Origin of the sequence: Pradoshia sp. D12 (assembly GCF_008935075.1) — a bacterium.
GTDB lineage: Bacteria > Bacillota > Bacilli > Bacillales > Pradoshiaceae > Pradoshia.
Genome location: NZ_CP044545.1, coordinates 1,202,572 through 1,663,944 on the forward strand (window position 1 = coordinate 1,202,572; position 461,373 = coordinate 1,663,944).

The window sequence follows — 461,373 nt, forward strand, 5'->3', positions numbered from 1 at the left end:
GATGTATTTCAAGGTAATGCTTTAGTTTTTTTAGCGCCATCCGTTTCCAAGATTTCACCGTTGCATACGTTGCATGGTATTCGTATGCGATATCTGTGATGGTTTTACCAAATTGAATGTATTCAGCCAACCAAATATATTGGTTGTTTGTTAAGGAAGTTAGAAAAGGTTTAGGGAAGTACCATTCAAGGAAGGAAACATCTTCTTCAACCTTTAATAAATCCCAATACTCAGGTGATTTTTTTAATTCTCTCCCATTTATTTTAGTGGACTTGCAAAGCTGTATAAGCATTTTACCTTGTATGGACTTATAGGCATAGGAAAGGAACTGTCCTTTTTCAGGGTTGAAATTTTGGCTGGCCTCCCAAAGTGCAATTAATCCTATTTGGTAAAATTCATCCTTTTCACAAATAATATTAAGCTTTCTCATAATATGATGTATTAATGGATTATATTGGTTAACTAATGATTCGAAGTCTTCCATACTCGTAATCCTGCCCTATGAGGAGCGACCTCTATATTCCCGGGTACCTTTAAAGTACGCTTAAAGATTCTTTCTGTAAAAAAAGCAAATTTGAAAATTTGTTGAGTTTTTAGCGAAAAATGAGGATAAATTCTATTAAAATAATCATTATTTTAAAAAATATGGATTCCTATAACAAAATCTAACCATTTAATTTAAAAGAGAGGATTGGATACAATGAATTTTCAGGATCAAGTTGTGTTAGTAACAGGTGCTGCAAATGGGATTGGTAAAGAAATCGCAATACAATATGCAAATAAAGGCGCGAAAGTTGTTTTAACCGATATAGATGTGGAAGCTGGAAAGAAAATTGAAGCTGAACTATTGGCAATGGGAAAAGTTGCTTTATTTGCTGAGGCCGATCTCAGCAAAGAGGATGATTGCCTTCATATAATGGAAATAATTAGAGGTGAATGGGGTAGGTTAAATATTATAGTAAATAATGCAGGCATAAGTGAATTTACTCCATTATTTGAAATGACAACAGAGAATTGGAATCGCATTATCAATACCAATTTACGAAGTGTATTTATTTTGGCAAGAGAAGGAGCTAAGCTGATGACTGGAACGGGTGGTTCTATCATTAATATAGCATCAACCCGAGCCATACAATCTGAACCGAATTCTGAAGCTTATGCTGCATCCAAAGGTGGAATCCTAGCTCTAACGCACGCTCTTGGCGCATCATTAGCCAAAAAAGGTATTCGAGTTAACAGTATTAGCCCTGGCTGGATTCAAACGACTGATTACACTGGTTTACGTGAGATAGATCACGCCCAGCATTTTTCGGGTAGGGTAGGTAAGCCAATAGATATAGCAAAAGCATGTTTATTCCTAAGTGATCCAGAGAACGATTTTATTAATGGAGAGAATCTGGTTATTGATGGTGGAATGACAAGGAAAATGATTTATGAAGATTGAAAATATGAATAAAAAACAGAATAGAAAGGTTCTTCAAATTTGTCATTAGAAATACCTTTGTTGTAAAATCGATAGGAAATACAATATATAGATATTTCTCCAAGCTATGTGAAATTTAGTTGTAGAATTGCTTATCTGTGTGCAAACACTTTACTGAATAAATTCATTGTATATAGGATTCTGGTATATATTAGAAATGAATCTTATATTTATTGAAAGACTATGTTTCAATCAATCTTACAGGTGAGATATATTTATGGTTCTTAATTTATAAAAGCAGTTGAACAATTTTAATTTTTCAGGTACATTTCTCTTATAGGGTTTTACTCTTTATTGTGAGAAAAGCTACATAATTTCGACTGTTCATCCTTTTATACATAGGACCGGTTGAAACTGGGTAAAATCATAAGATGTAAGCAGCTAGAATTCGTATAGCTAAAACAAAATAATTATTAATAAAGGAGCTCGATTACTTATGGTACAAAAAACTTTTCATGTAACTGCAGAAACAGGAATTCATGCTCGTCCAGCAACATTGCTTGTACAAGCAGCAGGTAAATTCAACTCTGATATCAACCTCGAATATAAAGAAAAGAAAGTTAATCTTAAATCAATTATGGGCGTTATGTCTTTAGGAATCGGCAGTGGTTCAGATATTACAATTATCGCTGAAGGAAATGACGAACAAGATGCATTAAATGCCATTGAGGAAACATTAACAAAAGAAGGATTGGCTAAGTAATGACAACGATGTTAAACGGGATAGCGGCATCTAATGGAATTGTCATAGCAAAAGCTTATCGTTTAATGGAGCCTGACTTAACTGTAACAAAAAGCACGATTAATGAAGTGGATACCGAATTAACTCGTCTTCAAGAGGCGGTTAATAAGGCTCAGACCGAATTGGAAACAATTCGTGAAAAAGTCAAAACAGAACAAGGTGAAGATAAAGCAGCCATTTTTGATGCTCACATACTTGTTTTGAATGACCCTGAATTGCTTGGTGCTGTACAGGAGAAAGTTAAGTCTGAAAAAATCAACTCTGAATTTGCTATGCGCGAAATTGCTGATATGTTCATCACTATGTTTGAACAAATGGATAATGAATATATGAAAGAAAGAGCAGCTGATATTCGTGATGTAACAAAACGGGTTATCAGTCATCTTCTTGGGGTACAAATACCAAATCCAAGTATGATTGCTGAAGAAGTGATTGTTGTGTCCGAGGATTTAACTCCTTCAGATACAGCTCAATTAAACAGAGAATTTGTTAAAGGCTTTACAACTGATATTGGAGGGCGTACTTCTCACTCCGCAATTATGGCACGCTCGCTTGAAATTCCAGCAGTTGTTGGGACTAAACAGGCAACTGAAACTATTCAAAACGGCGATATGATTATACTTGATGGGCTTAAAGGTGAAGTACATATTAATCCGACACCTGAATTGATTGAAGAATACAAAAAAGCTGCTGATGCTTATGCACAGCAGAAACTTGAATGGGCTAAGCTTGTTAACGAAAAAACGGTAACAGCAGATGGCCATCACATAGAATTAGCAGCGAACATCGGCACTCCTAAAGATCTTGAAGGTGTTAAAGCAAATGGTGCTGAGGCTGTAGGCTTATATAGAACAGAGTTCTTGTATATGGGAAGAGATAATCTTCCTGGAGAAGAAGAACAGTTTGAATCCTATAAAGCTGTACTTGAAGGTATGGAAGGTAAGCCGGTTGTGGTACGCACATTGGATATTGGTGGAGATAAGGAGCTTCCTTATCTAGATCTACCGAAAGAAATGAATCCATTCCTTGGATTCCGTGCTATTCGATTATGCCTTGAGGAACTACCGATTTTCAGAACGCAGCTTAGAGCACTTTTACGGGCAAGTGTGTATGGGAATTTAAGAATTATGTTCCCGATGATTGCCACTTTAGATGAATTCAGATCCGCCAAAAAGGTTCTTGAAGAAGAAAAGGCGAAATTAATTGAAGAAGGTATTGAAGTATCAGATTCTATTCAATTGGGAATCATGGTGGAAATCCCTTCAACTGCGGTAATCGCAGATCAATTTGCTAAGGAAGTAGATTTCTTCAGCATTGGTACGAATGACTTGATTCAATATACAATGGCTGCAGATAGAATGAACGAACGTGTATCTTACTTGTACCAACCATATAATCCAGCTATTTTACGTTTAGTAAAAATGGTGATTGAAGCTGCACATAAAGAAGGCAAATGGGCTGGAATGTGTGGAGAAATGGCTGGGGATGAACTGGCGATTCCGTTGCTTGTTGGATTAGGGTTGGATGAGTTTTCAATGAGCGCAACATCTGTTCTGCGTGCACGTTCCCAAATTAAAACACTTACTAGAACCGAAATGCAAGACTTGGCTGAAAAAGCTATACAAATGCAAACATCAGCAGAGATTGTTGAAATGGTTAAAAAAGCTACAGCTCAAAAATAGTTTCAATAAAAATAGATATACAGGTTTATTTATTTGAACGGAGGGGTACATTAAAGGTGGACACAAAACAGCAACATGCTTTTAGTGACCCCCCTTTCTTAATCAACTGGTTTTCCAGTTGATTTTTTTTGCTATTATAGAGGTATAGGAGGGAGCGTTATGATGAATTTACATATTGGTTTTATCGGTATTGGTGTAATGGGTAAAAGTATGGCATTGAATATAATGAAGGCGGGATACCCTGTCAGTGTTTATTCCAGAACAAAGTCCAAATGTGAGCCTTTGCTTTCGGAAGGTGCAGATTGGAAGGAGTCCCCTCGTGCAATCGCTGAGGAAGCCGATGTTATTATTACGATGGTTGGCTATCCTTCTGACGTTGAAGAGATATATCTAGGGGCGGAAGGCTTATTAAAATATGCCAAGCCGGGTACTTATTTAATTGATATGACCACTTCAGCTCCGTCTTTAGCACAAAAGTTATATGCTGCTGGTAAGGAATTAGGATTGCATGTCCTTGATGCACCTGTCTCCGGAGGAGATATTGGTGCACAAAATGCTAATCTTGCCATTATGGTTGGTGGTGATCAATCTGATTTTGAGAGCATGATGCCTGTATTTAAAGCAATGGGGACAAATATTATCCATCAGGGCGATGCTGGCTCGGGCCAACATACTAAACTATGCAATCAGATAGCCATTGCTACGAATATGATTGGTGTATGTGAAGCGATTGTTTATGCCGAAAAATCTGGCCTGGATCCTGAAACAGTTTTGAAAAGCATTTCAACTGGTGCTGCTGGAAGTTTTTCCTTAACCAATTTAGCGCCTAGGATATTAAAAGGTGATTTTGAACCGGGATTTTATATCAAACATTTCTTAAAAGACCTAAAAATTGCATTAGAAGAATCCGAACGGTTAGGTCTTGACTTTCCAGGGCTAACTTTAGCCAAAGCTATGTATGAAAAATTGGCGGATATGGGAGAAGAGAACCGTGGAACACAAGCCTTGTATAAATATTATACTGAGGCATCCAATCAGTAACTTAGTCTCATTAAAAAAAGAAGCATTTCGAAAAGGTATCATGCCTTTAACGAAATGCCTCTTGTTATTTTATCTGCTGAATTAGGAAATGTTCAAGTCTGTTTAATCCTTCTTTAAGCTGCTCCATGGAAACAGCATATGATAATCGGAAATATCCTTCTCCATATTTTGAAAAAGCAGATCCAGGTATAACAGCTACTTTTTCAAATTGAACCAGCTTGAGGGCAAAATCGAGTGAATTTTTAAAGGCATCTGGTATTTTAATGAAAAAGTAAAATGCGCCATCCGGTAATACAGTCTGGAGATTCATCGCCGCAAGTCTATTAAAAACATAATCACGACGGTTTTTATATTCCTCTCTCATAGCAGCTGGATCATGTTCACCGTTCCTCATAGCCTCGAGTGCAGCCATCTGTGAGACAGAGGAGGCACAGGATACGTTATATTGATGAACCTTTATCATATGTTTAATGATTGCTTTTGGTGCCATCAGAAAGCCGATTCTCCAACCGGTCATGGAATGTGACTTTGATAGACCATTTATAGTAATGGTTTGCTCTCTTATAATGGAACCAATCGATGTATGAGTTCTGTCCAAAGTTAATTCACTATAGATTTCATCAGCCAGGATAAAAATATTTTTTCCTCTAACAAGGTCAGCAATTTCCTCCAGTTCCTCTCTCGTTAATGATACCCCTGTTGGGTTGGACGGATAGGGAAGAACAATACATTTTGTTTTTTCGGTTAGACTTTCTGTGATTAATTGTGGAGTCAATTTAAAGGAGGTGCTTCTTGTATCAACATGGACTGCTTTTCCCCCTGCTAAGTGAATTAATGGTTCATAACCGGGATAAACAGGGCCAGGCAGAATGACTTCATCTCCAGGTGTTAAAATAGTCCTGAAGGCAATATCAATCGCCTGACTTGCTCCTACAGTAATCAAAATTTCATCATCCGGATTATATTTAAGTGAATAATGGCTATACATAAATTTTGATACTTCTTGCCGGAGATCGAGTAAACCGGCATTGTGGGTGTAGGTGGTACAATCTTTTTGAATGGCGTTTATTGCTTTATCTTTTATATGTAAGGGTGTTGGGAAGTCAGGTAATCCTATTGTAAAGGACAGGACATCATCAATATCAGATACCATATTATAAAACTGCCGAATACCGGATATTTCTATCTCTTTTACATGAGGATTAATTAAGTGTTCCATTCCAGGTCATACCTCCTAATTACAGTTCTTATCTTTATTATTATAAGGTTGCTTTAGGAAAGTGTACACTATCCTACTCTAAATGGTTGTATGCAAGATTGGGTGAATGATGCATACTTGGTTTGGAATACTATGGGTAATTCGTTTTGCTTAGGTGGGGGAAGATAGTGTACCGAATACTTGTTAAGGATCAAACTGATGGTATAAAGGAAATGACTTTGGAGGACTTACAGAAGCGTGATTATAGCCTGGTATGGGTTGATATCCTCGCACCGCAAGAATATGAGGCTAATATACTCCGTACGTATTTTAATTTTCACCCTCTCACTATAGAGGACTGTCTTGATCGAATCAACCAGAGACCTAAAGTGGATTTTTATCAATCCTATATGTTTTTTATCATTCATTCCTTAAATGAAAACTTCGAAAGAAATGAGATTGATATTTACGTAAATGAAAAAGCAATCGTAACCGTTCATGAAGATCATATAGAGGAAATAGATAAAGTATGGGGAGTAACAGATCAATTGGATACTTCTATCCATGTCCTGCATAAAATTATTGATGCAGTAGTAGATGCTTATCTTCCAAAGGCCTATCAAATAGAGGAGCAATTAAATGTCTTGGAAGATCACCTGCAGCATTCTCTTAATAATGATCCAATGAGTCAGTTATACGAAATTCGAACGATGATTTCGCGACTAAGAAGAATTATCTTGCCCATGAATGATTTGATGTACAGGATTATTCATTCTGAGAGAATCAGTGCTCTTTCTGAACATCATCATTACCTTAATGATGTGTATGATCATTTATTGAAATTAAAAGAATTGGTTGATGGCTACAAAGAGTTCTCAACAGATCTGAGAGATAGTTATATGGCGGTCAGTTCAAATAAAATGAATGAAACAATGATGACCTTGACGATTATTACGACTATTTTCATGCCATTAACATTTATTGCAGGTTTATATGGTATGAATTTTTCTGAAATGCCTGGTTTAAGTTTTCGCAATGGTTTTTGGTATGTTCTTCTTTTTATGATTATCATCACAGTTATAATGATGATTCTCTTTATGCTGAAAGGTTGGTTATTCCGAAGGCTGTACAGAAATGAAAAATAAATAGCGGCTTAGCTCTATTGTATTTAGAACTAAAGCCGCTTAGGTCATGTTTACAGGACTGGGTCCTTTATTTATATTAATATCCGTAATCCCAATCGATTTCTTCTGGATGCCACATAGTAAGCTGAGGAGTTGCGTAAGATTCATCAGTTTGGTTATGTGTGTATTTTTCAACTTCGCTAAATTGAATATTCTCTAAACAAGTAATAACATGGTTATCTTCATATAAAATGGCAGTACCTTTCATAAGTCAACCCCTTCTTTCCAGCATATTGATTTAAGTTATGCTTTTATCTGTATAATAGTCCTCATTTGTTAAAGCGTCTATATCATTGAGCAAAGTTTCACAAAATAAACACGATTATCGATTTAAATTTAAATATTTATAAAAAAACATTAATTTAAGCCGATACTAGAAAGAAGGCTTTATCTTACTGCAATTAATCGTAAGAGATATGGAAAGGCGCTGTTAAAAATGAATGAACAAAAAGGAATCCTGCTAGAGAGCGGAACAAATGAGTTGGAAATCGTGGAATTTGGTATTGGCGAGCATAAATTTGGAATTAATGTTATCAAAGTTAAAGAAATTATTAACCCAGTACGGATTACCGGTGTTCCACAAACACATCATCATGTTGAAGGAATCATTGAACTTCGTGGAGAGATACTCCCTGTAGTAGATATTGCCAGTGCACTGAATCTCCCAGCATCCCAAGCTCCTGAAAAAGATAAATTTATAGTGACTGAGTTTAATAAAATGAAGGTCATTTTTCATGTACATACCGTTACCCAAATCCATAGGATTTCATGGAACCAAATAGAAAAACCATCTGATATGTACCAGGGATTGGATAGTCAGATTACTGGTGTCATTAAAATGAATAATGAAATGCTTTTACTGCTTGATTATGAAAAAATTATTTTGGAAATCAATCCGGAATCAGGAATAACCATTAATCAGATTCAAAAATTAGGAGTTAGAGAACGATCTAATAAGCATTTATTAATTGCTGAGGATTCACCGCTGTTGCGGAAGCTGTTGATGCAGACATTAAAAGAAGCCGGTTATGAACAACTCGATTTCTTTGAAAATGGCAAGGAAGCGCTAACCTTTATAGAGGGAAAGGCACTAGCAGGAACCTTACTGAATGATGTACATTTGGTAATTACAGATATAGAAATGCCACAAATGGATGGTCACCATCTAACCAAACGAATTAAAGAAAATCCTACCTTGTCGGATTTGCCTGTTATCATTTTTTCATCATTAATTACGGACGATTTAAGGCATAAGGGAGAGTTGGTAGGAGCAGATGCACAAATTAGTAAACCTGAAATAGTTGAACTGGTCAAACAGTTAGACAAACTTTTACAAAAGTAAAGCTGCTGAACCCTTTGTTCAGCAGCTTTACTTTTTCCAATTTTGATATGGATAGGATTCACCAAGACGCGTAAAAGTCGGTTTTTGGTATTTCTTTTTATAGTCTTTAGCGCGATCATTATCTGAATTTTCCTTGCATCCTGTATAAGACATCAATAGTTTTTTTGCTTTAGATAAAGAAAGACGTGAAGAGGGGTTTCTTACCTCTTTTGATAAATGACCAAGATGTGTTAATGTTTGAAAGTCGTCCTTTGAGGGCGGAATATGGAATGTATACTTTCCGCATTGTATCAGTACATCTGATTGTTGGAAGCTTAAATGAGGATGGTCTGAATATTGAAGGCCTATTTTCTTTGCCTTTCCTTCTTCAAGCATTTTAATAATCGTTTTTTTCTTTAGATTGTATAGAAATTTAGGGTCTGATGCAGTTTTTGCATGTCTATTCACAGAATAAATCGCTTCTCCCAGGTCATCGGCAGTAAAACAGGCGGGATTAGGAAGATTCCCATTATTTTGATTCATAAATGTTCCTTTCTTCTAAGAATATTTCATGATAATAAGTAAAAGCATATAACTGATTATAACGTGTTCTGCTATGGGATAAAAGGAAAAACGTTTCATATCTTATTTGAACGAATTAATTTTCAAAACAGACTATTGAGAAATTGAAGGTAAAAGAATTATGAAAGTGAGTGTGATACCTTGCAAAAGCTGCTACTTACTGGTTGCGGAGGGGCAATGGGTGCGTTAGCTCGATACGGGATAAGTTTATTGATCCCGTCATCTGGCAGTCCTATTCCGTTTAACACCTTATTCATAAATGGTTTTGGAAGCTTTGTTTTAGCCTATCTCACCTATTCGCTATTTAAAAATGAGGGAAATGAAAGATTAAAATTATTTTTTGGAACTGGTTTATGTGGAGGATTTACAACGATGAGTAGCTTTGCATTGGAAATAACCAATCTCGCAGCAACTTATCCCCTATATAGTCTTATTTATTTTTTTCTGAGTATGATTGCAGGTCTCTTAATGGCATGGTTAGGGTTTATTATGTCTAGTTGGATAAAGAGGGAAGCGCGTTGATTATATTAATTGTATTAGGTGGTTTTCTCGGAGCATGTTTAAGATATGTAATGACTGGCTGGTTAAAAAAATATAATCATTCATTTCCTCTAGCTACTCTTGTTATTAATTTAATTGGTTCGTGTTTAATTGGTATATCGGCCGGGATAGGAATAGAGCGGGGAAGCGGTATGCATATGTTTACTGTGATAGGAAGCTTGGGGGCTTTTACTACATTCTCAACTTTTGCAATTGAAGCCTTGGATTTAATGCTGAGCCGGGAACACCGCAAGTTATTGCTTTATGTAAGTTTTTCTTTGGCAGGAACGTCAGTTTGTTGTATGTTGTGCTATCATCTTATGAAAAATATAGGACATTAACCGCTCGTCTCTATGAAAATTCGACAATGTATTATAAAATAATCGAAAGAAATGTAATTTATTTCAAAAAATGAACTATTAGGTGCCCTGACTATGACAACTTTAAAGAGTAACATTAAAAGCTATACAGGTAATAAACAGGTAGATTTTCTGTTAGATATACAATGTGAAAAAGCACAGGGTTTTTATTTTTCAAGACCAATTCCTGCTATTGAAGCTGAAGAGAAGTATCTGAAAAAGAAGAAATAACACATGGCATAAAACAGCCAGAAAATAGGCAAACGGGCAGAATGTAGGGTCTGCTCGTTTGCCTTTATCGTTTTTTTAAGCCTTCTTGGCCTTTCTGCAAATCAATGACCGTGATTTCAGGACGTGAAAATAACCGGTATGGAATTCGGGTTGTACCTAAACCACGATTTACATACAAGGATAAAGGGCCAACTTTATAGGATCCTTCCCTGTATTTTTCTGCAAAAGGAGGAGTCACAATCGCACCCAAAAGAGGAAACTGAATTTGTCCTCCATGACTATGTCCGCTTAATTGTAAATGAACTGGGTAACTGGCGGCATAATCAGCATAATCAGGAGCGTGAGATAGAAGAATGGTAAATAAATCACTGGATTGTACCGGTATACTTACATCCAGGTTGGGCTTGCCGAGCATTGCATCATCTACCCCGCTTATTACGATTTGACGGCCATTCTGCAGGGTTATAAAGTTTGATTCATTTACTAACAGGGTAAATCCATTACTAACCATAGTCTCTTTGTAAATTTCCGTACCATAACCGCCATGGTCATGATTGCCAAAAACGCAATATTTACCAAGAGGTGCCTCCAGCTGACTTAATAATTGATTGAGCTTAGGAGTTATTCTATATTCATTCGGATTATCCATCAGGTCACCTGTAAAACAAATAATATCGGGATTAAGTGAATGAATGGTTTCAACCGTTTTTTCTAAATCTGACAAATTATATTGGAAACCCAAATGAGTATCACTGAATTGGACAATTCTAATATTTTGAAAGGAGTCTGGAATAAGTGGGTGGGAATAGGAAAAACGTGTTATATCAACCCAGGAGGGTTCAATATCTTTCATATAAAATCGCCCTCCTATAAGAGAGCAAAGAATAGTAGCTATATAGGCAAATGATTTTTTTAAAAAGAATCTTCTGGTTATTTTCTTCATTATAAAGTTCCTATCTCATAATAGTCAGTCTAATCCTATCATTCATTAAGAAAATTGTTAAGATGTATGAGTATTACTTTTTGATTACAAAATTTATGTGCTATTTGGTCTATAGATTAACTACCTAAAATAAGGTAAAATTAAAATACAATAGGTATTTAGATTTATAGAAATAATGATTTATATATTTAGTTAACTGAATGGGATGTTTCATTCTGAGGACGAGGGTGTTACAGATGAATAAAGCCAAATCATATGAAATGATCTATCTTCCTGCAAAAATAGGAATGATAAAAGTATATATGTATGGATTCCATAAAAAAGGAGATCCCGGCAGAGTATTTGTTATGCTTAATGATTTAAAAGTAAATGGCAAAGGTACGAATAAAAAGGAAACATTGATTAGTACTCTTTCTAAACTTAATGAACTAATCAATCAATCATAAGTAAAACATATAAAATTTTTAAGGGCGGCCATTAGGCGGCCCTTTTATCATTTAATTTGATTGGCTAAAATTTAAAAATCCCGTTATATCTATATTTTTCATCTATTTTGCTAATTCAGCATTTCTGGATATTATTGACAGAATTTTGTGATATAATAAAAGTGAATAATCATTCATTTTATTTGGAGGGCTCATATGAAGGGAAAAGTAGTGATTGTAACTGGTGGTTCTAGTGGAATGGGAAAGGCTATGGCTCAACGTTTTGCAAATGAGGGGGCTAAAGTAGTCATTACCGGAAGGAATAAAGAAAAACTGGATAACACCATTAAAGAATTTGCAGAAAATCAGGAGAATATACTGGCTGTTCAGATGGATGTTCGAAATGTGGAGGATGTTAAAAGAACCATTGAAGAGACGGTTAACAGATTTGGTACAATCGATTATTTGATTAATAATGCAGCAGGTAATTTTATTTGTCCGGCAGAGGATCTATCACCGAATGGCTGGAAATCTGTCATTGATATTGTTTTGAATGGTACTTTTTACTGCAGCAGCCTCATCGGCAAGTATTGGATAGAAAATGGCATTAAAGGATCAATCATCAATATGGTCGCTACCTATGCGTGGGATGCAGGTCCATATGTCATTCACTCTGCCTCAGCAAAGGCTGGTGTGCTGACAATGACTAGAACTTTGGCTGTGGAATGGGGTAAAAAATATGGAATCCGCGTAAATGCGATAGCTCCCGGGCCGATTGAAAGAACTGGGGGAGCAGATAAGTTATTTCAATCGGAAGAAGCAGCTCAAAGAACGCTTGAAAGTGTTCCGCTTGGAAGATTAGGAACACCGGAGGAAATTGCAGATTTAGCCCTGTATTTACTGTCTGATCGGGCATACTATATTAATGGTGATTGTATTACAATGGATGGCGGTGCTCATCTCAATCAATTTCCGTTTTAGGCATAGGATGGATGAATGGTTTTAATAAGAATTGAAATCTTTAAAGAGCAGTTCAATATGCTGATTTAATTGAACTGTTTTTTGTGCGTTCATTTGACTAGCTGTTTAAGATGATATTTTAGTTTTCACTATCCTTGTATTATTTTTCAGTAAAAAGTGTTTATTCTGGTAAAAAGGGGAATAAGCTAATAAAGGCCTTGAGATATGTACTTAAAAAGGAGGATCATAATGAAAAAGGTTTTAACTTCGTTGTTTATTACCATGCTTGTATTAGCGGTTTCTCCTCTTGTCAAAGTAGATGCTAAAAGTACACTGGATAAACAAGATGCATTTAATCTTTTAGATAGCGCATTTCAATTGCAGGTATCTCTTTCAGAAAAACCAAGATCAATGGACAATATTCGAGATTTATTAAAAAATTCCTTCTCAGAGGAATACACTGAGGATTTTATAAACATGAATGTACAAAAAAGTGTGGATGGTAGTGGCTATCAAACCTATGGTACGGATATAGCCCTTTATTATATTCCTTTTTTTACATATAGTGAACATACTAAACTAGGATATAGTTCTGCTAATGATCAATGGTATGTGTATGAATGGTTTCCAGGCAATACAGATGGACCAGTCAGCTATGAAGGGCATTACGAGGCAATCGGGCTGATGTATGACCATAATAAATGGGTAATTAATGATTACCAAATTGCTTTCGATCCGAAAACACTTGATGACAGTCAAGAAATAGCCCAAAATTCGAGTGTGGATAAGGAGCCATCCAATCCGACTTTCATAAACAGATTGACAGATTATATTAGCTACGGGTTCATTAATCATATGTCTCATTGGTTTGGGATGATTGCTTTCTAGATACTGATGGCATGAATGGAAAAGCTAATCCTGCTTGAATGAGGATTAGCTTTTTTGTATTAATCTCTAATATTTAACAAGTCCATAATTCGTTCCTGGTTAAATCCAATGATTACTTGATCACCAATGACAAACGTTGGGGTAGAATATGAATCATATTTGGTCATAAGTATTTTTTTTGCTTTTGCATCCTTCTGAATATCTTTTAAGGTATAGGGAATATTGTGCTCATCAAAATAATTTTTGGCGTAAGCACATGGCGGACAGCCTGGTTGCGTAAAAAAAAGAACTGGTTCCACTTTTTTCTATCCTTTCTTTTGTTTAATTTGTATCTACCAGTATACATGAAACTTTTTTGTTTACTATAGTACAAATTTTAAGTAGGATATCAGGCAGGGCTATCTTTTATCAAATTAAAGAACTAGAAAGAGAAAAAGAATTGCCAACACCAGAGAGATCTTGTCAATTTATTTTGATTGAGTCTGCTTTAAAGTGAAAAATATGGCGCTGGAATTTTTCTTGGAACGTTTTTATGATAAAATGATGAAGTCTCTAAAAAAAGAGATGAAATAAAAGGTGTAACCATCAAATACGTTATAATGAATTTGGGTATACAAATGATGCCTATTCCTCTATTCTGTTACTAATGGCCAGTCCATAAGCGACAATATATTTTATTTGTTGGTAAGTCATGAAAGGAGCATATATTAGATATGTCACGATTACAAGGAATTTTATCACGTTTGAAAAACTTACAGGAGCAAGGGAAAGTATCAGATACAGCACAACGTGTGTTTGAAGTTGAAGGTCAAGTTAAATGTCAAGTATCTTATTTCGATAAAACTGAAACATTCGAATTAGAGATTTTTCAGGATAAAGGAAAAACTATGAAGTATCAATTTGATAATATTGATATGATTGCCATTGAAATTTTTGAGTTAATTTATAGCTAATTTGGAAATTTGAGATGATTTGGTTATGTTCCATTATCATGATGAAGGTATTTGTTCCTAATCATGTAGGTTATGCTTCTGAAAATCTCTAACTTAAATTTTTAAAGTGGGGAAGGGAAGATAATTACTGACAAATCGAACAGTTAAGTCTTCCGAATAAAACCAAAAGTGGATAACCAGGAACTAACTATATAAGGGGTTCTTAACCATGTTAGATATGCAAAAATTAGATGGATTCGAACTGACTGTAAAGGATTTAATGATTTCGTCTGAACGTGTTGCTCATGTACAGCAGGAAAATAATCTCGAACATGCATTATTGGTTCTTACTAGAAGCGGATATACTGCTATACCAGTTCTGGGACATGATTATAAGCTGCATGGATTAATTAGTACACCAAAGATAATGGATGCAATATTGGGCTTGGAGCGAATTGAATTTGAAAAACTGGAAGAGATGAAGGTTGCAGAAGTGATGGATCCCAATCTTCCATGTCTTAAAGAAAGTGATTCAATTGAAAAAGCAATGGAACTTCTCATTGATCATCCATTTGTATGTGTGGTAGGTACTGAGGGAGCTTTCGAAGGTATATTGACCAGAAGGCAGGTTATGAAGCATACAAATCGTTTAATAAAAATCATTAAATATAATTAATATCAGTATCTCAATCGATAATGATGAGTGGATTAAAAAATAAACATTTTTTAAAACGCCTGGATAAAGATCCAGGCGTTTTTTACATGGTTTATAAAGTTGTATAACTTAAATTTAAAAGTGACTTTAAACAATGTTATCAATAAAACACTCTAAGACATGCTAATAACTCAACAAAACTTTTAATAGATATAATATTCCAAATTAACTTTATCCAGGATAGGAACTTCGTTAAAATGATAGGGAGGGGCGTGGAAAAATGAATTCAATCGATTCAAGCATAGAAAAAAAGTCTTTCAAAAGGGCAAAGAAGAAGACAAAACGCCCTTTAGTATTAATTTCAATCCTATTGGCTTTATTCATGGGTGCCATCGAGGGTACTATCGTTTCAACTGCAATGCCTGAGATCGTTGGTGATCTGGGAGGCTTCTCCCTGTATAGTTGGGTCTTCTCAGCCTATTTGCTAATGAATACGGTAACGGTATTGATCTATGGGAAGCTATCTGATTTATTTGGCAGAAAACCAGTATTATTATTTGGGATTACAGTGTTTCTGCTTGGTTCCCTCGGCTCTGGATATGCATGGTCCATGCAAAGCTTAATTTTTTTTCGTTTAATACAGGGTTTTGGAGCTGGAGCCATTACGCCCGTTGCAATGACAATTGTAGGGGATATATATACGAAAGAAGAACGAGCAAAAGTTCAGGGTTATTTATCAAGTGTTTGGGGAATATCGGCTATTTTGGGACCTGCTATTGGCGGATTATTAATCGAGTACATATCATGGAGCTGGATCTTTTGGATTAATATTCCGTTAGGATTTCTCTCTTTAGGAGGTTTGCTATTTTTCTTCCATGAGCAAAAGACGGTTAAAAAACAAAAGGTAGATTATATGGGTTCAGCAATGCTTGCTGTTTCTTTGTCGCTTTTAATGTTTTTATTTGTGCAAGGAGGGATTTCATTTTCCTGGCTTTCTTTAAAAAGTTCGTTGTTAATTATACTCCTGCTAATTTTGGTGTTTTGCTTTGTGAAGCATGAAAACAGAACTGTAGAGCCCGTTATGCCTTTTTCTATCTGGAAGAATCAATCAATATTGTTTGCTAATTTAACCTCTCTTACAACCGGTATTGTTTTAATTGGAGTATCAAGCTATTTACCAACATTTGTACAGGGAGTAATGGAGGAATCCCCAATGATAGCAGGATTTACTCTTACTGCCATGTCTATAGGGTGGCCGATAGCATCCTTTATATCAGGCAATATGATCTTGAAGATAGGGTATCGTACTACTTGTATAACAGGTGGAATCTTTATCATACTGGGTGCACTGGCTTTTACATTTTTGCCCTCCCATGGATATGTGTTTTTGGCCGCTTCTGGATCCTTCTTGCTTGGTGTGGGAATGGGGCTTACAAGCACTGCTTTTATCGTGTCCATCCAATCTACTGTGGATTGGGAACAAAGAGGTGCTGCAACAGCTGCAAACATGTTCATGAGAAATCTGGGAAACACAATCGGTGCCGCATTATTGGGAGGTATATTGAATAATCGTTTAAACGCTTATTATTCACAAAATGAAAATATAGATTTAAATTCGGTAAACGAATTGCTTAACACTGAGATTCGATCTTCTTTAGAGCCGGAAAGATTGGAACAGATCCAAAGTGGATTAACACATTCATTGGGTATTGTGTATTTCATTGTCTTACTACTGGCTATACTGAGCTTGTTCTTGATATTGAAAATGCCAAAAGAGAAATCGTAACAGCCTCATTAAATCTGCTATATTGTAATATTTGCAGTTCAGCAGAATATAAAGGTAAAATAAAATGAATGTCTGATTAAGAAGAGATTGGTTTGTGAGGAGAACAAATGGTTATAACTGATTTTGAATTATTGGATACTCTTGCTGTTGAACTGAATTTACGTAAGACTGCCGAAAGAATGTTTGTCTCTCAGCCGGCACTTTCACAACGTCTTCAATCAATAGAAAGAGAATGGGGAACACCGCTTTTTATTAGATCAGCAAAAGGAATGACGTTGACGGAGGCGGGAGAAATTGTCGTTCAATATGCCAGGGAATCCCTGAAATTAAAAGAAAAAACACGAGAAAAAGTAGATGCTCTCAATCATAATGTACAAGGTACATTAAAAATTGCGAGTGCTTCTATAGTCGGCCAATATTGGCTCCCGATGATTTTAAAGAAATATGTTAACAAATATCCCAATGTTAAGATCTCACTTGTGACAGGCTGGAGCAGTGAAATGATCGAAAATATCTATAATGGAGAGTCTCATATTGGTATATTGAGAGGGGTTCCTGACTGGCATGGTTATAAAAAGCTATTGTTCAGTGATCACTTATACCTTGTGGATACCGAGCTTAACCAATTATCAGATGCGTTAACTACAGAACGCCCATTTATCTTGTTTAAAAGTGATTCGAACTATTATCGAGAGATTCAAAATTGGTGGATCCGCCATTATGGAATTCCACCGACACGTACCATTCTTGTGGATCAAATTGAAACCTGTAAACAAATGGTGATGAATGGAATTGGGTATGCCATATTGCCCGGTATTTCTTTAAGAGAAGGTGAAGCCTCGTATTTTAAACATCCCTTGTATGATTTGGAGGGGCAGTCTGTTGAAAGAAAGACATGGCTTGTAAGCTACGATGCTTCCTTAGAATTAAGACAGGTTAAGGCTTTTGTAAGTTTGATTGAGGAAATGTTAATTGAATAGAAATGAAATCTCTATTCTTGTTTTTCCTACTCTTGTTTGATAAAGTAATAGAAAATTATTTAGGGGAGAGAAATATACTATGAAAATGATGGATGCAAATGAAATTATATCCTTTATCGGAAACAGTGTGAAAAAAACGCCGGTTAAAGTATACATAAAGGGAGAAATCAGTGAGCTGGTATTTAATCCTGAGGTTAAAACATTTATTACCGGTAACACAGGGGTGATTTTTGGAGAATGGTCTGATATTCAACCAACATTAGAGGAAAACAAGGCGAAAATAGAAGATTATGTTATTGAAAATGATTGTCGAAATTCCGCAATTCCAATGCTGGATTTAAAAGGGATTAATGCACGTATTGAGCCGGGGGCGATTATCCGTGATCAGGTTCATATTGGAAATAATGCGGTGATTATGATGGGAGCGTCCATTAATATTGGTGCAAGCATCGGAGATAAGACTATGATTGATATGAATGCCGTGCTTGGCGGACGTGCAACTGTCGGTGAAAATTGCCATATTGGAGCAGGAGCAGTGTTGGCTGGCGTAATAGAGCCTCCATCTGCCAATCCTGTTGTAATCGAAGATAATGTACTTGTTGGTGCTAATGCGGTTATTTTAGAAGGTGTCAGAGTAGGAGAGGGAGCTGTAGTAGCGGCTGGAGCAATTGTAGTAGAAGATGTTCCTGCTCATACAGTAGTTGCTGGAGTTCCGGCTAAAGTAATTAAAACAATTGATGAAAAGACTAAATCCAAAATTGAAATTAAGGATGAGCTTCGTCAGCTATAATAAAAATGGAAGGGGCGTGGAGATGATGATTTCCGCGCCTGTTTTTAAATTGGAGATGAGGTGAGCTGCAATTTGGAAAAGTTAATTTCTATAAGAAGAGATTTGCATAGGATCCCTGAACCTGGTTATAAGGAATTTAAGACGCAACAATATTTGATAGATTACATAAGAAATCTTCCTCAGGATCGTATAGAATGGGAAAAATGGAGAACAGGAATTTTTGTTCGAGTAAAAGGGCTATCTCCTGAGAAAACCATAGGCTACCGTGCTGACATTGATGGTTTGCCGATTCGAGAAGAAACGGAGCTTCCCTTTAAATCCGAGCATGCAGATTATATGCATGCATGCGGCCATGATTTTCATATGACCATCGCCCTTGGTGTATTAACAGATTTAGTGGAAAATCCAATCAATGACCATGTATTATTTATGTTCCAGCCCGCAGAAGAGGGCCCTGGAGGAGCAGAGGAGATGATTGCTGCTGAGCAGTTTTCTAAGTGGAGACCTGATTTGATTTTTGGATTGCATATAGCTCCGGAATATCCGGTAGGAACAATCGCTACCAAAACAGGTTTACTCTTTGCTAATACCTCGGAGATCTTTATAGATTTTAAAGGGGTTGGTGGACATGCTGCTTATCCGCATCTGACGAATGATATGGTGATTGCATCCTGTCAATTTGTTACTCAGCTTCAGACTATTGTAGCAAGAAATATTAATCCACTTGATTCGGCTGTTGTTACAATTGGGAAAATAACAGGAGGGACTGTCCAAAATAGTATTGCTGAAAATGCGCGGATAGAAGGGACGATTCGGACGCTATCTGAGGATTCTATGCTATTGATCCGGAATCGAATACTGGAAATGGCAAAAGGAATGGAAGTGGCTCTTGATTGTAAGATTAATGTTGATTTTGGTTCTTCCTACTATCAAGTATATAACGAATCTAATCTAACAGAAGAGTTTATGAAATTTCTGTATCAGCGGCAGGATACGACATTCGTCAATTGCAAGGAAGCAATGACGGGTGAGGACTTTGGATACATGATTAAGGAGATTCCAGGCTTTATGTTCTGGCTTGGTGTTCAGTCATCGTATGGATTGCACCATGCTAAATTAAATCCTGATGAAAAGGCACTACCCTTTGCTGTATCGGTTATAACAGATTATATTCGAATGAAATCAATATAAAAAGAGAACCCGGCTAAAGAGATAGCAGCCGGGTTCTCTATATTATTCTGTTCCTTCAGCAGCGTATTGAAGCCTTATTTGATCGATGGCTATTTTAATCCTAGAGCGCAGCTGACGTTCAACATGGTATTGCTGTCCATTTGTTGTTCGGGCTACAATTTGAATTGTATAATCAGCTGTACCCATATCCTGGATGCCAAGAATCTCGGGTCCCATTAGGATATCTTCATCTTTTTCGGCCATTGTATGGCATATTTCTTTAATTGATTTTGTGATTTCCTCCAAATTATCTTCTGCTTTAAGTTTAATTTCCACCATAGCTCTCATAGCTCCACGTGAATGATATTGCTTAGTATGGCAATTTGTCGATTGGGAATATAGTGGAGGCTTCCGTCATAACCTCTTATTTGGATTGTTTTAAGTCCGACTACTTCTACAACGCCTTTAATAACTCCTATTGTCACTTCATCCCCAACATCAATCTGTTTTTCGAGCAGGATAAAGAAGCCGGTTACTACATCACTCACTAATCCCTGGGCCCCAAAGCCGACCGCTAAACCAACGATTCCGGCACCGGCTAGAATCGCACTAACGTTGATTCCTAACATTTCCAGGATGGTGACTATTAAGATAAATATAAAGACGTACCCAAAAGCGTTTTTCGTTAAGGATTCCAATGTTTTCGTACGGTTCTCAGAAAGATTCTCTTTGGCCTGCATGCGCGAGAAAATCTTTTCAATGATTTTAAAAGTAAACGTGCGTATTACTTTATAGATTAAATAAAATAAAAAGATTTTTAGAACCCAAATTCCAATATCGAAAAGCCAGGTTTCCCACTTGAGATCTGAAAATTTAAAACCCATTATGAACGAATTCTCCATTAAACCAATCCTTTCCTAACAACTTCTTTATTGATATAAACGGAAGTATTCAATTATGATAGATACAATTTTTTTGGTATACTATAACCTTCATCTTGAAGGAAAATGTATGCAGCCTTTTACTATCATAATAGAATAATATAGATATACCATAAAGGAAGTTGAATGATTTGCCAAGTGAAAGGTAAAATGTTTGAAAAGACATAATCATTATTCAACATAAACTGATACAATGATAAAGTTATAGATAATAAAGCTTGCTTTTATCAATTTCTACACATTTTAAATATTGACCCTTGAGTTATGTTACTGGTGTGTTCATAGCCACTTTTACTATTTTCCCAAAAAGTTTGGTTGAAAATACTGTAAACATTTAACCGGATTATGTATTATTTGCATATGTGATATTTATTTTGGATATATATTGGAATTTTAGGCGAAAAGAGGGTTCGTTGATTGGAAATCAATCGGTGATTAATAGTTCCGTGGGACATTCAAGAAACATGTGAAGAATGAAGAGCGGTTCTCTCTTTCCGGTAAATAGTATGGATAGGTAATAATCACTTTATAAAACTAAAAAGGAGGCGTCGTAACCTTGAATTTTGAACTGCTGACAATAACGGTATTATGGTCCTTCCTTTATGTATATGTCATAATTGCTTCCATTGAGTTTGGGGTTGGTTTTTTTACATATTATGGTCGTTTTAAAGGTAAGCAGGTGGGAATTCCTAAATCGACAGGTCATTATGATCCACGACTCTGGCATATTACGATTATTTTCTTTATATTTTTTGTGGCAGGATTAATTGGATTTTTTCCGGATACATTTAATTATTTTGGCAGAGCATTGGTTCTACCAGGGCTGGTCGTTTTATTACTGGTAGTCATCAGATTTATGGCACATTTTTTGTATAAAAAAGGGAACAAAACAAGCTGGTCATTTTTGTTCGTTTATGTTTCGACTGGGATCCTTATTCCTGCCTCTTTATCCATTGGGCTTACGATATCTGAGGGAGGTTTTATAAAAAAAGAAGGAGAACGAGTGTTTCTCCTGGTAAAAAAATTGTTCCTCAGTCCTTATTCCTGGAGTGTCGTGTTTCTGACAATTGTAAGTGTATTGTTTATAAGCGCCGTATTCTTGCTCTATTATAAGGAAAAGTCTAATGATAAGGAGGCAAGTATGACTGTGCGAGGCTATGCTCTTTTTTGGAGTGTTCCTACGATCATTGCAGTTGCTTTAGCGACTATTTCATTAAGGGGACATAATTTGCGTCATTTTCAAAATGCTCTGGAGATTTGGTGGTTATTTGCGCTTTCTTTAATTAGCTTTATGGCTGCCCTATACTTAATCATTCGAAATAAAAGACATGGTTTAGCATTTATATTTGTATTACTTCAGTTTTTGTTTGCTTTCTACGGATATGGTATTTCACATTTGCCTTTTATACTTGATCCGTTCATTACATTGGACTCGTTTAATGGGAGCCACTTATGGTTAACATTAGGATGCTTATTGGTAATCGGATTATTGCTTCTGACTCCATTTACTCTATTGATCAATAAAATGTTATTCCGAACAAAATGAAAAACGCGAGTACCTGTTAAGGTACTCGCGTTTGTGCTTTTTATACTTCCATGATAATAGGCAGAATCATCGGACGTCTTTTGGTTCTTTCGTATAAGAAAGGTCCGAGTGTGTCTGTAACTTGATTTTTAATTTCAGACCATTGTGTAGTCTTACGTGCCATGATTTTATTTAAATGCTGAGTGATTAGGTTTTGAGCATCGTTAATCAGATCTCCTGATTCACGCATATAGACGAACCCGCGAGAAATGATATCGGGCCCAGCAGCAATTTTGAACTCTTTCATATTGATGCTGACAACAACTATCACAAGACCTTCTTCTGAAAGAATACGACGGTCGCGAAGGACGATATTTCCAATGTCCCCGATTCCGCTTCCATCAATATAGACATTGCCGGAAGGTACCTTGCCAGCAACGGTAGCACTATCCTGAGTAAGTGCCAGCACTTCACCGTTGTCCATGATAAAGCAATTTTCCTCCAAGACACCGCAATCCACAGCTGTTTGTACATGTGTTCGCTGCATGCGGTATTCTCCATGGATTGGCATAAAGAACTTAGGCTTCATCAATCTGAGCATTAATTTTTGTTCTTCCTGTCCACCATGGCCAGATGTATGAATATTACTTAAAGGACCATGAATGACATCGGCTCCAGCACGGAATAACATATTAATGGTGCGTGATACACTAACCGTATTACCTGGTATTGGTGATGATGAGAATACAACTGTATCACCAGGATTAATCTGGATTTGTCTGTGAGTACCGTTTGCAATTCTAGATAAGGCAGCCATCGGTTCACCCTGTGAACCAGTACAAAGAATCGTTACTTCGTTTGCCGGTAATCTATTTAATTGCTGAGTATCAATAAATGTTTCTTTTGGTGCGGTAATATAACCAAGTTGAAGTCCAATTTCGATGGCATTTTCCATACTGCGACCAAAAACGGCTACTTTCCTGTTGTTTTGTACAGCTGCTTCTGTAACTTGCTGCAGGCGATGAATATTCGAAGCAAAGGTTGCGAAAATAATGCGTCCTTCTACTTTTCGGAATATATCATGTATACTTTCGCCAACTTTACGCTCAGACATAGTGAAATTAGGGATTTCACTATTTGTACTGTCTGAGAGAAGGCATAGAACACCTTCTTTACCAATTTCAGCCATTTTAGTTAAATTGGCAGGTTCTCCAACCGGAGTAAAATCGAACTTGAAATCACCGGTATGTACAATATTGCCCTGTGGTGTTTTAACCACAATGCCGTATGCATCCGGGATACTGTGAGTGGTACGATAGAAAGTAACAGATGTTTTCCGGAACTTGATCACATCGTCCTCTTTAATTTCATGGATAATGGCTTGTCTTAGTAAACCGTGTTCTTCTAATTTCTTCTTTACTAATCCAAGTGCCAATTTGCCTCCATAAAGTGGAATATTCACTTGCTTTAGTAAATAAGGTATCCCGCCAATATGATCCTCATGACCATGAGTAATAAACAAACCTTTAATCTTGTCCGCGTTTTTTACGATATAGGAATAATCCGGTATGACATAATCAATGCCAAGTAATTCATCTTCCGGAAACTTTATTCCGGCGTCAATTAGAATAATTTCATCCTGGAATTGAACGCCATATGTGTTTTTGCCGATTTCGCCTAGCCCTCCGAGGGCGAAAACAGCTGTTTGGTCGTTCTTGACAAATTTCATATATTATTTGGTCTCCGTAATATGGAAATCTGGATTCTGTTTTTCAAATTCCAAATATTCATCTTTAAGAACTTGAACAAATTCAATATTGTATGGAAGGCTTTTTAACTTTTGGCGGACATCTCTTTCCGATTCCCCTTCAACGTAAATAGATTTAGTATTTTCGCGAACGGGTGTCTCAGCTGCGTTCTCCTGAAAAAAAACTTTAAAAATCATGTAAATCTCTCCTAACTTACTCTTGTAAAATTTATAAATAAAGAGGTGGCAAGGAGCAACAACCAGGCCACCTTATCTATTGATATTCATCTTAGACTGTCGGTCTAAACAGTTCATCATCTCTATTATAAGAAAATTTCCTAACATTTGCATGTTTAAACAATTTTCTTTAAGGACTGTTATCTACTTTACCGTATAGAATAAGCCCTCCGCAAGGATATTTGAAGGGCTTTTCAAAAAATTATGCAATTGATTTCCTGCCCATCAGGTCTTTCCATTGTTTGAGAAGCTTTTTTCTGAGCTTTTTTAACATGGCTGACCATCTCCTTTATCTATTATTTTAATGGTAATTAAGCGTTTGGTAAATATGCTTGAGGGATATAAGTACCTAAACGTAAAAATAAATTTATCGTCCCACTCATAAATAGTATATGCTTGGATTCAAAAGCTTATATTGTAATTTATTTACAATCGCGTCTGATTCATAATCTAAGTATAACTAATATCTTTAACCGTTACTATTTTTCCTGAAGAGTCAAGATAACTAATCATAGCTGTTTTCCTGTTGTATGAGATTCCTCATGCAGAGGTTTACTATTTATTATGATAGTATGATTGTAGACAATAATACGTTATATATAGTATTGCGCATCTGGGAGGAAATGTTTATGGGTAAAATTGTATTTTTTGACATTGATGGGACACTTCTAAATTCTGAAAAGAAATTACCGGAATCCACTAAGGAAGCAATCCATTTACTTAGAAAAAATGGGACATACGTTGCAATAGCGACAGGTAGGGCACCTTTTATGTTCAGCCATCTTATTCATGAACTGGAAATCGACTCTTTTGTCAGCTTTAATGGTCAATATGTTGTTTTTGAGCATGAGATGATTTATAAAAACCCTCTATCTCAATCACAATTAGAAAAATTAACGAGAGAAGCAAAGGCGAATGGTCACTCCATGATCTATATGAATGAGAAAACAATGAAAGCCAACGTTACACATGATCCCTTTATAGAAGAGAGTATGGGATCTCTTCATTTTCCACATCCCGAGGAAAAGGGAGACTTTTATAAAAATCATGAAATTTACCAAGCTCTTTTATTTTGTGAGGAACATCATACGTCTCTTTATGAAGGAAACTATTCGGATCTGCAATTCATACGCTGGCATCCATATGCAATGGATGTAGTACCAAATGGAGGGTCAAAAGCTAAAGGAATTGAGTATGTGATTGAGCGCAAGGGATTCTCTATGGATGAAATTTATGCATTTGGTGATGGATTAAATGATCTTGAAATGATTAAGGCAGCAGGTACGGGTGTGGTCATGGGAAATGGTGTACCGCTGTTAAAGAAAGAAGCGGACTTTATTACAAAAAGCGTAGATTCAGATGGGATTTATTACGGATTAAAGGAATTAAAGCTTATATAAATTTGTTAGTAATCAGCAACTGACTAGTCATAAAATAGGGCAGAGCGGTTTAGCCACATAGTTTCTATAAATAAGTGAACAAAAAAAGACTGTAGACCAACCTAAATAGGGAAAATGTCTACAGTCACAGCCGGTGATTAATCACCGGTTTTTATTTTTCAATGGCTACCGCATTGTCTAAATGGGCAAATGGATCTTTAGGATTTATATGATCATAGAACATGACTCCATTTAAATGATCAATTTCATGCTGAATAATAATGGCCATCATGCCGCTTAATCTTAAAGTAATCTCTTCCCCCTCAAGCGTATAAGCTTGTACTTTTACTTTATTGTAACGGGGAACATAGCCTGGTATGGCACGATCTACTGATAAACAGCCTTCTCCGGTACTTAAATAAGCCTTCTGAACAGAATGGCTAATAATTTTTGGATTAAAGAGAGAATAGCTATGGAGCTTATTTTTATCGTCTGTAGCGTGAATGGCAATCATTCGTTTTGAAATATTAATTTGAGGAGCTGCCAGCCCAACCCCAGGACGTAGACCGTATTTTTCTGCTTTTACTGGATCCTGGCTGTTTTGTACATATTCCATTAAGCTTTTGAGAATTTCTTGGTCTTCTTTGGAAGGCGGAATTTGTACTTCCCCCGCTCTTTTTCGTAGAGTGGGATGCCCTTCTCTGATAATATCTTGCATTGTAATCATTATTTCACCTCATAAAACTGTCCATTTATACTCTATAGTCTATCAAACCTTGCATAAAAAGTTAATTATGACTTCTGTAATCTTAACAAACATATAAGGGGTCTGTACGCCTTACTTATCTTTACGTAGTAGCGTATTTTAAGTTTAGGAATTAATCAATAGCAATCATACTACAATATATTACCTTATATTTAGATTACTAAGTAATTTCGGGGGTATTACTCCTATTATATATGTTATTTGTTGTCAAAATATTTCCATTTCGTTATAGTAAAGTAGGGATAGATAGGAGTGCTAATCATGGAAAAATACAAAAAAATTATTACACTTACAGGTATGTTAGTAGTAATCCTTGCATTAACAGGATGTCTAAACAATAGCAGTCCAGAAGAGAAAATTTATGATACTCTGGAGGAAGTGGCTGCATTGGAGGAAGACTTCCAAAAACAACAAGAGCCGCTTCAAAAGCTGGAGGAAGAAGATAATGAACTGTATGGAAAGATTATACAATTGGGTATGAAGGAAATAGAAGAAATACAATCATTATCAAATGATGCTATTAAAGGAATAGAAGAAAGACAAGCGTTAATGAAGAAGGAAAAAGAAGCTATCGATAAAGCTAAGGAACAATTTAAGGATTTAAATGGTCATATAAACGATCTTGAAGACTCATCCTTAAAAGCAGAAGCGAATGAATTAAAGGATACAATGACGAAAAGATATGATGAGTATGATGAACTGTATAAACATTATACAAAGAGTCTTACACAGGAGAATGAGTTATACACACTCTTTAAAAAAGAGGATGTGACCAAAGAAGATTTACAAGAACAAATTGAGAAAATCAATGAAACGTATAATTCACTGATGAACTCAAACAAAAAATTTAATGACTTAACGAATGAATATAATGAACAAAAGATTGCTTTCTATAAAAGGGCAAAACTAGATGTTGATACAGAATAAGAAAAAGCCATCAGGAGTGATGGCTTTTTTTTATAGAAATTCCAGGTTGTCGATAATCAATTCGATAAGTTTTGGTATGTTTTGTTAAGTAGTAAAACCTAATTGATTTTTGACCAGTATCGAGTATGATTATTTTTATTATAATTTAAAAATGGTTATTAGGTTTTATACATTTAGTATTGCATGTTTAATAAGGTTAGTTATTTTGCCCATATTACTTTAGTTTAGGGGATTATAAATACAGAAAGTTCATCTTTGTAAGCGCTTTTTCCACATTCTGTATTAGTATAAAAAAATATTAATGTATAACAGTTTGTCGTTAAAGAAAGTTTGTGAAAATGTTTACATACTCGAATCATATAAGTTGACGGCAATTATTTAAATCGTGTAAACTTTAACCATTGATACAGTTGTACTACTTTTTATCAAGAGGAAACTAATACAGTTATCTAATGGTTTAGGTGTGGAAAACTGGCATTATGATAATTTAAAGATGGATATTTAACCATTTATAGAAAGGAAGATGTGAATCCTATGGCTTCTAAACAACAGAAAGTCCTTATTGAGGCAGAGAAGCAGTTGGAAAGCGTTAGCGACCAGTTCAAGACGTTGCAAATTTTAAATGAAGAGGGAGAAGTCGTAAATAAATCAGCTATGCCTGATTTAAGCGATGAACAGCTTCAAGAATTAATGAGAAGAATGGTTTACACTCGTATTCTTGATCAACGCTCTATCTCTTTGAATAGACAAGGTCGTCTTGGTTTTTATGCTCCAACAGCTGGACAAGAAGCTTCACAATTGGCATCTCAATTTGCTTTGGAAAAAGAAGATTTCATTTTACCTGGTTACCGAGATGTACCACAAATGATTTGGCATGGTCTTCCATTGACTCAAGCCTTCTTGTTCTCTCGTGGCCATTTTGCTGGAAATCAAATTCCTGCAGACGTTAATGTGATTTCTCCGCAAATCATCATTGGTGCACAATATATCCAATGTGCAGGTGTAGCTCTTGGTATGAAGAAAAATGGAGCGAAATCTGTTGCAATCACATATACAGGTGACGGCGGTGCTTCCCAAGGTGATTTCTACGAGGGAATCAACTTTGCTGGTGCATTTAAAGCTCCTGCAATCTTTATCGTTCAAAATAACCGTTTTGCGATTTCTACACCGGTTGAAAAACAATCAGCTGCTAAAACAATCGCTCAAAAAGCAATGGCTGCCAGTATCCCAGGTATTCAGGTAGACGGTATGGATCCATTAGCTGTTTACACTGCAGTTAAAGAGGCACGCGAAAGAGCAATTAATGGAGAAGGTCCTACTTTAATTGAAACTTTAACTTATCGTTATGGTCCACATACAATGGCTGGTGATGATCCAACACGTTACCGTACAGCTGACCTTGATAACGAGTGGGAGAAAAAAGATCCACTTGTTCGTTTCCGTAAATTCCTAGAAGGAAAAGGACTATGGAGCGAAGAGAAAGAAAATGAAGTAATTGAACAAGCAAAAGAAGATATCAAAGTTGCTATTAAAGAAGCGGATAATACTCCAAAACAAAAAGTAACTGATTTAATTATGAATATGTATGAAGAGCTTCCATACAACCTAGAAGAACAATATGAAATTTACAAAGAAAAGGAGTCGAAATAAGCCATGGCCCAAATGACGATGATTCAAGCCATCACTGATGCATTACGTACTGAAATGCGTAATGATCCTAAAGTTCTCGTTTTTGGTGAGGACGTAGGAGTAAACGGTGGTGTCTTCCGTGCTACTGAAGGATTACAAAAGGAGTTTGGAGAAGACCGCATCTTTGATACCCCTTTAGCTGAATCTGGTATTGGTGGATTGGCAATTGGACTTGGATTGCAAGGATTCCGTCCTGTTCCTGAAATCCAATTCTTCGGCTTCGTATTCGAAGTTATGGACTCTATTGCTGGTCAAATGGCTCGTATGAGATATCGCTCCGGTGGTACTTATACTTCACCAATTACAATCCGTTCACCATTTGGTGGTGGTGTACATACACCTGAGATGCATGCAGATAGCCTTGAAGGTTTAATGGCTCAAACACCAGGTGTAAAAGTGGTTATTCCATCTACACCTTATGATGCAAAAGGTTTGTTAATCTCTGCTATCCGTGATAACGATCCGGTAATCTTCTTAGAACACATGAAATTATACCGTTCTTTCCGTCAAGAAGTACCTGAAGGGGAATATACAATTCCATTAGGTAAAGCTGATGTGAAACGTGAAGGTACTGATCTTTCTATTATTACTTATGGCGCAATGGTTCAGGAATCACTTAAAGCTGCAGAGCAACTTGAAAAAGAAGGTGTATCTGCAGAAGTAATCGATTTAAGAACAATTAGCCCGCTTGATATTGATACAATTATTGCATCTGTTGAGAAAACTGGACGCGCAATTGTTGTACAAGAAGCACAAAAACAAGCAGGTATTGCTGCTCAAGTTGTTGCTGAAATCAACGACCGTGCCATTCTAAGCCTGGAAGCACCAGTATTGCGTGTAACTGCTCCTGATACAGTATTTGCATTCTCTCAAGCTGAGCCTATATGGTTGCCAAATCATAAAGATGTACTTGAAACTGCAAAAAAAGTTTTAGAATTTTAACATAACAGGAGATGCTTTCGTGGCATTTCCTGACTAACACAACCATAACTTTAAAAACTGAAAAGAAAGAGGAGGAAGAAAAGCCATGGCTTTTAAATTTAAACTCCCGGATATCGGCGAAGGTATACATGAAGGTGAAATAGTAAAATGGTTTATTAAACCAGGTGATAAAGTACAGGAAGATGACGTACTGTGTGAAGTGCAAAATGACAAATCTGTTGTTGAAATTCCATCTCCAGTAGAAGGTACTGTTCAAGAAGTATTAGTTGAAGAAGGTACTGTAGCAGTAGTTGGTGATGTACTTGTAACTTTTGATGCACCAGGTTATGAAGATGTACAATTTAAAGGTGATGAGCACGGTGAAGAAAAAACTGAAGCTCAAGTTCAATCTACTTTAGAAAGCGGACAAGACCTTAAGAAAGAAGCAGCAGCTCCAGCAAACTCTGATACTCCAACTGGTGCAGGTTCACAGCCACAAGCAGAAGAAACTGCAAGTGACCGTGTAATCGCAATGCCATCTGTTAGAAAATTTGCTAGAGAAAACGGTGTGGATATTCACAAGGTTAAAGGCACAGGCAAAAATGGCCGTGTATTAAAAGAAGATATCCAAGCATTTATGAATGGTGGACAAGAAAGTGCGCCTGTACAAGAAGCTCCTGCTGCCAAAGAAGATTCTAAACCAGCTGCAGCGGCTATTCCTGCAGGAGAATATCCTGAAACTCGTGAAAAAATGAGTGGAATTCGTAAAGCTATTTCTAAAGCGATGGTTAACTCTAAACATACAGCTCCACACGTTACATTGATGGACGAAGTAGATGTGACTAAATTGGTTGCTCACAGAAAGAAATTCAAAGAAGTTGCAGCTGAAAAAGGAATTAAGCTAACATTCCTTCCTTACGTTGTTAAAGCTTTAACAAGTGCATTAAGAGAGTACCCAGCATTAAATACATCTCTTGATGATGCTACACAAGAAATTATCCATAAACACTATTACAATATCGGTATTGCAGCTGATACTGAAAAAGGACTTCTTGTACCTGTAGTTAAAGATGCAGATCGTAAATCTATGTTTGCTATCTCTAATGAAATCAACACACTTGCCGGAAAAGCTCGTGATGGTAAATTAGCTCCTAATGAAATGAAGGGTGCTTCTTGCACAATTTCAAATATCGGTTCTGCCGGTGGACAATGGTTCACACCAGTTATTAACCACCCAGAAGTTGCGATTCTTGGAATCGGACGTATTGCAGAAAAACCAATCGTTCGTGATGGTGAAATTGTAGCTGCTCCTGTATTATCATTATCTTTAAGCTTTGACCACCGTATGATTGATGGAGCTACTGGTCAAAATGCATTAAATCACATTAAACGTTTATTAAATGACCCAGAATTATTATTGATGGAGGGATAAGACATGGTAGTTGGAGATTTTCCAATTGAAACAGATACTATAGTAATCGGTTCTGGTCCAGGAGGTTACGTGGCTGCAATCCGTGCTGCGCAACTTGGACAAAAAGTAACAATCGTTGAAAAAGGAGACCTTGGTGGCGTATGTTTGAACGTTGGATGTATTCCATCCAAAGCCTTAATTACTGCAGGTCACCGTTATCATGATGCCAAACATTCTGAAGATCTTGGTATCACTGCTGAAAACGTAAAAGTGGACTTCTCTAAAGTTCAAGCCTGGAAAGGTACTGTAGTAGAAAAATTAACAAGTGGTGTTGGCGGATTACTTAAAGGTAACAAAGTAGACATCGTTAAAGGTGAAGCTTACTTTGTAGACGCTAATAACATCCGTGTTATGACTGAAAATAGCGCTCAAACATATACATTTAAAAACGCTATTATCGCAACAGGTTCTAGACCGATTGAATTACCGACATTTAAATATTCTGATCGTGTCATTCATTCCACTGGTGCTTTAAACCTTGATCATATCCCTGCAAGCATGGCTATTATCGGCGGTGGAGTAATTGGAGTTGAGCTTGGTTCTGTATATGCTAACTTTGGTACTAAAGTAACCATTCTAGAAGGTATGGACGAAATCTTGGCTGCTTTCGAAAAACCAATGTCTTCTATCGTTAAACGTAACTTGAAGAAGAAAGATGTAGATATCTTCACTAAAGTTAAAGCTAAAGGCGTGGAAGAAACTGAAAATGGTGTAATTGTTACTTACGAAGAAAAAGGCGAAGAGAAAAAAGTTGAAGCTGAATATCTATTGGTAACAGTTGGAAGAAAACCTAATACTGATGAAATTGGTTTAGAACAAGTCGGTATTGAACTAGATGAAAGAGGCTTCATTAAAACAGATAAGCAATGCCGTACATCTGTAAGTAATATTTTTGCGATTGGTGATATCATCTCTGGCCCTCAATTAGCTCATAAGGCTTCTTATGAAGGTAAAATCGCTGCTGAAGTTATTTCAGGACATGCAGCTGAGATTGATTATCTAGGTATTCCTGCAGTTGTATTCTCCGAACCGGAACTTGCAACAGTTGGTTATACTGAACAACAAGCAAAAGAAGAAGGTTTAGATATCGTTGCTGCTAAATTCCCATTTGCAGCAAACGGACGTGCTTTAGCATTAAATTCTGCAGAAGGATTTATGAAGTTAATTACACGTAAAGAAGACGGATTAGTAATCGGTTCTCAAATTGCTGGACCTGGTGCTTCTGATATGATTGCAGAGCTAGGCCTTGCAATTGAAGCAGGAATGACTGCTGAAGACATCGCTATGACTATTCATGCTCACCCTACATTGGGAGAAATCACAATGGAAGCAGCAGAAGTTGCGATGGGAAGCCCAATCCACATTATTAAATAATTAATTATTTTTTACACCCCTATCCTTTTTGGACAGGGGTGTTTTATTTTGTCGGTAAAGTGGTAAAATATAGGATAAGGTTGTCGAAAGGTGGAATTTCATGAGATATGCTATAGCTTTGCTTACATCTATGGTTCTGTTGCTATCTGGTTGCGGAGAAGAAGAGAAGGCGAAAGAAGATACACCTAATAAAAGTGTAGAACAGACACAATCAAATCAGGGAACAAAGCCTAATAAAGCTGAAATTAACAAAGAGGTACCTAAAGAAACAGCAGCGAAGCCGATAGAGGAGATTTCACAAAACTATCAGGTCAATCTAACAAATTGGAAAATTGAGCCTATAGAAGATGGTGAAAAGAAAGTAGCTCTATTAACCATCGATGATGCACCGGATCGATATAGTTTAGCAATGGCAAAAAAATTAAAAGAAATGAATGCCTCTGCTATATTTTTCGTTAACGGACATTTTTTGGAATCGGATGCGCAAAAAAAGATATTGAAACAAATCTATGATATGGGATTTGAAATCGGTAACCATACATATAGTCATGCCGTCCTGCCAGAATTGGATGAAGAGGCGCAAAAAGAAGAAATTATTAAAGTGAATGATATGGTGGAAACTATAACCGGTGAAAGGCCCAGATTTTTTAGAGCTCCATATGGGCAAAACACAGAGTTCTCAAAACAAATAGCCAAAGAAGAAAAAATGCAGTTAATGAATTGGACAATAGGATACGATTGGGAAAAACAGTACCAAGATAAGGACGCTTTAGTGAAAGTTATGCTTACTAGCAAAGAATTGTATCCGGGAGCAAACCTGCTTATGCATGACCGTAAATGGACTAATGATGCAATGCCAGAATTAGTTGAAGGATTACGTGCAAAGGGTTATAGGGTGATAAATCCTCGTGAAATAAAATCTTTTTAATGGAAGAGTTCTGGCAGCCTCAGTAATTAGGCTGCCTTTTTCAATACTATTTTTAAGTAACTAGTTGAAGAGTGGATGGGTGGGTAATATGTTTGTACAGAAATCCTTTGGTATGGTTAGCGCCTGCTTAAGGGGAAACCTCCGGATTGAGTTAATATGTGTTGGCAAAACTAGATCTGTCCTTGCTCGGTAGATGATTCATGATTTGACGACTTTCTAGATAGCTATTCAACCAGTAGCTTGATCATCACTATTAGGTACATATAGGTTATAAGCCCTCTAAATAAACCAATTTAAAGTATAAAGTATGGCTCTACTTTTTTAGATTAAAATGGATGATTCTCCCGTTAAATAAATGAAGTTCCCCTTTTAATTTCTTTGATAAAAATTTAGCAAACTCATTAGCCTTCGATTTATCACCAATTGTAGAGTGTTGAGATAGACTGATTTGGATATAAGGGACTCTTTGTTTATTTTCATCAGGGGTTTGTATATATTCATAATCCACTCCAATGGCTATCATGTGATAGTCCTTTTCCTCTGAGTATAAATAAAACCAATTATGTTTCCCTTCGTCTGTTACTTTCAAAACATAAGGAAATGCAGTTTTACTATAATCCCATGCTAATTGTTCGGAAGTATGCGAGATTGATTGTCTATACTGATTGATCAATTGTTTAATGTCCTCAATAGTTATGTCATCTTTTATGGATCCCTTCATTTTTATAAACGTTGATAAAGTCATAGGAACCTCCCTGAATTAATTTATTTTAATTAGTTTATCATTACCTGAAAATGGATAACAAGGGTGATAATGAAAACGCTTTTCTTGGTTAAGTGTATTTAATTTCATTAATGAAGGAATTCATGGATAAAATCATTAGAATAATAGCCAATTTAACTGTTTAAATATTGATATTACACTTACTGATACATTTGCAGGATAAGAGTGTCTAATTGTCATATTAATAATATATTATACACAATTTAACGAAAAATATTTTAATGTGTTATACAATTTGGGCTTGAAATATTCAATGAGTTATACTATTATTGATTTATGGAATTAAAACGCTTTCTTGGAAGGCGTTTACATTTAGAAAAGGAGATGAAATGAATGGGTACAATCGTATGTACAGGATGCAACAATACAATCGATCATTTTGAAGACGAAAAAGTAACAGTATTGTATGCAACATGCACTGATTGCCACAGTTGTGAACAAGAATAGTCACTAGACCAAAACCGGTTCATTTCAAAAACTATAATCATTTAATCTTGAAAACTATAAAAAGTTAACATTAGCGATGACAACCTTCAATTTTCCAGGGGTTGTCTTTTTTATTTACTCGCAAGAACACGGTGTATTCTTTACTTATTCTTTATATGATAAATTAATGATACACAAATGATTGGTTTCACTTTTCAATTAAGAAGCGAATCATATATTGCCATTGTGTAAAAGCAATCCTAACGACAAAGGAGGGTGTTTTATGTGGAAAACGCGTGTAACAGAGTTGCTTGGCATAGAGCTGCCAATAATTCAAGGGGGGCTGGCTTATCTAGCCTATGCTGAATTGGCTGCCGCCGTTTCAAACGCTGGTGGACTTGGTCAAATTACAGCTATGTCATTGAGCAGTCCTGAGGATTTAGCTAGTGAAATTGATAAGGTACGTTCTATGACTTCTTCCCCATTCGGAGTTAATTTTGCTATTGGTAACCACGGTAAACCTTATGAAGAATTTGTACAAGTGGTACTCTCCAAAGGAGTAGAAGTTGTTTCTGTTACAGGGGGAAACCCGAAAGAATTTTTAGAGATGTTTAAGGGTACTGGAGTAAAAACACTCGTATTGACTGCAGGGGTAAGGCATGCTATGAAAGCTGAAGAACTTGGAGCAGACGCAGTTATGGTGGTTGGCTATGAAGGTGGAGGCCATATAGGAAGAGATGAGTTGAGTACAATGGTCCTGGTGCCTCAGACAGTTGATCATGTCTCCATTCCTGTTATTGCTGCTGGAGGTATTGGAGATGGAAGAGGTTTAATGGCAGCGCTGGCCCTGGGTGCTGAAGGTATAGAAATGGGTACACGATTCATTACTACGAAAGAATGTATACATGCTCATGCCGCTTATAAGCAAGCAATCATAGATAGCTCTGAAAAGGATACGGTAGTGATTAAAAAGAGCTTAGGTGCTCCAGGACGTGCCATTCATAATCCGCTTACGGATATTATCCTTGGAATGGAGGATAATAATTGTACATATGAGGATTTAAAAGATTATATTAGTGGTGTAAGAAACAAAGCATTTATATATAATGGAGATTCAGAAGCTGGTTTTGGTTGGGCTGGTCAAGTTGTTGGTATAATTAAGGATGAGCCAACAGTAGAGCAATTGTTCAGTAGAATGCTAGCGGAAGCAGCAGCTATAAGAGAACGCTGGAAAGCAATTACAACATAAGAGGTGGTACATATGGATTATCAATATCCGATTGATTATGAATGGTCTACTAATGAGATCGTAAAGGTTATATCTTTTTTTCAAGGAATCGAGAAAGCTTATGAGAACGGGATAGAAAGGGAACAGTTAATGAACCTTTACAATGAGTTTAAGCGAATTGTTCCTTCTAAATCTGAGGAAAAGAAATTGTGCAATGAGTTTGAAGAAGTGAGTGGCTACTCTGCCTATCAAGCAATTAAGCGAGCAAAAAACAGTGCTAATGAAGGATTTATAAAATTAAGCCGATAAAAGACATTAACCCCCTTGGCATAGTGCTAATGGGGGTTAATGTCTTTTTCGAGTTTATTAGACATTGTACAGGGGTATTAAATGTACAAATACATCATGAATAATTTCAACTAATTGATCACCGGAAAGCTGAACAGCTTCCTCGCGTGGAATTTGATAGCCGCATAATAATTCAGCTTTTTTGACTGTTTGTAAACGATTAAACATATCGTTTAAGCCATCGGTTGATAATGTACTGTGAGGAATAACTTCCGGCTTCATGTGATCAATAGACCACACGTAATCAGATGGGATAAGATTTTTTATCGATTCAGTTTGGCTAGCCAAACGTTGTCCCTTTTGCGCTTTGTCTTTGGCTTCATAAATAATTGCATACCAAATAAATAAATGGGTTTCCCACAGACCGATTTGAAAATGTGGCTGCATTTTGTAACCGCGTGGATTGGATGAAAAAGATACCCATGTATCATTCGGCGGGTTAATCGTACGACGAGCATGCTTTGCAATATGGGGATACATTGGATCTTGTGTTAAAACAGATAATTCCTCTGTGAAAATCTGACTTAATGTTTCAAATTTGGGACGTATTAAGGTTTTGATTGCATCCATTCGTTGGTCGAGACCATCTATTGTAAATACATTAAAGTCTTCATTTGTGAAACCTTTTATAACCATATATATTACCTCCTATTCTCTCTTATTTTAGCATAAGAATAGAGAGGCCAAATAATATTATGCATATGTAACTAGGCGCTTGTCTATTTTGGTTGCAATAATCCAGAAAGAACATACTATAGTACAAAGTACAATTAAATTTCTGAATTTTCTTAAAATAAATGCAAGGAGAGGATTTTTATGAAACAGGTAGTTAATCACAAACTGAAAGCTCAAGAAGTCGAGAAACATAGAAAAGTAGTTCTCCGGATGGAACTGGATTATGAATTGGCTACCTTATATGAAGCTATTCAGCAGGATGATGAAAAACAAAAAAATTGTTCAAAACAAAAACTTGAAAGAATAAGAAAAGAACTTCTGCGCTTAAAAGCACTTTAATAGTGGATATTATTATATGATTTTTTGATTGATTAAGACGAACTGCATGTTCTCGTTCATGATGTTCGTCTTTTCTTGTTATTTAATGTCATTCGAATTAAACTGGAATTAATATACATACTATAGAAAAGATTTTAATTGAGGTGGGAAAAATGGCGGAATGGTCCAACATTCACGAGATGGCGGTTCAATGGATTAAAGAAGCAGGGGTAAAGATTATTAACTCATTTGAATCAATTTTAGATATTAACACAAAATCAAATGTAAATGATTTAGTCACTAATATGGATATGGAAATAGAGCAATTCTTTAAAGAAAAAATATCTGAACAATTTCCTACTCATCATATTCTCGGTGAAGAAGGTTCTGGCCATGATTTGCAGTCACTGGATGGAGTAGTTTGGATTATCGATCCTATAGACGGAACAATGAATTTTGTGCACCAGCAAAGAAATTTTGCGATATCAATAGGTATAATAGAAAATGGTATTGGAAAGATTGGGCTAATATATGATGTTGTCCATGATGAACTGTATCACTGTATAAAGGGAAAAGGAGCTTTTCTCAATGATAGCGAGATTCCTAAGATAAAGGAAGTTCCACTTCCCGAATCTATTATAGGTTTAAATCCAATTTGGCTGACGGACAATAAAAAAATTGATAAGAATCTGACGGGCAGACTTGTCAAAGATATAAGAGGGACCAGGTCCTATGGATCTGCTGCCCTTGAAATTGCCTATGTTGCTACTGGGAGAATGAACGCTTATATATCGATGAGATTGGCGCCATGGGATTTTGCGGGGGGAGCCGTGATTATTGAAGAATTGGGTGGAAAAGTGACTGATCTGCAAGGTAACCCGATTCATTATCTAAAGAAGAGCTCATTCCTAGTGTCATCGCCAGCTTTACATGGAGTGATTCTTGAGCAGTATTTATCATCCTGATGGCTATAAAAGAGAAAAAGCATCAGTACTGATGCTTTTTTATTGCTTAAAATATGATATTGCGGTAAAATTATTTAGTTAAAAGAATAGTCTAAAGTTTTTCTCTCCAACGCTTTTTTAGTGTAAAGCCGCTTCCCATAATGCCGATAAAAGCTAACAGGCATAGGACAATGGCCACTACACTTCCTTCAGCGATGGATATAGCAATTCCGCATAAGCTTGTCACAGCGAGAACTGCTAGCAGCATAAATATAAAGTTAATATTCATATGTAATCACCCCAATCTTCATATTCATTGTACACAATACGATAGCAGCTTTCTAGTTTCAGTATGTTATAATGACAAGGTTGGTTTCGATAAGCATAAAATCTGGGAGTTGAAATAGTTTGCAATACAGAAATGACGTCAAAAATATAGCGATTATCGCTCACGTTGACCATGGTAAAACAACTTTGGTCGACCAATTGTTAAAACAAGCAGGTACATTCCGTTCTAATGAACAAGTTGCTGAAAGAGCAATGGATTCCAATGATCTTGAAAGAGAGCGCGGTATTACAATTTTAGCGAAAAATACTGCCGTTAACTATAAAGATACACGTATTAACATATTGGATACACCGGGACACGCAGACTTCGGCGGAGAAGTAGAACGTATCATGAAAATGGTAGACGGTGTTCTCTTAATCGTTGATGCGTATGAGGGTTGTATGCCGCAAACCCGTTTTGTACTAAAAAAAGCATTAGAACAAAAACTTACGCCAATCGTTGTTGTTAACAAAATTGACCGTGACTTTGCTCGCCCTGAGGAAGTAATTGATGAAGTTATTGATTTGTTTATTGAATTGGGTGCTACTGAAGAACAATTGGAATTCCCAGTTGTTTATGCATCAGCAATTAACGGTACCGCTTCTTTAAGCCCTGATGTGGCTGATCAAGAAGAAAATATGGAGTGTTTATTTGAATCAATCGTAGAAAATATTCCATCACCTGTTGACAATCGTGAAGAACCGCTGCAATTCCAGGTTGCTTTGCTGGATTATAGTGATTATTTAGGAAGAATAGGAATTGGCCGTGTTTTCCGTGGCACAATGAAAGTTGGACAACAAGTATCCTTAATGAAACTTGATGGAACTGCGAAAAATTTCCGTGTAACTAAAATATTCGGCTTCCAAGGATTGAAACGTGTGGAAGTAGAAGAAGCCTTACCGGGTGATTTGATTGCTGTCAGCGGTATGGAAGACATTAACGTTGGGGAAACAGTTTGCCCAGTAGATGTTCAGGAGCCGCTTCCAGTTCTGCGTATAGACGAGCCTACATTACAAATGACATTTGTAGTAAACAACAGTCCATTCGCCGGCAGAGAAGGTAAATGGGTAACATCACGTAAAATCGAGGAGCGTTTAATGAGCCAGCTCCAAACAGATGTAAGTTTACGTGTGGATCCTACTGATTCTCCGGATGCCTGGATTGTTTCCGGACGCGGAGAGTTACACTTATCCATTCTTATCGAAAATATGCGCCGTGAAGGATATGAACTTCAAGTGTCTAAGCCTGAAGTAATCATCCGTGTTATTGATGGTGTTAAATGTGAACCTGTGGAACGCGTACAAGTTGATATTCCTGAGGAATACACAGGTGCAATCATGGAATCATTAGGGGAAAGAAAAGGCGAAATGCTGGATATGGTCAATAACGGAAGCGGACAAGTACGTCTAGTGTTTAACGTTCCTTCCCGTGGATTGATCGGGTATACAACTGAATTCTTAACATTAACTCGTGGTTATGGTATTTTGAACCATACATTCGATTCTTATCAACCTATGCAGGCAGGTCAGGTTGGAGGAAGAAGACAAGGTGTTCTTGTATCCATTGAGACAGGTAAAGCTACTCAATACGGTATCATTCAAATTGAAGACCGCGGCGTTATCTTTGTAGAGCCAGGTACTGAAATTTATGAAGGTATGATTGTTGGGGAACATAATCGTGAAAATGACTTAACTGTCAATATTGTTCGTGCTAAACAACAAACAAACGTTCGTTCCGCTACAAAAGATAATACAGTTACTATGAAAAAACCTAGAATCATGTCACTTGAAGAAGCATTGGAATATTTAAATGATGATGAATACTGCGAAGTAACACCAGAATCAATTCGTTTACGTAAAAAGATTTTGGATAAAAACGAACGTGAAAAAGCAGCTAAGAAAAAGAAATTCGCTGAATAACTTTTACCTTTGGGGAGAGGGAGCGTTTTAAAGTGGATATTACAAATAACCTGCCGTTCTTTGCAGACTTGTATCGAATAGGAGATCCACAATATTCACAAATAGGGGTGTGGGCTCTATATTTGACGATTGTAGTACTTTGCGGAATAGTGTATAAACTGGGGTTTGCTAGAAAATTAAGTCTTGGAAAAAGCATAGTAGTCTATGCCATTATGGCCTTTGGATGCAGCTTTTTGACCTTTTTGGCACTATTCTTGCCTGTAGCAGAAGTACTGGTAGTGGCTGCTGCTTTTCTGGGAATTTATAAATATAGACTCCGTAAGGAAATGAAAAACGAGGTAAATGCGGAATAAGGAGTGAGCGAATGAACTCTGTTCAGGATACGATCTATAATTGGTTAACGATAAAAGTTGTCATTGATCATCGACCTGAAGATACCGCAGCAAATGAAACAGTCCTCTGGTTCGAAAATACCTTGCAGGAGAAGTTTGGTATATCAGACTATCACTATAAAAAAAGTGGCGGTTGGTATATCGTCACCTATAAAAATGAAGAGTCTGTAAATGAATTCAGGTTTCCGGAGGATATGATTGAGGTTATGCTCAATCAAATACTCCAGAATCCGGATCATTACCGTAATTATCCATCATAAAAAAACAGAGAAGATGAGTATCTCATTCTTCTCTGTTTTTTTGTTTTTATTTGAAGATTACAGGTAAAACAGCCCGATTTCTTTCAGGTATATGTAGTTTACCACGTGTCCTCTTCTTTAGCCGCCCGATATAATCTGAAATTTCCAGTGCTTTTTCGTGCAATTGTTCGTTCTTCGATACGTTTATTGCATTCCTGACACATATATGTATGAATTGGACGATTTCTAAGTCGTTTAGCCATTAACGTTTCATCATCAATTGATTCGATTTTATCACAGATTACACATTTAACTCGCATTACAGGACACCCCAATCTATTGCATGTAAAGTCATTATACCATATAAGGATTTTCCATACATGGTTATGGAATGGTCTGGTTATTTGAAACGGATAAGATGAATGATTAAAATTTTTTTCAAACTTTAAGAATAAAACAATTTAAAGGAAATGGGTTATTTTCTTCTATTTTTGTATGTAAATACATATATTTGAGCATCAGATTTGTCCAGCTATTAAAAACAAAATTCCATCCGGCTTATTTTGATTAAACGTGAAAAATGCAACTCTTGCTTATTAAATGTTGTATTTCAATAAGTCATCAGCGTGTTGTAAAGCTCTGGATAGGTAATGAAATTATGACACAGGAGGATATATTTTGAGCAAAATTTATGTTCTAGATACGAATGTATTATTGCAGGATCCAATGTCTATTTTTTCATTCCAGGATAACGAGGTCATCATCCCGGCAGTAGTATTGGAGGAACTGGATTCAAAAAAACGAAACTTGGACGAAGTAGGGAAAAACGCCCGCTATGTTTCAAGACTTATTGATCAGCTGCGTACAAAAGGTAAGCTTCATCATAAAATCCCATTGTCGAATGGTGGGGTGTTAAAAATAGAGATGAATCATCGCTCACCCCACAATGTCGCAGAATACTTTGCAGAAAAAACAAATGATAATCGTATATTGGCAATTGCCAAAAATTTATCGCTGGAAGAACAGGCAAAAGAAAATGGGCGGAGCGTAATATTAGTAAGTAAAGATATTCTAATGCGGGTAAAAGCGGATGTACTGGGACTTTTAGCAGAGGATTTTTTGAGTGATCGAGTTATACATGAGGATCAGATGTACGCCGGCTTTATCGAGATATTTGTTTCGCGAGCTGATATAAATGAATTCTATTCCAAGGGAGAGATAGCAGCTCCTGCTGATGTAGCAGAGGGGATTCATTTAAATCAATTTGTCATTATGAAATGCACAGAAATAACTTCGCTTTCTGCTTTAGGAATTATTAGCGGACATGAAAAAAGAATAAAAAAGCTTCGATATAATCAGGAGCATGTTTGGGGTATAAAGCCGCGAAATGTGCAGCAGCATATGGCAATCGAATTATTATTAAGAAGTGATATCCAGTTAGTCACATTAACTGGAAAAGCAGGTACAGGGAAAACACTTTTAGCACTCGCATCAGGTTTGCTTCAAACAGAGGATTTGGGGGAGTATAATAAATTACTGGTAGCAAGGCCAATTGTACCAATGGGGAAAGATTTGGGTTTCCTGCCTGGTGAAAAAGAAGAAAAACTGCGTCCATGGATGCAGCCAATCTATGATAATCTTGAATTTTTATTTAACACAAAAAAGCCAGGTGAATTGGACTCTATTTTAGCTGGTATAAATTCTATTGAGGTGGAGGCCTTAACATATATAAGAGGACGCAGCTTACCGGATAGCTTTATTATCATGGATGAAGCTCAGAACCTTACCAAACATGAAGTGAAAACCATACTGACACGTGTAGGTGAGCGCAGTAAGATTATTTTACTGGGGGATCCTGCTCAAATTGATCATCCTTATTTGGATGAATGGAACAATGGGCTGACATATGTTTTGGAAAAGTTTAAGAATGAAGCCATTGCAGGCCATGTGAATTTAGTGAAGGGGGAACGTTCCGGATTAGCTCAATTAGCGGCAGATTTATTATGAGTGAATCTTCTATCTAATTATCCTAACAGGAATGGGTCAGTGTACTTCCTGCTCCAAATCATTTAGAGTGTTTGTGTATTAGTAGCTTGTAGTTATCAGGGGCCATATAGCGTCTATACGGCTCCTGAACTCTTTATTGAATTGTAAAACCTATTACGTTTTTAATGGGTGCTTGCCTGTTGGAGCCATCGCCGTGGTAAATATGAATGGGTCCACCCTCATCCGCTTTGATTGGTCGCCCTTTAATAGAAAAGCCAGCAACCAGTTGAAGCGCTTCCTCAAAAGAGAATGTGAAATTAGCATTTTCTGTATGTACAATAACAGCTGCAGAAGTACTTTCAGGTTCAGTGTTCAAGAAAAAAGGCTTTAATACAATCCCGAAACTGTTTTCAGTAAGCTGCTGTTTCTTTGTTTTTATTACAGGTTTACTTGGCGGTGGGGATGCCCCTTCAATGATCTCTTTATCCCATTGTGATGATACCTGTTTTAAATAGGTCTCCTGTTCAGGATTTTCTTTCTGATTGTTTTCTGGATGCCAAGCATCAAGATCGAATTTCCTGTCATCAAATATCCAAGTGCCAGGGTCGAGATATATCGGGAATTTTACATTCCCTTTTATTTGTAGAATATCTTTCATAATTGACTCTCCTTTCCAATTTTAATCTTATAGCTGCTGAATGAGTATGTACAGTAATTCGCTGCACGAAGGTTATCTTTTTTTAGAAAAAACTAAACTCCTTGACATTACCTTTTCTTGCAATTTTACGATTTTAAGGGTAGAATTTTATAATAGATTGGTTCATTGGGCCATAATGGGGGGTTGCACATTGACATCTGATATCCTTGTCAATCATCAAGAAAAGGCCTACGCATTGTTAAAGGCTGACGCTGATAAAATATTTAAACTAATAAAGGTGCAAATGGACAATTTGACTATGCCTCAGTGTCCGTTATATGAAGAAGTTTTAGATACCCAAATGTTTGGTCTCTCCAGAGAAATTGACTTTGCCGTTCGATTAGGATTAATAGAAGAGAAAGACGGTAAAGAGCTATTGGGATTCCTTGAACAAGAACTTTCTGCTCTTCATGATGCTTCCTTAAGAAAATAAGTAGCAGTCGAAACTCAAACGATGCCGATGTTGTTTGAGTTTTTTTGTTTTTCTTTATATAATTTTTAAACAAGCATATTTTTTAAAATGAAATTTATTCAAGGAGACCTATATGATAAAACGTATTTTAAAATCGTATGATTTTACCCTCATCGCTGTCATTATCGCTATAAGTATTTTTGGTCTTGTAATGGTCTATAGCGCCAGTATGGTAACGGCTGTGTCAAGATTTGGACTTCCGAGCGATTTTTTCTACATAAAACAATTTAGGCATTTAATCATCGGGTTTATCCTGTTTTTCATTGTAGCTGCTATACCTTATCCGGTTTTTAAAAATAAAAAGTTTTTGGTGATCATCGTACTAGGCTCGATTATCTCTCTCGTTGCTTTAAATTTTATTGGCCACACCGCCGGAAATGCGGAGAGCTGGTTTAAGCTTGGAGCGCTAGGGAGTTTGCAGCCATCAGAGTTTATTAAGTTAGGTATGATTATATACTTATCCGCAGTCTATTCGAATAAACAAAAATATATCAATGTCTTTAATAAGGGTGTAGTACCACCACTATTATTCTTGTTAGTTATCTGTTTATTGATCGTTTTGCAGCCGGATATCGGGACGGCATTCATTCTTTTTATGAGTTCTTGTACTATTATCTTATGCTCTGGTATGAATTTTAAGAGTTTAGGTAAACTGCTATCGATTTTGTTCGGAGCTATCCTTGTTGCGACACCAATCATTTTTCTTTTTAAAGACAAGATCTTTACTCCAAAAAGGCTTGAACGTTTCGTAGGATTTTTAGACCCGTTTTCCAGTGAGAAGTATGAAGGATATCAGTTGGTCAATTCTTATGTGGCAATTGGCAATGGTGGCATTACCGGTGTGGGATTTGGACAAAGCACGCAGAAATATGGTTATCTGCCTGAACCGCACACTGACTTTATAATGTCTGTGATTTCTGAAGAGTTAGGACTTATTGGGGTAGGATTTGTTATTATATGCTTGGCTACGATTGTATTAAAAGGGATTCATACCGCGATAAAATCGAATGATCCATTTGGGAGTATGCTGGCAGTAGGTATTTCCAGTATGATTGGAATTCAAGCTATGGTTAACTTAGGTGGAGTAGCTGGACTAATACCGATTACTGGGGTTACTTTACCATTTATCAGCTATGGTGGTTCTTCCTTAATTATTCTTTTGATATCTGTCGGATTACTGGTCAATGTCTCTATGATGACGAGATATGATGCAGCCTACAAAAAAGAACCAGTTGAAAAAGGGGAGACACTCCAGGGATAAGCTGGCTTAAAATAATGAGTAAGAATAATCTTCTTACTCATTATTTTTACTAAAAAATTACTATATTGTCATAATTTTCAGGAAGCTGTGAGGTGCTCAGGATGAGAAAAATTAAAAAAGTATTGGCTGCCAACCGTGGAGAAATTGCTATCCGTATTTTTCGAGCTTGCAATGAATTGGATATTAAAACTGTTGCTATTTATTCAAAAGAGGATTACAAATCCTATCATCGATATAAAGCAGACGAAGCCTATTTAGTTGGTGCCGGTAAAAAGCCGATTGATGCCTATCTTGATATTGAAGGAATTATTGAGATTGCTAAGATGAGTGATGTAGATGCTATACATCCTGGATATGGTTTGCTCTCTGAAAATATCGAATTTGCAAAACGATGTGAAGAAGAGGGACTTATTTTTATTGGTCCTAAAACAAATCATCTCGATATGTTTGGAGATAAAGTAAAGGCAAAAGAGCAAGCGAAAATGGCAGGTATTCCTATTATTCCAGGAAGTGAAGGACCAGTTTCTGGTTTGGAAGAAGTTACGAAGTTTGGAGAAATCAATGGTTACCCGATTATTATAAAAGCTTCTCTCGGCGGCGGCGGAAGGGGTATGCGCATTGTTCGTAACCCAGAGGAAGTAGAAGAAGCCTATAACCGGGCAAAATCAGAGGCAAAAGCTGCTTTTGGCAATGATGAAGTTTACGTAGAAAAATTTATTGAGAATCCCAAGCATATTGAAGTTCAAATACTGGGTGATCAAAGCGGAAATATTGTCCATTTGTATGAAAGGGACTGCTCTGTGCAACGCCGTCACCAAAAAGTAGTCGAGGTAGCTCCATGTGTGTCACTTACCGATTCCTTACGAGAAAGGATATGTGACGCTGCAGTTCAATTAATGAAGAATGTAGAATATGTAAATGCGGGTACGGTAGAATTCCTTGTTTCTGGAGATGAATTTTTCTTTATCGAGGTAAACCCTCGTGTCCAGGTTGAGCATACAATCACTGAGATGATTACGGGCATTGATATTGTTCAATCTCAAATCAAGATTGCTGAGGGACACAGTTTACACGGTACTTCATTAAACATACCTAAACAAGACAATATACATATCAATGGGTATGCCATTCAGGCAAGGGTGACGACGGAAGATCCCTTAAATAATTTTATGCCGGATACAGGCCGAATTGCAGCTTATCGTTCTAGCGGCGGTTTTGGTGTTCGTCTGGATGCTGGAAATGCTTTTCATGGATCGGTTATTACACCATATTATGATTCCTTGCTTGTTAAAGTATCCACTCATGCTACCAGATTCGATCAGGCAGCTATAAAAATGCTGCGTAATTTAAGAGAATTCCGTGTCAGAGGAATTAAAACAAATATTCCTTTCCTTGAAAATGTGGTAAAGCATAAAAAATTTATTGCAGGAGAATACGATACATCATTCATCGATACAACACCTGAGCTTTTTGTTTTCTCTAACCGACAAGATCGTGGAACCAAAATGCTGAATTATATCGCTAATGTGACTGTCAATGGTTTTCCGGGCATAGGTGTTAAGGAGAAACCGGTTTTCGAAAAACCAAAAGTTCCCCAAACTCACGATTACTTAGCATCTCAGACAGGTACCAAGCAATTATTAGATAAACTGGGACCAGAGGGGCTGGCTCAATGGGTTAAAGAACAAAAAAATGTGTTAATCACAGATACTACATTCAGGGATGCACACCAATCACTTTTAGCTACCAGAGTGAGAACGAAGGATTTACAAGAGATTGCTGCACCAACCTCAAAGCTTATGCCGAATCTGTTTTCACTTGAAATGTGGGGCGGGGCAACATTTGATGTAGCCTACCGGTTCTTAAAGGAAGATCCATGGGAAAGATTATTATTACTTAGACAGGAAATCCCTAATGTATTATTCCAGATGCTCCTGCGCTCATCTAATGCAGTTGGCTATAAGAATTATCCTGATAATGTTATCCGGGAATTTGTTGAAAAATCTGCCTATGCGGGAATAGACGTATTCCGAATTTTTGATAGCCTTAACTGGGTTAAGGGAATGGAGAAGACAATTGATTATGTTCGCCAATCAGGAAAAATTGCCGAGGCAGCGATTTGCTATACAGGTGATATACTCGACCTAAGCAGGCAAAAATATGATGTGCAATACTATAGAAATCTTGCTAAAGAGCTAGAAGCACAGGGAGCACATCTATTAGCTATTAAAGATATGGCAGGCTTATTGAAGCCGGAAGCAGCCTACCGCCTGATTTCAGAGTTAAAAGATGCAGTTGACATACCGATCCAGCTTCATACACATGATACGAGCGGGAATGGTATCTATCAGTACGCACGAGCGATTGATGCCGGTGTGGATATCGTTGATACGGCACTTGGATCAATGGCTGGACTTACCTCACAGCCAAGCTTAAATTCTCTTTATTATGCATTGGAGGGTCATGAGAGGCAGCCGCAATTCGATATTAAGCCAGTCGAAAAGTTATCAGAGTATTGGGAAGGGGTCAGAAGTTACTATGCTGATTTTGAAAGTGGAATGAAGTCCCCCCATACAGAAATCTATGTACATGAAATGCCAGGCGGTCAATACTCCAACCTTCAGCAGCAAGCGAAAGCAGTTGGTTTAGGTGAACGCTGGGATGAAGTAAAAGAAATGTATCATCGAGTAAGTATGATGTTTGGTGATATTATCAAAGTAACACCATCGTCCAAGGTAGTAGGCGATATGGCTTTGTTTATGGTACAAAATGATTTGACAGAAAGTAGTGTGTTGGAGAAAGGCCATTTGATCGATTTCCCTGATTCAGTTATTGAATTGTTCAGCGGATATTTAGGACAGCCATATGGCGGTTTCCCTGAAGAACTTCAAAAGGTAATTCTAAAAAATAGATCTCCTATTACAGTTCGCCCAGGTGAGTTGCTTGAGGACGTGGATTTTGTGAAGATAAAGGAAGAGTTGTTTGAGAAAATCAAACGTCCAGTTACGATGTTTGATGCACTCGCTTATGCACTATATCCAAAAGTCTTCCTTGATTATGTGAACTCGAATAGTGAGTATGGCAATATAACAGAGTTAGATACACCAACGTTCCACTATGGACTTTCCATTGGAGAGGAAATAGAAGTGGAAATCGAAAAGGGAAAAACCTTAATTATTAAACTAATTTCAATTAGTGAGCCACGTATAGATGGCACAAGAATGGTTTATTTTGAACTCAATGGACAGGCTCGAGAAGTGGTAGTTAAGGACGAAAGTGTTAAAACTCTTATTCAGTCGAAACCAAAGCAGGACGTTTCCAATCCAAACCATATTGGTGCAACAATGCCTGGAACCGTGATGAAGGTATTAGTGTCTCATGGACAAAAAGTCAAAAAAGGAGACCATTTAATCATAACGGAGGCAATGAAAATGGAAACAACAGTTCAGGCACCATTTGACGGAGTCATCAAAGAGATTTATGTTAATGATGGAGAAGCCATACAGACGGGCGATTTGTTGATTGTGCTTGATAAATAAAACTAAAACACAATAAAAAGGAGCGTGGGTTTTTAACTCACGTTCCTTTTTATGTATTGGATTATTTCCCTAGTTTGTATAATGTGATGCAAAAGGATGATTTTATACATTCTAATCAGCTTGTTTTCCTAACAGACGGATTCGAGGCTTCTGCAGCTTTGCTTTTCCGTGATCTCGTTACAAGAAGGATAAAATAGGAAAAAACTCCAAATAAACAAGAAATCAATATGGCGTGTAAGAGGGCTACATACAAGTTTAAACGGGTATAAATGATAAAAGCACCTGCTATAACCTGTAAACTGACAAGAATAAGGGAGAGCGTCCATCCCCAGTATAAAACTTTTATATGGCGATAATTGCGCCAAGTATAGACGAAAATATATAAAATCCAGATAAAGATGAGGCCTGCAGCAGCGCGATGCCCCATTTGAATAAACTGATACATATTATGAGGGACTATAGTACCATCATTAAAACAAAGGGGCCACTCAGGACAGACGAGACTTGCTTCTGCGTGACGTACCAGCGCACCGGTATAGATAACAATATAGGAATAAATAAATAGAGCGATAATGTGAATGGACATTTTCCTCGGGATTATCAGCTTTTCCGCATCGAACTTTTTATCAACTTCAAAAATCAGTAGAGTTAAAAGTAGAACGGCGGCAAAAGAGATGAGTGATATCCCAAAATGCAAAGCCAGCACGAAATCAGAATGACTCCAAACGACGGCGGCAGCTCCCAGCAATGCTTGAATGATTAGAAATGCAATAGATAGGAGAGCAAGAAATTTGGTTTCTCTAATATGTCCAATGGCTTTCCATGACCAAATCGCTAATCCAACTACCATGAAGGATCCAAGGCCGGTAAAAAGACGGTGTGCGAATTCAATTAGTAGTGCGGGCGTGATATCCGTGGGAATCAATTCTCCGTTGCAAAGCGGCCAGGAGCGTCCACATCCTAAACCAGAATCTGTTTTTGTGACGAGCGCACCGCCGATTAAGATTACAAGCATGACAAAGGATGTCATAACGGCAAACCATTTCAAAGATTTTTGCATGTAAATCTAACACCTGCTTTGTTTTTATAAAATAGTAAGCTTAAACATTTGTTTCCTAATAACTGGAACCGTATAATGAGGTAAATATTACAAAGTTTGATAATCATTACTAACATATCATAAATAATTTTTACAATAATTACAAAGAAAAGTTTCTAAATAGTCAAAGAAATTATTTATTTAGTGATAATTGAAAATTCATGTAATTGTTTATAGTTGAAACTTAAAGAAGAGTTTGTTAGAAATAGAGAGGGGATTTAATTGGTTAAATAAGGTTTTCATACTTTCAATGTTACAAAAATATATTTACAGGATAAAATTACCACTATATAATGATTAGGTCACACTTATGACAAAAAATGGACAAATTATTTTCACAATAGAAGTGTAATCTGTGTTTAAATATATATTAGGCAAATTTTTCTATATAAATATCACTGTTATAATTTGTGAATATATCGCTTGAAACTAAAAGTTTGGAAATCTACTATTCAGATAGGAGGTAACAGCATGAAACCTAAACCGGCATCGCAGACCTCGTATGAAAACCAGAAGGGACTAGACGTGGAGAAGGATATGAACAGTACAGCATTTAAGGACTTTTTGGTATTAGTAAAGGTAGGCATCGTCAATTCAAATTTAATCACTGTTTTTGCAGGTATTTGGCTCGGTCTTTATTTTACTGACCAGAGTTTCCTAGGGAATCTTGATCTCGTTCTATATGGTGTTATAGGGTCAGCACTGATCATAGCTGGCGCTGGCAGCTTAAACAATTACATAGACCGGGATATCGACGTGTTTATGTCTCGTACAAAGAAGCGTCCGACAGTTACTGGGAAGGTGAACCCTATAAAAGTGTTGTATATGGGCCTGGCACTGGTGGTAACTGGATTATTGATTCTATTAATGGCTACTCCAATGGCAGCTTTTATGGGGTTACTTGGGGTATTGGCCTATGTATTGCTGTATACAATGTGGTCAAAAAGACGGTTTGTCTCAAATACTGTTATCGGCAGTTTTTCTGGTGCTATACCGCCACTAATTGGGTGGGCCGCCGTTGACCCAGGATTACATCCGATTGCCTGGGGATTATTTCTATTAATGTTTGTGTGGCAGCCTCCACATTTCTACGCATTGGCTATGAAGCGGACGGAGGAATACAGAGCGGCTGGAATTCCTATGCTGCCTGTAGTAAAAGGATTTAAAGAAACTAAGATTCATATGCTTATATGGGTAGCTTTATTGTTTCCAATTCCATTTATACTGAAACCAATCGGGGTTTCTTTTGTAGTTTTGGCAACAATTTTAAATATAGGTTGGCTTATATTAACTTTAAAGGGATTCTCATTAAAAAAGGAGTTTTCCAAAGAAGAAGATTTAAAGTGGGCCAATAAGATGTTCATTTATTCATTAAACTATATGACTATTTCTTTTGTGGCAATGGTCATTGTTTCTTTAATTAATCGTTTTTAACATTGGGGGTTCTTTCTTAAAGAAATTCAATATATAAGATGTTCCTTTGGAAAGAAGAAATTTTTTACGAAAGAGGGGTAATTATTTGCTATGAAAAAATGGCGCATTGCATCCTTAATTGCTGTTTTGATGCTAATACTTTCGGGTTGTGGAAAGCCGTATCTATCAGCATTGGATCCAGCAGGTGAGGTAGCGAAGAAACAGTATGATTTAATGATACTCAGTACTGCCATTATGGTATTGGTAATCATTGTTGTTGTTATTCTTTTTGTACTTGCAATTTTAAAATTTCGTCGTAAAAAGGGAGATAATACAATCCCTAAGCAAATTGAGGGTAACCACAAATTAGAAATACTTTGGACGGTTATCCCGATTGTTTTATTAATCATCCTTGCAGTTCCAACGATTTATTATACATTTGATTTTGCAGATGTATCTGCCAAGGATGAAAAGGATAAGGATGGGAATCCTACAGCCTTAACTGTAAATGTAAGGGCTAATTATTACTGGTGGGAGTTTGAATATCCTGGCGAAGGTATCATGACAGGGCAAGAACTTGTTGTTCCAACTGATGAAAAGGTTTACTTTAATTTAACAGCGTCAGATGTAAAGCATTCCTTCTGGATTCCTTCAGCTGGGGGTAAGCTTGATACGAACACAGAGGGAGAAAATAGCTTCTGGCTTGAGTTTGATGATGGAAAAAGTGAAGAAGCCGGCAGGATTTTTTATGGAAAATGTGCTGAATTATGTGGGGCTTCCCATGCATTAATGGATTTCAAAGTGAAAGCTTTGCCAAGGGATGAATTTGACCAATGGGTAGCCAGCATGAAAGAAACAAAGCACACGGAAGTAAAACTTACTGATGCAACAGCAAGTGAAGGCCAGGAAATTTTCAATAAAAGCTGTATCGGATGTCATGCGATCGATTCCAATGATCAGCGACCGGAGCAGGCTCGATTAGCACCTAATCTATCAAATTTTGCTGATCGTGAAGTAGTAGCGGGTTATTTGGAAAATAATGAAGAAAATGTGAAGAAGTGGCTTAAGGATCCAGAGTCAGTTAAAGAAGGAAACAAAATGACTGACACTTACGGAGAGCTTTCTGATTCACAAATCGATGCGCTTACTAAGTACCTGGAAACCTTATCGCAAAAATAAGAGTTTGCTAGTTTTCAAAGGGGAGGTTAAAACGTGAGTACTATTGCTCAAAAAAAGGGGTTTCTTAGTGTCATTTGGGATTATTTAACGACTGTTGACCATAAGAAAATTGCCAAGCTCTATATCTTTGCAGGTGGATTTTTCTTCTTGCTGGGTGGGCTTGAGGCAATGTTTATAAGAATTCAGCTTGTAAAGCCAGAAAATGATTTTATCAGTGGTGGAATGTTTAACCAAATTATTACCATGCATGGAACAACCATGATTTTCCTTGCCGCCATGCCTTTATTGCTTGGATTTATGAATGCGATTATGCCGCTGCAAATCGGGGCTAGAGACGTAGCATTTCCATTTTTAAATTCATTAGGTTTTTGGTTGTTTTTCTTTGGAGGAGTCTTTTTAAACTTATCCTGGTTTATGGGCGGAGCGCCTGATGCCGGATGGACATCTTATGCAACTCTATCATTGGCTTCTGAAGGTCACGGTATAGATTTTTACATACTTGGACTTCAGATATCAGGTATGGGCTCGTTAATAGGGGGAATTAACTTCCTGGCCACAATTATTAATATGAGAGCACCTGGAATGACGTTTATGCGTATGCCGCTTTTCACGTGGACAACATTTGTGGCATCTGCCTTAATTCTATTTGCTTTCCCGCCGCTTACAGTTGGTTTGACACTAATGATGTTTGACCGTATGTTTGGTTCCAGTTTCTTTGTAACGGCTTTGGGTGGAAATACAATTATTTGGGAACATTTATTCTGGATCTTTGGACATCCGGAAGTATATATTTTGGTTCTTCCGGCATTCGGAATATTCTCTGAAATTATTCCAACATTCTCGAGAAAGAGATTATTTGGATACTCATCTATGGTCTTTGCAACCATTTTAATCGGTTTCCTAGGATTCATGGTATGGGCTCACCATATGTTTACGGTTGGTCTTGGGCCAGTCGCAAATGCGATATTCGCAGTAGCAACAATGGCGATAGCTGTTCCGACTGGTATAAAGATCTTCAACTGGATTTTCACGATGTGGGGTGGTCAGATTACGTTTACGACCCCTATGTTATACGCCGTTGCATTTATTCCATCTTTTGTAATGGGTGGAGTAACGGGAATTATGAATGCTGCAGCTCCGGCTGACTATCAGTATCATGATAGCTATTTCGTTGTTGCCCATTTCCACTATGTTATCGTCGGTGGAGTAGTTCTGGCCTTGTTGGCAGGTACACATTTTTACTGGCCAAAAATATTCGGTACAGTATTGAATGAATTCATGGGTAAAATCACATTCTGGTTATTCCTAATCGGATTCCATTTAACATTCTTTGTTCAACATTTCCTTGGATTAATGGGAATGCCTAGACGTGTTTTCACTTATTTGGACGGACAGGGATGGGATAATGGCAACTTAATATCTACTGTCGGTGCATTCATGATGGCTGTAGCAGTCATTATATTATTGGTTAATATCGTAGTTACTTCAGTTAAAAATGTTAAAGTCGGTAATGACCCATGGCAAGATGGACGTACACTTGAGTGGGCAATTTCTTCACCGGCTCCTGAATACAACTTTGAAAGATTACCATTAGTAAGAGGATATGATGCATGGTGGCTTGAAAAAATGGAAGGTAGAAATGCGATGACACCGGCTGAACCTCTTGGTGATATCCATATGCCTAACAATTCAATTCTTCCTGTTATTATTTCTTTTGGGTTGTTTGTTGCTGCATTTGGAGCACTTTATAATGCAACGGATAAAGAATGGACAGTCCCGGTAATGGTGATTGGTTTGTTGATTACCTTTATAGCTATGCTCATCCGTTCCGTTAAAGATGATCATGGGTATCATATCCATAAAGAAGATTTGGTATCTTCTAATGCTAAAAGTGATAAGGGGGTTGAGGTGTAATGAATGCAGGGCAAAAATTCACACCAGAAACATGGCCATCTCACCCTGAGAAACATACAGATGACGGAAAGCATAAATTTTTAGGTTTTTGGCTTTTCCTCGCTGCAGAGACAGTGCTTTTTGCTTCATTATTTGCAACATACTTAGCTCTGAAAGATAGTGTACCGCCTAATAAGGAAATGACTCTAGCCAAAGATTTATTTGATATGCCGCTGGCGTTTATTGCTACTATGCTGCTGTTAACCAGCTCATTAACAAGTGTTTATGCGATGTATCATATGAGAAACTACGATTTTAAACAAATGCAGTTTTGGCTGTTAATCACTGTTTTATTAGGGGCTGCTTTCCTGGGCTTAGAAATCTATGAATTTAATCATTATGTGCATGAATATCATCACACATTTACAGGTTCTGCATTTGGATCCGCCTTCTACACATTAGTCGGCTTCCATGGTGCCCATGTAACCTTTGGACTATTGTGGATTATTACGTTAATGCTCCGTAATTCGAAACGTGGCTTAAATCTGTATAATGCTCCGAAATTTTATGTTGCGAGCCTATACTGGCATTTTATCGACGTTGTATGGGTATTCATTTTTACAGTCGTTTACTTAATGGGAATGGTGGGGTGATGATAAATGGAAAATCAACCTAAAACACATCTTAGTAAAGAAGCTCTTAAATATAGACGTAAGAAAAATGCGGAAGATATGAAGATGCAGGTTATTACATTTATTATGATGATCTTTCTAACCTTAATTGCGTTCTTTGCAGTAGGTTATGATGGATTTTCCAAGTGGTTCGTTTTACCATTCATCTTGTTGCTTGCGGTAATCCAAGTCATTTTTCAGCTCTATTATTTCATGCATATGAATAAAGAAGGTCATGGAACGATGGCAGGATTTATGTATACCGGGTTACTGATCGGTGTGACTACTATCCTTGCATTTGTATTAATTGTGTGGATTTAAGATGGAATCGGCTTAACTTGTTAAGCCGATTTTTTTTAGAAACTAAAACTATATGATTTCTGGGTTATTTGATATTTTCTTGTGAATTTCTGGGCAGGAAAACTAATTATGAGGTGAGATAAATGGAATTAGATATATTTGGATTTAGGGCCCTATGGAGTCCTTACCTGTTCCTCGTGACACTATTGATCATAGCCTTCTATTTTTATATCACCTATTTTAAAGCAGGTGACCAATTTAAAAAGAAAGAAGCTGTATACTTCTCGATAGCTATGATTCTTTTATACATGATAAAGGGGTCGCCAATAGATTTATTGGGACATCTTTCTTTTACGGTTCATATGGTTCAAATGGCTTTTTTATTTTTAGTTATTCCACCATTTTTTCTATTGGGATTGCCGGATTGGTTACTAAAAAAGTTCGTATTTAAAAAATGGTTTTTAATGATTACACAACCATTAATAACATTGATTTTCTTTAATGGACTGTTTTCTTTTTACCATGTTCCGTCAATTTTTGATATCGTCAAAGTCAATATGTTGCTTCATGGGCTTTTCACAGTGGTATTGTTTATTTCCTCGCTGTTCATGTGGTGGCATCTAGTTAATAAAATCGAAGAAAGCCAGCGATTATCAGGATTAAAGAAAATTGGCTATATCTTTGCCAATGGTATATTAATTACACCGGCCTGTGCGCTTATCATCTTTTCTAAAGATCCCATGTATGCAACCTATGCAGATCCAGCTGTATGGATGGAGGCGATGAAATTGTGTGTTCCTGCCGGTACCTTATCCACTTTGGACTTAAGCAGTCCTCAAATGTTTATAAATATGCCGGCTGTTGAAGATCAGCAAACAGGCGGTGTAATTATGAAAATAATTCAAGAAATAGTATATGGAATTATCCTGGCTACAACTTTCTTCACTTGGTTTAAAGAAGATACCAAACATGCGGATGCAGAAACAAAACGTTTTATGGAGGCAAATCCGCATTTAGGGAACTAATTAATAATAGTGAAACTTTAGTGAATACTGTAAAATAATTTGAGTTTTCAAATTTAGTATTTTACAATTATAGAGTTAACAGAATAAGTAAAGTGAGGTTCCACCATTATGAGCAGTTCATTACCAGTCCTGCCTACGATCAGCACGGCTTGTATCGTAATCAGCGCAATCCTTGTAGGCTTTGGAGTATGGCAAGTAAAAAAAGGGAATATAAAGGTCCACGAAAAATTAATGTTTTGGGCAGCTGTTTTTGCAGTTGTGTTCTTCATTATTTATGCAAGCAGAACGTTATTTATAGGGAACACGGCATTTGGAGGACCTGAATCAATAAAAATTTACTATACAATCTTTTTAATCTCACATATTACATTGGCTACAATAGGAGCCGTAATGGGGATTATCAGTCTGTATTATGGTTTTAAAGGGAAGATTGAGAAACATCGAAAAATCGCTCCGCCTACAAGCGTCATTTGGATGGTGAACGCGGTTGCTGGTGTCACTGTATATTTATTGCTTTATGTAATATACGAAGGTGGTAAAACAACAAGTGTATTTAAAGCGATTATTGGTTCATAAAAAATAAAAGTTGCATAGGTAAAACGGGTCGTCTCATAGAATTAGAGATGACCTTTTTTCGTTTCTTTCTTTTACATGGCGGCTTAGGAATGGATTTTGTCAGGACTGGCTGATGTTTATCATAGGCTTTATTTAGAGGCAATTAATCGGAGGTGCGGTAATGAAACAAATTAGGACTAATCGCATTCTTATCTTTCCTTGTTCCATCTCATTGGCTAAGTCCCTTATTTTGTACCCGTATGATTTCAAAATGGTATCGCCGGTAATTGTTCCTGAATCTTTCCCATCTGATCGCGTAAAATGTATACTCCCTCTTTTAATAGAATTATATGAATTGGAAGGTGGGGATGTAGGTTGGTGGATCTGTTTTATTATTGATTTGCAAAGCCAAAAATTCATTGGAGAATTGGAGTTGGAGGGAGAAGGTGAAAAATTAACCTTTTCCTTAAGCTTTACAGATGCTCAGACAGAAAAAGAGTTTGTTTCTGAAGTTATGGAGGGTTTTTTCTATTATATTCATAAAATAGGGATTGCCCAAATGATCCAAACAGAAATAGCAGATAAACGTTTTTATTATAAGGAAACCTTAAAAAAGTATGGATTTAAAGCAGTGGGAGTGGAGGGGGATTATTGTTTAATGAGAAAAAAAATAAAATAAGCCTGCGGAGATCATACAATCTGCAGGCTTATTTAATAATCCTTTATTCCACTTCTACAAATATATCCAGTTCAGCTTTAACTGCCGCAAGAACTGTCTCGCATTGTTTTTGAAGAGATGTAGGAAAATGCTCTGTTTCACCATATTCAACACCATGTGGATAATAGTGTTTACCTAGGACTGGTGTCATGAGTTGGATAGTTGCCCGATGTGCACCTACGTCACCTTCAACCGCATAGCCAAAGACACGTAAATAAAAAGTGCCATCCCTTAATTCATATTTCTTATCGTAGGATACGCGTTCGTAATCCCATTGTTCGGCTCTGACTAAACCGTTTTCACTCATAACCTCATCTAGCCTGTTAAGGTTAACTTGGTATTTTTCAAGTCCTGTATTTTCAAATCTCATCTTATTTCCTCCTATCCCCTTTTAGAAAATGCTTTGTTCGGTATGAAACAAGTTTTGGAAATTCTCAATTTTAATTTTAGTATTATTTTACCTTATCTGCAATAAATTGTTCTTTTATAGAGGCAGAAAGGTAAATTCGTTCATTTTGCTATCCAATATGTTTATATTATACTTATTTTTCATTGTTTACATTTAAGTGATAGGTTTGTTTGAATTCTAATGGTATAATAAAAAAATATAAAGTAAGAATGACAGGAGGGACCACCTCTGAAATTGGTCTTTAGGGTTTTCTTTAGTTTAATTTTAATCACCATCTTCGGCATCTATGTAACGGTTAAAGATGATGTCAAAGAAAATACAGCTATCATTGATCAAAATTCCGTTAATGAAAATACAATGGAAACTTCGGATAAGATTAAAGAATTAACAGATAACGAATCCAGACCTGAACAGGGTGTATCTAAATGGATTGGTAAAACCAGTAATCAGTTACTGGATGAATATGGGGAGCCAGACCGTATTGATCCTTCAGCTTATGGATATAACTGGTGGATCTATAATGATACATTAAGTAAGTATATACAATTTGGCGTAAACGAAAAAGATAAAAAAATTGTAACCCTATACAGTTCAGCAGAAGATATTAATTTATATCCATTCTTTATTGATCAAACAGTGGAGTCCTTGTATAAGGAATTGAATATGAATAGTTATATAGAACTGAATTGGAAAGGCACTGAATATCGTTTCGAGTTGTCGGAAGAAGATCTTCATTATCGCCCTCTAATAAAGTTTGGCGATATGTATGCTCAGGTTTATTTGGATAAAATTCTCGGTCAGGTATCAGGTGTGAGGTTTATGGATGCAAAGACATTGATTATGCATAAGCCATATGAGCTGACATACCGTGGAGAATTGGATGAACCTGAAGAGTTAACGGATGAAGAATGGAAGCTGGTTGAAGAAGGAAGTCAGCAGCAAATTCTTGATTTGACAAATATCATACGAACACGTTTTGACTTAGGTACCCTTGAATTTGATGAAAAAATTTCAGCTGTGGCATTTAAACATAGCGAAGACATGATGGTGAATGAGTATTTCGATCATGTATCACCCGATGATAAAGATGTTGGTGATCGTTTGAAGGAAGGCGGTGTTTCTTACTACTCAGCTGGCGAAAACATAGCTGCTCAGTATACAGATGCAATTGCGGCTGTTGAAGGATGGTTAAATAGTAAAGGGCACAGAGATATAATGTTAAATGAAGATTTTACGCGCCTTGGTGTGGGAGTATATAAAAGATACTATACTCAAAACTTTGTTGCGTTATCTGATTAAATGATACAAAAAAGAGCACTGAAGGAAAGTATTTCTCCTCAGTGCTCTTTTTTGTGTGTAAATATTATTTGTATAAAGGAAGTCTATGTGCGGAATTCTTTGGAAATATGCATCACTTTTCTATATTTCGAAACATATACTACCCTAGGCGTATGTCATGTGGTGAGGTGAAATTAAATGGATGATTCCAAATTGCATCCTTCTGTCCAGGATTTTAAGCTTTTTCTTAAGAGTAATCCGAAAATCGTAAAAGATGTAAGAATGGGTAAGAAAACATGGCAGGAAATTTATGAAGATTGGTCTTTGCTGGGTGATCAGGATGAAGTGTGGAATGAATATAAAGAGGAAAAAAAGGAAAAGGATGAGACTGAAAAAACAGATAAGGGCGAGTTTATTTCGCAGCTTTTAAATCAACTTAAAAAAATGGACCCTGATCAAATTCAAAAACAAATTGGGAATTTTAGTCAGGTTTTAGGAGTGGTTCAGGGAGTCATGTCTCAATTTCAATCTTCCGGACAATCAGAAAGTGCACCACCTTCCGTCCAGAATAATCATCCTTTCAAATTTCGGCAAGATTAGCTAGGTAGGAGTGAGAGCTTGAGACAAGATATCTATGAATTAATTGAGGCAGATGAAGATTTACTGAGTTTTTTGAGGCAACAACCAATCTGGTACAGACGTTTGTGCAGAAATCCACAGGATTTTTCGAAATTTGATACTGAAGCTAAGTACTTTTTTAAAAAAACGATTCCGGATCGTGTTCATCAGCTTTCAAACAGCGTTCAAATGGCTTCTATGATGGTTTCGATGTTTCAGTCAATGAATACTGGTGAATAACGGTTCCTAAAAAAATGAGGACGTTCTGTAAGAGTAGATGAAGTAAGGGGTGTTTGGCAGCGAATTACTTCTTCTACTTACCAAAGTAATAGGGGACAAGCCATATATCTTTTATAGGTGGATAATATTTCTAAGTTATAGCATCCTTGGATATTACATGGTATGATAAAGTTGGAGGTGAGTATTTTCATGCTTGCTACTATTGAAACGGTTGAAATCATTGACCATGCTGAACAATTGGCTAAAGATATAATGAACTCAGATATAGCTAAGCAATACTTTTTAAGTTTAACTCAGATGTATAAGGATAAAACGGCCCAGAAAAAAATTCAAGCGTTTAATTCTTTAAAGGACGCTTACGAAGAAGTACAGCGTTTCGGAAGATACCATCCGGATTATCGTACTGTCTCTAAAGCAATTCGTGAGGCTAAAAGAGAAATGGACCTTCATCCATCTGTTATTGAATATAAACAGGCTGAAACAAACTTACAGCAATTACTTGATGAAATTAGTATGCTGATTGGTCATTCAGTATCCCCTCATATAAAAGTCCCGACAGGAAATCCGTTTTTTGAATCATCCTGTAGCGGAGGCTGTGGCAGCGGAGGAAGCTGTGGATGTTCCTGATAGGAACGAGAAAAAAAGGCAATCCCAGAACAAATGGGGTTGCCTTTTGGTATATGGCCGAAATTAGATTTTGTAGCAACTAATACAAACGTTGAGGTTGTATGATAAACCTATCCGATTCTCCATAGGAAAGTGGGATCGATATCTTTTCTATTATGCAGTTTCATTTAAAGTACTCCTATCATACTTGATATAAACTCTGATAGTGCAGACCTATCCAAGGAGATAATCGAGTTAGTTGCAATCTCTAGATTTATTCACTAATTCTGCATAGCATTTCTAAATATTGATACATCTTTTAGTAATATGGTACACTAAATATAAATTGCATCCTAAAGGGGTATGTATATGTTTGTAGAAAGGCAAAGCCTGATTGTTTGGCTGCATAGTCTAAAACAAGTGAAAACTCTGCGTAAAACAGGCAATCTGCATTATGTTTCCCGCAAATTAAAATATGCCGTATTATATGTAAATATGGACGAAATAGAAGCAGTTTCAGAAAAATTATCTTCCTATGCTTTTGTCAAAAAAGTTGAATTTTCTCAAAAACCTTTTATTAAAACTGAATTTGAGAGTAAAAAGCATGAAAAAGAAAAGGAAGAATATAGAATAGGCATTTAAAGAAAACCGGATCCTAATGGGTCCGGTTTTTCTTTATTGCCATGGGGGTAAAAAACGGTTCATGCGCAGGATACCTATTAAATACTGATAATAAAGGTCAGGGTCAGCAAAAGTAGATGAATGCCTAACTTCCAACGATATAATTTCTTTACCTTGCTCCTTGGCTGCTTGGTCAAAAAGTTCATAACGCTTGCTTGGCTTATTAACTAAAACAGGTATTCCTTCTCTGCAAATATAAAGTGGGATGAAGTCGCCATAGCTTGATTTTTTCATAACCAATACAAACGACATGACTTTGCCGCTAGGTCCCTCTGACTGTAAGCATAAAAAATAATTGATTCGATATTGATTAGCCTTTGCTAATTCCAATAGCTCATAAAGGTCAGAATATCCGGGGCCTAGTTCTATAAAACGTTGATTCATTCTTGTTTTTCCTCCTGTAAATCGGATATTGATAAGTGTATCATAATCCGGTCTAGTTCATCAGGAATATAAATGTATCCCAATAAAGTGTTCGAATCAACTGTTCTATTAATCAAATTAGTTATTTTTGAAACTGTCCACCTTGTTCACTGTGGAAAAAATGGGTGTCGGTTGATCTGTAGTTAATTCACCTAAAAGAAAAGCCCTGGCACACATAGGCGCCAGGGCTTCCTTCTACGCGCTTTTACAAACGCAGAAGGCAAAGGGAGAGGAGAAACCGGAGGAAGAACTTATGGGGAAACGTAAGTCTTCTCCGCGGTTGGCAACAACACCTCTGAAGATGTTGTTGTTAGTAGTATGACCAAATCAACCTGAACTATTCACTGATCGCAGAAATTTGATTTCTATTTGTGAAATCAAGATTTTGTGGTAGGATATTTTAGAAAGTTGAATACATATGAAATTTGGTGACAGATTATGCGAGTCATTTCAGGTACTTGTAAAGGAAGGCCATTAAAGGCTGTTCCAGGCATGACAACCCGGCCAACAACGGACAAAGTAAAAGAATCTTTATTTAATATTGTAGGACCATATTTTGAAGGTGGAGCGGTTCTGGATTTATTTTCAGGAAGCGGATCCCTTGGGCTTGAAGCCTTGAGCAGAGGAATGGAAAAAGGAGTTTTTGTTGATAAGGACTCAAAAGCTATTCAAATTATTAAAACGAATATCAGTTCATGTAAATTCGAAAGTCAATCCGAGGTACATAGGAGTGATGCTTTAAGATCATTAAAAGCTCTTGGAAAGAGAAAAGCTCAATTTGACCTCATTTTTATGGATCCTCCCTATAAAATAGCTAATATGATACCTGTTCTTATTGAAGAAATCGAAAGTGCTGAATTATTGGCAGAAGACGGTATGATAATATGCGAACATGGAGAAGAATTAACGTTGCCTGAAAAGATTGGTAATTTTACTAAGTTCCGTGTTGAAAAGTATGGCATTACGGCTGTGTCCTTTTTTGAGCGTTAAATATTTATAGAAATGGGGGGAGAATAGTGAAAAAAATAGCTGTATGTCCTGGAAGTTTTGATCCTATAACATATGGACATCTTGATATTATTCAAAGAGGAGCAAACATATTTGACGTAATATATGTCGGTGTCCTTCATAATTCTGCTAAAAAATCTCTATTTACTGTGGAGGAGAGAGTGCAAATCATTGAAGAAGCAACTGCCCATATACCAAATGTGAAAGTGGATAGCTTTCAGGGGTTGCTCGTGGATTATGCTAAGGCAAGAAATGCAAATGCAGTCATCCGAGGGTTGAGAGCCGTTTCTGACTTCGAGTATGAGATGCAAATCACCTCTATGAATCGCTTATTAAACGATCAAATTGAAACATTCTTTATCATGACAAATAATCAATATTCTTTTTTGAGCTCATCGATCGTAAAAGAAGTAGCGAAGTACGGTGGAGATGTTTCAGAGCTTGTTCCTGAATGTGTACAAAAACGGCTGAGAATAAAGATGTCTGAATAAAATGTACTCATTTATATTGCTGTTAAAAAGAAGCCAATCCTACTTAAATTAGGGATTGGCTTTTTATATGGATTTCCTATACTGTATGTATAATAAAAGGGTGTAGCCAGCCAAAGAAAGAATAGTAATCAATGCACCGTAATTAAGGAAGAAACTGAAGATAGTGCTGGATAATCCCTGCGTTTCCATTGAAAAAACAAATTCGGTGATTGATGTATTTTCAGAAGTAGATAATCGCAGATATACAGGTTTCCACAAAATCAATGTAAGTATCGCAGCAAAAAATGTATGGATGAGGCGTGCAAGAAAGAATGGTTTAAAGCGTATATCTGTTTCGGCTAAGATGCTGGCAACTTGAGCTTGTATACTGAATCCTCCAAATGCGAGTAAAGCACTGACTATGATTGCTTGTGTCAATAGTGTTGCACCGCCAGCTTGGCTTGTTAATTGCGATCCCAACGTGATTTCAAATAACCCCGAAATAAAAGGGATGCTTAAAGTAGATGGCAGATGAAGCGTGTGGAACAGGCTGCTGAAAATGGATGCAAAGAAGCTGGTAATATGTAAGTGAAACAATAGCTTGTTGATCACGGAAAAAATAATGATAAATCCTCCAATCATCAAAAGGGTTTGTATGGAGGAATTAACTGCGTCTCCTAATATTTTTCCAAATGGCCGCTGGTCATTTAGACGGGTACGGTGCATACTTTTTAAAGCTGTCATGATTGGGAAAATACTTGTATCTTTTTTACTGCGGTTAAGATTTTTTTTCTCTTCATTTCTCCCGTAAAACCTCATTACTAAACCGACGAAAATATTCGCTGCATAATGAGTTAATCCTAAAAGTATTCCAAGTTTAGCATTATTAAAAAAACCGATAGATACAGCACCGAAAATAAATAATGGATTCGATGAGCTGGTAAACGACACTAACCGTTCAGCTTCTATTCTGGATAGCTGACCTTCATCTCTCAGCCTAGCTGTTAGTTTTGCTCCAGAAGGATTACCGGATGCAAGTCCCATTGCCCATACAAATCCTCCTACTCCTGGTACCTTAAACAATGGACGCATTAGTGGCTCTAAAAAGACACCCAGTAGTTTTACGACACCAAATGCAATCAACATTTCTGCAATAATTAAAAAAGGCAATAAGGAAGGAAAGACAATTTCAAGCCATATATTCAACCCTCGAACAGAGGCTTCGAAGGCTTCCTGTGGCATCAAGATCAATGCAGCTGCCATAATAACTGCAATTAACGCAAAAAGCATTGATTTTAAGATTGATTTATCCAATTTATATCCCTTCCCTTATTAAATTTAAGCGTGGTAAATAATCTGGTGCTAAAATATATTTAGTAAAATCAAAAGAAGTTTTGTATATAGCTGGGTTGTCCCCAATAACAAAATATACTCAAAGTAAAATAATTTAGAACTAAGACTCCTATTAAGGGAACATGCCTTAAATCAGTACGGATAAAGGAGAGTCAAAAGAAATGGAACCTAAAATTGGATTAGCGCTTGGCTCTGGTGGTGCAAGGGGATTTGCACATATTGGTTTATTAAAAGTGCTAAATAGTGAAGGTATAAATATCGACTGCATAGCCGGGAGCAGTATGGGAGCTTTAATAGGCAGTTTTTATGCAAGTGGATCAGATTTAGAACTGCTGCAAAAAGTTTCGTTGCAATTTAAAAGAAAATACTTTATGGATCTGACTGTACCCAGATTAGGTTTTGTAGCCGGGAAAAAGATTGAGGAATACATTCGATTATTTACAAAAAATCAAAATATAGAGGATCTTTCAATTCCATTGGCTATAGTGGCAACGGATATAGAAAAAGGAGAGAGAGTTATTTTTACGGAAGGTCCTGTTTATGAAGCGGTAAGAGCAAGTATTTCTATACCAGGCATTTTTGTGCCCAAAAGGATTAATGGGAAATTACTTGTAGATGGAGGATTAATGGATCGGGTCCCTGTATCGGTTGTGAAAGAAATGGGAGCGGATATTGTGATTGCAAGCGATGTCTCTGCAACAAGAGGAGATACGGATATTGAATCTATATACGATGTTATTTTTAAAAGTTTAGATATACTGCAAATGGAAATTGTCAAAATGAAAGGGATTAACGCTGACGTAATGATTCAGCCTGCTGTAGAATCATTTAGTTCATTGGCATTTACAAACATTCTTGAAATTATTATGATTGGGGAGCAAGAAGCAAGAAAAAAACTGCCGGAGATTAAAGAGGCCATACAACATTGGAAGGAGAAAAAAGATGAAGCATAAGCGTAAACTTAATATAGGCAAAATTGGGGTTGCAGTTCTATTGCTGGCATTTCTGGCTGCATTTTATAAATTGCCTTATTATGTTTCCACCCCTGGGTCGGCGGAGACATTGGAGCAATTTGTAGAGGTTGAAAATGGAAGTGAAGCAGATGGCTCTTTTATGCTGACAACGATCCGAATGGGCAGAGCGAATATTTATACATATGCATGGGCTAAAATAGCAGATTATCATAGGATTTATGAACTGGAACAAATTAGAAGTCAGGATGAAACCGATGAAGAATATACGGTTAGACAATTGAAATTGATGGATGATTCCCAAACATCCGCTATCCTGAACGGGTATAAAAAAGCAGGCTATGAAGCCAAAGTAAAAGTAGAAGGCATATATGTGCTGCAGATTGCCAAGGGTAAACCTGCAGACGGAGTATTGAAACCTGGAGATCGAATTATTAAAGTCGATGGAAGTGAAATTGAGTCAAGTGAATTTTTCATAGACTATATCTCCTCGAAAAAAGCTGGGGACCAAGTGAAATTAGAAATAAAGCGTGATAATAAAAATATTGTTAAGACACTTCAATTGGAGATGCTAGAGGAAACTGGACGAGTTGGCGTTGGCATTACCTTGGTTGAGGATCGAAGTGTTGAAACAGACCGAGATATCGAGATAAACGCAGATAGCATTGGGGGGCCTTCTGCTGGGTTAATGTTTACATTGGAGATCTTTAATCAATTAACGGAAGAGGATTACACGAAAGGGAAGAAAATAGCAGGAACAGGTACCATTTCTGATGATGGAACAGTCGGTCCTATCGGTGGTGTTGATCAGAAAATTGTAGCAGCTGATCGTGCAGATGCGGAAGTGTTTTTTGCACCCAATCAACAAGGTGCTGAGGAATCGGATTATAAAATTGCTGTAAAAACAGCAGAAGAGATTGGAACAGATATGATTATTGTTCCTGTGGACACAGTTGATGATGCACTGGATTATTTAAAAAGCATGAAATAAGAGCTGCTTGATTTAAAGCATAAGCCATTGATTCGTACGGTGAATCAATGGCTTCGTTTTTTAATCAGTTAATACAATGGGTGACATATATTCACGTTTTTGAGCTTTCATAGAAATAGCTGAGGGAAGAGCGGCAGCATGAACAATGGCAGCCCTCTTATCAATATTTATTAAAGGATTTTTACAGGCTGCTAGGCGTGATACGATCTGATTTCCCTTTTCTTTTTTTATGCTTTTTAAATATTGCTGCCCGGCAGCTGTAAATCCCAATACGCGAATATATGGCGGAGTCAGGTCTTTTGGCATTTCATCTCTTGTGAAATTTAACAGCGTATAGGTTAGTATTCTTTGTAGCCGAGTCCAGGTATAACGCTTCGTTTTAATTAATGACATAAAATCCATGAAATTACTGGCGCGTTCAGCGGCTTCAATTAATCGATTCTCTAAGCCCTCTTTCATTTCGTAAATTTGGGCAAGAGATTCTGCGGGCGTCGTGATTAATTTAACTTTTAAAAATGGCCAATACAACTCCCAATTATGCAAAGTGCGCTGCTCTGTTAGATATGCTTTTAGATGGGCAAATGTTGTATCCGGAACAAAGGAAGAGATCGCATCCAGTTTACCGCTTTCCATTAATTCTTTCCGTATACCAGTTGCACTTGCTATTGTACCTGGCATGAGAGTTGGATCGTGATATCCGGAACCTGTTCGTTTAATGGTTACTGGCTCGATGGATAATTTATGTTTTAAAATCGCGGATACATAGTGATATCCAAGGATATTATTAGGCTGGTCTAAAGAAAGCATAGAAGGATGACGCGCTTGTAGTTCCGAAAAGGCCAGAGAGGCAGCCTTGGGGTAGCTGTATCCCTCCTTGCTATAGTGCTGTATCCATTGATCGATTTCCTTAGAATTTTCCTGAATAATTGAGTATGTATGTATAAAAGGTTCTATTTCTCCTTGCTCGCTGCCAAAACAAACAGACTGACAGCCAACTTCCTCTAATAATAGGATAGATGCTTCGGAGAAATATTCAGCCTTTTGAACAGCATGAACAAATGGAAGTTCGATGATTAGATCAATACCAGCCTTTAAGGCCATGGAAGTCCTTGTCCATTTATCCACCAGGGCTGGTTCCCCCCGCTGAAGGAAATTTCCGCTCATCACGCCTATGGTCACATCAGCATTTGTAATAGCTTTGGCTTGTTGTAAATGATATAAATGTCCATTATGAAAAGGATTATATTCTACTACAAGTCCCAGGGCATTCATATTGTACACCTCCTGATAAATGGTTGTTTTTTTTATAGTATATGATGGAGGAATCAGGAAGCAAGCATTCCCTAAACTTGCACTTGATTAATTCTGTTTTCAAAATGAAACATTTCGGGTAAAATAAATAGATAAGCGCTTAAAATTTGCATAAGGGTATCACATATGGCTGTAAAGAAAAAACATTGACAAATGAATTTACCAAAGCTATAATTACCTTTGTTGCCTTGAGGTGATATAATATGAAATGGACAATTCCACAACTGCAAAAATTTCGCGACAATGGTTTTAATGTAGATGAGACAGCAGATCTTTCTGAACTGAAAAAGGCAGATCCGCAAATTCGTGATATTTCACCAATTCGTGTATTTGGGAAAGCTGACTTGAGTTCCAATCGAGTTACTTTTCATTTGAAAATATCTGGTACATTGACATTACCATGTTCAAGAACCTTAGTTGATGTCCCATTCCCAATCGATGTTCAAACAACAGAGACATACCTTTTTAATCAATATGAAGGTATGGAGACTGAGGATGGAGAATATCATGTGGCTGAGGGTGATGTAGTGGATCTTACGCCGGTAATCAAAGAAATAATTCTCACGGAGATTCCATTGCAGGTATTCTGTGATACGGATCATCCTGTAGGTGCTGCTCCGCTAGCTGGAGATGACTGGGAATTAATCTTAGAGGACCAACAAGTTAAAAAAGTTGACCCAAGACTGGCAAAGTTGGCCCATTTTTTTGACAACAATGATGATAACAGTGAAAAATGAAAGACTACATAAGTCTTCCATAGAACCATCGTTTTTTAAGGAGGTGTAAAACATGGCTGTACCTTTCAGAAGAACTTCGAAAACTAGAAAGAGATTGCGTCGTACGCATTTCAAACTTCAAGTCCCTGGTATGGTTGAATGCCCAAACTGCGGTGAAATGAAATTATCTCACCGTATCTGTAAAGCATGTGGAACATACAAAGGAAAAGAAGTTGTAAATAAATAATCAACTCGAGAGAACACAGGGAAACCTGTGTTCTTTTTTGTTTTTAAGGGGGATTCACGGTGAAAGAAGTGATTGTGGAGAAAAAAGAAGGATATTTGCTTGTTACGCTAAACCGGCCGCATGTTAGGAACGCCATAAATTTTGAGGTTATGGATTTATTGGAAGAGTCCATCGAACAAGTGAAAACGGATGGAAATTGTAAGGCCATGGTGATCACAGGAACTGGTAATGTTTTTTGTTCGGGTGGTGATTTAAAAGTCTTTCATCTTCTTGATAATCAAAAAGATGCTTACCAAATGTTATCGCGTATGGGAGAAATTTTATATAAAATAGCTACTTTGCCGAAGCCTGTTTTTGCTTTTTTAAATGGACCGGCTGTCGGCGGTGGATTGGAACTGGCTACAGCATGTGATTTTCGATATGTAAAAAAAGGATCTTTTATGGGCTTTATTCAAATTCAGCAGGGAATTACCACCGGTTGGGGCGGTGGAGCTCTTTTACTTGAGAGGGTGGCAGAATCCAAGGGACTGGAATGGCTGATGTCGGGGAGAAAATTTTCTGAAGAAGAGGCAAGCTTGTATGGATTTGCAAATGGCGTTGTGTCAAATATAGATGAGAAAACCATAGTAGGGATTATTGAGCCTATTATTAAAAATGATATTAATGCGTTGATGGCGTATAAAAGTATGACTATCCGCAAAAAGAAAGCATCTGATTTGTATAAACGGATGCAAGAAGAGATTAAACGATGTTCAGAGTTATGGGTATCACCATTCCATATGGAGACTGTGGAACGATTTCAGAAAAAGTCTCAATAAGAAGCCGATTATCATGTTAATAGAATCTTGTTTATTCTATCTTTCCTACCAGACGCATATGAATAAATATTATGAATGCTTATTGGGGGGAATAGTGGATGACAGGTTCGAGGCAGGATGGATGGTCGCAGGATGAGGATGTCTATTTGGCGGAGGTCGTATTACGCCATATCCGTGAGGGAAGCACGCAATTAAAAGCATTTGAAGAGGTTGGAAAAGGGTTGTCGAGAACTCCTGCTGCGTGTGGCTTTAGATGGAATTCTTATGTCCGTAAGCAATATTCGGAAGGGATAGAGCTGGCTAAAAAGGTACGTAAAGATCTTAAAAAATCGATAGGGACTGCGGAATTGGAGGTGGAGCAGCCGCAGCGTGAGGAACAAGAAATCTCGGTCGGAATAGTCGGGAATGCTGAGCTCAATCTTTCTCTAGATACAGTTATTGCCTATTTAACCAGCTTAAAGAGTAGGTTGGAAGAACGATCATTCCGCTCGCCTGAAGAATTACTGCTGGAGTACTCAGAGTTAAAAAAGCATGCAGATTATTTAGTTCAAGAGAGAGATACAGTAGAAATACGATTTAAGCAGATGGAGAAGGACTACCGTGGATTGCTTGATTTACTGAATCGGGCACGTCAATTATCGGAGGAAAAATGATGATTGCTACAGGAGCATGCCTTTTTAAAAGGTGTGCTTCTATTAATGTTTGATGAAAAGAAAAAGCTTTCTCGCTGGAAAGCTTAAAGTCAATCTATTTATCATTATTAGGCTGCCAAATCAGTGGGTTCTCTCCTAAATCTCTTTCCATATCATACTCTACAGGTTCGAAGCCCTGTTTTTCCCAAAAAGTACGCGAATGGACTCTTGGGTTTGTTTTGATCGGCAGGCCAAGGTCTTTGGAGAATTGGACGAGCATGGAGCCGTATCCCTTTTTTTGATAATCCGGTAAAACTTCAAGCTTCCATATTTCGTAGTAATCCTGTGGAGGGTCAAAATATTTATCAAACCTGGCATCGATTTTATAAAGACTCATCCTGGCCACTAATTTATCCCCAAAATAGATGCCGTAAAAAGGTGATTCGCTATTATCTTCAATAAGATTTGCCTGCAGATCTTCAAGCATGGATAATTCTTGCAAACCATATTCCTTAAATTTCTTGAATTCTTCAAGCGTGCGGTAGTTAACGCGTAATTTTTCAACCTTTACACTCACTTCATAGCCCCCTTAAATGTATGTGAAAAGTTTATACTTATATTTCCATTATAGCTAAATATATAGAAAAATCATAATTTTTAGTCGTCAGGACGGCTACTGAAACACTTGTTGAATGAGGATCGGCCGAATAAGTGTGAATAAGTGTGAAATTCAGCCGAATAAGTAGGTAATCTGGCCAATCGACAAAGAAATAGAGCGGAGTTCATGATTAATCCAGCCACAAGAATGAAGTGGTTGATAAGCGATGGATAATCCAGCCGTATAAGTTATGCTATTCCTCCAAACTACAAGGAAATAGAGAGGAAGCCATCGATAATTCAGCTAAATGACGATTGACTAAAACAGGATGGAGTTTCTTTTCATCATACATAGCAAATGTTACAATTATTGCAAAAGATCACTTGGAGGAAAACATGAGGATTGGGATAATAGGAGGAGGGGCAATTGGATTATTGGCAGCCTCCAAGCTGAGTGATAACCATCAAATTACGCTATTCACGCACACATCATTACAAGCGGACGAAATTAATGAAAAAGGAATTACCCTAATTGACATGCAGGGTGAGGTTAATTATAAAAATATTAATGCGTTATGTATTGATGATTCGGAACATTTAATTCAAAGACAAGAAATCATCATTCTAAGCGTAAAGCAGACCGCTCTCATAGAACTATGGTCTCTACTAGAAGAGAATGCATCTGCAGTTGTCTTTTTACAAAACGGTATGAGCCATTTCGCTCATTTACCTGAATTGTTGGTTTCCACAATCTATACTGGGATTGTTGAGCATGGTGCCATTCGGGAAAATAATCATACGGTTCACCATACAGGAATTGGAATGATAAAAATGGGCTTATATAGAGGAAGGAAGCTGCCGGGTATGGAATATTTGGATACGGATGGTTTTCCGGTGCAATTGCTCCCTGATATCAAATCAATTCATACTGAAAAATTGATTATTAATTCTGTTATAAACCCGTTGACCAGTATATTAGGGGTTCGCAACGGTGAATTAATAAAAAATACATATTACATTAAGCTGTTGAAATCCATCTGTCAGGAGGTTTGTCATTCGTTATTAATTCCGGAAACTGAGCATCAGATTTATTTAGAGAGAGTTATTACAATATGTGGTCGAACAGCTAAGAATACCTCTTCTATGTTAAGGGATCTTCAGTTGGGTAAAAAAACTGAAATAGAGGCAATCCTTGGATATTGTATTCGCGAAGCAGATAAGAATGATATCCCAGCACCTCAATGTAAAATGCTGTTTAATATGGTGCGTGGTATGGAAGAAAGTGAGGAGATGTGAGTGGACAGCTTATTAGCAGGCCTTATCGCTATTTGCGTAATCATGCCAATTATTGTTTATTTGACCGTATATACAATTTCCCGACAGATGCTTAAAAATAACAAAAAGGCAGTCAGGCTTTCTGCCGACGCTACGACGGTTTTTTTGATTATGGCAGTTCATTATGCAATCATCGCTCTTTTTGAACATTCATACTTATGGATTATTTTAATTGTCTTGATTATAATCGCTTCCGCTGTGTTGTTTATGCATTACAAAGTAAGGGAAGAGGTTGACTTGAAAAGAGTTTTCACTGGTTTTTGGAGAGCTTCATTCCTGTTATTCTCTGCCGCCTATTTTTTATTGGCCGCAATTGGGATTCTTGAGAGAATAGTAAAAGTATTTACATAGGCGAGTAGCAATACCTTTTAAAGCTTTCAAAGGGAATGATATACTGTTATATGAATTTGTTCAAAAGGAGACAACCATTGATGATGGAATACATAAAAATGAATCTTCCAGCTATGAATAGTTTTGCATCTGACTATATCAAGGGAAGTATAAATAAATCTTTTGCAGAGTATGATTGGAAGAATGAGAAGCATATTCAAGATCGGGCGGATTGGCTTGATGGTCGAACTTATCCACGAGATGAAATGGCAACCTATATTGAATCCTTCATGAGTAAATATGGAATATCAGAGCAAGTAAAGGAAAATATCGATGCCTTGCGTGAGGATGCTTTAGTAATCGTTGGAGGCCAGCAAGCAGGATTATTGACTGGACCGCTGTATTCTATTCATAAAGTTATCTCGATTATAAAATTGGCAAAGGAACAAAGTGAAAGATTAAATAAAAGGGTAGTCCCAATCTTCTGGATTGCTGGTGAGGATCATGATTACCAAGAGATTAATCATGTTTACGCTGAAGAGGGGCATGAAACTAAAAAAATCGTGTACCCGGAAAAACCTTTATCGAAAAAAATGATATCTGATATTAATATGAATCCGGATATAGCGAAAGATTGGCTGCAGGATGTATTTTCCTTATGGGGTGAGACAGAGCGTACGAACGAATTGCTGGATTGGGCGGAAAAAGCAATTGATCAATCCGAAACCATCACCGATTTTTTCGCTATTCTTATAAATGATCTCTTTAAAATGCATGGTCTCTTAATGGTGGATTCAGGTGACCCAGGCTTTAGGAAGCTGGCTGGGCCTGTCTATCAGCAAATTGCTTATGAAGCAGGAATTAGCAAAGCCGTAATTGAACAGCAAAATCTTTTGAAAAAAAACGGATATAATCCGATTATTGATCTTGATGAACAATGTACGAACTTATTTTACTACGAGCCTTCAACTCTTAACCGGCTGCTGTTGGAACGTGAAGAAGGTTCAAGTGACTTAATTGGGAAGGGAAGCGGAATTAAATTATCACAAATAGAGCTGGATCGTTTACTATCTAAACATCCAGAGTATTTCAGTACAAATGTTGTATCTCGTCCACTTTTACAGGAAAAACTGTTTCCTGTCTTAGGATTTATAGCTGGACCCGGCGAGATTGCCTATTGGAGTGAAATTAAACCTGCGTTTGCCATGACTGGAGAAAAGATGCCACCGATATGGCCTCGACTTTCCTTTACGTTATTGGAAGGAAATATTGAAAGATTATTAGAGGAACTTAATCTTCCCTTGGAAAAAGTTTTGAGAAAAGGTTGTTCAGAGGATAGGGAGTTCTATCTGGAAGAATTGCGTAAACAGGCTCCGGATACATATAGCAGTATAATTAAAAATCTGGAATCTGCTCATCTTACGTGGCAACAAAAAGCGGTTGAATTCGATAAAGGATTGGAACCTCTTTTCGAAAAAAATCGCCACTTGATTAAAGAACAGCTCCTTTTTATGCAGAAAAAGGTGGAGAGCCATTTAGAGAGAAAAAATGAAGAAACGATTGCAAAATACAATCGTGTCGAAAATAGTCTCCATCCGGCAGGCGGCCTGCAGGAAAGAATTCTCAATCCGTTTTACTTTTTCAATCAATATGGGACATTATGGGTCGATTGCCTCTTGGCGGAATCGCTCGAATTTGATGGGTCGCATTATGTCGTAACCATATAAAGATGCTGTAAGAACTTAAGTGGAAATTTGCTTCGTTTGACAATAAATAAAGAGTGAATTATGGAAGCTTTTGTCCAAATAGAACATAAAAAAACAGATAATAATATCTAGAAAAAACTGTCTTAGAAAGGCAGTTTTTTTTGTTTTTCTAGGCTTGGCTGAAATCAATGAATCATAGTCTGAAATTTTATTCAAATATTAAAGTTTTTTTATATAAATTGTGGAGAAAAGTGGGGCGATGTGGTACTCTAAGGTGGAGAAGTGGGGTGAAGGACATGTTCATGGGTGAATACCATCATTCAATTGATTCAAAAGGACGCATAATCATACCTTCTAAATTTCGGGAAAGTTTAGGCGATATGTTTGTAATTACACGCGGCCTTGATCAATGCCTGTTTGGATATCCACTGGATGAATGGTCTCAACTTGAAGAAAAACTAAAAGGCCTTCCACTTACGAAGAAGGATGCAAGAGCATTTACCCGTTTCTTTTTTTCAGGTGCGACTGAATGTGAACTGGATAAACAGGGACGTGTGAACATCCCGGGACCACTTTTAAACTATGGAAAATTGGAAAAAGAATGCGTAGTTTTAGGAGTATCTAACCGGATAGAAATATGGAGTAAATCAATATGGGAAGAATATTTCTCGGAATCAGAAGAATCTTTCTCAGAGATTGCTGAAAATATGATTGGTTTTGATATTTAATGCGCATACTTCCTTTCAGGAAGGTGAAGAAATGTTTAATCATACGACTGTACTATTAAAAGAAGCTGTGGATGGACTGAATATAAAACCTGACGGTATCTATGTTGATTGTACCCTTGGGGGCGCAGGACACAGTGAATTAATTGCGAAGTCTTTATCCGGACAAGGAAGATTAATATCGTTTGACCAGGATGAGACTGCATTAAAGCATGCAGAGAAGAAGCTAGAGCCTTATATGGACAAGGTAACATTAATTAATAGTAATTTTGTTTATTTTGATGAAAAACTCACTGAATTAGGTATTACAAAGATAGACGGTATTCTATACGATCTGGGTGTTTCATCTCCTCAATTTGATACCCCGGAAAGAGGATTCAGCTATAACCATGACGCATTACTTGATATGCGAATGGATCTATCATCTCCTTTAACAGCTTATGATGTAGTGAATAGCTGGACATACGAAGAGTTGGTCCGGATTTTCTTTAGGTACGGTGAGGAAAAGTTTTCGAAACAAATTGCCCGCAAAATCGAACAAGCCAGAGAGATTGGGCCAATTCGTACAACCTTTGATTTGGTAGATATTATTAAGGAAGCTATCCCTGCTCCAGCAAGGCGAAAAGGCGGACATCCCGCTAAGCGAATCTTTCAAGCCATACGAATAGCCGTGAATGATGAACTGAGAGTTTTTGAAGTATCTTTAGAAAAAGTGCTTCCTATGCTCAATAAAGGCGGCAGAATTTCAGTGATTACGTTCCATTCGTTGGAAGATCGGATTTGCAAAAGCTTCTTTAAAGAACATTCGGAATTACCGCCAATGCCACATGGATTGCCGATTATTCCAAAAGAATTCGAGCCGGATTTAAAGTTGATAACCAGAAAACCGATTTTACCGAGTGAAGAAGAAGTGGAAGCGAATAAAAGAGCGCGTTCAGCTAAATTAAGAATAGCAGAAAAGAAATGAATAGATTATGAAAAATTATTTAATGGGAGGGGATAAACTTGAGTAGTTTAGCAAGAAAACTTCAGCAAGAACAGCAACGTCATGTAGGAACAACAACAAAGAAGGTTAAAGTAAAAGGCGGCATTACGATTGGTGAGAAGATTCTATATTTAACGTTCTCATTGTTTATCGCTTTCTTTGCTGTAAAAATCATTTCCGCACAAGCGAATATATACTCAACGAATAATGAAATTATTGCTCTTGAAAGCAAGATAGAGAATCAGGAAAAGCTTAATAAAGATTATGCAGATCAAGTGGCGGAGTTAAGTACATATGACCGAATCTGGCAAAAAGCAAAAGAATTGGGATTAACACTAAAAGATAAAAATGTTAAGGTAGTGCAAGATTAATGAGTAATCGAAAAAGCCGCAATAGGGGAGCAGCACTCTTATTTGTAATATTTGGGCTGCTTTTTTGTGTAGTATTTTTTCGCTTTTTGTATATTCAGTATACTGGTGTTGCCGGTGGACAGGAGCTTGCTGCTAAAGCGCAGGATAAGTATGAAGTCACCCGTACCTTGTCGGCACAAAGAGGAACGATTGTTGACAAAAATGGTGAGGTGCTGGCAAGGGATACGTCAACCTATAAGCTAATTGCCCTCCTTAATTCATCTGTAACTGAAAATCCGAAAAAGCCAAAACATGTTGTAGATAAGGAAGAAACAGCAAGAGTATTGGCTGAGCACATTGATATGGATGAAAGCGAAATATTAAGTCGTTTGAACAAAAAGGGACTTTATCAAACTGAATTTGGTGCTGCTGGACGTGATTTAACCCATCAACAAAAAAATGATATCGAAGGATTAAATTTACCAGGTATTACGTTTGTAAAGGATACGAAGAGATTTTATCCGAATGGAATCTTCTCCTCACATGTAATAGGGTTTGTTGAGAATAATGAAGAAACAGGGAAAACAACTGGAGCGTTAGGGCTAGAAAAAGAATTGGATAAGTATTTACAGGAAGAGGATGGATCTATCAAGTTTGAGGGTGACCTATGGCGAAATATTCTTCCTAATAAAGAGACGGTAGTGAACGAACCTTCGAATGGAGCTTCTGTTCAGCTGACGCTCGATAAAAAAATTCAAATCTTTTTAGAAGACGCAATGTCGGAAGTCAATAAGAAATATAACCCAACTAAAATGATTGGTGTCGTAGCAGATCCAAAGACAGGGAAAATATTGGCTATGTCACAGCGCCCTACTTTTGATTTAAACACAAGGGATGGACTTGCAGATACCTGGCAGAATCTAGCGGTTGAAGAATCTTTTGAGCCAGGTTCTACCATGAAGATTTTTACGTTGGCTGCTGCTGTTGAAGAAGGAGTATTTAATCCTAATGAAAAATATAAATCAGGCATGTTTAAGATTAAAGGTTCTAGACCGATAAGAGACCATAATGGTGGAGCAGGGTGGGGGACGATTAGCTATCTAGAAGGGGTTCAACGTTCTTCAAATGTTGCTTTTGCTAAATTGGCTGATGAAAAAATCGGAACTGAAAAACTTTTAACATACTTTGAAAGCTTTGGTTTTGGTAAAAAAACAGGTATTGATCTCCCGAGTGAAACGACCGGTAAATTTGTTTATAAATATAAATCTGAACAAATCACGACTGCCTTTGGGCAGGGTTCAACTGTTACACCGATCCAAATGATTCAGGCAGCAACTGCCGTCGCAAATGACGGAAAAATGATGAAGCCCTATGTAGTTGAAAAAATTGTGGACTCCAACACGAAAAAAGTATTGAAGGAAACGAAACCTACTGTAGCAGGCAAACCGATTTCCAAGGAAACGGCAGCTGAGGTGCGTGATATATTGGAAACGGTCGTAACCTCTAAACATGGAACCGGTAAGCCATATAAATTGGATGGCTATGATGTTATAGGTAAAACGGGAACGGCTCAGATTCGCAGTCAAACTGGCGCGGGTTACGCTACTGGTCATGAAAATTATTTATTTTCTTTCTTAGGAATGGCACCGAAGGATAATCCTGAGGTTGTAGTATATGTGGCTATTCAACAGCCGAAAATCAGCGCTAGTGAGTCTGGTTCAGCCCCAGTTTCCCAAGTATTTAACTCAGTAATGGAAAATACATTAAAGTACCTAAATATTAAATCAGATAATACAAAGAAAAAATCCACTAGTGAAGTTCCTGAATTAAAAGAAACGAATGTTGAGACTGCTAAGGCGAAGGTTGAAGAGCTTGGCCTGACACCTATTGTTATAGGGAAAGGGATGAGTGTTTCTAAACAATCGCCGAGTGCAGGATCTCAGATTATTCAAGGAGAGAAGGTTCTTCTTCTGACCGATGGCGACTTAACAGTACCTAATTTTTCAGGATGGTCAATTAGGGATGTTATGAAGGCGGCTTCCTTAATGGAGGTGGAGTTAAATACTTCAGGCTCCGGGTATGCTGTTACTCAAAAACCAAAAGCAGGAACAAAATTGAAGGATGATACTTTCCTAGTTGTTCAATTTGAGAATCCTAAAACCATATATGAAAAATCAAAAGAGAATAGTTCAAAAACCAAGGAAGAGGATGTAGAATCCGATTAGATTTATTTCAGAGCCTGATAGCTTTTAAAGCTATCAGGCTCTTTTTTTCTTTTCATAATGTGCATACATAAACCAAAGGGTACAAGCATACAGTGAAAAAGAGTCGTGCATTGGAGGGATGGGCATGAGAGCATCAAATATTACTGTCAGAAAACGATTAATCGCAGCATTGTTGATCGGATTGTTCGTATTTCTGGTAATCATCATCAGACTAGGATATGTTCAGTTTTATTTAGGAGATTTTTTGACGGGCTTAGCTAAAGATTCGTGGAGCAGAAATGTTCCATTTGAGCCAAAACGGGGAGAGATCAAGGACCGTAATGGAGTGGTTTATGCTACCAATAAATCCGCCCCTACTGTTTATATTGTCCCTCGCCAGGTGGTGAATCCAGCGGATACAGCTAAACAAATAGCCTCAGTACTGAATATGAGGACGGATAAAGCTTTTAAACTCATAACCTCAAATACGTCTATCGTAAAGATACCTGAAGGCCGAAAAATCAGCCACAATAAAGCAAAAGAAATTAGAAACTTAGATTTAAAAGGAGTCTATATTGCTGAGGACTCAATTCGTTATTATCCTAAAGGATCTACACTGGCACATGTTCTTGGATTTGCGGGTATCGATAATCAAGGATTGATGGGCCTTGAATTGGCCTATGATGATGAGCTGAAGGGACAAAAAGGGTATGTTAAGTTTTATGCTGATGCAAAAGGAAAACGGATGGAGAATATGGCTGATGACTATAAAGCTCCAGCAAATGGGTATGATTTAAAGCTAACAGTTGACAGCAGAATTCAAACGATTATTGATAGAGAACTGGAAATTGCCGAAGAAACATATAACCCCGATGGTATTGTTGCTATTGCCGTTAATCCTAATACAGGAGAAATACTGGCAATGTCGAGCAGGCCTACATTTGATCCGTCGAATTTTAGAAATGTGGCACCTGAGGTTTATAATCGGAACTTACCTGTATGGAGTACCTATGAGCCAGGTTCTACATTTAAGATTATTACGTTGGCCGCAGCGCTTGAAGAAGGAAAAGTGGATTTGAAAAATGATCATTTTTATGATCCAGGCTATACAAAGGTAGGCGGAGCTAGTTTAAGATGCTGGAAACGGGGGGGGCATGGATCTGAAACATTCCTTGAGGTAGTACAGAACTCCTGTAACCCTGGGTTCGTTGAGCTTGGTCAAAGACTCGGAAAAGAAAAATTATTTAATTATATTCATGACTTTGGATTTGGAGAAAAAACGGGTATTGATTTACAGGGAGAGGGGAAAGGGATTTTATTTAATATAAATCGAGTTGGCCCGGTTGAACAGGCAACAACTGCTTTTGGCCAAGGAGTCTCAGTTACACCAATCCAACAGGTGATGGCTGTGTCGGCGGCGATTAACGGCGGAACACTTTATACCCCCTATATCGCAAAAGAAATTGTAAATCCTGTCACAGGTGATACCATCATTAAGAAAACTCCAAAGGCGAAAAGGAATGTTATCTCAAAGGAAACTTCAAAGGAAATTCGTGAAGCTCTTGAAACAGTAGTGGCACAAGGTTCAGGGAAAGGTGCATTTGTTGATGGTTATCGAGTTGGCGGGAAAACCGGTACAGCTCAGAAGGCTCAAAACGGCAGATACCTAGAAAATAATTTCATTGTCTCATTTATCGGGTTTGCACCAGCTGATGATCCGCAATTGGTTGTCTATTTAGCGATTGATAATCCAAAAGGAACGGTTCAATTTGGAGGGGTCGTAGCAGCTCCTATTGTTGGAAGGATCATGAAGGATAGTTTGCCAGCACTTGGTATTGAGCAGCGTAAAAATCAAGTAGAGAAAGAAAAAAACTATTTAGATCCGAGAATGGAAGAAGTTCCTGATTTGATTGGAATGACACTAAAGGATTTGGGTGAGCAATATTCTACCTTCAAAGTAGAAAAGTCTGGGAGCGGAAATCGGATTGTGCAGCAATCACCGCAAGCAGGTGTCAAATTGAAAGAGGGTTCTTCCATCCGAATATATCTGGAAGAGGATGATACAGAGGAATAATAGGTTATAAAAGTGGTGCTGCTTTCAGGATATTTCTGCATAGAATAACAAATTGGCAGCTGATAAAAGTTCTTTTCAGCTGCCTCTTCGTAATCTGAAAAAAGTGTAAGCGGTTATTCTTTTACCTGACTAGAAGATTATATACTTTATTATTTCTAAACGGCTTAAATTACGATACAATAGTGAAGATTGCTTTAAAAAGAAAGGAACAGTTTTATGAAACTCGATGAATTAATCTCTAGAATACCGTTTAAACAGAAACAGGGAGATGGCAACCCTCTTATTTCATCCATTGAGAATGACCACCGCAAGGTAAAGGAAGGCAGCTTGTTTATCTGTATTAAGGGATATACTGTCGACGGCCATGATCTTGCAGAAGAGGCGGTTAGAAATGGAGCAGTCGCTATTGTTGCAGAGAAGCCTCTATCACTCTCTGTACCTGTCGTAATTGTTAAAAGCACACAAAAGTTAATGGCTTTACTGGCTGATTTCTTTTATGGCCACCCTACACAAAAGCTTAATCTAATCGGAATTACCGGAACAAATGGAAAAACAACAATTAGTCATCTGGTAGAAAGAATATTTCAGGATGCAAACTATACAACAGGTTTAATCGGAACCATGTATACGAAGATTGGATCTGAAAAGTTCGAAACAAAAAATACAACACCTGATAGCCTAACCTTACAAAAAACATTTGCAGATATGGTGAACAATCGTGTACATACTGCAGTTATGGAAGTATCTTCGCATGCACTCGATATGGGGCGTGTATTTGGCTGTGATTACGATATTGCTGTTTTTTCAAACTTAACACAGGACCATCTTGATTATCATGGAACAATGGATAATTACCGTTATGCAAAAAGCTTATTATTCTCACGTTTAGGAAATACTTATCAGGATAATAAGCCGAAGTATGCCATTTTAAACGCTGATGATTCAGCATCCATCATGTTTGAAAAATCAACTTCTGCTAGTGTGGTAACATATGGAATTATTCAAAAAGCAGATGTTAGGGCAACTGATATTATTATTACTTCAGAAGGAACAAAATTTACTTTGACAACGCCAGACCATAGCTGTCCAATAACAATCCCGATGATTGGAAAATTCAACGTATACAATTGTCTGGCTGCCATTGCTGTTGGACTTGTTTCAGGTCTTCATATCAATCAGATCTTATCGTCTTTACAGAATATTAAAGGAGTGACGGGGCGTTTTGAGCCGGTCTTCGGAGGACAGGAATTTACAGTTATAGTAGATTATGCACATACACCTGATAGCTTGGAAAATGTTCTGAAGACAATCAATGAGTTTGCTTCTAAAAAAGTATATACGATCGTTGGCTGCGGTGGTGATCGTGATCGTACAAAACGTCCAATTATGGCTCGGGTAGCATGTGAATATAGTTCAAATGCCATATTCACATCTGATAATCCGAGGAGTGAAGATGCTTTATCCATTCTTTCTGATATGGAAAATGGTGTCGCCGGCTATGATTACAAAGTTATTGCTGATCGTAAGGAAGCAATTTATGATGCCGTGTTCAGTGCTGAACCTGGTGATGTAGTCCTGATTGCCGGAAAAGGTCATGAAAATTATCAAATCATTGGTAAGGAAGTTCTTCATTTTGACGATAAAGAAGTCGCATTAGAAGCAATTGAACAGAAATTAAATTTGAACCGAAGAGACGAAAGGGAGTAGAACCATGCTGGAGCAAGTTTTATTTTTTACTATACTCGTATCATTCTTAATTACGGTTCTTCTCTCCCCTATTTTTATACCGTTCCTAAGACGTTTGAAATTTGGTCAGAGTATTAGAGAAGAAGGACCGAAATCCCATCAGAAAAAAACAGGTACACCTACGATGGGAGGGGTTGTATTCTTACTGTCAATCCTTGTTACAACCCTTGTAATGACTGGTAAATTTAGAGATCCGGGTACTGAAACCTATTTACTGCTATTTGTAACCATCGGTTTTGGTTTACTTGGTTTCCTGGATGATTTTATTAAAATCGTCATGAAGAGAAATCTTGGATTAACATCTAGACAAAAATTGCTTGGGCAAATAGTTATATCTTGTATCTTTTATTTCATTATGAGACAGAGCAATATGTCTACTGAAATTAGTATTCCATTGACTGATTACAGCATTGATTTTGGATGGTTTTACATCTTTATTATAATATTCTGGTTAGTCGGTTTTTCGAATGCTGTCAATTTAACTGATGGTCTTGATGGGTTGGTATCTGGGGCCTCTGCTATCGCGTTTGGAGCATTTGCTGTATTAGCCTGGAATTTAAAAGAATATGATATTGCTTTATTCTGTGTAGCTGTTGTTGGGGCTGTGTTAGGATTCCTGGTTTTTAATGCTCATCCTGCGAAAGTGTTTATGGGCGATACGGGATCACTTGCCTTAGGTGGAGCTATTGCGACAGTGGCGATCTTGCTGAAATTAGAATTACTTCTTGTTATTATTGGCGGTGTTTTTGTTATTGAGACTTTATCCGTTATTATTCAGGTAGCTTCTTTTAAAACGACAGGTAAGCGTGTATTTAAAATGAGTCCGCTGCACCATCATTATGAATTAAGCGGATGGTCAGAGTGGCGTGTAGTTGTAACATTTTGGACGGTTGGCTTACTTTTCGCTATTTTAGGAATCTACTTAGAGGTGTGGTTATAATATGAAGCAAATAAATGATTATTTAAGAAAAAAAGTGCTTGTCCTCGGGCTGGCAAAGAGCGGGGTAAGTGCGGCTTCTCTATTGCATAAACTTGGTGCTTTTGTAACTGTGAATGATTTTAAGCCTTTGAATGAAAACCCAGAAGCCCAAGGTTTACTGGAAGAGGGTATTAAGGTCGTTTGCGGAAGCCACCCGATTGAATTATTGGATGAAGGATTTGAATTAATCGTAAAGAACCCTGGAATCCCATATACGAATCCGATGATACAGGAAGCACTGAAAAAGAATCTCGAAATAATTACGGAAGTAGAGCTTGCTTATCGAATATCAGAAGCTCCTTTTATTGGAATTACGGGTACAAACGGAAAAACAACAACTACAACATTAATCTACGAGATGCTTGAACGCGGAGGGAAAAAGCCGCTTATTGCTGGGAATATAGGAACTGTAGCAAGCGGCGTGGCTCAGGAAGCAACGGCGGAGAATGTTATAGTAATTGAATTGTCCTCGTTTCAGTTGATGGGAATTCAAACGTTCAGACCTTATATTTCAGTCTATTTAAATCTATTTGATGCCCATTTGGATTATCATGGGACGAAAGAAGAATATGCATTCGCTAAAGCGCAAATAACCAAAAACCAAAAAGATACTGACTTCATCGTGTATAATGCCAACCAGGAGCCTACTAAAAAGGCTGCAGAGGGCTCAGGCGCTATTTCAGTTCCGTTTAGTACTGAAGCAGTGGATGAAACGGGTGCTTACACGAAAGACGGATTTATTTGGTTCAAGAATGAAAAGATTATCGCTATAGATGAGGTAGTATTGCCTGGTAAGCATAATCTGGAAAATATTTTATCCGCTGTAGCTGCCGTTAAATTATATGGTGTAGCTAATGAAGCGATTCAAGATGTACTAAAAACATTCAGCGGTGTTAAGCATCGTACTCAATTTGTTGCAGAAATAAATGGACGAAAATTTTATAACGATTCCAAAGCAACAAATATTTTGGCTGCGTCAGCCGCTATATCCTCGTTTAAAAGTCCATTAATCCTGTTAGCAGGAGGCTTGGATCGAGGAAATGAATTTGATGAATTAATTCCGCTCCTCACTCATGTTAAGGCAATGATTGTTTTTGGAGAAACAGCTGAAAAATTAACGAAAACTGCACAGAAAGCAGGGATATCTATAATCAAACATGTCGATAATGTAGCTATAGCTGCCAATGAAGCATATAAACTTTCAGAAAGTGGCGATACTATTTTACTTTCACCGGCATGTGCGAGTTGGGATCAATATAAAACTTTTGAAGCCCGGGGAGACATGTTTATGGATGCCGTGCATAAGTTAAAATAGGGAGCTTGTTCGGAGAGTCAGTATTTCTCATGAAAGGCGCTGCCAAATGCAATAGAGACGATTTTGAAGTCGTCTCTTTTTGTTAGCATTTATCAGGCCCAGAAATACTTCCCTAATTTAAAACAAAGAGGTGCATGGAAGTGCCTGCAAAAAAAACCACTCCTGACTTTATTTTAATCATCGCAATGTTTTCCTTGCTTTCAATAGGGCTAATCATGGTCTACAGCGCCAGTGCAATATGGGCTACCTATAAATTTGATGACACCTTTTTCTTTGCAAAGAGACAATTATTATTTGCGGGTGTAGGAATTGTAGCTATGCTGGTTATTATGAATATTGATTATTGGAATTGGAGAAGATGGGCAAAACCTTTAATCATCATTTGTTTTATTTTATTGTTGGTAGTGCTCATCCCGGGAATAGGTACATTAAGAAATGGTTCGAGGAGTTGGATTGGAGTGGGGGCTTTTTCCATTCAGCCTTCTGAATTTATGAAGCTCGCAATGATCGTCTTCCTCGCTAAATTCTTATCTGAAAGACAAAAGTACATAACTTCTTTTAAAAAAGGTTTAGCACCCTCGTTAGGTCTTGTCTTTTTAGCATTTGGGTTAATTATGATGCAGCCTGATCTTGGAACAGGAACGGTAATGGTAGGAACATGTATAGCGATGATTTTTATTGCAGGTGCCAGGATAAGTCACTTCGTCGGTCTTGGAATGCTTGGGGTGGCAGGCTTTGTCGCACTTGTTATATCTGCACCTTACCGGATGAAGAGAATCACATCATTTCTTGACCCTTGGCAGGACCCTCTCGGGAGCGGATTTCAAATCATTCAGTCACTCTATGCTATTGGACCTGGCGGGTTGTTTGGGCTCGGACTGGGCCAAAGCAGACAAAAGTTCTTCTATTTGCCTGAACCGCAAACAGATTTCATCTTTGCGATTCTCTCCGAAGAACTGGGTTTTATAGGTGGTTCACTTGTAATACTTTTATTCTCTCTCCTGTTATGGAGAGGTATCAGAATCGCCCTTGGAGCACCTGATTTATTTGGAGCCTTTTTAGCAGTTGGAATCATCATTATGATTGCCATACAGGTGATGATTAATATTGGTGTTGTGACAGGACTTATGCCGGTTACTGGGATTACATTGCCGTTTTTAAGCTATGGAGGTTCTTCATTGACCTTGATGTTAATGGCGGTTGGTGTATTGCTCAATATAAGCAGGTATTCTAATTATTAGAGTGAAATGAAGCTGATCCATTTAGCTTCTTTTTTTTTACAGATTATCATTATTTAAGTATAATGGTATTTTTAAGTAATATATATAATGAAGAACCTATGTAAACCTGGTTTAGAGTGTAGTAGAATATGGGTAAATCATATAGTTAGTAACATGTATGTTAAGTGAAAGGTGAATCAATCATGAAAATAGTATTAAGTGGTGGAGGTACAGGAGGACATATATACCCTGCACTGGCCATGGCAAGAGAAATTAAGAAGTTAAATCCGGAGGCATCTTTTTTATATATAGGTACCGAAAAAGGATTAGAAAAAGACCTCGTTAGTCGAGAAGGTCTTGATTTTAAAGCTATTGAGATTACAGGATTTAAACGATCTTTAAGCTTAGAAAATGTTAAAACAATATGGCGCTTCTTAAAAGGTGTTTCAAACAGCAAAAAACTATTAAAAGAGTTTAAGCCGGATGTCGTCATCGGGACCGGTGGATATGTATGTGGACCGGTTGTTTATGCAGCGTCCAAAATGAAGATTCCAACGATTATACATGAACAAAATAGTGTGCCAGGTTTAACAAATAAATTTTTAAGTCGATATGTTAATAAAGTGGCTATAAGCTTTGAAGAGGCTCGGCAATATTTCCCGAAGGAAAAAGTGGTCTTTACTGGAAATCCGAGGGGCTCAGAGGTTGTATCACATATTGGCTCAAATGCAATTCAGCAATTGGGCATTAAGAAAGGCATTCCTTCTGTGCTCATATTCGGAGGAAGCCGCGGAGCAAAAGCAATTAATGAAGCTGTTTTAAAAAATGTTGAAGTATTAAAGGATAAACCATACCAAGTGATATATATAACTGGTGACGTTCATTATCAATCTGTAAAAGAAGAGCTTGATTTAGTTGGAACTCCAGATAATGTCATTGTAAAACCATTTATACACAATATGCCGGAAATATTGCCTTCGGTTGATTTGGTTGTATCGCGAGCGGGAGCGACCACTTTGGCTGAATTAACAGCATTGGGAATAGCCAGTATCTTGATTCCAAGTCCTTATGTAACGAATAATCATCAGGAAAAGAATGCACAGGCTTTAGTACAAAAAGGGGCAGCAACCATGATAAAAGAAAGTGAATTGAATGGTAGCACCTTAATTAAAGCGATTGATGAAATAATGCTCGATACAGACAGGATTGAATCTATGAAGAAGTCAGCGAAGCAAATGGGTATACCTGATTCGGCTGAGCGTTTATTAAAAATGATGCAGGATCTGCAGTAAATAAATAGGACTAAATGAAATCAAAGAGGAATAAAAATCTTGATTCTAAAGATATCAAGCAGGACTTACGGTTAATGACTTATACTTATGTTCTTTTCTATTGTGATTAAAGGACTCATTAGATATGTTGGTTTTACCTTCTGATGGCCTGCTATGAAAAATGAATACCTCGTCCCTTCCGATTCATGATAATCCAATCCTCCTGTTTTTTAACCGTTGGGATCGGAAGTGGATTTCTTGATTCATTCCTTTAAAAAAGCAGAAAAAAATAAGAGATTATATGTTATAATTTTCTCATAATTGATGCGTTATCTATCAATTTTTGGTAAATGAGTTCTTTGAAATTTAAAAATAAAATCTTCACCCATCGATATAATTTTGCAATAATACCTATATATCATGGTGAGAATATTTTATTATGTATATGTAAAACGACGAGGGTATGCAGATTCTTAGTTGTTGGTTAAATGAGGTGTTTGTATTGGATAAGAATTTGGTATCTCTTGAAGATCGAATTCCTAAATTGAAACAGATGAGAAAAAAGAAAGCAAATAGGCGCCTAATTGGGCTGTTGACGATTTTCTTTTTACTTATATTCAGTATTATCTATTTGCAATCTCCATTGAGTCGAATCCAATCTATACAGGTCGAAGGCAATGCGTATTTGACAGATAAAGAAATCATTGAGCAAAGCGGTTTGGAAGTAGAGGATAATATTTGGGAGATTAAAGGTGACAAAATTGAAACGATGATTAAAAAACATCCCGAGATTGAGGATGTTAAATTAAAAAAAGGATTTCCCAACCATATAACATTGGAAGTCAGTGAATATAAATACACCGCCTATGTACAAAAGGGAAAGGAATATTATCCAATATTATCGAATGGTAAGATATTGGACAAGAAGTTAAGCCATATTCCTGATTCAGGGCCTTTACTTGTTTCATTTAAAGAGGGGAAACCATTGTCAATCGTTATTGGTCAGCTTGAAGAAATGTCCGAGGATGTGATGAACTCAATATCTGAGATTCACCACAATCCATCTAAGACTGATAAAACGAAAGTCACTCTTTACATGAATGACGGTTTTGAAGTAACTGCGAGTGGAGAAACTCTTGCTGAGAAGCTGGTGCATTATGCTGCAATTGTGAGTCAATTGGAGGAAGGCAGCAAAGGGGTTATCGATCTCGAAGTTGGTTCATATTTTCATTCTTATTAGTCAGATTCAAGGAGTGAAAAATGAAGGTAATTCCAAAAATTGTATTTAGGAACATAAAAAGAATCTTTGAACGTAATTTTAAGTCAACTGATATAGAAAATGAATTTTTAGGACATAGCGTATTATTTTAGTAGCTTAATTTTCTGAAATAAAACAGAATGAATTGGTTAGATGTGAGAAAATTCTTTTTTTATATGATATATGCTACAAATTTGACTTTTCTAGGCGTTCATATTGGTGTAGACTTGTAGTTAATAAGGTAATATGAAATAACAAATTGTTTTTCTAAAATATTTCTTATCATTAAAAAACAGACATTCTTTATACATTCTGATATTTTACAGGAAATAACAGGATAATAAAGGGTTTTGGCGAATAGTTGTTTTGTAGGGTTTCAAAAAGCTCAAACATAATATAGATAGCTATTAAAGGAGGTGCCAAAGGGTGCACAACAATGAAATTTATGTTAGCCTTGACATCGGTACATCCACTGTGAAAGTGATAATAGGAGAAATGGAAAATGACTCCTTGAACATAATCGGTGTGGGGAATGCAGCATCTGAAGGCTTGAAAAAAGGTCAGATTGTTGATATAGATGAAACTGTCAAATCCATTCGAAAAGCAGTTGAACAAGCTGAAAGAATGGTAGGTATGGAGATTCGTAAAGTGATTGTCGGAATCAGCGCCAATCATATTATGCTTCAGCCATGCCATGGGGTAGTCGCTGTATCCAATGACAATCGAGAGATTACAGAAGAGGATAAAACTCGTGTTAGAGAACAGGCGGAATTAGTTACAATTCCTTCTGATCGAGAAATTATTGATGTTATTCCTGTTCATTACAAAGTGGATGAAATAGATGAAATCAGCGACCCAAAAGGTATGACTGGAGTTCGCCTTGAAATGAGGGGCGTATTAATTACCGGACTCAGAACCATTTTACATAATACCCTTCGCGCTGTAGAACGTGCAGGTTTAGAAATAACTGATATTGCATTGCAGCCTATGGCGGCCGGCTCACTTGTTTTATCCAAGGATGAGCGTAATCTTGGAATAGCCCTAGTTGATATAGGTGGCGGTTCTACACAAGTCGCTGTATTTGAAGATGGGGAGTTAAAAGGAGCTACAGTTATCCCGCTTGGCGGAAATAATATTACAAAAGATATCAGCATTGTGTTAAAAACACCAACTGATGTTTCCGAACAAATTAAAGTTAGACATGGTCATGCATTTATTGATGATGATGCGGAAGAAGAAACATTCACAGTACCGGTGATTGGCAGCGAAAAACAACAGACCTGCAATCAATTTATCGTATCTGATATTATGGAAGATAGATTAACAGAAATCTTTGAAATGGTAGAAGATGCTATAGTGAATATGGGTGTAACTGATTTGCTTGGGGGGTATGTTCTCACTGGTGGAGTAGTAAAAACCCCTGGTATACTGGATTTAGCACAGAATATCTTGCAAAATCGCGTTCGTGGAGCGGAACCAAATTACATAGGTGTCAGAGAACCTCAGTACACAACTTCTGTTGGTCTTATCACATATGCATGTAACAAAGCCAGATCGCAAGGCTTGAAGTTAGGAGCGCATACTGTTGCTGCTACCAGAGAAACAACAGAAAAGCGTCCGGCTCAAAAACCAGCTCCAAAAGAAAAAGCACCAAAAAATCCAGAAGATAAAGTGAGTACAAAAATGAAAAAATTCTTCGGAGTATTTTTCGAATAAGGGAAACACTTTACCGAAAATAATAGGAGGACTTTCCATGCTAGAATTTGATACAAATATTGATTCGTTAGCAACGATAAAAGTAATCGGAGTAGGGGGCGGCGGAAATAACGCCGTTAACCGAATGATTGAACATGGCTTACAAGGGGTAGAATTTATTGCGGTTAACACAGATGCCCAAGCTTTGAATCTATCAAAAGCTGAAATAAAAATGCAAATAGGCGGTAAATTGACACGAGGACTTGGTGCAGGCGCCAATCCGGATGTTGGAAAAAAAGCTGCTGAAGAAAGTAAAGAACAAATTGAGCAAGCCCTTCAAGGAGCAGATATGGTATTTGTTACAGCTGGTATGGGCGGTGGTACCGGAACAGGAGCTGCTCCAGTTGTAGCTCAGATTGCCCGTGAGTTGGGTGCCCTGACTGTTGGTGTAGTGACAAGACCATTTACATTCGAAGGCCGTAAGCGTTCCACGCAGGCTCAGGGTGGAATTGCGGCTATGAAAGAATCTGTTGATACATTAATTGTTATTCCAAATGATCGATTATTGGAAATCGTTGATAAAAGTACACCAATGCTTGAAGCTTTCCGTGAAGCAGATAATGTTTTAAGACAAGGTGTACAAGGTATTTCTGATTTAATCGCAGTGCCAGGACTAATTAACCTGGACTTTGCAGATGTGAAAACAATTATGTCCAATAAAGGATCCGCTTTAATGGGAATCGGGGTTGCATCAGGTGAAAGCCGTGCTGCTGAAGCGGCTAAAAAAGCTATCTCCAGTCCATTGCTTGAAACATCCATTGACGGTGCTCAAGGTGTGTTAATGAACATCACTGGAGGAACGAACTTAAGCTTATTCGAAGTTCAGGAAGCTGCCGATATTGTAGCATCAGCCTCCGATCAGGAAGTAAATATGATTTTTGGTTCTGTTATTAATGAGAATCTGAAAGATGAAATTGTAGTAACTGTGATTGCGACTGGCTTCAATGAAATTGAACAACAACGTCCGGCGGCAAGACCGAACTTTGGCCAATCACGCCCTGCTCCTCAAACGAATCCAATCAAGCGCGAAGTACCTAAGCGTGAGGAATCTTATACTTCAGAACCTAGCAGAAATAATCAAGTGAGCAGCAATACTGATGATACACTTGATATTCCGACATTCTTAAGAAATCGTAATCGTCGTAGATAATATATTTCATAGAGGAAGATGATGATGTAATAGTAAATTACATCATCATCTTTTTTTGTTTTTGTAGATTCCCGCTGCAGGGTTTATAGCTCATTCTATGGATTTAGTCCGATAGTTCTATTTCAAACATTTTAATTAAGAATCTGATTGATTATCTCAATTCCTTTTTTCACCCCGATAGTTCTAATAGTTCAAATTAAATATGATTGGGGAAATTTTGCAGTAAACCATCGACAAATACTGATGAAAATATAAATAAAAAACGGTTGCACTCTTTACATGAAGTGACAACCTTTTGGATTATGTCAGGTTATAATTTCTCATATGTTCTATTAAAAAAAGTATGGGGAAACAATATGACTATTTATATTGATGCCATTTGGTTTCTCAATTGGGTCTTTGATACAAGTATATTAGTGTGGACTGCGGTTTTACTAAAAAACCAAATAAAATGGATTAGAATGCTAGCTGGAGGATTAGTGGGATCTATGGTTGTTTGGCTATATATCACACCCTTTTCCTATTTAGCTGATCAAATTTGGCTGAAAAGCATGGTTTCTATTTTGATGGTTTTAACCGCATTTGGTTTTAGAAGTATCCGAGCATTTTTTAAAAGAGTTGTAACTTTATATGCTGTAACCTTTACAATTGGTGGAATCCTCTTAGGCAGTCACTATTTTTTTAGCTTTGAAGTGACTGAATATTTCAACGGATTCACAAGTGGAGCAGGCAGCTTCGGTGACCCGGTCAGTTGGATTTTTGTCATGATTGGATTTCCATTGGCATGGCATTTTTCAAAAAAACACATTAACATCCTTGATCTAGCCAAGTGGAATAAAGAGCAGAGGGTTACCATGATTGTTGAAATTAATGGCGTTTCATTTGAATCAGAAGGGCTTGTTGACACAGGAAATCAATTACTCGATCCATTATCCGGTTCTCCTGTAGCAATTATTTCACTCTATGGAAGGGAAACAATGATACCTGCGTCTGTATCCAAGTTAATTGACAAAGGGATCCAGAATTTGCATGGCGATTTTGCTGATTTCCCTGATGAGTGGCAAGAAAAAATGAGAATTATTCCGTGTAAGGTTGTTGGGAATGACAGTCAATTGTTAATTGCATTTAAACCAGATGTCCTATCCATTAAAGTAGCCAATGAATGTCGTGAGGTTCAAAAATGTTTAATTTCTTTTACCATGCAGCAATTATCAGGAGAAGGGCTTTTCGATTCCATTGTTCATCCAAAAATGGTACCGGCCGGTGATTCAGCATCTGCCTCTTAATGTAATAATCACTATACTCATTTCAGGAAGAAAATAGACGTTGAGGATTAGGAAAGGGGTTAAACAATTGAGAAATTTCCGCTTTAGACTATCCTATTATTGGACAAAAGTTTTAGTTAAATTAAAGCTTAAGTCAGATGAAGTGTATTATATTGGCGGCAGTGAGGCTCTTCCACCGCCACTCAGTAAGGAAGAGGAAGAAATATTAATTCATAAACTGCCTGCTGGAGATGAAACAGCAAGATCTATGCTAATTGAACGAAATCTTCGTTTAGTTGTATACATAGCACGTAAATTTGAGAATACAGGTATTAACATTGAAGATTTAATCAGTATTGGCACAATCGGCCTTATTAAAGCAGTAAATACCTTTAATCCTGAAAAGAAAATAAAGCTGGCAACATATGCATCAAGATGTATAGAAAACGAAATTTTAATGTATTTACGACGGAATAGTAAAACACGTTCCGAAGTCTCATTCGATGAACCGCTGAATATTGATTGGGATGGGAATGAATTGCTTTTATCAGATGTATTGGGCACAGATGATGATATCATCACAAAAAACTTAGAGACAAGTATTGATAAAAAACTTTTGGCTAAAGCACTGGAACAATTGAATGATCGGGAAAAGCAGATTATGGAACTAAGATTTGGCTTGGTTGGAGGGGAGGAAAAAACACAAAAGGATGTTGCTGATTTACTGGGGATATCGCAATCCTATATCTCCCGTCTTGAGAAGCGAATTATAAAAAGGCTTAGAAAAGAATTTAATAAAATGGTTTAAGGAAGGTGTAAAAAATATTTAGTCGTATAAAAGCTTTATGAAATCAGGGATTTTTCATTTAGTCACTATACGGAAATAATTTTCATATGCATATAATTCCCTCCCGCGGAGATACTTTACTTTGTACAGCAGCTCCTGCTAGGAGGGAATGGATTGACACGAAACAAAGTAGAAATATGTGGTGTGGATACATCAAAATTACCTGTTTTAAAAAATGATGAAATGCGAGAGTTGTTTAAACAGATGCAATCTGGAGAATCATCATCAGCACGGGAGAAGTTGGTTAACGGTAATCTTAGACTTGTCCTAAGTGTCATTCAGCGCTTTAATAACAGAGGTGAGTATGTTGATGACCTCTTCCAGGTTGGATGCATTGGTTTAATGAAATCGATTGACAACTTTGACTTAAGTCAGAATGTAAAATTTTCTACGTATGCTGTTCCAATGATTATTGGGGAAATTCGCCGTTATTTACGGGATAATAACCCGATTAGGGTTTCCAGATCGTTGAGAGATATTGCATACAAGGCTTTACAGGTCAGAGAGAGACTGATGAGTGAAACATCGAGAGAACCGACATCTGAAGAAATTGCAAAAGCTCTTGATGTTACGTATGAAGAGGTAGTATTCGCACTAGATGCAATCCAGGACCCAGTGTCATTATTTGAACCTATCTACAATGATGGAGGCGATCCAATTTTTGTAATGGATCAGCTCAGTGATGAGAAGAGTAAAGATAGCACATGGATTAATGAGATTGCATTAAAAGATGGCATGCGCAGGTTAAATGAGCGTGAGAAAATGATCCTTAAGAAACGTTTCTTCCAAGGGAAAACGCAAATGGAAGTTGCTGAGGAAATCGGAATTTCACAGGCACAGGTATCCCGCTTGGAAAAAGCGGCTATTCGCCAAATGAATAAAAATATCTAGCTGCTGATTAATGAACTTATAATTAAATATGTATTGCCTTTAAGCTATCCTCATTTGCAGGATAGTTTTTATTTATATTAGGCCAATTTATTATAGCAGAGTCTTCATTCCTATTTAAAAGAGGGGAACTCAAAATTCTTGCATCACCAGCATCTGTTTTTTATGGTTTTGTAGATAGCCAGATATGAAAGAAACTAAATCCTTTTCTTATAACGTTCAAGATTTGATGGATAGGAGGGCGTTCCAGAGAGAAGTTCTTTATTGTTCTTTCCATTCATATAATGCCTGTAACTACAGATCCCGAGTGGAGGAGATAGAGTATGATTAAAATTTCTGAGTTACAAGTCAAAGATATCGTAAATACATTCGACGGAAAACGATTGGGAAATGTTGAAGATATTGAAATTAATCTAAGTACTGGGAAAATAGAAAGTATAACGGTAGCAAACAGTAAAATGCTTTCGTTTTTAAATAAAGAGGAAGACACTGTCATTCCGTGGTATAAAATTAAAATGATTGGAGAAGATGTGATTCTTGTGGAATACAAGGGATACGGAAGTTTTAATGATTAGAAGAAGAAAATTATGCGGGATTGTGATAAAATGAAAGAAAAATCGAGGGGTATTAGCTTGGAACCATTTGTTCAGTTTTCCGAATCATTTATGTCGATAAAAGGTTGGAAGGATTGGCATCCGAATTTATTGGCGGGATTTACTACGAAGAACGGAGGCATCAGCGATTTTCCGTTTCAGTCGATGAATACAGCTTTTCACGTCTTTGATTTAGATGGAAAAGTAATAGAAAACAGGCGTATTCTAGCTGACCAGCTCCATTTTCCTGTTGAAAGATGGGTTGGAGCTGAGCAGACGCATGAAGCGTCTATTTTGAAAATTGACAAAAGTCATGCCGGGCTTGGTGCTATAGATTATAAAACAGCATTAAAAGCAACGGATGGTTTATATACAAAAGAAAGCGGAATATTATTGACGCTTTGTTTTGCAGATTGTGTACCCGTATATTTTATGGCGCCTAACCATCATTTGATTGGGATTGTACATGCAGGCTGGAAGGGGACGGTTGCTGGCATAGGTTCATCTATGATTGATATCTGGAGACAGGATGAAGGTGTTCAGCCTGAAGAGATATATGCTGCAATAGGGCCATCTATTTGCCAAAACTGTTATACGGTCGACAAAAAAGTAATTAACTATTTAGAGGTTATACTAGAAGAACAGACAAAAACCGCTTATAATCAAATTACGGAGAATCAATATCAGCTTGATTTAAAGCTGGCGAATGCTTTAATTCTTCAGAAAGCCGGTATTTTACCAGAGAATATTATGACAACTGGTTTTTGTACAAGTTGTGATGATTCTTACTTTTTTTCTCACCGACGTGATGAGGGGAAAACTGGTCGAATGTTGGGGTTAATCGGCTGGAAGGAGGAGTAGGATATTGGAAGTGACGGAAAACCTGCAAATCATTCATGAAAAAATCGAGAGTGCTGCAAAACGTGCAGGTCGTAATCCACAAGATATACAAATAATTGCTGTTACAAAATATGTTTCAACAAAACGTGCTCTAGAAGCCTATAAAGCCGGAATTAAAAACTTTGGTGAAAACCGCTCGGAAGGATTAATAGCCAAGCAAGAGGGTATAAAAGAACGACCAGTTTGGCATTTTATCGGTTCGCTTCAAACGAGAAAGGTAAAAACGATCATAAATCGTGTGGACGTTCTACATTCTCTTGATCGCTTATCATTGGCTGAAGAAATAGAAAAGAGAGCCACGCGCCCGATTGACTGTTTTGTTCAGATAAATGTAAGCGGAGAAGATACTAAACATGGAATACAGCCTCAGGTTGCAATTGAGTTTGTACAACAGCTTGCTGAATTTGAAAAAATTAGGGTAATGGGACTTATGACGATGGCTCCTTTCACAGATGATGAAGAAGAAATACGTACTTGTTTCCGTAAACTCAAAGAATTGCAAGTAGTGATACAAAATATGAAGTTGCCCAATGCCCCATGCACAGAACTCTCAATGGGCATGTCTAATGACTATGAAATCGCCATTGAAGAGGGTGCAACCATGGTTAGAATCGGAACTGCCTTGGTAGGGAATGAATAAAAGAGAGGTGTAAATGATGTCAATCGTATCAAAAATGAAAACGTTCTTTGCACTCGAGGATGAAGAATATGAGTATGAGGAACAATATGTTGAAGAAGAAAAAGTTCCGGCAAAAGTGAATAAACATGATCAGCAGCAAAAACAACAAAATATAGTGAGTCTTCAAAGCATACAGAAATCTTCTAAGTTAGTATTGCTGGAACCAAGAGCGTATGCAGATGCTCAGGAGATTGCCGACCATTTAAAAAATCGCCGTGGGGTTGTTGTGAATTTACAAAGGATTTCACCAGACCAGGCTAGAAGAATTGTTGACTTTTTAAGTGGGACAGTCTATGCAATCGGTGGGGATATTCAGCGTATCGGGTCAAATATATTCTTATGTACCCCTGATAATGTTGATGTTTCAGGTTCCATCTCTGGATATGCTCAAGAAGATGAACTGGAGGATATAAGGTGGTAAGTAAATAATGGATATATTTTTTTATATACTTTATAAAGCAGTAGATATATATTCCTGGGCCTTAATTATTTACATATTAATGTCGTGGTTTCCAAATGCAAGGGATACAGGAATTGGAATGTTTTTAGCACGCATATGTGAGCCGTTTTTGGAACCATTCAGGAGAATTGTACCTTCGCTCGGCATGATTGATATTTCTCCAATTATAGCGATTCTTGTGTTAAATATGGCACGAGTAGGAATCTCCGCGTTGGCAGGCATTTTTTAAGAAGAATGTTAGCTCCCTTTCAAAACAGGGAGCTTTTATATTTTAGCTGGAGGATGTAAATGGATATTTATCAGCATTTTCGTCAGGAAGAAAGAGAATTTATCGATCAGGTGCTTGGATGGATTGATCAAGTGCAGGAGCAATATGCCCCTAAACTGACAGATTTTCTTGACCCCAGAGAATCAGAGATTGTAAGGATGCTAATTGGTACAAATGGAGATGTACATGTTTCCTTTTTTGGAGGAAGCGAAGCGGCCGAGCGGCAAAGAGCGCTCCTCTATCCGGACTATTATGAACCGCAAATCGAGGATTACGAACTGACCATTTATGAATTATTTTATTCTGCAAAATTTACGACACTGAAACATAGGCAGATTCTTGGCACGTTAATGTCTGTTGGCTTAAAGAGAGAAAAATTTGGTGATATATGGATTGAAGGCGAGCGAGTACAATTCGTTGTTGCAAAAGATGTAGCATCCTATCTGGAGATGAATATATCTAAAATGGGCAATGCGGGTGTAAAGTTTCAGGAAATACCTGCTGATCAGGCTATGACTGTTACGGAACAATGGAAGGAATGCCAAGTGACAGTTTCCTCCATGAGAATTGATACGATATTGTCGGCTATCGCCAATATTTCGAGGCAAAAGAGCCAAACACTCGTACAGCAGGGGCGTGTTAAGGTAAACTGGAAACAAGTCGATAATCCATCATATGAAATCAGAGAAAGTGATGTGTTATCCACTCGTGGGATAGGAAGAATGAAGATATTTTCCATTGAAGGAAAAACAAAGAAAGATAAATGGAAAATAAAGTGTGGTATACAAAAATAATCAGGAATTTAGAAGGAATATCACCATTACTGTCGAAAGCATAGTATAATAATTAAGAGAAGAATCAGTATTCGGAGGTGCAGTCTATGCCATTATCACCGCTAGACATACATAACAAGGAATTCGGCAGAGGATTCCGCGGTTACGATGAAGATGAAGTAAATGAGTTTCTTGACCAAATAATTAAAGATTACGAGTTGGTCCTTCGAGATAAGAAAGATCTTGAAGCTAAAGTGGAAGAGTTGGAACAACGCCTTGAGCATTTCTCCAGCATTGAGGAAACGTTGAATAAATCAATCGTCATTGCTCAGGAAGCCGGAGAAGATGTCAAACGAAATTCTCAAAAAGAGGCTAAATTGATTATGAAGGAAGCAGAAAAAAATGCTGACCGAATTGTCAATGAGGCATTATCTAAAGCAAGAAAAATTGCTATTGAAATTGAAGACCTTAAAAAGCAATCTAAAGTATTCAGAATGCGTTTTAAAATGCTTGTTGAAGCCCAGCTTGATTTATTAAACAGTGAAGATTGGGATAAACTTCTTAAATATGACGTGGATGCCACTGAATTTGATATCGACCTGAATGAAGAAGAAATGTAAGGTCTTGACTTTATCGTAAGTTATTGAATATAATATTTTAACAAATCTATTCAAAAAATGTTAAAACGAAGACGGGAACAGTACATCAGATCATACTTTTTGTAGCGAGCCGGGGAAGGTGGGAGTCCGGTAAAAGAATCTGGATGGAAGATCATCCCTGAGTCTGCTTTTGAACCCAGCTTGGCTGGCAGTAAATAGCGGCGAGTCATTCACGTTACGAATACCAAGAGGAATATTGTCAGGCAATATTCTAAAAGGGTGGTACCGCGGAAATATAGCCTTTTCGTCCCTTTACCGGGATGAAAAGGCTTTTTTGTATTTATTTATGAAAATAGTTTAACCGAAGTTTAAGGAGTGAATGGAATGGAATTTAAAGACACATTATTGATGCCTAAAACAGAATTTCCAATGCGTGGGAATTTACCAAAAAGAGAACCGGAAGTTCAAGCAGGTTGGGAAGAAAAAAATATTTACAAATTAGTACAGGAGCGCACGAAGGACCTTCCTAAATTTGTGCTGCATGACGGACCTCCTTATGCGAATGGAAACATTCATATCGGGCATGCAATGAATAAAATCTTAAAGGATTTTATTGTTCGCTTTAAATCAATGAATGGTTATAATGCGCCATATGTACCAGGTTGGGATACTCATGGTTTACCAATTGAAACAGCTCTAACTAAAAACAAAAAAGTAAATCGTAAGGAAATGACAATCGCTGAATTCCGTAAACTTTGTGAGGAATATGCTTATACACAAATTGATCAGCAGCGCACTCAATTTAAACGTTTAGGTGTAAGAGGAGACTGGGAAAATCCATACATCACACTGAAACCTGAATATGAAGCTGAGCAAATCAAAGTTTTCGGTGATATGGCGAAAAAAGGCTATATCTATAAAGGATTAAAACCGGTTTATTGGTCTCCTTCCAGTGAATCTGCACTAGCTGAAGCGGAAATCGAATACCACGACAAGAAATCAGCATCTATCTTTGTTGCATTTGATGTGAAGGACGGCAAAGGAGTAGTGGAAGAGGGAGCGAAGTTCATTATTTGGACAACGACACCTTGGACCATTCCAGCTAACCTTGGAATTGCTGTTCACCCACGCCTTGATTATGTACTTGTGAATGTGGATGGTACAAAATATATTGTGGCTGAAACATTATTGCCTTCCGTTAAAGAAACACTTGGATGGGAGAATGCTGAAGTTGAGAAGACTGTTAAAGGTGCTGAACTGGAATATGTAGTCACTAAACATCCATTGTATGACCGTGACTCACTTGTTATTTTAGGAGAGCATGTAACCACTGATGCAGGTACAGGTTGTGTTCATACTGCGCCAGGACATGGTGAAGATGACTTTATCGTAGGTCAGAAATATAATCTTGGAGTACTCTGCCCAGTGGATGGAAAAGGCCATATGACTTCTGATGCTCCTGGATTTGAAGGATTATTCTATGATAAAGCAAACAAAGAAATCACGGATAAACTCGAGGAAGTCGGTGCTCTGTTAAAACTTGATTTCATTACACACTCTTATCCGCATGATTGGAGAACGAAAAAGCCAACAATTTTCCGTGCAACTGACCAATGGTTTGCTTCAGTTGATGATATCCGTGAAGACCTATTGCAGCAGATCAAAGAAACTAAATGGGTACCTGCATGGGGTGAAACGAGATTATTTAACATGATTCGTGATCGTGGAGACTGGTGTATTTCCCGTCAGCGTGCATGGGGCGTACCGATTCCGGTGTTTTATGCAGAAAATGGTGAAGCAATCATTACGGATGAAACGATTAAGCATGTATCCGATTTATTCCGACAATACGGTTCCACTGTTTGGTTTGAGAAAGACGCAAAAGATCTTCTCCCAGAAGGCTTTACACATGAAGGCAGCCCTAATGGCTTATTTACGAAAGAAACAGATATTATGGACGTATGGTTTGACTCTGGCTCCTCCCATCAATCAGTTCTTGAAGCAAGAGAAGATTTGAGAAGACCAGCTGACCTTTACCTTGAGGGTTCAGACCAATATCGTGGATGGTTTAACTCCTCTTTGATCACGTCAGTTGCTGTTACTGGTAAAGCTCCTTACAAGGAAGTATTAAGCCACGGATTTACACTTGATGGAGAAGGCCGTAAAATGAGTAAATCCCTAGGAAACACAATTGACCCATTAAAAGTTATTAATCAAATGGGTGCAGATATTCTGCGTCTTTGGGTTGCGAGTGTCGATTACCAGGCTGATGTACGTGTTTCTGATAATATTCTGAAACAAGTATCCGAAGTATATCGTAAAATTCGTAACACATTCAGATTCCTGCTTGGAAACCTGAGCGGATTTAACGCAGAGCATGATGCTGTTTCTTACGAAAATCTTCGTGAAGTGGACCAATATATGCTCATTAAGTTAAATGATTTGGTTGATCAGGTAAAACAATCCTATGACAATTATGAATTTGCTGATATCTATAATGGTATCAATAATTTCTGTACACAGGATTTAAGTTCCTTCTATCTGGATTATGCAAAGGATATTCTATACTGCGATGCGGAAAACAGTGATGGCCGCCGTGCAATTCAAACTGTACTGCATGAATGCGTTATGAAGCTAGTTAAATTGATTGCTCCTATTCTGCCGCATACAGCTGATGAAGTTTGGACTTTTATCGATGATGCTGATGCAGAGAGCGTACAATTAACAGATATGCCGTCGGTTGAAAATTATCCAAATAGTACAGCTGTTAAAGCGAAATGGGATTTGTTCATGAATTTACGTGATGATGTCCTTAAAGCGCTTGAAGAAGCAAGAAATTCAAAAGTAATTGGTAAATCATTAAATGCGAAAGTAGCATTGTATGTAAGTGAAGAAACAAAAGATTTGCTTGAAAGCATTGAAGAAAGCCTTGAACAATTATTTATCGTTTCTTCAGTGGAAGTTGCCGGATACATTTACGATGCACCGGAAGAAGCTATTAAGTTAGAGCATGCGGCAATTTTAGTCACAAAAGCAGATGGAGAAACTTGTGAACGTTGCTGGAATATCAGTGAAGAGGTTGGTACAATTGAAAAACACCCAACTTTATGTGAACGCTGCTCCACAGTGGTAGTTAACGAATATCCAGAACTCGGATAATCGAGTATTTTAAAATGATAGAGAGCCGATTTCCTGAGTGCTTATGCAATCAGTGAAAAGTGAGGTACACTCTCATTTGAAGAGCTTTTATGTGTGGGCAGTAGAGGTGATAGACCGACCTGCTCCAAAATACTGGGATGCTATTCCTTCTATAGGCCCTTTCATCTATTCGAAAGGGCCTGTATTTTTGTTAAAGTTTTAAAACATTTGTTAGATAGATATGCTACAATTTGTTAGGCAGTATGTACATTTTAAGCAGGCAGGGGGCAAGCTTATGTTATATATGTATTATTTGATTGCGTTGCTCATTATCATGATTGACCAATTTACGAAATGGTTGGTCGTTAAGTATATGACCTTAGGGGAAAGTATACCAATCATTGATAACTTTCTATACATTACCTCTCACAGAAACCGAGGGGCAGCCTGGGGAATTCTTCAGGGACAAATGTGGTTTTTTTATATCGTAACAACCGTGGTTATTATTGGAATTGTCTTTTACATAAGAAAATTCAGTACCGATAAGTTGACGGGGATATCCCTTGGACTTATTCTTGGAGGAGCGATTGGTAATTTTATTGATCGGATTTTCCGCAATGAAGTGGTTGATTTTGTGCATACGTATATATTCTCATACAGTTTTCCTGTCTTTAATGTGGCAGATTCTGCTCTTTGTATAGGAGTTGGATTATTGGTGATTGCTATGTTTATGGAGGAAAAAAGAGCTAAGGAGCTAAAGAATGGATAGTCAAAGACTGATAGTAACAGAAGAACAAAAAGGTGAAAGGCTTGATAAAGTCCTTTCCGTTTTAAATGAAGAATGGTCACGTTCTCAAGTCCAGCAGTGGATAAAAGAAGGGAATATTCTGGTGAATGACAAACAGATAAAGGCAAATTATAAATGTCAGCCTGGTGACTCTATTGAAATCACACCATCAGAGCCAGAGGAACTTGATGTTGTAGCTGAGAACATTCCTCTTGATATTTATTATGAGGATGCGGATGTCATTGTTGTCAATAAACCAAAAGGCATGGTTGTACATCCGGCAGCAGGACATGGATCAGGTACACTTGTAAATGCTTTAATGTACCATTGCAAGGATTTATCAGGAATCAATGGTGTGATGCGTCCAGGTATCGTCCATCGTATCGATAAGGATACTTCAGGATTGCTCATGGTCGCTAAAAATGATTATGCGCATGAGAGACTTGTAAAGCAATTAACTGAAAAAACAGTTACCCGGAAGTATAAGGCACTTGTCCACGGTATCATTCCACATGATGCAGGAACGGTAGATGCGCCGATAGGCCGTGATAAACGAGATCGTCAAAGCATGACAGTAACAGACGATAATTCTAGGCATGCAGTTACACATTTTCATGTACTGGAAAGATTTAAAGACTTTACTTTTATTGAATGTCAGCTTGAAACAGGACGCACTCATCAAATTCGTGTCCATATGAAATATATTGGTTATCCTCTTGCTGGTGACCCTAAGTATGGACCAAGAAAAACTCCTGATTTAAATGGACAGGCTTTACATGCAGCAGTTCTGGGATTTGTCCATCCTAGAACAGAGGAATATTTGGAATTTGAAGCTCCATTACCAGCATATTTTGTCGATTATTTGGAAACTTTAAGAATTGACTGTTGACAAGGATAACAATCCTAAAGTAATATAGATACAACTGAATAGGGTCCTTTAAATACAGTCCCGTGAGGCTGAAAAGGTACGTGAAAACTAATGGAAGAAGTATGTCTTTTTTCTATGGTTTATTATATCCTTTTGCCCACGCGGCAAAAGGATTTTTTCATTTTTAGGAAAGGGTCGATGATATGTTAGAGAAAGCAACATTGCTTGATGAAAAAGCAATCTCAAGAGCGTTAACAAGGATTTCTCATGAAATTATCGAGAAAAATAAGGGTATTAGTGATTGTGTGTTGATCGGTATTCGTACCCGTGGTATATTCCTAGCCAAACGTCTGGGACAAAGAATTCATGAAATTGAAGGAGCGGAAATTCCTGTTGGTGAACTGGATATTACCTTGTACCGGGATGATTTAAGCACAAAGACAAAAAGTGGGGATCCACAGGTAAATGGATCAGATATACCATTTAGCTTGAAAGATAAAAAAGTCATTCTGGTTGATGATGTTTTATATACCGGAAGAACAGTGAGAGCGGCTCTGGATGCCCTTATAGATATCGGCAGACCGGCTCAAATCCAATTAGCTGTCCTGATCGACAGAGGGCACAGAGAGCTTCCAATCCGAGCTGATTATGTAGGCAAGAATATACCTACTGCAAAAAATGAAAAGATTGTCGTCAAATTAAAAGAAATGGATGACGGTGAACAAGTCTCCATTTTTGAATAAATAAACCTTTTTAATTCAGTCCTGTGAGGCTGAAAAGGGGAGCAAGTGATATTTGCTTATGCAAATAATCATCTCCCTTCGAAACCAATTCTTTCATCAGGGAGGCAATAATTATGACTTCTACAGAAATAGCAAACAATCCTCATATAAGGTACGATGTCAATGAAAAACCAACTCCGAAGCAATGGTTTATATTAAGCCTGCAGCATTTATTTGCGATGTTTGGTTCAACCATTCTTGTGCCGATTCTAACAGGCCTTGATCCGGGAATTGCCCTATTGACAAGCGGTATTGGTACACTGGTTTACATCCTGATCACCAAAGGGCAAATACCAGCCTATCTCGGTTCATCCTTTGCCTTTATCTATCCGATTACTTTACTAAATGAAAGCAGTGGTGTTGGCTCTGCTTTAGTAGGCGGCTTTTTGATTGGACTTGTTTATGCACTCGTTGCTTTATTAGTTAAAAAACTAGGCACTAAAACAATCCTAAATTTTTTACCGCCTGTAGTAGTTGGTCCTGTCATTATGGTAATTGGTCTTGGTCTTGCCTCAACAGCAGTCAATATGGCCATGTATGAAAATCCGAATGCAGAAGTGCTTGTTTACAGCACAAAACATATTACGGTTGCCTTAATTACACTTGTCATCACGATCATATGCAGTGTAGTCTTAAAAAACTTTTTTTCACTGATTCCAGTATTAATCGGTATTATTGGTGGTTATATTACAGCCCTCTTCTTTGGAATTGTAGATTTCACTCCGGTAAAAGAAGCAGCCTGGTTCCAGCTTCCAAACTTCACGATGCCATTTGTTGATTATACGCCAACGTTAAGCTGGGAGATTATTCTGGTTATGATTCCGATTGCCATCGTCCCTATATCAGAACATATAGGTGATCAATTGGTTATTAGTAAAATCGCAGGACGTAATTTTGTTGAGAAACCAGGATTGCATCGCTCATTGTTAGGAGATGGAGTATCCATTATGATTGCCTCTTGTCTTGGTGGTCCTCCGAATACAACCTATGGAGAAAATATAGGTGTTATGGCTCTTACACGGGTATTCAGTGTGTATGTTATAGGCGGAGCGGCAGTCTTTGCAATCCTGTTCGGATTTATTGGAAAAATTTCAGCCCTTATTCAATCCATTCCATCAGCTGTGATGGGTGGGGTATCCATTCTTCTGTTCGGTATCATAGCATCAAGTGGTTTACGGATGTTGATCGACAGCAAAATCGATTTATCTAAAAATAGAAACTTAGTCATATCCTCTGTCATTTTAATCATTGGTGTAGGTGGTGCAATGCTCAAAATCACCGATCATGCCTCCATTTCAGGAATGGCATTAGCCGCCATTGTAGGTGTCATCTTAAATCTTGTACTTCCCGGTAAGGAAACCAGCGAAAGTCAGGGTTGATAGTAGATCCAACAAGTAAAATACAGGGATTAGGTTAAGTACGACAATTCCAGTATGCGATATTGGGATGAATCGACTAAATAAACTAAAACCCTGATTCGTAAAAAACGAATTAGGGTTTTTTTTAGAATATGGGAGGCTGGTTGATTGTGAAACATTTACTTACGATGACAGATTTGTCGATTGAGGAAATTACAGGCTTGCTTTTAGATGCTGAGGCATTTGCTAATGGGGAAACGTGGATGCCAGCAAAAAGACACTTTGTAGCAAATTTATTTTTTGAAGCGAGCACGCGTACTAAAATCAGCTTTGAAATGGCACAGCGGAAGCTTGGGCTGGATGTAATCCCTTTTGAAGTGCAAACATCAAGTGTATTAAAAGGCGAAAGCCTATCCGATACAGTGAAGACTTTAGAAGCAATTGGAGTGGAAACCGTAGTAATTCGTCATTCAGAAGATAATTTTTTTGCAAATTTAATACAAAGTGGTGTATATTTATCCATAATGAATGCTGGTGATGGATGCGGGCATCATCCTACACAATGTTTATTGGACTTGATGACCATTAAACAGGAATTTCAAACGTTTCGAGGTTTAAAAGTGGCAATCATAGGAGATATCAGGCATAGCCGCGTAGCGCGATCAAATGCGGAAACACTGACCCGATTAGGCGCAAAGGTTGTTTTCTCAGGCCCACAAACTTGGGCGAATCCTCCGGGAAGTAATGTGGCCTATGAACCAATTGATGACGCTATCGAAAACGCAGATGTAGTTATGTTGCTCCGGATCCAGCATGAACGTCATTCAGTGGAAATGCCAATGAGCAAAATAGAATATTTGAACAGATATGGCTTGACGATTGAAAGGGAGAGACGGCTGAGGAGTAATTGTATAATTATGCATCCCGCGCCAGTGAACAGAGGTGTGGAAATTGATGATTCTTTAGTTGAATGCGCACGTTCGCGAATATTTAAACAAATGACCAATGGAGTATATGTGAGAATGGCTGCTTTAAAAAATAGTATCGAGCAAAGGGGAGGAGCGGCAAATCATGAATACAATTATAAAAAGTGCGCAATTTTATCTTGAGGATGGAACACAGGTCACAAAGGATATTTTAATTCAAAACGGAGTGATTTCCGATATCCAGGATGAATTGCAAAATCAGCAGGCAAACATCATTCATGCTAAAGGATTTTTATTGGCACCTGGTTTTATCGATTTGCATGTTCACCTAAGAGAGCCGGGAGGAGAACATAAAGAAACGATTGAAACAGGTACACAGGCTGCAGCAAAAGGCGGATTTACCACTGTAGCTGCTATGCCGAATACACGACCCGTTCCGGATACAGCCGAACATTTACGTTCGTTAAATAATAGAATAAGAGAAACGGCGAGCACAAGGGTATTGCCCTATGCATCAATTACAGTCAGGGAGCTCGGAAAGGAATTAACTGATTTTGAATCTCTGAAAAAATCCGGAGCATTTGCCTTTACAGATGACGGAGTCGGCATCCAGTCAGCTGGTATGATGCTTGAAGCTATGAAAAAAGCTGCAAAACTGGATATGACCATTGTCGCTCATTGTGAGGATAATTCGTTAATTCAAAGTGGATGTGTACATGAAGGAATCTATTCGAGAGAACATGAATTACCCGGCATCCCTTCAGTATGTGAAGCGGTCCATATTGCCAGGGATGTATTACTGGCCGAGACAACAGGGTGCCATTATCATGTTTGCCACATAAGCACGAAGGAGTCTGTAAGAACGGTTCGTGATGCCAAGAAAGCAGGCATACATGTAACAGCAGAGGTAACCCCCCATCATTTGTTACTGTCCGAAATGGACATTAAGGAGCTGGATCCTAATTTTAAAATGAATCCGCCTTTAAGAGGTGAGGATGACAAAAAAGCATTGCTAGAAGGCCTGTTAGACGGGACGATTGATTTTATCGCTACGGATCATGCCCCCCATTCAGAAGAAGAAAAATCACAACATATCAGGCTTGCACCGTTTGGCATAGTTGGATTAGAAACAGCTTTTCCGCTGTTGTATACATATTTGGTGAAAAAGGGAGCGATGACCCTGAAACAATTAATTGATTTCTTGACGATAAAACCAGCTCAAGCATTTAAACTTAACTACGGAAAAATAGAAAAAGGAAGACAAGCGGATCTAGTTCTGATTGATTTAGAAGAAGAGCAAGTAATTAATCCTCAAACCTTTCTTTCCAAAGGAAAAAACACACCATTTGCTGGCCTGAGCTGTCAAGGATGGCCGGTTATGACGATTGTGGAAGGTAAAGTAGTTTGGCAGAAAGGAAGTCTAACTGAATGAAGAGACAATTAATTTTAGAAGATGGAACAATTTTTATTGGTGAAGCATTTGGAGGAGAAAGCGATAAAATTGGTGAGGTTGTATTTAATACGGGGATGACCGGTTATCAGGAGATTTTATCTGACCCTTCTTATTGTGGTCAAATTATTACGATGACTTATCCTTTAATCGGCAACTATGGAATCAATAGGGATGATTTTGAGTCAATCGCTCCGAGTCTCAGTGGCCTAATTGTAAAAGAAGTGGCTGATTTTCCTTCGAATTGGAGAAGTGATTTTTCTCTTGATGAATACATGAAAATAAAGAATATTCCTGGCATTGCAGGGATTGATACTCGGAAATTGACAAGAATGATTCGTGAAAGAGGTACAGTAAAAGGTGTAATTTGTTCAATAACTAAAGATGCTGAAACGATGCTCCACCAAGTGAAAGCAACTGTGCTGCCTCGTAATCAGGTTCAAAAGGTATCTACAAAAAAAGCGTTTCCCAGTCCAGGACGCGGTTATCGAGTAGTCGTGGTGGATTTCGGAATGAAGCATGGAATATTAAGAGAATTAAATAATCGAGGCTGTGATGTAATCGTTGTTCCTTATAATACTACCTTTGAAGAAATTATGACGCTGCGTCCGGATGGTATCATGCTGACAAATGGACCGGGAGACCCTGAAAATGTTCCGGAAGCGATTGAAATGATAAGAAAAATTATCGGAAAAGTGCCAATGTTCGGTATTTGTCTCGGTCACCAGTTGTTCGCTTTAGCATGTAATGCTGAAACTGAAAAAATGAAATTTGGGCATCGCGGTTCCAATCACCCAGTTAAAGATTTAAAAACAGGTAAAATTGCACTGACCTCGCAAAACCATGGATACACAGTAAAATATGACTCTATTGAACAAACAGACTTGGAAGTTACGCATATTGCATTAAATGATGGAACGATTGAGGGATTAAGACATAAATACTACGATGCTTTCACCGTCCAATATCACCCGGAATCATCGCCTGGCCCGGAGGACGCAAATTATTTATTTGATCAATTCATTAGCATGATTGAGAGATCCAAACTGAAGGAGGCAGTAAAATGAGTAAACGTACAGATATTAAATCCATCCTGGTTATTGGATCCGGACCGATTGTAATCGGCCAGGCAGCAGAATTTGATTATGCGGGTACACAAGCTTGTCTGGCATTAAAAGAAGAAGGGTATCGTGTAGTCCTGGTAAATTCCAACCCGGCTACAATTATGACAGACACGGAAATTGCAGATGCGGTTTATATTGAGCCATTAACGTTAGAGTTTGTCAGTAAAATCATCCGTAAAGAACGCCCTGATGCTTTATTGCCCACACTTGGAGGCCAAACTGGACTAAATCTGGCTGTAGAACTGTCCAATTCTGGAGTGCTCGAGGAATGCAGTGTTGAAATTCTGGGAACAAAGCTATCGGCAATTGAGCAGGCTGAGGACCGTGATCTATTCCGAACCTTAATGAACGAATTGAATGAACCGGTTCCTGACAGCGCAATTATTCATAATCTGGAAGAAGCCGAGGCTTTTGTTCAGACTGTAGGATACCCTGTAATTGTACGACCGGCTTATACACTTGGAGGGACAGGCGGCGGAATCTGTTCAAACGAAGAGGAATTACGCGAGATTGTAGCCGGTGGTCTCAAGAGCAGTCCTGTCACCCAATGCTTGCTGGAAAAAAGTATTGCAGGGTTCAAGGAAATTGAATATGAAGTCATGAGAGATTCGAATGATAATGCAATCGTGGTTTGTAACATGGAAAATATCGATCCTGTCGGAATACATACGGGAGATTCGATTGTAGTGGCACCGAGCCAAACATTGAGTGATCGAGAATATCAATTATTGCGCAATGCGTCGTTGAAAATTATTCGTTCTTTAAAAATTGAAGGAGGCTGTAATGTTCAGCTTGCTCTTGATCCAGATAGCTTCAATTACTACATTATCGAGGTTAACCCAAGGGTGAGCCGTTCGTCTGCACTTGCTTCTAAAGCAACCGGTTATCCCATTGCAAAGCTTGCAGCTAAAATTGCAGTTGGTTTGACACTTGATGAGATGATCAATCCCGTAACTGGAAAAACATATGCGAGCTTTGAACCGGCACTTGATTATGTCGTAACCAAAATACCACGCTGGCCATTTGATAAATTTGAGGAAGGGAACAGAACCCTCGGAACGCAAATGAAAGCAACTGGTGAGGTTATGGCAATTGGCAGAACGTTCGAGGAATCTCTATTAAAAGCAATTCGCTCCCTAGAGGTTGGAATCTTACACTTTGAATTGCCCAAGGCTGAGATGATTATGGATGAAGAGATTGAAAAACAAATTAAAAAAGCAACAGATGAACGTCTATTTTATATTGCTGAAGGGCTGAAGCGCGGATTAACGATTCAGTTGATCCATGAATGGTCTCGGATTGATTTATTCTTTCTGCATAAATTTGCAAAGATTGTTGAGATGGAAGCTAAACTATTAGAAGCCCCCTTCCATCCGGGATATACATTAATAGCCAAAAAACTTGGTTTCTCTGATTATATCTTAGCAAAGCTTTGGAATAGCTCTGAATTGGAAGTGTATCAATGGCGCATGGACAATCAAATTAAACCGGTATTTAAAATGGTCGATACCTGTGCTGCGGAGTTTGAATCTGAAACACCATATTTTTACTCCACTTATGAGGATGAGAATGAATCAATCATAACACCAAAGAGGAGTGTCGTCGTACTTGGTTCAGGACCCATTCGAATCGGGCAGGGAGTTGAATTTGATTACGCAACTGTTCATTCTGTCTGGGCGATTAAAGAGGCCGGCTATGAAGCGATTATTATAAACAGCAATCCGGAAACGGTCTCAACTGATTTTAGCATATCAGACAAATTATATTTTGAGCCCTTAACGATTGAAGATGTGATGAATGTCATAGATTTAGAAAAACCAGAAGGGGTTATTGTACAATTTGGCGGCCAGACTGCCATTAATCTTGCCTCAGCCCTTGTAGAAAGAGGAGTTAAGATACTGGGAACGTCTTTAGAGGATGTAGATCGATCTGAAAATCGCGATATGTTTGAGCAAGCTTTAACGGAACTGAATATCCCGCAGCCTAAAGGGAAAACAGCCTTGTCAGTGGAGGAAGCAGTCGAAGTGGCTGATGAGATTGGATACCCTATTTTGGTAAGGCCGTCCTATGTTCTCGGTGGAAGGGCAATGGAGATCGTGGATGATCAGGAGGATTTACTGCATTATATGGAAAATGCCGTAAAGATAAATCCGAAGCATCCTGTATTAATCGATCGTTATTTAACAGGGAAAGAAATTGAAGTGGATGCGATTTCTGATGGTGAAACAGTTGTTATTCCGGGAATCATGGAGCATATTGAACGGGCTGGCGTCCATTCCGGCGATTCTATAGCAGTCTACCCTCCACAGAATCTATCAGAGAGTATGAAAGAAAAAATCATAGATTATACGATTAAACTGGCAAAGGGTTTAAATATCATTGGCTTGTTTAATATCCAATATGTAGTCTCCAATAATGAAGTGTATGTAATTGAAGTTAATCCCCGTTCAAGCAGGACTGTGCCGTTCTTAAGCAAGATCACTAATGTTCCAATGGCAAACTTGGCTACTAAGGTCATTTTGGGACAAAAGCTTAAAGATTATGGTTTCGAAAATGGTCTTGTATCTGAAAAGACGGGTGTTTACGTAAAAGTACCGGTATTTTCATTCGCGAAGCTACGCCAGGTTGAAATTACGCTCGGACCAGAAATGAAGTCAACAGGTGAAGTGCTGGGAAAAGACGATACATTACAAAAGGCTTTGTATAAAGGGTTAATTGCATCAGGAATTCAGATAAAGCAATATGGAACTGTCCTCTTGACTGTTGCGGATAAAGACAAAGAAGAGGCCGTTTTACTTGCGGAACGTTTCAATGAAATCGGCTATCAAATCATTGCTACAGAGGGAACGGCTCAAGCGTTAGATCAAGCGAATATTCCATGTCGAATTGTTGGAAAAATTGGCAGTGAAGAGCCGAACTTATTGGATATGATTCATAATGGCAAAGCACAGCTGGTTATTAATACGTTAACCAAGGGAAAACAGCCTGAACGTGATGGCTTTAGAATTCGTCGTGAGTCGGTTGAAAATGGGATTCCTTGCATGACTTCCTTGGATACGGCCAATGCCATTTTAACAGTACTGGAATCGCTAACGTTTTCGACAACTAAAATGAACCATATGCAAACAGCCAAGGAGGCAATCAGCTTATGATTCAAAAAGAGATGATGACAGTCGTCAGCCATCGAATGATTGCACCGAAAATATTTGAAATGACTATGGAGGGGACGCTTGTCTCCTCCATGACAATGCCCGGACAATTTGTACATATCAAAGTATCGGATGGGATAGGTCCTTTGCTGCGCAGGCCAATCAGCATATGTCAGATTGACCCTGAGCAATCTCGTTTTACAATCGTTTACAGAGCGGAAGGAAAGGGAACCAGCATTCTTTCTGAAAAAAAGCCGGGGGAAAAAGTCGATGTGCTTGGTCCGCTTGGCAATGGGTTTACGATTGAGGAAGTGAACCCGGGAGGAAAAGCACTTTTGATTGGCGGAGGAATTGGAATACCACCTTTATTACAGCTATCAAGAGATTTAACGGCAAAAGGTGTATCTGTCATTCATATTTTTGGTCTCCGTACCAAAGCTGATATTTTTTATGAGAACGAATTTGCTGAGCTCGGGGAGACCATTGTCACAACTGAAGACGGGACGTACGGAATAAAAGGATATGTAACAAATGCTTCAGCTCCGTTGGACATTGATGTGGTTTATGCATGTGGACCAACACCGATGCTAAAGGCCGTTAAGGATAAATATGAAGGGAAAAAGGTGTTTATTTCGCTTGAAGAGAGAATGGGCTGCGGAATAGGAGCCTGCTTTGCCTGTGTGTGCCGTACCCCGGAAAATGGTTACCGGAAGATATGTACGGATGGCCCGGTATTTCGTTCAGAGGAGGTGGTCATATGAATAATCAATTACGTATGCAGCTGCCTGGATTAGCCTTAAAAAATCCGATTATGCCGGCATCTGGTTGTTTCGGGTTTGGCAGGGAATACAGCCAGTTCTATGATCTCGGCAAGTTGGGTGCCGTCATCATTAAATCAACGACTCTTGAACCGCGTTTTGGAAATCCGACCCCAAGAGTAGCGGAAACAAATGCAGGGATGCTAAATGCTATTGGACTTCAAAACCCTGGCTTGGAGCATGTGATGAATGAGGAACTTCCATGGCTTGATACGTACGATGTACCGATTATTGCTAATGTGGCAGGAACCTTGATGGAGGATTACGTGGAGACGGCGAAACGGATAAGTACAGCTCCGAATGTGCATGCTCTTGAACTAAATATTTCCTGTCCGAATGTAAAATGCGGCGGTATTCAATTTGGTACCGATCCGTCTGTGGCTAAAGAATTAACTAAAGCGGTAAAAGAAGTATCTTCAGTGCCAGTCTACGTTAAATTGTCTCCGAATGTCAGCGATATAGTTTCCATTGCGAAGGCAGTCGAAGAAGGCGGTGCTGATGGACTGACGATGATTAATACACTAATAGGAATGCGTATTAATCTCAAAACAGCCCAGCCGATTTTAGCGAATCGGACAGGCGGTTTATCAGGGCCGGCTATTAAGCCGGTTGCGATTCGAATGATTCATGATGTTAGCTCACAGGTTTCGATTCCTATCATTGGCATGGGCGGCATTGAAACAGCAGAGGATGTAATTGAATTCCTATATGCAGGTGCGAGTGCGGTTGCGGTTGGAACAGCAAACTTCATTAATCCGTTTGTAATGCCAGAGATTATTGACGCTCTGCCAGATCTTATTTTATCACTCGGGTTTGATCATATATCTGAATGTATAGGAAGGAGTTGGAATAAGAATGCGCAGTACACCGGTTATCGCGCTTGATTTTCCTAATAGAGAGCTTACCTTGCGTTTTTTACATAAATTTAATGAGGAAAAACTGGCTGTTAAAGTAGGTATGGAGCTTTATTACGGGGAAGGTCCTTCTATCATTACGGCAATTAAAGAATTGGGACATGACATTTTTCTGGACTTAAAATTGCACGATATTCCCAATACGGTTGGGAAAGCAATGGAAACAGTGGCAAGACTGGGAGTCGATATGGTTAATGTTCATGCAGCAGGCGGAAGAAAGATGATGGAATATGCACTTGAAGGTCTTGAAAAGGGTACTCCTCCTGGAGAAAAAAGACCGCTATGTATAGCAGTTACTCAATTGACGAGTACAAGTGAAGAGCAGATGCAAAGAGAGCAATTCATTCAGTCAACCCTGGCTGAAAGTGTCATTCATTATAGTCAATTAGCAAAAGAATCAGACCTTGATGGAGTGGTTTGTTCCGTACATGAAGTCCAGCAAATTAAAAATCAGGTTGGCCGAAATTTTATAACCGTTACTCCTGGAATTCGTCTGGCTAGTGATACAGCAGAAGACCAACAAAGAGTGGCTACACCATTTATGGCTAGTGTGCAGGGAAGTGATTATATCGTTGTGGGTAGAAGTATTACAAAGGCAGAGAATCCAATAGAGGCCTATTATAAGATTGTTGAAGAATGGGAGAGACCGATATGAAAAGAAAAATAGCAGAGCGTTTATTATCTATTCAAGCCGTTGCCTTACAGCCAAGCCATCCTTTTACCTGGTCATCTGGGATCAAATCTCCCATTTATTGTGATAATCGATTAACGATGTCTTATCCGGAAGTACGGAAGGATATAGCGAAAGGTCTGGCTCAATTAATAAAAGAAAAATTTCCTGAAGCAGAGATTATTGCAGGAACAGCTACAGCAGGTATACCGCATGCTGCCTGGGTAAGTGAACAACTGGATTTCCCGATGATTTATGTACGTTCCAGTGCAAAAGGGCATGGAAAAGGAAATCAAATTGAGGGGAAAGCGGAAAAAAGCGATAAAGTGGTCATCGTGGAGGATTTGATCTCAACGGGAGGAAGCTCAATCACATGTGCCAAGGCATTGCGTGAAGCCGGCTGTGATGTACTAGGGGTTGTATCAATCTTTACATATGAAATGGATAAAGCAACTAGTGCATTTGCTGATATTGAGATTCCATACTATTCCTTAAGCGATTATTCTACTCTTATTGAAGTTGCGGAAGAACACCAATACGTGACAAAGGAGGAGCTGAATAAGCTCCGTAAATGGAAGCAAAATCCTTATGATGAGAGTTGGGTCAACTAAATACATAAAGAGTCAGCGAGAAATGATTTGAATTTGTTTGAGTTTCCCCTTTTTGTTTATGTCTGTTAAACGTTATGTTGATTATAGGTGATCTGATTGAGCGAATGCTAGAATTAGAGGGAGAGTATACCGCGAGCCGCCAACAAGAAATATCATAAGGAAAAAGACTGAGTGGTTTCATTCAGTCTTTTTGTTCATTCGGCTCTCGTAATAGTCTCCGGATAAGGTAAACTGGCATAAAAGGAGGAATGGAGAATGGCAGAGTTACCCGAAATCTATCAATTAAGCACCCAGATGAATGACTCTCTCACGGGTAAACAAATTGAACGGGTGGAAATAAAGCAGGAAAAGTGCTGCAATGTTTCGGGGTTGGTATTTTCATCACGAGTAATAGGATCAACGGTTAAAGCGGTTCAAAATAAAGGGAAAGGGATCATCGTTTCCCTATCGAATGGAGAAAACATGTTAATTTCGCTCGGGATGGGAGGAGATTTGCTTTACTTTGAACACATTTCATCCAATCCCGTTCAGGAAAAATATCAATTCCTTATCCAATTTCAAGATGGGACAGGGTTTTCCATCCGATTTTGGTGGTTTGGAAAAGTGTATATCGCCAATGAACAAGAAATCAAAGAAGAAAAATCAATCAAAGATATTGCCTTCACTCCATTCGATGAGGAATTTACCTATGACTATATCAGACGGTTGGTTAACGGAAAAAAAGCGGGAATTAAATCCTTCTTGTTGAATCAAAAAAACGTTGGCGGAATCGGCAATATGTATATTCACGATATCTTGTTTGAAAGCGGAATTCATCCTCAGAAGAAAGTATCCGACCTATCGGAAGAAGAGGTCAAAAACCTCTATGACAGCATGCAGGAACAATTGCACCATTCTTTATCCAAGGGGAGTTTTTCTCTTGAAAAGGATTTTTATGGACACAACGGTGGGTACTCGACGAGTGATTTTCAGATAGCGTATAAAAAAGGGGAACCTTGCCCTAGATGCGGGGAGACCATTCAATCGATCAAAACAGGAAGCACCACCTCGTACTTTTGTCCTGCGTGTCAGAGGTTGTCAAAGACGGAATGAAATATTCTGTCTTTTTTTGATTTTGTTCATCCAGGAAACATCAGTTTTAGTTAGACAATCCCACTAAAAGATGCTTGCAAATACCAAAAATTGGGTAAAAATATGAGTGTGAATGTGAATAAAAAGGAGGAAAAGAGCATGGGGAGACTGGATGGAAAAGTGGCAATTATCACGGGTGCATCACGAGGAATGGGTTCTGAACACGTTAGAGAGTTTGTCAAAGAAGGAGCTAAAGTGGTGATTACGGATGTACTCGAAGCGGAGGGAAGGACGTTATCGAAAGAGCTCGGGGAGAACACACTATTTGTGAAACACGATGTAACCAATCCAGACGATTGGAAACATGTCATAAACCAAGCGGTTGAAGCCTTTGGACCTGTGACGGTTTTGGTGAATAATGCTGGATATGCTGGTCCTGTGTCTTCGCTGACCGATTTGGCAGATGAAGACTACCTCAAAATCATAAGTATAGACCAACATGGAACCTTCTATGGGATGAAAGCGTTAATTCCGCATATGATCGAGGCGGGTGGAGGCTCCATTGTGAATATATCATCTACCGCAGGATTAAGACATGTCAATGGAACCCCCAATGTGGCGTATACGGCAGCCAAACATGCAGTGAACGGGTTGACGAAAGCAGCAGCCGTAGAATACGCCGACAAGAATATTCGAATCAATGTGATATGTCCAGGAGGTGTATTAACCCCGCTGCTAAAAGAAACCTATACACAAGAACAACTGGATATGTATGCTACAGCTCCGATAGGACGATTATCAGACCCACAAGAAATCTCTAAACCAGTCTTGTTTTTAGCCTCGGACGACGCCTCCTATATAACGGGAGCGGAGTATGTCGTGGATGGGGGACTATTAGCTAGATAGCTCAATCGGGCGATAGGTGAAAATCAACCGACTGGCCGTCTTCAGAGGCTCAAAAAAATATCAGGGAAGATCCCTGATATTTTTTATTGGCAGTCTTTTTCTCCCCCCACTTTAGCAAGTGTGTATAAGGAGGAAATTTAAGAAGATAACAAAACAGGTTAATATAACTGTGGATATACTTTGATACTGTTCGTAATATGCAGCGAGCGGGAACTGATTTTTTTGTTGGGATACGAACGCCCTGGACACTCAGCAATGATGAAGTATCTTATTTCCTATTTAGAGTAATAACAAAAGAATAATAATATAATAAAAACGCAGCGGAAAATTAAAACCGCTGCGTTTATCTATGCTTTTAAGGATAAAACCACTTCTTCATCCGGGGTAACATAGTAGGTTGTTTGATTATCATAGGTTACAAAGCCCGGTTTTGAGCCGGCTGTTTTTTTGACATGCCTGATTAGTGTAGAGTCTACCGGAACTTGGCTCGACTGCCTGGCTTTACTGAAATAGGCAGCCAGAATGGCGGCTTCTTTTATCGTTTGTTCGGTAGGGTTTGCATCGCGGATGACAACATGGGATCCCGGAATATCCTTTGTATGGAACCAAAGCTGATTTTTAGCCGCTAGGCGATTGGTTAAATATTCATTCTGCTTATTGTTTTTACCTACCAAAATTTCAATGCCATCACTGGACAAATAGGAATCAAGGACAGGTTTTAAATCTTTTTTCTTACCTTGCTTTTTGGTATATCTTTTTTTCACATATCCGCCTTCTTCAAGCTCTTCACGGATTTCCTGCAAATCTCTTGGTGAGGCAGTGTTCATTTGGTGGATTAAATTATCGAGATATTGAATTTCCTCATTTGTTTTTTCGATTTGATCGATTACAAAGGATTTGGCGTTCTTTGCCTTTTGGTATTTAGAAAAATACCATTGAGCATTTTCAGAAGGGGTTTTTCGGACATCGAGCTCAATCAAAAGAGTAGGTTGATTTTCATCATAATAATCAATTACTTCAGCACTCTTCATTCCTTTGTTCAAAGCGTAAATATGACCGGTTATCAGTTCCCCGTATTTCTTGAATATTTCTGCCTTCTCTGAATCCTGCAGAGTCTCTTCTAATTTTATTAGTTTCTTTTCATTTTTTTCTTTTTCATTTGAGAGAATTCTCTCCAGGTCATGCGCTTGCTGCTTGACGCGATCCCGATCCGCTTTTTGATAATAAAAGCGATCTAACAATAAGCTTAGCGAAGGGAATTCCTTCTTATCACCTTTCAAATGCTGAAGGGGGATGAGGTAAAAAGCTTCCTTATCACCTGTAACCAATGTTGGCTGATAATTATGTGATTTTAATTGCTCCATTATTATATTGAAGCTCTCTGGAACGGTCTCCCTGTTTACGAGTCCAGCCCTGTATGTTATTTCTTTCGCAAGAAGAGGAGAGATACCAGCAAACTGTGTGACCAATTGTTTATCAATTTTGCCAGCAAAATAATCAATATGTGTCAAGCCTTTATCTATATCTGATAGCGGATTGATTTTATTCTGAGCTGGCGGCAAAACGTAGGAATGACCTGGCAATAATGTCCTGTAGCTGTTTAAAGCAGGCGGTACATGCTTGATACAGTCTATGATCATATTTCTTTCTTTATCAACAAGAATAATATTGCTGTGTTTGCCCATTATCTCTATGATTAATAATTTTTGAGTTATGTCGCCGATTTCATTGCGCCCTCTAATCTCAAATTTAATGATTCTTTCCAATTCAGGCTGTTCGATTTTCTCTATAAAATAGCCTTCCAAATGTTTACGAAGCAGCATGCAAAACATGGGTGCTTCTGAAGGGTTATCCGTGTTTTCTTCTGTTAGTTGTACACGAGCATAGCTGGGATGTGCAGACAACAGAAGCTTATGATTGGTTCTGCCTGCGCGAATGACTAGCAGTAATTCATTTTTATAGGGCTGATGAATTTTTGTTATTCGTCCACCAGTTAACGTCTCTGATAATTCTTCGGTCATTGCTCTTGTAAAAAAACCGTCAAAGGACATATATGTGACACCTTCTTTAGTAAGTATTCGAATTATAAATCTCCATTCAAACAAGTATAGCATTTTTTAGGACAACTCTGAATAAACATGTACCAAAGAAAGTTATTCGGATTGTTAAGGAGGTTGTATCCGTCACATGAAACTTGCAGAAATGGACAAAGAAAAGCTACAATCCGCTTTTGGAGTACATACAAAAAAAGGGTTAAGTCATCAGGAAGCAAAAAAAAGGTTAAACCAATACGGAGAAAATGAATTAGCAGAAGGAGAAAAGCAATCTGCTTTAATTCTGTTTTTTCAGCAGTTTAAAGATTTTATGGTCCTTATCCTGCTTGCGGCTACTCTCGTTTCAGGTTTGCTGGGAGAGTATATTGATGCAATTGCCATTATCATGATCGTATTGATTAATGGTTTATTAGGGTTCTTTCAGGAAAGGAAAGCAGAAAAATCGCTGTCGGCTTTAAAGGAAATGGCTGCACCTCAAATGATTGTATTACGTGATGGGTTATGGTCGAAAATTCCGGCTAAAGAATGTGTTCCGGGAGATATAGTAAAGTTTTCAAGTGGCGACCGTATTGGTGCAGATATGAGGATTTTCCAGCAGTATAATCTTGAAATAGAAGAATCTGCATTGACAGGTGAATCGCTCCCTGTTGCTAAAACGGAAGAACCAAAAAGAGATGGGCAAGACGGAATCGGCGATCAGGTTAATATGGCATTTATGGGAACGATGGTAACACGTGGGTCAGGTGAGGGTATAGTTGTTGCGACAGGAATGAAAACGGCAATGGGCCAAATCGCAGATCTGCTGCAAAATGCCAATACGCAACAGACACCTTTGCAGCTTCGCCTGGAACAACTGGGAAAGATACTCATTGTTGTTGCATTACTGCTGACTTTATTGGTTGTAGGAATTGGTGTTTTACAAGGAAATAACTTATACACTATGGTTCTTGCGGGAGTATCTTTAGCCGTAGCTGCTATTCCGGAAGGTTTACCGGCTATTGTTACGGTAGCCTTATCCCTGGGAGTCCAGCGAATGATTCGACAGAAAGCAATCGTAAGGAAACTGCCTGCTGTAGAAACATTGGGCTGTGCATCAGTCATTTGTTCTGATAAAACAGGGACGATGACTGAGAATAAGATGATGGTGACTAAGGTTTGGGTTTCAGGGCAGCAGTGGTCAGTGTCTGGGAAGGGGTTTGATCCAACCGGTAAGTTTGAATGTGTGAGCGGTCATCAGGATGATACAGAGCTGAAGCAATTGCTAACCTATGGTATCCTCTGTAACAACTCTGAGCTTAAGCTTAAAAAGAAAAAGTATTATATAGATGGGGATCCGACTGAAGGAGCTATGCTTGTTGCCGCTATGAAGAAGGGAATTGACCGCCAGCTTTTATTCGAAAAGTATAAGATTTTAAAGGAGTTTCCTTTTGAATCAGAACGTAAATTAATGAGTGTATTGGTAAAGGATCATAACGGAAGGCAATTTGTCATTACTAAAGGGGCACCTGATGTTTTACTTGGGAAATGTACAACGGTTATGTCCAATGGAAGAGTGCAGCATATGGACGAGCAACTTCGTGAGTCCATAGGGAATACAACTGAACATATGGCTGAACAAGCATTAAGGACAATTGCGGTTGCCTACAAAAGTGTACCAGCCAATCAAGCAATTCTTGACCAAACGGATGCTGAAAATGAATTGATATTCCTTGGCCTTGAAGGAATGATGGATCCACCGCGTCCAGAAGTAAGGAAAGCGGTGCTGGAATGTCGCGATGCCGGTATTAAAACGGTGATGATAACCGGCGATCACTTAATAACAGCAAAGGCTATCGGTAAACAATTGGAGATATTCCGCGAAGGAGACCGTGTGCTGACCGGTAAAGATTTAGATGCGATGTCTGTGGATGATTTGGAAAATATCGTTGATGAGACGACTGTTTTTGCCCGTGTTTCACCAGAGCATAAATTAAAAATAGTCAGTGCCTTTCAACGAGTAGGACATATAGTGGCTATGACAGGAGACGGAGTGAATGATGCACCTGCTATAAAGGCTGCAGATATTGGAATAGCGATGGGTATATCCGGTACAGATGTGGCCAAAGAAACATCTTCTTTAATTTTATTGGACGATAATTTTGCAACCATAAAATCGGCCATAAGAGAAGGCAGAAATATTTACGAAAATATTCGTAAATTCGTACGCTATTTATTAGCATCAAATGTAGGAGAGATTTTAGTTATGCTATTTGCGATGGTCATAGGATTGCCCTTGCCTTTATTGCCAATCCAGATTTTATGGGTAAACCTGGTTACCGATGGATTGCCGGCTATGGCACTGGGACTCGATCAACCTGAAGAAAATGTGATGAAGCGGGGTCCGCGTCATCCAAAAGAAGGCGTATTCGCTAGGGGATTGGGGTGGAAAATCATATCAAGAGGATTCTTGATTGGTATCGCCACATTGCTCGCGTTTATAACTGTATATAAATCAAACCCTGATAATTTACAATATGCTCAGACCGTAGCCTTTGTAACTTTGGTTCTTGCACAATTAATCCATGTATTTGACTGCAGAAGTGAAAAATCAATCTTTTCAAGAAACCCATTTGGCAATATGTATCTTGTATGGGCAGTCGTTTCTTCTTTAATTCTTATGCTGATTGCCTTGTACTATCCACCTTTACAAACCGTTTTCCATACGGTGCCGATTGCCCCTCGTGATTGGCTATTAATTGTCGGAATGGCGTCTATTCCAACTTTTTTATTGGCGGGTACATTTTATGTAAGTAAATCTAAATAAATTGTGATATAATTTTTAAGGTAGTAGAGTGAGCTCTATTACCTTTTTATTTTATATTAGCGTGTATAATGTTACTGATTGGAGCTGGGGCCGGATGATTTTAAGCATGACAGGGTATGGAAGAGCGAAGACAGAAAACGATTCTTTATCCATAACCATTGAGATGAAAAGTGTGAATCATCGTTTTTTTGAATGCAGTATCCGATCACCTCGTCAACTGCTCATGTATGAAGACAGGATTAAAAAGATTATTCAGCAAAAGCTGCATAGAGGTAGAATAGAAGTATTTATCAGCCTTCAGGGTGAAGGAACCGTTAAAAGAACGATGACACCTAATTGGGATTTAATTGACCAATTCATGAATATATCTACTGAATTCAATAATAAGTACAGTGCGTTTGCAGAACCGGAGATGACTGATTTGCTTCATCTCGAACATATTATCTCTATTGATGAGAAGGAAGAAGTTAATGCCGATCTTGAGAAAATGCTGCTTGGTACGGTAGAAAAAGCTGCTTCTCGCTTGTCAAATATGCGGGAAACAGAAGGTGAGTTCCTAAAGAGCGATTTAACTGAGCATATTAAAAAAATTGATGCAGAGGTTGAGGATGTCAGGGAGCGTGCACCGGAAGTTGTTAAGCAATATAGCAGCCGGCTCAAACAAAAGCTTGAAGAAGCAGTTGGAGATATCTTTGATCCAAACAGGCTGTTAACAGAAGTAGCTTTATTTACAGATAAAGCAGACATACATGAAGAAGTTTCAAGGTTGAAAAGCCATATTGCACAATTTCTAGAATCATTGGAGGCAAGCGGTCCGATTGGAAGAAAGCTTGATTTTCTCATCCAGGAGATGAATCGGGAAACAAATACAATCGGCTCTAAAGCAAACGATGCAATAATTGCAAGAAAAGTTGTCGAGATGAAAACAATTCTTGAGAAAATGAAGGAACAGGTTCAAAATGTAGAATAATACAGTTTATGACAGTACATACAAGCATACACTAGGTAAGAGGGATGGAGGCTGCTTCAATGTCCATAAAGTTGATTAATATTGGATTTGGGAATATAGTTTCTGCTAATCGCATTGTTACCATTGTAAGTCCTGAATCTGCACCTATTAAAAGGATTATTCAGGATGCCAGGGACAAGGGTTCGCTTATAGATGCTACATATGGAAGAAGAACACGCGCAGTGATTATAACCGATAGTGACCATGTGGTTCTTTCAGCGGTACAGCCGGAGACCGTGGCTGCGAGGTTACATGACCGTGATGAGAGCGTGTTGGAAGGATAGGTGATTGTTTTGGAGGAAAAAGGGTTATTAATAGTTTTATCAGGTCCATCTGGAGTGGGGAAAGGTACAGTCAGAAAGGCGATTTTTTCTCAGCCGGATGTTGATTTTCAATATTCAATTTCAGCAACTTCCAGAAAACCTCGTGAGGGAGAAGTTGATGGGGTGGATTATTTCTTTAAATCAAAGGAACAATTTGAAGATATGATTGCCAATGATGAACTTTTGGAGCATGCTGAATATGTGGGAAATTATTATGGCACACCAATTGAATACGTTCGCCAAACGTTAAATGAAGGCAAGGATGTATTTCTTGAAATAGAAGTACAAGGAGCGCGTCAGGTTCGTGAGAAGTTTCCTGACGGTTTATTTATTTTCCTTGCTCCGCCAAGCCTTAAGGAGCTTGAAAATCGAATCGTAACAAGAGGCACGGAAACAGATGAGTTAATCCGTAACCGAATGAAAGCGGCTCGGGAAGAAATCGAAATGATGAATCTTTACGATTATGTAGTTGAAAATGATCGTGTAGAGCATGCGTGCGAGCGCATCAATGCAATCGTGGTGGCTGAACATCTACGCCGTGAACGAGTAGAAAAAAGATACAAAAAATTATTGGAGGATGATAAATAATATGTTATACCCATCTATTGACTCACTATTGACAAAAATTGATTCTAAATATTCTTTGGTATCCGTTGCAGCTAAACGTGCACGTTATATGCAGGAATCTGGAGAAAGCACAAAAATTGCAAAGCCGGTATCTCATAAATATGTTGGAAAAGCGCTTGAGGAAATCCATTCTGGTGACTTAACGTATCGAGTGGTAACTGAAGGTCGTCAAGACTTTTAATAGGCAATGCTTTCGAAAAAACAACCTTACGATTGATAATAAGGTTGTTTTTTTTTGCTGGCTGATGATATGTTTTCGAATTATAGTAAAACATATTAGTGCAAATTTAATAGATAATATATGATATAAAAGATGTATATAAAGGAATTCTCAAGAATACCAGTTATGGAGTGATTAGATGCTTGATAATAAGAAGATACTTGTTTGTGTAACAGGAGGTATTGCTGTATACAAATCGGCCGCCTTAACAAGTAAACTTGTTCAGGCCGGTGCGCAAGTAAAGGTAATAATGAGTGAATCAGCAACTAAATTCGTGATGCCGTTAACTTTTCAGGCTTTATCCAAAAACGATGTTTATATAGATACATTCGACGAGAAAATCCCTGGTAAAATCGCACATATTGAGCTCGCTGACTGGGCGGATGTCATTCTGGTTGCACCTGCTACAGCCAATATTATAGGGAAATTGGCAAATGGAATTGCCGATGATATGATTTCTACTACCTTGCTGGCAGCAACGGCGCCTGTTATGATTGCCCCGGCTATGAATGTCCATATGTATCACCATAAAGCTGTACAGCGAAATATGGCGCAGCTACGGGAAGATGGCTATTTATTTATGGAGCCTTCAGAAGGCTATTTAGCCTGTGGGTATGTTGGTAAGGGAAGGCTGGAAGAACCCGAAACAATTGTTGCTAATTTAGAAGATTTTTTTGCTGAAGAAAAGAAATCATTAAGTGGCAGAAAAGTCCTGATTACAGCTGGTCCAACCCGTGAACGAATCGACCCGGTACGTTATATATCCAATTTTTCGAGCGGTAAAATGGGATATGCTTTAGCGGAGGTGGCAAGAAGCATGGGAGCTGAGGTTACATTGGTGTCAGGCCCGGTGTCATTGGACGCTCCTGCAGGTGTCAAAGTAATTAAAGTAGAAAGTGCTTCCGAAATGTATGAAGCGGTAATGGATGTAATGGATAAGCAGCATATTATTATTGGTACAGCTGCTGTAGCTGATTATAAACCAGCTGTTTATGAGAATCAAAAGGTGAAGAAACAAGCAGGCGACAGTACGCTTGAACTGACTCGTACAAAGGATATTCTCCGAGAGGTTGGTAAGAGAAAAACAAACCAAATCTTGATAGGTTTTGCAGCTGAAACGAATGATTTGGATGAGTATGCAAAGAAAAAGCTGGTTAAGAAAAATGCTGATATGATTGTCGCTAATAATGTGACCCATGAAGGTGCCGGGTTCGGAACGGATACCAATATTGTTACCTTATATAAAAAGGATGGCAGTTTCAGAGAACTTCCTTTACTAAGTAAAGCTGAAGTTGCCAAAGAAATATTGAAAGAAATAGAATCACTGCAAGTAAATGAGGATCACTCTTTATGATAGCAGAAGTAATCGTAGATGTACCGGCCCAGCAAACGGACCGTCCATTCGATTATAAAATCCCGGAAAAATGGGCCGGCATTATTCGTGAGGGAATGCGAGTGACAGTTCCTTTTGGTCCAAGGAAGTTGCTTGGCTTCGTCGTAAGAATAAAGGAGCATACAGAAGTAAAGGGCTTAAAATCAATCAGCAGTTTATTAGATATTGAACCAGCGCTAAATAAAGAATTATTGGATGTAGGACATTGGCTCGCGGATGAGACGATGTGTTTTAAAATATCAGCATTCCAGGCAATGCTTCCAGCAGCATTGAAAGCAAAGTATGAAAAACAAATCCGGCTTGCTCCAGGTAAGCAGACAAATGATCTCCCAATACAAATCCAGTATTTGTTCAGTAAAGCGGAAGCCGTCAGCTGGATTAAGATTCAAAATGACGAGCTTTTGTCCTGTATAAAGACTGAAATTGACAATGGAAATCTTGAAATTACTGTTCAGGTATCTGATAAAACAAAAATAAAAAAGCAAAAATATATAGCGTCATTGCTAACAAGGAACGAGTTGCTTGAACAATTAGACCACTTAAATGCGAATGCCAGCAATCAGAAAAAACTAGTATCCTATCTTGTAGAACATCCTGGAGAGCAATTGCTGGCAAAAGTGCTGGAAGAAACGAATATTAACAGTTCCTCTGCCATCAAACCTCTTGTTTCAAAAGGAATCGTTCAGATTACTGAGAAAGAGGAATATCGTAATCCATATGCGGAAGGCCAATTTACAAAGGATCAATGCCTGAAGTTAACAGATAACCAACAGGCAGCTATTAATCCGATTAAGTTAGCTATAAAGGAAAATCGAAATGAAAATTTCCTATTGTATGGTGTAACGGGAAGCGGCAAAACGGAAATCTATTTACAATCCATCAAGCAAATCGTAGATAAAGGGAAGGAAGCCATTGTTTTGGTGCCCGAAATTTCTTTAACACCCATGATGGTGACTAGATTTAAGCGACGATTTGGAGATTTGGTAGCCGTATTACATAGCGGCCTGTCTCATGGTGAAAAATATGATGAATGGCGCAAAATACAACGCGGAGAAGTTAAGGTTGTAGTTGGTGCCCGTTCCGCTGTATTTGCACCGTTTACTAATTTAGGTCTGATTATTATTGATGAGGAGCATGAGGGTAGTTATAAACAGGAAGAAACACCTCGTTATCATGCACGCGATGTAGCACTTAAACGGGCGGCCTATCACAATTGTCCGGTTGTCCTCGGCAGTGCTACACCGTCTCTGGAGAGTTTTGCAAGAGCGAAAAAAGGTGTATATACGTTGTTAACATTAAATAGCAGAGTAAACGATCAGGCTTTACCAGCTGTTTCAGTCGTTGATATGAGGGATGAAATGAGAGGGGGAAACCGCTCGATGTTCTCCGGCCTATTATTTGAAAAGCTGAAGGATCGTGTAGACAAAGGGGAACAGACTGTTCTCTTGTTAAATAAAAGAGGACATTCATCCTTTGTGATGTGCCGAAACTGCGGACTAGTAGTTACATGTCCAAATTGTGATATATCAATGACATATCATCGTGTTCAAGCGCTTATGAAATGCCATTATTGCGGTCTTGAAGAACGGGTTCCAGAGGTTTGTCCTGACTGCGGCAGTGACCATATCCGTTTTTTTGGTACAGGAACTCAAAAGGTTGAGGAAGAGCTGGGGAAATTGCTGCCGCATGCCAGAGTCATTCGAATGGATGTGGATACAACCAGACGCAAAGGAGCACATGAAGCGTTGCTGAAAAAATTCGAAGATGGACAAGCAGATATTCTTCTTGGTACGCAGATGATTGCCAAAGGCCTCGACTTTCCAAGAGTGACTTTGGTAGGGGTTCTTACTGCAGATACAATGCTGCACTTACCTGACTTCCGCTCATCAGAACGTACCTTTCAGCTACTAACGCAGGTCAGTGGGCGTGCCGGAAGACATGAATTGCCAGGCGAAGTGGTAATTCAAACCTATACTCCTGAACATTACAGCATTCAACTGGCATCAGAGCAGGATTATGACGGTTTCTTTATGAGAGAGATGTTCTTACGGAAACAAAATGACTATCCTCCCTATTATTATATCGCGCTTTTAACAATTTCTCATGAAGATGTGATGAAAACGGTGGAAGCAGCCGAGAAAATAGCAGCATTTATTAAGCGGCAGGTAGGGCCGGAAACGGTTGTATTTGGACCATCTGCTTCCCCAATGTCTCGAATCAACAATAGATATAGGTACCAATGTCTGATAAAATACAAGCGGGAACCTAATCTAAGTACAATTTTAAAAAAATTGAATGAAACATATGGACGTAATGCCACCCAATCAGGGTTACAATTATCGATTGATGTCAATCCGTTCATTATGATGTAAATAGAAAGGCGGAAAAGAATAAGTGGCAGTATTACCTATAGTAAAACATCCGGATAAAATTCTTGAAACTCCCTGTAAAAAGGTTGAAGTTTTTGATCGTAAATTAGCGAAGTTACTTGATGATATGTACGACACAATGATAGACGCGGATGGCGTGGGATTGGCTGCGCCGCAAATCGGCAAAAATATTAGAGTAGCGATTGTTGATGTAGATGATGAGTCTGGAACATTTGAATTAATTAATCCGACAATTCTTTCCACGAAGGGTAAGGATCGTGATGTGGAGGGCTGTTTAAGTTTTCCCAATCTGTATGGAGAGGTTGAACGACCTGCATATGTTAAGATACAAGCACAGGATCGTCAGGGACGAACGTATATTTTAGAAGCTGAGGATTACTTGGCCAGAGCTATTCAACATGAAATGGATCATTTGGAAGGAATCTTATTTACTTCAAAAGTTGTGCGTTATATAAGTGAAGAAGAGTTAGAAGGGTATGAAGTAGAATGACTAGAATAATATTTATGGGAACACCTGATTTTTCTGTCGGTGTATTAGAACGTTTAATAAATGATGGATATGAAATCGTTGGTGTCGTAACCCAGCCTGACCGTCCGGTTGGACGGAAACGCATTTTGACACCACCTCCTGTAAAGGTGACAGCCGAGAAACATGGTATTCCAGTTCTCCAGCCAGAAAAAATTCGTGTGGATTCAGAAGTTGACAAGGTACTTGCTTTAAATCCAGACTTAATTGTTACCGCGGCATTTGGACAAATCCTGCCGAATCGTTTATTAGAGGCTCCAAAGTATGGTTGTATAAACGTTCATGCCTCCTTACTGCCTGAATTACGTGGTGGTGCACCTATTCACTATGCAATCATGCAAGGGAAAGAAAAAACAGGTGTAACCATTATGTACATGGTAGAAAAGCTGGATGCAGGTGACATGCTGTCAAAAGTAGAAGTTCCAATTGAGGAAACTGACCATACAGGCAGTTTACATGATAAATTGAGTAAAGCTGGTGCACAACTGGTTTCTGAGACCATTCCAAAATTATTGAATGGAGAAATCACTCCAATTAAACAAAATGAGGAAGATGCTACCTTCGCTTTCAATATTAAAAGAGAACAGGAATTAATCGATTGGGCACAAGGCGGAGAAGAGGTTTATAACCATATCCGCGGTTTACATCCATGGCCTGTAGCCTATACTTTGTTAAATGGAACAGTTTTAAAGGTTTGGTGGGGCGAAAAAGTGAAGACCGCCAAGCAAGGTAGTGCCGGTGAAGTGCTTGATATCGAAAAAGATGGTTTCGTTGTGAAGACAGGAAATGATACAGCAATCAAAATTACTGATTTACAACTAGCTGGTAAAAAGAGAATGACTGCTGAACAGATGCTCCGAGGTACTGCAATCATATCAACAGGAATGAAATTGGGAGAATAAAGAATGCCACAAAAAAAGAATGTAAGAGAAGTTGCGCTTGATATTCTGGTGTCTGTCGAAAAAAGCCAGGCATACAGTAATCTATCATTAAACCATGCCATAAAAGAAAATGAACTCTCCCCACAGGATGTAGGGTTGTTGACCGAGCTGACGTATGGAACGATACAACGGAAAATGACATTGGAATACTATGTTAAACCGTTTATCAAAAACCCTAAAAAGCTTCAATCCTGGGTGTTATTGCTCATTGAAATGACAGTTTTTCAAATGTTTTATCTTGATCGGGTTCCTGATCGGGCTGCTATCCATGAAGCAGTGGAAATTGCAAAAAAACGCGGCCATCGCGGAATTGCCTCATTGGTTAATGGTGTACTGAGGTCTATCCAACGTGATGGAGTTCCATCATTGGATGACATAAAAGATCCCCTGGAAAAAATCTCAGTCTCAACAAGCCATCCATTATGGCTTGTAAGAAAGTGGGCAGAGGAATTTGGAGTGGCTAAAACCAAGGAAATGTGTGAGGAGAACTTGCACGCTCCTGTTCAAACCGGCAGAGTAAACCTGACGAAAATCAGCAGGGAAGAATTGATGGAAAAGCTGAAAAGCGAAGGATACATGGTTGAACCAAGTCTTTTAATAGAAGAAGGAATTCGCTGCCTCAAAGGTAATATGGCTTTGTCAGCAAGCTTTAAAGAAGGGCTTTTTAGTATTCAGGATGAGAGCTCCATGCTTGTGGCTTATGCTTTAGCACCGAAAGAAAATGATACGATTCTTGATAGCTGTGCGGCTCCAGGCGGGAAAACCATGCATATGGCAGAAAAGATGAACGATACCGGGCAAATTTACGCACTTGACCTTCATGCACATAAAACTAAATTAATTGATATGCAGGCAAAACGTCTTGGTTTATCGAATATTGTAACCAAACAAATGGATGCCAGAAAAACTCAAGAATTTTTTGAAACAGAGATGTTTGATAAAGTCCTTGTGGATGCTCCTTGTTCAGGACTAGGAGTGTTAAAGCGTAAACCGGATGCCAAGTATACAAAAAGCGAGAACGATTTGAGCGCGCTTGCGAAAATTCAATTTGATATTTTACATCAAGTATCCCAATTGGTAAAAAAAGGCGGTACAATAGTTTATAGTACTTGTACTGTTGGCAATGATGAAAATAATGATGTGATTGATGCGTTTATACAGGCGCATCCTGAGTTTGAAAAGGATCTTACCCTAAAGGAAAGAATGCCGGAACCGGTAAGACCTTATATAATGGATAATAGTTTGCAAGTACTACCTCAATATTTTGGAAGCGACGGATTTTTTATTGCTTCTATTCGAAAGAAGGCATAAGGAATGGAACAAACAACAGCTAAGGAAGTAAAGAAACAGGAGCAACTCCCATCTATATATTCCTTACAATTAGATCAACTGAAAGAATGGCTTGAAGAAAACGGAGAAAAAGCATTCCGGGCAACACAAATTTTTGAATGGTTATATGAAAAAAGGGTTTCTACTTATGAAGATATGACGAACCTTTCCAAAAATTTACGTACAAAATTGGAAGAATCATTTACATTAACCACTTTAAATACACTAATCAAGCAAACATCAAAAGACGGCACGATTAAATTCTTATTTGAATTGAAGGATGGTTATTCAATCGAGACCGTATTAATGCGCCATGATTATGGAAACTCAGTCTGTGTAACCACACAGGTTGGCTGCAGAATAGGCTGTACATTCTGTGCATCCACTCTGGGCGGGTTAAAGCGAAATCTTGAAGCAGGTGAAATTGTTGCACAGGTTGTAAAAGTGCAGCAGGCCCTTGATGAAACTAATGAGCGTGTTAGTTCCGTAGTAATCATGGGTATCGGGGAACCATTCGATAACTATGATAATATGATGGGATTCTTACGAATCATTAACCATGATAAAGGGTTAAATATCGGAGCGCGTCATATAACGGTTTCAACTAGCGGAATCATTCCTAAAATATATAAATTTGCAGATGAAAAATTACAAATTAATTTTGCGATTTCCCTGCATGCGCCAAACACTGAGCTTCGCAGTAAGCTTATGCCTATTAACAGAGCCTACAAGCTTCCGCAGTTAATGGAAGCTGTTAAGTATTATGTTGATAAAACGGGCAGAAGGATTACATTTGAATATGGTCTCTTTGGTGGTGAAAATGACCAAGTAGAGCATGCGCTTGAACTTGCGGCACTTATCAAGGATATAAAATGCCATGTGAATTTAATACCGGTCAACTATGTTCCAGAACGGGATTATGTCCGGACACCAAGAGAGCAAATCGATCTGTTTGAAAAAACATTGAAGGATCAAGGCATTAATGTTACTACGAGAAGAGAGCAAGGGCATGATATTGATGCGGCTTGCGGACAACTAAGAGCAAAAGAGAGGAAAGAAGAGACGAGGTGATGGGATGAAGGCAGTTTTTAGGACAGACCGGGGCAAGGTGAGAATCCATAATGAGGATCAGGGCGGTATATTTTACAAGGAAAATTCTCAAATGGTTTTTGCTGTCATTGCCGATGGAATGGGTGGTCACAAAGCTGGTGATGTAGCAAGTGAAATGGCTGTTTCCAAACTAAAAGAAGCATGGGAAACCGAGTTGCAGTCTGATTCACCAAGTTCAATCGAATTGTTTTTGGAGGAGCAGGTTAAAAGGGTTAACCATGAAATTTTTGAGCACTCCATGGCACACGAGGAATGTGAAGGAATGGGGACAACAATAGTTGGCGTAGTTTGTACAGACAAATCAGCCACCATTGTGAATGTTGGAGATTCGAGATGTTATCTGCTGAATGATAGTGGGTTTAAACAAGTAACTGAAGACCATTCCCTGGTTAATGAGCTTGTCCGTTCCGGTCAAATATCTAAAGAAGACGCCGCACATCATCCTAGAAAAAATGTCATCCTTCGCGCTCTTGGAACAGAAAATAGTGTGGATGTAGATATTAAAACAATCAGTTTTGAGGAAGGGGACCGTCTGTTATTATGCTCAGACGGCCTCTCTGATAAACTATCTGAAACTGAAATAGAAACCATTATTACAGGCAATGATTCTTTAGACCATATTGCAGATACATTTATTCAAAAAGCTAATGAAAACGGAGGAGAAGATAATATAACTCTAGTAATCCTTCTGCACAGCTTTGAAAGTGAAAGAGGGTGAGTTATATGTTGACCGGCAAACGAATTAGCGATAGATATAAAATCCTCCGTATGATTGGCGGAGGCGGTATGGCTAATGTTTATCTGGCAAGAGATATGATTCTTGATCGTGATGTAGCATTAAAAATTCTTCGTATGGACTTTTCCAACGATGAGGAATTTATCAGGCGCTTTCATAGGGAGGCACAATCAGCCACAAGCCTGACTCACCCAAACATTGTTAGTATTTATGATGTTGGAGAAGAAGGCGATATATATTATATTGTGATGGAATTTGTCGATGGTATGACCTTAAAGCAATATATCCAAGCCTATTCGCCAATTCCGGTTGAGAAAGCCTTGGATATTATGAAACAAATTACATCAGCGGTCACACATGCCCATCAGAACCATATTGTACATAGAGACATTAAGCCGCATAATGTATTAATTGATCATGACGGCAATGTGAAAATCACTGACTTTGGGATTGCAATGGCTCTTAGTGCAACGTCCATAACTCAAACGAACTCTGTTCTTGGGTCGGTTCATTATTTGTCTCCTGAACAAGCAAGAGGCGGTATGGCGAATAAAAAGTCCGATATCTATTCTTTGGGGATAGTGATGTTTGAATTACTTACAGGCCGATTGCCTTTTTCCGGTGAGTCTGCTGTTTCGATTGCCCTGAAGCATCTGCAATCAGAGACACCGTCTCCAAGACGATGGAATCCAGCTATACCTCAAAGTGTGGAAAATATTATCCTAAAGGCAACCGCAAAGGATTCATTTCACCGATATTCGAGTGTGGAGGAAATGGAACAAGACATAGAAACGGCCTTGAATCCAGACAGATTAAATGAAAGCAAATTTATCATCCCAAGTGATGATGACGCGACAAAAGCGATTCCGATTATTACAAACGATGAAATGTTTGGAAATCATGATGAGACGAAAATCCTGACTCTGGACGAAGATACCGTGATGATGGAACCAGCGGAACAATCAAGCGGTAAAAAGGGATTGTTAAAAAACAAAAAGCAAAAACAAAAGCAAAAGAAAGATAAAACAAAAAAGCAAAAGCAACAGCCTAAGAAAAAGAAAAAATGGCCTAAAATAATTGGGGTTATTTTAGCCAGTCTAATTTTGATTGCTGTTCTGGCTGTCTTGTTTTTGCCGGGAATGCTCGCAGCAAAGGATGTTAAAGTACCTGATGTAAGGGATGAACAATTGGAAAACGCTCTGTCGACTCTAATTGAGCAAGGTTTTGAAATCGGTGAGACGGTTGAAAAGCCTGATGAAGAAATCGCCGCGGGAAATGTTATAAACACTGATCCTGAAGCAGGTGATACCGTTAAGGAAGGTTCAGTTATTAATGTATTTTTCAGCAGTGGCAAAGAGCAGGTAGAAGTTCTCGATTATGAGGATCGGAATTATGAAGATATTAAATCACTCATTGAGGGTTTCGGATTCAAAGATATTGAGATAGAGCGGGTAAATGATGATTCAGAAGTAGGGACTGTACTTGAACAGGATCCTAGGCAAGGGGATGAGGTCATCCCATCGGAAACCATTTTGAAATTAACGCTAAGCAGCGGCCCAGCCAAAATCACCCTGAAAGATTTAACGGATTACAACCAGAGAGCACTGGATGATTATGAGGCTGATACCGGGTTAAAGATTACAATCGCAAAAGAGGAGTACAGTTCGAAAATTAAAGAGGGACAAGTCATTTCCCAGGAACCGGCTGCCGGCACTGCTGTTGAGATTGGGTCGGAAGTCAAAGTAACAGTTTCAAAAGGAGAAGAAGAAATTCCTCCTAAGGTTATGAGTAAAGAGGTTACCATAACGTATGATGAAGAATTAGCCGGTGTGCCACAAACCGTGACCATCCTAATTGAGGACTTAAATAACAATATGACAGAACCTGTTGAAACGTTTGAAATGACTTCAACTGTCAAAAAAACGTTGCAATTTACTATCCCGCATGATGGAAAAGCAGGGTATAAGATTATAAAGGATAACAGTGTTTATGATGAGGGCGTTATTAGTTATTCGGATAGTTAACTTTGAAGGAGGGAACATATGCCTGAAGGAAAAATTATTAAAGCACTGAGCGGCTTTTATTATGTAGCGGATGAAGGTCAAATCATTCAATGCAGAGGCCGAGGTGTTTTCAGAAAACAAAAGGTAACTCCGCTTGTTGGAGATACAGTTATTTATCAAGCGGAAAATCCAACAGATGGATATATAATGGAAATTAAAGAACGCCAAAATGAATTGGTACGTCCTCCTATTTCAAATGTGGATCAAGCGATTCTCGTATTTTCCGCTGCAGAACCGGATTTCAGTACGAGTTTATTGGATCGATTTTTAGTTTTGGTTGAATCGAAGAATATTGCTCCAATTATTTGTATCAGTAAAATGGATTTACTGGAACCTGAAGATGAAAAAAGGATTCATGAATATGCCGATCAGTACAGGGCAATTGGCTATGATGTTATATTAACGTCTTCCTTGGAAGAAGCAGGAGTATCAGAGTTAATGCCTTTCTTGAGGGGGAAAATCTCAGTATTTGCAGGACAATCCGGAGTAGGCAAGTCTTCTTTGTTGAATGTGCTTGATCCTTCTCTTAATTTGAAAACTAATATCATTTCCTCCCATTTGGGCAGGGGGAAGCATACAACAAGACATGTGGAGCTTATTGACCTTGGTGATGGGTTATTAGCTGACACACCTGGTTTTAGTTCGCTTGAATTTACTGAAATTGAAGCAGAGGAGCTGCCAGGCTGTTTCCCTGAAATCAGGGAAAGAAGCTCAGAATGCAAATTTAGAGGCTGTTTGCATGTAAAAGAGCCAAAATGTGCTGTAAAGCATGGTGTTGAAATTGGGGAAATCCAGAAATATAGATACGAGCATTATTTGCAGTTTCTGGAGGAAATAAAAGATAGAAAGCCGAGGTATTAACGATGGTTAAAATTGCTCCATCCATATTATCAGCTGATTTTTCGAAATTGGGAGAGGAAATACGGGATGTAGAAAGAGGGGGAGCAGATTGGATTCATATCGATGTTATGGATGGTCATTTTGTTCCTAATATAACGATTGGTCCACTTATTGTTGATTCTGTACGCCCCATCACTAAATTAACGCTTGATGTTCATCTCATGATTGAAAATCCTGACCAATATATTGAAGCATTTGCAAAGGCCGGTGCTGACTATATAACAGTTCATGCGGAAGCCTGTACACACTTGCATCGTACGATCCAATTAATTAAATCCTATGGGGTTAAGGCAGGGGTAGTATTAAATCCAGGGACGTCACCTGCCGTTTTGGAATATATTTTGGATGATCTTGATATGGTCCTCTTAATGTCGGTCAATCCTGGCTTTGGTGGACAAGCCTTTATTCCAAGTGTCCTTGATAAAATCGAGCAGGTGGATAAAATGATCAAAGAAAAGGGCTTGTCTATCGAAATTGAGATTGATGGCGGTGTAAATGAGGAAACTGCCAAGTTGTGCATTGAAAAAGGTGCAACAGTTCTTGTGGCAGGTTCGGCTATATATAATAAGGATGATAGAAAGAAAGCAATCGCTGCCATTCGTGGGGAATAATTTTGTGTGAGTTTTTTCCCTGTTATAAATTCAGTTAGAAGAGCAGTTTATGTGGTCTATAAATGATTCTAAGTCTATTAGCCAGATCATTGTAAGTATAAAAGAAGTGAGCAGGATTTGTATACCAGGGGGAAACCGATCTGGTATCTGAATTAGTAAAGAATCATATAATAAAAAAGTAAAGGGTTGTCCATTCGCTAAAAGAGGATAACCCTTTTTTTGTGAAAATAAGTAAAGGAGCTGACTTTATGGAAATAAATATCGTCGCAGGCGGTCCTGATATATATATTCCGGATTTAAGGAAGTTAAATAGCAAAGAGATGATTTGGGTTGGTGTTGATCGGGGCTCGCTACAAATTTTAGAGGCGGGTATTCATCTACATAGTGTGTTTGGTGATTTCGATTCAATCTCTAAGGATGAGCTCAACCGTGTACGAGAGCACAGTGAACACTTTTATGAGTATCCTCCTGAAAAAGATGCTACCGACCTGGAATTAGCTCTTGAATGGGCTTATAAGCAAGTGCCGGACAGAATCACGATTTATGGGGCAACGGGCGGCAGAATGGACCATACATTGGCCAATATCATGATGCTTGCAGATGAGAAGCATATGAAAGAAGGAATTCCTACAAGAATAGTGGATCGTAACAATGAGATCAGACTTTTTAAACCTGGTTCCTATGTATTGGATGAGACTGAGTTTAAATACATATCGTTTATACCAATAACAGAAGAAATAGAGGGAATCACCCTTGTAAACTTTAAATATCCATTATCAAATGTCACTCTTTACCGTGGCCGGACATTATCGGTTAGCAATGAATTAAATTTTAAAACTGGTACTTTTTCGTTTTTGAAAGGCATATTATTGGTGGTAAGAAGCAGAGATTGATTTATGTGTTGGAATTTTTACTATATAAATGAAAATGTATAATGAGAACCGGGCAGAGCTAAGGAGGGACACAATGAAATTTTATACAATTAAATTGCCCCGCTTTTTGGGAGGAATCGTCAAGGCGATGTTGGGAGCTTTTAAGAAAGGATAATTAAATATATGGCACCCTGTAAAAGGGTGTTTTTCTTATGTTTAATTTAATTCTTTATAAAATTTCTTGTCTTAGGCTAAGTCCTGGAAATTATAAAAATTTTCCTTCGGTGGTTTTATTTTCATAAAAATATTCAAGAACACAAGACTAAACAGGGGTTATGATGGGAAAAATAAACAAGCATCCTTTAAAAGGATGCTTGTTTTCGTTTATTATACGCGTTCAACTTTACCAGATTTTAACGCTCTTGTAGAAACGTATACTCTTTTCGGTTTTCCGTTAACAAGAATACGAACTTTTTGAACGTTAGCTTTCCATGTACGTTTGTTAGCGTTCATGGCATGAGAACGATGGTTTCCGGAAGTTGTTTTTCTGCCGGTAATAACACATTTGCGTGACATAGCCCAATTCCCTCCTTACTGCCTATATTAATCATTTCTTTTTTAGTCGGTCTCTTCAAAAGATACTTTAATAATTTAACATACCTATCGCTATAATGCAATACAATTGAAAGGGTCTTTCAAGAAAAAAACCTTGACATACTATTTTATCTTTGATTAATTGGAAAAGGATAAAGGCTTTCCATTCAAAAGTGATTATAGTAAAATGGATTCTAGCTATGGTTACTATAAAGGGGGAACAAACATGTCCATTGAAATGAGTACAAAATACGGACAAATAGATATTTCTAATGATGTATTAGCAATCATTGCTGGTGGAGCAGCCGTAGATTGTTACGGGATCGTCGGTATGGCTTCAAAACATCAGATTAAAGACGGAATCAGTGAGATACTGCGTAAAGAGAACTTTTCCAAAGGAGTCGTAGTCAGACAGGTTGAAGATGAATTACATATTGATATGTATATCATTGTAAGCTACGGAACAAAAATTTCCGAAATAGCTCATAATGTTCAATCTAAGGTTAAATATACATTAAGCCAAACTGTTGGACTTTCGGTAGAATCCGTTAATATCTTTGTTCAAGGGGTTCGTGTTACGAATCCGTAATTTAAGGAGGAAATTTGAGTGGCTATAACATCTATTGACGGCAAAAGATTCGCCGAAATGGTCATACAGGGTGCGAACAGGCTGTCTGCCAACGCTAAATTAGTTGATTCATTAAACGTATTTCCTGTGCCTGATGGTGATACAGGAACAAATATGAATCTTTCCATGACATCAGGTGCTAAAGAAGTGAAAAATAATGTACAGGACCATATTGGTAAGGTTGGTTCTTCTTTAGCTAAAGGATTGTTGATGGGAGCGCGTGGAAACTCAGGCGTTATTTTATCCCAATTATTCAGGGGATTTGCAAAAAATATTGAGCCAAAAGCGACCATTGATGGTAAAGAATTTGCTTTGGCATTTGAAGCTGGTGTAGAAACTGCCTACAAAGCGGTTATGAAACCTGTTGAAGGAACGATCCTGACGGTTGCTAGAGAAGCATCAAAAGCAGGCCTTGCAGCTTCTGAAACGGAAACAAATATCATTGCAATTATGGAAGCTATTTTGAAAGAAGCTAAAGCTTCATTAAAACGTACTCCAGATTTATTGCCAGTGCTTAAAGAAGTAGGCGTAGTAGATAGTGGTGGTCAGGGATTAGTTTTCGTTTATGAAGGATTTCTGGCTGAATTAAAAGGTGAAAAGCTTGCTGAAACACCTGAATCCATGCCTAAGATGGATGAGCTTGTAAAAGCAGAGCATCATATCAATGTTCAGGGACATATGAAAACAGAAGATATCGAATTTGGATATTGCACAGAGTTCATGGTCCGTTTTGAACCTGAAAAGATTGCTGAGAATCCTTTCAATGAAGAGCAGTTCAGAAATGACTTGAGCCAGTACGGTGATTCCCTGCTTGTCATTGCAGATGATGATATCGTAAAAGTCCATGTTCATGCAGAAAATCCTGGGAACTGTTTAAATTACGCTCAACAATACGGCAGCTTGATTAAAATCAAAATCGAGAATATGCGTGAACAGCATTCAACGATTTTAAATGAAACTGCGAATGACTTACGAGAAACTGCACCTGTAAAAACAGAGAAGAAAGATTTTGGTGTAGTAGCGATTGCTATGGGCGAAGGAATTGCTGATTTGTTCAGAAGCATCGGTGCAGATGTGGTGATTGAAGGCGGACAAACTATGAACCCTTCAACTGAAGATATCGTAAAAGCAATTGAATCTGTTAATGCAGATCATGTATACATCCTTCCAAATAATAAAAATATTATTATGGCAGCTGAACAGGCTTCCGATGTAATGGAAAAGGCTGTTACAGTGATTCCAAGTAAGACGATACCTCAAGGGTTAACTGCCTTGTTGTCCTTTAATCCTGCTGCTTCAGCAAGCGAGAATGAAGGTATAATGAAAGACGCGCTGGAGAGTGTTATAACAGGACAAGTTACGTTTGCGGTACGTGACACAAACATTGAAGGTCTTGAAATCGAGAAAAACGACTATATGGGCCTAATTGATGGTAAGATAAAAGTGAAAAACAAGGATAGAGTGGAAGCGGCTAAACAGGTGCTTGAAAACATTCTGGATGATGCTGAAATCTTAACGATTCTTTATGGTGAAGAGAGCTCACAGGATGAAGTGGACCGTCTAGTTCAATACTGTGCGGATAGCTACCCAGAAGTAGAAGTTGAAGTGCATAACGGAAAACAGCCGTTGTACTCCTATATTTTTGCTGCTGAATAAAAAGCATATATAAATCATCACATTAATAGAAGGGGGATACCCCTTCTATTTCAGTATGTAAAGATTTTTTAATTTTTACTGGGAGAGGATTAGAAATGAAATATAAAAGTGGATTTGATATAATCGGCCCAATCATGGTTGGCCCTTCCAGTTCTCATACGGCTGGGGCTGCACGAATAGGACGGGTGGCGAGAAGCCTGTTTAATAGACAGCCTAAATGGGCGATTATTTCATTTTATGGTTCATTTGCCAAAACGTACAAGGGACATGGAACCGATGTCGCCATTGTGGCTGGGTTATTAGATTTCGATACTTCGGATACACGTCTTATTCAATCTCTTGACATAGCAAAAGAGCAGAACATAGAAATCACATTTGTAGAAGAAGATGCTATAACAGATCATCCAAATACAGCCAGAATTAGAATGGGCGATGATGCCGGAGAAATGGAATTAGTCGGCATTTCGATTGGCGGTGGAAAAATAGAAATACTTGAACTGAATGGCTTTGAATTACGCTTATCAGGCCATCACCCGGCCATTTTAGTTGTACACGACGATCGTTTCGGAGCTATAGCAAGTGTTTCTAATATCCTAGCCAAGCATGAAATTAATATTGGTCATATGGAAGTATCGCGAAAAGATGTAGGAAAAATGGCTCTAATGACAATAGAGGTCGATCAAAATATCGGTGATGATATAGTAGAGGAAATTTCATTGCTGAATCATGTGACACAAGTTACAAAAGTTTCAGATTAAAAGCAGACTACCCTTTATTAGGAGGTTACTGTATGTTTCGCAATGTTGCCGAATTAGTTAAACTTGCTGAAAATAAAGGTGAGAAGATATTTGACATGATTCAGCAGGGAATGAAGTGCATCGTTATATCAAAGGAAACGCTTATCAGGCAGATGAATCAAATTCTAGCCGTTTTGGAACAAGCTATCGAAAGAGGATGGGATGACATTCGTTCTCATTTACGGTTTAGCATCCTCTGTGATGAAAGAAATAAAGCAATGGTTAACATCGGACAAATGTTGCCGATAGCATTGCATGAAACAGCTCAAGGTGGATTAGCTGCTACACTAACGGGCAAAGAAATGAATGAAAAATACTTAGGATTTCAAAGGATATAAAATGAGTAGACTAAACGATTTATCAGTAGATACAATAAAGGGGATAGGACCTGAATCCGCTCTACAGCTTAATAATCTTGGCATCTATACAGTTGCAGATCTGCTTGAATATTTTCCGTATCGCTATGAAGATTTTCGAATTAAAGATATCGTGGAAGCAGCCCATGATGAACGTCTAACGATTGAGGGTGTTATTCAATCAGCCCCAAATTTAACCTATTTCGGACGAAAAAAATCCCGCTTAAATGTTAAGCTTTTAACGGGACGCCACATTATTACTGTTACATTCTTCAATCAACCCTATATGAAAAACAAATTAAAACTGAATGAAACGATAACGGTAACAGGGAAATGGGATAAAAACCGTTTAACCCTGACGGCATCTGAATATAAACTGGGTTCAGAGGCGAGGGAACAGGAATTTGAACCAGTTTATCATACAAAAGGTGATATCTCTGTCAAATCACTGCGCAAATGGATTAAAAATGCGTATCTTGCTCATAGAGAAGATCTTGTAGAAATTTTACCTGAACATTATCTTACCCAATATAAATTACCGGAAAGAGGTCTTGCTTTACGTTACTTGCATTTTCCTCAGAACGCCGCTGAAGTAAAGCATGCACACAGGAGATTTGTCTACGAGGAATTTTTATTGTTTCAAATTAAAATGCAGGCCCTTAGGAAAGTTAAAAGGGAAAATTCAAATGGACAGTCTCATATGTACGATAATACGAAATTGAAGAAGTTTATCGCTTCTTTACCATTTGAGCTGACAGATGCTCAAAAAAAGGTCGTAAATGAAATTGCGCAGGATTTACGGTCTCCTTATCGTATGAATCGACTGCTCCAGGGGGATGTTGGTTCTGGAAAAACGGTAGTGGCAGCAATCCTTCTTTATGCTGTAGTGACTGCCGGGTATCAAGGCGCCTTAATGGTACCGACTGAAATTTTGGCAGAGCAGCATGCCAATTCCCTGTTTGAACTTCTGCAGCCCTTTGGTGTAAATGTAGCTCTGCTAACATCGAGTGTGAAGGGAAAACGCCGGAGAGAAATGATGGAGATGCTTGAACAAGGTGAAATCGATATATTAATAGGAACACATGCTTTAATACAAAAGGATGTTAATTTCAAAAACCTCGGCCTTGTCATTACAGATGAACAACATCGGTTTGGTGTGGAGCAACGTCGTATATTGAGGGAAAAAGGGGAGAGTCCCGATGTATTATTCATGACCGCTACGCCTATTCCCAGAACTCTTGCGATAACGGTGTTTGGTGAAATGGATGTATCAATCATTGATCAAATGCCATCTGGAAGGAAAAAGATAGAAACGTATTGGGCCAAGCATAATATGTTAGACAGAATTCTGGCATTTATGAGCAAGGAATTGGACAATGGACGGCAGGCATATGTGATTTGTCCACTGATTGAGGAATCAGAAAAGCTGGATTTGCAAAATGTATTGGATGTTCATACGGCTATGACACAGTATTTTAGCCCGAAATATTCTGTTGGGCTTATGCATGGTAAGCTCCATTCAGATGAAAAGGATGAAATCATGCGCGGTTTCGGAAATAATGATATTCAAGTCCTCGTATCAACGACCGTCGTGGAAGTGGGGGTGAATGTGCCTAATGCGACTGTGATGGTGATTTATGATGCCGAAAGATTTGGTTTGTCGCAGCTTCATCAATTAAGAGGCCGTGTAGGACGGGGTGCAGAACAATCCTATTGTATCTTAATAGCAGACCCAAAAACAGAGGTGGGAATTGAACGGTTGAATGCAATGTGCGATACAACTGATGGTTTCGCATTGAGTGAGAAGGATTTAGAGTTAAGAGGACCAGGGGACTTTTTTGGCAGAAAGCAGAGTGGGGTACCTGAATTTAAGATAGCAGACATGGTGCATGACTACCGCGCGCTTGAAACGGCCAGGAAGGATGCTGAAGAATTAATTTCCGGAAATGAATTCTGGACTGACGAAAAGTATAAATATCTAAGAGATTATCTGGCTGGCTCTGGGGTTCTAGAGGGAGAGAAATTAGATTGATTAACAGATTGCATGATAACCCGAAAAATTCTTGCAATCTGGTTTTTTAAATTATATACTACTATTAGTACCTAGTCATAATACTTCGGAAGGTGAAGGTTTTTGAAAAGAAACAAGAAGGATAGACAAGCTATATTAAAGGATATGATACAGGATAATCCTTTTATTACCGATGAGGAATTGGCTGAACAATTAAAGGTTAGTATCCAAACGATTCGTCTGGATCGCCTCGAACTATCCATCCCGGAATTGAGAGAAAGAATAAAGTCTGTCGCCGAGAAAAGAATGACAGACGAGATTAAATCTTTACCTGTTGATGAAATAATCGGGGATATTATTGATCTTGATTTAGATAACAGTGCTATTTCCTTGTTGGATATAAAACCTGAACATGTATTTAAGAGAAATAAAATAGCCAGAGGGCATCATTTATTCGCACAAGCCAATTCATTGGCCGTTGCGGTAACTAATGAGGAACTGGCGTTAACAGCAAAAGCTGCCATCCACTTCACAAAATCTGTGTATGAAGGCGATCGTGTGATTGCCAAAGCCAAAGTTATTGAAGTGGATAACGATAAAGGAAGATCCCTGATTACTGTGCATAGCTATGTAGGTAAGGAGCTTGTATTTAAAGGGGAGTTTTCCATGTACCGAACGACTACAGAGAAAAAGGATGAACAAGAATGAAAATTGCATTAGATGCTATGGGTGGAGACCACGGACCAAAAGAGTCTGTGAAAGGCGCAGAAAAAGCGATTAACTCTTTCCCGGAACTAGAAATTATGCTTATTGGCGATGAAGCTGAAATTAAAAAGCATTTAACTTCAGATGAACGGATAACCATTATCCATACGAATGAGGTTATAACTGGTGATGATGAACCGGTAAGAGCCGTGCGAAGAAAGAAAAATGCCTCTATGGTACTTGCTGCTCAGTATGTAAAAGATGGACAGGCCGATGCGTGCATCTCAGCAGGAAATACGGGAGCTCTAATGGCCGCAGGTCTCTTTGTGGTTGGAAGAATTGATGGAATTGATCGACCTGCACTTAGCCCAACATTACCGACAATTGATGGAAAAGGATTTGTTCTGTTGGATGTGGGAGCCAATGCTGATGCGAAGCCGGAGCATCTTTACCAATATGGCTTGATGGGGTCTGTTTATGCTGAGAAGGTCCGCAATATTGAAAAACCGCGAGTTGGTTTATTGAATATTGGTACCGAGGATAAAAAAGGAAATGAGCTTACCAAGCAGGCATTTGCTTTATTGAAGGATGCTGACTTTAATTTTATCGGTAATGTGGAAGCTCGGGATTTGTTAAATGGAGTAGCTGATGTTGTCGTAACCGACGGGTTTACCGGAAACATGGTTTTAAAAACAACTGAAGGTACGGCTTCTGCTTTATTTAAAATGTTAAAAGAAGCGATGATGGTCGATCTAAAGAGCAAACTGGCCGCAGCTGTTTTAAAGCCAGGGTTTAAAGAACTGAAAAATAAGCTGGATTACTCTGAATACGGTGGTGCAGGTCTATTTGGATTAAAAGCTCCTGTCATAAAAGCACATGGTTCCTCAGATGCAAATGCATTCTATAATGCCATTCGTCAGGCGAAAATCATGGTAGAACATCATGTTGCAGAAACGATTCATGAGGCAATAAAATAAACGAAGAAAAGGGAACGAATGTAAGGGGACGAATAGTAAGGGGGATATGATGACTAAATTTGCTTTTATTTTTCCGGGTCAGGGCTCACAAACTGTAGGTATGGGAAAAGATGCTTACGACAATTATCAAAATGTGAAAAATCTCTTTTTAAAAGCAGATGAATGCTTGGCTGAAGAGTTCAGTAAGCTTATTTTCGAAGGACCGCAAGAGAAATTGACACGTACATACAATGCTCAGCCGAGTCTGTTAATTACAAGTTTAGCGCTTCTTAGCGTATTTCGTGAAATGTCTGATTTAAAACCTGATTATATGGCAGGCCACAGCCTGGGTGAATATACGGCTTATGCTGCAGCTGGGTCCATTCAATACGAGGATGCGGTAAAACTCGTACGAAATCGAGGCTTATATATGGAGCAGGCTGTTCCATCTGGGATAGGCACGATGAGTGCTATTCTTGGTATGGATGAGTCAAGTCTAGAAGAAGTAACGAAAACGATAACGAATCAAGGTGAACCTGTACAATTAGCAAACTTAAATTCCCCAGGCCAAATTATTATCTCTGGAACAATGGATGGGGTAAGATTGGCAGGAGAGCTTGCAAAGGAAAAAGGAGCAAAGAGAGTGCTTCCCCTGGAAGTCAGCGGTCCTTTTCACTCTTCGTTGATGAAACCCGCAGCGAGTAAGCTTGCGGATACACTCAATACAATAGAAATTAGGACTCCTGATTATCCAATCATATCGAACTATACGGGAACCCTAGCTGGAACAGGTAATGAAATAAAAGACAGTCTGGTCAAACAGCTGTATTCTCCAGTGAAATGGCAGCAATCTGTTGAGTATATGATTCATGAAGGTGTGACAACCTTTATCGAATTTGGTCCTGGAACTGTTCTTTCAGGCCTAGTTAAGAAAATCAACCGTGGTGTTAAAGTATACTCAGTCAAAGATATTGAATCATGTAAAAATGTGGTCAGTTCACTTGATGCGGAGGTTAAAGCAAATGGGTAAATTGGATGGGAAAATTGCGCTTGTGACGGGCGCATCTAGAGGAATCGGTCGTGCCATTGCTATTGCTCTGGCAAAAGAAGGGGCTTCAGTTGCTGTTAATTATGCCGGGAACAGCGAAAAAGCTGAAAATGTTGTTAAAGAAATAACGGAGATTGGCAGAGAAGCAATATCCATCCAGGGGGATGTGACAAATGCTGAGTCTGTTACTGATATGGTGAAAATTGTAACTGAAAAATTTGGCAAGATTGATATTTTGATAAATAATGCAGGAATCACACGTGACAATTTGTTGATCCGTATGAAGGAAGATGATTGGGATTCTGTCATCAATACAAACTTAAAAGGTGTTTTCCTTTGTACAAAAGCTGTATCCAGGCAAATGATGAAGCAAAGGCAGGGACGGATTATTAATATTTCGTCTGTGGTGGGTGTGAGCGGAAATGCCGGTCAGGCCAATTATGTAGCTGCTAAATCAGGAGTCATAGGGTTAACCAAAACATCGGCTAAAGAATTGGCAACACGTGGGATTACTGTAAATGCGATTGCCCCTGGATTTATTGAAACAGATATGACCAATGCATTAACGGAGAATGTTGGAGAGCAAATGTTGAAGCAAATACCATTGGGCCGATTTGGTAAGCCGGAAGACGTGGCTAAAACAGCTGTTTTCCTGGCTGCGGAAGATTCCGGATATATTACTGGCCAAACGATTCATGTCGATGGCGGAATGGTTATGTAATAACTCAAAGATTGAATATGTCGATTAACCCTTGTACAATATACTAGATGCAATCTTGAAGGGAGGTGAAGTTGTGTCAGACGTATTAGAGAAAGTATCTAAAATAATCGTAGATCGCCTTGGTGTAGATGAATCCGAAGTAACACTTGAAGCTTCTTTTAAAGATGATCTTGGTGCTGATTCCCTTGATGTTGTGGAATTGGTTATGGAACTTGAAGATGAATTCGGTATGGAAATTTCAGATGATGATGCTGAAAAAATTTCAACAGTTGGCGATGCTGTGAACTACATAAAAAGCCAAAACTAATTAGTTCTTATGAAAAGCTCCGTATAAATACGGGGCTTTTCATGCTATTATAATAAAAGCCTGTATATATCAAAGAATTTCGTTATCAATTTGTACCTTTTCCAATTCTTTGGATTTATATATACTAAAATGTGAGAAACTTTTTAGTCAGATTTAGCAGGGGGTCAATATGCAGAAGAGTAAAAGAAAGATAAACAATGATGCAGATTTTATCGCATTTCAGGATCGGCTTGGTGTTTCATTTGAAAACATCAATTTATTAAAACAAGCATTTACACATTCATCCTATGTGAATGAGCATCGTCGCAAGCCATATGAAGATAACGAACGATTGGAATTTTTGGGGGATGCGGTATTGGAATTGACTGTATCACAATTTTTATACAAAAAATTCAATACGATGAGTGAAGGAGAATTAACAAAGCTTAGAGCTGCTATCGTTTGTGAGCCTTCACTTGTTAAGTTTGCCACTGAATATTCCTTTGGTCCTTTAATATTACTTGGAAAAGGGGAAGAAATGACTGGAGGAAGGGAACGTCCGGCTCTTCTGGCAGATGTCTTTGAGGCTTTTATCGGGGCATTATATTTAGACCAGGGGTTAGATGTCGTAATTGAGTTCCTCAAAAAATCAGTCTATCCAAAAATAGATAACGGTGCTTTTTCTCATGTGATGGATTTTAAGAGCCAGTTACAGGAATTGGTTCAGAAAGACGGAATTGGTACATTGGAATACAAAATTCTTAATGAAAAAGGTCCTGCACACAACAGAGAATTTATCGCCAGAGTATCCTTGAATGGGAAGGAATTTGGAGCAGGTAAGGGCAAATCGAAAAAAGAAGCAGAACAACATGCTGCGCAGCAAGCATTGATGCACTTGCAGAAAAGCAGTAAATAAATGATTAAAAGGCAGTTGGGTACCATGTCAGAAGATAAACAATTGTTTTTGAAACGATTGGATATAGTAGGTTTCAAATCTTTTGCTGAACGCATTTCCGTTGAATTTGTTTCGGGTGTAACTGCTGTAGTAGGTCCGAATGGAAGCGGAAAAAGCAATATCACAGATTCAATCCGTTGGGTGTTGGGTGAACAATCTGCAAAATCGTTGAGGGGCTCCAAAATGGAGGATATTATTTTTGCTGGAAGTGACTCCAGAAAGGCTCTTAACTTTGCAGAGGTTACACTTACATTAAATAATGAAAGTCAGTTCCTTCCGATTGATTTCCATGAAGTTAGTGTCACAAGAAGGGTGACCCGTTCTGGTGACAGTGACTTTTTCATTAATAAAAAACCATGTCGTTTGAAAGACATCGTTGATTTATTCATGGATTCAGGACTTGGGAAGGAAGCTTTTTCAATTATAAGCCAAGGGAAAGTAGAAGAGATTTTAAGCAGTAAAGCGGAGGAACGCCGCACTATATTTGAAGAAGCAGCTGGTGTATTAAAATATAAAACAAGGAAGAAGAAAGCGGAGGTTAAGCTTGAGGAAACAAGGGCTAACCTGAACCGTGTTCATGATATTTTACATGAACTGGAGGGACAGGTGGAGCCACTCAAGATACAGGCATCCATTGCCCGCGATTATCTTCAGCAAAAAGAGGAACTTGAGGAATTTGAAGCTGCCTTGCTTGTATATGAAATTGAAGTCCTTCACGAAAAATGGACTTCGTTATCAAAGCAGCTTGAAGAGCATCAAATAAAGGATTCTGAATTCAGTTTATTAATTCAGAAAAAGGAATCCGCAGTAGAAGCGACTCGCTTGCAGTTGACTGAGCTAGATAATCGTATTCAGTCTTTACAGTCTACTTTGTTATCTGTCAGTGAAGAACTTGAAAAGGTAGAAGGCCGTAAACAAGTTTTAATTGAAAGAATGAAGAATGCAAGCCAAAACAAGCAGCATCTTGAAAAAAGTCTGCAAAACTGGCGAGATAAATTGATTCAGGTCTCACGTATCCGAGATGAAAAAGTGGGTACATTGCATCTTCTTCAGGCAGAAACGAAAAACTTTAAACAAAAATTACAGGAAAAACAAAATTTGCTTAGTAACTTTGCGGGAGACCTGGAAGCTAAAATTGATGCTCTGAAAAGTGAGTATATTGAACAGTTAAACCAACAGGCTGCGGCGAAACATGAGCTGACCTATTTAGAACAGCAATTAAGCCAACAGCAAAGTAAGCATGCAAAATTAAATTTTGATAATGGGAAATTATTGTCTTCTAGGGAACAGGTGACGGCTCGCTTGAAAGAAACGGAAATCCGACTCCATGCCGTTCAGCAGGATCTAGAGAATCAAATTTATCGTTATCGTGAATTACAGCATTCGCATGAAAATTTAAAAACCCAATATGAAAAACAGGAAAAAACTCTTTATCAGGCATATCAATATTTGCAAAAAGCAAAATCAAGAAAAGAAATGCTTGAAGAAATGGAAGAGGATTACTCCGGATTTTTCCAGGGTGTAAAAGAAATTCTTAAAGAAAAGAATAAAAACTTACATGGAATTGAAGGCGCTATTGCTGAATTACTTAATGTGCCGAAGGATTATGCGGTTGCCATTGAGACTGCTCTGGGTGGAGCCCTGCAAAATATTGTGGTGGAAGAAGAACATCATGCACGTACAGCGATTGCTTTCTTAAAACGCAATCGACTTGGAAGAGCTACGTTCTTGCCTTTATCCACAATAAAAGGTAAGTCTGTCCCATCTCAGGTTTTACAGACTGCTGGGTCTCATCACGCTTTTATTGGGCTTGCTTCTAATCTTGTTCAGTATGATGAGAAGTATAAAGAAGTCATGACGAGTCTTTTGGGAAATGTTTTTATTGTTCAGGATTTGGTCGGAGCTAATGAAATCGCAAAGCTTACAGGATATCGATATAGAATTGTTACCCTGGAAGGGGATATTGTCAGTCCAGGTGGAGCAATGACAGGTGGAGCGAACAGACAGTCGGGTTCATCTATTCTTTCACGTAAGGGAGAAAAAGAGGAGCTTGTTGAAAAAATCGCCCAAATGGACGAGCAGACAGCCAAGCTGGAAGCTCATGTAAAGAAAATAAAAGCAGATTTGGCTGATTCTGAGAAACAAGTCACCCGTCTTCGTGAAGCTGGTGAAACGCTTCGTTTGAATGAAGAATCTATTAAAGGGCAAATAAGAGAGCTGCAGCTTGAAGAACGCAATGTCAATGAACGATTAACGATTTATGATATGGAAAAATCGTCACTTGATGAAGAACGCCATATGAAAGAAAGTCGTATAAAGGAATTGGTAAACAGTCTCTCCTCCTATGAACAATCCATTAAACAAATGGATGCTGATATTAGCAGGTATACCGAGCAAAAGCAGATGGATCAATCGAGCAAGGATTCCCTCGTAGAGGAATTGAATGAATTAAAGATTCAATTAGCATCAAAAACCGAACAGCTTCAGCATCAGCAAAATGAAGTAGAGCGGTTGACATCAGAATTAAATGAGGTAAAACAAAACATTCGTGATAATGAAGAAGACCTTTCCCTGTTAAATGGTGAAATGTCATCAAGCTCCACAGGTGAAACTAATCTGGAACAAACTGCAGCAGAGAAGCTGGAACAAAAGGAACAAGCGGTTCGTGAAATTGAAGCTTCACGAGCAAAGCGACAGGAACTATTAGAGCTTGTTGAAGAAAATGAAATGGAACTAAAAGAGTGGAAACGCCAGCATAGAGGACTATCAGAAACATTAAAAGATGAAGAGATTAAACTCAATCGTTTAGATGTGGAAATGGACACCCGTTTGGATACGCTTCGGGAGGAATATGCACTTACCTTTGAGGCAGCTAAAGAACAATATCCACTTACGGTTGAACCTGAAGAAGCAAAACGGAAAGTGAAATTAATTAAGCTTTCTATCGAAGAGCTTGGTACAGTGAATATTGGAGCGATTGAAGAATATGATCGCGTTTCAGAGCGATATGAATTTTTAACAGCTCAAAGAGATGATTTGCAGGAAGCAAAAGATACATTGTTTGATGTGATTGATGAAATGGATGAAGAAATGAAGCGCCGTTTCGAGATTACCTTCAATGCAATTAAGAAAGAATTCAATTTGGTGTTCCCTTCACTGTTTGGCGGAGGTCGAGCAGAGCTCAAGTTGACAGATCCAGAGGACATACTAAATACCGGTGTGGATATCATTGCGCAGCCTCCTGGTAAAAAGCTGCAAAATCTCAGTTTATTATCAGGTGGGGAACGTGCGCTAACAGCCATCGCTCTTTTGTTCGCTATTTTACGCGTAAGACCGGTTCCGTTTTGTATATTGGATGAAGTGGAAGCGGCGCTTGATGAAGCGAACGTGTACCGTTTCAGCCAATACTTAAAGCAATTTAGTAAAGAAACGCAATTTATCGTAATCACGCACCGCAAGGGAACAATGGAAGAAGCGGACGTCCTGTATGGTGTTACCATGCAGGAATCAGGAGTTTCGAAGCTTGTTTCTGTCCGGTTAGAGGAATCAAAGGAATTAATTGAATCAACTTAAAGGTGGTAAATACATGAGTTTTTTTAAGAAGCTAAAAGAAAAATTTAGTGAACAAACAACTAGTACATCTGAAAAGTTTAAACAGGGATTGACTAAAACAAGAAATTCATTTTCCGAAAAGGTCAATGATTTAGTTGCCCGCTACAGAGAAGTGGATGAAGACTTTTTTGAAGAGCTTGAAGATGTCATGATTCAGGCGGATATCGGTGTTGAAACCGTAATGGAATTGATTGATAAGCTGAAATTTGAAGTGAAACGCCGCAATATAAAAGATACAAAAGATGTACGAAGCGTTATTTCTGAGAAGCTTGTTGAAATTTATCAGGCTGGTGAGGAGAAATCCAATGCTGTAAACATCCAGAACGATCAACTGACAGTTATCTTGTTTGTTGGTGTGAATGGTGTCGGTAAAACGACAACGATTGGAAAACTTGCTCATAAATATAAGAGTGAGGGTAAAAAGGTCCTTTTGGCAGCAGGAGATACTTTCCGTGCCGGTGCGATTGAACAATTAGAAGTATGGGGCCACCGGGTTGGTGTAGAGGTCATTAAGCAGGGAGCAGGTTCAGATCCGGCTGCTGTTATGTTTGATGCTGTACAGGCTGCTAAATCACGTAAAGCGGATATCCTTCTATGTGACACAGCGGGAAGACTTCAAAATAAGGTTAACCTTATGAAAGAGCTTGAAAAGGTTAAGAAGGTTATTGAACGGGAAGTACCGGGTGCACCGCATGAAGTGTTGTTGGTTCTCGATGCCACCACTGGACAGAATGCGTTAATTCAAACCAAAACATTTAAGGAAGCAACTGATGTTTCCGGGATTGTATTAACAAAGCTAGATGGAACAGCGAAAGGCGGAATTGTCATCGCCATTCGAAATGAGCTCGGCATTCCAGTTAAATTCGCTGGCCTGGGTGAGCAAATGGATGATTTACAGGAATTCGATGCAGAACAATTTGTATATGGATTATTTGCCGAGTTAGTAGATGAAGCAGAAGAGTAAACAATTATTTTGAAGGGAAGAGCCAGTGTTTATACGGGCTCTTTTCTCTTTTACGGAGCCTATGTCGTAATTTTAGAGGATTTTTAGACAGGGATAATCATTCGGGAAAAGGCAGTTGGTTCGAAAGGAGCAAGGATAGAAGAGATTTGACCATTGGTGTCACCTTGGATTAATCTATCTTTTTAAATAAAAACTGCGCTCTTTTGCATGTGTTTTTAAAACTGAAATATGACAGTAAAGCATTGGTAATACAAGCCTTGCCTCTTCAGGAAAGGGTTCTTGACATTCTTTGATTTTCCGATTAAACTTGTATATTGTAAAGGTATTTCACTTAACAGAGTTGGAGGGTCAGTAATGCTCGAGAAAACAATGCGGATGAATTACCTATATGACTTCTATCAATCATTGCTGACACCAAAGCAAAAAAGTTATATGTCTCTTTATTATCTGGACGATTATTCCCTGGGTGAAATTGCCGATGAATATGAGGTGAGCCGCCAGGCCGTTTATGATAATATTAAGCGAACAGAAGCGATGCTTGAAGAATACGAGGCTAAGCTTTTACTGTTTTATAAATCACAGGAACGCAGCCTTTTGCTCAATAAGTTAGGAAGTTTAACAGAACAGATGAATGAAAATGATGTTAAAGAACAACTGATTGAGATTATAGCATCTCTTGAAAAGTTAGATTAGGAGGCGGCATAATGGCATTTGAAGGTTTAGCCGACCGACTGCAGGGCACTTTGCAAAGAATCCGAGGCAAGGGTAAAGTGACGGAAGCTGATGTAAAAGAAATGATGAGAGAAGTAAAGCTCGCACTTCTTGAAGCAGACGTTAACTTTAAAGTAGTTAAGGATTTTATCAAACGTGTCAATGAAAGGGCTATTGGTCAAGAAGTTTTAAAGAGCTTGACACCTGGTCAACAGGTAATCAAGGTCGTTAAGGAAGAATTGACGGAATTAATGGGTGGCGAACAAAGCAAGATTGCTGTTTCAAATCGTCCTCCAACTGTTATCCTTATGGTTGGTTTACAGGGTGCCGGTAAAACAACAACCACAGGTAAACTGGCTAATCTGCTCCGCAAGAAATATAATCGTAAACCAATGCTAGTTGCAGCCGATATTTATCGTCCCGCAGCAATTAAGCAGCTTGAAACTTTAGGCGGTCAGCTCTCTATGCCTGTCTTTTCTTTGGGAGATCAAGTGAGTCCTGTAGAAATTGCCAAGCAAGGGGTTGCCAAAGCTAAAGAAGAGCATTGCGATTATGTTTTAGTCGATACAGCAGGGCGTTTGCATATTGATGAAAATCTGATGGGCGAATTGGCTGAAATTAAAGAAGCTGTAAAACCAGATGAGATTTTCTTAGTTGTAGATGCCATGACAGGACAGGATGCGGTCACTGTAGCTAAAAGCTTTAACGACCAACTCGAAATCACCGGTGTTATTTTAACCAAATTGGATGGAGATACACGTGGTGGTGCAGCATTATCAATTCGTTCAGTAGCTGAAAAACCGATTAAGTTTGTCGGTATGGGTGAAAAGATGGATGCATTAGAGCCATTCCACCCGGAACGAATGGCTTCAAGGATTCTAGGGATGGGCGATGTTCTCACGCTGATTGAGAAGGCCCAAACTGATGTTGATGAGGAGAAAGCACGCGAACTCGAGAAGAAGATGCGTACAAACTCTTTCACATTTGATGATTTCCTCGAACAGCTAGCACAGGTCAAAAAAATGGGACCGCTGGATGACATTTTAAAAATGCTTCCAGGTGCAAACAAAATTAAAGGGATGAACAATCTTTCCATTGATGATAAGCAAATTGCTCATGTTGAGGCAATCATTCAATCAATGACGAAGAAAGAGAAGGATCAGCCTGAAATTATTAATGCCAGCAGACGTAAACGGATTGCTAAAGGAAGCGGAAGACCGATTCAGGAAGTAAACCGACTTCTAAAGCAATTTGAAGACATGAAGAAGTTGATGAAGCAAATGACTGGCATGCAGCAAAAAGGTAAGAAAAAAGGCGGCTTTAAGCTACCTTTTATGTAAAAAAATATGGGTGTTAAGAAAAAACACTTTACAAGGGTATATTGATTTGGTAATATACTATCTTGTGTGATACTATTCGGAGGTGCAAGTATAAAATGGCAGTAAAAATTCGTTTAAAACGTATGGGAGCTAAAAAGACTCCTTTCTATCGTATTGTAGTAGCAGATTCTCGTTCTCCTCGTGACGGTCGTTTCATTGAGACAGTTGGAACTTACAACCCAGTTGCAAACCCAGCTGAAGTGAAAATTGACGAGGAACTTACTTTACAATGGCTTCAAAATGGTGCTAAACCATCTGACACAGTTCGTAACTTGTTGTCAAAAGAAGGCATCATGGAAAAATTCCACAACGCGAAGCAAAGCAAGTAATATAAAGGTCCGTTATGATAGAATTGATTGAAACAATCGTAAAGCCTCTTGTCGATCATCCGGATGACGTGACCGTAGCAATGGATGAACAAGCCAATAAGATTGTCTTTACCCTGTCGGTCAATAAGAAAGACATGGGGAAGGTAATCGGCAAACAGGGGCGTGTAGCTAAAGCTATTCGAACAGTAGTGTATACTGCTGCATCCAAGAATGACAAAAAAGTCTATCTGGAAATACGCGATTGAAAAAAGGAGGGAGCAATCCCTCCTTTTTCTTATATATTCATGCATACTCACTAAGGGCTGAGCAAGAGGGCAAGGAGATGAGGTAACGAAGATGTTGCCACAGGATGTGGCGTTTTTAGTCTTCGTTCCTTGAATTAGGCCCTTCAGCTTTTGGTTGTCATCCAGCTTCATGAGCTAGGAGTTCGGGACATAAGCATAGCCTCTACAGGAGGGCAACAGGATGTTGGACACAAAGACGTTGCGACACGATGTGGCGTTCTTAGTCTTTGTACCTTATCCCCCCTTCCGAGCCTCTGTCTTATGCTCCTCACTCCTGGGCGAGCTCTTTCAGCTTTTGGTTGTCATCTAGCTTCGACGGCTAGAAGCTCAGGACATAAGCATGGTCTCTTCTGGAGGGGAGAGCGCCTCCCTCCGAACCCCTGTCTTATGCTCCTCGCGGGCCTACAGGATGTAGGTCATGAAGACGTTGCCACAGGACGTGGCGAATTTAGTCTTCGTTCCTTGAATATGGGCCCTTCAGCTTTTGGTTGTCATCCAGCTTCGACGGCTAGAAGCTCAGGACATAAGCATGGTCTCTTCGGGAGGGGAGAGCACCTCCCCTCCGAGCCCCTGTCTTATGCTCCTCGCTTCTGGGCGAGCCGTCTCAGCTTTTGGTTGTCATCTAGCTTCGACGGCTAGAAGCTCAGGACATAAGCATGGTCTCTTCTGGAGGGGAGAGCGCCTCCCTCCGAACCCCTGTCTTATGCTCCTCGCGGGCCTACAGGATGTAGGTCATGAAGACGTTGCCACAGGACGTGGCGAATTTAGTCTTCGTTCCTTGAATATGGGCCCTTCAGCTTTTGGTTGTCATCCAGCTTCGACGGCTAGAAGCTCAGGACATAAGCATGGTCTCTTCGGGAGGGGAGAGCACCTCCCCTCCGAGCCCCTGTCTTATGCTCCTCGCTTCTGGGCGAGCCGTCTCAGCTTTTGGTTGTCATCTAGCTTCGGCTCCTAGACCCTCGAGACATAAGTGTAGCCACTGCGGGAGGAAAGGACGCCTCCCTACGTGCCTCCTCTTATGCTTGTCGGGTCTGAACAGTCGCCTCAGCTTTTGGTTGTCATTTATTGTGGTTCGGGATAGTATTAAGTTATGAATTATGAGGGTTTTGGGTTGGTTAAAGTGTGAAGTGTATAATCCATACATAGTACCGTTATTTGAAAGTAGCTATAATGATGATGAGTTGATAAGTTTCAGGATTTCTTCAGTACCGTAATACAATTGGTGGATTGGTATGTATGAAAGAGGTGCCATAATGAAAATACTTCAAAATGTTATAGTGAAACAGGTATTAACTGAGAAGAGTAAAATACAGCTGTTGGAGCAGTTTGAATATAAAAAAAGCGTTTTGAATAAAGAATGTGATCAATTGCGCTTTGAATTAAAGAAGCTGGAAAAAACAAAGAAATTTCAACCCGCAAGCTTAAAAACGCATTTTGAGAAAGAAATCGATATGCGTAAGGAAAAAGTGAAGCTGCTGGACTTTCAAATTCAACAGCTTGATATTCTCCCCTATGGGAGTGAATTAAAGGAACGAGAAGTTCAGGCAATAATTGATGTTGAAGTCGGGCAAAATTGGGAAGAAGTTGTACAAACTAAAACCATCATTATTAAAGATGGAATCATTGATGAATTTAAATAGAGGTGAACAGAAAGAAATGCAAAAATGGTTTAAAGTTGGCAAAATTGTTAATACCCACGGAATAAAAGGCGAGGTCAGGGTTATTTCAAGCACTGATTTCCCGGAAGAACGATATAAAAATGGGAGCACTTTATATATCTTTAAAAAGAGCTCAAATGAGCCTGTTGAAGTCACTGTTCAATCTTCAAGACAACACAAAAACTTTTATTTATTGACGTTTGAAGGGCATGGCACGATAGAATCAGTGGAGTCTTATAAAGAAGGCGTATTAAAGATATCAGAGGAACAAATGGGCAGCCTTGATGAAGGGGAATATTATTACCATGAAATCATCGGATGCACAGTACGTACAGCAGATGGTGCCGAATTGGGTGTGGTAAAAGAAATCCTTTCACCTGGAGCAAATGATGTATGGGTCATCAGCGGGAAAAACGGTAAAGAAGTATTGATTCCTTATATTGATGATGTTGTTAAAGAAATTGATGTAGATGCAAAAATGATCTCGATTGATCCGATGGAAGGACTGCTTGATTAATGAGAATCGATATCCTAACCTTATTTCCTGAAATGTTCAGCGGAGTGTTTGGATCCTCCATCCTTAAGAAGGCTGCTGAAAAACAGGCAGTTGAATACCATACCCATAATTTCCGGGAGTATTCAGATAACAAGCATCAATCTGTTGATGATTACCCATATGGCGGTGGGGCAGGAATGGTACTGAAACCTCAGCCGATTTTTGATTGCTTGGAGCAAATCACTCCAAAAGAGCAGAAGAAAAAGCCTCGGGTCATCCTTTTATGTCCACAGGGGAAACGCTATAACCAAGCTAAAGCAGAGGAACTGGCAAAGGAAGATCAGCTTATTTTCGTGTGCGGGCATTACGAAGGGTATGACGAAAGGATACGCGAACATGCGGTAACAGACGAAATATCAATTGGTGATTTCGTATTAACGGGTGGAGAGCTTGGAGCAATGGTGATCATCGATAGTGTAGTGCGGCTATTGCCAGGGGTGCTGGGGAATGAGGATTCACCTGTACTGGATTCATTTAGTTCAGGTCTTTTGGAACACCCTCATTATACGCGTCCGGCTGATTTTCGCGGGATGAAGGTCCCGGATGTTCTCATTTCGGGAAACCATAAATATATTGAGGAATGGAGAAAGAAAGAATCTTTGCGCAGAACCTGGCAAAGGCGTCCGGATTTATTGAATCATTATGATCTGACCAAAGAAGAAAAAAAATGGCTCGAAGAAATAAAAAATGAAGATAGATAGTTGCGCTTTAGGTGTTTTATATGATAAGATACATTTTGTGAGTTAGGCTGTAAAGCCTTGCTTTTATAACAATGTTCCGCTGTCATTATCTCGAGAAGGGGTGGCAAGAGCATTGGGTGGAAGGAGTTGAATACGATGCATAAATTAATCGAAGAAATCACGAAGGATCAATTAAGAACTGATCTTCCTACTTTCCGTTCCGGTGATACTGTAAGAGTACACGTTAAGGTTGTTGAGGGAACTCGTGAACGTATTCAGGTATACGAAGGCGTAGTAATCAAGCGTCGTGGAGGCGGAATCAGTGAAACTTTCACAGTCCGCAAAATTTCCTATGGTGTAGGTGTTGAACGTGCATTCCCATTGCACACACCACGTATCGCTAAATTGGAAGTTATCCGTCGCGGTAAAGTACGTCGTGCTAAGCTTTATTACTTGCGTAACCTACGCGGTAAAGCAGCACGTATTAAAGAAATCCGATAATTACGTGTTTAACGTGAGTGGATACAAGGAGCTTGTGCTGACACAAGCTCCTTTTTCACATTAAACATCAAATTATTGCTTTTTTATGTGAAAAGTATATATTTATACATATATAGAGAAGATATAGGCGGTGTACGAATATGGCTAAGTCTAAAGGGAAAAGTGAAATCCTCGAGTGGGTTAAAGCTTTAGTTATTGCAATAGTATTGGCAGCAATCATCCGATATTTCCTATTTGCACCTATATTGGTTGATGGTTTATCGATGATGCCAACCCTTCATAATGAAAATAGAATGGTAGTCAATAAAATGTCCTATAAAATCGGTGAACCTGAGCGATTTGATATAGTGGTATTTCACGCTACAGAAGAAAAAGATTACATTAAAAGAGTAATTGGCTTACCTGGAGATAAAATAGAATATAAAGATGATACTTTATATATTAATGGCAAGGCATATGAAGAGCCTTACCTGGATGAAGCCAAGGAACAAATGATTGAAGGACCTTTGACAGAACCATTTACACTGGAAGAAATTATTGGCCAGGAAACGGTTCCCGAGGGTGAAGTGTTTGTGATGGGGGATAATCGAAGATACTCGAAAGATAGCCGCCATATTGGAACGATCAAGCAAAGTGAGATTTTGGGCAAAACCAGTCTAGTGTACTGGCCGTTAAAAGAATTTAGAATTGTTGACTAATGACTGAAAAGGTGAAAGTATGACGATACAATGGTTTCCCGGGCATATGGCTAAAGCTCGGCGTGAAGTAACAGAAAAATTAAAGCTGGTAGACATAATATTTGAGCTAGTAGATGCTCGGCTTCCCCAATCATCTAGAAATCCTATGATTGATGAAATTATTCAGCATAAACCGCGGCTGGTGATTTTAAATAAGGCAGATATGGCAGATCAAAGTAAAACAAATCAATGGTTAGCCTATTTCGAAGCTAAGGGAATTAAAGCCGTAGCCGTAAATGCACATCAAGGGACAGGCTTGAAAAGTATTATGGCGGGAGCTCAAGAAGTTCTTAAAGAAAAAATAGAAAAGATGAAATCTAGAGGAATAAAACCACGTGCAATCCGTGCCATGATTGTCGGAATTCCCAATGTTGGGAAGTCTACATTAATAAATAGGCTTGCTGGAAAAAATATTGCCAAAACCGGTAATATGCCAGGTGTGACAAAAGCGCAGCAATGGATTAAAGTTGGTAAGGAGCTTGAACTATTGGACACTCCTGGTATCCTATGGCCGAAGTTTGAGGATCAGGAAGTCGGCTGTAAACTAGCTGTAACAGGAGCTATTAAGGATACCATTTTAAATCTTCATGATATTGCAATCTATGGATTGAAATTTTTGGAGAGGGAATATCCAGCGCGTTTGCTCGATGGGTATAAGCTTGAGGAAATTCCAGAAGAAATTGTGGAAGCCTTTGACCAAGTAGGGAAATTGCGAGGATGTTTAGCTGGCGGTGGCATAGTGGATTATGATAAAACTGCTGAATTGATTATAAGAGATATCCGTACACAAAAATTTGGAAGATTAACGTTTGAATCTCCATTTGAATTGGAATCTGATATATAATAAAAAACTAGAAGGCCCCCTTGTTTGGGGGTCTTTACATTTGTGTGCCAAAACCGATATTAATTAGGAAGGATAGCAGAAATGACGAATTCACTTACCATTTCAGAAATAAAAAATAAGCTTAAAGAGCTAGAAACCATCGAGGATCCGTTTGTTCAGGAATGCCGCAAGGATCAGCGTAAAGGCGTCCAGGTTGCCCTCTCAGGCTTTGAAAGAGCAATTGCCAGGAAAGTAGAGGAAAGACGCCATTTCGACTCCATATCGGTTTTTGAGAACCAACTAAGGGATGAAGGATATCAATATATAGTGGGCATAGACGAAGCTGGCAGAGGGCCGCTTGCTGGTCCTGTAGTAGCAGGGGCTGTGATTTTGCCTGAAAACTTTTATTTAGCCGGCCTTACTGACTCAAAGAAACTCTCTGCTGCAAAAAGAGAGCAATACTACGAGTACATACTGGAAAATGCGCTTGCGGTTGGGGTTGGCATTATACACAGTGAGGAAATCGACAAAATAAATATTTATGAAGCTGCCAAAAAGGCGATGCTTTCAGCAGTGAATCAGTTAAAAGTATTCCCGGAATATGCATTGATAGATGCTATGAAGTTAGATTTGCCTATACCACAGATGTCGCTGATTAAAGGGGATGCCAAGTCTATCTCTATTGCAGCTGCTTCAGTCATTGCCAAAGAAACGAGAGACAGACTTATGAAGGAATATGCAGAAATCTATCCACAATATGGATTTGATAAGCATATGGGGTATGGAACGAGCAGTCATTTAGAAGCTATCGAAAAGTATGGTCCGGTTGATTGGCACAGGATGACATTTGCTCCTTTAAAGAATAATTACTGATAAGAGAGGTGTGATTTTTTGCAGCCTGTCATAAATATAGATTCATGGATCAATAAACTGGCTTATAGCAAGGTATCAACAGGCTTCAGAGATGGCCAAATATTTGCTGGAAAAATCACGAAATTTTATCCTCATAATATGGCGGAAGTTCTCGTAAATGGAACAAAAATGATAGCGAAATTGGATGTATCAGTGGAAGCGCATGTGCGCCAATTATTTCAGGTCAGGCAAATAGAAAATGGTTTGATGCAATTAAAGGTATTGCCTTTTGGCAGTGGAATATCAAAGCCCGATTTGCCCGCTCAACTATTAAGTGCATTCCAGATAAAGGCATCAAGGGCGGGGGGAAATCTGGCTGAAATGGTGATTGCCAACCAGCTGGCTGTGACGAAAGATAGCTTTACCAGGGCTTTAAACTGGCTGAATTCAACAGGCGATCCATCAATAGGAATGCCAACCATTAAATTAGCGTACATGAACCAGCTTCCGATACATAAAACTGTGTTGGATGCTCTTTTATCACTGAAAACTGGAGAATCATTAACTAGTATGCTTGATTCCCTGACAAAATATCTTAAGACTTCCGACAATCTAGGTAAATATGCTCATATAATAAATAGATTAGAGGAATTTCTTCAGACAGGTAAGAGGGAAGCCTTTCAAGGGATAGCTATGTCTCTTATGGACGAGAATATGGAAATTTTTCAAAAGGCTGGGCTGATCCTTAAGGAAGGAGAGGTAATTTTATCGAATTCTAGTCATAATAGATTACAGGAATGGATAGAAAAGGTATTTAGTGGAAATAGCACACGTCCCCCTGAACTAACAGCAGAAGAATGGCAAAAGGTTCAGGAAAAAATTTTGAAAAGTGATCTGTTTAGTCATCTTGATAAGAATAACACCTTATATAAAGCGATGAACTCCATCATGCAATCACTAGGAATTAAGGATCAATCAAAACAGCCTGAGACAAGTATAGTAAAGGATACATTGATACAATTGACGGCCGAAAAAACACCCATCCAACTAAAAAAACAGGCTGAAGCCATTCTGACAAGGTTAGCCGCGTTTCAATTATTATCCCAGGAAACCGGACCACTGCAGAATGTATTTATGCAGATTCCAGTTCCCTTAACTTCGGTTAAAGGTGATTTGACATTGCAATGGACTGGTCGAAAACGAGAAGATGGGACAATTGATCCAGCATATTGCCGAATTGTATTTTATTTAGAGCTAGCCCACTTAAAAGAAACCGTTATTGATATGAATATCCAAAACCGGATCATTAGTTTAAAGATATGGATTGGGGAGAAAAAGGAGGCAAATATTGCTGCCAGTTCCCTGGTGACCATACTGAAGGAAAATTTAGAGGAGAAGGGGTATATTCTATCAACTGTAAAAATTGCTGATTTTTCGCAGGAGAAGTCTGTAAGTTCTGAAATAAGTAAATCATATTATCCCTCTTTTGGGTATACCGGGGTTGATTATAAAATATGAAAAAAAGCAGAAAATCTGCCTCTGTTTTAAAATATGAGGAAAATCAGGATGTCTCCCCAAAATTAATAGCTAAGGGAAAAGGTATTGTAGCTGATCATATCTTAAAGGAAGCTGTAAAACATGAGATTCCTGTCCGAAAGGATCCTAGTCTTACAGAATTACTATCACAGCTTGAGATTAATCAATCGATTCCTGAGGAACTTTATCAGGCAGTTGCAGAGGTTTTTGCCTTTATATATAAGGTTGACCATAAAACTAGTAAATAATTTATAGAAAGGGTTTCCTAAGAGATAGAGAATTTCGCCATAGAATACCTGTGTATTGTGGACAGGTCTTTTAGTTTGAAAAATATGGGTAAATAAGGAGTGGGCGTGATCGATTTTTTTCTGTTTCTAATGATTATTTTCATTCTGGCAGCGAATTTAATTGCGTTCTTTGTTTTTAATAAAAAGCGCAATTTGTATCTAGCTGCATTAGTCACTTTATTATTGGCCGGTGTGTTTGGTTTAGTCGCTGGAATGTTAGCCGTCTGGCTGATAGAAGATGGATTTGCGTTCTTTTACGGATTTAACATAGCAGCTATTTTGCTGTGGAATAGTATCGCCGTCTTTTTGATTGCCATCATCGTTTCGCTTGTTAAATTGTATCGAAAACAAACCTAATGGATATAGCTCCTGAAGTTGGGATGAAGCGAAAAGCTAAAAAGAAAAGTTGTGAGATTTTGAGGGAGTAGTGGATAGAATTATCTTCTATTACTATAGTAACTTATCCGAAGAAGTTTTCTACGGAATGCCAAAATATATATCTTTTTTGAAGGCTGAAAATGATGATTTCAGCCTTTCTTTTAGTATGCTTTCTTTATCATTTTATGTAATAAGTGTAAAAAAATTACCGATATTTGGTGAAATCGCTTTAAATTATTGGACTTTGAATACTAGTTTTAATACAATGAAAACGCAATATATTTTTTATAGTCTGAAAGTTTTGATGGGAGGATAAGAAATGAATATCCATGAGTATCAAGGTAAAGAGATCCTCAGACAATACGGGGTAAATGTTCCAAATGGAAAAGTCGCTTTTTCTGTTGAGGAAGCAGTTAACGCAGCAAGTGAACTTGGAACTGCGGTTACTGTTGTGAAAGCTCAAATCCATGCGGGTGGAAGAGGGAAAGCTGGCGGTGTCAAGGTTGCCAAATCGCTGGATGAGGTTCGTACATATGCTGGTGAAATACTCGGCAAAGTATTGGTAACGCATCAAACGGGTCCGGATGGTAAAGAAGTAAAACGCTTACTTATTGAAGAAGGCTGTGACATCAAGAAAGAATATTATGTTGGGCTTGTTCTTGATAGAGCAACTTCAAGAGTTGTGTTAATGGCTTCTGAAGAGGGCGGAACAGAAATAGAAGAAGTTGCTGAAAAAACACCGGAAAAAATCTTCAAGGAAGTTATTGATCCTGTAATCGGATTAACACCATTCCAAGCTAGAAGAATAGCTTTTAATATTAATATACCAAATGAATTAATCAACAAAGCAGCTAAATTTATGACTAGTCTTTACACGGCATTTATTGAAAAAGACTGTTCTATTGCTGAAATCAATCCTTTGGTCGTTACAGGCGACGGAGAAGTGATGGCTTTGGATGCTAAGTTGAATTTTGACGAAAATGCGCTTTATCGCCACAAGGATATTGTCGCTTATCGAGATCTTGAGGAAGAAGACCCAAAAGAAATCGAAGCTTCCAAATACGACCTAAGCTATATATCTCTTGATGGCAATATCGGCTGTATGGTTAATGGAGCAGGACTTGCGATGTCAACAATGGATATTATTAATCACTATGGTGGCACTCCTGCCAACTTCCTGGATGTTGGGGGCAGTGCAACGGCTGAAAAAGTTACGGAAGCATTTAAGATTATCCTTTCAGACAGCCATGTTAAGGGGATTTTTGTAAATATATTTGGCGGCATAATGAAATGTGATGTTATTGCTGAGGGTGTTGTTGAAGCAGCTAAACAGGTTAGCTTACAGGTACCGCTGGTCGTACGCCTAGAAGGTACGAATGTAGACCTTGGTAAAAAGATATTAGAGGAATCCGGTATTAATGTCACAGCTGCAGAATCAATGGCTGATGGTGCACAAAAAATCGTTTCGTTAATAGGCTAAGACTGGAGGATATATGAAATGAGCGTATTTGTTAATAAAGATTCAAAAGTGATTGTACAAGGTATTACAGGATCTACAGCCCGTTTTCATACGAAGCAAATGTTAAAATACGGCACGAATATTGTGGGCGGTGTAACACCTGGTAAAGGCGGCGCTGAGGCTGAAGGTGTTCCTGTCTTCAATACCGTAATTGAAGCAAAAGAAGCAACAGGTGCCAATGTATCAGTTATCTATGTACCAGCTCCTTTTGCTGCAGATTCCATTCTTGAAGCAGTTGATGCAGAGCTTGATCTCGTCATCTGTATTACAGAGCATATCCCTGTATTGGACATGGTAAAAGTAAAACGTTATATGGAAGGGAAGAAAACACGTCTAATCGGGCCGAACTGTCCGGGCGTTATTACTCCTGAAGAATGTAAGGTAGGGATCATGCCTGGTTATATCCACAGAAAAGGGCATATTGGCGTTGTTTCTCGCTCGGGTACATTAACCTATGAAGCGGTGCATCAATTAACTCAGGCGGGCTTTGGACAGTCATCAGCAGTTGGTATTGGTGGCGACCCTGTCAATGGAACTGATTTCATCGACGTTTTAAAAGCTTTTAATGAAGATCCTGAAACGTATGCGGTGATTATGATCGGTGAAATAGGTGGTACAGCGGAAGAAGAAGCAGCCCAATGGGTGAAAGAAAATATGACAAAACCGGTTACCGGATTTATCGGAGGCCGTACTGCTCCTCCAGGGAAACGAATGGGCCATGCAGGCGCCATTATTTCCGGTGGAAAAGGAACAGCCGATGAGAAAATTCGTGTGTTGAATGAATGCGGTATAAAAGTGGCGGAAACTCCGGCTGTAATGGGTGAAACGATGCTAAGCGTATTAAAAGAAAAAGGGCTATACGATAAATGTAAAACGCATTAATAATAAGACAAGCCTCCCCTTATCCTTTTTAAGGGGAGCGTCTTTATATATTAAATATTAAGAGGTGAAGCTGTTATGGATGAATGGAAGAATAGGCTTGTGCACCTGGATCATTGTCGGGGTATGAGTTGGAAAGCTAAATTTCGCATATTGAAAGATGATCCGAACCTTCAGAAGATGTATGATCAGCCCTACCGTTATTGGGTGGAAACATTGGAGTTACCCTCGTCAAAAATCTCCTTATTCATGAAAGACCTCCACAATGAAGATCTTCAAAAAATGCCTTCTATATATGAGAAAAACCACATCCGTTGTATAACATTCCTCGATGACCTATATCCCGGACAACTTTCTGTTATTTATCAACATCCATGGATTTTATATTGCAAAGGAAATCTTGAACTCTTGCATAATTCAAGGATATTAGCCATAATAGGTAGCCGTGCCCCTACTGAATACGGAAAAAAGATGGTTAACTATCTAATTCCCGATTTAGTTAAGGCGGATGTATGTATTGCAAGTGGATTAGCAAGAGGGATCGATTCACATGCACAAATTAAAGCTCTCCAAAGCGGTGGAAAGGTTATAGCTGTTATTGGTGGTGGGCTTTTTAATATTTACCCAAAGGAAAATACAGCACTTGCTGAATTAATTATGAAAAATGGTGTAGTATTGTCTGAATATCCACCCATCATGAAACCGGAACCCTGGCATTTTCCTATGAGAAACAGAATTATTAGTGGTTTATCACGGGCGATACTAGTGGTAGAGGGAAAACAAAGAAGTGGGACATTTATCACAATCCAGCATGGATTAGAACAGGGTAAAGATATCTATGCGGTACCGGGAAGTGTGTTTTCTGAACTGTCTGCAGGTCCGCATGAACTGATTAAAGAGGGTGCCAAATTAATCAATCATGCGAATGACATTCTCTATGAGTGGTGACATTAAACAGAGCTTCGGGACATGATGGATGAAGATTACCATTTTGTTAGTTAGGCTATTTTAAAACTATTTAAGTTGCAAAATTATAATTTCTGTTATACATTGTGCTTCAGACAAGGTTTTTTGGTCAGGGTAATTATTCAGATTATATTGATTGTTGTTAATAGTAAAAAAATCATTAGAACATACCATTGACAGAAGTAAATCTAAACCTTCATAATCATACATGCATGAATATAGAGAATGATACCCTCTTAAGGAGGAAAGAAATGGCGGATTATTTAGTTATAGTGGAATCGCCTGCTAAAGCGAAAACCATTGAAAAATATTTAGGAAAAAAATATAAAGTGAAAGCATCCATGGGCCATGTACGTGATTTACCGAAGAGCCAGATGGGTGTAGATTTTGAACACAATTATCAATTGAAATATATCACCATTCGCGGTAAAGGTGATGTACTAAAAGATTTAAAGACAGCCGCAAAAAAAGCTAAGAAAGTCTATCTCGCGGCTGACCCCGACAGAGAAGGGGAAGCAATCGCGTGGCATTTAGCTCATAGTCTCGGTGTGGATGTAAGCTCTGATTGCCGTGTCGTATTTAATGAAATAACAAAAGACGCAATTAAAGAGTCATTTAAACATCCTAGGCCTATTAAAATGAATCTGGTAGATGCACAGCAAGCGAGAAGAGTATTAGACCGTATTGTGGGATACAGCATAAGCCCAATTCTATGGAAAAAAATAAAAAAAGGCCTAAGTGCCGGACGTGTTCAATCCGTTGCTGTACGTCTAATTATCGATCGTGAAAAAGAAATAGCGGCATTTGAACCGGAAGAGTATTGGTCCATTAATGGATCGTTTCTGAAAGGCAAGAAGGATTTTGAAGCTAACTTTCAATCTTTGAATGGCAAGAAAGTTCCGTTGCAATCCAAAGACGATGTAAATAATATACTTTCAAAATTAAATGGAAACGAATTCTTAGTACAATCGGTAACGAAGAAGGAGCGAAAACGTAATCCAGCTCCTCCGTTTACAACATCATCCCTGCAACAGGAAGCAGCTCGTAAACTTAATTTCAGAGCAAAGAAAACCATGATGATTGCTCAGCAACTGTATGAAGGTATTGAGATTGGCAAAGAAGGAACTGTGGGTCTTATTACGTATATGAGAACGGACTCTACCAGGATTTCAGAAACTGCTCAAAAAGAAGCAAGCGGATGGATTACATCTCAGTTTGGGGAAGAGTACTTACCAAAGACCCAAAGGAAGGATAAGCAAACATCTGGAGCACAGGATGCCCATGAGGCAGTAAGGCCGACCGGGGTGATCAGGGAACCTTCTATGATGAAGCAATATCTCTCCAGGGACCAATACCGCTTATATAAATTAATATGGGAACGATTTGTTGCCAGCCAGATGGCGCCTGCCATTATGGACACGATGGCCGTAGATTTAAAAAACGGTGATGTCGTATTCAGAGCAAATGGGTCAAAAGTAAAATTTGCCGGTTTTATGAAAGTATATATTGAAGGCAATGATGATAATAATGAAGAAAAGGAAAATTTACTGCCAGATCTGAAAGAAGGGGATGTTGTATTTTCGAAGGACATCGAGTCAAATCAACATTTTACTCAGCCGCCTCCTCGTTATACAGAAGCAAGGCTGGTTAAAACCCTTGAGGAATTAGGCATTGGCAGACCATCAACCTATGCGCCAACACTTGACACTATCCAAAAGAGAGGCTATGTAGCTCTAGATAATAAGCGCTTTGTTCCGACAGAGCTTGGCGAGATTATTATTGAAGTTATGAGTGAATTCTTCCCTGACATCCTGGACGTAGAATTCACAGCTAAAATGGAAAACGAACTGGATAATGTAGAAGATGGTGAAGTTGAATGGGTTAATATTATCGATCATTTCTACAAAGAGTTCGAAAAGGATTTAGCCAAGGCTGAAGAAGAGATGAAAGAAATCGAAATAAAGGATGAACCAACAGGCGAATCGTGTGAGGAATGTGGATCGGCGATGGTGTATAAAATGGGACGTTACGGAAAATTTGCTGCATGCAGTAATTTCCCGGATTGCCGGAATACCAAGCCGATTGTCAAAGAAATCGGTGTGAAATGTCCTAAATGTCATGAAGGCAATATCGTTGAACGAAAAAGCAAAAAACGCCGCATCTTTTATGGCTGTGATCGTTACCCGGCCTGTGAATTCATTTCTTGGGATAAGCCAATACAGCGACCTTGTCCAAAATGTCAAGGACCGTTAGTTGAGAAAAAACTTAAAAAAGGCATTCAAGTTACATGTCTTGATTGCAATTATAAGGAAGAACCACAAAGTTAAAGGAAGGAAGAGCTGAGGCTCTTCCTTCTTAAATCTCAATAAAATACGTGAAATATCCTGAAACTTTTTAATAACAGATACGTATGACTTATAAAACATATTGTTTTTAAATGTGTTACATGATATAACGATTTACGTAATAAATATAGCTGGAGGGTATACATAATGCAAAGAGTAATAGTAGTAGGTGCCGGATTAGCTGGCAGCGAAGCGGCCTGGCAATTGGCCGAGAGAGGCATACAGGTTGATTTATATGAGATGAGACCTGTGAAACAAACTCCGGCACATCATACAGATAAGTTCGCTGAATTGGTTTGCAGCAATTCTTTGCGAGCAAATACTTTAACCAATGCGGTTGGAGTATTGAAAGAGGAAATGCGTCAATTAAACTCACTTATTATTGATTCTGCAGATCACTGTTCTGTACCGGCTGGAGGAGCACTGGCTGTTGACCGCCATGAGTTTGCAGGCAGAGTAACAGAAACATTAAGAAATCATCCAAATGTAACGATTCATAATGAGGAATTAACGGAAATACCAAAAGATGAGATAACGATTATTGCGACGGGGCCTCTTACCAGTGAATTATTATCACGTGAAATCAGCCAATTAACAGGAGAGGACTATTTTTATTTTTATGATGCGGCTGCACCGATTATTGAAAAAGACAGTATTGATTTAGACAAAGTTTATTTGAAATCACGCTATGATAAAGGGGAAGCAGCTTATTTAAATTGCCCAATGACTGAAGAGGAATTTAATACTTTTTATGACGCGCTAATTGAAGCAGAAACTGTTCCGTTAAAAGAGTTTGAAAAGGAAATTTTCTTTGAAGGATGCATGCCTATTGAAGTGATGGCAAAGCGAGGAAAGAAAACCATGCTGTTTGGCCCGATGAAGCCGGTTGGCCTAGAAGATCCTAAAACGGGAAAACGACCGTATGCAGTTGTGCAGCTTCGTCAGGATGATGCAGCTGGAACATTGTATAATATTGTTGGCTTCCAAACTCATTTAAAATGGGGCCCGCAAAAAGAAGTGATTAGATTAATTCCAGGTCTGGAAAATGCTGAAATTGTAAGATATGGTGTTATGCACAGAAATACCTTTATCAATTCGCCTAAAGTGCTGGAAGCTACATATCAGCTAAAAGAAAAGCCTAATTTATTCTTCGCAGGTCAAATGACAGGTGTAGAGGGATATGTAGAATCGGCAGCGTCAGGCTTAATTGCAGGTATTAATGCAGCTCGGATGGCTTCAGGACAGGAACCATTAACCTTCCCTCAGGAAACAGCAATGGGAAGCATGGCTCACTATATCACCTCAACTAATTCCAAAAACTTCCAACCTATGAATGCTAATTTTGGCTTATTCCCGGATTTAGGAAGGAAAATTAAATCCAAACAAGAACGAGCTGAAGCTCACGCTGAACGTGCTTTACAAACAATTCGGAACTTTTTGAATAGTTTGTAAAATAATTGCAAGGGTTACTATTATATGTTAGTATTTAGTAGCCCTTGATAAGGAGTGACTTTTTTGAATAATGGAACTTCTTTAGAATTTTATATAAAGTATTTACAAATCGAAAAAAACTATTCAAAATATACTATTGCATATTACAAACAGGATATAGAGGAATTTTTCTTGTTCATGAGTGAACAAGTTATTTCCAGTTTGAAAACAGTCACATATCCCGATGCTCGATTATATGTTACGAATCTCACTGAACGTAATTTGTCTAAAAGAAGTATCAGCAGAAAAATATCTTGCTTACGATCGTTTTATAAGTTTCTCATGAGGGAAAATATGGTGGATGAAAATCCATTTGCAATGCTTTCATTGCCAAAAAAGGAACAGAGGCTGCCTAGGTTTATGTATGAAGAAGAGATGGAAGCGATATTTTCAGCTATCGATCATACTTCTACTATAGGAAAGCGGGACTTGGCTATTTTAGAACTTTTGTATGCAACAGGTATGAGGGTAAGTGAATGTTGCAGTGTGGAACTGGGCGATTTGGATTTTTCTCTTATGACTGTTCTTGCTCATGGGAAGGGGAAGAAGGATCGTTATATTCCTTTTGGCGAACATGCTAAAAAAGCATTGCAGGAATATATTGAAGGACCCAGAAATGAATTAATACAAAAATCTTCACAACAGCACGCGTTTCTGTTTGTTAACCAAAGAGGTAACCCTTTAACTCCAAGGGGTGTTCGGTATATTTTAACGAATATTATAGATAAAGCTTCCGTTAATAAACATCTATATCCACATATGCTGCGGCATAGTTTTGCAACACACCTATTAAATAGCGGTGCGGATATACGCTCTGTACAGGAACTTCTCGGTCATTCCTCCATACAGGCGACGCAGGTTTATACGCATGTCAGTAAGGAAAGACTAAGAGAGGTTTATAGAAACAGCCATCCGAGAGCTTAAAGATATTTGCCTTAATTTTAGTAAGGGAGAGTTGTATTATGGAACAATTTCATGCTACTACCATTTTTGCAGTGCAACATAATGGGGAATGTGCTATGGCTGGTGACGGTCAGGTAACAATGGGAAATGCCGTTGTAATGAAACACACTGCAAAAAAAGTGAGAAAATTATTTAATGGAAAAGTGTTAGCCGGTTTTGCAGGCTCAGTTGCGGACGCTTTTTCTTTATTTGAAATGTTCGAGAGTAAGTTACATGAATATAATGGAAACTTACAGCGTGCAGCGGTTGAACTTGCTAAATCCTGGAGAAGCGATAAAGTTTTACGTAAGCTTGAAGCTATGTTAATCGTAATGGATACGAATCATATGCTGCTGATTTCAGGTACCGGAGAAGTGATTGAGCCTGATGATGGTATATTGGCGATTGGTTCCGGTGGGAATTATGCGCTGGCCGCTGGACGTTCCTTGAAACGTTTTTCCGGTGAAAATATGACAGCCCGAGAAATTGCTCATGCTTCGTTAACAATTGCATCTGAAATTTGTGTATATACGAATTCTAATATTATTTTGGAAGAGCTATGAACAAAGGAGGGTCATAATGAAACAGGACAACAAAAATCTAACGCCGAGACAAATAGTTGAGAAATTGGATCAATACATAATTGGGCAAGCGGATGCTAAAAGAGCAGTCGCTATTGCATTAAGAAATAGGTATCGACGCGGTCTCTTAAAAGAAAACATGCGTGATGAGGTTGTACCGAAAAATATCCTTATGATTGGACCGACTGGTGTTGGGAAAACTGAGATAGCTCGTCGAATTGCTAAAATTGTTAAAGCCCCTTTTATTAAAGTGGAAGCAACAAAATTCACAGAAGTTGGCTATGTCGGACGTGATGTAGAAAGCATGGTGCGTGATTTAGCTGAAACTTCTGTTAGACTTGTAAAAGAAGAAAGAATGCTGGAAGTGAAGGATAAAGCATTAGAAAATGCTAACAATCGAATTGTAGAATTGTTAGTACCTTCAGGCAAAAAGTCGTCTTCCTTTAAAAATCCTTTTGAGATGATATTCGGCGGTTCAGGTGATACTTCCAATCCATCTGATCAAGATAATCAGGAAGATGAAAGAAATATATATGAAAAACGCAGATTAATCAAAGAGCGTTTATTAAAAGGTGAGTTAGAAGAAGAAGTAATTACTGTAGAGGTAGAAGAACAGCCTCCATCAATGTTCGATATGCTTCAGGGATCCGGTATGGAACAAATGGGTATGAATATGCAGGATGCATTCAGTAATCTAATGCCTAAAAAGCAGAAAAAACGAAAACTAGCTATTAAAGATGCACGTAAGGTATTGGCAAATGAAGAAGCGCAAAAATTGATTGATATGGATGAGGTAACACAGGTAGCTATTGAACGAGCTGAACAGACTGGTATCATCTTTATTGATGAAATCGATAAAATAGCGAGTAAGAGCGGCGGTGCCTCTTCAGCAGACGTATCGAGAGAGGGAGTCCAAAGAGATATTCTTCCTGTTGTTGAAGGTTCGACAGTCGTAACGAAATACGGTACTGTTAAAACGGATCACGTGTTATTTATTGCTGCAGGTGCTTTCCATATTGCAAAGCCTTCTGACCTTATTCCTGAACTGCAAGGTCGTTTTCCAATCAGAGTAGAACTTAAAAAATTATCTGTGGATGATTTTTATAAAGTGTTAATAGAACCTGACAATGCTTTGATTAAACAATATATAGCATTATTAGAAACAGAAGGTATAGAAATTGAATTTTCAGACGAAGCTATTCGTAGGATAGCCGAGGTTGCCTTTGAAGTGAACCAAAACACGGATAACATTGGAGCAAGAAGATTACATACTATTATGGAAAAGCTTTTAGAGGACCTATCATTTGAAGCTCCTGAAATTTCTATGGGGCATATTATGATTACCCCTAAGTATGTGGATGAAAAACTGGGTGCAATATCTAAAAATAAAGACTTAAGTGAGTTTATATTATAAGTAGTTTGATGTTTCAGATTATTGCTCAAGGGTACAACTAATTAGTTACATTTTACTCTTTTCCATTATCCTGTTCACTCAATAAACTTGATAAATATCCATAAAAGAAGACATTATAGGAGGAAGTAAACAATGGATTTACTGAATAAAACAAGAAAAATAAACTCGATGCTGCAACAAACAGGCGGAAAGCAAGTTAACTTTAAAGAAATGGCTGAAAGCTTAAGCGAAGTAATTCAGGCGAATATCTTCGTAGTTAGCCGCAGAGGAAAATTACTTGGTTTTCAAATAAACCAACAAATTGAAAATGAGCGTATGAAAAAAATGCTCGAAGATCGTCAATTTCCTGAAGAATATACAAATAATCTTTTCAATATTAAAGAAACATCTTCCAATCTTGATGTTGAAAGCGAATATACAGCTTTCCCTGTAGAAAACAAAGAGTTATTTAAATCAGGCTGGACTACAATTATTCCTATCGTAGGCGGCGGTGAGCGCCTTGGTACATTAATTCTATCCCGTGTAGAACAAAAATTCGCTGACGATGATTTGATTCTAGGTGAATACGGTGCTACTGTTGTTGGAATGGAAATTTTGCGTGAAAAGGCAGAAGAAATTGAAGAGGAAGCTAGAAGCAAGGCTGTTGTTCAAATGGCTATCAGTTCATTATCTTACAGTGAATTAGAAGCTATTGAGCATATCTTTGAAGAATTAAAAGGTAATGAAGGTTTATTAGTTGCTTCCAAAATAGCTGACCGAGTAGGAATTACGCGTTCTGTTATTGTTAACGCATTAAGAAAGTTAGAAAGTGCCGGTGTTATCGAATCTCGCTCTTTAGGTATGAAAGGTACTTATATCAAAGTATTGAATGCTAAATTCTTAAACGAGCTTGAAGGATTAAAACGCTAATACAGCAAATAGAAAGACCGAAGTCAAAAAGTGACTTCGGTTTTTTTGTTACTGGATAAAAGAAGTCGGTTGGACTTGTAATTAACATCAATACAATATCATTTAACGTAAGATGTTGATAGTAATTGTTATTGCACTCTTATTACTTAATAATGGGAAATCAATGAAGGGTTTTCAAACTTACTTTATTTACTTCTATTAGTAATGAAAAAAAACGAACTCCTAAAAATGGGTTCGTTTTTTTGTTAGTTGAAATTTGAACAAAATGTGAAAATAGCCAGGTAAATTCAAAAACTCTTGGTCAAAATAGGACTATTGTACTTATCATTTTATGTTAATTTTCTTTAATATAAATTATGACAAATAATTTATAAATGTGACTATTTTGTCTTATTTATACTTAAAATAAAGAAATATGTAATATTACTCTGTAAAATAATAGTGAATATAGTAGTATATTGGATAGATGTTCAATATATAGAAGGATTTGTCGTAGAAAATGAATTAACTAATAGAGTAGGGAAAACTCTCTAAGTATGAAAGGGTGATAAAATGAAGCTTTTTTCCAACACAGTCAGCTTGCTTGAACAAGGGTTGAATTACTCGTCATTAAAATCAAAAGCTATCTCCCAAAATATTGCAAATGTCGACACGCCTAACTATAAAGCAAAAAATGTGAGTTTTAAATCTGAATTAGATCAAGCAGCACAAATAAATAATCAATCCTTTAAAACCGATAGCAGGCACTTTGAATTTAAGAAAACAGGAAGCAGTGCCATTCAAGTAACCAGTAACAGTCGGAATTACAATAGTACAGGAAACAGTGTGGATATGGATAGTGAAATGAGCGATTTGGCTACTAACCAAATCTATTACAATGCATTGATTGAACGGCTGAATGGCAATTTTCAAACATTAAAAAGTGTTATACAGGGAGGTAAGTAGGTATGGGTTTGTTCACTGGCATGAACATTACATCCAGTGCGTTAACAGCACAGCGACTGCGTATGGATGTGATTTCATCCAATATGGCCAACGCTGAAACAACAAGAGGCAAGTATGTTGATGGTGAATGGCAACCTTATCAAAGGAAATCAATTGAATTGCAAACAAAGGATAATGGGTTTTCTAATTTTTTGAATACAGCTATGAATAAAACAAATAATTCTTCTGTTGGTAATGGTGTTAGAGTTGCTGCGATTAAGGAAGATGTCAATATGGTTTACGACCCTGGCAATCAGGCAGCCAATGAAGCTGGTTATATCGAGGAGCCCGATTATAAACTGGTCTATGATTCAGCCCATGCAGATGCTGATCCAGACACGGGGTACGTTAAAATGCCCAATGTTGATCCATTGCGTGAGACAGTTGATTTAATCAGTGCAACAAGGTCATATGAAGCGAATATTACAGTATTCAATGCATCCAAAGGGATGATGATGAAAGCACTTGAAATAGGAAAATAAAATTAGGGGGCTATAAGGGATGGAACCAATTCAATTAAACAACTCTGTTTCTTCAATTTTTACTCAAAAACTACCTAACTCACCCAATACTACACCATACGAATCTCAAAAATCTTTTGCGTCCGTCCTAAAGAAATCTATTGAAGAAATTAATACGACTCAGCAAGAATCAGCTACGATGACACAAAAATTAGCACTTGGTGAAAATGTTGATTTGCATAATGTAATGATTACATCCCAAAAAGCGAGTATAACGCTGCAGGCGGCTATGGAAGTCCGCAATAAAGCAGTCGAAGCTTATCAGGAAATAATGAGAATGAGCATGTAGAAAAATAATATATGCATTGTCCCAACGAAATTAATATTCCCTACATATGACAGGGAAGTCTCTGTGGACGTTAATATTGATGCAAAAGCTAAGTTCGGGGGATCACGATGAAGGAAACGTTCATAAAAATTGGAAATCAAATAAAAGATTTTTGGAAGAGCCGTTCAAGTAAACAGAAAACACTCTATATCAGTATGATGGCTGCAGTAATACTAATTGCTGCTGCGGTTGTTTTTCTTACTTCAAGAACAACGCTCGTTCCTCTATATAGTGATCTTTCACCAACAGAAACTGGATCTATAAAAGAGAATCTGGATGGCAGAGGAATCACGTCGGAAATCGCTGATAATGGCAGTACGATACTAGTTCCAAGTGAAATGGCAGATACGTTGCTAGTTGAGCTTGCTGCAGAGGGTATTCCGAAGTCAGGAAGCATAGATTATTCATATTTCAGTGAAAATGCAAGCTTTGGTATGACTGATAATGAATTTAATGTCATTAAACAGGATGCTATGCAGAATGAAATAGCAGGCCTTATTAAAGGGATAGAAGGAGTTCAAGGTGCTGAGGTTATTCTCACCCTCCCTGATAAGGGGGTATTCGTTAGTGATACAAAAGAGGAGGCCTCGGCTTCCATAGTATTAAATACAAAGCCTGGACAGGAATTTGAAGAGAAGCAAATACAAGCCTTATATCATTTAGTATCAAAAAGCGTCCCAAATCTTCCTACAGATAATATCGTCATTATGAATCAATACTTTGAGTACTTTGATTTAAATAATAGTGGCAGCAATAGTACGGATAGTTTTGCATCCCAAAATGAAATAAAGAAAGAGATTGAGAAGGATATACAACGCAGAGTTCAAAGTATGCTTGGAACGATCATGGGTAACGATAAAGTTGTTGTTTCTGTAACAGCTGATGTGGATTTTACCCAAGAAAATAGAGAAGAAAATCTTGTGGAACCCGTGGATGAAGAGAATATGGAAGGCCTGACGATCAGTGCCCAAAAACTATCAGAGACCTATACAGGCGAAACAGGAGCAGAAGGCGGTACACCTGTTACTGAAGATCCTTCAGACTCACTGGGATCGCAGTATCTTGAAGGATCAAATGGAAATGGTGATTATGAGAAGACTGAGGAAACAGTAAACACAGAGGTTAACCGAATACGTAAAGAGATTAGTGAATCTCCATACAAAGTAAGAGATTTGGGGATTCAGGTTATGGTTGAACCACCTGATGCTAATGACACCAACTCTCTCCCAGAAGAAAGAATAACTGATATAAGAGATATTTTGGGGACGATTGTGCGAACAAGTATCGATAAATCAGAAAATGAAAATCCTCTAACAGATGATCAATTAGAGGAAAAAATTGCGATTTCCATCCAGCCATTTAATGGGAAAGTTACATTTGACGAACAGCAGGAAAACAGTACTCCGTGGTGGATTTATGTAATTGGCGGTGTATTATGTTTAGCGATTATTCTGCTTTTGATTTTTATTATCAAATCCAGAAAAAATAAAGAAATTGAGATAGAACAATATGAAGAACCGATCCCTCCTGTTTTGGTAGCCGATATTGAAGACGAAGCAGAATCAGAAGCCACTGTTAAAAGAAAGCAACTAGAAAAATTGGCGAAAGAAAAGCCTGATGAATTTGCGAAACTCTTAAGATCATGGATTACGGAAGACTAGGGGGTAAGAAGACATGTCTATCAGAGATAAAAAAAGTGGTCTAACGGGAAAACAAAAGGCTGCAGTCCTGCTCATTTCAATGGGGCCGGATGTATCTGCAAATGTTTATAAGCATTTATCGGAAGAGGAAATTGAAAAGCTGACCTTAGAAATTTCAGGCGTACGAAAGGTAGGCCCAAAAGAGAAGGAAGACATCGTAGATGAATTCCATACGATTGCGCTGGCACAGGATTACATTTCTCAGGGTGGAATTGGTTATGCCAAAACTGTATTAGAAAAAGCATTGGGCAGTGACCAGGCACAGGCCATTATCAATCGCTTAACATCATCTCTGCAGGTGAAGCCCTTTGATTTTGTCAGAAAAGCAGATCCGGGCCAAATTCTGAATTTTATACAGAATGAGCATCCTCAAACGATTGCCTTAATACTATCTTATTTGGAAGCGGGACAGGCAGGACAGATTTTATCAGAGCTTCCTCAGGATATGCAGGCAGATGTAGCGAAACGGATTGCCTTAATGGACAGCACCTCGCCTGAAATCATCAATGAGGTAGAACAAATTCTAGAACGAAAGCTATCTGCCACTGTTACGCAAGACTATACGCAAACCGGTGGAATTGAAGCCGTTGTAGAAGTGTTAAATGGTGTTGATCGTTCAACAGAAAGAACCATTTTGGATGCTTTAGAAATACAGGATCCTGAATTGGCTGAAGAAATTAAGAAACGAATGTTTGTATTCGAAGACATTGTCACCTTGGATAATAGAGCCATCCAAAGGGTGATTAAAGATGTAGAAAACGAAGATTTAATGCTATCTCTTAAAGTCGCCAGTGAAGAGGTTAAGGAAATTGTTTATAAAAACATGTCCAAACGGATGGTCGATACATTTACAGAAGAGATGGAATTTATGGGACCGGTTCGTTTACGGGATGTAGAAGAAGCGCAGTCAAGAATTGTTGCGATTATTCGACGCCTTGAGGATGCCGGTGAAATCGTCCTAGCCCGTGGTGGGGGAGATGACATTATTGTCTAGAATTATAAAGTCCCATTATACAGAAACACATGCGCAAGAGAAGAAAATAATCCGGATTAAAAAAATAATGAATGAACAGAATGAGTCCCTTTTTCAAGAAGAGTCAGTAGCTTCTGATCTAAATCGGCTCTTGATGGAAGCCAATCAAAAAGCTGAGGCAATTGTTTTAGAAGCTCAGAAACAGGCTGATCAAGTTTATCTAAAGATACAGGAAGAAGTAAAGCAATGGGATAAGGAAAAACAAATTCTCATTGAAGAGGCCAGACAGGAAGGGTATCTCATTGGTAAGGAACAGGGTGCTTCGGACTCAAAAAGAGAATATCAGCACATGCTGAACCTTGCACAAGAGACAATGAACCAAGCTAAAAAAGAATATCAATCTGTTGTGGAAAAGTCTGAGTTTACCATCCTCAACCTCGGAATAAAGGTAGCTGAAAAAATTATGAATCAGCACTTAGACGAAAATGAGGAAGATTATTTATTTATTGTGAAAAAAGCAATTAAGGAAGCGCGAGAATATAAAAATATTGAACTACATATTCCTCCGCTTCATTACTCTTTTGTCTTAACACATAAAAAAGAATTAATGTCCTTATTTCCAAGAGAAACAGAGTTTTATATCTATCCGAATGATGAGTTAGAAGGAAATGGATGTGTAATTGAATCATCCAATGGACGTTTGGTAGCAAGTGTGGATGAACAGCTGGAACAAATCAGAATTAAGCTTCAGGAAATCCTTGAGGAGGACCTCTCATGAAAGTCTCTCAATTAATAGATCAAATTGATACTCTCGATACGTTTAAGAGATATGGGCGAATTAAAAGAGTGGTAGGTCTTATGATTGAGTCTCAGGGGCCGGCCAGCTCAATTGGAGATGTATGCTTGATCCATACCGGCAAAAAGAACAAGGTAAAGGCTGAAGTAGTAGGATTCCGGGATGAGATTGTCATTTTAATGCCCTATAGTGTTGTAAGTGAGATAGCACCCGGCTCTATTGTCGAGGCGACTCGTAAACCGCTCGAGATCAAAGTAGGAACAGGTTTAATAGGCAAGGCACTTGATGCTATCGGAAACCCACTTGATGGAGGGTCACTTCCATACGGTTTATCCTCTACAGCAACGGAGCAGGATCCTCCAAATCCAATGTCACGTCCGCCCATTAATGAGGGAATTGAAACAGGTGTCCGCATGATTGATAGTTTACTAACGGTTGGAAAAGGTCAGAGGGTTGGAATTTTCGCGGGAAGCGGAGTAGGAAAGAGCACATTATTAGGAATGATTGCCAGGAATACGACAGCTGATTTAAATGTGATAGCTCTTGTTGGTGAACGTGGGAGAGAAGTCCGAGAATTTATCGAAAGAGATTTAGGTCCTCTTGGATTAAAAAGATCTATAGTAGTTGTGGCCACATCAGATCAGCCGCCCTTAATGAGAATAAAGGCTGCTTATACGGCAACAGCCATAGCTGATTTTTTTCGCGATCGGGGGATGAATGTCATGCTGATGATGGACTCGGTTACAAGGATTGCTATGGCACAGAGAGAATTGGGTCTGGCTGTTGGGGAACCACCGACAACTAAAGGGTATACTCCATCTGTCTTCAGTATTCTGCCAAGATTGCTAGAGAGAACTGGAACGAACAGTAAGGGAACGATTACAGCCTTTTATACGGTATTGGTAGATGGTGATGATATGAATGAACCTATTGCTGATACAGTACGTGGGATATTAGATGGACATTTTGTTTTAGACAGAGACCTTGCTAATAAGGGACAGTTTCCAGCAATCAATATTTTAAAAAGTATCAGCAGAATAATGGCTCATATTATAGAACCGGCTCATGCTAAAGCAGCTGAAAAGGTACGACAATCCTTAGCTGCTTATCTGGAAGCAGAAGATTTAATTAATATTGGTGCCTATAAAAAGGGCTCCAACCCAATCATTGATGAAGCTATTACTAAATATCCTGCAATCATTGAGTATTTAAAACAGGATGTAAATGAAAAAGTGACGAAACAGCAAAGTATCGAACAACTGCACTTATTAGTAGAGATGGGTGGATGATTCAATGCACTATCAGTATAAATTCGAAAAAATATTAACGATAAAAGAAAAAGAAAAGAATGATTCAGAGTCAAAATATACAGAAGCTGTAAAAGAGTTTGAATCAGAGGCCGAAAATCTCTATCAAGTGCTGAAAAAGAAAGAAGAGTTATTGGATTCACAATCTGAACAATTAAAACAGGGATTGTCCGTACAGCAGGTCAGATATAATCAGCATTTTTTGGATAATCATGAAAAGATGATTGCCCATTATCAAAAGCGTGTGATGGATACACGATCTAAAATGCACTTTTATCACCAGCTTCTGATAGAAAGCAATGTAGAGGTTAAAAAATACGAGAAAATCAAAGAGAAAGATTTTCAAAGATATTTTAATACAATGAAATACGAAGAAAATCGGCAAATGGATGAAATATCTATTCAACAATACATGAGCCGTTCATGATGGAGGCGTAGTAGTTGGATCGTATGGAAGAAAAGGAAAACAAAGGATTTAGTAAACTGAATTTGTTCCTTACTATATTGATTGTTCTGATATTCATAGCTGGAATTCTGGTAATCACCGTAACTTTCTCAGGTAAAAGTATAGGGGAACAAGCTGGAAAACTTGCTGAAAATATTCCCTTTTTAGGTGAGAGTGAGGAAAAGGCAGAAAAACAGACAAATCAAACAAATCAAGCGGATTATGTGAAAGAAATTGCTAGTCTTAAGTCAGAGCTTAAGGATAAAGAGAAAGAAACGGAAAGTCTTGAAAAATTGCTGGATAACAAGGAGATTGAACTCAAGCGCAGTCAGTTATCCGTAGAGCAACTGGAACAGACGATTTCAGAATTAGATCAAAAAAAAGAACAAAACTCAAGATCCTCAAAAGATATCATTGATACCTATGAGAAAATGGCTCCCAAACAGGCGGCCTTAATAGTAGCAGAAATGAATGAGAAAGAAGCGGTGAAAATCCTATCCTCTATTACTACAGAAGCCTTGGCTGACATTATGGAAAAGATGGAAGCTAAAAAAGCTGCCGTATTAATGGAAAAAATCTCGGCCGAGAAAAGTAATGGTGCTGAGGATTCTTAAGGGGAAAGCAGAAAGATTGAAAGGAGGTGAATAAATGAATCAGATGGGTGTATTGCCTAACAACCAATTTGTAAAAACAACTGCTTTACCTAATGACCAAGTGCAAATAAATAAAAAATCTCAGGATAAATCTTTTCATAAAATGCTCCAAGATGAAAAGAGCTTGGACAAAGCAGAGAAAACAGAGGATCCAGTATATGAAATACTGCATGATGGAGTTGAAGTAGATGATACTTTGAGTTTCCTGGAAAAAGAGGGACTTGAAGAGTTGGAAGGAGCATTTGAGCTGTTAAATATGCTGCTAACCAATAACCAGGAAGCTCTTCCAGAATCAGAGTTTATTCAACAGCTTCTGGGTGAAAATCCTTCTGAAGCAATTAAAGAGGCATTAAGGAATTTATTGGATTCATACGATACATTTAAGGAGATCGATTTTACTCAATTGCCTCCTGTTGAAGATGATATTGAAACACTTAATGGCATATTAACTAATGGGTTAGCAAAACCATTTGAAGGTTTAACAAATGATCAAAGAAATGCATTTCTTACTCTGTTGAATTTCGGAAAATTGGTTGTGATGAGCCATAAGCATACGTTCAATCAAAAAGGAGCAGAAAATGTTGGTCAATTAGATGCTCTTTTATTGAACTGGAAATACAAATTGACAGCCTTGGATGAAACAAAAAAACCAATTCTGTCTGATGTAAAAAACAATCCTGCTTCATTAAGAGATATAGGCATGAACACATACAATCTGCAATCTAAAACCTATTCATTAAACTTCAAAAATGGTGGTTCCATTGTCGGATTCAATCCTATGTCTGCTAAAAGTGCAGATATTCCGTTAAACCAAACAGTGATGATTGGAGACCTTCAGTTACAAACACAGCAGCAGAGTCCTGTCTTGACCCTTGAAAAAGGTGGACAAGCAGTAGGTGCAGATGAATTCATTAAATCATTTGAATCTCTCTTATCTAAATCGAATTTTACTAACCAAAATGGTGTTCAAAGATTATTTGTTCGATTGACACCGGAGAACCTGGGTACCTTGCAAATTGAATTAATACAAAAAGACGGCCAGCTGGTAGCCAAAATTATTGCCAATACACAAAAAGGAAAAGAGCTATTAGAATCTCAGATTCAAGGACTAAGAGTTTCATTGGCTGCACAGGGAATTGATTTCGACGAAATAGACCTAGAACAATCACAGGATACGCACTTCCAGGAAGAATCTCCTTCGGAAGAGAGAAGAAATCAGCATGAACATCAAGAAGATCAAAATGTTAGGGATCATGATGAAGAATTATTTTCAGGATTTTCAAGTGTTCTGGAAGAATCAATCATTAATCAGGAAATATAGGAGGAGTCATTTTGACAACGATTGATACAAGTCTTTTATATAGTTCCTTACAGAATCAAACGAGGGAAGTAAAAAATAACCTGGATAAGGATGATTTTCTGAAATTATTGCTGACACAGCTACAAAATCAGGATCCAACCAGTCCAATGGACGATACGGACTTTATAGCGCAAATGGCAACCTTCTCAAGTCTTGAGCAAATGACGAATATGAATACGACGTTAGAGAGCTTTGTGAACTCACAAAATCAAAATCTATTAATCACCTATTCGCAGTTTGTGGGGCAGGAAGTGACCTATCATAAACTGGCCAACCCAGATAACGAAGGTGGGGACACGGAGGTTGTGGAAGGAAAGGGTGTTGTGAAATCCATCCAATTTGTTGATGAGAGTGTGAAATTTATTCTAGAAGACGGGACTGTATTAGAGCCTGCAAATATTTCTTCCATAAATCAGCTATCAGAGGGCAATAATCTTGCCGAAGCGAGTCGTCTAATAGGGAAACAAGTGACTTGGCTGGATGATAAAGGGGAAGAACACACGGCAGAAGTATCTTCGGTCTTTCAAAGAGACGGAAAAGTTAAACTAGAGGTGAATGATGAAGCGAAAACCTCTCTGCTTCTCAATCAGTTGATTAAAGTAGGATAAAGATAAGAGGCGAAGTCAATGGATCAAAAAATTATATTCAGGCCACAAGTGCCAATTGCCAATCCACTTAAAGGTGCGCAAAAAAACCAAATGAAAAGTGGAAATGATTCTTTTGAAAGCTTTCTTAGGCCTGAACTGGACGCTGCAAATAAAGGTATTACAATCAGCAAGCATGCCCAACAGCGCATCCAACAACGAAATTTACAGATAGATGAACATCAATGGGGCCAGCTGGAAGTAAAATTGGCTGAAGCAAGGCGCAAGGGTTTAAATGATTCATTGGTGTTGATGGATCATGCAGCCCTCATTGTAAATGCAAAAAATAATACGGTCATTACTGCAATGGATAGAGACGAAGCGGGAGCCCAAATTTTCACAAATATTAATGGGGCAATCATTTTAAAATAAAAACTGGATGGCTGGACCTCATGAGAGGAAGCCAGGCTGTTGATCGACTGATACAGCCAAGCTGAAAGGGGAAAAATAATAATATGTTACGTTCCATGTATTCTGGCATTAGCGGATTAAAAAACTTCCAAACAAAATTGGATGTAATCGGTAATAACATCGCAAATGTGAACACATATGGCTTTAAAAAAGGCAGGGTTACATTTAAAGATACTATGAGCCAAACTGTTTCGGGTGCCAGCGGAGCCACTGCTGATAAGGGCGGTACGAATGCTATTCAGGTAGGCCTCGGAAGCTCACTGGCTTCGATTGATAATATTGATACACAGGGAAGTGCCCAAACGACGAATCGAACACTGGATTTTTCTATTGAAGGTGATGGATATTTCGTAGTTAAAAATGGAAATCAACAATTATATACACGTGCAGGGAATTTTTATTTAGATCAGGATGGGGCACTTGTGACAAGTGAAGGATTTAAGGTTCTAGATATAGACGAACAGGAGATCACTATCCCGCAAAATATAGTCAGCTTCAGTATTGGACAGGGCGGCGAAATAACGGGTGTCGATGCAAATGGAGCTAGTGACACTATAGCAACAATTGGAGTAGCTAAATTCACTAACCCGGCCGGATTAACGAAGGCGGGTAATAATACATTTCAAGCATCTGCAAATTCTGGGGTACTCGACATAGGAACAGCAGACACCGAAGGTAGAGGGAAACTGACATCAGGTCGACTTGAAATGTCAAATGTGGATTTATCTGAAGAATTTACAGATATGATTGTGGCACAGCGTGGTTTTCAGGCTAATACCCGCATTATCACAACATCTGATGAAATCCTTCAGGAATTAGTTAATTTGAAAAGGTAATGGTAAAGGAGGCAGGGGCTAAAGAAATCCTTTAGCCCTCCCAATTATGATACAGGTAACCAAATTGAACGGAAAAAAATACTTTTTAAATGCATTATTCATAGAGTCTGTAGAAGCAAATCCAGATACGACTATAACACTTACCAATGGAAAAAAGTTAATCGTCGCAACTGAGGAAAGAGAACTTATACAGATGATTAATCATTTTTATCGCAGCATAAACGTTTTAGGACATCAGCAGAACCGGGAGGATACCGATGAAGAATAAATTAATACTTTTATTTTTGTCAGCTATTTCTTTGCTGGGGATCATCGCGGTTGTTGTGTTAATGAATTACACAGGCGACTCTGCAGATAAAGAACCGAGTATTGATGAGGTTATTAAATATTCTGTTGAAATACCGGAAATTACGACTAACTTAACGGATAATACGTTAATTCGAGTAACGTATATGATGGAAACAGACGGTAAAAAGGCAAAAGAGGAATTAGAAAAAAGAATTTTCCAAGTAAATGACATTGTCATTAAAGAATTATCTGAGATGAAAGCTGAACAACTGAATGATAAAAAGGGCAAACTGGAATTTGAAAATAAACTTAAGGAACAAGTGAATGAGTTGATGCAGGAAGGTAAGGTTATTCAAGTTTATACTACCTCGTCTATTCTCCAATAAAAAGCGACGGACATAAAAGTATCTGAAACTACGGAGGTGATTCGATTGTCTGGCGAGGTTTTATCACAGAATGAAATTGATGCATTATTATCTGCCCTCTCAACAGGTGAAATGGATGCAGATGAATTGAAAAAGGAAGAGAATGAAAGAAAAGTAAGAGTTTATGATTTTAAAAGAGCTTTACGGTTTTCGAAAGACCAAATTCGAAATTTAACAAGAATACATGAGAATTTTGCTCGTTTACTGACCACTTATTTTTCAGCGCAGTTACGCACGTATGTCAATATCAATGTTGCGACAGCTGATCAGCTTCCGTATGAAGAATTTATACGTTCAATTCCTAAAATGACGATTATGAATGTTTTTGAGGTTCCTCCTTTAGATGGACGAATCTTGATGGAAGTTAATCCGATTATCGCTTATACCATGCTCGATCGTGTATTAGGCGGCAGAGGTTCAAGTCTTAATAAAGTTGAGAGCCTCACAGAGATAGAAACCAAAATTATGTCCAATCTATTTGAACGTGCATTTGAGAATCTAAAGGAAGCGTGGGCTAACATAGCCGATATAAACCCGGAGCTATCAGAGTTTGAGGTTAATCCACAATTCTTACAGATGGTTTCCCCAAATGATACGGTGGTTGTAATTTCATTAAATATTACAATCGGTGAAGTTAGCGGGATGATAAATATATGTATACCGCATGTAGTATTAGAGCCTATTATTCCTAATTTATCTGTACATTATTGGATGCATACAAGCAAAAAGAAAAGAGAACCAAATGAAGTACAAGCGATAGAACAACAAGTTCGAACAGCAGAGTTACCCCTGATTGCTCAATTGGGAACTGCTGATATTTTAATCCAAGACTTCTTAAATCTAACTGTGGGGGATGTTATTGAATTAGGTCAGCCAATAGACAGCCCAATTGTGTTGTCCATAGGAGATGTTCCTAAATTCCTTGGACAGGCAGGAAAGGTAAATAAGAAGATAGGCATTCAAATATTGGAGAACTTGAAAGGGGGAAGCTTAGAATGATGAACAATGAAAGACTTACTCAGGAAGAAATTGATGCATTATTAGATAGTTCTAATCAGGAAGTGTTTCCTGCTTCACCAGCGATAGGTGATTATTTTTCATCAATGGAACAGGATGCTCTTGGTGAAATTGGCAATATATCATTTGGAAGCTCAGCAACTGCTTTATCTATACTATTAAATCACAAAGTGGATATTACGACACCTTGCGTTTCTATAGTTGCCAGTGAAAAATTAGTGGAAGAATTTCCACAGCCATATGTAGCCATTCAGGTGGAATATACAGATGGTTTTATTGGTTCTAATTTGTTGGTCATAAAGCAGACAGATGCTGCTATTATTGCTGACCTCATGCTGGGTGGAGATGGGCATTCTCCAGCTGAGGATTTATCTGAGATTCATCTAAGCGCTGTACAGGAAGCGATGAATCAAATGATGGGTTCTGCTGCAACCTCCATGTCGACTGTTTTTAATAAGCGTGTAGATATCTCGCCTCCATCCATAGAGCTTATAGATTTAATGGAAGGCTCTGGACATGATGTTTTTCCAAAAGCTGATTTGCTTGTGAAAGTGTCTTTTAGATTAACGATAGGGAACTTAATAGATTCCTATATCATGCAATTATTGCCTGCGCATTTTGCCAGAAGTTTAGTAGATGAATTGATGAAGAAAACTTCTCCTGAGATGGGAGAGACAATTAAACAGAATCAACCAGCTGCCTATTCCATGAGTGGAGTGGAACCAACTGTGAGAACCAGTAATGAGAGAGTAGCTAAAACGGCATCTGATCAATCGTATCAAGCGGAGCACATCAACGACGCACTGTTGGGAGGTAAAACAGAGATAAATATGCAAAGCAATCAATATCTAGGAACGAATTCTGCTCCCTATAGCCAGCCGGTTCAGGTACAGCCTGCCACGTTTTCTGAATTTGAGCACACGCAGCGGTTAGATGAAAAAGAGGTTAATAACCTCAATATGTTATTGGATATTCCTTTGCAGGTAACCGTAGAACTGGGAAGAACGAATCGGTCCGTCAAAGAAATTCTTGAGCTATCATCAGGATCTATTATTGAATTGGATAAATTAGCCGGTGAACCGGTCGATATTTTGGTGAATAAGCGTTTGATTGCCAAAGGAGAAGTCGTTGTAATTGATGAAAATTTTGGTGTTCGGGTTACAGATATTATTAGCCGAACTGACCGTCTGAAAAAATTAAAGTAAGCTGGGGGAAGAAAGAATGTCACACAAAATTTTAGTAGTCGATGATGCTGCATTTATGAGAATGATGATTAAAGATATCCTGGTTAAGAATGGATATGATGTTGTGGGAGAAGGAGCGGATGGTCATCAGGCTATTGAGCTATATAAAGAAACAAATCCTGATTTGGTCACAATGGATATTACGATGCCAGATATGGACGGAATTACAGCATTAAAAGAAATACGCAAAATCAATCCAAATGCCAAGGTTATTATGTGTTCGGCAATGGGTCAGCAGGCAATGGTTATTGATGCTATTCAGGCAGGTGCAAAGGATTTTATTGTAAAACCTTTTGCAGCTGACCGAGTTTTGGAGGCAATCAGCAAAGCTTTATCGTAAAGAGGGGAAGTAAACGTGCAACGGATGCCAAGCTATATAAAGGTTATTCTTTTCTTCATTTTGTGTTTTGCCATTACTGCACCATTCAAAGAAATTGCAGTAAATGCAGCGCCAGACAATGGCAGCCAAAGTGTGGACAGTTATTACAATACTAAAGATCGTAAGACAGAGACAGGGGATATCGACCAGACCAATAATAACAGTATCTCTGATTCAGCTGAAAATGAGACAAATGACATTGGAATTACAATTGGAGATATCTTTAGAATGGTATTCGCCCTACTATTTGTTGCTGGATTAATGTACATTCTTCTGCGCGTCATTAATAAAAAGAATCGTGGATATCAGCACGGCCAAACTATTGAAAACCTGGGAGGGACTCCGTTAGGTGGAAATCGCTCTGTCCAGATGGTAAGGGTTGGGGAGAAAATCTACATTGTAGGTGTTGGAGACTCGGTTCAATTACTCAATGTGATTGATGATAAGGAAGAATACAGCAAGCTAATTGAAGAACATAATCAGAAATTAGAAACTCAGATTGCCCCAATGGACCTTGCAGGCAAGCTCATTGATAAATGGAAAATAAAAACTTCCAGGCGAACGGAGAAGTCGTTCAAAAGTCAATTTAATGAACAGTTGAAACAACTAAAGGAAGACCGCAAACAGATTACAAAAGAAATAAGCAAGAAAGGAACACACCGAGATGAATGACTTAATGACTCTCTTTAGCAGTGGGGATGCCGATACCGTTTCTACATCAGTTAAGCTGCTCCTGTTATTAACGGTTCTTTCTCTTGCACCAAGCATTTTAATTTTAATGACCTGTTTTACAAGAATTGTTATTGTTCTGGGCTTTGTAAGGACAGCTTTATCGACACAGCAAATGCCCCCTACACAAGTGTTGATCGGATTATCGCTCTTCATTACATTTTTTGTAATGGCACCGGTTTTATCTGAAGTGAATGATGAGGCGCTTCAACCGCTTTTTAAGGATGAAATAAAGCTGGAAGAAGCATATGAAAAGGCAGCAGGGCCCTTTAAGGAGTTTATGAGTAAACATACAAGGCAAAAGGATTTACAGCTATTCCTGGAATATTCTAAGGCGGATACACCTGAATCAATTGAAGATATTTCTTTAACTACGCTGGTACCTGCATTCGCGATCAGTGAAATGAAAACAGCCTTTCAAATTGGCTTCATGATTTTTATCCCATTTCTGGTGATAGACATGATTGTGGCGAGTGTTCTAATGTCCATGGGTATGATGATGCTACCGCCGGTCATGATCTCATTACCCTTTAAAATCTTACTGTTTGTGATGGTCGATGGATGGTATTTAGTTGTTAAATCTTTATTACAAAGTTTTTAGGCAGGTGAGAGAAAGATGACATCAGAAGCAGTAATTTCGTTGGCTGAAAAGGGGATTTATACTGTATTAATCATAAGTGCTCCCTTACTGATCCTAGCTCTTGGGATTGGTTTAATTGTCAGTATTTTTCAGGCGACCACACAAATCCAGGAGCAAACGTTAGCTTTTATTCCGAAAATCGTCGCTGTTTTGTTGGGCATTGTATTTTTTGGGCCATGGATGCTGAGTAAAATGCTCTCTTACACGGCTGACATTTTTAATAATCTAACGAAGTTTGTAGGATAGGCTATGGAAGAGATTGTTCCCAAATTTAGTGTATACTTATTGATTTTTGTACGTCTTGCATCCTTTTTTATTACAATGCCTATCTTTTCATATAGAACGATTCCTGCACAGCATCGCTTAGGAATCAGTGCTCTGCTCGCCTGGATTATGTATTATACGGTATCTTCTCCAGGCTTTGAAATTGACGGTTTATATCTTTTATTGGTGTTAAAAGAAGCCTTAGTCGGATTAATGATTGGCTTTTTTGCGTATATGATGTTCTCAGCTGTTCAAACAGCCGGAGGATTCATTGATTTTCAGATGGGCTTTTCAATGGCTAATGTCATTGATCCGCAGACAGGGGTTCAAAGTCCCTTAATGGGTCAATATCTTTATACATTTGCACTCCTTTTTTTGCTGGCGATTGACGGACATCATTTGTTATTGGACGGAATTTTTTACAGCTATGAATTCATCCCTTTGTCAACAGATTTTCTTCCGTTTGGAAATGAGCAAATCCTCACATTGATGATTCAATTCTTTACACAGTCATTTATCATTGCTTTTCAAATGTCTATCCCAATTGTTGGAAGTTTATTTTTGGTAGATATAGCACTAGGTATTGTAGCAAGAACGGTGCCGCAAATGAATATATTTGTTATTGGTTTTCCAATCAAAATATTTGTCAGTTTAATTTTGTTAACTATTACGATGGGAACCATCTTACTTCTGGTAAAAGGGCTTTTGAATACAACATTGGAAGGAATGCGTTCGCTTATGCATCTGCTTGGAGGAAGTTAGAATGAGCCTACTAAAACTGGATTTGCAATTTTTTTCAGGGGAGAAAACAGAGAAGGCTACTCCTAAAAAAAGACAGGATGCAAGGAAAAAAGGGCAGGTTGCCAAAAGTCAGGATATCAATACAGCAGTTGTTTTGTTAGGGGTATTTCTCATTTTATATATAGCAGGTGGTTTTTTAAAAGATAGATTACTAGTTATTTTTAAGTATCCAATCAATCTATCTGCTACCTTCTCATATTCAGAAGCGGATTTATATTTAATGTTTATTGAACTTCTTAAACAAATGGCTATTATCTTGGGACCTATTATGTTAGCGGCTTTTATAGCCGGAATTATCGCTAATTTTGCGCAGGTAGGAGCCATGTTTTCAACCGAAACTATACAATTTAAGCTTGAAAAAATTGACCCAATAAAAGGGTTTAAACGGATTTTTTCAATGAGAGCGCTCGTCGAAATGCTCAAATCTATATTAAAGATTACGGTCATTGGAGTTATAACCTTTTATTCTATTTGGTCGCGGTTGGATGAAATTATGATGCTTTCAACTAAAACGAAGGGGGCATCCTTAATTACACTTGCAGATATTACAGTCAAAACCGGTTTGTTTGCTTCGGGAGCTTTATTGTTTTTAGCCCTGTTGGACTATCTTTATCAACGTTTCGATTTTGAAAAGAGCATTCGAATGTCCAAACAGGAAATTAAACAAGAGTATAAAACAATCGAAGGAGATCCGATAATAAAGTCTCGAATCAAGCAAAAACAAAGAGAAATGGCCATGTCGAGAATGATGCAGGAGATACCAAAAGCTGATGTAGTAATTACGAATCCGACCCACTATGCGATTGCTTTAAAATATGACGAAAATCAGCTGGATGCACCATATGTAGTAGGAAAAGGGCTGGATTTTGTTGCCCAGAAAATAAAGCTTGTCGCTAAAGAAAATGATATTCCGATGATGGAAAACAGACCATTAGCAAGAGCATTGTACAATCAGGCAGATATCGGTCAGGCAATCCCTGAAGAGTTTTACAAAGGAGTGGCTGAGATTCTTGCGTACGTCTATAAACTGAAAGGCAAGTCGTAGGAAATATGATTAGCCTGATATCATTTTTGCCGTTTGATTATAGTTAGCATAATTAATCTAAGATATTGATAGATTCACGTTCTATTAATTACCCGTTAGGAGAGAAGTAGCATGCGAGCAAGAGATTTATCAGTTTTAATAGCCGTCATAATGATTGTAGCCATGTTAATTATCCCTTTACCAACATGGTTGATAAGTTTTTTAATCATGGTCAATATTTCTCTTGCCTTATTAGTATTATTGACTTCAATGAATACACAGGAACCTTTGCAATTTTCTATTTTCCCTTCCTTACTGTTGCTCCTCACGTTATTTAGACTCGGCCTTAATATTTCTACGACTAGAGCAATCCTGACACACGGGGATGCCGGTGGAGTCGTTCATGTATTCGGTGACTTTGTAGTTGGCGGTCAAGTGATTGTTGGATTGGTCGTTTTCCTAATCTTAATCATTATTCAATTCATTGTCATTACAAAAGGGGCTGAACGTGTAGCAGAGGTGGCAGCCCGATTTACGCTTGATGCAATGCCAGGTAAACAAATGAGTATTGATGCCGATTTAAATGCCGGAATGATTTCTGAACAAGAGGCGAGAACCAGACGTGATAAGGTGTCGAGAGAAGCTGATTTTTTTGGTTCGATGGATGGTGCCAGCAAGTTTGTTAAAGGTGACGCCATAGCCAGTATTATTATTGTCTTAATCAACCTGATATTCGGAATGATTATCGGTGTTATGCAAATGGATTTATCATTTGGTGAGGCGGCTGTGAAATTTTCACTTTTATCTGTAGGGGACGGGATTGTCAGTCAGGTGCCAGCCTTACTGATTTCAACTGCGACAGGTATTATCGTGACGAGAGCAGCATCAGATGGCAATCTTGCTTCAGATATTACATCTCAGCTTTTTGCTTATCCACAAATGCTGTATATTGCTGCCGGAACTATTCTGTTATTAGGGCTTTTTACACCGATTAATAATTTTCTAACATTATTTATTTCTGGTCTATTGGCTTTGGGGGCTTATAAAGCTACATCTATTCAACAAAAAGAAAGCACTGTTTCTGAACTGGAACCAGATGATACCGCAGAAGCGGAAGAAATGAAAAGTCCGGAAAGCGTCATTAGTCTTCTCAGTATTGATCCGATTGAGTTTGAATTCGGTTATGGGTTAATTCCATTAGCGGATGCCAATCAGGGCGGAGACCTTTTGGACAGGGTGGTTATGATTCGCAGGCAGCTTGCTATTGAATTGGGTCTTGTTATACCCGTTGTAAGAATCAGAGATAATATTCAGCTTAAGCCTAATGAATATAGGCTGAAAATTAAAGGTGCTGAAATGGCCAGGGGTGAGCTTTTGTTAGATCACTATTTAGCGATGGCTCCAGGAATGGATGATGATTCTATTGAAGGAATTGATACGATAGAACCTTCCTTTGGGCTGCCGGCCAAGTGGATTACGGAAGAGACCAAGGAATATGCTGAAATGCTAGGCTATACCGTTGTGGATCCACCATCAGTTGTTTCCACACATATTACTGAAGTCATTAAAACAAATGCAGCTGATTTGATTGGGCGTCAGGAAACAAAACAATTAATTGAGCATCTCAGAGAGTCTGCACCAATTTTAATAGAAGAAGTTACGCCTAATCCTTTATCTGTAGGTGATATACAAAAAGTTCTGGCTAAATTATTGAGAGAAAAGGTCTCAATTAGGAACCTACCAGTTATTTTTGAAACCTTAGCTGATTTTGGAAGGATGACAAATGATACTGACATTTTAGCGGAATATGTTAGACAGGCACTTGCCCGTCAAATCACAAACCAATATGTAACGGGTGATAATTTAAAAGTGTTAACTCTTTCTGGAAGAGTTGAAAAAATCGTTGCCGACAGTGTTCAACAGACAGAACAAGGTAATTATCTATCGCTAGATCCGACTAACTCACAGAAAATCCTTGAATCAGTAGCAGGAAAGCTGGAGGAGCATGCCTTACTTGATCAGGCACCTGTATTGTTATGTTCACCAGCTGTAAGGATGTATGTGCGCCAGCTGACAGAGAGATATTTCCCGCAGCTTCCGGTGCTATCATATAACGAATTGGAAGCAAATATAGAGGTACAAAGTGTAGGGGTGGTGAATGCTGAATGAATGTGAAGAAGTTTACAGGGATATCCATGCAAGAAGTGATGAGTAAAATACGGGCGGAATTTGGAAATGATGCCGTCATATTAAATTCAAAAGTAGTCAATAGCAATGGTATTCTTGGTCTATTTAAAAAGAAATCATTTGAAGTGATTGCCGCATTGGATACCGATTCAGTGGAAAGTAAAAAAACAACATTCACGAAGGTAAATAAAGATACGATTCCATCCATAAAAAAGGAATCAATTGAACAACCTGTTCAATTTTCCAATTCAACAAAAAAAGATATCGATAACCCATCTAATGAAATACTTAAAAAATTGCACGATATGAAACAAATGTTATCACTAGAATCCAAATACAATCACTTTCCAGATCCATTAAGAGAATTACACCATCAGCTTGTTGTAATGGAGTTGGATAAGCATATAATCGACAAACTGTTGGAGTATCTATTGGGAAAATGGAGGAATAATCAAAGGTCTGCTGAAATGACTAAGGCGGACCTATCAGAGCTGGTCCATATCTACTTACTTGAACAATTAAAGAATTTTGCCGTTAATGGTGAGCAATTATTTAAGAGAAAATATATAAATATTGTAGGTCCGACTGGTGTTGGGAAAACCACTACAATTGCAAAAATTGCAGCTGAATATGTGATTAAGCATAATAAAAAAATTGCGTTCATCACTACGGACACCTATCGAATCGCAGCTATTGAACAATTGAAAACATATGCAGAGATATTGAGAGTACCAGTCGAAGTGGCGTATAACAGTGATGATTTTAAACAAGCTGCTGAGCGTTTTGCCCATTACGATCATGTATTTATAGATACAGCAGGCAGAAATTTTCGAAATCAGGAATTTGTTGAGGAACTTAAAGGGCTGATTGATTTTAATATCGATATGCTGACATATCTTGTCCTTTCCGCTACTTCCAAAGAGATTGATATGACAGCGATCTATAACCAGTTTTCCATAATACCCATTCACGGAGCTATTTTTACCAAATTAGATGAAACTGCCTATCATGGTTCCGTGGTGAATTTTATTCTTAAACATCATGTTCCAGTTATTTATATGACAAATGGACAAGATGTTCCCGATGATATTATTGCTACCACCCCGGACAAAATTGTCAAAATGGTATGTGGAGGTCATTTATATGTATGACCAAGCGGAACTGCTTCGACAAAAGATACAATATAAAAAAGAAGAGCCATCTGCCAAAGTAATTGCAGTTGTAAGTGGAAAAGGCGGAGTCGGTAAATCCAATTTTTCATTAAATTTTTCAATTGGACTCGCTAAGCAAAATAAAAAAGTATTGATTATAGATATTGATGTAGGAATGGGAAATATCAATATCTTAATAGGCCAAACGGGCAGATATACAATAGCAAATCATTTTAATGAGGGGATCCCTCTAAGGATGGCTATTTCTGCTGGGCCTGAAGGAATCCATTATATTCCTGGGGGTACAGGTTTAACAAATTTTTTTAAAATGGATCAAAAACAATTTGCTCACTTTAGCCATCAATTTCAAAGCATTCTGGAAGAATATGATTTTATTATTTTGGATATGGGTGCGGGAATATCAGAACAATCCTTGCAATTTATCGTTTCTGCGAATGAATTGATTTATATTACAACACCAGAGCCAACGGCAATAACGGATGCTTATTCCATGATGAAATATCTTGTTAGCAGAACGGATGCACCGTTCTATCTTCTCTGTAACCGGGCTTCAAGCCGGAAAGAAGGCAATGAGGTCATTTTACGTTTAACGAGAGCTGCGCAACAGTTTTTACATAAAGAAATCGTGGCACTTGGGATTTTGCCAGATGATAAAACGGTACAAAAAGCAGTCATAAGACAAATTCCATTTATCCTCTTGAATTCTCGGGCTCCATCTAGTGAAGCACTAAACAAAATCATTGCTCAGTATATGGGAAGCGTGGATAAAGAGGGCAATTCACCTGCTTCGTTTATGAAAAAGATGAAGAATTTTCTTTTCGAAAGGCAGGCTTAAGATTTGGCTGCTATTAAAGTTCTAATCATTGAAGATTCACCTTTTATGAGAAAGTTGATAACTGAATTTTTACAAGAAGATGAACAAATTGAAGTGGTGGGCATTGCTAGAAATGGAGCAGATGGGCTTTTGAAAATGGAAAAGCTGAAACCTGATGTCATTACACTGGATATAGAAATGCCTGTAATGGACGGTATAACGACATTGCAGGTAATCATGGAAAAAAATCCAATGCCTGTGGTTATGCTTTCCGGTACTAACAGATCGGGTGTAGATATGATTATGGAGAGCATGAAGCTTGGTGCAGTCAATTTTATCGAAAAGCCCTCTGGTTCATTTTCACAGGATTTACACAGAATTAAGAGTCTAATGATTCAGAAAGTGAAAGAGGCTGCCAAAGTAAATATGAGCGTGTTTGACCAAAATAATCGCCTGATGAATGTGCCGCCAATCGCTGAAATTTCACAGGAACTGAATCTGACTGAAAATGTCAATGAAAAAAATACGGATGTTCCCTTCCAAAAAATTATTTGTATCGGAACCTCGACGGGAGGACCGCGAGCACTGTATACCGTATTGCCATTACTTAAAAAGAATACGGTACCTATTCTCATTGTACAGCATATGCCGGAAGGGTTTACAAAACACTTGGCTGAGAGACTAAATGAGTTGTCAGAAATAACTGTGAAGGAAGCTGAAGAGGGAGAAATTTTATGTAATGGAACAGCCTATATTGCACCTGGTGGATTTCATTTAAAAGCTTCAGTTCAAGCTGGTGTGCTGATTGCCAAATTGGATAAAACTAATTCCGTTAATGGCCACCGTCCATCGGTGGATGTCTTGTTTGATTCAGTTTCCGAACTGCCCCCTGTATACGAATGTGTAGCCGTTATTATGACAGGTATGGGATCAGATGGTACGAAGGGAATTATGAATTTAAGAAAGTTTAAAAAGTCCAGAATTATTGCTGAATCTGAAGAAACTTGTGTGGTCTATGGTATGCCAAAAGCGGCAATCGCTACGGGATTGGTGGATGAAATAATTCCTCTGGGTCATATAGCTGGAGTATTGAATGAAATTTGTAAGGGTGAGAGGTGAAGGTAAATGAGCTTGGATTTAGATCAATATTTAGAGGTTTTTATAGAAGAAAGCAAGGAACACTTACAAACTTGTAATGAACTATTATTGGAGCTCGAAAAAAATCCTGATGATGTCATGATTGTGCATGAAATTTTTAGGTCAGCCCATACATTAAAAGGAATGTCTGCGACAATGGGTTTTGATGATTTAGCACGATTAACTCATCAAATGGAAAATGTGTTGGATGAGATCCGAAATCAGCGAATAAAAGTTAATACCGACATTTTAGACATTGTATTTTTAGCTGTTGATGATTTGGAAGCAATGGTTTTATCGGTTGCAGATGGTGGAAACGGAAAAAGAGATGTCTCTTTAACAATAGAAAAATTAGAAAACATAGTAGCAGGTCAAATCGTTATGATAGGTTCTGCAGATAGAGAACATCCTGGTGCTCCGGTAGAAATGGAATCCCGTGCGGATATTTATGACGAATACGAATGGGCGGTCATGGAACAATCAATCGACCAAGGCTTTAAAGCTTACTCTGTTAAGGTGATTTTAAATGATGATTGTATCTTAAAAGCAGTCCGTGTTTTTATGGTTTATGAAATTTTTGCTGAACTGGGAGAAGTAATTAAGTCGGTTCCTCCCGTCGATGTTCTTGAGGAAGAAGATTTTGGGCAGGAGTTTACGGCAACGATCCTATCAAAACAATCTGCAATAGATATCGAACAGAGAATCTTAAAAGTATCAGAGCTTGAGTCTGTACGAGTTTCGCTGGTGCCGAATAAGACATCTAAGGATCAGGAATATAAAGCCACAAAGGATCTGGAAAATGCGAATCAGCTGCAGGTGCATTCAACAAAGCAGGTAAAGGGTAAGGAAGATGAAAAAGCTTCCTCTGTTAATACTGCAGTGGCTCATAGTAAGACGATACGGGTCAATATTGAGCGCCTTGACATATTAATGAATCTATTTGAAGAGTTAGTGATTGATCGCGGAAGACTCGAACAAATTTCGAAGGATTTAAAAGATGCAGAGCTGTTTGAAACAGTTGAACATATGACAAGAATTTCTGGTGATATGCAAACAATAATCCTAAATATGAGGATGGTACCAGTAGAAACAGTTTTTAATCGGTTTCCGCGTATGGTCAGGCAGCTTGCGCGTAATCTGAATAAACACATCCGTCTTGAAATTATTGGTGCGGAAACGGAGTTAGACCGGACTGTTATTGACGAAATTGGTGATCCTCTGCTGCATCTTTTACGAAACGCTTTGGATCATGGTATTGAAACACCGGAAGCTAGACGGGACAAGGGCAAGCCTGAAGAGGGTACAGTCATCCTGAAGGCTTATCATAGTGGCAACCACGTTTTTATAGAAATAGAAGATGATGGCGCTGGTATTAATACAGATGTGGTTGTAACAAAAGCAGTGGATAAAGGAATTATTACAGAAGAACAAGCTGAAATCATGACAGAACGTCAAAAAAACGAACTTCTTTTCGCTTCAGGTTTTTCCACAGCTAAGGAGATTTCTGATATATCAGGCCGGGGGGTTGGCTTAGATGTTGTGAAAAATACCATCGAATCTCTTGGTGGAAGTGTGTCTATTAATTCACGCCTAGGATATGGATCTATTTTTTCTGTGAAATTGCCACTTACCTTATCAATCATATCAGTCATGCTAGTTGAAGTTCAGGATGAAAAGTACGCAATTCCCTTATCTTCCATAATTGAAACGTATATCGTCCAAAGAGAAGAAGTATTAAGATCACATAATCAAGATGTCATTGACTTTAGAGGTAAGATTATCCCGCTCGTGTATCTGCATTCAATTCTTTCTATCCCTGTTTGTCGGGAGGAGGAAGACTTTTTGTCATTAGTAATTGTGCGTAATGGAGACAAGATGGCCGGGTTAGTTGTCAATTCATTCATTGGTCAGCAGGAAATCGTTTTAAAATCATTGGGTAATTACTTAAATTCTGTCTTCGCTGTTTCAGGAGCTACGATTCTCGGGGATGGTCAAGTTGCATTGATTATAGATTGCAATTCTCTTGTTAAGTAAGCAGGGCTGTAAGATAAGGAGGAGTTTATATGGCTGACAATGATAATAGACAGATGCAGAAAGTTATAGTCTTTGAGTTAGTGAATAAAGAATATGCAATACCTGTCGAGTATGTGCTGTCTATCGAAAAAGTATCAACTATTACAAGAGTTCCGGGTGTAGAACCCTTTGTGATGGGAGTAATTAATCTTAAAGGGACGATTACACCGATTATTGACCTTCGAATGCGGTTTGGCCTAGAGCAAAAAGAATATGATGAGTCTTCAAGGATTATCATTATTTCCTTTAATGAATTTGAAGTGGGATTGATTGTTGATTCAGCCAGGGATGTTTTAGAGTTTCCGGCTGATTTAATTGAACCGCAGCCTAAAGTTATCGGTATGCAGGAGATTGATTTTATAAATGGCGTTGTGAAGGTTGATAAACGTTTGTTGATATTAATCAAACTCGAACGAATTTTACAAGTACTTGGAACAACACAATCTATATAGGAAGAAGGCGGGCAGGACATGTCATATCTGGATTCCATAACACATCTCCAACTGGATACCTTAAAGGAAATTGGTAATATCGGTGCAGGTAATGCTGCGACTGCTTTATCTCTATTAGTGAACAAACCGGTTATGATGAGTGTCCCTTCCGTGAAAATTGCAACATTTGACGAAACAATGGAGCTTGCAGGAGGAGCGGATAATGTTGTAGCCAGTGTTTACATGAGAATAGAAGGTGACATCACCGGCAATATGTATTTTATCCTTTCTTTATCGCAGGCAACCAGATTTATTAACCAAATGACCGGTTCCAATCAATTTTCCTTTGATCATTCATTGGATGATGAAATTTCTTTATCTGCCCTGACAGAAATGGGCAATATTCTATCTGGCTCGTATTTATCTTCCTTGTCTGATTTTACTGGTATGAAAATATATCCTTCTGTTCCTGTGCTGGGGATTGATATGGTGGGAGCCTTGCTCGGGTATGGATTACTGGAATTTTCCCAAGTTGGCGATTATGCGATTATCATTGATACGGATTTTACCGAGTCTGATAGTAAGGAAGAAAAAGATGTAAATGGGCACTTTTTCTTACTGCCTGATCCTGAATCATTTGATACACTCTTTTCCACATTGGGAGTGAATATGGAATGAATCCTCGTCACGAACAGGAAATTATCCGCGTTGGAATTGCAGATATGAATTTTGCTTATAAGGGTTCCATTATTAGAACAGCCGGTCTTGGATCTTGTGTTGGTGTTGTCCTTTACTGCCCATCTCAACAGATAGCAGGAATGGTTCATGTTATGCTGCCGGATTCCTCACTTGCCAGAGGTAAAACATTTAATAAAGCAAAATATGCAGATACTGCAATACCAGAGCTTATTAAACAATTCAAGAATAAGGGAATAAAAAGTCAATTGCTCAAGGCAAAACTTGCAGGTGGAGCGCAAATGTTTCAATTCAGTTCAGGAAGTGATCTGATGAGAATCGGACCGCGAAATGTAGATGCTGTGAAAATTCAGCTTATGGAAAATCATATCCAGATAATTGCTGAAGATGTTGGCGGAAACAGTGGAAGAACAATTGAATTTAATCCGATTACAAGTATATTGCACATTCGTACGGTTAATCAGGGTTCCTGCTCTATTTAAGTTTTCATTCGGTAAAGAGCGAAATTAAGGGAAATTTGTCGGATGTATATCTGTTGTTTTTTGTTATAATTTAATTACCATAATAAACCAACTAAGGGGAGGGTCAAAATGTCTCAAGTGAGTACCGGTGAAGAACAGACGTATTGGCATAAATGGCTTGAAGGCCGGGACGCGCAGGCTGGAGACATATTGGCAAAAAAATACTTGCCATTGGTCAGTTATCATGTACAACGAATTTCAGTGAACCTGCCTAAAAATGTGAATAGAGATGATATAAGAAGTTTAGCGAATATGGGTCTATTTGATGCTTTAGAAAAATTCGACCCATCCCGTGATTTAAAATTTGAGACCTATGCTTCCTTTCGAATTAGGGGAGCCATTATAGATGGATTGCGTAAAGAAGATTGGTTGCCAAGAAGTACGAGAGAAAAAGCAAAATTAATAGATTCGACTATAGAAGCGTTAGAGCAGAAGAATATGCGTAATATCACACCTGTTGAAATTGCCGAAGAATTAGGGATTACAGAGGATGAGGTTGTCAAAATCACGAATGAGAATTTCTTTTCCAATATTTTATCAATGGATGAACAGCCGCATGATACTCACTCGGAACAGGAAGCGCAATCGTATACAGTGAAAGACGAGCGCATGCTATCTCCTGAAGAAGCCCTTGTTAAAAAAGAATTGCTCAAAGAGATGGGAGACCTCATTCATAGGCTAAGTGAAAAAGAACAATTAGTGTTGGACTTATTTTATCGGCAGGAGCTGACTCTTACAGAGATCGGCTACATTTTGAAGCTATCGACTTCGAGAATTTCACAAATACATTCACGTGCACTATTTAAATTAAAAGAGTTATTAGCAAAAACAATCTACCGCTAAAGCTATTGGTTTGGGAGTGGAATAATGGATTTTCCATATAAACTAGAGGTTTCCCAAGATAAAATGAAGGCCTGGATTATACCTATAGGGAATCAGGCACAATCGGTTTCTGATAGACAAATAGATGAATGGCTTGTTTCTTTGCCGATTATCTTTGGCATAAAAAAGGAAACAAAAGTACATTTACTGAATACGGAGCAGGTTGTTTTTCCTTTATTGATTGCTGAAGGGAAATTACCGGAAAACGGACAGGATGGAGAATTAAAACTCGAATATACAAAGGGAATAGACACAGGGGAGCAACTGTTTAACTTCCGAAATGTAATGGATATCCCATCCATCTCTACAGGAGATAAAATTGCGGCTGCATCTCAACCAACTTATGGTCTATTTGGAATGGATATTTTCGGAAATGAAATCAAACCGAAACCAGGCAAAAGAGCCGTCTATAAATTGGGACCCAATGTCATTGAACATGAATCAAGCCTCTATTCAACGATTAACGGACAAATCAGTATAGTAGGTCATACTATACAGGTTAATCCTGTTTTTTATGTAAAAGGAGATTTGAGCCTGGAGGTAGGCAATATTGATTTTTGGAAATGTGTATATTGAGGGCAATATACCCGTCGGTTATACGATTTCGTGCGGTGGCGATTTAAAAGTTTTCGGTATGATTGAGGGATCAGACATTAATGTTGGCGGCTCGGTTATTGTCAAGGGCGGAATTACTGGGGAAAAGAATTGCAGTATTCGAACAGGCGGAGATCTATACGCCTTATACATAAACTATGCAAATGTAATATCAAGCGGTAATATCATTATTCAACATGCTATTCTCCATAGTTTTGTAACTTCCATGAAATCTGTAACCTGTAAAAAAGGACATCTAATAGGCGGAGTTTTAAGGGCTGGCAAGAGAGTGGAACTGATGGATGCAGGGAATTTACACTATACACGTACTGAAATACATATCGGAAATAATGATGCAATTGAAATGATTAAGCAGGATTTGGATTCTCGTTATCAAAAAATGCAAAAAACACTCTCGAAACTCTCGTATATAGCTGTGAAGCTTGAAGAAAAAACAAGGTTATCGAATGACAAAAAGGATGCTCTTTTGCTGGAAAAACAAAGGAAAACAAAAGATTTTTTAGTGGATGAAATGAAAAAACTTAAGCAAGAGAGATTAATGTTAGATTATGAGCTGCAAATCGATGAGGAATTAATTATTAACGGTGCATGCTACCCTAATCTTTATATAAAAATGGGTAAGTATAGCATGCCTCTGAATCAAAATTACCAGTCAGTGAGATTTACTGATAAGGGAAACGAGATATCTGTTTATCCGCTCTAAAAGGGGGCAATGAATCATGAGTTTAAAAGCGATTGAATTGCAAGTTGCAATACCCAGAACGCAGGATGCAGGTAAAATCCAGGAGCTGTTGCAGAATCGTAGTCAACAACTGATTGAGCATGCTTCCAAACAGGAAAAAAAGAGTACAAGAGCAAAAAATGAAACAGTACTTAGGCAAGAAAAGAATAGCTCGGTTGATTGGAATAATCATTCCAAGGGCCGGCAGCAGGAAAAACGGCGGCAGAATGATGAATCTACTAAAAATCATTCTGCCTTTTCGCAAGCAGAAACCCAACCTTATAAGGGAAAGAGAATAGATTTTTCGGGATAAGAGGAGACAAAATGACATTTATACTCATAGTAAGCATCATGGTCAATATGGTGGCTGTTTTAGCAATTGTTATCCTTTATTTGAGGCAGAATCGTCTTATTCAATTCGAGAAGGAATGTAAAGAATATCAAAAAGAAGTTGAGGAACTAATCCATACGTTTATAATCGAAATGAAGGAAGAAAACGATGAAATTAAACAGTTGTTTGTGGGTGATACTGGTAAGATATCACGCACTGAAGGACCTCGAAAGCTATCTGATCAAGAAGAGAAAATAGATCACACTATGACAGGGTTACCAAATGGATATAGACAGCAGAGTGCACGGAATGCCTACGAAAATACGAGCCGGCAATCCGTTACGAATCATCTTAAGGAAGAAAAAACGGAATCAGATGTTATCGACCAAGATTTAGAACGAGTCCCTATATTGGCTGAGGCCCAGAATATGAAGAATCAAGGGAAAACAATTGAGGAAATTGCAAAAAAAATGGGCCGTGGCAAAACAGAAATTGACCTTTTATTTAAATTAAATCAAAAGTAAAGTAAAAAGACTTGATTGTATGCTGAGATTATGCTATATTATGACATGGTGTTAATACACACGCTTGAGGATTTGGACTGATCGTGCTGTAAACCTACAGTTTCAGCCTGAAAATGATTTGAGCGGAGGAAAAACAAAACATAGGAGGAACAAACATGTCTGTAATTTCAATGAAACAACTGCTTGAAGCAGGTGTACACTTCGGGCACCAAACTCGTCGTTGGAACCCAAAAATGAAAAAATATATTTTCACGGAGCGTAATGGTATCTACATTATTGACCTTCAAAAAACGGTTAAAAAAGTAGAAGAAGCTTATAACTTCGTAAGAGACTTGGCTGCTGATGGCGGTACTATGCTTTTCGTTGGTACTAAAAAGCAAGCTCAAGATTCTGTAAAAGAAGAAGCTGGCCGTGCTGGTATGTACTATGTTAACCAACGTTGGTTAGGTGGTACATTAACAAACTTCGTAACAATTCAAAAACGTATTGCACGTCTTAAAGAAATCGAAAAAATGGAAGAAAACGGAACATTTGAAGTTCTTCCTAAAAAAGAAGTTATTCAATTGAAAAAAGAACAAGAGCGTCTTGAAAAATTCTTAGGCGGTATCAAGGATATGAAACAAATCCCTGATGCATTGTTCATCATTGACCCACGTAAAGAGCGTATCGCTGTTGCGGAAGCTCATAAATTGAATATTCCAATCGTAGGTATCGTTGATACAAACTGTGATCCGGATGAAATCGATTATGTAATCCCTGCAAACGATGATGCAATCCGTGCTGTTAAATTGCTTACTGGTAAAATGGCTGATGCTATCCTTGAAGGTAAACAAGGTGAAGAAACAGCTCCAGTTGCAGAAGAAACAGTAGTTGAAGAAACTGTTGAAGCAGAAGAAGCAACTACAGTTGAAAATGCTTAATTGATTTTTTAAAGGTGATAAGAGGACAGTGCCTTTTATCACCTTTTTTTGAAATAAAATAGAGTGGTGTATACGGATTCGCACACTGCTACATACTGATTTTATCGGATGATATAAAGGAGGAAGACCAAATGGCTATTACTGCTCAAATGGTTAAAGAATTACGTGAAAAAACTGGTGCAGGTATGATGGACTGCAAAAAAGCACTACAAGAAACAAGCGGTGACATGGATAAAGCAATCGATTACCTTCGTGAAAAAGGTATTGCGAAAGCGGCTAAAAAAGGCGATCGTATTGCTGCTGAAGGTTTAACTTCTATCGTTGTTGAAGGCGATAAAGCAGTTATCCTTGAAGTAAATGCTGAAACAGATTTCGTTGCTAAAAATGAAGCATTCCAAACTCTTGTAAAAGAATTGGCTGCACATCTTTTAACAAATGAACCTGCAAATGTTGAGGAAGCTTTAACTCAAACAATGACTAACGGTGCAACTGTTGCTGACCACATCAATGCTGCTATTGCAAAAATTGGTGAGCGCATCACTCTTCGTCGTTTTGAAATCAAAACAAAACCTGAAAACGGAGCTTTCGGAGCTTACATCCACCAAGGCGGACGTATCAGCGTATTAACTATCGTTGAAGGTACAACTGAAGAAGCGGTTGCGAAAGATGTTTCTATGCACATCGCTGCTTTAAACCCTAAATACGTATCACGTGACCAAGTTACTGCTGAAGAAGTTGAACATGAGCGTCAAGTTCTAACACAACAAGCATTAAACGAAGGAAAACCTGAAAAAATCGTTGCGAAAATGGTTGAAGGCCGTCTAGGTAAATATTTTGAAGAAATTTGTGTACTGGATCAAACATTCGTTAAAAATCCAGATCAAAAAGTTGGTCAATTTGTACAAGCAAATGGCGCTACAATCGTTGAGTTCGTACGTTACGAAGTAGGAGAAGGTATCGAGAAGAAACAAGATAACTTCGCTGAAGAAGTAATGAGCCAAATTAAAAAAGACTAATCTAATTACATGTGTATAGCATAAAAATAGGGGACACGTTGTGTTCCCTATTTTTCAAGAATACATTTCCTTAAAATAAACAGAGTATTAGATGAGGATATCGACTATTAAAGCTTGTGATAGATCGATAACTAATGACGGTGGAGGTTACTATGAGCAGCGTAAAGTATAAAAGAGTTGTATTAAAGTTAAGTGGAGAGGCACTTGCCGGTGCTCAAGGATTTGGGATTGACCCAACCATAATTTTTTCAGTTGCTAAACAAGTGAAAGAAGTTGCGGAGCTTGGTGTAGAAGTCGCAGTAGTGGTTGGTGGCGGAAATATTTGGCGCGGTAAAACAGGCAGTGAACTTGGAATGGACCGTGCAACTGCCGATTATATGGGAATGCTTGCAACAGTCATGAATTCACTTGCGCTTCAGGATAGTTTGGAACAACAAGGGATTGAGACACGTGTCCAAACATCTATTGAAATGAGACAAGTAGCTGAGCCTTATATCCGTCGCAGAGCAATCCGCCATTTAGAGAAAACACGTGTGGTTATCTTTGCTGCAGGTACTGGAAATCCGTATTTCTCTACAGATACGACAGCAGCTTTACGGGCTGCCGAAATAGAAGCAGATGTCATTCTCATGGGTAAAAATAATGTTGATGGTGTATATAGTGCAGACCCTGTATTAGATAGCAGTGCCGTAAAATATGATGAACTTTCTTATCTTGATTTAATTAAGGATGGTTTATCTGTAATGGACTCCACAGCATCATCTTTATGTATGGATAATGACATTCCACTAATTGTCTTCTCAATAATGGAAGAAGGAAATATTAAACGTGCCGTTATGGGTGAAACTATAGGTACTATTGTTAGGGGGAAAGAATAATGGCAAAACAAGTTATAGACAATACGAAGGAAAAGATGAATAAAGGAATTCAGGCATTCTCCAGAGAATTAGCCTCTATCCGTGCAGGTCGTGCTAGTGCATCCCTTTTAGACAGATTGACTGTAAATTATTATGGAGCACCTACACCTGTAAATCAGCTTGGGTCAATCAGCGTTCCGGAAGCTCGTATGCTGGTTATTACACCTTATGACAAAACCATTCTTGGTGATATTGAAAAGGCAATTCTGAAATCTGATCTTGGACTTAACCCAGTGAACGATGGTAATATTATTCGTTTAAGTGTTCCTGCACTAACTGAAGAACGTCGTCGTGACCTTGTTAAACAAGTGAAGAAGGAAGCTGAAGAAGCGAAAGTTGCGATTCGTAATGTACGCCGTGATGGTAATGATGACCTTAAAAAGCTTGAGAAAAACGGGGAAATTACAGAAGATGCACTTCGTGGATATTCTGATGACGTTCAAAAAATGACGGATGATCATATCGCGAAAATCGATGCTCTTGCTAAAGATAAAGAAAAGGAAATCATGGAAGTTTGATTTTTATATCATAAAGCCCCTTTTATCTAAAGGGGCTTTTTTGTTACACCTAGTATGTATTAGGTGACGAAATTATATAATAACAGAATCATACAGTGTGTCCAAAAAGGTTAACTGTTAGAAATCCATAAAACTGCCAGGAAACAAACATACAAACAGAAATGTTTGTGACAATTAAATGTGGTATGATAGGTTATGGAATTTGTACTAAGGCTAAATGATCAAATATACATAAGCAGGGAAGATTAATTCCTTTTGGAGGAAATAACATGTTTGGATGGAAGATAGTTAAGAAAAAAGGGAAACAGTATTCTATACCAGAAAGAATAGAAAAGGTAAAACAAAATAAAATACCAGACCATATTGCCATTATTATGGATGGGAATGGCCGGTGGGCAAGAAAAAGAGCACTGCCAAGAGTAGCTGGACATCATGAGGGTATGAAGGTCGTGCGTAAAACGACTAAATTAGCTAATGAATTGGGAGTTAAGGTATTAACGGTTTATGCCTTTTCAACTGAGAATTGGAAACGTCCAAAAGATGAAGTGGATTATTTGTTAAAATTACCCGAAGAATTTCTAGGAACGTTTTTGCCGGAATTAATGAAAGAAAACGTTAGGGTTCAAATTATGGGTGATCAAAAGAGACTGCCTTTGCATACTGTCAATGCAGTCACTACAGCATTAGATCAAACTAAAGATAATGATGGTCTAATTTTAAATTTTGCTCTTAATTATGGAAGCCGTGCAGAAATCCTCGAAGGCGTAAAAAAAGCCGCAGCTGATATGAAAGATGGTCGTTTGGAAGAAAGCGATTTGACAGAAGAACGATTCTCTGAGTATTTGATGACCAATCAGCTGATGGATCCGGATTTATTAATCAGAACGAGCGGCGAAATTCGACTGAGCAACTTTATGTTATGGCAATTAGCCTATACGGAGTTTTATTTTACAGATGTATTGTGGCCGGACTTCAATGACCATGAATTGCTCAATGCAATTGAAGAATTTCAGGGCAGATCGAGAAGATACGGCGGCGTATAATGAGGAAGGCAGGGGCTTTAGGATGAAACAAAGAATCATTACTGCGATAGTCGCAATTGCATTATTTTTACCGATATTAATTTATGGAAATATTCCGTTTCTTATTTTAATCTATGCGATGGCGACAATTGGATTATATGAACTACTTAAGATGAAGAAAATGCCGCTAATGACGATATCATCGTTACTATCGTTTTTATTAGTATGGGTTTTATTGATACCTGATCGTTACAGTAGTTTCTTTGATATGATTCAATACGATAAAATGGATATAGTTATTATCATTGCATTTTTGTTATTAGTGATTACGGTAATTTCTAAAAATGCTTTTACGTTTGATGATGCGGCTTTTCTATTGTTGTCTTCTCTATACATAGGTGTAGCTTTTTATTACTTTTTTGGGACAAGAGATGTTGAGAATGGCCTCTTAACGATACTTTTTGTATTAATTACGATTTGGGTTACTGATTCAGGTGCCTATTTTGTAGGGCGATCTTTAGGAAAACGAAAGCTTTGGCCGGAAATCAGCCCAAATAAAACAGTAGAAGGATTCCTTGGTGGAGTTGGAAGTGCATTAGTTGTTGCAATTCTGTTCTATTTTTTCTCTAATTTGGACTACAATATAAGTAAGCTGATTATAATGGCATTATTAATTTCGATTTTTGGGCAGTTGGGTGATCTTGTACAATCTGCATATAAAAGGCATTATGGTGTTAAGGATTCCGGTAATATCTTACCGGGACATGGAGGAATTTTGGACAGATTTGATAGTTTGATTTTTATTCTTCCCATATTGCACTTCTTCATTTTTTAAACGTAACTATACAATTGCTGGGGGAGGAGCTTTAGTTTGAAAAGGATCAATTTATTAGGGGCTACAGGGTCTATCGGTATGCAAACGATAGATATTGTACGCAATCATCCAGAGGAATTTAACTTAACAGCTGTTTCAGGCGGAAGAAATGTGGACGGAATTCGGAAAATCATTCAGGAATTCCAGCCCGAACTGATTTGTGTACAGCTAAAAGAAGATGCGGAAAGACTGAAGACGGAATATCCGGGCAGGAAAATTGTATACGGACATGAAGGCTTAATAGAGGCAGCTACTTATGTAAACGGAGATATTGTAGTGAATGCCGTAATGGGAAGCATTGGTTTAATTCCTACCATGCAGGCGATGGAAGCTGGTAAACAAATTGCCCTTGCTAATAAGGAAACATTGGTGACAGCCGGACATTTAGTTATTGAGGCTGCCAAGAGGTTTCAAACGCCTATACTGCCGGTTGACAGTGAGCATTCTGCTATATTCCAGGCATTACAGGGTGAAAAGGCTAAAAATATTGAACGCTTGATTATCACAGCATCTGGAGGAAGCTTCAGAGACCGAACAAGAGATGAGTTAAAGAATGTTACAGTTAAAGATGCACTCAATCATCCAAATTGGTCTATGGGCGCAAAAATAACAATAGATTCTGCCACAATGATGAATAAGGGACTTGAAGTGATTGAAGCCCATTGGCTGTTTAATTTGCCATATGAACAGATTGATGTCCTATTGCACCAGGAAAGCATTATCCATTCTATGGTGGAATTTCACGATTCAAGTGTGATGGCGCAGCTGGGGACCCCAGATATGCGTGTGCCTATCCAATATGCTCTTTCATATCCGGATCGGTTACCGCTTATATCTTCAAAGAGACTTAATTTAGCAGAAGCGGCAACTTTACATTTTAAAAAGATGGACTTTGACCGCTATCCATGTTTACAATACGCTTATAATGCCGGAAGAATTGGCGGATCAATGCCGACTGTTTTAAATGCTGCCAATGAGGTGGCGGTCGAATTGTTCTTACAGGGCAAGATTCCATTCTTGGAAATTGAGGCACTGGTGGAAAAAGCTATGGAGCGTCATCAGCTAATCAAAAAACCTGAACTCGAGACTATTCAGGAAGTCGATCAGGAGACAAGAAGGTATATCGAGTCACTATATTAAAAGGGATGGTCGATTAAGTGGAAACAATATTAGCGTTTATACTTATTTTTGGAGGATTAGTGTTTTTTCATGAATTAGGCCACTTAATCTTTGCAAAAAGAGCTGGTATACTCTGTCGAGAGTTTGCCATCGGTTTTGGGCCGAAAATCTTTACAATAAAAAAGAATGAAACTGTCTATACCATTCGTTTACTTCCGCTTGGAGGCTTTGTACGGATGGCTGGTGAAGACGCAGAAACAGTTGAGTTGAAACCAGGCTACCGAATTGGGGTACTGTTTAACGAAAATCAGGAAATTAACAAAATCATTGTCACTAACAAGGATAAATATCCTGAAGCAAGAATTATTGAGGTGGAACAAGCAGATCTGGATCATCAGTTAATCATTCGTGGATATGAAGATGGAAATGATGAAGCTATCCAAACCTTTAAGGTTCATCCAAAAGCGGTAATGGTAGAAGATGGCCTTGAGCTTCAAATAGCACCATATGACCGCCAGTTTAATTCAAAAACATTACCGCAAAGAGCGATGGCAATCTTTGCCGGACCGATGATGAATTTTGTTTTAGCAGCTGTGTTATTCATGATTATTGGGATTGCCCAAGGTGTTGTGGTCGATGAGCCGAAACTTGGCAAACTGACAGAAGATGGACCTGCTATTAGCTCTGGACTTAAGGCAGGAGACATCGTACACTCCATTAATGGCGAAAAAGTTGATTCATGGAGTGATATTCAATCAACTATTCAAAAGAATGCCAATAATGAACTGACTTTTGAGGTTGAACGTGATGGCCAAAATAAGGAGATAAATGTCACACCTAAATTAGTGGATGATTCAGCCGGCAAACGGGGAATCATAGGGGTCTATGCTCCGACGGAAAAATCCTTTATCAAAGCGATCGGTTATGGATTTACGGAAACGTATTTATGGACTAAACAAATTTTCATTGTACTTGGTGATTTAATCACAGGAGGATTCTCCATAGATGCATTATCAGGTCCTGTGGGTATATATGTTTCCACAGAAGAGGTGGCAAAATCTGGTATTTTTTACTTGATAAAATGGGCAGGGGTCTTAAGTATTAACCTTGGGATTATGAATCTCTTGCCGTTGCCCGCGTTGGATGGAGGAAGGCTGTTATTCTTTGCAATTGAAGCAATTAGAGGGAAACCGGTTGATAAGCAAAAGGAAGGTATGTTCCATTTTATTGGATTTGCCTTATTGATGCTATTAATGATCGTCGTCACCTGGAATGATATACAGCGATTTTTCTTTTAAAATAGTCAGTAGCGGGGGCTAAACACGTGTTAAGCTCCTGCTATACATAAAGTAAAGTGATTAGGATAGAAAGGTGAATAGATATGAGACAAAGTATGACGATGATTCCAACATTAAGAGAGGTGCCATCAGACGCTGAAGTAAAAAGTCATCAATTATTGCTTCGTGCCGGATTTATGCGCCAAAATGCAAGTGGAATATATAGTTATCTTCCACTTGGTTTAAAAGTAATCCAAAATGTTGAAAAAATTATTCGAGAAGAGATGGAGCGCGCAGGAGCGGTAGAATTACTAATGCCGACACTGCAGCAGGCAGAGCTATGGCAGGAATCCGGCAGATGGTATTCCTATGGTCCTGAGTTAATGAGAATGCATGACCGCCATAATCGTGAATTTGCAATGGGACCAACCCATGAAGAAGTCATTACAAGCTTACTTCGTGATGAGGTGAAATCATACAAACGTTTACCTCTAACTCTTTATCAAATTCAAACAAAATTCCGCGATGAAAAGCGTCCTCGTTTCGGCTTGCTTCGCGGCCGTGAATTTATTATGAAGGATGCGTATTCTTTCCATTCCAGCCAGGAAAGCCTGGATGAAGTGTATGATCGTATCTTTACAGCCTATTCCAATATTTTCAGCCGTTGTGGTCTTGATTTCAGAGCGGTTATAGCAGATTCGGGAGCTATGGGCGGAAAAGATACACATGAATTTATGGTGCTTTCTGAAATAGGTGAGGACACAATCGCTTATTCGGATACATCTGACTTTGCAGCTAATATTGAAATGGCACCTGTTGTTAACACGGCTGTAAAAACAGGTGAAGAGCTTAAAGAACTGACTAAAGTATCAACACCTGATCAAAAAACAATCGAAGAAGTATCAAGATATTTAAATGCAACTAATGATAAGTGTATTAAATCACTTCTTTGGAAAGTGGACGATCAGTTTGTGCTTGTATTGATCAGAGGAGATCATGAATTAAATGATATTAAACTAAAAAATATCTTTAATGCTACAATCGTTGAACCCGCAAGTCCGGAGGAGACAAAGGATCTACTGAATTGCAGCGTTGGTTCTATTGGACCAATTGGAGTGGACCTAAACCGCGTGACAATTATTGCTGATTTCGCTGTTGAAGTTTTGGAAAATGCGGTTTGTGGAGCTAATGAAGAAGGGGTACATTACATTAATGTAAATCCTGACCGTGATTTTACTAATGTGAAATATGAAGATCTTCGTTTTATACAGGCTGGTGATGCTTCTCCAGATGGAAAAGGAACCATTCAGTTTGCTAAAGGAATAGAAGTGGGTCATGTATTTAAGTTAGGGACACGATACAGTGAAGCAATGAACGGTACGTACTTGGATGAAAATGGTCGCAGTCAGCCGATGATTATGGGTTGCTATGGAATTGGAGTATCCAGAACCGTTGCGGCGATTGCTGAGCAATTTAATGATGAAAAAGGTTTAATGTGGCCTGCTAATATAGCTCCATATCAAGTGCATCTTATTCCGGTTAATATGAAGGATGAAAATCAACGGAATCTAGGTGAGAAATTATATGACGAGCTTATGCAAGCTGGATATGATGTATTAATGGATGACCGAAATGAACGTGCCGGTGTTAAATTTGCTGATTCTGATTTAATAGGACTACCTGTTCGAGTCACAGTTGGTAAAAAAGCTGCCGAAGGAATCGTAGAAGTTAAAGTGAGACGAACAGGCGAAAGTTTTGAAGTGCCTGTTACTGATCTTGCTGGTCGATTAAACGAAATCCTGTAAAATATTAAAGTACAAGCTCTCCCTTTTGCAATGGGGAGAGCTTGTTTTTTACGTGCCGATTTTTTTTGATAAGTTGTTTTAAGGTTTGGATAATGCTTTTTACTCCCAACACCGGTCTTTAATAAGTATGGCTAAAGGTGTTTTCTGAATTGATAAAAGCATTAATCTTTGCAAGAAGGGATTTGAATAAAAAAGAGTTGTGTTATAATTACAAGACGGAAAAGGAGAATGACGTTTGGGAGAGATAGAAATGGAAGAGAATTCTCGTATTAAACAAGATAAATTCAGAACGTTGCTCCAGCAACTTCAGCTGACGGAAGATGCGGTTGTTGTGCATTTTTCCAATGCGGAAATCGATAAAGTAATCATTGAAAAAGTTGCCCGCAAATGGCATTTCTTTTTCAGATTTGAACATATAATTCCTTGCAGTATTTGGACCAGATTTACGACACAATTAATGCAGGTCTTTTCTCCAATAGCCACTGTCGGGTATTCGGTTGAGGTTAGGAATCCACTCATCACGAATGAATTGATTACGGATTATTGGAAAAACTGTATTAGCGAAATCGATGGAATTTCTCCGGCAATTCTGGAATTATTGCATGGACAAGCTCCAAAGGTTGAAGGGAATAAGCTGATTGTAACTGCTCGTAACGATGCAGAGGCTGGCCAGCTTAAACGGAAATATACCGGCTTAATTTCAGAAGTTTATCAGCGTTTTGGTTTTCCGCCATTGCAGCTCGATGCCATTGTAGATAAAGATGCATACAGTGAGGCAATGGAGACATTCAAAAAGCAAAAGCAAATAGAAGATGAAGAAAAAGCTCTGCAGGCAGTTCAGGATATGAAGAAGGCCGCAGAGGCTAAGGATGATGGCGGAATACCAGAAGGCCCACTAGTTATCGGGTACAAAATCAAGCCGGATGCTGACTTTAAGACACTTGATGAGATTGTTGAAGAAGAACGTCGTATTGCGGTTGAAGGGTATGTTTTTGATGCTGAAACAAGAGAGTTAAAGAGCGGACGCACCTTATTAACCTTTAAAATTACGGATTATACAAATAGCATTCTTGTTAAAATGTTCTCACGTGACAGAGAAGACGCAAGCCAATTGGCACGTGTGAAAAAAGGTATGTGGGTACGTGTACAAGGAAGTGTACAAAATGATACATTCGTCCGTGACTTAGTAATGATTGCAAATGATATTAATGAAATAGCAGGTAAAAATCGTAAGGATACAGCACCCGAAGATGAAAAGCGTGTTGAATTACATTTGCATACACCAATGAGCCAAATGGACGCTGTTACACCTGTCTCTACACTAGTGTCCCAGGCAGCTAAGTGGGGACATAAAGCGATTGCTATAACAGATCATGCGGTCGCACAGTCATTCCCTGAGGCTTACGCTGCCGGAAAGAAAAATAATATTAAAATCTTATATGGCGTAGAAGTAAATTTAGTGGATGATGGTGTGCCGATTGCTTACAATACGGCAGATTTAAATTTGGAAGAAAGCACATATGTTGTATTTGACGTGGAAACAACAGGACTTTCTGCCATATATGACACCATTATCGAGCTTGCGGCAGTTAAGATGAGAAATGGTGAGATTATTGATCGCTTTGAGTCTTTTGCCAATCCACATCATAAATTATCATCTACAACCATTAATTTAACAGGGATTACCGATGACCTTGTAGAGAATGCTCCTGAAGTCGATGAAGTTTTGACGAAGTTCAGGGATTGGTCTGAGGATGCAATTTTTGTTGCGCATAACGCGAGCTTTGATATGGGCTTCTTGAATATGGGTTATAAAAAGCTTGGGTTTGGTAAAGCCACCAACCCGGTCATAGATACATTGGAGCTGGCTCGTTTCCTCTATCCGGATATGAAAAATCACCGCCTGAATAATTTGGCGAAAAAATTTGATGTTGAGCTTGTTCAGCATCACCGTGCGATTTATGATGCTGAAACAACCGGTCATTTGTTAATGAAAATGTTAAAGGATGCCAATGAAAAAGGCATTACGAATCATAATCAATTAAATGACAATATGGGAAAAGGAAAGGCATTCCAGAGAGCGCGTCCGTATCATTGCACATTACTCGCGCAAACACAGGAAGGTTTAAAGAATTTATTTAAGCTTGTTTCCATTGCTCATATTGATTATTTTTACCGTGTCCCAAGGATTCCAAGATCCGTCCTTATGCAATATCGAGAAGGGATTTTGGTTGGATCCGGCTGTGATCGCGGCGAAGTATTTGAAAATATGATGCAAAAATCATTTGAAGAGGCAGAGGATGTCGCTGAATTCTATGATTATCTTGAGGTGCATCCAAAAGAAGTTTACGCTCCTCTTATCGAAATGGAACTGGTTCAAAGCGATAAGGCTCTTGAATCTATAATCGCCAATATTGTAAAGCTGGGAGAGAAATTAAACAAACCAGTTGTGGCGACAGGCAATGTTCATTACCTGAATCCAAATGATAAAATCTATCGAAAAATATTAATCAATTCACAAGGGGGAGCAAACCCTCTAAATCGCCACAGCTTGCCTGATGTACATTTCCGTACAACAGATGAGATGATGAATTGCTTCTCGTTCCTTGGGCAAGAAAAAGCAAAAGAAATTGTTGTAACAAACACCAATAAAATTGCCGATTTAATTGATGAAATCAAACCGATTAAAGATGATTTATATACACCGAAAATCGAGGGTGCTGAAGAGGATATTCGGGAAATGAGTTATACAAGAGCACGGATGATCTACGGTGAAAATTTGCCAGAGATCGTGGAAGCTCGTCTTGAAAAAGAATTGAAGAGTATCATTGGTCATGGATTTGCGGTTATTTACTTAATTTCGCATAAGCTGGTTAAGAAATCACTTGATGATGGATACTTGGTTGGATCCCGTGGTTCCGTAGGTTCATCCTTTGTGGCAACGATGACTGAAATAACGGAAGTAAATCCATTGCCTCCCCATTATGTATGTCCGAAGTGCAAGAAGTCTGAATTCTTTAATGATGGATCGGTCGGGTCAGGTTTTGACCTCCCAGATAAGGATTGTCCGGACTGCGCTGTAAGCTATGTGAAAGATGGACATGATATTCCGTTTGAAACATTCCTTGGCTTCAAGGGAGACAAAGTTCCAGATATCGACTTAAACTTCTCAGGTGAATATCAGCCGCAGGCTCATAATTACACAAAAGTCCTGTTTGGTGAAGATTATGTATATCGAGCAGGAACGATTGGTACGGTAGCTGAAAAAACGGCATATGGATATGTTAGAGGATATGCCCAGGAAAATAATCTTCATTTCCGTTCAGCAGAAACAGATCGTTTAGTAAGTGGATGTACAGGTGTTAAGCGTACAACCGGGCAGCATCCGGGCGGAATTATTGTAGTTCCTGATTATATGGATATTTATGATTTCTCGCCTATCCAGTTCCCGGCTGATGCGAGTGACTCTGAATGGAAAACGACTCACTTCGACTTCCATTCCATCCATGATAATATTTTGAAGCTTGATATTCTGGGTCATGATGATCCAACTGTAATCCGGATGCTACAGGATTTAAGCGGAATAGATCCAAAAACGATTCCTACAGACGATCCTGAAGTCATGAAGATTTTCAGTACACCGGAAGTACTTGGTGTTACTGCAGAACAAATCAATTGCAAAACAGGTACACTGGGTGTACCGGAATTTGGTACTCGTTTTGTAAGGCAAATGCTTGAGGATACTAAGCCAACCACTTTTGCAGAGCTTGTTCAAATATCCGGGCTCTCACACGGTACAGATGTGTGGCTGGGCAATGCACAGGAATTGATTCAGGATAATATTTGTAATCTAAGCCAGGTAATTGGCTGTCGTGATGATATTATGGTGTATTTAATTTATCAGGGTCTTGATCCATCACTTGCCTTCAAAATTATGGAGTCTGTCCGTAAGGGGAAAGGGCTCTCCGAGGAAATGGAAGAAGAAATGCTGAAGAACAATGTACCAGGATGGTATATTGGCTCATGTAAAAAGATTAAATATATGTTCCCGAAAGCCCATGCGGCAGCATATGTATTAATGGCTGTCCGAATTGCTTATTTTAAAGTGCACCATGCACTCCTGTACTACGCAGCTTATTTCACGGTTCGTGCAGATGATTTTGACCTTGATGCGATGGTGAAAGGATCAGAAATGATTCGTTCCCGCATTGATGAAATCAATCAAAAAGGTCTCGAAGCCTCTACTAAAGAGAAAAACTTGATGACTGTTCTTGAAATAGCACTTGAAATGTGTGAGCGAGGATATAGCTTCCAAAAAGTTGATTTATATCGATCCAGTGCAAATGAATTTATTATTGACGGAAATACTTTAATTCCACCGTTCAATTCAATCCCAGGACTTGGAACGAATGCGGCTTTCAATATTGTGAAAGCTAGAGAAAACGGCGAATTTTTATCTAAAGAAGATTTGCAGCAAAGAGGCAAAGTTTCCAAAACTATATTAGAATACTTGGATAATCACGGTTGCTTGGGCGATATGCCTGATCAAAACCAACTTTCTTTATTCTGATACAGAATCGCTAATTTGCAAAAACCAACTCTTTATGTTATATTCAAGTAAGAATTACTGCTGATACGTATGTGCTAAAGAGTGGGGAAACCCACTCTTTCGTTTGTATTAGGATGATATTCAGTCGTTTACATAGACGTAAAGGAGTGAAAGCATGAGCAAGAAAGTCACTGAGATTGTCGAGGAAATGGCTGCCCCGATCCTCGAAGAATTAAACCTCGAGCTCGTTGAAGTAGAGTATGTAAAAGAGGGCAGAAACTGGTTCCTTAGAGTGTATATCGATAAGGAAAACGGTGTGGACATTGAAGAATGCGGTATTGTTTCTGAAAGGTTGAGCGAGAAGCTCGATGAAAAAGATCCAATTTCCAATAACTATTTCCTGGAGGTTTCTTCTCCAGGTGCTGAACGCCCATTAAAAAAAGATAGCGATTTTATGAAGGCAGTCGGTAAAAATGTACATATTAAAACATATGAACCGATTGATAATGAAAAAGAGTTTGAAGGTATCTTAAAAGATTTTGATGGTGACACCGTTATAATCGAAATTAAAATTAAAACACGTAAAAAGGAAATAACTATTCCTTATGATAAGATTGCCAAGGCAAGATTAGCGATTAGTTTTTCATAAGGGTTTAAGATTGTAAGGAGGGGATTAGTAAAATGAGTAATGAATTACTCGATGCACTGACCATTTTAGAAAAGGAAAAAGGAATTTCAAGGGATGTGCTCGTTGAGGCGATTGAAGCCGCTCTTGTATCAGCCTATAAGAGAAATTTTAACCAGGCTCAAAATGTCCGTGTGGATTTTAATTTGGTAAATGGATCCATGCGTGTATTTGCTCGTAAAGAAATTGTTGATGAAGTTTTTGATTCCCGCCTTGAGATCTCTTTGGAAGAAGCAAAAAGCATCAATCCAAACTATGAAGTAGAAGATGTTCTGGAGCTTGAAGTTACACCAAAAAACTTTGGTCGTATCGCAGCTCAAACAGCTAAGCAAGTTGTAACTCAACGTGTCCGTGAAGCTGAAAGAGGCATTGTATACAATGAATTTATTGACCGTGAAGAAGACATTATGACTGGAATTGTCCAACGCCGTGATTCTAAATATATATATGTAGCTCTCGGTAAAACAGAAGCATTGCTTCCAGCCAACGAGCAGATGCCGAATGAATCCTATCAACCGCATGAACGTTATAAAGTATTTCTAACAAAAGTAGAAAAAACTTCAAAAGGGCCGCAAATTTTCGTTTCACGTACACATCCGGGCCTTTTAAAGAGATTATTTGAACTTGAGGTGCCTGAGATTTTTGACGGCACAGTTGAAATTAAATCTGTTGCCCGTGAAGCAGGAGACCGCTCAAAAATATCAGTTCACACTGATAATCATGAGGTGGATCCGGTAGGTGCTTGTGTAGGTCCTAAAGGCCAACGTGTTCAGGCGATTGTAAACGAACTAAAAGGCGAAAAAATCGATATCGTAAAATGGTCGGATGACCCTGTTGTTTTCGTAGCTAATGCTTTAAGTCCTTCAAAAGTACTTGAAGTAATTGTGAATGAAGAAGAGAAAGCAACAACAGTTATTGTACCTGACTATCAGCTTTCCCTGGCAATTGGTAAACGTGGGCAAAATGCTCGCCTTGCTGCAAAGCTTACTGGGTGGAAGATAGATATTAAGAGTGAAACAGATGCGCGTGAAGCGGGAATCTATCCTGTTAATCGCCTGACTGAAGAAAGTGATGAAGACGAGCTCGAATTTAAAGGCTTTACTTTCGGACTCGATGATGAAACAGAAGAATGATCCTATTGGTGAGGTGAAAATGGTGAACAACCGAAAGAAAGTACCGCTGAGAAAATGTATCGGCACCGGTGAAATGAAACCAAAAAAAGAAATGATCCGGATTGTTCGCTCCAAGGAAGGAGAGGTTTCAATAGATCCGACCGGCAAGAAATCAGGCCGCGGGGCCTATTTGAGCCTATCTGAGGAAGCCATTAACGCTGCCAAAAAGAAGAATAGCCTATCTAATCATCTGGAGGCAGATGTAGATTCTTCTATATACGAAGAACTTTTAAAGCTGGCTGCTAAGGAGAACAAATCACGACCATGATGCAAAAACAATGGATGTCCCTTTTGGGACTCGCATATCGAGCGAGAAAAGTTATTTCCGGGGAAGAATTGGTTATAAAAGAAATACGCTCTCGTCGAGCGAAAATAGTTTTATTATCAAAAGATGCTTCTTTAAATACGGAAAAGAAAATCACCGACAAATGTCATTTTTACAAAGTACCGATATGCCGAGTTGAAAACCGAACCGTGCTTGGTCAAGCAATAGGCAAGGATTCAAGAGTGGTAGTCGCTGTACTTGATGATGGATTTGCAAAGAAATTAATCTCCTTGCTCGATTAACTAATTCGGGGGTGAAGGAATGGGTAAAGTACGTGTATATGAATATGCGAAGAAGAACAATGTTTCTAGTAAAGTGGTAATTAATAAACTTAAAGATATGGGGATTGACGTCAATAATCATATGACGGCTCTAGAGGATCAGGCAGTAGAAAAATTAGAAAAACTGTTTAATCCTAAATCGGAAAAGGTAAATACCGAGAAACCTCAAAATACTAACCAAACTAGAACTAGTCAAAATCAGAACCAGAACCAAAACCGAGGAAATATAAACGGGCAACAACAAAAACAGCAAACAAATAGTAACCAGCAAAGAGGTGGCCAGCAAGCTTCAAGGCAATCTCAAAGTTCCGCAAGACCTAATCCTGGTGTAACAGCAACGAGGAATAACCAGGGAACTAATCAAAATACAAAGAATAAACCGGCATCTAAGGGTAATGAAGGGAAAAAAAGCGTGCAAGATAATCAAAAAAGAGGTAACTTCAGAAATAATCGAAATAAAAAAAATAACCAACGTCATCAAAGTAAGTCAACTTATCAACCAATACCTAGAAAAGAAAGAGAATTACCGGAGAAAATCACATTCACCGAATCTCTGTCTGTACAGGAGTTAAGTAAAAAGATTTATCGTGAACCAAGTGAAATTATTAAAAAACTATTTATGCTTGGAGTCATGGCAACGATTAATGCAGAATTAGATAAAGATGCAATTGAACTTATTTGTGCTGATTATGGCGTAGAAGTAGAAGAAATCATTAAAATTGATGTAACAGATCTTGAAGCTGTCATTGCGGATGATGAAAATCCAGATGAAAATACAGTGGAAAGACCGGCAGTAGTTACGATTATGGGTCACGTTGACCATGGTAAAACAACATTGCTGGATGCAATCAGAAATACAAAAGTTACTGAAGGCGAAGCAGGCGGAATTACGCAGCATATCGGTGCTTATCAAGTTGAGGTAGATGGTAAGAAAATCACGTTCCTTGATACACCGGGACATGCTGCCTTCACTACAATGCGTGCGCGTGGTGCTCAAGTAACGGATATTACAATTATCGTTGTAGCTGCTGACGATGGAGTAATGCCACAAACAGTTGAAGCGATTAACCATGCTAAAGCAGCAGAGGTTCCAATTATTGTGGCAGTTAACAAGATGGATAAAGAAGGAGCTAATCCTGATCGCGTAAAACAGGAATTGGTTGAAAATGGCCTGGTACCAGAAGAGTGGGGCGGGGATACTATTTTTGTACCAATGTCTGCGAAAAAAGGTGAAGGTATCGAGACATTGCTTGAAATGATTTTACTTGTAAGTGAAGTAAATGAATATAAGGCAAATCCTAAACGTAAAGCCATTGGTACGGTTATTGAAGCGGAATTGGATAAAGGACGTGGATCTGTCGCTACTTTACTTGTTCAAAATGGAACACTGCGTATAGGAGATCCAATTGTTGTTGGAGATACTTTTGGTAAAGTACGTGCGATGGTAAATGATTTAGGCCGCCGTGTTAAAGAAGCGGGTCCATCCACTCCGATTGAAATTACCGGATTAAACGAGGTGCCTCAGGCAGGCGATCGCTTCGTTGTATTTGAAGATGAAAAAACAGCACGCCAGGTTGGGGAAGCTCGTGCTCAAAGACATATCTTAGCTTCACGTAATGAAAGCTCCCGTGTAACACTTGAAAACTTGTTTGATCAATTAAAACAAGGGGAAGTAAAAGAAATTAATATCATTGTAAAAGGTGATGTTCAAGGTTCTGTTGAAGCGGTAGCTGCTTCCTTGCAAAAAATTGAGGTTGAAGGCGTAAAAGTTAAAATTATTCATGCGGGTGTTGGTGCAATTACTGAATCCGATATTATTTTAGCGACTGCCTCTAATGCAATTGTAATTGGTTTCAACGTGCGTCCGGATGTTAATGCTAAGCGTGCTGCTGAAGCTGAAAAAGTAGATGTACGTCTGCACAGAATTATCTATAAAGCAATCGAAGAAATCGAAGCAGCGATGAAAGGGATGCTTGATCCTGAGTATGAGGAGAAAGTAATCGGTCAGGCTGAAGTTCGTCAAACCATTAAAATTTCCAAAGTAGGAACAATTGCAGGAAGCTATGTAACAGATGGTAAGATTACACGTAACAGTGGAATCCGTCTAATCCGTGAAGGCATCGTAATCTTTGAAGGTGAACTGGATACACTTAAACGCTTCAAAGATGACGTGAAAGAAGTAGCTCAAGGCTACGAATGCGGAATAACGATCAAAAACTTTAATGATATTAAAGAAGGCGATGTTATCGAAGCATATGTAATGGAAGAAATTAAAAGAGCATGATTGCTGCGGCAGAATGTGAATGTTTGATTCCTAATGCTCAATCCTTAAAGGAAAAAAGAGCGGTTCTGCAGCGCGTTATGACGCGATTAAAACAAAAATTTAATGTTTCTGTCGCAGAGGTTGACTATCAGGACATGTGGCAACGCACGGTTATCGCAATCGTGGTTGTCTCGTCGTCCAGAACCAGTTCTGAAAGGGAATTGCAAAAAGCATTATCCTACCTCGATTCTTTTCCTGAATTGGAGAGTATTGCGACAAATATAGAATGGCTTTAAAAGAGGTGAAAAATATGAGCCTTAGAGCTACCCGTGTGGGAGAGCAAATGAAGAAAGAACTCAGTGATATACTTGGCAGAAAAATCAAAGATCCACGAGTTGGATTTGTGACTGTCACAGATGTTGAAGTTTCTGGAGACCTTCAGCAAGCCAAAGTCTATATATCGGTTCTCGGTGATGCCGAAAAAAGAGAAGATACACTTAAAGGTCTTGCTAAAGCTACTGGATTTATTCGTTCTGAGCTGGGCCAGCGTATTCGATTACGAAAAACTCCGGAAATTATTTTTGAATTTGATGAGTCGATTGACTATGGAAACAGAATTGAAAATCTATTGCATCAAATTCATCAGGAAAATAAAGAACCCAATGAATAAGGACTAGGATAGACGTTATGTCTATCCCCTTTTTATATAAAAAATTAGGAGAACAGGGTGATAGTGATGGAAGAGTTAAATGGAATCCTGATTCTCAATAAACCGGCAGGATTTACTTCTCATGACTGTATTATGAAAGTCAGAAAAATACTGAGGATGAAAAAAGTCGGACATACAGGAACGTTGGATCCGGATGTCACAGGTGTACTGCCTATATGTCTTGGAAAAGCAACCAGAGTTGCGGAGTACATAACGGATGCTGGTAAAGAATACATAGGTGAAGTGACTATTGGCTGGTCCACAACCACAGAAGATGCTTCGGGCGACATGGTGGATAAGAAGGTAATTGAGAAGCCGATAAAACGTACTGAGATTATCCAGATTTTGAACTCGCTCACAGGAACGATTGTTCAAACACCTCCAATCTACTCAGCTGTTAAAGTAAATGGAAAGCGCTTGTATGAGTACGCATTAAAGGGAGAAAAGGTAGACATCCCCTCGCGTAAGGTGAATATTTATGAAATCGAACTTTTGGACGATAGAGAACTATTTGAAGGTGAATCCATTTCGTTTTCTTTTCGTGTCTCATGTGGGAAAGGAACGTATATCAGAACGCTCTCCTGCATGATAGGTGACCAATTAGGTTATCCAGCCCATATGTCTAAGCTCATCAGGTCACGCTCAGCGGCTTTCACCCTTGAGGAGGCAATTACACTTGAACAGCTGGCTTTACATGCGGAGAAGGGCACTGTAAGCGACGTACTGAAGCCTATAGAAGAAGGTGTTCCCAATCTGCCGATTATTAAGGTTTCTAGTGAAATTGCAGAAAAAGTCCGTAATGGTGCTGTACTGACCTCTGACAACCTATCTGCTGAAAATACGGAGAGTCCTTTTGCTATTTTTAATGAACAAGAAGAACTAATGGCAATTTATCAGCATCATCCAGAGAAAAAAGGATTGTGTAAACCGGTTAAAGTTATTCCATTTATATAGTATGATATGGATGGAGATTGAAATTAGAGGGGAATAGAGATGAAAATAATCAATATTACACATCCCCATGACTATAAGCGGGGGGACTTTCCGCCAATAGCAGTAGCTCTTGGTTATTTTGATGGCGTTCATATTGGCCATCAAAAGGTTATTGAAACGGTAAAACAAATTGGTGAAGAAAAAGGGCTGGCAACAGCGGTGATGACATTTGATCCTCACCCATCTGTCATTTTGAATAAACATATAAAGCACGTGAGGCTCTTAACACCATTGCAGGATAAAATTGAATTAATGAAGAACATGGGGTTGGATTATCTTTTTATTGTCCAATTCACACCTGATTTTTCAAGTCTTTCACCACAAAAATTTGTGGATGATTATTTGATTTCATTGCATATTCAGCATGTGGTTGCCGGCTTTGATTATTCATATGGACAATACGGAAGAGGAACTATGGAAACTCTTCCGCACCATGCAAAGGGTATGTTTGATGTAACAACCGTGTCAAAGCAAGATTTTGGAGAGGAAAAAATCAGTTCAACTCGTATTCGAGAGGAATTAATTAACGGCCATACTGAAACAATTAATCAATTATTAAGCAGGGATTTCACTGTTAAAGGATGTATTGTAGATGGAGAGAAACGCGGGAGGTTATTAGGGTTTCCTACTGCCAATATAGAAGTGGACCCCGATTATTATCTTCCTGGTACCGGAGTTTATTGCGTACGTATGAAAGTACGCGGTAATTGGTATAATGGTATATGTAATGTAGGCTATAAACCTACTTTTCATACGGAAAAAGAAGAGATTCCCACTATAGAAGTACATCTATTAGATTTTGAGGCTGATATCTATCAAGAGAGAGTTGTGGTAGAGTGGCATAAACGCATACGGAGTGAACAGAAATTCAGCTCTGTGGAACAATTGGTTACTCAGCTTGAAAAAGATAAACAATTCGCAATAGAATATTTTGGAGTGAATTAAGTACTTGCTTTTTTAACCGAGAAGTAGTATTCTTAATATCGTATGAAAAGAACCTTTCCTTGGCTAAGCGCATCACCAACGTTCGCTCAGGAATAGGGGATTTTGAAAATTTTAGGAGGTGAATTAGGATGGCATTAACGCAAGAGCGTAAAAATGAGATCATTAATGAGTACAAAACTCATGAGAGCGACACTGGTTCTCCAGAAGTTCAGATCGCTGTCCTTACTGAACAAATCAACACACTTAACGAACACTTACGCACTCACAAGAAAGATCACCACTCACGTCGCGGTCTTTTGAAAATGGTAGGTAAACGTCGTAACTTACTTACTTACCTGCGTAATAAAGACGTTACTCGTTATCGCGAATTAATCAACAAGCTTGGTTTACGTCGATAAACTACTCAGAAAAAGCGGGATTTTTCCCGCTTTTTTGTTATACATAGAGGAGAAAGAGGAAAGTTAAAGGGTAATGTCGCTTTTTAACTCGACAACTATGGAGTATACTAATATTAATTTGATTGAAATCCAACAGATCTTGTCAAAATGATGAGAAACAGGATAAATTTTGTAAGATTATTGTAAGTAGAGAGGAGCAATGAAGAAATGGAGCAAACAAAACGCACATTTTCTTTAGATTGGGCAGGACGTCCATTAACGGTTGAAATCGGCCAATTAGCAAAGCAAGCTAATGGTGCTGCTTTGATTCGCTATGGCGATTCAGCCGTATTAAGTACAGCTGTAGCTTCAAAGGAACCGAAGAATTTAGATTTCTTCCCATTAACTGTAAGCTATGAAGAAAAATTATACGCAGTAGGTAAAATCCCTGGAGGGTTCATTAAACGTGAGGGTAGACCAAGTGAAAAAGCGGTACTTACAAGTCGTCTAATCGACCGTCCAATTCGCCCGCTGTTCGCAGATGGGTTCCGTAATGATGTACAAGTAGTCAGTATGGTTCTTAGTGTAGATCAAAACTGCCCAACTGAAATGGCAGCTATGTTCGGATCCTCATTGGCACTTTGTGTTTCTGATATCCCGTTTGAAGGCCCAATTGCCGGTGTTATTGTAGGTCGCGTTGATGGAAAGTTTGTCATTAACCCAACGATCGAACAACTTGAAAACAGTGATATTCATTTAACTGTTGCAGGAACAATGGATGCTATTAACATGGTTGAAGCAGGAGCACAGGAAGTGCCGGAAGAAACCATGCTGGAAGCTATCATGTTTGGACATGATGAAATCAAGAAACTGATTGCATTCCAAAATGAGATTGTGGCTGCAGTTGGTAAAGAAAAACGTGAAATAACTCTTTATGAGCTAGATGCAGAATTAATCGAGGAAGTTAAAGGTATGTGTTTAGAAGAAATGAACACTGCTGTGCAAGTTCAAGAAAAACATGCTCGTGAAGATGCAATCAAAGCAGTAAGAGAAAAAGTTGTTGCTGTCTTTGAAGAAAAAGAAGCTGATGAAGAAAAGCTTAAGCAAGTAAATGAAATCTTGAGTAAATTGGTGAAGGATGAAGTTCGCCGTTTAATTACGGAAGAGAAAATCCGCCCTGATGGAAGAAGTCCTGAAGAAATTCGTCCATTATCCTCTGAAGTTGGCTTATTGCCTCGTACTCATGGTTCCGGATTATTTACTCGTGGACAAACTCAAGCCCTTTCTATTGCTACACTGGGTGCATTAGGAGATGTTCAGATATTGGACGGGCTTGGCCTTGAAGAGTCTAAACGTTTCATGCATCATTATAATTTCCCGCATTTCAGCGTTGGTGAAACTGGACCTATCAGAGGACCAGGCAGACGTGAAATCGGACATGGTGCATTAGGTGAGAGAGCGCTTGAGCCGGTTATTCCAAATGAAAATGATTTTCCATATACTATTCGTCTTGTGTCAGAAGTACTTGAATCTAATGGCTCTACGTCTCAGGCAAGTATTTGTGCAAGCACATTGGCATTAATGGATGCGGGTGTTCCAATTAAAGCGCCGGTAGCAGGAATTGCAATGGGTCTTATTAAAAAGGGAGAACATTATACAGTTCTTTCCGATATTCAAGGAATGGAAGACCACTTGGGAGATATGGACTTTAAAGTAGCAGGTACAGCAAAAGGTGTAACTGCACTTCAAATGGACATAAAAATTGCAGGTCTGACTCGTGAAATCTTAGAGGAAGCATTAATGCAAGCTCAAAAGGGCCGGAATCATATTCTGAATCACCTTACAAGCACATTAGAGCAGCCAAGAAAAAATCTTTCTCAATATGCGCCTAAGATTTTAACGATGGCTATTAAACCTGACAAAATCAGAGACGTTATTGGACCAAGCGGAAAACAAATCAATAAAATTATTGAAGAAACCGGTGTAAAAATTGATATCGAGCAGGATGGTACAATCTACATCGCATCCACTGATCAGGAAATGAATGAAAAGGCTAAAACGATTATTGAAGATTTGGTACGCGAAGTTGAAGTTGGCCAAATTTATCTTGGTACGGTTAAACGTATTGAGAAATTTGGATGCTTCGTTGAAATCTTCAAAGGTAAAGATGGTCTTGTCCACATTTCTGAACTGGCAGAAGAACGTGTAGGAAAAGTCGAGGATGTAGTAAAAATTGGTGATGAGATCCTTGTTAAGGTAACTGAAATAGACAGACAAGGAAGAGTCAACCTTTCTCGTAAAGCAGTTCTAAAAGAACAAAAAGAAAAAGCAGAACAGAAATAAACATGACTTGGTCGGCTAGGAGACATTGGTTTCCTAGTCTTTTAATCATGTTCATATCTAATTATGGATTCTTGCGGTTCTAACCTGTCCTACCTGCTCATACATTTTGTGTGAGGAGGAGAAGAGATGGATAAAAAATTGTTGCAATTTCTTGCATTTTGTACCATTTGCGTTATATCATGGGTGTTGGTGCAAAGCTCATTTATGGACCAATATGTAAAAGGTATTCCAAATGGAACTGTCGCTTATGTTACAAATACAAATGATGAACTGTACCAACAAATTGAACAAGCAGCTAAAACATATAATCAAGAGCCTGTAGACGCTGTTATAGATAAGGTGTGGAAGAAAACACCCGGATACAATGGCATTCAGGTCAACATTGAGAAATCTTATAAAAAGATGAAAACTAAGGGTAAATTTCAGGAAGCTCAACTCATTTTCAAAGAAAACAGCCCTAATGTTCATTTACAAGACTTGTCACCATCGCCAATATACCGTGCGAATCCAAATAAACCCGTTGTATCCTTTATTATTAATGTAGCCTGGGGTAATGAGTATATTGAAGGAATGCTGGACACTTTAAAGAGACATAAGATTCATGCTACATTTGTATTGGAAGGACGCTGGGTAAAGAATAATCCGGATCTAGCCAAGCGGATAGCAGCAGCCGGTCATGAATTAGGGAATCATTCATATACTCATCCAAATATGCAACAATTATCAGCTGCGGCTGCCGAGAAAGAAATCAGCGAAACAAACCGGGTCATCCAGGAGGTAACAGGATATACTCCTAAGCTATTTGGACCTCCGAGCGGAAGTTTTAATGATCGTACAGTTAAGGTTGCAGCAAGTCTTGGAATGGAAACCATATTATGGACAGTTGATACAGTAGATTGGAAAAAACCCACACCGGAAGTCTTAACAAAAAGGGTCCTTGACCACATACATAAAGGTGCGCTTATTCTTATGCACCCAACAGAATCAACATCAAAATCAATGGATATATTAATCAAGAACATTGAGAAGGAATATAAAATTGTACCTGTCAGTGAGGCATTCAAAGAAGAACGTATAAGTCCCTGAAGACTTTCCTGCCTTTATTTTGGCGGGAAAGTTTCTCTATGCTATAAAAATGTATACATATTGGGTATGGTAATAAAGAGGGGCATCATGAATAGGAGGAACATTTGTTGATAAAAAAATATACTTGTCAAAATGGGGTCCGTATCGTATTGGAAACAATCCCTACTGTTCGTTCAGTGGCGATTGGTATTTGGATTAAAACCGGTTCCCGAAATGAAGATTCCTTAAATAATGGAATTTCGCATTTCTTGGAGCATATGTTTTTTAAAGGAACAACAACAAGATCTGCCAAAGAAATAGCCGAATCATTTGATCGGATTGGCGGTCAGGTAAATGCTTTCACCTCAAAAGAATATACGTGCTACTATGCCAAAGTATTGGACGATCATGCACCTTATGCGCTGGATGTTCTTGGTGATATGTTCTTTAATTCTACATTTGCTGAAGAGGAATTGAAAAAAGAAAAAAATGTAGTTTGCGAAGAGATTAAGATGTATGAAGACACACCTGATGATATTGTTCATGATATTTTAAGCCAGGCTGTTTACGAAAAACACCCGCTTGGTTACCCTATTTTAGGTACAGATAAAATTCTTGATACCATTAATTCAGAGACATTGAAACAATATGTCTATAATCACTATACACCTGATAAAGTGGTAATCTCGATTGCAGGAAATGTGGATGAGAGTTTTATCAAGCAGGTTGAAGGTTTATTTGGAAGCTATGAAGGCGGTACAGCACGTCCTGAATTGGAAAAACCAACTTTCCATACCAATAAGATTGTCAGAAAAAAAGATACCGAACAAGCCCATTTATGTCTTGGGTATAACGGTTATGATATAGGCAATGAAAATATTTATAGCTTAATCACTCTGAACAATGTACTTGGAGGATCTATGAGCAGCCGTTTATTCCAAAATGTGCGAGAAGAAAAAGGGCTTGCTTACAGTGTCTATTCCTATCATACCTCCTATCAGGATAATGGTATGGTGGTTATTTATGGTGGAACAGGGGCAAATCAAGTTCATCAGCTTTATGATACAATACAGGAAACTCTTACTGAATTGCGTAATGACGGCATTACTGCCAAAGAGCTTGATAACTGTAAAGAGCAGCTGAAAGGAAGTTTGATGCTAAGCTTAGAAAGCACAAACAGCCGAATGAGCCGTAACGGTAAAAATGAGCTGTTATTGGGTAGACATCGAACTCTTGATGACATAGTTGAATTAATCGATGCTGTTTCGCTTAACAGCGTAAATCAGTGTATAGAAGATATTTTTACAGACTCCTATGCAGCAGCTTTATTGGGTCCGCAAGATGAGTGGAACTTAGATTAAAAAATAAATCTCTGGCAAGCTGGCGTGAACATCCATTGGATTTTGCGCCGGCTTGTTTTTTTGCGTGTTTGGAACAACTTTTTCTTCTAAAAGGATGTCACTCATTCATATAGTGAGATTAAGCAGAATGTGATAGGAGTGTCCTAAAATGAAGCTGAGCGAATTAAGTGGCAAAGAAATTGTGGATGTAAAAAAAGCAGAACGATTGGGCGTCCTTGGTCAAACTGACCTTGAGATCGATGAGTTAACCGGACAAATAACCGCCCTTTTAATCCCATCTGGAAAATGGTTTGGTTTTAGAAAGAATGGTGATGAGGTCCGTGTGCCATGGAGTCAAATAAAAAAGATTGGTACGGATATGGTCATCATTGATATTCCTGATGGAAATTCAATAAAGGAAACTTAAAAAACGCCGAAGGGCGTTTTTTTTTTGTTTACCTCGTTTTTATCACGTCTGGTTCCTGTATTTCATACTATGGGTTGTATGAATTGATCTTTAAAAAATAAAGAAGGTGAAAATCTTCCATGCTCACAGGAATGAATATTGCCGTTCTTGGTGGAGATGCCAGGCAGCTTGAAGTGATTCGAAAATTAACCGAGTTGGACGCAAAGGTATATTTAACAGGTTTTGAACAGTTAGCACATGCATACACGGGAGCAGTAAAGGAAAAACTGGAAGATTTGCCGGTAAAAGAGCTGGATGCGATTATTTTGCCTGTTGCTGGCACAAATATGGAAGGTAAGCTGGATACCATTTTTTCAAATATGCAAGTCATCCTGACAGAAGCTTTTTTAAAGGAGACACCGGAACATTGTACAATCTATTCCGGTATAAGCAATGATTATTTAATAAATATAACGAAACAGGCAAACCGTAAACTAGTTCAATTATTTGAACGAGATGATGTAGCTATTTATAATTCTATTCCCACAGTAGAAGGTACCATTATGATGGCCATTCAGCATACAGATTTTACGATACACGGATCAAATGTGATTGTTCTTGGATTAGGAAGAGTGGGAATGAGTGTGGCACGTGCTTTCCATGGACTCGGGGCCAAAGTTCAAGTTGGTGCCCGTAAATCAGAACATATAGCCAGAATAGAGGAAATGGGGTTAACTCCCTTCCATTTATCTGCGTTGGAATCTGTGGTTGAAAATGTGGATATTTGTATTAATACGATTCCTCACAAAATCATTACCGCAGGAATTATTTCAAGGATGCCGTCCCGAACGTTGATTATTGATTTGGCTTCGAAACCGGGCGGAACAGATTTTAGATATGCAGAAAAACGTGGAGTTAAAGCCATATTAGCACCAGGGTTACCCGGTATAGTGGCCCCAAAGACAGCCGGTCAAATTATTGCAAATGTGCTGGGACAGTTATTGTTGGATGATTTAGGAAATGGAAGGGAGACACCATGATGGATGTTAAGGGGATGAGAATAGGGTTTGGATTGACAGGATCGCACTGTACGTATGATGAAGTATATCCACAAATTGAAAAGCTGGTACATGCAGGAGCCGAGGTTGTCCCTGTTGTCAGTTATACTGTTAAAAATACCGACACAAGATTTGGCAAGGGAGAGGATTGGATAGCAAGAATAGAAAAACTGACAAACAGAAAAGCGATTGATACCATCGTCGATGCGGAGCCTTTAGGTCCCAAATATCCGTTGGATTGTATGGTGATTGCACCCCTGACAGGTGTTTCGATGAGTAAATTTGCAAATGCACAAAATGATTCACCCGTTTTAATGGCTGCAAAAGCTACACTTCGGAATCATCGCCCAGTTGTTCTCGGTATATCGACAAATGATGCCCTAGGTTTAAATGGTGTGAATTTAATGAGACTCTTAAGCACTAAGGACATATACTTCATTCCATTTGGCCAGGATGATCCTGAAAAAAAACCAAATTCTATGGTTGCCCGAATGGAAAGTCTCGTGGAAACGGTGGAATATGCTCTTGAGGCAAAACAAATCCAGCCTATTATCATCGAAAAATACAGAGATTAAAGTGCATGATTTAAAAAAAAGATATCTTATGATATATTTTATAGAAGAATATATTCATTGTTCTGAAAAGAAGGTTGCTCCTTTTATAAAAAATATATAAATAGCTATGACAGCATATCTTATTATTTCTAGTAGTTTACATGAAAATAAATACCTAATTTTATAGGAAGGGGTAACAAACATGAATGAAAAAAAATTACACGTAGCTGTAGTCGGGGCTACTGGTGCAGTTGGACAGCAAATGATTGACACTCTTCAAAAAAGGAATTTCCCTATTGGGAAGATAAGTCTGTTATCCTCTTCTCGTTCAGCAGGTAAACAAATCGAATTTAATGGAGAGACCATAACAGTACAGGAAGCAAAGCCAGAGAGCTTTGAAGGGGTAGACATTGCCCTGTTTAGTGCTGGCGGAAGTATATCTAAAGCATTAGCTCCTGAGGCTGTTAAAAGGGGTGCTATCGTTGTGGATAATACAAGTGCCTTCCGTATGGACGAAAATGTTCCGCTTGTAGTTCCTGAGGTGAATGAGGATGATCTTCGTAAGCATCAGGGAATCATAGCTAACCCTAATTGTTCGACAATCCAAATGGTAGTAGCACTTGAACCAATCAGAAAAGCCTATGGACTTAAAAAAATTATTGTTTCCACTTATCAGGCTGTTTCTGGAGCGGGTGCAGCAGCTGTTGAGGAATTAAATACGCAAGCAAGCGATATTTTAGCCGGTAAGACTGTTAATCCATCTATATTACCTGTTAAAGGTGCGGAAAAACATTATCAGATAGCTTTTAATGCTATTCCTCAGATTGATGTTTTCGGTGAGAATGGGTATACATTTGAAGAAATGAAAATGGTAAATGAAACGAAGAAAATTATGCATTTGCCGTCACTGCAGGTAGCAGCAACATGCGTTCGCCTTCCAATCGCAGTTGGTCATTCAGAATCCGTGTATATAGAAATTGAAAATAACGGTGTCAGTGCTGAGCAAGTAAAAGAAATATTTCTAAATGCTCCTGGAATTGTCCTTCAGGATGATCCCGCCAATCAAGTCTATCCAATGCCGGCAGATTGTGTTGGGAAGAATGAAGTTTTTGTTGGGAGAGTAAGGAAAGATTTGGACGAAGATGCCGGGTTCCATATGTGGGTTGTTTCCGATAACCTATTAAAAGGGGCCGCCTGGAATTCTGTTCAAATTGCAGAGAGCCTTATTCGATTAGGGCTAGTGTAATTATTGAAATGATAGGATATCTTGGCCTTCTTATTTTCTCTAAAGTAGGAAGGCTCATTTTGGGGTGTAAAAAGTGAAGATCATCATTCAAAAGTTTGGCGGTACCTCTGTAAAAGATGCAGAGAGCAGAGAGTATGCGTTTCAACATATAAAAAGAGGTATAGGCAAAGGGTACAAAATAGTGGTTGTTGTATCTGCAATGGGAAGAAAAGGTGATCCATATGCAACGGATTCCTTACTTTCACTTGTTAATGAAAAAGGAATGTACTTGGGGGAACGTGAGCAGGACTTGCTATTATCTTGCGGAGAGATAATCTCAGCGGTTGTATTTACCAATATGCTCTTAGAAAAAGGAATTCGAGCGACTGCCTTAACTGGCGGACAGGCCGGTTTCAGAACAAATAATGACTATACAAATGCAAAAATAATGGAAATGAAGACCGATAGACTGATTGATGAGCTAGGAAAATCAGACGTTATCGTTGTGACTGGTTTTCAGGGTATTGCTGAAAATGGCGATATTACAACGATAGGGCGCGGCGGCAGTGATACATCTGCTGCAGCCCTTGGAGCTGCACTGAAGGCAGAGTATGTTGACATTTTTACGGATGTAGAGGGAATTATGACAGCTGATCCCCGTATTGCGGAACAAGCCAGACCGCTGTCAGTAGTAACCTATACAGAGGTATGTAACATGGCCTACCAGGGGGCTAAGGTCATTCATCCACGTGCTGTTGAAATTGCGATGCAGGCAAAGGTGCCGATGCGAATCCGTTCAACCTATGCTGAAGGTGAGGGTACGCTGGTTACAGGTCATCCGAAACACCGTCGAGGCAGTGATATACAGGAACGTCTTGTTACTGGTATTGCCCATGTAAGCAATATCACTCAGATAAAAGTAAAGGCTAAGGAAGATCAGTATGATCTGCAGGCGGAAGTCTTTACAGCGATGGCGAATTCAGGCATAAGCGTTGATTTTATTAATATTTATCCAAATGGTGCTGTGTATACTGTCTCCAACAACGATGCTAATAAGGCAATTTCGGTATTACGTGAATTAGGATATGAGCCTGGTATCCAATCAAACTGTGCCAAAGTGTCTGTCGTTGGAGCCGGGATAACGGGAGTGCCGGGAGTAACAGCGAAAATTGTTACTCCATTATCAGAACGAGGCATACAGATTCTGCAATCCGCAGATAGCCACACAACGATATGGGTATTAGTTAAAGAAGAAGATTTAGTAGAAGCTGTAAATGCTCTTCATAATGCCTTTAATCTCCATTTAATGGACGATGATCTGTTTGAATGGGAAGAACTTGCGGAATAATAAAATATAAGATTGGAAGTGGAAATATGGGTCTTTTTGGACGCGTGTCCACCGCGATGGTTACACCTTTTGATAATAAAGGGAATATTGATTTTGGTAAGACTGCAAAACTCATAGATTACTTAATTGAAACAGGCACAGATTCACTGGTGGTTTCAGGAACTACTGGTGAATCCCCAACCTTGTCAACAGAAGAAAAAGTGGCATTATTTGAATATGTCGTGAAAATTGTAAACAAACGCATCCCTGTGATAGCAGGAACTGGCTCAAATAATACGTATGCGTCCATCCATTTAACAAAGAAGGCGGAAGCGGCCGGTGTAGATGCGATTATGCTTGTAGCGCCTTATTATAATAAACCTAACCAAGAGGGGCTATATCAACATTTCAAATCTGTGGCGGATGCTACTACTCTGCCGTGCATGATTTATAATGTGCCAGGCAGAACGGTGACGAATATTCATCCGGAAACCGTTATTCGCCTGTCAGAGATTCCGAATATTGTTGCTGTAAAAGAGGCCAGCGGTAATTTAAATGCAATGACAAAAATTATTGCCAACACACCGGATGATTTCGATTTATACAGTGGAGATGATGGTTTAACTTTACCTGTACTTTCAATTGGAGGAGCAGGTGTGGTCTCGGTGGCCTCCCATATAATTGGACGTGACATCCAAAAAATGATTGAACATTTCTACGCTGGTGAAATGGCTGAGGCAGCCCAAATGCACCAGAAATTACTGCCAGTCATTGAGGGGTTATTTTTGACACCAAGCCCAGCTCCTTTAAAGACAGCCTTGCAAATCAAGGGTATGAGCGTTGGGTCTGTTCGTTTGCCTCTTGTACCAATGAATGAAGTTGAACGGAACACATTGATAAATCTATTAAATACATTAAAATAATGCTTAGTTTGTCTGTTTTTAGAGTCTGTTGAGGATAAGCCAATCCAATGCGATTGGCTTATCTATCTATTTAGTACAATTTTATACATATTCTTTTTTATACATGTTTAGTTAGCATTGAAGATGTCTGCTTTTTTTGTTATGCCTATAGCAAACAAACAGCAGTGTATATATATTATGAACCTAAAGAAAAGCATATTTTCAAAAAAAGAACGATAGTCGGAATTCATAGATAAATCTAAAAAGATGATGTCAGTGGCATGCCGATACACTATCGGTTATAATGGATTCAACTGGAAAATGGACGAGTAGTTGATAACAGGAGGAACAATAAATTGGTTAAACAAATTAGACAGAAGATCAAAGTAATTGCATTAGGCGGAGCAGGAGAGATTGGAAAAAATATGTATCTCGTCGAAGTAGACGAAGATATATTTGTGCTGGATGCCGGGTTAATGTTTCCGGAAACCGAAATGCTTGGAATAGATGTAGTAATTCCAGATATCTCTTACCTTATCGAAAATAAAGAAAGAATTCAGGGGATTTTTCTATCCCATGGTCATGAGGATCATATTGGTGCACTCCCTTATATTATTGAGGAATTGGATGCACCGGTTTATGGTACAAGATTGAGCATAGAATTAACAAAATCCAAAATCGCAGAAATTAACGAAAATTTAAATGTTGACTTTGAAGTAATAGATTCAAATACATCCCTGCGTTTTTCTTCTGCAAGAATCACATTTTTCAAAACAAATCACAGCATTCCTGATTCTGTTGGAATCTGTATTGAAACAAAAGATGGTGCAATCGTTTATACGGGTGATTTTAAATTTGATCAGGCTGCCCAGGGACTTTACAAAGCGGAAATTGGCAAAATGGCAGCAATCGGTGAGTCAGGAGTTCTCTGTCTATTATCAGATAGCTCAGGAGCAGAACGGATTGGATTTACACCTTCTGAATCCCTTGTTGCAAGAAATATGTCTGATGAATTTTACAATGCAAAAGGCAGAATTATTGTAGCATGCTATGCATCTAATCTTAACGGTCTACAGCAAGTGTTCAATGCTGCGTTTGATAATCATAAAAAAGTAGCGGTTGTCGGTAAATCTATGGAAAAAGTATTGGAAATTGCCTTGGAATTTAATTATTTGGATGTCCATGAGGATGTGTTGATTCCGATAACTGAGATCGACCAATATGAAGATCGTGAAATAATTATCCTTGCGACTGGATTGCAGGGAGAGCCATTTGAAGCACTGCAAAAAATGGCTAAGCATGGTCATAAACAAGTTAATATTAAGCAAGGTGATACTGTATTATTGGCGGCTAATGCTGTCCATGGCGGAGAATTGCTTATGTCCAGGACTATCGATTTATTATTTAGAGCAGGTGCAAAGGTAGTAGCTGGTAAAAATCAAATCCATGTATCGGGCCATGGCAGCCAGGAAGAGCTAAAAATGATGCTTAACCTCATGAAACCGAAGTATTTTATTCCCATCCAAGGTGACTATAAAATGCTAATTGCTCATATGCGCATTGCAAAATCAATTGGCTTTAACCAAAATCAAATCCATATACCAGAAAATGGTGAGGTTATTGAAATAACAAATGACTCGATTGAAAGCGCTGGAAAAGTGACTGCTGGGAATGTTTTGATTGATGGAAGTGGCGTTGGTGATGTAGGAAATATTGTCTTGCGTGACCGCCGTTTGCTATCTCAGGACGGAATTCTAATTGTAGTTGTGACTTTAAGCCGTGCGGATAAGAGTATAGTAGCAGGTCCTGAAATCATTTCACGTGGATTTGTGTATGTTCGAGAATCAGAATCATTAATGGAACAATCAACAAATATTGTGCGTGAGATTGTAATCAAAAATACTTCTAAAGACCATTTTGACTGGGCCGGAATGAAACAGGAAGTCCGTGATAGTCTAAATCATTATTTGTTCGATAAAACAAAAAGACGCCCAATGATTTTACCAATTATTATGGAAGTGTAAAAAAGGACGTAAATGGCTATCCAGCGGATAGCCATTTTTCTTATTCGGGTAAGTTCCTGGTGAAAAAGATAGGCTAGTTTATGAATTAAAGAAGAATGGGAGAGTGATACATAGTGATTACATTTGAACGCGTAACAGAAGAGAATTTATATATAGCAAAAGAAATGATGGATTCTAATTCTTCCTATTTTGATAATGAGTACGGTATATCGAAAAATAGGGAGGAAGTGTTAAAATTATTAACTCCAAACCAAGGTGATTATTTGATTAAAGCCGAGGATACGTATATTGGACTAACTGCTTTTATGGAGCATAAAGAGGAGCAGCTCGTTACGATTAATCTGATGATCATTCATGCAGATTACCAGGGATTTGGTTATGGTACTACAGCCTACTATGAATTGGAGGATCTATTTATCAAGCGTGGATTTAAAAAAACTACACTGAATGTGAGAAGTGATAACAACAGAATCAAATTATTTTGGGAGAGAAATGGGTATACAGCTAGTGAACAAGATACAAGTAATGAGAAAGATAGGGTTCATTACGAAAAGCATCTAGTTTAGTTTTAAGGTTACAGGCGGCTTGTTATAGAAAAGCCGCTCTGTTTTGTTTCTGCTCACATTTAAGACTGATGATATGGAAGTAATTTCACCAATCAAAAAAAATAAAAAAAATTTAAATGAAAACGGTTTATTCTCTTAGAAATGGGTATTATATAAATAAGAAAGGAGGAAACAATAAAGTTTAACACTTCAGGTGACTCAATCATATAGTGTTCGTTCCGTAAAAGGAAGCTTAAGTAATAAGAGTGAACGATATATGATCGAAACTATTTCTAAAAGGATTATGTGAATCTTAAACAAATGTGATAATGTGGTTTAATTCTAATGGTGAATTCTTAGGAAATTAACTCAAATGGGGAAGGATTGAAAGACAGATTTATACTGGATAGTAAGAAGTTTCAGTATAAAAAAGTCCAGATATGTTTAACCAAAAGCCTTTCACCGGATATTTTTCAAAAGGGTGGAGTTAATAATAATAGGATTCTTACCAAATGAAAAACCAAAAAAGGCAAGGTGATGGTCACAATTGGATAAGAGTGGAATGGTTGTTTAGTTCCACATAATCAGGATTGATTGAAATGGAAAATCGGGTATGAGTAACCAATAATTGAATATGCAGTGTGTTTTCAAGGTAAACGTAAAAGGTGTAAAGAAACCTTTATAATGCGGAACTAACACACTTCAGCTGAAAAGTTTGTACAGAAGTACCGGGCAGTAAAAAGTTATAATCAGCTGATGCATGGTTGAGTCTCCTAAGGTGTTAAACGATTGTTTCTCCTCAAGAATCCTAAATAAGGATTCTTTTTTTTGTATGTACTAAGTGCCCCTCAAATTGAATGGAAATGATTCCGCTGTACATACTAAAGGGGAGAGCGTTTTTGTAGAGGGGGATTAAGAGTGGATAAAAAGTTAGAGGTACCTCATGAGGAAAAGCCAGTGGATGATAATAAGGGAGCTCCCAGTGCACTTGTAGATAAGATACAAGCTTTGGGACAAACCAATGTGCCGCAGTTGCCAAAAGATTCAACCATCCATTGTTTAACGATTATAGGGCAAATAGAGGGTCATGTACAATTACCTCCACAGAATAAAACAACAAAATATGAACATGTTATTCCACAGCTGGTGGCAATAGAACAAAATCCTGATATTAAAGGGTTATTGGTTATCTTAAATACCGTTGGGGGTGATGTGGAAGCAGGGCTTGCTATGTCAGAAATGATTGCTTCTCTATCAAAGCCGACTGTATCTATCGTTTTGGGGGGAGGTCATAGTATCGGCGTCCCTATTGCAACTAGCTGTGACTATTCTTTCATAGCAGAAACAGCTACTATGACAATTCACCCTATTCGTCTTACAGGACTTGTAATCGGAGTACCCCAATCATTTGAATATCTTGATAAAATGCAGGATCGGGTTGTGAATTTTGTGGTCAAGCACTCAGACATTAATGAAGACACATTTAAGGATTTGATGTTTGCGAGAGGAAATCTTGCGAGAGATATTGGAACAAATGTAGTGGGGGAAGATGCTGTGAAAACAGGTTTAATTGATGAGGTTGGCGGAATCGGTGCAGCGATTTCAAAGCTTAACGAGATGATAAGAGAAAAAAGTGACTCTTCGAAAGGAGATTAAATATGACTTTTTATACAATTATGCCTTTGGATACTTTGATGTATGAAGAATTATATCAAGCCAGTCATGAAATGTTTAAGAAGGATGGTATTCCGTTTATTGGTGAAAGATTACCTAATGGAGCAGTAAAGGTTAACCGGATTATCAGTACAGATCCGAATGATTACTTATCAGAGACACTTGCGCCAGGAGCGGTAATTAACAACCTGTAATAGCAGTCAGTGTGTATTATTTATGCTATAATAAAGGGTGAACGGGGTAAAGGCAGCCAAGTTGGCTGCTTTCTTTCGTTTTTAATTCTATATGAAATACGGGTGGTCGAATGAGTAAGAAAAAAAAGAAATCTCGCTCCAAAAAAGGTGACCAAATAAAGTCAACTTTAAAATATGAAATATCGGGACTTTCTATATTTGGGTTTTCTGCGATTGCGATGGCAAAGCTTGGGGCAGTAGGTACTTCATTCGTGTTTCTTTCTAGGTTTTTTATGGGTGAGTGGTACATTTTACTTCTGCTTGGCTTAATGGTCTTTGGTGTGTTACTAATGTGGAAAAGAGAGATTCCGTTCTTTTTTAAACGCCAGCTGGTCGGTATATACTTCATTATTTTAGCAATCTTACTCTCATCACATATTATTTTATTTGAGAATTTGTCCTCTAATAATGGATTTACCCAGCCAAGTGTCATTTTAAATACCTGGGAAATCTTTTGGATGGAATTACAGGGAACTGCAAGTACCATTGATCTTGGCGGTGGGATGATAGGTGCAATCCTTTATGCCGTCTTCCATTTTTTATTTGCAGATGCCGGCAGTAAATTTATTTCATTTTTATTGATTGTTGCAGGTTTAATTCTTATAACCGGTAAAGGCTTAAGTGATTCAATTGGCAAAGTACTTGGTGCGATTGGAAGATTTATCGTCAGCCAGTGGAAATCGTTTATGGCTGAACTGCGAGAGCCTAAGACTTCAAAGAATAAAAACAAAAACCAGAAAGCTAAAAGTAAAAGTGAATCGGTACAAGCTTCCTCAGTACTACAAGATGAGGGAAGTAATCCAGAAAAAGAAGATACACTTGAAGAAAGAATTATTTCGAATTTTGCTGATCGTGCCTATTTGGATGAGGAAATTGATGATAAGAAAAATGATGATCAGATAAGTAAACCAAATGATAGCACAGAAGCTCCTGCTGAACCTGTGCCACATATGAATTTTACAGAAGTTGAAAATGTGGACTATAAACTTCCAAAATTATCGCTATTGAAGTCACCAAAAAAAGCAGATCAAAGTGGAGAATATGAATTAATACATACAAATGCTGAGAAATTAGAGAGTACTTTTAAAAGCTTTGGAGTGAAAGCTAGGGTCACTCAAGTTCACTTAGGACCTGCAGTTACGAAATATGAAGTACATCCTGATGTAGGTGTAAAGGTTAGTAAGATTGTGTCATTATCAGACGATCTGGCATTAGCGCTCGCTGCTAAGGATATACGTATTGAAGCACCAATCCCAGGTAAATCAGCGATTGGGATAGAAGTGCCTAATTCAGATGTAGCAGTCGTTTCATTAAGAGAGGTTCTCGAGGTACAGCCTTCTGAAAAAAGCGGTTCTAAACTATTAATTGCTTTGGGTAGAGACATATCAGGTGAAGCAGTTTCTGCTGAACTGAATAAAATGCCTCACTTACTCGTAGCCGGAGCAACCGGAAGCGGGAAAAGTGTCTGTATTAACGGAATCATTACTAGTGTACTCATGAGAGCAAAACCACATGAAGTTAAAATGATGATGATTGATCCAAAAATGGTGGAGTTAAATGTTTATAATGGAATTCCTCATCTATTAGCTCCAGTTGTAACGGATCCTAAAAAAGCAGCTCAGGCATTAAAGAAAGTTGTTATGGAAATGGAAAGACGTTATGAGCTGTTTTCCCACTCAGGAACTCGAAATATTGAGGGGTACAATGACTTAGTGACGAGACAAAATTTAGAAGAAGGCGAAAAAAATCCTTTATTGCCATATATTATTGTCATTGTGGATGAGTTGGCAGACCTTATGATGGTTGCGTCCAGCGAGGTGGAGGATGCGATAACAAGGCTTGCACAAATGGCAAGGGCTGCAGGCATACATTTGATTATTGCAACCCAGCGGCCATCTGTAGATGTTATAACAGGAGTTATAAAAGCTAACATACCATCAAGGATTGCCTTTAGTGTTTCCTCCCAAATTGATTCAAGAACCATATTAGATATGGGAGGGGCAGAAAAACTTCTCGGTCGCGGGGATATGTTATTCCTGCCTGTAGGTGCGTCAAAGCCAGTACGGGTACAAGGTGCCTTTTTATCAGATCAGGAAGTGGAAGATGTAGTAGACTTCGTGATTTCTCAGCAAAGAGCCCAATATCAAGAGAATATGATTCCGGATGAAGTTCAGGAAACAGTAAGTGAATCAACAGATGACTTATATGATGAAGCCGTCAAATTAATTGCTGATATGCAAACCGCCTCTGTTTCGATGCTCCAAAGACGATTCAGGATTGGGTATACAAGGGCTGCACGTTTGATCGATGAGATGGAAGCTCGCGGTGTCGTTGGTCCGTATGAAGGAAGCAAACCAAGAACTGTACTTGTTCCCAAGGACTTCGATCAAGCTAGTAATTCATAAAAAGAGCAGTATAGATACCAAACCCGAAAGTTAGATTTAAAAACTAACTTTTGGGTTTTTTAGTATGTTAAATAACTGAATTTTGAACTGTAAAGAAATTTTATAAGTGAGTATTTTTTCAAAAAGTTATCAATAATTTTATATTAGGATAATTTATTTATTTTTACTTAAATTCATGTTAAATTAAAATCGAATTAGCAAACATATATATATATAATTATCAGGAAATAATTTTTCCGGATAAGAAGTACATGCACTTATTTATTGTACATATTTGTATAATACAAAAGCGAAAAATTGTACCCAAGTACACAATGCACCATTTAAGTATGGATTTTCTATAATCATTTAACAGATTCATCTAAAACGATGTTATGTGTAAAAGGATAGGGAAAAGCTCATACTATATGGAGCACCGACTAATTATTTTGGAGGTTGTTATGTTGAAAAAGAGTAAATTTGGACTGGCTTTGTCTCTTGTGCTAGCTGCTAGTACCATTCTTGGTGCTTGCGGAAGCAAAGAGGAGAGCAATGAAGGCGGCACGGCCAATGAGAAAAATAATTTCACTGTCGCAATGGTTAGTGACACAGGTGGTATTGATGACAAATCCTTCAATCAATCTGCATGGGAAGGTATTCAAGCTTTTGGTAAAGAGAATGGATTAAAAGAAGGTAAAAACGGCTATACCTACCTGCAATCTGAATCAGATGCTGATTACACCACAAACTTAAACCAACTTGTACGCCAAAAGTATAATTTAATATATGGTGTCGGATTCACAATGGAGGATGCAATTAAAGAAGCGGCTGATCAAAATCCGGATGGGAAATTTGCAATTATCGACTCAGTGGTTGAAGCTGATAACGTTGCAAGTATCACATTTAAGGAGCATGAAGGTTCATTTATTGTAGGTGTTATTGCCGGTATGCAAACAAAATCCAATAAAGTTGGCTTTGTAGGTGGAATAGAGAACCCGCTAATTCAAAAATTTGAAAAGGGCTTTATTGCTGGTGTTAAAACAGTAAATCCTAATGCTGAAGTACAAGTGAAATATACAGGAAGTTTCAGTGATGCATCTCTTGGTAAAGCAACAGCATCAGCTATGTATAAATCAGGTATTGATGTCATTTATCACGCAGCAGGAAATGGTGGTAAAGGAGTCTTCACTGAGGCAAAAAACATTAAGAAAAGCAATCCTGAAAAAGATATATGGGTAATTGGTGTAGATAAAGACCAAGCTGATGAAGGTGAAATCAGCGGTACAGACATGAACGTAACGCTCACCTCCATGGTTAAGCGTGTTGACTTAGCTGTACAAGAAGTTTCAAAACAAGCGATGGAAGGATCCTTCCCAGGAGGAAAGAACGTAGAGTTTGGTCTTGAAAATAATGGTGTTGATATTGCACCGACTAAAGATAACTTATCTGACGATATACTTAAAAAAGTTGATGAATATAAAGGTAAAATTAAGAATGGTGATATAAAAGTACCATCTACTCAAAAAGAACTTGATGCATTTTTAAAATAAGATAAAGGGATAAGGGCCTCGGTCCTTATCCCTTTAATCTCTAAAGGACCTATTAGGACTTAGCAAAGGGAAAATAGTTTTGAGGATGGACCACGATGCCAGTCTTTCGTAATTAGGCTAGAAGAATATGAAAGGTATTTTAGAAAAATATTAAAAGTCAGTCACATGGTACAAAAGGGTAGCCTAGCGATTAGATGGAAAATAGATATTTATTGAATTTTTTTTCAGTTTATGTTTTAACAGAATATTTATAATATATAAACTTTTTTTGTAGGAAAAAAGACTTACGTGAAAAAAAGTCAGATATACCAGGGTTTTTTCGACATTTCCGTGAAAAAAAACGGATAAGGTAACGCTTCCAAAATATGATATTTTTGTGAATAGCTATTTCTTTCTTTGGAAATACATGATAAATTATGAGTGGTTAGTAGATAACATCAATAGAATGAGAGTGGGAAATTTCCTGGGGGAAAAGAGTATGTCTATCAGACACGACAACCGACAATTATATCTGCAAGTAATCGACAAGATTAGACAGGACATAAGAACCGGTATCTATAAGGAGCATGAAAAATTGCCATCTGAGTCTGAATGGGCCAAAATACTCGGTGTGAGTAGAGCGACATTAAGAGAAGCACTCAGAATTTTGGAAGAGGATAATGTGATTATACGCAGGCATGGGGTAGGTACTTTTGTGAATTCCACTCCTTTATTCTCTTCGGGAATTGAACAATTAAAGAGTGTGACAGATATGATTTGCGAAGCGAACATGAAACCAGGAACAATTTTTTTAAACTCATTCATAGAGGGTGCAACAGAAGAAGATATGCGAAGGTTCGACTGTCAAATTGAGGATCAGTTTTTAGTAATCGAGCGAGTCAGAACTGCTAATGGGGAACCTGTCGTTTATTGCTTGGACAAGATACCTGTTCGTGTGTTACCGGAACCATCTCTTTATCAAGAGGAATCATTACTTCATGTCTTAGAAAGAACTGCCGGTATACAAATTACATACGCTGTGGCTGATATCGAACCACATGGCTATCACGAAAAGATTTCACCTATTTTAAATTGCAAATTGGACACTGCTCTGCTTTTACTAAAACAAACTCACTATGATAGTAAGGACAAACCATATCTATACTCGGCCAACTTCTTTAAAGCGGATACATTTCGCTTTCATATTTTGCGTAAAAGAACATAATTTATGCGCAAAATAAGAGAACTACTGCCAAAAAAATATAGGGGGTTAAGACCTTGAAAAAACGCAAATTTGGAATGGCATTGTCACTAGTTCTGGCTGCGGGCACAATTTTAGGTGCTTGTGGAAACAAAGAAGAGAAAGGTAACAGCAGTGAAACAGAAGGTAAGGACAATTTCACAGTTGCCATGGTAACAGATACAGGCGGGGTTGATGACAAATCCTTTAACCAATCCGCTTGGGTAGGTATACAACAGTTTGGTAAAGATAACAATCTTGAAAAAGGTAAAAACGGTTATGATTACCTCCAGTCCAAATCTGATGCTGATTACACTACTAACTTAAATCAGCTGGTACGACAAAAATTTGACCTTATTTATGGGGTAGGTTTCTTATTGTCTGACTCCATTACAGAAGTTGCCGAGCAAAATCCTAAGAGCCAATTCGCATTAATTGATTCTGTTGTAGATGTTGATAACGTGGCAAGTATCACATTCAAAGAGCATGAAGGATCCTTCCTGGTAGGTGTAGTAGCCGCGATGCAAACTAAATCCAATAAAATTGGATTTATTGGTGGAGTTGAAAGTGAACTTATTAAAAAATTTGAGAGCGGATTTATAGCAGGTGTTAAATCAGTTAAACCTGAGGCAGATGTTCAGGTAAAATATGCAGGTGATTTTAATAAAGCTGATATTGGTAAAGCTACAGCACAAGCAATGTATAAATCCGGTATTGATATTATCTACCATGCAGCCGGCGGAACAGGTAAAGGCGTATTTACAGAAGCAGTTAACATCACTAAAAATGATCCAAGCAAAGAAATCTGGGTTATTGGGGTTGACTCTGACCAAGCAGCATTAGGTGATGTACCTGGTACAGACAAAAATATCACATTAACATCTATGATTAAACGTGTTGATTTGGCAGTTGTGGAAGTATCCAATCTTGCTAAGGAAGGCAAATTCCCTGGCGGAGAAAATGTTGAATTTGGTTTAGAAAATGATGCAGTTGATATCGCACCTTCACAAGAAAACTTGTCAGATGAAATTAAAACTAAAGTTGCAGAATATAAAGAAAAGATTAAGAGTGGAGAAATTAAAGTACCATCTACTCGTGAAGATTTAGATACATTCTTAAAATAAGCACTTCCTAGTAAGGGATGAGGATGTGATCCTTATCCCTTGCGATTACCTTGGCTGATGTCAGTCTGACATCAGACCTTTAAGCAATATGGTAAAGGAAAGGTTGCTAAAACTAGATTGGCAACTTTTCTTTTGTCATCTTACTTATGAATCTTCTCTGGAAAAAGGAGTGAAAAAACTGTGGACTATGTTATTGAGATGTTGCACATCCGTAAAGAGTTCCCGGGCATCGTCGCAAATGATGATATCACCTTGCAATTAAAAAAAGGTGAGATTCATGCGTTGTTGGGAGAAAATGGTGCAGGAAAATCCACGTTAATGAATGTCTTGTTCGGTCTTTACCAGCCAGAACAAGGGGAAATCCGTGTAAATGGTAAGGAAGTAAAAATTACAAGCCCAAATATTGCAAATGACTTGGGCATAGGAATGGTGCATCAGCATTTCATGCTTGTTGATACGTTCACAGTAACAGAAAACATTATTCTTGGTAAGGAGCCCACCAAAGGTGGAAAAATTGATTTAAAAGAGGCTGCCCAGGAAGTTAGGCAGTTATCAGAAAGATATGGATTGAAAATTGATCCGGATGCCAAGATTTCTGATATCTCTGTAGGTATGCAGCAAAGGGTTGAAATCCTTAAAACTCTATATCGTGGAGCTGACATTCTTATTTTTGATGAACCTACAGCCGTATTGACACCACAGGAAATCAAAGAGTTAATACAGATCATGCAAAATTTGATCACTGAAGGTAAATCCATCATACTGATTACTCACAAACTTAAAGAGATTATGGAAGTCTGTGACCGTTGTACGGTTATTCGTAAAGGAAAAGGAATTGGTACTGTAAATGTCAGTGAAACGAATCCTAATGAATTAGCGAGTCTGATGGTAGGGCGAGAAGTGGTTTTTACAACTGTGAAGCAGGATGCAAATCCAAGTGGAGAGGTATTGAATATACAAGATCTTGTAGTTAAAGACTCCCGTGGTGTTGAAGCAATTCGAAGCCTTAACCTATCCGTTCGTGCAGGAGAAATTGTGGGGATTGCAGGTGTCGATGGAAATGGACAATCTGAGCTGATTGAAGCAATCACTGGCCTGAGAAAACCAGAATCCGGTACCATTTCTATAAATGGGACTGAAATCCAGAAGAAGAGTCCAAGGAAAATTACAGAAACAGGAATTGGGCATATTCCTCAGGATCGACATAAATATGGTCTTGTACTAGACTATTCAATTGGCGAGAATATGGTTCTCCAAACATATTATCAAAAACCACTTTCAAAATGGGGAATCTTAAATTATAAAAATATCTTTAATAAAGCTCGTACTTTAATTAAAGAGTTTGATGTTCGTACTCCAAGTGAGTATACTCCGGCAAGAGCTTTGTCTGGAGGAAACCAGCAAAAGGCGATCATTGCTCGTGAAATAGATCGAAATCCTGATTTGTTAATTGCTGCTCAGCCAACACGTGGCCTTGATGTAGGAGCTATTGAGTTCATTCACAAACGTTTAATTGAGCAACGAGATCAGGGGAAAGCAGTATTGCTTGTTTCCTTTGAGCTGGATGAAATTTTAAATGTTAGTGACCGTATTGCTGTTATATATGAAGGTTCCATTGTGGCTATTGTTGATCCTAAGAAAACGACTGAACAGGAACTCGGATTATTAATGGCAGGAAGTAAGGTTAAGGAAGCGGGGAAAAGCTAATGTATAAAAGATTATCGAACTTATTAATCCCTGTTATAGCTGTCTTGCTCGGTTTAATCGCAGGTGCTATCGTAATGTGGGTCAGCGGTTATGATCCGATAGCTGGTTATGGAGCTTTATGGGATGGTATATTCTATGATTCCTATGCAATAGGTGAGACAATCCGTCAAGTGAGCCCTTATATACTTGCAGGTTTAGCCGTTGCCTTTGCATTTAGGACTGGACTTTTTAATATTGGTGTTGAGGGTCAGTTTTTAATGGGATGGTTAGGTGCTGTTTGGATTGGAACGTTATTTACTGACCTTCCTAAAATCATCCATTTGCCGCTTGCGGTCATTGTTGCTGCTTTAGCTGGTGCTTTATGGGCATTCATTCCAGGTCTCTTAAAAGCTAAATTTAGAGTGCATGAAGTTATAACAACCATTATGATGAACTACATTTCTCTTCATGTAGTTAACTATATTATCACTTACGTTTTAACAGATAACATGGACAAAACTGAAAAGATTGCTCCATCAGCATCTTTACGTTCTGACTTTTTAGCTGAAATGACGATTAACTCTAGATTACACTGGGGATTTGCGATAGCTATTCTTGGAGCAATCATAATGTGGTTTTTATTAGAGAAAACAACAAGAGGCTACGAATTAAAAGCTGTCGGTTTTAACCAGCATGCATCTAAATATGCAGGTATCAGTGTAGATCGCAATATAGTTTATGCCATGCTGATCTCTGGTGCTTTTGCAGGACTTGCTGGTGCTATGGAAGGACTTGGAACATTCGAGTATATTGGTGTAAAAGGGGCGCATACAGGAGTAGGTTTTGACGGAATCGCAGTTGCATTACTAGGTGCTAATACAGCGATTGGAGTTGTGCTTGCAGCTTTATTATTCGGTGGATTGAAATATGGTTCATTAAATATGCCAATGGAAACTGGAATACCAACTGAAATCATTGATGTAGTTATAGCTTTAATCATATTCTTTGTTGCATCCAGTTATGTTATTCGTCTCATGCTGAGAAAGTTTAGCAAGAAAAAGGGGGTGGAATAAGTGAGTTTTTTAGAGATACTAGCGATACTTGTTCCTTCTACACTTGTTTACGCCTCTCCACTTATTCTGACAGCCCTCGGTGGTGTATTTTCTGAGCGTTCTGGTGTAGTAAATATTGGATTAGAAGGTTTAATGGTAGTTGGTGCTTTTACAAGCATTGTATTCAACTTGACATTTGCAGATACATTTCATGAATGGACTCCTTGGATTTCATTAGTTGTAGCTATGGTAGTTGGTGGGATTTTCTCCCTATTGCATGCAGTTGCATCTATAACATTCAGGGCTGACCAAACAGTCAGTGGGGTAGCCATTAATATGTTGGCGCTTGGAGCTTGTATGTTCCTTGTGAAATTAGTTTACGGAAAAGGACAAACTGATAAAATTGCTGAACCATTTTACAGTTTTGATATACCTGGTTTAAGTGATATACCTGTATTGGGTAAAATTTTATTCTCAGATGTATATTTAACCTCGATTCTGGCGATTGTGATTGCTGTGATTTGCTGGTATGCCATTTATAAAACACCGTTTGGTTTACGCCTTCGTTCAGTTGGTGAACATCCAATGGCCGCTGACACAATGGGGATAAACGTTAATAAAATGCGTTATATTGGTGTTATTTTAAGTGGAATTCTGGGAGCGTTGGGTGGAGCTATTTATGCTTCGACTATTGCTTTAGACTTTACTCATGCGACAATATCCGGACAAGGTTTTATGGCGCTTGCAGCTATGATATTCGGTAAATGGCATCCAATTGGTGCAATGGGTGCAGCGTTATTCTTTGGATTTGCGCAATGTTTAAGTATTGTAAGCTCAATGCTGCCATTCTTTAGTGACATTCCGAATGTATATATGTTAATTTTGCCATATGTATTAACGATTCTGGCTTTAACAGGATTTATTGGACGTGCAGATGCTCCAAAAGCATCCGGTACGCCATATATCAAAGGAAAACGTTAAAAGGTAAACTCATTCATGATTTAATCAAAGACAAGTGCTGTTCTTATTGCAAGAGCAGTCCTTGTCTTTTTTTTTCTAACCTAAAGCGTGTCGATTTTAATTAGATCGAATTTAGAAGAAAGAATGAAAGAAGGTCAGGGTCAGTTCCTTGATTTACATTCCATTTAACCTGTATATTCAAACTAAAGGTTTAAAAAAAATCCTTGAGACGAACAATATGGTTAAGAACCTGCATAACATTGAGTAAAGGGAGGTCAAAAATATGGCAGTTATTGATGAGATTAAACTAAAACAAGCTGGCATTACGATTCATTTTGTACCAACTAAGAAATTTAAAACAACGACGCTTGTTTGGAAGATGAAAGCACCTTTAAAGGAAGAAACCGTTACATATAGAGCTTTGTTGCCAAATGTCCTGCAAAGTAATACAGCTGCATATCCAACATCTACAGCTTTCCGTTCCCATCTAGATCAATTATATGGAGCCAGTCTTTTTACAGATGTCAGTAAAAAAGGCGAATATCATATTATGAGTTTTCAAATGGAAATGGTAAATGAACGATTTTTATCCAAGCCTGAACCGCTGTTGGAACAAGCGTTTAAGCTTTTACATGATGTTTTGATTAATCCTAATGTAAAGGGAGATGCTTTTGATGCGGATACAGTTGCAAAGGAAAAGCGTGCTCTGAAACAAAGGCTGCAGGCTGTATATGATGATAAAATGCGTTATTCTTCATTACGCTTAACTCAGGAAATGTGTATGGAAGAAAATTATCGGCTGGAAGCAAACGGGATTATAAGCGAAGTCGATGAAATCACTCCTGAATCCCTATACAATTATTATAAAAAAGCGTTTGCCGAAGATGAATTGGACCTCTATGTAATTGGGGATTTGGATGAAGCCAGGGTAACGCAAATGTCTAGTGAATACTTTCAGTTCGCGGAGAGAAAACCTGAACGGGTTATGCATAATAAACATGATATCCTTGAAGTGAAAGAACTGAAAGAAACGCAGGATATCAAACAGGGTAAGCTGAATATTGGCTACCGAACAAATATCACTTATGGCGATCGAGATTATTTTGCTTTGCAAATGTTTAATGGGATATTTGGAGGGTTTTCACACTCTAAACTTTTCATAAACGTTCGTGAAAAAGCAAGTTTGGCGTATTATGCCGCATCACGACTTGAAAGTCATAAAGGTCTTTTAATGGTTATGTCCGGCATTGATAATAAAAATTATAATCAGGCAGTAACGATCATAAAAGAACAAATGGAAGCTATGAAAAAGGGCGAATTTTCGGATCAAGAAATGGAACAAACAAAAGCAATCATTAAAAATCAATTGCTCGAAACGATCGACACCTCCCGTGGTCTAACAGAAGTTCTATATCATAATGTGGTTGCCGCTGTTGATAAACCATTGGATGATTGGTTGTCTTCGATTGATAGAGTAACAAAGGATGAAATTGTGGCTTGTGGAGAAAAAATTCAAATGGATACGATCTATTTTTTAAGTGGAGATGAGGTGACTGAGTAATGGAGAAAATACTATTTGACCAGCTTCAGGAAGAATTATATTTCGAAAAAATGGATAATGGTTTGTCTGTGTACATCCTTCCGAAAAAAGGATTTAATAAGACCTATGCCACTTTTACAACTAAATATGGATCAATCGATAATCATTTTAAAGAGCCCGGTGCAGATGAATATTCCAGGGTCCCGGATGGAATTGCGCACTTCCTAGAGCATAAATTGTTCGAAAAAGAAGATGGTGATGTATTCCAGCAGTTCAGTAAACAAGGTGCAGCGGCCAATGCTTTTACATCCTTTACTCGAACAGCGTACCTTTTTTCCAGTACAACGGATGTAGAGAAAAATTTAGAAACATTAGTTGATTTTGTCCAGGAACCATATTTCTCGGATAAGAGTGTGGAAAAAGAAAAAGGGATTATTGGCCAGGAAATTACCATGTATGATGATAATGCAGATTGGAGATTATATTTCGGTATTATTGAAAATCTATATCATAATCATCCTGTGAAAATTGATATAGCTGGTACCATTGAGTCGATTTCAGGAATAACAAAAGAACTGCTCTATAAGTGCTACAATGCATTTTATCATCCAAGCAACATGCTTCTGTTTATTACAGGGCCATTGGATCCGGAAACAATCATGCAGCAAGTTCGTGACAACCAGGCTAAGAAAAACTTCGATAAACGTGGGGAAATCGAACGGAAATTTGATGCAGAGCCGGCTAATGTCGCTACTAAAAAACGCTCAACCAATATGCATGTCCAGACGCCTAAGTGTGTGGTTGGATTGAAGGCAAATAATCCAACTCTCCAGGGGATTGATTTATTAAAACAAGAGCTATCTATCAACCTCTTTCTGGATATGACTTTTGGAAAAAGCTCCGAGTATTATGAAAAACTATATTCTGAAGGGTTAATTGACCATTCATTCTTTTATGATTATACACAGGAATATGGATTTGGATTTGGAATGGTCGGCAGTGATACAGATAAGCCGGATCATTTAGAGGAAGAATTGAAAAATATTCTTTTTGCGGCCCGCGAAGGAAAAATTGTAACAGAGGAAAAATTAAATTCAATTCGTAAGAAGAAAATTGGTGCCTTCCTCAGGTCATTGAATTCACCTGAATCGATAGCCAATCAATTTACACGATATGCTTTTAATGACATGAAGCTATTTGATGTTGTGACTGTTTTGGAAGCTTTGACCTATGATGAAGTGAATAAAGCAGTACAGGAATTTATAGATGAGGATAGAATGTCAGTATTTCAAATACTTCCATCCTGAATGGGTAAGAGCCAAGCCGTAATGGTTTTGGCTCTTTTTGTATTTAAATTTGTTTATATAATACAAGGTAAACGGACAATTAACCAGCTTAACTGATTCACTGGTTTACGATAACTATTTGGTAGGATTAAAGAAGCTTATATTAGAAACAATTGACTATTTTCAATTGGTGGTTTTACTTTTCATCTTCAAGCTTTATAATGAAAAGTATTGTAAGTGTTATTTACGGCAAGGGGTTTTTATTATGAATGGAAAATATGCACTCATTACGGGTGCTAGTGGAGGAATTGGTCAAGCAATTGCATTACGTTTGGCTGCAGAGGGCTGGAATCTATATCTCCATTATAACCGTAATCTTAGCGGAATTAATTCGCTTTTAGATCAGTTAAAACCATTTCAAATACAGGTGAAAGTAATTCAGGCTGATCTAAGTAAAGATGGCGGACATCAAGTTATAATTGACGAAATTAATCAAATTGATACGATAATACTAAATAGCGGTGACAGTCATTTTGGTTTAATAACAGATATAACCGATGACCGAGCCAAACAGATGGTTTCATTACATATTACATCTCCCTTTTTATTGACTAAAGGACTAGTTCCTAAGTTAATACAAAAAAAAGATGGCAGTATCATTGCCATTACTTCTATTTGGGGAGAAGTGGGTGCTTCCTGTGAAGTTCTTTATTCAATGGTAAAAGGTGGACAGAATTCTTTTATCAAGGCACTTGCGAAGGAGCTTGCACCTTCCGGAATCCGTGTAAATGCTATATCACCCGGTGCAATTTCCACACCTATGCTCAATCGATTCGATTCTGAAGAGCTTAGAGAATTGGAAGAAGAAATCCCAATGGGGCGGCTGGGGCATCCGAAGGATATCTCTGGAGTTGTTTCCTTTGTCCTCTCAGAAGACTCCAGTTATATAACAGGGCAGATTATCAGTGTGAATGGCGGATGGAATACATAAGTATTTAATGCTACACTATGTATTTTGCTTTCCACTCGTCAGTAAATCAGATATGATAGGATATAGGGAAAATATTGAAGGAATTTGTCAAATATTTCTCTTAGGGGGAACGGTATGGACAAGAAGGAATGGTATTTTGAATATGAAATTAAAATTAACCGTCCCGGTTTGTTAGGGGATATTTCTTCTTTGCTAGGAATGCTCTCCATAAATATCGTAACCATCAATGGTGTGGATGAGGGGAGAAGAGGTATGCTTCTCTTGGCGAAGGATAATCGTCAAATTGAACGCCTGGAATCAATTCTGCAAACAATGGATACGATAAAAGTAACTAAACTTAGAGAGCCGAAATTAAGAGATCGGTTAGCAGTCAGACATGGTCGTTATATACAAAGAGATGCAGATGATCGAAAAACATTCCGATTTGTAAGAGAAGATCTTGGGCTTCTAGTTGATTTTATGGCCGAGCTTTTTAAACAGGAAGGCCATAAACTAATTGGAATCAGGGGTATGCCCCGGGTTGGTAAAACTGAATCGATTGTTGCTGCAAGTGTTTGTGCGAATAAGCGGTGGTTATTTGTATCTTCCACCTTATTAAAACAAACCGTTCGAAATCAATTAATTGAAGATGAATACAATGAAGATAACTTATTTATTCTGGATGGGATTGTTTCAACTCGCAGAGCCAATGAAAGGCATTGGCAGCTTGTGCGTGAGATCATGAGACTTGATTCAATTAAAGTTGTTGAACATCCTGATGTGTTTGTACAAAATTCAGAGTATACAATGAACGATTTTGATTATATTATTGAACTACGTAATGACCCGAACGAAGAGATCACATATGAAGCAGTAGACCAACAGTCCTCTTTATTTGGAGGATCCGAATTTGGATCGTTTGATTTTTAGTGATTAGAAGGTGTTTATATGACGGAATTAGGTAAAGTATTAAAGGAAGCCAGAGAGTCTAAAGGATTAACCCTGGATGACCTTCAACAGATAACCAAAATACAAAAGCGTTATCTTGTTGGTATAGAAGAAGGCAATTATGAAATGATGCCGGGCAAATTCTATGTCAGAGCGTTTATTAAACAATATGCTGAAGCAGTTGGATTAGATCCTGAACAGCTTTTTGCGGAGCATCAAACGGATATTCCTGCGGCAGTTCAGCAGGAGGAGATTCCTCAAAAATTATCTAGAGTGCAATCGAAAAAAACATTGCCAGTACAGCATTCAAAGTGGATGGAAGTACTTCCTAAAATTTTGATAGCTGTGTTCCTTGTTGCAGTAGTGGCTATTATTTATTACTTTGTAGCAAAAGCCATTGGTAATAATGATGACACAGGGACAGTTAATCAAAACGGTGACCCTGTAAGACTTGAGCAGGGTGAATCCACAAACCAAGAAGAAAACACCAATGAGAAAGAAGAAACGGAAACAGAAGAAGAAAGTAATCCAGAGAATGCTGAGGAAGAATCTAAAGAGCCGGAAGAAGCAGGTTCTGCTGAGCTGAAAGTGACCTCCGCGAATGGAAAAAATACAACATATGAATTAAGTAATACAGATGAATTTAAGGTATCAGTAAAATCTACCGGCGAGACATGGGTATCTGTTAAAAACTCCAAGGGAGAAAATCTCTTCAATGGGGTGATTCAAAATGGAGAAAGCCAGGATTTTGATCTTTCAGATGATAATCAAATAGTCATGAATATAGGGAAAACTCCAGACACTGAAATTTTTGTTAATGATGAAAAACTGGAGTATGAAAGTGAACTGATTGTTCAAAACATAACGATTGATTACACGAAGGAGTAAGATTGGAAGGTCATCAATGGATGGCCTTCTCTCGTCTATCCTTTTATAAATAAAATTTAAAAGTAAAGTGAGGAACATCAAGTGAATTTACCGAACAAGATAACGATTTCCAGAATTTGCATGATCCCTGTGTTTATGATTATCATGCTTCCATCCATTGATTGGGGAACGTGGGTGATTAACGATGTGGAGTTGCCTATCTCTCATTTTGTTGGAGCTATCATTTTTATCATTGCTTCCACTACTGATTGGATTGATGGATATTATGCTAGAAAACATAATCTGGTCACAACCCTTGGAAAGTTTCTTGATCCGTTGGCAGATAAACTTCTTGTATCTGCAGCATTAATTATCCTTGTAGGATACGAGTTGGCCCCTGCTTGGATTGTTATTTTAATTATCAGCCGTGAATTTGCGGTAACAGGTCTTCGCCTGGTTCTAGCCGGTGAAGGTGAAGTGGTTGCAGCGAATCAATTGGGTAAAATTAAAACATGGACTCAAATCATAGCTATAGCTGCATTACTATTGCATAATCTACCATTTGCGTGGATTAATTTCCCGTTTGCTGATATAGCTCTTTACGTAGCCTTATTCTTTACTCTATGGTCTGGCTGGGATTACTTTGCTAAGAATAAACATGCGTTTTTAAATTCTAAATAAGGGTATCATTCTAAATATAACTTGTTAAATGGCGGGTGACAGAATGAATGCAGAATTAATAGCGGTAGGCTCTGAGTTATTACTTGGACAGATTGCAAATACCAATGCTCAGTTTATATCAAAAAGCCTGGCAGAGATAGGTATTAACGTATATTACCATACAGTAGTTGGGGATAATCCTGTACGATTAAAAAAGGCTATTGAAATTGCAGAATCCCGAGCAAATCTCATAATATACACTGGTGGGTTGGGACCAACAAAGGATGATATAACAAAAGAAGTTGTAGCTGCCCATATAGGTAAAACATTAATAACAGACCAAAAAGCTATGGAAAATATTGAAGAATATTTCAAGAAAATAAAACGGGTGATGACAGAAAACAACCGGAAGCAAGCATTGGTTATTGGAGGATCGGAAGTATTCCCTAATCAAAATGGAATGGCTCCCGGAATGGTTGTGTCTCATGGGGATATTCTTCACATTTTATTACCAGGTCCTCCAAGTGAAATGCAGCCAATGCATCAAAATTTTGCAGTTCCTTATCTTTTGAGATTAATGGACAGGGTGGAGCGTATAGATTCCCGAGTCCTCCGTTTCTTTGGTATTGGGGAATCACAGCTTGAAACAGATATAGAAGATTTACTGGATCAGCAAAGTAATCCGACAATAGCGCCTCTTGCCTCAGATGGAGAGGTAACTCTTCGTATTACAGCTAAACATGAATCTATTGAAGAAGCTGACAAACTATTAAAAGAGACAGAAGAAAAAATTCTTTCGCGTGTGGGAGAATATTTTTACGGATATGATGATGCGACTATTATGACTGAACTTATCAATCTTTTAAAAGAAAATGAGCTTACAATATCGGCAGCAGAAAGCTTAACCGGCGGAATGTTTCAGGAAAAAATGACGGATATACAGGGAGCCGGTTTAATCCTTAAGGGCGGTATTGTTGTTTATACCAATGAAGCAAAGGAAAAGCTTTTGAAGGTCGAACAATCAACCATCGACCAATATGGAGTTGTCAGTGAGCAATGTGCTATGGAAATGGCTGATAATATTAAAGCCATGCTCCAATCTGATATTGGGATTAGTTTTACTGGAGTAGCTGGACCAGATGAATTGGAAGGTCATCCGGTAGGGACTGTTTATATCGGTATAGCCATTTCCGGTCAGAAAACGTACGCAAAGAGATTGGACTTAGGCGGTATGCGTGAGGTTAATCGGGTAAGAAGCATGAAGTATGGCTGTCATTTTCTTATCCGAAAGTTGAGAGAGTTATATGCATAATAGAAAACCCCAACTTATATGGTTGGGGATTTCTATTGTTTATAAAATTGAGATAATTTTAGTTTTACTTTAATTACTGCTAAAAGCATTCTGTTTGCTAGAGAGTTTCTTTAAATTTATTAGCAAAATTACCATTAAAACAATACGAATAAATGTTCGCTTTTTTACTTGTTAAATGGGGACAGATGAGGTATAGTATAAATAAGTTCTAAATTATACATGTAATGTTTTTATATAGATATGGGGAGGAAATAAACTGTGAGTGAACGTCAAGCTGCGCTCGATATGGCGCTAAAACAAATTGAAAAGCAATTTGGTAAAGGTTCAGTAATGAAGCTGGGGGAAAGAGCAGACAGAAAGGTTTCTACCATTCCAAGTGGTTCGCTTGCTCTTGATTCAGCCCTCGGTGTGGGTGGATATCCAAGAGGTAGAATAATTGAGATTTATGGACCGGAGAGTTCCGGTAAAACGACAGTAGCTTTACATGCAATTGCTGAAGTACAGGCACAGGGTGGACAAGCAGCATTTATTGATGCAGAACATGCTTTAGATCCGGCATATGCACAAAAGCTTGGCGTAAATATAGATGAATTATTACTTTCCCAACCAGATACAGGTGAACAGGCATTGGAAATTGCTGAGGCGCTTGTACGAAGTGGTGCAATTGATATTATCGTTGTTGACTCAGTGGCTGCTTTAGTACCAAAAGCTGAGATTGAAGGTGAAATGGGAGATTCTCATATGGGTCTACAAGCCCGTTTAATGTCTCAGGCTCTTCGTAAACTTTCTGGATCCATTAATAAATCTAACACCATAGCAATCTTTATCAACCAAATCCGTGAGAAGATTGGTGTTATGTTTGGTAACCCAGAAACAACTCCAGGTGGTCGTGCTCTTAAGTTCTATTCTACGGTTCGCCTTGAAGTAAGACGTGCAGAACAACTGAAACAGGGAAATGATATTGTAGGGAACAGGACTAAAGTAAAGGTTGTTAAAAATAAAGTGGCTCCACCTTTCAAAGTGGCAGAACTTGATATTATGTATGGTGAGGGTATTTCCAAAGAAGGAGAAATCATCGACATTGGTTCTGAATTGGATATTATTGAAAAGAGTGGGTCTTGGTACTCATATAATGGAGATCGCTTAGGACAGGGAAGAGAGAATGCGAAGCTCTTCTTAAAAGAAAATCCAGATGTTCGGGATGAAATTTCCATTAAAATCCGCTCAGCCTATGGATTAAACGGTGAAGCGAAAGTGGTTGAAGCAGCAGAGGAAATGGATAAATTTGATTTACCTGAATAAGTAGTTTGTAATGGGCAAACCTGATTATGGGTTTGCTCTTTCTATAGGTGGGCCTCAGGGTGTGTTTTATTATAAATTTAGCTGTTTCTGAAGAGAATCATGAAAGAAATAATATTTAGGTAGTATAGTGACTGGCAGAGTATGATCAATCAGTAAGTGTTGTTTGAGAAAAATCTATAACTTTATTAGAAAAGATGCGAAAAACAAATAATTTCTTCGGCTTTTGTACTTTTACTCAACTTAATGGGAAGCGGCTGTCTTAAAGTGGAGAGTATTATTAGAAACTATGACCTAGGTGGATAGGGTCACGAAAATTGTATATCTGTCTGTATTTTCTAAAAACGATTAAAAGAGCGTCAGGACTTGCTCTTGACAACAAATTTTCATAACTTTACAATAGAAATGTATTAATATCTTTTTTTATGACATGCCTAAAAGCGATTGTGCTGTATATTTTTAGATGATGTACATGCCAGAATTGAAAACAATGTAGTAAAAGAGATTAAAAAAGTTAATAGCAAGAGGAGGTGTAATGATGGATCCAATCGCTATCATCTCCATTTTGCTTGGCCTAATTGTTGGTGCAGTTGTTGGCTATTTGTTAAGAAGATCTATAGCTGAATCTAAAATATCCGGCGCAACGAACGCAGCTGAAAAAATTATTGAGGACGCAAAGCGTGAAGCGGACGCCTTGAAAAAGGAATCCCTTCTTGAAGCAAAGGATGAGATTCATAAGCTTCGGACTGATGCTGAAAAGGAAGTTCGTGATCGACGAACTGAATTACAGAGACAGGAAAATCGAATTCTACAAAAAGAAGAGAATCTGGACCGTAAAGCAGACTCTCAAGATAAACGTGAGGCTTTATTGGAGAAGAAAGAAGATTCTCTGAACCAAAGACAACAGCATATTGAACAGATGGAAAGCAAAGTGGACGAGATAATTCAAGCTCAAAGTTCTGAACTTGAACGTATTTCTAGCCTGACTAGAGAAGAAGCAAAAGCCATTATCCTTGATCGTGTTGAGAAAGAGCTATCACATGATATTGCAATCATGATGAAAGAGAGCGATAACCGAGCGAAGGAAGAAGCAGACAAAAAGGCACGTGAAATCTTGTCACTTGCGATTCAACGTTGTGCAGCAGATCATGTGGCCGAAACGACCGTTTCTGTTGTTAATCTTCCAAATGATGAAATGAAAGGTCGAATTATCGGTCGAGAAGGACGTAATATTCGAACACTTGAAACGTTGACGGGAATCGATTTAATTATTGATGATACACCTGAAGCTGTCATTTTATCTGGATTTGATCCAATTAGACGTGAAACTGCAAGACTTGCCCTTGAAAAGCTTGTTCAGGATGGGCGTATCCATCCGGCTCGTATTGAAGAAATGGTTGATAAAGCAAGAAGGGAAGTCGATGAGCATATCCGTGAAATCGGTGAGCAAACAACATTTGAAGTTGGGGTTCATGGCTTACACCCAGATTTAATAAAAATTCTTGGCCGCTTAAGATACCGTACAAGCTATGGTCAGAATGTGCTTAAACATTCGATGGAAGTAGCTTATTTATCCGGCTTGATGGCAGCAGAACTTGGTCAAGATATTACATTGGCAAAGCGCGCTGGACTATTGCATGATATCGGTAAAGCGATTGACCATGAAGTAGAAGGAAGCCATGTGGAAATAGGAGTGGAACTTGCTACGAAGTACAAGGAACATCCTGTTGTCATTAATAGTATTGCTTCTCACCATGGAGACGCCGAACCAAAATCTATAATTGCCATTCTGGTAGCAGCTGCTGATGCATTATCTGCAGCTAGACCTGGAGCTAGAAGTGAAACGCTTGAAAACTATATTCGTCGCCTTGAAAAACTTGAGGATATTTCTGAATCCTATGAAGGTGTTGAAAAATCATTTGCAATCCAGGCAGGACGAGAAGTTCGTATTATTGTTAAGCCTGAAAGTATTGATGATTTAGAGGCACACCGATTAGCCAGAGATATTAGAAAACGTATTGAAGATGAACTGGACTATCCGGGACATATTAAAGTGACGGTTATTCGTGAGACCAGAGCAGTTGAATATGCAAAATAAAGCGGTGTTCCTCACCGCTTTATTTTTTTGGAGATCGAAACTTTTTTAAACAAAAAAGTTAAACTATACCAAAGATAATCTTGGCCTAGTTTCAAAGAAAGGAAAGCGAAAATGAGGTTATTATTTATAGGGGATATTGTTGGATCACCTGGAAGAGCAATGGTGAAAGAATATTTAGGGAAGTTAAAGGAAAAATATAGACCGCAGTTTGTCATCATTAATGGAGAAAATGCTGCAGCTGGAAGAGGGATTACCCAAAAAATTTATAAAGAATTACTTGAGTACGGAGCTAATATCATTACACTTGGTAATCATTCCTGGGACAATCGTGATATTTTTGAATTTATAGGAGAAGCAAAATATCTGGTGCGCCCTGGGAATTTTCCGGAGGGAACACCGGGCACGGGACTTTCCTTTGTTAAGATGAATCAGTTTGAATTGGCTGTTATTAACCTGCAGGGCAGAACCTTTATGCCTGCGCTTGATGATCCATTTTTATGTGCAGATAAATTGGTAGAAGAGGCCAGTAAGCGAACGCCATTTATATTTGTTGACATGCATGCTGAAGCAACCAGTGAAAAACAGGCAATGGGATGGTATCTGGATGGACGAGTGTCAGCGGTAGTTGGGACCCATACACATGTCCAAACAGCTGATAACCGAATTCTGCCTAAAGGAACTGCTTACATGTCTGACGTAGGAATGACAGGGCCTTATGATGGTATTCTAGGAATGGAACGCGATGCTGTCATCAAGAAATTCTTAACAAGCCTGCCTGTGAGATTTGAAGTACCAAAAGAGGGAAGAGCTGTACTTAGTGGTTTAATTATTGATTTAGATCCTAAAACGGGCAAAGCGAAAAAAACTGAGAGAATTTTAATTAATGAAGATCATCCATTCTTTTATTAAAAACGATTGCGAGGAGCCAACCTATAGGGGTTGGCTTTTTTGTATGGTATATCTTTTGTTCATTATGAATATAGTTAACAGAAAAAACATACTCACTAGGGGACATGTCTTGGAATAAGATGAGGAGGACCAGAAATGGAAATATTAAAGGTTTCAGCAAAATCTAATCCCAACTCTGTGGCTGGAGCGCTGGCTGGAGTACTTAGAGAAAGAGGAGCAGCAGAAATCCAAGCAATAGGTGCAGGTGCATTAAACCAAGCAGTAAAAGCCGTAGCGATTGCAAGAGGATTCGTCGCACCCAGCGGGATGGATCTTATATGCATTCCTGCTTTTACAGATATCTTAATTGATGGTGAGGAACGTACCGCCATAAAACTAATTATAGAACCACGGTGAAATGAAACTGCAGTAAAACTGGAGCTGACTCTGATAAGGGATCGGTAGGCGTATTCTCCGACCGGGAGGATGCTCCTTTTTGTTAACCGAAGCTAACATAACATGGGGGATTAGCTTAAATGAGAATATTTGATGCACATTGTGATGTGTTAATGAAGCTGTTTCTTAATCCAAAATTGGACTTTTATCATAGCAGGGAGCTAGAGGTAACAAATCTTGGTTTGAAAGCAGCTAATATACAAGTACAAGTTTTCGCTATTTATATACCGGAAAATGTACATCCTTCTATCCGCTTTGATGCAGCTCTTGCCATGGTGGATATTTTTTATGACCAAATAATTGGCACAGGGAAGTTAAAATTCATTCGAAAGTATAAGGATATTGGCAGGCTTAAAGAGGGAGAGACAGGTGCGATTCTCATGTTGGAGGGTTGTGACTGTATTGGCGACGACATGTTGAAGTTGAAGCTATTACTGAGGCTTGGTGTTACAGTGGTAGGGTTGACATGGAACTGGGCTAATCTGGTCGCTGATGGTGCATTGGAAAAACGCGCTGCCGGTCTAACCGCCTTTGGGAAAAAGGTAGTTGAATTGTTGAATGTTACGAACAACTGGTGTGATGTATCTCATTTATCGGAGAGAGCATTTTGGGATTGCATGGAAATACATAGCAGACCAATTGCTTCTCACTCAAATTGCCGATCGCTAGTTGATCATCCAAGAAATTTGAGTGATGAACAAATTAAAGCATTAATTCAAAAAAAATCGGTTATGGGACTTACATTTGTCCCTGAATTTTTAACAGGTACCAATCAGGCAAACTTGACTGATGTATTGAGGCATCTGGAACATGTTTGTTCACTTGGAGGTGCCCGTCATGTAGGATTTGGATCTGACTTTGATGGGACGACAACAAGCGTACATTCTCTCAGCAGAGTGGAACAATATAGTAATCTGGTTAACGAGCTGCTGAAGTATTATAAGGAAGAGGATGTCCGTCATTTCTTATTTGATAATTTTGCATCAAGATATGGCCAATAGGGGTTGAATTGAATACGCTATTTCTTTATTTATGGTTTTTTTAGAAACTTAAGCTTAATATTGTAGACATAATGGTATATTCTAGTAAATAATAAAATTATTGTTAATAGTTTTATAGCTGACATGAAAAACCAATATTTCATATAAGGGAATCGAAGGGGTGTAAAGGAAATGAATAAACAACTTTCATGGAAAGTTGGAGGGCAGCAAGGTGAAGGCATAGAAAGTACTGGAGAAATTTTTTCTATTGCATTAAATCGTCTGGGATATTACTTGTATGGGTATCGCCATTTTTCTTCCCGTATTAAAGGGGGCCATACAAATAATAAAATTCGAGTAAGCACAACACAGGTTCGATCAATAGCCGACGATTTGGATGTGTTAGTGGCATTTGACCAAGAAACCATTGATGTGAATTATAAAGAATTACATAAAGACGGTATTATTTTGGCCGACACCAAGTTTGATCCCAAAGCTCCTTTAGATACCGAAGCAGTACTCTATTCCGTCCCATTTACAGAAATAGCCTCTCAGCTTGGGACATCTTTGATGAAGAACATGGTAGCTATCGGCGCTTCTAGTGCTGTGCTTGGTTTAAATATTCAGGTATTTTCAGAAGTGGTTGAGGAAATATTTGGAAGAAAAGGAGCCGCTGTCGTTGAAAAGAATTTAGAAGCGATTCAAGCTGGCTATGACTTTTTAATGGAACAAATGGGTAACAAGGCTGGAGTGTTGCAGCTAGTAGAAGCTGATGGAAAAAAACGTTTATTCATGATTGGTAATGATGCGATTGCCATGGGTGCTCTGGCTGGTGGAACTCGCTTTATGGCTGCCTATCCGATTACGCCTGCCTCTGAGATAATGGAGTATTTAATTAAGCAACTGCCAAAGTTTGGAGGAGCCGTCATACAGACAGAAGATGAGATTGCTGCTTGTACGATGGCAATTGGCGCAAATTATGCAGGTGTACGCAGTTTAACAGCTTCAGCTGGTCCAGGTTTATCGCTAATGATGGAGGCAATTGGATTGTCGGGTATTACAGAAACTCCGCTTGTAATTGTCGACACACAACGTGGAGGCCCTTCGACAGGTATGCCTACAAAACAGGAACAATCCGATTTGATGGCAATGATTTATGGAACTCATGGTGAAATTCCAAAAATCGTTCTTGCACCAAGTACAGTGGAGGAAGCATTCTACGATACAGTAGAAGCTTTTAATTTAGCTGAAGAATATCAGGTTCCGGTGATTATCCTTTCCGATTTACAATTATCATTGGGTAAACAAACCGTTGAGCCTTTAGATTTTAGCAGGGTTGAGATTAGGAGAGGTAAATTAATTTCTGAGGAGTTACCTGAGCCTACTGATAAAAGTTATTTTAAGAGATATGCTGTAACGGAAGACGGGATATCACCAAGACCTCTTCCAGGAATGAAAAATGGAATCCATCATGTTACAGGCGTTGAACATGATGAGACGGGAAAACCCTCAGAGGTTGCTTCCAATCGTGTAGCTCAAATGGATAAACGAATGCGCAAAATCGAGTCTGTAAGATTTAAAGATCCAATCCATATAAATGCTGTCCATGAGAATCCAGACTTGCTATTGGTCGGATTTATTTCTACTAGAGGTGTCATTGAAGAGACGATGAAAAACCTGGCTGATGACGGGATTAAAGTCAACCATGTACATGTAAGGCTTCTTCATCCATTCCCTGCCCATGAGTTACTGCCCTATGTTCAGGATGCGAAAAAGGTAGTTGTTATCGAGAATAATGCAACAGGACAACTTGCCAACATTCTGAAAATGAATATTGGCCATGCCGAGAAGATTACGAAGCTTTTAAAATATGACGGCAATCCATTTTTGCCGTACGAAGTGTATACAAAATGCAGGGAGTTGGTTTAAATGGCTACATTTAAAGACTTTAGAAATAATGTAAAACCAAACTGGTGTCCCGGCTGTGGTGACTTCTCTGTTCAGGCCGCTATCCAGAGGGCAGCAGCTAATGTAGGTCTGGAACCGGATCAACTTGCTGTGATTTCCGGAATAGGCTGTTCAGGCCGTATTTCCGGTTATATCCAATCCTATGGGTTTCACAGTATACATGGCCGTTCTTTACCAATCGCACAGGGTGTCAAAATGGCGAATCGTGATTTAACCGTCCTTGCCTCAGGTGGAGATGGTGATGGATTTGCAATTGGCATGGGTCATACAGTACATGCGATTAGGAGAAATATTGATATCACCTATATTGTTATGGACAATCAAATATACGGTTTAACGAAGGGTCAGACATCACCGCGCTCTGCAGCCGGCTTTAAGACGAAATCTACGCCTGGAGGTTCGATTGAACAGGCGATATCTCCAATGGAAATGGCCTTGTCAGTTGGTGCGACTTTTGTGGCGCAAAGCTTTTCCAGCGACTTAAAAGATTTGACAGCATTGATTGAAGCAGGTATTCGTCATAAAGGTTTTTCTTTAATTAATGTTTTCAGTCCATGCGTGACCTATAATAAAGTGAATACGTATGATTGGTTCAAGGGTAATTTAACAAAGCTTTCAACAATTGAAGGTTACGATCCATCCAATAAAGAAGCAGCGATGCAGACGTTAATGGAGCATAAAGGCTTAGTTACCGGCTTAATTTATCAAAATACTGCTCAGCCTTCCTATCAGGAATTAATTCAGGGGTATGCTGAAAAACCTTTATCTTCTGCTGATTTGAAATTGACTCAGGAACATTTTGATAAATTGACAGCAGAATTTATGTAATTGAATAAACACCGGCCGAGTAATCGGTCGGTATTATTTTTATGTAATGTGAGGTAAGTATTCATGGAGAAATCTCTTGAAGAATGAACCCCTTGATATATCAGGGGTTTTTATTATGATTAGCAGATACCTTTGATAACGACTTATACATGGGGATTCATTCTTAGATGACAATGTAGGTTGTCTTAGTCCGGAAAAAATATTCACTTTAGTATACTTTTTTAAAAAAATATTCTTCTTATAATCAACTGTCCGCCATACGAGGAATAGCCTATTTACATAATTAAGTTAAAAATTTAAAATTTTGGTATAAACCAGGTTTTTTTAGACAGGAGTGTGTATACGGTGGATGGAAAAATGAAAGCGGTTGTAAAACATAAAAGAGGTTATGGAGCAGAACTCCAATTGATTGATATTCCTTCTGTCAAAGAGGATGAAGTGTTGATTAAAGTAAAGGCGACGTCCATATGCGGGACGGATGTCCATATTTATACTTGGGATGAATGGTCTCAACATAGGGTTAATCCTCCTTATGCATTTGGGCATGAATTCTCAGGAGAGATTGTTGAAGTGGGAAATAAAGTACAGGATTTCCAGATAGGTGATTATGTTTCCGCTGAGACACATTTAGTTTGTGGAATCTGCCCTCAATGTATGACGGGACAATATCATATATGTAAAAACACAAAGATAATTGGGGTTGATACACAGGGGTGTTTTGCTGAATATGTAGCTTTACCGGCATCTAATCTTTGGAAAAATCCTGTAGATATGCCTATAGATGTAGCTTCTATACAGGAGCCTATGGGGAATGCGGTCCACACCGTATTGTCAGGTGAAGTAGTCGGGAAAACGGTCGCTATTATCGGTTGCGGTCCAATTGGTATTATGGCAGTGGGAGTGGCAAAAGCAGCTGGGGCTTCACAGGTCATTGCGTTAGATCTTAATGATTACCGTTTAGAGCTAGCGGGTAAATTGGGCGCTACTGTGATGATTAATTCATCGAAGACAGATCCTGTTCAGGCAGTTTATGATTTAACGGGTGGCAATGGGGTTGATATTGTTTGTGAAATGAGTGGTCATCCTATAGCCATCGATCAAGGATTTAAAATGATTACGAATGGAGGCAGGTTTTCTATTTTAAGCTTACCCTCTAAGCCTGTGCCTCTCAATATTACTGATGATATCGTTTTTAAGGGGATAACCGTTCAAGGAATTACAGGGAGACAAATGTTTAAAACGTGGCAGCAGGTTTCCCGATTGCTGGAATCAGGGCAGGTTGATGTTAAACCATTAATCACCCATCACTTCCCTTTAGAAGAGTATGAAAAAGGCTTTGACCTTATGATCAAAGGTGAGTGTGGAAAAGTGATATTACTGCCGTAAAAGGGTGCTGAATGAGGAAGAGTAATAAATTTATTCAATACTATTGATATAATGCAAAAATATAGGGAATAGAAGGAATATAAGGTAAACAATTGGATGAGGAGGAAGCGATTTGAAGGGGTTTGAATACTTGCAAACAGAATTAGACGAAATGAAAGGAACAGGTTTGTTCCATCCATTAATTCCTCTGGAATCAGAACAAGGTACAAAAGTTAAGATTAATGGGGAAAATTTGATTCAATTATCATCTAACAACTATCTTGGATTGACTTCACATCCTCGTTTAAAGGATGCAGCGCTTGATGCCATTGAAGAATATGGAGTGGGAACAGGTTCGGTACGTACAATTGCCGGTACCATGGATATGCATATAGAGTTAGAAGAGAAGTTGGCGAAATTTAAACATACGGAAGCGGCTTTAGTATTTCAATCTGGATTTACAACGAATCAAGGAGTTCTATCCGCGATTCTTACACAGGAAGATGTGGTTATATCGGATGAATTAAACCATGCTTCCATAATCGATGGAATAAGACTAACAAAAGCTACACGCCGTGTTTATAAGCATGTCGATATGAACAGCTTGGAGGATGTCCTGAAAGAGACTCAATCCTATCGTAAACGCTTAGTTGTAACAGATGGTGTCTTTTCCATGGATGGCAATATCGCACCGCTACCCGAGATTGTGGAGTTAGCAGAAAAATATGATGCACTTATTATGGTCGATGATGCGCATGCCTCAGGAGTACTTGGCCAAAATGGGCGTGGAACCGTCAATCACTTCGGTTTGGATGGACGTGTTCATATTCAGGTAGGTACGTTAAGCAAGGCTATAGGGGTTCTTGGAGGATATGTGGCAAGCAGCCGTACATTGGTTGATTATTTAATTCATAAAGGCAGACCTTTCTTATTTAGTACATCACACCCGCCTGCAGTGACAATGGCTAATATAGAAGCAATTGATGTATTATTGGAAGAACCGGAATTAATTGAGCGTTTGTGGGAGAATACAAAGTTTTTCAAAGAAGGACTAGAATTTATGGGCTTTAATACCGGAAAAAGCGAAACACCGATCACTCCCATTATCGTTGGGGATGAGGCTTTGACAAATAAGCTGTCTAATAAATTAATGGAATATGGTGTATTTGCTCAGGGGATTGCATTCCCAACTGTTGCAAAGGGTCATGCACGTGTCAGGACCATTGTAACAGCAGAACATTCCAAAGAGGAGCTGGCTAAAGCATTAAATGCATTTGAAAAGGCTGGTAAAGAGCTGGGGATTATTAAATAAACTGTATGAATGGTCTTTCGAAAATAGTTATTTAAAATAATAGGCTACTTAGAGGGAACTTCAGATATCTCTAATTAACAAGTTAATAGTAATACAGAAAAGCATTAATTCATGAAGAACGTGAATTAATGCTTTTTTTAGTTAGTTAGTCTGTCGCTTGTTCCATTCTTCTCTCAGTAAACCATATACATGTACATCATGGAATGACCCAAATCTGAAGATTTCATTTCGTAATGTACCCTCCTTACTAAAATAGCATTTTTCGTAAGAGCGGATAGCATTGGTATTAAAACTGAACACCTGAAGTTTGATTTTATGGATATGGATGTAATTAAAAACAAAAGAAATTAATGTATTCATAGCATCTGTGCCAAAGCCTTTATTGTGCCACTCGTTGCCAATGGATATCCCAACAAAACACGTGCTATTCTTCCAGTTAATTGCGAATACACCACATGATCCAATAAGTTCATTTGATTCTTTCTCAAAAATACCAAACATAAACTCTTCTTTTTTCCCACTAATCGTTTTGAAAAAATTTGTGTGATCTTCAGCTGTTAATGGAAATGGAATATCATCATTTGCAAGTAATAGTGTACTATTTTCATTTTCAATTTCAGCAAAGCGCTCAAAATGATGTGGTTCCATTTGTTTCAATAAAACTGTTTTACCTGATAAATAGTTATCAAAAAATTGTTTCATGTTTTTCTCCCTTTAATAAGGGGTGCAGTCGGAGATACACTCCCTCAGATTATTTGTTGGTTAACAAAACATCGACTGCCATATGCGCGGTCATATCCACAACTCCTTTTTATTAATAGTATAACTATATCCCAAAACCAAATATTTGAAAATTACAAATAGTATTTAAAAGGATTCTCGCTTGTTTAATTACTTAGGATGAGTAACCTTTAGGGTCGATATCTCTGAAAGTAGTTTCAATGAACAAAATGAAGAAAAAGCAGTGGGGGGAAACTTGTCATTGATTCACTAGGTAATCCTATTCAGGTGGCTTTATTCTATGTAATTGTCCTATTGTGCTATCTGTTTTTTTGCTATTCTCCAACAGTCTTTAAGTGGTACAGAAAATTCATTAAGAATGATAGAACATAAAGGCTTGTTAGCTCATTGACATTGTACGTCTTATACATCCAACACGTTTGTATTTTTCTTTGTAAGGGAATGAATGAAGAAGAGAACAGAGCGGGTGTACATGAATTAGGTTAAAGGAGTACGGTTTATGAATGATAAGATAAATATAGGAAAAGAAGCTATGTCAGTGTTTAAATCTGTCGTATTGGCAATTGTTATTGTGACTTTAATGCGTCAGTTTGTTTTTACGCCAACTACTGTGAGGGGAGAATCTATGCTTCCCAGTCTCGAGGATGGAAATCGGGTTATCTTAAGTAAAATGACAACGATTAACCGTTTTGATGAGGTCGTATTTCATGCAACAGATTCATCTGATAGTTATGTAAAACGTGTAATTGGTCTTCCAGGAGATACTGTTGAGATGAAGAATGATGTTCTATATATCAATGGAAAAGCGGTTGATGAACCTTATCTGGTGGAATTTAAGAAGGATTTACAAGAGAGGGAACGTCTGACTGAAGATTTTACATTGAAGAATTTGACAGGTAAACAAAAAGTTCCAAAGGGACAAATGTTTGTTCTTGGAGATAATCGCTTGTACAGTAAAGATAGCAGGATATTTGGTTTTGTGCCGATGGATCGAATTATTGGTGAAGTGAAACTGCGCATTTGGCCAATAAGTGATATTGGTTTTGCGAAGTAACATGAATAGTGTTGTTGGAGGATGTTTGTCTGCCTTATATCAAAGAATACATTGGTATAACGCAGACAAACATTTTTTTTGGAGACATATGTGATTGATTTAGGGATTGTTTAGAAAGACAAATGCTCTTAAGTAATAGGAAGAACCAAAAAAATTGTATATATGCCTGTACAGGTATTTTTATCTGCATGTTTATCCCAAAAAAGGCTATTTTACACTTCATATTGAGAAATTTGCCCAAAACCATTATACTAAATGAATGTGACAACGATAGTTTTAAAAATGATTGCAATACAGTTTGTAATTGTTATTTTTGAGTTTAGTGCTTTTATAATTGTGTTTATGAGTGGTTTGGTCTATTTAATAATATATATAGATTTAATCAATAAGTGTGGATACATGGAAGGGGATTTATATGAACGAGCAGCAACGATTGGATACGACGACCGCTGTTAAAAATGACAAAAAGCAAGAGAAAGATTATAGCAAGTATTTTGAAACGGTTTACATGCCACCATCCTTAAAAGATGCTAAGAAACGCGGAAAAGAAGCGATTAATTATCATAAGGATTTTAATATTAATGAACAATTCCGTGGTATGGGTGAAGGACGCAAGTTTTATATCCGTACGTACGGTTGCCAAATGAATGAGCATGATACTGAAGTTATGTCCGGTATCTTTTTAGCTCTTGGATATGAACCAACTGACAGCGTGGAGGATGCCAATGTAATTTTATTGAATACATGTGCCATTCGAGAAAATGCTGAAAATAAAGTGTTCGGTGAACTTGGCCATTTAAAAGCATTGAGAAAAAATAAGCCTGATTTATTGCTTGGTGTATGTGGATGTATGTCACAGGAAGAATCTGTTGTGAATAAAATTTTACAAAAGCATGCCTTTGTAGATATGATATTTGGAACACATAATATCCATCGTTTACCGGAAATACTGATGGAAGCATATATGTCCAAAGAAATGGTTATTGAGGTTTGGTCCAAGGAAGGGGATATTATTGAGAACCTTCCAAAAGTAAGAAAAGGAAACATCAAGGCTTGGGTTAATATTATGTATGGCTGTGATAAGTTCTGTACGTACTGTATTGTTCCATTTACACGTGGAAAGGAACGGAGCCGCAGACCTGAAGATATCATTCAGGAGGTTCGTCAGCTGGCTGCTCAAGGATATCAGGAAATCACATTGCTTGGGCAAAATGTAAATGCATACGGTAAGGACTTTGAAGATATCGACTATCGTCTAGGCGATTTAATGGAAGAAATTCGTAAAATCGATATCCCGCGTGTGCGCTTCACGACAAGTCACCCTCGTGATTTTGATGATCATTTGATTGAAGTTCTGGCTAAGGGCGGAAACATGATGGATCATATCCATTTGCCTGTTCAATCCGGTAATAATGATGTCTTAAAAATCATGGCTCGTAAATACACTCGTGAACAATACTTGGAATTGGTTCGTAAAATCAAGGAAGCAATCCCTAACGTCACACTGACAACTGATATTATAGTTGGCTATCCGAATGAAACGGACGAACAGTTTGAAGAAACGATGTCTCTTTATAAAGAAGTTGGATATGACTTGGCTTATACATTTATTTATTCTCCGCGTGAAGGTACACCAGCCGCAAAAATGAAGGATAATGTTCCGATGGAAGTCAAAAAAGAGCGTCTTCAACGCTTGAATGCACTGGTAAACGAAACAGCCAACAAAAAAAATCAATTATATAAAGGCCAGATTCTCGATGTTTTAGTTGAAGGGGAAAGCAAAAACAATCCGGATGTACTGGCAGGATACACAACTAAAAATAAATTAGTTAACTTTAGAGCTCCAAAATCTGTTATCGGTAAAATTGTAAAAGTAAAAATTACAAATGCTAAAACATGGTCACTTGATGGTGAGTATGTGGAAGAAACAAATGAGGTAGAGGTGGGAGTTTAAAAATGGGGAACTACACGAAAGAACAAATTATTGACAAAGCAAAAGACTTGGCTAAAATGATCTCAACGACTAATGAAGTTGATTTCTTTAAACGAGCGGAAGCACAAATCAATGAAAATAAAAATGTAGCTGAGTTAATGTCAGTAATCAAGGGGTTACAAAAGCAATCGGTCAACTTCCAACATTATGGAAAGACAGAAGCCTTTAAAAAGACAGAGGAAAAATTAGCGAAGGTAGAACGTGAATTGGATGAAATTCCGATTGTCCAGGAATTCAAACAATCGCAGATGGAAGTTAATGATCTTCTGCAGATGGTAGCTAATGTCATCTCAAATACAGTGACAGATGAAATCATTAAAGCAACTAATGGTGATTTGTTACGTGGGGAAACTGGCTCAAAAGTAAAAAATAATTCTCACAGCCATAGCTGCTAATTTTAGAAAGCCATACATTACTCCTTTATTAAAAAGGTGTGATGTGTGGCTTTTTTACTTATTTAATAATATGGATTCATTTACACATACTAAGCAAAAAGGAAGATGTAATTTGTCTTCCATTCAAAGGACAGTCAGGATGCTGAAAAAAATAATTATATATTTCATTAACGGTCTTTTACTGTTTAGTACCTTTATAGGCTTGCTTTTAGTATGGGTGAATTATGATATTAAAGCGGGAAGAGAAGCGGCGGAAGCAGGTAGCCAACCTCATACCTATCCAATTCGTAACAGTAATTTTGGATTGTACACGGATTGGAAAACTTTTTATCCTCAGTTTTCAAAAGATATTTTAGAGGCTAAGGAATATGTGTATATTCATTATTTTTCAATTGGTAGCGGTGAAGCAAGCGAAAAATTTTTCGATTTATTGAAGAAAAAGGCGAATCAAGGAGTCGAAGTTTATTATTCGGTAGACCGAGCAGGCTCTTTAAAGGGTAAGAATGATTGGTTTGATGAACTGAGAAAAGCAGGGGTGCATATAACCTATAGCAATGATCCTCATTTTCCTCATATTTGGTACTCCATCCAGCATAGAAATCATCGTCGAATAGCTGTGATAGATGGGAAAATCGGATACACAGGCGGACTTAATGTAGCACAAAAATATACAAAGAATACATGGCATGATTATCAGATCCGTATGACAGGTGAGGGTGTTCAGGACTTTGAACAACAATTTTGCGAGGATTGGAAGGTAAATACAGGTAACTCTCCACCTATACATAAGGTTGACTTGGAAAAAGGAGAAACCAATCATTATTTGAAGGTATATTCAAGTGGATTTGGCTTGGTTGAGGATTTTATTCAAGAATTCGATGCGGCAAAAAAACAAATTATAATTGCGACCCCCTATTTTATTCCAGATAATCGTGATTTTATGGATGCTTTAAAACGGGCAAGAAAACGTGATGTGGAGGTTATCATCATGTGGCCCAAACATTCAGATGGATTAATGTTAACCCAGGCTGCGTATCCTTTTGTCAGAGAAGCACTCGAAAACGGAATGAAGGTATACCAATATGATAAAGGAATTTTCCATGGGAAGGTTGTCCTAGTAGATTATGAAAGATTAATGACTGGAACAGTCAACATCGATTCACGTTCATTTAGGTTGAATGATGAAATGACTTTATTTATGAAATCATCACCATTTAGTCAAACGGTTCAAAAACAATTAGATGTAGATCTCGGGGATTCAAAGGAAATTAAATTAGATTATTTTGATAACCTTAAAATGAAAGATAAAATACTGATGAAAATTGCCAAATGTGTACATTATTATCTATAATAGAAGTAACTTCTAAGAAACGGATCATTGTAATGATCCGTTTTTTTTAGGACTTTGGAAAGGAGAAATAAGAATGCCAAAAATAAAATGGGGTATTTTAAGTACGGCAGATATTGGGCAAACTCAAGTGATTCCCGCCATTAAACGTTCTGTCCATGGAGAGGCAACAGCGATTGCCAGCCAAAGTCAAAAGGCTAAAGATGTGGCTGCAAGCTTGGAGATTCCGAGGACATATGATTCATACGAAGAATTATTAGCGGATCCTGAAATACAAGCTGTTTATATTCCATTACCAAATCATTTGCATGCAAAATGGACAATGGAAGCAGCAAAAGCTGGTAAACATGTGTTGGTTGAGAAGCCAGCTGCTTTGACAGAGGCAGAAACAATTGAAATGATGAATGCGTGTGAGCGTTATGGTGTGAAAATGATGGAAGCGTTCATGTACCAATTTCATGCCCAACATAAACGTGTAAAAGATATTATTAAAACGGGAGAAATAGGCGAGGTAAAGTATATGTATGCCAGTCATTCGTTTTTATTAAGTGATGATGAGGATAATATTCGTTTATCTTCGGAAAAAGGGGGAGGGGCCCTATATGACGTTGGCTGTTATAATATCCATGCTATCAGGCATATTTTAGGAGCTGAACCAATAGAAATAATGGGCTTTGCAGATCTGAATAATCCTTATGATGTAGACTTAACTACCACAGCGCATATGACGATGGATAATGGTGTGCGAGCGATGTTTGATTGCAGTTTTGAAATGACTAATCGAAATGAATACCGCGTGGTTGGCACTCTAGGAGAGATTATATGCAGAAATGCTTATCGTCCAGATCTTGTTGGACATCAAGGGGAATTATTGGTTAAAAGCGGAGGGGAGACCCGAAAAGAAGTGATTATGTGTGATCAATATATGATGCAAGTGGATCATTTTGCAGAATGTATACTTAACGATCAAACCCCAGCATATACGCCATTGGATACCGTGCAAAATATGAAAATAATTGAAGCTTGTTATAAATCAATCAAAGATCAAAGTATTGTTAAGTTGTAACTTTTAATTGAGGTCTGTTAAGTGCGAAACATAAGTTTTTTCTGTGAGTATATGAAAGAAGAGTTTAGACAGATCAACATTGATTATACTTACTATATACTGCCAGACGAGCAAAATTTCCAGTTTGTGTATCCAGTTGTGGAAGAGCTGGTTATGTAAAAAACAAAGAAGTGGAAAGAGGCATTCAGGATCTTGGATGCCTCTTTAAGTTTTCAAACCAATGATTAAGGCTAAATGGCAACCCAGTGTCCGGCAGACACTTCCACTAGTTTTGTGTTTTCAACATTATACTCTTTTTTCTCTGTTTTAATTGATCCATCATTTTTTCTTTTTTGTGTTTCAATCTTTGGATCCGGGATAGGGATCGAGGCCAATAACGATTTTGTGTAATCATGCTGAGGGTTAGAATATAATTCTTCACTTTCGGCCAACTCTACTATTTTTCCTTTATACATGACGGCTACCCTATCGCTAATGTGTTTAACCATGGAAAGGTCATGAGCGATGAACAGGTAGGTGAGACCGAGCCGTTGTTGCAAATCTTCCATCAATTCAACGATCTGTGCTTGGATGGAGACATCGAGGGCTGATAATGGCTCGTCACACACGATGAAGGCAGGGTCGACTGCTAATGCCCTGGCGATACCGATTCGTTGTCTTTGCCCTCCAGAGAATTCATGCGGATATCTCATCGCGAATGCAGGATCCAAACCAACCATATCAAGCAAAGTCTCAACCCGTTTCTTTCGATTTGATTTATTGGTGGCGAGATGATGGACATCCAGTGCTTCACCTATGATATCCAATACCCGCATCCTTGGATTGAGAGAAGCATAAGGATCTTGAAAGATCATTTGCATATGACGCCGCATGATGAGCATTTCATTAGGAGAAAAGTCGTTTAGCGCCATACCTTTAAAAAGAATATCCCCTCCGGTAGGGGTATGTAATTGAAGGATTGAGCGTCCGGTAGTGGATTTACCGCTTCCTGATTCGCCGACGATTCCTAATGTTTCCCCAGCTTTAATACTGAAAGAAATATCATCTACTGCTTTTATTGTATTGCCTTTGCCAATATCGAAGTATTGCTTAAGATTGCGCACTTCCAGCAACGGGACATCTTCAGTATTTCTGATTATATTAGGTACCGGTTTCAATTTCTTCTTTTCATTTAGTTTCGGAAGTGCATGAAGTAACTTCTTTGTATAAGGGTGAGTGGGTGAGGTAAAGATTTTCTCTGTCGAACCAGTCTCTACAATTTCCCCGTTTTGCATGACGGCTACTCGGTCGCACATTCCAGCTACTACACCAAAGTCATGCGTGATTAAAATGATTGAAGTTCCGAACTTTTCTTGCATCTTCTTCATTAGATTAAGGATTTGCGCCTGAATGGTGACGTCAAGAGCAGTTGTAGGTTCATCTGCTATTAGCAAAGACGGTCGGCATGCCAATGCTATTGCAATCATTACCCGCTGTCTCATTCCCCCAGAAAATTCATGAGGATACTGTTCATAGCGAATTTCGCTGTCCTTAATACCGACCAATTCCAACATATCGAGCGCTTGGTTTTTGGCTTGTTTATCGGATAGATTTTCGTGTTTTATTAATCCTTCTGCAATCTGATCTCCGATTTTCATGGTCGGATTCAAAGATGTCATTGGATCTTGGAATATCATTCCGATATCGCGTCCACGAATGACCTCCATTTCTTTTTCTGAGTATTTCCCAATATCTTTTCCGTTAAAGAGAACCGTTCCGTTCTTTCGTCTGGCGCTCACTGGTAACAGCTGCATGATTGAACGTGCAGTGACGCTTTTACCACTGCCTGATTCACCGACAATTCCTAAGGTTTCTCCTTTATTAAGTGAAAAGCTGATATTTTGTACAGCTTGAAATTCCTGTTCTTCTTGTTCAAAAGATACCGATAAGTGTTGCACTTGCAATAATGAATTCATCAAAAGACACCTGCCAAATCATCATATTGGTCCAAAAAAGGCTAATGGATATATTTCCTCGTACTGTTGACTTTTACCAATTGCTAAAATAAAATATACTATACCACTCGGAAAAGTGCAATTATTCTTAAATCTTTTGTTTATACGAATGATTATATGTATTCGGCTAAATGCTGAAGGAAAAAAGGAGGGGATATTATTGATTAATGAGCAGGAGTGGAAGGGGAACCATTCTTTTGTACAGAGGATAGATCAAATTTTTAGGAAAATGATGGCTAACTCTGCATATAAAAGTTTCCTCCTGATTTTGGGGGCTCCGCTCTTTTTAATTGTTATGTTTTATTATCTTTTCAAAAGAAACAAAGGTAGTTATACAGCTGCAGAAGCAGAGCTAAAGCAATCCCTTATCGATTCTGGCCATTTCACTGCTTTTAAGAAGGACTATCAGGATCAGCTTAGAAAAAAGCGGGATTTCTTTGACAAGAAAGTAGACGATAAGGAGATTGAGCAAAAAGCAACCCAACTTGCCGAGCATCGATTAAATGTCTATATATCAGAGTTAATGGTCTCTTCGACTCGCGATGATAGTGAACCGTGGAAAGGGAAGATGCAGTTCGAGGATGTATTTTCTGTATTGCTCCGCGAAAGGTGGTTCTTCTTCATTTCCTTCATTGCTGGTTTTTTTATGTACATATTGATGTTTATCTTTAGTTACCCTTATGTAAAATACGTGATGGAACGTTTAATCATGACTATTTTCGTTGTTTTGGGTGTAAGTATACTTGTCTTTACGATTTTGTATATTTCACCGTTCAATCCTGCTGCTAACATATTGGGAGAAACGGCAACGAAGGAGCAGATTGCCGCATTCAATACTTTGCATGGATTGGATCAGCCCTACTTTATTCAATTACGAGACACCATAATCGGAATCTTCACTTTTGATCTAGGTAGTTCTTTTGCTGGAAATGAAGACGTGATATCTTCCATTATGCGTAAGTTTCCAATTACATTGACGATCGCCGTCTTTTCTTTATTGCTCGCAGTACTGGTCGCATTACCAACCGGAATCATTTCGGCTATCAGAAGGAATACAATCTTTGATCATTCTTTTATGTTAATTGCCTTGCTTGGACTATCAATTCCGAGTTTCTGGCAAGGGCTGATCTTCATATTGGGCTTCTCGGTTCATTTAGAATGGCTACCTGCAACGTATCGTGCTAACAATTGGCTTTCGCTAATCATGCCTGTCGTGGTACTTGGAACAGGACTGACAGCTGCAGTTGCCAGAATGACCAGGTCATCGACACTTGAAGTCATACATGAAGATTATATGTTGACGGCAAGGGCAAAAGGTTTAAGTGGAAAAAGAGTTGTCATGAGACATGCAGTACCAAATGCTCTTATCCCAATTATTACGGTGATAGGACTACAATTTGGAGGAATGCTCGGAGGGGCAGCAGTCACAGAAAAAGTGTTTAATATCAGCGGTCTGGGCAGTTATATTGTCGATAAACAATTTATACCGGATGTGCCGGCAGTAATGGGCGCTGTCATCTATACAGCCATTATCATTTCTATTGTTAATATGTTCATCGATATCTTGTATGCATTCTTTGATCCGCGGATTCGGCATAAGATGAAACAATACTAAAGCAGGTGTATGAAATGAATAGTTTAAAAGCTTCACAGGAATATAGACAGGCGAAGTTCGCTTTAGGTATTTCTTTGATACTTACAATCATTTTTCTGCTAAATGTCTATGATTTCAAAAGTATGGAAAGTAGAGGATTTTTCTTATGGATGTTTGGGATTTATACCTGCTTTACTGCCATACAGGGCATTTTGCTGAGGAGAATGAAAATAGACTTACTGGAAAAAGGAGATATTTCGATTATTACCAGGAGGTTGGGGATTATTCAACTGGCAAGTCTATTCAGCGGGAATGTCTTTTTGACAGCAGCTGCGTTGATCTTGATTAAAAAGAAGAAAAATCTCTATTACTCTCTTGGAATTTATATGCTATTGGTTGATTGCTTTGTAATAGGTGTTTCTGCCCTTAATTTGTTTAAACCGTATGTGTCAAACAGTTTTATGACAGGAATGGCTACCTTGATTGCGATAACATTGTTCCATCTGTTAGGTGTTTTGTTGCTCCTGAAAGGGAGACTGCATAAGAAGGCATCCATCGTTGTCGCTATTTTCTTTCTGTTGAGCACCCTTACCGGAAATCTGTTTTCTCTAGTGTTTGGAATAACGATCCTACTAAGGGCTAGAAATCTGCAGTATGGTGTTAAGACAGAGTGGGAATCAATATGGGAAAGGTTATCAAAGCATTTTGCAGCGATGCTGAGTTTGTTTTTTATCATCTTTCTGTTCATGATTTCAGTGTGCAGTATGTTTACTTTTGAAATGAGTCTTGCAATCGAAAATAATTACGGAGCAATCTTGCAATCTCCGAGTCTCGTTTATCCATTCGGTACGGATAATTTCGGCAGGGACGTTTTTTCCAGGCTTGTATTCGGTGCTAGAATATCACTCATTGTTGGTTTCCTGGCTACCCTTATTCCTGTATTGATCGGAGGATTCCTAGGTGCCATCTCAGGCTATTATGGCAGACATACTGATAATATCATCATGCGGCTTTTAGATATTTTATATGCTATCCCAGGTATTTTGCTGGCGATTACAATCATTGCTGCCTTTGGAGCTAATACTGTTAATTTGATTATCGCCTTAAGCGTAGGGGCTATTCCTACATATGCCAGGACGATGCGCGCTAATGTGCTCCAGGTTTCTAATTATGAATTTGTAGAGGCTTCGAGGGCTCTTGGAGTAAAGGATCGTGCCATCATTTTCAAACATATCATCCCTAACTCCATGGCTCCTATGATCGTGAAATCCACTTTAACAATAGGTGCAGCTGTCATATCGACAAGCAGCTTAAGTTATCTTGGACTTGGGGTTGAACCACATATACCAGAATGGGGAAATATTTTGCGAATTGGAAGCGCCTACTTGGAATCTAATCCTTATCTTGCTATTTTTCCTGGAGTAGCAATCGTTTTGCTTGTGTTGTCATTCAATTTTCTTGGGGATGGTCTGAGGGATGCACTTGATCCTAAGCTTGATCGATCATCCTGATTATGAAAAGAAGCTTTATCAAATATGAATCATTTGGGGGAGTTTTTTTGAAGATAAAAGGATTTATGCCGTTATTGCTTGTATTCTTATTGGTTCTTAGCGCATGCACAGTCCAAACAAAAGATGATGTAAGTAATAAAGTTAATGATGGTGAAAAAAAGGAAGCTATTGAGATTGAAATATTGAGTACGAGTGCCAACGAGTCAGATGTAAATATTCTTCGTGATCAACTTACGAAAAATGGATTTGAAGTCAAATTGAATCTTCAACCGGATTTCGGAAGCTTTAAAGCACAGGAAGATGCAGGCAATTTCGATGTGTCTATGTCGAGTTGGACCACAGTTACGGGTAATCCGGATTATGCGGTGCGATCGTTGTTTATAACAGGAGGGGATTATAGCATTATATCAGATCCTAAATTGGATAAATTGATTAATAAAGCATCTACTCAAACTCCAGAAGAATATAAAGGAACCTACAAAGAGTTAGAAGACCACCTTGTATTTGAAAAGGCTTATATTGCTCCTTTGTATATATCCAACAAAAATCAAGCGGTTAATACAGATATATTAAAGGAAAAATCCGTACGTTTGTCGAAGTCGCGGGCCTTGGCGTGGGATTCAATTGATTTTGCCGATACTACAAAGCGTGATAAGGAACCTTTGAAATTGACACAGTCGATGTCTACGCTAACTTCTCTTGATCCAATCAAAGGGAATGATGGTTCCATCAACCAATTGAATACGAATATGTATATACGTTTGGTGAATTTGACTGACGATGATAAAATCACCTCGGATGCATCCTTATCGTTGAATCATGCCATTGCTGAAGGAAATACGGAATATTATTTTGTACTCAGAAATGACATTCGGTTTGCTAAAGTAGAAAATAAAAAGGCAGTTGACTCAGGTGAAAGAGTCGGAGCAGAAGATGTCATATTTTCCTTGAATCGTGCGAAAGACAAAGATTCCGTACCGGACCACAGAACATACAGCTTGCATGAGCATATCAAGAAAGTAGAAATCGTTGAGGACGTGGCGAGCCTTGAATCAGTGAAGCTTTCCAATGAGAAAGGCACCGTAAAGGACGCTCTTAATAAAGATCTGGAAAGTGAAATAACGGGACTAGTCAAAGCAAAAGAGGATGCCGATCAAAAAAATGGGAAGTATCAAGTCGTAAAAATGACAACAACTGAGCCATTCCCACAGGTGTTGAATTATCTGGCCCACCAATCTGCAGGAATTGTTTCGAAAAAACAAGTTGAAAGCATCAATACTTATGATGTAGCTTCTTTCGATGTCAAGAAAGATATCCCTTATGGAGATCAAAGTACGGTAACCGAGGGCAGCCAATATAATAACACGTTATATACAAGCGGACCTTATATAATGCTGTACAAAAATGACTATGAAGCTGTATTCCAAAAGAACCCTGCTTATATGGAAGGGGGAGAATACGAACCATATATTAATAGAGTTTCCGTACGATTTATCAAAGACCCTGATAGCGCATTTAGTGCACTACGAAGCAGTGAAATCGACATGCTATCCGGTGTACCAGAAACAAAGTTTGATATTCTTAAGGAAGACAGCAAGATGAAACTACAAAGCATCCAGAGTAATGCCGTTTCTTACTTGTTATTTAACACGAAAAATCGTGATGTTGCACAAAGTGAGAACTTAAGAAAGGCAGTTCTTTATTCCATTAATCAGGATGAGTTCATTCAATTCTATAAAGGCGATAAAGCAAAGGCTATTTCAACCGTCAGCCCGCTTGTTGATACAGGTAACGAATTATCCCCTGATGCTGAAAAAGTCAAAAAAGCTTTAGAAGCCTATCGCTCTGAAAAGTAAATAGAAACAAAAAAAGAATCCCGAAAAGGATTCTTTTTTGTTCAGTATGACTGATTAAGAATATATTCTGTATATACAAAATACGAAACTGGGAAAGGAAAACAAACTGATTTTCTATCGCCGGGTTCAATTATGGTATTGATTAGTTATAGGTATTTATAATTTACCAGCCTCTCGAAGCCCCGCCGCCGCCAGATGAACCGCCACCGCCGCCGCGATTTCCACCTCCACGACCTCCGCCGTTCCTTGAAAATGCAGACAGAATGTGAAGAAGCATATAAGTAAATGTACCACCAAAGAAAGTCATATCAATAATGATAAATGTAACAAGTGCAGCTCCTATTAATAGTTTTTTCCAGGTCGCCATACCGCCTTCATTATTTACTTCGGAGACATAAGCTTTCGAATCGGTTGATTCATTTAGTTGATATTCCTGAGAGACGACATTAAATAATTCCTTATACGTATTGATGACAGCCTCGTTAGGTTGGTTAGATTGCATATATGGAATAGTATACGTGTCCAATATTCTGCCAACCTTTCCATCAGGCAATGCCCCTTCAAGACCGTATCCAACTTCAATACGGGCTTTTCTATCCTTATTCGCTATTAATAAAAGGACACCATTATTAAGTTCCTTATCACCTAGCTCATATGTACGGAAGGCATCCAGTGCGTATTCTTCAGGTGTTTGATTATCTAAAGTATTTACGGTTAACACAGCAATTTGGGCTTTTGTTTGATCTTCCAATGTACGACCTAACTGAATCAACTGTTGTTTCTCACTGTCATCTAATAGATTGGCGAAATCCTGAACGTAAATATCCCCTTGTGGTTTGGGAACAGCTGCGGACACTGGACTTCCAATCAAGCTGACCAATAAGAATAAGAAAGTCGCCATTGAGTGGAGAATTCTTTTAAACATCATTCAGTTCCATTAAAATCTACTGTCGGTGCCTGCTCTGCGCCATCAGCAGCTTTAAAATATTCCTTGCTATCAAAATTAAATAATCCGGCAATCAAGGCACCGGGAAATTGCTTCACTTTTTTATTATAAGTGGATACTTCCGTATTATAATCCTGTCTTGCTACAGCAATCCGATTTTCAGTACCGGCCAGTTCATCCATTAATTGCTGGAAACTTTGATTGGCCTTCAGATCAGGATAGTTTTCAACAACAACTAATAGTCGATTTAATGCACCTGTAAGTTCATCATTGGCCGTTGCTTGTTCCTGCGGTGTATTAGCACCGGCAAGATTTGCACGAGCAGTTGAGACATCATTTATAACGGCTTCTTCATGCTCGGCATACCCTTTAACGGTATTAACTAAATTAGGAATTAAGTCCATCCTTCTTTGTAATTGGTTGTCGATCTGGGAATAAGCTTTATCGACATTCTCTTCTGCGTTCACAAAGCCATTATAACTCGAAGCAAACATAGCGATTATAATGCCAATAACCACAACCCCAGCAAGTAATATGATTGATCCTCTTTTCAATATTTTTGCACTCCTTTCTTACACTATATAACGTTTGATGGGTGAAAAAGTTTCATTAATCATCATACCCCTAAATATAAAAAAGCAATCTTAGTTGAAAGGCTTCATTTCCTAATTATAATTGGGTTTACCTAATAAAAAGAATGTTTTAATTAATATTCTTGCCAAATTGTCAGGTTAGTATAGTAAAGAGAAATGTTAAAGAGAGGTCAGTCTAAATCAGATAATAATTTGCAAGCAAGTTGAAGCCAATTGAATAAAATGCGACAGAGTACTGTCGGCCATTTATTATCTAAACAGTATAGGAAGAGTTTTGTTGAACTATTCTCCAAGTTCTAGGTGATAACCTGGCTATTGTATTAAATGGTTAAAGGGTTGTGAATTGAGGAATATATTGACTATCTTATTCTTGGAAGGGGTTGTTTATGATTAGACGGGAGTTAAATACTCTTGTCTTTATCTTAATTGTGGTTATTAATGCTTTGGCTAACTTGCTGCCAATCAACGGTCAGACGACAGGAGAAATATCAAATCGAATTGATGTATTAATCACACGTGCAGGTTACGCATTTTCTATCTGGTCTTTAATATTTTAATAGGTATATGGATTATTCGACAGTATCCAAGGGAGCGTCGAGGATTGCCTGTTTATACAAATACTAGCATTATATTTATGTTAAGCGGGCTATTGAACTGTACGTGGATCCTGACCTGGCATTATGAATATTTCATAGCTAGTCTTGCTGTTATGTTTACCTATTTAATCAGTTTGATCATCTTGTATAGGCGAATGAAAAATAGCAATCCTGGCTTATTAGACATCGCACCATTTTCAATCAATCTTGGATGGATTAGTGTTGCGACAATTGTTAATGTAGCTTATGTATTGAAAGAATATGGGTGGGACGGCTTTGATTTATCCGGTGAGATATGGACAGCTATTATGCTTGTGGTTGGTACAGGACTGGCGATTATCTTTAAATTTAATTTGTCTTTGTTTGGGCATACAATGCGATTGGAATTCGTAATCAGGAGACTTCAGAGGGCATTGCCTACATGGCATATGGGTTGGCTGTTATCATCTTTATTGCATCATGTATCCCGGTAAACAAACAAAAACAAACATATAATCACAACGTAAGGTAGATAAATAGTTAATGTTAAAGAGGCTGGGACAAATAAAACGAAATAAAGACAATAGAGCTCAGCATAATCCTCCTTCAAATATACCGATCAGAATGCTAGTTTATAAATTTGAAAGGGATATGAAGGGTATACATAAAAGAAAGTTTGGAGAATTATTCCGTGATTGGCTGAACCGGATTCATTTAAATAATGATGAGCTGAATCGTCAATTAAGCGAAATATATGAAAGATCTCGTTATGGGGAAGAGGATATTCCGAAAAACGATGTAAAGGTATTTAAAGAGATGCTTAAGCAAATTAAGAAACAATTGGATAAATCAGCTGAATAATTGGATATAAATAGATATGATAAGCACCGACTGGATAATAAATAACAAAAATATATTATAGCACGTGCAATAATGAATTAAATTTATAGCAATGTAATAATACAGCTGCCCACAGATTTTCTTCTAGAAGGATAAAAATTTCATGATTATTAGTTAGATAAATAAGTAAAAGGGCTTATCTTCCTTAAATATTAAAATGACTTTGGGCATCTTTTCATATCCGTAGGTAACGACTTATACTAAAAATATAAATTAGTCAGAATATTTGGTATTATGGAATTGGAAAAACTCTAAAGCAGGGAGGATGAAAGATTTGTTGATTCATTCACACGAAAAGAGTTTACATAAAAATAGAAGCAGGATAAGTACACAGGTACCCTATATGGATAATCCGGATCAAAAACTTGATGTTTTATTAAATGTAGCCGGGAATGTACTTTTGGTTCAAGGTTATCTGATGGAATTTGAGAAGATGATTCAATTATCTAAAGATGCAAAAAGGATAAAGAGACAGTACATAAAAATTATGAATTATATTAATGCGGAATTGCATGAAGATTATCGGGAATATTATTCAGAACGTGCCCAAACTTTATATGCTGAGTATATGAGATCATCTAAAAAAAGAAACTTTGGAGGAATCCATATACTTCATAGATACATACCACAGCGTAAATCCATCTATTAATAACTAATCATATTATTTTTCTGATCTTTATAAGAGCCTCATTTCCTTTTTAGGGAATGAGGCTCTTAGTTTATTTTACAATACTAGGAATACTTAGGAAAAAAGTATATACTTCGACAAAACTTGTTATTATACTAGGACTATAGACTTGTTTTACCAAAAATTACAAATAGGTAAAGTGTATAAAACTTTTCAATAATCCAGTAACGAAGGGTAAGAAGTGATGTGGAATGTATGAGTAAAATAAATATTCTTATAGGAGAGAGTCAGGCCATTATTCGTGATGGATTATTTATGATTTTGAAGGATGAACATGACTTTGAAATGACAGGTTGTGCTGGAGATACTGATAGTCTTATAAAAATGATGTCTGAGCAAAAACCAGATGTAATACTCCTTGATAGCAATCTTCCTCCAAATGGAGGGAATGAAGCCTTAGCAATCATTAAAAATGCCTATCCTTCCAGTCAAATAATCATGCTTGCAGCGGATACAAATGAAGATGAAATCATCGATAGTATCAAAAAGGGAACAACCGGGTATATTTTAAAAAATGTGGAAACGAAGCATCTTCTTTATTCAATTAGGCAATGCGTGAATGGGCATATCGTACTGCCCTCTATTATTCAAAAGAATTTAATTATGTATTTACAAAATGAACCATCATCGCCAATACCAATTAAACTGGAGAAACAGGGAATTAACCTGAACGATCGGGAACATGACATTATTAAACTATTGTCAGAAGGGCATACAAATGAACAAATAGCCCACTATTTATTCTTATCTAATGGTACAGTTAAGAATTATGTAAGTCAGCTATACAGAAAGTTTAAAGTAAATAACCGTTCAGAATTGATGGCTTATATATATTCTTTAGTGAATTAAATAAATAGGAATGAAATAGTCGATTGAACTTCACCCAAGAATGGTCGATAAATAGAGTGGGATTCTTTTTAATACTCACTAAATTATTGATTAGGCTGCTAGAAATGAAAAGAGGTGAGCTATCTTTGTTTAGTCATTATTATACCTATGGATTCATGTCGCCGGCTGTATTCATCAAGATAGCTGAAGAGGCCAAACTTATTGTACCGCTTGAAAGGTTAATTATCCGCCAAGTATTCCAGCAAATTAAGGTATGTAAAAGGGAAGGGATATATATTCAACTTATTTCAATAAATATATCTGTTATTCATTTTTCACAGGAGGACTTTGTTGAATTTTTTGCAGAAGCATTAAAAGAATATGGGTTAACCGGGAAAGAAATTGGTATTGAAGTGATCGAAACTATCATGATGCATGATAAACAGGAAAATAATCATTTATTACAACAGCTCCGTCAAATGGGGATACAAGTCAGTATTGACGATTTTGGAACCGGATATAGTTCATTTAGTTATTTAAATCAATTGGCTGTTGACACTTTAAAGATTGATAAAAGCTTTGTTGATGATTTCGAAAGTAATAGTAAAATCATTTCTGCTATTATTTCGATGTCACATTCTCTAAATTTGAAAGTAATCGCTGAAGGTGTGGAGACGGATAAGCAGATGGCATTTCTAAAAAGTATCCGCTGTGACGAAGTCCAAGGTTATTTATATTCAGAACCTGTGCCTGCACATGAACTAAAAACAAAGCTTAGGAGAATCGCTAATTAACTAGTAAATTAGGTCCTTGTTCTTATGCATAGAACAAGAGGCTTTTTAGTTGAGGGAAAGTATCTGTCCAAAAATAAAAAACGCGAGCAAGGCTATTAGGATCTATTGCCTTCTCGCGTTTTATTCAATTTTAATCGAAGCATCCATCATCTGTGCAAAATTCATTTACATGTTGTTTGTTTGAAGCGGTCATTAATGCCATATCATATTCTTCTTCCCATACATCCTGAAGCACTTCTTTAAGTGTTTCAGTGCTTTGGGCTCCGGAGATGGCATATTTATTATTGAATACGAATAAAGGGACTCCCTTAACTCCTATTTGTTCGGCTATTTGTATATCCTCATTTACTTGTTGTTTATATTGCTCCGTGTTAAGTACATCTAGTACTTCATGTCCGGGAAGTCCTATTTCATTTGTAAGTTTCAGAAGGGTAGCGCGGTCTCCTATATGCAGTGATTCAGAAAAATAAGCTTTAAGTATTCGTTCAGTCATCTCCTCGCTTTTCCCATACTCCTTAGCATAGTGGGTAAGACGGTGAGCATCTGTTGTATTTGTAGGAATCATTGAATCAAAGCGAAATATAATCCCTTCTTCGCGGGCCTGTTCAGATATATGTTCATTCATTTTTCTGGCATGGTCAACTGTAGTGCCATATTTAGCAGCAATAAGCTCATGAATATTTGAATTTGATTTCTTTGGAGCATCAGGCTGCAGTTGATAGCTGTGAAAATGTACTTCTATCTGATCTTTGTATATGAATTCAGCTATGGCGGCTTCTAATCGCCGTTTCCCTATATAACAGAAAGGACAAGCATAATCGAACCATATATCAACTCTCATTTTTCAAGCCTCCCTGGTCTATCTGGTTGTATGTTCAAAGTATACATTTTCAAATAGGGCATGACAATATACATGCTTGCAGGTGTGTGTCTTATCGGGTAACAGTTCGGAGTGTAATTGCTCTATGTAGTTTGCCTTAGATACATATTATACATGTTGATATATATATATGAAAGCTGCAACCAGAGTATCTGGACTAATTAAATTTTCCGCTTTTGAACAAAGGAATACTGCATTGGATTTACAAAGGAATCCTGATAAATACAGTTATTTTATTTGATTATAATGACTTTTACAACAATGGAATAATCCTTTTTAAAAAGCGAAAGAGATATGTCACTTTATACATGGTTATCAATAAAACAATGAAATTGAGTTAAATAATGTCATTTATTTAGATAGTTATATATAATTAATAGAAATACTCGAAATATTTGAAGTATTTATTGGTTAGAGAGTGGGAGGGATTTTTGAGTGGTCACAAAACAGGATACGAATCAGCCGTTGCGCAAGGAAGTAAAATTGCTAGGCAATATACTAGGAGAGGTTCTCATCTATCAGGGTGGACAAGAGCTTTTTAATACCGTTGAAAAGATTCGTACAATGTGTAAATCTCTTCGTTTACACGTGGAAGATGAGACGTATCATACATTAAAAAAGGAAATAGAAATGCTTAGCCTAGAGACAAGAATGCAAGTTATTAAGGCTTTTTCCGTTTATTTTCACTTAATAAATGCAGCTGAACAAAATCATCGTATTCGACGAAAGCGTGAATATCAACTGAACAATTCCGATGAGCAGCCTGGTTCAATTGAAAAAGCCATCCAATCTATGAAGGATAAAAATATTAGTGGTGAAATTATACAGCATGTTCTTGAACGAATATCACTGGAATTGATTATTACTGCCCATCCTACAGAGGCGGCTAAACGGTCTATATTAGAAATCCAAAAGAGATTATTACTTCTCCTTAAAACGCTTAATAATCCTATGTTAACCGAAAATGAATATAAGGAAATTAAAGAAGACCTCTATAATGAGATTACTACTTTATGGCATTCTGATGAATTAAGGGACAGGAAACCAACAGTCATTGATGAAGTCAGAAATGGATTGTATTATTTTGATAAGATTTTCTTTGATGTCATACCCGAAATACATCAGGAAGTAGAAGACAAATTGACTGAACATTACAGCGGTGAAATCTGGAATGTGCCAAATTTTCTTCGATTCGGTTCATGGATTGGAGGGGATCGGGATGGAAATCCGTATGTAACCCCAGCTGTTACATGGGAAACTCTAAATAGACACAGAGCATTAGTTCTCAAAAAATATGAAAAGGCTTTAATTGAATTAATGAAACGTTTATCTCACTCAACAGTCCAAATTAGAGTTGGTGATGAGATAATGAGATCGATAGAATTGGGAGAATCAAAATATATAAACGACGATAAAAAATGGCCTGTCAAAAATGAAGCGTACCGTCGTAAATTGGCTATTATGGTTGAACGTGTCCGCATGGTGGCTAATGATGAACGAGGGTATCAAACATCGGAAGAACTGCTTGAGGATCTACTGATGATTAAAGAAAGTATAGATACGCATCATCCAAAAGGGCATCAGTTAAAGCTTTTACATAAATTAATTAGACAGGTTCAGTTGTTTGGCTTCCACCTTGGAACATTGGATATTCGAAATCATAGTGATGAGCATGCAGGTGCCATTGATGAAATCCTAAGGAAAATTAAGATTACAGACAGTTATGCAAAATTGACTGAGCCTGAAAAAGAAAAGCTGCTGGAAAAATTGTTGATGGATCCAAGGCCGCTATTGCTAGACAATGAAGAATATACCAAGGAAACGCAGGAAATTATTACGGTATTTAAATTAATCAAAAAGGCCCATAAAGAATTTGGAAAAGCATCCATTAGGGTCTATATCGTCAGTATGACACGTTCGGCAAGTGATTTGCTGGAAGTTTTATTATTGGCCAAAGAAGCGGGATTATATAAGCTTCATGCAGATGGTACAGTTGAAAGTGATTTGAATGTAGCTCCATTACTAGAAACAATAGAAGATTTGTCAAACGGACCTGCTATTTTAAAAGCATTGTTTGACCTGCCAGTTTATCGTGAGCATCTAAGAAAGCTGAAAAACCAGCAGGAAATTATGCTGGGGTATTCGGATGGCAGTAAGGATGGGGGGACTCTGACCGCCAATTGGAAGCTTTATAAAGCACAGATAGAACTGCATGAATTGGCAAAGGAATATGATATTTCAACAAAATTCTTTCACGGCCGTGGTGGTTCTCTTGGCCGTGGTGGCGGGCCTTTGAGCAGAAGTCTTCTCTCTCAGCCGCTCGAAACACTGGGAGACGGGGTGAAAATAACAGAGCAAGGAGAGGTATTATCGTCTCGTTATTTAATAGAAGACATCGCATATCGTTCCTTAGAGCAAGCAACGTCAACGCTTCTGGAAACGGCTGCTAATGTTTCGAAATCTTCTGAACAAGGCCATTTAAGGGATGATAGCTGGGTACGCGCCATGGAAAGTATCTCTGATATCTCTTATGAAAAATATCAGTCACTTGTATTTAAGGATGAAGGTTTTTTAACTTACTTTAACCAAGCTACACCTCTAAAAGAAATTGGTGAACTGAATATTGGTTCCAGACCGATGGCTCGTAAAAACAGTGATAAGTTTGAAAATTTACGAGCTATTCCCTGGGTGTTTGCCTGGACACAAAGCAGACAGTTATTTCCTGCTTGGTATGCTTCCGGTACTGGTCTAGCAACATACGCATATAAAGAAAAAGGCAATATAGAGACATTGAAAGAGATGTATCAGGATTGGCCATTCTTTAGATCCACAATTGATAATTTGCAAATGGCATTAATGAAAGCAGATCTTAAAACAGCGAAAGAATATGCTGATTTGGTTGAAGATCCTTTAATTGGAGATCGGATATTTGAGGATATAGTGGAAGAGTACAACAAAACCAAATCAGTTCTGCTTGAGATAACTGGAGATGAAGAATTACTTGATCAAACACCGAATATTAAGGATTCAGTTCGTCTTCGAAATCCTTATGTGGACCCATTGAATTTCATTCAAGTTCACTTAATTAAAGAACTAAGAAGTTTAAAGGAAGTGGATACCCAATTAGTTGTTCAGGTATTACATACGATTAATGGTATAGCCGCAGGTCTTCGTAATACAGGATGATTGATTAAGGTAGGGAGGATGACAGTAGAGTCATCCTTCTTTTTATTTTCTTGAGATGCGTAAAAGCATTTATTTGAATTTATTGTGAAAAATTAAAAATTAAATTTTACAGGTAAATTTTCTCCGAATTTAAAGGTTTTCCTACGGGAAACATGAAAATTATACGGTAAAAACTGCTTATTTATTATGATTTTGCTATAATACCAATTTCAAAATATATTATTATAATATAAAAACCTAAGGATGTAAATAAACGATAGATTTTAAGGTAAAGACGCTTATAAAAAATGATATAGGAAAGATTTGGAGAAGAATGTCGGTTGTCATATAATTATTTAAGGATAGGATAAAAATCCTATCTATTTCCAGGAAAGGAGATTAAGAGGATATCAGAAATTGGGCCTGCAGTCTGGGGGACCGGGCCCAATAGTCTGTTGCTGGGTACACCAACATAATAGTAGTATACCCATTATTGAATAGAAAGCAAATATAATTCAAAAAGGGTGGAGTATATGATAGTGGAAAACAGACCATATATTAGGATAGATACAAAAGTTTTATTACCCGTTTTTGTGGAAGGTTATTTGTATACTCAGTTATATTTTCAGGATACTTTTTATATGGTGGAGAAATCTCCGCTTGCTATTTTAAAAGACAGTATCATTGGCTATGGTGCTGATTATCAAGGGGCAAAAAACAGTTCAAAATCATATCTGGGAGGAAGTTATATTTTGCCTCTGCAGATTAGCGGCCAACATAGTATTTATATGTTTCCGACTCATTCTTGTCGTGATGTAGAATGTGCTTGGATAGCACTAGATCACTATCGAGGATGCGACCCGATTGATAGTAGTGAGTGTTACGTATACCTTTCCAATCAAACAACTATAAACATTAATTGTAAAGCATCCATACTAATGAAACGATATAATAACGCATTAAAGCTAAAAGATAAAATAGAAAAGTTCAGTCTCACTTAATGATCTTTCTTTGAAATCATGAAGGCTGTTTAATAGAAAGTTTCGTAATTTTGAAAAATGATATTCTAAAAGTTTAGATTAAAAGAATTCAGCACTAGACTGGATTCTTTTTTGTTAGGTTTTAAGTGCAAAGCGACAGACGTACTGCTACTTCTATCTATTTAAGATATAAATAGTAAATAATCAGAATAGTAGTTATTTTAGAAAACAAAATGAGAAAATAGACTCTTTTTTTTGAAAACTCAATTGATTCTTAATACTATTTGTGTTAAATTCTATGTAAATGGTCACAAATTACACTGATTTGTTGAATTAATTACTAAATTATGCATAAAAATTTATATATTAATCTGATGAGGAGGAAAAGAAGTGGATAATATGCTACTAAATGAACTTGCTATAGAGGATAAAGGTAAAGTGGGAGATATCGTTGAATTTGAGCGACGTGGTCTTTCTATTTTAGGAAAAGTATCAATTGTTAGGGAGTTATCATGTATTGTTGAAATAGATGAAGAAGTAGCAGAGCATTTTTGTTATGAAACACCGAGAACGGTCGTGCGCCATAATAATTACAAAGTAGTTAGATCATCATCCATGTAACCTGTATCTGTCTATAAAACTAGCACTAAACTGAATGAAATAGATTTAATAATCTGAAATATTCATATATAGATAAAAGCACTCGGTTTATGAACTGTACATAAAAGTTAGCTGCTTATCTAACTTTCTTAGTTCAGATTTTTATGCTGAGTGCCTTTATCTGTTCATTCTTCTTGTAACCAGGGACTTGGTCTATCAATCTGTATAAAAAGCTGGTTATTCCCACAACAAAAAAAATTTATTCCCACAACAAATTATCATAATAATTTTTCTGAATATTTAAAATTATAGGTAGGAATTTAAAGGTCGTGTAAAGAACATATTGTAAGAAGCATAGTGGAATTAATCATCTGAAAAAAGATAGCTTTGTTTGTATCGACAGTTTTTTAAAATTTTATTTGAAAACGCTTACATGCAAAGGGGGTGTTTAATAGGCTTTGTTTATTCTTTTATTTACGTCCTGGAGTCTTTAGATAAAAAGGTAAAGTAGTACCGTAATCTTTCTTTGTTTCTAATATGCAAGAGAATGGTTAACTGCTACATTGAAAATCCTTTGGTAAATTTATGAATCCTCTGAGGTATCGTAGCGTTTTAAATAGGAATAACACTTCAAGATTAGCAGTGTTCAGTTTGATATAATTGGTAGTTTTAATTGGTAGGTCCTTATAGGAAGCTTCAAGCTGGAGACATGAGAATTTATTTTTTTTGTGAAAAATTCCGCGAATTGGAGGAGAAAAAGTGAAGCTATCACAATTGCTTGATTCGAATATCGAAAAATTCGATGAGTACTCTTTTTTATTCTATGGAAACAAGCAATTTACAAATGTAGAGACAAGGAGATATGCCAATCGATTGGCCAATGGATTTAGAAATAGAGGGATTCAGCCAGGAGACAGAATCCTTGTCATTATGCCAAATATGCCTGAAGTATTAATTGCGTATCAAGGGATAACAAGAGCCGGTGCTATCATTGTACCTGTTATGTTTTCACTCCATCCAAAAGAAATTGCCTATATTGCCGCAAATTGCGGAGCCAAACTAATTATCACCTCTAAAATCATACTCGATCATATCCAACAAGCGATTGATTTATTAAACATAAAACCAACCGTAATTATTACAGATGATGATACTTCCAGTACTGCGATTAATATATATGAATATATGGATTCCAATGAGAATTTGGACAAGCGATTTTCTATAGATATCGATTCAAAAGATACTGCTGTTATTCTCTATACCTCAGGTACTACAGGTAACCCAAAGGGAGTTATGCTGACTCATTCAAACCTCTATTCAAATGCGGTTAACTCTGCCAAACATGCTAATACAGAGAGAGGAACGACACTCGGAATTCTTCCGCTAGCTCATGTGTATGGGTTAACCATATCAAATACATGTTACATAGTGGGAAGTTCAATTGTTATCTTCTCCAGGTTTGACCCTGCAAAAACATTAGCAGCAATAGAAAAGCACAGAATTAAATCGTTTGCCAGTGTTCCTGCCATGATTCATGCCTTGGTCTCGTATCCTGATTATAATCAATACGATCTTCAAAGCTTGGAATCTATAAGTTCAGGTTCTGCGCCATTACCCACTGCCTTGCTGGCAGCATTTGAAGAAAGGTTTGGGGCAAAGGTTTATGAAGGTTATGGATTATCTGAGGCCTCACCTATTGTTACAGCTCATAAAAAGGGTCAGCCGGTTAGACCCGGATCTGTTGGATTTCCTATACCGGGGGTACAAATTAAAATTGTGGATGGATTGGCTTTGGAGATGCCAACCGGTGAGATTGGAGAAGTGGTGGTGAAGGGAGAAAATGTGACACCCGGTTATTTTCACAATGAAAGCGAAACAAACAACGTATTAATAGACGGTTGGTTGCATACGGGAGATTTAGGACGTATCGACGAAGATGGTTATTTATATATTGTCGACCGAAAAAAAGATTTAGTTATCCGTGGAGGGTTCAATATTTATCCACGTGATGTAGAGGAGATATTAAGTCAGCATCATGCGGTATCTGAAGTGGCTGTCATTGGAATACCAGATGCCAGTATGGGTGAAGAGTTGGTAGCATGCATTGTCAGGGAATCAAAAAAAGATATCCAGGAAGAGGAACTAATTGCATATTGTCAGGAACATCTTGCAAAAAATAAAACGCCAAGAAAAATATTATTTTTTGATGCACTACCGCGGAATGGTGTAGGGAAAATTCTGAAGACTCATCTCCGAACTGCCGCATCCGAGAGAATAATAGAGCGGGACTATAAATAATTTTAATGAAGGGAGTTTATAAATATGAGAGAAACCATTACAGCTACGTCAAGAGGCCTCTTGGTAGATTCATTTCCATATCGTTTGTATCAAAAAGCAAAAAGGGTGGGGACATGGAATCCAGCTGATATCGATTTTACAAAGGATGCTACGGATTGGAAGCAGGCAACACCGGGACAAAGGCATAGCATTCTTCGTCTTCTTTCACAATTTCAGGCAGGAGAAGAAGCTGTCACACTTGATTTATTACCGCTTATGATGGCAATTGCCAAGGAGGGACGGATTGAAGAGGAAATGTTCCTGACTACCTTCCTGTTTGAAGAAGCAAAGCATACTGAATTTTTTAGAGCCGTCTTGGACGCAATTGGAGAAAAGGGTGAGTTAAATCCTTTATTAACAGATACGTATAAGCAAGTATTTCAAGTCATTTTACCAAATGCAATGGATCGCCTGCTTACAGATCAATCACCTGAGGCGATTGCGGATGCCTCCACTGTATATAACATGTTTGTAGAAGGGGTACTTGCTGAAACGGGATATTTTTCATTTTATCAATCGCTGGAAAAATCAAATTTAATGCCAGGATTGCTTGAGGGAATTGGCAATTTGAAGAGGGATGAATCTCGCCATATCGGCTATGGTACTTACTTGCTTCAGCGTTTGATTTGTGAGCATCCTCATATATATGATGATGTTGTCATGAAACGGATGGCGGAGTTAACGCCGCTGGCTCTAACAATTGTGGAAGAGGGATTAACAGATGCGGATATAGAGGCATTTGGGACAAGCCCTGAAGAGGTTGTTAACTTTTCCATGAAGCAGCTTCAAATTAGAATGGATATTCTATCAAGGGCGAGAGGAAAGAAAATTGAAGAGATCTATAGAACTTCTGAAAGCGAAGTTGGCATGATTTAAGTAAGAACACTCGACTCTATAAATCTAGTAAATCTATTCAGATGCTCTATAGAGCATCTGTAAATAAAACATACCGACTGGTTAGTATTTAAATGATAGGGGGATTAGTATGTATTTACGTTTAACTGATGAACAAAAAATGGTTCAAAAAACAATTCGTAGATTTGTGGAAAAGGAATTAATGCCATTAGAAAATGAAGTGTTACGAAATGAACGAGAAGGGAAACCAAGCCTCTCTCCGGGTAAGCTTAAGGAATTACAATTAAAAGCGAAGGAAGCTGGATTTTGGGGCATTAACACACCTGAAGAATATGGCGGCGCTGACTTAGGTCAGATGATGATGGCTATTGTAGCTATTGAGGTAGCCAAAACATTTGTCCCTTTCACCTTTGGCGGTTCAGCGGACAATATTCTGTACTATGCAAATGATGAACAAAAGAAAAAATACTTGATCCCTACAATAAACGGTGACAAGAAATCCTGTTTCGCCATGACAGAACCAGGTGCAGGCTCGGATACGCAAAATATAAAAATGACAGCTGTAAAGAATGGCTCAGAATGGGTCCTTAATGGAGAGAAGACCTTTATTACGGGAGGAAATGATGCTGACTTTGTTATGGCCATGGCAATTACCGATAAACAACAGCACATCGAATCAAGAGGTCGTGAAGGAGTAACCTGTTTTATTGTAGACCGTGATATGGGATGGCGTTCTGAGTTTATCCAAACGATGGGGGAAGGAGGTCCAGCCGGATTAGTGTTTGATAATGTTCGAGTTCCTGAGGAAAATATCTTAGGTGAATTGCATAAAGGATATAATTTAGGGCTTGAATGGATTGGCTTTGCAAGATGGATTGTAGGAGCGCGCGCTGTTGGTGCGGCTGAGCGATTATTGCAAATGGCAATTGATTATGCAAAGGAGCGTATCACATTCGGTAAACCAATTGCCGAGCGACAAGCCATTCAATGGCAGATAGCAGATTCTGCGGTTGAGATTGAAGCAGCGAGGTGGCTTACCTTAAATGCTGCATTTACTCTTGATCATGGGGAAGATAACCGGCATGTGGCGTCGATTGCAAAATTGTATGGAGCCAATATGGGAAATCGGGTGGTCGATCGGGTTTTACAAATTCATGGTGGTATGGGTTATACGAGAGAATTACCGATTGAGCGTTGGTACCGTGAAGCAAGACTTTGGAGAATTTATGATGGAACTGACGAAATCCAGCGAATGATCATCGCCCGTAATCTTATAAAAGGTCATGTTAAAATAGGAGAATTTAGCTGAATCAACTCCTAATAAAAGGAATTTTATGGTTTTTGTAGAAATAATTAACGTTTATCTTATTTGAAAGGGATGTGAACGTAGCATGACTGGGAGATTTGAAAATAGAGTGGCCATTATTACCGGAGGAAGTAGAGGGATAGGTAAAGCAATTGCAGAAAATTTGGCCGTACAAGGTGCTAAGGTAGCGCTTTTTGATGTAAATGAAGAAGCACTGCAAGCGACTGCGGAACAATTTAAACAGAAAGAATTTGATTGTATGACTCGTGTTGCAGATGTTACTTCATCAGAGGAAGTGGAGAAAGCTGTAAAGGAAGTATATGAACACTATGGCGCTATTGATATTCTGGTTAATAATGCAGGAGTCATCCGAGATAACCTGATTTTTAAAATGACAGATACAGATTGGCAATTGGTAATTGATGTTCACTTGAAGGGCTCCTTTAATATGACTAGAGCAGCGCAAAAATATATGGTCCAGCAAAAGTATGGGCGCATTATTAATATCTCCTCCACCTCAGCGCTTGGGAACAGAGGGCAAGTGAATTATTCTGCAGCAAAGGCCGGTTTGCAGGGGTTTACTAAAACCTTGGCTATTGAACTGGGTGGGTTTGGTATTACGGCTAATTCAGTGGCACCTGGATTTATTGAAACAGATATGACAAAGGAGACAGCTGCTCGAGTCGGTATACCATTTGAACAGTTAATTGAAGCAAATGTTTCAATCATTCCTGTTGGACGCAGTGGTAAACCTGAAGATATTGCTAACGCTGTTTTATTTTTTGCTGATGAAAAGTCTTCGTTTGTAAACGGACAGGTTTTATATGTGGCAGGTGGACCTAAAAATTAATTGAGGTGAGATGAATGTTTGCTCAAGCAGTAGGCAAGAGATCAAATCGAGTGTTAAATAGAGTTGACAGAGAACGTGTTAAACAATTTGCCAAAGCAATTGGAGATGAGCATCCTATATATGTTGATCGGGAATATGGCAAGAAATCAAGATACGGTGAGAATATCGCTCCACCAACATATCCAAGAGTATTCAATTATGGAGAGTTAGAAGGTCTGGAGCTGCCATCTAAAGGACTAATCCATGGAGAGCAAATCTATCATTATGAGAGACCTTTATTAATAGATGAAGAAGTATATTGTTTTGCAAAAGTAAAAGATTATAAAGAGAGAACTGGAAGTAACGGAAAAATGGGCATTTTGCGGATTGAAAACAATGGTGAAGATAAAGAAGGAAACTCGATATTTACTTCTACCATTGTCATTATTATAAATGAAGTTGTGCAAAAGGAGTTGAAAGCATGACATGTTTGCTTGATATACAGACTGGTGATGAATTGGAAGAAGTAAAATTGGAACCTGTTTCTAAAGAAGCATTGGTTGAGTACGCTAATGCTTCTGGGGATCATAATCCTATCCATAAGGATGAGGAGCAAGCAAAAAGATTAGGACTTCCGGGTATTATAGCACATGGAATGTGGACAATGGGGAATCTGTCAAAACTGTTTACCCCTTATTATGAGGATGGATTTATAAAAGATTTTACAATTCGTTTTCGTGACATGGTCTTTTTGAACGATTCAATAAGATTAAAAGCAAAGCTTGAAACAAAATTAGAAAATGAGTTACATTTTATCGTTTCTGCTATTAATCAAAAAGAGCAGGAGGTACTGAAAGGTACCGTAGTGTATTATTTATACGAAACTAGTTAAATACAGGCAGCTTTTAAGCTGCCTGTATCCGGTAAATGATTAACGATAGAAGAGGCCTAATGAGATATCTAACAGACGCTGTTTTTCATCCTCTGTTAAGGTTCTGCCATATAGCACAATCTCATTCTCATGCATGAATTTATGCAAGTCATAGGATCCTTGTAACTGTGTTAATTCAGGTATTTTTCGTTCATTAGAGTTACCCAGTAAATAATCGACAGATACATCAAAATAATGGGCAAGTTCCAATATTCCGTCAATACTTGGTTCGCGTGTTTCCCGTTCGTAAGATCCCATGGTTGATTGTGCGACCCCTATAATAGCTCCTAGTTCTTCCTGTGACAAACGCTTCTCTTTACGCAACTCTTTTAACCTGCTTCCAAAAGAGGATTTCATGGTTGCTCCCACCTTTTACGAAACGTATTGTATATATATATTATAGGACAAAAGTTACAAATGAGCGAGTAATAAGGTGTAAAATGTCTCTTTATAGTACATTTTATATGTCTTTTTATCGTGCATAATTAGAAATCACCCAAATTGTGCCTATGATCTCTTTTATCCTTCTTGTTGTCTAAACAATGCCGTAATCCATATTTAAGTATTGCCAATCAGTATGGCTCAACCATTAATTTCGTAAACTTTTCCTGTTGTAACGTTAACTCCATACCATCCCCAGGTTGCGGTATGCTGGCTTTCTCCCTCATCAACTACTACTTCATATACATGTATAGATAAATCCTCAGTGCCTGATATCTTCCCTTGGACTTCGAAATGAACGTTTGATTCATTGGTATAATTAATATGATCCTTTACGAGATTAATAGCCTGATCCTGAGCGGATTCGAGATCAGAAGTGCCCTGTTGTTTTTCGTTTTCTTCATCAGACGAGAGTTTGGTTGTTTCATCTTCAACCGTATTCGTTGTATCAGCAGTGTTTATTTTATCTTCTGTGGAGTTTATATTTGAATCAACATCATCGGTAATAGGTGATTCCTCTTCGGCGTATTTTTCGATTTCTTTGTGTAAATTTATGATTTCCCTTTCCAACTGTTTATTGTTTTCTTTAGCAAGATTAATTTCTTTATTTAATTGTTCCAGCTCAGCGGAAGCTTTAGAATGCTGATAGTAATATTGAATGATTAATCCGAGGCTAAACAAACCTGCTAAAACAAATAATAGTACTATTTTTCTTGTGTTTAATTTTCTCATATGAATCTCCCTCTTGTTATTTTAATATAATTTTATAAATAAATAGGCTAGATGTGTAGTCTAAAATGCGAATATTCCGTTTTATCTTGAGTTGCTAAAGTGTGTTGATAAAATTGATTTAATAAATGCATAAGTGGTTGATATGATTACGAAGAATAGTTTTATAAGAATAGGGAATAGGTACATAAGAAATGATTGATAGGGAGTGACATTATGAGATTAAAGGATAAGAAGATTCTAAGTTTTGTACATCATGAATTTGAGGACCTCGAATTGTGGTATCCAATTCATCGACTGCGTGAAGAAGGAGCAATAGTTCATTTGGCGGGTGAACAGGCAAAAGTCAAGTATATTGGCAAGTATGGCGTACCCGCAGAAAGTGAGTATAGCTTTGCAGAAGTAAATCCAAATGATTATGACGCAGTTTTAGTTCCTGGAGGCTGGGCTCCTGATAAACTTCGCAGATTTCCAGAAGTATTAGAGTTTATCCAAAAAATGGATGAACAGCAAAAACCAATCGGACAAATTTGCCATGCAGGCTGGGTATTGATATCAGCTGATATTTTAAAGGGAGTAAAGGTGACAAGTACACCTGGAATACGAGATGATATGGTCAATGCAGGAGCTTCCTGGTATGATGAAGCGGTTATCGTAGACGGACATATTGTTTCAAGTCGACGCCCGCCTGATTTACCGGATTACATGCGTGAATTTATCAAAGTACTAGAGAAATAATAAAGAAGCCAGTGTTTACATTTAAACACTGGCTTCTTTATATTGTCTGTGGATCCTAAGACTTAAGATGGAATAGCTACTCTTAATTGTCGAATCACATTATTAATATATTTTCTGTTTTTGTAAATGAAAAGTTTTAATTGATCACCTGAAAGCTGTAATTCATCTATGTCGCTATAAAACTCTCCCTTACCATGCGCTGTCCATTTTCCTTCTTTATCATAAAACATTAAGGTCCAGTGGCCACCTCTAATATGGTCTTCAAAGATAAAGTAATACTTCTTACCAACTTCATCATAAGAAGAGATAGATTTAAAATCAGCCAGGAATTGATCGATATCTTTTTTATACACAATGACCTTCATACAAGTTCCCTCCTAATTTATTATTCTACTCTTAACATGAGTTTTTTATAAGAAACATGTGTGTATGGTGTCCTATAAGATTTAATTATATAATTTTATCTGAATTTTCACCATAGCTAGATTTTCGATATTGTTAACTAAAATTTAATATGGAGAAAGTTTCTTTTAAATGACCAAAACTGTAATATTTTTTATTTATAATTATTATAAATAAAAAGGGTTCCTGGAGAGCGAATGGGATGGAATATATACACTTATAAAAATTTTTTTAGTGATAAAAAATATTGATATTTTAAAGGTTTATAAGTGTTTTTAAAGGGGGAGAGTGTGGGCGCTATTCTTGTTGTAGGTATGTTGATTGTACCGGCCGCAACTGGCTATCTTTTAACAGAGCGCCTGAGTGTCATGATTATGATCAGTTTAATAGTTGGGGCTCTAAGCTCCGTTTTCGGTTATTACACAGCCGTTGTTTTAGATGTCTCTATTGCCGGTTGTATGGTTGCAGTGTCTGGCTTGATTTTTGGAATCGTGTTTTTGTTCTCACCTACCCATGGAATCGTGTTTAAAAATTTCCAACATAGAAAATTAAGAAATTCTTTTATTTAAAATGTTCAAAGGTAAATGAAGCGATTGTCTAATAAGCTGAACAGAAGCAGTTTATTGAGCAATCCTTGTTTTGTTTATGTTCTTTATTCATCTAGCGGTTTAAAGTATGGTAACATGCTAAGGGAAGATTTTAGGTAAAAAGGATAAAAGGAGTTTTTATGAAAGTTTTTAAGTTCATCAGTTCTTCATTTGTAATTGTAATAGCTTATTTTTGTCGTTAAAGAGAGCATTTGGCTTTATCCGTACTTGCATATGTCGATAGGATTCATGTTTATGGTGACGTGTATTGAACAAATACGTTTAAAACATAAGGGATTAGCTATAGTAAACGGTGTGCTATCGTTTTTCTTTTTCAGTTTAGCTCTTATTAGGCTATTCTACGCTGAATTGTAGAATATTTTATGACCATGCTTCATTTTTCTGGCGTGAATGACGAAATAATGTATAAGAGATGATGGTCATTTAGCTGTCAATGAAGAAGCAGGTGTAAAGAATGAAATGTCGCTATTGTCAGAATGAAATAAATACCCGAAGTAAGTACTGTTTGCATTGTGGTAAATTGAAGAATGGACCAAAAAGAAAGAGATCAAAAGTTGTCTTGGTTTCTTTTAGTATCATCGCTATTCTTTCAGCAAGCATCTATTTATTAGCTGCAAATCAAACGAATAATCATAAGCAGGTCGAATATGGAAGCATAAAAGAAATAAAATTGGTACATAAAGAGAATGGAAAAACGAATCAAGCAGAGGAAATTAAAACAACGCCTAAACCGGCAACTGAAATAAAAGTAGATACAAAAAAAGAGGTTTCTGAGATTATAACTGAATCACTTGCAAAAGTTTTTACTATTTTCACTGAGGATAATCAAGGTACTGGATTTATCATTAATGATCATGGAGATATCCTTACAAATGCTCATGTAGTAGAGGGCTCTGTTGATATAACAGCAATCGATTATACAAGTCAATCCTATGCAGGAAAAGTCATTGGATATTCGAATATCCATGATGTCGCAATTATCAGGATACCTGAATTGGCGAATCAGCAATCCTTGGGGCTAGCTACCCGGGAATATGCTTCGATAGGTGAGGAAGTAATAGCATTGGGGAGTCCGCTCGCAAAAACTAATACAGCAACTTTGGGAACAATTGCAGCCATTAACCGAAGTTTTTATATTGGGGAGCGTATATATGAAAATATTTACCAAATGACTGCTCGGATATCTCCTGGAAGCAGTGGCGGTCCATTAGTATCTGTAAAATCAGGCAAAGTAATTGGAATCAATTCAGCGAGATCGATTGAGGATGAATCAATTGGGTTTAGCATTCCCCTGAAGGATGTTTATTCGTTTATCAGTGGTTGGGTTTCAAATCCGTTATCGGAGAGTGATATACCAGGCTTGTTTTATACGGAGACCGGTGATTTTCATTTTGAGGAAGAAGATGAAGAAATTGACGAAGGATATTTTGAAGGTGGAGAAACAACTGATGAGCCAGGGGTTTATTACGAAATTCCTGAAGACTGGTATGAGGTAGATGGGGAATATAATAATCAATCTGAGGCTGAAAAAGAGGATGTTATTGAAGGAAATCTTTTAGACAATAAACAAGAGGAACAATTAATAGTAGAACCCAGTGACGAAAAACCAGTAAGTATTTCTGTAAAAGAACAAAAGGAGAACGAAGAATAATCAACTTCTGTAAGGTTATCCATTATGGAATTTTCGCTGAAGTAATTTTGGGGTCTAATTATAATAGACAGAGGGAAAAAATGTACATATTTGCCGAAGGATAGGAATCGTCTGATCTAAATTGAAAACCTTATAGGTCAATAGTGTTAGAGTGATTTGGATAATCACTCTAATTTTTTGTTAAGTATCATTTAAAAATATGAGGCTACTATAATTTTAATATCGTCGATAAACACATAGGTATGAATAAGAACAAAATAGATAAGTAAAGGCAAAATAAAACACCAGCTGGTTCGCCCTTTTTTTATTAGTAAGCGTTTCATCTCCTTTTCATCGAGATGTGGATGTTTACGTCTTATCTGTTCAACATGTTTTTTTGTACCGGCTAAATATAAAAGATTACCGCTTCTGCCTATATAAAGGTGCATTAATGCGGCAAAAACTAACCAATAAAACAGGTGATTACGGAATAGAAGAGATACCAAAATATCAATCAGGATGAAAATACCGACAATCAGATATCTTTTTCGATATGCAAGCCAGAACATCCCGAAGACTAAACCGAAAAAATTCCAACTTTTAATTCTATGATTCTCATTTAAAAATGAATGATAGTGATCGCCGATATATACCTTTATATTTTGTTTTTCCTGCTGAGAATCTTCTAATTTAACCATAAAAATACCTCATTTTTATTTACACGATTGAATGATGGTTGATCAATGACTGCTACTAAATTTTATTATTAAGCTATTATATTTTGCCATTGCCATTGCACTCAGGACATTTCTTTATGGCAGGATATAATCTGGTTGCCCTTTTAAAGGCTTCGTCATAGGAAAAATGGCTTACTTCAATAAGGCGAACTAACTCACGATCTAGATTTTCATATTGCTCATGTTGTTCATCAACTATATTCCCATCAAAGCATTCTTTGCAAATTGCCATCTTATTACTCTCCTTTATTATTTATCTATATAGAATTTTAACCAATTTTTGTTGATTAGGCAAAGAATTGGAAACCTCACTGCACAATTAAGAATTCGAAAGTTTAGTATTAGACTATTTGGCAAGATGTGAAGGATTGAAAGGTTTATTTGTTGAAAATAACGGTATGTAACTAATAAAGATATTAATAAGGAGGAGACTTGATGAAGTTAGGTTTAATTGGTCTTGGCAAGATGGGGATGAATTTGGCTAAAAATTTAATAGACCACCAAATTATTGTGCATGCTTATGATGTAAATTCAGCTTCGGTTGAGAGCCTTCAAAAATATGGTGCCATTGGCAGTCCTAATATGAAAGAAATAGTGGATAAACTGGAGCAACCCAGAGTCATATGGCTGATGGTACCACATACTGTGGTTGATAATGTTATAGAAGAGCTTTTTCCACTGTTAAGTCCTGGAGATATTTTAATAGATGGGGGAAATTCAAATTATAAGGAATCGATGAGACGAAGCAGGGTATTAAAAGAAGCTGGAATCTATTTTATGGATGTCGGTACTTCCGGGGGAATGGAAGGAGCAAGAAATGGGGCATGTTATATGATTGGTGGCGATCAAAACGCATGGAAAGTGATTGAACCATTATTTGCAGCCACTTCCGTACCAAATGGGTACTTATATGCAGGTGATTCGGGGAGCGGACATTATTTAAAAATGGTTCATAACGGAATTGAGTATGGGATGATGGCAGCTATTGGTGAGGGATTTGAAATCCTCGAAAAAAGTGAATTTAATTTTGATTATGAACAAGTAGCAAGAGTCTGGAATAATGGATCGGTTGTGCGCTCCTGGTTAATGCAATTAACGGAGCAAGCTTTTGCTAAAGATGCCCGTTTGGAAGGAATTAAGGGAGTTATGCATTCGTCTGGTGAAGGAAAATGGGCACTAGAAACTGCTTTAGACCTTCAAGCCTCGACACCAGTAATGGCATTGGCCCTATTAATGCGTTTTCGCTCACAGGAAAATGACACATTTAACGGTAAGGTTGTAGCTGCTTTAAGAAATGAGTTTGGCGGCCATAAAGTCGAAAAAAATGAATAAATACAAGTAGTACATGATTAATAGATTAATGAACAAGCATACCTGTTAATGGAGGTATGCTCTTTGTATAGGGGATTTGTTACTAATTTGATCAACTCTTTGCGACCAAAGAACGAGTGAATCAAATACTTTTAACAAAGATATAAAGTTTATCACGGAAAAATATTTATGGAAGTGTGAAAAAGCCAGCTTCATTAGGAAACGGACAACGGATTATTCAACTAAGTCCCCGACTGCGGAATGGGAGATTATTATCAATTAAAGGCTTTCCATCCTTTATCGCCCATGACAGTCAATTCGGAAGCTGGAAAGCTATCATGAAAATATAGGACTCCTGTCTCATTATCACGAATAATTTTAGATAATCCCCTGTATAAACATCCTCAAAATGTTTATTTTCCACTATGACATACTCTTTTTTGGTTTGTTGAAGTAGCTAACTTCATATATAATGGCACCACAAAATAGTAATTTTATTCTTCTTATAAATCAAAATCTATTAGAAAACAGCATTTTATAGAAGCGACCCACAAAGTTAATTAGTAAATCATAATACTTAAAGAAATGATAAATAATGATTTGGAGATGTAGAATAAGTATATTCGAGTAGCTATTTAAATTCCTATATAGGAATTACTTTACAGGAAGTGGTTCATTGAATGGACATAGATGATTTATTGAAGTAACCGATGATTCTCAATTCATAATTCATAAGAAATAAATATGTGATTTTTCAAGATTTAATAAGCCAATAAAAATACGAGAAACAGCTTTTAATAAACAAAATTAGATTAAAAAAGATTGGCTTATTGTTTTGTCAGTAGCATCACAAAGTTCTATCTTTATCATTATAAATGGAAGATGAGCGGAACCTGACTTTAAAGAGGTCATGCTATTTAAATCCCCGATACCCTTAAGAAGTCATGAGGATGAATAGATCATAAATAAAATTAATTGATTGTAATTGTTCTTGATATATTTATAGTGTTGTACGTAGGTTTAGACAGGGTGAGTAAGAATGTATTTCAGTTGTTTTTAAGGAGAGTTAGTAGATTGAAAAAGAAAAATATATATAAAACACCTTCGAGAACTGGATGTAAACTCGAAGGTGTCGTTTAAAGCGAAATGTGTTAGTTTAAAATTTGAATGTTAACTTGTTTACGTCCCCAATTAAGAGCAGCATCTTGTGTAGGGATGAAAACATCTATTTTGTTCCCTTTAATAGCACCACCGGTATCAGCAGCAGTAGCATATCCATAACCTTCAACATAAACTTTTGAACCTAATGGAATTACACTAGGGTCAACTGCGATTACTTTAGCATTTGGATTCGCATTTAAATCGACTCCGGTAGCAGTGACGCCAGAACAACCGTTACAACTAGCTGTATAAGCTGTGGCTGAAACAGAGAGAGTTTTTCCTGCTTTTTGCCCAGTAGACTTTGCAGTAGTAGTTGTTGTCTCTGTTTTTGTTTCAGTTTTAGTAGTTGTTGATGTAGTTGTTGTTTTTTGTTGAACAGCTTCAGTATTATTTTTTGCCGGTTGGCCTACACCAGACAAATTAAGGACTTGACCTGGTTGAATAATTTCTGAATTTAAGCTATTCCAACTTTTTAGCTGATTAATAGAGATTTTATTTTTAACAGCTATCTTCCAAAGACTATCACCTTTTTTAACGGTATAAGTTTTTGGTTGGTCTTCCTTTACGATCAATTTAGTATTCTCAATAATGATATCGGAATCTAAATTATTGAGTTCTTTAATATGATCAACAGAAGTGTCGTATTTATTTGAGATACCCCATAGTGTATCACCTTTTTTGATTGTGATTTCTTGGGCAGATGCTTGGGGTCCGCCCATAGCAACGGCGATGGAAGCTACCGCTACGAATGATAACAAAGTTTTCTTCATGTAGTTTGAACCTCCTAAAATTGTTTGTTTTGAGCTAACAGTGACAATCTTATCAGGTTTACGAGAAAGAAGTAATAACGAGGAGATGATAAATTCATTACTGATATAACGGGAATATGTCAAATACATATCTAATAATTTGAATATTCAGAAAACTATAGGTAAAAAAACTTAATAAAACCATGGTATTAATATATTTTTCTAGTAAATTTAGATAGAGGAGTTTTTGTCATAATTGTCACAAAAATATCCATTATTTTGAATTAATGGTAAAAAAAGAGATTAAAAAAACTGAGAAAAAATATTAAACTTATGAAAAACAATGCTTAAAATTGGAAGAAAAGGGTAATGAATGGGTGTGATTGCTATAAAGTAAAAAATGAAAATATCAAAAATTATAGTTCGTAGTTATAAGAATAGATGTAAATTTAGTTTTTAAGAGAATGGATGTTGATAACTAATTAGTAATTAAAAGAAACTTTAGTAAATTCATTTTCCTGTATGTAAGGAAGCATATTAGCTGGTCGATTTTCATTCTTTTGTTGTAATAAAATAATCTATTCCTATTATACCCTAAAATATGACATAGTTCTAAGGTTTTTTTAAATAAATTAGGTTAACGGACTTAATTCGTCAAAAAGATAATTAATCAGTTCTTGAAAGAATCAATATAATAGAAGAAACACGATAACAATTTGTTAGAAATCTGCTAATGAAACGCTAAATTACCGTATGTCGAGCTTATAAAGATGAGGAGATTGTTTTTAGTCAGATATCGGAACGAAAGAGAGTAACTGATGCCATATCTGGATAGTATGTAATAAAGAATTGACTGGATACATAAGAACTTAAATAATGCCTTATATGCTTGGAGGATTGAAAAGTTTTATTACTTGAGTTCCAGCCCTTTTAGAAAGATGAGGTGAATTATTTGATTCCTGATAGAAATATGAAAAATGAAACATTTAGCTGGTTAAAGTCCATTCTGATCATTGTTGCTGTCATTATGTTAATCAGGACTTTCCTATTTACTCCGTATAAAGTGGAAGGAGTATCGATGGAACCTACTCTCCGCAATCAAGAGAGAATACTGGTCAGTAAATCATTAGTAGAAAAGAAATATAATAGAGGAGATATTGTCATCATTAAGGGTGATAACAGTGAAATGTTCATTAAGAGAATAATTGGTGTAGCAGGGGATAAGATTGAAGTAAAAAATAATATCCTTTATATTAATGATGTTCAGAAAAAGGAAAGATATCTGGATAAAAATCGACAAGAAACCCATGAAGAAGGCGAAAAATCAAATGGAGATTTCGAAGCGATTCTTATTCCTGAAAATGAATATTTTGTTATGGGTGATAATCGTCTTGTAAGTATGGATAGTCGCAATGGATTAGGGTTAATTAAACAGGATCAGGTTATAGGACAAGGTAAATATGTCTTTTATCCATTTACCGATTTAAGAAAACTGGACTGAGGAGTCTTCTTAAATCAATGAAAAATAATTCTATTTCAAGTACATATTAATAGTTTATAAAAAGTGAATTTCTTAATATTAGTAAAGTATGTGGTGTATTGTCATTTTTTGTTATAAAATAAAGTTAATATATGGAGGCGGAGGTAGTCTGCGTGGTGTATATATTAACTTTATTCATTGTTATGATTGCTTTTTTATTGTTTATTAAATATAAACGGGATGAGAGAAATACAATTATACTCAGGATGAATGAAACGTATCCAAATGCGAATGAATATGTAGTTGCCATTAAATATGAGTTGGAGAACAAGGGAAATATGTTGCCTACTCTGGCAATGGACATTTTATCGTTGATGGAATGAATTACAAGATAAAGGAACGAAAAAAAATCATAACAGACGGTATATCGATGCAGCTTACTATACTTAAGTGTCTAAAGTCCTCCTGATAAAGAAGAAAACATCCAACCAAGATTGGATGTTTTTTTGATTGAATTGAATTTCTTATCTTTAGAGGTTTCGTACTATGGAATGGTAATTTAGTTGATTTTTAGCTTCATTTAAATAGTTATTCTAATTGGTTACAAAGTAGGAAGGGAATTGTCAATCACAGCCCGAAATAAATGGATATACCACAATTTAGGAGGGTTGAATATGTTAAAAAGACATGAAGTACTCTTTAAGCAATTGGCTGATTATCGGCATGAATTGTTAGTGGCGGTGGATTCGATGAATGAGGATGAGGTGAATATTGTACCTGAGGGATTTCGAAATAATATACGATGGAACCTGGGACATGTATACCTGGATCAATATTTGTGGATTCAACATTTGACAAAGGAACCAATCATCCTGCCTAATCATTTTAATGAATGGTTTGGTTATGGTACGAGCCCGGAAGATTGGAGGGGAGAGGTTCCTAAACTTGATTATTTAAAAAGACTGCTTGCTGTACAGCCTTTTATGATTCGAGATTTATATGGAGAAAGACTGGAAGAAGAATATTCTGTAACGGAATCTGGAATGTTTACAGTGGAACAAGTCCTCGTTAGAACTATTTTTCATGAAGGAATACATTTGGGGAATATTCTTGCATTGAAAAAGCTTGTTACATCTCAAGAGGTATTAAGTTAAAATAATTTAATCCTTATAGGAAGACAAGTAAAAAAAGCTGAATGAATCCCTATTTTATATGCATGATAGAATAAAAAAACATTCAACTCCATTTATTTGTTTTCCTCTTTAATTAGTAGCCATATATCCCTTGTGCTAAATCAATTAAATTATATAACTCTAAATAATAATTATTTGTAATGATTTTCTTGGAAAAATATGAAGAAGTGCACTTAAAGTGCATATGGAATCCATAAAGTGATCAGAAACTGTAATATATAATATATCTAAAAGCCTCGCAATTCCCAATGGATATGTTTTTTAAGAAACGGAAATGTTTTAATGGTACTGTTAAATGGCTGACCTCCTTAAATATCATTACTTCGAATATCCAAATACCATAATGAAGATTTTTGTAATTTTTTATAAACTCCATCAGTCCATCCTGTACTTTGTTCCTTTTCGAAATCTCCATGATTCAAAATCCAACGAGCTATTTTTAGTAGTTCCTCATCTTTAAGCTCTTTCTGAATAGCTGTTAATTTGTCCAACCAAGGCTTTTTTGGTGAACTGCCAACAGCATTATCTAACCAAATTATACAATCTCTTTTAATTTCGAATGTCCTGTAACTATTAGTTTTGAGATCATTAAAAATGAAGCTTATAATTTGATAGCACCCCTGATTATTATTTACTTTGTAATGAACAAGGTAATGTATGATATCCGTATTATCTGGTTTTATAAATCCTATAATTTTCTTGAAATCCTTGATAGTATGATGGAATCCTCTTATCTCATTTAGGTCCAGTAGGTATTTAAGAGCTTTATTGCGCATAAAAAAATCAGCAGAATGAAAGAATTTACTTAGTTTTTCTATTTTCCAAATATAATCAAACCTATTAAAGAAAATGCTTCATCTATATACTCTTTAATCTTCTATGTAGTACGATCTATAACGGATGAAAAAACATTGCCCCACATAGAGTCGTAAATCTTAAGAAGCCGACCTAAAATATATTTTAAAGAACTACTATCTAAAGAATCTGATGCTTCCTGCAGAGTATTATAAATCGAAAAAAAACCCTCCGTTTGTTTGCTCCCTATTTCTTTCTTTGTATTGATTTCGATCAACGATTCCACCCAATTATCTATCAATTTTGCTTCTTCTTTTTGTAGTTTAAGACTGGCGGCAAAAGTAGCAGCTTGAAGAATTTCTGTTTCTCTGTATCTTTCTAACTCGTTCAAAAACATAGATTCACCTTCTATTCGTGGATTATTAAATTGAAGTACAGAGCTTTGTGGCTAAAAAAAGGGTGTGCGTGTGCGGTTCTTTTTTATTTATTTTCCAACCCCCCTAAGAGAATTGCTGCTATTGCAACCATACTGAAATGATAGATTTTCCTATAAAAAGTAAAACCTTTTTATATAGAAGAATATTGATTTCTAAATCAGTTCACTCCATTTTTATATTGAAATTGTACTACTTATTTTACAAACAGATTACATAGAAGACATCATCCTTACAATAACGTTATAATCTGATGAATTCATACATTTCTGGCAAAGACTTTTGATATAGTACAAGAGTAACAAAAAGTAGTAAAAAAGTTGCTAATGAAAAGGAGTTTATATGATTAAATTACAACCTAAACTATTTGGGAAAATTGCTATCAGTTTACTATTCATTTTTGCGTTAATCGCAAGTACGACTATACCGGGACAAAAAGCTGATGCAGCAAGTAGCAGTTTAGCTGGATTTAAGTATTCAAAAAAAGTTCCTTTGCCTAAAGCTCAACAACAATATCTCTATAAAATGACTAAACAAAGAGGATTGGATTATAAAGAAACGCTGGCAGTGATGCTGCATGAAAGCAATATGAAAGTAAAAGCAAAAGGTGGAAGTAATTACGGATATTTCCAAATTAATAAAATTAACCATAAAAATTTAGCTAAAATTACAAAGACAAAGAACAAACCCTATGATCCATACGTAAATATGAATTGGGGAACATACATGTTATCCGATTTACAAAAGAAATATAAGAAAAAAGGTTATAAGGGTACTGCTTTAAAAGAAGCTACCTTGAGTGCTTATAACAAAGGTGAAGGTGGATTTAAGAAGTATGGAAAAGCCAAAGCCTACATAAAAAAGCATAACCAATGTCTAGCGAAAGTTAAAAAATGGTTCTAATTAACACTAATTAACAACAGCGTTCGTTTATCGGACGCTGTTGTTATTTGATTAATGAAAGTGCATAAATATCTATAATTATAAGGAACAGTACTATAATGATTAAGGTTTATCGGAAGAATTTTATTTAAACAGCAATTAAAAAGAAGTATCTAGAATCTCGTGTACCAGTAGCTTAGGTCTTCTTTATAGAAACTTTACCTTCTTGATTTCTCTCATTATCCAATTCGACCTGAATCTCAAATGTTCCTTCTTCAAAAAACAATGGAAATCTTCTTCTTATAGATTCTTGCATAGGGAGATTAGAAGCTTCATCTATATGAACCCATACAGGTTTACCCTCGGTTGAGTTTTGCAACAATGTGCCGCTAAAACTAGTAGCTAAATAGTTAAAAATAATATGTCTGTCATGTTTTTCGGGATTGACATACTCATAAAGCCCTTTGTAGACAAGATTACTTACATTTAACCCTGTCTCTTCTTTCACTTCTCTAATAGCGGAATCCGTAAAACTTTCTGGAAACTCTACTTTTCCTCCTGGTGGTATAAATCCCTTGAAATGATCGTGTTGTCTATTTAATAACAGGACATAATCTCCATTCTGAACCAAACAAACAGTCCAAAATTTGTAATGAATAGATTGCTCCAGTTCCACCTAATTCACCTCGATCATCAGTCTTTAATAACTATCGGTATTAAATTTAATTTTACCTTAAAATTCCATAATATCACCAAACTAAATTAGATAAACCAGATTGATCAAAAGATAAAAAAGAATGGAGAAGAAATGAGGGATGTCGGGGATTGAACAAAGTGTTTGGTGGTTTAATCGATCCTTTCCTATCTATATAGACATAAAAAATGGCCGATTTCTAAAAATCGACCATTCTTTTTTTAAATAGCGGTCTGTTCGTATTTAAAAGATGGAACCGTTATAAATTGGTTTTATTTAATTTGAAATTCATTTCTGGATAATAAGCGTTTTTAACCAATACATTTGGACCTAGGCATTTTACTGTCGGGCAATGGCAATTTAATGAATCGGCCAGGCTTGATTTCATCCAATTATTATAGGCGACAGGCAATGACTGCTCCTTAATATTGCCAAGTGGCGGAGTATCTCCAAAGTCAGTTACGATTACATCACCACTAAAGATATTTACATTTAAACGAGATCGTCCGTCAGGGTCGTTCCGAACAGTCACGTTTTTACTTGAATATAATCTTTGCAGTAATTCGAGATCTTCACTGTTTTGGCTGCATGGGTAAAAAGGCAGTGTACCAAACAGCATCCAAATGTTTTCATTACGAATATCCAGAAGATGGTGAATGGCTTTTCTTGTTTCATCCAATGAAAGTGTTTCTAAAGTAGATGCAAAAGAACTAGGGTACATAGGATGCACCTCATGCCTTTGGCAGCCCATTTCTTCAACAATTTGTTTGTGAATATGTTCTAAATGGGGGAGCGTTCTTTTATTGAGCATGGTTTCAGCAGATACGAGTACTCCCGCTTTCGTTAATGCCTGGGAATTGGTAATAATTCTATTAAATAAGACTTCTCGCTGTTCACGAGTTGGTTTTCTTTCCATCATAGCAAAACCGCCATCTATAAAATCATCGATGGTTCCCCAGTTATGTGAAATATGTAAAACATCCAAATAAGGAATAATTGTTTCATATCTCTCTAACGGAAGTGTTAAATTAGAATTTATTTGTGTTCGCACCCCACGTGAGTGTGCATATTTTAATAGAGGCTGAACATAATTTTCAACACTCTTTTTTGAGAGCATAGGTTCACCGCCGGTTATACTGATGGAACGTAAAGCAGGGATTTCTTCCAGACGGTGTAAGATTAGTTCCAAAGGCAGAGCATCAGGATCTTTCGGTTGCAGGGTATATCCAACAGCACAATGCTCACAACGCATATTACATAGAGTTGTGGTTGTAAATTCTATATTAGAAAGGGTTAGCTTTCCATATTGTTCTATATCCATATAGGTTTCCCATGGGTCATAATCCGGGCTTAAAGGCGTTGCTTTTTGTGTGCTTTTCGTGATCATCCTATTACTCCTCATAAAAATTCATATCCCATATTATGGTCATTAATTTAGAAGTATGTCAACATTCTTATAATTGAGATTCTATAAAATTATTAAAATTGAAATGGAGAGAAGACTCGGATAATAGATAAAGGGCATAAGAATATCCTATTAGCTTCAGTGAAAATAAATGATTGGGTTAAGAATGGGTAGGATATGAGGATTTAATCCCCACTTACAGAAATATTTGGTAAAAAGCGGAAAATATATAACGAATATGCTAATTTTATTTTGATGGTAGGCGTTTAATTTATACTTCGAGAGCTAAGGGAAATTTTATAAGTGATAATTCAAGATGGATTAAGAAATTAGTATCTACAATGTAACGGTAAAGTTTAACGCACTGGGGGAGCAAACATTAGGATAATCATAAGAAATTTACTATCGGTTATTATTGTTTCTGTATTAACATCCTTATTTCTTACAGGTACTTCATATATCTTAGGAGAACAAAGTGATAATGTAATTAAATTTTTTTAATTCTTGGCATTTCCATATTCATTCCTGTTTGTTTTTCTTTATGGATTTATAGCATCAATCATTGGAGAAATATTCGCTGGTCTAGTACAGCATAAAAAAGCACGACTTCTAATAAAAATTACAGTATATGGAATGTTTCTTTCGGGATTTTTATTTGTAGCAATGGAGACTAAATTTTTTGCTTATCTTGGGATTGTTGCAGCGATTTTGTATGTAGTAATAGATGAATATCTTAGAAAAAGAACAAACCTAGCTTTTACAGATTCACACTATAATAAAGGATCTGTTGGGAATGACCATATCGATTAATAGAAAAAGGATTTATTGAAATAGCAGAAGCAAAGGTAAGCTTATATGTAAAAATTGTTTTCTGCATTCGAATAGAACTACACCCATTCGAACGAGCGACCCAAATGAGGACATCTCTACTGATTCTTGCAGTGTGTTTTTTAATAAATCAATCGCTTCTTCTGTTTGTTCTATAGACATTAGATGTAACTATAGCATAAAAAACCTCCATTACAGTAATCTCCTTATATAAGCCTATTGTACCAATTTTTGGAGAGAATAGTTATTATTGTAAACATTATAATAAGCATTTAAAATGTGTAAAGTATTTAAAATGTTTACTATAGTAATAGAGAAAGAGAAGGGAGATTTAGAGAATGCAACAAGTTACATCTATAGAAGAATTTGATAATCAAATAAAAAGCGATAAACTAACAGTAAATATATTTACGACTACTTGGTGTCCAGATTGTAAACGACTTGATTTATTTATTGACGAAATTATTACGGAGCATCAAGATAAACAATGGTTTACAATTGATAAAGATGAATTACCCGAATTGGCAGAAAAAGAAAATGTTATGGGAATTCCGTCCTTATTAGTTTATAAAAATGGAGAAAAAATAGCTCATTTACATAGCGCTAATGCTAAAACGCCTGATCAAGTCAGAGATTTTTTAAGCAATTTCTAAAAAAGAGGTTAACCAATCATCTCTATTGCTGAGAAAAATTATCCAGGTATAAAGTAGATTAAATAAAGAGCATAACAGATTAGAATATCATATCTGTTATGCTCTTTATTATTGGCTTTATTCGTATATATTATTGCTTTTGCACCTATTTTACATAGTTTGCTTTATAAGAGAAGTAGATATGTATAGTACGTCTCAAACTAGGTTGGTCTAATATGGATGCTTCTCATTAAATGGGAATGGATTCTATAGCCAGTGAGAACGTTCTGATTAAACTTTTTGAATATAATCACTCAGTAGCGAGTGGAGAGGGATTCGATCCGCTAAGCTGTTCGCTCCCTAGAGAAGGACCTTAGCAAGCAAATGAAAAATATCTATCACTATATTATGTAAATAAACGAGAATATAAGGAGTAACTGAAGAAAATAAACGGAACGAAATCTTTAAATATTGCATTTTTAATACTGATAATATCTGTCCTATCAGCTTGTGTTTCAAATCCCGATTTCGAGTTATACGAAGGAAATGCCTTACGGATAGCTGTTGTTGGAGAAAAACCGGAAGTGAAAGAAGAACAAGTGGAATTTACAGAAATTTCATTTGGAGAAATGACAAACAAAGAAATGAACTCTTATGATGCTGTCATTATTTCGGAAAATAACCTTTTGAAGCTGCTGAAAGTCAATATGCAGATGTTTACTTAAATTCTGCTATCCCTTACTTTTTTATGAGAACAAATCATTATGCCTCTTTTACTGAAAAAGATTTGGAATACGATAAAATAATGAATTGGACTTCAGGTAATAGTTATGCTGTTGGAATTTTTACAACACAAGATGATGATACATTAAAAAAGTGGGGATATGGTTTATATAATGATGAAAAAAATGATGAACATATAAAAGATGTATATTCCAGGATTTTCAAGACAATAGATGAACTAAATTCAAATGAATAATCCTAATAATATATTGGGGCGTTAGATCAATAATGGAGACAGCTATAGTCGGCTGTCTCCATTATTGATTTATTAGCAACAAATGTCTGGACAGAGCCCTGTTATTTAAGCTGAATTACAGTAGTATAATATTTGAAGTAATTTAGTCTAATTTATGGATTTCCTGATAATTGGATAATTCATAACAAGAATATCGACTTAATCATTGCGAAATAGTGAATTATAGGGTTAGATTATTAGTCTTATCCTCTCTATTAACAAAGTTTTAGTTTTCGCTCATTTTACCTCTATCTTTTCAGAAAAATTATTGTACAATATATAGGCATTGATTGATATTAAATGTGAAGTGAGTTGACGAAAGTGGCAGTAGACAAAAATAAGATTATTATTGATGCCAGTCTTCTGGCCGGGCGTATTATGCTGGAAAACGGAGCGGAAACGAGCCGGGTAGAGGATACAATGGAAAGAATGATTAGTACTTCACTAGGAATAAAGCACGGAACAAATGCATTTACATATGTGACAGTTAATGGAATTTTTGTGAATATAGGCTTGGACAATACGAATTTCGTTAGAATCGATAATCGGGATCATAATCTTGAAAAGGTAACGAAGGTCAATCAAATATCAAGAATGTATTCAGAAGGCCGTCTGACAATTGAGGAAGTTCTTTCGGAACTGAAAGCAGTGGATCAGGACCCGCTTGACTACCCCTTATGGTTCAGACTTATTTGTACAGCTGTATTGAGCGGAAGCGTTATGCTGATTATGAATGGCACATTTGTGGATTTACCGGCTAGTATGATTGGTGGCCTTTTGTGTTATATAACCTATTTAATTGGCTTTAAAATAATGAAAACACCATTCATAGTGGAATACATAGCTGCTTTTTTGGGTGGGATTGTTGCCTATTATATTAACAGTATAATGGGAAGTCATTTAAATTCCGTCATGATAGGGACGGTTGCACCGCTTGTACCTGGAATTGCGATGACCAATGCTATTCGCGATATGATGGCAAAGCATTATCTCTCAGGAACAATCCGGTTAGTGGAGGCTGTCTTCATTGCGGGTGCGATTGGTACGGGTATTGCTACCGTCTATTATTTATTTATCAATTAGGAGGCGGAAATAGTGAATCAGATCCTTATTCATATGGTTTTTAGCTTTCTATCATCGATATCCTTCGCAGTTATTTGTAATGTTCCGCGCAAGTCTATACCAATAGGAGGACTTGTAGGGATGTGCGGTTGGATGGGATACTGGATTTTAAGCACGGAAGGGTACGGCGTATTTCTATCCAGTATAGTGTGTTCGTTGTTATTAGCCTTTGCCGGACAAATCTCTGCACGAATTTTTAAGATGCCGCTGACTGTCTTTTATGTACCGGGACTGGTGCCAATCGTTCCGGGAATAACAGCTTTTCAGGCATTTCGTTTATTAACACTACAGGACTATGATGGTGCGCTAATCGGATTTTTAAATGTTGGTTACTGTGCAGTTGGAATTGCAATTGGACTGGTTGTATCAGATATCCTATTTAAGAGCAGTTTATATATGATTAAAAATTTCAAGATAGTTCGTTAAGGCAGTATGATAATAATCATACTGTTTTTTAGTGGAGTTAATTAGGAGAGAAAATTATCTAGTGGAATAGGTTCCTTTAAATGAATATATGATAAAAATGGAAGAAATGTTGCTAGATTAGAAATTCATGAACCGAGCTAAATAAACAATAAAGGACGTTCCAGAAAAAGGGTTGGTTCTTTATTGTTTATTTTTTTGCTGGTTATGATAAAATTAAATTGGAATATTTTCCAATATTGCTATGCTAAATGATTTTTATTGGAGCCAAATAAGGCTTAATGATATCCATCAGGCATTCAATAAATAAAGGATCGTCATTGGCAGCTTCTATATAATGATATTTTTCACCGCCGTTTTCCATAAAAATAGTATGATTCTCAACCTGAAGTTCTTCCAGTGTTTCCAGGCAATCTACTGTAAAACTGGGAGCGAGAATGTGAATATGTTTAGAACCGCTTTTGGCAAGATGACGTAACGTTTCACTGGTTGAAGGTTCAAGCCAAGGTTCCTTACCAAATTTAGATTGATAGCATGTAATGATAGTGTGATCTGGCAATTCTTTTTTTAGAGCTTGAGTGGTTTTTAAGCATTGGTATGGATAATCGTCACCATCAGATACATATCTTTTAGGTATGCCATGATAGGACAGGACTACCGCATCAGGGTGGCCATGTTCTTTTGTGCATAGTTCAATACGCGTTTTTAATAATTTAATCCATATTGGATGATCAGGGTAGTCACGTATAAATATTACTTCCGGGATATCTCTCCATTTAGATAATGTTTGGTTCAAATGATCCCATACAGATCCTGTAGTAGTGGAGGAATATTGCGGAAATAAAGGCACGACAATTAATCGGCGCATTCCCCATCTATGCAGCTTTTCTAATTCATCCTTTATAGATGGTTTACCATAATTCATAGCAAGTGAGACTTTAATATTAGAATGTGCGAATTGTTTCTCTAATTCTTGTTTTTGTTTAATAGAGATGGTTAATAAAGGTGATCCTTCATTCGTCCATATAGATTGGTAGAGCTTTGCGGTTTTCGGCGGCCGTGTTCTCAGAATAATTCCGTGCAGGACAGGCATCCATTTCCACCTAGGTAAATCAATTACTCTACTGTCACTTAGAAATTCTTTTAAATACGAACGTACAGAGGACGTGGTTGGTTGATCAGGTGTACCCAAGTTAACTAAAAGAATAGCTGTCTTTTCCATATCCATTCTCCTGCCGTATAATAATATTGTTATTATTATTTTAATATATATATAATTTATATTACAAAAACTTTTTGTACAAAAACGTACTATTTGACTCAATTGTTACAGTCCCAGATAAAAGGAGTGTGTATATTGCTTGTTCTAAATCAAAAAATACTCGCAAAGACCATTCGGATGATGGAACGTAAGATGGTACAGGCCTCCTTCCTGAAACCTAGTATAAAACCTAACGTTGAAAGGGAGGAGCGGTTGATTGAAACAAATTTAGGAAATACTCGCGTCATTACATATCGGCCAAACCGTAATACAGAGGGACCATTACCCGTTTTTGTGAATATGCATGGCGGTGGATTTGTGATGGGAAGTGCTGAATTGGATGATGCGTGGTGTCCTGTGATAGCGGACCGAGCCAGTTGTTTAGTAGTGAATATTGATTATCATCTGGCACCAGAATACAAATTTCCTGCTGCAATATATGAATGCTATGATATTCTGAAATGGCTTTATGAGAACCCCAATGTCCTTCAGGTAGACAATAAGCGAATAGCAGTTGGGGGACATAGTGCAGGTGGGAATTTAGCAGCTGCTCTTTGTTTGCTGAACAAGGAGAGAGAGCAGATTCCTTTAGTGAAGCAAATCCTTAATTATCCACCGCTGGACCTTGCTACTGATCCGGACCTGAAATTCAAGCATAAAAAAGCCATACCACCCAGACTGGCAAAACTGTTTAATGAATCCTATTTAAAATCAATGAAAGATGCGGAAAACCCATTGGTCTCTCCTGTATATGCTGAGGATTTGGAAGACTTGCCGCCTGCTTTAATCATCACTGCTGAATTTGACTCTCTTGCAGATGAAGCCGACTACTATGCAAGCCAGCTTGAAGAAGCTGGGGTGACAGTCAAGAAGAAGAGGTACATGGAAGCTGCACATGCATTTACTCATACAGGTGAATTGAAACAGGCTGAAGAGGCATGGCACTTAATTAGTGATGAATTAAAAGAGGCCTTTTCCTAGATTAATGCTGGGCTTACGCTGTCCTGATGATTTTTGATAAATCTATATAAATAAATAAATCGAAAAACAATGGCGGTTCAATTCATTTAGAGTTGGACTGCTTCTTTTTATAAGCGCATATCCTTAAACATATTTATTAAAAAAGTTCATAATAATGTTATTAAATGGATATATATACATGAATGATGGATTTTATTAATAATAAGGCTGTTTTGTATAGTTTGTGCCCTGTATAAATGGGTATAATTGATTTAAGGATAATATTGGAAATTATCTCTATTGGTTCCATTGGCTTGAATCAGGAAAAGATTTAGGATTTAATAAACGCGTGGAACAAATGTTTATTTCAAAAAAATCTAATTATAAAACAGTTGGAATGTTGAGAAATGCATAAAAAGACCTTGATATGTGTGATCACCTTAAAGAGATATCTAAATATTTTTCATATCTTTGCTTTTCAATGTTCAGTTCATATATTCTAATAAAATCTACTGTAAAATTAGGGTACGGTTTCAACTCTCTATCTGCTATTTTTTCCATTTCTATTAGTTCTTTTTTAGAGAGCCCAGTAGAAATATTTCCACCGTATTTTTCTTTCCCCAGAGTTAAGTGAGGTACAAAGGCATCAAGTTCAAAATACTGTTTTATTAAGTCTTCTGACGGTGAAATCTCATTAATGATTTTTTGATGCAATTTGTGTAAGTTAGTTGAGTTAACACTCAAATATAAAACGCTATCTCCAAAATAGTTGGGCTTATCTAATGATACTTGAAAAGGTTTGAAGGTATCGCATACGGTTTGTACCTTATCAATCCATTGTTTATCTGGAGTTAGTCCTCCTTGTGCTTTCAATGTTATGTGTGGTTCTACACCCGATTGTTTAATCCATTTACTTTGAAAATACTCAATACGTTCCAAATATTCTTCAGGTGGAACAATCCCTATAAAATACTCCAAATTCATTCTTCTTTACACCCTTATTTTCAGTTTTAATTATTTTAACAGAAAATTCCGAAGATGCAAATGGAATTATTACGTGAAAAACAACAGCCATAAAAAAGATGCTATTCATATACTTTTAATGAGACAAAGAAACTTTAACTGTCTCGAAGTTTAAGACTTTAATATAAAATTTGTATTCAATTATATCTTCAATAGTCCTTATGAGGATTAGCTTCTAAAATGTTATATACCGATAATCAACCAGTCTATTCATATACTTTACAGATGTCAAAAATAATAAAAGATGGGAGAGGGTTATTGTGCCTGGCTGTAGTAACGATTTTTATATAGCAATTGGCGGTAATATTGTTGCTCAGATAGAATTTGTGGCAGATGAGCAAGAGGTATCTGAACAAGGGAGTATCATCATTAATCATACATTAGTTGCAAATAGCTACAGGGGGAAAGGTTTGGGCAAGGCATTAGTAAACCGTGTAGTATTGCATGCAAGAAATGAAAATAAATATATTAAGCCCGTTTGTCCATTTGCAAAAATGATGCTTGAAAATAAAAAAGAATATCAGGATGTTTTAATGTAATCCAATAATCTAAAATGTACACACCTATTTCACTTCCTTATTTGCAAAAGTAAGGATTTTTGTTTTTAAAATATGGATATACAAAATCTGTTTGGGCCGAGGTACTTCTTGTTTTGCTGACATTAAAGAGGCTTTCACCCCTTTATGTTAATGATTTGTTATTTCGAATACAGATTTTTACGAAAAGCAGAAATAGTAGATATTCCGTCTTCCAAAAAGTATGATAAAAGTATAGAAATAACAAAATATGGCGATGCATGGAGTGGGAGTGTGAATAGGTAATGAAAGTAATAGGATTATCAGGTTCCATAATTGGTGAAAAAACACCTAAATCAGTGGAAGAGGTATTGGCAGCTGTAAACAAAATAGATAATCAATTAGATACAGAATTAATAGATCTTAGAAATTATAATGTGGAATTTGTAAGAGGCATTCCTTTTTCATCCTATAATCAGGATACCCGAACGGTAGTCAATAAACTAAACGATGCGGATATTATAATAATTGGTACACCCATTTATCAGGCGTCGATACCGGGTGTTCTAAAAAATCTATTTGATCATTTAGCTCCGGATTGTTTTAAAGGAAAAGTGGTAGGAATTGTTACGAATGGAGGATCTGAAAAACACTTTTTAGTAACTGAGTACCAATTAAAACCGATATTATCTTATTTCAAAGCGATAATACCATTTAATAATGTATTTTTACATACAAGCTGCTTTGGACCTGGCAATAAAATTGTAAATGAAGAGGAGAATAATAGGATCCAAGCATTGGCTCAGGAAGTTATTGATTTAAAGGAGATTCACTAAAATTTTATCAGATCCTCTAACTAAATGTGAATGAGAAAAATGGTATCTGCATTCCTAGCATTTCAATAGAATATAGAGCATTCAAGATAAAGATAGGAGTAGACGACTTACTAAGACATAAAAAAGTAAGAGATTTTCTTCCTACAGAGAATTGGATGAAGAGATTGAATTGATTTTTAAACTGCTCAATCTCTTTTTCATTCAATTTATATGAAAGGGTTAATTGTGTTTATTAAAATCAGATGAATAGTTTGAAATATCGCTTATTAATGATTTATCTTCATTGATATCCAATGTACGAAGTTTCATAATTAAATGTACGCGTCGTTTATAAAAATCTTTGTGTGATATGGACCGGTTATCATAGTACATTTGATAATTTTTTCTCAATTCATTTAATAATTCATTATATTTTTTTTGAGCGCACACTATATCACCTTCTTTCCTCATGATGTTATATTTAAATAATATCACAAAAGATTCTGTTAATTCACCGTTAAAATTTTTCCACATTCAAAATATTATGTAAATTATAACCCTTAAGACTAATGGTTAGTATCAAGTTCCTGTTAAAGGTAGAATCCTATTTAGAATTAGACCGAGATTGTTTATAGTAAAAATTGTATCACGACGAATTTCCTTTCGTAGGTTCCAACCTTCGCATAGAATGACATTCAAAAAAGCTTCAGGTAATGATAAATGGTCTAAAATAGACCATGATATCAAAGAGAAAAACTTACTGCCTTTTAAAGAGAGGCGAGGCTGGGACAAGTATTTCAGTTAATGATAAACCCAAACTATTAGGTGATATTTCAATTGGATATTCGCCGGCTAGGTTGCGTTTTAATTGTCTTCAATAGAAAGGTTCATTCTGCATACGATTATTCATATCAAGTGGAATGGAACGGAAGCCACTCGACTCCTTGGGAAGTAGAGGAGGCTTAAGACCCAGCAGGCTCAGCCGAGGAAGCGCCCAATGGAACAGACTTTTTTCTCAAACTTAACTCTTTAATAAGCAACAAAGTCTAGTAAGATTAATTTAGATATCGTTCGTCTACAGGATTGTTTTCAAGTTATTTCCCAGCCTCGTTTTTTTATTTGCTTATCTATAATACTCTCACAGCGAACGATTATGATTATTGGAATTTAGATGATAGAAGAATGAAGATTTAATATAGGACGGTTCTCTTCAACGATTTAATGTGGTACGTAAATATAATTTGTCTAAAAAGGCAGTGCAACAGGCCATAAATGACTGCCGCACTGCCTTTTAAATAGATTTGTATCATAAATGTTATTTCTAAAGTGGATTTTACGAATCATTGTTTACTTCGGAATAAGCTCCTAGAAATTGAGCTAACACTTCTTTGTTTTGAGATATATCTGCGAGTGTATAGCCATCTAATACGTTTAAAAAAGCATACAATGCTTTATTTAAAATACCTCTCAACGTACAAACAGGAGAGATGGGACATGTATTATGATCAGAAAAACACTCAACTATGTTAAAATCTTCTTCAGTTTTTCTTACTAAACCCCCGATATTGATTTCATGAGGTTTCATTGCCAGTCTCATGCCGCCATTACGCCCACGTATTGTTTCTATATAACCTAACTTGCCCAGCTGGTATATAATTTTCATTAAATGATTTTTGGATATGCCATAGGCATCAGCAATTTCTTTTATATTTACTAATCGATCGGGATGACTTGCCAAGTACATAAGCACCCTGATGGAATAGTCACTGAAATTTGTTAATCGCATAGTCACGCCCCGCTTCAGATTATCTACTTATCTTTAATACTACCATACATAAATAGGCTTCCAAAGAAAGTTCACAGAAAAGATGTATCTGAAATATTGCTTTTACTTTCCAATAGAGTAAAATTAAAGATGTATTTCAAATACATCTTTAAAAGGGGATTTTTATATGTTGTCTACTCAAACAATCGAAATTGTGAAATCAACTGCACCAATATTGGAAACAAGGGGTAAGGAAATAACTACGGTATTTTATAAAACGATGTTTGAAGCACATCCTGAGCTTTTGAATATTTTTAATCATGCAAATCAAAAAAGAGGCAGACAGCAGACTGCATTAGCAAATACGGTAACAGCTGCGGCCTATTATATCGATCAATTGGAAGTGCTTCTGCCGGTTGTAAAACAAATTGCACATAAACACCGTAGTTTAATGATTAAATCTGAGCATTATCCGATTGTAGGAAAATATTTATTGTTGGCTATTAAAAAAGTATTAGGTGATGCGGCTACAGATGATATTTTAAAAGCGTGGGAAGAGGCCTATGGGGCAATCGCTGATATCTTCATAGGGGTTGAACGTGAAATGTATGAAGAAGCGGAAAATAAGGTTGGTGGTTGGAGAGACTATCGAGAATTTGAAGTCATAAAGAAAGTGAGGGAAAGTGACGGTATTACTTCCTTCTATTTAAAACCAACCGATGGGCTGGCAATACCCGAATTTGAACCGGGCCAATATATAACTGTTCGGGTTCAAATTCCAGGAGAACAGTTTATGATGAATCGCCAATATAGCTTAACGAATGTATCCAATGGTGAATACTATCGAATTTCTGTAAAAAGTGAAAGTATGCATGACAATCCTGATGGTAAAGTATCTAATTACCTGCATAAGGAAGTTTGTACGGGTGATATAGTACAACTAACGGTACCAGCGGGAGATTTTACTTTAGAAGAGGACACCGAGCCAATTACCTTTATAGCTGCCGGAGTAGGGATAACGCCATTTATTAGTATGTTGAATACACTTTATAAACAGGAATCATTAAGAAAAATTACTTTGATACACGCGTTTAAAAACAGGAAGCTTCAAGCATTTGCTGATGAGCTCTCCATGTTAAACAGGCAAATGCATGATATGACAATCAACTTTTATAATGAAGAAGCTGATGTAATCGAGGAGAATTATAAAATAGGCAGAATCAATGAAGAGGTATTGAGGCAATTAGATCAGAATGGAATTTTCTATGTTTGTGGGCCAGTCGAATTTATGCAAGGTGTCATTCAAATGCTTTATAAACTAGGCGTACCGCAAGAAAAAGTACGGTTTGAATTTTTTGGACCTTCCATGAAAATCGAAACAGTAACAGAAAAAGTGTGAAAAAAACATGCTGGGAAGTTTATTCCTGGCATATTTTTTATAAATTCCTCGTCTGTTAAACTCTTTGTTGTGAAAATCAGCAGAGAATATGTTTTGTCTCCGTAACTCACCATGATTTTATTATTCTATAACGATCCCAAACATTACTAAAAGTGTGCGTTGAATTGATTGGTTTAATAGATTAAAAGAGGGGAGGATGGTAAAGGAATATACAGAGATAAAGATTATAAAAAACAATAAGAAGAATTCCTCAAGCACCTTTAGTGCGTTTGTTGATCAGGTATTAATTACCGTCATTTGTTTAGTGAAAGACATTCAAATGAAGTGCCTAAGGATTAATCTAATACTTCTTGCCTTAAATCGGTATGTTCAGAGACACAACTATCTCAGCTGGTTAACCCTAAATGATTAATCTGCAGCTGTACACAAAAACCAGGTTTCTTTTAGTCTATATGTACATTTCATATGTTTGCATTGACATTTCATAAAGGTAGCTGATTGAATGGCTAGATAGTCAGTATACTTAATAAAAGGATCACCCGATAAAATCAGTCTCTATTCTTATCGGTTAATAATTTGGTGTCGTGTATAATATGTACCGTAGCGAAACAAGAATTTCAATTGTAATTGACTCTCATTGATACAGAAATAATAAACAGTGTTAGTCGAATTTGACTCTTTTTTATAATTAATTGATAAAGAGCTTGCAACATTTTCTATATAATGTTCCATTTCCATCCGTTTAATTATGTGGCTGCCTAATAATTTCTGTTTCTTAAACGAATCTAATCTGTCTAATAGTTCCTTCTTTATTAGTATACAATCTTCCATATTTATAGGTAATCATCCCCTGTTTTTTTTGAATTTATTCATAAAAAAAGCCAGAAAAGGACAAATTTATTAATCCTTTCCTGACTTATGTATGGTTCTATGCCCACTCATTGCTATCAGTTATTTTATTAAGATGTTACAGATAACTTTATCGCAGATGGGGGTTATTGTCAATCAACCAATCAACTTTGCAAAATGAAAATAATATAGCTAGTATCTTTCTCGAAATTCCAAAAAGTAAATTTATCGATTATTTTGGTGTTTAAATAGTTCTCGAAGTTTCTTTTATGCTCTATTATCAAACGTTTCTCCAAATCCCGCTTCGCGATCGTTAATTGTTCAGTAAAGCCGAACTTGATCAATTCCTTTTCGATCGGAACCATTATACCTTTTCGGACAATCATCAGCTGCCGCTTATTGAGCATAGTTGAATAGATTTCCACTGGTTCTTTTTGAGCAAGCTTGGTAACCTTCGCTAATTCTCGTTCGACTTTCTCTCTATTTCTATAATCACTGATGCTCGTTGCTGTTTTTGATAGCGTAATAATAAACATGCCAGTCGAAGTTTGCAAATTCCAATCATAAAAGAATTCATCAACTTTTGTTCCTAATGCTGCTTCAATATAGGAGGTGATGTCTTTGATTATGGTTTCCATGAGAAGGTCCCGGTTCTTTTGCACGTAAACTTCACCATCTTGATTAGCCAATAAGGATTTCTCCATAGGGGAAAGGAAATCGGCAAGATGCACAGCAAGAGTAGGAGACGATAACGTACAAATAACGTGGCTGGGGCCCCGTCCGAAGGTTTCTCTTAGCATTCTTCCTATATAACTGCTAATGTCTTTTTCGGCTTTTGTTATATCCATATCATACACCTCAGGCTTTGTGACTTTCTTATCATTTATCCCTAAGTAATTTTTTTGAAACATCAGACAAAGACTTATTACAGGGGATTTTAGTCTGAATTAAAAGATTAAAGTCAACGAAAACATCTAGAAACGATTAGGACATGAGAGGGGTGATTGGTCAAACTTTGGCGCTGCGGAAATAATATTTAATATTATCAAATGTGCCGGGAAGTTTTCTTCCCGGCACATTTGTTTTATACAGCTTCATCTGCAAACTGGCTGTTATAAAGATCCGCATAGAAACCATTTTGTCTCAGCAACTCATCATGAGTACCTTGTTCAATGACGGTTCCTTTATTCATTACTAGAATTAAATCTGCATCTTTAATCGTGGATAAACGGTGAGCGATCACAAAGCTTGTACGATTTTCCATTAAGCGATTCATCGCTTTCTGAATAAAGATTTCAGTTCTTGTATCAACACTGCTTGTTGCTTCATCCAAGATTAGAATAGAAGGGTTTGCTAAAATGGCACGAGCTATTGTAAGCAATTGTTTTTGACCCTGTGATATATTGGATGCTTCTTCATTTAATTCAGTTTCATATCCTTCTGGCAATGTACGAATAAAATGATCGGCATGAGCTGCTTGGGCTGCTTCAATAATTTCTTCACGAGTGGCACCTTCACGACCATAGCCAATATTATCTGCAATGGTACCATTAAAGAGCCATGTATCCTGAAGAACCATACCGAATAATCCATGGAGATCTCCGCGTTTCATTTCTTTAATATCGACACCATCAATTTTTATGCTTCCGCCATTTAATTCATAAAAACGCATTAACAGGTTAATCATTGTTGTTTTACCTGCACCGGTCGGACCTACTATGGCTACTTTTTGCCCTGGTTTGACATCAAGATTCATATCTTCAATCAATAGCTGATCCTGCTTATATCCGAATGCAACATGATCAAAAACCACATGTCCTTTTGGATGAGAAATCATTTGTGGATTCGTTGTTTCTGCTTCCTCCTCCTCCTCATCTAGCAGTTCAAATACACGTTCTGCAGAAGCAACAGTAGATTGAATAATGTTAGCGATATTCGCCGTTTGAGTAATCGGTTGTGTGAATTGGCGTGCATATTGTATAAAAGCCTGTATATCACCAACTGTTATTCTTCCGTTTGTAACAAAAATACCGCCAACTACACATATGAGTACATATCCGATGTTTCCGATAAATTGCATGAAGGGCATAATTACACCTGAAATAAACTGTGCTTTCCAGGATGATTCGTATAATTTTTCATTTATTGCCTCAAACTCTTCCAAAGCTTTTTCCTCTTGGCCAAAGGCTTTCACGACCTCATGTCCAGTATAGATTTCTTCAACATGGCCACTTAAATTTCCAAGTGATTTTTGTTGGCCAGCAAAGTAGGTTTGAGATTTTTTGGCTACAAATACAGCGACTACTCCGCTTAAAGGTAACGTTAAAAGAAGAATTCCTGTCATAACCGGGCTGATCGACAGCATCATAATAATAACACCAATAATCGTTACTACACTGGTAATAAGCTGTGTTAAGCTTTGTTGTAAGGTAGTGCTGATATTATCAATATCATTCACAATCCGGCTTAAAGTTTCACCTGTAGTTGTTCCATCAAAATACTTTAAAGGCAGCCGAGATACCTTAGCTTCAGCTTCTTCTCTTAATGTAAATACCGTATTTTGAGCAACGCTTGCCATAATATATTGCTGGATAAAGGCGAAGATTGAGCTAAACAAATATAAGGCGCCGAGTAGGAAGAGAATTCGAATGATATACTCAAAATCGATGCCTGCGCCAGGAATACCTGACATTTTTTCCATAATGCCTTCAAATATTTTGGTTGTCGCTTTACCTAATACTTTTGGGCCGACAATGGTGAAAACCGTACTGAGGATTGCAGCCAGCAATACAGTTAAAAGGCGAAATTTATAAGGTGCTAAATAACGAATTAATCGTTTTAACGTACCCTTAAAATCTTTTGCTTTTTGTATCGGTGCTCCTGGACCACCTGGAGGACCAAATCCCGGATTTGATTGTCTTCTTGTCATTCTGCTCATGCAATCTCCTCCTCAGAAAGCTGTGACTTCACAATTTCTTGATAGGTTTCACATGATTTTAGTAATTCTTCATGTGTACCAATTCCCATAACATTTCCTTCATCCAATACAATGATACGATCGGCATCCATAACCGTAGATACACGTTGGGCAACCAATAAAACCGTTCCTTCCGTGGTTTCACTTTTTAAAGCTTTCCGCAGCTTAGCGTCCGTTTTGAAATCCAGTGCAGAAAAGCTGTCATCAAACATATAGATTTCCGGTTTTCGAACCAAGGCTCTCGCAATGGACAGACGTTGCTTTTGTCCTCCGGAAATATTTGTACCGCCCTGAGAAATAGGAGAGTCAAAGCCTTCCTTCATATTAGAAACAAAATCATAGGCTTGTGCGACTTTTGCAGCATGGATGACTTCCTCATCACTGGCATTCTCATTTCCGTAGAGGATATTTTCCTTTACGGTACCGGTGAATAAAACAGCTTTCTGAGGAACTAGACCAATTCGGTTACGTAAATCCACTAATTCCAGTTCCTTAATATTGATTCCATTTAGATAAATACTGCCTTCAGTCGGTTCATAAAAACGAGGAATCAGCTTTAATAATGTTGATTTCCCAGAACCAGTTCCGCCGATAATGGCTGTAACCTCACCAGGACCAGCGCTAAATGAAAGGCCTTTTAAGGCAGGTTCTTCGGCACCTGGATAGCTGAATGTAACATTCTTAAATTCCAGGTAGCCAGTTTTAGTTGGTTTAGCTTCATGTTTAATTGGCTCATCTTTAATAGTGGGCTTAATCGCCAATACTTCATTAATACGAGCTGCGGAAGCAGAAGCACGAGGAATCATGACAAACATCATGGAAAGCATAACCATGGAGAACATAATTTGCATGGCATATTGAATAAAGGCCATTAAATCACCGACCTGCATATCTCCATGATCAATCCTGATTGCACCAAACCAAACAACCGCAATGGTTGTATAGTTCATAATCAGCATCATGAGCGGCATAAGTGTAGCCATTAATTTATTCACTTTGATAGTAGTGTCTCTTAAGTCTTTGTTGGCCTTCTTAAAACGTTCCTTTTCAAAATTGATCCGATTAAAGGAACGAATGACACGGACACCAGTCAAATTTTCGCGAATGACACGGTTTACAGCATCCAATCTGCGTTGAACCAGTTTAAATAGAGGGACGCCTTTCCAGATGACAAAAAGAATAACGCCCACTAAGACCGGAATCGCAAGGATGATAACCCAGGATAGTTCGGGATCTTTTGAAAAGGCCATAATAATGCCACCAATAGCCATTAAAGGTGCCATTATCATCATTCTAAGGATCATGTTAAGGACCAATTGTACCTGTGTTATATCATTGGTTGTTCTTGTAATTAAGGAAGCAGTACCAACTTGTTCAAATTCATGAAGTGAAAAATTCTCAACATGGGAGAATACTCTGGAGCGAAGATTTTTGCCAAATGACATGGATACTTTGGCGCTGAAGTAACTTGCCGTAATAGAGCAAAGCGTACCAACTGCAGCAACCAAAAGCATAAATCCGCCAATTTTCCATATGTATGGTATGTTCTGATTAATGACACCTTTGTCGATGATGTCAGACATCAATGTGGGTAAGAATAATTCTGATAATGACTGTATAAATACCAATGCGAATATAAAAACAATCGGTAATTTATACGGTGCTAAATAGCGAAACAATTTCCTCAAAAATTAACAACTCCTTAATACTGATTTTCATTAAAAAACTCATACACTTTGGTTAATAATCGGGTGAGTTCCTTACTATCATCTAATCCGATATATTCCTCTAGAAGGGTAAAAGTTTGATGTAATTTAGCAAGTGCTGCATCTGCTACAGAATCTCCCTCACATGTTAATGTAACCAGTACCACCCTGCGATCATTTTTATCAATTCTGCGGGTAATTAGGTTATGCTGTTCCAGCTTATTTAAAATGGGGGTAACAGATGGCATTTTAACATTTAACTGCTTGCTGATCTCGGATACCTTAATCTCGGTAATATGTTGAGTTTTTTCTTTGATACATGTCAAAACTCTTATTTCACTTGGTTTATATCCTTTTATTGTTTTCTTTTCCCAATCCAATTTGTCAAACTGTGTAAAAGCCCTGATCAATTTTTCAACTGATCGGTCTTTGTTAACTGTCATACCTCCACCTCTAAAACAAAGTCTTCCTAATAGTTAAGTAACCAAATTAAAAGCAAATAAAATTATATTTATATAATATATACAAGTCAATATAGCTATACAGTTTCAGAAAGTGTAAAATATGACAAATTAAATACGATGGTTTTGTAGGTCTGTTAAATAAAAGAAATAGGAAATGAAAAAATGTATAATGTATAAAACATATTAAATTCAGCTTAAAATCCTAATGTTTTACATAATTAGGATTGTCTTTATATCAGTTCTTCGGTAACGTTATATATAGAAGCTAAACTCAGGAGGAAGAAAGTTTATGAAAGAAAGAAAACAGAAGGGGAGTTATAAACGCTTTTTTCGGTTATTGCATGCAACGAACCCTTCATATGGAAGACTTGGTTTTGCACTCGGTCTGAGTATTATTACTACCCTTATTGGGTTGCTCATTCCATTGTTAACAAAGGAATTGGTAGACGGCTTCAGTATGTCTTCATTATCTAAAAGTCAGATTCTCATAATTGTATTGGTGTTTATTGCTCAAGCTGGTTTAAGTGCATACGCGACCTATGCACTTGGATATAATGGTCAAAAAATCATTGCAGGCTTGCGGGATTTATTATGGAAAAAGTTGATTAAGCTGCCTGTATCGTACTCTGACAAATATGGTTCAGGGGAAATGATTAGCAGATTAACAAATGACACAATGGTCGTCAAAGAATTGATAACTACCCATTTAGTTGGGGCTATTACTGGAATGATTTCAGTTATTGGGTCTATAACGATATTATTTATCATGAACTGGAAATTAACCCTGTTAATATTTATTGTTTTCCCAATAGCAGCCATGATTTTAATACCAATTGGCCGAATTATGCTTAATATCTCGAAGGAGACCCAAGCTGAAACTGGTAGATTTACAGGGGTATTAAATCAGGTCCTACCTGAAATCCGCTTAGTCAAGGCATCCAATGCAGAAGAAATTGAATATAATAGGGGAATGTCAGGTGTAAACCGGTTGTTCGCTCTTGGTTTAAAAGAAGCGAAGACCCAGTCTCTTGTTTCACCAATTATCACATTAGTGCTAATGGCTGCTCTAGTAGGAATTATTGGGTATGGCGGTATGCAGGTAGCGAGCGGAATTATTACAGCAGGTTCGCTTGTAGCTTTTATTCTTTACATTTTTCAAATTATTATGCCTATGGGGCAAATTACGACATTTTTTACTCAATTGCAGCGTTCGATGGGAGCAACCATGAGAATAATTGAAATCCTGAATGAAAAAGAAGAGGATTTACTCAAAGGGAAAGAACTAGTAAAAGCAAATGTCGATATCGTTCTCGATGATTTATCATTTGGATATGCAGAGGAGTCTTTAATTCTTCGTCATTTAAATGCAAAGATTGAAGCGGGAAAAGTAACAGCGATTGTTGGACCAAGCGGTGGAGGGAAGACGACTCTGTTTAAATTGCTTGAACGCTTTTACGAACCAAGTGAGGGATCAATCAGGATAGGTGAAATTCCTATCGGTGAATACAATTTGCAATCGTGGCGGAAGCATATTGGGTATGTATCTCAAGAAAGCCCGCTGTTGGCAGGTACGATCCAGGATAATATATGTTATGGTTTGGAAAGGGAAGTCACCTCCGCTGAACTGGAGCAAGCAGCTGAAATGGCTCATGCACTTGAATTCATTCAGCAGCTTCCAGAAGGATTCCAAACGGATGTAGGGGAGAGGGGATTGAAGCTGTCAGGAGGACAGCGCCAACGAATTGCGATAGCAAGAGCGTTATTGAGAAATCCAAGTATTCTAATGCTAGACGAGGCCACATCAAGTTTAGACAGCCAGTCTGAACAAATCGTGCAGGCTGCATTAAATAAACTAATGGTAGGGAGGACGACAATCGTTATTGCCCATCGATTATCAACCGTCGTCAATGCCGATCAGTTGTTATTTATTGAAAAAGGTGAAATTACAGGTAGAGGAACACATGAAGAATTAATGCAAACTCACAAGCTCTACCATGAATTCGCAACACAGCAATTAAAAATTAATGAGAATTTAAAAGAGAAGGCATAAATTGCACAAAGCATAACAATTTTTTTTGATATTTAAGAATGAACAACTAGCTAAACGAAACCAAAACTCGCTTAGAAATATTTTACTAAGCGCGTTTTGGTTTTTTTAAAAGCAATTTTACTATTATTTAAGGGTTATAAACCTGTAAATAGAATCAAAACGCCCAATTCCCATTTCGGAATATGGCCTCACGTGTACCATCAGGCAATTCTCCATCAATGTCCATATCAGCTGAACCAATCATAAAGTCCTCATGCACTTGGCTGATATTTACCCCATACTTATGCAATTGTTCGATATTCATTTCTTCTCCACCTTCGAGGCAAAATGGATATCCAGCTCCAATGGCGAGGTGGTTAGAAGCATTTTCATCAAATAACGTATTATAGAATAAGATATTTGATTCAGAGATCGGTGAATGGTGAGGTACCAGCGCAATTTCACCCAGGTATTTAGCTCCTTCATCAACATTGATAAGATGATTTAAAATTTTATTTCCTTTTTTTGTCACGGCATTTACGATTCTTCCTTCTTCAAATGTTAACGTAAATTCATCAATTACATTGCCGCCATAAGCTAACGGTTTTGTGCTTGAAACCGTGCCATTTACTCCATTTTTTAAAGGAATCGTAAATACTTCTTCAGTAGGCATATTGGCTACGAATTCTTTGCCGGTTGAGTCTTTAGCTCCTGCTGCGCACCACTTATGTTTCTCGGAAAGTTCAATTCTTAAATCCGTACCAGGTGCTTTATAGTGTATGTATTTATATTTTTTGTTATTTAAATAATCAGCTTTACTGATTAATGTATCAAGATGCTCCTCCCATGCTTGGATAACATTTTCCTGATCAACACGGACTGAAGAAAAGATGGCATCCCAAAGTAAATCTAAGCTGTTTTCTTGTCCAGGGAATATTTTTTTGGACCAACCCTCACCTGCAGCAGCAACGACTGTCCAACTGATCTTATTGGACTGCATTGCTTCGCGTAAATTATTGAGAGCCTTACCTGCAGCCTTTTGAAAATTAGCGATCCGATTTGAGTCGATCCCATTCAGTAAATCCGGATCTTGAGAGACAATCGTTATAAAAGTTGCACCTCTTTCAACCATTTCGTTTCTGGAGGCAGCCATCCATGAAGGAAATTCAGTAAATGCCTCGTCAGGTGCCAGCAAATATTTCGTTCGGTTAATTTCTTCATCACTCCATTCCACAAAAACCTGCTTTGCACCTGCTTCATAGGCTTTTTTAACAAGTTTACGTGTAAATGGTGCAGTTTCAATAGTGGATATGATGAATACAATTTGATCCTTTTGTACATTAGCAGCTTTCTTAACAGTCAAGTCAGCATAACGATCTAATTTTTCTTCAAAATTATTCATGGATTAATCCTCCCCATACAATATTATTTACTATAAAAGTATATCATCTAGATATCAGAAAATATCAAAAATTTATTTGGATAAAAATATAGAGCTGGATCTATAAGAAATCCAGCTCTATATAGCATTTTTATTAATGTCCTCCTAAGAAGACCAATTGAATAAGGAATAGTACACCAAAGATGTAAACAAGAGGTGGAACTTCTTTCGCTTTGCCACCAACTAATTTCAAGATTGGATAAATAATAAATCCAAATGCGATTCCAGTAGAGATACTTGAAGTTAAAGGCATCGCAAGGATAATAACAAATGCTGTAAAAGCTTCATCAAACTCAGACCATCTAATCTTTGATATACCTTCCATCATAAAGCACCCAACAATAATTAAAACAGGAGCTGTAATGGAAGCTAAGTTTGAGATGGCTCCAATAAATGGTGAGAAGAATAATGCTAAGCTGAACAATATAGCAACAACTACTGCTGTTAAACCAGTACGACCACCGGCAGCAACACCTGTACTTGATTCTACATATGCTGTTGAAGGACTTGTACCAAAAGCAGCACCAACAGTAGTAGCGATAGAATCACCAAGGAAAGCTTGCTTTGCCCTAGGAAACTTACCGTCTTTTAATAATCCGGCCTGTTCGGATACAGCCACCATTGTACCTGTTGTGTCAAAAATCGTTACGAGTAGGAATGAAAATACAACGGCGTATAAGCTGTTAGTGAATACACCACCGAGATCTAAATCAAAAAATGCTATTCCTTCTGGAAGTGAAGGGAGTAATTGCTTGGCTGTAATGTCCAGCATGCCTGTAAAATAGCCAATAATTGCTGTAATAATCATTCCAATAAACAAAGCACCAGGTACTTTTCTTACCATAAGAATAAGGGTAATGAATAAACCGGCAATTGTTAATAATGGAACAGGAGCAGTTAAATCACCTAAACCAACAAGATTGCTTTCGTTTGCGACAAAGATTTGTGCTTGTTTAAAACCAAGAAACGCTATGAATAAACCAATACCGGATGTAATTCCATATTTAATAGAAAGAGGGATGGAATTAATGATCTTTTCACGTAAATTACTAAAACTTAATAACATAAATAAAAGTCCGGCGATAAATACTGCGCCTAAAACCACTTGATAGCTAAGTCCTTGTGTCGCAACAACACTCGTAAAGTAAGCGTTTATTCCCATACCTGGCGCAACGGCGATTGGGTATTTTGCATACAAGCCCATAATTAAAGTACCAATTACTGCCGAGATAATGGTAGCAATAAATACCTGATTAAAGGGAATTCCTGAAGCGGAAAGGATTGCCGGGTTAACTATTACAATGTACACCATTGTAAAGAAAGTAGTTATACCAGCTAAAACTTCCGTTTTAACAGTAGACCCGTTTTGGCTAATTGAGAAAAATTTGTCTAACAATTCGTATACCTCCATCTATTCACCTTTAAAAAAGCGAACGTTTTTGACGACATTTAATATAATATTCGCTTTTAGGTTATTTTTCAACCACAAATTAATAATTATATTAATTATTTGCAATAACTACTTATAATATGAGGATTAAAGAGAGGCTTTATCCTAGTTATGAGGTTGATATTTAAAACATTATCATACTAAAACTGATTGTTAGTATTAGAAGTCATTATGAATAGTGCTTCAACATTTCAGGACTTTGATTTGTAAATGGTTGATGTTACTTTTGTGACTTCTGTATAGGTTGAAATACAAAGTAGACTGTGACCAAAAAACAAAAAGAAATTTATGTGAATAAATTAAAAATATACAAAAATTAGTAGATGAAAATATTTACATTTTTCATATCGGGAGTATTATTATCAAAGTTTCTAATTTCTAAATCGCTTAAGCATAATTGCGCGGGGGACCCATTGTGTTCTGGGGTGAATCCATTATGGTAGGGCTACTCAGTAGGCACGAATCCGACAGCTAACTCCTCAGCGTTTTATGAGAAGGAAGGTGGAACTTGTGAGACGAAACTAATATAACGTCTGCAGGTCTATTTATTGATGGCTTGCAGGCGTTTTTTGTTGATCAAGCTATTAATTTATTAATTTCTTAATAATAAAAGCGGGTGAGCAGAGTGGTTTCATCAATAAAACGTATACTCATTGGTCGTACTTTAAAGTCAATATAAACACAGAGTGATTTCCGCTATTAATGGAATCACTCTTTTTTTGCTTAAACTACACATCCCTTTAGATTTAATAGTTATATGAAATAATGATGGCATTTTTATGCATAAAAATACAAGTAAGTATTTACCTCAAAAAATTATGGTGATATAATTTATTTACTTTTTTAAAGAGGGTGATTCCCATTAGAATGTTAATTTTAGAAGATGAGCCTGTTGCGAGAAAAGTACTAAGGAAAAGGCTTGAATTACAAGGATATACAGTAGATGATTTTGACGATCCAGAGGATGCAATTATAGCTTGTGATAAAGTGAAATACGATTTATTAATTTTTGATATTACCATTCATGGTGCAATTATTGATGGTTTGGAAGCTGCTTCTATTATAAGGAAAAAACATAATATTCCCTTTGTCCTCGTTACCGGAGCAGATTCGTCAGATGCAAGATTGCGAGGATTACAGGAAGGTGCGCTTTTGTATTTTACAAAGCCTTTCAGCTACAAAGAACTTGTCCTTAACATAAAAAATATTATGGAAAGTACAGCAGTAAAAAATAATTCGTATTATATACATAGAGGATTAAAAATTGAGCCTCTTCGTGGTACGATTACGAAAGAAGATGGCAGTGTTGAAACGCTATCGAAAATTCCAATGCAGGTGTATACGTATTTATTAGAACATAAAAATCAAGTTGTCAGTAAACAAGAATTATGGGAAAAAATATGGACTGAGCATGGGGATATGAGTGATGACATTATTAATACAACGATAAATCGGATTAGACGAAAGATAGGTAAGAATAGCATTAATACGATTAAAAATGTTGGATATGAAATCAATGACTAAAAATTGGCTTACTGTTAAACGGTTTACCATTTTATCCAATATTCTCATGTTCTTGATATTTACAGGCATAGTCTTACTGCAAAATATTAATCGGGTAAACGATTATGCAAAACATCGAATCAATGAAGTATTGCCGAACTTCTATTTGGTTGAAACTCATTTAGCTGAATACGGTTTACAGGAAGACTTTCTAAATGATAAATTCGGTAAGCTACCTGGTGCTTATGAGTATATGATGATTTTGGATAATGACTCAAGTTATCAAAATATTGCTTATAACCAAACATCAAAGAATATCAATATTTATGAAGGAAAAGATAAAAAATATTTACCAATAATTAAGTGGTTATTAGGTCAGAGTCGAGAAGACATCTATGTAAAAGATGGTTTAAGTGATAAAAAAATTAAGGTTGAGTTTTATGAAGTTAATGGATCTGTAATAGCTGAAATTGAGCATGCCATTCATACGGAAGCATTCAATGGTCAGTTATATACGAAAATAAATCTCTCGGTTCTGCTTATTGAAGATTTTAAAGAAATACTCATCACGAATGGTTATTTATATTTGATTATATTCATTTTTTTCTTTTTGTTTCAGGCCTTATTATTTGAAACTATTTTTAAACCTTTATCGAAGATGACCAATCATTATAAGCTGAAAAACAAGTTTAATATTACACCCCATTTTATGAATGACTATATGTTAAGGGAAATGGAAGAGTTAAACAATGTTACCAATAGTAGTGTTGAAAAAATGCTCGCTGTAACCGACGAGACGCATGCTTTCCTAGAAGAGATTGTCCATGAGGTTCGGAATCCTGCTCATAATATTAAGAATACCATCGAATATTTGGAGGACCTGATTGAAACGGATACCCTTCCTGAGATAAAGGAAGGATTATTTCATATTAAAAATGAATCTAGTAATATAGATTCATTATTAAAGGGTATTAAACTATCGCATGAACTTTATTATTTAGGAGGAAATCCTCCAGATAGCTGGATAGAACCAAAAAGCTGTATTGAACCATTAATGGCTGCCTATATGAGGAATTACCCCTCCTACACATTTATTTTTAATGATAATGTAAGTAAAACCACCAAAATCTGGATTGATGAGTATTCATTTGAATTAGTCATGCAGAATTTATTGAGCAATGCAGTGAAATATTCTACAAAGGAATCAACCATTTTTGTGGGAATTAGAGAGAATAAGCTTGATAATACTATTAATATTGACGTAACCAACACTGGCTCATCTATCCATTATTCTAATATCAATAAGATCTTTGATAAGTATGTACGTCTAAGTATGGCTAAGCAGATAACGTCTGGATCGGGTATTGGGTTATGGATTGTTAAAAGGGTTTCTGAAATTTATGATGTGAATATTGATGTAAATAGTACAAATCAATCAGCAACCTTTTCGCTGAAGTTCAAGCATATTAAACAGGAAAATATTGAAGAATAGCGCAGGGAAGAGTGGGGCAACAATTTAATGCATGCCTCACTCTTTTTTACATTACTGAATATTTCTTGGAGAATACGTTTTATTACTTGAAGTTTTAGCTGCTTTAGAGCATTTATCATAGCGGTTAAAATAGAATGTGAATGCTATTATGCTGAATGGAAATCGAATTAATAGAAAAAAGCGGAATATCCAATCTCGGACCTTCCGCTTTTTTCCTTAATGGTGATCTTTAATTTGATTTTGTTTGCTCTAGCTTTATTAATTTATTGCGCATCTCTAAAGAATCCTTTTTTCCATGCATAAAATAATAGACTACGATTAATGCCAATACGAGAATCGACATGATTAGATAGAGATTTCGATAGCCTGTGAAAGGAATAATCATTCCAAGTACATATGGGCCAATTCCGAAGCCTACATCCAAAAAGATAAAAAAGGTTGCTGTTGCTAAACCGATTCGGTGAGGAGGAGTCACTTTTACGGCAATAGCCTGAGTTGTAGATTGGATATTCCCAAAACCGAGTCCAATAATTGCGCCGGCTAAAAGCAAAATAAATCCGTTATTAGCATAGCTTAATAGAAGAAGTCCAAGGGCAAATACAAGTAAGCAGGGGTACATAATAATATTAGATCCTTTTAAGTCTAACAAGCGGCCAGTAAAAGGTCTTGACACTAAAACCGCTGCTGCATAAACGACAAAAAAGAAACTTGCTGCTTCAACTAATTGAATCTCTTCTGAATAGAAAGTAATAAATGATAAGACGCTTGAATAGCATAGGGCTCCCAGCATCATAACGATAGCAATGGGGATAGCCTTTGGTTCAATAAAACTGGAAAGCTTAACTCTATTGTTTTCTGATTCAACAGAAGTGTGAGATTGTTCATTTTGTATTTTTAATAGAAAGGCAGTTAAAAAGCTAACAGCTCCCAATGCTATACAAAAGCTGAAAATGACTTCAAATGTTGTATGCTGTTTTAAATAAATACCTAAAAAAGGACCAATCGCAGTAGCAAGAGTGGCACTAAGGCTAAAATATCCAACGCCTTCACCACGTCGTTCTGCTGGTATGATTTGCGCTACAATGGTACCGGTAGCCGTACTTGCAATTCCTAATCCGATTCCATGTAATAAGCGGTTAACCATCAAAAAAGACAAGCTATTAATCCCAAAATATAAAATAGTTGTTAATGTAAAAACGATAAGTCCGAATAATAATATTCTTTTTCTGCCGTATTTATCGATAATTCTACCTGTCAGAAGTCGGCCAATAAGTGCTCCAATAATAAAAATTCCGGTAACCAGTCCTGCTTCACTCGTTGAAGCACTAAATTGTTCAACAGCATAGACCGAAATTGACACCATTAATAAATAAAAAACAAGTGTTAATAAAAAATTAATGGTGGATACAATGATAAAATCTTTTGTCCATAATTTTGCTCGTTCCGTTTGCATAGTTATCTCCTTACTCATTAAAATTTTGCTTAATCCTTTCTAGGATATTTAGGAATTGTTCTTGTTCATCTGTCGTAATACCTATTAACTTTCCAATCTGAAATTCATCAATCTCACTTCTTACAACTTTATATTGTTTCTCTCCTTTAGCAGTCAGTTGAATATTTTTCTTCCTTTTATCTGAGCTTGAAAATGACTGAATATACCCTTGCTGCTCGAGGCTGTTGACTGTGCGGGTTATCGCTGGCTTTTCGATACTTTGATATTTAGATATCTCAACAAGGGTATGTGGCCCATAATTAAAAAGGATATACATAATTGTCCATTGTGGTCTGTTCAAAGCATATCTACCTAGAATTTCATTTAACTGGTCAATATAAGGTTTATGCACCATAGACAACTCGTGAAATAACTGTTGATATCTTTCCATTTTACCTCCTTATAAATTAGTTACTTTAGTTAACTAATCCAATTTTTTTATTATGGCAGAGAAGAGGAGAAGATGTCCAGTCTTTTTATAATGGTAAAAGATAGGCATATTATTTTGCTTTGAATTCAAACTATATTAAAATAAATTTACAAATCATATATCGTACATGGAGGTATACATATGACTAAAATTTTATTTGTTAAAGTAAACGATCGACCGGCAGACCAAGCTGTTTCTGTTCAAATGTACAATGCATTTTTACATGCATATAAAGAAGCAAATCCAACTGATCAAATTACAGAGCTGGATTTATTCCAAGTAGAACTCCCTTACTATGGAAATGCGGCGATTACCGCTCTTTATAAAAACAATCAAGGAATCGAATTAACAGAAGAAGAAACTAAATATGTTAATTTAGCAAATCAATATATCGATCAATTCTTATCCATGGATAAAATTGTTTTTGCCTTCCCTCTTTGGAATTCAACTGTTCCTGCGCCATTAATTACGTATATTTCGTATTTGGCTCAAGCCGGAAAAATGTTTAAGTATACTGCTGAAGGTCCGATAGGATATGCAGCTGATAAAAAGGTAGCACTATTGTCTGCAAGAGGTTCTGATTACTCAGCTATACCAGGAGCGGAAATGGCAGTTAATTTAGTTAAATCTGCTATTAGCCTTTGGGGAATTACTAACCCAGAAGTTATGGTTATTGAAGGACATAATCAATACCCAGACCGTACGGTTGAAATTGTTGCAGAAGGGCTTGAGAAAACAGCTAAACTTGCTGCCCGCTTCTAATTAAGAAACATCAATACTATATCGTTGGATTTACCATTAATATAGAAAACAATAAAAACAGTGGGATTCGATTAAGAATTCCCACTGTTTTTATATATAAAGGACGATAAATGACGCGTTTGTTAAAAAATAAGCAGAATAGTACCAATTGTAATCGCAATACCACCAATAATCGTATTTTTATTAGGTTTTTCTTTTAAAATAATAAAGCTTAACACCATTGTAATGACTACGCTGAATTTATCGATGGGAGCTACGATAGACACCTTTCCGATTTGAATGGCAGCAAAGTAGCACAACCAAGATAAGCCAGTTGCGATACCCGATAGGATTAAAAAGACATAGGACCTATTAGAGATCGTTTTAAGATCTTTTTGCGTTCTTTGGAAAAATACAATGCTCCAGGCAAAAATTAAGATCACTACAGTACGAATGAAGGTGGCGACATTTGAATCGACATCCTCGATACCGATTTTCGCCAATATACTGGTTAGTGCTGCAAAAACGGCTGATAAGACAGCCAGGAAAATATACGACTGAAGATAGCCTTCTTTCTTCTTTTTTTCTCTCTTACCGATAAGAATAAAAGTACCAATCGTAATAACGACCCCTCCTGCAATCACTAACGGAGTCAACGGTTCCTGAAGGATGATAAAGGATAAAATAATTGTAATTATGACGCTTGATTTATCAATAGGAACTACTTTTGATACATCACCAATTTGTATGGCCTTAAAAAAACATAGCCACGATAGGCCAGTGGTTATACCTGATAAGATAATGAAAATCCATGCCTTAGGATGGATAGTATACAGCTCATCCCATTGCCCGGTTATTCGAACAACGGCATAAGCCATAATTAGGACTACAAACGTTCGAATCGCAGTGGCCAAATTTGAATTCACATTATTAATCCCGATTTTTGCTAATATTGACGTTAATGCTGCAAATAAAGCAGCCAGTAAAGCTAACAGTATGCTCATGAAAATCCTCGCTTATTTATGTACTTAGAATCGGTTTGTTCCTCTGGTTTTTTCTAACTTTAACTATAACTCAATTCCATTTAAAAAGGTATTTGGTTTCATATAAGTTTAAATACTTGATTCTTGAGTTGTATTTACATGAAGAAAAAATACACTCCTTATGTCACATAGATTATCTACCCGGCATAAAAAGTGTATTTTAGTTTTAGGATTCAAAGGATATATAGTAGGGATATGGGAATCTCATTTCAAGCTGTTAATTCAAACGTTCCAACGGTTTAACTGCTGGGCCTTCGATGACTTCCCCGTTAGGTGCAAAGCGGGATCCATGACATGGGCAATCCCAGGAACGTTCTCCATTATTCCATTTCACTTCACACCCCATATGGGTACAGGTAGTATCTACTACACAAACGTTACCTGTATGGTCGCGATAGGCACCGGCTCTTTTACCATTAAAGGTAACGATACTGCCTTCATCGGGTTTAAGTTCATCTGGACTGATATCTTTATCAGCAAGTTTTCCTTTAATTAATTCTTTTGCTACATTTATATTTTCTTTTATGAATTTACCGGCAGATTGTATATGTGTTTCTGAACGAGTGGGGGTAAACAGATCAAAATATGGATTTTCTTTTCCACGTACTAAATCACTTAAAATTAGAGCAGCGACAGCTCCGTTCGACATTCCCCATTTCCCAAAACCAGTTGCAACAAAAATATGATCCTTCATAGAAGAATATGGACCAATATAAGGGACATAATCCAATGTTTCTAAATCCTGTGCTGACCATCTGTATGGAAGGTCATTAACTGTGTAATACTTTTCGGCAAAATCCTTTAGTGCTTCATAATGCTTAAATGGATTTTCGCTTTGACCGGTTTTATGACTTTCTCCTCCAAATAATACCAGGGTTTTATCCCCGTCTTTTGTATGGCGGATTGAGCGGGTAGGCTGCTCGGCGCTAATGTACATTCCATCTGGTAGGTCTTCCTTGATTTCAGCGGCAACAATGTAAGAGCGTTTCGGGCTCAGGCGAGAGAAGTACAGTCCCTGCATATCATAGAATGGATAGTGGGAAGCAATCACAACTTTATTGCAATAAATGGTATGTCCATTCTTCACTTTAACTTGAACAGGTCCTTTATCGTCATCTTCAATAGCTTCTACTGGCGATTGTTCAAATACTTGTCCGCCTTTTTTTATAATCAGGTTTAAAATATGGCCTAAGTATTTAACTGGATGAAATTGTGCTTGATTAGGCATAATAATGGCATTTTTGATTGGATAAGGCAAAGGCAGGTGTTCGACAAGTTTACCTGGAATGCCCAGTTTTTGATAAGATTCGAACTCTGACTTGATTTTCTTTTCAAATTTTTCAGTCTCTGCGTAAAGGATGGCTTCCTGTTCTTCATAATCACAATCGATCTCTTCTTCTTTGTAGAGAGAATGGATAAATTCAAGGCCATCCATATTTGCCTGATAGTATAGTTTCGCTTTTTCTTCACCTACCGAATTAATTAATTTGTCATAAATTAATCCATGCTGGGCGGTTATTTTTGCTGTTGTATGGCCTGTTGTCCCATTCATCACTTCGCTTGCCTCAACTAATGCAACCTTTACTCCTTTGCTGACCAATTGATAAGCCGTTAAAATACCGACTATTCCAGCTCCAACTATAACAACATCTGTTTCTAAATCATTTTGTAGCTTATTAAATTTCAGTTCTTCTTGATTCTGCATGAACTTCGTCCAATATGAACTCGATTGATTAGGTAATTGATTCATTTTAACCCCTCCGGTTTTTCCAATATAGTATATAGTTACCCATGTTTTGTTAAAAAAATCAGCTAATTATGATAAACGGATTGTTTATAATGAAGACCGATTGGATATTAAGTAAAAAAATGGGGGCTGGAGGGGAATTCGATTGAGGAGTCAAACTAAAAAGAAATTATTAGTAATAGGAAGCTTTCTGTTGGGATTCGGCTTTATGGGTGCTATGGATGGGATTATTTTTCATCAGCTTTTACAATGGCATAGTGTCGTGATGGAAACGAGTCGCTCAGGTCAAATCATGAGTGATGGGATTTTTCATTTTGCGGTGACGATTGCTTTGGTGGCAGGGGGCTTTATTTTATGGCTTGCTGGTAACCCATCAGACCAAAAGCAGGGTGTCAAACAGATTATTAGTTGGTTTTTAATTGGCTCAGGTTTATTCAATATGTTGGAAGGGATTGTTAATCATCATATCCTGCAGATTCATAGGGTAAAACCAGGTGATCCCAATGCTTTATTCTATGATATAGCGTTTCTGATAGTTGGAGCTATTTTATTTTTGATTGGTTTGTATTTGAAAAATAGTGCGTCCAGGCATAAGGGTGGCGAAGAGATTCATGTATAGAATACTTAGCTTTATTGTTATCGCTGGGTTTGTATCCATCATGCTATATTTTCATCAACAAAGCAGCCATTTCAGCAATGATGCTCATGCTGGGCATACGGGACAACATGATGGATTAGAAATAAGCAATATAAGTGAAGTGAAAATTCCGGAAATTAATGGATGGATCAAGCAGGATCAAACAGGGTGTTGGATGCTGAAAATCAACACAAAAAACTTTTCGTTTAAACCAGAAAAGCTGGGTTCGAATGAGCAACGAATTAATGAAGGTCATGCCCATCTATATATGAATGGAGATAAAAAGAATAGAATTTATGGTCAATATTATGATTTAGGCACACTCAAACCAGGGGTGTACAAGGTGAAGGTTACGTTAAATACGAATAATCATAAAGCACTAATGTATAACGGTAAGGAGATTGCCTATCACTATAAACTTAAGGTGAAATAGATTACAAACAGTCATCTGACAATTCAGAAGATATACCTATATGGTAATTTGGAATTAAATGGTATGATTATTCATATAAATGATTATCGATGGAGGATGAAATGTTTGGAAAAATTTATATTGCTATTCTAGTATGTTTTTCTCTCGTTTCTTGTATGATGGCCATCGTAAAACCTTCCATATTTGACTTGCATTTAAAAAATTTTCGCCGAAGCCTTTATACGTTATTTGTGCTTTGCCTCGGAATCGGCATTATTGCAGGCGGAATAAATATAACCAACTGGACATATATATTGAGTTTAACTGCAATCGTTGTTTTTATCGATTTATCCGTTCTTTTAACACCAAGCATTTTAAAGATATGGCAGGCAGAGTTTATAACAGGTTCTGAATTTCTTGAAGCTACCATAAAGGAAAATGAAAAAATTCAACGAGCGACGGTGACAAAGGTAGAGCATATGTCCTTATTAGTACAGGATGCTATCTATTATTTTGAGCAAAAGCCTGTTCCTGAAAACGGAGAAGAATATGAGAGAGAGTTAAAGAAATATCTTGTCCTGTATTGTGAGGAATTTGGTTTGTCAGTTGATATCAATCAGTACGAAGCTGACGATTCGATTGACTTAGATATATCCGTCAGGGAGAGAATTAAACAAAAGCTTATCAGGATTGATCATATACATAATTTCGATTTTAATCAGCAGCTTTTACAAAGCTTTACCGATTCGATTTTCAATTTAGAGGTTATCACCCTTGAAGACCACGATGCTTTGTTAATTCCTATCCATTTACAAATGTATAACTTTATTATAGTTTTAAAGAAAGATAAGGGCATTCCCATTGAAGTGGATGGTGTTCATATTGCTAATTTAGTTCACATTTATGATTCGTTTATGTAAAACTTTGGTATAATAAGGGTATAAAAGTTAAGGAAGAGAGGAGTAAGATGGCTATGAGGCGTAGGAGAAATAACATTCAGTCTGACGATTCCGCTGAGGCAATGGCAAAAAACTCCCAGTCAGGTCCCAAAATCACCCATCTCTCTGATAAATCAGTCAGTAAGCAGACAAAGAAAGTAAAAGAAATGAATAAAAAAGCATTGGCTTATATATACTCTGTAAAATAACAAAGTGATGGGACTTTGTTATTTTTTTTTGTATTGCTTTTTTGTGTTATAGCATAAGCTATAACAAAATGCACATGTTAGGAGCATAAAATATGACATCTAAGAATGTAACTAAACAATTAGGAAAAAACAGAAGGTACACAGTTTTGGGCAATAAGGCATTAAGGATCAGTAAAATGAATCATGAGGCCATTAGAGTTTTAAAAAAACTTCGAGGTAAATTTGGATAATTGAAGAGACTAAAGGCTAAATAAAACATTCGTTAAAGATAAAAAAGACAGCTTCCGGATAGGGAGAGCTGCCTTAAATTGTAATAAGAATATGTTATTATTTATCCCATGGAAGTAAGTAGAAGAGAATACAGAAGAAATGCATAACACTTCCGGCGATAACGAAAAGATGCCAAATGGCATGATGGAATTTGAAGCCTCTCCATACATAAAAGATAGCACCTACCGTGTATAGAATACCTCCAGTAACTAATAAAATCATTCCATTTGGCTCAAGGAAGTTGACCAATGGTTTCCATGCGAAGACAATCATCCAACCCATTACTATGTAAAGAAGTGTTGATACGATCATATATTTTTTAACAAAAAATGATTTAAAAACTGTTCCCCCAAAAGCTATTCCCCAGACAATACCGAATAAAGTCCAACGTGTCCAACCGTCCAATACAATAAAACAAAATGGCGTGTACGTACCTGCGATAAAAAAATAGATAGCTGAATGGTCGAATATTTCAAATACATTCTTAGCTTTGCCCTGGGGTAAGCTGTGCAAAAGAGTGGAGCACAGATACATAAGAAGCATTGTTATTCCAAATATAGTAAAACTAACGATGTGCCAAGCGGTCCCATATATAGAGGAATGGAAAACCAGCAAAATCAGCGCTACTATACTTAATATAACACCCAGGCCATGGGTAACTGCATTTGCGATTTCTTCACCTTTGCTATAAACATGAATGTCCTTCATTAAATTTCCTTCTTTCTAGTACAATATGAATTATTATCATTAGTATAATGCAATATCATTAATATGTAAATATTAATACTCTATATTATTGCTTCGACAATTCATTATATAGTTTTAATAACTACTTATCACCCTTTTTATAGTATGCATGTTAAATGAGATATTTTTGAATTCATCTTAATTAAGAAAAGGAAACTGGTTATCAGTTTTTTTGTGGTTTACGCAGGTCTGTTATATGAAAGATTTAACTATACCAAGACTCGCATTAGTTCTTCTGAGGCGTGTTGTTTAACTATTCAATAAGAATCATTATTTTAACCATTATAAATAATGAATGGCTTCTACGAATTTAATGAATATAGTAGTATACTAGTATGGTATTTATTTAAGTTACAGTAAAAGGAATGATTGACGTTGAGATTAATTGCAACAGACATGGATGGGACTTTGTTGAATGGTAAAGGTCGTATCAGTAAGGAGAATATAATCGCAATTGAAAAAGCACAGGCGGAAGGGATTCAGGTAGTTATTGTTACAGGAAGACCATACAGTTATGCCTTGATGCCATTGGAACTGGCTGGATTGTGTTGTCCTGTAATTGCATTAAACGGAGCTGAAATAAGAGACGAGCAGGGAGAAGTATTAAATAAACTCCCACTAAAAAAAGAATGGTGCCGCTCAATTCAAAAAGTACTGGAAAATAAAAACGTATATATTGAGTTTTTTACTAACGTTGGAGTTTTTTCTAAAAGTATGGAACAGTATATTGACATTAGAATGCAATTAAAAATGGAGAGATTCCCATACGCTGATGAAGCTCTAATGCTAGAGGATGTTAGAAGAAGAGCGGAGGAACGATTTAAATTCGAACACTGCCATTTTGTAGATAACTTTGAAGGTATATACCTGGATGAAGAATTGATTATCTATAAGATTTTAGTATTATCAGCTGATATGGATGAATTGGCACGTATAAATAGCGAATTAGCCGGTGAAACCGAGTATATCATTACCTCTTCTGAGCGCGGAAACATAGAATTTAATCATCCAAAAGCTCAGAAAGGAACATCATTAAAGATGTTGGCTGATCAATTTAATATCGAGATGAAAGAAGTTATGGCACTTGGTGACCATTTAAATGATGTTTCCATGCTTCAGCTGGCTGGACGTGGAGTAGCTATGGGAAATGCTTCCGATGAGGTGAAAGAACTCTGCCAATATCATACTAAAACGAATGTAGAACATGGTGTTGCCTGTGCGATTGAAGAAGTCCTTGCAATACGTCAAGTTTAAGGTAGTTAGTATGATTACAGCTTAAGTCAATTCTAAATGAGATTGCTAATAATATATTTCATCAAGTCTAATTCTAACAAAACTCAAACTTTATATATGATATATGATTTTCTGCTGATTCTAACGTGATATGTTTATAAATTTTCAGTTGTTAACATCCGTATATACATTCATTTTGTTTATATAAATATGTAAAACAATAGCGAAATAGAATGATTGGTGTATAATGGTAACGGAGCTGACTCCGTAAAATTTTGCAGGGTTATAATTGATTTAATTATAGCCTCAGGAGGAAAAACATGACGATAAGCACAGAAAATATTATGGAATTGATTACGGTTGACCAATGGGATGATGCATATTCAATAATGAAGCAATTACGTACTGATTTGGATAAGCATTCGTATTTAGAATTAATGAATCAAATGCATAAAGAAGGGTACAGGCTTTTTGCATTGTTTTTAGGTGAAGAAGTGGTAGCTGTAATTGGTGTTAGTTCTCGTGTGAATTTCTATAATAAACGTCATATCATTGTTCATGATTTGGTAACAACTGAAAGTAAACGTTCGAGAGGATATGGGGAAAAGCTGCTTGTTTTTATTCATGAATGGGCTAAGGAAAATGGTGCGAATTATGTAGCATTAGAATCTGCTCTTTCACGCACGGATGCTCACCGCTTCTATGAAGAAAAGTTAGGCTACGATAAATGGTGTTACTCATTTCGTAAAAAGCTGTAATACATGATTTCAGATTCTGCGGAACGCCCTTCTTTCGGCATACAAGGTGCAAGCTTTGCATATTTTATTTTTTTTGCCGTGACCATTTTGATATTTGCGTAAATCTTTATCTTTCTTTTTGCAAATAGAACATTTATTGAAAAAAGTGAACATACAAACTTTCTCCTTTAGGAATAAAATAATAGTAGGATAGAACAACTATGAGTATGATAATGAATAACAAAAAAGCCGAAGAAATGTTGTTAATCAGCATTTCTTCGGCTTTTTTGATATTTGCTGATGACTTAAAAAGCTTCATGCCACAGCATAGTTATGGTTAAGGCACTGCTGGAGTCATTTGGATTACCTGGGAATAATTTAATTAATATGGCTCCTGGTGTAAAGACTACCTCTGGGCGATGCTTTAAAGGTAAACTGTTAAGCATTCCTAAGATTTCATTTTTTTGCCCATGCTGAGCATACGTCATTATTTGTCTTGAAAACTGTGGATTGTTTTGAATGTGGTTAGTTATGGTGTAGGCATCATTTATAAGCTCCTTGGCAACCCCTGCTGAATTAATAAATATTACTGGTTGAACTGGAGGAAGCTGGCGATCATAATTTTGGTAATTATTATGGTAACCGGGGTGCATATTATTCATGTCATATGGATTATTCATGTTCCTATCTCCTTTTATCAAAGTAATTATAAATGAATGGATATTAAAGATGGTCTATAGTATTCATACCTATGAAGAGGACTGGCGATAGGTGAATCTTTGGATATGTAAGGAGAAGATGCCTGGTTAAAGTGTTAATGATACTTTTACTTATAATTACTCCTTGTTTTATTGGGATTTTAGTTGGGTCCTTAACCTAGACAACCTATATAGCTGGTTGTCTTTTTATTTACTCTTCTTTAAAAGAAGAACTAAGAAAAAAATTCCACTAATAATCTGCTTTAAATAAGGCATGATATATCAGAAAAATGATATAGACGATCTAGCAGATTAACTCATTGTAAGTGTATTAGAAACTTTTTGATGTGAAGCTAACAGGAGGTATTTCATTGAATGCTGGAAAAGTGGATTTAGAAGAGAAAAAGGAGTTCAGGGCTGTACCAATGATGGCAGTTTTGGCAGTGGCAGCATTCATTGGTTTATTCAGTGAAACAGCCTTAAATTTGGCTTTAATCAATATTATGCATGACTTTAATATAGAAGCTTCAACAGCACAATGGCTGACCACAGGATATTTATTGACATTGGGAATTTTGGTACCTGTTTCGGCTATCTTAATTCAAACGTTTACGACCAGGCAATTGTTTTTTTTCTCTCTGGCGATGGGAATTGTTGGCACATTGATTGGTGGCCTTGCGCATTCATTTCCTATATTGGTGTCGGCGCGAGTCATCCAGGCCATTGGAACCGCTATTCTTTTACCCTTAATGACTAATTGCACACTTATTATTTTTCCTCCGCATAAACGTGGGGTAGTGATGGGATTAATGGGGCTTGTTATCATGTCTGCTCCTGCATTTGGCCCTACCTTCTCTGGAATCATTGTAGACCAATTAAGTTGGCATTGGATTTTTTGGACATGTTTGCCGATATTATTGCTTTCCATGGGTGCCGGGATATTTATTATGAAAAATGTTACAAAACTAACAAAACCAAAGATCGATATAAGGTCAGTAATACTTTCCTCAATTGGATTTGGCGGGATTGTTTACGGATTTAGTGCTGCCGGAGAGGGCGGAGGTGGATGGGGAGAAGCACATGTGTTACTCCCTATTGGAATCGGTCTATTTTTCTTGATATTGTTCTCCTTCCGTCAAATTTATACTGATAATCCTATGATTAATTTGCGCGTATTCACTTACCCTATGTTTTCCCTGGGTGTCTCATTGGTTTTTTTAGCTATGTTAATGATTTTATCGAATGCCATTCTATTACCGATGTATTTAAAAGGAGGGCTACTATTATCGGCATTTACAGCTGGTTTAACGGTTTTGCCTGGTGGGATAATGAATGGGATTATGTCTCCAATTAACGGAAAATTAATGGATAAATATGGGGCGAGATGGTTGGTGGTTATTGGGTTTGTATTAACTAGTATAGCGAGTATTTTATTTTTACAAATCACAGCTGATACTTCTTTATCGACAATTATCATAATGCATGTTTGCTTATCAATTGGCATTGCTTTTATCATGATGCCTTCACAGACAAATGGCTTAAATCAATTACCCAGAAAATATTATCCTGATGGGACCGCTGTCATGAGCACGCTTCAGCAAATTGCCGGAGCTATCGGAACTGCATTGGCGATTACCTTTATGACAATGGGGCAAAATTCATATTTAAATGAAGCAGGGAGTTATCCTAATTCAGAGGTTCTAACGGAGGCTCTCATTTATGGTGTGAAAAAAGGGTATATCCTTATAATGGTTGCTTCAATTACCGGGTTATTATTATCTTTATTTCTGAAAAGAGTGAAAGTATAGAGAAAGAAAACTCCTTATGTGAAATAGGGAGTTTTCTTTTTGGGTATATAGGCCGATTATTTTGAAATAAATTATTAAAGTAAAAAAATAATCAAAAAGTGTAAAAAGGGTTTATAAGTTTGTAAATAGAGGAATTTAGGTATAGGTGTTGTTCTGTTTGTATAATATGAAAGCTAATACAAAACATATAACTAACTATCTTTTATACAGATAGTAAATCGGAAAAGATAGTGAATTACCATAGAATACCACAAAAAATCTTGAATATTTTCACAGAAGCAGAAGAACAAAAGGGGTTGCTAAGACTTGAAGCTTAAAAATTTGTTGAGTGATGTCGCAAAAGTGTCAGATAAGGATAAAGAAATATATATTACCGGGATTGCTAATAATTCATTAGAGGTAAAAGAGGGATTCATATTTGTAGCCATTACAGGATTTCAGGTGGATGGTCATACGTATATTGAAAAGGCAATTGAAGCTGGAGCGAGAGTTATAATCGGCGAAAAAGAAATCACTGATCTATCGGTCCCGTATATTAGGGTTGAAAATAGCCGCGCTATCCTGGCTGATTTAGCTAAACGTTTTTATCCTGTGCAAGCAGATAGAACAATTATTGGAGTAACAGGTACAAATGGAAAAACTACTACTTCGTTTATGTTGAAGCATATCCTTGAAGCTTATGGTAGATCCTGTTCTTTATTTGGTTCGGTTTATAATTATATAAATGGTGAAAAATCTACACCCTCTGTAAATACAACCATGGATGCATTGCAATTACAAAAAGAATTATCAAGAAGTCAAGATGATATTGTCATAATGGAAGTATCTTCACACGCACTGTCACAATATCGAGTGAAAGGGATTAGCTATGATTATGCTCTTTTTACAAACTTAGACCATGACCATTTAGATTATCATAAGGATATGGATGATTATTTTTCAGTAAAAGCACAGCTTTTTACTCAATTAAAGCCAGATGGTGCTGCTGTGATTAATACGAATAACAAATGGGGCAGTAAACTTGAAAAAAGGTTATGCGGTACTAATGACCAAATTTTTTGTGTAGGGAATAAAGAATCTGATTTGTATATTCAGCAAAATAAAACGGGTGATATACAGTTTGTATATAAAAATAAAGAAATCTATCCTATTAGGCTTTCTATTAAGGGAAAACATAATATTCAAAATGCGGCGCTTGCATTTCTAACAGCGAGAAATATGTGTGTACCAGGTGAAGTAATAATTAATGCACTACAATCATTCCCTGGCGTGCCGGGGAGATTTGAAGTAGTGAATCACCCGACAGGTGCACAGTTAGTTGTAGATTATGCTCATACTTGCGATGCTTTTGCACAATGTCTTAAAACCGGAAGAGAGATGGGGGCAAAGCGCATCATTCATATCTTTGGATTTAGGGGAAATCGAGATGTGACAAAGAGACGTGGTATGGTTGAAATCTCGAAAAAGCACAGTGACCTATGTATTTTAACGCTGGATGATTTAGGGACCGAATCTTTTGAGGGGATGATAGAAGCACTACATGATTTAAAGCCATCTGCCAAAGGGAAGGTCATACCGGATCGTACGTCGGCAATCGAATGTGCTTGGAAAATTGCAAAAGATGGTGACTGGATTTTTATTACCGGAAAAGGCAATGAAGTTTATAAAAATACGTATCTTTTACCGACTAATTCCGACATAGATACATTAACTTATCTTTCAAAAGAGGAAAAAACAGTTAAGGTAATTTGAGCCTAATTGCAAAATTTGTTGAATAAATAATAATATAGTCGAATTTCCAAGAAAACGTTTGACTATAGTAAGTAGTTAAATTATATTAAGTATGTAGTAATGATTACTACATACTATTTTTAATATAAAATTGGTCATACCATTTTGTTTAAAAGGGGAAGAGGGAATGAAACAAGAACCACCAAGAATTGCTTGGATTACAGACACGACATGCACATTAAACGAGAATTTTATTAAAAAAAATCGAATAAATATTATTCCTTTACAAATTGTTATCGATGGAGTTTCATACAAAGAAACAATTGATATTACAGAAAAAGAATTTTACGAAAGAATGGCAAGTGAAAATACCACTTTCCAATCATCACAACCATCAATTGGTGAATTTGTTGAATTATATGAAAAACTGAAAGAAGAGTATGATTATGGAATAGCGTTCCATTGCTCGGGTAAACTATCTGGTACTTTTTCAACATCTGTAATGGCTGCTGAGCAAGTAGGTTTTAAATTGTTTGCAATTGATTCACGTACTGGATCTTACCCTCTTTCTTATTTGATGAAAAAAGGTATAGAGTTATTTGAACAGGGTTTTGATGCTGAAGAAATTGTCAGACAAATCGAAGAAATCAAAACGAATGCAAGGCTTTTCCTCATACCGTCTAATCTTAATCAGCTCCATAAAAGCGGGCGAGTCTCAGGAAGCCAACGGCTCATTGCTAACTTGTTTAATATTAAGCCTATTCTTTCTATAGAAACAGAAGGGGCTAAAATTAGAGAAAAAGTTAGAACTGAAAAGAGAGCTATCCATTATATATTGGATTTATTAAGAGAAGATATGAAAGTTTGTAAGGTTAGTAAAATAGTAGTTATCCATGCTGATGACGAAGAAAATGCGCGTAAATTGGAAAAACAAATAAATGAAGAATTTAACTCCATTCCTACTGAGCGAATGCTATTGGTTCCTGTTGCTGGAGTCCATACAGGAGTAGGAACAATCGGAGTCTCATGGGTATGTGAATAAATAGTAAAACTAAAGAAACTAAAGCTCCTCGACTGGGAGCTTTAGTTTTTTATAGTTACATACTGGTTGTATCATTTAAATTTATTTCGTTTGGATTATCCAATGCTTCCTTAGGAAGTACAATCTTATCAATTTTATTATAGTCATAGTAGCTAGATTCAATACTTTGTTCTAATACAAGGGAATTTCCGTTTTCCGAGATACCTATATTCATATCTACATTCATCACCGATGGTAAAAAAGTATTTTTGTCTATAAAGATTTCATATTCGACTTCTTGTAGTGTCATAGATTTCAGAGCTGTTTCTAATTCAGGTATATTAGCAGGTAATGATCCTTTTACGTATTCATTTAATTTTTCATCATTGCCTGCTAAAGTTAAAACATATTGATCAGCTTCCTGCTCAAAGGTAAAGTCGTCTGCAAATGACTCTAAATCTTTCAGAGAATCTAATTGATTCGTTCCCGGCTGTAAATTAAGCCCTTTCGCCACCTCAGTATAATCTGCATTATATCTTCCCCACTGATCTCCCTCGATATCGTGCATGAAAAATCCTTCATCTGTTAAATATTGATCGATTTTACCTTCCTGTTCTCCGGTTGCTGGATTTTTATAATAAATTTCAATCTGTTGGTATAAGGAGAAAGGTTCCTGAATCATTTTAGAGTCTGTCCTTGTTTCTGTTGTCAAAATGATTCCATCAGCTTCAGTTGATATTTCTTGATCTATATCTAATTTAAGACCAAGACTTTTAACTTCAGAAGAAGCCTCAACCATTTTTTTATAGACTTCCTTGGCTGTTAGTTCAGATTCACCATTTTTTGTTTCCTCTGCCTTTGCTACCTCATTGCCATTTTTAGATACCGGTGAAGCTTCCTCATTACAAGCAGTTAAAAATAAAATGAAAAAAATACTTCCCAAATAAGATACTGACTTCTTCAACATATGTTCCTCCTTGATATTGAATTCACTGAAAACGAAGTACATTCTAAAGCATATTAAGCAAAGTCATATATGTATAAATTAATTGCAAGTTTGCAAGTGCTTAACTAAGTAGACAATTGGACTGATATCAGGAAATGAATTTTTTATACTGATTGAGATGATACCTAATGAAGAGAGCATCTGGAGATTATTCATAGTGGTAATGATCAAATCAACAATAACACAATACCCTAAATTTTGTAAAAAATGCATCTTTATAAATATAATTAATATTTTGTTTGAATATGATTATAGCAACTGTATTACTAGTTATATAAGTAAACAAAACAGAAGAGAAGGGGGGCAAAAGCTGGTGTGAATTCTGAATGGAGGATACCGCTACATTAATCTAAACTTTAAATTTATAAATGATAATCTAAAAGTAGCAAAGAATGGCTGGATCAATGAAAGGGGTTCTGGCCTATTTTATATAGCCGGTTTTGTCAGAATGCAGATAAATTTTTTACTAGCAATATTGGCAAAAAATGGATTGTCTTAATATCCAATCTTAAATAGTGTTTAAAAAATAGGCTGTCGACAAAGTCGGCAGCCTAAAAACCATCTAATCTAAAGGTTATCATATATCAGGATTTATAGCTTTAAAATCAGAACCCTTCTTTAAATCATGGAATTTAACCTATGATTTAAAAAGTATTATTTTCATAGGTCTTTTTATTTATTTTATCGATTACCCTATGCAGGTCATCAGGTTTGTGGAATTCGATGGGGGAGAATCCCTTCTCAAATAAAATTTGCTCTGCTTCAATCACCAATACATAACGATTGTTAATTTTGGCTAAATGAATGGTTTCACCGAAATCGGCCAGCAATCCTTTAATATTCGTATTATCCAGCTTCATCTTTAGTTCAATATCCGGTTCTTGTTCAACAATTTGAGCGGCTGCTTCTACAACTTGTTCAGTTGTTAATCGTTCCTGAAGCTCACGCTTGGGACTGTCAGCCCAGATTTCAATAGCTTCTTCAAACTGACGGCGTTCCTCACTTTCGGGCTCATATACTTCACCAATATGCTCCTGTACCATGTCAATGACATGATTCTTCACTAATTCTTGTTTAGATTCACCATACTCTACAAATTTTAAAAAATCTTCGAAATATCGGGCATGTGAGGATTGATGAATTTTTAATTCGCTTTCCTCAATCATGCCTTCTTCAGGCATATGAGGGTATAGAATGGATTTCATATTTTTAGTAGTGATGGCCATCTCGACATTGCGAATTAATGTTTTTTCATCAGATATAGAAGCGACCTTTGGTTCAAAATCACATTTCATTAAAAATAAAAATCGATGTTCGAAAAATTTCCGCGGTACGGCTGAAGCCATAACAAACACACCGCCCCGAACTGCACTTGTATCAAGATAAGCATGAACGAATTCCTCACTGAATGCTTTAAAATCTTCTTTATTATCAGCAAAGCGAGTACGGTTAAATGCATTGTAGTTTGGATTTGAATCCAATGTATGACCTGGTTCAATTATAAAATGGCCCAGCTTTGTTGGTACTTGTTCTGAATTGGGATGACGATCGACTTTACGCTTTACGATTTTCTTGAATTCGCCATCAAGGAAATCTTTAAGAGCACTTTCCTCATATTCATCTGTATCAAGTGTTTGATAATGCTTAGCTGTAGGCTGTTCCTTATCTTCTGTTTCCACAACAAAGAAAGATAAAAATTTAATCTCAAATTCCATGTTATACACCTTTTTTCCTTAGAGTCAGCCTTTTCAGTATCCCAAAACAGAGGTATTTCGTCAATGAAGACATGGTCGAAGATCGAAATAAAGAAAGCTGAGAGTTCTTTTTAAATTTAACCAACCATCTAGCCATGAACTTTCCTTAGTGATGCAATAATAAAAGCGAATGAACAGGGTGCTTCATTCGCTTAGAAGGTAGATATTCAGGAGGCTTCTATACTGTTTTTATGATTCCTGTTAAGTACCAATAAACGTCTTTTTAATTCATTGGCATATAGGATATCATGATGTTTCATAGCTATATTAAGTAAATCTAATAAATCATCAAGTGTTAGATGAGGGGTTGATTGTTCGTCAACAGAAGGCATTTGATCTTTAAGAGGGTTATCTTCATTCTGATTGGTATAAAAATCAGTGAAAATATCTACCAATAAGGCATCTGTGATTTTTTCCCCATTTGTTTCTGGTAGTCGATTCTGAGACTCAAGTTCTTCTACAACACAATCGAATCCTTTATCGGATAAGGAAAACTCTCCGTTTCTGCCGAATAATTGTTTGAAAATAGTAAGTAGGACTGGAGTTGTTAATGATATCAATAGCTTTTCATATACAGTTTTTGTCTGCCTGATTTCTGATACTATGATTTCCTTAGTCGTTGATTTCATTTAAATCCCCCTCAAAAAATAATAATCGCACAATATTTTGTTGGGACCATAATAACATATACCTTTATATGATTTACACTGTAGTGAACTGAATAATTGCAATTGTCACAATATAGTAGTATTTTCCCTATATTAGAAGGAATACCCTGTAATTAGATGGCATCTTTGTTGGAAATACTTCTATATGTAATCGCTTGGCAAAATAATCTATTTATAATGGTTGCTGATCAATTTTGATATTTTATTGTAATTAACATTTGTACGCATTAAAAAGGATGCCTTTTAAAAAAGCATCCCCACATATTTATAATTTTTATCGTAATAAAGAACAAATTTGAGAAAGGCGATCTTTAATATGTTCTGCATAAAGCTCATCATGATCTTCGTTTGCGAAATTAAGTAAATCCAGTAGGTCATCTACTGTTAAATCATTTGTTTCTTCTTTGGAGTCCCCTTCATCATCCTCCAAAACGGTCTCAGCCGTGACGTGCCTGCCAATCTTGTCATAAAATAAATGAATCAGTGTTGAACTGGCATATGGCACAGAAGTGTTTGGAAGCTCTTCCGTGTGGTCTTTCAATTCAGTAAGAATTTTATAATAAGCATTTTCACTTAACCGGTGTGTCCCAGAAGGTCCGAATAAATTATAAAACATTTTTATAATAATCGGAGCTGATAAAGAATGTAATAATTTTTGAGAAACTTGGTCTGATTGATTTAGTTCAGCAATAATTGTATGATATGTGTTTTTTTTCATCTTAAGACCTAACTTTCCTTTTTTAATAATCTATGATAGAACAAAAAATAAAAAAAACAAAATATTTTGATTCCATATGAATCATATATTTATAATTTCATCTAACATAAATCATTCTTATAGCAAGGTTTTAACGTTTGTTTTTTAGAGGTCCTCTTGAAATACGGAAATGTTATTACAAAATAAAGGAAAATAGGTGTTAACATTTGGCAAGGGATTACGGTATAGTGAAAGTAGAAGACTTTCAGAAAGGTTGAATAAGATGGCTCATATTATAATATTTAACAAAAATATTCTTACCACTATTATTTCTTTTATAAAGATAATTTGCTCTGCACTATTTGTTGGATTCATTGCTGTTGCTGGTATAGCATTAGTGATTTACACTTTTATGATATTAGAGGAATTCATTTCCTCAATTATATAGGTTGTGCTCGGTTTAACATATGCTTAGATTTTAAAATGATTGTTTACATAATATTTTTATTTAGTATTAGTAAAAGTTTTGACTAATGAATCTAAAAACAACTAAAAGTATAGAATTATGTATATATCTCTACATTATATAATAAGAATTAACTACATAGTTAAGGTGACAGCTTGTCTCTTCATTGGTCATTCAAATTAAGTATGTTCTACATATTTTAAAATTAGAGGTTATGGCTACTCCAATCATATAAAAAAGGATGCTAACGCCTGGCATTATTCTTTTTATAATATGATTGGTGATTCGAGCTGTTTGAATACTGTTGCCAAGACCACACTATAACTTTATAGGTCTTTCCATCCTTGTACATATTTTTCCCCTTGATAACCCCAACATTTACTCCAAACATCAAGACAAGCACTGGGGGTACTAACCCTGTTTCTGAAAACGTGTTTGTACATAATCTTCCTAACTCACAGTCTTTTTTAGCTGTTTCTTCATCCCCACACTATATAGCTAATAAATCAGAATATATAAAGTTAAGGGGGAGCAACCAATGTATTCGCGAACTATATCCCTTCTCTGAATGTTTTAACAATAGAAGCAGTACTAGTAAATATGATTAGGGAGAAGATAATTAGTAAAAAGTGTGAGGTCATTTTTTTAAAAATGATTCTCCTTTTAGGTGCTTTCATATACAAATTAATATGGCTATGCCTTCATAGCCAGTTATACTCTGCTGTTTAATAAAAGTGTTTAAAAAAATATAGAAGGGGAGAGTCCATTGTACAAGCAGATGAAATGGTTATGTCTGTTAATGGTTGTTATGGTTATTAGTTTTAGCTCTGTCAGTCCCTTGAAAAAGGACGAGGCTTCTAATGCCGCTGGAGGAAGCCAGTTAAGCTCTAAAATCGCCAAGGTGCTAAGCCATCCTGATTTAAAAGGTGCCAGTATTGGAATAAGCGTGAGAAATGCATCTAATGGAAAAATAATATACAAGCATAATGGGGATACCAGATTAAGGCCGGCCTCAAGTATGAAGTTAGTTACCGGTGCTGCTGCTCTTCAATTACTTGGAGAAAACTATCGTTTCAAAACTGAGATCTATACAGATGGTAAACAAAAAGGAAGTACCTTAAAGGGAAATATTTACATCAGGGGGAAGGGGGATCCTACTCTAGGGGAGAAGGATCTAGACAATATTGCTTTAGCTCTAAAAAAGAAGGGGATAAAGAAGATTAAAGGAAATCTTGTGGCGGATGATACATGGTATGACCAAATCCGATTATCATTGGATATGCCATGGAGTGATGAGCAAGAGTATTATGGTGCTCAAATTTCTGGATTAACCTTTTCCCCCAATGCTGATTATGATGCAGGTACAGTGATTATACAAGTCAAGTCTGGCAATAAAGTAGGTAAAGCCGCCTCTGTAACCATGACTCCAAAGACGGATTATGTGAAGATATCGAACAAAACCAAAGTTGGTAAGGTTAACAGTAAAAATACTGTTAAGATACATAGAAAACATGGCAGCAATGGAATTACTGTCACCGGGAATGTCCCTCTAAATTCCGGTACTACAAAAACATGGATTTCTGTATGGGAGCCTACTCGATATACCCTTGCTTTATTTAAAAGATCTTTAGAAAAGCAAGGCATTAAAATTACTGGGAATTATACAGCCGGAAAAATACCAGCTAAGCCTACAAAGCTTGCCACCGACCATTCACCTAAATTGGGTACGATTCTTGTACCATATATGAAGCTTAGTAATAATACAATATCTGAGGTTCTTGTAAAAGAAATGGGCAGGGTAAAAGGAAAAGTGGGAAGCTGGGATAAGGGATTATCAGTTGTTGAGGGCCAGTTTGTCGATTTGGGGATTGGAAATGATGCCATACTTATGAGAGACGGTTCAGGGTTGTCTCATGTTAGTATGATCTCAGCTAACGCATTAACAAATTTACTTTATAAAGCGCAAACCAAACCATGGTATAAAACATATAAGAATGCACTTCCAGTAGCAGGTGATAGTGATCGAAGTGTAGGAGGGACATTAAGAAACAGAATGAAGGGCACAGCTGCACAAGGTAAAATCATAGCCAAAACAGGTACGATTTCAACGGTCAGTAGTTTGACGGGATATGTAAAAGGAAAGAAGGGGAATAAATACGTTTTCTCCATCATTATTAACAATGCCAAGAAAGAAAATCAGCTGAAGAAAATTGAAGACGAGATGGCTGTCATTCTGGCTAGCAATTAGAAAGAACAATCCAATTAAGTAGGACCTGCACTATTATGAGCTCAAGACCATCTAACCTTGGTGCAGGTCATGCTGATATCTGAATTAGTTTTGTATTTTATAGTAATCTATAAATTATTTGAAATCATGAGTATAAAGTGATGAAGATTCTTAATAGGAAGATCATTGGTAATAAAATGATAAATTTTGTCACGGAGTATTTCGATAGTCCTTCAATAACTAAAATGGCAAATACGGCATATATGGTTATAAGCAATCCGAAAATCCAGTCATTAAAGCCAAAGTTCAACTGTAAAAAGGTTATGCAAATAATCGCTAAGAAATGGAGACCGTCGTACTTATCTCTGTTCAAAAAAAACCGCTCCTTTCCTTTATAGTCTATTCATGATGTAGGAATGGGAACATTTTAAAAACATCATTAAAACAAATAAACATGTAACTGACGTCTTTATTCTGAGGCACATTCGTTCCTTTAAACTGTACACTATGTCAATTGTATTTTTATAAACATAAGGGGGAGACCTATATTAGGTATTACCTTATACTATAAAGTTAATGGCAAAGGTATACCTCCTATTTTTGTAAAATTCATTGGTACATAGAATAATGCTAATTAGTTGGAATCCTTTTACTTAAAAAGCGGCATTTAGCAATTCTAAATGATAATTTTTGATGATAAAATCAATAAATAAGTTTCACTTAATTATTGAAAAAATCAGAATACATGTTTAAGAATATGCTGATGAATTATGAGGAGGAAAGAGAATGCTTTTGCCTTCTGTTGTACTTGCGGTGATCGGTATATTACTCATGATGAGTGGGAACTCGATTAGAAAAAAAGGAAAAACGTCCTTTATCGCAGGGAATAATGAAGTCTTTATTCCGAAGAATGAGAAAAAATTGGCTGAAAGAATAGGGTGGCTATTGGTTTTATTTGGTTATGAAACCGTTGCTTTTCCCATCTTTTTTATTATATAAAAATCCTTGAAGGATACCATTTCGCAATATTGGCAATTCTTCATTTGGCGATTGTTTTTATTTTTATGCTTATGGATCAATTCGAAGCAGGGAATTCATAAGAAGATATGCCTCTTGGAGTACTCCTTTTTAAAACTATTCATTACAAAAACATTGACTTAGCACATTAGACATATCGACAATGGGATGGTTTTTGCAATTCCGCTAATCTCATCCTTAATCATTAACAGAGTTGAAACAAAAGAATGTCGCAATAAAAGGAGTGGAATTTTCACTCCTTCTTTTAATTATTGGTATTATTTTAAGTCTCATTTTGCTTAAATGTAGATTGTGTGAGTGTTTGAGTAAAGTGCTGATAGGCTAAGAGAGAGGAAATAATAACTCCTGATAGTAGTATGCTGGAATAAATAAATTTTGTCCCCACATGATCAGAGAGTATCATTAAACCTGCACTTGCCATTACACAAGCCAAGACCGAAAAATAATAAGCATGAGTCTTTGCATTTTTAATACCAATATAACTAGCTAAGATGAGGATACTAATGAGACATATCAACATAATAGCAGGAAAAAACGGCTGGAGTTTTGCAGCATAAACCAGGTAATCTAATTTTGATACTTGATCGGCATGTGAAATTCTTTCTGCTGTAAGCATAGTAAATGGAGTGGACCACCGCCATTCGAAAATGTCATCTCGGAGAGCACTTCCTTCATAGAAAGCGGCCATTGTTGATAAACATAGCAATAACAATGAAGCTGAAAGCGGAATAATGGTTTTCAGTTTCATTTTGTATCCCTCATTTTTTATAGTATGGATCATGTAGTTACCAAAAAATATGACTGGAATCTTCAATTGTTAGCAAACTCTGAAAAAATATCTTATAATCATGTGAAATCCAGCTCAGGAAAATCAATATAGGGATTTCGATTTCCTTGGAGTTTAAAAATTGCCCAATTTCGATGTTTTTCATGAAGAGAGACCGGATGGTTGTTGTGCCATTTTTTGTATAGGTCGATATCAATCAATGACATTTTTTCTTGTATAATTTCATCAGGATACCTCATTAAAAAATATAAGCATGCTCGTGCTATTTCACCTTTGCCATTTTCAGGCTCAAACCTTTGATTGCCATCTCTTTTTCCGCAAAAGGATTTTATGACTTCTTTATAAGCTCCAGGTTTGTAGTCTTCAAAATCATAATAAGGAATATTACTTCTGAATGAATTACAATCTTTTTCACACGTAAATAAATGATGAAGATCTCCAACCATGGGGTGTCTTTTCTCAAACCACGATTGTGGAATGACATGTTCAATATTGAATTGGAGAGACCGCAATACGGACTCAATCAATATATTTTTATGTTCATGAAGCACTCCGAAATCCTTACTCAATACTTGTATCATTTGGTCGATTGCCGCATCTTCCAGCAGTTTATCCTGAGCAATTACATTACTGGGATTTAAGCTTTGGCCGGAATATATGCTTTTTATTTGACCATCTTCACGCAAATCTACCCATGAATGGAGCGCTTTTCTGCTGGTTGAATAGGAGAGCTGGGGATTATGAGTTCTTGTCAGCAATTCGGTCAGCTCCGAAACTAAATTGTCATTTGAAAAGTCATCCAGTGGAAGGTTTTTGTAATACATATCAATAATGCTCTGGTCCTCTTTTTCATCGTAATAAATTTCATTAATCATGTCTGTAACTAGCTGGAATTCAATTTTCTCTGTAGGTTGTTCCTGAAGTTGGCGGGTAAGGGGTTGTGTAACATGAATAATAGAGTCATAGCATACATTAAGAGTTTCCTTTATCAAACGGTGTGAGGGATTTTTATGGAATAAAGCTAGCAAAAAATGGACGGTATCCTGCAAGATTATTTCATAGGAATGAGAAAAAGACGGATGGATTCTTTTTTTCATCAGCTTCACCTCTTTATTTTGATAATATCAAGTGTGGAAACAAATGTAAATAAATGATGGTTACAGATTATCTAGAGGTTAAGAAATATATGATTTCAGTAGAATGATTATAAGATAATCATAGAGTGAATATTAACAAAAAGGGTGAAGAAATTCTTCGAATAATAAAATTTTCTATAAATCAATGTATAATATATCGTTTAAAGTTAGAATTAGCTATTGTATACGAGGGTAGAACTATTTATTACATAATGTAATCATTATTCCAATATTGTAGTTATATTTAAAAGAAAATTCTAAATATAATTACTTTTTATATCCTTCCATATATAAGAAGACAACTTTTGGTAAACCGTTTATACTTTTAAGTACTTAGCAGAAGGAGTTGGTATTTATGGTTACAAGCACTAGTTTAGAAGTAGAAGAAGAGATTAAGGCTATACAAGCTGAACATGAAATGTTAGAAGACACGCCTGAGGATTTCTTTGAAAAAGCTCCGTATCACTACAAAAATAATTACGGTGTAAAATTTGCTGCAATCATTGAAGAAGACTCTGTATTATTTACGAAGGATGATCAGGATTGGGGAAATAAGCTTTTAAGATTCTCAAAAGGTCAAGCTGAAGAAGCTATTATTCAATTAAAAAAAGAACAGATAGGTAAACTTGATAGAGAATCGATTAATATGCATAATCCAATGAATCGAATTTTAATCAGTATAGGAGAAACTCTTTTTTTAGCATCTGTATTACAGACTGCACTTGAAAAATGGCGCAGTCCCAAAAAATAAATATTTGAATATTACTATTATAACGAAATAATACCTCTAGTCTCATAGACTTGTCTATGGGGCTTTTATTATATCGGCCGATGTTAATTTATCATGAACTATAAAAAGTGCTTTTTCTCTTTTGGCTTATTTAATACTCTGATTATCGTTTGTTTCACAAAGTCCCTTACTGAAAGATTCAGTATGATTAGACTATGTATCGTCTTTTACCGCTGCTCCTTCATTTATTAAAAATATTTGTATATCTAGCACCCAAGAGGAAATAAATGTTAGAAGTGATAAATGCTTGATCAAACGCTAGCAGGAAGCGAAAAAATTATAGATATGTTCGGTATCTGATAAATGGAAATGTTTACGGATATTACTTTTGGGCATACATCTAATGTAAAATACTCTAAAATTTGAAACCATGAGTGTTGCTGTACGTAATGATAGTATATGTTAAATAACTAAAGGATGAAAAATTTGTTACATTATAAAATCTATAGTCAACAACATAAAGAATGGGTTGTTTTAGTACACGGTGCAGGAGGTAGCTCAACTATTTGGTACAAGCAAATTCGAGTATACCGTAAGCATTTTAATGTGTTGGTCGTCGATCTTCGCGGCCATGGTGATTGTGAGATTGAGAACAGTCCAACTAAATATACACTTGATTTGGTTAGCGAAGATATTTTAAATGTTTTAGATGAAGTAAAGATTGATAAAGCTCACTTTGTAGGAATTTCACTGGGGACAATGCTGATTCGTCAGTTAGCTGAGACGAACCCTGAAAGGTTTCATTCGATGGTACTTGCAGGCGCTGTAATACGTATTACACCAAGGCTACACTTTTTACTTGGTATCGCAAATATGTTTAAGAAAATAATCCCATTTATGTGGTTATATAAACTATTTGCCTGGATTTTAATGCCGAGAAAAACCCATGAAACTTCACGTCATTTATTTGTTCAAGAGGCGAGAAAAATTAAGCATAGAGAATTTTTGCGTTGGTTATCACTAACTGGTGATATCGCAAGCTATTTATTGAAAATCAATGAAAAAGATACACATATTCCTACATTATATATTATGGGAGATGAGGATTATGTGTTTTTAGAACCAGTGAAGCGGCTAGTAAAAAAACAATCATCAAGTCAGTTAGTCATATTAAAGGATAGCGGTCATGTATGTAATATAGATCAAGCTGCCCAATTCAATGAGATATCCTTACAATTTTTATTGGCGCATTGAAATAACAAAAAGCCAAAGTTGATGATAGTAAAGCGATTGGCATATATATCGATTAAACAATTCATTTACTAAAATAGACTTAATTCTTTTACATCGGTTATTAAACCTTTTAGAGTGATGTGGTAATCTCTCTAGAAGGTTTTTTATTTTGGACTGTGAATGGGTGTGATGAGAGAATATAGTCCACTCTCCTCTTAATATTAGTACTTGTTTTGTATATATTGAATATAAACCCAATTATTCATCATAGGTTATTATATAAATCAATCAATAAGTTTTTTAATCCAGTATTGAGGGAAAAGAGAGATAGATAGAGAGATGGGGGTATACAGAATGTCTAAGATAGAAATCCCAGAACTTCAAGTGGAACAATCCTACCTACAGTTCATCTTCCCCTTTCAAATAAAGGACTCACGGAGTGAGGGGCTTGGTTCAGCAGTTAATAAAAGAGCAGTGGGAGTTTTTTGATTTAAGAGATACAAGTCAGGATTGCAAATTTTATGGAGATATACGAGTATCTCATGAACGCATGGAGAAATTTTTTCTTCCTAATATGGAGCCCATTTTATTTCCCCCAACTATAAAGGATAAAAATGCATTTCGTCGCTTTAGTAAAATTATCAATCAAAAGGGTTGTTTACAATCCAAGTATTTAGAAACTGATTTTATATTAGTATCTTTTGATATCTTTGTTTGTCCGTATAATATTGGCATTATGAATATGCGAATTAATTTGCCTGATCATATGAGCTATAATGATGTTCTTCATTTTATAGACTTATTCAGACAACTAGATAAACCGCATGATATAGTTATTAGATTAAATGAAAAAGAGTATTCTGAAACAAAAGGAATTATTTTCAATGAATATTGTCCATGGCTGGAGGATCATTTATCAAAGAAAGAGCATACAACCTATTTTGGCAGTTTGCCATTTTTTATAGAAGAACGTATGCAAGTTTACTACTATTTAGCTTTCGAAAAGAATACCCTCCTGGATGAAATTTCTTTATACAGAGCCGCTTTGATTAAGGGATATGATAGGGAAGGACATCCCTATGCCGGTGCTAAATCGGAGGCATACATCCATCGCTTTTGTGATCAGCATGTATATGATCGATGGGGCGATTCTTCCTATTATATAATCAGTAATTATGCATTTGTCTGTCTATCAAATGAATGTGAAGAGAAAAGTAAATTTATTGCTGAGCGTATGTATGGAGAAAATTTTTACACAAATATTTTATTCTTTTTCAATCGACTCCTCTTATTAGAATTATCGTATGAGAATTCCCAGCTGAGAGTGGATGATAAAAAAGGTTCTATTGAAAAGCTTATCATTCGAATCACGAATTTTTCTGCACAATTTTATCAGCCTGAAGTACATAGCCGGATTTTTGGGAAAGAAATCTATTTAAAAATGAAAGATATTTTTCATATGGATGAGCTTTATAATCATGTGAACCGAACACTTGGCAATCTCTATAAAAACCACGAAAAGCTAACAGGGAAACGACATGAATATTTACTTACGTTTTTAACTACATATACGGTTATTTCGGGAATTTACGGCATGAATCTGGTCATTGAACAGGATTGGAAAGGGAATATTAACTGGTCCCAGGCTGCATCCTATTCCTTCTTTGAATATATCGCTTTATTTGTAGCATTATCCGGAATTGCGTTGGGTGGAGTGTTAGGAATCGTAACAGTCTATAAATGGATGAAGGAAAAAATAAAATCTAAGAATGATTGAGCAGGGGAATGGCAGATGATTGTAGAACCTAACAAACAAAGGAATTATAAGGAGGTGTGAGTTTGAAAAAAAGTCTAAGCTTTATTTTATGTATCCTCCTGTTGGCAGCATGCGGGCAAGAACCCAGTCCAAACAAAGGAAGTGATGATAAACCAGTGAATATAGATAAGAGTACAAATCGTATCAATGATGCAAGTTTAACGTCAAGCTTAGTCCAAAAGAACAAAGTCGAAAATGATTACTTATTTGTATATACAGTTGAAAACGAGACAGCGAAACCGATTAAATTAACGTTTAACAGCGGCCAAACGTTTGATTATATTTTAAAGGATCAAGCGGGAAAAACAATCATCCAGTATTCAGAGGGAAAATCCTTTATACAGGTTATTACTGAAAAAGAACTGGTTAAAGGAGCGCAATTAACGCATGATATCCATTTGAAAGACCTTGAACCTGGAGAATACACTCTAGAAGCATGGTTAACAGCCAAAGGGGTGAAGGATGACTCAAGGAAAAAAATTCAGTTCAAAGTAGACTAACGAAAGGAGGGTACCAATTTATATTATATTTGGATACTCAACCTTCAAATCAATGTAAAAAAATAGCCCAATCATATTTTAATTTTATAATATGATTGGGCTATTTTTTTATGATTCAATTCCTAATGATTCTACCTTATACAACTATCAAGCCAGACACATTCGTGTTCATTAAATAGTTAGTTTTGTGTTTCTATCTTCTTCTTAGCAGCACGTTTTCTCGGTTTAGATACTTTAGCCAGATATAAAGCTTTATTATTTATTACATCTGTGAACCCGCTTAGCATCATTTGAGCGGATAAAATGGTTAATCCTAAAAATAGGATAGGTATAAGTGGTAACCAGGGATACCCGATCAGATTATCGTAAGCTTGGCCAATCAAACCTGACCATTCGTGAGAAGCTGAGTTAGCATTTCCATCAGAATCCTGTAATGTACCGCCAAAGAAAATTTTTAGTACTCCTAGATGAGCTAATACAACGAGTACTTGTATGTACTGCTGAATCAAAATAATAACGATATTTTCTTTTAAATGAGGAAGTATATGTGTCTTTAATTTATGTAGTTTACCGCCACCTAACACCATAGCAGCCTCCATGAATTCTTCTTTATGAAGTTTTTTTATTTCATTAGCTTGATAGATAGCCAATGTCGGTACAGCATAAAAAGTTAGAATTGCTATTTCAAACAAAGCTCTTTCCCAAAATGGAAAAGGAGAACCATCTCCTCCATAGACAATTACACTGAATAGAACATAGTATGCTACTAACGTTAGTGGAATCACCGTAATTGGATCAAATATTTTTTCGTACCAACGAATATACTTTTGGCAATATACTCCTAAAAAAGCGCCAAATATTAAGGCAAATAAAACCCGTAAGATAGCAATGAGAAAAGCAATCCCTATCGTAAATTTTGCACCATGTATAATCATATGAAGTAAATCTCTTCCACCTGAATCTGAACCAGCTATAAACCCATGTGTAAATGGCTGGTAAGGAGGAGAATCTACTATATTCGCTTGATCATCCATATATAGAGGCACAGTTCTAATCGTACTATCGTTAAAGAGTGTATTAGCCATACTCAAAATCAATAAGATAAATACAAATAAAAATCCAACCATAAATGTTTTATTTTTTAGCAAAAGTTTAATCAATCGCTTCACCTCTTACAACCGGGGGAATTAACCAATCGCATATACGATAAATAAGATATAATGGCAAATAAATCATCAGTATACCGATTACAAATATTTCGGGTGATTTTCTAAAGATAAAATAGATAATCCCTGTCATATTGAACATATACTCCAAAATAACCAAATTAGATATAACAAACCAAATCGCCGTTTTGGAATAGTGGTATAAACTGAATAATACATTTTTAAATATATGAATATTAAATATGTATAGTGGCTTCATTCCCTTAGTTACAGCATATTCTACATATAACTTCCCTTGTTCTTTCTCAAATTGCTGTATTAAAAATTTAGTCAACAGTAAGGTTAAAGGCAAACTAAGACATACAATAGGGAGAAAAAAGGCCCGATCATCCCCCGCGGAAGCTACGTTAAATAAGAGCGTACCTGTTTTTTTAAAGGACATAATAGTAAGAAATTGAAGTGCGATTATATAAAATATATCTGGTAGGGACTCAATAATCGTGAGAAACCACATAATCTTACCTTTAATTGTTTGAAAAACTAATAGGATTAGGTAAGTTAATAAGAATGCAAGTATGGTTGAAATTAAAAGTGATGCAACAATCAGTAGGACTGATTCTTTATAATGGTAGAATATTTGTGGAAAAACTGGTCTTTGGATGCCCATCCCATATGTGATATCTAGAGGGTGTAATAACGATAGAAAAGTGTTTTTGATTTCTACTAAGAAAGCAAAAAAATTAACAGAAATATCTCTGAAGAGTGTTGGCAATGCACTAACGCAGATAATTACAAAAATGGCTATAAGCACTTCTGTTATCATTACTGCAGTTTTTTTGAAAATTAAAATAAAATCATCTCCTTTTTATCCTAATTTTTGGATATAATTTTATCATAATTATATCTATCTTTTTTGTCTATAAATTATTTTTGTTTCCAGAATACGAATCTTTAAGTCTATTTACACGAATATATGGTTATTTAATAAAAGGAAGTTTGTTAAAAATAACTGAGAGGAAGTGATTAATAATAAAAGGTTTCTGCCCATATTTTTGCTTATTTTTCTTGTAACGTTAGTAAGCTGTTCTCCAAAAAAAGAAACCGAAAATAATAAACCAAAAGAAACCATAATGAATCAAGAATGGCAAGTTCGTAATGAATATAAATTTTATTAACGGTAAATCCAGAACCTAATTTAATAGCAGGTAAACCATTTGGGTAGGTATTCCATTTTACTGCCCCTTTTAAAACCTTTGAAGGTAAAGAATTAGCTATATATGCCTATCATAAAGAAACAGAAGAGAAGATAACGGCTCTAAATCCAATAAGAATCAAAGAACCGTCACCGGGTTATTCAAAATTAGAGCGTTTTACAGTTAATTTTGAAGTTCCTCAAAGTGGGTTATGGCGTTATGAAGTTATATAAGACAATGAGTTTTATGCAGACGTTGTTTTTTTAATTAAAAATAAATAGAGTAATAGATTTAATAGCGGCATTGATTCAAGGCGAATTACTGCCTTTTTTCGATGAATTCTTACAGGGGTAAAGGGCAGTTCTTCGGAAGAAAGAAGGACTTTCTATTTTATCTGTCGAATAAATTTAAATTATATGTCGTTAAAAGGAATGGTCTATATGAAGTTAATTAAACAATTTATTTTAAAACGTCCTGCTGAAAAAAGACTTACTTATTTTTATGCTATGGTTGTGACGGATGAACAGGTGTGGCTACTTCGTGATAAAAATAATGGCGACTTATTACTATTAGAAGATGAAGGAGAATATCATTTTTTGCTTCCAGTTTGGCCAAGCCGAAGTTTTGCTGAAATAGAGGCTGCTAAAATAGATCATAATTCATACGAAGCTTTTAACGTTCCATTAACTACATTTTTAGATGATATACTTGTTGATATTGAAAATGACCGTGGTATTGCGGTGATTTTTCCTAACGGGAAAGATTCGAACATTCAATCACGTGATGAAATTAAGGAAATGATTCGTAATCTATAGGATAGGTTGTTCCTACTGGCTGGGTAGGTTAAATGAATAATAAATGGAATTATTTTGTACTGTGAAAGGGGAATAGGATTGTGATTTTTAATTATAGTGATTTTATTAGTCTATCTCTTTGACTTTGTAAAACTGAGAAAGCAAAATGAAATAATAATCGCACAAAACGAAAAAGTTATTGCCCTATTGGAGAAAATTGAAAATAAGTAGTATATATTTTGCGGCTTGCGGAGGGATATAATTGGGGTTTTAATAGTTCTTTTATATTGGATATACCATTTTCCTTGTCTGGTTAAATTCAAATAAAAGAGGATACCTAGCCTCTATAATAGACTTGGTATCCTCTATTCTGCACACTCTTTTTCATATAAGAGAAATTATGCCCGTTTCTCAAATAATTGTACAAGTTCTATGATGACTTCGGTGGCTTTTTCCATACTTTCAACAGCTACATATTCATATTTACCGTGGAAATTTTCTCCTCCGGCAAAGATGTTAGGAGTAGGCAGGCCCATATAGGATAGTTGGGAACCATCTGTACCGCCGCGAATTGGTTTAACAATTGGTTTAATGCCCAAGTTTTCCATGGCTTGATGGGCGACATCGACTATTTCCTTTACAGGTTCAATTTTTTCTCCCATATTATAATATTGATCATTCATATCTAATATAATATTTTCTTCGCCGTATTTAGCCTTGTATTTTGCAACAAGGTCTTTCATCGTCGCTTTTTTGGCTTCAAATTTTTCACGGTCATGATCGCGGATAATATAAGCGGCATGAGTACGTTCTACATCACCGTTTAACGATAGGAGATGATAGAAGCCTTCGTAGCCTTCTGTATATTCGGGTGATTCTTCTTTTGGAAGCTCATCATTGAAATTCATGGCAATCTTTAAGGAGTTGACCATTTTATTTTTAGCGGATCCTGGGTGGACATTGGTTCCTTTAAAAGTCAATTTTGCCCCTGCAGCATTAAAGCTTTCAAATTCAAGTTCACCAATGGGACCGCCATCCAGTGTGTAAGCAAAGTCAGCATTAAAACGCTCCACATCAAACTTATGAGGGCCTCTGCCAATTTCTTCATCCGGTGTAAAAGCGACACGAAGTTTGCCGTGCTTAATTTCCGGATGTTTAATTAGGTAATCCATTGCCGTTACGATTTCAGCGATGCCTGCTTTATCATCAGCACCAAGCAGAGTAGTGCCGTCAGTGGTAATAAGTGTTTTACCTATATACTCTTTTAGCTCAGGAAAGTCTTTCGGTGATAGGATGACATTAAGATTTTTATTAAGCGTAATATCACCGCCATCATAATTCTCTACGATTTGTGGTTTTACATTCTTACCGGTAAAATCAGTAGCCGTATCGACATGAGCAAGGAAGCCGATTGTTGGTACTTCTTTTTCTGTATTCGCGGGAAGGGTGGCAAATAAATAGCCATTTTCATCAAGTGTTACTTCTTCCATTCCTATTGTCTGCAATTCATCTTTTAGAAGATTTAAGAGGTCAAATTGCTTCTCTGTAGAAGGGCATGTTTGACTGTTTTCATCGGATTGGGTATCAATTTTTACATATGTAAGAAAGCGTTCAACTAATTTTTTATTCATCAGATTCATCTCCTTCTGTATTCCTATTATAACGAAAGTTTTATTGATCAACAAAAAGTTATTCGAATTTTCTTTAGGTTAATATTTCCGTACAGAGGTAATTTTATTTATTTCGGGTATTCTTATATAATGGGGATGGAAAGAAAGAAGGGATCGATACAACCATGTTTACAATTGGAAGCCGCACAGTTAAGACAGCGATTGGCGCGATGATTGCCTTGGTTATTGCTCAAGTTTTGTCGCTGGAAAATACAGCAACCGCTGCAGTTATCACCTTATTAAGTGTTCAGAGTACACAGCGCAGAAGTATACAGATTGCATGGCAGCGGTTTGCAGCTTGTATACTTGGGATTTTATTGGCTGTATTGATATTTGAAGGATGTGCTTATACAGCTGTTGCAGTAGGTTTATTATTATTTATTTATATACCGGTCATGGCTAAGCTGGGGCTTCAGGACGGTATTGTACCTGGTTTTGTTATTGTCATGCAATTATACATATCGCAAAATATTACGTATGAGCTTATTTTAAACCAAATCTGCATCGTATCGATTGGAATTCTGGTCGCTCTTTTGTTCAACTTATATATGCCAAGTGTTGAAGGTGAGATTAAGAAGATTATAAAGGAGCTAGAAGGAAATTTTAAAGTGATCTTCTTGCAATTCGGTCAGTTTATTCGGAAAAAAGAACGTGTTTGGAATGATGAATACATTATTAAAACAAAGAAGCTAATCGAAGTGGGTATGGAATTAGCCAAGAGAAGTGAGGAAAATTCCTTTTTTAAAAGAGACTCCTATTATTTGCAATACTTCACTAAAGTGCATCAGCAATTCCAAATCGTTGAGCGAATGGCTCCTTTAATCATTCATCTGCCTACAACATTTGAGCAGAATGAAATGGTAGCTGACTTCGTAGATGATTTGGGTGCAAATATAGAAGACCGGAATCGTCTACTGTTAAAATTACAGAATCTAAGAGGTAAGTTTGAGAATATGGATTTACCAAAAACAAGGGAGGAGTTTGAAACTCGTGCTGCCCTGTTAATCTTGATCAATAAAATTGAGCAATTTATCGAAATCCAATCGTAGTAAAGAGAACGTGCTGTTTTCAAAACAGTTCGTTTTTTTTGTGTGGAAGAAAGGTATGGCGTCTATAATATTGCTGCTTCTGGCCGTAAACTTTCACAGTATTCATGCAACAATTTCCATCCATCTTCATATCTTTTAAATCTCTGTACAAACAGTTTAACAACCTCTTTCTTTTCACCATCCATTTCAAATGTTACCCAAAATAAAACAATGACCTCATCCTCAGACGCTGGAGTAGTATGTAAAATAGTAAAATTCCATTTTGGGTTATGTCCGCAATATTGTTCAAAAGCTTCTGCCCATCCTAGGCAAGCCTCCTTATATCCCCAATCTGAAACGACACCATCCGCATTTGCCCAACGAACAGATAAATTCAGAGAAAGCTTGGAAATCATCAATTCAGTATTACAGCTATTCCATATAGATTGAAATTCAAGAAAGAAGGACTTAAAATCCTCAATAAGTACTGACTGATTCAAATTGGAACCTCCTCGTTAAAGTAAAGATGGAGCCTCTTTAATACTATTCTATACAATGGATATATTTCCCTTTTATCAATAAGAGAAACTATTTTGTATGAGAGCATTTTATCATTCATTTTGAAAGCATGTGTTTAAAAATGCAAAAAGCGCGTCTATGTTGCTAAAAGAACACAAAAGTACAATATAGATCAAGCTTTGCTCTTTTTCAACAAATATATGGTGTATTGAATTAATTCATGTCAAAAAGGAGCGAACGATTCATTTGCTCTTCAGATGGTAATTAATTGAAAATGGAAAATAGATGGAATATACTGAAAGCGTTCACAAAATGATGGATATAAATGGAGGGAATTAAATGACCACTACTATAAGCTCTAATATTAGTCCCAAATTAGCAGAGTTTCTAAAAGGTACAAAACAGTTATATATGAATGGTGAATTCGTAGACTCAGTATCTGGTAAAACATTTGAAACAATGAATCCTGCTACTGGTGAAGTTTTGGCTGTGATTTCAGAAGCGCAATCTGAAGATATTGATTTAGCTGTCAAAGCTGCACGTAAAGCATTTGATCAAGGACCATGGAGAACAATGAATGCTGCAGAACGCAGTCGTTTAATATACAAATTGGCAGATTTAATGGAAGAAAACAAGCTGGAGTTGGCTCAATTGGAAACATTGGATAACGGGAAGCCTTTCCGTGAAACATCTAATGCAGATATTCCATTAGCCATTGAACACTTCCGCTATTTTGCAGGTTGGTCGACTAAAATCATGGGACAAACCATCCCAGTAGCCGGTAATTTTTTTAATTATACAAAACATGAACCAGTTGGAGTGGTTGGGCAGATTATCCCGTGGAATTTCCCATTATTAATGGCTGCCTGGAAACTCGGAGCGGCACTTGCTACCGGGTGTACAATCGTATTAAAACCAGCAGAAAACACACCTCTTTCTGCATTATACCTGGCACAACTAATTAGTGAAGCTGGATTCCCGGATGGAGTCGTCAATATTGTCCCAGGATATGGTCCGTCAGCAGGACAACCATTGGTCGATCATCCAATGATCGATAAGATTGCCTTTACGGGTTCGACTAAGGTGGGTAAACAAATTATGAAATCAGCTGCTGATACGCTGAAACGCGTAACATTGGAACTTGGAGGAAAATCGCCGAATATCATTCTTCCGGATGCAGATTTATCAAAGGCTGTTCCGGGTGCATTAATGGGTATCATGTTCAATCAGGGGCAAGTTTGCTGTGCAGGCAGCCGTTTATATGTCCAAAAGAAAATGTATGATAATGTCGTTTCTGATTTAATAACGTGTGCCAAGGATATTAAACAGGGTAATGGGTTAGAAGAAGATACAACGATGGGCCCGCTTATTTCCGCCCAGCAGCAGTCCAGGGTAAAAGGATATATTGACCAAGGTGTTGAAGAAGGAGCCGAAGTGTTAATTGGAGGGGATATTCCATTTGATAAAGGCTATTTTGTATCACCGACCGTGTTTGCAGATGTAAACCATAGCATGACAATAGCAAAAGAAGAAATATTTGGACCTGTTGTAGCGGCCATGCCATTTGATGATATTGATGATCTTATACAAAAAGCCAATGACAGCAACTACGGGTTAGCGGCAGGTGTTTGGACACAGGACTTGAAAAAGGCTCATCAAATCGCACATAAGTTACAAGCGGGTACGGTATGGGTAAATACCTATAATACATTTGATGCGGCTTCTCCTTTTGGAGGGTACAAACAATCCGGTATTGGTCGTGAAATGGGAAGCTATGCACTCGATAACTACACAGAAGTGAAGAGTGTATGGATTAATATGGACTAAGATCTTTAAGAAAGCAGTGTGGTTATGGACGGTAATCACACTGTTTTTCCTTATTTGGTTAATCAGTTAAATAAGAGCATAAATAAGCCCCATAAAAGTCAGAGCTATGTCTGTCTTTTATGGGGTGATTTTATTTATTAAGAGCTTAGCTTTTCTTTAAAGATGGCTCAGTTTGAATTTTTGGAAGGTCTTTTGGTTCTTCCTGTTTAAAGATACTTTGTAAAACGAATGTCTGGATGATCAAGAAGATTCCGCTTGTTATCCAATAGAGCGGAAGAGCAGCCGGAGCCGAAAAAGAAATGAACATAATCATCATAGGTGACAAGAGTCCCATTAATTTCATTTGATTCTGCTGTTCAGGCTGCATTTGGCTTGAGCTGACTTTGAATTGGAGATAGTAAATCAATCCGGCAATTAACGCCATGATCATGTTCGCCTCGCCAAGACTAAACCAAAGGAAGTCATGGGTTGCAATTGTATGTGAGTCCCTAATGGCATAATAGAATCCCATTAATATCGGCATTTGAATCAGCATTGGTAAGCATCCGATATTGAGAGGATTTACGCCATGCTTCTGATAAAGCTGCATCATTTCCTGTTGAATTTCTGCTTTCTTCGCTGCATCAGTTGTTTGTTTTAATTTTTCTTGTATAGCTTCCATCTCAGGCTTTAAAACTTCCATTTTCCGTTTCATATCAGCTTGAGTTTTATACTGTTTAACAGTCAACGGCATGAGCAATAATTTAATCAGCAACGTAGCCAAAATAATGGCGAGCCCATAATTCCCCTGAAATAGATCTGCATTAAATTCCAGTAAGGATAATAAGGGAGAGACAATAAAGTGTTGGAAAAAACCGTCTCCGTTAGAATTGGCTGAACATCCACTCAACAACATTCCTGCGAATAAAACACCTATTAATTTTTTCAATCCATTTCCTCCGATCATGTATTTGTTTATACGATGGGATGGAAATGGCTGCTTTCTTTATCTCCGGGGTTTACCTTAATACGAAATAAAGTGAAAAAGCGTTGAATATGGCGTTTATCTATAATTGGCTGTTTCTTATTGCTTTTTAAAATCGGTTGATTCGTTCCTTCTTCATAGTGGTTACTGAAAAGGACTTTATTTTGCTTATGCACTATGAATAAGGCGGCTAACGGAAAGACAACCGAGAATAAAAAGGCAATTATTAATGTCTGCTGTATGACATCATAATCGTATTCAATTAATAATCCTATCATGGCTGGCAACTCTCCGTTTAAGATTTTCAAATTATGAAGTGATTTGTTATGGATACTATACCATTAAATGAATGCCAGGGATAGAAGAAGTTCTCTTATTAAGTGAGAAGAGACGAATAAGAAGGGAATAAAGTTTTAGCTGAGAGGTGAACAGTTTTTTTTGATTGATATTTACTTATATAAACAAAGGTGTTAGCTACCTTAATCATTATGCTGCAAGATCAAAATAAAGTTTAATAAAAGGATTTAACAATATTTTAATCGAATAAATATAGATGCATATAAAAGAGTCAGAATTCGAAGGGAAATTTCTTTATGTTTACTAGAATTAAAGAAGGTGGAGATAGATTTGGAAATAGATATATTAGGTGCAGGAATAAATTTTGGGCTATTTTGTATTGGGGTTGGATTAGCTTTATTGGGGCATTACATAGGTAAAGGACTCATAAATTTTCGTCAGTCTAAAAATGTAATTGATTACAATGTGTTTTTAAAAGAGAGTGACCTAGCCTATATTTTTAAATTAAATAGGAATGAAATAAAGGCTTTATTGACTGAACATCAGGATGTCCCTAAGCTGGTATTAAACGGAACTACCTATTATCCTAAAACAATTAATTGAATGGATTTCATCCAAGAATTTTAGCAGTTAAACGGACGGTTTAAGTAAAAAAAGAACAAACGGCTGGTTTCCCAGTCGTTTGTTCTGTTATTTATAAGCGAATAGACTCTATCCTATAAAAATACTTATATAGAAAGTAAGTAATCACACCGTAATAATGGTTACCTCAATATTTCCTCGCGTTGCTTTAGAATAAGGGCAAACCTGGTGGGCCATATCAGCATATTTTTTAACTTCTTCTTTATCCAAACCAGGGATAGAGACATCTAAGCGGACAGCCAGTTTAAAACCGCCATCTTCTTCATCTTTACCAATCGTTACATTAGACGTGACCGTTGTATCTACTTTTTTTCGATCCTTACGTAATACGAGGTTTAATGCACTGTCATAACAGGCAGCATATCCTGCTGCAAACAGTAATTCTGGGTTTGCAGCTTGTTCTCCGCTACCTCCCAATGCTTTTGGTTGCCTCACATCTAAATCTATAATCCCGTCTTCAGATTTTACATGTCCTTCACGACCGCCTGTGGATGTGACGGTTGCTGTATATAATGGTTCCATCAAACCAACTCCTTAATTAATGATATATAGCACTTTTCCCTATTTTGGTTTTATTAAACAGATTGTCAAAAGAATAGGTATTAATCATTATGAAAATATTTCCTTTTTTATCTAGACTACATAGAAAAGCTAGGTATATAATAATGGTGAAAGTAAATTTATGGGAAGTAGTGTGTATATGTATGGAAACAGAAATGCTAACTATTTTTGATGAATCAGGTTCCGCGATTGGGGTAGCCACACGCGATGAAGTCCATAATAAAGGATATTGGCATCAAACCTTTCAATGTTATGTGGTTGGAAAAGAAAATCATGAAGAATATATGTATCTTCAACTTAGAAGTCATTTAAAAAAAGATTTTGCTAATGTTTACGATATAACTGCAGCGGGACATATTCTTTCAAACGAAACGGTAGCTGATGGTGTAAGAGAAGTTAATGAGGAACTTGGATTAAATGTTACCTATGATCAACTAAACAGCCTTGGTATGTTACCTAATGTAATAGAAACAGAGACAATCAAAGACCATGAATTAAGTCATGTTTTTCTTTATGAAATGACAGAACCTATGGAGACTTTTATCCTGCAGCCGGAAGAAGTATCTGGAATGGCAAAAGCTCGATTATATGATTTTATTTCTTTTTACAATGGAGATTCAGATCATTTGGAGATTGAAGGCTATAAGCAGGATTCTAGCGGAGGTAAAACCTGGTTTAAGGAGACAATAAGTAAGGACCGGTTTGTACCGCATTCTAAGCAGTATTTTGTTAGCGTGGCAGAAGCTATTTGCTCTAACCGGAAAGCTTAAATCGAGGAAGTGCTTAGAAAAGATAAACGATCGGTAGCATAGTCAACTGAATCTCGGAATGGACATAGAAATCAAAGTAAATTATAACTCAATATATGCCGAGTCTATGCAGCAAGTCTATCAATCTGTGGGCTGGAATAAGCATACAATTGAAATGATTAATCAAGTATTCACAGTAAGCACGCATGTGGCTATTTCTTTTAAAGAAGATAGACTAATTGGTTTTGGAAGAGCGCTATCAGATGGTGTATTTAATGGTGCGATTTATGATCTCGTAGTCTATACAGACGAACAGGGTAATGGAGTAGCTAAGGAAATTATTAACTCTCTATTAACACAATTGAAATCCGTATCTTGTATCCACTTAATTTTGACAGTCGGAAACGAGGAATTTTATAAAAAATGCGGATTTTACCCATTGAAAACAGGTATGGCCCGCTATTTGAATCAGGAGTTGGCTGAAACCTATTTGGTTAAATAAAAAAGGGGGAATACAATGTTTGAACAGATTATAACGGAGGCAAATGAACTGCGTGCTCTGATAGGAGAACCAAGTAAACTAGTACAAAATAAAGTGATTAAACGATTGGATGATCATTGTGTGCATTTCATAAGTAAATCTCCGTTTGTGTTTATTGGTACAACGGATGGAAACGGGAATTTAGATGTTTCACCTAGGGGAGACCAAGCTGGATTTGTTCGAATATTGGATGAAAATTATTTGATAATTCCAGAACGGAGAGGCAATAAAAGAATGGACACCTTATACAATCTTCTAATGAACCCTGGAGTAGGCTTGTTGTTTATTATTCCAGGCTTGGGTGAAACCCTCCGTGTAAATGGAAAAGGGTACGTAGTAAAAGATCCAGACTTGCTTGAGTGTTTAGGTGTTAATGGAAAGACACCAAACATCGGTATTGGGGTTAAGGTAGAGGAATGCTTTATTCATTGTGCAAAAGCATTTATTAGATCAGAATTATGGAACCCGACAACGTGGCCAGATAAAAATTCTCTTCCTCAAGCTTCAAAGATACTTGCAGCGCATGCCAGCCAATTGAAAACAAGAGCTGAAGACATTGAAATTCAATTAAAGGAGGGTTACACAACCAGATTATTTTAAGCAATCTTTTGTTGCTTTCTGATAGTAATCTTATTCTTTCGCCATAGTAAAAATAAGACTGTTTTCGTAAGGATGTTGCTTTTGTATAATTTATTCTGAGTTGTAAAACCGCCACCTCCAGGAAGGAAGTGGCTGTTCTCGTTATTTAAAGAAATGACGCGTTAATTCATATACCTTTTTACATAATTATAGAGTGGTTTTACATCATTAATCGGTTTATTTAATACAGGTACGGCTTTTTGCATCCATATTGTCGTGTAAATATCTCGAAGTTCTCCCTCAATCTGTAAATCCAGTCTATATATGTTTTAATCAGGATAGAATGTTCACTTCACCGCATATATTCCATCGCCAAATTGCTTCTATCCGAGCTATAATATAATTAAATATTACAAATTGACCCCATTTTTAAAACTCTCCAACGAAAAAACATTCTAATCTGCCTATTTATATGAATTGAGGTGTTTATATGGAAAAAATCATTGAGGTACGCCGCCTCACCAAAACCTATGGTGACATTACTGCGGTGAATGATATTGATTTTTATGTAGAGCAAGGAAAGCTGTTTGCCTTCCTCGGTCCTAATGGCGCGGGCAAAAGCACGACAATTGATATGTTATGCACGCTCTTGAAGCCAGATAAAGGAGAAATCATCATCAATGGCTTTCAGATTGCTAAAAATGATTCAAAAATCCGTGAATCAATCGGGGTAGTCTTCCAGGAAAGTCTGCTCGACCCTCTCCTGACTGTACGGGAAAATCTCCTAACAAGAGCCAAATTCTATCAGATTCCAAAATCGGAGCTCAAATCCAGAGTGGAACAAGCAGCGATTGCAGCTGATGTCATGGACTTTATTGATCGCCCATACGGAAAATTATCAGGAGGACAAAGGCGCCGCGCTGATATAGCAAGAGCTCTTGTGAACACACCGAAGGTTCTTTTCCTGGATGAGCCGACTACCGGTCTTGACCCCCAAACAAGAAGAAGTGTTTGGGAGACGATTACGAACCTGCAAAGAGATCAGGGACTGACTGTATTCTTGACGACACATTATATGGAGGAAGCCGCCTCTGCCGACTATATCATGATTATTGATGATGGAGAGATTGTGGCAAAGGGAACTCCTTATGAACTGCGAAATACATATAGCTCAGATATGCTGAAAATTGAACCGATTGACTATGCTGCTCTCGATGAGCTTTTTCAAGCCAATGGAATCAGTTACAAAAACGAGCATCAACTGATGATCATTAAAATAGCGAATACAAAAGAGGCCCTCTCGATTCTAAAATTGGCAGAGCCCTTGATTGCAAATTTTGAAGTGATGCATGGGACAATGGATGACGTGTTCATCGAAATCACAGGAAAGGAAATACGTGCTGATGTTTAATTTAGCAAAGCGTAATCTAAAACTATTTTTTCGGGATAAAAGTGCGGTCTTCTTCTCCTTATTGGCCGTCTTCATTATCATTGGCTTATATGTCCTCTTTCTTGGAGATACCATTGCAGGGGACATGACCGAAATTAAGGAAGCTCGATACTTAATGGACAGTTGGATTATGGGCGGTCTTCTTGCCGTTACCTCTGTCACGACGACAATGGGCGCTTTTGGCACAATGGTAGAGGATCGGGCAAATGGCAATGCAAAAGATTTCTATGCTTCGCCATTAAAAAGGTATCAAATCGCTGGTGGTTATGTAATCAGTTCATTTATGGTCGGCCTCATCATGTGTATGGTCACTTTTGTCTTAGCGGAGATATATATTGTCGCAAACGGTGGGGAGCTTTTGCCACTCATAGGTATGTTAAAAATCATTGTGTTGATGTTCCTATCGGTTCTAGCCTCAAGCGCAATGGTGTTTTTCTTAGTTAGCTTCTTTTCAAGTGTTAATGCATTTGCAACTGGCAGTACGATTATCGGGACATTAATCGGGTTTCTTACCGGCATTTACATACCAATTGGCAATCTACCTGATGCTGTACAAATGATTGTGAAGATCTTTCCGGTCACCCATGCAGGCGTCTTATTTCGTCAGGTATTTATGGAAGAGCCCTTAAAAATATCATTCGACGGTGCACCAAGTGCTGCAGTCGATGGTTTTAAAGAAGAACTGGGTGTTGTGCTGACATATGGTGACTTTACTGCCCAAGGTAGCACGCATATTCTTGTCCTGGTAGGAGTCACCATTTTATTTTTCGCTCTTGCCGTATGGAATGTATCACGAAAGAAATCTTAGCAGGGGACATAGTTTCCTGCTATTTTCATGCACTAATATAGTTATCTTTTTCCTGAATCAATTTCATGTTAATCCAGCTAAATTGCCCTTCACCGCATCCTCAAACAGTATTTTTTAATAATGACTCTTATTCGATTATTATATCGAAGCTGTATGATCCTTTCTTATTCCCTAAAGCTTTAATTAGAATCAATATTAGGGAATGTGAATTGCAAATATTTTCCTAATATTTGATATAATGGTAGAGGTTGGAGAGAATTGAAAGTAAGAGGAATTACTATAAAGGTATATTTTTATAATTCAAACAGCAAAAATACCATTAACAAATACCGCGGAAAAATGATAATAAGGGGCGAATAAATTGATCAAAACCACTGAAGAATTGTTAATTGCTCTGCGAAGTGTTATTCAAGAAAGCCGAGTAACGACCAATCATACTATTTTAGAACAACACAGCATAGATGAATCGTATCATCGTGCTAGTCTGCCTGATATAGTAGTGTTTCCGACAAACACAGAAGAAGTGAGGGAGATAATTACTATAGCGGATCAATATAAAGTGCCGATTGTGCCATTTGGAAGGGGAACAAGCTTGGAAGGGCATGTTATTCCTTATGACCATGGAATCATGATTGACTTTTCTCTTATGGATAAAATAGTAGAGGTTAGGGAGAAGGACTTTCTTGTGAAAGTTCAACCAGGGGTGACGCGTTCTCAGTTGAATAAAGAGCTGAAAAAATACGGATTGTTTTTCTCCGTAGATCCGGGAGCAGATGCAACACTTGGTGGGATGGCAGCTACAAATGCCAGTGGAACAACATCTGTTAAATATGGAATTATGCGTGACCAAGTTCGGGATTTAGAGGTTGTTCTCGCAGATGGCACAGTGATTCATACAGGAAATTTAGCAGAAAAATCTTCTTCTGGCTATCATTTAAATGGTGTATTTGTTGGTTCGGAAGGGACACTTGGATGTTTTACTGAATTGACATTAAGAGTGTACGGTATTCCTGAAAATATTATGGCAGCGCGAGCATCCTTTAAAACAGTTAGTGATGCTGTTGAAGCAGTCTTGAATATTTTACAAGCGGGAATTCCAATTGCAAGAGTTGAGCTCGTAGATGAACCTTCTATGAAACAAGTAAACCTTCATAATAAGACGGCCTATCTGGAACAGCCAACCTTATTTTTAGAATTTGAGGGGAATGAGGCGGGCTTAAAGCAAGATGTTGAATTTATGAAAGAGATTGTGGAGGCTCACAATTGTGAACGTATTGAATTCGAGACCGATAATGCTGCTCGAAATCAGCTATGGGAAGCTCGCCATAATCTAGCTTACTCCTATATTCATGGACACCCAGGAAAAAAACTCATGATAACCGATGTTTGTTTGCCCCTTTCCGAGTTAGCAGGTGCTATTGCTCATGCAAGAGAAACACTTGATTTGTTAATGCTTACAGGCGGTGTTGTTGGGCACGTCGGTGATGGCAATTTTCATGTTCTGTTAATGATTGATATGAATGATTTTGATGAACTGAAAAGAGCTGATCAATATAATGAAATGATTGTCATGTATGCACTTGAACGAGGAGGAACTTGTACAGGAGAACATGGTGTCGGCATTGGGAAACAGAAATACCAAGAGAAAGAACACGGAGAAGCACTGCTGGTGATGGAAAAGATTAAACGGGTACTAGATCCAGATAATCTTCTAAACCCAAATAAAATTTTTAAAATAAAGAAAGAGAAATAAATAGATTGGTAGAATTTGTTTTAACCTTGATAGCTCTCTTAAGATAGAGACATGTATTGGTGGATGAGTTTTTATAATGATAACAGGAGGGTTTTAGGGGTGGAATTACAACAATGGTTTGAAAAAGGTTTAACAACGGAACAGTATATCGATGGTATGAAAACAAATAAAGAAAATCTCCTAAAGGTATATGAATCGTTCCATCTATCAGGGGAGAGTAAAGAGGCGCTTTTAACTATACCGCCCACTGGGATTAAGGTTATTGTGTTGACAGAAGATTGGTGCGGGGATGCAATGGTAAATATCCCGATTTTACTGCGTATTGCAGAGGCAACAAATATCGACGTTCGTTTTATCCTGCGTGACAGCAATTTAGAGTTAATGGATCAGTATTTAACCAATGGAACGGCTCGATCGATCCCGATTTTTATTTTCATAGATGAGGATGGAAATGAAGTAACCGTCTGGGGACCACGCGCTGCTAAAATTCAACAAAGCTTTGAGGAATTGAAATCACAGTTACCAAGCGCAGATGCCCCTGATTTTAAAGAAAAACAACTTGAGATGTTCAAAGAATTTGTAAATAAATTTACGGTGGATTATGATACTTGGCATGTTATTGCAGATAGCATTATTAGTAAGTTAAAAGAAATTAAGTAGCGAGTGATTCATCTAAAAGTATTAGAAGAGGATATATCACCGAGAAAAGCTTAGGCGACATACAAGGACGGGCTTCAATGATTCAATAGAATGGAATCCAGCCGTAAAATTTTGACAATCATTTAACTTCAGGCTTCGGTAATTAGGAACTTAAAATCTAGATAATTGAATGTGTAGAGAAAATATTTTTGGAAAGGACAGAAGGAGCAGGCTTCCCAACAAGAAGAAACCTGCTTTTATATATGGGCCATTAAAAAATGTGAAAGGATTGCAAAGTCAATAAAAGACGGTGGAACTGCAAAGTTAGTCAAGTACTCAAAGGAATAGAATGCTGGTTATATGAAAGGATTTTTGAATTGGAGAAATATAAAAAAAGAAAGTGTCCGTTTGTTATTTCAATTGCTGCTGTTTCAGGTGGAGGAAAAACGACCATCACCTCTTACCTGAAAAATAATTTGCAAAATAGTGGAACTCTATCCTTTGATGATTATGATTTTAATGGTCCCAATGACATGATTAATTGGATTGATAATAGAGGTAATCCAGATGATTGGGATTTATCACCGCTTCTTACAGATATAAAAAAGTTAGTTAATGAACCGCTGGATTACATAATAGTAGATTTTCCATTCGCTAATTTACATAGTCAAATGAAGGAAATTATTGATTTTGCAGTATTTATTGATACTCCACTGGATATTGCCATGGCACGAAGATTAACTCGAGATTTTAGAAATGGTGCCGTTGAGGAGATTATGATGGATTTAAATTACTACATTGGTTGGGGAAGAAGGGGATATCTTCATATGTTGAATACGATCAAACCGATTTCTGACCTCATTGTAGATGGAACATTACCTGAATATGAGATTGTAAATATTATTACTAAAAAAATAGAAACATAGTTGATTTTAGGGGGTAAACATGGTGAATATACGCTATGTAACAACAGAAGAGGAAAAGCAAAAGGTCTTGTCAGCCTATTTTAAAGAAGGTTTGAGTGGTCAATTAGATACTTTTCCGAGTAAGGAGAAAAGAAAGCTGATCATTTTACAAAATATAAGTGAACGTTTTGAACTGGGGAGAGTATATTCAGAAATAGAAATTAACGAAGTATTGAAAACAATTTACGGTGATTTTGCAACAATTAGAAGAGAGCTTATCGTGTATGGATTTATGAATCGCAGCAAGGATTGTTCGGAATATTGGATAAAAGAAGATTAAATGGATAAAATTTATATTGAGCAAGCCAAGCAAAAATGTTAGGGGATAATAGGATATTTAAATTATGTTGAATGATGAACTATTTAGTCTCACCCTTTGGAGACCGGTATTCTATCAAACTATAGCGAAAGTCCACGGCTGTCAAATTGACGGTCTTCTTTTATGCTGTTAAAGAGCAGTTTAGTTGAAAACAAATAGTGGATTGATAAACTGAAATAAGTGTATATTTATACTATGAGTGTAATAATGAAACTAATTTGATTAGTAGGTTTTGTAATCATAATACAAGTATACTGCATGAAATAAAAGTTTATTTACATAATATGATTATTATACGGCAATCATTTCTTTTGACCGACGAAAAAGGGTATCGGATAACTAATTATATAAATTATACAACTAAGGGTGAGGTAGCATGAAAAACTTATTAAAAAAGATAACCCGATTTTTCAAAACAGATAAAGAGTTATTTATTGAAGAATTGAACGATTACCGCCAAATATTAGATGATGCTATAAAAATTTTAGAGGAGAACATTCAAATTTTAAAGTTAGCATTAGCAAAGCATATAGAAATCGGTCATTACTTAGATATGAAACAATCGAACAAGCTTATTCGAATTGAAAGTATAAATAAGTTAGTCACACAGTATGTGGATCATAAGAAAGATACAGCTGCCAGGGAAATGATTCGAGAAAAAGTTAAGGAACAGCAGAAATTACAATGTCTGAATGAAATAATAGATATGCATAATCAAAGAATCCAAGAATATCAATATAGGCTAAATAAAGCCCTTTGTGTTTTAGATAATGATAAAAGCAATCGAGAAGCTTTTATTATCAAACAGAAAATAGCATTACAGGAATTGGTGATTTCTGAAAAGTTAGACAGAGGGAACTGCAAGAAGCATATTGAACGGATTAAAAGGGAAATTATCGATAAAGAGTCCTATAAAGAACTTAATCCAAAAGAGGATACAGTAAATGAAGTGTTAATAGATAGCGAGATTGAGAAGGAACTTTCCATCTTTAAACTGAATTACTCTTCAAGTAATGTGTAAATCCTTTAAAATCAAAAGCTTATGTTGAGCTTTTATGAGGTTAGTTTTGGTCGGGCTAATCGAATAAAGGTTTATGATGCCATTAACGTATGAATATTAAGATTGAAGACAGGGAGATTATTTCTCTGTCTTTTTTACTTTTTCATTTAGGACTTCGCTTTCTTGCTGTTAAGAATGATCATTGCCATACTATCTTGTTCGATATTATCTTGGTTCAGTTTATCAACAGAAGAATTGAATTGAAGTAAGGATAATTACAACGATAACGAATGGAGTAAATTATAAATGGTGATACTTTAAATGTTTTAATAATTCAAACACTTAAAGTATAATAATGGAATATCTGGAGATTTTTATTATTCCTACAAAACATTACATATTTCTCTTGAATGGGATGGAAGGTGAGGGATGGTAGTTGAATTATTCGTTACATCCACTTGGAGACCGAGCAATTTTAATTGAATTTGGCAAAGAGATAGATGAAGAGACCTATAACTCTGTCCGAAAGATAAGCAACATATTGGAAAGTGAGCAACCTGAGTGGCTGATTGAGGTGGTTCCCGCGTATACAACACTTACCTTATTTTATTCTCCTGAATATGTTTATCGAGCATTTCAGGAAAGTCGGCTACCATATGAAGTAATCACTAGTGAATTAAAAAGATTGCTAGACCGTCTTCAACCATCAATTAAAAACGAACAAAGAAGAGTGGAAATTCCAATTTGCTATGGCGGAGAATACGGTCCGGATCTAGTATATGTGGCTAAATATAATTATTTAACTGAACAGGAAGTTATTGAGATTCATTCAAGTGGTGATTATCTTATATACATGCTTGGTTTTGCACCTGGATTCCCCTATATTGGAGGAATGTCTAAGGAAATTTCAGCACCAAGAAGAAAATCGCCAAGACAAAATATACCCCCGGGAACGGTAGGAATTGCTGGTGAACAAACAGGAATTTATCCAATTGAAACACCAGGAGGTTGGCAGTTGATTGGGAGAACTCCTCTGAAATTATTTAATCCAACTGATTCGTCACCCACTTTATTGCAAGCTGGGGACCGGGTTCAATTTAAACCAATTAGCCCTGAAGAGTATGTCAGTCTGGAGGGGGAACGGCAATGTTAATAATTGAAAAATCGGGTTTGTTAACCTCCATTCAGGATTTAGGAAGGTATGGATTTAAAAAATATGGGATTATCACAGGCGGAGCAATGGATCCGTTATCTCATAGAATGGCAAATCTGTTGGTCCAGAATCATGAAAATGAACCGACGATTGAAATGACCCTCTATGGTCCAACTATACGATTTTTAGAGAATACGATAGTTTCTTTGTGCGGAGGAAACTTATCCCCTTCTTTAAATGGCAGGCCAATGCAAATGGCAAGTCCTATTCACATTCAAAAAGGGGATGTTCTGACATTCGGCCAGCCTAAGACAGGATGCCGTGCCTATTTAGCAATACGCGGGGGCATAAAGATTCCAAAAGTGATGGGGAGCTATTCCACTTATTTACGTGCACAAATAGGGGGATTCAAAGGGAGACCTTTGCAAAAGGGCGATCACTTAGGGGCTGGTCCTTTAAAACTTGAGAGGGATGTAATTAGCACGAAGTGGTTTGCTTCGAACTTGTTGCATATAGAGCCAGAAGGCCGTAAAAAGGTAAGGGTTTTAAAGGGCAGGCATTTTGAAGAATTTACAAAAAGGAGTATAGATGCCTTTTCTAAGCAATCTTATAAAATTTCTCCTCAATCAGATAGAATGGGTTATCGTCTTGATGGAGTCTCGCTTGAACTTTTTAAGCAGAAAGAGATTATTTCAGAAGCCGTCACTTTTGGGACGATACAGGTTCCTGCAAATGGGAAACCAATTATATTGATGGCTGATAGTCAGACGATCGGCGGCTATCCAAAAATAGCAGAAGTTATTTCGGTTGATTTGCCAGTTGTTGCCCAGGCAAAACCAGGTGATTCTTTGCAATTTGAATTCGTCACATTGGATGAGGCGCAGCAGCTTTATATTAATCAAGAAAAACAACTGAAAATTTTAAAAAGGGGAATTGGGATGAAATTTAATAAGGGGAAACAATATGTATAAGATTGACATTAATTGCGATATGGGAGAAAGCTTTGGGCAGTATCGATTGGGGCGAGATGAAGAGATACTAAATTATGTATCTTCAGCTAATATAGCCTGTGGTTTTCATGCAGGCGATCCATCGACAATGAAGAAAACAGTACGGTTAGCGCTTTCGAAGGGAGTTGGAATAGGAGCACATCCGGGTTTTCAGGATTTAATAGGTTTTGGGCGCAGGGAAATGAGGGTTAGTCCTGAGGAAGCCTATGATCTGGTAATCTATCAAATCGGTGCATTATATGCGTTTACAAAGGCAGAGGGAGGCAAGCTACAGCACGTAAAACCGCACGGAGCTTTATTTAATATGGCGGCAAAGGATGTTGCTCTGTCCGAAGCCATTTCGGAAGCGGTATATGATGTCGATCCTGAATTGATTTTATTTGGATTATCCGGTGGAGAATTGGTGAAGGCGGCCAAACGTATTGGTTTACGTGCTGCCAGTGAGGTTTTTTCAGACCGCACTTATCAGGCGGATGGAACATTAACCTCCAGAACGGAAGCCAATGCATTGATTAAAGATCCAACAAAAGCCATTCATCAAGTTGTTCGTATGGTGAAAGAGCAGAGGGTTACTTCCGTTCAGGATGAGGTGATAACGATAAAAGCAGATACAGTCTGTATTCATGGAGATGGAGAAAACGCGTTGGAATTTGCAAAGCAAATCTCAGAAACATTAAAAAGAGAAGATATCGAAATTCAAAAAATAGATCGTTTCATAAATGAATTGATATAAAAAATCTCTTTGGAAGACATTTGAATACAGCTGGTTGTTATTCTAACTAATGAGCCAAAGCTGGATGGGGGAGTCGTATGAAAAAGAAAGAATCGCATTTGAGTATTTTAGTAGGGGCTGCCTTTTTAATGGCCACATCAGCGATCGGCCCAGGATTTTTAACACAAACGTCTGTATTTACTGAACAGCTATTGGCGAGTATGGGCTTTGTTATTTTGATATCCATTATTATAGATATTGGGGCACAGGTGAATATTTGGAGAATTATAGCTGTATCAGAAAAGAGGGCGCAGGATATAGCGAATGAATTACTACCGGGATTAGGTTATTTTTTAGCTACTTTAATTGTATTAGGGGGATTAGCATTTAATATTGGGAATATTGCGGGGGCAGGACTCGGTATCAATGTAATCACTGGGGTCGATGCAAAATGGGGTGCGCTTTTAAGTGGATTAGTTGCGGTAGGAATATTCTTAGTTCGTGAGGCTGGTAAAGTAATGGATCGGTTTGTACAGATTATGGGCTTTATTATGATTTTTCTTACTGTTTATGTAATGTTCACAGCTAATCCTCCCTATGCCAAAGCTCTTGTACATACAGTGTGGCCTGATGAGATTAATCTGCTGGCGATTGTCACATTGGTTGGAGGAACAGTCGGTGGTTATATAACTTTTGCGGGTGGGCACAGATTAATTGATGCCGGGTTGACTGGAAAACAAAATTTACCTCAAGTTACTAAGAGTGCGGTTAGTGCCATTGGCATTGCATCCATCATGCGAATATTTTTGTTTTTAGCAGTATTGGGAGTGGTTTCACAGGGCTTTGTTTTGGATGCCGGTAATCCGGCAGCCTCTGTCTTTAAGCAAGCTGCAGGGAATGTAGGATATAAAATGTTTGGGGTCATAATGTGGGCTGCTGCCATTACTTCAGTTATAGGTGCAGCATATACATCGGTTTCCTTTATCAAAACCTTTAGTAGTTTTGTTGATCGTTATCAAAAATGGTTTGTCATTGCTTTTATCGTTATTTCAACGGCAGTGTTCGCGACAATTGGCCAGCCTGTACAGATTCTCGTGCTGGTGGGGGCATTAAATGGTTTGATTCTTCCTGTGGCTCTTGGTGTTATGCTAATAGCAGCCTATAAGAAGAAAATAGTAGGAGACTATAAACAGCCTTTATGGCTTACTGTTTTTGGTGTAGTTATCGTTATTGGTATGGCGATAATGGGAGGTTATTCACTCATTAATGGTTTGTCACAATTGTTTTAGTAAATAATCTTTGATTAATGAGTCTCAATATCATTTAATCCATTGAGAAGTTATAACATCTAGATTTTAATCAAAACCCTAATTTCGTTCATATAATCTTTGTGAAAATCAGGGTCTTTTTATGTAATGTTCCGCATATATGGTTCGTGGCACGGATTCATTCATCGGTTAATTTTCCAGGAAAGGAATCAACTTATTGTATATTATATTCACCCCTGTTTATCACCGGTAATCAGCGGTGATTTAAGCGGATTTCCTTAGAGTTTTGCGCCTTTTTATACACCTTAAATTTATGGTTATTATACGTAAGTGCGTGGAATAAAATTTCATTTTACATCAACACAAAATGTTTTGTCAATAATTAATTTGTAAAAATATCAAAAAAATGGTATAATAGTTTTACAGTTGTTTTTTATCGTATTTCAAATTCCGCTGGACTTTTCTTTACAGATAGAATTTGCATACGTTTTTTTTTATATACTTTTATAAAACGAAGGAAAATTCAGATGTTTTTTAAGCTTTAAAGTAAGTTAGTTGAATAAAATTTTCAATAAACTATTTATCCCGTTCAAACTGGTGCTAAGACTCCGCCTTCAAACGTAAGCAGAAGCAATCACGGTTAAGGCGGAGATAAGCGTCGGTAAGAACCCGATTGGTTCAACGAATGCTCGGGAGGGGATGAAAGAAAACCTTCACCGAGCAAAGTTTCACTTTATTAGTAAACGAGTTTTTATATACAAGGAGGACTTTAATAATGAATCTAATCAATAAGAAAGTTACACACAAACGTTTTGGAACGGGTAGTATAGTTGGGCATAATGAGTCTAAAATTGAAATAAATTTCGAATCGGAAAATAAAATGTTTGTTTACCCTGATGTTTTTGGAGAGCATCTAAAACTACATGATAAAAGTGATGCTAAGTCACTCGAAGAAATTATACAAAAAAAGGAAGACGAACTAAAAGAGGAAGAATGGAAAAAGGAAGAAGAAAAAAAACTACAACGAAAAAAACAGGAACTTCGCGTAGAACACGAAAAACTTATGAAGCATCATAAGCTACATCCTGAATCACAAATGGTTTTTTGGTGTGACACAGAAGAACAGAATAGTTCTCTTTCAGAGTGGAAGGTTTTTTCGGGTGTAATAAAAAGCGGTAAAAACAAAGGAAATCCGAACAAGCCAGTCCGTTTACATCAAAATAGCGCTGTCCTGTTAACTGCAGTCGATTCCAATATGTCTGAAAAAGACAGACGTATCTTAGGTGTCTATATGGTGCATGAAAATTTTGTCGGAAAGATGTGTGAAGATGGAATTATTCCTGCTCATTCAAAATACAGAATCCAACTTACAGAACAGGAATCAGATCAGTTGGCTTTCTGGGAATATTATGTAAATGAGAAAAATCCAGAAAAAATGACATGGAATACAGGTAAATACCGTTATTTCGATAATTTATGGATGGCTCAAATTTTACTTGCTATCATTTCGTTGAAAAGTGACCCGAATGAACGAGAACTTGCACAGCAATTCTTTAATCATTTTTGTAAAATGAATCAGATCATGGAACAAGATATACCAAAGCCTAATGGCGCTATAATGCGTACTTAGACGCTAGTCTAAAGATTAGTTGAAGACGAATAAAAAATAGCGAGCATATGTCATTAAAACCAACAGGATCATGTGTACACACATATAGTATACTCTAGGTTGAGTGAATGACACAGATTGAAACAGTTTTAATTCGAATGAAAGTACCCTAATCTCTGAGCGGAGATTAGGGTTTTTTATATGCCGTGTGAAAAAGTAAAATTAAAAATCTGATTTTTGATTTATAGGTATATGAACCACTTGATGTTATATTAAAATATTGGTGGAGACGTATATATAATTAATTTTATACTGTGAGTGGTTACTGAAGTGTAGATATATTTAAAAATTTGAATAGCTCTTTTGCAAACTATATTTGTTTTCGTGAACAATGAAACCTCAGTAAGAGAAGCTGGAACATTAGAAATTTGATTTTTTATTACCAAGGTAATGCTAATGACTTAAAGGTTGTTACAGTTGTCTGTCTAAATTTCCTTTCGTTTTTTAAGCCTTGAAATAGTGAGTTGAGTAATGAGAGAGAGGGATTATTTATGATTGGTGCGATTATAGGTGATGTGGTTGGATCTCGTTTTGAATTTAATAATCATCGTAGCAAGGAATTTGAGTTGTTTACCGAAGAGTGCCGAGTAACGGACGACAGCATTATGACTCTTGCGATTGCTAAAGCTTTTATGGAGACAGAAGGGTCTATTCACTCTTCTATCACTGCAAGGGATTATGACGGTGAGTACGAGACACTGCTTGAGAGTATGTCGATTACATTTATGCAAGAATTGGGGCGTAAATATCCGAATTGTGGGTTTGGTGGGATGTTTGCGAAATGGGTCTTCAGTGATAATCCCGAACCTTATAACAGTTTTGGAAACGGGGCAGCGATGCGAATAAGTCCTGTAGGTTTTTTAGCCAGAACCGAGAATGAAGCAAAGGATTTATCTAAGATTGTTACCAGAACAACCCATAATCATGAAGAGGGAATAAAGGGTGCTGAGGCTACCGCTCTAGCCATATTTATGGCGAGACGTGGATTTACCAAAAGTGAAATTAAAAATAGGATTAATGGTTATTACTATCATTTAGATTTCTCAATTAATCAAATCCGAGACACATACGTGTTTAATGAGATATGCCAAGAGACCGTTCCGCAAGCGATTGTTGCTTTTTTAGAATCAACGTCCTTTGAAGATGCAATTCGTAATGCCATTTCGATTGGTGGAGATAGTGATACTCTGGCAGCCATTACCGGCGCTATAGCGGAAGCGTATTACGGAGTACCTGAAACCCTGAAGGAAAAGGTATTAACCTATTTGGATGATGAACTGCAGTCTATTTACGATGACTGGTGTCTTTATAAGAACGAACATCACTCTGGTAAGTTCACAGTACTAACAAAATATATACCTAAAATTTGTGATACGGATTCCTTTGGTGAATGGTTTATAGATCGAGAGTATAATGAAACACTAGGGCAATCCATCCAAATGCCATATGTCATGTATAAAAAGCTTATAAATTTATTTGTTAAGGAATTCTATCACTTTTCCGAATCCCATCCGGAATACAATTTGACCAGTTACAGTGATATTTTGGAGAGGAATGGTCTTAAATGGAATCAGGAAGCAATGCGTAATGCGGATGAGGATTCTCTCGATGCCCAATGTATCCTTGCACTCATTATGGGTGCCACTCGAGCGGAGCGATTCAGTGAGGGGGCTCTGCTAAGCTTTTTTGAAAATGGATGCATGGTGAAGTGGCTAAAAAGGTTGAAAACGATTGATGAGAATAATTCTACTGGTATTAATGGAATTTGTTAAACTGGTGAGTATCCGGAAAGAAGAATGTTAAGTACCAATATTGTGTAATTAATAAAGGATTATATCCAGAGTATTTTAAATAATCATCTGGGCGTAATCCTCACGTATATGTATCAATACATAACAATCGCATACTTTTTTTCTTCTTCCTCTTCATCAAAGATAAAGGCAAAGTTAAGTGTCACATCCACTCCATCTTCTGTTAACCAATTAAAGGGAAAAGTGGCAGGCTGAGCACTAGTTGTTAATCCATGCTTTAAAATTACCTTTCTTTCGAATGTGCTGAATGCTTCTTCAAGTCCGTGCTCCTGAAAATCGTATTCTGTTATTAAATAATTTTTTAATAAGGGCCAGCTGTAAAATTCAATCACGATAGAAACTCCTTTATTTGTATAGAATCAGGTTTATTATAAGTGTTGCTTGATGGATAAACAAATTCAAGTGCTTGATTACAACATATACATAAGTTTGAACCATTATTCTAAGAGCACAATGGCAGTAAAGCCTTTGTGTTTTTATTCGTTATAAAAATTAATATACGATATTTGATACCGTAGCTGTTAATTCACTTTTTCTCTTTTATATAATTACAAACTTTAATCTGACCAACCAATCAGGTATAAAAAATCGTTAAATAACTTGAATTAACGTTTAATTATAAGAATTTAGAGAAATTATATTAATATAGAATAAATGCTCTTATTAAGAGAAATAGACTTATAAAATCGAAAACAAGCTAATGGTAAGGAGAGAGGGCAAATGGTCAAAGGACTAGGAATTGACTTGGGAACAACTTTTTCATGTGTGGCGTATATCGATGAAAACCAAAATCCAATTGTATTAAAAAATGCAGAAGGCAATGCTACAACACCATCTGTTGTTTATTTTGAATCACAGGAAAATATTGTAGTAGGAGAAGTAGCAAAACAAAGCTTGGTATCTGAACCGGATAATACGGTAGCCTTTATTAAGCGTGATATGGGGAAAATAGACGATGAAACAAAGGCGCCAATTATGAGAACAATTCATGGAATAAGTATGTCTCCACAAGAGATTTCGGCAAAGATTCTTACGAAAATAGTCAAGGATGCTAATGCTGAGCTAAGGAAAATAGGGAAATTAAGTGATGGAAATCCAGATATTAAGGATGTGGTGATTACCTGTCCTGCCTATTTTGGTATGGCTGAAAGAGAGGCAACTAAGGCTGCAGGCAAGATTGCAGGTTTAAATGTAATGAATATTATCCCAGAGCCTACAGCTGCAGCATTAAATTATGCTCATGTTAATAAGGGTAAAGAACAAACCGTTATGGTTTATGATTTAGGCGGAGGTACATTTGACGTTACGATTATTGAAGTCCACGATGGTATTCCGCGAGTTATTTGTACAGATGGTAGTCATACATTAGGCGGGAAAGATTGGGATGATGCACTTGTTCAATATTTTGCTGAAAAATATATAGAAGAAAAGGGTGAAGACCCTAGAGAAAACCTGGATATCTTACAGGAGTTATTTTTAAAGGCGGAACAAACTAAAATAACTCTGAGCAACAGAGAATCAGCACCAATTATGATTATTGGTGATTCAGGACGAATAAACTTTACGATGACACGCAACGAATTTGATGAAAAAACGAAGGATCTATTAGAAAGAAGTATTAGTTATACAGATAAATGTTTGAAAATTGCTGCAGCGAAAAAATATGGAAAAGATATTGAAGCTATAACGAATGAAGAAATAAATAAATATCTTCATGAAGAACTTACCGACATATTATTAGTCGGGGGTTCTTCCAAAATGCCTCAAGTATCAAAATTAATTCAGAGTAAATATGGTATTAAAGCAAAAGAAGCAGACTTGGATGAGGCTGTTGCAAAGGGAGCGGCCATTTGTGCAAGCAATGATTATGTGGAATTCAGTGAAGAAGACTGGCAATTGGTAAAAAAATCAGTTGGCGAGCAAGATTATGATTTTGTGAAAGAAGCGATTCAGGAGGGAAATGAAAGCATAATCAAACAGTATGAAGATGTACTGCCAAGACATATGGTTCAAAAGCAAGAATCGCGTGGCATGATTTTTACAAATGTTTCTCCAAGAACATACGGAACAGCAGCCTATGAAAGCTCTTCCAGAGATAAACTAGTAATCTTTAATTTTATAAAAAGAAATGATGAACTTCCACAAAAACAAACCCTGATGTTTTATACGATGGATGAAGGGCAAGTTGGAGTGGATATTGACGTATATGAATCATTTACTATGAGTGCAAAGGCTGAACTTGAAGAAGGTAATAAAATTGGATCAGGAATACTTGAGTTTCCAAATAGCATGCCGAAGGGAACACCTATTGAGATCACACTTCGCATGAATAGTGCTGGTTTATTGGAAGTTAGTGCCTTTCATAAAGAAACAAATAGTATGTATAATGGTACTTTTGATGTTTCGAACTCTTTATCCACTGAGGAAACAAAACGAGCTATAGAACGTAATAAACACCAATCATTCAATTAAGAAGAAAATCATACAACCTTGGAATGTGGTGATTGATATGACGAATGATAATTATTTTGATTTGTTTAAACTTAAAGTGGATGAGTCGCTGATATTAAATCCTACTTCTGAGTATGAAGAGCAAATAAATAAAGCTTTTTTAGAAACGGAAAACAGATGGAAGCAATTAAAGCTAAAACATTTAGGTAAGAAAAGCGATGAAGCGTCTGAAAATTTAAAGAGATTGAAAGCACATGAATTTGATATTTTAAAAAATCCGACAGAACGACAACGGTATTACTTGAAAATTAAAGAGGAGAAGCAATCGGAACTAAAAACTAGATTAATCGAATCTAATGAAGAGGATATGGATCTTGAAGCTTTAAAGAAACAATACCATCAATATCTAGATGAATCGGAAATTGAAAAAATAGTCAAAGAGATATTTAAAGCTAAAGAAAGACCAGATGAAGCCATATCAATGAATCTACTTAATAAGCTAGCCATTTATGAAAATGAATTGAAACAGTTAGGAGAAGTGAATTTATTTACTGCTTTTGGATTTGATGAAAAAGCAAACTATGAAACAGTCAAAAATAAAATCAAGCAAAAACAAGATGATTTACAAAAAATATATGATGAGCACACAAATGATAGTAGTTATAAAAAATATATTAATAAGAAGGATATCCTGAAAAAGTTTGAAAAAGAAGTGTTCTTAACAAATGATTTCAAAGATCACTATGAGGAATATAAACATTTTCTAAAATATTCAATGTTTATCCAATTATTACTGAATATAAAAGATAAGGATATTACTACCATTTATTTCAAAGATATTTTATTGGAGAAAGTAAAAGAAGAAGGTATCGATGAAAAAAAATTCATCTTGTTTTTATTAAAAAACCACAAGTATTTTGGCATTAAAGGTATTTCTCCTGTTACGGATTATTATATCGCCAATGTCGGGCATAAGGATTTTGGAGAGGAAGATACTCAACAAACATTGCAAAAAGTTCTTTCTATAAAAGATTATGAGTATCATTGTGGTCGTGAGGCATTAAAAAATAAAGAGTTTGATAAAGCTTTTGAGCATTTTAAAGAATCTAATATTATTGATCACAGTTATGCACTGTATGAATTAGCTGAATTATATTATACAGGTACAGATAGCCTTCCTAGGGATCTGAATAGGGCAATAAAATTACATGAAGAGGCGATAAATAAAAACAATTCTAAAAAAGGAAATAATAAAAATTCGTTGTATCGGATAAGTCAGATGTGTTTCAGTGGAGAGGGTTGCGTAAAAAATGAACAAGTTGGTTTTAGTCATTTAAAGGAATTTGTCAATAATTTGCATGCTTCGAATGATTTTTACAATCAAGCTCATTTAGATTTAGGTGACTGTTATTATAAAGGGAAAGGCACTACTAAGAATTATAAAAAAGCACTGGTTCATTACAACAAAGTAAGTGATGAAACGGCTAAAGGAAGAATAAGAAAAATAGAGCGAGAGATTACTTATAGACCAATTATAATGATTGGGATAACTTCAGGTTCTTATATTTTATTGTGTTTAGTATCTTTGTATTATTTACAAGAAGTTCTTCCAACTGATTTTAATATAGCTAATGTATTAATCTATTTTGGGATATTATTTGCATGGATGATCTTTACAAGCTTGTATTTCTATATAAATCCATCATGGTTAAATCAACTAATCAAGTTTGATAATATAAGGACACTTCAGGCAAAGATTGTACAATATATATATTTAAATAAAAAGCGGATATTAACCATAGCGATATTATTGTTTGGATGTGTTTGTTTCTTGTTGTTTTACACGGAGGGGTTAATTAAACCTTGGTTAACTGAAGCAGACGTTGGAGAAATCCCGGAATTTTTATCCCTCCTATTAAATTATGGAGTAAACTGGGTTTCTGTGGGAATATATTTAATAGTGTTGTTTCCTCTATATATTATTAAGGAAGTTCATAGTCCAAATGACGCAATTAAGGTCAATGTTAAAACAATCATTTTTGACGGAGTAAAAACTTATTTATTCGCATCAGGTATCTATTATGCTATCCAGTGGTCTGCAGAAAACGTATTAACAGAGTTTAGTGTATTAAAGTATATTGGGATAAGTATTTTTTTGTTGATAATCGTATCAATAATTAATACTACAAAAATAATTAATCGGTTATTTAATGGAAAGTTAACCGTATATGTATTTGCGGTGTTATTGTTGTACGGTTCATTAACTTGTGCATTAGTGGCTGAAAATAACGGGGACTTGCCAATAGCTACTACATTGCTGCAAGTAGCGTTTACCTCTCTTTTTATAGAGACAAAGAACCCATAAATTATTTTTTGACCTTGGGTTAGTCGTTTTGCTAATTAATACAAGAAATGATTCAATAAATAATACGTTAAATTAACTTTAATACCATCTAATTGGTAATGGTATAGTTAGCTCTATATGAAAATAAATTTCATTATATAATTAACAAACCTCCAATTGTAAAAACAATTGGAGGTCTTTCGTTCTTTAAGATTATAGGTAAAGAATATTAAAACTACAGGCTAGATTAAGACCTATTTGCTTTATCTAATTCGGCTCCCAAAAATTTTGCGAGCACAAGCATTCCATATAGGCCTGCCTCAGCTTCGGCGTCGGAATTATAGTTTGTATTTGTATTGATATCATATGTGTAAATCATTCCATCCTGATCACGGATAAACTCAATTCCGGCAATGTCAATACTTGCTGAGGTAAGAAATTCTTCGTATTTCGCAATAATAGGATCATTGAAATCCTTAATAATTTTAAATTGCGGAGATATATCCTCTTGTTCTCCAACTGGGCAAAATAAATCCTCTATTTGGCAGGCATCGGCAGGACATAATTCAAAACCTTTTGATGTATCAACACGAACAGCATAAAGAAATTTTCCTCCAATAAATTCACAACGGGTTATTGAAGAATCAGGAGAGAGGATATATTGCTGTATGAGTGTGATCCCATCTACTGGCTCTTCAAAAAGAGGGCTGTTTACGTATTCCTCTAGGGCTTCTACAGATTGAAATAGCTGCACACCAAGACCTTTTCCAGCTCTGTTGTGTTTAGTAATAAAAGGTGTCATTCCAAGTTTTTTTGCGGCAGTAATGATATTATTCCGACCGACAGCTGCAATTGTAGCGGGAGTTTTGATGCCCGCCGCTTGAAGAGCTGTATATTGATTGATTTTGCTGATTTCCATTCCTAAAGCCTTTGAACCGTTAAATACTTTTCGATTATGACGTTCGAGCCAGTTGATTACTCCGCTAGCAAGTTCAGGTGCATAACGGTGTCCGCGTGTGTGGGATGACGCACTCATACGGTTGTAAAAAATACCTTCTGGCGGAGTATCCGTCAAATCGACTAAGCCCTCAGCTAAATGCCAGTTTTTGTATGGGAGGTTTAATTCTTCCATTCTATTAATTAAATGATTGGTCCAGTCATCATTTTCATGAATGATATGTATATGTGTCATTAGGAAAATCTCCCTCTAGTTTTCGTCAATTTATGAAAATCATACCATTTAACTTGGAATTGGGTCAAATGTTGAAATTTAGGAAAAATAATTATTGCAGTGGAAAAACCGTTTGGCAAAGTTTATACTGTTGATTGAGAAAGAGATTAAAAGGGAGATACCATGCCAAATTTTTCGCCATACAGATATTTTTCAAAAAAAGACTGGGCTAACTTGCGATTTAATACGCCAATGACATTGACTCAATCGGAAATAGAAGAACTTCAAGGTGTTAATGAAAAGCTTTCTGTTGAGGAAATTACGACGATTTATCTGCCGTTAACCCGTTTATTAAATTTATATGTGAACTCATCACAAATGCTGCACACGGTCACGGACACATTCTTTGGGAATACCACAAGAAAAGTGCCATATGTTATTGGTGTAGCAGGAAGTGTGGCTGTAGGGAAAAGTACAACAGCCCGTATTATTCAGGCTCTTTTATCCCGATGGCCAAATACTCCACAGGTAGAAATTATCACAACGGATGGATTCCTCTATCCTAATGCTGTTCTGGAGGAAAGAGGAATAATGGACAAAAAAGGTTTTCCTGAGAGTTATAATACGAAGGAATTAATCAAGGTTTTATCGAGGATTAAAGCTGGACATCCAAAGGTGAAGGCACCTATATATTCGCATCTATATTATGATATAATGCCTAACCAATATACTGTCATTCAACAACCGGATATCGTTATAGTGGAAGGGATTAATGTTCTGCAGACTCCTAAACAGGATGATCATTTTCCAAGTGTTTATGTATCAGACTTCTTCGACATCTCCATCTATGTCGATGCCACTGAAAATAATATTTATAATTGGTATGTTGAACGTTTTAAAACGCTTCGTAAAACCGCTTTCGCCAATCCGGAGTCTTATTTCCACCGCTATGCCGATTTGACGGATGAAGAAGCAGACGAAATTGCAACAAATATATGGAACACCATTAACAAAATCAACTTGGATTTAAATATAGCTCCAACTAAAACGAGAGCGAACATTATTCTTAAGAAGGATTCAGATCATTCTATTTCCTCAGTGAAGCTGAGAAAGATTTAAAAGGATGTACTATGGGGAGCGGGTGAAGTATGGCAACTGAGAAACAGAAAATGATTAGTGGAGAATTATATAGGCCACTAGATGAAGAGCTCGTCCATGACCGTCTCCGTGCCAGGAAGCTTACGAGACTATATAATCAGACAATGGAAACTGATTATGCAGAACGAACAGCTTTATTAAAAAAGTTACTCGGTTCAACCGAAAAAAATTGCTATATTGAACCGACTTTTAGGTGTGATTATGGGTACAATATTCATGTTGGTGAAAACTTTTATGCCAATTTTGATTGTGTTATTTTAGATACATGCGAAGTTCGAATTGGTCAAAATTGCATGCTTGCCCTAGTGTTCATATTTATACAGCCACACACCCGCTCAACCCTGATGAATGAAATTCAGGAAATGAATATGGAAAGCCGGTCACAATCGGTGACAATGTCTGGATTGGCGGCCGAGCGGTTATTAATCCAGGGGTGACAATTGGAAACAATGTAGTGGTTGCCTCAGGAACTGTTGTAACGAAAGGTATTCCAGATAATGTGGTTGTTGGCGGTAATCCGGCCCGTATTATAAAACGAATTGATAAAGAATAAGATTCTATTCCCATTTACATAATGAGTTGTGTAGGAAGAATAATATTCCTTGGTGCTATTATTCCATTGATAAATGAACTTATTGTTAAAATGAGATTATTTTGATTACATTATATGGGTACCTTTGATAAAATTTAATTAATAGTTTAAGATATAATAGCACTTATAACTTCAAATGAAGTACGAACAAAATTGAGGATGTGAAGAATGAAGAAACATATACCAAATTTATTGACTTTAGGAAATCTTTATTGTGGTTATCTGTCCATTTCTTACATTATCAGCGGGGATGTGCGAAATGCGACTATACTCATTTTTATTGCATTGATGCTTGATGCGCTGGATGGAAGAATGGCAAGAATTTTAAGGGTAGCCGATGATATGGGAAAACAGCTTGATTCATTGGCTGATATTGTATCATTTGGGGTCGCGCCTGCCTTTTTAGCATCTTATACATATTTATACGATTTTGAACAATATGGTCTTTTGATTGCCGGTTTGTTCCCGCTTTTTGGATGTTATCGACTTGCAAGATTTAATATTACGCCTACTGAGGAATCATTAAAGCATTTTAAAGGAATCCCAATTACATTTGCAGGGGGACTTGTTGCCTTTTTAGTACTATTTGAAAACTGGATTCATGTCAGCGTATTTGTCATTATATTCTTTAGTTTGGCAATCTTGATGGTCAGTACCATTAAAATCCCAAGCTTCAAAAAGGTAAAATTAAATTATTATACGGTCATTATAACTTTATTCCTATTGTATATGTTTTATCTTATTGCAAAGTCAGGGTTTAAAAGTGTTCCTGAATTTTTCTATGTTGCCATTGCTATTTATATTATCTTTATCATTGCCAGATACATAAAAGGTAAGACACCTAAGTTTCGTCTGAAAAAAATGAGAACGATTCGGGTCAGAAAAAAGAAAATTAATAAAGGAATGAAAAAGAAATAATGATCTATTGAGTCTACTGCACCTTATATTCCTTTTTGGTTTCTATGACATAGAAAGTTAAAAGGCATTCAGGTTTTAAAAATAAGAAGACTCATATTCAAACGTTTTATGATCCTCTGAGCTTTTTCACACCCCAAATGTTGGATTTCGAATCTGACTTTTGGGGTGTTTATTTATGGTTAATTTTTGAGAAATGGATAGCTGGGGAAGAATCCTATGTAACAGTCGGAAAGAAAGGGTAGGATTCAGATTTAGATATGGAGTCTGAAAATTAAGACATCCGAGATAAGCTATCCTGCAACTATTTCTAGCTATTATCCTAAGTAAATGAAATTGATTGTTTGACAGCATAAGTGAAGGTGAGGGTTTTTATGAATTCATTTTTAGCATTAATCAAATATCTAAAGTCATACAAGTTAATTGTATTGCTTGGCCCCTTATGTATGATTGTGGAAGTAACTATGGACCTGATTCAGCCGACAATCATGCAAAATATTATTGATAAAGGGATTGCTTCGAGTGATAGTCGTTATGTAGTAACAATGAGTATATTTATGCTGTTCTCTGCAATTATAGGGCTGCTTGGTGGTATGGGAAGTACGATATTCAGTACGCGCTCAGCGATCCATTTTTCAACTGACCTTCGCAGAGATGTTTTCGAAAAAATTGATTACTTTTCTGGAGAAAATACAGATAAATTCGGTGCTGGAAAACTGATTACTATTATGACGAATGATATATCAGCCGTGCAGCAGGCTGTCATGATGACCTTACGTATATTTGTTCGTGGCCCAATTATGTTTATTGGCAGTATTATTATTGTGTTTTTTACTGCCAGAGAACTTTTTCCAATTCTTCTGGCAGTTGTACCTGTATTAACAATATTAATCGTTTTATTTACATGGAAGGCCGGTCATCTTTTTCAAATGGTGCAGAAGGCAATTGATCGTGTCAATACGAAATTACAGGAAAACCTTGCTGGAATCAGGGTAATTAAAGCATTCGGTACACAGAACCATGAAATGAAACAATTTCAGATTGTTAATAAGGAATTAACAGCGGTCAATATCCGTGCTGACCAAGTCATTATGGGGTTAATGCCCATACTATTGTTTATCGTTAACATGGGAATAGTTGCGGCTATTTGGATGGGTGCGATTAAGGTTGATAACGGAAGCTTGAATGTGGGAGTAATTGTAGCATTTATAAATTATTTAACAATCATTTTGAACTCCCTTATGACAAGCAGTAATGTTCTCATGCAAATCACTAGAGCTTTTCCATCTGCAGGGCGGATTGTTGATGTATTGAATACAGAGCAAGACATTAAACAATCTGACCAACCGCTTGTTCCTGTACCGGATAAAGGTACTTTGGAATTCAAAAATGTGAGTTTTAGTTATAGCAAAAATGGGGAGAGAGTTCTTTCTAATGTTTCTTTTAGTGTACCGAGTGGACAAACACTTGGAATCATTGGAGCAACAGGTAGCGGAAAGACAACGCTGGTCAAATTACTACCTAGACTTTATGACGTGGATGAAGGGCAAATCCTGTTGAATGGAATAGATATCAAAGATATGGATATACAAGAATTACGAAAGTCCGTCGGATTTGTACCGCAGAAAGCATTGTTATTTTCTGGAACTATTAGTCAGAATTTAACTCAGGGTAATGAAAATGCAACAAAGGACGACATGACAGAAGCTCTTCAAAATGCTGAAGCCCTTCAATTTGTAGAACAATTAGACCCGGATTATGCATATGAACTCACTCAGGGGGCAACTAACCTATCAGGTGGCCAAAGACAAAGAATATCCATTGCTCGGGCTTTTATACGGAAGCCATCCGTAATTATATTGGATGATTCTACTTCAGCGGTGGATGCGATATCGGAAAGCCGTATCAGAAAAGTATTGATAAATAAATATCCGGATTCAACTAAAATTATTATTTCTTCAAAGCTTTCATCATTAAAACATGCGGATCAAATTTTGGTTCTTGAGGATGGTAAAGTAACTGGAATTGGCAGCCATAGTGATCTTTACCAAAAAAATGAACTCTATCGTGAATTATGCTCTATACAGAGTGAGCAGGGGGTGAGCCATCTATGAGCCAGCAGACGCAAACTCAAAAACAAGTGAATATGAGACCAGGTCACAGACATTCATTTGGGCCTAAAAGCAAGGCAAAACATCAAAAGGAAACGGTCCTAAGAATATGGACCTATCTTAAAAGGCGAAAATTAACACTGTATGCGTCAATCATATGCGTACTATTTTCGACTGTGTTCAGTTTGCTTGGTCCTTATTATATTGGTATCACAATTGATGAATATGTACTTGTTAAAGATGTAGATGGTTCTATTCGAATGACTTTGCTATTAGCCGTTATTTATATAGCAGGTGCGATTCTTACCTGGCTCCAGCAAAACTTGATGATACATATTTCATTAAAAACGATTCGGACAATTAGAGAAGAATTATTTTCAACCCTGCATACATTAAGCCTCCGATTTTTTGATAAACGCTCATCCGGCGATTTAATGAGCCGGGTAACCAACGATATTGATAATTTAAATAATGCATTAAGCCAAAGTGTAGTCCAGATTTTTTCTTCCTTACTGACAATCATTGGTGTCTCAATCGCCATGTTTGCATTAAATTGGGTGTTGGCTATTGTCTCATTTCTTGTGATACCCCTTATGATTTTTACATCCAAAAAGATTATCCAAGTGAGCAGCCGTAATTATGCCAAGAGGCAGCAAAATTTAGGTAACCTGAATGGGTATGTAGAAGAAGCAATAAGCGGCAAAGAGGTCATCACTCTTTTTGGACGAGAGCAGGAGACTATCAAGGAGTTTAAAAAGATCAATGAGGACTTGCGTGAATCGGCTATACAGGCTGATACATATGGTGGTTTTCTCGGCCCTGTCAATAACTTTATCAATAATCTCGGCCTTAGCTTGATTATTGGTACTGGGGCCATCATGTCGGTGCATGGGCTGACAACAATAGGTGTAATCGCTGCTTTTGTTACGTATTCAAGATTATTTTTCAGACCGATCAATCAGTTATCCAATTTGATGAATACGATTCAATCCGCTATAGCAGGAGCTGAGCGTGTGTTTGAGATAATGGATGAAGTACCTGATTTAAAGAATAAAAGGGGAGCTATACCAGCGACTTCTATAAAAGGGAATGTCCGATTTAAAGGTGTTCGATTTGGCTATGAGAAAGAGAAGGAAATTATAAAAGGTATTTCCTTAGAAGCTAAAAGCGGACAAACCATAGCATTGGTAGGCAAAACTGGTTCAGGAAAAACGACTATTATTAATCTGCTATCAAGATTCTATGATCGATTAAGCGGTGAAATATGGATTGATGACAGATTAATAGAGGATTATTTAGTCGAAGATTTAAGAAAAAGGATAGGAATCGTTCTACAGGAAACATATTTGTTTTCTGGAACAATCATGGAGAATATCCGTTATGGTAAACTGGATGCCTCTGATGAGGAGGTCATTCGAGCTGCTAAGATTGCTGCTGCACACCAGTTTATTAAACATTTGCCAAATCAATATAATACAGTCATCACATCGGGTGGTATCAACTTAAGCCAGGGTCAAAGGCAATTAATCTCGATTGCACGAGCGGTTTTAGCAGATTCAGATATTTTAATATTGGATGAAGCCACTTCAAGTATTGATACACGCACAGAAATAGCCATTCAAAACGGAATGAAGAATTTGACTAAGGGTCGTACAACCTTTGTAATTGCACACCGCTTAAAAACAATCGAGAATGCTGACTGTATATATGTCATCGATGATGGGTTGATTGTGGAACATGGAACTCATAACGAGCTTATTCAAAATAAAGGGTATTATCACAGACTATATGAAAGCCAATTCACGACTTGATTTCACTATATAATATGCTTTTCAAAAGAAGAGCAATGGATTTACTTCCGTTGCTCTTTTTTCGTTCAAACTGGAGTCAAGATCCTCACTTCAAACGAATGAGAAGCAATAACGAATAGTGGGAGACTAGCGGATTAGTTCAACTGACGCTAGAGCCCTGCACCGAGCATGTATACTATCTTGCTTTCGGTCTTACAATTACATTCATCAGTACAGGGATATTTCTGCCAAGAATAAAACTGTACTTTACTTCCAAAAAAGTACAAATTGCATTCAAAAAAGAAATTTATAATAGGAAGAATGATTGCCTAATATCATAAACAGCACGATATCGAGATAAATACATCGGTTGCCGAGAAATACCAAACTAGTTAAGAATAGAGAAATAATATTTTTATAGATGCTCCTTTTTAGTTTCTTTATTTATATATAAGAGGTGAAAAGGAGGTGAGAACATGGAAAATCAATTCTTAGAGTTAACAAAGCTGCAAATTGAATTTGTTGTTGGGGTCGATGCACAAGGGGAACCAATCACCCAGAAAAGAACACTATCCAATATTAATAATGGGGCGGATGGTGAAGCATTAAAACGATGTGCAAATGCGATTATCTCTCTTCAAGTCCATGAAGTAGCAGGAGTAAGGCGCTTGGATACTTGGCAAATCTAGTATCGGTAGAAGGGAATATCGGATAGAAAGGAGGGGCTACAGATGGAAAATGTTCTAGAATTATATTTTCTAACAGAAGAAGGTAAAACTGCTAAACTATCAATTGATAACCCAAAAATGCCAGTTGACCAAGAAGCGGTTAGACAGGCAATGGATATCATTATTGAATCGAAAGTATTCTTAACAAAATCAGGTTTTTACGTTAGTAAAGAAGAAGCACAGTTAGTTGAAACAGCAAAAACCGAATATTCATTTGTGTAATTGATGAACAGATGGCTAATCCAAATAAGCTGGATTAGCCATTTTTTAAGGATTGAGCGAGGAGGTGGCAATCCGTGAACGATTTAATTCCGTTAATTAAAGATGTGGGTTTTCCTATTGTGGTAACCGTTTATCTTTTATACCGTATTGAAGGGAAGCTGGAGATGCTGAATAATTCCATACAATCATTGCCTTTAATGCTTAGTGAACTGATCAAAAAATAATTATAAGGCTTGCCATCAGTAAGAATGGCAAGCTTTTTTTATTGGGCCATCACTCATTGCGAATACTAAGTGCCAGTGTAGTAAGTGCAAGTGATACGTATGAAATAACAACCGCTTTCAACACCAATACAGCTCTCTGGCTTCGGCTTTCTAGTTTTATCCTATATGTTTTATTTTCTACCTAATTAACATTTCTATATTAATTCCTTTTAACTTTTTAAGGTTTAAAAATAATGAATCAGTGGTATTTTTTGAAAAATGTGTATTTTTATATATGTTTATGTATATATGAAACCATTAGACAAAGAGATGAGGTAGAGATGATGGCTGATAACCATATTCAAAACAAAAAAGACAAGCAATTAGATGATTTTAGAGTGGATAATAGTGAAAAAAAATTAACAACCAATCATGGTGTACGAGTTTCTGAAGATGAACATTCTTTAAAAGCGGGTGACCGTGGACCGACTCTCATGGAGGATTTTCATTTTCGGGAAAAAATGACGCATTTTGACCATGAGAGAATTCCGGAACGAATTGTCCACGCTCGTGGTTTTGGTGCACATGGTTATTTTCAGGTGTATGAACCAATGACGAAGCTGACCAAAGCAAGTTTTTTGCAGGATCCATCTAAAAAAACACCAGTCTTTGTACGATTTTCCACTGTGGCAGGCTCCAGGGGATCTGCTGATTCTGTAAGGGATGCCCGTGGATTTGCAACCAAATTTTATACGGATGAAGGTAATTTTGATCTCGTAGGAAATAATATTCCTGTATTTTTCATTCAGGATGCGATTAAGTTTCCAGATTTAGTTCATTCCTTTAAGCCTGAGCCACACAATGAGATGCCTCAAGCAGCAACAGCCCACGATACTTTTTATGATTTTGTTGTAAATAATACTGAATCTGCACATATGGTTCTATGGACGAACTCTGATAGGGGTATACCTAGAAGCTATCGGATGATGGAAGGGTTTGGTGTCCATACATTTAGACTTGTAAATGAACAAGGAGAAGCCCATTTTGTTAAATTCCATTGGAAACCAATACTTGGGGTCCATTCTCTTGTCTGGGATGAAGCGCAAAAAATCGCAGGTAAAGATCCTGATTTTCATCGTCGTGATTTATATGAAGCGATTGAAATGGGAAATTATCCAGAGTATGAGTTTGGTATTCAGGTAGTTAAGGAAGAAGATGAATTTAAGTTTGATTTCGATATACTGGATCCTACTAAAGTGTGGCCAGAAGAACTCATACCTGTACAGAAAATAGGTAAAATGACGCTTAATAAAAATGTGGATAATGTATTTGCGGAAACGGAACAGGCGGCATTCCATATTGGTCATATTGTACCGGGAATTGATTTTACCAATGATCCATTATTACAGGGGCGTCTATTCTCTTATACGGATACACAGCTGTTAAGGCTTGGGGGACCGAACTTCCAACAAATTCCGATTAACCGCCCGATTTCACCCGTACACAATCACCAACGTGACGGATATCATCAAATGCGTATCGATAAAGGACAGGTTAGCTACAATAAAAATGGGTTAGCCAATAATTCTCCATCACCGGCCTCTCCTGAAGAAGGCGGTTTCGAGCATTATCAGGAAAAGGTAGATGGATCTAAAGTTCGGAAGAGAAGTGAAAGTTTTAAGGATCACTACAGCCAAGCTAAATTATTTTGGAACAGCATGTCTTCAGTAGAAAAACAACATATCATCGATGCATTCCGCTTTGAGCTTGGTAAATGTCTAAGTAAGGATATCCAACAACAAGTTGTTAATATGTATGCGAATGTGGATCATTATTTGGCTGAACAAATTGCGATTGGTTTAGGTCTTGAGGTACCATCAAATACTGAAGTTAAAGAATCAAAAGTAATTGATTCATCACCTGCACTCAGTCAATTGAATACAACCATGGGTGCCGCGACAAGAAAGGTTGCTGTCCTTGTCCATAATGGATTTGATGGAATTGATTTAAAACAGGCGCTGGTAGCCTTTGAGGAGGCTGGTTTAATTGCTGAAATTGTTTCTGAGAACCAAGGAGAAATAACTAGCGCTAATGGAGCTGTGTTAAAGGTAGACCAGACGTTTTTGACAACAGATTCAGTTTTATATGATGCTGTCTATCTTGCTTCGGGTCAACATAGTGTAGATGCTCTAAAAACGATCAACAAGGTGAATGAGTTTATAATGGATGCATTCAATCACTTTAAAGCAATAGGTGCCCCAAAAGAAGCTGCAGATTTGGTTGCTCCATTTATCCGGACATCTAATGGAGCTGCCGGTATTATTACCTCGGCTTCTGATGAACCAATAAATAAGTCAGTTGAGCAGTTTATTGAAGCGGTTGCTAAGCATCGCCACTGGGATCGTATTCAATAAGAAAGTTCAAATATTGATTAAAAAGCCTCTAATCCACAACAACGGATTTAGAGGCTTTTTGTCAGTTAGGAAATATGAATAGGATCTTGTTTTTTTGTCTGATGAGCGAATTTTTTCTCCCATGGACGGCTGTGCCAGCGTTTGACTGCAAAGATTGCACGGAACCATTCGTCAATTCCCTGAGCAATCCATATTCCGAGTAAACCAAGCCCGAATGTAATGCCAAACAAATACCCGAAACCTACAGTAAATGTCCACATAGATAAAATGCCGATAATGACTGGGAAACGAACATCCCCTGCTGATTTTAATGAGCTCATTAAAACAATGTTGACAGCTCTGCCAGGTTCAACAAAGGCAATTCCCCAGAGAACAGGCAAAGCAATCGCTAAAATGGCCGCATTAGATGTAAATAACTCAATCAATGAATTTCCCATTAGTGCAAATGTCAGTGACACAGCTGTAGAGGCAAATACAGCTATTTTTACGGTTTTCATTCCTCTTTTTAAGGCCTGATCAAAGTGACCGCCCCCTATATATCTTGCAACCAACAGTTGTGTTCCCTCGCCAATCGCAACGCTGAATAAATAACAGAGCATTGTAATATTCGTTAAATAAACACGTGCAACTAATGAAGCATCACCGAGGGTGGCAACGAAAGCAGTTACCAACAGCTGTGAAAAATGATAGGATAAATTTTCACCGGCAGAGGGAATACCTATTTGAAAAAGATTTTTCATGTCTTCAGTGTTAATATGAAATAAATCACTTAATCGGAAGCGCAATGCAAGCTCTTTGGCAACGATCATTATTAAAGCGACCACTGCAAAACTTCGAGCAATAACCATCGTCCATGAAACACCAGTCACACCGGTTATCGGAAGATTGAATACTCCGTAAATACTAATGACATAGCCTAGTGTACTGATAATATTCATAAAGAGTGAAACATACATAGGTTCCTTTGTTCTTCCATGGCTCCTGAGAATAGCGCTTAGAACAAGTGAAATTGACTCAAGAAATAAAGAAAATCCAACAATCCTTATGAATAGAAGAGCATAGTCATAAACCTCTCCGCTAATGTCAAATAAATTCAATAAACTCTGCCCGAAAATAACTACAATAAGAGATATGAGGACACCAAACCATACATTAATGCTAAATGCAGATCTTGATAATTGTCTTGCTTTATCAAGACGCTGTGCCCCGATCCTTTGTCCAATTAAGATCATCGCACCAATAGAAGAGACATTAAAAACTAAGATAAAAATACTTATTAATTGGTTGGCGACACCTACTCCTGCTGCAGCTAGGTCAGAATAATGTCCAAGCATCAATGTAGCCAGTAACCCCATTGCTATATGTAAGCTAAGCTCTATAAATAAAGGCCATGATATAGAAAAAAGCGATTGATTTTTTAAATTTTCTGTATTTACCAATCCGTCTGACTCCTTTAGTTTAAATTAAACACCTAATAAATCATTCTATAATACTTTACCATTATATGTATAGAAGAGATTATGAAAACATGAGTTTTATCTTTTGGAAGTATCTTTTATCTGGGGGATTTGGTTCGTTTTCAAGTATAATGAACCAAAAACAAAGGGTGAATAAAGGATGAATATAAAAGGGATTAATCATTTGTTATTTTCCGTATCCAATCTGGATCAATCCATTTTATTTTATGAACAAGTGTTCGAAGCGAAATTACTTGTAAAAGGGAGAACAACTGCATATTTTAATTTTAATGGTTTATGGTTAGCATTGAATGAAGAAAAAATGATACCTCGGAGGGACATAGAATATTCATATACCCACATAGCTTTCTCCGTAGAAGAAGCAGATTTCGATGAGTGTATAAATCACTTAAAAAAGTTAAACGTGAATATTCTTCCAGGAAGAATAAGAGATCTAAAAGATCAGCGATCCGTTTATTTTACTGATCCTGATGGACATAAATTTGAGTTCCATACTGGGAATCTTGATGATCGTCTTTCCTATTATAAAGAAGCGAAAACCCATATGAAGTTTTTTTAGTTGATGTGAAAGCAGCTTAAAGTAATCATTATTCTATATTTATTAAGCTTGGATGCCAATGATAATGTATTCACGCAGCATTTAAAAAAAGATAAAATGTTTGAAACTTGTTCCTTAATTCTAACTTTTTTGCCGTTACGAATATTACACGTTTCATAGATAAACGTTTGAGGAAAAGAATGATTTTCTTGTTATTAGAAGGTTGTTAATAATTCCAAATGTACATTTTATTTTACCTACGCATCTTTTACATTTGTAAAACCTTTTATAATAGATGGTTTAAGAGAAAGGCATAGCCATTTTGAGAAGAATTTAGTATAGGGAGTTGATGTGAGTGCAATCCATATTGTTAGGTATATTGGCATCTTTTTTCTTTGCGGTGACATTTATACTAAACAGGTCAATGGAACTCTCAGGAGGTAGCTGGCTTTGGAGTGCGTCATTGCGCTATATTTATATGATTCCATTTTTAATGGCAATTGTTTATTTCCGAAAGAATTTATGGCAATTGTTTGTTATTATGCGAGAAAACTTAAAGGCATGGTTTTTTTGGAGCTTTATTGGTTTTGGGATGTTCTATCTGCCTTTATGTTTTGCTGCAGCATATTCTCCAGGGTGGCTTACAGCAGGAACCTGGCAAATTACAATAGTGGCAGGTACTTTATTGACACCATTGTTTTTTGAATTTAAAGAGGGGATTTATTCAAAAAAAGGTATCATACCTAAAAAGCAATTGTTTTTCTCATGCTTTATTTTACTGGGGATTTTATTGATACAGATGGAAAATATGAATCAGTTAACAATAAAGGAATTCTTATTTGGTTTTATCCCAATCCTGATAGCAGCATTTGCTTATCCATTAGGAAACCGTAAAATGATGGAAATTACAAAAGGTCGGTTGGATGCATATCAACGAGTACTAGGAATGACCATAGCCAGCTTACCTCTTTGGATTATCGTCTCCCTTCTGGCGCTGTCTACAGTTGGACCACCAAGCCCTATGCAAAATATTCAAACATTGATAGTTGCTATTTCTTCAGGAGTCATTGCCACCGTTCTATTTTTTAAAGCAACCGATCTCGTTAACCGTGATATGAAAAAGATGGCAGCGGTGGAGGCCACTCAATCCATGGAAATTTTGTTTGCTTTAGCAGGAGAGATGATAATCTTATCTATTTTATTTCCGTCCATCTCGGCTATGATTGGAATATTTATTGTCATGTTTGGATTAGTCTTGCATAGCTTAAGTTCTGTTGAGAAGAAAGAGAATACGATTACTGCAAAAGAAATATAAAAAGGTAGAAATATATAAATAGTAATCCTTCTAAAATGTTAATTCTGCTGAAATTGACATTTTTTCTTTTTTTATCTCCTAGTAAGACTTTATTCTGATTAATTTAACAAAAATTTCAGACATCTTTCTTGCCTAGGAGGATGGAAGCATTGTATTATTGGAAAGGTAGTTTGATAAAACCAACAATTTCTTATAACTTCTAACTTCAATACAGTTTATAACCTCCTCTGTTTAGTACATAAATGATTACTTACTCCGCCTCTGTACTTTCTCTTAAATTTCACAAATTGGACTAGTTAATGAATGACTGAATAGAAATACATCTTTAGGATAATGAATTAAATGCTTAAATATTGGAAGGAGTATTGTGAGAAAATGAACTATACAATTTTTAAAGATTACGAAGAAATGTCCACATCCGCGGCTGAAATAATCATACAAGAAATCAATGAAAAACCAAACCTTTTTATAGGTCTCCCTGCAGAAAATAGTCTAAGGCGAGTATTGGAGATATTAGCGAACCAATATTCATTGGGGTTGGTTGATTTTTCAGAGTGCCGTTTTGCAGTTATGTATGAATGGATGGGCAGAAGCACTTATGATGAAGGCAGCTGCAATCAATTCCTCTATAAAGAATTTTTTTCTAAAGTTAATGTCAAAGCTTCACAATTGGTTTTTTTTAACGGAAAATCTGAGATACCTCATAAGGAATGTAAGAGAATTGACAATGATATTATTAAAAACGGGGGATTAGATTTAGTCCTATTGGGAATTGGCGGAGATTGCAAGATTGGTTTTATTAGTCCCAGTAGTTCTTTTTCTTGTTATTCACATGTTCGCCGCATAGGAGATAAGGATTATTATAATCAGTCTGATACACAGGATCTGCCTGCAGCTTACTTGGTAGGATATAAACATATAATGGGAGCACGGGAAGTTATTGTGTTGGCGAATGGTTTGCATAAAGCGCAAATAATCAGGAAAACGTTAAAGGAGAATTTACATTTACATACACAAAAGAAAGTTTTACACCAAAATACAACTTTCTTATTAGATCAGGAAGCTGGAAGCTTATTAAGGGTTTAAAAAACGTACATGGTATAAAAATCAATATTAAGTAAAATAATCAGTCAGCTTTATTACATACCATTTTCTGAATATTCATTATACTGTTTATCGGTTTTGAATCAGTGAAGAGGTCGGATAATCGTTTTTTGTATTAGTGATAAAATACGATTTTGTCTTTCATTTTTGAATCACGCCCATTGTTACACTCAGGTTAATTATAATGTTAACTTGTCAAATTATAACGATTGATAAGTAGTAACCATGAATCATGAATAATTATGTAAATAAGCTAATTAAAAATCAGTGCGAATGTACCTATGATATTTTTATATATATTGTTAAAATATGGGTAACAACTGGTACCGGCTTCAAATTAATCTCAAGTGGAGGAGATAAGATGAAGAGAGAAGTGCAAGTTATACCATATCATATTGATCAACAGCTTGATTCAGTCAATGAGGTGCCAAAGGGCATTGAAATGATTGAAGCCCCTGAAATCTGGAATGTTACGATGGGTGAAGGTGTAACCATTGCAGTGTTGGATACTGGTTGTGATGTGAACCATCCTGATTTGGCAAAGCAAATTATTGGCGGCCGGAATTTTACTACAGACGATGATAGTGACCCTGATAAATTCCAGGATTATAACGGGCATGGTACACATGTGGCGGGAACAATTGCAGCCACGCAAGATAAAAGTGGGGTAGTTGGGGTTGCTCCAGCTGCCAAGCTGCTTATTCTGAAAGTATTGGATAAGGATGGCTTCGGTGAATATGACTGGATTATTAACGGGATTCTTTATGCAATCGAGCAAAAAGCAGATATTATTTCTATGTCTCTAGGGGGAACAGAAGATGTACCTGAGCTGCATGAAGCAATTAAGAAGGCAGTAATGAATAATATTGCAGTTATTTGTGCCGCAGGCAATGATGGAGATGGTAATGAAGAGACGGAAGAGCTTTGCTATCCGGCAGTTTACAACGAAGTCATCAGTGTTGGCGCAATTGATCTCGAACACCGGTCATCCCGATTCTCTAATTCGAATAAGGAGATTGATTTGGTAGCACCTGGTGAGAAAATTCTATCCACTTATTTGAACGGAAAATATGCGACTTTAAGTGGAACATCTATGGCTACGCCTCATGTGGCAGGAGCAATGGCTCTTATTAAGGTTATGACCAATAACAGCTTTGAACGTAACTTAAGTGAGCCGGAAATATATGCACAATTAATAAAGAGAACAATACCGCTTGGGAACTCACCTAAATTAGAGGGAAATGGCTTGCTGTATTTGACAGCCCCTGACTATTTAACAGAGCTGGTTAATAAACTGTCCTTAGATGATGCTATAAATATGTAGATTGTTGACAGTACAAAAGTATTCTTGAATCGTTAAAAAGATTTATGATGCGAATGAGAAGATTTGAAAAGCTTCATTATAACAGTGATAGTAAGATTGGCCGCGTAACCATAAAAAGGACCGCCACACTGAATAGCTAGCTCAGTATGGCAGTCCTTTCGTTTATGTAGGAAATGGATTAGCATTCTTTTTTAATGATGACGATTGATATGGTTTGTGTTGAAGATGCGCCAGCCTCTGTGAGTCAATGCGCCAATAAAGGAAATGAAGAGGAGAGCGCCAGTCCAAATTTCAAATTGTTCAGGAACATAGTTGAAAACGGAAAATGCTAGATTCTCAACTTTAAGGCTAAAAGATAAAATAAGTACAAACAAGCCTATCATTAACAGTTCTTTAAATAAATTAATAAGTTTAATGTTGTTCTGATCCCAGCGAATAAGAAAGAGAGCAATCGCTAGGGCGCCAAATAAATTCCAATCCAATGTCTCCACTCCTTTATTAGTTATTCTTTTAATATATGAAAAATGATTGGTGGGCAGGGCGGATAAAGGGCTTCATTAACGAATGCCAATCATTTAGGGGTACATCGTGAAAATGGATAATTTTGTATTCATTATAAAGGTAGACAAACTTCAGTGGCAATATATATTTTAAGGCAGGAATACGGTTTTAGATGTAGAAATGTTAATGAAGAGGGAATTAAGAATGTCAGGGAGTGGCAATATGGATTATAAGAATTTATACTTTACAGATAGTTTTTTTTCATCTGGCCAAAAAGATATTTATACAAGGGATGAACACATTGTTGGTAAATTAGATTTAAAAAGTGCCTTTACTTCCACAATCGATGTATTAGATTTGAAGGGAAATATTTTGATTAGCGGCAAATTCCCGCTTTTCAGCAACAGGTGGATCGTTACAAATCAAGAGGGGGATGAACTTGGCTTCGTACGTGCAAGATTTAGCTTTTTTGCCAAAAAATACGAGTACACAGCTCATAACCGGGGAGTATTCCGCATTGATTCAGAAACCTTTTCCAAAAGATATGAAATCCTCAGTGAAAAAGGAAAGCAAGTTGGCCGATTTAGAAAAGTCAACTCCATCTTATCAAGTCCTGCCTATGAATTATCTAAAACTTCCAATGAAATCGAAATAGGTGAAATGATAGCTGTTGTCATGGGTGTAAATGCTATTCAAAAAAGGAGTCATTCGGCTGCGAACAGTACCGTATAAACGAGAGATTACTCTTTAAAACTTTAATTGATAGAACTAAAAGAGTAAATAGAGGTGACTTAGCCAGACTGATTGAACGCGATAATAATTGAAGTGCCTCCAATAAGTAATTGAACAATAAAGTTGAAGGCACCATGATAGGTTTTTAATATATCTAATTGGATAATCTTAATAAGTGTTATCATGGTAATAATGGGACAGACAAAATAAGCGAGCTGGGAAAAAGAAAATGTCCAATCCTGAAGTAAGGACTCTGTTAATAAGGGTAAAAGGATAAATAAATTCATAGCTGTGACTCCATATAAGGATTTTATCGTTATCATCCTTAACCTCCGTTAAAAATTTTCATAATCCATATTAGTATATGATTGAATTTACAAAAAAGTAGTAGAAATTAAGAGTAACAATTTTTAATCAAACAAATGCTATGAGACTAAAATGAACTCTGTAAGCGAGATTATATGGGTTCATTCTAGTTTTTTTTATGTTCTTCTAAGTGACCAACGATTCGTTCCAGAATACTAACCCTTCATGACTTTTCTTTTTTAAAGGCTGTTTTCGTGATGGTTATACCAAATGGGGGTTGATATATTAAGCTTAAAGAGGGAATAACGATATTTTTTATAGTAGACTGAAGATCCGTTAGCATATTTAAGTTGTTGCAACTTAATATTTGATAACTGCCTCAATTGGTTTCGCTGGCTTAAATTAGGAAAGAGTTTAGGTGTGGAAAACACGTATAGACACAACTACATACAAGCTCAAAAATGTCAAAGATCCCCAATATCTTTTATACATTGAATCCCCCATCTAATTAAAATACTACAAGTATTTATATCACATTTCTCTTCGTATTTATTGGATTTTTTTCACTTTCCTTTGACTACTAACAACAAACTATACGAGAAGCCTTTATAAAGGGTAAAATCCTTTGTAGCTTTTCTGTCATACGAATTAATAAGATGACCTATTAAATACTTTAGAAAGGAAGAGTTAATATTTTACGATTTTTGAAGTGTCTGATAAAATTTATGTAGCCAGACGACTATAATAGGAGGGATAGAATGGATACAACCTTGGATAAAGCTGCCATGATCAAAGAATATATCGTGGAAAATCGCCAGCCCTTTAGCGATATGTTATTATCTGAAGCAGTAAATGTCAGGCGGAAAATAGAAGAAATCTTACTGATTGGCAATATTGATTTGATAAATAACGCCCATAAACTGGTTATATACGTTCTTGACCAGGAGAAGAAAGAAGTTATTGATTTTGCTAAGCAAGAAGGCATAGCTTGGGCTACTCATTCCCTTACTTTGAATTTTAAATTGGAATGGGTACAGGCAATAAGAAGAACGATGTGGGCATTTATCAATCAATTTGTTCAACAATCAGAAGAATCTTTTAATATGGAAGATTTTTTTATTATGGAAAAACAAATTAACAATCAAATTGATAGTTTCTTGAATACTTTCTTTATCAGCTATTCGAATTATAAAGATATATTAATTGAAAAGCAGACTAAAATGGTTGAAAATTTATCCGTCCCGATTATACCGATCACACCGACGATTTGTATCTTACCACTAATCGGTGTATGGGATGATAATAGGTCCAAAATTATAGAAAAGAAAGCGTTACAGGCAGTTGGAGAACACCATATCCAAACCTTAATTATTGATTTATCCGGTATAGCTGAGATGGATCCTGATGTTATTGATCAACTAATGAAGTTAATTGAGGGTACTTCAATGATGGGGTGTGAATCCATTATCACAGGACTTCGCCCCGATATTGTACAGCAAATTATCCATATGGGGATTAATTTTGAAAACAAAGCTACTACAATGGGCAGTCTTCAACAAGCTATCAAAAGATTTCTTTAAAACTTTTAAGTAAAAGAAAAGTAGGCCCTGAAAATTCAGGACCTACTTTTTTTGAAATAGCTGGTTAAATAAATAATAATAAACTAATTGCCATTAACGCCATCCCTGCTATCAACCCATAAATGGCATGGTGACCTTCATCATACTTTTTAGCTGCAGGTAATAATTCATCCAACGAAATGAATACCATAATCCCTGCAACCGCCGAAAAGATAATTCCAAACAACATATCAGTTAAGAATGGCATTAACAGTAAGTAAGCTACTAGAGCACCGACTGGCTCTGCCAATCCGGAGAGAAATGAAAGTTTAAAGGCTTTTCGTTTGTCCCCGGTCGCAAAATAGATAGGCACGGCAACCGCTATCCCCTCGGGAATATTGTGAATAGCGATGGCGACTGCAATAGCAATTCCTAAGCCAGGATCCTGTATTGCTGATGTAAATGTAGCGATACCTTCCGGGAAATTGTGAATACCAATTGCCAAAGCGGTAAACACACCCATTTTCATAAGCTCATCACTATGAATTTCACTTCGCGGCTTATTCATGTCCTCCACTTTTTTTGGTTCATGAGGATTCCCTTGCTTTGGGATAAAACGGTCAATTAAGGCGATAAGTAAGATACCGCCAAAAAAACCAACCACAGTCATTGTATAGCCCTTTTCATAACCTAAAGCACTGACAAGAGAATCTTTTGCCTTAACGAAAATTTCAACCATTGAAACATAAATCATGACTCCGGCAGAAAAGCCCAGTGAAACGGATAAAAACACTTTATTGGTACGAGATGTTAACAGAGCAATCAAGCTCCCGATTCCTGTTGCTAAACCAGCCATGAGTGTTAATGCAAAGGCAAATAAAATAGTTTGATCCATTATGAAAACCTCTCTAACCTTATAACTTAAACATAGTGTACCTTTTTGAATCAAGTAAAATCAAAATATAACTCTATAGATTATAATTCTATACTTTAATTAATATGTTCGTCAAAAGTATATTGTTCATAAAAAAAATGAATCTTTAAAATAAATTAGGTATTATAAATTATTACTTCTATTTTGAAAAATATGGAGGATGAAATTTGGATACTTCTAAAATTACATTAGCTAGTTATTCCGACGAATATATAGAAGGTATAAGAGATTATATGCTACCCCCTGAACAATATCTATTTACATCATATCCGCTTGAAGTATTGGAACAAGTATATCAGGATTGTGATAAGTTTCCAGTGTTGATTCTTAATAACGGAAAGGCAGTCGGCTTTTTCTGTTTATACAGTGGCAAAAGGGTGGCTGAAGTGTCGACAAACCATAGAGCACTGTTATTAACGAGTTTTTCAGTTAATTATAAATACCAAAAGAGAGGGTTTGCCAAACAAGCATTATACTCGATCTCCAACTTTATCAAAAATCATTTTGAGGAAATTGATGAAGTTGTTCTGCTAGTGAATATGAAAAATATCCCTGCTCAATCCTTATACATAAACTGCGGCTTTAAGGATATGGGGGAGAGGAGGATGGGGAAAAGAGGAGAACAAATGGTTTTGCATTTGCAGATTTAAAGGGGATAAGAAATGGAGGAGTTTAAATGGATTTTGTAGAATTAGAAACTAAGCGTTTACAATTAGTAAGATTAAATACCTCTCATCTAAACCAGTATTTTACGATCATGTCTAAACAAGAAGTAATGGAGTATTATGGGATGGAGCCTTTGACCAAAAAGGAAGATGCTGCTTTAATTTTTGCAACTCTGGATAGAGGGCTGGCACTTGGGCAATCCATAAGGTGGGGTATTACTTTAAAGGAATCTGGTCAGTTAATTGGTACAGTTGGCTTAAATAATCTTAGTTTAAAAAGCAAACGTGCCGAGATTGGGTATGAGATTCATCCGGATTTTTGGCGGTTAGGATATGCAACAGAAGCTATTATATCAGTAGTAAACTATTCCTTTCATCAACTTGATTTATTCCGGATAGGGGCTATTACGTATCCGGCTAATACTTCATCTAATCATTTGTTGCTGAAAATGGGTTTTACATTAGAAGGGACACTTCGAGGATATTTATATCAGAGAAATCAATCACATGATGCCTATGTATTTTCAATTACGAAACCGGAATGGAAACACTGATAAATACTCCGCTGTATTATTTTTCGGCGGTTGGACGTATACAGACATTAATAAAGCAAATAACGGAACTTATTGAAAAAGTCCCGTTATACTTCTAAGTTAATATCCTTATAACCCAAACATGATTTGTGTTATTTTCCGTTTCCTTTTTCGCCTGGATTTTATTGTATCAAGTGCAATCGGCTTAGAAATAGCGGGAGGTTTTTTTGTTCCGCTTAATTGGGTCTCAAGATGATCCATTCGAGTTGTTAGTTCATTTACGATTGACAGTAAATCCTCAAGTTCATTTCGATGTTGGAGTAGCTGGATGGACGCAACACCATCCGCTTTTTTATACAGTTTTAATTCAAGTTCATTAACTTTTAGTTTTAGTTTCTCTACCTCTTCGTTATTTGGATGAGAGAGCATTTGAACGGATTGAATTTGATCTTGATTATGATAGTGTTCCAATTGGCTGAATTCTTCCTTTGTAAAGATAAAGTGCCCTTTAGAATTTCTGGCAGGTTCAATAGATAGGTGTTTAACCCAACGTTTAACTGTACTCGATGAAACTCCTAAGATTTTAGCTACTTCGTTTGTATTCATTTTTAATACCACCTTTAGATTTTACTTCTTGCGTCGAAAACTCCACCATTTCTTTTCTGCTGGAACCATATCCTTTTCCTTTAAAGTCTGTTTATCTTGCTTATTTTTTTCTGTTTTGACTTTTCCTTTTTCCTTTGTTTTATTCTTTTTAACGTCTTTAAATTTCACTGTTTTTGGTTTTTCTATTTCTTTTGTAGGTGCCGCATCTCGGAAGCTCATGACCATTTGTTTAAAAGCTTCCTCTCGTTGACGGATGTCATTTCGATACTGGTCTAATTCATTATTCATCGTTTCGAAATACTGCTCGCGATCCTGATACATGGCCTCTGTTACACTTTTAATTTCTTGTTGTGTTTCAGTTACGGACGCAGAGAGGTCTGCAAGTAAGTCACGATAACCATCTGCGGCCGCTTCGGATATCCGTTTGGAAAACGATTCAAAGGCTCCCTCTGAAGACCTCGCAATGGTGGTCGTTAGTGCTCCGAATGTTTCGGATGTACGCTCTGATGCTTTTGAAACATTTAGAGAAAGTTTCCGTAACTCTCCGTTTGTTTTTATATTGGATCGTTGAATCGTTTTCGATAGGCCTTTAATCGTATCAATTGAACCTTGTGAAATTTCTTTTTTTACCTCTTCAATCATAAGGTTCCGATTATTTCGTAACTCTGCTGACATTTCTTTCATTAAATTATTCTTATAATCATCCATGGCTACCAAGAAATCCTCCATCCTTGGTTCAGCTGGTTTTTCTACAACAGCCAAAGAGGTTCCGGAATCTTCAGAAGGGGGTTCTGAAACAGGCTGTTTTTCTTGAGTTAAATGTTTTTGTAGCATGTCCTTAATAATTTCCTTACTAAGATTTTTATCACGCATTTCCTTTATTCTTTTTAAAATTGAAATTTCAACTTCAGTATAAAAACGGGCTCCCTGTTTAGAACGCGGAATAATTAATACGCCATTTAAGTCCTTTTCCCATTGGCGGATTGTTCCTGCAGGTACATTTATTCTCCGTGAAACTTCTTTAATGGAATATGCTCGTAAGATTTGATTATCTTTCATAATTAACAATCCTTTCCCTTTGTCGTTTAGGTATATTTGTATCTTTCTAATACATGTATTCTTCACAGGCAATATACTTTTCCTGCTGCATGACAAAAGCTATCAAAACAAGTTGTATTTCTTCAGAGTCCTTGTTTTTATGTTCATTTCGGGAGGTTTACCTATCTAAAAACAGAGAATGCTGGGAAGGATTCATAATACGGACGAGGCATGGCAATTATATGCACGATAAAGGGGGAAACAGGATAGGTTGAAATATTTTGCGGTAGAAAAAAGTGAAGTTTGTAGCTTAACAGTAAAAAGGTGTAGGACAAAAAAAGCAAATAAAAAAACCCTCAGCAAGTACCTGAGGGCCAAACATTAAGAATGTTCTTTTACAAAGTTATAAACAGAATATCCTAGCATTGCCATTCCGATAAAGAAGACAAACCCGCCTAACAAAACTCCGTTGGAAATACTCTCAAGAACGGTTGTGTTGGAGTATACCTCAATACCATTTGGCTGTATGCTTCCGGAAACTTTAAAATGTCCTATAACAGCAAAAATAATGGAAAGTATAAATAACCCGTATGTTTTTAATTTCATTTGAACCCCACCCTTTGTAGGAATAGTAAAAAAATTTAAATTGTTACAATTATCGTAACAGATTGTGTATATTTTGTGAACAAATAATGCTTAATTATTTTTTTGTTAAGAGATCCTTAATTACGCAGGGCTGATTTCCAGGAATTCATTGTTTGTTGAGCATAAAATTTACGGAAGTAAAAAGGTGAAAAATGAATCATTTAGATTTTGTTATTAGCAATCGGTGCAGTGATGTATTTAGTTTGCGAAAGTAAAACCCAAAGGATCTTATATAGTAGCGAAAGTTGGCGTTGCTAATTTAGAGGGGATACTTCCTTTGAAAAGGTATCCAAATTAATGAAATCAAAAAAGATGTTCATGAGAAAAGGCCAGAGGGCATTTGGCCTCTGACCTGTTTTTTTTCATGGGCTTTCAATTTATGCTAAGATGATTTACTGTCTTTCCAATTTGATAGTAGTAGTTGTTCCCATAGCTGATGCTTCATAGGAAATCACACCATCTTTATAAGTGAAATCTTTAGTGTCAGCACCAGATGCTAACAAGGCACTGTCAGTTTTTTCTTTATCATTTTTAGATGTCCATTCATATTCATTAGTGGATTTAGTTGGCGCTTCATATGTGCCAGACCAGTACAATGATTTTGTTTCCCCTTTATCACTGATCCAGTTGATTTCAATTGTGCCATCTGAAATAGTGGCTTCCTGCCAAGCTTCATCAGAATTGCTATTAATTTGAACCCATGTACCTGAAAGATCTAGTGGTTTAGCAGGTGTATATCCCTCCTGTTTACTACTAGATGAACCGCCACATGCAACTAACCCCGTGCACATTACAAGTGCAAGTATTATGAAAAAAAATTTCTTCATGTTTTTTTTCCTTTCTCACGTAAGATACCTATTTTTGTAATTACATTTTAATGAACATCAGGGAAGAAAGAAATAGTTTTATGCCTTTTGGTAATAAGTTACATTTTCTTGATGACTGCGCTAAGGCAAAGAGAATTCGAATACTTACGGATTAGGCCAAAGAAACTTCCGAATGTCCCTATTGCCAGAATGAATGTATAAATAAAACACAGGAAATGTTTAAATTTATCAGTTAACCACCATAACATTCCGCATTATCTAATAATATGACTGGAGGGGAATAGCTCTATTTGATTGATGAACCTCAGGAAATATAGATAGGATGCAATTATAAGAAGTTAATTGCAATCTTTATTTTTGTATAAATTCATCCTTAAATGAGGCTCTTTTGTTGATAAGCGGCATTAAACGTACTATAGAAAGAGGAATTACACAGTATTTGTTGAAATATAAAGAAGTAATCAGGCAATATATATATTATTTTTTAGAGTAATGTCTACAGTGGAAGCTACATGAGTATGAATCAAGGGGAGATATTCAATGGAATTAGCCGCTCCATTCGCGATGGGGAATACAGCAAATATATATCTTTGGGATAATAAGATTATCAAAGTATTTAAAGAGTATTTACCAGCGACGGAAGCAAGGTATGAAGCTAATAAGCAAAAGCTAGTTTTCTCTTTGGGACTTTCTGTTCCAGAAATAGTGGATGTGACAGTAATAGATGGAAAACAAGCAATCATAATGGAGTACATTAAGGGCAGAACATTTGGCAGTATCGTATCTGAAAACATGAGTAAAGCTGAATATTACATGAGTATGTCGATTGATATACAGCAGGAAATACATTCGGTTATTGCTGATTCTCTTGAACTCATGACAGATAAATTAATACGCCAAATTGAGCAGGCAGCAGTTTTAAAAAGAAAACATAAGGATATTTTGATACAAAAAATGAATGAAATGTCATATGAAAAGCGACTTTGCCATGGTGATTTCCATTTATTTAATTTAATCGATTCGGACAATAAAGTAACGATTATTGATTGGGTAGATAGCAGCTTAGGAGATATTCGTGCTGATGTATGTCGGACGTATCTTTTGTATTCAGAAGTTTCAATGGAGTTGGCCGAAATGTATTTGCATCTGTATTGCGTGAGAAGCGGGTTATCAGAAAAGGATGTTTTGCAGTGGATCCCAATTATTGCTGGAGCAAGACTAGCAGAGCATGTTTCCAAGGGAAAATCTAAACATCTACTGGAAATTGTTCATCAGCAATGTCCGCTATAGGAAGAGATTTATTAAGATAACCTTATGCGTTAGATGGATTTTAATTTACATAATATAATTATGGTTTTGTACTTATATAAAAGCAGACCGTTTAAAAATATAAAAAACTCATCTTAGAGGGTAAGAGAATGGAGGAACCAGTCGATGAGAAACTTTTTTATGGGGATGTTAATTTTCGTTTTACTTCTGATTACAGGTTGTTCAAATAATACAGGTAAAGAAAATGAAGCTAATGCTAATGAATTTCCTCCACATATGAAGGGAGAAGTAATAATTAATGGGATAGAGTATCAGCTGGAAAAAGGAAATTATAAATGGAAAAGGATTAACGGAGAAGAAGAAGAAATGGTGGAAACAGATCACGCCTCTCCTTATCGGATGGCGGACAGCATAGAATCAATTAAGGTTAAATCTAATCAAAAAGCCACTATCCAAATTGACGATAACCCAGATATTAAAATTTATTTATGGAATGAAAAGGGCAGAGGACAAGAAATCGAACATAAAAATAAACAGTTTTATATTCCTGCAAGTAAAGGCCGTTATATATATGAAGTATTAGCTGAATGGAATGATGGAACGATATCTTATACCTTTGTGTTAGATATTGAGTAGCATTAATAAGATTAATTAAAGGGTTTCTTTACTGAGTGAATCGCTCCCTGATATTAAATTTAAAATCTCTATTCCTTCATTATCTTAACCATTAAATGTATAATATATGAGGTATAATAGTAAAGTTGCTTCATTTATACATAGAATCTTGGAGAAACCAAGGGATTGTAACAAAAAGTATTGAAGTAAAAGCTTATTCGTATTACTATTTTTAAGTAGATATATAGTGGAAAGAGAGTGTTCATAATGGGACGTAAATGGAATAACATTAAAGAGAAAAAGGCTTCTAAGGATGCTAATACAAGTCGTATTTATGCCAAATTTGGACGTGAAATATACGTAGCTGCAAAACAGGGTGAACCAAGCCCCGAATCTAACCAAGCATTAAAAATGGTACTTGAACGTGCAAAAACATACAGTGTACCAAAAGCAATTATTGATCGTGCGATTGAGAAAGCTAAAGGCGGAGCAGAAGAAAACTATGATGAGCTTCGTTATGAAGGTTTTGGGCCAAATGGTTCCATGGTGATTGTGGATGCATTAACGAATAATGTTAATCGTACAGCTTCAGAAGTCCGTGCAGCGTTTGGTAAGAATGGTGGGAATATGGGTGTCAGCGGATCTGTTGCCTATATGTTTGATGCTACAGCAGTTTTTGGTATTGAAGGGAAAACATCTGATGAAGTGCTTGAATTGCTAATGGAAGCAGATATAGATGTTCGTGATATCCTGGAAGAAGATGAGGCGGTTATCATCTATGCAGAACCGCATCAATTCCATGCTGTTCAAGAAGCATTGAAAAATGTGGGAATTACAGAATTCACTGTGGCAGAGCTTACCATGCTTGCTCAAAATGATGTAACATTGGATCCAGATGCACAGGCGCAATTTGAAAAAATGATTGATGCAATTGAAGATTTAGAGGATGTTCAGCAAGTTTATCATAATGTTGATCTTGGTGAATAATTTTATTTAATGTCTCTCCGGGGTATTCCTTTGGAGAGACTTTTTGTTTAAAGAAGGGGGATACAAGGTAATAAAATGTTAAAACATTTATTACTGGAGGTTTATCATATGCCCTACAAATCTGTTAGTGAACTCCCAGATTCCGTAAAGGACTCGTTACCGCATCATGCTCAGGAAATATTTAAAGAAGCCTTTAATTCGGCAAGAGAAGAATATGATGAAGAAGAAACAGCTTTTAAAGTAGCCTGGAGTGCGGTGAAAAATAAATACAAGAAAAACGATGATGGCGAATGGGTAGAAAAAGAATAGGCTAATTTAAGAGGAATACTCCTTTCGATTATGGAGTATTCCTTGTTTTTTCATAAAGAATTTTTAAATCATAAAATTTAGGGTGATTTAATAAATGAAGATTATCTGATAAGAGAATTTCTTTTAGGGCATCTTCCTTTGAAATGGGGTAGCCAATGCTTTCTTGTTCAATCCATTGCCTTTGTTCAATAATCAGATAGCTGCCATCTTCCAAGCATGATATTCCTTTATGATAGGATAAGCCATCATTTAGTTGCTCCCAGTAATCTCGTTCAGTTTCTCCTTGAATGGATGCAAATAGTATATGTAATGGGTCATTTCCAAATACTTTAGCCATCTGACAATCTCCTTACATAACCGATTTAAGAATATGATGTCCGAATGATATTCAGCTATACGGCTAATTCCTAATTGTATAAATTTAGATAAATCCTCAAATAATGAAATCATAATTCAGAAGAAAAAATAAAAAATCGGCAAGCAATAGTAGCTTACCGATTTTGATTGATAAAGATATGCTTATAGGCTTCTTGCACCTAAGTATTTTGGTTTCCAATAGGATGATGTCATATCAGCCTGTACAACACCGCTGGAGCCAGCGTGGATGAATTTATTGTTTCCAACATAGATTCCCATATGAGAAGCACCGGAAGTATATGTTTCAAAGAATACAAAGTCACCTACAGAAGGTGTGTTTACTTTCTTCATAGTAGAGAAGTAAGTTGCTGTGTTAGTACGTGTAAAGCTTGGGCGTTCTTGTTTAACGATATAGTAAATGAACCCGCTGCAATCGAATCCTGATGGTGTTGTTCCACCCCATTTATAAGGAGTGCCAATTAAACTTTTTGCCGTAGCAACCATGCGCTCAGCTTCTGATTTTGTAACCGTACTGCCTGAAGTGGTACCAGTTGAAGTAGTTGATTTGCTTACAACCAATACTTGTCCAACATAAATGGTGTCGCTTTTTAAATTATTCCAAGATTTTAAGTTTGCAACAGTTGTATTATAGGTATTTGCAATTTTCCATAAAGAATCACCGGATTTTACTGTATATTTCTTTGTAGAAGTGCTTGCAGTCGTATTTTCACCAATATTAAGTGTTTGACCTATGTAAATAGTATCAGACGTTAGGTTGTTTTCCTTTTTGATTGCAGACACAGTAGTATTATATTTAACTGCTAATTTCCATAAAGAATCACCTTTAGAAACTGTGACGGTAGCAGCAGAAGCAGCACCAGCAAAAATAGAAGACGCCAGGACAGCGGTAGCAGTAATAGATAAAACTTTATTCTTCATGTTGACCCCCACTAAACTTAGTAAAATTTTAAAGTACTAGCCTAGTGTAGTAGATTCGACAAAAAATTACTAGGTATGTTTCCTAAATGTAACAAAACAGAAAGTTTATTGTAATAAAAGTGAGTTTTCTGTGTTTTGGATAAGTTTACTTAATTGTAAAATTTTTATATTCAGTAGCGACCTGAGTGTTAACCTCTACATGGTTTATTCGACTATATTTTGGGCCTATTCTAATTTTGCCAAGAAAATGATCCAATGCTTCTTCTGTTCCTTGTGCAACAATTTCTACATCACCATTTACTAAATTACGCACCCACCCGTGTATATCATAATCTTTTGCTGTAAGCAGAGTAAAATAGCGAAATCCTACACCTTGAACAATCCCAGAGACAATTATGTGATATTGCTTCATTATTTATCCTCCTATTCTGATATATAGATAGAATCCCAATATCTTTAATCCCAAGCATCTCAAATATTTAGAATTTACATGAGTGTACAAGACTAGGTGCTTCAGCACTACTTGTTTTAAGAATTCATATTTCTATATTTTAATGGTACTTATTTTTTATTTAACTATCAACAATAGGATGACGTACTAACCAAAGCTCTAATGGAATTCCTTATATGGTAGAATATAGTAAATAAAATTTATAGGGAGTAGGAGAGTGTCGTGTTGAAATACATATATTTAGTTCGACATTGTGAGGCTACCGGACAGGGTTCTGAATGTGATTTAACAGAAAAAGGGAAAATACAGGCGAGGGAACTAGCTGATTTTTTTAACTCTATTTCAATAGAGCGTATAGTCTGCAGTCCATATAAAAGGGCAATTGAGTCTTCTGAAGCAATTGCTGAAGAAAAGAATATACAGCTCGAATATGATGATCGTTTAAAGGAACGGATCTTATCTGGACATGATTTACCTGATTGGAAAAATAGATTATACCAATCGTTTTTGGAACGCGATGTTAAATTAGCCGGAGGAGAATCCAGCAATGAGGCTGCTAAAAGAGGTTTTACTGTAATAAAGGAGGCATTGGATAGCGAGAATCTCAATATATTAATCGTAACACATGGTAACTTACTGACTTTAATCCTAAATCATCTGGATGAATCCTTTGGTTACGAAACTTGGTTGGGTCTGACTAATCCGGATGTGTATTGTTTAAAGATAGATGAGGATCAAAGCAATATCACAAGGGTGTGGAAGTAAGTCACTGATGACTCTCCGTTTTTGATTAGCAAGGTGAATAGGAGAGAATAAAATTTAGATTTCATGTCTTAGCATACATATTAATGGTTACTTTCCATGACTCGTTTAAATTTGTCGGAGGTTTATAAAATGAAAAAAAGAATCATTTTAACAGGTGGGGGATCAACTGGGCATGTTGCTGTCAATTTGGCGCTCATTCCCTATTTGATTGAAAGGGATTGGGAGATTTACTATATAGGATCTAAAGAGGGAATTGAAGTCTCTTTGATAAAGGAGTTTGATCGTGTCACTTATTTTCCAATATCCACAGGTAAACTTCGCAGATATATGGATATAAAAAATGTAAAAGACCCTTTTAATATTTTGAAAGGCTTTATGCAATCAAGAAAGATTATTAAGCGGTTACAGCCGTCCATAATCTTTTCAAAAGGTGGCTTTGTTTCCGTTCCTGTCATTCTTGCTGCGGCGAGTAGAAAAGTACCGATCATTTCGCATGAGTCAGACATTACACCAGGGTTGGCCAATAAGCTATCATTGCCTTTTGTTCAAAAAATTTGTTATACCTTTCCGGAGGCTAAAAATCATATTCCTGCAGAAAAGTCTTTTTTCTTAGGGCCCATCGTAAGAGATGAACTGCGTCAGGGTGACCCATCGATTGGAATGAAAATATGCCAATTTAATACAAGGAAACCTGGATTATTGATCATGGGAGGCAGTCAGGGTTCTGAAGCAGTGAATAAGGCTGTGCGTAAGGACTTGGATCGATTGCTCAAAACCTTTAATGTCATTCATTTATGCGGAAAAGGAAAGGTAGATTCCACCCTACATCGTGATGGATATGCTCAGTTTGAATATATTAACCAAGGCTTGGCAGATATATTGGCTATGACAGCTGTGGCTGTTTCAAGGGCCGGTTCAAATTCTATTTTTGAATTTTTAAGTTTAAAAATTCCAATGGTCTTAATCCCGTTATCAAGGAAAGCCAGCAGAGGCGATCAAATCATGAATGCTGAATCATTTAAAAAGCAGGGTTTTGCCTATGTTATTGAAGAGGATGAGCTTTCGTTAAACACGTTAGCTGATAAGGTAGAAACTATATTTAAAAACAAACAGATGATTATCGATAAAATGAACAATTTTGAGGAAGAAGATGGACTGGAACGCTTGTATGAATTGATTGATACCTATAAAATTTAATGTTGAAATGATAAGTATTATTCTATATACGAAAAAAGCATTAAAACAGAACACTAAACAGGATTTGTAGCCAAAAAGTAGGAGTGTCGGAGCAATGAATCTTAAATGTTATACCCAATATGATGGACTTGGGTTAGCGAAGCTTGTAAAGGAAAAACAAGTATCCGCAATAGAATTAATAGAGGACGCATTTGAACAAATAAATGAACTAAATCCTAAAACAAATGCAGTTGTTCGAACTAGATTCGAAAAGGCAATGATGGAAACTGGAAAGTCTGAATCTATATACGGACCTTTTGCAGGAGTACCTATCTTATTAAAAGACTTATCACAATCTATTAAAGGCGAACCGATTACAGCGGGTTCAAAATTACATGTAAATCGGATTGCTAAACGGGATTCTAATTTTGTGAAAAAAATTCGTGAGGCAGGATTTGTCATTATTGGACAGACGAGTTCTCCGGAGTTTGGTCTGAAAAATATTACTGAGCCAGCTGTATATGGAGCGACACGTAATCCATGGAACCTGCAGCATTCATCGGGTGGATCAAGCGGCGGAGCATCAGCCAGTATAACTTCAGGTATGGTCCCAATTAGCGGTGCCAGTGATGGCGGCGGCTCTATTCGTATACCGGCATCATTCACTGGATTAGTAGGCTTGAAGCCAACAAGGGGAAGGACACCCGTTGGTCCAGGTGTGGGCCGCCAATGGCATGGAGCTGCGGTAGATTTTGCCTTAACCAAAACGGTTCGTGATAGTGCAGCTATGCTGGATGCCTTGCAAATCATTCAGCCGGATACTGCCTTTCAGGTACCTTTATATAATGGGAGCTATTTGAAGGAGCTTTCGAATCCATTGAAAGAAAGGTTTAAAATTGCTTTTTCCACAAAGTCTCCGGTGGGAACACCCGTTAGTGAAGAAGCTGTAGAAGCGGTACATAAGACAGTCAAATGGCTGGAACAGGCAGGGTTCACCGTTGAAGAATGTGATAATGGGGTAGATGGAATCCGCCTTATGGAAAATTACTATATTATGAATAGCGGAGAAATGGCAGCAGGTATACTGTCCATTGAGGAAGCCATTGGACGGCCGATTACCGTTAATGATATAGAGATAGTCACATGGGTACTCAGAACTGCCGGGCAGAATGTATCAGCTGTTCAATTTACACGCAGTTTAGCTGAATGGGATACGGCAGCTGCACAAATGGCCAGGTTCAATGAGGATTATGATTTGTATTTGACGCCGGCAACAGCTTTCTCAGCTCCAAAGGTGGGCGAATTGACGCATACGGATGAACAGAGCTTGCAGTTATTGAAAGTAAATGAACTAAAACCCTCTGAACAGTTAGCAATGGTCTATGAAATGTTTAAACCAAGTTTAACGTATACGCCTTTTACACAGTTGGCGAACATCATCGGACAGCCTGCGATTAGCTTGCCTGTTCATATGACAGATTCTGGCTTACCCCTTGGAGTGCAATTGATGGCTCCAAAGGGAAGGGAAGATTGGCTTCTTAAAATAGGAGCGTTGTTAGAGCAATCCGATATATGGGTTGGACAGAAAGGGAATCCATATATTGGATGGCGATAAAAGTGATAGATCGACTAGAAGATGCGTGTAATTCAGTTGGTCAATTAAAACAGTCATTTCACTTGTTTATATTTATGTGAATTCCTATATATCAAAAATATCTTCCGTTTACATTTTCAACATGATATATTAATAGTACGAAAATTTAAAACAATCATAAGTGCTCACTTTTGTGAGGTAAAAGGGAATCCAGTGTAAATCTGGAACAGCCCCCGCTACTGTAAGAGCTGATGAAATCACGTGACCACCTTTAAAAGAGGGAAGGTGTGAGAGTAAAGTGAAGCTCAGAGTCAGGAAACCTGCTTATGAATGTGTATTGCTTACTTTTCGGTGGGAAAAGGGATGGCGAACGTAGAGATGATTGTGTCTTTGCGCTGATTTTGACAGCGTTTTTTTGTCTGTGCATGAATCAAGCCTGTTTTCCTTAATCGGGAAGACAGGCTTTTTTATGTTTAATATTTCAGCGTAAATTCGCTAAATATAAATAAATTTTGAAAAAGGGAGAATAGTGAGATGAAAAAGATTGCAAGCTTATCACTTTTGGTGTTCTTATCCGTTTTTGCATTGTTTGCATGCGGAAATGATGAGACAGTAAACAACCAGGAAAAAGAAACAAACCAGGAAACAAGTGAGTATCCGAAAACCTTAACAGACGGTCGTGGGGAAGAGGTGACCCTTAAAGAAAAACCTTCAAGGATTGTTTCGACCACATTGGCTATTGATGAATATTTATTGCCTTTGGTTGATGAGGAGCGGATTGCCGCGGTAACGAAAATGTCTACAGACTCAGGGATTTCGAATGTAGCAGATCTAACAGATGGAATTGATACAAAAATTGAATCAGTCACATCTGAATTGGTGCTGTCACTTCAGCCTGATTTAGTGCTGATTCCTTCCTATGTAGATCCTGAGGTTCTTAAACAAATTGATGCTGCAGACATCACCACCTACCAACTTAAAGATGATTCCTCTATATCAGGTGTATTGGATGGTCTAATGGAGGTTGGTACCATTGTTGGCGAGGAAGATAAAGCAGAAGAAATCATAGCTGATGTCAAAAAGAGGATGTCAGATTTACAAACGAAAGCAAAAGCACAAACAGATAAAAAACGAGTGGTTTACTGGACACAGCAAAATTCTTCAGTTACTGAGAATACTACAATAGGAGAAATCATCACCTTAGCAGGCGGGATAAATGCCATTACAGAAGCGGGCATTACCGGTGAAGAGTATCCTGATTATCCAAATCTTTCAAAGGAAAAATTAGTTGAGATAAATCCAGATGTGATTATTACAAGCGATTGGCAGTATGACGGTTCAAAAGCAACATTCGTCGAGGAATGGCAAAAGGATCCGGCACTTAAAAATCTTAAAGCCTTTAAGAATAATGAAGTGCATGTGATAGATAGCGCAAATTTAACAACGGCTTCCCATTTTGTGATTGAGGGAGCAGAAGATATTTATCAAGTTTTATATGGAGAATAATATGGTTTGTAAACAGTCTAAACAGGTTCTTATTTTTGGAATCCTGATTTGTTCCTTGCTCGTATCGTTACTTTTAGCAACCATGTATGGCGGGGTCATCGTTCCATTTACGGAAACTGTGAAAGTATTACTCTCACTGCTTCCATTTATAGAGTTTGACTATAACCCAATGTATGAAACAATCCTTGTGCAGATTCGCCTGGGGCGGGTTGTTGTGGCTGGATTAGTCGGGGCAGCCTTGGCAATATCGGGAGTCGTGATGCAAAGTGTGTTTCGCAACCCGATGGCTGACCCCGGCATAATTGGTGTTTCATCAGGTGGAGCATTCGGAGGTGTACTGGCCATCTATTTTGGTTTGGCCGCGATCCATTCTCTTTTCGTCCCATTAATGGGCTTTATCCTGGCTGCATTGACTTTGTTTGCAATTTATATGATTGCGACCAATCAAGGAAGGACCTCAGTACTGACATTGCTGCTGACGGGTATTGCGATTAGTTCTTTTTTATCAGCCTGTACCTCTCTGCTAATCTCTTTTTCGAATGCAGGAGTGATGCAGCAGATTGTCCAATGGATGATGGGGAACTTAAATGGGCGTGATTGGAGTCATGTACAAATATTAACTGTTCCTGTTTTATTTTCGATTTGTGTCTTTTTGTACCATGCCAACGACTTAGATATCTTTCTGCTGGGTGAAGAGCAGGCCCAGAATATGGGGATTTCCGTTCAGCGCACCCGTAATCTATTGTTAATTACTGCTTCATTAGTAACTGGAATGAGTGTCTCATTAACGGGAGCCATCGGTTTTGTTGGTCTGATTGTCCCTCATATGATCCGTATGATCATTGGGCCCTCGCATCGAAATTTACTACTGGCTAGTGTCTTAGGGGGAGCGAGTTTCTTGATTCTTGCTGACTTAATATCCCGTTTGGCCATTAGGCCTGCTGAGATTCAAATCGGTATTATTACAGCTTTTTTTGGCGCTCCGTTTTTCCTTTATTTAATTTTAAAAAATAAAAAGAAGGGGGAAATCTGAGATGACAGCTATTTTGAATGCGGAGAAACTCAGCTTTAGCCGTGGCAAACAGGTGATTTTAAAAGCAATGGATATCTCTTTGGAAACTAACCAATTTACCTGCTTGATTGGTCCGAACGGTACCGGAAAATCTACTTTACTGCGCTTAATGGCAGGATTGCTAAAGCCACCTGCAGGGTCAATAGCCTTTAAGAATCATGCTCTCTCTGAGATGACTACTCTTGAAGTGGCCAAAGCAATCACCTATATGCCACAAAGCACGGTCCTTGACTATGAATTTACAGTGAGTCAGGTAGTACTTATGGGAAGGCATCCGCATCGGAAGAAATGGCAATTCTCACAAAAAGATGATAATCAATTGGCAGAGAAAGCGATGAAACAAACAGGAATTTATCATTTAAGAGACCGTTATATCACATCCCTTTCAGGAGGAGAACGTCAGCTTGTTTTCTTAGCTAAAGCCATCACTCAGAATTCTGAGGTTATTTTGTTGGATGAGCCAACTTCAGATCTGGATATTTATCATCAGGTCCAAATTGCCGAGGTCATCCGGGAGCTTGTAAAAGAGGGAAAGGCTGTCTTCGCGGCCATCCATGATATTAATTTAGCCACTCGCTATTGTGATCGACTCATACTTATGGGAAATGGAGAACTCGTTGCAGCAGGGGAACCCGAACAAGTCATTACGGATCTTAACTTGATGCGTATTTTTAAAACTCATACGTATACATACAATGATTCCTATTTTGGAAAAAGGCAGATGATTCCTTATGCCATAGATATAAAAGGGGAGGCATGAAGAATTCATGTGCGATGGCCTTCTATGTGAAGGCGTCGCGGAGTTACCATTATTTCATACTAAAACCTAAGTTTTAAATAAGGGGGAATGAACCTTGAAAAAAGACTGGCGTTACTCCAGTTATCCATTCATGAGAGAAAAAAGCTGTTTAGTTGATTATGAGATTCGCACTGATACTTTAACTACAAGGCTTGGAGCTGTTTTCCCGTTATTGACTGAGAAAGAGCAAGCAGTCATTGATGACCTTCGTAAGGTTCAAGCACTATGCTATCATGTGAACGGTTCTGTGCGCGGAAAATTGGCGATAACTGAAGCAGATTTACAGTGGTTGAGTGATAGATATGATTTTTATGTTGAGAAAACAGGGGAAAAGGTAAAACAATTCGTATTACCGCAAGGAAGCAACGCTGCATGCGCACTTCATGTCGTACGCAGTGAGGCCAAGAAATCCTATCGTGCCCTGCATAAAGTTAGTGAAGAGCGAGAAGTGCTAGACATCTTATTTGATTTCCTAGGATTGCTCGCAAATGTTTGTTTTGTGATGGCTGTTTATGTAAATCAGGTGAACGGCATACAGGAAATTCCTTTTGTCAGTAAATCATATGCTGTGAAAAAGAAATGAATGTTTAAGCCTACATCTAAAATAATAGAGTTAGATAGATCTTGTTATCCATTTTTAATGAAGAGAGAATGTATGATTTGATAAAAAGAAAAGCACGATTCTTTCATAACCAAAGAAAGAATCGTGCTTTTTTATGGATGAAAAGAGGACACATTAGTAGGAAATGTAATTCTAGCCATGTTACGATTAAGTTATATTAAAAAGAAACAAGCAGAAGTAAAATTTGAGTTTAATTAAACCGGAAACTAAATACTTTAGGAGTGTTGCCACCGTGCTGGATAAATTTAAACAGAAATTTAACGAAATAAGTAAAAATGGAGTGACCGTTCCTATTAAGCCAGTAATGTTAGAACAACTAATAAAAAGACAGTCTGGCCAAAAAGATATAAAAGTAGAAATAACAACAGGCCACTTGAATATTCGCGGTACAACAGATAAAAATATTTCATATATGATAAGTCTGAAACCTATTCATATGGAAAAAAGAATGATTATTTTTGAAATTGAGAGTTTGAATCCTACTGATATGAATGAAGATGAAATTAAAATACTTAACAGTCCGCCATTTTCAGATTCTACAAATCAGACGGTTAAAATGGATTTTAATTCCTGGGATATCGTGAAAAAGATACCTCTTGGAAAAATTAAATCGTATGAGATGAATGATGGGACAATCAAGTTAACATTATCATTATAAGAAGAGCGAGGATTTCCGTAAAAGTACGGAAATCCTTTTTTTTGGACCAAAAAGATTATACGCAGCAGCTATTATAAACAGAGATACTCAAAATCATTCATATACTTCGTACTGGTTATGAGGTAGAACAAGTTTTGTGTATTTGCCCGTTTTTATGTTACTTTACGACTAAAATAATTAATAAGTATTCGTAAATCAAAATGTGTAATTAGATTATATTTAAAAATAGAATTATTGGCTGTGGAAAGTGGAGAGTGAAAAAAGGAAAATGCCAGAAACCAACTATTACTGTAAGTTAAAAATATAATATGAATATGGAAATTCAGTTGATAAAAACGTTATGGAATTATTTTGAAGTTCAAATTATTAATTTATATTAAATTTTCAAAATATTTTGCTATTTTTATTTTAGGTGTGTTAATATATCTAAATACTAATATCTCCAATAAAGGAAGGATGCAGAAAAAAGAAAACATAACACCTTTATTTTTCAGAATATTTAATTAACTACTAAGGGGCGATGGGGATGAAGAGAAAAGAATATATTATTGATCGAATGTATAAGGCATCTACGGGAATCGCAAATGCCGTTTTAGTAACATTAGGAATCGGTCTATTATTCGAATCAATTGGGGGTTACTTTGATTGGCAAATATTCCTTACTATTGGAGGAGCGGCAAAGGTCTTGCTTGCGCCTGCTCTTGGTGCAGGGATTGCCTATCAGCTTGGAGGTAACTCATTAGTACAATTTAGTGCAATGGCATGTGCCTCTGTTGGTGGAGCCGCTATTCAAAAAACAGCAGAAGGTGCTTTTACGATTGTCACTGGACAACCTATATCAGCTGTATTGGCTGCACTCATCGCTACATATATAGGCAAGAGGATGGTTGGTAAAACAAAATTGGACATTATGGCAATTCCGATTACAGCTATTTTTATTGGTGGGATTTCCGGAGTTGGATTAGCAGCGGTGACAACACCATTACTAACAAGGATAAGTGCACAAATTACAGCTTCTGTAGAAGGCTCTCCTTTAATTGGATCGATTGTCTTATCCTTAATATTTAGTCTTTTATTAATGACCCCAGCTTCATCAGCTGCGCTTGCGATTGCTCTGCAGTTGGACCCAGTATCAAGTGCAGCAGCCTTGATTGGCTGTACGGTACAATTTGTAGCCTTTACAGCAATGAGCTATAAAGATAATGATTTAGGTGGCTTTCTTGCACAATCAATCGTGACACCAAAGGTACAGTTTCCAAATTTGATAAAAAACCCAATCTACATTATACCTGCGTTTACGGCTGCCGCAATTGCTGCGCCAATAGCTACGATGGTCTTTGATTTTAAAGTACCGTATGAACTAGGCGGGATGGGGCTAAGCTCGTTGATTGCACCGATAAACATCTTAGCTAATCAAGGGATGGGCATATTCCTCAACTATGTAGGAATAGGGATGGTGCTTCCTGTTATGATTGCTCTTGCGATTCACCGCCTCCTAAAAATGGCTGGAAAGGTTAAAGCAGGTGATCTTCATCTTGAAGTTCAATAGTTGTCTGCTTTGTCTCTTTTGAAATATTGACTCAGATAGGGGTTTAGGTAAATCATACGAAGAAGAGAATCTATTTTGATAGAATGTGTTAAAAATGAACCTAAACAATGATGAATAGAGAAAGTTAGTTCTATTTTCATTTTATTGAACATATAAAAATTTTACGTGGTGGGTAGATGGTTTCTGTATGATGCAGAGACCATCTTTCTTCGTGTACAGAATGATAGCTTAGTTGCTTGTTGATTTAAAATATAAAGTACTTCAGTTTACTTAAGTACAAAGAATGTTTCAGGTGGGCCATGAGTTTAAGAATATGGCTAGGATATTTCACGATTATTCTTTGGGGGATAATATGTCTTCGTAATCAATAATCAGATTATTGTTGGGGTGAAAAATATCTCCATTATGTAAGAGAATTCTGCAATATAGTAGCAGATACATATAATTAATGACATTTGTATGTTGATGGGCAACTTTCCTTCTGTCAAAGAGGACTTATTCAAGAATTACGGATCTTTTTGGTAAGGGAAAATGATTCAACTGCCTGAAAATCTTCTTTCGTATATTTTATATGAAGGTATAGGTATAAAGTCCATATTTCTGAATCATATTCTTCTAAAAATAGGAAAACGTAAACTGTTCTTCAGAAAGCTAGTTTACTAGAATGGAAGGGTGTAATTATGAAAACGATTACATATATGAATTTATGCAATCGTTTGCCTACTAAGAGAAGAATGAAGGAGGAGTGGAAGATGTCTGTGAGAAAGAAGAGAATTATCGCGTGGCTAGGCACATTTTGCTTGTTATTGACAATGCTCCCTCAGCTAAGTGCAAAAGCAGAAGATGGAAACACGGAGATTGTCATCCATTATCAGGAAAATGATGATGCAAAGGATTGGAATCTATGGGTATGGCCTGAAAATGGAGAAGGTCATGTCGAACAGTTTGAGGAAGAAGATGCATTTGGAAAGGTTGCGAGATTTACACTGGAGGGACTTCATGAGCGGGTTGGCTTTATTATTCGTACTGATTCATGGGAAAAAGATGGAGGCGACCGTTGGATTGAAGGAATAAAGGATGGAAAGGCGGAGGTGTGGATTATTTCAGGAGATGATGAAGTGTACTATTCAGAACCAAACAGTGAGCCGAGCATCAAAAAGGCAGCGATGGACAGCTTTACAGAAATCACTGTCACGACAAATAATCCACTTGATATAAACAGAACAGTGATTGAGCTTGAAAATGCACCCATTCAAGCAATTATTCCTGAGGAAGGGAATAACTCAGTAACAAATAAGTTTACGATAAAAACAAACAAGAAGCTTGATGTGCGAGGAAGCTATGCCGTGAGAATTGAGGGCTATGGAGAGCGGGCTGTTGAGATAGGAGGAGTGGTGCGGACAGAGGAGTTTGATCGCCAGTATTATTATGGTGGCAATGATCTTGGGAACACCTACTCACGTTTTTCGACCAACTTCCGTTTATGGGCTCCAACAGCTCAAGAGGCAAAGCTCGTTCTTTATGAAAATTGGAATGATCCTAAGGGCAAGGAAATTACGATGAAGTCGGATAAAAAGGGGACATGGACGGCTAAATTAAAAGGAAATCAGGATGGTCTCTTTTACACATATAAAGTGAATATAGGTGGGAAATGGACAGAGGCTGTTGATCCATATGTAAGGGCAGCGTCAGTCAATGGTCAAAAAGGAGCCGTGATAGAATTAGCGAAAACAAATCCGAAGGGCTGGGATAAACATAAGAGACCAAAGTTAGCGAATCCAGAGAGTTCAATTATTTATGAATTGCATGTACGCGACTTGTCCATCCAGTCAGAAAGCGGAATTAAGCAAAAGGGGAAATATTTAGGCGTTACGGAGAAAGGTACAAAGGGACCAAATGGGCTTCCAACCGGTCTTGATCATATACAATCATTGGGAGTAACTCATGTTCAATTTTTGCCAATCTATGATTATAAAACAGTAGATGAAACAAAGCTTGACGAGCCACAGTATAACTGGGGGTATGACCCACAAAACTACAATGTACCGGAAGGGTCTTATTCTACCAATCCCTATGAACCTAAAGTGAGAATAAAAGAACTGAAGCAAATGATCCAAACGCTCCATAAGGAGGACCTACGTGTAGTAATGGATGTTGTCTACAACCATATGTATGATGCTGCAGAGTCAAACTTTCAAAAGTTGGTTCCTGGCTATTACTACCGCTACAACGAGGATGGTACATTGGCCAATGGTACCGGTGTCGGCAATGATACTGCCTCCGAGCGAAGAATGATGCGTAAATTCATCGTCGACTCCTCAAGCTATTGGGCGAAGGAATATAAACTGGACGGATTTCGATTTGATTTAATGGGAATCCATGATGTTGAGACAATGAATGATGTAAGGAAGGCTTTGAAGCGTATTGACCCATCATTTATTATCCATGGGGAAGGTTGGGATTTAAATACTCCGCTTGCGGCTGACATAAAGGCAAATCAGAAAAATGCTGAAAAAATGCCTGGCATTGCTCATTTCAATGATGACATTCGAGATGGACTGAAGGGCAGCGTATTTGAAGAGCAGGATAATGGATTCGTAAATGGAAAATTGAATATGGAAGATCGGATCAAAAAAGGCATTATGGCCGGTCTTGATTATGATAATAACCAGGCGACATACCGTGATCCGGAACAGGTCATCACTTATGTAGAAGCACATGATAATCACACCCTTTGGGACAAGTTGGAATTGACGAATCCAAATGCAAGTTATGAAGAGAAAAAACAAAGACATAAACTGGCCTCGTCTATCATTTTAACTTCACAGGGGATCCCATTTATTCACGCCGGACAGGAATTTATGCGAACTAAGTATGGAGACCATAATAGCTATAAATCCCCAGATGAAATTAATCAATTAGATTGGAAACGGAATGCAGAATTTGTGAATGAAGTGAAATATATGTCGGGGTTGATAGATCTTCGTAAAAACCATCCAGTATTCAGGATGACGGAGGCCAGCGCAATAAAGGATAGTATTCGCTTTTTGGATGCACCGGTAAATACGATTGTCTATACGATTACTGAACCATCAAGAGGAAAGCAAAATGGGAGCTATTTTGTAGCACATAATGCCAACACAAATGATGTTGAAGTTGTACTTCCAAGAAACGCTGTATGGAATGTACTCGTTAATGCGAATGAGGCTTCCTCGAAACCCATATATAAGCTGAAAGGGGATAAGGTAATTATTCCAGCATTAAGTACGGTTGTGTTTCAAGAAAGGAATAAATGGAGTAAACATAAAGAAAATAAATAGAAAATCGATATGGTAGGAACTCCTCTTTAGGATTGAAGAAGGAGTTCTTTTTTTATAAATAAAAATAACAATACTAATATTAGCATAGAAGAATAGATGTATTAGCTACGGGAATCTAGAAACTAATGAATTGATTATCGGTACATAAGTTATATCAGCGCTTTAAAAGCAAATAAAATATTATACATTTCTGAAAAAAATTTGAATTATATTTATTTGTCATTTTTTTTAAAATAAATGTAGTACATCATCTTTAAAAAACAATATTTTAAATCTTTCCATAGCAAACATTAAAATAAAAATTTCTTGATGGAATTAGCTTTTTCTGATTTTTGAGAGCAAAGAGATGATCTCTGACGGATACATCGATTACCCATATCAATATAATAATAGATTGAGGAGGAATACTAATGACGATTTCCGTTCCCTCTTGCGTATACGATATTCAGAATTTTGGAGCAGTAAATGATGGTGAGACAATTAATACAGTAGCTATAACTCAAGCTATTGAAACATGTTCAGAAGCAGGTGGAGGCACTGTTTACATACCTGCAGGTGAATGTTTAACAGGGGCAGTGATATTAAAAAGTAATGTTCATTTATATATAGAAGCTGGAGCTATCCTTAAGTTTACGACAGATATTAATGCATATCCGATTGTGAATTCTCGGTGGGAGGGAACGGAACAAGAAGTTTATGCTTCCTGTATTTATGCAGAAAATGTTGAAAATGTCTCGATAACCGGTCACGGTACAATAGATGGTAATGGTGCATTTTGGTGGGAGGTTTTCCGTAGGAAAGAAAATCAATATCCAAGGCCAAAATTAGTCAGTTTTGATTCATGCAAGCGAGTCATAATCTCTGGATTGAAAATGATTAATTCTCCGAGTTGGACTGTCAATCCAATTTGTTGTGAGGATGTCACAGTCAATTTGGTTACGATTGTAAATCCACCGGATTCTCCAAACACAGATGGCATAAATCCAGAATCATGTAGAAATGTGAGAATTTCAGATTGTCATATTGATGTAGGAGATGATTGTATCGCGATAAAGGCTGGCACAGAAGCGACAGACAAACGTATTCCTTGTGAAAATATAACGATTACGAATTGTACAATGATACATGGTCATGGAGGCATTGTACTAGGAAGTGAAATGAGTGGGGACATCAGAAATGTAACTGTGAGTAACTGTGTGTTTGAAGGAACTGATCGCGGTATTCGGTTAAAATCAAGACGTGGCCGTGGGGGAGTAATTGAAGATATCAGGATTAACAATATCGTTATGAATAGGGTGATTTGCCCATTTATTGCTAACCTTTATTATTATTGCGGGCCACGAGGGAAAGACCAGTTTGTATCTGATAAAAAACCATATCCCATAACAGAGGAAACCCCTGTTTTCAGACGAATTCATTTTTCTAATATTACTGCTCGAGAAGTGAGCGCGGCTGCAGGCTTCTTTTTTGGATTAGCTGAGAAATATGTGGAAGATGTGACATTTAATCAAGTTTCTGTTGCAATGGCTAATGATGCTGAACCAGGGTTACCTGCAATGATGGAAGGACTGGAGCCAATGAAACAAGTTGGTTTCTATTGTTCTAATGTTAAGGATATGATATTTAATCAAGTTATCGTATCTAATCATAAGGGTCCGGCATTTTGTATTGAGAATGCTATCGGAATTGAAATTAAGGACTGCAGTTCGCGGACAGAAGAACCCAACTTATATGTTATGAAGAATGTTAAGTAAATATAATATATAAAACTTGTATTTGGATACAAATATTTTAAGAAGATGGTGTTTTACTAAACGCTCTCTCTTTTTATTGAATAAGGCATAAAAAGCTCAGGAAAACTAAATAAGAATAGAAATGACTTGCCTATTCTCTAATGTAGATATCATTTAAAAAGCCCTTTTGAAGTATGTTTCCAAATAGCCGTTTTTAAAAGAATACAATTATATACCTATTAAATAATCATTATATCAATTACGCTAAACTTAATGTAGGTAGGAAAGACAGGGAATGAAGGGGAAATATAATGGTGTATATGAAAATAATTGCTCCAGTTTTTGTAATTGCTATAGTAGGCGTACTATTGGCAGGGTATGGGGCAATAAATCCTCAGCCAATAAAACAAATAGATGATAAGGTGGAAATTACGTTTTGGGATGATAGTGAAGATCCGGACCGCATAGCTCTATGGGAAGAGTTAATTAAAAGGTTCGAGGTAGAAAATCCAACAATCGAAGTGGAATACATCGCCCTGCATAAGGATTCAGCAAAATCGAAATTTGACTCAGCAATTGCTTCAGATGATACACCAGATGTAGCAAGTGTCTATACGAGCTGGCTTCCCGAGTTTAAGGATCGAGATGCTTTACTTCCATTGGATTCTTACTTTGAAAACTGGAGTAAGAAAGAGAAGATAAATTCAAAAGCTATTCAATTTAACCGAAAAATAATTAAAGATAATCTATTATATGGAATTCCATACACACAAAATCTTGATATATTATGGATACGTTCGGATTGGTTTGAAGAAGAAAATGTGAAAATACCGGAAACGTGGAATGAGTTTTTTCAGGCGGCTAGAAATATGACAGATAAATCAAAAGATCAGTTTGGTTATTCTATTCGTGGCGGTGTTGGAGGTTCATTCCAACTACAAAGGCTGATGTATGCTTATTCAGGTATCGGGGAGTATATCAAGGATGGGAAGAGTACAATAAATAATCAAAAGCATGTAGAATTCTTAAAGGATTATTTTGCATTATACCAGGAATATACGCCAAAAAGTGATATAGCTAATGATTATAATGCGTTAATTGCTGGCTTTGATGCTGGGCGAGTGGCGATGATTCAGCATAATCTTGGTTCATATGGGGATCATATGAAATTATTAAAAGACAATCAATTTCAAGTAATTCCGGTGCCGAAATCGATGGATGGAAGATTTGTAGTTGAAGGGGGAAACACGATTGGTTTAAGCATCTTTAAGGATACAGAGTATCCGAAAGAGTCATGGGAATTTGTTCGTTTTATCAATTCAAAGAGTGCTCAAAGCTATTGGAATCAAGTCGTTGGTCAAATTCCAACCAACTCAGATGTATTAAATGATAGCTGGGTAAAGGAATCGCTTCATATAAAGAAAGCAATTGAAATTTATAATGACCCAGAAACGATTATTTACGAACCTGCCTTTTATCTCCCTGAATATCGATCCATTCTTAATTTAATGGTAGATTCAGGTATTCAATCAGTGTTAAGCGGAAAAAAGACTGTTGAAGACTTCTTAGATGAATGGGCAATAGCGATAGAGGATGCAATGAGACGGTACGAGAATAAATATCCGGTTCAAACAAAGAGACCAGATTGAAGTCAATCTGGTTTTTCTTTGTCATTATTGCTAGGTATTGTTTGTAGAAGGATTATCTAAAGAATTAAAATACATTAATATATTTATCAAAAATCTAAAAATCTTTAATTATTTAAGAAAGCGGTTTCAACTATAATGAAAGCATGAAAGGAGGAGGAGAAATGGGTGTTCTTGAAAAAACGAATGAAACCGCTTTCGAAAGGGAGGGACCAGAGAGGAAGAAGCGAAAAATAAAAAAAGAGAAACTTATTCCTTATCTATTTTTACTCCCATCATTGCTTTTTGTTGCTGGTTTCTTATTTTATCCAATTGCAACAGTTTTTTATTACAGTGTTCAGCACTATGATATATCAGCACCCTATTATAACGGATTTGCTGGTCTTGAAAACTTTGTGAATATTTTTACAAACGATAAATATTTCTTACCAAGTCTATGGAACAGTATTAAGTGGGTTGTAACAGAAGTTGGTTTGCAATTGACCTTTGGAATGATTTTAGCCTTACTATTAAATCAAACTTTTAAGCTAAGAGGACTTATACGTGCTATCGCCTTTGTTCCCTGGGCAATCTCTGGTGTTTTAGCTTCTGTAATGTGGTCTTTAATGTATAACGAGCATATGGGGGTTATCAATGATTTGCTCATGAGGTTTGGGATTGTAGATGAACCGCAAGCATTCTTAGCAAGTACTTCCACGGCGTTTGCATCTGTTGTAATTGCAGAATTATGGCGAGGAATCCCATTCTTCGCAATTACATTATTGGCATCATTACAAAGTATTCCTGAAGAATTATATGAAGCTGCTCGGGTTGATGGAGCAAATAGATGGAAAACACTCATTTTTATTACTCTACCGCAATTAAAAAATACAATTATTTTAACAACCTTACTTAGAGTTGTTTGGGAGTTTAATAACGTAGACCTTATCTTTAACTTAACAGGTGGAGGGCCGTCTCACTCAACTACCACACTGACAATGTATATTGCTGATCTTGCCGTACACGGCAGTAATTTTGGATATGGATCAGCATTAACAGTGATATCTTTCGGAATCCTATTCATTTTTGCTGTCATTTATCTCAAATTATCACGCTATGAAAGGGAGTGATTTCTGAAATGTTGACAAATAAAAAGGTGACGGATAAGTTTCTATTCTTGTATCTGCCGCTAACTTTCATGTTGAGTTTTACAATATTCCCAATATACTGGACGATTAATACAGCATTAAAATCTGAAGGGGATATCATGAAACGCCCGTTGGAATACGTACCTTTGGCGCCAACACTAGATAACTTTGTGACAGCATGGAGCAGTGTCGGGTTTGCAACTTATTTTAAAAACAGTCTGATTGTCGGAATCAGTACTGTAATAATAGTAATCGTGTTATCTACATTATCTGGATATGCTCTAAGTCGTTACCAGTTTAAAGGGAAAAAAGGATTTCTATTAATGCTTTTATGTACGCAATTCATACCAAGGGCAATGATGATTATTCCACTTTTTATCATCTTTAAAAACCTTGGCCTAATCAGTAATCCGCTTTCACTCATTCTTACATATACAGCGGTTGAAATACCTTTTACGACGATTTTGATGACTGGCTTTATATCGAATGTCCCAAAAGAATTAGAAGAAGCTGCACAGATTGATGGTTGCAGTAAGTTGCAAGCCATTCGCTATGTGGTACTGCCGTTGCTGATTCCGGGAATTGTTGCCACAGCTGTGTTTACGTTTATCTATACTTGGAATGAATTCTTAATAGCACTCATGTTAACGAATCAACAATCAATGTTCACATTGCCAGTAGGATTAAGCTCAATGATGGGAGAGTTTAACGTGAATTATGGTGCATTAGCAGCAGGAAGTGTAATTGCTCTTATTCCGGCAGTCTTACTGTTTGCTTATGCTCAAAAACACCTTGTTAACGGTATGGGTGGAGCAGTAAAAGGTTAATATTAATTCATTTATGGGGGGATATAAAATGTTAAAATCTACAAAATCCTTACTAGCACTATTATTGGTAGTAGGTGTACTTCTTGCAGGTTGTAAGGGAGAAGAGGGAGCCACTGGAACATCAGGGGATGAAAAAGTTAAGATAACGTTTTGGGATGAGAACGCAGGACCAGAGCGTACGCCAATTTGGAAAGAATTGATTGAGCGTTTTGAAAAGGAGAACCCGAATATTGAAGTTGAATATGTAGGGATCCCAAATAAATCATCAAAATCGAAATACGATGCTGCAATCGCTGCTGATGATATGCCTGATGTAGGCTCAGTTCAAACAAGTTGGTTGCCTGAATTCTCTATACGAAATGCCTTACTGCCTCTTGATTCCTATTTTGAAAAGTCTGAGTTGAAGGATTTGATTAATAAAGGAGCAGTTGAGTTCAACAAGGACATTACACAAGATGGCAAGCTATACGGTCTTCCATATACACAAAACCTTGACATTCTTTGGATACGATCAGACTGGTTTAAAGAAGATGGCGTGAAGGAGCCTGAAACCTGGAATGATTTCTTTACAGCTATCGAAAAAATGACAGATAAAGAGAAACAACGCTATGGATACACAATCCGTGGAGGTGCGGGAGGTTCCTTCCAGTTGCAGCGTTCTATGTATGCTTATAGCGGAATTGAAAATTACTTTGATGAAAACGGAAAAGCGACTATTAATGATTCTAAACATGTAGAGTTTATTGAAAAGTACTTGGCCAATTATAAAAAATTTACACCAAAGAGTGATATCACAAACGGCTACAAAGAAATGATTGCTGGATTTGACACAGGTGTTGTAGCGATGGTGCATCATAATATCGGCTCTTATGGGGAGCACAAAAAGTCATTAAAAGACGGACAATATAAGGCAATCCCGCTTCCTAAAACTGAAGATGGAAAATACGTAGCAGAAGGCGGAAATGCAATTAACACTGCAGTTTTTAAAACAACGAAACATCCTGACGCTGCATGGAAATTTGCGGAGTTTATTAACACAGCTGAGTCCCAAAGCTATTGGAATGAGCAAGTGGGTCAAATCCCAACCAATTCAGATGTCTTAAAAGAAGAATGGGTTAAGAACAGCCATCATATTAAAGTTGCTTTCGATGTATACGATAACCCAGAAACTATTCTTTACCAGCCTCCTTTCTATTTGCCAGACTATCGTTCTATCCTTGACAATATTGTCGACCCTGGTACTCAATCGGTTATGAGTGGAGACATGACTGCACAAGAATTTTTAGATGAATGGGCAAAGGCAATTGAAGATTCACAAAAACAATATGATGGAGTATTTAAAAAATAGATGAATAAGTATGGGGTGTTGATTGCATTAACACCCCATTTATATTTATAAGAAGTAAAGAATTATAGATTGAAAGGAGAGTACATAAGAATGACTCATATTCAGGAAACAGTGAACCAGAAGGCGTTGATACTGGCTGAGAAAGCATGCCAAGCAATAATGAATACATACCAACCGGAGGAGCTCCCACCAGCTAATTCCTTTCACTATCATCAAGGTGTCTTTTTATACGGGATGTTACGTGTTTGGGAAGCCACAGGAAAAGATGAATATTTCGATTATATGAAAGCCTATATTGATAGTCTGATTGATGAAGAAGGAAATCTTTATTTTGCCAGGGATGAACTTGACTCTGTACAAGCTGGAATCTTGTTATTCCCTCTTTATAAAAAGACAAAGCATCGAAAATATATGATTGCTGCAAGGAAACTCCGCCAGTTATTAGAAACGATTAATCGAACGGAGGAAGGTGGATTCTGGCACAAAGATAAATATCCGTACCAAATGTGGTTAGATGGATTGTTCATGGCAGGACCGTTCATGTTGTTGTATAGCAAGAATTTCCAAGAAGATGATTTAATTCAAACGGTCCTTCGGCAAGAAAAGCTTATGAGAAAGAATATGACTGATAATGAAACTGGCTTGCTTTATCACGCTTGGGATGAGAAAATAGTTCAGCCTTGGGCGAATAGTGAGACAGGTTGTTCTCCAGAATTCTGGGGCCGTTCCATTGGATGGTATGGAACCGCTGTCATTGATTTGTTAGAGCTTTTAGGAGATAAAAAACGTGGACAGGAAGAACTTATTCCTTCGCTTCAAAAACTAATCCGATCTATTGCTGCATATCAGGATGAAAAATCAGGATTATGGTACCAAATTGTGGATAAAGGGGATCGTCAGGATAACTGGTTAGAGTCATCTTGTTCCTCACTATTTCTCTACTTCATTGCCAAGGCAATCAAACACGGGTATGTAAATGATTCCTATCATGCAATAGTCCATAAGGGATATAATGGTTTGTTAAAACTTATGGTTAAGGAAGAAGAAAGTACTTTGACACTAAGTGGTATTTGTATTGGTACTTCAGCTGGATTATATGATTACTATGTAGGTCGTCCAACTTCCGAAAATGATTTGCACGGAATGGGTGCATTTATTTTAGCTAGTATGGCTATATATGACCTTTCTAACTAGATTCGAACTTTTTACATCTAGAACTCAATATTTTCAAGTGACGTCAAGAAACCTTTTCTTATGTTGGAGTTTGTTCAACTTAGAAAAGGTTTCTATAAAATTTTGAAAGGAGGAAGGATAGAAGCATTTTGTTACGACTGGCAAAACAGGCTACATATAGTGGAAGTGGTTAGCGCAGGGAAAGGGATGAAATATGTAAATTGAAAAGAGAAAGAATTTAGATATTGTTTAAAATGATTTAGATTGAAGTGGTTGATTATAGATGGAGCGGTTTTGGTCTTAGTAAAACAATTTATTTAGTACCTGATTAAGACAGGGTTTGGTTTTTATAGTCTTAGAGAGTAATGATGTATATTTTCTTGGTAATCGTCTTTAATAACTAGAATGATTATTCAATCTTATTATTACTATATCCGACATGGCTTAATTGGTGTTTTAGGAATGCTAGCTACCCACACAAAGAATAATTTGGTAAAATTAAGAAATAAGCCCTTTAATGAGGAGTAGCTAGCATGATTACTGAAAGAACGAAAACTTTGGTAAGAAAGTATTTTTTGTTTTCTGTAAAATCGACAATTAATTCACTGTATCTTCCTATAATGATTGTTTTTATCATTATTATTGGTTGGGTATCCACTTTGCTCGCAACAAAACAAATAGAAGAAAATACATATAATAGTATGAGTGATACCGTCTATCAAACGAAAAACTACTTAGAATACATGCTTTCTGATGCATTTCAACAGTTAGTTGCCATATCTAATGATCCAAAAATTCAAATGCTTGCTGTTGATGAAGAAGGCGATGTAAGTCCAGAGACATATATTGCTTTTGATAATAAACTACAAGTTATATACAGTCACTTTAACGTTATGCTTGAATCGATATTAATCGATATTAATCGTGGTGAATTTTCCGTTTACCGGAACAGTGACCAGAGCTTTCCAACTATTTCATATGAAGATTATTTTGAACCAGACCGAGGGAATAATGAATCCTATTATTGGCGTAATCTACATAGTAATCAAGCATTTGCAGAAGGAAACAAGGTAGTATCAGTTTATAAGTTAATTAATAATCAAGATACATCAACAGAAGGAATTATTTTATTTAATTTTCGAGAGGACTTCTTTAAGCAAATTCTTAATAAATCTTTAATAGAAGGAAATGGGTATTTAACTCTCATCAGTCCAGATGGGCATTTTGAATCAAAGGATGTAGAGGAAGAATATCAACTAGACGAAAGTATGATTACATATTTACAAACTGTTAATAAGGACGTTGGAAGACTAACGTTTAAAAATAAGAATAACGAGACCATGATAGCCTTATATGACACGATTGGCGTGAATAAGTGGAAGCTGGTTTCGATAATACCTCAATCAGAAATTCTTCAGCGAGTCAATTATATTAAGTATCTGACCTTCACACTCATTGCGGTAATGAGTGTTATAGCGATATTTCTCTCAAATTTCATTGGCCGATTTGTATCAGGCCCATTTGAAAAATTAGCAAGACAAATGAAAACAATTGAATCGACAAATCTTCATTTGAATTTTGAAATGTCGGGTCCAAAAGAAATGAAGATCCTTCAAAATGGTTTTAATCAACTAAATATACAAATTCATGCTTTAATGAATCAAATACGATTGGAGCAAGAGGAGAAGCGGCAATTAGAGTTTGCTGTCATGCACGCCCAGATTAATCCTCATTTTCTCTACAATACTCTCTATTCAATTAAGGGGTTGTCTGATATGGGATTAAATGAGGATGCAAGTAAAATGGTAATGGCACTCTCTAGCTTTTTTCGAATTGGCATTAGTAAAGGAAAAGAAATAATATCAATAAAGGAGGAAGTCGAACATATTGAGAACTATTTATATATACAAGAAATGCGATATGGCGATGATTTTTCCTATAAAATTAATGTTTCAGAAAAGATTCTCAATTACAACATTATTAAACTATCATTACAGCCGTTGTTAGAAAATTCTATTTATCATGGTGTTAAACAAAAACGGGGCCAAGCAAAGATAGAAATTTGTGGCTACGAAAAAGACGATCTAATTTATTTAGATGTAATCGATAACGGTAGCGGTATCAATAAAGAAAAATTGGAAGATATTCAAAAGGAACTCAATTCAGCTTATGGAGAAAAGAAAAGGTTTATTGGTGTGGGTTTACAAAGTGTTAATGAACGCGTGAAAATTCATTTTGGTAAAGAATATGGAATATTCATAGTAAGTGATCAAGGAGAAGGCACGAAAGTAACCATTATAATTCCCAAAACAAAAGGGGAAATCAATGACCATGTATAAAGTAATTATTGTTGAAGATGATCGTATTATCCGTCAAGGCTTATGTAAAACAATTCCTTGGGAGCATCATGGTTTTTGTGTTGCAGGGGAGGCAGGGGATGGAGAAATTGCAATGGAATTAATCGAACAGGAACAGCCGCAAGTTGTGGTTTCTGATATTAATATGCCTTTTATGAATGGAATTGAGATGGCCAAGCTTGTGAAAGAAAAAAGCCCAACATCGAAAATTATTTTTTTAACGGGCTATGAAGATTTTAACTATGCACAAGAAGCAATCAAATTAAGAGCGTTTGACTATTTATTAAAACCAGTAGACTCAACTCTGTTGCTCGAAAAAGCAAAAGAAGCAGCGGTTGAATGGGAAAAAGAAAGAGCGGATTATAAGAAAATTCAAGCATCTATTCCGTTACTTCAACAGAATTTCCTTCAAAAGCTTGCCAGGCAGGAGAAAGAGCGTGTGGATATCGAGGAAGAATTATTCTCACTCGGAATTCATTTAGAAGGCCCTTTTTATTCCTCTATGCTGATTCATTGTGAACAAGAGGAAGGATTAATCGATAAGTTTAGCGCTCAGATAGCAACCTTGATATCAGAATCTGTGAAACCATGCATGGGAGTGGTTTTGAATGCCGGAGAAAATGAAATTGCTATCTTTCTATCCTTAGAAACAAATCAGAATAACAGGATGAATTTGTTGGCAAATAATATCCTCAAGCTGATGGGTTCGACTAGACTATTAATGACCATCACATTAGGTAGAATATATAATAATTTATTCGAGTTAAGCAATTCATTTCTAGACTGTCGGTTGGCCATGGATATTAGGCATATTATGGGACATGGTCAAATTTACTCTATTGATGATGCCACCTCTGATTGGCAGATAAGCAAAGAAAAGTTGATAGGAATTGAACGTAAACTAGAGGAACAAATAATACTAGGTTTACCTGGGTCAATAACTAAAACTCTTGATGAATTAAATGAAGTCATTTTTAATTGCAGAAACCTTACATTAAAAGAAATGAAGATACTAGCAATTAAATTTAGTTCAATGCTTTTCTATGAAATTGAAAAGTGGAAAAAAGAAGAAATGAATAGTTTTGATTCATCCATATACTACGATGATATCATGGGTTTGAAATCGCTTAATGAAATGATGGAAATCCTTCAGCGCTTAGTTCAGGAATGGGCCTTGTTAATGAATAAGGGGCTAAAAAATAATCGTTACTCTCTTGTCGATCAGGCAATCAATTATATGAAGGAATCTTATCAAGAAAGTGGATTAACTTTATTAAAAGTAGCTAAACAAGTGCACGTTAGCCCACCATATTTAAGCAACTTATTTAAAGTTGAAAAAGGGTTTAACTTTGGTGACTTTTTATTGGAACTAAGGATGAATAAAGCAATTGATATATTAACCACTGAGTATGTTAAAACATATGAGGTTTCGGAGAGGGTTGGTTATAACAATCCTCAGTATTTCAGTATTTGTTTTAAGAAATATACGGGTTATACTCCAGCCGAGTTTCGTAAAAAACATCGAGCATAATGTTGATTTTTTTATGAATTAAATTAAAATGTTAACGGATTTTAGGGCATAGGTTTAACTTATTTCATTCGACCGATATAATCGAATCAATTGAAGAATTTATTTACTAATCAACCAAAAAACATCTTTTGAGTGATCGGATTAAACGGTTATAAATGATGATCCAGTTATCAAAGAATTAACCAATTTTCATAAAGATAAGTAGGATGTTATCGTTGGTGCCGACACTGTATTAGAAGCGTTAACTGCCAGGATTGCAGTTTTAACGGGGCACGATTTATTATAAGTCCAACATTTGATAGTGAATCCCCAAAAATATGTAATCGCTATTAAATTCCGTATAGGCCTGGTTTTATGACAAATTTAGAAAGTAGCTACCACCCGTAGTTGATGGCAGAGGGGCAGCAAAATAAATTGGTCTATTTAATGCCTATCATAATTGAAAATGATACGGTCATTTTTAAATATTGCTATACTGGAGGAACGAAATGAAAGCAAATATCGGAATACGAGCGCACGACATAGAACATCTTCCATTAGAACAATTAGCAAGTGTCGTTTCAAGGAAAGGATTAACATCAGTACAATTGGCTTTGGCAAAGTCGTTTGGTTCTGACTTTGAGACAGGTTTTGGCACATTGAGTCCGGGATATGCTCATCATATTGGAAATGCTTTTCGTAAAGAAAATATTCAAATAGCTGTTCTGGGTTGTTACATTAACATGATCCATCCTAATGATACAGAAAGGATAAAAGAGTTAGACCGTTTTAAGGAGCATATTCGTTTTGCGCGAGATTTTGGCTGTAGTATTATTGGAACGGAAACAGGAAATGTAAATTCTGAAAACGTCTATACAGAGGAGAATTTTACAGAGGGACCGTATCAAAAGGTAGTTAATAGTGTACGAGGACTTGTTAGTGAGGCAGAGAAACATGGAGTTATCGTAGGAATCGAAGGGGGTATAATCACCCTATTCACACGCCTCAACGAATGAAACGCTTGCTTGAAGACATCAACTCTAACAATCTTCAAGTCATTTTTGATCCGGTGAATTATCTGACAGTAGATAATTATCTCTACCAAGAAGAGGTCTTTAAAGAAGCTTTTGAATTGTTTGGCGAACGAATTGTCATTCTTCATGCGAAAGATTATATCATTGAAAATAATCGCGTCAAAATGGTGCCGGTGGGCACAGGTTTATTAAATTATAAAGCTGTATTTCGATACATAAAGAAAAATAAACCCTTTATTAATATATTACTAGAAAACACTAGGGAACCATATATCAATGATAGTATAGCTTTTATGCAAAAAGAGTATGAACTAGTCTAATGGATAATCGTTATACAAACTGAGGAAGGATTTAGCCGGGTTACGTAAAACTCGGAACTTAACTAGAGGTCTTTATTAATCACTAAATTTGTTACTTCTAGATACAAACCTTAATATTCGAAAAAGAGAAAGCCAAAAAGGCTTTCTTTTTACTTAGAGATAAATTGCTGAGTCCAGATGTGGCCAGACTTCGCATAACCTACGCCAATATGAGTAAACTTCGAGCTTAAAATATTTGCTCTGTGACCTGAGCTATTCATCCACGCATTTACAACTTGTTCAGGTGTTGTTTGACCTTTTGCGATGTTTTCACCGGCAGATTTATAATTGATGCCAAAGTTTTTCATCATGTCGAATGGAGAACCATAAACAGGACTAGTGTGACTAAAGTAATTATTATCTCTCATATCTTCTGACTTGTATCTAGCTACTCTGGCAAGCTCCCAATCATATTTTAATTCCTGCAAACCTTGTTTTGCTCTTTCAACATTGACGAGCCTGATAACTTCTTGCTCATAGGCCTTAACATCGTCTTGAGTAGGAATATTGATCTTTTGACCAGGATAAATCAAGTTTATATTTGAAATTTGAGAATTGGCTGCAATAAGTTCGCTGATTCCTGTCTCTGTTTTAACAGCAATCTTCCATAAAGTATCACCGGAGACAACCGTATATTGATAGTCTGCAAAAGCGGTGGCTGTAGGTAGCAGTAAAGTAGTTGTGAGTATAACTGATGTGATTTTTTTCTTCATCTTTCCTCTCCTTAAAATTTTTATTACGGGTTCGATTATATAAAAGAATGGAAGAGAATTGGTTGTCAATATCAGGAATCTACTAATATTGCCATTTGAACCCCTCTAGAAAGGGATTTATACAAATTTGGTAAATGATAGAATTGGCGATATAACTATTAGAGGGAGAGCTGATTTTTTAATAACCGATTATTAATGTTAAGAGTATAAACATCCAAGCTCGGGGCTTTTTTGTTGCGAAGATAGGGGTTAAGAGATGTGTTGAAATTTGATTTAGAAAATAATGAAATATGACAAATTCAAAAACAGTATATACGTTCCTTCTATAAGTCTTTTATACTAGAAGTAGGCAAATGGAAGGGGGGGCCATATAATGAAAAAGATGTTAATCGCATTAGGTGTAACATTATTATTTACAGGGTGCAGTGCTAGCGAAAGTTCAATTAAGGTAAACGAAAAGGTGGAGATTGAGAGTTCTGTTGGACAAAAAGCCGTACATACATATATTAAGAAAGCAAAAGCTCATCTCAGTACAGCTCCTAATTATAATCCGGCAGTCTATGATGATCGGCTTATGAAAATGGCAAGTGATTCATTTCAAATATCTGTGGAAGAAGCAACTGAGATTTACA

General features: G+C 37.1%; 454 protein-coding genes, 1 pseudogene, 2 riboswitches and 1 other annotated feature (2 of these 458 cut by a window edge). Of the genes and pseudogenes, 372 read left to right on the forward strand and 83 right to left on the reverse strand.

All coding sequences use genetic code 11. From position 1 onward, the window contains the following. Positions 1 to 484, reverse strand: the 5' portion of a protein-coding gene (locus tag F7984_RS05925; RefSeq protein WP_140461226.1) for a sigma-70 family RNA polymerase sigma factor. It extends 20 nt beyond the left edge of the window; 484 of the gene's 504 nt are visible here — the first part of the coding sequence; the start codon lies at positions 482 to 484; its stop codon lies beyond the left edge, outside the window. Positions 485 to 700: 216 nt separating this feature from the next. Here F7984_RS05925 and F7984_RS05930 point away from each other — a divergent pair, with 216 nt between their 5' ends. From F7984_RS05930 to F7984_RS05945, 4 genes are all read left to right on the forward strand, one after another. Continuing rightward, entirely contained in the window at positions 701 to 1,444 is a 744-nt protein-coding gene (locus F7984_RS05930; RefSeq protein WP_066100935.1) for an SDR family oxidoreductase, read from the forward strand. A gap of 475 nt (positions 1,445 to 1,919) precedes the next feature. After that, positions 1,920 to 2,186 (forward strand): phosphocarrier protein HPr, encoded by a 267-nt coding sequence (locus tag F7984_RS05935; protein ID WP_066100932.1) that lies wholly within the window; start codon positions 1,920 to 1,922, stop codon positions 2,184 to 2,186. Continuing rightward, positions 2,186 to 3,907, forward strand: coding sequence for a phosphoenolpyruvate--protein phosphotransferase (gene ptsP, locus F7984_RS05940; protein ID WP_066100929.1), 1,722 nt, complete (start codon positions 2,186 to 2,188; stop codon positions 3,905 to 3,907). Before F7984_RS05935 ends, ptsP begins: the two co-directional genes overlap by 1 nt. Positions 3,908 to 4,066: 159 nt before the next feature. Further along, positions 4,067 to 4,948 carry an NAD(P)-dependent oxidoreductase gene (locus F7984_RS05945; protein ID WP_066100924.1) on the forward strand — a complete coding sequence of 294 codons (882 nt, stop codon included), beginning with the start codon at positions 4,067 to 4,069 and terminating at the stop codon, positions 4,946 to 4,948. 64 nt (positions 4,949 to 5,012) lie between these two features. Here F7984_RS05945 and F7984_RS05950 read toward each other — a convergent pair whose 3' ends face one another. Then, entirely contained in the window at positions 5,013 to 6,167 is a 1,155-nt protein-coding gene (locus F7984_RS05950; RefSeq protein WP_066100921.1) for an aminotransferase A, read from the reverse strand. A gap of 167 nt (positions 6,168 to 6,334) precedes the next feature. Between F7984_RS05950 and corA the strand changes: the two genes are divergently transcribed. Then, complete coding sequence (corA, locus tag F7984_RS05955) at positions 6,335 to 7,291, forward strand: magnesium/cobalt transporter CorA (protein WP_077247945.1); 957 nt, start codon at positions 6,335 to 6,337, stop codon at positions 7,289 to 7,291. Between the two features lie 76 nt (positions 7,292 to 7,367). Here the strand turns inward: corA and F7984_RS18925 are convergent, their stop codons facing one another. Next, the gene (locus tag F7984_RS18925) at positions 7,368 to 7,538 is read right to left on the reverse strand and encodes a hypothetical protein (protein WP_175354218.1); all 171 of its coding nucleotides are present in this window, start codon (positions 7,536 to 7,538) and stop codon (positions 7,368 to 7,370) included. Positions 7,539 to 7,766: 228 nt separating this feature from the next. Here F7984_RS18925 and F7984_RS05960 point away from each other — a divergent pair, with 228 nt between their 5' ends. Next, positions 7,767 to 8,672 (forward strand): chemotaxis protein, encoded by a 906-nt coding sequence (locus tag F7984_RS05960; protein ID WP_066100918.1) that lies wholly within the window; start codon positions 7,767 to 7,769, stop codon positions 8,670 to 8,672. Positions 8,673 to 8,699: 27 nt separating this feature from the next. Here the strand turns inward: F7984_RS05960 and F7984_RS05965 are convergent, their stop codons facing one another. Further along, the gene (locus tag F7984_RS05965) at positions 8,700 to 9,194 is read right to left on the reverse strand and encodes a YkyB family protein (protein WP_066100915.1); all 495 of its coding nucleotides are present in this window, start codon (positions 9,192 to 9,194) and stop codon (positions 8,700 to 8,702) included. 180 nt (positions 9,195 to 9,374) lie between these two features. Here F7984_RS05965 and F7984_RS05970 point away from each other — a divergent pair, with 180 nt between their 5' ends. The 3 genes from F7984_RS05970 (at position 9,375) to F7984_RS18930 (ending at position 10,363) form a co-directional block, all read left to right on the forward strand. After that, positions 9,375 to 9,755, forward strand: a complete 381-nt coding sequence (locus F7984_RS05970; protein ID WP_140461227.1) for a fluoride efflux transporter FluC — start codon at positions 9,375 to 9,377, stop codon at positions 9,753 to 9,755. Next, positions 9,752 to 10,114: a fluoride efflux transporter FluC gene (locus tag F7984_RS05975; protein ID WP_077247944.1), complete on the forward strand. Its 363-nt coding sequence runs from the start codon at positions 9,752 to 9,754 to the stop codon at positions 10,112 to 10,114. Before F7984_RS05970 ends, F7984_RS05975 begins: the two co-directional genes overlap by 4 nt. A 93-nt stretch (positions 10,115 to 10,207) precedes the next feature. Then, positions 10,208 to 10,363, forward strand: a complete 156-nt coding sequence (locus tag F7984_RS18930) for a hypothetical protein (RefSeq protein ID WP_175354217.1) — start codon at positions 10,208 to 10,210, stop codon at positions 10,361 to 10,363. Between the two features lie 64 nt (positions 10,364 to 10,427). On the opposite strand, the gene F7984_RS05980 is transcribed toward F7984_RS18930, so the two are convergent. Continuing rightward, positions 10,428 to 11,216 (reverse strand): metallophosphoesterase, encoded by a 789-nt coding sequence (locus tag F7984_RS05980; RefSeq protein ID WP_306821535.1) that lies wholly within the window; start codon positions 11,214 to 11,216, stop codon positions 10,428 to 10,430. A 326-nt stretch (positions 11,217 to 11,542) separates the two neighbouring features. On the opposite strand from F7984_RS05980, the gene F7984_RS05985 reads away from it, so the two are divergent. From F7984_RS05985 to F7984_RS05995, 3 genes are all read left to right on the forward strand, one after another. Then, on the forward strand, positions 11,543 to 11,752 hold the full coding sequence (locus tag F7984_RS05985) for a hypothetical protein (protein WP_066100906.1): 210 nt from the start codon (positions 11,543 to 11,545) through the stop codon (positions 11,750 to 11,752). A gap of 195 nt (positions 11,753 to 11,947) precedes the next feature. Then, positions 11,948 to 12,712 (forward strand): 2,4-dienoyl-CoA reductase, encoded by a 765-nt coding sequence (fadH, locus tag F7984_RS05990; protein WP_066100902.1) that lies wholly within the window; start codon positions 11,948 to 11,950, stop codon positions 12,710 to 12,712. Between the two features lie 228 nt (positions 12,713 to 12,940). Further along, positions 12,941 to 13,579, forward strand: coding sequence for a DUF3993 domain-containing protein (locus tag F7984_RS05995; protein WP_180349914.1), 639 nt, complete (start codon positions 12,941 to 12,943; stop codon positions 13,577 to 13,579). Between the two features lie 59 nt (positions 13,580 to 13,638). On the opposite strand, the gene F7984_RS06000 is transcribed toward F7984_RS05995, so the two are convergent. Beyond that, positions 13,639 to 13,878 carry a glutaredoxin family protein gene (locus F7984_RS06000; protein ID WP_140461228.1) on the reverse strand — a complete coding sequence of 80 codons (240 nt, stop codon included), beginning with the start codon at positions 13,876 to 13,878 and terminating at the stop codon, positions 13,639 to 13,641. Positions 13,879 to 14,292: 414 nt separating this feature from the next. Here F7984_RS06000 and F7984_RS06005 point away from each other — a divergent pair, with 414 nt between their 5' ends. From F7984_RS06005 to F7984_RS06030, 6 genes are all read left to right on the forward strand, one after another. After that, positions 14,293 to 14,532, forward strand: a complete 240-nt coding sequence (locus tag F7984_RS06005) for a YkuJ family protein (RefSeq protein WP_066100892.1) — start codon at positions 14,293 to 14,295, stop codon at positions 14,530 to 14,532. A 208-nt stretch (positions 14,533 to 14,740) separates the two neighbouring features. After that, the gene (gene cbpB, locus F7984_RS06010) at positions 14,741 to 15,187 is read left to right on the forward strand and encodes a cyclic-di-AMP-binding protein CbpB (RefSeq protein ID WP_066100889.1); all 447 of its coding nucleotides are present in this window, start codon (positions 14,741 to 14,743) and stop codon (positions 15,185 to 15,187) included. A gap of 259 nt (positions 15,188 to 15,446) precedes the next feature. After that, entirely contained in the window at positions 15,447 to 16,952 is a 1,506-nt protein-coding gene (locus F7984_RS06015) for an MDR family MFS transporter (RefSeq protein WP_066100885.1), read from the forward strand. 107 nt (positions 16,953 to 17,059) lie between these two features. Further along, positions 17,060 to 17,932 carry a transcriptional regulator CcpC gene (locus tag F7984_RS06020; RefSeq protein WP_066100883.1) on the forward strand — a complete coding sequence of 291 codons (873 nt, stop codon included), beginning with the start codon at positions 17,060 to 17,062 and terminating at the stop codon, positions 17,930 to 17,932. A 79-nt stretch (positions 17,933 to 18,011) separates the two neighbouring features. After that, positions 18,012 to 18,722 carry a 2,3,4,5-tetrahydropyridine-2,6-dicarboxylate N-acetyltransferase gene (gene dapD / locus F7984_RS06025; RefSeq protein ID WP_066100880.1) on the forward strand — a complete coding sequence of 237 codons (711 nt, stop codon included), beginning with the start codon at positions 18,012 to 18,014 and terminating at the stop codon, positions 18,720 to 18,722. 72 nt (positions 18,723 to 18,794) lie between these two features. After that, positions 18,795 to 19,913 (forward strand): N-acetyldiaminopimelate deacetylase, encoded by a 1,119-nt coding sequence (locus tag F7984_RS06030; RefSeq protein WP_066100876.1) that lies wholly within the window; start codon positions 18,795 to 18,797, stop codon positions 19,911 to 19,913. Positions 19,914 to 19,955: 42 nt separating this feature from the next. Here the strand turns inward: F7984_RS06030 and F7984_RS19305 are convergent, their stop codons facing one another. Further along, positions 19,956 to 20,231: a hypothetical protein gene (locus tag F7984_RS19305; protein ID WP_225983670.1), complete on the reverse strand. Its 276-nt coding sequence runs from the start codon at positions 20,229 to 20,231 to the stop codon at positions 19,956 to 19,958. Positions 20,232 to 20,236: 5 nt separating this feature from the next. Further along, complete coding sequence (locus tag F7984_RS06035; protein WP_225983671.1) at positions 20,237 to 20,776, reverse strand: mechanosensitive ion channel family protein; 540 nt, start codon at positions 20,774 to 20,776, stop codon at positions 20,237 to 20,239. 613 nt (positions 20,777 to 21,389) lie between these two features. On the opposite strand from F7984_RS06035, the gene F7984_RS06040 reads away from it, so the two are divergent. Further along, complete coding sequence (locus tag F7984_RS06040; protein ID WP_066100870.1) at positions 21,390 to 22,379, forward strand: cytochrome d ubiquinol oxidase subunit II; 990 nt, start codon at positions 21,390 to 21,392, stop codon at positions 22,377 to 22,379. 40 nt (positions 22,380 to 22,419) lie between these two features. On the opposite strand, the gene rnjA is transcribed toward F7984_RS06040, so the two are convergent. Both rnjA and F7984_RS06050 read right to left on the reverse strand, forming a co-directional pair. Further along, entirely contained in the window at positions 22,420 to 24,087 is a 1,668-nt protein-coding gene (gene rnjA / locus F7984_RS06045; RefSeq protein ID WP_066100868.1) for a ribonuclease J1, read from the reverse strand. 3 nt (positions 24,088 to 24,090) lie between these two features. Then, a complete protein-coding gene (locus tag F7984_RS06050) occupies positions 24,091 to 24,303 on the reverse strand; it encodes a DNA-dependent RNA polymerase subunit epsilon (protein WP_066100864.1) in 213 nt (70 codons plus the stop codon). A gap of 668 nt (positions 24,304 to 24,971) precedes the next feature. On the opposite strand from F7984_RS06050, the gene F7984_RS06055 reads away from it, so the two are divergent. After that, entirely contained in the window at positions 24,972 to 25,742 is a 771-nt protein-coding gene (locus F7984_RS06055; protein ID WP_066100860.1) for a Cof-type HAD-IIB family hydrolase, read from the forward strand. 151 nt (positions 25,743 to 25,893) lie between these two features. Here F7984_RS06055 and def (F7984_RS06060) read toward each other — a convergent pair whose 3' ends face one another. Beyond that, on the reverse strand, positions 25,894 to 26,448 hold the full coding sequence (def, locus tag F7984_RS06060) for a peptide deformylase (RefSeq protein WP_066100859.1): 555 nt from the start codon (positions 26,446 to 26,448) through the stop codon (positions 25,894 to 25,896). Positions 26,449 to 26,748: 300 nt separating this feature from the next. Here def (F7984_RS06060) and F7984_RS06065 point away from each other — a divergent pair, with 300 nt between their 5' ends. The 6 genes from F7984_RS06065 (at position 26,749) to F7984_RS06090 (ending at position 33,797) form a co-directional block, all read left to right on the forward strand. Further along, positions 26,749 to 27,414 carry a YkyA family protein gene (locus tag F7984_RS06065; protein ID WP_066100857.1) on the forward strand — a complete coding sequence of 222 codons (666 nt, stop codon included), beginning with the start codon at positions 26,749 to 26,751 and terminating at the stop codon, positions 27,412 to 27,414. 534 nt (positions 27,415 to 27,948) lie between these two features. Beyond that, positions 27,949 to 29,064 carry a pyruvate dehydrogenase (acetyl-transferring) E1 component subunit alpha gene (gene pdhA, locus F7984_RS06070; protein ID WP_140461229.1) on the forward strand — a complete coding sequence of 372 codons (1,116 nt, stop codon included), beginning with the start codon at positions 27,949 to 27,951 and terminating at the stop codon, positions 29,062 to 29,064. Positions 29,065 to 29,067: 3 nt separating this feature from the next. Further along, complete coding sequence (locus F7984_RS06075) at positions 29,068 to 30,045, forward strand: alpha-ketoacid dehydrogenase subunit beta (protein ID WP_066100851.1); 978 nt, start codon at positions 29,068 to 29,070, stop codon at positions 30,043 to 30,045. An 85-nt stretch (positions 30,046 to 30,130) separates the two neighbouring features. Continuing rightward, positions 30,131 to 31,456: a dihydrolipoamide acetyltransferase family protein gene (locus F7984_RS06080; protein WP_066100849.1), complete on the forward strand. Its 1,326-nt coding sequence runs from the start codon at positions 30,131 to 30,133 to the stop codon at positions 31,454 to 31,456. Positions 31,457 to 31,459: 3 nt separating this feature from the next. After that, on the forward strand, positions 31,460 to 32,869 hold the full coding sequence (lpdA, locus tag F7984_RS06085; protein ID WP_066100846.1) for a dihydrolipoyl dehydrogenase: 1,410 nt from the start codon (positions 31,460 to 31,462) through the stop codon (positions 32,867 to 32,869). 100 nt (positions 32,870 to 32,969) lie between these two features. Continuing rightward, positions 32,970 to 33,797, forward strand: coding sequence for a polysaccharide deacetylase family protein (locus F7984_RS06090; protein ID WP_066100842.1), 828 nt, complete (start codon positions 32,970 to 32,972; stop codon positions 33,795 to 33,797). A 313-nt stretch (positions 33,798 to 34,110) separates the two neighbouring features. Here the strand turns inward: F7984_RS06090 and F7984_RS06095 are convergent, their stop codons facing one another. After that, positions 34,111 to 34,542 carry a DUF1885 family protein gene (locus F7984_RS06095; protein ID WP_066100840.1) on the reverse strand — a complete coding sequence of 144 codons (432 nt, stop codon included), beginning with the start codon at positions 34,540 to 34,542 and terminating at the stop codon, positions 34,111 to 34,113. Positions 34,543 to 34,914: 372 nt separating this feature from the next. Here F7984_RS06095 and F7984_RS06100 point away from each other — a divergent pair, with 372 nt between their 5' ends. The 3 genes from F7984_RS06100 to F7984_RS06110 all read left to right on the forward strand — a co-directional run bounded on the left by F7984_RS06100 (position 34,915) and on the right by F7984_RS06110 (position 36,544). After that, the gene (locus tag F7984_RS06100) at positions 34,915 to 35,028 is read left to right on the forward strand and encodes a GapA-binding peptide SR1P (RefSeq protein WP_077247942.1); all 114 of its coding nucleotides are present in this window, start codon (positions 34,915 to 34,917) and stop codon (positions 35,026 to 35,028) included. A gap of 262 nt (positions 35,029 to 35,290) precedes the next feature. Continuing rightward, a complete protein-coding gene (locus F7984_RS06105) occupies positions 35,291 to 36,256 on the forward strand; it encodes an NAD(P)H-dependent flavin oxidoreductase (protein WP_066100837.1) in 966 nt (321 codons plus the stop codon). A gap of 12 nt (positions 36,257 to 36,268) precedes the next feature. Continuing rightward, on the forward strand, positions 36,269 to 36,544 hold the full coding sequence (locus tag F7984_RS06110) for a UPF0223 family protein (RefSeq protein ID WP_140461230.1): 276 nt from the start codon (positions 36,269 to 36,271) through the stop codon (positions 36,542 to 36,544). A 57-nt stretch (positions 36,545 to 36,601) separates the two neighbouring features. On the opposite strand, the gene F7984_RS06115 is transcribed toward F7984_RS06110, so the two are convergent. After that, positions 36,602 to 37,219, reverse strand: a complete 618-nt coding sequence (locus F7984_RS06115; RefSeq protein ID WP_139891312.1) for a DUF1054 domain-containing protein — start codon at positions 37,217 to 37,219, stop codon at positions 36,602 to 36,604. Positions 37,220 to 37,399: 180 nt separating this feature from the next. On the opposite strand from F7984_RS06115, the gene F7984_RS06120 reads away from it, so the two are divergent. Then, a complete protein-coding gene (locus F7984_RS06120) occupies positions 37,400 to 37,597 on the forward strand; it encodes a hypothetical protein (RefSeq protein ID WP_066100827.1) in 198 nt (65 codons plus the stop codon). 152 nt (positions 37,598 to 37,749) lie between these two features. Continuing rightward, positions 37,750 to 38,541: an inositol monophosphatase family protein gene (locus tag F7984_RS06125; RefSeq protein WP_066100824.1), complete on the forward strand. Its 792-nt coding sequence runs from the start codon at positions 37,750 to 37,752 to the stop codon at positions 38,539 to 38,541. Positions 38,542 to 38,632: 91 nt separating this feature from the next. Here the strand turns inward: F7984_RS06125 and F7984_RS18935 are convergent, their stop codons facing one another. Continuing rightward, positions 38,633 to 38,809 (reverse strand): DUF5325 family protein, encoded by a 177-nt coding sequence (locus tag F7984_RS18935; protein ID WP_175354216.1) that lies wholly within the window; start codon positions 38,807 to 38,809, stop codon positions 38,633 to 38,635. 119 nt (positions 38,810 to 38,928) lie between these two features. Between F7984_RS18935 and typA the strand changes: the two genes are divergently transcribed. From typA to F7984_RS06140, 3 genes are read left to right on the forward strand one after another with little or no spacing between them, the layout of a single operon-like run. Beyond that, complete coding sequence (gene typA, locus F7984_RS06130) at positions 38,929 to 40,767, forward strand: translational GTPase TypA (protein ID WP_066100821.1); 1,839 nt, start codon at positions 38,929 to 38,931, stop codon at positions 40,765 to 40,767. 32 nt (positions 40,768 to 40,799) lie between these two features. Continuing rightward, a complete protein-coding gene (locus F7984_RS06135; RefSeq protein WP_066100818.1) occupies positions 40,800 to 41,120 on the forward strand; it encodes a YlaH-like family protein in 321 nt (106 codons plus the stop codon). Between the two features lie 11 nt (positions 41,121 to 41,131). After that, positions 41,132 to 41,419 (forward strand): hypothetical protein, encoded by a 288-nt coding sequence (locus F7984_RS06140; protein ID WP_139891310.1) that lies wholly within the window; start codon positions 41,132 to 41,134, stop codon positions 41,417 to 41,419. A gap of 98 nt (positions 41,420 to 41,517) precedes the next feature. Here F7984_RS06140 and F7984_RS06145 read toward each other — a convergent pair whose 3' ends face one another. Then, complete coding sequence (locus F7984_RS06145) at positions 41,518 to 41,718, reverse strand: YlaI family protein (RefSeq protein WP_066100812.1); 201 nt, start codon at positions 41,716 to 41,718, stop codon at positions 41,518 to 41,520. 355 nt (positions 41,719 to 42,073) lie between these two features. On the opposite strand from F7984_RS06145, the gene F7984_RS06150 reads away from it, so the two are divergent. Continuing rightward, positions 42,074 to 43,405, forward strand: coding sequence for a PhoH family protein (locus F7984_RS06150; RefSeq protein ID WP_175354235.1), 1,332 nt, complete (start codon positions 42,074 to 42,076; stop codon positions 43,403 to 43,405). Between the two features lie 133 nt (positions 43,406 to 43,538). Here F7984_RS06150 and F7984_RS06155 read toward each other — a convergent pair whose 3' ends face one another. Continuing rightward, positions 43,539 to 44,042, reverse strand: a complete 504-nt coding sequence (locus F7984_RS06155) for a peptidyl-prolyl cis-trans isomerase (protein WP_140461231.1) — start codon at positions 44,040 to 44,042, stop codon at positions 43,539 to 43,541. Between the two features lie 175 nt (positions 44,043 to 44,217). On the opposite strand from F7984_RS06155, the gene F7984_RS06160 reads away from it, so the two are divergent. The 3 genes from F7984_RS06160 (at position 44,218) to pyc (ending at position 49,353) form a co-directional block, all read left to right on the forward strand. Next, complete coding sequence (locus tag F7984_RS06160; RefSeq protein WP_373925453.1) at positions 44,218 to 44,514, forward strand: Fpa/YlaN family protein; 297 nt, start codon at positions 44,218 to 44,220, stop codon at positions 44,512 to 44,514. Positions 44,515 to 44,626: 112 nt separating this feature from the next. Further along, the gene (locus tag F7984_RS06165) at positions 44,627 to 45,814 is read left to right on the forward strand and encodes an FtsW/RodA/SpoVE family cell cycle protein (RefSeq protein WP_066100800.1); all 1,188 of its coding nucleotides are present in this window, start codon (positions 44,627 to 44,629) and stop codon (positions 45,812 to 45,814) included. 101 nt (positions 45,815 to 45,915) lie between these two features. Beyond that, positions 45,916 to 49,353 carry a pyruvate carboxylase gene (pyc, locus tag F7984_RS06170; protein ID WP_066100794.1) on the forward strand — a complete coding sequence of 1,146 codons (3,438 nt, stop codon included), beginning with the start codon at positions 45,916 to 45,918 and terminating at the stop codon, positions 49,351 to 49,353. A 115-nt stretch (positions 49,354 to 49,468) separates the two neighbouring features. Here pyc and F7984_RS06175 read toward each other — a convergent pair whose 3' ends face one another. Further along, a complete protein-coding gene (locus F7984_RS06175) occupies positions 49,469 to 50,413 on the reverse strand; it encodes a COX15/CtaA family protein (protein WP_066100791.1) in 945 nt (314 codons plus the stop codon). A gap of 510 nt (positions 50,414 to 50,923) precedes the next feature. Here F7984_RS06175 and cyoE point away from each other — a divergent pair. The 8 genes from cyoE (at position 50,924) to F7984_RS06215 (ending at position 58,167) form a co-directional block, all read left to right on the forward strand. After that, the gene (gene cyoE, locus F7984_RS06180) at positions 50,924 to 51,886 is read left to right on the forward strand and encodes a heme o synthase (RefSeq protein ID WP_175354215.1); all 963 of its coding nucleotides are present in this window, start codon (positions 50,924 to 50,926) and stop codon (positions 51,884 to 51,886) included. A 90-nt stretch (positions 51,887 to 51,976) separates the two neighbouring features. Next, positions 51,977 to 53,044, forward strand: a complete 1,068-nt coding sequence (coxB, locus tag F7984_RS06185) for a cytochrome c oxidase subunit II (RefSeq protein ID WP_066100788.1) — start codon at positions 51,977 to 51,979, stop codon at positions 53,042 to 53,044. Between the two features lie 33 nt (positions 53,045 to 53,077). Next, on the forward strand, positions 53,078 to 54,958 hold the full coding sequence (ctaD, locus tag F7984_RS06190) for a cytochrome c oxidase subunit I (RefSeq protein WP_066100787.1): 1,881 nt from the start codon (positions 53,078 to 53,080) through the stop codon (positions 54,956 to 54,958). Further along, positions 54,958 to 55,590 carry a cytochrome (ubi)quinol oxidase subunit III gene (locus F7984_RS06195; RefSeq protein ID WP_066100784.1) on the forward strand — a complete coding sequence of 211 codons (633 nt, stop codon included), beginning with the start codon at positions 54,958 to 54,960 and terminating at the stop codon, positions 55,588 to 55,590. The genes ctaD and F7984_RS06195 overlap by 1 nt, the downstream gene beginning before the upstream one ends. Positions 55,591 to 55,596: 6 nt before the next feature. Further along, entirely contained in the window at positions 55,597 to 55,929 is a 333-nt protein-coding gene (gene ctaF / locus F7984_RS06200; protein WP_066100781.1) for a cytochrome c oxidase subunit IVB, read from the forward strand. Between the two features lie 122 nt (positions 55,930 to 56,051). Next, entirely contained in the window at positions 56,052 to 56,933 is an 882-nt protein-coding gene (gene ctaG / locus F7984_RS06205; protein WP_066100778.1) for a cytochrome c oxidase assembly factor CtaG, read from the forward strand. Between the two features lie 108 nt (positions 56,934 to 57,041). Continuing rightward, the gene (locus tag F7984_RS06210) at positions 57,042 to 57,509 is read left to right on the forward strand and encodes a DUF420 domain-containing protein (protein WP_066100775.1); all 468 of its coding nucleotides are present in this window, start codon (positions 57,042 to 57,044) and stop codon (positions 57,507 to 57,509) included. 160 nt (positions 57,510 to 57,669) lie between these two features. Next, positions 57,670 to 58,167, forward strand: coding sequence for a hypothetical protein (locus F7984_RS06215; protein ID WP_139891308.1), 498 nt, complete (start codon positions 57,670 to 57,672; stop codon positions 58,165 to 58,167). Between the two features lie 43 nt (positions 58,168 to 58,210). Here the strand turns inward: F7984_RS06215 and F7984_RS06220 are convergent, their stop codons facing one another. Continuing rightward, complete coding sequence (locus tag F7984_RS06220) at positions 58,211 to 58,576, reverse strand: YugN family protein (RefSeq protein ID WP_066100769.1); 366 nt, start codon at positions 58,574 to 58,576, stop codon at positions 58,211 to 58,213. Between the two features lie 273 nt (positions 58,577 to 58,849). Between F7984_RS06220 and F7984_RS06225 the strand changes: the two genes are divergently transcribed. The 5 genes from F7984_RS06225 to F7984_RS06245 all read left to right on the forward strand — a co-directional run bounded on the left by F7984_RS06225 (position 58,850) and on the right by F7984_RS06245 (position 61,999). Beyond that, positions 58,850 to 59,914, forward strand: coding sequence for a CAP domain-containing protein (locus F7984_RS06225; RefSeq protein WP_139063788.1), 1,065 nt, complete (start codon positions 58,850 to 58,852; stop codon positions 59,912 to 59,914). Positions 59,915 to 60,091: 177 nt separating this feature from the next. Continuing rightward, positions 60,092 to 60,493: a spore coat protein YlbD gene (gene ylbD / locus F7984_RS06230; RefSeq protein ID WP_066100766.1), complete on the forward strand. Its 402-nt coding sequence runs from the start codon at positions 60,092 to 60,094 to the stop codon at positions 60,491 to 60,493. An 18-nt stretch (positions 60,494 to 60,511) separates the two neighbouring features. Next, a complete protein-coding gene (locus tag F7984_RS06235; RefSeq protein ID WP_066100764.1) occupies positions 60,512 to 60,751 on the forward strand; it encodes a YlbE-like family protein in 240 nt (79 codons plus the stop codon). Positions 60,752 to 60,940: 189 nt separating this feature from the next. Next, positions 60,941 to 61,378 (forward strand): YlbF/YmcA family competence regulator, encoded by a 438-nt coding sequence (locus F7984_RS06240; RefSeq protein ID WP_066100761.1) that lies wholly within the window; start codon positions 60,941 to 60,943, stop codon positions 61,376 to 61,378. 348 nt (positions 61,379 to 61,726) lie between these two features. Continuing rightward, positions 61,727 to 61,999 carry a YlbG family protein gene (locus F7984_RS06245; RefSeq protein ID WP_066100758.1) on the forward strand — a complete coding sequence of 91 codons (273 nt, stop codon included), beginning with the start codon at positions 61,727 to 61,729 and terminating at the stop codon, positions 61,997 to 61,999. A 33-nt stretch (positions 62,000 to 62,032) separates the two neighbouring features. On the opposite strand, the gene F7984_RS06250 is transcribed toward F7984_RS06245, so the two are convergent. Then, positions 62,033 to 62,422 carry a DUF7147 family protein gene (locus tag F7984_RS06250; RefSeq protein ID WP_066100755.1) on the reverse strand — a complete coding sequence of 130 codons (390 nt, stop codon included), beginning with the start codon at positions 62,420 to 62,422 and terminating at the stop codon, positions 62,033 to 62,035. A 477-nt stretch (positions 62,423 to 62,899) separates the two neighbouring features. Here F7984_RS06250 and rsmD point away from each other — a divergent pair, with 477 nt between their 5' ends. Then, entirely contained in the window at positions 62,900 to 63,451 is a 552-nt protein-coding gene (gene rsmD, locus F7984_RS06255; protein WP_066100754.1) for a 16S rRNA (guanine(966)-N(2))-methyltransferase RsmD, read from the forward strand. A 26-nt stretch (positions 63,452 to 63,477) separates the two neighbouring features. Beyond that, positions 63,478 to 63,960: a pantetheine-phosphate adenylyltransferase gene (coaD, locus tag F7984_RS06260; RefSeq protein WP_140461232.1), complete on the forward strand. Its 483-nt coding sequence runs from the start codon at positions 63,478 to 63,480 to the stop codon at positions 63,958 to 63,960. 63 nt (positions 63,961 to 64,023) lie between these two features. On the opposite strand, the gene ylbJ is transcribed toward coaD, so the two are convergent. After that, positions 64,024 to 65,253 carry a sporulation integral membrane protein YlbJ gene (gene ylbJ / locus F7984_RS06265; protein ID WP_066100751.1) on the reverse strand — a complete coding sequence of 410 codons (1,230 nt, stop codon included), beginning with the start codon at positions 65,251 to 65,253 and terminating at the stop codon, positions 64,024 to 64,026. 200 nt (positions 65,254 to 65,453) lie between these two features. Between ylbJ and F7984_RS06270 the strand changes: the two genes are divergently transcribed. Both F7984_RS06270 and F7984_RS06275 read left to right on the forward strand, forming a co-directional pair. After that, positions 65,454 to 66,245, forward strand: a complete 792-nt coding sequence (locus F7984_RS06270) for a patatin-like phospholipase family protein (protein WP_066100748.1) — start codon at positions 65,454 to 65,456, stop codon at positions 66,243 to 66,245. After that, positions 66,235 to 67,254 (forward strand): SepM family pheromone-processing serine protease, encoded by a 1,020-nt coding sequence (locus F7984_RS06275; RefSeq protein ID WP_066100745.1) that lies wholly within the window; start codon positions 66,235 to 66,237, stop codon positions 67,252 to 67,254. The genes F7984_RS06270 and F7984_RS06275 overlap by 11 nt, the downstream gene beginning before the upstream one ends. 60 nt (positions 67,255 to 67,314) lie before the next feature. Here the strand turns inward: F7984_RS06275 and F7984_RS06280 are convergent, their stop codons facing one another. Continuing rightward, complete coding sequence (locus F7984_RS06280) at positions 67,315 to 68,526, reverse strand: nucleotidyltransferase (protein WP_139891306.1); 1,212 nt, start codon at positions 68,524 to 68,526, stop codon at positions 67,315 to 67,317. A 242-nt stretch (positions 68,527 to 68,768) separates the two neighbouring features. On the opposite strand from F7984_RS06280, the gene F7984_RS06285 reads away from it, so the two are divergent. From F7984_RS06285 to F7984_RS06300, 4 genes are all read left to right on the forward strand, one after another. After that, a complete protein-coding gene (locus F7984_RS06285) occupies positions 68,769 to 69,302 on the forward strand; it encodes a YceD family protein (RefSeq protein ID WP_066100738.1) in 534 nt (177 codons plus the stop codon). Positions 69,303 to 69,354: 52 nt separating this feature from the next. Further along, positions 69,355 to 69,528, forward strand: coding sequence for a 50S ribosomal protein L32 (gene rpmF, locus F7984_RS06290; protein WP_066100735.1), 174 nt, complete (start codon positions 69,355 to 69,357; stop codon positions 69,526 to 69,528). Between the two features lie 59 nt (positions 69,529 to 69,587). Continuing rightward, on the forward strand, positions 69,588 to 70,346 hold the full coding sequence (locus F7984_RS06295; RefSeq protein ID WP_140461233.1) for an enoyl-CoA hydratase/isomerase family protein: 759 nt from the start codon (positions 69,588 to 69,590) through the stop codon (positions 70,344 to 70,346). Between the two features lie 98 nt (positions 70,347 to 70,444). Next, positions 70,445 to 70,999, forward strand: a complete 555-nt coding sequence (locus tag F7984_RS06300; protein WP_140461234.1) for an RsfA family transcriptional regulator — start codon at positions 70,445 to 70,447, stop codon at positions 70,997 to 70,999. 94 nt (positions 71,000 to 71,093) lie between these two features. Here the strand turns inward: F7984_RS06300 and F7984_RS06305 are convergent, their stop codons facing one another. Further along, on the reverse strand, positions 71,094 to 71,555 hold the full coding sequence (locus tag F7984_RS06305; RefSeq protein WP_139891303.1) for an N-acetyltransferase: 462 nt from the start codon (positions 71,553 to 71,555) through the stop codon (positions 71,094 to 71,096). Positions 71,556 to 71,971: 416 nt separating this feature from the next. Here F7984_RS06305 and F7984_RS06310 point away from each other — a divergent pair, with 416 nt between their 5' ends. From F7984_RS06310 to F7984_RS06510, 41 genes are all read left to right on the forward strand, one after another. Continuing rightward, positions 71,972 to 72,871, forward strand: a complete 900-nt coding sequence (locus F7984_RS06310) for a 2-dehydropantoate 2-reductase (protein WP_140461235.1) — start codon at positions 71,972 to 71,974, stop codon at positions 72,869 to 72,871. Further along, positions 72,872 to 73,261, forward strand: coding sequence for a DUF3397 domain-containing protein (locus F7984_RS06315; protein ID WP_077247941.1), 390 nt, complete (start codon positions 72,872 to 72,874; stop codon positions 73,259 to 73,261). Between the two features lie 80 nt (positions 73,262 to 73,341). Next, positions 73,342 to 74,967 (forward strand): bacillithiol biosynthesis cysteine-adding enzyme BshC, encoded by a 1,626-nt coding sequence (bshC, locus tag F7984_RS06320; protein WP_175354214.1) that lies wholly within the window; start codon positions 73,342 to 73,344, stop codon positions 74,965 to 74,967. 275 nt (positions 74,968 to 75,242) lie between these two features. Continuing rightward, positions 75,243 to 75,674 (forward strand): division/cell wall cluster transcriptional repressor MraZ, encoded by a 432-nt coding sequence (mraZ, locus tag F7984_RS06325; RefSeq protein WP_066102303.1) that lies wholly within the window; start codon positions 75,243 to 75,245, stop codon positions 75,672 to 75,674. A gap of 31 nt (positions 75,675 to 75,705) precedes the next feature. Beyond that, positions 75,706 to 76,638, forward strand: a complete 933-nt coding sequence (rsmH, locus tag F7984_RS06330; protein ID WP_066102300.1) for a 16S rRNA (cytosine(1402)-N(4))-methyltransferase RsmH — start codon at positions 75,706 to 75,708, stop codon at positions 76,636 to 76,638. A 38-nt stretch (positions 76,639 to 76,676) separates the two neighbouring features. Continuing rightward, positions 76,677 to 77,027, forward strand: coding sequence for a cell division protein FtsL (gene ftsL / locus F7984_RS06335; RefSeq protein WP_066100720.1), 351 nt, complete (start codon positions 76,677 to 76,679; stop codon positions 77,025 to 77,027). Further along, a complete protein-coding gene (locus tag F7984_RS06340) occupies positions 77,027 to 79,231 on the forward strand; it encodes a penicillin-binding protein (protein WP_139891301.1) in 2,205 nt (734 codons plus the stop codon). The genes ftsL and F7984_RS06340 overlap by 1 nt, the downstream gene beginning before the upstream one ends. Before the next feature lie 124 nt (positions 79,232 to 79,355). Then, entirely contained in the window at positions 79,356 to 81,284 is a 1,929-nt protein-coding gene (locus tag F7984_RS06345) for a stage V sporulation protein D (protein ID WP_066100713.1), read from the forward strand. A 216-nt stretch (positions 81,285 to 81,500) separates the two neighbouring features. Continuing rightward, complete coding sequence (locus tag F7984_RS06350) at positions 81,501 to 82,991, forward strand: UDP-N-acetylmuramoyl-L-alanyl-D-glutamate--2,6-diaminopimelate ligase (protein WP_066100709.1); 1,491 nt, start codon at positions 81,501 to 81,503, stop codon at positions 82,989 to 82,991. 4 nt (positions 82,992 to 82,995) lie between these two features. Then, a complete protein-coding gene (gene mraY / locus F7984_RS06355) occupies positions 82,996 to 83,970 on the forward strand; it encodes a phospho-N-acetylmuramoyl-pentapeptide-transferase (protein ID WP_140461236.1) in 975 nt (324 codons plus the stop codon). A 1-nt stretch (position 83,971) separates the two neighbouring features. After that, positions 83,972 to 85,324 carry a UDP-N-acetylmuramoyl-L-alanine--D-glutamate ligase gene (gene murD / locus F7984_RS06360; protein ID WP_140461237.1) on the forward strand — a complete coding sequence of 451 codons (1,353 nt, stop codon included), beginning with the start codon at positions 83,972 to 83,974 and terminating at the stop codon, positions 85,322 to 85,324. Between the two features lie 140 nt (positions 85,325 to 85,464). After that, positions 85,465 to 86,565: a stage V sporulation protein E gene (spoVE, locus tag F7984_RS06365; protein ID WP_066102297.1), complete on the forward strand. Its 1,101-nt coding sequence runs from the start codon at positions 85,465 to 85,467 to the stop codon at positions 86,563 to 86,565. A 182-nt stretch (positions 86,566 to 86,747) separates the two neighbouring features. Beyond that, on the forward strand, positions 86,748 to 87,836 hold the full coding sequence (murG, locus tag F7984_RS06370; RefSeq protein ID WP_139891298.1) for an undecaprenyldiphospho-muramoylpentapeptide beta-N-acetylglucosaminyltransferase: 1,089 nt from the start codon (positions 86,748 to 86,750) through the stop codon (positions 87,834 to 87,836). A 481-nt stretch (positions 87,837 to 88,317) separates the two neighbouring features. Continuing rightward, the gene (locus tag F7984_RS06375; protein WP_139891297.1) at positions 88,318 to 89,055 is read left to right on the forward strand and encodes a cell division protein FtsQ/DivIB; all 738 of its coding nucleotides are present in this window, start codon (positions 88,318 to 88,320) and stop codon (positions 89,053 to 89,055) included. Between the two features lie 444 nt (positions 89,056 to 89,499). Then, positions 89,500 to 90,789 carry a cell division protein FtsA gene (ftsA, locus tag F7984_RS06380; protein ID WP_139891296.1) on the forward strand — a complete coding sequence of 430 codons (1,290 nt, stop codon included), beginning with the start codon at positions 89,500 to 89,502 and terminating at the stop codon, positions 90,787 to 90,789. A 37-nt stretch (positions 90,790 to 90,826) separates the two neighbouring features. Continuing rightward, positions 90,827 to 91,978, forward strand: coding sequence for a cell division protein FtsZ (gene ftsZ / locus F7984_RS06385; protein ID WP_066100689.1), 1,152 nt, complete (start codon positions 90,827 to 90,829; stop codon positions 91,976 to 91,978). 356 nt (positions 91,979 to 92,334) lie between these two features. Further along, positions 92,335 to 93,264 (forward strand): sigma-E processing peptidase SpoIIGA, encoded by a 930-nt coding sequence (gene spoIIGA / locus F7984_RS06390; protein ID WP_181161983.1) that lies wholly within the window; start codon positions 92,335 to 92,337, stop codon positions 93,262 to 93,264. Between the two features lie 67 nt (positions 93,265 to 93,331). Further along, the gene (sigE, locus tag F7984_RS06395) at positions 93,332 to 94,051 is read left to right on the forward strand and encodes an RNA polymerase sporulation sigma factor SigE (protein WP_066100683.1); all 720 of its coding nucleotides are present in this window, start codon (positions 93,332 to 93,334) and stop codon (positions 94,049 to 94,051) included. A gap of 153 nt (positions 94,052 to 94,204) precedes the next feature. Then, complete coding sequence (sigG, locus tag F7984_RS06400) at positions 94,205 to 94,981, forward strand: RNA polymerase sporulation sigma factor SigG (protein ID WP_066100680.1); 777 nt, start codon at positions 94,205 to 94,207, stop codon at positions 94,979 to 94,981. 320 nt (positions 94,982 to 95,301) lie between these two features. Next, complete coding sequence (locus F7984_RS06405; protein ID WP_139891294.1) at positions 95,302 to 95,553, forward strand: YlmC/YmxH family sporulation protein; 252 nt, start codon at positions 95,302 to 95,304, stop codon at positions 95,551 to 95,553. 30 nt (positions 95,554 to 95,583) lie between these two features. Beyond that, complete coding sequence (gene pgeF, locus F7984_RS06410; RefSeq protein ID WP_139891293.1) at positions 95,584 to 96,432, forward strand: peptidoglycan editing factor PgeF; 849 nt, start codon at positions 95,584 to 95,586, stop codon at positions 96,430 to 96,432. Positions 96,433 to 96,436: 4 nt separating this feature from the next. Further along, entirely contained in the window at positions 96,437 to 97,111 is a 675-nt protein-coding gene (locus tag F7984_RS06415; RefSeq protein ID WP_140461239.1) for a YggS family pyridoxal phosphate-dependent enzyme, read from the forward strand. 16 nt (positions 97,112 to 97,127) lie between these two features. Beyond that, a complete protein-coding gene (locus tag F7984_RS06420; RefSeq protein WP_066100673.1) occupies positions 97,128 to 97,571 on the forward strand; it encodes a cell division protein SepF in 444 nt (147 codons plus the stop codon). Between the two features lie 7 nt (positions 97,572 to 97,578). Further along, entirely contained in the window at positions 97,579 to 97,839 is a 261-nt protein-coding gene (locus F7984_RS06425; protein WP_139891291.1) for a YggT family protein, read from the forward strand. Between the two features lie 59 nt (positions 97,840 to 97,898). Beyond that, on the forward strand, positions 97,899 to 98,672 hold the full coding sequence (locus tag F7984_RS06430) for a YlmH family RNA-binding protein (RefSeq protein ID WP_139891290.1): 774 nt from the start codon (positions 97,899 to 97,901) through the stop codon (positions 98,670 to 98,672). An 86-nt stretch (positions 98,673 to 98,758) separates the two neighbouring features. After that, on the forward strand, positions 98,759 to 99,271 hold the full coding sequence (locus F7984_RS06435) for a DivIVA domain-containing protein (protein WP_139891289.1): 513 nt from the start codon (positions 98,759 to 98,761) through the stop codon (positions 99,269 to 99,271). A 59-nt stretch (positions 99,272 to 99,330) separates the two neighbouring features. After that, positions 99,331 to 99,565: a binding site (T-box leader), on the forward strand. Positions 99,566 to 99,634: 69 nt separating this feature from the next. Next, the gene (gene ileS, locus F7984_RS06440; RefSeq protein ID WP_066100661.1) at positions 99,635 to 102,409 is read left to right on the forward strand and encodes an isoleucine--tRNA ligase; all 2,775 of its coding nucleotides are present in this window, start codon (positions 99,635 to 99,637) and stop codon (positions 102,407 to 102,409) included. Positions 102,410 to 102,683: 274 nt separating this feature from the next. After that, positions 102,684 to 103,157 carry a signal peptidase II gene (gene lspA, locus F7984_RS06445; RefSeq protein WP_308810526.1) on the forward strand — a complete coding sequence of 158 codons (474 nt, stop codon included), beginning with the start codon at positions 102,684 to 102,686 and terminating at the stop codon, positions 103,155 to 103,157. Continuing rightward, entirely contained in the window at positions 103,150 to 104,064 is a 915-nt protein-coding gene (locus tag F7984_RS06450; protein ID WP_066100655.1) for an RluA family pseudouridine synthase, read from the forward strand. Before lspA ends, F7984_RS06450 begins: the two co-directional genes overlap by 8 nt. A 182-nt stretch (positions 104,065 to 104,246) precedes the next feature. Then, entirely contained in the window at positions 104,247 to 104,786 is a 540-nt protein-coding gene (gene pyrR / locus F7984_RS06455; protein ID WP_140461240.1) for a bifunctional pyr operon transcriptional regulator/uracil phosphoribosyltransferase PyrR, read from the forward strand. Between the two features lie 113 nt (positions 104,787 to 104,899). Further along, positions 104,900 to 106,204 carry a uracil permease gene (gene uraA / locus F7984_RS06460; RefSeq protein ID WP_140461241.1) on the forward strand — a complete coding sequence of 435 codons (1,305 nt, stop codon included), beginning with the start codon at positions 104,900 to 104,902 and terminating at the stop codon, positions 106,202 to 106,204. A gap of 149 nt (positions 106,205 to 106,353) precedes the next feature. After that, positions 106,354 to 107,292 carry an aspartate carbamoyltransferase catalytic subunit gene (locus tag F7984_RS06465; RefSeq protein ID WP_066100647.1) on the forward strand — a complete coding sequence of 313 codons (939 nt, stop codon included), beginning with the start codon at positions 106,354 to 106,356 and terminating at the stop codon, positions 107,290 to 107,292. Then, positions 107,255 to 108,541 carry a dihydroorotase gene (locus F7984_RS06470; protein WP_140461242.1) on the forward strand — a complete coding sequence of 429 codons (1,287 nt, stop codon included), beginning with the start codon at positions 107,255 to 107,257 and terminating at the stop codon, positions 108,539 to 108,541. The genes F7984_RS06465 and F7984_RS06470 overlap by 38 nt, the downstream gene beginning before the upstream one ends. Then, positions 108,538 to 109,626, forward strand: a complete 1,089-nt coding sequence (locus tag F7984_RS06475) for a carbamoyl phosphate synthase small subunit (protein ID WP_140461243.1) — start codon at positions 108,538 to 108,540, stop codon at positions 109,624 to 109,626. The genes F7984_RS06470 and F7984_RS06475 overlap by 4 nt, the downstream gene beginning before the upstream one ends. Further along, entirely contained in the window at positions 109,623 to 112,835 is a 3,213-nt protein-coding gene (gene carB, locus F7984_RS06480) for a carbamoyl-phosphate synthase large subunit (RefSeq protein WP_140461244.1), read from the forward strand. Before F7984_RS06475 ends, carB begins: the two co-directional genes overlap by 4 nt. Continuing rightward, positions 112,832 to 113,593, forward strand: coding sequence for a dihydroorotate dehydrogenase electron transfer subunit (locus F7984_RS06485; protein WP_140461245.1), 762 nt, complete (start codon positions 112,832 to 112,834; stop codon positions 113,591 to 113,593). Before carB ends, F7984_RS06485 begins: the two co-directional genes overlap by 4 nt. Beyond that, the gene (locus F7984_RS06490; RefSeq protein WP_140461246.1) at positions 113,590 to 114,534 is read left to right on the forward strand and encodes a dihydroorotate dehydrogenase; all 945 of its coding nucleotides are present in this window, start codon (positions 113,590 to 113,592) and stop codon (positions 114,532 to 114,534) included. The genes F7984_RS06485 and F7984_RS06490 overlap by 4 nt, the downstream gene beginning before the upstream one ends. Next, positions 114,506 to 115,219 carry an orotidine-5'-phosphate decarboxylase gene (gene pyrF, locus F7984_RS06495; RefSeq protein WP_140461247.1) on the forward strand — a complete coding sequence of 238 codons (714 nt, stop codon included), beginning with the start codon at positions 114,506 to 114,508 and terminating at the stop codon, positions 115,217 to 115,219. Before F7984_RS06490 ends, pyrF begins: the two co-directional genes overlap by 29 nt. Then, positions 115,216 to 115,845, forward strand: a complete 630-nt coding sequence (pyrE, locus tag F7984_RS06500) for an orotate phosphoribosyltransferase (protein ID WP_140461248.1) — start codon at positions 115,216 to 115,218, stop codon at positions 115,843 to 115,845. Before pyrF ends, pyrE begins: the two co-directional genes overlap by 4 nt. A gap of 255 nt (positions 115,846 to 116,100) precedes the next feature. Further along, positions 116,101 to 116,937, forward strand: a complete 837-nt coding sequence (locus F7984_RS06505; protein WP_140461249.1) for an Fpg/Nei family DNA glycosylase — start codon at positions 116,101 to 116,103, stop codon at positions 116,935 to 116,937. Positions 116,938 to 117,075: 138 nt separating this feature from the next. Then, on the forward strand, positions 117,076 to 117,822 hold the full coding sequence (locus F7984_RS06510) for an SDR family NAD(P)-dependent oxidoreductase (RefSeq protein ID WP_140461250.1): 747 nt from the start codon (positions 117,076 to 117,078) through the stop codon (positions 117,820 to 117,822). Between the two features lie 347 nt (positions 117,823 to 118,169). Here F7984_RS06510 and F7984_RS06515 read toward each other — a convergent pair whose 3' ends face one another. Then, positions 118,170 to 119,873, reverse strand: coding sequence for an Rqc2 family fibronectin-binding protein (locus F7984_RS06515; RefSeq protein ID WP_140461251.1), 1,704 nt, complete (start codon positions 119,871 to 119,873; stop codon positions 118,170 to 118,172). A 136-nt stretch (positions 119,874 to 120,009) separates the two neighbouring features. On the opposite strand from F7984_RS06515, the gene F7984_RS06520 reads away from it, so the two are divergent. The 17 genes from F7984_RS06520 to spoVM all read left to right on the forward strand — a co-directional run bounded on the left by F7984_RS06520 (position 120,010) and on the right by spoVM (position 137,904). Beyond that, positions 120,010 to 122,679, forward strand: a complete 2,670-nt coding sequence (locus F7984_RS06520; RefSeq protein ID WP_066100611.1) for a calcium-translocating P-type ATPase, SERCA-type — start codon at positions 120,010 to 120,012, stop codon at positions 122,677 to 122,679. A 94-nt stretch (positions 122,680 to 122,773) separates the two neighbouring features. Beyond that, positions 122,774 to 123,649 (forward strand): YicC/YloC family endoribonuclease, encoded by an 876-nt coding sequence (locus F7984_RS06525; RefSeq protein ID WP_140461252.1) that lies wholly within the window; start codon positions 122,774 to 122,776, stop codon positions 123,647 to 123,649. A 59-nt stretch (positions 123,650 to 123,708) separates the two neighbouring features. Next, positions 123,709 to 123,972 (forward strand): extracellular matrix/biofilm regulator RemA, encoded by a 264-nt coding sequence (gene remA, locus F7984_RS06530; protein WP_066100607.1) that lies wholly within the window; start codon positions 123,709 to 123,711, stop codon positions 123,970 to 123,972. 9 nt (positions 123,973 to 123,981) lie between these two features. Further along, entirely contained in the window at positions 123,982 to 124,599 is a 618-nt protein-coding gene (gene gmk / locus F7984_RS06535; RefSeq protein WP_066102291.1) for a guanylate kinase, read from the forward strand. A gap of 1 nt (position 124,600) precedes the next feature. Beyond that, complete coding sequence (gene rpoZ, locus F7984_RS06540) at positions 124,601 to 124,819, forward strand: DNA-directed RNA polymerase subunit omega (RefSeq protein ID WP_066100606.1); 219 nt, start codon at positions 124,601 to 124,603, stop codon at positions 124,817 to 124,819. 178 nt (positions 124,820 to 124,997) lie between these two features. Then, positions 124,998 to 126,212 (forward strand): bifunctional phosphopantothenoylcysteine decarboxylase/phosphopantothenate--cysteine ligase CoaBC, encoded by a 1,215-nt coding sequence (gene coaBC / locus F7984_RS06545; protein WP_140461253.1) that lies wholly within the window; start codon positions 124,998 to 125,000, stop codon positions 126,210 to 126,212. After that, on the forward strand, positions 126,209 to 128,623 hold the full coding sequence (gene priA, locus F7984_RS06550) for a primosomal protein N' (RefSeq protein WP_140461254.1): 2,415 nt from the start codon (positions 126,209 to 126,211) through the stop codon (positions 128,621 to 128,623). Before coaBC ends, priA begins: the two co-directional genes overlap by 4 nt. A gap of 22 nt (positions 128,624 to 128,645) precedes the next feature. Next, complete coding sequence (def, locus tag F7984_RS06555; RefSeq protein WP_066100599.1) at positions 128,646 to 129,131, forward strand: peptide deformylase; 486 nt, start codon at positions 128,646 to 128,648, stop codon at positions 129,129 to 129,131. Next, the gene (gene fmt / locus F7984_RS06560; protein WP_066100596.1) at positions 129,128 to 130,069 is read left to right on the forward strand and encodes a methionyl-tRNA formyltransferase; all 942 of its coding nucleotides are present in this window, start codon (positions 129,128 to 129,130) and stop codon (positions 130,067 to 130,069) included. Before def (F7984_RS06555) ends, fmt begins: the two co-directional genes overlap by 4 nt. 3 nt (positions 130,070 to 130,072) lie before the next feature. Beyond that, on the forward strand, positions 130,073 to 131,419 hold the full coding sequence (gene rsmB / locus F7984_RS06565; RefSeq protein WP_140461255.1) for a 16S rRNA (cytosine(967)-C(5))-methyltransferase RsmB: 1,347 nt from the start codon (positions 130,073 to 130,075) through the stop codon (positions 131,417 to 131,419). 3 nt (positions 131,420 to 131,422) lie between these two features. Beyond that, positions 131,423 to 132,508, forward strand: coding sequence for a dual-specificity RNA methyltransferase RlmN (gene rlmN, locus F7984_RS06570; RefSeq protein WP_140461256.1), 1,086 nt, complete (start codon positions 131,423 to 131,425; stop codon positions 132,506 to 132,508). Positions 132,509 to 132,512: 4 nt separating this feature from the next. After that, complete coding sequence (locus tag F7984_RS06575) at positions 132,513 to 133,265, forward strand: Stp1/IreP family PP2C-type Ser/Thr phosphatase (RefSeq protein ID WP_066100586.1); 753 nt, start codon at positions 132,513 to 132,515, stop codon at positions 133,263 to 133,265. Positions 133,266 to 133,270: 5 nt separating this feature from the next. Next, on the forward strand, positions 133,271 to 135,307 hold the full coding sequence (pknB, locus tag F7984_RS06580; RefSeq protein WP_066100585.1) for a Stk1 family PASTA domain-containing Ser/Thr kinase: 2,037 nt from the start codon (positions 133,271 to 133,273) through the stop codon (positions 135,305 to 135,307). 18 nt (positions 135,308 to 135,325) lie between these two features. Further along, complete coding sequence (gene rsgA / locus F7984_RS06585) at positions 135,326 to 136,207, forward strand: ribosome small subunit-dependent GTPase A (RefSeq protein WP_139891270.1); 882 nt, start codon at positions 135,326 to 135,328, stop codon at positions 136,205 to 136,207. A 2-nt stretch (positions 136,208 to 136,209) separates the two neighbouring features. Then, entirely contained in the window at positions 136,210 to 136,857 is a 648-nt protein-coding gene (gene rpe, locus F7984_RS06590; protein WP_139891269.1) for a ribulose-phosphate 3-epimerase, read from the forward strand. Positions 136,858 to 137,105: 248 nt separating this feature from the next. Further along, entirely contained in the window at positions 137,106 to 137,750 is a 645-nt protein-coding gene (locus F7984_RS06595) for a thiamine diphosphokinase (RefSeq protein ID WP_139891268.1), read from the forward strand. Positions 137,751 to 137,823: 73 nt separating this feature from the next. Further along, positions 137,824 to 137,904: a stage V sporulation protein SpoVM gene (gene spoVM, locus F7984_RS06600; RefSeq protein ID WP_049671465.1), complete on the forward strand. Its 81-nt coding sequence runs from the start codon at positions 137,824 to 137,826 to the stop codon at positions 137,902 to 137,904. Positions 137,905 to 138,116: 212 nt separating this feature from the next. Here spoVM and rpmB read toward each other — a convergent pair whose 3' ends face one another. Then, on the reverse strand, positions 138,117 to 138,305 hold the full coding sequence (rpmB, locus tag F7984_RS06605; protein ID WP_066100570.1) for a 50S ribosomal protein L28: 189 nt from the start codon (positions 138,303 to 138,305) through the stop codon (positions 138,117 to 138,119). Positions 138,306 to 138,549: 244 nt separating this feature from the next. On the opposite strand from rpmB, the gene F7984_RS06610 reads away from it, so the two are divergent. From F7984_RS06610 to F7984_RS07245, 129 genes are all read left to right on the forward strand, one after another. Further along, the gene (locus tag F7984_RS06610) at positions 138,550 to 138,912 is read left to right on the forward strand and encodes an Asp23/Gls24 family envelope stress response protein (RefSeq protein WP_066100567.1); all 363 of its coding nucleotides are present in this window, start codon (positions 138,550 to 138,552) and stop codon (positions 138,910 to 138,912) included. Positions 138,913 to 138,930: 18 nt separating this feature from the next. Further along, a complete protein-coding gene (locus F7984_RS06615; RefSeq protein ID WP_066100564.1) occupies positions 138,931 to 140,607 on the forward strand; it encodes a DAK2 domain-containing protein in 1,677 nt (558 codons plus the stop codon). 95 nt (positions 140,608 to 140,702) lie between these two features. Continuing rightward, positions 140,703 to 141,365, forward strand: coding sequence for an L-serine ammonia-lyase, iron-sulfur-dependent subunit beta (gene sdaAB, locus F7984_RS06620; protein ID WP_140461257.1), 663 nt, complete (start codon positions 140,703 to 140,705; stop codon positions 141,363 to 141,365). A 32-nt stretch (positions 141,366 to 141,397) separates the two neighbouring features. After that, complete coding sequence (locus F7984_RS06625; RefSeq protein ID WP_140461258.1) at positions 141,398 to 141,742, forward strand: hypothetical protein; 345 nt, start codon at positions 141,398 to 141,400, stop codon at positions 141,740 to 141,742. A gap of 1 nt (position 141,743) precedes the next feature. Continuing rightward, on the forward strand, positions 141,744 to 143,792 hold the full coding sequence (gene recG, locus F7984_RS06630; protein ID WP_140461259.1) for an ATP-dependent DNA helicase RecG: 2,049 nt from the start codon (positions 141,744 to 141,746) through the stop codon (positions 143,790 to 143,792). Positions 143,793 to 143,894: 102 nt separating this feature from the next. Continuing rightward, positions 143,895 to 144,479, forward strand: coding sequence for a transcription factor FapR (fapR, locus tag F7984_RS06635; protein ID WP_066100552.1), 585 nt, complete (start codon positions 143,895 to 143,897; stop codon positions 144,477 to 144,479). Continuing rightward, on the forward strand, positions 144,476 to 145,453 hold the full coding sequence (plsX, locus tag F7984_RS06640) for a phosphate acyltransferase PlsX (protein WP_066100545.1): 978 nt from the start codon (positions 144,476 to 144,478) through the stop codon (positions 145,451 to 145,453). Before fapR ends, plsX begins: the two co-directional genes overlap by 4 nt. 49 nt (positions 145,454 to 145,502) lie before the next feature. After that, positions 145,503 to 146,462: an ACP S-malonyltransferase gene (gene fabD / locus F7984_RS06645; protein WP_066100539.1), complete on the forward strand. Its 960-nt coding sequence runs from the start codon at positions 145,503 to 145,505 to the stop codon at positions 146,460 to 146,462. Next, positions 146,455 to 147,201 carry a 3-oxoacyl-[acyl-carrier-protein] reductase gene (gene fabG / locus F7984_RS06650; RefSeq protein WP_066100536.1) on the forward strand — a complete coding sequence of 249 codons (747 nt, stop codon included), beginning with the start codon at positions 146,455 to 146,457 and terminating at the stop codon, positions 147,199 to 147,201. Before fabD ends, fabG begins: the two co-directional genes overlap by 8 nt. A gap of 73 nt (positions 147,202 to 147,274) precedes the next feature. After that, on the forward strand, positions 147,275 to 147,508 hold the full coding sequence (locus F7984_RS06655) for an acyl carrier protein (RefSeq protein ID WP_066100531.1): 234 nt from the start codon (positions 147,275 to 147,277) through the stop codon (positions 147,506 to 147,508). Between the two features lie 169 nt (positions 147,509 to 147,677). Continuing rightward, a complete protein-coding gene (rnc, locus tag F7984_RS06660; RefSeq protein WP_066100529.1) occupies positions 147,678 to 148,403 on the forward strand; it encodes a ribonuclease III in 726 nt (241 codons plus the stop codon). Between the two features lie 42 nt (positions 148,404 to 148,445). Continuing rightward, complete coding sequence (smc, locus tag F7984_RS06665) at positions 148,446 to 152,015, forward strand: chromosome segregation protein SMC (RefSeq protein WP_140461659.1); 3,570 nt, start codon at positions 148,446 to 148,448, stop codon at positions 152,013 to 152,015. Positions 152,016 to 152,028: 13 nt separating this feature from the next. Continuing rightward, positions 152,029 to 153,018 (forward strand): signal recognition particle-docking protein FtsY, encoded by a 990-nt coding sequence (gene ftsY, locus F7984_RS06670; protein ID WP_139891264.1) that lies wholly within the window; start codon positions 152,029 to 152,031, stop codon positions 153,016 to 153,018. A gap of 354 nt (positions 153,019 to 153,372) precedes the next feature. Next, complete coding sequence (locus F7984_RS06675; RefSeq protein WP_066100523.1) at positions 153,373 to 153,711, forward strand: putative DNA-binding protein; 339 nt, start codon at positions 153,373 to 153,375, stop codon at positions 153,709 to 153,711. An 11-nt stretch (positions 153,712 to 153,722) separates the two neighbouring features. Beyond that, complete coding sequence (ffh, locus tag F7984_RS06680; RefSeq protein ID WP_139891263.1) at positions 153,723 to 155,069, forward strand: signal recognition particle protein; 1,347 nt, start codon at positions 153,723 to 153,725, stop codon at positions 155,067 to 155,069. Positions 155,070 to 155,164: 95 nt separating this feature from the next. Next, positions 155,165 to 155,437 carry a 30S ribosomal protein S16 gene (gene rpsP, locus F7984_RS06685; RefSeq protein WP_066100518.1) on the forward strand — a complete coding sequence of 91 codons (273 nt, stop codon included), beginning with the start codon at positions 155,165 to 155,167 and terminating at the stop codon, positions 155,435 to 155,437. Positions 155,438 to 155,451: 14 nt separating this feature from the next. After that, complete coding sequence (locus F7984_RS06690) at positions 155,452 to 155,682, forward strand: KH domain-containing protein (protein ID WP_066100515.1); 231 nt, start codon at positions 155,452 to 155,454, stop codon at positions 155,680 to 155,682. Positions 155,683 to 156,974: 1,292 nt separating this feature from the next. After that, on the forward strand, positions 156,975 to 157,361 hold the full coding sequence (locus tag F7984_RS06695; protein WP_066102285.1) for a YlqD family protein: 387 nt from the start codon (positions 156,975 to 156,977) through the stop codon (positions 157,359 to 157,361). A gap of 16 nt (positions 157,362 to 157,377) precedes the next feature. Continuing rightward, the gene (gene rimM / locus F7984_RS06700; RefSeq protein ID WP_139891559.1) at positions 157,378 to 157,896 is read left to right on the forward strand and encodes a ribosome maturation factor RimM; all 519 of its coding nucleotides are present in this window, start codon (positions 157,378 to 157,380) and stop codon (positions 157,894 to 157,896) included. Then, the gene (gene trmD, locus F7984_RS06705; protein WP_140461260.1) at positions 157,896 to 158,636 is read left to right on the forward strand and encodes a tRNA (guanosine(37)-N1)-methyltransferase TrmD; all 741 of its coding nucleotides are present in this window, start codon (positions 157,896 to 157,898) and stop codon (positions 158,634 to 158,636) included. Before rimM ends, trmD begins: the two co-directional genes overlap by 1 nt. A 135-nt stretch (positions 158,637 to 158,771) precedes the next feature. Continuing rightward, positions 158,772 to 159,116 (forward strand): 50S ribosomal protein L19, encoded by a 345-nt coding sequence (rplS, locus tag F7984_RS06710; RefSeq protein WP_066100509.1) that lies wholly within the window; start codon positions 158,772 to 158,774, stop codon positions 159,114 to 159,116. A 140-nt stretch (positions 159,117 to 159,256) separates the two neighbouring features. After that, complete coding sequence (gene lepB / locus F7984_RS06715) at positions 159,257 to 159,814, forward strand: signal peptidase I (protein WP_066100505.1); 558 nt, start codon at positions 159,257 to 159,259, stop codon at positions 159,812 to 159,814. A 19-nt stretch (positions 159,815 to 159,833) separates the two neighbouring features. Next, positions 159,834 to 160,697, forward strand: coding sequence for a ribosome biogenesis GTPase YlqF (gene ylqF / locus F7984_RS06720; protein WP_066100502.1), 864 nt, complete (start codon positions 159,834 to 159,836; stop codon positions 160,695 to 160,697). A gap of 81 nt (positions 160,698 to 160,778) precedes the next feature. Continuing rightward, positions 160,779 to 161,549, forward strand: coding sequence for a ribonuclease HII (locus F7984_RS06725; RefSeq protein ID WP_066100499.1), 771 nt, complete (start codon positions 160,779 to 160,781; stop codon positions 161,547 to 161,549). Positions 161,550 to 161,567: 18 nt separating this feature from the next. Next, a complete protein-coding gene (locus tag F7984_RS06730) occupies positions 161,568 to 163,046 on the forward strand; it encodes a hypothetical protein (RefSeq protein ID WP_140461261.1) in 1,479 nt (492 codons plus the stop codon). Beyond that, positions 163,043 to 163,312: an EscU/YscU/HrcU family type III secretion system export apparatus switch protein gene (locus F7984_RS06735; RefSeq protein WP_139891260.1), complete on the forward strand. Its 270-nt coding sequence runs from the start codon at positions 163,043 to 163,045 to the stop codon at positions 163,310 to 163,312. The genes F7984_RS06730 and F7984_RS06735 overlap by 4 nt, the downstream gene beginning before the upstream one ends. A gap of 105 nt (positions 163,313 to 163,417) precedes the next feature. Beyond that, entirely contained in the window at positions 163,418 to 163,708 is a 291-nt protein-coding gene (locus F7984_RS06740) for a hypothetical protein (RefSeq protein ID WP_066100479.1), read from the forward strand. A gap of 127 nt (positions 163,709 to 163,835) precedes the next feature. After that, complete coding sequence (locus F7984_RS18940) at positions 163,836 to 164,045, forward strand: hypothetical protein (RefSeq protein WP_066100476.1); 210 nt, start codon at positions 163,836 to 163,838, stop codon at positions 164,043 to 164,045. Positions 164,046 to 164,048: 3 nt separating this feature from the next. Beyond that, positions 164,049 to 165,209, forward strand: a complete 1,161-nt coding sequence (gene sucC / locus F7984_RS06745) for an ADP-forming succinate--CoA ligase subunit beta (protein ID WP_139891259.1) — start codon at positions 164,049 to 164,051, stop codon at positions 165,207 to 165,209. An 18-nt stretch (positions 165,210 to 165,227) separates the two neighbouring features. Beyond that, complete coding sequence (gene sucD, locus F7984_RS06750; protein ID WP_140461262.1) at positions 165,228 to 166,130, forward strand: succinate--CoA ligase subunit alpha; 903 nt, start codon at positions 165,228 to 165,230, stop codon at positions 166,128 to 166,130. A 75-nt stretch (positions 166,131 to 166,205) separates the two neighbouring features. Then, positions 166,206 to 167,075, forward strand: a complete 870-nt coding sequence (dprA, locus tag F7984_RS06755) for a DNA-processing protein DprA (protein ID WP_140461263.1) — start codon at positions 166,206 to 166,208, stop codon at positions 167,073 to 167,075. 269 nt (positions 167,076 to 167,344) lie between these two features. Next, a complete protein-coding gene (gene topA, locus F7984_RS06760; protein WP_066100462.1) occupies positions 167,345 to 169,420 on the forward strand; it encodes a type I DNA topoisomerase in 2,076 nt (691 codons plus the stop codon). Between the two features lie 165 nt (positions 169,421 to 169,585). Further along, complete coding sequence (gene trmFO / locus F7984_RS06765; protein WP_139891257.1) at positions 169,586 to 170,890, forward strand: FADH(2)-oxidizing methylenetetrahydrofolate--tRNA-(uracil(54)-C(5))-methyltransferase TrmFO; 1,305 nt, start codon at positions 169,586 to 169,588, stop codon at positions 170,888 to 170,890. A gap of 63 nt (positions 170,891 to 170,953) precedes the next feature. Continuing rightward, positions 170,954 to 171,853, forward strand: a complete 900-nt coding sequence (xerC, locus tag F7984_RS06770) for a tyrosine recombinase XerC (protein WP_140461264.1) — start codon at positions 170,954 to 170,956, stop codon at positions 171,851 to 171,853. Between the two features lie 38 nt (positions 171,854 to 171,891). Continuing rightward, positions 171,892 to 172,434 (forward strand): ATP-dependent protease subunit HslV, encoded by a 543-nt coding sequence (hslV, locus tag F7984_RS06775; RefSeq protein ID WP_140461265.1) that lies wholly within the window; start codon positions 171,892 to 171,894, stop codon positions 172,432 to 172,434. Between the two features lie 16 nt (positions 172,435 to 172,450). Continuing rightward, a complete protein-coding gene (gene hslU, locus F7984_RS06780; protein WP_140461266.1) occupies positions 172,451 to 173,866 on the forward strand; it encodes an ATP-dependent protease ATPase subunit HslU in 1,416 nt (471 codons plus the stop codon). Positions 173,867 to 173,998: 132 nt separating this feature from the next. Next, positions 173,999 to 174,775 carry a GTP-sensing pleiotropic transcriptional regulator CodY gene (codY, locus tag F7984_RS06785; RefSeq protein ID WP_066100446.1) on the forward strand — a complete coding sequence of 259 codons (777 nt, stop codon included), beginning with the start codon at positions 173,999 to 174,001 and terminating at the stop codon, positions 174,773 to 174,775. A 552-nt stretch (positions 174,776 to 175,327) separates the two neighbouring features. Next, the gene (gene flgB / locus F7984_RS06790) at positions 175,328 to 175,720 is read left to right on the forward strand and encodes a flagellar basal body rod protein FlgB (protein ID WP_066100443.1); all 393 of its coding nucleotides are present in this window, start codon (positions 175,328 to 175,330) and stop codon (positions 175,718 to 175,720) included. Between the two features lie 2 nt (positions 175,721 to 175,722). Further along, a complete protein-coding gene (locus F7984_RS06795) occupies positions 175,723 to 176,241 on the forward strand; it encodes a flagellar basal body rod protein FlgC (RefSeq protein ID WP_140461267.1) in 519 nt (172 codons plus the stop codon). A gap of 19 nt (positions 176,242 to 176,260) precedes the next feature. Continuing rightward, positions 176,261 to 176,569: a flagellar hook-basal body complex protein FliE gene (gene fliE, locus F7984_RS06800; RefSeq protein WP_066100437.1), complete on the forward strand. Its 309-nt coding sequence runs from the start codon at positions 176,261 to 176,263 to the stop codon at positions 176,567 to 176,569. A gap of 107 nt (positions 176,570 to 176,676) precedes the next feature. Then, the gene (fliF, locus tag F7984_RS06805) at positions 176,677 to 178,269 is read left to right on the forward strand and encodes a flagellar basal-body MS-ring/collar protein FliF (protein WP_066100434.1); all 1,593 of its coding nucleotides are present in this window, start codon (positions 176,677 to 176,679) and stop codon (positions 178,267 to 178,269) included. 13 nt (positions 178,270 to 178,282) lie between these two features. Next, complete coding sequence (gene fliG / locus F7984_RS06810) at positions 178,283 to 179,302, forward strand: flagellar motor switch protein FliG (RefSeq protein WP_066100433.1); 1,020 nt, start codon at positions 178,283 to 178,285, stop codon at positions 179,300 to 179,302. Beyond that, entirely contained in the window at positions 179,295 to 180,059 is a 765-nt protein-coding gene (gene fliH / locus F7984_RS06815) for a flagellar assembly protein FliH (protein WP_181161984.1), read from the forward strand. Before fliG ends, fliH begins: the two co-directional genes overlap by 8 nt. Further along, positions 180,056 to 181,366, forward strand: a complete 1,311-nt coding sequence (gene fliI, locus F7984_RS06820; RefSeq protein ID WP_140461269.1) for a flagellar protein export ATPase FliI — start codon at positions 180,056 to 180,058, stop codon at positions 181,364 to 181,366. The genes fliH and fliI overlap by 4 nt, the downstream gene beginning before the upstream one ends. Before the next feature lie 4 nt (positions 181,367 to 181,370). Beyond that, positions 181,371 to 181,811: a flagellar export protein FliJ gene (fliJ, locus tag F7984_RS06825; protein WP_139891250.1), complete on the forward strand. Its 441-nt coding sequence runs from the start codon at positions 181,371 to 181,373 to the stop codon at positions 181,809 to 181,811. A gap of 23 nt (positions 181,812 to 181,834) precedes the next feature. Next, complete coding sequence (locus F7984_RS06830) at positions 181,835 to 182,443, forward strand: MotE family protein (RefSeq protein WP_225983713.1); 609 nt, start codon at positions 181,835 to 181,837, stop codon at positions 182,441 to 182,443. A 34-nt stretch (positions 182,444 to 182,477) separates the two neighbouring features. Further along, a complete protein-coding gene (locus tag F7984_RS06835) occupies positions 182,478 to 183,803 on the forward strand; it encodes a flagellar hook-length control protein FliK (RefSeq protein WP_140461271.1) in 1,326 nt (441 codons plus the stop codon). A gap of 11 nt (positions 183,804 to 183,814) precedes the next feature. After that, on the forward strand, positions 183,815 to 184,450 hold the full coding sequence (gene flgD, locus F7984_RS06840) for a flagellar hook assembly protein FlgD (RefSeq protein ID WP_225983672.1): 636 nt from the start codon (positions 183,815 to 183,817) through the stop codon (positions 184,448 to 184,450). A gap of 18 nt (positions 184,451 to 184,468) precedes the next feature. Further along, entirely contained in the window at positions 184,469 to 184,858 is a 390-nt protein-coding gene (locus F7984_RS06845; protein ID WP_139891246.1) for a TIGR02530 family flagellar biosynthesis protein, read from the forward strand. Positions 184,859 to 184,941: 83 nt separating this feature from the next. Further along, positions 184,942 to 185,733 carry a flagellar basal body rod protein FlgG gene (gene flgG, locus F7984_RS06850; protein WP_140461272.1) on the forward strand — a complete coding sequence of 264 codons (792 nt, stop codon included), beginning with the start codon at positions 184,942 to 184,944 and terminating at the stop codon, positions 185,731 to 185,733. A 46-nt stretch (positions 185,734 to 185,779) separates the two neighbouring features. Next, positions 185,780 to 186,001 (forward strand): flagellar FlbD family protein, encoded by a 222-nt coding sequence (locus F7984_RS06855; protein WP_139891244.1) that lies wholly within the window; start codon positions 185,780 to 185,782, stop codon positions 185,999 to 186,001. Further along, the gene (gene fliL / locus F7984_RS06860; RefSeq protein ID WP_139891243.1) at positions 185,991 to 186,407 is read left to right on the forward strand and encodes a flagellar basal body-associated protein FliL; all 417 of its coding nucleotides are present in this window, start codon (positions 185,991 to 185,993) and stop codon (positions 186,405 to 186,407) included. Before F7984_RS06855 ends, fliL begins: the two co-directional genes overlap by 11 nt. Positions 186,408 to 186,452: 45 nt before the next feature. Beyond that, positions 186,453 to 187,445 carry a flagellar motor switch protein FliM gene (gene fliM / locus F7984_RS06865; protein ID WP_140461273.1) on the forward strand — a complete coding sequence of 331 codons (993 nt, stop codon included), beginning with the start codon at positions 186,453 to 186,455 and terminating at the stop codon, positions 187,443 to 187,445. Further along, positions 187,442 to 188,668: a flagellar motor switch phosphatase FliY gene (fliY, locus tag F7984_RS06870; protein ID WP_139891241.1), complete on the forward strand. Its 1,227-nt coding sequence runs from the start codon at positions 187,442 to 187,444 to the stop codon at positions 188,666 to 188,668. The genes fliM and fliY overlap by 4 nt, the downstream gene beginning before the upstream one ends. A 16-nt stretch (positions 188,669 to 188,684) precedes the next feature. Further along, positions 188,685 to 189,047, forward strand: a complete 363-nt coding sequence (locus F7984_RS06875; protein ID WP_139891240.1) for a response regulator — start codon at positions 188,685 to 188,687, stop codon at positions 189,045 to 189,047. Positions 189,048 to 189,071: 24 nt separating this feature from the next. Beyond that, positions 189,072 to 189,758: a flagellar biosynthetic protein FliO gene (locus tag F7984_RS06880; RefSeq protein ID WP_225983714.1), complete on the forward strand. Its 687-nt coding sequence runs from the start codon at positions 189,072 to 189,074 to the stop codon at positions 189,756 to 189,758. Beyond that, positions 189,751 to 190,416, forward strand: coding sequence for a flagellar type III secretion system pore protein FliP (fliP, locus tag F7984_RS06885; RefSeq protein ID WP_066100426.1), 666 nt, complete (start codon positions 189,751 to 189,753; stop codon positions 190,414 to 190,416). The genes F7984_RS06880 and fliP overlap by 8 nt, the downstream gene beginning before the upstream one ends. A 15-nt stretch (positions 190,417 to 190,431) precedes the next feature. Further along, complete coding sequence (fliQ, locus tag F7984_RS06890) at positions 190,432 to 190,701, forward strand: flagellar biosynthesis protein FliQ (RefSeq protein ID WP_066100423.1); 270 nt, start codon at positions 190,432 to 190,434, stop codon at positions 190,699 to 190,701. A 3-nt stretch (positions 190,702 to 190,704) separates the two neighbouring features. Further along, the gene (gene fliR, locus F7984_RS06895; protein WP_066100420.1) at positions 190,705 to 191,481 is read left to right on the forward strand and encodes a flagellar biosynthetic protein FliR; all 777 of its coding nucleotides are present in this window, start codon (positions 190,705 to 190,707) and stop codon (positions 191,479 to 191,481) included. Between the two features lies 1 nt (position 191,482). Further along, positions 191,483 to 192,565 (forward strand): flagellar biosynthesis protein FlhB, encoded by a 1,083-nt coding sequence (flhB, locus tag F7984_RS06900; RefSeq protein WP_140461275.1) that lies wholly within the window; start codon positions 191,483 to 191,485, stop codon positions 192,563 to 192,565. A gap of 111 nt (positions 192,566 to 192,676) precedes the next feature. Further along, positions 192,677 to 194,713: a flagellar biosynthesis protein FlhA gene (gene flhA, locus F7984_RS06905; RefSeq protein WP_066100412.1), complete on the forward strand. Its 2,037-nt coding sequence runs from the start codon at positions 192,677 to 192,679 to the stop codon at positions 194,711 to 194,713. Next, complete coding sequence (gene flhF / locus F7984_RS06910; RefSeq protein WP_140461276.1) at positions 194,710 to 195,882, forward strand: flagellar biosynthesis GTPase FlhF; 1,173 nt, start codon at positions 194,710 to 194,712, stop codon at positions 195,880 to 195,882. Before flhA ends, flhF begins: the two co-directional genes overlap by 4 nt. Continuing rightward, positions 195,875 to 196,738 carry a MinD/ParA family protein gene (locus F7984_RS06915; RefSeq protein ID WP_066100404.1) on the forward strand — a complete coding sequence of 288 codons (864 nt, stop codon included), beginning with the start codon at positions 195,875 to 195,877 and terminating at the stop codon, positions 196,736 to 196,738. Before flhF ends, F7984_RS06915 begins: the two co-directional genes overlap by 8 nt. 3 nt (positions 196,739 to 196,741) lie before the next feature. Beyond that, the gene (locus F7984_RS06920) at positions 196,742 to 197,836 is read left to right on the forward strand and encodes a protein-glutamate methylesterase/protein-glutamine glutaminase (RefSeq protein ID WP_066100401.1); all 1,095 of its coding nucleotides are present in this window, start codon (positions 196,742 to 196,744) and stop codon (positions 197,834 to 197,836) included. A 12-nt stretch (positions 197,837 to 197,848) separates the two neighbouring features. Further along, positions 197,849 to 199,888 carry a chemotaxis protein CheA gene (locus F7984_RS06925; RefSeq protein ID WP_139891558.1) on the forward strand — a complete coding sequence of 680 codons (2,040 nt, stop codon included), beginning with the start codon at positions 197,849 to 197,851 and terminating at the stop codon, positions 199,886 to 199,888. 29 nt (positions 199,889 to 199,917) lie between these two features. Then, entirely contained in the window at positions 199,918 to 200,379 is a 462-nt protein-coding gene (locus tag F7984_RS06930; RefSeq protein WP_139891235.1) for a chemotaxis protein CheW, read from the forward strand. Positions 200,380 to 200,397: 18 nt separating this feature from the next. Beyond that, positions 200,398 to 201,036 (forward strand): chemotaxis protein CheC, encoded by a 639-nt coding sequence (locus F7984_RS06935; RefSeq protein WP_139891234.1) that lies wholly within the window; start codon positions 200,398 to 200,400, stop codon positions 201,034 to 201,036. After that, a complete protein-coding gene (locus F7984_RS06940) occupies positions 201,033 to 201,536 on the forward strand; it encodes a chemotaxis protein CheD (protein WP_066100389.1) in 504 nt (167 codons plus the stop codon). Before F7984_RS06935 ends, F7984_RS06940 begins: the two co-directional genes overlap by 4 nt. A gap of 108 nt (positions 201,537 to 201,644) precedes the next feature. Next, the gene (locus F7984_RS06945; RefSeq protein ID WP_140461277.1) at positions 201,645 to 202,418 is read left to right on the forward strand and encodes a FliA/WhiG family RNA polymerase sigma factor; all 774 of its coding nucleotides are present in this window, start codon (positions 201,645 to 201,647) and stop codon (positions 202,416 to 202,418) included. Positions 202,419 to 202,442: 24 nt separating this feature from the next. Next, positions 202,443 to 203,033, forward strand: coding sequence for a flagellar assembly protein A (locus F7984_RS19500; protein ID WP_140461278.1), 591 nt, complete (start codon positions 202,443 to 202,445; stop codon positions 203,031 to 203,033). Next, positions 203,008 to 203,775, forward strand: coding sequence for a FapA family protein (locus F7984_RS19505; protein WP_181161985.1), 768 nt, complete (start codon positions 203,008 to 203,010; stop codon positions 203,773 to 203,775). The genes F7984_RS19500 and F7984_RS19505 overlap by 26 nt, the downstream gene beginning before the upstream one ends. A gap of 16 nt (positions 203,776 to 203,791) precedes the next feature. Next, positions 203,792 to 204,106, forward strand: coding sequence for a hypothetical protein (locus F7984_RS06960; protein WP_140461280.1), 315 nt, complete (start codon positions 203,792 to 203,794; stop codon positions 204,104 to 204,106). Between the two features lie 11 nt (positions 204,107 to 204,117). After that, entirely contained in the window at positions 204,118 to 204,648 is a 531-nt protein-coding gene (locus tag F7984_RS06965) for a hypothetical protein (protein ID WP_066100372.1), read from the forward strand. A gap of 155 nt (positions 204,649 to 204,803) precedes the next feature. Beyond that, positions 204,804 to 205,568: a 30S ribosomal protein S2 gene (gene rpsB / locus F7984_RS06970; RefSeq protein ID WP_066100370.1), complete on the forward strand. Its 765-nt coding sequence runs from the start codon at positions 204,804 to 204,806 to the stop codon at positions 205,566 to 205,568. A 131-nt stretch (positions 205,569 to 205,699) separates the two neighbouring features. Continuing rightward, on the forward strand, positions 205,700 to 206,584 hold the full coding sequence (gene tsf / locus F7984_RS06975; RefSeq protein WP_066100367.1) for a translation elongation factor Ts: 885 nt from the start codon (positions 205,700 to 205,702) through the stop codon (positions 206,582 to 206,584). 152 nt (positions 206,585 to 206,736) lie between these two features. Next, on the forward strand, positions 206,737 to 207,462 hold the full coding sequence (pyrH, locus tag F7984_RS06980; RefSeq protein ID WP_139891231.1) for a UMP kinase: 726 nt from the start codon (positions 206,737 to 206,739) through the stop codon (positions 207,460 to 207,462). Next, positions 207,462 to 208,019 carry a ribosome recycling factor gene (frr, locus tag F7984_RS06985; RefSeq protein WP_139891230.1) on the forward strand — a complete coding sequence of 186 codons (558 nt, stop codon included), beginning with the start codon at positions 207,462 to 207,464 and terminating at the stop codon, positions 208,017 to 208,019. The genes pyrH and frr overlap by 1 nt, the downstream gene beginning before the upstream one ends. 269 nt (positions 208,020 to 208,288) lie before the next feature. Further along, entirely contained in the window at positions 208,289 to 209,062 is a 774-nt protein-coding gene (locus F7984_RS06990) for an undecaprenyl pyrophosphate synthase (RefSeq protein ID WP_139891229.1), read from the forward strand. Between the two features lie 22 nt (positions 209,063 to 209,084). Continuing rightward, a complete protein-coding gene (locus tag F7984_RS06995) occupies positions 209,085 to 209,876 on the forward strand; it encodes a phosphatidate cytidylyltransferase (protein ID WP_139891228.1) in 792 nt (263 codons plus the stop codon). Positions 209,877 to 209,912: 36 nt separating this feature from the next. After that, positions 209,913 to 211,055, forward strand: coding sequence for a 1-deoxy-D-xylulose-5-phosphate reductoisomerase (dxr, locus tag F7984_RS07000; protein ID WP_140461281.1), 1,143 nt, complete (start codon positions 209,913 to 209,915; stop codon positions 211,053 to 211,055). Between the two features lie 17 nt (positions 211,056 to 211,072). Then, the gene (rseP, locus tag F7984_RS07005) at positions 211,073 to 212,332 is read left to right on the forward strand and encodes an RIP metalloprotease RseP (protein ID WP_140461282.1); all 1,260 of its coding nucleotides are present in this window, start codon (positions 211,073 to 211,075) and stop codon (positions 212,330 to 212,332) included. 83 nt (positions 212,333 to 212,415) lie between these two features. Next, positions 212,416 to 214,116 carry a proline--tRNA ligase gene (locus F7984_RS07010; protein ID WP_140461283.1) on the forward strand — a complete coding sequence of 567 codons (1,701 nt, stop codon included), beginning with the start codon at positions 212,416 to 212,418 and terminating at the stop codon, positions 214,114 to 214,116. A 250-nt stretch (positions 214,117 to 214,366) separates the two neighbouring features. Further along, the gene (locus tag F7984_RS07015; RefSeq protein WP_140461660.1) at positions 214,367 to 218,686 is read left to right on the forward strand and encodes a PolC-type DNA polymerase III; all 4,320 of its coding nucleotides are present in this window, start codon (positions 214,367 to 214,369) and stop codon (positions 218,684 to 218,686) included. Between the two features lie 154 nt (positions 218,687 to 218,840). Beyond that, positions 218,841 to 219,314, forward strand: coding sequence for a ribosome maturation factor RimP (gene rimP / locus F7984_RS07020; RefSeq protein WP_066100348.1), 474 nt, complete (start codon positions 218,841 to 218,843; stop codon positions 219,312 to 219,314). 32 nt (positions 219,315 to 219,346) lie between these two features. Beyond that, positions 219,347 to 220,483, forward strand: a complete 1,137-nt coding sequence (gene nusA, locus F7984_RS07025; RefSeq protein ID WP_066100344.1) for a transcription termination factor NusA — start codon at positions 219,347 to 219,349, stop codon at positions 220,481 to 220,483. Next, positions 220,464 to 220,790 carry an RNase P modulator RnpM gene (rnpM, locus tag F7984_RS07030; protein WP_318839206.1) on the forward strand — a complete coding sequence of 109 codons (327 nt, stop codon included), beginning with the start codon at positions 220,464 to 220,466 and terminating at the stop codon, positions 220,788 to 220,790. Before nusA ends, rnpM begins: the two co-directional genes overlap by 20 nt. Continuing rightward, positions 220,787 to 221,089 (forward strand): YlxQ family RNA-binding protein, encoded by a 303-nt coding sequence (locus tag F7984_RS07035; RefSeq protein ID WP_139891224.1) that lies wholly within the window; start codon positions 220,787 to 220,789, stop codon positions 221,087 to 221,089. Before rnpM ends, F7984_RS07035 begins: the two co-directional genes overlap by 4 nt. A gap of 19 nt (positions 221,090 to 221,108) precedes the next feature. Next, positions 221,109 to 223,412, forward strand: coding sequence for a translation initiation factor IF-2 (infB, locus tag F7984_RS07040; protein ID WP_140461284.1), 2,304 nt, complete (start codon positions 221,109 to 221,111; stop codon positions 223,410 to 223,412). Continuing rightward, positions 223,409 to 223,687, forward strand: coding sequence for a DUF503 domain-containing protein (locus F7984_RS07045; protein ID WP_066100337.1), 279 nt, complete (start codon positions 223,409 to 223,411; stop codon positions 223,685 to 223,687). Before infB ends, F7984_RS07045 begins: the two co-directional genes overlap by 4 nt. Positions 223,688 to 223,701: 14 nt before the next feature. After that, positions 223,702 to 224,061, forward strand: a complete 360-nt coding sequence (gene rbfA, locus F7984_RS07050) for a 30S ribosome-binding factor RbfA (protein WP_066102267.1) — start codon at positions 223,702 to 223,704, stop codon at positions 224,059 to 224,061. 66 nt (positions 224,062 to 224,127) lie between these two features. After that, entirely contained in the window at positions 224,128 to 225,054 is a 927-nt protein-coding gene (gene truB, locus F7984_RS07055) for a tRNA pseudouridine(55) synthase TruB (protein WP_140461285.1), read from the forward strand. Between the two features lie 39 nt (positions 225,055 to 225,093). After that, on the forward strand, positions 225,094 to 226,038 hold the full coding sequence (ribF, locus tag F7984_RS07060) for a bifunctional riboflavin kinase/FAD synthetase (RefSeq protein WP_140461286.1): 945 nt from the start codon (positions 225,094 to 225,096) through the stop codon (positions 226,036 to 226,038). A gap of 128 nt (positions 226,039 to 226,166) precedes the next feature. Beyond that, a complete protein-coding gene (rpsO, locus tag F7984_RS07065; protein ID WP_066100335.1) occupies positions 226,167 to 226,436 on the forward strand; it encodes a 30S ribosomal protein S15 in 270 nt (89 codons plus the stop codon). Positions 226,437 to 226,643: 207 nt separating this feature from the next. After that, on the forward strand, positions 226,644 to 228,758 hold the full coding sequence (pnp, locus tag F7984_RS07070; RefSeq protein WP_066100333.1) for a polyribonucleotide nucleotidyltransferase: 2,115 nt from the start codon (positions 226,644 to 226,646) through the stop codon (positions 228,756 to 228,758). A 126-nt stretch (positions 228,759 to 228,884) separates the two neighbouring features. Beyond that, positions 228,885 to 229,844: a polysaccharide deacetylase family protein gene (locus tag F7984_RS07075; protein ID WP_139891223.1), complete on the forward strand. Its 960-nt coding sequence runs from the start codon at positions 228,885 to 228,887 to the stop codon at positions 229,842 to 229,844. A gap of 107 nt (positions 229,845 to 229,951) precedes the next feature. Continuing rightward, on the forward strand, positions 229,952 to 231,184 hold the full coding sequence (locus tag F7984_RS07080; RefSeq protein WP_066100332.1) for a M16 family metallopeptidase: 1,233 nt from the start codon (positions 229,952 to 229,954) through the stop codon (positions 231,182 to 231,184). Between the two features lie 148 nt (positions 231,185 to 231,332). Beyond that, on the forward strand, positions 231,333 to 231,590 hold the full coding sequence (locus F7984_RS07085; RefSeq protein WP_139891221.1) for a YlmC/YmxH family sporulation protein: 258 nt from the start codon (positions 231,333 to 231,335) through the stop codon (positions 231,588 to 231,590). Between the two features lie 119 nt (positions 231,591 to 231,709). After that, positions 231,710 to 232,609: a dipicolinic acid synthetase subunit A gene (gene dpaA, locus F7984_RS07090; protein ID WP_066100326.1), complete on the forward strand. Its 900-nt coding sequence runs from the start codon at positions 231,710 to 231,712 to the stop codon at positions 232,607 to 232,609. Continuing rightward, complete coding sequence (locus F7984_RS07095) at positions 232,609 to 233,202, forward strand: dipicolinate synthase subunit B (RefSeq protein WP_139891556.1); 594 nt, start codon at positions 232,609 to 232,611, stop codon at positions 233,200 to 233,202. Before dpaA ends, F7984_RS07095 begins: the two co-directional genes overlap by 1 nt. A 181-nt stretch (positions 233,203 to 233,383) precedes the next feature. Next, positions 233,384 to 234,427 (forward strand): aspartate-semialdehyde dehydrogenase, encoded by a 1,044-nt coding sequence (gene asd, locus F7984_RS07100; RefSeq protein WP_140461287.1) that lies wholly within the window; start codon positions 233,384 to 233,386, stop codon positions 234,425 to 234,427. Between the two features lie 73 nt (positions 234,428 to 234,500). Then, on the forward strand, positions 234,501 to 235,754 hold the full coding sequence (dapG, locus tag F7984_RS07105; RefSeq protein WP_139891220.1) for an aspartate kinase: 1,254 nt from the start codon (positions 234,501 to 234,503) through the stop codon (positions 235,752 to 235,754). 26 nt (positions 235,755 to 235,780) lie between these two features. Beyond that, a complete protein-coding gene (gene dapA, locus F7984_RS07110; RefSeq protein WP_066100317.1) occupies positions 235,781 to 236,656 on the forward strand; it encodes a 4-hydroxy-tetrahydrodipicolinate synthase in 876 nt (291 codons plus the stop codon). A 335-nt stretch (positions 236,657 to 236,991) separates the two neighbouring features. Continuing rightward, the gene (locus F7984_RS07115; protein WP_139891219.1) at positions 236,992 to 238,659 is read left to right on the forward strand and encodes a ribonuclease J; all 1,668 of its coding nucleotides are present in this window, start codon (positions 236,992 to 236,994) and stop codon (positions 238,657 to 238,659) included. Between the two features lie 113 nt (positions 238,660 to 238,772). Further along, the gene (locus tag F7984_RS07120) at positions 238,773 to 239,225 is read left to right on the forward strand and encodes a GNAT family N-acetyltransferase (protein WP_066100312.1); all 453 of its coding nucleotides are present in this window, start codon (positions 238,773 to 238,775) and stop codon (positions 239,223 to 239,225) included. Positions 239,226 to 240,161: 936 nt separating this feature from the next. Beyond that, complete coding sequence (locus F7984_RS07125) at positions 240,162 to 240,860, forward strand: ClpP family protease (protein ID WP_373925464.1); 699 nt, start codon at positions 240,162 to 240,164, stop codon at positions 240,858 to 240,860. A gap of 2 nt (positions 240,861 to 240,862) precedes the next feature. Next, positions 240,863 to 241,072 (forward strand): YlzJ-like family protein, encoded by a 210-nt coding sequence (locus F7984_RS07130; RefSeq protein WP_139891216.1) that lies wholly within the window; start codon positions 240,863 to 240,865, stop codon positions 241,070 to 241,072. Positions 241,073 to 241,182: 110 nt separating this feature from the next. Then, the gene (locus tag F7984_RS07135; RefSeq protein WP_140461288.1) at positions 241,183 to 243,516 is read left to right on the forward strand and encodes a DNA translocase FtsK; all 2,334 of its coding nucleotides are present in this window, start codon (positions 241,183 to 241,185) and stop codon (positions 243,514 to 243,516) included. A 443-nt stretch (positions 243,517 to 243,959) separates the two neighbouring features. Then, positions 243,960 to 245,045, forward strand: coding sequence for a BMP family lipoprotein (locus F7984_RS07140; protein WP_066102259.1), 1,086 nt, complete (start codon positions 243,960 to 243,962; stop codon positions 245,043 to 245,045). A 478-nt stretch (positions 245,046 to 245,523) separates the two neighbouring features. Continuing rightward, complete coding sequence (locus tag F7984_RS07145) at positions 245,524 to 246,249, forward strand: GntR family transcriptional regulator (protein ID WP_066100299.1); 726 nt, start codon at positions 245,524 to 245,526, stop codon at positions 246,247 to 246,249. 53 nt (positions 246,250 to 246,302) lie between these two features. Next, positions 246,303 to 247,388 carry a BMP family lipoprotein gene (locus F7984_RS07150; protein ID WP_066100296.1) on the forward strand — a complete coding sequence of 362 codons (1,086 nt, stop codon included), beginning with the start codon at positions 246,303 to 246,305 and terminating at the stop codon, positions 247,386 to 247,388. A 180-nt stretch (positions 247,389 to 247,568) separates the two neighbouring features. After that, a complete protein-coding gene (locus tag F7984_RS07155) occupies positions 247,569 to 249,095 on the forward strand; it encodes an ABC transporter ATP-binding protein (RefSeq protein ID WP_066100293.1) in 1,527 nt (508 codons plus the stop codon). Further along, on the forward strand, positions 249,095 to 250,147 hold the full coding sequence (locus tag F7984_RS07160) for an ABC transporter permease (RefSeq protein ID WP_066100291.1): 1,053 nt from the start codon (positions 249,095 to 249,097) through the stop codon (positions 250,145 to 250,147). The genes F7984_RS07155 and F7984_RS07160 overlap by 1 nt, the downstream gene beginning before the upstream one ends. Beyond that, positions 250,148 to 251,107, forward strand: coding sequence for an ABC transporter permease (locus F7984_RS07165; protein WP_066100288.1), 960 nt, complete (start codon positions 250,148 to 250,150; stop codon positions 251,105 to 251,107). A gap of 262 nt (positions 251,108 to 251,369) precedes the next feature. Then, positions 251,370 to 252,647 (forward strand): EF-P 5-aminopentanol modification-associated protein YfmF, encoded by a 1,278-nt coding sequence (yfmF, locus tag F7984_RS07170; protein ID WP_066100285.1) that lies wholly within the window; start codon positions 251,370 to 251,372, stop codon positions 252,645 to 252,647. Next, entirely contained in the window at positions 252,647 to 253,933 is a 1,287-nt protein-coding gene (gene yfmH, locus F7984_RS07175) for an EF-P 5-aminopentanol modification-associated protein YfmH (protein WP_066100283.1), read from the forward strand. Before yfmF ends, yfmH begins: the two co-directional genes overlap by 1 nt. Positions 253,934 to 254,177: 244 nt before the next feature. Beyond that, positions 254,178 to 254,903, forward strand: a complete 726-nt coding sequence (gene ymfI, locus F7984_RS07180; RefSeq protein ID WP_066100280.1) for an elongation factor P 5-aminopentanone reductase — start codon at positions 254,178 to 254,180, stop codon at positions 254,901 to 254,903. Between the two features lie 114 nt (positions 254,904 to 255,017). Next, positions 255,018 to 255,812, forward strand: coding sequence for a DUF3388 domain-containing protein (locus tag F7984_RS07185; RefSeq protein WP_066100277.1), 795 nt, complete (start codon positions 255,018 to 255,020; stop codon positions 255,810 to 255,812). An 18-nt stretch (positions 255,813 to 255,830) separates the two neighbouring features. Then, positions 255,831 to 256,718: a helix-turn-helix domain-containing protein gene (locus F7984_RS07190; RefSeq protein ID WP_140461289.1), complete on the forward strand. Its 888-nt coding sequence runs from the start codon at positions 255,831 to 255,833 to the stop codon at positions 256,716 to 256,718. An 81-nt stretch (positions 256,719 to 256,799) separates the two neighbouring features. Beyond that, positions 256,800 to 257,378: a CDP-diacylglycerol--glycerol-3-phosphate 3-phosphatidyltransferase gene (gene pgsA / locus F7984_RS07195; RefSeq protein WP_066100270.1), complete on the forward strand. Its 579-nt coding sequence runs from the start codon at positions 256,800 to 256,802 to the stop codon at positions 257,376 to 257,378. Between the two features lie 43 nt (positions 257,379 to 257,421). After that, a complete protein-coding gene (locus F7984_RS07200) occupies positions 257,422 to 258,669 on the forward strand; it encodes a competence/damage-inducible protein A (RefSeq protein ID WP_140461290.1) in 1,248 nt (415 codons plus the stop codon). A gap of 258 nt (positions 258,670 to 258,927) precedes the next feature. Next, on the forward strand, positions 258,928 to 259,971 hold the full coding sequence (gene recA / locus F7984_RS07205) for a recombinase RecA (RefSeq protein WP_066100261.1): 1,044 nt from the start codon (positions 258,928 to 258,930) through the stop codon (positions 259,969 to 259,971). 535 nt (positions 259,972 to 260,506) lie between these two features. Beyond that, complete coding sequence (gene rny, locus F7984_RS07210) at positions 260,507 to 262,066, forward strand: ribonuclease Y (protein WP_066100258.1); 1,560 nt, start codon at positions 260,507 to 260,509, stop codon at positions 262,064 to 262,066. A 111-nt stretch (positions 262,067 to 262,177) separates the two neighbouring features. Beyond that, complete coding sequence (locus tag F7984_RS07215; RefSeq protein ID WP_066100255.1) at positions 262,178 to 262,975, forward strand: TIGR00282 family metallophosphoesterase; 798 nt, start codon at positions 262,178 to 262,180, stop codon at positions 262,973 to 262,975. Between the two features lie 135 nt (positions 262,976 to 263,110). Next, on the forward strand, positions 263,111 to 263,371 hold the full coding sequence (spoVS, locus tag F7984_RS07220; protein WP_066100252.1) for a stage V sporulation protein SpoVS: 261 nt from the start codon (positions 263,111 to 263,113) through the stop codon (positions 263,369 to 263,371). A gap of 119 nt (positions 263,372 to 263,490) precedes the next feature. Beyond that, positions 263,491 to 264,411 (forward strand): dipeptidase, encoded by a 921-nt coding sequence (locus tag F7984_RS07225; RefSeq protein WP_066100249.1) that lies wholly within the window; start codon positions 263,491 to 263,493, stop codon positions 264,409 to 264,411. A 171-nt stretch (positions 264,412 to 264,582) separates the two neighbouring features. Next, a complete protein-coding gene (locus F7984_RS07230) occupies positions 264,583 to 266,319 on the forward strand; it encodes a 2-oxoacid:acceptor oxidoreductase subunit alpha (RefSeq protein ID WP_066100246.1) in 1,737 nt (578 codons plus the stop codon). Beyond that, positions 266,320 to 267,186, forward strand: a complete 867-nt coding sequence (locus F7984_RS07235; RefSeq protein WP_066100243.1) for a 2-oxoacid:ferredoxin oxidoreductase subunit beta — start codon at positions 266,320 to 266,322, stop codon at positions 267,184 to 267,186. A gap of 345 nt (positions 267,187 to 267,531) precedes the next feature. Continuing rightward, on the forward strand, positions 267,532 to 268,572 hold the full coding sequence (gene tdh, locus F7984_RS07240; protein WP_140461291.1) for an L-threonine 3-dehydrogenase: 1,041 nt from the start codon (positions 267,532 to 267,534) through the stop codon (positions 268,570 to 268,572). A gap of 112 nt (positions 268,573 to 268,684) precedes the next feature. Beyond that, complete coding sequence (locus tag F7984_RS07245; RefSeq protein ID WP_066100241.1) at positions 268,685 to 269,863, forward strand: glycine C-acetyltransferase; 1,179 nt, start codon at positions 268,685 to 268,687, stop codon at positions 269,861 to 269,863. A 141-nt stretch (positions 269,864 to 270,004) separates the two neighbouring features. On the opposite strand, the gene F7984_RS07250 is transcribed toward F7984_RS07245, so the two are convergent. Beyond that, entirely contained in the window at positions 270,005 to 270,565 is a 561-nt protein-coding gene (locus F7984_RS07250) for a GNAT family N-acetyltransferase (protein ID WP_066100238.1), read from the reverse strand. A gap of 538 nt (positions 270,566 to 271,103) precedes the next feature. Here F7984_RS07250 and lepB (F7984_RS07255) point away from each other — a divergent pair. The 5 genes from lepB (F7984_RS07255) (at position 271,104) to F7984_RS07275 (ending at position 276,460) form a co-directional block, all read left to right on the forward strand. Continuing rightward, the gene (gene lepB, locus F7984_RS07255) at positions 271,104 to 271,658 is read left to right on the forward strand and encodes a signal peptidase I (protein WP_066100235.1); all 555 of its coding nucleotides are present in this window, start codon (positions 271,104 to 271,106) and stop codon (positions 271,656 to 271,658) included. A 415-nt stretch (positions 271,659 to 272,073) separates the two neighbouring features. Continuing rightward, on the forward strand, positions 272,074 to 273,612 hold the full coding sequence (gene miaB / locus F7984_RS07260) for a tRNA (N6-isopentenyl adenosine(37)-C2)-methylthiotransferase MiaB (protein ID WP_066100232.1): 1,539 nt from the start codon (positions 272,074 to 272,076) through the stop codon (positions 273,610 to 273,612). Positions 273,613 to 273,614: 2 nt separating this feature from the next. Then, on the forward strand, positions 273,615 to 274,046 hold the full coding sequence (locus F7984_RS07265; protein WP_066100229.1) for a YlbF/YmcA family competence regulator: 432 nt from the start codon (positions 273,615 to 273,617) through the stop codon (positions 274,044 to 274,046). 139 nt (positions 274,047 to 274,185) lie between these two features. Continuing rightward, positions 274,186 to 275,397, forward strand: coding sequence for a phospholipase D-like domain-containing protein (locus F7984_RS07270; protein WP_066102251.1), 1,212 nt, complete (start codon positions 274,186 to 274,188; stop codon positions 275,395 to 275,397). 73 nt (positions 275,398 to 275,470) lie between these two features. After that, positions 275,471 to 276,460, forward strand: a complete 990-nt coding sequence (locus F7984_RS07275; RefSeq protein ID WP_066100226.1) for a Gfo/Idh/MocA family protein — start codon at positions 275,471 to 275,473, stop codon at positions 276,458 to 276,460. 230 nt (positions 276,461 to 276,690) lie between these two features. Here F7984_RS07275 and F7984_RS07280 read toward each other — a convergent pair whose 3' ends face one another. Beyond that, positions 276,691 to 278,415, reverse strand: coding sequence for an ABC transporter ATP-binding protein (locus F7984_RS07280; protein WP_066100223.1), 1,725 nt, complete (start codon positions 278,413 to 278,415; stop codon positions 276,691 to 276,693). A 202-nt stretch (positions 278,416 to 278,617) separates the two neighbouring features. On the opposite strand from F7984_RS07280, the gene F7984_RS07285 reads away from it, so the two are divergent. The 3 genes from F7984_RS07285 to F7984_RS07295 are packed head-to-tail and all read left to right on the forward strand — an operon-like array spanning position 278,618 to position 283,415. Beyond that, a complete protein-coding gene (locus F7984_RS07285; protein ID WP_373925463.1) occupies positions 278,618 to 280,069 on the forward strand; it encodes an ABC transporter permease in 1,452 nt (483 codons plus the stop codon). A gap of 14 nt (positions 280,070 to 280,083) precedes the next feature. Continuing rightward, positions 280,084 to 281,559, forward strand: a complete 1,476-nt coding sequence (locus F7984_RS07290) for an ABC transporter permease (protein ID WP_139063783.1) — start codon at positions 280,084 to 280,086, stop codon at positions 281,557 to 281,559. A 47-nt stretch (positions 281,560 to 281,606) separates the two neighbouring features. After that, positions 281,607 to 283,415: an ABC transporter substrate-binding protein gene (locus F7984_RS07295; protein ID WP_375138403.1), complete on the forward strand. Its 1,809-nt coding sequence runs from the start codon at positions 281,607 to 281,609 to the stop codon at positions 283,413 to 283,415. Positions 283,416 to 283,578: 163 nt separating this feature from the next. On the opposite strand, the gene F7984_RS07300 is transcribed toward F7984_RS07295, so the two are convergent. After that, complete coding sequence (locus F7984_RS07300; RefSeq protein ID WP_225983673.1) at positions 283,579 to 284,316, reverse strand: TPM domain-containing protein; 738 nt, start codon at positions 284,314 to 284,316, stop codon at positions 283,579 to 283,581. Positions 284,317 to 284,339: 23 nt separating this feature from the next. Continuing rightward, on the reverse strand, positions 284,340 to 284,855 hold the full coding sequence (locus tag F7984_RS07305; RefSeq protein WP_180349931.1) for a LemA family protein: 516 nt from the start codon (positions 284,853 to 284,855) through the stop codon (positions 284,340 to 284,342). Between the two features lie 485 nt (positions 284,856 to 285,340). On the opposite strand from F7984_RS07305, the gene F7984_RS19315 reads away from it, so the two are divergent. From F7984_RS19315 to F7984_RS07330, 6 genes are all read left to right on the forward strand, one after another. Continuing rightward, the gene (locus F7984_RS19315) at positions 285,341 to 285,511 is read left to right on the forward strand and encodes a hypothetical protein (RefSeq protein ID WP_225983674.1); all 171 of its coding nucleotides are present in this window, start codon (positions 285,341 to 285,343) and stop codon (positions 285,509 to 285,511) included. A 194-nt stretch (positions 285,512 to 285,705) separates the two neighbouring features. Next, the gene (locus F7984_RS19320; RefSeq protein ID WP_225983675.1) at positions 285,706 to 286,023 is read left to right on the forward strand and encodes a hypothetical protein; all 318 of its coding nucleotides are present in this window, start codon (positions 285,706 to 285,708) and stop codon (positions 286,021 to 286,023) included. Between the two features lie 157 nt (positions 286,024 to 286,180). Continuing rightward, entirely contained in the window at positions 286,181 to 286,390 is a 210-nt protein-coding gene (locus tag F7984_RS07315; RefSeq protein ID WP_192796836.1) for a hypothetical protein, read from the forward strand. Positions 286,391 to 286,694: 304 nt separating this feature from the next. Further along, positions 286,695 to 287,078, forward strand: coding sequence for a hypothetical protein (locus F7984_RS07320; RefSeq protein WP_139891203.1), 384 nt, complete (start codon positions 286,695 to 286,697; stop codon positions 287,076 to 287,078). A gap of 234 nt (positions 287,079 to 287,312) precedes the next feature. Next, positions 287,313 to 287,966, forward strand: a complete 654-nt coding sequence (locus F7984_RS07325; protein WP_140461292.1) for a response regulator — start codon at positions 287,313 to 287,315, stop codon at positions 287,964 to 287,966. A 104-nt stretch (positions 287,967 to 288,070) separates the two neighbouring features. Then, the gene (locus F7984_RS07330; protein ID WP_140461293.1) at positions 288,071 to 288,739 is read left to right on the forward strand and encodes an EAL domain-containing protein; all 669 of its coding nucleotides are present in this window, start codon (positions 288,071 to 288,073) and stop codon (positions 288,737 to 288,739) included. Between the two features lie 130 nt (positions 288,740 to 288,869). Here the strand turns inward: F7984_RS07330 and F7984_RS07335 are convergent, their stop codons facing one another. Continuing rightward, positions 288,870 to 289,580 (reverse strand): DsbA family oxidoreductase, encoded by a 711-nt coding sequence (locus F7984_RS07335; protein ID WP_066100201.1) that lies wholly within the window; start codon positions 289,578 to 289,580, stop codon positions 288,870 to 288,872. A 474-nt stretch (positions 289,581 to 290,054) separates the two neighbouring features. On the opposite strand from F7984_RS07335, the gene ppc reads away from it, so the two are divergent. The 9 genes from ppc to F7984_RS07380 all read left to right on the forward strand — a co-directional run bounded on the left by ppc (position 290,055) and on the right by F7984_RS07380 (position 300,583). After that, entirely contained in the window at positions 290,055 to 292,805 is a 2,751-nt protein-coding gene (gene ppc / locus F7984_RS07340; protein ID WP_140461294.1) for a phosphoenolpyruvate carboxylase, read from the forward strand. A gap of 518 nt (positions 292,806 to 293,323) precedes the next feature. Next, entirely contained in the window at positions 293,324 to 293,785 is a 462-nt protein-coding gene (locus tag F7984_RS07345; RefSeq protein WP_175354212.1) for a competence protein ComK, read from the forward strand. Between the two features lie 378 nt (positions 293,786 to 294,163). Further along, positions 294,164 to 294,385 (forward strand): DUF2187 family protein, encoded by a 222-nt coding sequence (locus tag F7984_RS07350; RefSeq protein ID WP_066102241.1) that lies wholly within the window; start codon positions 294,164 to 294,166, stop codon positions 294,383 to 294,385. Positions 294,386 to 295,123: 738 nt separating this feature from the next. Then, complete coding sequence (locus tag F7984_RS07355; RefSeq protein ID WP_140461295.1) at positions 295,124 to 296,662, forward strand: class I adenylate-forming enzyme family protein; 1,539 nt, start codon at positions 295,124 to 295,126, stop codon at positions 296,660 to 296,662. 24 nt (positions 296,663 to 296,686) lie between these two features. After that, a complete protein-coding gene (locus F7984_RS07360) occupies positions 296,687 to 297,577 on the forward strand; it encodes a R2-like ligand-binding oxidase (RefSeq protein ID WP_139891201.1) in 891 nt (296 codons plus the stop codon). Positions 297,578 to 297,686: 109 nt separating this feature from the next. Further along, positions 297,687 to 298,865: an acyl-CoA dehydrogenase family protein gene (locus tag F7984_RS07365; protein ID WP_066100188.1), complete on the forward strand. Its 1,179-nt coding sequence runs from the start codon at positions 297,687 to 297,689 to the stop codon at positions 298,863 to 298,865. Between the two features lie 82 nt (positions 298,866 to 298,947). Next, positions 298,948 to 299,712, forward strand: coding sequence for a beta-ketoacyl-ACP reductase (locus tag F7984_RS07370; protein ID WP_140461296.1), 765 nt, complete (start codon positions 298,948 to 298,950; stop codon positions 299,710 to 299,712). 14 nt (positions 299,713 to 299,726) lie between these two features. Then, entirely contained in the window at positions 299,727 to 300,176 is a 450-nt protein-coding gene (locus F7984_RS07375; protein WP_066100182.1) for a MaoC family dehydratase N-terminal domain-containing protein, read from the forward strand. Continuing rightward, entirely contained in the window at positions 300,173 to 300,583 is a 411-nt protein-coding gene (locus F7984_RS07380) for a MaoC/PaaZ C-terminal domain-containing protein (protein ID WP_066100179.1), read from the forward strand. The genes F7984_RS07375 and F7984_RS07380 overlap by 4 nt, the downstream gene beginning before the upstream one ends. Before the next feature lie 39 nt (positions 300,584 to 300,622). On the opposite strand, the gene F7984_RS07385 is transcribed toward F7984_RS07380, so the two are convergent. Both F7984_RS07385 and F7984_RS07390 read right to left on the reverse strand, forming a co-directional pair. Further along, positions 300,623 to 300,979 carry a helix-turn-helix domain-containing protein gene (locus F7984_RS07385; RefSeq protein WP_066100178.1) on the reverse strand — a complete coding sequence of 119 codons (357 nt, stop codon included), beginning with the start codon at positions 300,977 to 300,979 and terminating at the stop codon, positions 300,623 to 300,625. Positions 300,980 to 301,204: 225 nt separating this feature from the next. Continuing rightward, positions 301,205 to 301,795, reverse strand: a complete 591-nt coding sequence (locus F7984_RS07390; protein WP_066100175.1) for an FtsB family cell division protein — start codon at positions 301,793 to 301,795, stop codon at positions 301,205 to 301,207. 213 nt (positions 301,796 to 302,008) lie between these two features. On the opposite strand from F7984_RS07390, the gene F7984_RS07395 reads away from it, so the two are divergent. Further along, on the forward strand, positions 302,009 to 302,530 hold the full coding sequence (locus F7984_RS07395) for a type 1 glutamine amidotransferase domain-containing protein (protein WP_140461297.1): 522 nt from the start codon (positions 302,009 to 302,011) through the stop codon (positions 302,528 to 302,530). 62 nt (positions 302,531 to 302,592) lie between these two features. Here the strand turns inward: F7984_RS07395 and F7984_RS07400 are convergent, their stop codons facing one another. Next, on the reverse strand, positions 302,593 to 302,895 hold the full coding sequence (locus tag F7984_RS07400) for a hypothetical protein (RefSeq protein WP_066100171.1): 303 nt from the start codon (positions 302,893 to 302,895) through the stop codon (positions 302,593 to 302,595). Between the two features lie 327 nt (positions 302,896 to 303,222). Between F7984_RS07400 and F7984_RS07405 the strand changes: the two genes are divergently transcribed. Both F7984_RS07405 and F7984_RS07410 read left to right on the forward strand, forming a co-directional pair. Next, positions 303,223 to 303,501 (forward strand): metal ABC transporter permease, encoded by a 279-nt coding sequence (locus F7984_RS07405; protein ID WP_225983676.1) that lies wholly within the window; start codon positions 303,223 to 303,225, stop codon positions 303,499 to 303,501. A gap of 559 nt (positions 303,502 to 304,060) precedes the next feature. Continuing rightward, complete coding sequence (locus F7984_RS07410; RefSeq protein ID WP_192796837.1) at positions 304,061 to 305,191, forward strand: S1C family serine protease; 1,131 nt, start codon at positions 304,061 to 304,063, stop codon at positions 305,189 to 305,191. 191 nt (positions 305,192 to 305,382) lie between these two features. On the opposite strand, the gene F7984_RS07415 is transcribed toward F7984_RS07410, so the two are convergent. Together F7984_RS07415 and F7984_RS07420 are read right to left on the reverse strand one after the other, a co-directional pair. Next, positions 305,383 to 305,868: a DUF2628 domain-containing protein gene (locus tag F7984_RS07415; RefSeq protein ID WP_066100164.1), complete on the reverse strand. Its 486-nt coding sequence runs from the start codon at positions 305,866 to 305,868 to the stop codon at positions 305,383 to 305,385. Between the two features lie 76 nt (positions 305,869 to 305,944). Then, complete coding sequence (locus tag F7984_RS07420; protein WP_140461299.1) at positions 305,945 to 306,139, reverse strand: hypothetical protein; 195 nt, start codon at positions 306,137 to 306,139, stop codon at positions 305,945 to 305,947. Between the two features lie 203 nt (positions 306,140 to 306,342). Between F7984_RS07420 and gnd the strand changes: the two genes are divergently transcribed. Together gnd and F7984_RS18945 are read left to right on the forward strand one after the other, a co-directional pair. Next, positions 306,343 to 307,239 carry a phosphogluconate dehydrogenase (NAD(+)-dependent, decarboxylating) gene (gene gnd, locus F7984_RS07425; protein ID WP_140461300.1) on the forward strand — a complete coding sequence of 299 codons (897 nt, stop codon included), beginning with the start codon at positions 306,343 to 306,345 and terminating at the stop codon, positions 307,237 to 307,239. Positions 307,240 to 307,415: 176 nt separating this feature from the next. Further along, positions 307,416 to 307,568, forward strand: a complete 153-nt coding sequence (locus F7984_RS18945; RefSeq protein WP_192796838.1) for a hypothetical protein — start codon at positions 307,416 to 307,418, stop codon at positions 307,566 to 307,568. An 801-nt stretch (positions 307,569 to 308,369) separates the two neighbouring features. On the opposite strand, the gene F7984_RS07430 is transcribed toward F7984_RS18945, so the two are convergent. Beyond that, positions 308,370 to 309,149 carry a 3D domain-containing protein gene (locus F7984_RS07430; protein WP_066100154.1) on the reverse strand — a complete coding sequence of 260 codons (780 nt, stop codon included), beginning with the start codon at positions 309,147 to 309,149 and terminating at the stop codon, positions 308,370 to 308,372. 949 nt (positions 309,150 to 310,098) lie between these two features. Between F7984_RS07430 and lepB (F7984_RS07435) the strand changes: the two genes are divergently transcribed. The 3 genes from lepB (F7984_RS07435) (at position 310,099) to F7984_RS07445 (ending at position 311,762) form a co-directional block, all read left to right on the forward strand. After that, the gene (gene lepB / locus F7984_RS07435; RefSeq protein ID WP_066102238.1) at positions 310,099 to 310,629 is read left to right on the forward strand and encodes a signal peptidase I; all 531 of its coding nucleotides are present in this window, start codon (positions 310,099 to 310,101) and stop codon (positions 310,627 to 310,629) included. A 152-nt stretch (positions 310,630 to 310,781) separates the two neighbouring features. Next, positions 310,782 to 310,991 carry a hypothetical protein gene (locus F7984_RS07440; protein WP_140461301.1) on the forward strand — a complete coding sequence of 70 codons (210 nt, stop codon included), beginning with the start codon at positions 310,782 to 310,784 and terminating at the stop codon, positions 310,989 to 310,991. A 291-nt stretch (positions 310,992 to 311,282) separates the two neighbouring features. Beyond that, on the forward strand, positions 311,283 to 311,762 hold the full coding sequence (locus F7984_RS07445) for a DinB family protein (protein WP_066100145.1): 480 nt from the start codon (positions 311,283 to 311,285) through the stop codon (positions 311,760 to 311,762). 347 nt (positions 311,763 to 312,109) lie between these two features. On the opposite strand, the gene F7984_RS07450 is transcribed toward F7984_RS07445, so the two are convergent. Together F7984_RS07450 and F7984_RS07455 are read right to left on the reverse strand one after the other, a co-directional pair. After that, a complete protein-coding gene (locus F7984_RS07450) occupies positions 312,110 to 312,577 on the reverse strand; it encodes a hypothetical protein (RefSeq protein ID WP_139891193.1) in 468 nt (155 codons plus the stop codon). 101 nt (positions 312,578 to 312,678) lie between these two features. After that, complete coding sequence (locus tag F7984_RS07455; RefSeq protein ID WP_140461302.1) at positions 312,679 to 312,987, reverse strand: hypothetical protein; 309 nt, start codon at positions 312,985 to 312,987, stop codon at positions 312,679 to 312,681. A gap of 385 nt (positions 312,988 to 313,372) precedes the next feature. Here F7984_RS07455 and F7984_RS07460 point away from each other — a divergent pair, with 385 nt between their 5' ends. Further along, the gene (locus tag F7984_RS07460) at positions 313,373 to 313,933 is read left to right on the forward strand and encodes a transglycosylase SLT domain-containing protein (protein ID WP_066100133.1); all 561 of its coding nucleotides are present in this window, start codon (positions 313,373 to 313,375) and stop codon (positions 313,931 to 313,933) included. Positions 313,934 to 314,108: 175 nt separating this feature from the next. On the opposite strand, the gene F7984_RS07465 is transcribed toward F7984_RS07460, so the two are convergent. Beyond that, the gene (locus F7984_RS07465) at positions 314,109 to 314,582 is read right to left on the reverse strand and encodes an 8-oxo-dGTP diphosphatase (protein ID WP_180349930.1); all 474 of its coding nucleotides are present in this window, start codon (positions 314,580 to 314,582) and stop codon (positions 314,109 to 314,111) included. Positions 314,583 to 314,865: 283 nt separating this feature from the next. Further along, positions 314,866 to 315,993 (reverse strand): radical SAM/CxCxxxxC motif protein YfkAB, encoded by a 1,128-nt coding sequence (gene yfkAB / locus F7984_RS07470; RefSeq protein WP_140461303.1) that lies wholly within the window; start codon positions 315,991 to 315,993, stop codon positions 314,866 to 314,868. Positions 315,994 to 316,515: 522 nt separating this feature from the next. Between yfkAB and F7984_RS18950 the strand changes: the two genes are divergently transcribed. Continuing rightward, positions 316,516 to 316,821, forward strand: a complete 306-nt coding sequence (locus F7984_RS18950) for a hypothetical protein (RefSeq protein WP_192796839.1) — start codon at positions 316,516 to 316,518, stop codon at positions 316,819 to 316,821. Between the two features lie 12 nt (positions 316,822 to 316,833). Here the strand turns inward: F7984_RS18950 and F7984_RS18955 are convergent, their stop codons facing one another. Next, positions 316,834 to 317,001, reverse strand: coding sequence for a hypothetical protein (locus F7984_RS18955; RefSeq protein WP_192796840.1), 168 nt, complete (start codon positions 316,999 to 317,001; stop codon positions 316,834 to 316,836). A 176-nt stretch (positions 317,002 to 317,177) separates the two neighbouring features. Between F7984_RS18955 and F7984_RS07475 the strand changes: the two genes are divergently transcribed. From F7984_RS07475 to F7984_RS07490, 5 genes are all read left to right on the forward strand, one after another. Beyond that, positions 317,178 to 317,492 (forward strand): thioredoxin family protein, encoded by a 315-nt coding sequence (locus tag F7984_RS07475; protein ID WP_066100123.1) that lies wholly within the window; start codon positions 317,178 to 317,180, stop codon positions 317,490 to 317,492. Positions 317,493 to 318,055: 563 nt separating this feature from the next. Next, positions 318,056 to 318,196: a hypothetical protein gene (locus tag F7984_RS19325; RefSeq protein ID WP_225983677.1), complete on the forward strand. Its 141-nt coding sequence runs from the start codon at positions 318,056 to 318,058 to the stop codon at positions 318,194 to 318,196. A gap of 80 nt (positions 318,197 to 318,276) precedes the next feature. Next, a complete protein-coding gene (locus tag F7984_RS19330) occupies positions 318,277 to 318,450 on the forward strand; it encodes a hypothetical protein (protein ID WP_225983678.1) in 174 nt (57 codons plus the stop codon). Positions 318,451 to 318,810: 360 nt separating this feature from the next. Continuing rightward, complete coding sequence (locus F7984_RS07485; RefSeq protein WP_225983679.1) at positions 318,811 to 319,572, forward strand: threonine/serine exporter family protein; 762 nt, start codon at positions 318,811 to 318,813, stop codon at positions 319,570 to 319,572. A 12-nt stretch (positions 319,573 to 319,584) separates the two neighbouring features. Next, positions 319,585 to 320,037 (forward strand): threonine/serine exporter family protein, encoded by a 453-nt coding sequence (locus F7984_RS07490; protein ID WP_077247931.1) that lies wholly within the window; start codon positions 319,585 to 319,587, stop codon positions 320,035 to 320,037. A 244-nt stretch (positions 320,038 to 320,281) separates the two neighbouring features. On the opposite strand, the gene hemH is transcribed toward F7984_RS07490, so the two are convergent. Continuing rightward, positions 320,282 to 321,256, reverse strand: a complete 975-nt coding sequence (gene hemH / locus F7984_RS07495; protein ID WP_217491065.1) for a ferrochelatase — start codon at positions 321,254 to 321,256, stop codon at positions 320,282 to 320,284. A 126-nt stretch (positions 321,257 to 321,382) separates the two neighbouring features. On the opposite strand from hemH, the gene F7984_RS07500 reads away from it, so the two are divergent. Continuing rightward, positions 321,383 to 322,276 carry an alpha/beta hydrolase gene (locus F7984_RS07500; RefSeq protein ID WP_373925461.1) on the forward strand — a complete coding sequence of 298 codons (894 nt, stop codon included), beginning with the start codon at positions 321,383 to 321,385 and terminating at the stop codon, positions 322,274 to 322,276. Between the two features lie 414 nt (positions 322,277 to 322,690). Here the strand turns inward: F7984_RS07500 and F7984_RS07505 are convergent, their stop codons facing one another. After that, a complete protein-coding gene (locus F7984_RS07505; RefSeq protein WP_140461304.1) occupies positions 322,691 to 323,239 on the reverse strand; it encodes a 2'-5' RNA ligase family protein in 549 nt (182 codons plus the stop codon). A gap of 299 nt (positions 323,240 to 323,538) precedes the next feature. On the opposite strand from F7984_RS07505, the gene F7984_RS07510 reads away from it, so the two are divergent. Together F7984_RS07510 and F7984_RS07515 are read left to right on the forward strand one after the other, a co-directional pair. Next, a complete protein-coding gene (locus F7984_RS07510; protein WP_225983681.1) occupies positions 323,539 to 323,817 on the forward strand; it encodes a GNAT family N-acetyltransferase in 279 nt (92 codons plus the stop codon). Between the two features lie 281 nt (positions 323,818 to 324,098). Further along, positions 324,099 to 324,629: an NADPH-dependent FMN reductase gene (locus F7984_RS07515; RefSeq protein WP_066100107.1), complete on the forward strand. Its 531-nt coding sequence runs from the start codon at positions 324,099 to 324,101 to the stop codon at positions 324,627 to 324,629. Positions 324,630 to 325,941: 1,312 nt separating this feature from the next. Here the strand turns inward: F7984_RS07515 and F7984_RS07520 are convergent. Further along, complete coding sequence (locus F7984_RS07520) at positions 325,942 to 326,394, reverse strand: RrF2 family transcriptional regulator (RefSeq protein ID WP_066100101.1); 453 nt, start codon at positions 326,392 to 326,394, stop codon at positions 325,942 to 325,944. A gap of 166 nt (positions 326,395 to 326,560) precedes the next feature. On the opposite strand from F7984_RS07520, the gene hmpA reads away from it, so the two are divergent. Further along, positions 326,561 to 327,772, forward strand: coding sequence for an NO-inducible flavohemoprotein (gene hmpA / locus F7984_RS07525; RefSeq protein ID WP_140461305.1), 1,212 nt, complete (start codon positions 326,561 to 326,563; stop codon positions 327,770 to 327,772). A gap of 1,013 nt (positions 327,773 to 328,785) precedes the next feature. Here hmpA and F7984_RS07530 read toward each other — a convergent pair. The 4 genes from F7984_RS07530 to F7984_RS07545 all read right to left on the reverse strand — a co-directional run bounded on the left by F7984_RS07530 (position 328,786) and on the right by F7984_RS07545 (position 333,747). After that, positions 328,786 to 329,469, reverse strand: coding sequence for a Na-translocating system protein MpsC family protein (locus F7984_RS07530; RefSeq protein ID WP_140461306.1), 684 nt, complete (start codon positions 329,467 to 329,469; stop codon positions 328,786 to 328,788). A 236-nt stretch (positions 329,470 to 329,705) separates the two neighbouring features. Then, entirely contained in the window at positions 329,706 to 331,559 is a 1,854-nt protein-coding gene (locus F7984_RS07535; protein ID WP_139891187.1) for an ABC transporter ATP-binding protein, read from the reverse strand. Beyond that, the gene (locus tag F7984_RS07540) at positions 331,556 to 333,286 is read right to left on the reverse strand and encodes an ABC transporter ATP-binding protein (protein WP_140461307.1); all 1,731 of its coding nucleotides are present in this window, start codon (positions 333,284 to 333,286) and stop codon (positions 331,556 to 331,558) included. The genes F7984_RS07535 and F7984_RS07540 overlap by 4 nt, the downstream gene beginning before the upstream one ends. A gap of 14 nt (positions 333,287 to 333,300) precedes the next feature. After that, positions 333,301 to 333,747 carry a MarR family winged helix-turn-helix transcriptional regulator gene (locus F7984_RS07545; RefSeq protein ID WP_066100083.1) on the reverse strand — a complete coding sequence of 149 codons (447 nt, stop codon included), beginning with the start codon at positions 333,745 to 333,747 and terminating at the stop codon, positions 333,301 to 333,303. Positions 333,748 to 334,057: 310 nt separating this feature from the next. Here F7984_RS07545 and F7984_RS07550 point away from each other — a divergent pair, with 310 nt between their 5' ends. Then, positions 334,058 to 335,818 carry an ABC transporter ATP-binding protein gene (locus tag F7984_RS07550; RefSeq protein WP_139891185.1) on the forward strand — a complete coding sequence of 587 codons (1,761 nt, stop codon included), beginning with the start codon at positions 334,058 to 334,060 and terminating at the stop codon, positions 335,816 to 335,818. A 154-nt stretch (positions 335,819 to 335,972) separates the two neighbouring features. Here F7984_RS07550 and F7984_RS07555 read toward each other — a convergent pair whose 3' ends face one another. Together F7984_RS07555 and F7984_RS07560 are read right to left on the reverse strand one after the other, a co-directional pair. Further along, positions 335,973 to 337,199, reverse strand: coding sequence for an aminopeptidase (locus tag F7984_RS07555; protein WP_140461308.1), 1,227 nt, complete (start codon positions 337,197 to 337,199; stop codon positions 335,973 to 335,975). A gap of 133 nt (positions 337,200 to 337,332) precedes the next feature. Further along, positions 337,333 to 338,634: an NCS2 family permease gene (locus F7984_RS07560; RefSeq protein WP_066100075.1), complete on the reverse strand. Its 1,302-nt coding sequence runs from the start codon at positions 338,632 to 338,634 to the stop codon at positions 337,333 to 337,335. A gap of 428 nt (positions 338,635 to 339,062) precedes the next feature. Then, positions 339,063 to 339,189: riboswitch (cyclic di-AMP (ydaO/yuaA leader) on the forward strand. 366 nt (positions 339,190 to 339,555) lie between these two features. Here F7984_RS07560 and F7984_RS07565 point away from each other — a divergent pair. Together F7984_RS07565 and F7984_RS07570 are read left to right on the forward strand one after the other, a co-directional pair. Beyond that, a complete protein-coding gene (locus F7984_RS07565) occupies positions 339,556 to 340,212 on the forward strand; it encodes a response regulator transcription factor (protein ID WP_066100072.1) in 657 nt (218 codons plus the stop codon). After that, positions 340,205 to 341,683: a sensor histidine kinase gene (locus F7984_RS07570; RefSeq protein WP_181161987.1), complete on the forward strand. Its 1,479-nt coding sequence runs from the start codon at positions 340,205 to 340,207 to the stop codon at positions 341,681 to 341,683. Before F7984_RS07565 ends, F7984_RS07570 begins: the two co-directional genes overlap by 8 nt. Before the next feature lie 229 nt (positions 341,684 to 341,912). On the opposite strand, the gene F7984_RS07575 is transcribed toward F7984_RS07570, so the two are convergent. After that, positions 341,913 to 343,136: an MFS transporter gene (locus F7984_RS07575; protein WP_140461310.1), complete on the reverse strand. Its 1,224-nt coding sequence runs from the start codon at positions 343,134 to 343,136 to the stop codon at positions 341,913 to 341,915. Positions 343,137 to 343,146: 10 nt separating this feature from the next. After that, positions 343,147 to 343,566, reverse strand: a complete 420-nt coding sequence (locus F7984_RS07580) for a MarR family winged helix-turn-helix transcriptional regulator (RefSeq protein ID WP_066100061.1) — start codon at positions 343,564 to 343,566, stop codon at positions 343,147 to 343,149. Between the two features lie 180 nt (positions 343,567 to 343,746). Here F7984_RS07580 and F7984_RS07585 point away from each other — a divergent pair, with 180 nt between their 5' ends. Next, positions 343,747 to 344,367 (forward strand): FMN-dependent NADH-azoreductase, encoded by a 621-nt coding sequence (locus tag F7984_RS07585; RefSeq protein ID WP_140461311.1) that lies wholly within the window; start codon positions 343,747 to 343,749, stop codon positions 344,365 to 344,367. Between the two features lie 122 nt (positions 344,368 to 344,489). On the opposite strand, the gene F7984_RS07590 is transcribed toward F7984_RS07585, so the two are convergent. Both F7984_RS07590 and F7984_RS07595 read right to left on the reverse strand, forming a co-directional pair. Continuing rightward, positions 344,490 to 345,350, reverse strand: a complete 861-nt coding sequence (locus tag F7984_RS07590; protein WP_066100054.1) for an EamA family transporter — start codon at positions 345,348 to 345,350, stop codon at positions 344,490 to 344,492. Between the two features lie 256 nt (positions 345,351 to 345,606). Beyond that, positions 345,607 to 347,139 (reverse strand): FAD-dependent oxidoreductase, encoded by a 1,533-nt coding sequence (locus F7984_RS07595; RefSeq protein ID WP_140461312.1) that lies wholly within the window; start codon positions 347,137 to 347,139, stop codon positions 345,607 to 345,609. Positions 347,140 to 347,281: 142 nt separating this feature from the next. Between F7984_RS07595 and F7984_RS07600 the strand changes: the two genes are divergently transcribed. The 4 genes from F7984_RS07600 (at position 347,282) to F7984_RS18960 (ending at position 349,332) form a co-directional block, all read left to right on the forward strand. Continuing rightward, positions 347,282 to 347,755 (forward strand): DUF2243 domain-containing protein, encoded by a 474-nt coding sequence (locus F7984_RS07600; RefSeq protein ID WP_140461313.1) that lies wholly within the window; start codon positions 347,282 to 347,284, stop codon positions 347,753 to 347,755. Beyond that, a complete protein-coding gene (locus F7984_RS07605; RefSeq protein ID WP_066100045.1) occupies positions 347,748 to 348,206 on the forward strand; it encodes a hypothetical protein in 459 nt (152 codons plus the stop codon). The genes F7984_RS07600 and F7984_RS07605 overlap by 8 nt, the downstream gene beginning before the upstream one ends. Positions 348,207 to 348,307: 101 nt before the next feature. Further along, on the forward strand, positions 348,308 to 349,105 hold the full coding sequence (locus F7984_RS07610) for a type II toxin-antitoxin system SpoIISA family toxin (RefSeq protein ID WP_066100042.1): 798 nt from the start codon (positions 348,308 to 348,310) through the stop codon (positions 349,103 to 349,105). Between the two features lie 53 nt (positions 349,106 to 349,158). Then, entirely contained in the window at positions 349,159 to 349,332 is a 174-nt protein-coding gene (locus tag F7984_RS18960) for a hypothetical protein (protein WP_181161988.1), read from the forward strand. Between the two features lie 327 nt (positions 349,333 to 349,659). On the opposite strand, the gene trhA is transcribed toward F7984_RS18960, so the two are convergent. Further along, entirely contained in the window at positions 349,660 to 350,310 is a 651-nt protein-coding gene (trhA, locus tag F7984_RS07615) for a PAQR family membrane homeostasis protein TrhA (RefSeq protein WP_066100039.1), read from the reverse strand. A 414-nt stretch (positions 350,311 to 350,724) separates the two neighbouring features. Here trhA and F7984_RS07620 point away from each other — a divergent pair, with 414 nt between their 5' ends. Continuing rightward, the gene (locus F7984_RS07620; RefSeq protein WP_066100036.1) at positions 350,725 to 351,603 is read left to right on the forward strand and encodes a Cof-type HAD-IIB family hydrolase; all 879 of its coding nucleotides are present in this window, start codon (positions 350,725 to 350,727) and stop codon (positions 351,601 to 351,603) included. Between the two features lie 299 nt (positions 351,604 to 351,902). Next, positions 351,903 to 352,340, forward strand: coding sequence for a GNAT family N-acetyltransferase (locus tag F7984_RS07625; protein WP_077247926.1), 438 nt, complete (start codon positions 351,903 to 351,905; stop codon positions 352,338 to 352,340). A gap of 284 nt (positions 352,341 to 352,624) precedes the next feature. Here the strand turns inward: F7984_RS07625 and F7984_RS07630 are convergent, their stop codons facing one another. Continuing rightward, complete coding sequence (locus F7984_RS07630; RefSeq protein WP_066100033.1) at positions 352,625 to 352,999, reverse strand: YuzC family spore coat inner layer protein; 375 nt, start codon at positions 352,997 to 352,999, stop codon at positions 352,625 to 352,627. A 443-nt stretch (positions 353,000 to 353,442) separates the two neighbouring features. Here F7984_RS07630 and F7984_RS07635 point away from each other — a divergent pair, with 443 nt between their 5' ends. From F7984_RS07635 to F7984_RS07645, 3 genes are all read left to right on the forward strand, one after another. Next, positions 353,443 to 354,825 (forward strand): DHA2 family efflux MFS transporter permease subunit, encoded by a 1,383-nt coding sequence (locus F7984_RS07635; protein WP_140461662.1) that lies wholly within the window; start codon positions 353,443 to 353,445, stop codon positions 354,823 to 354,825. Positions 354,826 to 355,131: 306 nt separating this feature from the next. After that, positions 355,132 to 356,577, forward strand: coding sequence for a UDP-N-acetylmuramoyl-L-alanyl-D-glutamate--2,6-diaminopimelate ligase (locus F7984_RS07640; RefSeq protein WP_140461314.1), 1,446 nt, complete (start codon positions 355,132 to 355,134; stop codon positions 356,575 to 356,577). A 166-nt stretch (positions 356,578 to 356,743) separates the two neighbouring features. Then, on the forward strand, positions 356,744 to 357,598 hold the full coding sequence (locus tag F7984_RS07645) for a DegV family protein (protein WP_140461315.1): 855 nt from the start codon (positions 356,744 to 356,746) through the stop codon (positions 357,596 to 357,598). Between the two features lie 55 nt (positions 357,599 to 357,653). Here the strand turns inward: F7984_RS07645 and F7984_RS07650 are convergent, their stop codons facing one another. The 4 genes from F7984_RS07650 to F7984_RS07665 all read right to left on the reverse strand — a co-directional run bounded on the left by F7984_RS07650 (position 357,654) and on the right by F7984_RS07665 (position 361,723). Next, complete coding sequence (locus F7984_RS07650) at positions 357,654 to 358,544, reverse strand: DUF6612 family protein (protein ID WP_140461316.1); 891 nt, start codon at positions 358,542 to 358,544, stop codon at positions 357,654 to 357,656. Positions 358,545 to 359,227: 683 nt separating this feature from the next. After that, a complete protein-coding gene (locus tag F7984_RS07655) occupies positions 359,228 to 360,298 on the reverse strand; it encodes a DUF3900 domain-containing protein (protein WP_066100020.1) in 1,071 nt (356 codons plus the stop codon). 206 nt (positions 360,299 to 360,504) lie between these two features. Continuing rightward, positions 360,505 to 360,966: a hypothetical protein gene (locus F7984_RS07660; RefSeq protein ID WP_139891175.1), complete on the reverse strand. Its 462-nt coding sequence runs from the start codon at positions 360,964 to 360,966 to the stop codon at positions 360,505 to 360,507. Between the two features lie 313 nt (positions 360,967 to 361,279). Next, positions 361,280 to 361,723: a hypothetical protein gene (locus tag F7984_RS07665; RefSeq protein ID WP_066100014.1), complete on the reverse strand. Its 444-nt coding sequence runs from the start codon at positions 361,721 to 361,723 to the stop codon at positions 361,280 to 361,282. A gap of 1,211 nt (positions 361,724 to 362,934) precedes the next feature. Between F7984_RS07665 and dacB the strand changes: the two genes are divergently transcribed. Further along, positions 362,935 to 364,416: a D-alanyl-D-alanine carboxypeptidase/D-alanyl-D-alanine endopeptidase gene (dacB, locus tag F7984_RS07670; RefSeq protein WP_225983682.1), complete on the forward strand. Its 1,482-nt coding sequence runs from the start codon at positions 362,935 to 362,937 to the stop codon at positions 364,414 to 364,416. 124 nt (positions 364,417 to 364,540) lie between these two features. Here dacB and F7984_RS07675 read toward each other — a convergent pair whose 3' ends face one another. Further along, positions 364,541 to 364,768 carry a hypothetical protein gene (locus F7984_RS07675; protein ID WP_139063780.1) on the reverse strand — a complete coding sequence of 76 codons (228 nt, stop codon included), beginning with the start codon at positions 364,766 to 364,768 and terminating at the stop codon, positions 364,541 to 364,543. A gap of 413 nt (positions 364,769 to 365,181) precedes the next feature. Here F7984_RS07675 and F7984_RS07680 point away from each other — a divergent pair, with 413 nt between their 5' ends. Beyond that, positions 365,182 to 365,394, forward strand: coding sequence for a hypothetical protein (locus F7984_RS07680; RefSeq protein ID WP_140461317.1), 213 nt, complete (start codon positions 365,182 to 365,184; stop codon positions 365,392 to 365,394). 301 nt (positions 365,395 to 365,695) lie between these two features. On the opposite strand, the gene F7984_RS07685 is transcribed toward F7984_RS07680, so the two are convergent. Both F7984_RS07685 and F7984_RS07690 read right to left on the reverse strand, forming a co-directional pair. Further along, a complete protein-coding gene (locus F7984_RS07685) occupies positions 365,696 to 366,181 on the reverse strand; it encodes a DUF4306 domain-containing protein (RefSeq protein ID WP_181161989.1) in 486 nt (161 codons plus the stop codon). A 98-nt stretch (positions 366,182 to 366,279) separates the two neighbouring features. After that, entirely contained in the window at positions 366,280 to 367,317 is a 1,038-nt protein-coding gene (locus F7984_RS07690) for an endonuclease I family protein (protein WP_225983683.1), read from the reverse strand. A 394-nt stretch (positions 367,318 to 367,711) separates the two neighbouring features. Here F7984_RS07690 and F7984_RS07695 point away from each other — a divergent pair, with 394 nt between their 5' ends. The 4 genes from F7984_RS07695 (at position 367,712) to F7984_RS07710 (ending at position 371,635) form a co-directional block, all read left to right on the forward strand. Then, positions 367,712 to 368,107, forward strand: coding sequence for a hypothetical protein (locus F7984_RS07695; RefSeq protein WP_066099998.1), 396 nt, complete (start codon positions 367,712 to 367,714; stop codon positions 368,105 to 368,107). A gap of 465 nt (positions 368,108 to 368,572) precedes the next feature. Next, positions 368,573 to 369,340, forward strand: coding sequence for an alpha/beta fold hydrolase (locus F7984_RS07700; RefSeq protein WP_066099995.1), 768 nt, complete (start codon positions 368,573 to 368,575; stop codon positions 369,338 to 369,340). 427 nt (positions 369,341 to 369,767) lie between these two features. Further along, a complete protein-coding gene (locus tag F7984_RS07705; protein ID WP_151675520.1) occupies positions 369,768 to 371,096 on the forward strand; it encodes a hypothetical protein in 1,329 nt (442 codons plus the stop codon). 62 nt (positions 371,097 to 371,158) lie between these two features. Continuing rightward, positions 371,159 to 371,635, forward strand: coding sequence for a BsuPI-related putative proteinase inhibitor (locus F7984_RS07710; protein ID WP_066099988.1), 477 nt, complete (start codon positions 371,159 to 371,161; stop codon positions 371,633 to 371,635). Between the two features lie 179 nt (positions 371,636 to 371,814). Here the strand turns inward: F7984_RS07710 and F7984_RS07715 are convergent, their stop codons facing one another. Then, positions 371,815 to 372,795 (reverse strand): ABC transporter permease subunit, encoded by a 981-nt coding sequence (locus F7984_RS07715; RefSeq protein WP_066099986.1) that lies wholly within the window; start codon positions 372,793 to 372,795, stop codon positions 371,815 to 371,817. Then, positions 372,788 to 373,624 carry a peptide ABC transporter permease gene (locus F7984_RS07720; RefSeq protein WP_140461319.1) on the reverse strand — a complete coding sequence of 279 codons (837 nt, stop codon included), beginning with the start codon at positions 373,622 to 373,624 and terminating at the stop codon, positions 372,788 to 372,790. Before F7984_RS07720 ends, F7984_RS07715 begins: the two co-directional genes overlap by 8 nt. An 810-nt stretch (positions 373,625 to 374,434) precedes the next feature. Here F7984_RS07720 and F7984_RS07725 point away from each other — a divergent pair. Further along, positions 374,435 to 374,809 carry a DUF2750 domain-containing protein gene (locus F7984_RS07725; RefSeq protein WP_066099981.1) on the forward strand — a complete coding sequence of 125 codons (375 nt, stop codon included), beginning with the start codon at positions 374,435 to 374,437 and terminating at the stop codon, positions 374,807 to 374,809. 377 nt (positions 374,810 to 375,186) lie between these two features. On the opposite strand, the gene pepT is transcribed toward F7984_RS07725, so the two are convergent. Then, a complete protein-coding gene (gene pepT / locus F7984_RS07730; protein WP_066099978.1) occupies positions 375,187 to 376,419 on the reverse strand; it encodes a peptidase T in 1,233 nt (410 codons plus the stop codon). 164 nt (positions 376,420 to 376,583) lie between these two features. Here pepT and F7984_RS07735 point away from each other — a divergent pair, with 164 nt between their 5' ends. After that, complete coding sequence (locus F7984_RS07735) at positions 376,584 to 377,507, forward strand: aromatic acid exporter family protein (protein WP_066099977.1); 924 nt, start codon at positions 376,584 to 376,586, stop codon at positions 377,505 to 377,507. 62 nt (positions 377,508 to 377,569) lie between these two features. Here the strand turns inward: F7984_RS07735 and F7984_RS07740 are convergent, their stop codons facing one another. Then, a complete protein-coding gene (locus F7984_RS07740; protein ID WP_066099976.1) occupies positions 377,570 to 377,986 on the reverse strand; it encodes a hypothetical protein in 417 nt (138 codons plus the stop codon). A 358-nt stretch (positions 377,987 to 378,344) separates the two neighbouring features. On the opposite strand from F7984_RS07740, the gene F7984_RS07745 reads away from it, so the two are divergent. Next, positions 378,345 to 379,832 carry an aldehyde dehydrogenase family protein gene (locus F7984_RS07745; protein WP_066099972.1) on the forward strand — a complete coding sequence of 496 codons (1,488 nt, stop codon included), beginning with the start codon at positions 378,345 to 378,347 and terminating at the stop codon, positions 379,830 to 379,832. Positions 379,833 to 379,977: 145 nt separating this feature from the next. On the opposite strand, the gene yidC is transcribed toward F7984_RS07745, so the two are convergent. After that, positions 379,978 to 380,760, reverse strand: a complete 783-nt coding sequence (gene yidC, locus F7984_RS07750) for a membrane protein insertase YidC (protein WP_308810529.1) — start codon at positions 380,758 to 380,760, stop codon at positions 379,978 to 379,980. A gap of 26 nt (positions 380,761 to 380,786) precedes the next feature. Next, a complete protein-coding gene (locus tag F7984_RS07755; protein ID WP_187393415.1) occupies positions 380,787 to 381,104 on the reverse strand; it encodes a hypothetical protein in 318 nt (105 codons plus the stop codon). Between the two features lie 319 nt (positions 381,105 to 381,423). On the opposite strand from F7984_RS07755, the gene F7984_RS07760 reads away from it, so the two are divergent. Next, complete coding sequence (locus tag F7984_RS07760; protein WP_140461320.1) at positions 381,424 to 381,696, forward strand: DNA-binding protein; 273 nt, start codon at positions 381,424 to 381,426, stop codon at positions 381,694 to 381,696. 144 nt (positions 381,697 to 381,840) lie between these two features. Here F7984_RS07760 and F7984_RS07765 read toward each other — a convergent pair whose 3' ends face one another. After that, positions 381,841 to 382,257, reverse strand: a complete 417-nt coding sequence (locus F7984_RS07765; protein WP_140461321.1) for an organic hydroperoxide resistance protein — start codon at positions 382,255 to 382,257, stop codon at positions 381,841 to 381,843. Between the two features lie 182 nt (positions 382,258 to 382,439). On the opposite strand from F7984_RS07765, the gene F7984_RS07770 reads away from it, so the two are divergent. The 17 genes from F7984_RS07770 to F7984_RS07845 all read left to right on the forward strand — a co-directional run bounded on the left by F7984_RS07770 (position 382,440) and on the right by F7984_RS07845 (position 398,683). Further along, positions 382,440 to 383,066, forward strand: coding sequence for an NUDIX hydrolase (locus tag F7984_RS07770; protein ID WP_181161990.1), 627 nt, complete (start codon positions 382,440 to 382,442; stop codon positions 383,064 to 383,066). A gap of 58 nt (positions 383,067 to 383,124) precedes the next feature. Then, positions 383,125 to 383,547 carry a GNAT family N-acetyltransferase gene (locus F7984_RS07775; RefSeq protein ID WP_140461323.1) on the forward strand — a complete coding sequence of 141 codons (423 nt, stop codon included), beginning with the start codon at positions 383,125 to 383,127 and terminating at the stop codon, positions 383,545 to 383,547. A 15-nt stretch (positions 383,548 to 383,562) separates the two neighbouring features. Continuing rightward, the gene (locus F7984_RS07780) at positions 383,563 to 384,186 is read left to right on the forward strand and encodes a pyridoxamine 5'-phosphate oxidase family protein (protein ID WP_066099961.1); all 624 of its coding nucleotides are present in this window, start codon (positions 383,563 to 383,565) and stop codon (positions 384,184 to 384,186) included. A 469-nt stretch (positions 384,187 to 384,655) separates the two neighbouring features. Beyond that, the gene (locus tag F7984_RS07785) at positions 384,656 to 385,576 is read left to right on the forward strand and encodes an ABC transporter ATP-binding protein (RefSeq protein ID WP_139891164.1); all 921 of its coding nucleotides are present in this window, start codon (positions 384,656 to 384,658) and stop codon (positions 385,574 to 385,576) included. Then, on the forward strand, positions 385,569 to 386,423 hold the full coding sequence (locus F7984_RS07790; RefSeq protein WP_066099955.1) for an ABC transporter permease: 855 nt from the start codon (positions 385,569 to 385,571) through the stop codon (positions 386,421 to 386,423). The genes F7984_RS07785 and F7984_RS07790 overlap by 8 nt, the downstream gene beginning before the upstream one ends. Positions 386,424 to 386,784: 361 nt before the next feature. Then, positions 386,785 to 388,176, forward strand: a complete 1,392-nt coding sequence (locus F7984_RS07795; protein WP_139891162.1) for an FAD-binding oxidoreductase — start codon at positions 386,785 to 386,787, stop codon at positions 388,174 to 388,176. 99 nt (positions 388,177 to 388,275) lie between these two features. Further along, positions 388,276 to 388,836: a thioredoxin family protein gene (locus F7984_RS07800; RefSeq protein ID WP_140461324.1), complete on the forward strand. Its 561-nt coding sequence runs from the start codon at positions 388,276 to 388,278 to the stop codon at positions 388,834 to 388,836. A gap of 356 nt (positions 388,837 to 389,192) precedes the next feature. Then, on the forward strand, positions 389,193 to 389,741 hold the full coding sequence (locus tag F7984_RS07805) for a nucleoside/nucleotide kinase family protein (protein ID WP_066099948.1): 549 nt from the start codon (positions 389,193 to 389,195) through the stop codon (positions 389,739 to 389,741). A gap of 19 nt (positions 389,742 to 389,760) precedes the next feature. Further along, positions 389,761 to 390,060 (forward strand): DUF2087 domain-containing protein, encoded by a 300-nt coding sequence (locus F7984_RS07810; protein WP_140461325.1) that lies wholly within the window; start codon positions 389,761 to 389,763, stop codon positions 390,058 to 390,060. Positions 390,061 to 390,475: 415 nt separating this feature from the next. Beyond that, positions 390,476 to 391,120, forward strand: a complete 645-nt coding sequence (locus F7984_RS07815) for a hypothetical protein (protein ID WP_140461326.1) — start codon at positions 390,476 to 390,478, stop codon at positions 391,118 to 391,120. Between the two features lie 89 nt (positions 391,121 to 391,209). Next, positions 391,210 to 391,368, forward strand: a complete 159-nt coding sequence (locus tag F7984_RS18965; protein WP_187393416.1) for a hypothetical protein — start codon at positions 391,210 to 391,212, stop codon at positions 391,366 to 391,368. A 167-nt stretch (positions 391,369 to 391,535) separates the two neighbouring features. Then, the gene (pxpB, locus tag F7984_RS07820; protein WP_140461327.1) at positions 391,536 to 392,252 is read left to right on the forward strand and encodes a 5-oxoprolinase subunit PxpB; all 717 of its coding nucleotides are present in this window, start codon (positions 391,536 to 391,538) and stop codon (positions 392,250 to 392,252) included. Continuing rightward, positions 392,246 to 393,223 carry a 5-oxoprolinase subunit C family protein gene (locus tag F7984_RS07825; protein ID WP_140461328.1) on the forward strand — a complete coding sequence of 326 codons (978 nt, stop codon included), beginning with the start codon at positions 392,246 to 392,248 and terminating at the stop codon, positions 393,221 to 393,223. Before pxpB ends, F7984_RS07825 begins: the two co-directional genes overlap by 7 nt. Continuing rightward, positions 393,216 to 393,995 carry a LamB/YcsF family protein gene (locus F7984_RS07830; protein WP_066099931.1) on the forward strand — a complete coding sequence of 260 codons (780 nt, stop codon included), beginning with the start codon at positions 393,216 to 393,218 and terminating at the stop codon, positions 393,993 to 393,995. The genes F7984_RS07825 and F7984_RS07830 overlap by 8 nt, the downstream gene beginning before the upstream one ends. Before the next feature lie 77 nt (positions 393,996 to 394,072). Beyond that, positions 394,073 to 395,263 (forward strand): NRAMP family divalent metal transporter, encoded by a 1,191-nt coding sequence (locus F7984_RS07835; RefSeq protein WP_066099928.1) that lies wholly within the window; start codon positions 394,073 to 394,075, stop codon positions 395,261 to 395,263. Positions 395,264 to 396,017: 754 nt separating this feature from the next. Then, a complete protein-coding gene (locus F7984_RS07840; RefSeq protein WP_140461329.1) occupies positions 396,018 to 396,872 on the forward strand; it encodes a malate synthase in 855 nt (284 codons plus the stop codon). A gap of 530 nt (positions 396,873 to 397,402) precedes the next feature. After that, positions 397,403 to 398,683 carry an ADP-ribosylglycohydrolase family protein gene (locus F7984_RS07845; protein ID WP_140461330.1) on the forward strand — a complete coding sequence of 427 codons (1,281 nt, stop codon included), beginning with the start codon at positions 397,403 to 397,405 and terminating at the stop codon, positions 398,681 to 398,683. 113 nt (positions 398,684 to 398,796) lie between these two features. Here F7984_RS07845 and F7984_RS07850 read toward each other — a convergent pair whose 3' ends face one another. After that, a complete protein-coding gene (locus F7984_RS07850; protein ID WP_139891156.1) occupies positions 398,797 to 399,054 on the reverse strand; it encodes a hypothetical protein in 258 nt (85 codons plus the stop codon). Positions 399,055 to 399,442: 388 nt separating this feature from the next. On the opposite strand from F7984_RS07850, the gene F7984_RS07855 reads away from it, so the two are divergent. Both F7984_RS07855 and F7984_RS07860 read left to right on the forward strand, forming a co-directional pair. Further along, complete coding sequence (locus tag F7984_RS07855) at positions 399,443 to 401,194, forward strand: Hsp70 family protein (RefSeq protein WP_066099917.1); 1,752 nt, start codon at positions 399,443 to 399,445, stop codon at positions 401,192 to 401,194. A gap of 37 nt (positions 401,195 to 401,231) precedes the next feature. Continuing rightward, positions 401,232 to 403,538, forward strand: a complete 2,307-nt coding sequence (locus tag F7984_RS07860; protein WP_140461331.1) for an SEL1-like repeat protein — start codon at positions 401,232 to 401,234, stop codon at positions 403,536 to 403,538. Between the two features lie 226 nt (positions 403,539 to 403,764). Here the strand turns inward: F7984_RS07860 and F7984_RS07865 are convergent, their stop codons facing one another. Next, a complete protein-coding gene (locus tag F7984_RS07865) occupies positions 403,765 to 404,709 on the reverse strand; it encodes an ATP-grasp domain-containing protein (protein WP_140461332.1) in 945 nt (314 codons plus the stop codon). Positions 404,710 to 404,871: 162 nt separating this feature from the next. Between F7984_RS07865 and coaA the strand changes: the two genes are divergently transcribed. From coaA to F7984_RS07910, 9 genes and pseudogenes are all read left to right on the forward strand, one after another. Continuing rightward, the gene (coaA, locus tag F7984_RS07870) at positions 404,872 to 405,807 is read left to right on the forward strand and encodes a type I pantothenate kinase (RefSeq protein WP_066099908.1); all 936 of its coding nucleotides are present in this window, start codon (positions 404,872 to 404,874) and stop codon (positions 405,805 to 405,807) included. 29 nt (positions 405,808 to 405,836) lie between these two features. Then, positions 405,837 to 406,399: pseudogene (gene maa, locus F7984_RS07875) on the forward strand (maltose O-acetyltransferase). 207 nt (positions 406,400 to 406,606) lie between these two features. Continuing rightward, complete coding sequence (pssA, locus tag F7984_RS07880; protein WP_066099906.1) at positions 406,607 to 407,356, forward strand: CDP-diacylglycerol--serine O-phosphatidyltransferase; 750 nt, start codon at positions 406,607 to 406,609, stop codon at positions 407,354 to 407,356. A 371-nt stretch (positions 407,357 to 407,727) separates the two neighbouring features. Beyond that, positions 407,728 to 409,467, forward strand: a complete 1,740-nt coding sequence (locus tag F7984_RS07885; protein ID WP_140461333.1) for an ABC transporter ATP-binding protein — start codon at positions 407,728 to 407,730, stop codon at positions 409,465 to 409,467. Between the two features lie 32 nt (positions 409,468 to 409,499). Then, a complete protein-coding gene (locus tag F7984_RS07890) occupies positions 409,500 to 411,275 on the forward strand; it encodes an ABC transporter ATP-binding protein (RefSeq protein ID WP_225983715.1) in 1,776 nt (591 codons plus the stop codon). 455 nt (positions 411,276 to 411,730) lie between these two features. After that, positions 411,731 to 411,943, forward strand: coding sequence for a DUF1659 domain-containing protein (locus F7984_RS07895; protein ID WP_066099901.1), 213 nt, complete (start codon positions 411,731 to 411,733; stop codon positions 411,941 to 411,943). Between the two features lie 42 nt (positions 411,944 to 411,985). After that, complete coding sequence (locus F7984_RS07900) at positions 411,986 to 412,204, forward strand: DUF2922 domain-containing protein (RefSeq protein ID WP_140461335.1); 219 nt, start codon at positions 411,986 to 411,988, stop codon at positions 412,202 to 412,204. A gap of 74 nt (positions 412,205 to 412,278) precedes the next feature. Beyond that, positions 412,279 to 412,428: a YvrJ family protein gene (locus tag F7984_RS07905; protein ID WP_066099896.1), complete on the forward strand. Its 150-nt coding sequence runs from the start codon at positions 412,279 to 412,281 to the stop codon at positions 412,426 to 412,428. Positions 412,429 to 412,748: 320 nt separating this feature from the next. After that, entirely contained in the window at positions 412,749 to 414,821 is a 2,073-nt protein-coding gene (locus tag F7984_RS07910) for a catalase (RefSeq protein ID WP_375138404.1), read from the forward strand. 65 nt (positions 414,822 to 414,886) lie between these two features. Here the strand turns inward: F7984_RS07910 and F7984_RS07915 are convergent, their stop codons facing one another. Continuing rightward, positions 414,887 to 416,260, reverse strand: coding sequence for an MATE family efflux transporter (locus tag F7984_RS07915; protein ID WP_225983684.1), 1,374 nt, complete (start codon positions 416,258 to 416,260; stop codon positions 414,887 to 414,889). A gap of 178 nt (positions 416,261 to 416,438) precedes the next feature. On the opposite strand from F7984_RS07915, the gene fosB reads away from it, so the two are divergent. From fosB to F7984_RS07935, 4 genes are all read left to right on the forward strand, one after another. Beyond that, the gene (gene fosB, locus F7984_RS07920) at positions 416,439 to 416,858 is read left to right on the forward strand and encodes a metallothiol transferase FosB (RefSeq protein WP_140461336.1); all 420 of its coding nucleotides are present in this window, start codon (positions 416,439 to 416,441) and stop codon (positions 416,856 to 416,858) included. A gap of 334 nt (positions 416,859 to 417,192) precedes the next feature. Next, entirely contained in the window at positions 417,193 to 418,152 is a 960-nt protein-coding gene (locus F7984_RS07925) for a DMT family transporter (RefSeq protein ID WP_140461337.1), read from the forward strand. Between the two features lie 375 nt (positions 418,153 to 418,527). Continuing rightward, the gene (locus F7984_RS07930) at positions 418,528 to 419,238 is read left to right on the forward strand and encodes a 6-phosphogluconolactonase (protein WP_066099884.1); all 711 of its coding nucleotides are present in this window, start codon (positions 418,528 to 418,530) and stop codon (positions 419,236 to 419,238) included. A 379-nt stretch (positions 419,239 to 419,617) separates the two neighbouring features. Continuing rightward, entirely contained in the window at positions 419,618 to 420,580 is a 963-nt protein-coding gene (locus F7984_RS07935) for a S8 family peptidase (protein ID WP_066099880.1), read from the forward strand. A gap of 191 nt (positions 420,581 to 420,771) precedes the next feature. Here the strand turns inward: F7984_RS07935 and F7984_RS07940 are convergent, their stop codons facing one another. Next, positions 420,772 to 421,062, reverse strand: a complete 291-nt coding sequence (locus tag F7984_RS07940) for a hypothetical protein (RefSeq protein WP_066099877.1) — start codon at positions 421,060 to 421,062, stop codon at positions 420,772 to 420,774. Positions 421,063 to 421,303: 241 nt separating this feature from the next. On the opposite strand from F7984_RS07940, the gene F7984_RS07945 reads away from it, so the two are divergent. Continuing rightward, positions 421,304 to 421,813, forward strand: coding sequence for an LURP-one-related family protein (locus F7984_RS07945; protein ID WP_066102213.1), 510 nt, complete (start codon positions 421,304 to 421,306; stop codon positions 421,811 to 421,813). 59 nt (positions 421,814 to 421,872) lie between these two features. Here the strand turns inward: F7984_RS07945 and F7984_RS07950 are convergent, their stop codons facing one another. Further along, positions 421,873 to 422,136: a hypothetical protein gene (locus F7984_RS07950; RefSeq protein WP_140461338.1), complete on the reverse strand. Its 264-nt coding sequence runs from the start codon at positions 422,134 to 422,136 to the stop codon at positions 421,873 to 421,875. A gap of 741 nt (positions 422,137 to 422,877) precedes the next feature. Here F7984_RS07950 and F7984_RS07955 point away from each other — a divergent pair. After that, positions 422,878 to 423,699: an STAS domain-containing protein gene (locus tag F7984_RS07955; protein ID WP_140461339.1), complete on the forward strand. Its 822-nt coding sequence runs from the start codon at positions 422,878 to 422,880 to the stop codon at positions 423,697 to 423,699. Positions 423,700 to 423,763: 64 nt separating this feature from the next. On the opposite strand, the gene zupT is transcribed toward F7984_RS07955, so the two are convergent. Beyond that, positions 423,764 to 424,573 carry a zinc transporter ZupT gene (zupT, locus tag F7984_RS07960; protein WP_066099864.1) on the reverse strand — a complete coding sequence of 270 codons (810 nt, stop codon included), beginning with the start codon at positions 424,571 to 424,573 and terminating at the stop codon, positions 423,764 to 423,766. Between the two features lie 206 nt (positions 424,574 to 424,779). Here zupT and F7984_RS07965 point away from each other — a divergent pair, with 206 nt between their 5' ends. Together F7984_RS07965 and F7984_RS07970 are read left to right on the forward strand one after the other, a co-directional pair. Then, on the forward strand, positions 424,780 to 425,262 hold the full coding sequence (locus tag F7984_RS07965; protein WP_225983685.1) for a GNAT family N-acetyltransferase: 483 nt from the start codon (positions 424,780 to 424,782) through the stop codon (positions 425,260 to 425,262). Between the two features lie 26 nt (positions 425,263 to 425,288). Then, positions 425,289 to 425,831, forward strand: coding sequence for a GNAT family N-acetyltransferase (locus tag F7984_RS07970; protein WP_066099858.1), 543 nt, complete (start codon positions 425,289 to 425,291; stop codon positions 425,829 to 425,831). 108 nt (positions 425,832 to 425,939) lie between these two features. Here the strand turns inward: F7984_RS07970 and F7984_RS07975 are convergent, their stop codons facing one another. The 4 genes from F7984_RS07975 to F7984_RS07990 form a co-directional block, all read right to left on the reverse strand. Next, positions 425,940 to 426,416 carry a MerR family transcriptional regulator gene (locus F7984_RS07975; RefSeq protein WP_066099855.1) on the reverse strand — a complete coding sequence of 159 codons (477 nt, stop codon included), beginning with the start codon at positions 426,414 to 426,416 and terminating at the stop codon, positions 425,940 to 425,942. Positions 426,417 to 426,437: 21 nt separating this feature from the next. Beyond that, entirely contained in the window at positions 426,438 to 427,475 is a 1,038-nt protein-coding gene (locus tag F7984_RS07980; protein WP_066099853.1) for a MerR family transcriptional regulator, read from the reverse strand. Between the two features lie 360 nt (positions 427,476 to 427,835). Next, positions 427,836 to 428,060 carry a hypothetical protein gene (locus F7984_RS07985; protein ID WP_139891144.1) on the reverse strand — a complete coding sequence of 75 codons (225 nt, stop codon included), beginning with the start codon at positions 428,058 to 428,060 and terminating at the stop codon, positions 427,836 to 427,838. Between the two features lie 431 nt (positions 428,061 to 428,491). After that, positions 428,492 to 428,926, reverse strand: coding sequence for an LptM family lipoprotein (locus tag F7984_RS07990; protein ID WP_140461340.1), 435 nt, complete (start codon positions 428,924 to 428,926; stop codon positions 428,492 to 428,494). A 540-nt stretch (positions 428,927 to 429,466) separates the two neighbouring features. Here F7984_RS07990 and F7984_RS07995 point away from each other — a divergent pair. From F7984_RS07995 to F7984_RS08010, 4 genes are all read left to right on the forward strand, one after another. Beyond that, positions 429,467 to 430,216 (forward strand): aminoglycoside phosphotransferase family protein, encoded by a 750-nt coding sequence (locus F7984_RS07995; protein ID WP_066099840.1) that lies wholly within the window; start codon positions 429,467 to 429,469, stop codon positions 430,214 to 430,216. Positions 430,217 to 430,360: 144 nt separating this feature from the next. Continuing rightward, on the forward strand, positions 430,361 to 430,831 hold the full coding sequence (locus F7984_RS08000) for a hypothetical protein (protein ID WP_140461341.1): 471 nt from the start codon (positions 430,361 to 430,363) through the stop codon (positions 430,829 to 430,831). Positions 430,832 to 431,077: 246 nt separating this feature from the next. After that, positions 431,078 to 431,797, forward strand: coding sequence for a YebC/PmpR family DNA-binding transcriptional regulator (locus F7984_RS08005; RefSeq protein ID WP_066099835.1), 720 nt, complete (start codon positions 431,078 to 431,080; stop codon positions 431,795 to 431,797). Positions 431,798 to 431,905: 108 nt separating this feature from the next. Further along, positions 431,906 to 432,106 (forward strand): ChaB family protein, encoded by a 201-nt coding sequence (locus F7984_RS08010; protein WP_066102205.1) that lies wholly within the window; start codon positions 431,906 to 431,908, stop codon positions 432,104 to 432,106. A 28-nt stretch (positions 432,107 to 432,134) separates the two neighbouring features. Here F7984_RS08010 and F7984_RS08015 read toward each other — a convergent pair whose 3' ends face one another. The 3 genes from F7984_RS08015 to F7984_RS08025 all read right to left on the reverse strand — a co-directional run bounded on the left by F7984_RS08015 (position 432,135) and on the right by F7984_RS08025 (position 433,814). After that, the gene (locus F7984_RS08015) at positions 432,135 to 432,443 is read right to left on the reverse strand and encodes a hypothetical protein (RefSeq protein WP_066099832.1); all 309 of its coding nucleotides are present in this window, start codon (positions 432,441 to 432,443) and stop codon (positions 432,135 to 432,137) included. Between the two features lie 182 nt (positions 432,444 to 432,625). After that, a complete protein-coding gene (locus F7984_RS08020; protein WP_066099829.1) occupies positions 432,626 to 433,402 on the reverse strand; it encodes a C40 family peptidase in 777 nt (258 codons plus the stop codon). A gap of 145 nt (positions 433,403 to 433,547) precedes the next feature. Beyond that, on the reverse strand, positions 433,548 to 433,814 hold the full coding sequence (locus tag F7984_RS08025) for an acylphosphatase (protein ID WP_066099827.1): 267 nt from the start codon (positions 433,812 to 433,814) through the stop codon (positions 433,548 to 433,550). A gap of 264 nt (positions 433,815 to 434,078) precedes the next feature. On the opposite strand from F7984_RS08025, the gene F7984_RS08030 reads away from it, so the two are divergent. The 20 genes from F7984_RS08030 to F7984_RS19515 all read left to right on the forward strand — a co-directional run bounded on the left by F7984_RS08030 (position 434,079) and on the right by F7984_RS19515 (position 459,989). After that, positions 434,079 to 434,618 (forward strand): histidine phosphatase family protein, encoded by a 540-nt coding sequence (locus tag F7984_RS08030; protein WP_066099821.1) that lies wholly within the window; start codon positions 434,079 to 434,081, stop codon positions 434,616 to 434,618. 129 nt (positions 434,619 to 434,747) lie between these two features. Then, complete coding sequence (locus F7984_RS08035; RefSeq protein WP_066099816.1) at positions 434,748 to 435,815, forward strand: undecaprenyldiphospho-muramoylpentapeptide beta-N-acetylglucosaminyltransferase; 1,068 nt, start codon at positions 434,748 to 434,750, stop codon at positions 435,813 to 435,815. Between the two features lie 94 nt (positions 435,816 to 435,909). After that, a complete protein-coding gene (locus F7984_RS08040; protein ID WP_140461342.1) occupies positions 435,910 to 437,409 on the forward strand; it encodes an amidase in 1,500 nt (499 codons plus the stop codon). Between the two features lie 141 nt (positions 437,410 to 437,550). Next, positions 437,551 to 437,731: riboswitch (cobalamin riboswitch) on the forward strand. Between the two features lie 191 nt (positions 437,732 to 437,922). Further along, the gene (locus F7984_RS08045; RefSeq protein ID WP_066099809.1) at positions 437,923 to 438,894 is read left to right on the forward strand and encodes an ABC transporter substrate-binding protein; all 972 of its coding nucleotides are present in this window, start codon (positions 437,923 to 437,925) and stop codon (positions 438,892 to 438,894) included. Position 438,895: 1 nt separating this feature from the next. Beyond that, positions 438,896 to 439,927 carry a FecCD family ABC transporter permease gene (locus tag F7984_RS08050; RefSeq protein ID WP_181161991.1) on the forward strand — a complete coding sequence of 344 codons (1,032 nt, stop codon included), beginning with the start codon at positions 438,896 to 438,898 and terminating at the stop codon, positions 439,925 to 439,927. A gap of 1 nt (position 439,928) precedes the next feature. Beyond that, a complete protein-coding gene (locus F7984_RS08055) occupies positions 439,929 to 440,726 on the forward strand; it encodes an ABC transporter ATP-binding protein (RefSeq protein ID WP_066099802.1) in 798 nt (265 codons plus the stop codon). 94 nt (positions 440,727 to 440,820) lie between these two features. Next, a complete protein-coding gene (locus F7984_RS08060) occupies positions 440,821 to 441,348 on the forward strand; it encodes a hypothetical protein (RefSeq protein WP_140461344.1) in 528 nt (175 codons plus the stop codon). A gap of 271 nt (positions 441,349 to 441,619) precedes the next feature. After that, positions 441,620 to 442,045 (forward strand): hypothetical protein, encoded by a 426-nt coding sequence (locus tag F7984_RS08065; protein WP_140461345.1) that lies wholly within the window; start codon positions 441,620 to 441,622, stop codon positions 442,043 to 442,045. 520 nt (positions 442,046 to 442,565) lie between these two features. After that, a complete protein-coding gene (locus tag F7984_RS08070; RefSeq protein ID WP_066099792.1) occupies positions 442,566 to 443,594 on the forward strand; it encodes a PTS sugar transporter subunit IIC in 1,029 nt (342 codons plus the stop codon). Between the two features lie 752 nt (positions 443,595 to 444,346). Then, positions 444,347 to 446,914 carry a type I pullulanase gene (gene pulA, locus F7984_RS08075; protein WP_140461666.1) on the forward strand — a complete coding sequence of 856 codons (2,568 nt, stop codon included), beginning with the start codon at positions 444,347 to 444,349 and terminating at the stop codon, positions 446,912 to 446,914. A 410-nt stretch (positions 446,915 to 447,324) separates the two neighbouring features. Beyond that, positions 447,325 to 448,668 (forward strand): glycoside hydrolase family 28 protein, encoded by a 1,344-nt coding sequence (locus tag F7984_RS08080; RefSeq protein ID WP_066099787.1) that lies wholly within the window; start codon positions 447,325 to 447,327, stop codon positions 448,666 to 448,668. A 290-nt stretch (positions 448,669 to 448,958) separates the two neighbouring features. Beyond that, complete coding sequence (locus F7984_RS08085; protein ID WP_140461346.1) at positions 448,959 to 450,296, forward strand: ABC transporter substrate-binding protein; 1,338 nt, start codon at positions 448,959 to 448,961, stop codon at positions 450,294 to 450,296. Between the two features lie 161 nt (positions 450,297 to 450,457). Continuing rightward, positions 450,458 to 451,402 (forward strand): carbohydrate ABC transporter permease, encoded by a 945-nt coding sequence (locus tag F7984_RS08090; protein ID WP_066099779.1) that lies wholly within the window; start codon positions 450,458 to 450,460, stop codon positions 451,400 to 451,402. 8 nt (positions 451,403 to 451,410) lie between these two features. Next, positions 451,411 to 452,247, forward strand: a complete 837-nt coding sequence (locus F7984_RS08095) for a carbohydrate ABC transporter permease (protein WP_066099776.1) — start codon at positions 451,411 to 451,413, stop codon at positions 452,245 to 452,247. A 28-nt stretch (positions 452,248 to 452,275) separates the two neighbouring features. Continuing rightward, positions 452,276 to 453,595, forward strand: a complete 1,320-nt coding sequence (locus tag F7984_RS08100; RefSeq protein ID WP_066099773.1) for an ABC transporter substrate-binding protein — start codon at positions 452,276 to 452,278, stop codon at positions 453,593 to 453,595. A gap of 99 nt (positions 453,596 to 453,694) precedes the next feature. Next, on the forward strand, positions 453,695 to 454,789 hold the full coding sequence (locus F7984_RS08105) for a glycoside hydrolase family 88/105 protein (protein WP_375138408.1): 1,095 nt from the start codon (positions 453,695 to 453,697) through the stop codon (positions 454,787 to 454,789). Between the two features lie 512 nt (positions 454,790 to 455,301). Continuing rightward, complete coding sequence (locus F7984_RS08110; RefSeq protein WP_140461347.1) at positions 455,302 to 457,107, forward strand: cache domain-containing sensor histidine kinase; 1,806 nt, start codon at positions 455,302 to 455,304, stop codon at positions 457,105 to 457,107. After that, complete coding sequence (locus F7984_RS08115) at positions 457,094 to 458,656, forward strand: response regulator transcription factor (RefSeq protein ID WP_140461348.1); 1,563 nt, start codon at positions 457,094 to 457,096, stop codon at positions 458,654 to 458,656. Before F7984_RS08110 ends, F7984_RS08115 begins: the two co-directional genes overlap by 14 nt. A gap of 488 nt (positions 458,657 to 459,144) precedes the next feature. Further along, positions 459,145 to 459,651 (forward strand): sugar phosphate isomerase/epimerase family protein, encoded by a 507-nt coding sequence (locus F7984_RS19510; RefSeq protein ID WP_258188139.1) that lies wholly within the window; start codon positions 459,145 to 459,147, stop codon positions 459,649 to 459,651. Then, positions 459,648 to 459,989, forward strand: coding sequence for a sugar phosphate isomerase/epimerase family protein (locus tag F7984_RS19515; RefSeq protein WP_258188140.1), 342 nt, complete (start codon positions 459,648 to 459,650; stop codon positions 459,987 to 459,989). The genes F7984_RS19510 and F7984_RS19515 overlap by 4 nt, the downstream gene beginning before the upstream one ends. Before the next feature lie 149 nt (positions 459,990 to 460,138). Here F7984_RS19515 and safA read toward each other — a convergent pair whose 3' ends face one another. Then, positions 460,139 to 460,741, reverse strand: coding sequence for a SafA/ExsA family spore coat assembly protein (gene safA, locus F7984_RS08125; protein WP_140461349.1), 603 nt, complete (start codon positions 460,739 to 460,741; stop codon positions 460,139 to 460,141). 373 nt (positions 460,742 to 461,114) lie between these two features. Between safA and F7984_RS08130 the strand changes: the two genes are divergently transcribed. After that, positions 461,115 to 461,373 carry the 5' portion of a putative periplasmic lipoprotein gene (locus F7984_RS08130; RefSeq protein WP_140461350.1) on the forward strand. It continues 23 nt past the right edge of the window, so only the first 259 of its 282 coding nucleotides appear in the window; its start codon is at positions 461,115 to 461,117; its stop codon lies beyond the right edge, outside the window.

Excerpts from the sequence above, each read along its gene's own strand:
- F7984_RS05930 (WP_066100935.1), top strand. The coding sequence starts at position 701 with ATGAATTTTCAGGATCAAGTTGTGTTAGTAACAGGTGCTGCAAATGGG.
- F7984_RS05935 (WP_066100932.1), top strand. The coding sequence starts at position 1,920 with ATGGTACAAAAAACTTTTCATGTAACTGCAGAAACAGGAATTCATGCT.
- ptsP (WP_066100929.1), top strand. The coding sequence starts at position 2,186 with ATGACAACGATGTTAAACGGGATAGCGGCATCTAATGGAATTGTCATA.
- F7984_RS05945 (WP_066100924.1), top strand. The coding sequence starts at position 4,067 with ATGATGAATTTACATATTGGTTTTATCGGTATTGGTGTAATGGGTAAA.
- F7984_RS05950 (WP_066100921.1), bottom strand. The coding sequence starts at position 6,167 with ATGGAACACTTAATTAATCCTCATGTAAAAGAGATAGAAATATCCGGT.
- F7984_RS18925 (WP_175354218.1), bottom strand. The coding sequence starts at position 7,538 with ATGAAAGGTACTGCCATTTTATATGAAGATAACCATGTTATTACTTGT.
- F7984_RS05960 (WP_066100918.1), top strand. The coding sequence starts at position 7,767 with ATGAATGAACAAAAAGGAATCCTGCTAGAGAGCGGAACAAATGAGTTG.
- F7984_RS05965 (WP_066100915.1), bottom strand. The coding sequence starts at position 9,194 with ATGAATCAAAATAATGGGAATCTTCCTAATCCCGCCTGTTTTACTGCC.
- F7984_RS18930 (WP_175354217.1), top strand. The coding sequence starts at position 10,208 with ATGACAACTTTAAAGAGTAACATTAAAAGCTATACAGGTAATAAACAG.
- F7984_RS05980 (WP_306821535.1), bottom strand. The coding sequence starts at position 11,216 with ATGAAAGATATTGAACCCTCCTGGGTTGATATAACACGTTTTTCCTAT.
- F7984_RS05985 (WP_066100906.1), top strand. The coding sequence starts at position 11,543 with ATGAATAAAGCCAAATCATATGAAATGATCTATCTTCCTGCAAAAATA.
- fadH (WP_066100902.1), top strand. The coding sequence starts at position 11,948 with ATGAAGGGAAAAGTAGTGATTGTAACTGGTGGTTCTAGTGGAATGGGA.
- F7984_RS05995 (WP_180349914.1), top strand. The coding sequence starts at position 12,941 with ATGAAAAAGGTTTTAACTTCGTTGTTTATTACCATGCTTGTATTAGCG.
- F7984_RS06005 (WP_066100892.1), top strand. The coding sequence starts at position 14,293 with ATGTCACGATTACAAGGAATTTTATCACGTTTGAAAAACTTACAGGAG.
- cbpB (WP_066100889.1), top strand. The coding sequence starts at position 14,741 with ATGTTAGATATGCAAAAATTAGATGGATTCGAACTGACTGTAAAGGAT.
- F7984_RS06015 (WP_066100885.1), top strand. The coding sequence starts at position 15,447 with ATGAATTCAATCGATTCAAGCATAGAAAAAAAGTCTTTCAAAAGGGCA.
- F7984_RS06020 (WP_066100883.1), top strand. The coding sequence starts at position 17,060 with ATGGTTATAACTGATTTTGAATTATTGGATACTCTTGCTGTTGAACTG.
- dapD (WP_066100880.1), top strand. The coding sequence starts at position 18,012 with ATGAAAATGATGGATGCAAATGAAATTATATCCTTTATCGGAAACAGT.
- F7984_RS19305 (WP_225983670.1), bottom strand. The coding sequence starts at position 20,231 with ATGGTGGAAATTAAACTTAAAGCAGAAGATAATTTGGAGGAAATCACA.
- F7984_RS06035 (WP_225983671.1), bottom strand. The coding sequence starts at position 20,776 with ATGGGTTTTAAATTTTCAGATCTCAAGTGGGAAACCTGGCTTTTCGAT.
- rnjA (WP_066100868.1), bottom strand. The coding sequence starts at position 24,087 with ATGAAATTTGTCAAGAACGACCAAACAGCTGTTTTCGCCCTCGGAGGG.
- F7984_RS06050 (WP_066100864.1), bottom strand. The coding sequence starts at position 24,303 with ATGATTTTTAAAGTTTTTTTTCAGGAGAACGCAGCTGAGACACCCGTT.
- F7984_RS06055 (WP_066100860.1), top strand. The coding sequence starts at position 24,972 with ATGGGTAAAATTGTATTTTTTGACATTGATGGGACACTTCTAAATTCT.
- def (WP_066100859.1), bottom strand. The coding sequence starts at position 26,448 with ATGATTACAATGCAAGATATTATCAGAGAAGGGCATCCCACTCTACGA.
- F7984_RS06065 (WP_066100857.1), top strand. The coding sequence starts at position 26,749 with ATGGAAAAATACAAAAAAATTATTACACTTACAGGTATGTTAGTAGTA.
- pdhA (WP_140461229.1), top strand. The coding sequence starts at position 27,949 with ATGGCTTCTAAACAACAGAAAGTCCTTATTGAGGCAGAGAAGCAGTTG.
- F7984_RS06075 (WP_066100851.1), top strand. The coding sequence starts at position 29,068 with ATGGCCCAAATGACGATGATTCAAGCCATCACTGATGCATTACGTACT.
- F7984_RS06080 (WP_066100849.1), top strand. The coding sequence starts at position 30,131 with ATGGCTTTTAAATTTAAACTCCCGGATATCGGCGAAGGTATACATGAA.
- lpdA (WP_066100846.1), top strand. The coding sequence starts at position 31,460 with ATGGTAGTTGGAGATTTTCCAATTGAAACAGATACTATAGTAATCGGT.
- F7984_RS06090 (WP_066100842.1), top strand. The coding sequence starts at position 32,970 with ATGAGATATGCTATAGCTTTGCTTACATCTATGGTTCTGTTGCTATCT.
- F7984_RS06095 (WP_066100840.1), bottom strand. The coding sequence starts at position 34,542 with ATGACTTTATCAACGTTTATAAAAATGAAGGGATCCATAAAAGATGAC.
- F7984_RS06100 (WP_077247942.1), top strand. The coding sequence starts at position 34,915 with ATGGGTACAATCGTATGTACAGGATGCAACAATACAATCGATCATTTT.
- F7984_RS06105 (WP_066100837.1), top strand. The coding sequence starts at position 35,291 with ATGTGGAAAACGCGTGTAACAGAGTTGCTTGGCATAGAGCTGCCAATA.
- F7984_RS06110 (WP_140461230.1), top strand. The coding sequence starts at position 36,269 with ATGGATTATCAATATCCGATTGATTATGAATGGTCTACTAATGAGATC.
- F7984_RS06115 (WP_139891312.1), bottom strand. The coding sequence starts at position 37,219 with ATGGTTATAAAAGGTTTCACAAATGAAGACTTTAATGTATTTACAATA.
- F7984_RS06120 (WP_066100827.1), top strand. The coding sequence starts at position 37,400 with ATGAAACAGGTAGTTAATCACAAACTGAAAGCTCAAGAAGTCGAGAAA.
- F7984_RS06125 (WP_066100824.1), top strand. The coding sequence starts at position 37,750 with ATGGCGGAATGGTCCAACATTCACGAGATGGCGGTTCAATGGATTAAA.
- F7984_RS18935 (WP_175354216.1), bottom strand. The coding sequence starts at position 38,809 with ATGAATATTAACTTTATATTTATGCTGCTAGCAGTTCTCGCTGTGACA.
- F7984_RS06140 (WP_139891310.1), top strand. The coding sequence starts at position 41,132 with ATGAACTCTGTTCAGGATACGATCTATAATTGGTTAACGATAAAAGTT.
- F7984_RS06145 (WP_066100812.1), bottom strand. The coding sequence starts at position 41,718 with ATGCGAGTTAAATGTGTAATCTGTGATAAAATCGAATCAATTGATGAT.
- F7984_RS06155 (WP_140461231.1), bottom strand. The coding sequence starts at position 44,042 with ATGAAAGATATTCTACAAATAAAAGGGAATGTAAAATTCCCGATATAT.
- F7984_RS06160 (WP_373925453.1), top strand. The coding sequence starts at position 44,218 with ATGGGGGGTTGCACATTGACATCTGATATCCTTGTCAATCATCAAGAA.
- F7984_RS06165 (WP_066100800.1), top strand. The coding sequence starts at position 44,627 with ATGATAAAACGTATTTTAAAATCGTATGATTTTACCCTCATCGCTGTC.
- pyc (WP_066100794.1), top strand. The coding sequence starts at position 45,916 with ATGAGAAAAATTAAAAAAGTATTGGCTGCCAACCGTGGAGAAATTGCT.
- F7984_RS06175 (WP_066100791.1), bottom strand. The coding sequence starts at position 50,413 with ATGCAAAAATCTTTGAAATGGTTTGCCGTTATGACATCCTTTGTCATG.
- cyoE (WP_175354215.1), top strand. The coding sequence starts at position 50,924 with ATGAAACCTAAACCGGCATCGCAGACCTCGTATGAAAACCAGAAGGGA.
- coxB (WP_066100788.1), top strand. The coding sequence starts at position 51,977 with ATGAAAAAATGGCGCATTGCATCCTTAATTGCTGTTTTGATGCTAATA.
- F7984_RS06195 (WP_066100784.1), top strand. The coding sequence starts at position 54,958 with ATGAATGCAGGGCAAAAATTCACACCAGAAACATGGCCATCTCACCCT.
- ctaF (WP_066100781.1), top strand. The coding sequence starts at position 55,597 with ATGGAAAATCAACCTAAAACACATCTTAGTAAAGAAGCTCTTAAATAT.
- ctaG (WP_066100778.1), top strand. The coding sequence starts at position 56,052 with ATGGAATTAGATATATTTGGATTTAGGGCCCTATGGAGTCCTTACCTG.
- F7984_RS06210 (WP_066100775.1), top strand. The coding sequence starts at position 57,042 with ATGAGCAGTTCATTACCAGTCCTGCCTACGATCAGCACGGCTTGTATC.
- F7984_RS06215 (WP_139891308.1), top strand. The coding sequence starts at position 57,670 with ATGAAACAAATTAGGACTAATCGCATTCTTATCTTTCCTTGTTCCATC.
- F7984_RS06220 (WP_066100769.1), bottom strand. The coding sequence starts at position 58,576 with ATGAGATTTGAAAATACAGGACTTGAAAAATACCAAGTTAACCTTAAC.
- ylbD (WP_066100766.1), top strand. The coding sequence starts at position 60,092 with ATGGATGATTCCAAATTGCATCCTTCTGTCCAGGATTTTAAGCTTTTT.
- F7984_RS06240 (WP_066100761.1), top strand. The coding sequence starts at position 60,941 with ATGCTTGCTACTATTGAAACGGTTGAAATCATTGACCATGCTGAACAA.
- F7984_RS06245 (WP_066100758.1), top strand. The coding sequence starts at position 61,727 with ATGTTTGTAGAAAGGCAAAGCCTGATTGTTTGGCTGCATAGTCTAAAA.
- F7984_RS06250 (WP_066100755.1), bottom strand. The coding sequence starts at position 62,422 with ATGAATCAACGTTTTATAGAACTAGGCCCCGGATATTCTGACCTTTAT.
- rsmD (WP_066100754.1), top strand. The coding sequence starts at position 62,900 with ATGCGAGTCATTTCAGGTACTTGTAAAGGAAGGCCATTAAAGGCTGTT.
- F7984_RS06270 (WP_066100748.1), top strand. The coding sequence starts at position 65,454 with ATGGAACCTAAAATTGGATTAGCGCTTGGCTCTGGTGGTGCAAGGGGA.
- F7984_RS06275 (WP_066100745.1), top strand. The coding sequence starts at position 66,235 with ATGAAGCATAAGCGTAAACTTAATATAGGCAAAATTGGGGTTGCAGTT.
- F7984_RS06280 (WP_139891306.1), bottom strand. The coding sequence starts at position 68,526 with ATGAATGCCCTGGGACTTGTAGTAGAATATAATCCTTTTCATAATGGA.
- F7984_RS06285 (WP_066100738.1), top strand. The coding sequence starts at position 68,769 with ATGAAATGGACAATTCCACAACTGCAAAAATTTCGCGACAATGGTTTT.
- rpmF (WP_066100735.1), top strand. The coding sequence starts at position 69,355 with ATGGCTGTACCTTTCAGAAGAACTTCGAAAACTAGAAAGAGATTGCGT.
- F7984_RS06300 (WP_140461234.1), top strand. The coding sequence starts at position 70,445 with ATGACAGGTTCGAGGCAGGATGGATGGTCGCAGGATGAGGATGTCTAT.
- F7984_RS06310 (WP_140461235.1), top strand. The coding sequence starts at position 71,972 with ATGAGGATTGGGATAATAGGAGGAGGGGCAATTGGATTATTGGCAGCC.
- bshC (WP_175354214.1), top strand. The coding sequence starts at position 73,342 with ATGATGGAATACATAAAAATGAATCTTCCAGCTATGAATAGTTTTGCA.
- mraZ (WP_066102303.1), top strand. The coding sequence starts at position 75,243 with ATGTTCATGGGTGAATACCATCATTCAATTGATTCAAAAGGACGCATA.
- rsmH (WP_066102300.1), top strand. The coding sequence starts at position 75,706 with ATGTTTAATCATACGACTGTACTATTAAAAGAAGCTGTGGATGGACTG.
- F7984_RS06340 (WP_139891301.1), top strand. The coding sequence starts at position 77,027 with ATGAGTAATCGAAAAAGCCGCAATAGGGGAGCAGCACTCTTATTTGTA.
- F7984_RS06345 (WP_066100713.1), top strand. The coding sequence starts at position 79,356 with ATGAGAGCATCAAATATTACTGTCAGAAAACGATTAATCGCAGCATTG.
- F7984_RS06350 (WP_066100709.1), top strand. The coding sequence starts at position 81,501 with ATGAAACTCGATGAATTAATCTCTAGAATACCGTTTAAACAGAAACAG.
- mraY (WP_140461236.1), top strand. The coding sequence starts at position 82,996 with ATGCTGGAGCAAGTTTTATTTTTTACTATACTCGTATCATTCTTAATT.
- murD (WP_140461237.1), top strand. The coding sequence starts at position 83,972 with ATGAAGCAAATAAATGATTATTTAAGAAAAAAAGTGCTTGTCCTCGGG.
- murG (WP_139891298.1), top strand. The coding sequence starts at position 86,748 with ATGAAAATAGTATTAAGTGGTGGAGGTACAGGAGGACATATATACCCT.
- ftsZ (WP_066100689.1), top strand. The coding sequence starts at position 90,827 with ATGCTAGAATTTGATACAAATATTGATTCGTTAGCAACGATAAAAGTA.
- spoIIGA (WP_181161983.1), top strand. The coding sequence starts at position 92,335 with ATGACTATTTATATTGATGCCATTTGGTTTCTCAATTGGGTCTTTGAT.
- F7984_RS06405 (WP_139891294.1), top strand. The coding sequence starts at position 95,302 with ATGATTAAAATTTCTGAGTTACAAGTCAAAGATATCGTAAATACATTC.
- pgeF (WP_139891293.1), top strand. The coding sequence starts at position 95,584 with ATGAAAGAAAAATCGAGGGGTATTAGCTTGGAACCATTTGTTCAGTTT.
- F7984_RS06420 (WP_066100673.1), top strand. The coding sequence starts at position 97,128 with ATGTCAATCGTATCAAAAATGAAAACGTTCTTTGCACTCGAGGATGAA.
- F7984_RS06425 (WP_139891291.1), top strand. The coding sequence starts at position 97,579 with ATGGATATATTTTTTTATATACTTTATAAAGCAGTAGATATATATTCC.
- F7984_RS06430 (WP_139891290.1), top strand. The coding sequence starts at position 97,899 with ATGGATATTTATCAGCATTTTCGTCAGGAAGAAAGAGAATTTATCGAT.
- F7984_RS06435 (WP_139891289.1), top strand. The coding sequence starts at position 98,759 with ATGCCATTATCACCGCTAGACATACATAACAAGGAATTCGGCAGAGGA.
- ileS (WP_066100661.1), top strand. The coding sequence starts at position 99,635 with ATGGAATTTAAAGACACATTATTGATGCCTAAAACAGAATTTCCAATG.
- lspA (WP_308810526.1), top strand. The coding sequence starts at position 102,684 with ATGTTATATATGTATTATTTGATTGCGTTGCTCATTATCATGATTGAC.
- F7984_RS06450 (WP_066100655.1), top strand. The coding sequence starts at position 103,150 with ATGGATAGTCAAAGACTGATAGTAACAGAAGAACAAAAAGGTGAAAGG.
- pyrR (WP_140461240.1), top strand. The coding sequence starts at position 104,247 with ATGTTAGAGAAAGCAACATTGCTTGATGAAAAAGCAATCTCAAGAGCG.
- uraA (WP_140461241.1), top strand. The coding sequence starts at position 104,900 with ATGACTTCTACAGAAATAGCAAACAATCCTCATATAAGGTACGATGTC.
- F7984_RS06470 (WP_140461242.1), top strand. The coding sequence starts at position 107,255 with ATGAATACAATTATAAAAAGTGCGCAATTTTATCTTGAGGATGGAACA.
- F7984_RS06475 (WP_140461243.1), top strand. The coding sequence starts at position 108,538 with ATGAAGAGACAATTAATTTTAGAAGATGGAACAATTTTTATTGGTGAA.
- carB (WP_140461244.1), top strand. The coding sequence starts at position 109,623 with ATGAGTAAACGTACAGATATTAAATCCATCCTGGTTATTGGATCCGGA.
- F7984_RS06485 (WP_140461245.1), top strand. The coding sequence starts at position 112,832 with ATGATTCAAAAAGAGATGATGACAGTCGTCAGCCATCGAATGATTGCA.
- F7984_RS06490 (WP_140461246.1), top strand. The coding sequence starts at position 113,590 with ATGAATAATCAATTACGTATGCAGCTGCCTGGATTAGCCTTAAAAAAT.
- pyrF (WP_140461247.1), top strand. The coding sequence starts at position 114,506 with ATGCGCAGTACACCGGTTATCGCGCTTGATTTTCCTAATAGAGAGCTT.
- pyrE (WP_140461248.1), top strand. The coding sequence starts at position 115,216 with ATGAAAAGAAAAATAGCAGAGCGTTTATTATCTATTCAAGCCGTTGCC.
- F7984_RS06505 (WP_140461249.1), top strand. The coding sequence starts at position 116,101 with ATGGCAGAGTTACCCGAAATCTATCAATTAAGCACCCAGATGAATGAC.
- F7984_RS06510 (WP_140461250.1), top strand. The coding sequence starts at position 117,076 with ATGGGGAGACTGGATGGAAAAGTGGCAATTATCACGGGTGCATCACGA.
- F7984_RS06515 (WP_140461251.1), bottom strand. The coding sequence starts at position 119,873 with ATGTCCTTTGACGGTTTTTTTACAAGAGCAATGACCGAAGAATTATCA.
- F7984_RS06520 (WP_066100611.1), top strand. The coding sequence starts at position 120,010 with ATGAAACTTGCAGAAATGGACAAAGAAAAGCTACAATCCGCTTTTGGA.
- F7984_RS06525 (WP_140461252.1), top strand. The coding sequence starts at position 122,774 with ATGATTTTAAGCATGACAGGGTATGGAAGAGCGAAGACAGAAAACGAT.
- remA (WP_066100607.1), top strand. The coding sequence starts at position 123,709 with ATGTCCATAAAGTTGATTAATATTGGATTTGGGAATATAGTTTCTGCT.
- rpoZ (WP_066100606.1), top strand. The coding sequence starts at position 124,601 with ATGTTATACCCATCTATTGACTCACTATTGACAAAAATTGATTCTAAA.
- coaBC (WP_140461253.1), top strand. The coding sequence starts at position 124,998 with ATGCTTGATAATAAGAAGATACTTGTTTGTGTAACAGGAGGTATTGCT.
- priA (WP_140461254.1), top strand. The coding sequence starts at position 126,209 with ATGATAGCAGAAGTAATCGTAGATGTACCGGCCCAGCAAACGGACCGT.
- fmt (WP_066100596.1), top strand. The coding sequence starts at position 129,128 with ATGACTAGAATAATATTTATGGGAACACCTGATTTTTCTGTCGGTGTA.
- rsmB (WP_140461255.1), top strand. The coding sequence starts at position 130,073 with ATGCCACAAAAAAAGAATGTAAGAGAAGTTGCGCTTGATATTCTGGTG.
- rlmN (WP_140461256.1), top strand. The coding sequence starts at position 131,423 with ATGGAACAAACAACAGCTAAGGAAGTAAAGAAACAGGAGCAACTCCCA.
- F7984_RS06575 (WP_066100586.1), top strand. The coding sequence starts at position 132,513 with ATGAAGGCAGTTTTTAGGACAGACCGGGGCAAGGTGAGAATCCATAAT.
- pknB (WP_066100585.1), top strand. The coding sequence starts at position 133,271 with ATGTTGACCGGCAAACGAATTAGCGATAGATATAAAATCCTCCGTATG.
- rsgA (WP_139891270.1), top strand. The coding sequence starts at position 135,326 with ATGCCTGAAGGAAAAATTATTAAAGCACTGAGCGGCTTTTATTATGTA.
- rpe (WP_139891269.1), top strand. The coding sequence starts at position 136,210 with ATGGTTAAAATTGCTCCATCCATATTATCAGCTGATTTTTCGAAATTG.
- F7984_RS06595 (WP_139891268.1), top strand. The coding sequence starts at position 137,106 with ATGGAAATAAATATCGTCGCAGGCGGTCCTGATATATATATTCCGGAT.
- spoVM (WP_049671465.1), top strand. The coding sequence starts at position 137,824 with ATGAAATTTTATACAATTAAATTGCCCCGCTTTTTGGGAGGAATCGTC.
- rpmB (WP_066100570.1), bottom strand. The coding sequence starts at position 138,305 with ATGTCACGCAAATGTGTTATTACCGGCAGAAAAACAACTTCCGGAAAC.
- F7984_RS06610 (WP_066100567.1), top strand. The coding sequence starts at position 138,550 with ATGTCCATTGAAATGAGTACAAAATACGGACAAATAGATATTTCTAAT.
- sdaAB (WP_140461257.1), top strand. The coding sequence starts at position 140,703 with ATGAAATATAAAAGTGGATTTGATATAATCGGCCCAATCATGGTTGGC.
- F7984_RS06625 (WP_140461258.1), top strand. The coding sequence starts at position 141,398 with ATGTTTCGCAATGTTGCCGAATTAGTTAAACTTGCTGAAAATAAAGGT.
- recG (WP_140461259.1), top strand. The coding sequence starts at position 141,744 with ATGAGTAGACTAAACGATTTATCAGTAGATACAATAAAGGGGATAGGA.
- plsX (WP_066100545.1), top strand. The coding sequence starts at position 144,476 with ATGAAAATTGCATTAGATGCTATGGGTGGAGACCACGGACCAAAAGAG.
- fabD (WP_066100539.1), top strand. The coding sequence starts at position 145,503 with ATGACTAAATTTGCTTTTATTTTTCCGGGTCAGGGCTCACAAACTGTA.
- fabG (WP_066100536.1), top strand. The coding sequence starts at position 146,455 with ATGGGTAAATTGGATGGGAAAATTGCGCTTGTGACGGGCGCATCTAGA.
- rnc (WP_066100529.1), top strand. The coding sequence starts at position 147,678 with ATGCAGAAGAGTAAAAGAAAGATAAACAATGATGCAGATTTTATCGCA.
- ftsY (WP_139891264.1), top strand. The coding sequence starts at position 152,029 with ATGAGTTTTTTTAAGAAGCTAAAAGAAAAATTTAGTGAACAAACAACT.
- F7984_RS06675 (WP_066100523.1), top strand. The coding sequence starts at position 153,373 with ATGCTCGAGAAAACAATGCGGATGAATTACCTATATGACTTCTATCAA.
- ffh (WP_139891263.1), top strand. The coding sequence starts at position 153,723 with ATGGCATTTGAAGGTTTAGCCGACCGACTGCAGGGCACTTTGCAAAGA.
- rpsP (WP_066100518.1), top strand. The coding sequence starts at position 155,165 with ATGGCAGTAAAAATTCGTTTAAAACGTATGGGAGCTAAAAAGACTCCT.
- F7984_RS06690 (WP_066100515.1), top strand. The coding sequence starts at position 155,452 with ATGATAGAATTGATTGAAACAATCGTAAAGCCTCTTGTCGATCATCCG.
- F7984_RS06695 (WP_066102285.1), top strand. The coding sequence starts at position 156,975 with ATGAAAATACTTCAAAATGTTATAGTGAAACAGGTATTAACTGAGAAG.
- rimM (WP_139891559.1), top strand. The coding sequence starts at position 157,378 with ATGCAAAAATGGTTTAAAGTTGGCAAAATTGTTAATACCCACGGAATA.
- trmD (WP_140461260.1), top strand. The coding sequence starts at position 157,896 with ATGAGAATCGATATCCTAACCTTATTTCCTGAAATGTTCAGCGGAGTG.
- rplS (WP_066100509.1), top strand. The coding sequence starts at position 158,772 with ATGCATAAATTAATCGAAGAAATCACGAAGGATCAATTAAGAACTGAT.
- lepB (WP_066100505.1), top strand. The coding sequence starts at position 159,257 with ATGGCTAAGTCTAAAGGGAAAAGTGAAATCCTCGAGTGGGTTAAAGCT.
- ylqF (WP_066100502.1), top strand. The coding sequence starts at position 159,834 with ATGACGATACAATGGTTTCCCGGGCATATGGCTAAAGCTCGGCGTGAA.
- F7984_RS06725 (WP_066100499.1), top strand. The coding sequence starts at position 160,779 with ATGACGAATTCACTTACCATTTCAGAAATAAAAAATAAGCTTAAAGAG.
- F7984_RS06735 (WP_139891260.1), top strand. The coding sequence starts at position 163,043 with ATGAAAAAAAGCAGAAAATCTGCCTCTGTTTTAAAATATGAGGAAAAT.
- F7984_RS18940 (WP_066100476.1), top strand. The coding sequence starts at position 163,836 with ATGCCAAAATATATATCTTTTTTGAAGGCTGAAAATGATGATTTCAGC.
- sucC (WP_139891259.1), top strand. The coding sequence starts at position 164,049 with ATGAATATCCATGAGTATCAAGGTAAAGAGATCCTCAGACAATACGGG.
- sucD (WP_140461262.1), top strand. The coding sequence starts at position 165,228 with ATGAGCGTATTTGTTAATAAAGATTCAAAAGTGATTGTACAAGGTATT.
- dprA (WP_140461263.1), top strand. The coding sequence starts at position 166,206 with ATGGATGAATGGAAGAATAGGCTTGTGCACCTGGATCATTGTCGGGGT.
- topA (WP_066100462.1), top strand. The coding sequence starts at position 167,345 with ATGGCGGATTATTTAGTTATAGTGGAATCGCCTGCTAAAGCGAAAACC.
- trmFO (WP_139891257.1), top strand. The coding sequence starts at position 169,586 with ATGCAAAGAGTAATAGTAGTAGGTGCCGGATTAGCTGGCAGCGAAGCG.
- hslV (WP_140461265.1), top strand. The coding sequence starts at position 171,892 with ATGGAACAATTTCATGCTACTACCATTTTTGCAGTGCAACATAATGGG.
- hslU (WP_140461266.1), top strand. The coding sequence starts at position 172,451 with ATGAAACAGGACAACAAAAATCTAACGCCGAGACAAATAGTTGAGAAA.
- codY (WP_066100446.1), top strand. The coding sequence starts at position 173,999 with ATGGATTTACTGAATAAAACAAGAAAAATAAACTCGATGCTGCAACAA.
- flgB (WP_066100443.1), top strand. The coding sequence starts at position 175,328 with ATGAAGCTTTTTTCCAACACAGTCAGCTTGCTTGAACAAGGGTTGAAT.
- F7984_RS06795 (WP_140461267.1), top strand. The coding sequence starts at position 175,723 with ATGGGTTTGTTCACTGGCATGAACATTACATCCAGTGCGTTAACAGCA.
- fliE (WP_066100437.1), top strand. The coding sequence starts at position 176,261 with ATGGAACCAATTCAATTAAACAACTCTGTTTCTTCAATTTTTACTCAA.
- fliF (WP_066100434.1), top strand. The coding sequence starts at position 176,677 with ATGAAGGAAACGTTCATAAAAATTGGAAATCAAATAAAAGATTTTTGG.
- fliG (WP_066100433.1), top strand. The coding sequence starts at position 178,283 with ATGTCTATCAGAGATAAAAAAAGTGGTCTAACGGGAAAACAAAAGGCT.
- fliI (WP_140461269.1), top strand. The coding sequence starts at position 180,056 with ATGAAAGTCTCTCAATTAATAGATCAAATTGATACTCTCGATACGTTT.
- fliJ (WP_139891250.1), top strand. The coding sequence starts at position 181,371 with ATGCACTATCAGTATAAATTCGAAAAAATATTAACGATAAAAGAAAAA.
- F7984_RS06830 (WP_225983713.1), top strand. The coding sequence starts at position 181,835 with ATGGAAGAAAAGGAAAACAAAGGATTTAGTAAACTGAATTTGTTCCTT.
- F7984_RS06835 (WP_140461271.1), top strand. The coding sequence starts at position 182,478 with ATGAATCAGATGGGTGTATTGCCTAACAACCAATTTGTAAAAACAACT.
- F7984_RS06845 (WP_139891246.1), top strand. The coding sequence starts at position 184,469 with ATGGATCAAAAAATTATATTCAGGCCACAAGTGCCAATTGCCAATCCA.
- flgG (WP_140461272.1), top strand. The coding sequence starts at position 184,942 with ATGTTACGTTCCATGTATTCTGGCATTAGCGGATTAAAAAACTTCCAA.
- F7984_RS06855 (WP_139891244.1), top strand. The coding sequence starts at position 185,780 with ATGATACAGGTAACCAAATTGAACGGAAAAAAATACTTTTTAAATGCA.
- fliL (WP_139891243.1), top strand. The coding sequence starts at position 185,991 with ATGAAGAATAAATTAATACTTTTATTTTTGTCAGCTATTTCTTTGCTG.
- fliY (WP_139891241.1), top strand. The coding sequence starts at position 187,442 with ATGATGAACAATGAAAGACTTACTCAGGAAGAAATTGATGCATTATTA.
- F7984_RS06875 (WP_139891240.1), top strand. The coding sequence starts at position 188,685 with ATGTCACACAAAATTTTAGTAGTCGATGATGCTGCATTTATGAGAATG.
- F7984_RS06880 (WP_225983714.1), top strand. The coding sequence starts at position 189,072 with ATGCCAAGCTATATAAAGGTTATTCTTTTCTTCATTTTGTGTTTTGCC.
- fliP (WP_066100426.1), top strand. The coding sequence starts at position 189,751 with ATGAATGACTTAATGACTCTCTTTAGCAGTGGGGATGCCGATACCGTT.
- fliQ (WP_066100423.1), top strand. The coding sequence starts at position 190,432 with ATGACATCAGAAGCAGTAATTTCGTTGGCTGAAAAGGGGATTTATACT.
- fliR (WP_066100420.1), top strand. The coding sequence starts at position 190,705 with ATGGAAGAGATTGTTCCCAAATTTAGTGTATACTTATTGATTTTTGTA.
- flhB (WP_140461275.1), top strand. The coding sequence starts at position 191,483 with ATGAGCCTACTAAAACTGGATTTGCAATTTTTTTCAGGGGAGAAAACA.
- flhA (WP_066100412.1), top strand. The coding sequence starts at position 192,677 with ATGCGAGCAAGAGATTTATCAGTTTTAATAGCCGTCATAATGATTGTA.
- flhF (WP_140461276.1), top strand. The coding sequence starts at position 194,710 with ATGAATGTGAAGAAGTTTACAGGGATATCCATGCAAGAAGTGATGAGT.
- F7984_RS06915 (WP_066100404.1), top strand. The coding sequence starts at position 195,875 with ATGTATGACCAAGCGGAACTGCTTCGACAAAAGATACAATATAAAAAA.
- F7984_RS06930 (WP_139891235.1), top strand. The coding sequence starts at position 199,918 with ATGGCTGACAATGATAATAGACAGATGCAGAAAGTTATAGTCTTTGAG.
- F7984_RS06935 (WP_139891234.1), top strand. The coding sequence starts at position 200,398 with ATGTCATATCTGGATTCCATAACACATCTCCAACTGGATACCTTAAAG.
- F7984_RS06940 (WP_066100389.1), top strand. The coding sequence starts at position 201,033 with ATGAATCCTCGTCACGAACAGGAAATTATCCGCGTTGGAATTGCAGAT.
- F7984_RS06945 (WP_140461277.1), top strand. The coding sequence starts at position 201,645 with ATGTCTCAAGTGAGTACCGGTGAAGAACAGACGTATTGGCATAAATGG.
- F7984_RS19500 (WP_140461278.1), top strand. The coding sequence starts at position 202,443 with ATGGATTTTCCATATAAACTAGAGGTTTCCCAAGATAAAATGAAGGCC.
- F7984_RS06960 (WP_140461280.1), top strand. The coding sequence starts at position 203,792 with ATGAGTTTAAAAGCGATTGAATTGCAAGTTGCAATACCCAGAACGCAG.
- F7984_RS06965 (WP_066100372.1), top strand. The coding sequence starts at position 204,118 with ATGACATTTATACTCATAGTAAGCATCATGGTCAATATGGTGGCTGTT.
- rpsB (WP_066100370.1), top strand. The coding sequence starts at position 204,804 with ATGTCTGTAATTTCAATGAAACAACTGCTTGAAGCAGGTGTACACTTC.
- tsf (WP_066100367.1), top strand. The coding sequence starts at position 205,700 with ATGGCTATTACTGCTCAAATGGTTAAAGAATTACGTGAAAAAACTGGT.
- pyrH (WP_139891231.1), top strand. The coding sequence starts at position 206,737 with ATGAGCAGCGTAAAGTATAAAAGAGTTGTATTAAAGTTAAGTGGAGAG.
- frr (WP_139891230.1), top strand. The coding sequence starts at position 207,462 with ATGGCAAAACAAGTTATAGACAATACGAAGGAAAAGATGAATAAAGGA.
- F7984_RS06990 (WP_139891229.1), top strand. The coding sequence starts at position 208,289 with ATGTTTGGATGGAAGATAGTTAAGAAAAAAGGGAAACAGTATTCTATA.
- F7984_RS06995 (WP_139891228.1), top strand. The coding sequence starts at position 209,085 with ATGAAACAAAGAATCATTACTGCGATAGTCGCAATTGCATTATTTTTA.
- F7984_RS07010 (WP_140461283.1), top strand. The coding sequence starts at position 212,416 with ATGAGACAAAGTATGACGATGATTCCAACATTAAGAGAGGTGCCATCA.
- F7984_RS07015 (WP_140461660.1), top strand. The coding sequence starts at position 214,367 with ATGGAAGAGAATTCTCGTATTAAACAAGATAAATTCAGAACGTTGCTC.
- rimP (WP_066100348.1), top strand. The coding sequence starts at position 218,841 with ATGAGCAAGAAAGTCACTGAGATTGTCGAGGAAATGGCTGCCCCGATC.
- nusA (WP_066100344.1), top strand. The coding sequence starts at position 219,347 with ATGAGTAATGAATTACTCGATGCACTGACCATTTTAGAAAAGGAAAAA.
- rnpM (WP_318839206.1), top strand. The coding sequence starts at position 220,464 with ATGATGAAACAGAAGAATGATCCTATTGGTGAGGTGAAAATGGTGAAC.
- F7984_RS07035 (WP_139891224.1), top strand. The coding sequence starts at position 220,787 with ATGATGCAAAAACAATGGATGTCCCTTTTGGGACTCGCATATCGAGCG.
- infB (WP_140461284.1), top strand. The coding sequence starts at position 221,109 with ATGGGTAAAGTACGTGTATATGAATATGCGAAGAAGAACAATGTTTCT.
- F7984_RS07045 (WP_066100337.1), top strand. The coding sequence starts at position 223,409 with ATGATTGCTGCGGCAGAATGTGAATGTTTGATTCCTAATGCTCAATCC.
- rbfA (WP_066102267.1), top strand. The coding sequence starts at position 223,702 with ATGAGCCTTAGAGCTACCCGTGTGGGAGAGCAAATGAAGAAAGAACTC.
- truB (WP_140461285.1), top strand. The coding sequence starts at position 224,128 with ATGGAAGAGTTAAATGGAATCCTGATTCTCAATAAACCGGCAGGATTT.
- ribF (WP_140461286.1), top strand. The coding sequence starts at position 225,094 with ATGAAAATAATCAATATTACACATCCCCATGACTATAAGCGGGGGGAC.
- rpsO (WP_066100335.1), top strand. The coding sequence starts at position 226,167 with ATGGCATTAACGCAAGAGCGTAAAAATGAGATCATTAATGAGTACAAA.
- pnp (WP_066100333.1), top strand. The coding sequence starts at position 226,644 with ATGGAGCAAACAAAACGCACATTTTCTTTAGATTGGGCAGGACGTCCA.
- F7984_RS07075 (WP_139891223.1), top strand. The coding sequence starts at position 228,885 with ATGGATAAAAAATTGTTGCAATTTCTTGCATTTTGTACCATTTGCGTT.
- F7984_RS07085 (WP_139891221.1), top strand. The coding sequence starts at position 231,333 with ATGAAGCTGAGCGAATTAAGTGGCAAAGAAATTGTGGATGTAAAAAAA.
- dpaA (WP_066100326.1), top strand. The coding sequence starts at position 231,710 with ATGCTCACAGGAATGAATATTGCCGTTCTTGGTGGAGATGCCAGGCAG.
- F7984_RS07095 (WP_139891556.1), top strand. The coding sequence starts at position 232,609 with ATGGATGTTAAGGGGATGAGAATAGGGTTTGGATTGACAGGATCGCAC.
- asd (WP_140461287.1), top strand. The coding sequence starts at position 233,384 with ATGAATGAAAAAAAATTACACGTAGCTGTAGTCGGGGCTACTGGTGCA.
- dapA (WP_066100317.1), top strand. The coding sequence starts at position 235,781 with ATGGGTCTTTTTGGACGCGTGTCCACCGCGATGGTTACACCTTTTGAT.
- F7984_RS07130 (WP_139891216.1), top strand. The coding sequence starts at position 240,863 with ATGACTTTTTATACAATTATGCCTTTGGATACTTTGATGTATGAAGAA.
- F7984_RS07135 (WP_140461288.1), top strand. The coding sequence starts at position 241,183 with ATGAGTAAGAAAAAAAAGAAATCTCGCTCCAAAAAAGGTGACCAAATA.
- F7984_RS07145 (WP_066100299.1), top strand. The coding sequence starts at position 245,524 with ATGTCTATCAGACACGACAACCGACAATTATATCTGCAAGTAATCGAC.
- F7984_RS07160 (WP_066100291.1), top strand. The coding sequence starts at position 249,095 with ATGTATAAAAGATTATCGAACTTATTAATCCCTGTTATAGCTGTCTTG.
- yfmF (WP_066100285.1), top strand. The coding sequence starts at position 251,370 with ATGGCAGTTATTGATGAGATTAAACTAAAACAAGCTGGCATTACGATT.
- yfmH (WP_066100283.1), top strand. The coding sequence starts at position 252,647 with ATGGAGAAAATACTATTTGACCAGCTTCAGGAAGAATTATATTTCGAA.
- ymfI (WP_066100280.1), top strand. The coding sequence starts at position 254,178 with ATGAATGGAAAATATGCACTCATTACGGGTGCTAGTGGAGGAATTGGT.
- F7984_RS07185 (WP_066100277.1), top strand. The coding sequence starts at position 255,018 with ATGGACAAGAAGGAATGGTATTTTGAATATGAAATTAAAATTAACCGT.
- F7984_RS07190 (WP_140461289.1), top strand. The coding sequence starts at position 255,831 with ATGACGGAATTAGGTAAAGTATTAAAGGAAGCCAGAGAGTCTAAAGGA.
- F7984_RS07200 (WP_140461290.1), top strand. The coding sequence starts at position 257,422 with ATGAATGCAGAATTAATAGCGGTAGGCTCTGAGTTATTACTTGGACAG.
- rny (WP_066100258.1), top strand. The coding sequence starts at position 260,507 with ATGGATCCAATCGCTATCATCTCCATTTTGCTTGGCCTAATTGTTGGT.
- F7984_RS07215 (WP_066100255.1), top strand. The coding sequence starts at position 262,178 with ATGAGGTTATTATTTATAGGGGATATTGTTGGATCACCTGGAAGAGCA.
- spoVS (WP_066100252.1), top strand. The coding sequence starts at position 263,111 with ATGGAAATATTAAAGGTTTCAGCAAAATCTAATCCCAACTCTGTGGCT.
- F7984_RS07225 (WP_066100249.1), top strand. The coding sequence starts at position 263,491 with ATGAGAATATTTGATGCACATTGTGATGTGTTAATGAAGCTGTTTCTT.
- F7984_RS07230 (WP_066100246.1), top strand. The coding sequence starts at position 264,583 with ATGAATAAACAACTTTCATGGAAAGTTGGAGGGCAGCAAGGTGAAGGC.
- F7984_RS07235 (WP_066100243.1), top strand. The coding sequence starts at position 266,320 with ATGGCTACATTTAAAGACTTTAGAAATAATGTAAAACCAAACTGGTGT.
- F7984_RS07250 (WP_066100238.1), bottom strand. The coding sequence starts at position 270,565 with ATGAAACAATTTTTTGATAACTATTTATCAGGTAAAACAGTTTTATTG.
- lepB (WP_066100235.1), top strand. The coding sequence starts at position 271,104 with ATGAATGATAAGATAAATATAGGAAAAGAAGCTATGTCAGTGTTTAAA.
- miaB (WP_066100232.1), top strand. The coding sequence starts at position 272,074 with ATGAACGAGCAGCAACGATTGGATACGACGACCGCTGTTAAAAATGAC.
- F7984_RS07265 (WP_066100229.1), top strand. The coding sequence starts at position 273,615 with ATGGGGAACTACACGAAAGAACAAATTATTGACAAAGCAAAAGACTTG.
- F7984_RS07270 (WP_066102251.1), top strand. The coding sequence starts at position 274,186 with ATGCTGAAAAAAATAATTATATATTTCATTAACGGTCTTTTACTGTTT.
- F7984_RS07275 (WP_066100226.1), top strand. The coding sequence starts at position 275,471 with ATGCCAAAAATAAAATGGGGTATTTTAAGTACGGCAGATATTGGGCAA.
- F7984_RS07280 (WP_066100223.1), bottom strand. The coding sequence starts at position 278,415 with ATGAATTCATTATTGCAAGTGCAACACTTATCGGTATCTTTTGAACAA.
- F7984_RS07290 (WP_139063783.1), top strand. The coding sequence starts at position 280,084 with ATGAATAGTTTAAAAGCTTCACAGGAATATAGACAGGCGAAGTTCGCT.
- F7984_RS07300 (WP_225983673.1), bottom strand. The coding sequence starts at position 284,316 with ATGGCGACTTTCTTATTCTTATTGGTCAGCTTGATTGGAAGTCCAGTG.
- F7984_RS07305 (WP_180349931.1), bottom strand. The coding sequence starts at position 284,855 with ATGTTTGCTTCGAGTTATAATGGCTTTGTGAACGCAGAAGAGAATGTC.
- F7984_RS19315 (WP_225983674.1), top strand. The coding sequence starts at position 285,341 with ATGATTAGACGGGAGTTAAATACTCTTGTCTTTATCTTAATTGTGGTT.
- F7984_RS19320 (WP_225983675.1), top strand. The coding sequence starts at position 285,706 with ATGAAAAATAGCAATCCTGGCTTATTAGACATCGCACCATTTTCAATC.
- F7984_RS07315 (WP_192796836.1), top strand. The coding sequence starts at position 286,181 with ATGAAGGGTATACATAAAAGAAAGTTTGGAGAATTATTCCGTGATTGG.
- F7984_RS07320 (WP_139891203.1), top strand. The coding sequence starts at position 286,695 with ATGAAAGATTTGTTGATTCATTCACACGAAAAGAGTTTACATAAAAAT.
- F7984_RS07325 (WP_140461292.1), top strand. The coding sequence starts at position 287,313 with ATGAGTAAAATAAATATTCTTATAGGAGAGAGTCAGGCCATTATTCGT.
- F7984_RS07330 (WP_140461293.1), top strand. The coding sequence starts at position 288,071 with ATGAAAAGAGGTGAGCTATCTTTGTTTAGTCATTATTATACCTATGGA.
- F7984_RS07335 (WP_066100201.1), bottom strand. The coding sequence starts at position 289,580 with ATGAGAGTTGATATATGGTTCGATTATGCTTGTCCTTTCTGTTATATA.
- F7984_RS07350 (WP_066102241.1), top strand. The coding sequence starts at position 294,164 with ATGCTACTAAATGAACTTGCTATAGAGGATAAAGGTAAAGTGGGAGAT.
- F7984_RS07360 (WP_139891201.1), top strand. The coding sequence starts at position 296,687 with ATGAGAGAAACCATTACAGCTACGTCAAGAGGCCTCTTGGTAGATTCA.
- F7984_RS07365 (WP_066100188.1), top strand. The coding sequence starts at position 297,687 with ATGTATTTACGTTTAACTGATGAACAAAAAATGGTTCAAAAAACAATT.
- F7984_RS07370 (WP_140461296.1), top strand. The coding sequence starts at position 298,948 with ATGACTGGGAGATTTGAAAATAGAGTGGCCATTATTACCGGAGGAAGT.
- F7984_RS07375 (WP_066100182.1), top strand. The coding sequence starts at position 299,727 with ATGTTTGCTCAAGCAGTAGGCAAGAGATCAAATCGAGTGTTAAATAGA.
- F7984_RS07380 (WP_066100179.1), top strand. The coding sequence starts at position 300,173 with ATGACATGTTTGCTTGATATACAGACTGGTGATGAATTGGAAGAAGTA.
- F7984_RS07385 (WP_066100178.1), bottom strand. The coding sequence starts at position 300,979 with ATGAAATCCTCTTTTGGAAGCAGGTTAAAAGAGTTGCGTAAAGAGAAG.
- F7984_RS07390 (WP_066100175.1), bottom strand. The coding sequence starts at position 301,795 with ATGAGAAAATTAAACACAAGAAAAATAGTACTATTATTTGTTTTAGCA.
- F7984_RS07395 (WP_140461297.1), top strand. The coding sequence starts at position 302,009 with ATGAGATTAAAGGATAAGAAGATTCTAAGTTTTGTACATCATGAATTT.
- F7984_RS07400 (WP_066100171.1), bottom strand. The coding sequence starts at position 302,895 with ATGAAGGTCATTGTGTATAAAAAAGATATCGATCAATTCCTGGCTGAT.
- F7984_RS07415 (WP_066100164.1), bottom strand. The coding sequence starts at position 305,868 with ATGGTTAAATTAGAAGATTCTCAGCAGGAAAAACAAAATATAAAGGTA.
- F7984_RS07420 (WP_140461299.1), bottom strand. The coding sequence starts at position 306,139 with ATGGCAATTTGCAAAGAATGCTTTGATGGGAATATAGTTGATGAACAA.
- gnd (WP_140461300.1), top strand. The coding sequence starts at position 306,343 with ATGAAGTTAGGTTTAATTGGTCTTGGCAAGATGGGGATGAATTTGGCT.
- F7984_RS07430 (WP_066100154.1), bottom strand. The coding sequence starts at position 309,149 with ATGAAGAAAACTTTGTTATCATTCGTAGCGGTAGCTTCCATCGCCGTT.
- lepB (WP_066102238.1), top strand. The coding sequence starts at position 310,099 with ATGAAAAATGAAACATTTAGCTGGTTAAAGTCCATTCTGATCATTGTT.
- F7984_RS07445 (WP_066100145.1), top strand. The coding sequence starts at position 311,283 with ATGTTAAAAAGACATGAAGTACTCTTTAAGCAATTGGCTGATTATCGG.
- F7984_RS07450 (WP_139891193.1), bottom strand. The coding sequence starts at position 312,577 with ATGCGCAATAAAGCTCTTAAATACCTACTGGACCTAAATGAGATAAGA.
- F7984_RS07460 (WP_066100133.1), top strand. The coding sequence starts at position 313,373 with ATGATTAAATTACAACCTAAACTATTTGGGAAAATTGCTATCAGTTTA.
- yfkAB (WP_140461303.1), bottom strand. The coding sequence starts at position 315,993 with ATGATCACGAAAAGCACACAAAAAGCAACGCCTTTAAGCCCGGATTAT.
- F7984_RS18955 (WP_192796840.1), bottom strand. The coding sequence starts at position 317,001 with ATGTCTATAGAACAAACAGAAGAAGCGATTGATTTATTAAAAAACACA.
- F7984_RS07475 (WP_066100123.1), top strand. The coding sequence starts at position 317,178 with ATGCAACAAGTTACATCTATAGAAGAATTTGATAATCAAATAAAAAGC.
- F7984_RS19330 (WP_225983678.1), top strand. The coding sequence starts at position 318,277 with ATGAATTGGACTTCAGGTAATAGTTATGCTGTTGGAATTTTTACAACA.
- hemH (WP_217491065.1), bottom strand. The coding sequence starts at position 321,256 with ATGGAAAAGACAGCTATTCTTTTAGTTAACTTGGGTACACCTGATCAA.
- F7984_RS07505 (WP_140461304.1), bottom strand. The coding sequence starts at position 323,239 with ATGAATTTGGAGTATTTTATAGGGATTGTTCCACCTGAAGAATATTTG.
- F7984_RS07515 (WP_066100107.1), top strand. The coding sequence starts at position 324,099 with ATGAAAGTAATAGGATTATCAGGTTCCATAATTGGTGAAAAAACACCT.
- F7984_RS07520 (WP_066100101.1), bottom strand. The coding sequence starts at position 326,394 with ATGCGATTAACAAATTTCAGTGACTATTCCATCAGGGTGCTTATGTAC.
- hmpA (WP_140461305.1), top strand. The coding sequence starts at position 326,561 with ATGTTGTCTACTCAAACAATCGAAATTGTGAAATCAACTGCACCAATA.
- F7984_RS07530 (WP_140461306.1), bottom strand. The coding sequence starts at position 329,469 with ATGGATATAACAAAAGCCGAAAAAGACATTAGCAGTTATATAGGAAGA.
- F7984_RS07535 (WP_139891187.1), bottom strand. The coding sequence starts at position 331,559 with ATGAGCAGAATGACAAGAAGACAATCAAATCCGGGATTTGGTCCTCCA.
- F7984_RS07545 (WP_066100083.1), bottom strand. The coding sequence starts at position 333,747 with ATGACAGTTAACAAAGACCGATCAGTTGAAAAATTGATCAGGGCTTTT.
- F7984_RS07550 (WP_139891185.1), top strand. The coding sequence starts at position 334,058 with ATGAAAGAAAGAAAACAGAAGGGGAGTTATAAACGCTTTTTTCGGTTA.
- F7984_RS07555 (WP_140461308.1), bottom strand. The coding sequence starts at position 337,199 with ATGAATAATTTTGAAGAAAAATTAGATCGTTATGCTGACTTGACTGTT.
- F7984_RS07565 (WP_066100072.1), top strand. The coding sequence starts at position 339,556 with ATGTTAATTTTAGAAGATGAGCCTGTTGCGAGAAAAGTACTAAGGAAA.
- F7984_RS07570 (WP_181161987.1), top strand. The coding sequence starts at position 340,205 with ATGACTAAAAATTGGCTTACTGTTAAACGGTTTACCATTTTATCCAAT.
- F7984_RS07575 (WP_140461310.1), bottom strand. The coding sequence starts at position 343,136 with ATGCAAACGGAACGAGCAAAATTATGGACAAAAGATTTTATCATTGTA.
- F7984_RS07580 (WP_066100061.1), bottom strand. The coding sequence starts at position 343,566 with ATGGAAAGATATCAACAGTTATTTCACGAGTTGTCTATGGTGCATAAA.
- F7984_RS07585 (WP_140461311.1), top strand. The coding sequence starts at position 343,747 with ATGACTAAAATTTTATTTGTTAAAGTAAACGATCGACCGGCAGACCAA.
- F7984_RS07590 (WP_066100054.1), bottom strand. The coding sequence starts at position 345,350 with ATGAGCATACTGTTAGCTTTACTGGCTGCTTTATTTGCAGCATTAACG.
- F7984_RS07595 (WP_140461312.1), bottom strand. The coding sequence starts at position 347,139 with ATGAATCAATTACCTAATCAATCGAGTTCATATTGGACGAAGTTCATG.
- F7984_RS07605 (WP_066100045.1), top strand. The coding sequence starts at position 347,748 with ATGTATAGAATACTTAGCTTTATTGTTATCGCTGGGTTTGTATCCATC.
- F7984_RS07610 (WP_066100042.1), top strand. The coding sequence starts at position 348,308 with ATGTTTGGAAAAATTTATATTGCTATTCTAGTATGTTTTTCTCTCGTT.
- F7984_RS18960 (WP_181161988.1), top strand. The coding sequence starts at position 349,159 with ATGAGGCGTAGGAGAAATAACATTCAGTCTGACGATTCCGCTGAGGCA.
- trhA (WP_066100039.1), bottom strand. The coding sequence starts at position 350,310 with ATGAAGGACATTCATGTTTATAGCAAAGGTGAAGAAATCGCAAATGCA.
- F7984_RS07625 (WP_077247926.1), top strand. The coding sequence starts at position 351,903 with ATGACGATAAGCACAGAAAATATTATGGAATTGATTACGGTTGACCAA.
- F7984_RS07630 (WP_066100033.1), bottom strand. The coding sequence starts at position 352,999 with ATGAATAATCCATATGACATGAATAATATGCACCCCGGTTACCATAAT.
- F7984_RS07635 (WP_140461662.1), top strand. The coding sequence starts at position 353,443 with ATGATGGCAGTTTTGGCAGTGGCAGCATTCATTGGTTTATTCAGTGAA.
- F7984_RS07645 (WP_140461315.1), top strand. The coding sequence starts at position 356,744 with ATGAAACAAGAACCACCAAGAATTGCTTGGATTACAGACACGACATGC.
- F7984_RS07650 (WP_140461316.1), bottom strand. The coding sequence starts at position 358,544 with ATGTTGAAGAAGTCAGTATCTTATTTGGGAAGTATTTTTTTCATTTTA.
- F7984_RS07655 (WP_066100020.1), bottom strand. The coding sequence starts at position 360,298 with ATGGAATTTGAGATTAAATTTTTATCTTTCTTTGTTGTGGAAACAGAA.
- F7984_RS07660 (WP_139891175.1), bottom strand. The coding sequence starts at position 360,966 with ATGAAATCAACGACTAAGGAAATCATAGTATCAGAAATCAGGCAGACA.
- F7984_RS07665 (WP_066100014.1), bottom strand. The coding sequence starts at position 361,723 with ATGAAAAAAAACACATATCATACAATTATTGCTGAACTAAATCAATCA.
- F7984_RS07680 (WP_140461317.1), top strand. The coding sequence starts at position 365,182 with ATGCTTTTGCCTTCTGTTGTACTTGCGGTGATCGGTATATTACTCATG.
- F7984_RS07685 (WP_181161989.1), bottom strand. The coding sequence starts at position 366,181 with ATGAAACTGAAAACCATTATTCCGCTTTCAGCTTCATTGTTATTGCTA.
- F7984_RS07690 (WP_225983683.1), bottom strand. The coding sequence starts at position 367,317 with ATGAAAAAAAGAATCCATCCGTCTTTTTCTCATTCCTATGAAATAATC.
- F7984_RS07695 (WP_066099998.1), top strand. The coding sequence starts at position 367,712 with ATGGTTACAAGCACTAGTTTAGAAGTAGAAGAAGAGATTAAGGCTATA.
- F7984_RS07720 (WP_140461319.1), bottom strand. The coding sequence starts at position 373,624 with ATGATAACAGAAGTGCTTATAGCCATTTTTGTAATTATCTGCGTTAGT.
- F7984_RS07725 (WP_066099981.1), top strand. The coding sequence starts at position 374,435 with ATGAAGTTAATTAAACAATTTATTTTAAAACGTCCTGCTGAAAAAAGA.
- pepT (WP_066099978.1), bottom strand. The coding sequence starts at position 376,419 with ATGAATAAAAAATTAGTTGAACGCTTTCTTACATATGTAAAAATTGAT.
- F7984_RS07735 (WP_066099977.1), top strand. The coding sequence starts at position 376,584 with ATGTTTACAATTGGAAGCCGCACAGTTAAGACAGCGATTGGCGCGATG.
- F7984_RS07745 (WP_066099972.1), top strand. The coding sequence starts at position 378,345 with ATGACCACTACTATAAGCTCTAATATTAGTCCCAAATTAGCAGAGTTT.
- F7984_RS07765 (WP_140461321.1), bottom strand. The coding sequence starts at position 382,257 with ATGGAACCATTATATACAGCAACCGTCACATCCACAGGCGGTCGTGAA.
- F7984_RS07770 (WP_181161990.1), top strand. The coding sequence starts at position 382,440 with ATGGAAACAGAAATGCTAACTATTTTTGATGAATCAGGTTCCGCGATT.
- F7984_RS07775 (WP_140461323.1), top strand. The coding sequence starts at position 383,125 with ATGGACATAGAAATCAAAGTAAATTATAACTCAATATATGCCGAGTCT.
- F7984_RS07780 (WP_066099961.1), top strand. The coding sequence starts at position 383,563 with ATGTTTGAACAGATTATAACGGAGGCAAATGAACTGCGTGCTCTGATA.
- F7984_RS07785 (WP_139891164.1), top strand. The coding sequence starts at position 384,656 with ATGGAAAAAATCATTGAGGTACGCCGCCTCACCAAAACCTATGGTGAC.
- F7984_RS07790 (WP_066099955.1), top strand. The coding sequence starts at position 385,569 with ATGTTTAATTTAGCAAAGCGTAATCTAAAACTATTTTTTCGGGATAAA.
- F7984_RS07810 (WP_140461325.1), top strand. The coding sequence starts at position 389,761 with ATGGTGAATATACGCTATGTAACAACAGAAGAGGAAAAGCAAAAGGTC.
- F7984_RS07815 (WP_140461326.1), top strand. The coding sequence starts at position 390,476 with ATGAAAAACTTATTAAAAAAGATAACCCGATTTTTCAAAACAGATAAA.
- F7984_RS18965 (WP_187393416.1), top strand. The coding sequence starts at position 391,210 with ATGAATATTAAGATTGAAGACAGGGAGATTATTTCTCTGTCTTTTTTA.
- F7984_RS07825 (WP_140461328.1), top strand. The coding sequence starts at position 392,246 with ATGTTAATAATTGAAAAATCGGGTTTGTTAACCTCCATTCAGGATTTA.
- F7984_RS07830 (WP_066099931.1), top strand. The coding sequence starts at position 393,216 with ATGTATAAGATTGACATTAATTGCGATATGGGAGAAAGCTTTGGGCAG.
- F7984_RS07835 (WP_066099928.1), top strand. The coding sequence starts at position 394,073 with ATGAAAAAGAAAGAATCGCATTTGAGTATTTTAGTAGGGGCTGCCTTT.
- F7984_RS07840 (WP_140461329.1), top strand. The coding sequence starts at position 396,018 with ATGAATCTAATCAATAAGAAAGTTACACACAAACGTTTTGGAACGGGT.
- F7984_RS07845 (WP_140461330.1), top strand. The coding sequence starts at position 397,403 with ATGATTGGTGCGATTATAGGTGATGTGGTTGGATCTCGTTTTGAATTT.
- F7984_RS07855 (WP_066099917.1), top strand. The coding sequence starts at position 399,443 with ATGGTCAAAGGACTAGGAATTGACTTGGGAACAACTTTTTCATGTGTG.
- F7984_RS07860 (WP_140461331.1), top strand. The coding sequence starts at position 401,232 with ATGACGAATGATAATTATTTTGATTTGTTTAAACTTAAAGTGGATGAG.
- F7984_RS07865 (WP_140461332.1), bottom strand. The coding sequence starts at position 404,709 with ATGACACATATACATATCATTCATGAAAATGATGACTGGACCAATCAT.
- coaA (WP_066099908.1), top strand. The coding sequence starts at position 404,872 with ATGCCAAATTTTTCGCCATACAGATATTTTTCAAAAAAAGACTGGGCT.
- pssA (WP_066099906.1), top strand. The coding sequence starts at position 406,607 with ATGAAGAAACATATACCAAATTTATTGACTTTAGGAAATCTTTATTGT.
- F7984_RS07885 (WP_140461333.1), top strand. The coding sequence starts at position 407,728 with ATGAATTCATTTTTAGCATTAATCAAATATCTAAAGTCATACAAGTTA.
- F7984_RS07890 (WP_225983715.1), top strand. The coding sequence starts at position 409,500 with ATGAGACCAGGTCACAGACATTCATTTGGGCCTAAAAGCAAGGCAAAA.
- F7984_RS07895 (WP_066099901.1), top strand. The coding sequence starts at position 411,731 with ATGGAAAATCAATTCTTAGAGTTAACAAAGCTGCAAATTGAATTTGTT.
- F7984_RS07900 (WP_140461335.1), top strand. The coding sequence starts at position 411,986 with ATGGAAAATGTTCTAGAATTATATTTTCTAACAGAAGAAGGTAAAACT.
- F7984_RS07910 (WP_375138404.1), top strand. The coding sequence starts at position 412,749 with ATGATGGCTGATAACCATATTCAAAACAAAAAAGACAAGCAATTAGAT.
- fosB (WP_140461336.1), top strand. The coding sequence starts at position 416,439 with ATGAATATAAAAGGGATTAATCATTTGTTATTTTCCGTATCCAATCTG.
- F7984_RS07930 (WP_066099884.1), top strand. The coding sequence starts at position 418,528 with ATGAACTATACAATTTTTAAAGATTACGAAGAAATGTCCACATCCGCG.
- F7984_RS07935 (WP_066099880.1), top strand. The coding sequence starts at position 419,618 with ATGAAGAGAGAAGTGCAAGTTATACCATATCATATTGATCAACAGCTT.
- F7984_RS07945 (WP_066102213.1), top strand. The coding sequence starts at position 421,304 with ATGGATTATAAGAATTTATACTTTACAGATAGTTTTTTTTCATCTGGC.
- F7984_RS07950 (WP_140461338.1), bottom strand. The coding sequence starts at position 422,136 with ATGATAACGATAAAATCCTTATATGGAGTCACAGCTATGAATTTATTT.
- F7984_RS07955 (WP_140461339.1), top strand. The coding sequence starts at position 422,878 with ATGGATACAACCTTGGATAAAGCTGCCATGATCAAAGAATATATCGTG.
- zupT (WP_066099864.1), bottom strand. The coding sequence starts at position 424,573 with ATGGATCAAACTATTTTATTTGCCTTTGCATTAACACTCATGGCTGGT.
- F7984_RS07970 (WP_066099858.1), top strand. The coding sequence starts at position 425,289 with ATGGATTTTGTAGAATTAGAAACTAAGCGTTTACAATTAGTAAGATTA.
- F7984_RS07975 (WP_066099855.1), bottom strand. The coding sequence starts at position 426,416 with ATGAATACAAACGAAGTAGCTAAAATCTTAGGAGTTTCATCGAGTACA.
- F7984_RS07980 (WP_066099853.1), bottom strand. The coding sequence starts at position 427,475 with ATGAAAGATAATCAAATCTTACGAGCATATTCCATTAAAGAAGTTTCA.
- F7984_RS07985 (WP_139891144.1), bottom strand. The coding sequence starts at position 428,060 with ATGAAATTAAAAACATACGGGTTATTTATACTTTCCATTATTTTTGCT.
- F7984_RS07990 (WP_140461340.1), bottom strand. The coding sequence starts at position 428,926 with ATGAAGAAATTTTTTTTCATAATACTTGCACTTGTAATGTGCACGGGG.
- F7984_RS07995 (WP_066099840.1), top strand. The coding sequence starts at position 429,467 with ATGGAATTAGCCGCTCCATTCGCGATGGGGAATACAGCAAATATATAT.
- F7984_RS08000 (WP_140461341.1), top strand. The coding sequence starts at position 430,361 with ATGAGAAACTTTTTTATGGGGATGTTAATTTTCGTTTTACTTCTGATT.
- F7984_RS08005 (WP_066099835.1), top strand. The coding sequence starts at position 431,078 with ATGGGACGTAAATGGAATAACATTAAAGAGAAAAAGGCTTCTAAGGAT.
- F7984_RS08010 (WP_066102205.1), top strand. The coding sequence starts at position 431,906 with ATGCCCTACAAATCTGTTAGTGAACTCCCAGATTCCGTAAAGGACTCG.
- F7984_RS08015 (WP_066099832.1), bottom strand. The coding sequence starts at position 432,443 with ATGGCTAAAGTATTTGGAAATGACCCATTACATATACTATTTGCATCC.
- F7984_RS08020 (WP_066099829.1), bottom strand. The coding sequence starts at position 433,402 with ATGAAGAATAAAGTTTTATCTATTACTGCTACCGCTGTCCTGGCGTCT.
- F7984_RS08025 (WP_066099827.1), bottom strand. The coding sequence starts at position 433,814 with ATGAAGCAATATCACATAATTGTCTCTGGGATTGTTCAAGGTGTAGGA.
- F7984_RS08035 (WP_066099816.1), top strand. The coding sequence starts at position 434,748 with ATGAAAAAAAGAATCATTTTAACAGGTGGGGGATCAACTGGGCATGTT.
- F7984_RS08040 (WP_140461342.1), top strand. The coding sequence starts at position 435,910 with ATGAATCTTAAATGTTATACCCAATATGATGGACTTGGGTTAGCGAAG.
- F7984_RS08045 (WP_066099809.1), top strand. The coding sequence starts at position 437,923 with ATGAAAAAGATTGCAAGCTTATCACTTTTGGTGTTCTTATCCGTTTTT.
- F7984_RS08050 (WP_181161991.1), top strand. The coding sequence starts at position 438,896 with ATGGTTTGTAAACAGTCTAAACAGGTTCTTATTTTTGGAATCCTGATT.
- F7984_RS08055 (WP_066099802.1), top strand. The coding sequence starts at position 439,929 with ATGACAGCTATTTTGAATGCGGAGAAACTCAGCTTTAGCCGTGGCAAA.
- F7984_RS08070 (WP_066099792.1), top strand. The coding sequence starts at position 442,566 with ATGGGGATGAAGAGAAAAGAATATATTATTGATCGAATGTATAAGGCA.
- pulA (WP_140461666.1), top strand. The coding sequence starts at position 444,347 with ATGTCTGTGAGAAAGAAGAGAATTATCGCGTGGCTAGGCACATTTTGC.
- F7984_RS08080 (WP_066099787.1), top strand. The coding sequence starts at position 447,325 with ATGACGATTTCCGTTCCCTCTTGCGTATACGATATTCAGAATTTTGGA.
- F7984_RS08085 (WP_140461346.1), top strand. The coding sequence starts at position 448,959 with ATGGTGTATATGAAAATAATTGCTCCAGTTTTTGTAATTGCTATAGTA.
- F7984_RS08090 (WP_066099779.1), top strand. The coding sequence starts at position 450,458 with ATGGGTGTTCTTGAAAAAACGAATGAAACCGCTTTCGAAAGGGAGGGA.
- F7984_RS08095 (WP_066099776.1), top strand. The coding sequence starts at position 451,411 with ATGTTGACAAATAAAAAGGTGACGGATAAGTTTCTATTCTTGTATCTG.
- F7984_RS08100 (WP_066099773.1), top strand. The coding sequence starts at position 452,276 with ATGTTAAAATCTACAAAATCCTTACTAGCACTATTATTGGTAGTAGGT.
- F7984_RS08110 (WP_140461347.1), top strand. The coding sequence starts at position 455,302 with ATGATTACTGAAAGAACGAAAACTTTGGTAAGAAAGTATTTTTTGTTT.
- F7984_RS08115 (WP_140461348.1), top strand. The coding sequence starts at position 457,094 with ATGACCATGTATAAAGTAATTATTGTTGAAGATGATCGTATTATCCGT.
- F7984_RS19510 (WP_258188139.1), top strand. The coding sequence starts at position 459,145 with ATGAAAGCAAATATCGGAATACGAGCGCACGACATAGAACATCTTCCA.
- F7984_RS19515 (WP_258188140.1), top strand. The coding sequence starts at position 459,648 with ATGAAACGCTTGCTTGAAGACATCAACTCTAACAATCTTCAAGTCATT.
- safA (WP_140461349.1), bottom strand. The coding sequence starts at position 460,741 with ATGAAGAAAAAAATCACATCAGTTATACTCACAACTACTTTACTGCTA.